The sequence below is a fragment of the Cronobacter sp. JZ38 genome, assembly GCF_008932145.1.
GTDB lineage: Bacteria > Pseudomonadota > Gammaproteobacteria > Enterobacterales > Enterobacteriaceae > Cronobacter > Cronobacter muytjensii.
Genome location: NZ_CP017662.1, coordinates 918,055 through 1,379,427, shown reverse-complemented (window position 1 = coordinate 1,379,427; position 461,373 = coordinate 918,055). Strand labels below are relative to the sequence as shown.

416 protein-coding genes, 11 tRNA genes, 3 rRNA genes, 2 other RNA genes, 7 pseudogenes, 1 riboswitch and 1 other annotated feature (2 of these 441 cut by a window edge) are annotated in these 461,373 nt (G+C 57.6%); of the genes and pseudogenes, 147 read left to right on the top strand and 292 right to left on the bottom strand.

Going from position 1 to position 461,373, the window contains the following annotated elements:
• On the bottom strand, positions 1-3,904 hold the 5' portion of the coding sequence (locus tag BJP61_RS06510) for an alpha-2-macroglobulin (protein WP_171998024.1). 1,046 nt of this gene lie to the left of the window's left edge; only the first 3,904 of its 4,950 coding nucleotides appear in the window; the start codon lies at positions 3,902-3,904; its stop codon lies beyond the left edge, outside the window.
• Positions 3,905-4,239: 335 nt separating this feature from the next.
• On the opposite strand from BJP61_RS06510, the gene BJP61_RS06505 reads away from it, so the two are divergent.
• From BJP61_RS06505 to BJP61_RS06490, 4 genes are all read left to right on the top strand, one after another.
• On the top strand, positions 4,240-5,784 hold the full coding sequence (locus BJP61_RS06505) for a PTS transporter subunit EIIC (protein ID WP_171998023.1): 1,545 nt from the start codon (positions 4,240-4,242) through the stop codon (positions 5,782-5,784).
• A gap of 12 nt (positions 5,785-5,796) precedes the next feature.
• Complete coding sequence (locus tag BJP61_RS06500) at positions 5,797-7,161, top strand: 6-phospho-alpha-glucosidase (protein ID WP_038861278.1); 1,365 nt, start codon at positions 5,797-5,799, stop codon at positions 7,159-7,161.
• Between the two features lie 92 nt (positions 7,162-7,253).
• Complete coding sequence (gene sseA / locus BJP61_RS06495; RefSeq protein ID WP_171998022.1) at positions 7,254-8,099, top strand: 3-mercaptopyruvate sulfurtransferase; 846 nt, start codon at positions 7,254-7,256, stop codon at positions 8,097-8,099.
• Positions 8,100-8,102: 3 nt separating this feature from the next.
• Complete coding sequence (locus BJP61_RS06490) at positions 8,103-8,876, top strand: MurR/RpiR family transcriptional regulator (RefSeq protein WP_038861276.1); 774 nt, start codon at positions 8,103-8,105, stop codon at positions 8,874-8,876.
• Positions 8,877-8,946: 70 nt separating this feature from the next.
• On the opposite strand, the gene BJP61_RS06485 is transcribed toward BJP61_RS06490, so the two are convergent.
• The 13 genes and pseudogenes from BJP61_RS06485 to trmJ all read right to left on the bottom strand — a co-directional run bounded on the left by BJP61_RS06485 (position 8,947) and on the right by trmJ (position 22,264).
• Positions 8,947-11,070, bottom strand: coding sequence for a M48 family metallopeptidase (locus BJP61_RS06485; RefSeq protein ID WP_171998021.1), 2,124 nt, complete (start codon positions 11,068-11,070; stop codon positions 8,947-8,949).
• 79 nt (positions 11,071-11,149) lie between these two features.
• A complete protein-coding gene (locus BJP61_RS06480) occupies positions 11,150-13,282 on the bottom strand; it encodes a M48 family metallopeptidase (protein ID WP_171998020.1) in 2,133 nt (710 codons plus the stop codon).
• A 216-nt stretch (positions 13,283-13,498) separates the two neighbouring features.
• Positions 13,499-14,296, bottom strand: coding sequence for an enhanced serine sensitivity protein SseB (sseB, locus tag BJP61_RS06475; RefSeq protein WP_171998019.1), 798 nt, complete (start codon positions 14,294-14,296; stop codon positions 13,499-13,501).
• A gap of 165 nt (positions 14,297-14,461) precedes the next feature.
• A pseudogene (gene pepB / locus BJP61_RS06470) lies at positions 14,462-15,747 on the bottom strand (aminopeptidase PepB).
• Between the two features lie 63 nt (positions 15,748-15,810).
• Positions 15,811-16,011, bottom strand: coding sequence for a Fe-S cluster assembly protein IscX (iscX, locus tag BJP61_RS06465; protein ID WP_007664159.1), 201 nt, complete (start codon positions 16,009-16,011; stop codon positions 15,811-15,813).
• A 1-nt stretch (position 16,012) separates the two neighbouring features.
• A complete protein-coding gene (fdx, locus tag BJP61_RS06460) occupies positions 16,013-16,348 on the bottom strand; it encodes an ISC system 2Fe-2S type ferredoxin (protein WP_004385928.1) in 336 nt (111 codons plus the stop codon).
• A gap of 1 nt (position 16,349) precedes the next feature.
• Positions 16,350-18,200 carry a Fe-S protein assembly chaperone HscA gene (hscA, locus tag BJP61_RS06455; protein ID WP_171998018.1) on the bottom strand — a complete coding sequence of 617 codons (1,851 nt, stop codon included), beginning with the start codon at positions 18,198-18,200 and terminating at the stop codon, positions 16,350-16,352.
• Positions 18,201-18,215: 15 nt separating this feature from the next.
• On the bottom strand, positions 18,216-18,731 hold the full coding sequence (gene hscB, locus BJP61_RS06450) for a co-chaperone HscB (RefSeq protein ID WP_038861270.1): 516 nt from the start codon (positions 18,729-18,731) through the stop codon (positions 18,216-18,218).
• Between the two features lie 82 nt (positions 18,732-18,813).
• On the bottom strand, positions 18,814-19,137 hold the full coding sequence (gene iscA, locus BJP61_RS06445; protein ID WP_007712703.1) for an iron-sulfur cluster assembly protein IscA: 324 nt from the start codon (positions 19,135-19,137) through the stop codon (positions 18,814-18,816).
• A gap of 24 nt (positions 19,138-19,161) precedes the next feature.
• Positions 19,162-19,548, bottom strand: coding sequence for a Fe-S cluster assembly scaffold IscU (gene iscU / locus BJP61_RS06440; RefSeq protein ID WP_004385925.1), 387 nt, complete (start codon positions 19,546-19,548; stop codon positions 19,162-19,164).
• Positions 19,549-19,576: 28 nt separating this feature from the next.
• The gene (iscS, locus tag BJP61_RS06435) at positions 19,577-20,791 is read right to left on the bottom strand and encodes a cysteine desulfurase (protein WP_038861269.1); all 1,215 of its coding nucleotides are present in this window, start codon (positions 20,789-20,791) and stop codon (positions 19,577-19,579) included.
• Between the two features lie 116 nt (positions 20,792-20,907).
• Positions 20,908-21,396, bottom strand: a complete 489-nt coding sequence (gene iscR / locus BJP61_RS06430) for a Fe-S cluster assembly transcriptional regulator IscR (RefSeq protein WP_038861268.1) — start codon at positions 21,394-21,396, stop codon at positions 20,908-20,910.
• A 124-nt stretch (positions 21,397-21,520) separates the two neighbouring features.
• Positions 21,521-22,264, bottom strand: coding sequence for a tRNA (cytosine(32)/uridine(32)-2'-O)-methyltransferase TrmJ (gene trmJ / locus BJP61_RS06425; protein WP_075193671.1), 744 nt, complete (start codon positions 22,262-22,264; stop codon positions 21,521-21,523).
• A 121-nt stretch (positions 22,265-22,385) separates the two neighbouring features.
• On the opposite strand from trmJ, the gene suhB reads away from it, so the two are divergent.
• Positions 22,386-23,189 carry an inositol-1-monophosphatase gene (suhB, locus tag BJP61_RS06420; RefSeq protein ID WP_007751384.1) on the top strand — a complete coding sequence of 268 codons (804 nt, stop codon included), beginning with the start codon at positions 22,386-22,388 and terminating at the stop codon, positions 23,187-23,189.
• 200 nt (positions 23,190-23,389) lie between these two features.
• On the opposite strand, the gene BJP61_RS06415 is transcribed toward suhB, so the two are convergent.
• The gene (locus tag BJP61_RS06415; protein WP_171998017.1) at positions 23,390-24,367 is read right to left on the bottom strand and encodes a nickel/cobalt transporter; all 978 of its coding nucleotides are present in this window, start codon (positions 24,365-24,367) and stop codon (positions 23,390-23,392) included.
• A complete protein-coding gene (locus BJP61_RS06410) occupies positions 24,358-25,005 on the bottom strand; it encodes a DUF1007 family protein (RefSeq protein WP_038861256.1) in 648 nt (215 codons plus the stop codon). Before BJP61_RS06410 ends, BJP61_RS06415 begins: the two co-directional genes overlap by 10 nt.
• A 125-nt stretch (positions 25,006-25,130) precedes the next feature.
• Between BJP61_RS06410 and csiE the strand changes: the two genes are divergently transcribed.
• On the top strand, positions 25,131-26,411 hold the full coding sequence (gene csiE / locus BJP61_RS06405; protein WP_171998016.1) for a stationary phase inducible protein CsiE: 1,281 nt from the start codon (positions 25,131-25,133) through the stop codon (positions 26,409-26,411).
• Here the strand turns inward: csiE and BJP61_RS06400 are convergent.
• The 4 genes from BJP61_RS06400 to glyA all read right to left on the bottom strand — a co-directional run bounded on the left by BJP61_RS06400 (position 26,408) and on the right by glyA (position 29,790).
• Positions 26,408-27,547, bottom strand: a complete 1,140-nt coding sequence (locus tag BJP61_RS06400) for a 3-phenylpropionate MFS transporter (RefSeq protein ID WP_171998015.1) — start codon at positions 27,545-27,547, stop codon at positions 26,408-26,410. The genes csiE and BJP61_RS06400 overlap by 4 nt on opposite strands.
• 125 nt (positions 27,548-27,672) lie before the next feature.
• Complete coding sequence (locus BJP61_RS06395; RefSeq protein WP_171998014.1) at positions 27,673-28,050, bottom strand: carboxymuconolactone decarboxylase family protein; 378 nt, start codon at positions 28,048-28,050, stop codon at positions 27,673-27,675.
• Between the two features lie 55 nt (positions 28,051-28,105).
• Entirely contained in the window at positions 28,106-28,468 is a 363-nt protein-coding gene (locus BJP61_RS06390; RefSeq protein ID WP_075193667.1) for a MerR family transcriptional regulator, read from the bottom strand.
• Positions 28,469-28,536: 68 nt separating this feature from the next.
• Positions 28,537-29,790: a serine hydroxymethyltransferase gene (glyA, locus tag BJP61_RS06385; RefSeq protein WP_038861249.1), complete on the bottom strand. Its 1,254-nt coding sequence runs from the start codon at positions 29,788-29,790 to the stop codon at positions 28,537-28,539.
• A gap of 325 nt (positions 29,791-30,115) precedes the next feature.
• On the opposite strand from glyA, the gene hmpA reads away from it, so the two are divergent.
• A complete protein-coding gene (gene hmpA / locus BJP61_RS06380; protein ID WP_171998013.1) occupies positions 30,116-31,306 on the top strand; it encodes an NO-inducible flavohemoprotein in 1,191 nt (396 codons plus the stop codon).
• A gap of 202 nt (positions 31,307-31,508) precedes the next feature.
• Here the strand turns inward: hmpA and glnB are convergent, their stop codons facing one another.
• The 5 genes from glnB to purL all read right to left on the bottom strand — a co-directional run bounded on the left by glnB (position 31,509) and on the right by purL (position 39,940).
• Positions 31,509-31,847 (bottom strand): nitrogen regulatory protein P-II, encoded by a 339-nt coding sequence (gene glnB, locus BJP61_RS06375; RefSeq protein WP_002438074.1) that lies wholly within the window; start codon positions 31,845-31,847, stop codon positions 31,509-31,511.
• A gap of 98 nt (positions 31,848-31,945) precedes the next feature.
• Positions 31,946-33,283 (bottom strand): two-component system response regulator GlrR, encoded by a 1,338-nt coding sequence (glrR, locus tag BJP61_RS06370; RefSeq protein ID WP_038861242.1) that lies wholly within the window; start codon positions 33,281-33,283, stop codon positions 31,946-31,948.
• Positions 33,280-34,056 (bottom strand): two-component system QseEF-associated lipoprotein QseG, encoded by a 777-nt coding sequence (gene qseG, locus BJP61_RS06365; protein ID WP_038861239.1) that lies wholly within the window; start codon positions 34,054-34,056, stop codon positions 33,280-33,282. Before qseG ends, glrR begins: the two co-directional genes overlap by 4 nt.
• Complete coding sequence (locus BJP61_RS06360; protein ID WP_108695685.1) at positions 34,053-35,489, bottom strand: HAMP domain-containing sensor histidine kinase; 1,437 nt, start codon at positions 35,487-35,489, stop codon at positions 34,053-34,055. Before BJP61_RS06360 ends, qseG begins: the two co-directional genes overlap by 4 nt.
• Positions 35,490-36,049: 560 nt before the next feature.
• Positions 36,050-39,940 (bottom strand): phosphoribosylformylglycinamidine synthase, encoded by a 3,891-nt coding sequence (gene purL, locus BJP61_RS06355; protein WP_171998012.1) that lies wholly within the window; start codon positions 39,938-39,940, stop codon positions 36,050-36,052.
• A gap of 267 nt (positions 39,941-40,207) precedes the next feature.
• Between purL and mltF the strand changes: the two genes are divergently transcribed.
• Positions 40,208-41,767: a membrane-bound lytic murein transglycosylase MltF gene (gene mltF / locus BJP61_RS06350; protein ID WP_255485505.1), complete on the top strand. Its 1,560-nt coding sequence runs from the start codon at positions 40,208-40,210 to the stop codon at positions 41,765-41,767.
• On the opposite strand, the pseudogene tadA reads toward mltF, so the two are convergent.
• From tadA to murQ, 4 genes and pseudogenes are all read right to left on the bottom strand, one after another.
• Positions 41,727-42,128 (bottom strand): annotated as a pseudogene (tadA, locus tag BJP61_RS06345) (tRNA adenosine(34) deaminase TadA); the annotation flags it as partial. The gene mltF and the pseudogene tadA sit on opposite strands and share 41 nt — an antisense overlap.
• A 100-nt stretch (positions 42,129-42,228) precedes the next feature.
• Complete coding sequence (gene yfhb, locus BJP61_RS06340) at positions 42,229-42,864, bottom strand: phosphatidylglycerophosphatase C (protein WP_038861229.1); 636 nt, start codon at positions 42,862-42,864, stop codon at positions 42,229-42,231.
• 3 nt (positions 42,865-42,867) lie between these two features.
• The gene (locus BJP61_RS06335) at positions 42,868-44,235 is read right to left on the bottom strand and encodes a PTS transporter subunit EIIC (protein WP_171998011.1); all 1,368 of its coding nucleotides are present in this window, start codon (positions 44,233-44,235) and stop codon (positions 42,868-42,870) included.
• 13 nt (positions 44,236-44,248) lie between these two features.
• Positions 44,249-45,142, bottom strand: a complete 894-nt coding sequence (gene murQ / locus BJP61_RS06330) for an N-acetylmuramic acid 6-phosphate etherase (protein ID WP_171998010.1) — start codon at positions 45,140-45,142, stop codon at positions 44,249-44,251.
• A 121-nt stretch (positions 45,143-45,263) separates the two neighbouring features.
• On the opposite strand from murQ, the gene BJP61_RS06325 reads away from it, so the two are divergent.
• Entirely contained in the window at positions 45,264-46,112 is an 849-nt protein-coding gene (locus BJP61_RS06325) for a MurR/RpiR family transcriptional regulator (RefSeq protein ID WP_075193661.1), read from the top strand.
• A gap of 56 nt (positions 46,113-46,168) precedes the next feature.
• On the top strand, positions 46,169-46,429 hold the full coding sequence (locus BJP61_RS06320; RefSeq protein WP_038861220.1) for a YfhL family 4Fe-4S dicluster ferredoxin: 261 nt from the start codon (positions 46,169-46,171) through the stop codon (positions 46,427-46,429).
• Here the strand turns inward: BJP61_RS06320 and acpS are convergent.
• The 11 genes from acpS to rpoE all read right to left on the bottom strand — a co-directional run bounded on the left by acpS (position 46,426) and on the right by rpoE (position 55,779).
• Positions 46,426-46,806 carry a holo-ACP synthase gene (gene acpS / locus BJP61_RS06315; protein ID WP_038861218.1) on the bottom strand — a complete coding sequence of 127 codons (381 nt, stop codon included), beginning with the start codon at positions 46,804-46,806 and terminating at the stop codon, positions 46,426-46,428. The genes BJP61_RS06320 and acpS overlap by 4 nt on opposite strands.
• Entirely contained in the window at positions 46,806-47,537 is a 732-nt protein-coding gene (pdxJ, locus tag BJP61_RS06310; RefSeq protein WP_038861216.1) for a pyridoxine 5'-phosphate synthase, read from the bottom strand. Before pdxJ ends, acpS begins: the two co-directional genes overlap by 1 nt.
• A gap of 74 nt (positions 47,538-47,611) precedes the next feature.
• Positions 47,612-48,349 carry a DNA repair protein RecO gene (recO, locus tag BJP61_RS06305; RefSeq protein WP_038861214.1) on the bottom strand — a complete coding sequence of 246 codons (738 nt, stop codon included), beginning with the start codon at positions 48,347-48,349 and terminating at the stop codon, positions 47,612-47,614.
• A gap of 9 nt (positions 48,350-48,358) precedes the next feature.
• Complete coding sequence (era, locus tag BJP61_RS06300) at positions 48,359-49,264, bottom strand: GTPase Era (protein ID WP_007712633.1); 906 nt, start codon at positions 49,262-49,264, stop codon at positions 48,359-48,361.
• Complete coding sequence (rnc, locus tag BJP61_RS06295; protein ID WP_007664232.1) at positions 49,261-49,941, bottom strand: ribonuclease III; 681 nt, start codon at positions 49,939-49,941, stop codon at positions 49,261-49,263. Before rnc ends, era begins: the two co-directional genes overlap by 4 nt.
• Positions 49,942-50,112: 171 nt before the next feature.
• A complete protein-coding gene (gene lepB / locus BJP61_RS06290) occupies positions 50,113-51,078 on the bottom strand; it encodes a signal peptidase I (protein ID WP_171998009.1) in 966 nt (321 codons plus the stop codon).
• A gap of 14 nt (positions 51,079-51,092) precedes the next feature.
• Positions 51,093-52,892, bottom strand: coding sequence for a translation elongation factor 4 (gene lepA, locus BJP61_RS06285; protein ID WP_038861210.1), 1,800 nt, complete (start codon positions 52,890-52,892; stop codon positions 51,093-51,095).
• 200 nt (positions 52,893-53,092) lie between these two features.
• Entirely contained in the window at positions 53,093-53,572 is a 480-nt protein-coding gene (gene rseC, locus BJP61_RS06280; RefSeq protein WP_038861208.1) for a SoxR-reducing system protein RseC, read from the bottom strand.
• On the bottom strand, positions 53,569-54,522 hold the full coding sequence (gene rseB, locus BJP61_RS06275; RefSeq protein ID WP_038861206.1) for a sigma-E factor regulatory protein RseB: 954 nt from the start codon (positions 54,520-54,522) through the stop codon (positions 53,569-53,571). The genes rseC and rseB overlap by 4 nt, the downstream gene beginning before the upstream one ends.
• Positions 54,522-55,172, bottom strand: a complete 651-nt coding sequence (gene rseA / locus BJP61_RS06270) for an anti-sigma-E factor RseA (protein ID WP_038861204.1) — start codon at positions 55,170-55,172, stop codon at positions 54,522-54,524. The genes rseB and rseA overlap by 1 nt, the downstream gene beginning before the upstream one ends.
• Positions 55,173-55,203: 31 nt before the next feature.
• Positions 55,204-55,779 (bottom strand): RNA polymerase sigma factor RpoE, encoded by a 576-nt coding sequence (gene rpoE, locus BJP61_RS06265; protein ID WP_004387373.1) that lies wholly within the window; start codon positions 55,777-55,779, stop codon positions 55,204-55,206.
• A 425-nt stretch (positions 55,780-56,204) separates the two neighbouring features.
• Between rpoE and nadB the strand changes: the two genes are divergently transcribed.
• The gene (gene nadB / locus BJP61_RS06260) at positions 56,205-57,824 is read left to right on the top strand and encodes an L-aspartate oxidase (protein WP_038861202.1); all 1,620 of its coding nucleotides are present in this window, start codon (positions 56,205-56,207) and stop codon (positions 57,822-57,824) included.
• Here nadB and BJP61_RS06255 read toward each other — a convergent pair.
• A complete protein-coding gene (locus BJP61_RS06255) occupies positions 57,809-58,546 on the bottom strand; it encodes a tRNA1(Val) (adenine(37)-N6)-methyltransferase (protein ID WP_038861200.1) in 738 nt (245 codons plus the stop codon). The genes nadB and BJP61_RS06255 overlap by 16 nt on opposite strands.
• 128 nt (positions 58,547-58,674) lie before the next feature.
• Between BJP61_RS06255 and srmB the strand changes: the two genes are divergently transcribed.
• Positions 58,675-60,012 carry an ATP-dependent RNA helicase SrmB gene (gene srmB / locus BJP61_RS06250; RefSeq protein WP_171998008.1) on the top strand — a complete coding sequence of 446 codons (1,338 nt, stop codon included), beginning with the start codon at positions 58,675-58,677 and terminating at the stop codon, positions 60,010-60,012.
• Positions 60,013-60,086: 74 nt separating this feature from the next.
• Here srmB and grcA read toward each other — a convergent pair whose 3' ends face one another.
• Positions 60,087-60,470, bottom strand: coding sequence for an autonomous glycyl radical cofactor GrcA (gene grcA / locus BJP61_RS06245; RefSeq protein ID WP_007728348.1), 384 nt, complete (start codon positions 60,468-60,470; stop codon positions 60,087-60,089).
• Positions 60,471-60,776: 306 nt separating this feature from the next.
• Between grcA and ung the strand changes: the two genes are divergently transcribed.
• Positions 60,777-61,466, top strand: coding sequence for a uracil-DNA glycosylase (gene ung, locus BJP61_RS06240; RefSeq protein WP_038861194.1), 690 nt, complete (start codon positions 60,777-60,779; stop codon positions 61,464-61,466).
• 56 nt (positions 61,467-61,522) lie between these two features.
• On the opposite strand, the gene BJP61_RS06235 is transcribed toward ung, so the two are convergent.
• Positions 61,523-62,587 carry a tRNA/rRNA methyltransferase gene (locus BJP61_RS06235; RefSeq protein ID WP_038861191.1) on the bottom strand — a complete coding sequence of 355 codons (1,065 nt, stop codon included), beginning with the start codon at positions 62,585-62,587 and terminating at the stop codon, positions 61,523-61,525.
• Between the two features lie 209 nt (positions 62,588-62,796).
• Between BJP61_RS06235 and trxC the strand changes: the two genes are divergently transcribed.
• From trxC to BJP61_RS06210, 5 genes are all read left to right on the top strand, one after another.
• The gene (gene trxC, locus BJP61_RS06230; RefSeq protein ID WP_038861188.1) at positions 62,797-63,228 is read left to right on the top strand and encodes a thioredoxin TrxC; all 432 of its coding nucleotides are present in this window, start codon (positions 62,797-62,799) and stop codon (positions 63,226-63,228) included.
• 65 nt (positions 63,229-63,293) lie between these two features.
• Positions 63,294-63,995: a tRNA-uridine aminocarboxypropyltransferase gene (locus BJP61_RS06225; RefSeq protein ID WP_038861184.1), complete on the top strand. Its 702-nt coding sequence runs from the start codon at positions 63,294-63,296 to the stop codon at positions 63,993-63,995.
• 33 nt (positions 63,996-64,028) lie between these two features.
• A complete protein-coding gene (pat, locus tag BJP61_RS06220) occupies positions 64,029-66,689 on the top strand; it encodes a protein lysine acetyltransferase (protein ID WP_171999260.1) in 2,661 nt (886 codons plus the stop codon).
• 112 nt (positions 66,690-66,801) lie between these two features.
• Complete coding sequence (gene pssA, locus BJP61_RS06215) at positions 66,802-68,157, top strand: CDP-diacylglycerol--serine O-phosphatidyltransferase (protein WP_171998007.1); 1,356 nt, start codon at positions 66,802-66,804, stop codon at positions 68,155-68,157.
• A gap of 53 nt (positions 68,158-68,210) precedes the next feature.
• The gene (locus BJP61_RS06210; protein ID WP_038861281.1) at positions 68,211-68,534 is read left to right on the top strand and encodes a YfiM family lipoprotein; all 324 of its coding nucleotides are present in this window, start codon (positions 68,211-68,213) and stop codon (positions 68,532-68,534) included.
• Here BJP61_RS06210 and BJP61_RS06205 read toward each other — a convergent pair.
• Positions 68,531-69,832 carry an MFS transporter gene (locus BJP61_RS06205; RefSeq protein WP_171998006.1) on the bottom strand — a complete coding sequence of 434 codons (1,302 nt, stop codon included), beginning with the start codon at positions 69,830-69,832 and terminating at the stop codon, positions 68,531-68,533. The two genes, BJP61_RS06210 and BJP61_RS06205, sit on opposite strands and share 4 nt — an antisense overlap.
• Positions 69,833-69,955: 123 nt before the next feature.
• Positions 69,956-70,411, bottom strand: coding sequence for a DUF4385 domain-containing protein (locus BJP61_RS06200; protein ID WP_075194089.1), 456 nt, complete (start codon positions 70,409-70,411; stop codon positions 69,956-69,958).
• Positions 70,412-70,566: 155 nt separating this feature from the next.
• Between BJP61_RS06200 and BJP61_RS06195 the strand changes: the two genes are divergently transcribed.
• Positions 70,567-72,363, top strand: a complete 1,797-nt coding sequence (locus BJP61_RS06195; RefSeq protein WP_171998005.1) for a thiamine pyrophosphate-requiring protein — start codon at positions 70,567-70,569, stop codon at positions 72,361-72,363.
• Positions 72,364-73,012: 649 nt separating this feature from the next.
• Positions 73,013-73,183: pseudogene (locus tag BJP61_RS06190) on the top strand (amino acid ABC transporter ATP-binding protein); the annotation flags it as partial.
• 182 nt (positions 73,184-73,365) lie between these two features.
• Here the strand turns inward: BJP61_RS06190 and rrf are convergent.
• The 7 genes from rrf to rluD all read right to left on the bottom strand — a co-directional run bounded on the left by rrf (position 73,366) and on the right by rluD (position 83,230).
• Positions 73,366-73,481, bottom strand: a 5S ribosomal RNA gene (gene rrf, locus BJP61_RS06185).
• Positions 73,482-73,574: 93 nt separating this feature from the next.
• Positions 73,575-76,478, bottom strand: a 23S ribosomal RNA gene (locus BJP61_RS06180).
• Positions 76,479-76,680: 202 nt separating this feature from the next.
• A tRNA-Glu gene (locus BJP61_RS06175) sits at positions 76,681-76,755 on the bottom strand.
• An 86-nt stretch (positions 76,756-76,841) separates the two neighbouring features.
• Positions 76,842-78,383, bottom strand: a 16S ribosomal RNA gene (locus BJP61_RS06170).
• Together the 16S, 23S and 5S rRNA genes with 1 tRNA gene alongside form the textbook arrangement of a ribosomal RNA operon.
• A gap of 438 nt (positions 78,384-78,821) precedes the next feature.
• Positions 78,822-81,395, bottom strand: a complete 2,574-nt coding sequence (gene clpB / locus BJP61_RS06165; protein WP_075192831.1) for an ATP-dependent chaperone ClpB — start codon at positions 81,393-81,395, stop codon at positions 78,822-78,824.
• Positions 81,396-81,524: 129 nt separating this feature from the next.
• Complete coding sequence (yfiH, locus tag BJP61_RS06160) at positions 81,525-82,253, bottom strand: purine nucleoside phosphorylase YfiH (protein WP_038868341.1); 729 nt, start codon at positions 82,251-82,253, stop codon at positions 81,525-81,527.
• On the bottom strand, positions 82,250-83,230 hold the full coding sequence (gene rluD, locus BJP61_RS06155) for a 23S rRNA pseudouridine(1911/1915/1917) synthase RluD (RefSeq protein ID WP_038868339.1): 981 nt from the start codon (positions 83,228-83,230) through the stop codon (positions 82,250-82,252). Before rluD ends, yfiH begins: the two co-directional genes overlap by 4 nt.
• A 129-nt stretch (positions 83,231-83,359) precedes the next feature.
• Here rluD and bamD point away from each other — a divergent pair, with 129 nt between their 5' ends.
• Entirely contained in the window at positions 83,360-84,097 is a 738-nt protein-coding gene (gene bamD, locus BJP61_RS06150; RefSeq protein ID WP_038868337.1) for an outer membrane protein assembly factor BamD, read from the top strand.
• A gap of 53 nt (positions 84,098-84,150) precedes the next feature.
• Here the strand turns inward: bamD and BJP61_RS06145 are convergent, their stop codons facing one another.
• On the bottom strand, positions 84,151-85,362 hold the full coding sequence (locus tag BJP61_RS06145) for a lysozyme inhibitor LprI family protein (protein ID WP_171998004.1): 1,212 nt from the start codon (positions 85,360-85,362) through the stop codon (positions 84,151-84,153).
• A 352-nt stretch (positions 85,363-85,714) separates the two neighbouring features.
• Between BJP61_RS06145 and raiA the strand changes: the two genes are divergently transcribed.
• From raiA to pheA, 3 genes are all read left to right on the top strand, one after another.
• Complete coding sequence (gene raiA / locus BJP61_RS06140; RefSeq protein ID WP_004385565.1) at positions 85,715-86,056, top strand: ribosome-associated translation inhibitor RaiA; 342 nt, start codon at positions 85,715-85,717, stop codon at positions 86,054-86,056.
• Between the two features lie 103 nt (positions 86,057-86,159).
• Positions 86,160-86,285: a sequence feature (Phe leader region), on the top strand.
• Complete coding sequence (pheL, locus tag BJP61_RS06135; protein WP_171999258.1) at positions 86,161-86,208, top strand: pheA operon leader peptide PheL; 48 nt, start codon at positions 86,161-86,163, stop codon at positions 86,206-86,208. (Overlaps the previous feature by 48 nt.)
• Before the next feature lie 21 nt (positions 86,286-86,306).
• A complete protein-coding gene (pheA, locus tag BJP61_RS06130) occupies positions 86,307-87,467 on the top strand; it encodes a bifunctional chorismate mutase/prephenate dehydratase (protein WP_038868333.1) in 1,161 nt (386 codons plus the stop codon).
• Positions 87,468-87,499: 32 nt separating this feature from the next.
• Here the strand turns inward: pheA and BJP61_RS06125 are convergent, their stop codons facing one another.
• The 10 genes from BJP61_RS06125 to ffh form a co-directional block, all read right to left on the bottom strand.
• Entirely contained in the window at positions 87,500-88,369 is an 870-nt protein-coding gene (locus BJP61_RS06125) for an SMP-30/gluconolactonase/LRE family protein (RefSeq protein WP_075192833.1), read from the bottom strand.
• Between the two features lie 76 nt (positions 88,370-88,445).
• Positions 88,446-89,567 carry a bifunctional chorismate mutase/prephenate dehydrogenase gene (gene tyrA, locus BJP61_RS06120; protein ID WP_075192834.1) on the bottom strand — a complete coding sequence of 374 codons (1,122 nt, stop codon included), beginning with the start codon at positions 89,565-89,567 and terminating at the stop codon, positions 88,446-88,448.
• A gap of 10 nt (positions 89,568-89,577) precedes the next feature.
• Positions 89,578-90,648 carry a 3-deoxy-7-phosphoheptulonate synthase AroF gene (gene aroF / locus BJP61_RS06115; RefSeq protein ID WP_038868326.1) on the bottom strand — a complete coding sequence of 357 codons (1,071 nt, stop codon included), beginning with the start codon at positions 90,646-90,648 and terminating at the stop codon, positions 89,578-89,580.
• Between the two features lie 197 nt (positions 90,649-90,845).
• Positions 90,846-92,213 (bottom strand): PepSY-associated TM helix domain-containing protein, encoded by a 1,368-nt coding sequence (locus tag BJP61_RS06110; protein ID WP_171998003.1) that lies wholly within the window; start codon positions 92,211-92,213, stop codon positions 90,846-90,848.
• 54 nt (positions 92,214-92,267) lie between these two features.
• Positions 92,268-92,705, bottom strand: coding sequence for a DUF2946 domain-containing protein (locus BJP61_RS06105; RefSeq protein ID WP_171998002.1), 438 nt, complete (start codon positions 92,703-92,705; stop codon positions 92,268-92,270).
• A 165-nt stretch (positions 92,706-92,870) separates the two neighbouring features.
• On the bottom strand, positions 92,871-93,218 hold the full coding sequence (gene rplS, locus BJP61_RS06100) for a 50S ribosomal protein L19 (protein WP_038868320.1): 348 nt from the start codon (positions 93,216-93,218) through the stop codon (positions 92,871-92,873).
• 45 nt (positions 93,219-93,263) lie between these two features.
• A complete protein-coding gene (trmD, locus tag BJP61_RS06095; RefSeq protein ID WP_038868310.1) occupies positions 93,264-94,037 on the bottom strand; it encodes a tRNA (guanosine(37)-N1)-methyltransferase TrmD in 774 nt (257 codons plus the stop codon).
• A 30-nt stretch (positions 94,038-94,067) separates the two neighbouring features.
• On the bottom strand, positions 94,068-94,616 hold the full coding sequence (gene rimM / locus BJP61_RS06090; protein WP_038868306.1) for a ribosome maturation factor RimM: 549 nt from the start codon (positions 94,614-94,616) through the stop codon (positions 94,068-94,070).
• An 18-nt stretch (positions 94,617-94,634) separates the two neighbouring features.
• Positions 94,635-94,883: a 30S ribosomal protein S16 gene (gene rpsP / locus BJP61_RS06085; RefSeq protein ID WP_004385557.1), complete on the bottom strand. Its 249-nt coding sequence runs from the start codon at positions 94,881-94,883 to the stop codon at positions 94,635-94,637.
• Between the two features lie 258 nt (positions 94,884-95,141).
• A complete protein-coding gene (gene ffh / locus BJP61_RS06080) occupies positions 95,142-96,503 on the bottom strand; it encodes a signal recognition particle protein (protein ID WP_007681558.1) in 1,362 nt (453 codons plus the stop codon).
• Between the two features lie 162 nt (positions 96,504-96,665).
• On the opposite strand from ffh, the gene BJP61_RS06075 reads away from it, so the two are divergent.
• Entirely contained in the window at positions 96,666-97,457 is a 792-nt protein-coding gene (locus BJP61_RS06075; RefSeq protein ID WP_038868304.1) for an inner membrane protein YpjD, read from the top strand.
• 27 nt (positions 97,458-97,484) lie between these two features.
• Positions 97,485-98,774, top strand: coding sequence for an HlyC/CorC family transporter (locus tag BJP61_RS06070; RefSeq protein WP_038868302.1), 1,290 nt, complete (start codon positions 97,485-97,487; stop codon positions 98,772-98,774).
• A 59-nt stretch (positions 98,775-98,833) separates the two neighbouring features.
• Here the strand turns inward: BJP61_RS06070 and grpE are convergent, their stop codons facing one another.
• A complete protein-coding gene (gene grpE, locus BJP61_RS06065; RefSeq protein WP_038868299.1) occupies positions 98,834-99,427 on the bottom strand; it encodes a nucleotide exchange factor GrpE in 594 nt (197 codons plus the stop codon).
• A 122-nt stretch (positions 99,428-99,549) separates the two neighbouring features.
• Between grpE and nadK the strand changes: the two genes are divergently transcribed.
• From nadK to bamE, 3 genes are all read left to right on the top strand, one after another.
• Positions 99,550-100,428: an NAD(+) kinase gene (nadK, locus tag BJP61_RS06060; protein ID WP_038868296.1), complete on the top strand. Its 879-nt coding sequence runs from the start codon at positions 99,550-99,552 to the stop codon at positions 100,426-100,428.
• Between the two features lie 86 nt (positions 100,429-100,514).
• A complete protein-coding gene (gene recN, locus BJP61_RS06055; protein ID WP_038868293.1) occupies positions 100,515-102,176 on the top strand; it encodes a DNA repair protein RecN in 1,662 nt (553 codons plus the stop codon).
• Between the two features lie 218 nt (positions 102,177-102,394).
• Positions 102,395-102,742: an outer membrane protein assembly factor BamE gene (gene bamE, locus BJP61_RS06050; protein ID WP_038868289.1), complete on the top strand. Its 348-nt coding sequence runs from the start codon at positions 102,395-102,397 to the stop codon at positions 102,740-102,742.
• A gap of 117 nt (positions 102,743-102,859) precedes the next feature.
• On the opposite strand, the gene BJP61_RS06045 is transcribed toward bamE, so the two are convergent.
• Both BJP61_RS06045 and BJP61_RS06040 read right to left on the bottom strand, forming a co-directional pair.
• Positions 102,860-103,150: an RnfH family protein gene (locus BJP61_RS06045; protein WP_038868287.1), complete on the bottom strand. Its 291-nt coding sequence runs from the start codon at positions 103,148-103,150 to the stop codon at positions 102,860-102,862.
• Positions 103,140-103,577 (bottom strand): type II toxin-antitoxin system RatA family toxin, encoded by a 438-nt coding sequence (locus tag BJP61_RS06040; RefSeq protein WP_007681574.1) that lies wholly within the window; start codon positions 103,575-103,577, stop codon positions 103,140-103,142. Before BJP61_RS06040 ends, BJP61_RS06045 begins: the two co-directional genes overlap by 11 nt.
• A 148-nt stretch (positions 103,578-103,725) precedes the next feature.
• Here BJP61_RS06040 and smpB point away from each other — a divergent pair, with 148 nt between their 5' ends.
• The gene (gene smpB, locus BJP61_RS06035; RefSeq protein WP_038868285.1) at positions 103,726-104,208 is read left to right on the top strand and encodes an SsrA-binding protein SmpB; all 483 of its coding nucleotides are present in this window, start codon (positions 103,726-103,728) and stop codon (positions 104,206-104,208) included.
• 231 nt (positions 104,209-104,439) lie between these two features.
• Here the strand turns inward: smpB and BJP61_RS06030 are convergent, their stop codons facing one another.
• The 4 genes from BJP61_RS06030 to BJP61_RS06015 form a co-directional block, all read right to left on the bottom strand.
• Positions 104,440-105,609: an HlyD family efflux transporter periplasmic adaptor subunit gene (locus tag BJP61_RS06030; protein WP_038868283.1), complete on the bottom strand. Its 1,170-nt coding sequence runs from the start codon at positions 105,607-105,609 to the stop codon at positions 104,440-104,442.
• A 9-nt stretch (positions 105,610-105,618) separates the two neighbouring features.
• The gene (locus BJP61_RS06025) at positions 105,619-107,754 is read right to left on the bottom strand and encodes a type I secretion system permease/ATPase (RefSeq protein ID WP_038868280.1); all 2,136 of its coding nucleotides are present in this window, start codon (positions 107,752-107,754) and stop codon (positions 105,619-105,621) included.
• A gap of 23 nt (positions 107,755-107,777) precedes the next feature.
• Positions 107,778-109,127, bottom strand: coding sequence for a TolC family outer membrane protein (locus tag BJP61_RS06020; protein ID WP_075192838.1), 1,350 nt, complete (start codon positions 109,125-109,127; stop codon positions 107,778-107,780).
• 87 nt (positions 109,128-109,214) lie between these two features.
• The gene (locus BJP61_RS06015) at positions 109,215-121,403 is read right to left on the bottom strand and encodes an Ig-like domain-containing protein (protein ID WP_171998001.1); all 12,189 of its coding nucleotides are present in this window, start codon (positions 121,401-121,403) and stop codon (positions 109,215-109,217) included.
• Between the two features lie 608 nt (positions 121,404-122,011).
• On the opposite strand from BJP61_RS06015, the gene ssrA reads away from it, so the two are divergent.
• Positions 122,012-122,375, top strand: a transfer-messenger RNA (tmRNA) gene (gene ssrA / locus BJP61_RS06010).
• Between the two features lie 163 nt (positions 122,376-122,538).
• Positions 122,539-123,369 carry a hypothetical protein gene (locus tag BJP61_RS06005; protein WP_171998000.1) on the top strand — a complete coding sequence of 277 codons (831 nt, stop codon included), beginning with the start codon at positions 122,539-122,541 and terminating at the stop codon, positions 123,367-123,369.
• 407 nt (positions 123,370-123,776) lie between these two features.
• Here BJP61_RS06005 and BJP61_RS06000 read toward each other — a convergent pair whose 3' ends face one another.
• The gene (locus BJP61_RS06000; RefSeq protein ID WP_171997999.1) at positions 123,777-125,210 is read right to left on the bottom strand and encodes an MFS transporter; all 1,434 of its coding nucleotides are present in this window, start codon (positions 125,208-125,210) and stop codon (positions 123,777-123,779) included.
• 139 nt (positions 125,211-125,349) lie between these two features.
• On the opposite strand from BJP61_RS06000, the gene BJP61_RS05995 reads away from it, so the two are divergent.
• Positions 125,350-125,706: a helix-turn-helix domain-containing protein gene (locus BJP61_RS05995; RefSeq protein ID WP_171997998.1), complete on the top strand. Its 357-nt coding sequence runs from the start codon at positions 125,350-125,352 to the stop codon at positions 125,704-125,706.
• Between the two features lie 112 nt (positions 125,707-125,818).
• Here the strand turns inward: BJP61_RS05995 and BJP61_RS05990 are convergent, their stop codons facing one another.
• The 29 genes from BJP61_RS05990 to BJP61_RS05850 form a co-directional block, all read right to left on the bottom strand.
• Positions 125,819-127,084 carry a Y-family DNA polymerase gene (locus tag BJP61_RS05990; protein ID WP_171997997.1) on the bottom strand — a complete coding sequence of 422 codons (1,266 nt, stop codon included), beginning with the start codon at positions 127,082-127,084 and terminating at the stop codon, positions 125,819-125,821.
• Positions 127,068-127,505 (bottom strand): translesion error-prone DNA polymerase V autoproteolytic subunit, encoded by a 438-nt coding sequence (umuD, locus tag BJP61_RS05985; protein ID WP_038863467.1) that lies wholly within the window; start codon positions 127,503-127,505, stop codon positions 127,068-127,070. Before umuD ends, BJP61_RS05990 begins: the two co-directional genes overlap by 17 nt.
• Positions 127,506-127,643: 138 nt before the next feature.
• On the bottom strand, positions 127,644-129,092 hold the full coding sequence (locus BJP61_RS05980) for a pyocin knob domain-containing S74 family peptidase (protein WP_171997996.1): 1,449 nt from the start codon (positions 129,090-129,092) through the stop codon (positions 127,644-127,646).
• Between the two features lie 55 nt (positions 129,093-129,147).
• Positions 129,148-129,375: a cor protein gene (locus tag BJP61_RS05975; RefSeq protein WP_171997995.1), complete on the bottom strand. Its 228-nt coding sequence runs from the start codon at positions 129,373-129,375 to the stop codon at positions 129,148-129,150.
• A gap of 110 nt (positions 129,376-129,485) precedes the next feature.
• The gene (locus BJP61_RS05970; RefSeq protein WP_171997994.1) at positions 129,486-130,187 is read right to left on the bottom strand and encodes a hypothetical protein; all 702 of its coding nucleotides are present in this window, start codon (positions 130,185-130,187) and stop codon (positions 129,486-129,488) included.
• On the bottom strand, positions 130,187-130,498 hold the full coding sequence (locus BJP61_RS05965) for a hypothetical protein (RefSeq protein ID WP_171997993.1): 312 nt from the start codon (positions 130,496-130,498) through the stop codon (positions 130,187-130,189). The genes BJP61_RS05970 and BJP61_RS05965 overlap by 1 nt, the downstream gene beginning before the upstream one ends.
• Positions 130,491-133,655: a host specificity protein J gene (locus BJP61_RS05960; protein ID WP_171997992.1), complete on the bottom strand. Its 3,165-nt coding sequence runs from the start codon at positions 133,653-133,655 to the stop codon at positions 130,491-130,493. Before BJP61_RS05960 ends, BJP61_RS05965 begins: the two co-directional genes overlap by 8 nt.
• Positions 133,656-133,704: 49 nt before the next feature.
• Positions 133,705-134,301, bottom strand: coding sequence for a tail assembly protein (locus BJP61_RS05955; RefSeq protein WP_063265410.1), 597 nt, complete (start codon positions 134,299-134,301; stop codon positions 133,705-133,707).
• Positions 134,298-135,002, bottom strand: coding sequence for a C40 family peptidase (locus BJP61_RS05950; RefSeq protein WP_171997991.1), 705 nt, complete (start codon positions 135,000-135,002; stop codon positions 134,298-134,300). Before BJP61_RS05950 ends, BJP61_RS05955 begins: the two co-directional genes overlap by 4 nt.
• Before the next feature lie 2 nt (positions 135,003-135,004).
• On the bottom strand, positions 135,005-135,757 hold the full coding sequence (locus tag BJP61_RS05945; RefSeq protein ID WP_171997990.1) for a phage minor tail protein L: 753 nt from the start codon (positions 135,755-135,757) through the stop codon (positions 135,005-135,007).
• A gap of 6 nt (positions 135,758-135,763) precedes the next feature.
• On the bottom strand, positions 135,764-136,102 hold the full coding sequence (locus tag BJP61_RS05940) for a phage tail protein (RefSeq protein WP_007728442.1): 339 nt from the start codon (positions 136,100-136,102) through the stop codon (positions 135,764-135,766).
• A 45-nt stretch (positions 136,103-136,147) separates the two neighbouring features.
• Positions 136,148-138,574 carry a phage tail tape measure protein gene (locus BJP61_RS05935; protein WP_255485504.1) on the bottom strand — a complete coding sequence of 809 codons (2,427 nt, stop codon included), beginning with the start codon at positions 138,572-138,574 and terminating at the stop codon, positions 136,148-136,150.
• Positions 138,575-138,629: 55 nt separating this feature from the next.
• Positions 138,630-139,307, bottom strand: coding sequence for a PDZ domain-containing protein (locus tag BJP61_RS05930; protein ID WP_171997989.1), 678 nt, complete (start codon positions 139,305-139,307; stop codon positions 138,630-138,632).
• Between the two features lie 252 nt (positions 139,308-139,559).
• Positions 139,560-140,042: a phage tail assembly chaperone family protein, TAC gene (locus BJP61_RS05925; RefSeq protein ID WP_171997988.1), complete on the bottom strand. Its 483-nt coding sequence runs from the start codon at positions 140,040-140,042 to the stop codon at positions 139,560-139,562.
• Positions 140,043-140,090: 48 nt separating this feature from the next.
• On the bottom strand, positions 140,091-140,594 hold the full coding sequence (locus BJP61_RS05920) for a phage tail tube protein (RefSeq protein ID WP_024559099.1): 504 nt from the start codon (positions 140,592-140,594) through the stop codon (positions 140,091-140,093).
• A 48-nt stretch (positions 140,595-140,642) separates the two neighbouring features.
• Positions 140,643-141,008 carry a DUF3168 domain-containing protein gene (locus tag BJP61_RS05915; RefSeq protein WP_171997987.1) on the bottom strand — a complete coding sequence of 122 codons (366 nt, stop codon included), beginning with the start codon at positions 141,006-141,008 and terminating at the stop codon, positions 140,643-140,645.
• Positions 141,005-141,490 (bottom strand): HK97-gp10 family putative phage morphogenesis protein, encoded by a 486-nt coding sequence (locus BJP61_RS05910; protein ID WP_171997986.1) that lies wholly within the window; start codon positions 141,488-141,490, stop codon positions 141,005-141,007. The genes BJP61_RS05915 and BJP61_RS05910 overlap by 4 nt, the downstream gene beginning before the upstream one ends.
• Positions 141,483-141,815, bottom strand: coding sequence for a phage head closure protein (locus BJP61_RS05905; protein ID WP_171997985.1), 333 nt, complete (start codon positions 141,813-141,815; stop codon positions 141,483-141,485). The genes BJP61_RS05910 and BJP61_RS05905 overlap by 8 nt, the downstream gene beginning before the upstream one ends.
• A gap of 2 nt (positions 141,816-141,817) precedes the next feature.
• Complete coding sequence (locus tag BJP61_RS05900) at positions 141,818-141,997, bottom strand: hypothetical protein (RefSeq protein WP_105621875.1); 180 nt, start codon at positions 141,995-141,997, stop codon at positions 141,818-141,820.
• Between the two features lie 69 nt (positions 141,998-142,066).
• Positions 142,067-142,393, bottom strand: coding sequence for a head-tail connector protein (locus tag BJP61_RS05895; protein ID WP_171997984.1), 327 nt, complete (start codon positions 142,391-142,393; stop codon positions 142,067-142,069).
• A 9-nt stretch (positions 142,394-142,402) separates the two neighbouring features.
• Positions 142,403-142,702, bottom strand: a complete 300-nt coding sequence (locus BJP61_RS21580) for a hypothetical protein (RefSeq protein WP_220393058.1) — start codon at positions 142,700-142,702, stop codon at positions 142,403-142,405.
• Between the two features lie 51 nt (positions 142,703-142,753).
• The gene (locus BJP61_RS05885; protein ID WP_007747976.1) at positions 142,754-143,974 is read right to left on the bottom strand and encodes a phage major capsid protein; all 1,221 of its coding nucleotides are present in this window, start codon (positions 143,972-143,974) and stop codon (positions 142,754-142,756) included.
• A 13-nt stretch (positions 143,975-143,987) separates the two neighbouring features.
• Positions 143,988-144,842 (bottom strand): head maturation protease, ClpP-related, encoded by an 855-nt coding sequence (locus BJP61_RS05880; protein WP_171997983.1) that lies wholly within the window; start codon positions 144,840-144,842, stop codon positions 143,988-143,990.
• A gap of 8 nt (positions 144,843-144,850) precedes the next feature.
• Positions 144,851-146,155, bottom strand: a complete 1,305-nt coding sequence (locus tag BJP61_RS05875; RefSeq protein ID WP_171997982.1) for a phage portal protein — start codon at positions 146,153-146,155, stop codon at positions 144,851-144,853.
• A complete protein-coding gene (locus BJP61_RS05870) occupies positions 146,155-147,912 on the bottom strand; it encodes a terminase TerL endonuclease subunit (RefSeq protein ID WP_105605274.1) in 1,758 nt (585 codons plus the stop codon). The genes BJP61_RS05875 and BJP61_RS05870 overlap by 1 nt, the downstream gene beginning before the upstream one ends.
• Positions 147,912-148,385, bottom strand: coding sequence for a phage terminase small subunit P27 family (locus BJP61_RS05865; protein WP_171997981.1), 474 nt, complete (start codon positions 148,383-148,385; stop codon positions 147,912-147,914). The genes BJP61_RS05870 and BJP61_RS05865 overlap by 1 nt, the downstream gene beginning before the upstream one ends.
• Positions 148,386-148,520: 135 nt before the next feature.
• Positions 148,521-148,862 (bottom strand): hypothetical protein, encoded by a 342-nt coding sequence (locus BJP61_RS05860; RefSeq protein ID WP_171997980.1) that lies wholly within the window; start codon positions 148,860-148,862, stop codon positions 148,521-148,523.
• 63 nt (positions 148,863-148,925) lie between these two features.
• Complete coding sequence (locus BJP61_RS05855; RefSeq protein ID WP_171997979.1) at positions 148,926-149,279, bottom strand: HNH endonuclease signature motif containing protein; 354 nt, start codon at positions 149,277-149,279, stop codon at positions 148,926-148,928.
• A gap of 285 nt (positions 149,280-149,564) precedes the next feature.
• Positions 149,565-149,816: a bacteriocin immunity protein gene (locus tag BJP61_RS05850; RefSeq protein WP_038869378.1), complete on the bottom strand. Its 252-nt coding sequence runs from the start codon at positions 149,814-149,816 to the stop codon at positions 149,565-149,567.
• A gap of 322 nt (positions 149,817-150,138) precedes the next feature.
• Between BJP61_RS05850 and BJP61_RS05845 the strand changes: the two genes are divergently transcribed.
• Positions 150,139-150,507 (top strand): hypothetical protein, encoded by a 369-nt coding sequence (locus BJP61_RS05845; protein ID WP_171997978.1) that lies wholly within the window; start codon positions 150,139-150,141, stop codon positions 150,505-150,507.
• 618 nt (positions 150,508-151,125) lie between these two features.
• Here BJP61_RS05845 and BJP61_RS05840 read toward each other — a convergent pair.
• The 5 genes from BJP61_RS05840 to BJP61_RS05820 all read right to left on the bottom strand — a co-directional run bounded on the left by BJP61_RS05840 (position 151,126) and on the right by BJP61_RS05820 (position 153,560).
• A complete protein-coding gene (locus BJP61_RS05840; RefSeq protein WP_032806384.1) occupies positions 151,126-151,572 on the bottom strand; it encodes a hypothetical protein in 447 nt (148 codons plus the stop codon).
• Positions 151,573-151,824: 252 nt separating this feature from the next.
• Entirely contained in the window at positions 151,825-152,289 is a 465-nt protein-coding gene (locus BJP61_RS05835; RefSeq protein WP_171997977.1) for a lysis protein, read from the bottom strand.
• The gene (locus BJP61_RS05830) at positions 152,289-152,912 is read right to left on the bottom strand and encodes a glycoside hydrolase family 19 protein (RefSeq protein WP_171997976.1); all 624 of its coding nucleotides are present in this window, start codon (positions 152,910-152,912) and stop codon (positions 152,289-152,291) included. The genes BJP61_RS05835 and BJP61_RS05830 overlap by 1 nt, the downstream gene beginning before the upstream one ends.
• Positions 152,909-153,193 (bottom strand): phage holin family protein, encoded by a 285-nt coding sequence (locus BJP61_RS05825; RefSeq protein WP_007709085.1) that lies wholly within the window; start codon positions 153,191-153,193, stop codon positions 152,909-152,911. Before BJP61_RS05825 ends, BJP61_RS05830 begins: the two co-directional genes overlap by 4 nt.
• On the bottom strand, positions 153,180-153,560 hold the full coding sequence (locus tag BJP61_RS05820) for a phage holin family protein (RefSeq protein WP_007747946.1): 381 nt from the start codon (positions 153,558-153,560) through the stop codon (positions 153,180-153,182). The genes BJP61_RS05825 and BJP61_RS05820 overlap by 14 nt, the downstream gene beginning before the upstream one ends.
• A 362-nt stretch (positions 153,561-153,922) precedes the next feature.
• Here BJP61_RS05820 and BJP61_RS05815 point away from each other — a divergent pair, with 362 nt between their 5' ends.
• Together BJP61_RS05815 and BJP61_RS05810 are read left to right on the top strand one after the other, a co-directional pair.
• On the top strand, positions 153,923-154,804 hold the full coding sequence (locus tag BJP61_RS05815; protein ID WP_171997975.1) for a hypothetical protein: 882 nt from the start codon (positions 153,923-153,925) through the stop codon (positions 154,802-154,804).
• A gap of 268 nt (positions 154,805-155,072) precedes the next feature.
• Entirely contained in the window at positions 155,073-155,474 is a 402-nt protein-coding gene (locus BJP61_RS05810) for a hypothetical protein (protein ID WP_171997974.1), read from the top strand.
• A 32-nt stretch (positions 155,475-155,506) separates the two neighbouring features.
• Here BJP61_RS05810 and BJP61_RS05805 read toward each other — a convergent pair whose 3' ends face one another.
• The 11 genes from BJP61_RS05805 to BJP61_RS05755 all read right to left on the bottom strand — a co-directional run bounded on the left by BJP61_RS05805 (position 155,507) and on the right by BJP61_RS05755 (position 161,832).
• Entirely contained in the window at positions 155,507-155,881 is a 375-nt protein-coding gene (locus BJP61_RS05805; protein WP_171997973.1) for an antiterminator Q family protein, read from the bottom strand.
• 21 nt (positions 155,882-155,902) lie between these two features.
• The gene (locus BJP61_RS05800) at positions 155,903-156,952 is read right to left on the bottom strand and encodes a DUF968 domain-containing protein (RefSeq protein ID WP_171997972.1); all 1,050 of its coding nucleotides are present in this window, start codon (positions 156,950-156,952) and stop codon (positions 155,903-155,905) included.
• The gene (locus BJP61_RS05795) at positions 156,949-157,674 is read right to left on the bottom strand and encodes a phage antirepressor KilAC domain-containing protein (RefSeq protein ID WP_171997971.1); all 726 of its coding nucleotides are present in this window, start codon (positions 157,672-157,674) and stop codon (positions 156,949-156,951) included. Before BJP61_RS05795 ends, BJP61_RS05800 begins: the two co-directional genes overlap by 4 nt.
• A 15-nt stretch (positions 157,675-157,689) precedes the next feature.
• Positions 157,690-158,073 (bottom strand): RusA family crossover junction endodeoxyribonuclease, encoded by a 384-nt coding sequence (locus BJP61_RS05790; protein ID WP_171997970.1) that lies wholly within the window; start codon positions 158,071-158,073, stop codon positions 157,690-157,692.
• Positions 158,070-158,399, bottom strand: a complete 330-nt coding sequence (locus BJP61_RS05785; protein WP_171997969.1) for a LexA family transcriptional regulator — start codon at positions 158,397-158,399, stop codon at positions 158,070-158,072. Before BJP61_RS05785 ends, BJP61_RS05790 begins: the two co-directional genes overlap by 4 nt.
• Complete coding sequence (locus BJP61_RS05780; protein ID WP_171997968.1) at positions 158,396-159,574, bottom strand: phage N-6-adenine-methyltransferase; 1,179 nt, start codon at positions 159,572-159,574, stop codon at positions 158,396-158,398. The genes BJP61_RS05785 and BJP61_RS05780 overlap by 4 nt, the downstream gene beginning before the upstream one ends.
• Positions 159,574-159,810, bottom strand: coding sequence for a PerC family transcriptional regulator (locus BJP61_RS05775; RefSeq protein WP_007747935.1), 237 nt, complete (start codon positions 159,808-159,810; stop codon positions 159,574-159,576). The genes BJP61_RS05780 and BJP61_RS05775 overlap by 1 nt, the downstream gene beginning before the upstream one ends.
• On the bottom strand, positions 159,807-160,703 hold the full coding sequence (locus BJP61_RS05770) for a conserved phage C-terminal domain-containing protein (protein WP_171997967.1): 897 nt from the start codon (positions 160,701-160,703) through the stop codon (positions 159,807-159,809). Before BJP61_RS05770 ends, BJP61_RS05775 begins: the two co-directional genes overlap by 4 nt.
• Entirely contained in the window at positions 160,700-160,867 is a 168-nt protein-coding gene (locus BJP61_RS05765) for a DUF4222 domain-containing protein (RefSeq protein ID WP_012124209.1), read from the bottom strand. Before BJP61_RS05765 ends, BJP61_RS05770 begins: the two co-directional genes overlap by 4 nt.
• Positions 160,868-161,060: 193 nt before the next feature.
• Positions 161,061-161,597 carry a YmfL family putative regulatory protein gene (locus BJP61_RS05760; protein ID WP_075191886.1) on the bottom strand — a complete coding sequence of 179 codons (537 nt, stop codon included), beginning with the start codon at positions 161,595-161,597 and terminating at the stop codon, positions 161,061-161,063.
• A gap of 25 nt (positions 161,598-161,622) precedes the next feature.
• Positions 161,623-161,832: a Cro/CI family transcriptional regulator gene (locus BJP61_RS05755; protein WP_024559345.1), complete on the bottom strand. Its 210-nt coding sequence runs from the start codon at positions 161,830-161,832 to the stop codon at positions 161,623-161,625.
• A gap of 96 nt (positions 161,833-161,928) precedes the next feature.
• Between BJP61_RS05755 and BJP61_RS05750 the strand changes: the two genes are divergently transcribed.
• The 4 genes from BJP61_RS05750 (at position 161,929) to BJP61_RS05735 (ending at position 165,251) form a co-directional block, all read left to right on the top strand.
• Positions 161,929-162,576, top strand: coding sequence for a S24 family peptidase (locus BJP61_RS05750; RefSeq protein ID WP_024559346.1), 648 nt, complete (start codon positions 161,929-161,931; stop codon positions 162,574-162,576).
• A gap of 541 nt (positions 162,577-163,117) precedes the next feature.
• Positions 163,118-163,324, top strand: coding sequence for an excisionase (locus BJP61_RS05745; RefSeq protein ID WP_071989756.1), 207 nt, complete (start codon positions 163,118-163,120; stop codon positions 163,322-163,324).
• On the top strand, positions 163,285-164,475 hold the full coding sequence (locus BJP61_RS05740; protein WP_171997966.1) for a site-specific integrase: 1,191 nt from the start codon (positions 163,285-163,287) through the stop codon (positions 164,473-164,475). The genes BJP61_RS05745 and BJP61_RS05740 overlap by 40 nt, the downstream gene beginning before the upstream one ends.
• 374 nt (positions 164,476-164,849) lie before the next feature.
• A complete protein-coding gene (locus BJP61_RS05735) occupies positions 164,850-165,251 on the top strand; it encodes a hypothetical protein (RefSeq protein ID WP_171997965.1) in 402 nt (133 codons plus the stop codon).
• Positions 165,252-165,431: 180 nt separating this feature from the next.
• Here the strand turns inward: BJP61_RS05735 and BJP61_RS05730 are convergent, their stop codons facing one another.
• From BJP61_RS05730 to BJP61_RS05720, 3 genes are all read right to left on the bottom strand, one after another.
• The gene (locus BJP61_RS05730; protein WP_171997964.1) at positions 165,432-165,806 is read right to left on the bottom strand and encodes a DUF3592 domain-containing protein; all 375 of its coding nucleotides are present in this window, start codon (positions 165,804-165,806) and stop codon (positions 165,432-165,434) included.
• A 175-nt stretch (positions 165,807-165,981) separates the two neighbouring features.
• Positions 165,982-167,859, bottom strand: coding sequence for a methyl-accepting chemotaxis protein (locus tag BJP61_RS05725; protein WP_171997963.1), 1,878 nt, complete (start codon positions 167,857-167,859; stop codon positions 165,982-165,984).
• A 334-nt stretch (positions 167,860-168,193) separates the two neighbouring features.
• A complete protein-coding gene (locus tag BJP61_RS05720) occupies positions 168,194-168,352 on the bottom strand; it encodes a YqaE/Pmp3 family membrane protein (RefSeq protein ID WP_007730328.1) in 159 nt (52 codons plus the stop codon).
• 228 nt (positions 168,353-168,580) lie between these two features.
• Here BJP61_RS05720 and BJP61_RS05715 point away from each other — a divergent pair, with 228 nt between their 5' ends.
• Complete coding sequence (locus tag BJP61_RS05715) at positions 168,581-168,760, top strand: hypothetical protein (protein ID WP_038868269.1); 180 nt, start codon at positions 168,581-168,583, stop codon at positions 168,758-168,760.
• A gap of 138 nt (positions 168,761-168,898) precedes the next feature.
• Here the strand turns inward: BJP61_RS05715 and BJP61_RS05710 are convergent, their stop codons facing one another.
• Positions 168,899-169,243 carry a hypothetical protein gene (locus BJP61_RS05710; protein ID WP_254424589.1) on the bottom strand — a complete coding sequence of 115 codons (345 nt, stop codon included), beginning with the start codon at positions 169,241-169,243 and terminating at the stop codon, positions 168,899-168,901.
• Positions 169,244-169,357: 114 nt separating this feature from the next.
• Positions 169,358-169,636, bottom strand: coding sequence for a hypothetical protein (locus BJP61_RS05705; protein WP_171997962.1), 279 nt, complete (start codon positions 169,634-169,636; stop codon positions 169,358-169,360).
• Positions 169,637-169,728: 92 nt separating this feature from the next.
• On the opposite strand from BJP61_RS05705, the gene BJP61_RS05700 reads away from it, so the two are divergent.
• Entirely contained in the window at positions 169,729-170,184 is a 456-nt protein-coding gene (locus tag BJP61_RS05700) for an L-alanine exporter AlaE (protein ID WP_171997961.1), read from the top strand.
• An 11-nt stretch (positions 170,185-170,195) separates the two neighbouring features.
• On the opposite strand, the gene BJP61_RS05695 is transcribed toward BJP61_RS05700, so the two are convergent.
• Positions 170,196-170,540, bottom strand: a complete 345-nt coding sequence (locus BJP61_RS05695) for a DUF2002 family protein (RefSeq protein WP_004386457.1) — start codon at positions 170,538-170,540, stop codon at positions 170,196-170,198.
• 160 nt (positions 170,541-170,700) lie between these two features.
• Here BJP61_RS05695 and BJP61_RS05690 point away from each other — a divergent pair, with 160 nt between their 5' ends.
• The 12 genes from BJP61_RS05690 (at position 170,701) to emrB (ending at position 184,096) form a co-directional block, all read left to right on the top strand.
• Positions 170,701-171,027, top strand: a complete 327-nt coding sequence (locus BJP61_RS05690) for a DUF883 domain-containing protein (RefSeq protein ID WP_038868263.1) — start codon at positions 170,701-170,703, stop codon at positions 171,025-171,027.
• Positions 171,028-171,306: 279 nt separating this feature from the next.
• Positions 171,307-171,552 (top strand): glutaredoxin-like protein NrdH, encoded by a 246-nt coding sequence (gene nrdH, locus BJP61_RS05685; RefSeq protein WP_007751765.1) that lies wholly within the window; start codon positions 171,307-171,309, stop codon positions 171,550-171,552.
• The gene (gene nrdI / locus BJP61_RS05680) at positions 171,549-171,950 is read left to right on the top strand and encodes a class Ib ribonucleoside-diphosphate reductase assembly flavoprotein NrdI (protein WP_171997960.1); all 402 of its coding nucleotides are present in this window, start codon (positions 171,549-171,551) and stop codon (positions 171,948-171,950) included. Before nrdH ends, nrdI begins: the two co-directional genes overlap by 4 nt.
• Positions 171,951-171,964: 14 nt before the next feature.
• Complete coding sequence (gene nrdE, locus BJP61_RS05675; RefSeq protein WP_171999253.1) at positions 171,965-174,082, top strand: class 1b ribonucleoside-diphosphate reductase subunit alpha; 2,118 nt, start codon at positions 171,965-171,967, stop codon at positions 174,080-174,082.
• A 9-nt stretch (positions 174,083-174,091) separates the two neighbouring features.
• Complete coding sequence (gene nrdF / locus BJP61_RS05670) at positions 174,092-175,054, top strand: class 1b ribonucleoside-diphosphate reductase subunit beta (RefSeq protein ID WP_038868254.1); 963 nt, start codon at positions 174,092-174,094, stop codon at positions 175,052-175,054.
• Positions 175,055-175,408: 354 nt separating this feature from the next.
• Positions 175,409-176,611, top strand: coding sequence for a glycine betaine/L-proline ABC transporter ATP-binding protein ProV (gene proV / locus BJP61_RS05665; protein ID WP_171997959.1), 1,203 nt, complete (start codon positions 175,409-175,411; stop codon positions 176,609-176,611).
• A complete protein-coding gene (proW, locus tag BJP61_RS05660; protein ID WP_038868250.1) occupies positions 176,604-177,674 on the top strand; it encodes a glycine betaine/L-proline ABC transporter permease ProW in 1,071 nt (356 codons plus the stop codon). Before proV ends, proW begins: the two co-directional genes overlap by 8 nt.
• Before the next feature lie 53 nt (positions 177,675-177,727).
• Positions 177,728-178,723 carry a glycine betaine/L-proline ABC transporter substrate-binding protein ProX gene (gene proX, locus BJP61_RS05655; protein WP_038868248.1) on the top strand — a complete coding sequence of 332 codons (996 nt, stop codon included), beginning with the start codon at positions 177,728-177,730 and terminating at the stop codon, positions 178,721-178,723.
• A 241-nt stretch (positions 178,724-178,964) separates the two neighbouring features.
• Positions 178,965-180,149: an MFS transporter gene (locus tag BJP61_RS05650; RefSeq protein ID WP_038868246.1), complete on the top strand. Its 1,185-nt coding sequence runs from the start codon at positions 178,965-178,967 to the stop codon at positions 180,147-180,149.
• Between the two features lie 548 nt (positions 180,150-180,697).
• Positions 180,698-181,228 carry a transcriptional repressor MprA gene (gene mprA, locus BJP61_RS05645; RefSeq protein ID WP_038868245.1) on the top strand — a complete coding sequence of 177 codons (531 nt, stop codon included), beginning with the start codon at positions 180,698-180,700 and terminating at the stop codon, positions 181,226-181,228.
• 136 nt (positions 181,229-181,364) lie between these two features.
• Positions 181,365-182,540 carry a multidrug efflux MFS transporter periplasmic adaptor subunit EmrA gene (emrA, locus tag BJP61_RS05640; RefSeq protein WP_038868242.1) on the top strand — a complete coding sequence of 392 codons (1,176 nt, stop codon included), beginning with the start codon at positions 181,365-181,367 and terminating at the stop codon, positions 182,538-182,540.
• Positions 182,541-182,554: 14 nt separating this feature from the next.
• Positions 182,555-184,096 (top strand): multidrug efflux MFS transporter permease subunit EmrB, encoded by a 1,542-nt coding sequence (gene emrB / locus BJP61_RS05635; RefSeq protein WP_038868240.1) that lies wholly within the window; start codon positions 182,555-182,557, stop codon positions 184,094-184,096.
• 58 nt (positions 184,097-184,154) lie between these two features.
• Here the strand turns inward: emrB and BJP61_RS05630 are convergent, their stop codons facing one another.
• From BJP61_RS05630 to BJP61_RS05540, 19 genes are all read right to left on the bottom strand, one after another.
• Positions 184,155-186,674: an EAL domain-containing protein gene (locus BJP61_RS05630; RefSeq protein WP_171997958.1), complete on the bottom strand. Its 2,520-nt coding sequence runs from the start codon at positions 186,672-186,674 to the stop codon at positions 184,155-184,157.
• Positions 186,675-187,121: 447 nt separating this feature from the next.
• Positions 187,122-187,637, bottom strand: a complete 516-nt coding sequence (gene luxS / locus BJP61_RS05625; RefSeq protein ID WP_038868238.1) for an S-ribosylhomocysteine lyase — start codon at positions 187,635-187,637, stop codon at positions 187,122-187,124.
• A 153-nt stretch (positions 187,638-187,790) separates the two neighbouring features.
• Positions 187,791-189,347 (bottom strand): glutamate--cysteine ligase, encoded by a 1,557-nt coding sequence (gene gshA, locus BJP61_RS05620; protein ID WP_171997957.1) that lies wholly within the window; start codon positions 189,345-189,347, stop codon positions 187,791-187,793.
• Between the two features lie 92 nt (positions 189,348-189,439).
• On the bottom strand, positions 189,440-189,868 hold the full coding sequence (locus BJP61_RS05615) for a YqaA family protein (RefSeq protein ID WP_053531554.1): 429 nt from the start codon (positions 189,866-189,868) through the stop codon (positions 189,440-189,442).
• Positions 189,865-190,431: a fructose-1-phosphate/6-phosphogluconate phosphatase gene (gene yqaB, locus BJP61_RS05610; protein ID WP_171999251.1), complete on the bottom strand. Its 567-nt coding sequence runs from the start codon at positions 190,429-190,431 to the stop codon at positions 189,865-189,867. Before yqaB ends, BJP61_RS05615 begins: the two co-directional genes overlap by 4 nt.
• Positions 190,432-190,737: 306 nt before the next feature.
• Positions 190,738-190,814: transfer RNA gene (locus BJP61_RS05605), tRNA-Arg, on the bottom strand.
• Between the two features lie 60 nt (positions 190,815-190,874).
• Positions 190,875-190,951, bottom strand: a tRNA-Arg gene (locus BJP61_RS05600).
• Positions 190,952-191,011: 60 nt separating this feature from the next.
• Positions 191,012-191,088, bottom strand: a tRNA-Arg gene (locus tag BJP61_RS05595).
• A gap of 60 nt (positions 191,089-191,148) precedes the next feature.
• Positions 191,149-191,225: transfer RNA gene (locus tag BJP61_RS05590), tRNA-Arg, on the bottom strand.
• Between the two features lie 4 nt (positions 191,226-191,229).
• Positions 191,230-191,322, bottom strand: a tRNA-Ser gene (locus BJP61_RS05585).
• A gap of 318 nt (positions 191,323-191,640) precedes the next feature.
• Positions 191,641-191,826: a carbon storage regulator CsrA gene (csrA, locus tag BJP61_RS05580; RefSeq protein ID WP_000906486.1), complete on the bottom strand. Its 186-nt coding sequence runs from the start codon at positions 191,824-191,826 to the stop codon at positions 191,641-191,643.
• Positions 191,827-192,070: 244 nt separating this feature from the next.
• Positions 192,071-194,698: an alanine--tRNA ligase gene (gene alaS, locus BJP61_RS05575; protein ID WP_171997956.1), complete on the bottom strand. Its 2,628-nt coding sequence runs from the start codon at positions 194,696-194,698 to the stop codon at positions 192,071-192,073.
• Between the two features lie 135 nt (positions 194,699-194,833).
• Entirely contained in the window at positions 194,834-195,331 is a 498-nt protein-coding gene (gene recX, locus BJP61_RS05570; RefSeq protein WP_075193398.1) for a recombination regulator RecX, read from the bottom strand.
• Between the two features lie 57 nt (positions 195,332-195,388).
• Complete coding sequence (gene recA, locus BJP61_RS05565; RefSeq protein WP_007730397.1) at positions 195,389-196,453, bottom strand: recombinase RecA; 1,065 nt, start codon at positions 196,451-196,453, stop codon at positions 195,389-195,391.
• 88 nt (positions 196,454-196,541) lie between these two features.
• Positions 196,542-197,039: a nicotinamide-nucleotide amidase gene (gene pncC / locus BJP61_RS05560; RefSeq protein WP_171997955.1), complete on the bottom strand. Its 498-nt coding sequence runs from the start codon at positions 197,037-197,039 to the stop codon at positions 196,542-196,544.
• A 140-nt stretch (positions 197,040-197,179) separates the two neighbouring features.
• Positions 197,180-198,262: a lytic murein transglycosylase B gene (gene mltB / locus BJP61_RS05555; protein WP_038868225.1), complete on the bottom strand. Its 1,083-nt coding sequence runs from the start codon at positions 198,260-198,262 to the stop codon at positions 197,180-197,182.
• 115 nt (positions 198,263-198,377) lie between these two features.
• Positions 198,378-199,100 carry an amino acid ABC transporter ATP-binding protein gene (locus BJP61_RS05550; protein WP_038868224.1) on the bottom strand — a complete coding sequence of 241 codons (723 nt, stop codon included), beginning with the start codon at positions 199,098-199,100 and terminating at the stop codon, positions 198,378-198,380.
• The gene (locus BJP61_RS05545; protein WP_038868223.1) at positions 199,087-199,851 is read right to left on the bottom strand and encodes an amino acid ABC transporter permease; all 765 of its coding nucleotides are present in this window, start codon (positions 199,849-199,851) and stop codon (positions 199,087-199,089) included. Before BJP61_RS05545 ends, BJP61_RS05550 begins: the two co-directional genes overlap by 14 nt.
• Before the next feature lie 69 nt (positions 199,852-199,920).
• Positions 199,921-200,688, bottom strand: a complete 768-nt coding sequence (locus BJP61_RS05540; protein ID WP_038868222.1) for a basic amino acid ABC transporter substrate-binding protein — start codon at positions 200,686-200,688, stop codon at positions 199,921-199,923.
• A 173-nt stretch (positions 200,689-200,861) separates the two neighbouring features.
• On the opposite strand from BJP61_RS05540, the gene BJP61_RS05535 reads away from it, so the two are divergent.
• The gene (locus tag BJP61_RS05535) at positions 200,862-201,074 is read left to right on the top strand and encodes a KTSC domain-containing protein (protein ID WP_038868220.1); all 213 of its coding nucleotides are present in this window, start codon (positions 200,862-200,864) and stop codon (positions 201,072-201,074) included.
• Between the two features lie 67 nt (positions 201,075-201,141).
• On the opposite strand, the gene BJP61_RS05530 is transcribed toward BJP61_RS05535, so the two are convergent.
• On the bottom strand, positions 201,142-202,809 hold the full coding sequence (locus BJP61_RS05530; protein WP_171999249.1) for a methyl-accepting chemotaxis protein: 1,668 nt from the start codon (positions 202,807-202,809) through the stop codon (positions 201,142-201,144).
• A gap of 207 nt (positions 202,810-203,016) precedes the next feature.
• Between BJP61_RS05530 and BJP61_RS05525 the strand changes: the two genes are divergently transcribed.
• Positions 203,017-203,721, top strand: a complete 705-nt coding sequence (locus tag BJP61_RS05525) for a GNAT family protein (RefSeq protein ID WP_038868218.1) — start codon at positions 203,017-203,019, stop codon at positions 203,719-203,721.
• Positions 203,722-203,825: 104 nt separating this feature from the next.
• Here the strand turns inward: BJP61_RS05525 and BJP61_RS05520 are convergent, their stop codons facing one another.
• Entirely contained in the window at positions 203,826-204,191 is a 366-nt protein-coding gene (locus BJP61_RS05520; protein WP_038868216.1) for an STY0301 family protein, read from the bottom strand.
• Complete coding sequence (locus BJP61_RS05515; protein WP_255485502.1) at positions 204,178-204,516, bottom strand: BPSL0067 family protein; 339 nt, start codon at positions 204,514-204,516, stop codon at positions 204,178-204,180. The genes BJP61_RS05520 and BJP61_RS05515 overlap by 14 nt, the downstream gene beginning before the upstream one ends.
• A gap of 557 nt (positions 204,517-205,073) precedes the next feature.
• On the opposite strand from BJP61_RS05515, the gene mutS reads away from it, so the two are divergent.
• Positions 205,074-207,635, top strand: a complete 2,562-nt coding sequence (gene mutS / locus BJP61_RS05510; protein ID WP_038868213.1) for a DNA mismatch repair protein MutS — start codon at positions 205,074-205,076, stop codon at positions 207,633-207,635.
• A gap of 134 nt (positions 207,636-207,769) precedes the next feature.
• Here the strand turns inward: mutS and BJP61_RS05505 are convergent, their stop codons facing one another.
• Genes BJP61_RS05505 through BJP61_RS05495 form a run of 3 tightly spaced genes read right to left on the bottom strand, consistent with a single transcriptional unit; the run spans position 207,770 to position 210,053 of the window.
• Positions 207,770-208,006: a non-oxidative hydroxyarylic acid decarboxylases subunit D gene (locus BJP61_RS05505; RefSeq protein WP_075193394.1), complete on the bottom strand. Its 237-nt coding sequence runs from the start codon at positions 208,004-208,006 to the stop codon at positions 207,770-207,772.
• Positions 208,007-208,015: 9 nt separating this feature from the next.
• Positions 208,016-209,446 (bottom strand): non-oxidative hydroxyarylic acid decarboxylases subunit C, encoded by a 1,431-nt coding sequence (locus BJP61_RS05500; protein WP_075193393.1) that lies wholly within the window; start codon positions 209,444-209,446, stop codon positions 208,016-208,018.
• Positions 209,436-210,053: a non-oxidative hydroxyarylic acid decarboxylases subunit B gene (locus BJP61_RS05495; RefSeq protein ID WP_071603791.1), complete on the bottom strand. Its 618-nt coding sequence runs from the start codon at positions 210,051-210,053 to the stop codon at positions 209,436-209,438. Before BJP61_RS05495 ends, BJP61_RS05500 begins: the two co-directional genes overlap by 11 nt.
• Positions 210,054-210,224: 171 nt before the next feature.
• Here BJP61_RS05495 and BJP61_RS05490 point away from each other — a divergent pair, with 171 nt between their 5' ends.
• Complete coding sequence (locus BJP61_RS05490) at positions 210,225-210,635, top strand: MarR family transcriptional regulator (protein WP_038868205.1); 411 nt, start codon at positions 210,225-210,227, stop codon at positions 210,633-210,635.
• Between the two features lie 2 nt (positions 210,636-210,637).
• On the opposite strand, the gene BJP61_RS05485 is transcribed toward BJP61_RS05490, so the two are convergent.
• The gene (locus tag BJP61_RS05485) at positions 210,638-211,534 is read right to left on the bottom strand and encodes a LysR family transcriptional regulator (RefSeq protein ID WP_171999247.1); all 897 of its coding nucleotides are present in this window, start codon (positions 211,532-211,534) and stop codon (positions 210,638-210,640) included.
• 108 nt (positions 211,535-211,642) lie between these two features.
• Here BJP61_RS05485 and BJP61_RS05480 point away from each other — a divergent pair, with 108 nt between their 5' ends.
• The gene (locus BJP61_RS05480) at positions 211,643-213,022 is read left to right on the top strand and encodes an MFS transporter (protein ID WP_171997953.1); all 1,380 of its coding nucleotides are present in this window, start codon (positions 211,643-211,645) and stop codon (positions 213,020-213,022) included.
• Positions 213,022-213,396 (top strand): DUF4440 domain-containing protein, encoded by a 375-nt coding sequence (locus BJP61_RS05475; protein WP_171997952.1) that lies wholly within the window; start codon positions 213,022-213,024, stop codon positions 213,394-213,396. The genes BJP61_RS05480 and BJP61_RS05475 overlap by 1 nt, the downstream gene beginning before the upstream one ends.
• Positions 213,397-213,456: 60 nt before the next feature.
• Here BJP61_RS05475 and rpoS read toward each other — a convergent pair whose 3' ends face one another.
• The 13 genes from rpoS to cysG all read right to left on the bottom strand — a co-directional run bounded on the left by rpoS (position 213,457) and on the right by cysG (position 225,099).
• Positions 213,457-214,449 carry an RNA polymerase sigma factor RpoS gene (rpoS, locus tag BJP61_RS05470; protein WP_007663544.1) on the bottom strand — a complete coding sequence of 331 codons (993 nt, stop codon included), beginning with the start codon at positions 214,447-214,449 and terminating at the stop codon, positions 213,457-213,459.
• A 59-nt stretch (positions 214,450-214,508) separates the two neighbouring features.
• Complete coding sequence (gene nlpD, locus BJP61_RS05465) at positions 214,509-215,645, bottom strand: murein hydrolase activator NlpD (RefSeq protein WP_171997951.1); 1,137 nt, start codon at positions 215,643-215,645, stop codon at positions 214,509-214,511.
• 127 nt (positions 215,646-215,772) lie between these two features.
• Complete coding sequence (locus BJP61_RS05460) at positions 215,773-216,399, bottom strand: protein-L-isoaspartate(D-aspartate) O-methyltransferase (protein ID WP_038868195.1); 627 nt, start codon at positions 216,397-216,399, stop codon at positions 215,773-215,775.
• Positions 216,393-217,154, bottom strand: coding sequence for a 5'/3'-nucleotidase SurE (gene surE / locus BJP61_RS05455; RefSeq protein WP_007730467.1), 762 nt, complete (start codon positions 217,152-217,154; stop codon positions 216,393-216,395). Before surE ends, BJP61_RS05460 begins: the two co-directional genes overlap by 7 nt.
• A gap of 467 nt (positions 217,155-217,621) precedes the next feature.
• Positions 217,622-218,671, bottom strand: a complete 1,050-nt coding sequence (gene truD, locus BJP61_RS05450; protein ID WP_171997950.1) for a tRNA pseudouridine(13) synthase TruD — start codon at positions 218,669-218,671, stop codon at positions 217,622-217,624.
• Positions 218,668-219,147 (bottom strand): 2-C-methyl-D-erythritol 2,4-cyclodiphosphate synthase, encoded by a 480-nt coding sequence (gene ispF, locus BJP61_RS05445; RefSeq protein ID WP_038868183.1) that lies wholly within the window; start codon positions 219,145-219,147, stop codon positions 218,668-218,670. Before ispF ends, truD begins: the two co-directional genes overlap by 4 nt.
• A complete protein-coding gene (gene ispD, locus BJP61_RS05440; protein WP_171997949.1) occupies positions 219,147-219,857 on the bottom strand; it encodes a 2-C-methyl-D-erythritol 4-phosphate cytidylyltransferase in 711 nt (236 codons plus the stop codon). The genes ispF and ispD overlap by 1 nt, the downstream gene beginning before the upstream one ends.
• Before the next feature lie 19 nt (positions 219,858-219,876).
• On the bottom strand, positions 219,877-220,188 hold the full coding sequence (gene ftsB / locus BJP61_RS05435) for a cell division protein FtsB (protein WP_007730488.1): 312 nt from the start codon (positions 220,186-220,188) through the stop codon (positions 219,877-219,879).
• A gap of 162 nt (positions 220,189-220,350) precedes the next feature.
• Positions 220,351-220,674, bottom strand: coding sequence for a DUF3561 family protein (locus BJP61_RS05430; protein ID WP_038868176.1), 324 nt, complete (start codon positions 220,672-220,674; stop codon positions 220,351-220,353).
• A gap of 49 nt (positions 220,675-220,723) precedes the next feature.
• Entirely contained in the window at positions 220,724-221,329 is a 606-nt protein-coding gene (cysC, locus tag BJP61_RS05425) for an adenylyl-sulfate kinase (RefSeq protein ID WP_075193386.1), read from the bottom strand.
• Positions 221,329-222,756, bottom strand: coding sequence for a sulfate adenylyltransferase subunit CysN (gene cysN, locus BJP61_RS05420; RefSeq protein ID WP_171997948.1), 1,428 nt, complete (start codon positions 222,754-222,756; stop codon positions 221,329-221,331). The genes cysC and cysN overlap by 1 nt, the downstream gene beginning before the upstream one ends.
• Before the next feature lie 9 nt (positions 222,757-222,765).
• Entirely contained in the window at positions 222,766-223,674 is a 909-nt protein-coding gene (gene cysD / locus BJP61_RS05415) for a sulfate adenylyltransferase subunit CysD (RefSeq protein ID WP_038868170.1), read from the bottom strand.
• A gap of 9 nt (positions 223,675-223,683) precedes the next feature.
• On the bottom strand, positions 223,684-225,099 hold the full coding sequence (cysG, locus tag BJP61_RS05410; protein ID WP_075193385.1) for a siroheme synthase CysG: 1,416 nt from the start codon (positions 225,097-225,099) through the stop codon (positions 223,684-223,686).
• 244 nt (positions 225,100-225,343) lie between these two features.
• Between cysG and BJP61_RS05405 the strand changes: the two genes are divergently transcribed.
• Entirely contained in the window at positions 225,344-226,333 is a 990-nt protein-coding gene (locus BJP61_RS05405) for an aminopeptidase (RefSeq protein WP_038868165.1), read from the top strand.
• Between the two features lie 27 nt (positions 226,334-226,360).
• Here the strand turns inward: BJP61_RS05405 and cysH are convergent, their stop codons facing one another.
• The 3 genes from cysH to cysJ form a co-directional block, all read right to left on the bottom strand.
• Positions 226,361-227,095 (bottom strand): phosphoadenosine phosphosulfate reductase, encoded by a 735-nt coding sequence (gene cysH, locus BJP61_RS05400; protein WP_171997947.1) that lies wholly within the window; start codon positions 227,093-227,095, stop codon positions 226,361-226,363.
• A 161-nt stretch (positions 227,096-227,256) separates the two neighbouring features.
• The gene (cysI, locus tag BJP61_RS05395; RefSeq protein WP_075193384.1) at positions 227,257-228,969 is read right to left on the bottom strand and encodes an assimilatory sulfite reductase (NADPH) hemoprotein subunit; all 1,713 of its coding nucleotides are present in this window, start codon (positions 228,967-228,969) and stop codon (positions 227,257-227,259) included.
• Positions 228,969-230,771: an NADPH-dependent assimilatory sulfite reductase flavoprotein subunit gene (gene cysJ, locus BJP61_RS05390; RefSeq protein ID WP_171997946.1), complete on the bottom strand. Its 1,803-nt coding sequence runs from the start codon at positions 230,769-230,771 to the stop codon at positions 228,969-228,971. Before cysJ ends, cysI begins: the two co-directional genes overlap by 1 nt.
• 304 nt (positions 230,772-231,075) lie before the next feature.
• On the opposite strand from cysJ, the gene queD reads away from it, so the two are divergent.
• Positions 231,076-231,438 carry a 6-carboxytetrahydropterin synthase QueD gene (queD, locus tag BJP61_RS05385; protein ID WP_038869466.1) on the top strand — a complete coding sequence of 121 codons (363 nt, stop codon included), beginning with the start codon at positions 231,076-231,078 and terminating at the stop codon, positions 231,436-231,438.
• A 76-nt stretch (positions 231,439-231,514) separates the two neighbouring features.
• Here queD and queE read toward each other — a convergent pair whose 3' ends face one another.
• Positions 231,515-232,186, bottom strand: coding sequence for a 7-carboxy-7-deazaguanine synthase QueE (queE, locus tag BJP61_RS05380; RefSeq protein ID WP_171997945.1), 672 nt, complete (start codon positions 232,184-232,186; stop codon positions 231,515-231,517).
• A gap of 196 nt (positions 232,187-232,382) precedes the next feature.
• Between queE and BJP61_RS05375 the strand changes: the two genes are divergently transcribed.
• Positions 232,383-233,342, top strand: coding sequence for a TPM domain-containing protein (locus BJP61_RS05375; protein WP_171997944.1), 960 nt, complete (start codon positions 232,383-232,385; stop codon positions 233,340-233,342).
• Here BJP61_RS05375 and BJP61_RS05370 read toward each other — a convergent pair.
• Positions 233,328-234,017 carry an N-acetylmannosamine-6-phosphate 2-epimerase gene (locus BJP61_RS05370; protein ID WP_171997943.1) on the bottom strand — a complete coding sequence of 230 codons (690 nt, stop codon included), beginning with the start codon at positions 234,015-234,017 and terminating at the stop codon, positions 233,328-233,330. The genes BJP61_RS05375 and BJP61_RS05370 overlap by 15 nt on opposite strands.
• 8 nt (positions 234,018-234,025) lie before the next feature.
• Positions 234,026-235,572: pseudogene (locus BJP61_RS05365) on the bottom strand (PTS transporter subunit EIIC).
• A 169-nt stretch (positions 235,573-235,741) separates the two neighbouring features.
• Between BJP61_RS05365 and BJP61_RS05360 the strand changes: the two are divergent.
• A complete protein-coding gene (locus tag BJP61_RS05360; protein WP_171997942.1) occupies positions 235,742-236,569 on the top strand; it encodes a MurR/RpiR family transcriptional regulator in 828 nt (275 codons plus the stop codon).
• Between the two features lie 115 nt (positions 236,570-236,684).
• Here the strand turns inward: BJP61_RS05360 and eno are convergent, their stop codons facing one another.
• The 5 genes from eno to rlmD all read right to left on the bottom strand — a co-directional run bounded on the left by eno (position 236,685) and on the right by rlmD (position 244,418).
• Entirely contained in the window at positions 236,685-237,983 is a 1,299-nt protein-coding gene (gene eno, locus BJP61_RS05355) for a phosphopyruvate hydratase (protein WP_007777765.1), read from the bottom strand.
• 85 nt (positions 237,984-238,068) lie between these two features.
• A complete protein-coding gene (pyrG, locus tag BJP61_RS05350; protein WP_038868144.1) occupies positions 238,069-239,706 on the bottom strand; it encodes a CTP synthase (glutamine hydrolyzing) in 1,638 nt (545 codons plus the stop codon).
• 225 nt (positions 239,707-239,931) lie between these two features.
• Positions 239,932-240,723 carry a nucleoside triphosphate pyrophosphohydrolase gene (gene mazG / locus BJP61_RS05345; protein ID WP_171997941.1) on the bottom strand — a complete coding sequence of 264 codons (792 nt, stop codon included), beginning with the start codon at positions 240,721-240,723 and terminating at the stop codon, positions 239,932-239,934.
• A gap of 109 nt (positions 240,724-240,832) precedes the next feature.
• On the bottom strand, positions 240,833-243,067 hold the full coding sequence (gene relA, locus BJP61_RS05340; RefSeq protein ID WP_161579018.1) for a GTP diphosphokinase: 2,235 nt from the start codon (positions 243,065-243,067) through the stop codon (positions 240,833-240,835).
• A 52-nt stretch (positions 243,068-243,119) separates the two neighbouring features.
• Positions 243,120-244,418, bottom strand: a complete 1,299-nt coding sequence (rlmD, locus tag BJP61_RS05335) for a 23S rRNA (uracil(1939)-C(5))-methyltransferase RlmD (RefSeq protein WP_171997940.1) — start codon at positions 244,416-244,418, stop codon at positions 243,120-243,122.
• Positions 244,419-244,475: 57 nt separating this feature from the next.
• Between rlmD and barA the strand changes: the two genes are divergently transcribed.
• Positions 244,476-247,235 (top strand): two-component sensor histidine kinase BarA, encoded by a 2,760-nt coding sequence (barA, locus tag BJP61_RS05330; RefSeq protein WP_171997939.1) that lies wholly within the window; start codon positions 244,476-244,478, stop codon positions 247,233-247,235.
• A gap of 43 nt (positions 247,236-247,278) precedes the next feature.
• Here the strand turns inward: barA and BJP61_RS05325 are convergent, their stop codons facing one another.
• The 4 genes from BJP61_RS05325 to syd form a co-directional block, all read right to left on the bottom strand.
• The gene (locus tag BJP61_RS05325; protein WP_038868133.1) at positions 247,279-247,728 is read right to left on the bottom strand and encodes a flavodoxin; all 450 of its coding nucleotides are present in this window, start codon (positions 247,726-247,728) and stop codon (positions 247,279-247,281) included.
• Positions 247,729-247,731: 3 nt separating this feature from the next.
• Positions 247,732-248,529 (bottom strand): tRNA pseudouridine(65) synthase TruC, encoded by a 798-nt coding sequence (truC, locus tag BJP61_RS05320; RefSeq protein ID WP_038868130.1) that lies wholly within the window; start codon positions 248,527-248,529, stop codon positions 247,732-247,734.
• Positions 248,526-248,855 (bottom strand): YqcC family protein, encoded by a 330-nt coding sequence (locus BJP61_RS05315; protein WP_171997938.1) that lies wholly within the window; start codon positions 248,853-248,855, stop codon positions 248,526-248,528. Before BJP61_RS05315 ends, truC begins: the two co-directional genes overlap by 4 nt.
• 641 nt (positions 248,856-249,496) lie before the next feature.
• Positions 249,497-250,042, bottom strand: coding sequence for a SecY-interacting protein (syd, locus tag BJP61_RS05310; RefSeq protein WP_171997937.1), 546 nt, complete (start codon positions 250,040-250,042; stop codon positions 249,497-249,499).
• Positions 250,043-250,111: 69 nt separating this feature from the next.
• On the opposite strand from syd, the gene queF reads away from it, so the two are divergent.
• From queF to xni, 5 genes are all read left to right on the top strand, one after another.
• On the top strand, positions 250,112-250,957 hold the full coding sequence (queF, locus tag BJP61_RS05305) for an NADPH-dependent 7-cyano-7-deazaguanine reductase QueF (RefSeq protein ID WP_161579014.1): 846 nt from the start codon (positions 250,112-250,114) through the stop codon (positions 250,955-250,957).
• A 117-nt stretch (positions 250,958-251,074) separates the two neighbouring features.
• Positions 251,075-252,439 carry a nucleotide 5'-monophosphate nucleosidase PpnN gene (ppnN, locus tag BJP61_RS05300; protein WP_075193372.1) on the top strand — a complete coding sequence of 455 codons (1,365 nt, stop codon included), beginning with the start codon at positions 251,075-251,077 and terminating at the stop codon, positions 252,437-252,439.
• A 452-nt stretch (positions 252,440-252,891) separates the two neighbouring features.
• Positions 252,892-254,178 carry an HAAAP family serine/threonine permease gene (locus BJP61_RS05295; protein WP_038868122.1) on the top strand — a complete coding sequence of 429 codons (1,287 nt, stop codon included), beginning with the start codon at positions 252,892-252,894 and terminating at the stop codon, positions 254,176-254,178.
• A 66-nt stretch (positions 254,179-254,244) separates the two neighbouring features.
• Entirely contained in the window at positions 254,245-255,612 is a 1,368-nt protein-coding gene (locus BJP61_RS05290; protein ID WP_038868121.1) for an L-serine ammonia-lyase, read from the top strand.
• Between the two features lie 130 nt (positions 255,613-255,742).
• The gene (gene xni / locus BJP61_RS05285) at positions 255,743-256,498 is read left to right on the top strand and encodes a flap endonuclease Xni (RefSeq protein WP_171997936.1); all 756 of its coding nucleotides are present in this window, start codon (positions 255,743-255,745) and stop codon (positions 256,496-256,498) included.
• 74 nt (positions 256,499-256,572) lie between these two features.
• On the opposite strand, the gene rlmM is transcribed toward xni, so the two are convergent.
• From rlmM to BJP61_RS05265, 4 genes are all read right to left on the bottom strand, one after another.
• Entirely contained in the window at positions 256,573-257,673 is a 1,101-nt protein-coding gene (rlmM, locus tag BJP61_RS05280) for a 23S rRNA (cytidine(2498)-2'-O)-methyltransferase RlmM (RefSeq protein ID WP_171997935.1), read from the bottom strand.
• The gene (locus tag BJP61_RS05275) at positions 257,666-258,061 is read right to left on the bottom strand and encodes a DUF423 domain-containing protein (protein ID WP_038868112.1); all 396 of its coding nucleotides are present in this window, start codon (positions 258,059-258,061) and stop codon (positions 257,666-257,668) included. Before BJP61_RS05275 ends, rlmM begins: the two co-directional genes overlap by 8 nt.
• Positions 258,062-258,106: 45 nt before the next feature.
• A complete protein-coding gene (gene gcvA / locus BJP61_RS05270; RefSeq protein ID WP_007734978.1) occupies positions 258,107-259,024 on the bottom strand; it encodes a glycine cleavage system transcriptional regulator GcvA in 918 nt (305 codons plus the stop codon).
• A gap of 340 nt (positions 259,025-259,364) precedes the next feature.
• Entirely contained in the window at positions 259,365-259,592 is a 228-nt protein-coding gene (locus BJP61_RS05265; RefSeq protein ID WP_004385389.1) for a YgdI/YgdR family lipoprotein, read from the bottom strand.
• A 192-nt stretch (positions 259,593-259,784) separates the two neighbouring features.
• Here BJP61_RS05265 and csdA point away from each other — a divergent pair, with 192 nt between their 5' ends.
• Both csdA and csdE read left to right on the top strand, forming a co-directional pair.
• Positions 259,785-260,987, top strand: coding sequence for a cysteine desulfurase CsdA (csdA, locus tag BJP61_RS05260; protein WP_171997934.1), 1,203 nt, complete (start codon positions 259,785-259,787; stop codon positions 260,985-260,987).
• Positions 260,988-261,431, top strand: a complete 444-nt coding sequence (csdE, locus tag BJP61_RS05255; RefSeq protein WP_038868108.1) for a cysteine desulfurase sulfur acceptor subunit CsdE — start codon at positions 260,988-260,990, stop codon at positions 261,429-261,431.
• Here csdE and tcdA read toward each other — a convergent pair whose 3' ends face one another.
• Both tcdA and mltA read right to left on the bottom strand, forming a co-directional pair.
• Positions 261,432-262,241: a tRNA cyclic N6-threonylcarbamoyladenosine(37) synthase TcdA gene (gene tcdA / locus BJP61_RS05250; protein ID WP_038868107.1), complete on the bottom strand. Its 810-nt coding sequence runs from the start codon at positions 262,239-262,241 to the stop codon at positions 261,432-261,434.
• 109 nt (positions 262,242-262,350) lie between these two features.
• Positions 262,351-263,448, bottom strand: a complete 1,098-nt coding sequence (gene mltA, locus BJP61_RS05245) for a murein transglycosylase A (protein ID WP_075193368.1) — start codon at positions 263,446-263,448, stop codon at positions 262,351-262,353.
• Positions 263,449-263,651: 203 nt separating this feature from the next.
• Here mltA and BJP61_RS05240 point away from each other — a divergent pair.
• Positions 263,652-263,728: transfer RNA gene (locus tag BJP61_RS05240), tRNA-Met, on the top strand.
• 41 nt (positions 263,729-263,769) lie between these two features.
• Positions 263,770-263,846: transfer RNA gene (locus tag BJP61_RS05235), tRNA-Met, on the top strand.
• A gap of 91 nt (positions 263,847-263,937) precedes the next feature.
• Here BJP61_RS05235 and amiC read toward each other — a convergent pair.
• Entirely contained in the window at positions 263,938-265,191 is a 1,254-nt protein-coding gene (amiC, locus tag BJP61_RS05230) for an N-acetylmuramoyl-L-alanine amidase AmiC (RefSeq protein ID WP_075193710.1), read from the bottom strand.
• Between the two features lie 226 nt (positions 265,192-265,417).
• Here amiC and argA point away from each other — a divergent pair, with 226 nt between their 5' ends.
• Positions 265,418-266,749, top strand: a complete 1,332-nt coding sequence (argA, locus tag BJP61_RS05225; protein ID WP_038868101.1) for an amino-acid N-acetyltransferase — start codon at positions 265,418-265,420, stop codon at positions 266,747-266,749.
• Between the two features lie 37 nt (positions 266,750-266,786).
• Here argA and recD read toward each other — a convergent pair whose 3' ends face one another.
• The 12 genes and pseudogenes from recD to rppH form a co-directional block, all read right to left on the bottom strand.
• Positions 266,787-268,619: an exodeoxyribonuclease V subunit alpha gene (recD, locus tag BJP61_RS05220; protein ID WP_171997933.1), complete on the bottom strand. Its 1,833-nt coding sequence runs from the start codon at positions 268,617-268,619 to the stop codon at positions 266,787-266,789.
• A pseudogene (gene recB / locus BJP61_RS05215) lies at positions 268,616-272,157 on the bottom strand (exodeoxyribonuclease V subunit beta). Before recB ends, recD begins: the two are co-directional and overlap by 4 nt.
• Positions 272,154-275,042 carry a pitrilysin gene (gene ptrA / locus BJP61_RS05210; RefSeq protein ID WP_171997932.1) on the bottom strand — a complete coding sequence of 963 codons (2,889 nt, stop codon included), beginning with the start codon at positions 275,040-275,042 and terminating at the stop codon, positions 272,154-272,156. Before ptrA ends, recB begins: the two are co-directional and overlap by 4 nt.
• Before the next feature lie 101 nt (positions 275,043-275,143).
• Positions 275,144-278,518, bottom strand: coding sequence for an exodeoxyribonuclease V subunit gamma (gene recC / locus BJP61_RS05205; protein WP_038868093.1), 3,375 nt, complete (start codon positions 278,516-278,518; stop codon positions 275,144-275,146).
• Between the two features lie 15 nt (positions 278,519-278,533).
• Positions 278,534-278,863, bottom strand: a complete 330-nt coding sequence (locus BJP61_RS05200; RefSeq protein WP_171997931.1) for a prepilin-type N-terminal cleavage/methylation domain-containing protein — start codon at positions 278,861-278,863, stop codon at positions 278,534-278,536.
• The gene (locus BJP61_RS05195; RefSeq protein WP_171997930.1) at positions 278,848-279,249 is read right to left on the bottom strand and encodes a DUF2509 family protein; all 402 of its coding nucleotides are present in this window, start codon (positions 279,247-279,249) and stop codon (positions 278,848-278,850) included. Before BJP61_RS05195 ends, BJP61_RS05200 begins: the two co-directional genes overlap by 16 nt.
• Before the next feature lie 16 nt (positions 279,250-279,265).
• Positions 279,266-279,829, bottom strand: a complete 564-nt coding sequence (locus BJP61_RS05190; protein WP_038868082.1) for a prepilin peptidase-dependent protein — start codon at positions 279,827-279,829, stop codon at positions 279,266-279,268.
• Complete coding sequence (locus BJP61_RS05185; RefSeq protein ID WP_171997929.1) at positions 279,820-280,293, bottom strand: prepilin peptidase-dependent protein; 474 nt, start codon at positions 280,291-280,293, stop codon at positions 279,820-279,822. Before BJP61_RS05185 ends, BJP61_RS05190 begins: the two co-directional genes overlap by 10 nt.
• A gap of 179 nt (positions 280,294-280,472) precedes the next feature.
• The gene (thyA, locus tag BJP61_RS05180) at positions 280,473-281,267 is read right to left on the bottom strand and encodes a thymidylate synthase (RefSeq protein ID WP_038868078.1); all 795 of its coding nucleotides are present in this window, start codon (positions 281,265-281,267) and stop codon (positions 280,473-280,475) included.
• Positions 281,268-281,273: 6 nt separating this feature from the next.
• Entirely contained in the window at positions 281,274-282,149 is an 876-nt protein-coding gene (gene lgt, locus BJP61_RS05175; protein ID WP_038868075.1) for a prolipoprotein diacylglyceryl transferase, read from the bottom strand.
• Between the two features lie 161 nt (positions 282,150-282,310).
• Entirely contained in the window at positions 282,311-284,557 is a 2,247-nt protein-coding gene (ptsP, locus tag BJP61_RS05170; protein ID WP_038868072.1) for a phosphoenolpyruvate--protein phosphotransferase, read from the bottom strand.
• A 12-nt stretch (positions 284,558-284,569) separates the two neighbouring features.
• Complete coding sequence (gene rppH / locus BJP61_RS05165; protein ID WP_004385951.1) at positions 284,570-285,103, bottom strand: RNA pyrophosphohydrolase; 534 nt, start codon at positions 285,101-285,103, stop codon at positions 284,570-284,572.
• Positions 285,104-285,786: 683 nt separating this feature from the next.
• On the opposite strand from rppH, the gene mutH reads away from it, so the two are divergent.
• The 4 genes from mutH to BJP61_RS05145 all read left to right on the top strand — a co-directional run bounded on the left by mutH (position 285,787) and on the right by BJP61_RS05145 (position 288,788).
• On the top strand, positions 285,787-286,473 hold the full coding sequence (gene mutH / locus BJP61_RS05160) for a DNA mismatch repair endonuclease MutH (RefSeq protein ID WP_161579691.1): 687 nt from the start codon (positions 285,787-285,789) through the stop codon (positions 286,471-286,473).
• Between the two features lie 77 nt (positions 286,474-286,550).
• The gene (locus tag BJP61_RS05155; RefSeq protein ID WP_038868071.1) at positions 286,551-287,264 is read left to right on the top strand and encodes a TerC family protein; all 714 of its coding nucleotides are present in this window, start codon (positions 286,551-286,553) and stop codon (positions 287,262-287,264) included.
• Positions 287,265-287,392: 128 nt separating this feature from the next.
• Complete coding sequence (locus BJP61_RS05150) at positions 287,393-287,611, top strand: YgdI/YgdR family lipoprotein (RefSeq protein ID WP_004385948.1); 219 nt, start codon at positions 287,393-287,395, stop codon at positions 287,609-287,611.
• A 136-nt stretch (positions 287,612-287,747) separates the two neighbouring features.
• Positions 287,748-288,788 carry an NADP(H)-dependent aldo-keto reductase gene (locus BJP61_RS05145; protein ID WP_075193718.1) on the top strand — a complete coding sequence of 347 codons (1,041 nt, stop codon included), beginning with the start codon at positions 287,748-287,750 and terminating at the stop codon, positions 288,786-288,788.
• 47 nt (positions 288,789-288,835) lie between these two features.
• Here the strand turns inward: BJP61_RS05145 and lplT are convergent, their stop codons facing one another.
• A complete protein-coding gene (gene lplT, locus BJP61_RS05140) occupies positions 288,836-290,029 on the bottom strand; it encodes a lysophospholipid transporter LplT (RefSeq protein ID WP_038868067.1) in 1,194 nt (397 codons plus the stop codon).
• On the bottom strand, positions 290,022-292,181 hold the full coding sequence (gene aas, locus BJP61_RS05135) for a bifunctional acyl-ACP--phospholipid O-acyltransferase/long-chain-fatty-acid--ACP ligase (RefSeq protein WP_038868065.1): 2,160 nt from the start codon (positions 292,179-292,181) through the stop codon (positions 290,022-290,024). The genes lplT and aas overlap by 8 nt, the downstream gene beginning before the upstream one ends.
• Before the next feature lie 495 nt (positions 292,182-292,676).
• Between aas and galR the strand changes: the two genes are divergently transcribed.
• Positions 292,677-293,693 carry an HTH-type transcriptional regulator GalR gene (gene galR / locus BJP61_RS05130; RefSeq protein ID WP_038868063.1) on the top strand — a complete coding sequence of 339 codons (1,017 nt, stop codon included), beginning with the start codon at positions 292,677-292,679 and terminating at the stop codon, positions 293,691-293,693.
• Here the strand turns inward: galR and BJP61_RS05125 are convergent.
• From BJP61_RS05125 to BJP61_RS05105, 5 genes are all read right to left on the bottom strand, one after another.
• The gene (locus BJP61_RS05125; RefSeq protein WP_171999245.1) at positions 293,654-294,130 is read right to left on the bottom strand and encodes a GNAT family N-acetyltransferase; all 477 of its coding nucleotides are present in this window, start codon (positions 294,128-294,130) and stop codon (positions 293,654-293,656) included. The genes galR and BJP61_RS05125 overlap by 40 nt on opposite strands.
• A gap of 14 nt (positions 294,131-294,144) precedes the next feature.
• Entirely contained in the window at positions 294,145-294,918 is a 774-nt protein-coding gene (locus tag BJP61_RS05120) for an FCD domain-containing protein (RefSeq protein ID WP_171997928.1), read from the bottom strand.
• A 61-nt stretch (positions 294,919-294,979) separates the two neighbouring features.
• Positions 294,980-295,297: a PTS sugar transporter subunit IIB gene (locus BJP61_RS05115; RefSeq protein ID WP_075193720.1), complete on the bottom strand. Its 318-nt coding sequence runs from the start codon at positions 295,295-295,297 to the stop codon at positions 294,980-294,982.
• 10 nt (positions 295,298-295,307) lie between these two features.
• Complete coding sequence (locus BJP61_RS05110) at positions 295,308-296,735, bottom strand: glycoside hydrolase family 1 protein (RefSeq protein ID WP_171997927.1); 1,428 nt, start codon at positions 296,733-296,735, stop codon at positions 295,308-295,310.
• Between the two features lie 7 nt (positions 296,736-296,742).
• On the bottom strand, positions 296,743-298,080 hold the full coding sequence (locus tag BJP61_RS05105; RefSeq protein ID WP_038868055.1) for a PTS transporter subunit EIIC: 1,338 nt from the start codon (positions 298,078-298,080) through the stop codon (positions 296,743-296,745).
• Between the two features lie 285 nt (positions 298,081-298,365).
• Between BJP61_RS05105 and BJP61_RS05100 the strand changes: the two genes are divergently transcribed.
• Complete coding sequence (locus BJP61_RS05100; protein WP_171997926.1) at positions 298,366-299,403, top strand: LacI family DNA-binding transcriptional regulator; 1,038 nt, start codon at positions 298,366-298,368, stop codon at positions 299,401-299,403.
• On the opposite strand, the gene lysA is transcribed toward BJP61_RS05100, so the two are convergent.
• On the bottom strand, positions 299,380-300,642 hold the full coding sequence (gene lysA / locus BJP61_RS05095) for a diaminopimelate decarboxylase (protein ID WP_171997925.1): 1,263 nt from the start codon (positions 300,640-300,642) through the stop codon (positions 299,380-299,382). The two genes, BJP61_RS05100 and lysA, sit on opposite strands and share 24 nt — an antisense overlap.
• A 277-nt stretch (positions 300,643-300,919) precedes the next feature.
• Between lysA and BJP61_RS05090 the strand changes: the two genes are divergently transcribed.
• Positions 300,920-301,858: a LysR family transcriptional regulator gene (locus BJP61_RS05090; protein ID WP_075193725.1), complete on the top strand. Its 939-nt coding sequence runs from the start codon at positions 300,920-300,922 to the stop codon at positions 301,856-301,858.
• Here the strand turns inward: BJP61_RS05090 and BJP61_RS05085 are convergent.
• Positions 301,809-302,537 carry an aspartate/glutamate racemase gene (locus tag BJP61_RS05085; RefSeq protein WP_171999243.1) on the bottom strand — a complete coding sequence of 243 codons (729 nt, stop codon included), beginning with the start codon at positions 302,535-302,537 and terminating at the stop codon, positions 301,809-301,811. The genes BJP61_RS05090 and BJP61_RS05085 overlap by 50 nt on opposite strands.
• A gap of 151 nt (positions 302,538-302,688) precedes the next feature.
• On the opposite strand from BJP61_RS05085, the gene BJP61_RS05080 reads away from it, so the two are divergent.
• Complete coding sequence (locus BJP61_RS05080) at positions 302,689-303,012, top strand: cupin domain-containing protein (protein WP_038868047.1); 324 nt, start codon at positions 302,689-302,691, stop codon at positions 303,010-303,012.
• Positions 303,013-303,067: 55 nt separating this feature from the next.
• Here BJP61_RS05080 and wzz(fepE) read toward each other — a convergent pair whose 3' ends face one another.
• Positions 303,068-304,210 carry an LPS O-antigen length regulator Wzz(fepE) gene (gene wzz(fepE), locus BJP61_RS05075; RefSeq protein WP_161579699.1) on the bottom strand — a complete coding sequence of 381 codons (1,143 nt, stop codon included), beginning with the start codon at positions 304,208-304,210 and terminating at the stop codon, positions 303,068-303,070.
• An 85-nt stretch (positions 304,211-304,295) separates the two neighbouring features.
• Positions 304,296-304,541, bottom strand: a complete 246-nt coding sequence (locus BJP61_RS05070; protein ID WP_171997497.1) for a hypothetical protein — start codon at positions 304,539-304,541, stop codon at positions 304,296-304,298.
• Between the two features lie 268 nt (positions 304,542-304,809).
• On the opposite strand from BJP61_RS05070, the gene BJP61_RS05065 reads away from it, so the two are divergent.
• From BJP61_RS05065 to BJP61_RS05045, 5 genes are all read left to right on the top strand, one after another.
• Positions 304,810-305,700, top strand: coding sequence for a sugar ABC transporter permease (locus BJP61_RS05065; RefSeq protein ID WP_007663765.1), 891 nt, complete (start codon positions 304,810-304,812; stop codon positions 305,698-305,700).
• Complete coding sequence (locus BJP61_RS05060; RefSeq protein WP_038868043.1) at positions 305,693-306,607, top strand: carbohydrate ABC transporter permease; 915 nt, start codon at positions 305,693-305,695, stop codon at positions 306,605-306,607. The genes BJP61_RS05065 and BJP61_RS05060 overlap by 8 nt, the downstream gene beginning before the upstream one ends.
• Before the next feature lie 12 nt (positions 306,608-306,619).
• Positions 306,620-307,747, top strand: coding sequence for an ABC transporter ATP-binding protein (locus BJP61_RS05055; RefSeq protein WP_075193728.1), 1,128 nt, complete (start codon positions 306,620-306,622; stop codon positions 307,745-307,747).
• Between the two features lie 13 nt (positions 307,748-307,760).
• Complete coding sequence (locus tag BJP61_RS05050) at positions 307,761-309,050, top strand: ABC transporter substrate-binding protein (RefSeq protein WP_038868039.1); 1,290 nt, start codon at positions 307,761-307,763, stop codon at positions 309,048-309,050.
• 70 nt (positions 309,051-309,120) lie between these two features.
• Positions 309,121-310,251, top strand: a complete 1,131-nt coding sequence (locus BJP61_RS05045; RefSeq protein ID WP_075193730.1) for an oligogalacturonate lyase family protein — start codon at positions 309,121-309,123, stop codon at positions 310,249-310,251.
• A 456-nt stretch (positions 310,252-310,707) separates the two neighbouring features.
• On the opposite strand, the gene kduD is transcribed toward BJP61_RS05045, so the two are convergent.
• A complete protein-coding gene (gene kduD, locus BJP61_RS05040; protein WP_038868035.1) occupies positions 310,708-311,469 on the bottom strand; it encodes a 2-dehydro-3-deoxy-D-gluconate 5-dehydrogenase KduD in 762 nt (253 codons plus the stop codon).
• Positions 311,470-312,093: 624 nt separating this feature from the next.
• On the opposite strand from kduD, the gene BJP61_RS05035 reads away from it, so the two are divergent.
• Positions 312,094-313,272: an oligogalacturonate lyase family protein gene (locus tag BJP61_RS05035; protein WP_038868034.1), complete on the top strand. Its 1,179-nt coding sequence runs from the start codon at positions 312,094-312,096 to the stop codon at positions 313,270-313,272.
• 259 nt (positions 313,273-313,531) lie between these two features.
• Here BJP61_RS05035 and BJP61_RS05030 read toward each other — a convergent pair whose 3' ends face one another.
• From BJP61_RS05030 to xerD, 12 genes are all read right to left on the bottom strand, one after another.
• The gene (locus tag BJP61_RS05030) at positions 313,532-314,212 is read right to left on the bottom strand and encodes an oligogalacturonate-specific porin KdgM family protein (protein ID WP_038868032.1); all 681 of its coding nucleotides are present in this window, start codon (positions 314,210-314,212) and stop codon (positions 313,532-313,534) included.
• A 388-nt stretch (positions 314,213-314,600) separates the two neighbouring features.
• Positions 314,601-315,782, bottom strand: a complete 1,182-nt coding sequence (locus BJP61_RS05025; RefSeq protein WP_171997924.1) for an acetyl-CoA C-acetyltransferase — start codon at positions 315,780-315,782, stop codon at positions 314,601-314,603.
• A gap of 151 nt (positions 315,783-315,933) precedes the next feature.
• Positions 315,934-316,554, bottom strand: coding sequence for a helix-turn-helix domain-containing protein (locus BJP61_RS05020; RefSeq protein WP_171997923.1), 621 nt, complete (start codon positions 316,552-316,554; stop codon positions 315,934-315,936).
• A 161-nt stretch (positions 316,555-316,715) separates the two neighbouring features.
• Positions 316,716-317,336, bottom strand: a complete 621-nt coding sequence (locus BJP61_RS05015; RefSeq protein WP_038868025.1) for a LysE family translocator — start codon at positions 317,334-317,336, stop codon at positions 316,716-316,718.
• A gap of 530 nt (positions 317,337-317,866) precedes the next feature.
• On the bottom strand, positions 317,867-318,094 hold the full coding sequence (locus BJP61_RS05010; protein WP_171997922.1) for a hypothetical protein: 228 nt from the start codon (positions 318,092-318,094) through the stop codon (positions 317,867-317,869).
• 215 nt (positions 318,095-318,309) lie between these two features.
• Positions 318,310-318,383: transfer RNA gene (locus tag BJP61_RS05005), tRNA-Gly, on the bottom strand.
• A 109-nt stretch (positions 318,384-318,492) separates the two neighbouring features.
• Positions 318,493-319,191: an amidase activator ActS gene (gene actS / locus BJP61_RS05000; protein WP_171999241.1), complete on the bottom strand. Its 699-nt coding sequence runs from the start codon at positions 319,189-319,191 to the stop codon at positions 318,493-318,495.
• Between the two features lie 195 nt (positions 319,192-319,386).
• Positions 319,387-320,904 carry a lysine--tRNA ligase gene (gene lysS / locus BJP61_RS04995; protein WP_038868019.1) on the bottom strand — a complete coding sequence of 506 codons (1,518 nt, stop codon included), beginning with the start codon at positions 320,902-320,904 and terminating at the stop codon, positions 319,387-319,389.
• A gap of 9 nt (positions 320,905-320,913) precedes the next feature.
• A protein-coding gene (gene prfB, locus BJP61_RS04990; protein WP_144420883.1) for a peptide chain release factor 2 occupies positions 320,914-322,012 on the bottom strand; the annotation gives its coding sequence in 2 pieces (ribosomal slippage) (positions 320,914-321,936 and positions 321,938-322,012; 1,098 coding nt in all).
• A 96-nt stretch (positions 322,013-322,108) separates the two neighbouring features.
• Positions 322,109-323,842 carry a single-stranded-DNA-specific exonuclease RecJ gene (gene recJ, locus BJP61_RS04985; protein ID WP_171997921.1) on the bottom strand — a complete coding sequence of 578 codons (1,734 nt, stop codon included), beginning with the start codon at positions 323,840-323,842 and terminating at the stop codon, positions 322,109-322,111.
• Positions 323,843-323,845: 3 nt separating this feature from the next.
• Positions 323,846-324,565 carry a bifunctional protein-disulfide isomerase/oxidoreductase DsbC gene (gene dsbC / locus BJP61_RS04980; RefSeq protein ID WP_171997920.1) on the bottom strand — a complete coding sequence of 240 codons (720 nt, stop codon included), beginning with the start codon at positions 324,563-324,565 and terminating at the stop codon, positions 323,846-323,848.
• A gap of 22 nt (positions 324,566-324,587) precedes the next feature.
• On the bottom strand, positions 324,588-325,484 hold the full coding sequence (gene xerD / locus BJP61_RS04975; RefSeq protein ID WP_161579745.1) for a site-specific tyrosine recombinase XerD: 897 nt from the start codon (positions 325,482-325,484) through the stop codon (positions 324,588-324,590).
• A gap of 101 nt (positions 325,485-325,585) precedes the next feature.
• On the opposite strand from xerD, the gene fldB reads away from it, so the two are divergent.
• Positions 325,586-326,107 carry a flavodoxin FldB gene (gene fldB, locus BJP61_RS04970; protein ID WP_161579706.1) on the top strand — a complete coding sequence of 174 codons (522 nt, stop codon included), beginning with the start codon at positions 325,586-325,588 and terminating at the stop codon, positions 326,105-326,107.
• Positions 326,108-326,138: 31 nt separating this feature from the next.
• Here fldB and BJP61_RS04965 read toward each other — a convergent pair whose 3' ends face one another.
• Positions 326,139-326,555, bottom strand: a complete 417-nt coding sequence (locus BJP61_RS04965) for a protein YgfX (protein ID WP_038868005.1) — start codon at positions 326,553-326,555, stop codon at positions 326,139-326,141.
• Positions 326,536-326,802: an FAD assembly factor SdhE gene (gene sdhE / locus BJP61_RS04960; protein WP_038868003.1), complete on the bottom strand. Its 267-nt coding sequence runs from the start codon at positions 326,800-326,802 to the stop codon at positions 326,536-326,538. Before sdhE ends, BJP61_RS04965 begins: the two co-directional genes overlap by 20 nt.
• Before the next feature lie 276 nt (positions 326,803-327,078).
• Between sdhE and ygfZ the strand changes: the two genes are divergently transcribed.
• Positions 327,079-328,068 carry a tRNA-modifying protein YgfZ gene (gene ygfZ, locus BJP61_RS04955; protein WP_038868000.1) on the top strand — a complete coding sequence of 330 codons (990 nt, stop codon included), beginning with the start codon at positions 327,079-327,081 and terminating at the stop codon, positions 328,066-328,068.
• Positions 328,069-328,198: 130 nt separating this feature from the next.
• Here the strand turns inward: ygfZ and BJP61_RS04950 are convergent, their stop codons facing one another.
• Positions 328,199-328,852: a hemolysin III family protein gene (locus BJP61_RS04950; protein ID WP_161579708.1), complete on the bottom strand. Its 654-nt coding sequence runs from the start codon at positions 328,850-328,852 to the stop codon at positions 328,199-328,201.
• Between the two features lie 164 nt (positions 328,853-329,016).
• The gene (gene yqfB / locus BJP61_RS04945; protein WP_161579709.1) at positions 329,017-329,331 is read right to left on the bottom strand and encodes a N(4)-acetylcytidine aminohydrolase; all 315 of its coding nucleotides are present in this window, start codon (positions 329,329-329,331) and stop codon (positions 329,017-329,019) included.
• Positions 329,332-329,509: 178 nt separating this feature from the next.
• On the opposite strand from yqfB, the gene BJP61_RS04940 reads away from it, so the two are divergent.
• Positions 329,510-330,238, top strand: a complete 729-nt coding sequence (locus BJP61_RS04940) for a MurR/RpiR family transcriptional regulator (protein WP_038867994.1) — start codon at positions 329,510-329,512, stop codon at positions 330,236-330,238.
• 151 nt (positions 330,239-330,389) lie between these two features.
• The gene (locus BJP61_RS04935) at positions 330,390-331,823 is read left to right on the top strand and encodes a 6-phospho-beta-glucosidase (protein ID WP_161579710.1); all 1,434 of its coding nucleotides are present in this window, start codon (positions 330,390-330,392) and stop codon (positions 331,821-331,823) included.
• A 173-nt stretch (positions 331,824-331,996) separates the two neighbouring features.
• Here the strand turns inward: BJP61_RS04935 and BJP61_RS04930 are convergent, their stop codons facing one another.
• The 8 genes from BJP61_RS04930 to BJP61_RS04895 form a co-directional block, all read right to left on the bottom strand.
• Positions 331,997-332,740, bottom strand: a complete 744-nt coding sequence (locus tag BJP61_RS04930) for an SDR family oxidoreductase (RefSeq protein WP_038867990.1) — start codon at positions 332,738-332,740, stop codon at positions 331,997-331,999.
• Between the two features lie 200 nt (positions 332,741-332,940).
• Complete coding sequence (gene gcvP / locus BJP61_RS04925; RefSeq protein ID WP_171997919.1) at positions 332,941-335,814, bottom strand: aminomethyl-transferring glycine dehydrogenase; 2,874 nt, start codon at positions 335,812-335,814, stop codon at positions 332,941-332,943.
• 133 nt (positions 335,815-335,947) lie between these two features.
• Complete coding sequence (gene gcvH / locus BJP61_RS04920) at positions 335,948-336,337, bottom strand: glycine cleavage system protein GcvH (RefSeq protein ID WP_038867985.1); 390 nt, start codon at positions 336,335-336,337, stop codon at positions 335,948-335,950.
• Between the two features lie 23 nt (positions 336,338-336,360).
• Entirely contained in the window at positions 336,361-337,458 is a 1,098-nt protein-coding gene (gene gcvT, locus BJP61_RS04915) for a glycine cleavage system aminomethyltransferase GcvT (RefSeq protein ID WP_171997918.1), read from the bottom strand.
• Positions 337,459-337,880: 422 nt separating this feature from the next.
• The gene (ubiI, locus tag BJP61_RS04910) at positions 337,881-339,083 is read right to left on the bottom strand and encodes an FAD-dependent 2-octaprenylphenol hydroxylase (RefSeq protein ID WP_075193423.1); all 1,203 of its coding nucleotides are present in this window, start codon (positions 339,081-339,083) and stop codon (positions 337,881-337,883) included.
• A 10-nt stretch (positions 339,084-339,093) separates the two neighbouring features.
• Positions 339,094-340,272, bottom strand: a complete 1,179-nt coding sequence (ubiH, locus tag BJP61_RS04905) for a 2-octaprenyl-6-methoxyphenyl hydroxylase (protein ID WP_171997917.1) — start codon at positions 340,270-340,272, stop codon at positions 339,094-339,096.
• Positions 340,269-341,585, bottom strand: coding sequence for a Xaa-Pro aminopeptidase (pepP, locus tag BJP61_RS04900; protein WP_171997916.1), 1,317 nt, complete (start codon positions 341,583-341,585; stop codon positions 340,269-340,271). Before pepP ends, ubiH begins: the two co-directional genes overlap by 4 nt.
• 23 nt (positions 341,586-341,608) lie before the next feature.
• Positions 341,609-342,187: a YecA family protein gene (locus BJP61_RS04895; protein ID WP_131824734.1), complete on the bottom strand. Its 579-nt coding sequence runs from the start codon at positions 342,185-342,187 to the stop codon at positions 341,609-341,611.
• Between the two features lie 161 nt (positions 342,188-342,348).
• Between BJP61_RS04895 and zapA the strand changes: the two genes are divergently transcribed.
• From zapA to BJP61_RS04880, 3 genes are all read left to right on the top strand, one after another.
• Positions 342,349-342,678: a cell division protein ZapA gene (zapA, locus tag BJP61_RS04890; protein WP_007669177.1), complete on the top strand. Its 330-nt coding sequence runs from the start codon at positions 342,349-342,351 to the stop codon at positions 342,676-342,678.
• Positions 342,679-342,719: 41 nt separating this feature from the next.
• Positions 342,720-342,903, top strand: a non-coding RNA gene (ssrS, locus tag BJP61_RS04885) — 6S RNA.
• Positions 342,904-342,918: 15 nt separating this feature from the next.
• Positions 342,919-343,515 (top strand): 5-formyltetrahydrofolate cyclo-ligase, encoded by a 597-nt coding sequence (locus BJP61_RS04880; RefSeq protein ID WP_038867976.1) that lies wholly within the window; start codon positions 342,919-342,921, stop codon positions 343,513-343,515.
• Positions 343,516-343,617: 102 nt separating this feature from the next.
• Here BJP61_RS04880 and serA read toward each other — a convergent pair whose 3' ends face one another.
• Positions 343,618-344,856, bottom strand: coding sequence for a phosphoglycerate dehydrogenase (serA, locus tag BJP61_RS04875; RefSeq protein WP_171997915.1), 1,239 nt, complete (start codon positions 344,854-344,856; stop codon positions 343,618-343,620).
• Between the two features lie 268 nt (positions 344,857-345,124).
• Positions 345,125-345,784, bottom strand: coding sequence for a ribose-5-phosphate isomerase RpiA (gene rpiA / locus BJP61_RS04870; protein ID WP_038867971.1), 660 nt, complete (start codon positions 345,782-345,784; stop codon positions 345,125-345,127).
• Positions 345,785-345,951: 167 nt separating this feature from the next.
• Here rpiA and argP point away from each other — a divergent pair, with 167 nt between their 5' ends.
• The gene (gene argP, locus BJP61_RS04865) at positions 345,952-346,845 is read left to right on the top strand and encodes a DNA-binding transcriptional regulator ArgP (protein WP_038867968.1); all 894 of its coding nucleotides are present in this window, start codon (positions 345,952-345,954) and stop codon (positions 346,843-346,845) included.
• Positions 346,846-346,873: 28 nt separating this feature from the next.
• Here the strand turns inward: argP and BJP61_RS04860 are convergent, their stop codons facing one another.
• From BJP61_RS04860 to epd, 6 genes are all read right to left on the bottom strand, one after another.
• The gene (locus tag BJP61_RS04860; protein WP_171997914.1) at positions 346,874-347,671 is read right to left on the bottom strand and encodes an oxidative stress defense protein; all 798 of its coding nucleotides are present in this window, start codon (positions 347,669-347,671) and stop codon (positions 346,874-346,876) included.
• Positions 347,672-347,774: 103 nt separating this feature from the next.
• Positions 347,775-348,410, bottom strand: a complete 636-nt coding sequence (gene argO, locus BJP61_RS04855; protein WP_075193418.1) for an arginine exporter ArgO — start codon at positions 348,408-348,410, stop codon at positions 347,775-347,777.
• A 146-nt stretch (positions 348,411-348,556) separates the two neighbouring features.
• Positions 348,557-349,495, bottom strand: coding sequence for a small-conductance mechanosensitive channel MscS (locus BJP61_RS04850; RefSeq protein ID WP_038867961.1), 939 nt, complete (start codon positions 349,493-349,495; stop codon positions 348,557-348,559).
• Between the two features lie 189 nt (positions 349,496-349,684).
• Entirely contained in the window at positions 349,685-350,764 is a 1,080-nt protein-coding gene (fbaA, locus tag BJP61_RS04845) for a class II fructose-bisphosphate aldolase (RefSeq protein ID WP_075193416.1), read from the bottom strand.
• Positions 350,765-350,861: 97 nt separating this feature from the next.
• The gene (gene pgk / locus BJP61_RS04840) at positions 350,862-352,025 is read right to left on the bottom strand and encodes a phosphoglycerate kinase (RefSeq protein WP_038867948.1); all 1,164 of its coding nucleotides are present in this window, start codon (positions 352,023-352,025) and stop codon (positions 350,862-350,864) included.
• A 75-nt stretch (positions 352,026-352,100) separates the two neighbouring features.
• Positions 352,101-353,120, bottom strand: a complete 1,020-nt coding sequence (epd, locus tag BJP61_RS04835) for an erythrose-4-phosphate dehydrogenase (RefSeq protein ID WP_038867945.1) — start codon at positions 353,118-353,120, stop codon at positions 352,101-352,103.
• A gap of 354 nt (positions 353,121-353,474) precedes the next feature.
• Here epd and BJP61_RS04830 point away from each other — a divergent pair, with 354 nt between their 5' ends.
• The gene (locus tag BJP61_RS04830) at positions 353,475-354,611 is read left to right on the top strand and encodes an ADP-ribosylglycohydrolase family protein (RefSeq protein ID WP_171997913.1); all 1,137 of its coding nucleotides are present in this window, start codon (positions 353,475-353,477) and stop codon (positions 354,609-354,611) included.
• Positions 354,612-354,667: 56 nt separating this feature from the next.
• Here the strand turns inward: BJP61_RS04830 and tkt are convergent, their stop codons facing one another.
• Positions 354,668-356,659, bottom strand: a complete 1,992-nt coding sequence (gene tkt / locus BJP61_RS04825; RefSeq protein ID WP_075193414.1) for a transketolase — start codon at positions 356,657-356,659, stop codon at positions 354,668-354,670.
• 277 nt (positions 356,660-356,936) lie between these two features.
• Here tkt and BJP61_RS04820 point away from each other — a divergent pair, with 277 nt between their 5' ends.
• Positions 356,937-357,695: a M48 family metallopeptidase gene (locus tag BJP61_RS04820; RefSeq protein WP_038868366.1), complete on the top strand. Its 759-nt coding sequence runs from the start codon at positions 356,937-356,939 to the stop codon at positions 357,693-357,695.
• Positions 357,696-357,804: 109 nt separating this feature from the next.
• Here the strand turns inward: BJP61_RS04820 and speB are convergent, their stop codons facing one another.
• The 3 genes from speB to yqgB form a co-directional block, all read right to left on the bottom strand.
• Entirely contained in the window at positions 357,805-358,725 is a 921-nt protein-coding gene (gene speB, locus BJP61_RS04815) for an agmatinase (protein WP_038867938.1), read from the bottom strand.
• Between the two features lie 225 nt (positions 358,726-358,950).
• On the bottom strand, positions 358,951-360,927 hold the full coding sequence (gene speA, locus BJP61_RS04810) for a biosynthetic arginine decarboxylase (RefSeq protein WP_171997912.1): 1,977 nt from the start codon (positions 360,925-360,927) through the stop codon (positions 358,951-358,953).
• A gap of 8 nt (positions 360,928-360,935) precedes the next feature.
• Positions 360,936-361,067, bottom strand: a complete 132-nt coding sequence (gene yqgB / locus BJP61_RS04805) for an acid stress response protein YqgB (protein WP_144420915.1) — start codon at positions 361,065-361,067, stop codon at positions 360,936-360,938.
• Between the two features lie 655 nt (positions 361,068-361,722).
• On the opposite strand from yqgB, the gene metK reads away from it, so the two are divergent.
• On the top strand, positions 361,723-362,877 hold the full coding sequence (gene metK, locus BJP61_RS04795; protein ID WP_007752225.1) for a methionine adenosyltransferase: 1,155 nt from the start codon (positions 361,723-361,725) through the stop codon (positions 362,875-362,877).
• Positions 362,878-363,292: 415 nt separating this feature from the next.
• On the top strand, positions 363,293-364,687 hold the full coding sequence (locus BJP61_RS04790; RefSeq protein WP_038867933.1) for a sugar porter family MFS transporter: 1,395 nt from the start codon (positions 363,293-363,295) through the stop codon (positions 364,685-364,687).
• 60 nt (positions 364,688-364,747) lie between these two features.
• Here the strand turns inward: BJP61_RS04790 and BJP61_RS04785 are convergent.
• A pseudogene (locus BJP61_RS04785) lies at positions 364,748-365,565 on the bottom strand (nucleoside-specific channel-forming protein Tsx).
• A 369-nt stretch (positions 365,566-365,934) separates the two neighbouring features.
• Between BJP61_RS04785 and BJP61_RS04780 the strand changes: the two are divergent.
• The 6 genes from BJP61_RS04780 to ruvX all read left to right on the top strand — a co-directional run bounded on the left by BJP61_RS04780 (position 365,935) and on the right by ruvX (position 370,087).
• Positions 365,935-366,435 (top strand): SprT family zinc-dependent metalloprotease, encoded by a 501-nt coding sequence (locus tag BJP61_RS04780; protein WP_038867929.1) that lies wholly within the window; start codon positions 365,935-365,937, stop codon positions 366,433-366,435.
• A gap of 88 nt (positions 366,436-366,523) precedes the next feature.
• Positions 366,524-367,231 (top strand): deoxyribonuclease I, encoded by a 708-nt coding sequence (endA, locus tag BJP61_RS04775; RefSeq protein ID WP_038867927.1) that lies wholly within the window; start codon positions 366,524-366,526, stop codon positions 367,229-367,231.
• A 73-nt stretch (positions 367,232-367,304) separates the two neighbouring features.
• The gene (rsmE, locus tag BJP61_RS04770) at positions 367,305-368,036 is read left to right on the top strand and encodes a 16S rRNA (uracil(1498)-N(3))-methyltransferase (RefSeq protein WP_171997911.1); all 732 of its coding nucleotides are present in this window, start codon (positions 367,305-367,307) and stop codon (positions 368,034-368,036) included.
• 12 nt (positions 368,037-368,048) lie between these two features.
• On the top strand, positions 368,049-368,996 hold the full coding sequence (gene gshB, locus BJP61_RS04765; RefSeq protein ID WP_038867923.1) for a glutathione synthase: 948 nt from the start codon (positions 368,049-368,051) through the stop codon (positions 368,994-368,996).
• Positions 368,997-369,107: 111 nt separating this feature from the next.
• Positions 369,108-369,671 (top strand): YqgE/AlgH family protein, encoded by a 564-nt coding sequence (locus tag BJP61_RS04760; RefSeq protein WP_038867921.1) that lies wholly within the window; start codon positions 369,108-369,110, stop codon positions 369,669-369,671.
• A complete protein-coding gene (gene ruvX / locus BJP61_RS04755) occupies positions 369,671-370,087 on the top strand; it encodes a Holliday junction resolvase RuvX (RefSeq protein WP_038867918.1) in 417 nt (138 codons plus the stop codon). The genes BJP61_RS04760 and ruvX overlap by 1 nt, the downstream gene beginning before the upstream one ends.
• A gap of 154 nt (positions 370,088-370,241) precedes the next feature.
• Here the strand turns inward: ruvX and BJP61_RS04750 are convergent, their stop codons facing one another.
• The gene (locus BJP61_RS04750) at positions 370,242-370,934 is read right to left on the bottom strand and encodes an IclR family transcriptional regulator (protein WP_075193407.1); all 693 of its coding nucleotides are present in this window, start codon (positions 370,932-370,934) and stop codon (positions 370,242-370,244) included.
• A 62-nt stretch (positions 370,935-370,996) separates the two neighbouring features.
• On the opposite strand from BJP61_RS04750, the gene BJP61_RS04745 reads away from it, so the two are divergent.
• A complete protein-coding gene (locus BJP61_RS04745) occupies positions 370,997-373,255 on the top strand; it encodes an FAD-dependent oxidoreductase (RefSeq protein WP_171997910.1) in 2,259 nt (752 codons plus the stop codon).
• Here BJP61_RS04745 and BJP61_RS04740 read toward each other — a convergent pair.
• Positions 373,252-374,268 carry a type IV pilus twitching motility protein PilT gene (locus tag BJP61_RS04740; protein ID WP_171997909.1) on the bottom strand — a complete coding sequence of 339 codons (1,017 nt, stop codon included), beginning with the start codon at positions 374,266-374,268 and terminating at the stop codon, positions 373,252-373,254. The genes BJP61_RS04745 and BJP61_RS04740 overlap by 4 nt on opposite strands.
• 15 nt (positions 374,269-374,283) lie before the next feature.
• On the opposite strand from BJP61_RS04740, the gene BJP61_RS04735 reads away from it, so the two are divergent.
• From BJP61_RS04735 to hemW, 5 genes are read left to right on the top strand one after another with little or no spacing between them, the layout of a single operon-like run.
• The gene (locus tag BJP61_RS04735) at positions 374,284-374,997 is read left to right on the top strand and encodes a YggS family pyridoxal phosphate-dependent enzyme (RefSeq protein WP_075193405.1); all 714 of its coding nucleotides are present in this window, start codon (positions 374,284-374,286) and stop codon (positions 374,995-374,997) included.
• 15 nt (positions 374,998-375,012) lie between these two features.
• Complete coding sequence (locus BJP61_RS04730; RefSeq protein ID WP_038867909.1) at positions 375,013-375,567, top strand: YggT family protein; 555 nt, start codon at positions 375,013-375,015, stop codon at positions 375,565-375,567.
• Positions 375,564-375,854, top strand: coding sequence for a DUF167 family protein YggU (yggU, locus tag BJP61_RS04725; protein WP_171997908.1), 291 nt, complete (start codon positions 375,564-375,566; stop codon positions 375,852-375,854). Before BJP61_RS04730 ends, yggU begins: the two co-directional genes overlap by 4 nt.
• Before the next feature lie 15 nt (positions 375,855-375,869).
• Complete coding sequence (locus BJP61_RS04720; protein ID WP_171997907.1) at positions 375,870-376,463, top strand: XTP/dITP diphosphatase; 594 nt, start codon at positions 375,870-375,872, stop codon at positions 376,461-376,463.
• Positions 376,456-377,592, top strand: coding sequence for a radical SAM family heme chaperone HemW (hemW, locus tag BJP61_RS04715; RefSeq protein WP_038867902.1), 1,137 nt, complete (start codon positions 376,456-376,458; stop codon positions 377,590-377,592). The genes BJP61_RS04720 and hemW overlap by 8 nt, the downstream gene beginning before the upstream one ends.
• Positions 377,593-377,764: 172 nt before the next feature.
• Here the strand turns inward: hemW and ftsP are convergent, their stop codons facing one another.
• The 3 genes from ftsP to parC all read right to left on the bottom strand — a co-directional run bounded on the left by ftsP (position 377,765) and on the right by parC (position 382,483).
• Complete coding sequence (ftsP, locus tag BJP61_RS04710) at positions 377,765-379,177, bottom strand: cell division protein FtsP (RefSeq protein ID WP_038867900.1); 1,413 nt, start codon at positions 379,175-379,177, stop codon at positions 377,765-377,767.
• A 49-nt stretch (positions 379,178-379,226) separates the two neighbouring features.
• Positions 379,227-379,964, bottom strand: a complete 738-nt coding sequence (locus BJP61_RS04705) for a 1-acylglycerol-3-phosphate O-acyltransferase (RefSeq protein WP_038867897.1) — start codon at positions 379,962-379,964, stop codon at positions 379,227-379,229.
• Between the two features lie 248 nt (positions 379,965-380,212).
• Entirely contained in the window at positions 380,213-382,483 is a 2,271-nt protein-coding gene (gene parC / locus BJP61_RS04700) for a DNA topoisomerase IV subunit A (protein WP_171997906.1), read from the bottom strand.
• Positions 382,484-382,864: 381 nt separating this feature from the next.
• Here parC and BJP61_RS04695 point away from each other — a divergent pair, with 381 nt between their 5' ends.
• Together BJP61_RS04695 and BJP61_RS04690 are read left to right on the top strand one after the other, a co-directional pair.
• The gene (locus BJP61_RS04695) at positions 382,865-383,446 is read left to right on the top strand and encodes an NAD(P)H-dependent oxidoreductase (RefSeq protein WP_075193403.1); all 582 of its coding nucleotides are present in this window, start codon (positions 382,865-382,867) and stop codon (positions 383,444-383,446) included.
• Between the two features lie 31 nt (positions 383,447-383,477).
• Positions 383,478-383,792, top strand: a complete 315-nt coding sequence (locus BJP61_RS04690; protein ID WP_038867890.1) for a putative quinol monooxygenase — start codon at positions 383,478-383,480, stop codon at positions 383,790-383,792.
• A gap of 98 nt (positions 383,793-383,890) precedes the next feature.
• On the opposite strand, the gene katG is transcribed toward BJP61_RS04690, so the two are convergent.
• Positions 383,891-386,071 carry a catalase/peroxidase HPI gene (gene katG / locus BJP61_RS04685; protein WP_038867888.1) on the bottom strand — a complete coding sequence of 727 codons (2,181 nt, stop codon included), beginning with the start codon at positions 386,069-386,071 and terminating at the stop codon, positions 383,891-383,893.
• A 182-nt stretch (positions 386,072-386,253) separates the two neighbouring features.
• Here katG and BJP61_RS04680 point away from each other — a divergent pair, with 182 nt between their 5' ends.
• Positions 386,254-387,183 (top strand): LysR family transcriptional regulator, encoded by a 930-nt coding sequence (locus BJP61_RS04680; protein ID WP_038867886.1) that lies wholly within the window; start codon positions 386,254-386,256, stop codon positions 387,181-387,183.
• Here the strand turns inward: BJP61_RS04680 and mdcH are convergent.
• The 13 genes from mdcH to nudF form a co-directional block, all read right to left on the bottom strand.
• Positions 387,180-388,082 (bottom strand): malonate decarboxylase subunit epsilon, encoded by a 903-nt coding sequence (gene mdcH, locus BJP61_RS04675; RefSeq protein WP_171997905.1) that lies wholly within the window; start codon positions 388,080-388,082, stop codon positions 387,180-387,182. The genes BJP61_RS04680 and mdcH overlap by 4 nt on opposite strands.
• Positions 388,079-388,696: a malonate decarboxylase holo-ACP synthase gene (locus BJP61_RS04670; RefSeq protein WP_171997904.1), complete on the bottom strand. Its 618-nt coding sequence runs from the start codon at positions 388,694-388,696 to the stop codon at positions 388,079-388,081. The genes mdcH and BJP61_RS04670 overlap by 4 nt, the downstream gene beginning before the upstream one ends.
• Positions 388,697-388,699: 3 nt before the next feature.
• On the bottom strand, positions 388,700-389,659 hold the full coding sequence (locus BJP61_RS04665; RefSeq protein ID WP_161579731.1) for an AEC family transporter: 960 nt from the start codon (positions 389,657-389,659) through the stop codon (positions 388,700-388,702).
• Between the two features lie 175 nt (positions 389,660-389,834).
• Positions 389,835-390,635, bottom strand: a complete 801-nt coding sequence (gene mdcE / locus BJP61_RS04660) for a biotin-independent malonate decarboxylase subunit gamma (protein WP_038867877.1) — start codon at positions 390,633-390,635, stop codon at positions 389,835-389,837.
• A complete protein-coding gene (locus BJP61_RS04655) occupies positions 390,635-391,468 on the bottom strand; it encodes a biotin-independent malonate decarboxylase subunit beta (RefSeq protein ID WP_038867875.1) in 834 nt (277 codons plus the stop codon). Before BJP61_RS04655 ends, mdcE begins: the two co-directional genes overlap by 1 nt.
• The gene (mdcC, locus tag BJP61_RS04650; protein ID WP_038867872.1) at positions 391,461-391,760 is read right to left on the bottom strand and encodes a malonate decarboxylase acyl carrier protein; all 300 of its coding nucleotides are present in this window, start codon (positions 391,758-391,760) and stop codon (positions 391,461-391,463) included. Before mdcC ends, BJP61_RS04655 begins: the two co-directional genes overlap by 8 nt.
• Before the next feature lie 9 nt (positions 391,761-391,769).
• Positions 391,770-392,630 (bottom strand): triphosphoribosyl-dephospho-CoA synthase, encoded by an 861-nt coding sequence (locus BJP61_RS04645; protein WP_171997903.1) that lies wholly within the window; start codon positions 392,628-392,630, stop codon positions 391,770-391,772.
• A complete protein-coding gene (gene mdcA, locus BJP61_RS04640) occupies positions 392,630-394,285 on the bottom strand; it encodes a malonate decarboxylase subunit alpha (protein WP_038867866.1) in 1,656 nt (551 codons plus the stop codon). Before mdcA ends, BJP61_RS04645 begins: the two co-directional genes overlap by 1 nt.
• Before the next feature lie 258 nt (positions 394,286-394,543).
• Positions 394,544-396,436 (bottom strand): DNA topoisomerase IV subunit B, encoded by a 1,893-nt coding sequence (parE, locus tag BJP61_RS04635; RefSeq protein WP_038867863.1) that lies wholly within the window; start codon positions 396,434-396,436, stop codon positions 394,544-394,546.
• Between the two features lie 42 nt (positions 396,437-396,478).
• Positions 396,479-397,054, bottom strand: a complete 576-nt coding sequence (yqiA, locus tag BJP61_RS04630; protein WP_171997902.1) for an esterase YqiA — start codon at positions 397,052-397,054, stop codon at positions 396,479-396,481.
• A complete protein-coding gene (gene cpdA / locus BJP61_RS04625) occupies positions 397,054-397,881 on the bottom strand; it encodes a 3',5'-cyclic-AMP phosphodiesterase (RefSeq protein WP_038867859.1) in 828 nt (275 codons plus the stop codon). The genes yqiA and cpdA overlap by 1 nt, the downstream gene beginning before the upstream one ends.
• A 24-nt stretch (positions 397,882-397,905) precedes the next feature.
• Positions 397,906-398,328, bottom strand: a complete 423-nt coding sequence (locus tag BJP61_RS04620) for a DUF1249 family protein (RefSeq protein WP_004385612.1) — start codon at positions 398,326-398,328, stop codon at positions 397,906-397,908.
• 2 nt (positions 398,329-398,330) lie between these two features.
• Positions 398,331-398,963 (bottom strand): ADP-ribose diphosphatase, encoded by a 633-nt coding sequence (nudF, locus tag BJP61_RS04615; RefSeq protein WP_075192996.1) that lies wholly within the window; start codon positions 398,961-398,963, stop codon positions 398,331-398,333.
• A 213-nt stretch (positions 398,964-399,176) separates the two neighbouring features.
• Here nudF and tolC point away from each other — a divergent pair, with 213 nt between their 5' ends.
• The 3 genes from tolC (at position 399,177) to BJP61_RS04600 (ending at position 402,637) form a co-directional block, all read left to right on the top strand.
• The gene (tolC, locus tag BJP61_RS04610) at positions 399,177-400,667 is read left to right on the top strand and encodes an outer membrane channel protein TolC (RefSeq protein WP_171997901.1); all 1,491 of its coding nucleotides are present in this window, start codon (positions 399,177-399,179) and stop codon (positions 400,665-400,667) included.
• 152 nt (positions 400,668-400,819) lie between these two features.
• Positions 400,820-401,473 (top strand): DUF1190 family protein, encoded by a 654-nt coding sequence (locus BJP61_RS04605; protein WP_038867852.1) that lies wholly within the window; start codon positions 400,820-400,822, stop codon positions 401,471-401,473.
• Positions 401,474-401,476: 3 nt separating this feature from the next.
• Positions 401,477-402,637 carry a glutathionylspermidine synthase family protein gene (locus BJP61_RS04600; RefSeq protein ID WP_038867850.1) on the top strand — a complete coding sequence of 387 codons (1,161 nt, stop codon included), beginning with the start codon at positions 401,477-401,479 and terminating at the stop codon, positions 402,635-402,637.
• A gap of 27 nt (positions 402,638-402,664) precedes the next feature.
• Here BJP61_RS04600 and ygiD read toward each other — a convergent pair whose 3' ends face one another.
• Positions 402,665-403,456: a 4,5-DOPA dioxygenase extradiol gene (gene ygiD, locus BJP61_RS04595; RefSeq protein ID WP_171997900.1), complete on the bottom strand. Its 792-nt coding sequence runs from the start codon at positions 403,454-403,456 to the stop codon at positions 402,665-402,667.
• Positions 403,457-403,648: 192 nt separating this feature from the next.
• Here ygiD and zupT point away from each other — a divergent pair, with 192 nt between their 5' ends.
• Positions 403,649-404,431 carry a zinc transporter ZupT gene (zupT, locus tag BJP61_RS04590; protein ID WP_038867848.1) on the top strand — a complete coding sequence of 261 codons (783 nt, stop codon included), beginning with the start codon at positions 403,649-403,651 and terminating at the stop codon, positions 404,429-404,431.
• Between the two features lie 67 nt (positions 404,432-404,498).
• On the opposite strand, the gene ribB is transcribed toward zupT, so the two are convergent.
• Positions 404,499-405,152 (bottom strand): 3,4-dihydroxy-2-butanone-4-phosphate synthase, encoded by a 654-nt coding sequence (gene ribB, locus BJP61_RS04585; RefSeq protein ID WP_038867846.1) that lies wholly within the window; start codon positions 405,150-405,152, stop codon positions 404,499-404,501.
• A gap of 107 nt (positions 405,153-405,259) precedes the next feature.
• Positions 405,260-405,443, bottom strand: a riboswitch (FMN riboswitch).
• A gap of 123 nt (positions 405,444-405,566) precedes the next feature.
• On the opposite strand from ribB, the gene BJP61_RS04580 reads away from it, so the two are divergent.
• Positions 405,567-405,932, top strand: a complete 366-nt coding sequence (locus BJP61_RS04580; protein ID WP_171997899.1) for an accessory factor UbiK family protein — start codon at positions 405,567-405,569, stop codon at positions 405,930-405,932.
• A gap of 53 nt (positions 405,933-405,985) precedes the next feature.
• Here BJP61_RS04580 and hldE read toward each other — a convergent pair whose 3' ends face one another.
• From hldE to BJP61_RS04565, 3 genes are all read right to left on the bottom strand, one after another.
• On the bottom strand, positions 405,986-407,413 hold the full coding sequence (gene hldE / locus BJP61_RS04575; RefSeq protein ID WP_171997898.1) for a bifunctional D-glycero-beta-D-manno-heptose-7-phosphate kinase/D-glycero-beta-D-manno-heptose 1-phosphate adenylyltransferase HldE: 1,428 nt from the start codon (positions 407,411-407,413) through the stop codon (positions 405,986-405,988).
• Positions 407,414-407,480: 67 nt separating this feature from the next.
• Positions 407,481-410,318 carry a bifunctional [glutamate--ammonia ligase]-adenylyl-L-tyrosine phosphorylase/[glutamate--ammonia-ligase] adenylyltransferase gene (gene glnE / locus BJP61_RS04570; RefSeq protein WP_171997897.1) on the bottom strand — a complete coding sequence of 946 codons (2,838 nt, stop codon included), beginning with the start codon at positions 410,316-410,318 and terminating at the stop codon, positions 407,481-407,483.
• Between the two features lie 20 nt (positions 410,319-410,338).
• Positions 410,339-411,640: an inorganic triphosphatase gene (locus BJP61_RS04565; RefSeq protein ID WP_171997896.1), complete on the bottom strand. Its 1,302-nt coding sequence runs from the start codon at positions 411,638-411,640 to the stop codon at positions 410,339-410,341.
• A 249-nt stretch (positions 411,641-411,889) separates the two neighbouring features.
• Between BJP61_RS04565 and BJP61_RS04560 the strand changes: the two genes are divergently transcribed.
• Together BJP61_RS04560 and BJP61_RS04555 are read left to right on the top strand one after the other, a co-directional pair.
• A complete protein-coding gene (locus BJP61_RS04560) occupies positions 411,890-412,504 on the top strand; it encodes a TIGR04211 family SH3 domain-containing protein (protein WP_038867835.1) in 615 nt (204 codons plus the stop codon).
• Between the two features lie 95 nt (positions 412,505-412,599).
• Positions 412,600-413,847 carry a multifunctional CCA addition/repair protein gene (locus tag BJP61_RS04555; protein WP_171997895.1) on the top strand — a complete coding sequence of 416 codons (1,248 nt, stop codon included), beginning with the start codon at positions 412,600-412,602 and terminating at the stop codon, positions 413,845-413,847.
• A 5-nt stretch (positions 413,848-413,852) separates the two neighbouring features.
• Here BJP61_RS04555 and bacA read toward each other — a convergent pair whose 3' ends face one another.
• Both bacA and folB read right to left on the bottom strand, forming a co-directional pair.
• On the bottom strand, positions 413,853-414,671 hold the full coding sequence (gene bacA / locus BJP61_RS04550; RefSeq protein ID WP_038867831.1) for an undecaprenyl-diphosphate phosphatase: 819 nt from the start codon (positions 414,669-414,671) through the stop codon (positions 413,853-413,855).
• A gap of 124 nt (positions 414,672-414,795) precedes the next feature.
• The gene (gene folB, locus BJP61_RS04545) at positions 414,796-415,155 is read right to left on the bottom strand and encodes a bifunctional dihydroneopterin aldolase/7,8-dihydroneopterin epimerase (protein WP_038867829.1); all 360 of its coding nucleotides are present in this window, start codon (positions 415,153-415,155) and stop codon (positions 414,796-414,798) included.
• Positions 415,156-415,262: 107 nt separating this feature from the next.
• Here folB and plsY point away from each other — a divergent pair, with 107 nt between their 5' ends.
• Complete coding sequence (plsY, locus tag BJP61_RS04540; RefSeq protein ID WP_038867827.1) at positions 415,263-415,880, top strand: glycerol-3-phosphate 1-O-acyltransferase PlsY; 618 nt, start codon at positions 415,263-415,265, stop codon at positions 415,878-415,880.
• Between the two features lie 40 nt (positions 415,881-415,920).
• Here plsY and tsaD read toward each other — a convergent pair whose 3' ends face one another.
• Complete coding sequence (gene tsaD / locus BJP61_RS04535) at positions 415,921-416,934, bottom strand: tRNA (adenosine(37)-N6)-threonylcarbamoyltransferase complex transferase subunit TsaD (protein WP_171997894.1); 1,014 nt, start codon at positions 416,932-416,934, stop codon at positions 415,921-415,923.
• 247 nt (positions 416,935-417,181) lie between these two features.
• On the opposite strand from tsaD, the gene rpsU reads away from it, so the two are divergent.
• The 4 genes from rpsU (at position 417,182) to BJP61_RS04515 (ending at position 422,003) form a co-directional block, all read left to right on the top strand.
• Positions 417,182-417,397 (top strand): 30S ribosomal protein S21, encoded by a 216-nt coding sequence (rpsU, locus tag BJP61_RS04530; protein ID WP_001144069.1) that lies wholly within the window; start codon positions 417,182-417,184, stop codon positions 417,395-417,397.
• Between the two features lie 112 nt (positions 417,398-417,509).
• A complete protein-coding gene (gene dnaG, locus BJP61_RS04525) occupies positions 417,510-419,255 on the top strand; it encodes a DNA primase (RefSeq protein ID WP_038867825.1) in 1,746 nt (581 codons plus the stop codon).
• A gap of 237 nt (positions 419,256-419,492) precedes the next feature.
• A complete protein-coding gene (gene rpoD, locus BJP61_RS04520) occupies positions 419,493-421,337 on the top strand; it encodes an RNA polymerase sigma factor RpoD (protein ID WP_038867823.1) in 1,845 nt (614 codons plus the stop codon).
• A 246-nt stretch (positions 421,338-421,583) separates the two neighbouring features.
• Entirely contained in the window at positions 421,584-422,003 is a 420-nt protein-coding gene (locus BJP61_RS04515; protein ID WP_075192991.1) for a hypothetical protein, read from the top strand.
• A 46-nt stretch (positions 422,004-422,049) separates the two neighbouring features.
• Here BJP61_RS04515 and mug read toward each other — a convergent pair whose 3' ends face one another.
• Positions 422,050-422,556 (bottom strand): G/U mismatch-specific DNA glycosylase, encoded by a 507-nt coding sequence (gene mug, locus BJP61_RS04510; protein ID WP_038867819.1) that lies wholly within the window; start codon positions 422,554-422,556, stop codon positions 422,050-422,052.
• 125 nt (positions 422,557-422,681) lie between these two features.
• Here mug and BJP61_RS04505 point away from each other — a divergent pair.
• Positions 422,682-422,757 (top strand) — tRNA-Ile (locus BJP61_RS04505).
• 185 nt (positions 422,758-422,942) lie between these two features.
• Here the strand turns inward: BJP61_RS04505 and BJP61_RS04500 are convergent.
• Together BJP61_RS04500 and BJP61_RS04495 are read right to left on the bottom strand one after the other, a co-directional pair.
• Positions 422,943-423,228: pseudogene (locus BJP61_RS04500) on the bottom strand (replication endonuclease); the annotation flags it as partial.
• 281 nt (positions 423,229-423,509) lie between these two features.
• Entirely contained in the window at positions 423,510-423,773 is a 264-nt protein-coding gene (locus BJP61_RS04495; RefSeq protein ID WP_171997494.1) for a hypothetical protein, read from the bottom strand.
• Between the two features lie 64 nt (positions 423,774-423,837).
• Here BJP61_RS04495 and BJP61_RS04490 point away from each other — a divergent pair, with 64 nt between their 5' ends.
• From BJP61_RS04490 to crtB, 8 genes are all read left to right on the top strand, one after another.
• A complete protein-coding gene (locus BJP61_RS04490; protein WP_255485494.1) occupies positions 423,838-424,548 on the top strand; it encodes a hypothetical protein in 711 nt (236 codons plus the stop codon).
• 1,376 nt (positions 424,549-425,924) lie between these two features.
• A complete protein-coding gene (locus tag BJP61_RS04485; RefSeq protein WP_171997892.1) occupies positions 425,925-426,473 on the top strand; it encodes a YtfJ family protein in 549 nt (182 codons plus the stop codon).
• A gap of 258 nt (positions 426,474-426,731) precedes the next feature.
• A complete protein-coding gene (locus BJP61_RS04480; protein ID WP_171997891.1) occupies positions 426,732-427,637 on the top strand; it encodes a polyprenyl synthetase family protein in 906 nt (301 codons plus the stop codon).
• A gap of 45 nt (positions 427,638-427,682) precedes the next feature.
• Positions 427,683-428,726: a type 2 isopentenyl-diphosphate Delta-isomerase gene (gene fni, locus BJP61_RS04475; protein WP_171997890.1), complete on the top strand. Its 1,044-nt coding sequence runs from the start codon at positions 427,683-427,685 to the stop codon at positions 428,724-428,726.
• Positions 428,723-429,997: a glycosyltransferase gene (locus BJP61_RS04470; RefSeq protein ID WP_171997889.1), complete on the top strand. Its 1,275-nt coding sequence runs from the start codon at positions 428,723-428,725 to the stop codon at positions 429,995-429,997. Before fni ends, BJP61_RS04470 begins: the two co-directional genes overlap by 4 nt.
• Positions 429,994-431,169 (top strand): lycopene beta-cyclase CrtY, encoded by a 1,176-nt coding sequence (gene crtY, locus BJP61_RS04465; protein ID WP_171997888.1) that lies wholly within the window; start codon positions 429,994-429,996, stop codon positions 431,167-431,169. Before BJP61_RS04470 ends, crtY begins: the two co-directional genes overlap by 4 nt.
• On the top strand, positions 431,162-432,640 hold the full coding sequence (locus BJP61_RS04460; protein ID WP_171997887.1) for a phytoene desaturase: 1,479 nt from the start codon (positions 431,162-431,164) through the stop codon (positions 432,638-432,640). The genes crtY and BJP61_RS04460 overlap by 8 nt, the downstream gene beginning before the upstream one ends.
• The gene (crtB, locus tag BJP61_RS04455) at positions 432,637-433,608 is read left to right on the top strand and encodes a 15-cis-phytoene synthase CrtB (protein ID WP_171997886.1); all 972 of its coding nucleotides are present in this window, start codon (positions 432,637-432,639) and stop codon (positions 433,606-433,608) included. Before BJP61_RS04460 ends, crtB begins: the two co-directional genes overlap by 4 nt.
• On the opposite strand, the gene BJP61_RS04450 is transcribed toward crtB, so the two are convergent.
• Both BJP61_RS04450 and BJP61_RS21800 read right to left on the bottom strand, forming a co-directional pair.
• The gene (locus tag BJP61_RS04450) at positions 433,505-434,038 is read right to left on the bottom strand and encodes a sterol desaturase family protein (protein ID WP_075193830.1); all 534 of its coding nucleotides are present in this window, start codon (positions 434,036-434,038) and stop codon (positions 433,505-433,507) included. The genes crtB and BJP61_RS04450 overlap by 104 nt on opposite strands.
• Before the next feature lie 176 nt (positions 434,039-434,214).
• Positions 434,215-436,164 carry a methyl-accepting chemotaxis protein gene (locus tag BJP61_RS21800; RefSeq protein ID WP_275940623.1) on the bottom strand — a complete coding sequence of 650 codons (1,950 nt, stop codon included), beginning with the start codon at positions 436,162-436,164 and terminating at the stop codon, positions 434,215-434,217.
• A gap of 992 nt (positions 436,165-437,156) precedes the next feature.
• Here BJP61_RS21800 and BJP61_RS04440 point away from each other — a divergent pair.
• The 3 genes from BJP61_RS04440 to yjiA all read left to right on the top strand — a co-directional run bounded on the left by BJP61_RS04440 (position 437,157) and on the right by yjiA (position 440,619).
• Positions 437,157-439,310, top strand: a complete 2,154-nt coding sequence (locus tag BJP61_RS04440; RefSeq protein ID WP_161579540.1) for a carbon starvation CstA family protein — start codon at positions 437,157-437,159, stop codon at positions 439,308-439,310.
• Positions 439,311-439,428: 118 nt separating this feature from the next.
• Entirely contained in the window at positions 439,429-439,632 is a 204-nt protein-coding gene (locus BJP61_RS04435) for a YbdD/YjiX family protein (protein ID WP_038867797.1), read from the top strand.
• 18 nt (positions 439,633-439,650) lie between these two features.
• Positions 439,651-440,619, top strand: a complete 969-nt coding sequence (gene yjiA, locus BJP61_RS04430; protein ID WP_171997885.1) for a GTPase — start codon at positions 439,651-439,653, stop codon at positions 440,617-440,619.
• A gap of 59 nt (positions 440,620-440,678) precedes the next feature.
• Here the strand turns inward: yjiA and BJP61_RS04425 are convergent, their stop codons facing one another.
• The 6 genes from BJP61_RS04425 to trmB all read right to left on the bottom strand — a co-directional run bounded on the left by BJP61_RS04425 (position 440,679) and on the right by trmB (position 443,839).
• Entirely contained in the window at positions 440,679-441,116 is a 438-nt protein-coding gene (locus BJP61_RS04425; RefSeq protein ID WP_038867794.1) for a type II toxin-antitoxin system HicB family antitoxin, read from the bottom strand.
• A gap of 16 nt (positions 441,117-441,132) precedes the next feature.
• A complete protein-coding gene (locus tag BJP61_RS04420) occupies positions 441,133-441,321 on the bottom strand; it encodes a type II toxin-antitoxin system HicA family toxin (protein ID WP_171997884.1) in 189 nt (62 codons plus the stop codon).
• A 175-nt stretch (positions 441,322-441,496) separates the two neighbouring features.
• Positions 441,497-441,877, bottom strand: a complete 381-nt coding sequence (locus BJP61_RS04415; RefSeq protein WP_171997883.1) for a hypothetical protein — start codon at positions 441,875-441,877, stop codon at positions 441,497-441,499.
• A 148-nt stretch (positions 441,878-442,025) separates the two neighbouring features.
• A complete protein-coding gene (locus BJP61_RS04410; RefSeq protein ID WP_038867790.1) occupies positions 442,026-442,742 on the bottom strand; it encodes a DUF2884 domain-containing protein in 717 nt (238 codons plus the stop codon).
• A 51-nt stretch (positions 442,743-442,793) separates the two neighbouring features.
• Positions 442,794-443,120 (bottom strand): YggL family protein, encoded by a 327-nt coding sequence (locus BJP61_RS04405; protein WP_038867788.1) that lies wholly within the window; start codon positions 443,118-443,120, stop codon positions 442,794-442,796.
• The gene (trmB, locus tag BJP61_RS04400) at positions 443,120-443,839 is read right to left on the bottom strand and encodes a tRNA (guanosine(46)-N7)-methyltransferase TrmB (protein ID WP_038867785.1); all 720 of its coding nucleotides are present in this window, start codon (positions 443,837-443,839) and stop codon (positions 443,120-443,122) included. Before trmB ends, BJP61_RS04405 begins: the two co-directional genes overlap by 1 nt.
• Positions 443,840-443,994: 155 nt before the next feature.
• On the opposite strand from trmB, the gene mutY reads away from it, so the two are divergent.
• Genes mutY through mltC form a run of 3 tightly spaced genes read left to right on the top strand, consistent with a single transcriptional unit; the run spans position 443,995 to position 446,482 of the window.
• Positions 443,995-445,077, top strand: a complete 1,083-nt coding sequence (gene mutY, locus BJP61_RS04395; protein WP_171999239.1) for an A/G-specific adenine glycosylase — start codon at positions 443,995-443,997, stop codon at positions 445,075-445,077.
• 2 nt (positions 445,078-445,079) lie between these two features.
• Positions 445,080-445,355, top strand: coding sequence for an oxidative damage protection protein (locus BJP61_RS04390; protein ID WP_038868359.1), 276 nt, complete (start codon positions 445,080-445,082; stop codon positions 445,353-445,355).
• A 44-nt stretch (positions 445,356-445,399) separates the two neighbouring features.
• The gene (gene mltC, locus BJP61_RS04385; RefSeq protein WP_038867780.1) at positions 445,400-446,482 is read left to right on the top strand and encodes a membrane-bound lytic murein transglycosylase MltC; all 1,083 of its coding nucleotides are present in this window, start codon (positions 445,400-445,402) and stop codon (positions 446,480-446,482) included.
• Between the two features lie 152 nt (positions 446,483-446,634).
• Here mltC and citG read toward each other — a convergent pair whose 3' ends face one another.
• From citG to BJP61_RS04345, 8 genes are read right to left on the bottom strand one after another with little or no spacing between them, the layout of a single operon-like run.
• Positions 446,635-447,477 (bottom strand): triphosphoribosyl-dephospho-CoA synthase CitG, encoded by an 843-nt coding sequence (gene citG / locus BJP61_RS04380; RefSeq protein ID WP_171997882.1) that lies wholly within the window; start codon positions 447,475-447,477, stop codon positions 446,635-446,637.
• Entirely contained in the window at positions 447,455-447,994 is a 540-nt protein-coding gene (gene citX, locus BJP61_RS04375; RefSeq protein WP_038867776.1) for a citrate lyase holo-[acyl-carrier protein] synthase, read from the bottom strand. Before citX ends, citG begins: the two co-directional genes overlap by 23 nt.
• Before the next feature lie 3 nt (positions 447,995-447,997).
• A complete protein-coding gene (gene citF, locus BJP61_RS04370) occupies positions 447,998-449,515 on the bottom strand; it encodes a citrate lyase subunit alpha (protein WP_171997881.1) in 1,518 nt (505 codons plus the stop codon).
• A 10-nt stretch (positions 449,516-449,525) separates the two neighbouring features.
• Positions 449,526-450,401: a citrate (pro-3S)-lyase subunit beta gene (gene citE, locus BJP61_RS04365; protein ID WP_075193822.1), complete on the bottom strand. Its 876-nt coding sequence runs from the start codon at positions 450,399-450,401 to the stop codon at positions 449,526-449,528.
• Complete coding sequence (citD, locus tag BJP61_RS04360) at positions 450,398-450,691, bottom strand: citrate lyase acyl carrier protein (protein WP_038867770.1); 294 nt, start codon at positions 450,689-450,691, stop codon at positions 450,398-450,400. Before citD ends, citE begins: the two co-directional genes overlap by 4 nt.
• A gap of 25 nt (positions 450,692-450,716) precedes the next feature.
• Positions 450,717-451,748 carry a [citrate (pro-3S)-lyase] ligase gene (gene citC, locus BJP61_RS04355; protein ID WP_171997880.1) on the bottom strand — a complete coding sequence of 344 codons (1,032 nt, stop codon included), beginning with the start codon at positions 451,746-451,748 and terminating at the stop codon, positions 450,717-450,719.
• An 18-nt stretch (positions 451,749-451,766) separates the two neighbouring features.
• A complete protein-coding gene (locus BJP61_RS04350; protein WP_171997879.1) occupies positions 451,767-452,630 on the bottom strand; it encodes a fumarylacetoacetate hydrolase family protein in 864 nt (287 codons plus the stop codon).
• Positions 452,631-452,648: 18 nt separating this feature from the next.
• Positions 452,649-454,013, bottom strand: a complete 1,365-nt coding sequence (locus BJP61_RS04345; RefSeq protein WP_038867764.1) for a 2-hydroxycarboxylate transporter family protein — start codon at positions 454,011-454,013, stop codon at positions 452,649-452,651.
• A 337-nt stretch (positions 454,014-454,350) separates the two neighbouring features.
• On the opposite strand from BJP61_RS04345, the gene BJP61_RS04340 reads away from it, so the two are divergent.
• Positions 454,351-455,985 carry a sensor histidine kinase gene (locus tag BJP61_RS04340; protein WP_171997878.1) on the top strand — a complete coding sequence of 545 codons (1,635 nt, stop codon included), beginning with the start codon at positions 454,351-454,353 and terminating at the stop codon, positions 455,983-455,985.
• Complete coding sequence (locus tag BJP61_RS04335) at positions 455,975-456,673, top strand: response regulator (RefSeq protein ID WP_038867750.1); 699 nt, start codon at positions 455,975-455,977, stop codon at positions 456,671-456,673. Before BJP61_RS04340 ends, BJP61_RS04335 begins: the two co-directional genes overlap by 11 nt.
• 104 nt (positions 456,674-456,777) lie before the next feature.
• Here BJP61_RS04335 and BJP61_RS04330 read toward each other — a convergent pair whose 3' ends face one another.
• Positions 456,778-458,916: an ornithine decarboxylase gene (locus BJP61_RS04330; protein WP_075193817.1), complete on the bottom strand. Its 2,139-nt coding sequence runs from the start codon at positions 458,914-458,916 to the stop codon at positions 456,778-456,780.
• A gap of 543 nt (positions 458,917-459,459) precedes the next feature.
• On the opposite strand from BJP61_RS04330, the gene BJP61_RS04325 reads away from it, so the two are divergent.
• Together BJP61_RS04325 and BJP61_RS04320 are read left to right on the top strand one after the other, a co-directional pair.
• The gene (locus BJP61_RS04325; RefSeq protein WP_171997877.1) at positions 459,460-460,179 is read left to right on the top strand and encodes a DUF554 domain-containing protein; all 720 of its coding nucleotides are present in this window, start codon (positions 459,460-459,462) and stop codon (positions 460,177-460,179) included.
• A gap of 112 nt (positions 460,180-460,291) precedes the next feature.
• Positions 460,292-460,367: transfer RNA gene (locus BJP61_RS04320), tRNA-Phe, on the top strand.
• 345 nt (positions 460,368-460,712) lie between these two features.
• Here the strand turns inward: BJP61_RS04320 and BJP61_RS04315 are convergent.
• Positions 460,713-461,373: the 3' portion of an alpha/beta hydrolase gene (locus BJP61_RS04315; protein WP_171997876.1), read on the bottom strand. Its footprint extends 179 nt past the window's final position; the window shows 661 of its 840 coding nt (coding positions 180-840); its start codon lies off the right edge, out of view; it ends in the stop codon at positions 460,713-460,715.

Here is a 461,373-nt window from a genome sequence, read left to right as displayed (position 1 = left end):
GCGAAGCCGCGTTATTTTCGCTGTAGCGCAGCGCGATGGTGCCCGGATCCTGCAGGTAACGCAGCAGGCGCGCATTGGCTTTATTCAGCGCATCTGCAGGTACGCTGTAGCCCTGCTCGCCCGCGCGCACAAGGAAATCGGTCACGTAGGCGGTCGCCCAGTACTCTTCCGGACTTTCTTTATCCCACAAACCGAAGCCGCCCTCCTCGCGCTGCATCTCCAGCAGGCGGGCGATGCCGATATCCACCGCCGCGCGGCGCTGCTCGTCGGTATCGCCTTTGATACCGAGCGCTTTCAACTGCGCGGCGCTGGTATAAAGCGACGGGAACAGACCGCTGGTAGTCTGCTCAAGGCAGCCGTAAGGATAGGCGCGCAACTCTTCAATATAACGCGCGATATTGAGCGGCGGGCGACCGCTTAACAGCAACCGCCCCTCAAGCGTCGAGGCGTTCAGCCCTTGCAGATGCGAAGCCGGAACGGTCCAGATTTCACCCGGGCGCAGCATCGCTCCGCTGTTAATAGTTTGCGCCGGATACGCCGGACGTACGCCGATTTTCCATTCCCGCTTGAGCGGCGCGAAACGCTCGCCCGGCAGCGACAGGCCCGTGATCTGCGCCTCTATCGCCCCGTCGCCGAAGCCTTCACTGGCAGCGACCGGTACAAACAGGGTTGTGCGACCGCCCGCTTTCAGGTTCACCTGCTGAGAAGTCTGCGCGTCAAGACGCACCAGCCCGCTGGCGCTGAAGTTGACGTTAAGCTGCTGCGGCTGCTCCGTCAGGTTAGTGACGTCCAGCGCCAGGCGCGAGGTGTCGCCGCCCGCGAGGAAGCGCGGCGTGCTCATCTCAGCGATCACCGGCGCGGCCACAATCACTTTGCTTTCACCGCTGCCGAAGCGATCGTCGCTCCAGGCCTGCGCCATGACGCGCAGTTCGCCATTAAAGTCGCCAACTGGCAGCGTAATTGTGCCTTCGCCCTGCGCGTTTAACTGCACCGGCACCGCCTGTTCGGCGATGATGGTGACATGGTTAACCGGCGGTTTACCGCCACGGTTCAGCTCATCGCCGTCGCCGCCGAAGCGCAGCGCCGCCAGACGTCCCTGGCCTTCAATCACCTGGCCGTAGATATCATAAATATCCGCGCCATAGCGTTTCTTGCCAAAGAAGCCGCGCCACGGGTCTGGCGTGACGTAATCGGTAATGTTCAGTACGCCGCTGTCTACTGCCGAGACCAGTACGTTGATCTGCTTCGGCAGCTCGCCGTTTTTCACGCTGGCTTTCACTTTCACCGACAGCGTGCTGTCCGGGCGCATTTTGGCAGGCGTGTCCAGCGTCAGGTTCAGGCGGCGGTTTTCATCGCCCATCGGCAGATGCAGCAGGCCGACCGCGCGTTTTTGCGTCGCGGAACGGGATTTGTCGCCGGGGCGCACGACCAGCGTGCTGAGGTAAAGATCGTGACGCTTCCAGGCTTTATCGACCGGAATGTCCAGATCAAGCCCTTTCGCCGGCACGTCTATCTCCTGCCACCACAGCGGGCCTTCAGAGGATTCCACCATCGCATAGCCTTTGCCTGCGGCTGGCGCGGCAATGTGCAGCTTGATGGTGTCGCCCGGCTGGTAGAACGGTTTGTCGATTTTCAGCGTGACGCGATCCGGTCGCGGCGCGCTGGCGCCATCGCTGTTGTCCTGCCAGCTGTAACCGGCCCAGAAGCGCATACTGCTGACCAGTTCGTCAGGCGATACCACTTCAAGGCGATAAGAGCCCCACTCCACCGGGAAAGACACTTTGCCGGTTTCGCCCGCCGCCAGATCGATAGTCTGCTCGGCTTCCACCAGATCTTTTTGATCGAACTGCGACAGCCAGCCTTCAGAATCTGACCAATTCCAGTAGTAGTCGCGGCGCTCGCGCACCAGACGCACTTTCAGCCCTTTCACGGCGATTTTTTCGCCCTGCGCGTTGGCATAGACGATATCGAAACCGGCGCTGCCGTTTTCATCGACCATCGGCTGGTTAACGGTGTCGTCGGTACGGTAGTCATAAACCGCTTTTTCGCCAAACTGCGGACGAATGCCCACCAGCGCGTCGGCGGGCCAGATGGCCTGTTCGGCGCGGCGAGTCACCGGGCGACCGCCCGATTCCAGCAGGCTCGCCTGCACAATAAAGCGCAGCGGAGAACGCGCGTCCTGCCACTGACTTTCGGTGGAGACCTGCGCCACACCGGCGTCATCAAGATTTAGCTGGACTTCATCCAGGCTGCGGGAGAGGTTCTCCTCCGCAATGTTGCCGAACTGGAAACCCGGCAGCTGCGGCACCGCGTCACGTAGCGGACGCAGATAGAGTTGCCCCTGCACGCTGTTGCCTGCCGCAGGCGCACCGTAGAGGTAGTGTCCTTCAATGCCGATATTTACGGTATCGGCAGGCGCCAGCGGCGCTTTCTGCACATTAAGATTGAGCGCCATGCGCTCCGGCATGAAGTCTTCAACCTGGAACAGCCAGTTGCGGTTCTGGTTGTCGCCCGTGTTGGCGCGAATGACCCACTGACCGGTCGCGGCCCGATCGTCCAGCGTCCAGGTGAGCTGATAAAGCCCGTTGTTCGGCTCGACTACCTGCGTGCGCGCCACCTGGCCGTCCGGGCGAACCACTTCGAATTTCACCGGCTGCGCCGAAAGCGGTTTGCCGTCGCTGTCGCGCAGCAGACCGTTAACGATCACCGTTTCGCCAGGGCGATAGAGATCGCGTGGGCCAAACATAAAGAACTGTTTGCTGAAGCCGCGCTCGCCGCCGGTATCGAACTCCGCCAGATCGAGCGCAGGGAGGTTGAGATCGAGCATCGTCGTCTGCTCGCCCATCCGGGCCAGCACCAGCGCCGCCTCTTTCGGGTTGTCGAGACGCGCGTGGCCGGTATTGTCGCTGGTTGCCTCCGCCAGCGTCTGCCCTTTGTCGTTTAAGAGACGCACCTCCACACCGCTTTGCGCCGCGCCGTTCTCCAGGCTCTGGGTGAAAATATCCATGCGGTCATGATAGCGGTGCAGCGAAAGACCGACGTCGCTCAGCGTAAAGAGCGTCGCGGCGTTACTGTAGTTGTAATGCCCCGCCTGATTCATCACCGCCAGATAGACGCCCGGCTGTTGCAGCGGCTTGATATCGCTTAACGGCAGCAGCAGTTTTTCGCGGGTGTTGCGGGCCGGATTGAGGTCAAACCGCCCGGTATAGACCAGATCCGCCATTTTCAGCAGCTGGTCAGATTCCCAGTTGCTGAGCGAATTACGGTACTCCCACTGGCTGACCATCGCCGCCAGAGATTCCGGCTTCACCCGATAAAAGTTAACGTCAACGCTTGAGATATTGAGCGCCATGACCGGCAGCCCCTGCACGACTTTGGTCGGCAGCAGCGAGCCGCGGCTGGCGAAACCGACGCTCGGCGCGATATCGCGCGTGGTCAGGGTTTTCTCGTAAGCCATGCCGAACGACGCTTTATTGAGCGCCAGCAGTTCGCGATCGACGCTCAGCACCAGTTCGCGGTTAGGCTCAAGGTGGCGCAGACGCAGCTCTTTTAAGTTCGGGGCAAGCTCCCAGGCGCCGTCCACCTTGCCATCTTTTTTATCGACAAGATGCACCACGCGGCCAAAATCCTGGTTGGGATCGAGCGGCACGGAGAAGGTCAGCACCAGCGTGCTGGCGCCGTCAAGCTGGATCTCGGAAGCATCCTGGAGTTTGAGAGGCTTACCGGCGCTTTGCTGCGCCAGTTTTTGCAGGTCGGCTGCCTGGGGCTTAGCCGCAGGCGCGGCGCTGCTTTGGGCAGCCGGCGAGGATGCATCGGCGGAAGCACTTTCCTTGTCGTCGCACCCGCCGAGAGTGAAAGACGCCAGTAACGCTGTCGCGATGACAGCCAGACGCAGTGATTTCATAGTTTTCCCTGGCCATCGCGGCCGTCGGTTCCGGTAACGGCGGCTATTATGCTTAAAAGTGATGACAACAAAAACCACCAAAAATGAATAGCGGACGATGCTTTGCAAATTCTCTGCAACGGCCTGCAAAACGCTGTTCTCTCCCGTCCTTCTCTTCAGATGTTACCGCGATCACAACGCGTAACGTTACATGTTACCTTTTGAGTTATTTGTTTTTAAAACAATCAGATAACTGGATTACGCACGCGGCGGATTGCTACCTTTGAGCGGTGCCTCTGCGCAACAGGTGATGTAGCCAGACGCGTTTAGCCAGACGATAAAAAAGAGAGAGCTAAATGAAATACGCCGTGAACGCCCTACAAAATTTTGGAAAGTCCCTTTACGGACCCGTATTGATATTACCGATAGTCGGCCTGTTTATCGCGTTCGGCAACGTGCTGGGCAACGGCAGTCTTGCAGAGTATCTGCCTTTTCTCGGCCATCCGGCGCTGCAGCAGACCGGGCAGCTTATCGCCAAATCGGCGGTATCGGTGCTGGCGAACCTGGCGCTGGTATTCGCAGTCGGCATTCCCATTGGCCTTGCGTCACGTGACAAAGGCTATGCGGCGCTGACAGGCCTTGTGACTTTTATTGTTTTTATCAACGCCATGAGCGTGACGCTACAGCTCCAGGGCGAACTCGCGCCCGCCGACCAGATGCGCGCGGCCGGGCAAAGTATGGTGCTTGGCGTACAGGTGCTGGAGATGGGCGTGTTCGCGGGCATTCTTACCGGCGCGCTCTCCGGCTGGCTCTATAACCGCTACTCCGGCGTGCAGTTTTCCGGCGCGATGGCGATTTACTCCGGCCACTGTTTTGTCGCCATCATTATGCTGCCGGTGTCAATGGTGCTGGGCGTGGTGATGAGCGAACTGTGGCCCTTCGCCCAGCACGGCATCAGCACGATGGCGCTGGCTATTAAAGGCGCGGGCCCGTTTGGCGTGGCGGTGTATGGCTTCCTTGAACGCATCCTGGTGCCAACCGGCCTGCATCATCTGGTCTACACGCCGTTCCTTTATACCGAGCTTGGCGGCACGCAGGAGGTGTGCGGCACGTTCTATCAGGGCGCGCGCAACATTTATTTTGCCGAAATGGCCTGTCCTTCCGTCACGCAGCTAAGTTCGACGGTCGTGTGGGACGCGCGCGGCATCAGCAAAATGTTCGGTCTGCCCGCCGCCGCGCTCGCGATGTATATGACGGCGAAGCCGGAGCGTAAAGCCGCCGCCAAAGCCATTCTCATCCCGGCGGCGCTGACGTCGCTGCTGGTCGGCGTCACCGAGCCTATCGAATTTTCATTCCTGTTTATCGCGCCGCTGCTGTTTGTGGTGCACGCGGTGCTGACCGGGATCGGCATGATGCTCTTTTATCTGTTCGACGTTCACGCCATCGGCGCTAACGGCATTATCGATTTCATACTCTACAACCTGCCGCTTGGCACGGAAAAATCGAACTGGCCGATGTACCTGCTGGTGGGGCTCATCATGGCGGCGCTCTATTTCACGGTGTTCCGCTTCCTGATCCTGCGTTTCAACATGAAAACACCCGGGCGCGAAGAGGAGAACGAAGAGACGCGGCTCTACAGCAAGCAGGAGTACCAGGCGAAAGGCGCTAATGACGGCCTCGGCGAAGCGATTATCGAAGGTCTGGGCGGCCGGACCAATATCGAAGTGGTGGATAACTGTTATACGCGGCTGCGCGTCACGGTGCGCGACGTCGCCGCTATCAATGAACCCCGACTAAAAGCCACGGGCGCGAAAGGGGTGATTAAACAAGGTAATAACGTTCAGGTGGTCTACGGGCTACATGTGAAAAAGATGCGTGAAGCAGTCGAAATGTTTCTCTGACAGGAGCTGATGATGTTGAAACCTCCCTTTATTTTATCTATCGCCGGTGGCGGCAGTACTTACACGCCAGGCATCGTGAAAAGCCTGATGGTGCGCTTAAGCGATTTCCCACTGGCCGAGATCCGTCTTTACGATATCGACAGCGCGCGCCAGGAGACGATCGCGCCAGTCGTGGAGAAAGTGATCCGCGATCACAGCGAGACCATCAAATTCACCACCACGAGCGACCCGGAAGTGGCGTTCAGCGGCGCACATTTTGTCTTCGCCCAGATGCGCGTTGGCCAGTACAAAATGCGCGAACAAGATGAAAAAATTCCGTTGCGCCACGGTGTGGTGGGCCAGGAGACCTGCGGCCCCGGCGGTCTGGCGTATGGCCTGCGCACCATTCTGCCAATGGTGGAGCTTATCGATATGGTGGAGCGTTACGCCGATGCGAAAGCATGGATTGTGAACTACTCCAACCCGGCGGCGATTGTGGCCGAAGGCGTGCGTCGCCTGCGTCCGACCGCGCGCGTGCTTAATATCTGCGATATGCCGGTGGCGGCGATGCGGAATATGGGCGCGATCCTCGGCGTGGACCGCCATAAGCTGGAAGTGGATTACTTCGGGCTGAACCACTTCGGCTGGTTTACCCGCGTGCTGGTGGATGGCGAGGATCAACTTCCCGCGCTGCGCCGTCATATCGCGAAGTTCGGCCTGCTGACGGAAGACGCGGCGCAAACAGACCCGCAACATTCTGATCCGTCCTGGGTGAAAACCTGGCGCAACATTAAGCCGATTATGGATCACTTCCCGGATTACCTGCCGAACCCCTATTTACAGTATTACCTGATGCCAAACGACATCGTTGAGCATCAGGATCCGAACTACACGCGCGCGAACGAAGTGATGGACGGGCGCGAGAAAAAACTGTTCGCGGCGGCGGAAGAGTACAAACGTACCGGCATTCTCCCGGATGCGTTCCATGTGGGCGTACACGGCGCGTTTATTGTGGATGTCGCCTGCTCGCTGGCGTTCGATTTACGCCAGCGGCATCTGGTGATTGTCGAGAATAAAGGCGCTATCGCCAATCTGCCTTATGACGCGATGGTCGAAGTGCCCGCTTACATTACCGCCGCAGGCCCGGAGCCGGTGCGTATGGGCGCGGTGCCGCTCTTTCACCAGACGCTGCTCATGCAGCAGCTCGCCTCCGAGCAGCTGCTGGTCGAGGCGACGCTTGAGGGAAGTTACGAAAAAGCGCTGCAGGCGTTTACACTTAACCGTACGGTACCCACGATGCAGCACGCCAAAGCGATCCTCGATGATATGATCGAAGCAAACCGCGACTACTGGCCGGCGCTGCAAAAAGCCTGGGTGAACGGAGAAGCGGCGTTATAACCGGAGCTCGCTCGCGGCATCAATAATGATGGCTTGTGGTGAGGTGAAAAAGCGCTGACAATCCGTTTCTCAGCGATGACACGGAGAACGCCATGTCCACATCCTTTTTTGTCGCGAGCCACTGGCTTGCAGAGCATATCGACGACCCGGAAATTCAGATCCTCGACGCCCGCATGGCCCCTGCCGGACAGGAACATCTGCGCGATATGGCGCAAGAGTACCGGGCGGGCCATTTGCCCGGCGCGCTTTTTTTTGATATCGAAGCGCTGTCCGATCACGCCACTCCCCTGCCTCATATGATGCCGCGCCCGGAAACTTTCGCGGTCGCCATGCGCGAGCTCGGCGTCAGCGATGACAAGCACCTGATTGTGTACGACGAAGGCAACCTCTTCTCGGCGCCGCGCGCCTGGTGGATGCTGCGCGCGTTCGGCGTGCAGAACGTCTCGATTCTGGCAGGCGGCCTCGCCGAATGGCAGCGCGACGGTTTTCCCTTACAGGAAGGCGCGGTCGAGGCGCAGGAAGGCGAATTCGAGGCGAAACTGGATGAGCGGCAGATTAAACGTCTGACCGACGTGCTGCTGGCGAGCCATGAGAATACCGCGCAGATTGTCGATGCCCGCCCGGCGGCGCGCTTTAACGCCGAAGCCGATGAACCACGTCCAGGCCTCAGACGCGGCCATATGCCCGGCGCGCTGAACGTGCCGTGGACCGATCTGGTGGTCAAAGGCCAGCTGAAAACGACCGACGAACTGCACGCGATTTTCGCACGCCAGGGCGTGAATCTGCATCGCCCGATTATCACCAGCTGCGGCTCAGGCGTAACGGCGGCAGTCGTCACGCTCGCCCTCGCCACGCTTGGCGCAAGTGATGTGACGCTCTATGACGGCTCCTGGAGCGAATGGGGAGGCCGTCAGGATCTGCCTGTCGAGCCCGCGTAAGCGATGGACAGCCGCCTCGCGCCGCTGTTAACCCGCGGAGAATCGCTGACCCGCGCCGAATACCGCGTGCTCTCCCACCTGACGGCGCATCCGCTGCGGGTGGGGAATATCACGGTGCGCGAACTGGCGCAGGAGACGTTTGTTTCCACAGCCACTATTATGCGGCTGTGCCATAAGCTGGGTTTCAGCGGCTACAGCGAACTCATCTGGCACTGTAAGCAATTGCTTACTGACACGCCCCATATCGCCATCGAACCCGATGCTGAACCCGAGGCGCTGCCCGCGCTGTTTGAACGCTTTATCGATAACTATCAGCAGAGCTTTCGCTGGGTAACGCCCGAGAAAATCGCGGCCTTCAGCCAGCTGCTACGCCAAAAAGAGCGGTTCTTTCTCTACGGTGCCGGGTTTTCTTATCTTTTCGCCGAGTACCTGACCAAAAAATTACAGGTGCTGGGCAAAACGGCGTTTATCTCCGGCCCCGGCGACAGCCGTAATATTTTTCTCAGCAACGCGGCGCGCTATGAAGTGTTTATCGCGGTCTCGCGTAGCGGCGAAACGGAACAGGTGCTCGATAAAGCGCGTATTGCGCGTAATGTCGGCATGGAAGTGGTGGCGTTTACCCGCGCATCGGCCAACCCACTGGCGGCGCTGTCCGGGCTGCATTTCCCGCTTTATGACGAGGCCATCCATTACGCCGCCGAGGCTGCCGGGATCACCTCATTTGAATCTAATCTGGTCATGCTTATCGATCTGCTGCTGTTGCAGGCGCTGGAATAAAAAAACCACCTCTGGAGGTGGCTCAGGGCAGACCGTAAAGCGCGCGGCCCATAACCGCGCGCTTTACGCCTCAGAAACGCGACAGCGCGTCGCGTGCATGGATGGCGTTAAGATTACGCGCCAGCAGCTCCGCCAGCATTTCCGCGGAATATGCCGTGTGGCTCTCGCCTTCGCGAAGCCCGCCGATAAACACGAACGCCAGCTTGCGCTTGCCGCGCTTCACCCGGGTATAGTTTTTCCAGCGGCCGCCGACGGCGCGTGGCGGCTCAAACCCTTCGCGGTAAAACAGCGTCACGGTGGTGGTGTCGTTGGCGGTTTGCACTGAGAAATCGTCAATGGCGCTGAGCGGAATGCCGGCGGTGAACTGACGGCAGTGCAGCGCATCCGGCGTCATGGTCAGGAACGGCATCTCACGCTTCTGCCACTGCTGCCAGAGCACGAAGCAGGTCAGCAAGCCCAGTAAGCCTGTTCCCAGCGCGATAGCGGCGATTTTTCCGTCTTCAAAGCCCTGAATAGCAAACGGATTAACGATTTGCAGCATGGCGAACGTCGCGACAAACAGAACTATCGCCAGAATACCGCCGACGAAAAACACTTTTTTGCCAGAATAGAGGGTGACGGCCTCGCCGGACTGTTGAACCACCTCTTCCAGCTCGCGGCGGAACTCTTCGCGATGCACCGCGACTTTCCCGGCCAGCTCGCCAGTCATCTGGCTGGAGAGCGCTTCAGGCTGTGCGAACCACAGACGCAGATTTTCCCACGGATCCTGCGGCGCCGGTCGTGTGGCGTGGCTAATCAGCGTGTCGTCAATAGCGCAGCCGAGCGCCTCAATACGCGAACGTGACGGCGGATGGCTGTCAGTCGGGTGCGCGGCTTTGTGCTCCAGGTAACGCTGCGGATCGCCAAAACCGTCTTCACGCAGGCGAGTCACCAGCGCGGCCACCAGATCGTCAAAGCCCGGTTTGCCGTTGAAGAAATCTTCCAGCGTATTGTTCAGCGGCTCGCTGACGGCGGAAATACGCACCAGCGATGAAGCCAGCGCCTGCGGCGAGCTGGCGCGCGCGCCCATTTCGTCAGCGGCGTGCTCGCGAATGCGGCTCCAGTGGCTCACCGTTTCATGCAACTGCTCGATAAAATAGACGCCCATATAGAGCGACGGATAGAGCACCACATGATCGATAAACGGCGCGTTTTGCTGGTTTTGCGCCATCGTGTGAATACTGTTGGTGATACCTGCGTAAAGCGGCGCGAAGCGCAGGCTGTATTGGGTATCCTGACCCGCGAAGTGACCAAGCTCATGACCGATAACCGCGCTGGTTTCGTCTTTATCAAGCATAGCCGCCCAGGTGAGCGGGAAGTACAGCGTCTGCCCGGTCAACAGCGGGCCATCTTCGAGTTGCACGTCGTTCGCGGTGACGTAAAAGCCTTCCAGCATCCCGACGACGATGTTATCCGGCATTATCGCCCCGGTTTTCTGTGACAGCGACGCCACCAGACTCCAGAGCGCGGGCGCCTGCTCGCGCGTCAGGTTATGGCCCACGACGTGGTTCGGCTCCGGCTCGAACAGCGCAAAGCAGCGGCGGATGCTGCCGAGGCTTTTATAAAGCACCCACAGGATACCGAACAGCACCAGCAGCGCCAGGAACATTACTTTGATGCCGCCCGCGTTCATTTTGAAGTGTGTGGCGAACCAGAGCGTCTCGTACCCGACAACCGCGAACAGCGCCAGACCGCAGCAGACGATCTGCGTCACCATCAGCCATGGCAGCAGCTTGCGGCACTTATCAAACGCCTGCACCAGCGCGTCCTGCGACTGTTTCGCTATCGTCACGCTACGCCGACACAGCGCGATGGCGCCAGCGTTAAGCACGATACAGAGCAGCGCGAGGCCGATGGCGAATGACGCCAGCCCGCTCTGGGTGCGCGCCAGCATAATCTGCCCGGCATATTCGTTTTGCATGCTCCGTTCGCTTTCAATCACTTCAGCCGCCGGAACACGGTAGTTTTTCCCGTCGCTCTCAAATTCAATGATCGCTTTCGGATCCTCTTTCATCGCGTCGCTCGCCACCTGAATCAAGTGGTTTGAGCTGTCGATGCTCTCGTTGATATCGCTAACCCGCCAGTGCTGCCAGACGGCATAGCAGACCACCAGCAGCGGCACCAGAAAAAGATAAGCGAGATGCTTCCTGTTCATCGTTACGTCGTTTCCTTGTTCATCCATCCAAATATGAGGTATGCCCTCAGTCGAAAAGGGCCTTTCAGGCCCTTAATTTTTATTGAAAGTCTTTGATTTCATGCTCGGCGACAGAAGCGCTGAGATAGGTATCCAGCAGTTCCGCCAGTTGCTCTTGTGAAACGGGCGCGCCACTGGCATCTCTGAGCTTGCCGTAAGCCGTCACGTAAAAGAAAGGTTCGGTCGAGGAACAATGCGTATAGGTAAGCCAACGGTTATCGGTACGCGGCGGTGGCTCATAGCCCTCTTTATAGGTAAAACCAATCCGCAATCCGCGCCGGGTTTTAAAAAACACATAGCCCGTCAGTGCTGCCAGCGGAACCGGAGCGCTTAGCATATGAACGCTTATACTACCGTGGCGCAATACCATGACCGGCTGCTTGCCTCTCTTCCAGACCTTTATGACGCGACGCAGGCCCAGGCCGGAGATGACAGCGAGCCCCAGTAGCAGGCACACATAAGTATAATCTTCGCCATCAAGAGATGATTTCAAGGCAGGATCAAACAGCCCGCCTACGGTTACGTACAAAAAAAATATAAAGACGAGCGCCCCACCGATGGCAATTTTAGGGCGGGCATAAATCACCGTCTCTTTGGCGGCACGGTGTAGTACTGTTTCCAGAGACTGCTTGTAATTGTCACGGTATTGTGTGATTTCACCGGTCAGCTCAGCGCTAAGAGTGCGGCAAAGTTGTTTAAAATCATTAATTAGTAAAAACAAATGCGCAAAGGCGTCTCCAGTCACCGGACGCGCGGCAATAGCAGCCGCCTCATCGGTTGTGCAACCTAATGCCTCAATACGCGCCTTACAGCTGGGATGCGTGTCGTAAGGATGCGCCGTTTCGTTTTCCAGATATCTTTGCGGATCAGGCAAGGGCGACATCTGAAGATGGGCGAGCAAAGCGGCGACAACGTCATCAGGCATTACACGCGCGTTATAAACTTCATTCAGATATTCATCTACCGGATTGCTGAGCGCAGCGATACGCAGCAGCGATGAGGATAGCGCCAGCGGCGTGCTTACCTTCGCGCCCATTTCGTCTGCGCCATGCTCGCGGCGCTGGCGCCAATACATGACCGTATCGTGGAACTGCCCGAGCACATAATTGCAACTGCTCATCGCCGTATTAAAATCGACGTTCATGTATCCGGGCGCATTTTTTCTTAAGCCGAATACGGCTTCAATACTGCTGCTAAAGCGCGCGTATAGAGGGGCAAAGCGAAGGCTATATTCCGTATCTTTACCGGAGAAATGTCCAAGTTCATGTCCTAATACGGCGTCAATTTCTGCTTCATCCAGCAGCGCTGCCCACGGGAGTGAAAAATAAAGCGTCTGTCCCGTCAGTATTTCACCCGTATTCAGCCGAATAGGGTTGGCCGTTACGTAAAAATTCTCTGTTAACCCTGCCACGATATTATCTGGCGTGATGGTCTCTAGTTTAAGAGCGAGTCTTTCCACACGAGCCCACAACGCTGGCGCATCGTCATGGGTGAGGTTACGCCCCATCACCGGCTTAGGTTCAGGCTGAAAAAGCGAGAAACTTTTAGATAGCATTTTCACCAGTCGCCAGATAATGAAAACAATATATCCAATACCCAACAGGAAGAAGTAACCACCCGCCAGAATATCGCCGCTATCTTTCGCGGTGCTCATCCAGCCGGTTAATTCATAAAAAATCAGGCAGCTTACTGAGAGAGTAAGAAAAAGTACCTGCCCTGCCAGAATAAACGGCAGCCAGGTTCGGCAAAAATCAAATGCCTGAACAAGGTCGTGCTGCGAACGTCTTCCTTTCTTCGCGCCCAGATAGCCCAGCGCTATCAATGCGCTGTTAGTCAGCAAGAATAGCAGGGATAAGCCAAGCCCCCCATAACTCAGATAAAGCATTGGTTTAGCTACAGAAAGCGCCTTTTTGTTCTGCGACAAAAAAAGGGAAGCCTCTGTCTGCGCACTGCTTGCATACATACGTTCGGCTTTATCCGCGCCTTCGCGTTGATATTCTATTTCTAAAGACCCGGTAAAGTTATTGTTTACTATTTTTTCTGCTTTAACGAGGATGTTTTGTTCATACTCCGCCCGGTCCAGAAGCGTGGCGACCCGGTAATGCTGCAAAACGGCATACAGAAAAATAGCGAGGGGCAGTAAAAAGAGATAAGCAAAACTCTTTTTGGTCATGATGGTGATCCCGGCATTAATCCATTAATTAAGAAGTAGCTCCCTGCACGTTATTAAAACAGTTAAGAAAAATGCATTCGCAGGGAAGATACGAACAGGCAAGCTTAACAAAGCGCGCCCGCAGGCGGGCCTACCAGATTTTGACTTGCTACAGAAAACAACAGGTTAACGAAGAAGTAAAACGCGGCGTGGTGCGCCGCGTGGGAAGGCATAACGTTAAATAATACGGTTTTGTTTAAAGTCGCGCAGGAAGCTGCCCCAGCGGCGCTCATAGAACGGCGTCAGGTGCGCCATCATAAAGTGGCTGATGCCCTTGTCGCCTTCCACGACCTGACAGAGATCGACAGGTTCATCGCCCGGCAGCGTATCGGTCGCCACACTGCCGGCAGCGTTGATGACGGCCTCAATATCGCCGTCAGCCTCAATGCCAATAAGAAAGTTTGCTGGCTGATCGGCCCGCTCTTTCAGGAGGCACAGCCAGGCGCGCTTGACCGTTTTCATCTCTTTAAACAGCAGGGTCAGCGATTCAATCATCTGCACGGGCGGTTCAGCCACTTCGGACAGCAGCAGCGAGGCGCCGCCTTCCAGCACTTCCTGCTGGCTGAGCGCCGAGCCTTCCGGGCTTAGCAGATGGCGAATCTCATTTGGCGTGAACTCTTTGCCGGTCGGCAGTTTGGCGTTAAGGAACAGCGTTTCGCCGAGCGTCATTTCAAACAGCGTGCGCACCGGCATCGCCACGAAGGCCTGTTCGCCTTCCACCGCCTGCTCAAGGGCCGCAGGAGAGCTGAAAAAAGGAATCACCGAGGTGCCGTCATCTTTTTCCCAGTGCTGGAGATCCACCGCGCTTTCGGCGACGACCGCTTCGCCATCTGCCGCCTCGCCCGGCACCCACACCGTAGAGTCCAGCAGCGTGCGGAAAAAGGCCGGGCGGAACGCCGGCTCCGCGGCCGCTTTTTCAAGCAGGATTTCGAGTTCGTTTTTTTCTGCGTTGTTATCGTTTTTCGTTTCGGACATAGCTTTTTTATTTGTCAGTAATGGGTGAGAGAAATCCCCTCACCCCGGCCCTCTCCCCTGAGGGAGAAGAGAAAACCATCGGCGTAACGTTGGCGTTGGTCAGGCGGGTAAGCACAGCGCCCCCGCCACACGCGTCTTAACCCACCGCCATCAACGCCGCTAATGTTATTCGCCGGTCAACAGGTTCGCCAGGGTGCGCACGCCGATGCCGGTCGCGCCCGCCGCCCACTGCTCGACCGCCGCTTTGCGGTAGGTCGCGGAGCAGTCGATATGCAGCCAGCCCTGCTGATAGTTTTCCACAAAGTGCGACAGGAAACCCGCCGCGGTGCTGGCGCCCGCCGGGTATGCGCCGCCCGCGGTGTTATTCAGCTCGGCAAAGTTAGACGGCAACTGGTTACGGTGGAACTCCGCCAGCGGCAGACGCCAGAAGGCTTCGTTTTCCGCCTGCGCGCTTTGCAGCAGACGGTTCGCGAGCGCGTCGTCAAAGCTGAACAGCGCGTGGTAATCGTTGCCAAGCGCGGTTTTGGCCGCGCCGGTCAGCGTCGCGGCGTCGATAATCAGCTCCGGCTTGTGGGCGCTGGCGTCAATCAGCCCGTCCGCCAGCACCAGGCGGCCTTCGGCGTCGGTGTTCATCACCTCGACGGTTTTGCCGTTGCGGTAGCGAATGATATCGCCCAGACGGAAAGCGTTGCCGCTAATCATGTTATCCGCGCAGCAAAGAATGAGCTTCACGCGCTTGTTCAGGCCGCGAGTAATGGCGAAGGCCAGCGAGCCGGTTACCAGCGCCGCGCCGCCCATGTCGGATTTCATCGAATCCATAAACGCGGTCTGTTTGATGCTGTAGCCGCCGGAGTCGAACGTAATGCCTTTTCCGACGAGGCAGGCATAGACCGGCGCGTTCGCGTCGCCCGTCGGGTTGAAATCGAGCGCCAGCAGCACCGGCGGGCGTTCTGAGCCGCGACCGACGGTGTGCAGTCCCAGATAGTTCTGCTCGCGCAGATCTTCACCTTTAGTGATGCGATAACTTACGCGCTCGCCCCCCACATCCGCCAGCAGATCCACCGCGCGCTGCGCGAGGTGCTCCGGCCCATCTCTTCCGCCGGGGCGTTAATCACATCGCGCACCCAGTCGATGATTTTCAGGCGGCTGTTAAGCTCTTTCTGCTGGGCGTCGTCGAGCGGCGCCCAGGTGACGGTGCGTTTGCCTTTGGGGCCGCGATAGCCCATCCAGAATGCCCAGCTTTTTTCGACATCCCAGCCTTCGCCCGCAAGCTCAACGTGTTTAAGCCCTTGCCCGTCGATTTTGCGCCCGGCGCGCTGGATGAGATGTAAATCGTCTTTGCCCGTCAGGTGCAGAGCGATACCGTCTTGCGTAAAACTGTACAGGGCTTTTTCACCCCAGCGAGCGTCGGCAGGCTCGTGGGAAAGCGTAATCTTCATGGCTTCGGTCATGTTATTTTCCTTATATCGCCTTATGCGCAACGAAAACGGGCCGCCTTCTGGCAGCCCGTTGCGTTATTCTGCTTCGTCTAACCAGACCAGCAGTATAGCCTCTAAAACCTTTTCGTTAGAGGCCTGTGGATCGTCATCGAAATCCTCGAGATCGCAGATCCACTGGTGCATATCGGTAAAGCGCACGGTTTTCGGGTCTACGTCCGGGCGGCTGTCATACAGCGCCTCGCCGATTTCGCGGCTGTCGGTCCATTTCAGTCCCATATTAATGCTCCCTGGCGTGGTTGATGGTGTAACGCGGCATCTCCACCACCAGATCTTCGTCAGTGACGCGCGCCTGACAGCTCAGACGGCTTTCCGGCTCAAGCCCCCAGGCTTTATCCAGCATATCGTCTTCATCTTCGGTGCTTTCCGGCAGCGAATCGAAGCCTTCACGCACGATGCAGTGACAGGTCGTGCAGGCGCACGATTTTTCACAGGCGTGTTCAATTTCAATGCCGTTGCGCAGCGCAACGTCAAGAATAGTTTCACCGCTTTGCGCTTCCAGTACTGCGCCATCAGGGCAAAGATCCTGATGAGGCAAAAAAACAATCTTAGGCATATTAAACCTCGTCGACGGAGTGGCCTTTCAGCGCCTGACGGATGGACTCATCCATGCGGCGAGCGGCGAACTCCTGGGTCTGTTTATCTGTATTTTTTATCGCGTCTTCAATGGCGCGGGCGTCGTCGCCGTCGGCGGCGGCGCGCAGTTGCGTCATCGCGTCGTCAATAGCGGCGCGCTCGGTCGCGTTAAGCAGCGCGCCGTCGCTCCTGAGCGCGCCTTCAAGGCTTTCCAGCACGCGGGCGGCCTCCACTTTCTGCTCGGCCAGCATGCGCGCTTTCACGTCATGCTCGGCAAAGCTCATGGAATCCTGAATCATGCTCGCGATTTCGCCATCGGTCAGACCATAGGACGGTTTTACCTGGATGGAGGCTTCCACGCCGGTGGATTTCTCCATAGCGGTGACGCTCAGCAGGCCGTCGGCATCCACCTGAAAGGTAACGCGAATATGCGCGCCACCCGCCGGCATCGCCGGAATGCCGCGCAGCGTAAAGCGCGCGAGCGATCGGCAATCCTGCACCAGTTCGCGCTCGCCCTGCATAACGTGGATAGCCATTGCGGTCTGGCCATCTTTGAAGGTGGTGAATTCCTGCGCGCGAGCCACCGGAATAGTGGTGTTGCGCGGGATCACTTTCTCCACCAGGCCGCCCATGGTTTCAAGGCCAAGCGAGAGCGGAATGACATCCAGCAGCAGCATTTCGCTGTCCGGCTTGTTGCCGACCAGAATATCGGCCTGGATCGCGGCGCCGATGGCGACCACGCGGTCCGGGTCGATGGAGGTGAGCGGCGTACGGCCAAAGAATTCGCCAACGCGCTCGCGTACCAGCGGCACGCGGGTCGAGCCGCCGACCATGACCACTTCCAGCACGTCATTCGGCTCAACGCCCGCGTCTTTTAACGCGCGACGACAAGAAAGCAGCGTACGTTTGACGAGCGGCGCGATGAGTTCATTAAACTGTTCGCGGGTCACGCTGCCTTGCCAGCCCGCCACGTTGACCTGCGCGATATCGGCGTCGCTGAGCACAATTTTCGCCTGGGTCGCGGCGTCAAGCAGCTGGCGCTGAATGCGGTTGTCGCTGCGATCGGCAATACCTGCCTGCTCGCGAATATAGTCCGCCAGCAGATGGTCGAAGTCGTCGCCGCCGAGCGCGGAGTCGCCCCCGGTTGCCAGCACTTCAAATACGCCGCGGCTTAAGCGCAGCACGGAGATATCAAAGGTACCGCCGCCCAAATCGTACACGGCGATCACGCCTTCCTGACCGGAATCAAGGCCGTAGGCGATCGCCGCCGCGGTCGGCTCGTTCAGCAGGCGCAGCACGTGCAGCCCGGCGAGACGCGCCGCGTCTTTGGTGCCCTGGCGCTGCGCGTCGTCAAAGTAGGCGGGAACGGTGATCACCACGCCGTCGAGATCGCCCGCCAGCGCTTCGCGCGCGCGTTCAGCGAGCGTTTTAAGAATGTCGGCGGAGACGCGCACCGGGTTGAGCAGTCCTGCCGGGGTGTCGATCATCGGCAGGCCGTTTTCGCTCGCGTGCAGCTGATACGGCAGGTGCGGATAGCGCGACTGAATGTCGGCGAGAGATCGGCCCATCAGGCGCTTTACGGAGCTGATGGTATTGACCGGATCGGCGGCGGCTTGCGCACGCGCGTCCCAGCCCACGGTGTAACCCTGCTGCTGATAATGAACCACGGACGGCAGCAGATGGCGCCCCTGATGATCCGCCAGCGTTTCGGTTTGCCCACTGCGAACCGTCGCTACCAGCGAGTTGGTTGTGCCGAGATCGATGCCCGCCGCCAGCCTGCGCTGGTGCGGCGCGCTACTCATGCCGGGCTCACTGATTTGTAATAAGGCCATGTTGAGCTTCCAGAATTAAAAATCGAGCAACTTTTCTTCGAGTTGTTCTGACTGGCTTAAAAGCTTATCGAGAAAACGCAACTTGCGTACCGTGTCGGCCGCCTGCGCCCATGCTTCGCCGTCCAGCTCCGTCACCATTTGCTGATGGCGATCGTTATACATTGCTTTGACGTTACGGACGAACGCCTCCAGGCGGTCGCTGTCTTTCGCCTGCTCAATCTCGTCCAGCGCTTCGCGCAGCTCCAGTTGTTCCATCAGAAACGCGGCGTCGCGCACGGTGTGCTGTTCATTCGCCAGATCGAAACCGTGCAACGAGAGCAGATATTCGGCGCGCGTTAGCGGGTGGCGCAGCGTTTGCCATGCCTGGTTGATGGTCGCGGATTGGGAGAGCGCCGCCAGTTGTTCGGCCTGAGGGTGGCTTGCGAATTTATCGGGATGATACTTACGTTGCAGATCCTGGTAACGCGTCGCCAGTTGGGCACTGTCCAGCGCATAACGGGCCTGCAGCCCAAAGAGGGTGAAGTAATCCATAACAGTCTCGGGGGTCAGTCAACGTGATAAAGCGAATACCCCGCCTGCGGCTGGCGCAGACGGGGAGAGGCGGGAAAGATTATCAGACGTTAAAGCTTTCGCCGCAGCCGCACTCATCTTTTACGTTCGGGTTAGTGAACTTAAACCCTTCGTTCAGGCCTTCTTTGACGAAGTCCAGCTGAGTGCCATCAAGGAATTGCAGGCTTTTACCATCGACCACCACCTTCACGCCCTTGTCTTCGAACACCGTGTCTTCTGGCTGCGGTGCGTCAACAAATTCCAGCACATAGGCCATGCCGGAACAGCCGGACGTGCGAACGCCAAGACGCAGGCCAAAACCTTTACCCCGGTTGGCCAGGAAAGCGTTGACGCGCGCGGCGGCGGTGTCGCTAAGGGTAATCGACATACTACAACCTCAACTCATCAATGATTATTTTGCTTCACGTTTGCTTTTATAGTCCGCAATGGCGGCTTTGATGGCGTCTTCCGCCAGGATAGAGCAGTGAATTTTCACCGGCGGCAGTTCGAGTTCGTCTGCGATATCGGTATTTTTAATCGCCTGCGCTTCATCCAGGGATTTGCCTTTCACCCACTCGGTGACCAGCGAGCTGGACGCAATTGCGGAGCCGCAGCCGTAGGTTTTAAAGCGTGCGTCTTCAATGATACCTTCATTGTTGACTTTGATCTGCAACTTCATCACGTCGCCGCAGGCCGGCGCGCCGACCATGCCGCTGCCGACGTTGTCGTCGTTGTTGTCAAAAGAGCCGACGTTGCGAGGGTTTTCGTAATGATCGATGACTTTTTCGCTGTATGCCATGTGTTATTTCTCCTGAATCCGATACCGATTAATGATGAGCCCATTCGATGGTGGTTAAATCCACGCCCTGCTTAAACATCTCCCACAGCGGAGAGAGGTCGCGCAGGCGGCCGATGGATTTGCGTACCAGTTCGATGGTGTAGTCGATCTCTTCTTCAGTCGTGAAACGGCCCAGAGAGAAACGGATAGAGCTGTGCGCCAGCTCGTCATTCATACCCAGCGCGCGCAGTACGTAAGACGGCTCAAGGCTCGCTGACGTACAGGCGGAACCCGAAGAAACGGCCAGGTCTTTCAGCGCCATGATCAGCGACTCGCCTTCGACGTAGTTGAAGCTCACGTTCAGGATGGTCGGAACGCCCTGCTCCAGGTCGCCGTTCAGGTAAACTTCTTCGATATCTTTGATGCCGTTCCACAGGCGGTTGCGCAGGCCGCGCAGGCGCTCCATCTCGGTCGCCATCTCTTCTTTGGCGATACGATAGGCTTCGCCCATGCCGACAATCTGGTGAACAGGCAGGGTGCCGGAACGCATGCCGCGCTCGTGACCGCCGCCGTGCATCTGCGCTTCAATGCGAATACGCGGTTTACGACGCACGTAGAGCGCGCCGATGCCTTTCGGACCATAGATTTTGTGGCCGGTGAAGGACATCAGATCCACTTTCAACTGGGACAGATCGATAGGCAGCTTGCCCACGCTCTGGGTGGCGTCAACGTGGTAGATGATGCCACGCGCGCGGCACATTTCGCCGATGGTAGCGATATCCTGCACCACGCCGATTTCGTTGTTCACGTGCATGATGGAGACCAGAATGGTGTCGTCACGCATCGCGGCTTCGAGTGCTTTAAGATCGATAATGCCGTTGCTCTGCGGGGCGAGGTAGGTCACCTCAAAGCCTTCGCGCTCCAGCTGACGGCAGGTATCCAGAACCGCTTTATGCTCGGTTTTGCAGGTGATGATGTGCTTGCCTTTTTTCTGATAGAAATTGGCCGCACCTTTGATAGCCAGGTTGTCGGATTCGGTCGCGCCAGAGGTAAAGACGATTTCACGCGGGTCCGCGCCGATGAGATCGGCGACCTGGTTACGGGCGATATCTACCGCCTCTTCCGCCTGCCAGCCAAAGCGGTGGGAGCGGGAGGCCGGGTTACCGAAGGTTCCGTCCATCGTTAAAAACTGCATCATTTTCTCGGCGACGCGCGGGTCCACCGGCGTGGTCGCGGAGTAATCGAGGTAAATCGGTAATTTCATTGCTCTTAAGCTCCGTACATCTCAAAGCGGTGAATCAGGCAGCCGGCTGGATGTACGCCGCAGTCTACAGGATGCCGAAGCATCCTGGCCTGATTCGGGAAAAGCGTATTATTTTTTTATGCGCGCAGTTTAACGTCGATAGCGTCCTGAGCGCGGGTCGGGCGATGTGCTTCATTGTGCTGACGGTCAGAAACGTCCAGCACTTCCTGGTTGTTCACCAGTTCACCTAAGGTGATGTTGTTCAGAAAACCGGTCAGGCGATCGCTTAAATCGCGCCACAGCGCGTGGGTCAGGCATTTATCGCCGCCCTGGCAGCCGCCTTTGCCCTGACAACGCGTCGCGTCGACAGACTCATCAACGGCGCTAATCACTGCACCAACCGCAATCTGACCCGCGTCTTTACCCAGCAGATAACCGCCGCCCGGGCCGCGTACGCTGGCCACCAGGCCATTTTTACGCAGACGAGAGAACAACTGCTCCAGATAAGAAAGGGAGATACCCTGACGTTCAGAAATATCTGCCAACGGCACCGGACCTGCTTCGGAGTTGAGCGCAACGTCCAGCATTGCGGTCACGGCATAGCGCCCTTTAGATGTCAGTCTCATGTCTTACTTAACCTCAAGCTCGCCCCTCGACGCGGGGGTTTTTATGAAAATGGGGGTATTGCATAGCAGGCGCAAGTCTGACATTCCCGAGTAATTTGGTCAACTATTTACCCGAGTATTTTACTCAAGTATTAGGCTCGTCTTTACGGGTGCTCTCTATCGACGCCAGCATACCGCGCAGAATGTTAAGTTCCTGACTTTCCGGGCGTGCGCGGGTAAACAGGCGGCGTAATTTGTTCATCACCTGGCCGGGATGATTCGGGCGGATAAAGCCGGTGCTGAGCAAAACTTGCTCAAGATGGCCGTAGAAACGCTCCAGATCGTCCACCAGGGGATATGGCGTTTCTTCTTCATGATGCGCCGCGGTGTCGGATTCCTGCGTAGCAAGCCAGGCCATGCGCACTTCATAAGCGATGACCTGTACCGCCATCGCGAGATTCAGCGAGCTGTACTCCGGGTTCGCGGCAATGGCGACGTGATAGTGGCACTTTTGCAACTCGTCGTTGGTCAGCCCCACGCGCTCGCGGCCAAACACAATGGCTACCGGCGCGTGCGCGCCTTCGGCGACGCTCTTCAGACCGCATTCGCGTGGGTCAAGCATCGGCCAGGGCAGCGTGCGCGAACGCGCGCTGGTGCCGACCACCAGGCTACAGCCCGCCAGCGCTTCATCAAGCGTATCGACGATGTGAGCATTGCCGATCACATCGCTGGCACCGGCGGCGAGCGCGATGGCCTGCGAATCCGGTTTCACCAGCGGGTTCACCAGCCACAGGTTAGTGAGGCCCATGGTTTTCATGGCGCGGGCGACAGAGCCCATGTTGCCGGTGTGAGAGGTTTCTACCAGCACGATACGAATGTTTTGCAGCATAGCGACTCAGTATGAATAAAGAATATCGGGACATCCTAACATAAACCTGAGACATATTCCGAACCCTCTGCTATACTCCGCGCCGTTTTCCCGTTCTTTAACATCCAGTGAGAGAAACCTGATGCATCCGATGCTCAACATCGCCGTGCGTGCTGCGCGCAAGGCCGGAAATTTTATCGCCAAAAACTACGAAACCCCGGACGCCGTTGAGACCAGCCAGAAAGGCAGCAACGATTTTGTGACTAACGTGGATAAAGGCGCAGAGCGCATTATTATCGACACCATTCGTCAGTCCTACCCGCAACACACCATCATCACCGAAGAAAGCGGTGAACACGCCGGCACCGAGCAAGATATTCAATGGGTTATCGATCCGCTGGATGGCACCACCAACTTCGTTAAACGTCTCCCGCACTTCGCGGTTTCTATCGCTGTACGTATCAAAGGCCGTGCGGAAGTCGCCGTGGTTTACGATCCGATGCGTAACGAACTCTTCACCGCCGTTCGCGGCCAGGGCGCACAGCTGAACGGCTACCGCCTGCGCGGCAGCACCGCTCGCGATCTGGACGGCACCATTCTGGCGACCGGCTTCCCGTTTAAAGCCAAACAGCACGCCACGCCGTACATGAACATTGTGACCAAACTGTTTACCCAGTGCGCCGATTTCCGCCGTACCGGCTCTGCCGCGCTCGATTTGGCCTACGTGGCCGCGGGCCGCGTGGACGGTTACTTTGAAATTGGCCTGAAACCCTGGGATTTCGCCGCAGGCGAGCTGCTGGTGCGTGAAGCTGGCGGCCTGGTGTGCGATTTCGTGGGCGGTCACAATTACATGATGACTGGCAACATCGTCGCCGGTAACCCGCGCGTCGTGAAAGCGATGCTCGGCAACATGCGTGATGAGCTGAGCGAAGCGCTGAAGCGTTAATCCGCTCTTAAGTACGAGAAAGGCAGGCCGCGAAAGCGCCCTGCCTTTTTTATTGTTTATTTGGGATGGCGGATGGATTTGATTGATGGGATGGCGGGTGCGCTTTGCTTACCCGCCCTACTCCTGATACCTGCCCGCAAAACAGGTAGGGTGGGTAAGCGCAGCGCACCCACCAACGCCCAAAAGCCTCGCCCCCACCTTTAAAACGGCCGTAACCCCTGCGCGACGGGCGCGGCGCTTAGCCACATCACCAGCGCTGCGACGACCAACACCACGCCGCCTGCGAGCGCGAGCGTCGCTCCGCCGGTCCGGCGCCACAGCGGTGGTGTTTTCTGCCCGCCCAGTCGGGCGGCCAGGCGGCGGAAGCTGTGCACAAACAGCGCGATCGCCGAGATAGTCAGCGACGTTCCTGCCGCCATGGCCAGCGCAGACGCCACGCCCCAGCCAAACACGCCGATCACCTTGCTGAACAGCAGCACCATCAGCGCGCCGGAGCACGGCCGCATCCCCATTGAAAGTACGACCATCAACCGCGCGCGCCAGTCCTCGCCGCGCTCAAGCTGGGCCTGCGTCGGCAGATGCTGATGCCCGCAGCCGCAGGTCGCGCTGTGCGTATGGTGCGGCGTAAACGCGGTAAAAACGGGCCGACGCAGCAGCCCACGCAGCGTTTTGCCCGCCCGCCAGCAGAGTAGCAACCCCAGCGCGCCCACCAGCAGATAACTGCCTTTTTCGAGCCAGTAACCGCTCAGATGCAGTTGCCTTGCTGGCAGCGCCAGCAACGACAGCACTACCGTCACCAGCGCAATCGCCACCAGCCCCTGCAACAGCGACGAAGCGAAGGTCAGTTGCAGGCTCGTTTTCAGGCGCGACGGGTGCGTGGCAAGCCAGGTGGCGATCACGACTTTGCCATGACCCGGCCCGAGCGCGTGCAGCACGCCATAGACAAAGCTGAACAGCAGCAGCGAGCCACCGGCGCGCGTCGGGTTTTGCGCCACCTGCTGTAGCAGCGCGCTCATCTCGCGGTTTATCCCGCGCTGCCAGACGGTGCTTTTCATGAGCACCTGCGGCCACTCCAGCCACAGCCAGAGGCCACCGACCAGCGCCAGCACCACAAACAGCGCCAGCGGCCAGAAGTGTGTCCAGCGGCGTGCGGCAAGCGGGGTTGAAATTACTGACATTGCAACGTCACCTGTTGAGCGAATTGTTTCCCTAAATCCATATCTTCCGGCGGCGCGTCGGCTTTATCGAGCGACAACGCGAAGTTCTGCACCGATTCATCCGGCTGCGGCGTTTTCACCGCCACTTTGCAGCGCTCGCGCAGCCCCTGCCCCAGCGTCACGTCGCCCGGCGCATCGTAACTCATCGCTACATAATACGTCGGGTCGAAGGTCGCGAACGTATAGCGCTCGCCTTCCACGTTTTGCGCATGGGCGAGCGGCAGCGTAAAGGTCAGCACCGCCTGATGCCCTTCGCGCGCCAGCGCATACGCCTGCGGCGTGGCGGCGAACTTCACCTTCTGCCCGTTATGCCAGAACTCGGTGAAATAGTGCTGCCCGATAACATTCGCCATCACTTCCGCCGCCAGTTTTTTCCATACCGGCGATCCGGGCGCGGCGTCCCCGGCGTCATACAGTAGATCTGCTGAAGTGATTTCATCCATTTTCCAGCGCATTTTAAGCGCAGTTATCTGCCCCGCTTCGCTGACAATCTCGGTTTTCAACGAGATAAAGCTGTGCGGATGCGCCGCGACCTGTCGCGCGGGAACCAGCGTTACTAAAGCCGCAGCCACCATTACCGGGTAAAGACGTGCGCTCATTATCTTCCTCTGGCGAAAAATTCTGTGAGCCAGCCAGAATTCCGCGATCAAACTGCGCACCCTGAACGGCATTCAACGATCCTTTAGCTATTCTTAGCATTAATCTCACTCACTGGACAAAACGGATGATGACTCTGCTCTGCCCTCCACCATCTGTGCTTTCCAGTCCGCAGCGCCGCTGCCAGGTACTTTTAATGCTCTATCTGCCGGGCCAGACCATCACGCCGGAAAGCGTAGGTCGCCTCAATGGCGTCGACGGCACCATCGCCCGACAGGACATTGCCGAAACCGGCGACGAGATCCAGCGATATCACCGGTTGAGTATTATCACCCAGCAGGACGGCAGCTACCGGATTGAAGGCACGGCGTTAGACCGCCGCCTCTGCCTGCTGCACTGGCTGCGCCGGGCGCTGCGCCTGTGCCCGCAGTTTATCCAGCAGCATTTCACACCCGCGCTGAAAAGCGAACTGCGCCAGCACGGCATTGCGACGGCGCTGTATGACGATACGAATTTACACGCGCTGGTCAACCTCTGCGCGCGGCGACTAAACCGCCAGTTCGAAGCGCGCGACGTGCAGTTCCTGCGCCTCTACCTGCAATATTGCCTGATTCAGCACCATTACGGCCAGACGCCGGAGTTCAGCGAGCCTCAGCAGCTCTGGATGCGCGCCCGCGCGGAGTTTCTGGCGGCTCAGGAGATCGTGCGTCACTGGCAGCGCCGCGTCGCCCAGTCGCCGCACGTCAATGAACACTGTTTCCTGGCGCTGCTGTTTATGATGCTGCGCACGCCCGACCCGCTGCGCGACGCGCATCCGGAAGATCATCGCCTGCGCCACGCGGTCGGCTCGCTCATCGCGCGCTTTCGCGAACTCTCCGGCATGGCGTTCAGCGATGAACAGGGGCTTGCGGATCAGCTCTATATCCACCTGTGTCAGGCGCTCGATCGCAGCCTGTTTGGCATTGGCATCGACAACAGTCTGCCGGAAGAGATTAACCGCCTTTATCCCCGGCTGATGCGTACCACCCGCAAAGCGTTTGACCGCTTTGAAGAAGAGTATCGGGTGACGTTCTCCGATGAAGAAGTGGGGCTGGTGGCGGTGATTTTCGGCGCGTGGCTGATGCAGGAGACGGATCTGCATGAAAAACAGGTGCTGCTGCTGACCGGCAACGACGCGACGCTTGAGGCAGAAATCGAGCAGCAGCTACGGGAACTGACCCTGCTGCCGCTTAATATTAAGCATCTGACGCTGCATACCTTCCAGCAGGAAGGCGCGCCGAAAGAGGTGGCGCTGATTGTGACGCCTTACACCACCTCGCTGCCGCTCTTCTCGCCGCCGCTTATTCACGCCACGCTGCCGCTTGGCGAACATCAGCAGCAGCGGATACGGGAGATTCTGGAGGCCTAAGTGCGGGCCGCCACTTTCGGGCGCAGGAAGAGCGCGGGTAGCGCGACCAGCGCCATCACCCAGAAGACGCCGCCCGCCAGGTGCTGATAGAGGAACCCTGCGAAGACGGTCATCACCGCGATGCCGCCGCCCATCGCCACAGCGGAGTAGACCGACTGCAGCCGGATCACTTCCGAGCCCTCGCGCGCGGCGATATAACGCATCGCCGCCAGGTGGCAGATGGAGAAGCTGCCGCAGTGCAGGATCTGCGCCACGATGAGCCACGGCAGCGCGGTCGTCCAGCCCATCAGGCCCCAGCGGATAATCCCCAGCACGCCGGAGAGCAGCAGCAGTTCGCGCGCGCCAAAGCGGCCAAAAAGTTTTTTACTCAGTGCGAAGATGACAATTTCCGCCACCACGCCGAGTGACCACAGATACCCCACCACTGACGCGGAATAGCCCTGCCCCTGCCAGTAAATCGCGCTAAAGCCATAATAGGCGGCATGCGCGCCCTGCAACAGGCTGACGCAGGCGAGAAAGCGCCAGTTTTCGCTTATCAGCTTGCGCCAGACCGGCCAGCCCGCCGCCTCATTGTGGCGCGCTTCACCCTGCGGCATTACGGAAGGCTTCAGCAGCATCCCGATAAGCATGGACGCCACGCCAAGCGACAGCAGCGCCAGAATCGCCCGGTAGTCATAGGCGCTGACCAGTTTACCGGTGAGCGCTGAGCCAATCACAAACGCGAGCGAGCCCCACAGCCGCACGCGGCCGTAATCCATCGTTATCTGACGCTGCCAGGTGGCGGCCAGCGCGTCGGTGAGCGGCACCAGCGGCGAGAAAAAGAGGTTAAAGCCAACCAGGATGACAAACAGCCAGGCAGTCTGATGCCCGAACCGGAAGCCGAGCGCGAACACCAGCGTCAGCGTCGCCAGCAGGCGCAGCGCGAAGACTAAGCGGGAGGGATCTTTCACACGCGGAGCCAGCAGCAGGCTGCCGAGAAAGCGCGCAATGAGGCCCGAGCCTAGCAGCAGGCCGATGGTTTCCGGCGCGACGCCGACGCCCGCGAGCCAGACGCTCCAGAAGGGCAGAAAAATACCGTAGCTAAAGAAGTAGGTGAAATAGCTGAGCGCCAGCCAGCGCGTGGAATGCAAAACCATGATTCCCTCCCGTTTTGGAGGCGTTAGTCTGGCGGGAAAGGCGGGGGGTTGCAAGTGATGCATAACAAAGCCATAACATTACGCATCGGGTGATAAATCAGGCCGCCGCAGCGGCCTGGCGTGCGTTAAACGCCTGTTTCAGCAAACACCGCTTTGGCGGTAAACATGGCGTTGAGCGCCGCCGGGAAACCGGCATACAGCGACATCTGGATAATCACTTCGATTAGCTCCTCGCGCGTGCAGCCGACGTTCAGCGCCGCATGCAGATGCACCGCCAGTTGTGGTTGCGCATGGCCGAGCGCGGTGAGCGCGGCGACGGTCGCAAGCTCCCGGCTTTTCAGCGACAGCCCAGGCCTGCTGTAGATATCCCCGAAGCCGAACTCGATAACGTAGCGCCCAAGATCGGGGGCGATATCGGCCAGCGCTTTAATAACATTCTGCCCTGCCGCGCCGTCGATTTCCGCAAGTCGCGCAAGCCCTGTGTCATAACGTGATGAAGTCATACCGTTCTCCTTTTGTGTGATACGGATAACGGTAAAGCTTCGAGTTAACTCCAGGTCAAGCGCTGTTTTTTAACAGCGTCTGGTCGTAATACGCCATTTTCTCTTTCAGGCGCGCCAGATGATCGGCCTGCTGCGCCAGCCGCGCCTCCAGCCGCAGGGCGTGTTCCGCCAGGAGTTCTCGCCGCTCAGCGGCGGTCGTCTCTCCCTGCGCGCGCAGCCGCGCGTAACGCTGGATAGCCGCAAGCGGCATATCGGTTTCCTTGAGGCGTGTGATAAACGCCGCCCAGTCGAGATCGCCACGGCGATAGTCGCGATGCCCGCTGGCGTTGCGCGCCGGTACCAGCAGCCCGAGCTTTTCGTAATAGCGTAGCGTATGAACGCCAAGCCCGGTCAGCGTCGAGAATTCCTGTATGCGCATGGCGGTATCCTGTGTGATGAGCCCATAAAAAAGGCCGCGCGAGGCGGCCTTTATGCGGCAGTGAACGCTTACGCGTAAACCGGGAAGCGTGCGCAGATATCCAGCACTTTACCTTTAACGCGCTCAATCACCGCGTCGTCATGGATGTTATCCAGAATGTCGCACATCCAGCCTGCCAGCTCTTTGACTTCCGCTTCTTTAAAGCCGCGGCGGGTCACAGACGGCGAACCGATACGGATACCGGAAGTGACGAACGGGCTCTTCGGATCGTTCGGCACGCTGTTTTTGTTCACAGTAATGTTGGCGCGGCCGAGGGCTGCGTCAGCGTCTTTACCGGTCAGGTTTTTATCCACCAGATCCAGCAGGAACAGGTGGTTTTCAGTACCGCCGGACACCACTTTGTAGCCACGATTCAGGAACACTTCCACCATCGCTTTGGCGTTTTTCGCAACCTGCTGCTGGTAGGTTTTGAACTCCGGCTCCATCGCCTCTTTCAGCGCGACCGCTTTCGCCGCGATAACGTGCATCAGCGGGCCGCCCTGCGCGCTCGGGAATACGGCAGAGTTCAGTTTTTTGTACAGCTCTTCGCTGCCGCCTTTGGCAAGGATCAGACCGCCGCGCGGGCCCGCCAGGGTTTTATGGGTCGTCGTGGTAACCACATGCGCGTGCGGAACCGGGTTCGGATAAACGCCAGCGGCAATCAGACCCGCCACGTGGGCCATGTCAACGAACAGGTATGCGCCGATGCTGTCAGCGATTTCACGCATTTTTGCCCAGTCAACGATGCCGGAGTAAGCAGAGAAGCCGCCGATGATCATCTTCGGTTTATGGGTCTGCGCCTGCTTCGCCATATCTTCGTAGTCAATTTTCCCGGTCTCATCGATACCGTAAGGGATGATGTTGTAGAGCTTACCGGAGAAGTTGACCGGGGAGCCGTGCGTCAGGTGGCCGCCCTGCGCCAGGTTCATCCCCAACACGGTATCACCCGGTTGCAGCAGCGCGGTGTAAACCGCAAAGTTCGCCTGAGAACCAGAGTGCGGCTGGACGTTGGCGTAATCCGCGCCAAACAGTGCTTTCGCGCGGTCGATAGCCAGCTGTTCGACGATATCCACATATTCGCAACCGCCGTAGTAGCGCTTGCCCGGATAGCCTTCGGCATATTTGTTGGTCAGCTGAGAGCCCTGAGCCTGCATGACGCGCGGGCTGGTGTAGTTTTCGGAGGCGATCAGTTCGATGTGCTCTTCCTGACGTACTTTCTCCTGCTCCATAGCCTGCCACAGTTCGGCATCATAATCGGCAATGTTCATTTCACGCTTTAACATCCGCATCTCCTGACTCAGCTGACAATAAAAAGGTACTGCAAGTAAGGTGCCCTTTTGGGCGACGGGCAACAGTGTAAACCGATTGGCAACGTGAAGATAGGTCTTGACACAGCTTTTTACGCAAACGTTTGGCATGGCGTGGCGCAAGGGTTTGAACGATTAAGCACAAGGGCGTTACGCACGATATATTTTCATCATCAACCTGTCCTTTTTTCATCCAGTGTGAGCCGCGTCGAAGGCACGGCTAAAACCCTTTGCAACGTGCAGTTATTTTTCATAAGATGCATTTAAAATACACTTTATAAAAACCTGGAAGGAAGCAACCATGCTGGATAGTCAAACCATCGCCGTCGTGAAATCCACCATTCCGCTGCTGGCGCAGACCGGCCCGAAACTGACCGCGCATTTTTATGACCGCATGTTCACCCATAACCCGGAGCTGAAAGAGATTTTCAATATGAGCAACCAGCGCAACGGTGATCAGCGTGAAGCGCTGTTTAACGCCATTTGCGCCTATGCGACCAATATTGAAAACCTCGCCGCCCTGCTGCCTGCGGTGGAGAAAATCGCCCAAAAGCACACCAGCTTTCATATTAAACCCGAGCAGTACAACATCGTCGGCGAGCATCTGCTGGCGACGCTTGATGAGATGTTCAGCCCGGGCCAGGAAGTGCTGGACGCGTGGGGCAAAGCGTATGGCGTGTTAGCGGGCGTGTTTATCAACCGCGAAGCGGAGATTTACCAGAGCAACGCGCAGAAAACCGGCGGCTGGGAAGGCACCCGCCCGTTCCGTATTGTCAGCAAAACGCCGCAGAGCGCGATTGTGACGAGCTTTGAGCTGGAGCCGGTTGATGGCGGCCCGGTGGCCGATTATCTGCCAGGTCAATACACTGCCGTGTGGATCAAACCTGCAGGGTTCGCGCATCAGGAAATTCGTCAATATTCGCTTACCCGCAAGCCGAACGGCAAAAACTATCGCATCGCGGTGAAACGCGAAGGCGAAGGCCAGGTCTCGAACTGGCTGCACCAGCATGCGCAGCCGGGCGACGTGATTGCGCTTGCAGCGCCCGCCGGCGATTTCTTTATGCAGGTCGACCCGCAAACGCCGGTGACGCTAATCTCCGCTGGCGTCGGTCAGACGCCGCTGCTGGCGATGCTGGATACGCTTGCCAGTGCGCAGCATCCGGCGCAGGTGAACTGGTATCACGCGGCGGAAAGCGGCGATGTGCATGCGTTTACCGATGAGGTGGCGCAACGAGGAGCCGCGCTCCCCCGCTTTACCAGTCACGTCTGGTATCGCGTGCCGAGCGACGCCGATCGCAGCGCGGGCCGTTATAACAGCGAAGGGTTGATGGCGCTGCACGATCGTAAAGCAGACGTGACCGCGCCCGGCATGCAGTTTTACGTCTGCGGCCCGGTGAAATTTATGCAGTTCGCCGCTGAACAGCTGGTGAGCCTCGGCGTGAATAAAGAGAATATCCATTACGAATGTTTCGGCCCGCATAAGGTGCTGTAAGCGGCAGGTGGAGTGGTGATGGCGGGTAGGCTTGCGACCGCGGGTGAATTTATTACAACGGGTGCGCTTTGCTTACCCGCCTGCGCCCCCTGCAAGGGGTTCGCTTTTAGAGTGGCTAAGCGCCCCCTCTTTATCACTCAACCGACATAAAAAAAGCAGGTCATCGCGACCTGCTTTTTGTTTATCACGCGCAACCCAGCGGTTAAATCGCGGCGTCGTCTTCTTCGCCGGTACGGATACGCACCACGCGCGCCACGTCGAAAACGAAAATCTTACCGTCGCCGATTTTACCGGTCTGGGCGGTACGGATAATCGTATCCACGCAGGTATCGACGATATCGTCGGTCACCACGATTTCAATTTTCACTTTCGGCAGGAAATCCACCATATATTCCGCGCCGCGATAGAGCTCAGTATGGCCTTTCTGACGACCAAACCCCTTGACCTCAGTCACCGTCATCCCGGTGATCCCGACTTCCGCCAGCGCTTCACGCACATCATCGAGTTTGAAGGGTTTAATAATCGCATCAATCTTTTTCATGGTGGATCCTTAATTCCTGCCAGCGCCTGCACGGCGATTCAATTCGCGTAATCGGTTGCTCAAATTACCATACCTTGCGGCGGTTTGGGCATCAAAAACTACTCTTTAAAATCATTCGCCTCAAGCTCATGACGGGCCAGCAGCTTATAGAATTCGGTGCGGTTGCGCCCCGCCATACGCGCGGCGTGGGTGACGTTGCCTTTGGTGATTTGCAGCAGCTTGCGCAGATAGTTGAGTTCAAACTGATTGCGCGCCTCGACGAACGTCGGCAGCACCGTGTTTTCGCCTTCCAGCGCCTGCTCCACCAGCGCGTCGCTGATAACCGGCGCGGAGGTCAGCGCCACGCACTGCTCAATCACGTTGACCAGCTGGCGCACATTACCCGGCCAGCTTGCCGTCATCAGGCGCTTCATCGCGTCGGTGGAGAAACTGCGCACAAACGGTTTATGCCGGTCCGCCGCCTGACGCAGCAGGTGTGTCGCCAGTAGCGGAATATCCTCCGCGCGCTCCTGCAACGCCGGAATTTTCAGGTTCACGACGTTAAGACGATAAAAGAGATCTTCGCGGAATTCGCCGCGCGCCATCGCCTTCGGCAGGTCGCGGTGGGTGGCGGAGATAATCCGCACGTTGATATCGATATCGCGGTTACTGCCGAGCGGGCGTACCTTGCGCTCCTGAAGAACGCGCAGCAGCTTCACCTGCAACGGCACGGGCATATCGCCAATCTCATCAAGAAACAGCGTGCCGCCCTCGGCCGCCTGGAACAGCCCTTCACGGCTGCTCACCGCGCCGGTGAAGGCGCCGCGTGCATGGCCGAACAGCTCTGATTCCAGCAGTTGTTCCGGCAGCGCGCCGCAGTTGATGGCGATAAACGCATTTTTGGCGCGCGGGCTGGCGTTATGGATAGCCTGCGCCAGGATCTCCTTGCCGGTGCCGCTCTGGCCGTTGATAAGCACGCTGACATCCGACTGCGCCACCATGTGCGCCTGCTCCAGCAGACGCAGCATCGCCGGGCTGCGGGTAACGATGCTCTCGCGCCACTTCTCGTCGCCCGCGGGCGCAGCGTGCGCCAGCGCGTCGTCGATGGCTTTATAGAGCGCGTCTTTATCCACCGGCTTGGTGAGGAAACTGAATACGCCCTGCTGGGTCGCGGCCACCGCATCGGGGATGGAGCCGTGAGCGGTGAGAATGATCACCGGCATTCCCGGCTGGAGCTTTTGGATCTCGGCGAAAAGCTGCATGCCGTCCATTTCATCCATGCGCAGATCGCTGATGACCAGATCGATTTTCTCGCGCCCTAAAATACGCAGCCCCTCATGGCCGCTCTCAGCGGTCTCGACCGTAAATCCTTCACTGGTCAGGCGCAGCCCCAACAGTTTCAGCAAGCCCGGATCGTCATCGACCAGTAACAGGCGCGCGGGTTTATGCTGTGTCATGGCCTGGTCTCCTCCTGCGCGGGCGCGGTATCTTTTCCGGTCGGTGCCGCATTTTCTTTTTCGGTGCCGTCCGGGTTGTGGCTGCTGTCCTGAATATAGCCGCCTGCGCTTTTGCGCGTGGAGAGCTGGCGTTCAATATCCGTCAGGTTTTCAAGCTTACGGGTCGTGAGTTCAAGCTGGCTGCGCAGGTGGCGCTGCTGCTCGCGCAGGGCGTCAAGTTCGCTGTCGGCGCTTTGTTGAAGCTTGCTGTAGCGCCCGCGCTCTTCCGACAGCGCCAGCTGCGCCGCCTGGCCGTCGCGCCAGGCTTCATACAGCGGACGCACATGCGCCGGAATTTCGCCGGCGGTAGCGCTAAGCGTGGTGAGATAATTGCGACGCTCGGCGGGCGTAATACGCGCATTCGCCAGTAAAATGCCGCGCCGGAAGGCGTGCTGCCAGGTTTCATCGGGGAAGCGGCGCGCCTGCGCGCGGGCCTCGGCGGGCGCCAGCCGCTCGGCGCAGTCCATGCCGCGCAGCCAGAACAGCGGGTTGCTTTCGACACTCTGACCGGAGAGCTGCCAGATACCTGAACAGTCGGTGAACAGGAAATCCGCCAGCTGCTGTTCCGGCAGTTTGGGGTCGCGGTGTTGTTTGATGTTACTGGAGACCGGGCTCTGTACGCAGCCTGCTAACAGGCAGGGCAACAGCGCCGAGCATGCCAGCCTGCGAAGAGAGAAAGAGGTTGTGCCGCGCGCGCGCAGGCTGCGCCATGCGCTTACCAGACGTGAATTCATTTTTTTAGTCGTTCCGGGTCAAAGAGCGGTAATTCAATGCGAAAACAGACGTCGGTCGTTTCATCCTCGACCAGCCGCAGTTCGCCGTGCATACGTCGGATGCAATCCTGAGCAATACTTAAGCCCAGGCCGCTGCCTTTCACCGCCCCTTTACGTTGATGGCTTCCCTGATAAAAGGGCTCGAAAATCATTTCCCGCTCCGCCTCAGGAATGGGCGTACCGGTATTCGCCACCTCAATACATAGCGTATTGCCCTGACGGCGGCTTCGCAGATAAATGGTACCGGATTCGCGCCCGTAGTGCACCGCGTTGGAATAGAGATTATCCAGCACGCTCATCAGTAGCATCGGCTCCGCCAGACAGTCAGCGTCAGCGAGCGACACCTCGGTATGCATCATTTTAGCCCGCGCCGGGAGACTGTGTGAGGCCATTACGATATCCACCAGCGGTCTGAGCTCGACCTTCTCAAGCTCTACCGCCCCGCCCGCGAGTTTACGGTTGTAATCAAGAAGTTGCTCTATGAGCGTTTGCAGATTGCGGCTGCTGGTATCAAGAATTTCCACTACTTCGCGCTGCTCCGCGGTGAGCGGCCCGACGACCTCATCGGCCAGCAGTTCAGTGCCCTCGCGCATGCTGGCGAGCGGTGTTTTTAATTCATGAGAGATATGGCGCAGAAACTGGTGCCGCTGGGACTCCAGCCACGCGAGGCGTTCGCTTAACCAGATAATCCGCTGCCCCACCGAGCGCAGCTCGCGCGGGCCTTTGAACATTATCGTGGCGCCAGGCGATTTGCCCTCCCCCAGCCGGTTGATCATCCGTTCAATGCCCTTCACCGGGCCGATAATCATGCGGGTAAAGAGCAGTACCAGCGCGAGGCTCGCCAGAAACAGCGCCAGCGCCTGCCAGCCAAAAAGCTGACCGCGCGCGGCGATTTCCTGCTGGAGCTGCTGGCCGCGGGCGTAAATCACGGCGCGGGTGGCCTGCACCAGCCGGGTGTTGGTATCGGCAAAGGCTTCAAGGCCCGCCGCGGCGTCCGGCTTCGGGCCGCTGTTCTGGCATTGCAACTGCGCCAGCTCCACCAGGCTCTGGCGCAGGGCTTTATAGAGGCGGGCGTCCGGCAATACGCTCGCCTGCGCTTCCAGCATTCGGGAGTAGCGCTGGCGCTGACTTTCATACACTTTCGCGAGCGTGAGATCGTCCAGCACGCAGTACTGGCGATAGCTGCGCTCCATTTCGAGCGCGATATTGGTCATCGCCTCGCTGCGCCGGGCGTCCATCTGGGTGAGCGTGTTGGTTTGCGCCGCCTGGGCGCTTAACGTGTTAAGGCTCTGCCACGCCTGCCACGCGAGAAACAGCAGCGGCACCATCACCAGTAAGAAGGCCATCATGACCAGTTGGCGAAGCGAGCGGGGAAAAGCGGGCCAGCGTTTCACAGCGTTATCCCGGAGTGGTTACAAAAGTCCGATGCTAACCGAGAGCCGCGCTTGTGCAAAGCCAAACGCAAAAAACAACAAAGGCAGGGGGTTAACCCTGCCTTTGTGATGGAATCAGGCGGTGCCTTACTCAACGTGTCGCCCGGGTTCTGAAATAGCAGCGCTATGATCAGCAGTTGGACGGCAGGCACCTTTGAGTGCGTCATTCGAGGTTTATGTAGCGCTCGCTATGGGGCTGACATAAGAAGGTGAATGAGCCACTGAGTCATATTATGCAGTAACCGTGCCAGCTTTACCACATAAATCATAAGTCAATGTAATATAAGAACTTTAAATATATGAAGCGCGTCATAAATTTGCGCTATTTTTCGCCTGAGTGTCGCTAAAAACCAACACTTACCGGGAAGCTTTTTAGCCTCCATAAAAATCAAAGATTTAAATGTCGCAAACTGGCGACACCCCTGTTCTGCGGCTGTCGCAATTTACCGACACCTGTCGGAATCAAACGCTGTTGCCGGAGAGCCCAAAGAAAAAGGCCTCTTGCGAGGCCTTGATAAAGGTTAACCGAGCTGCTTGCGCGCGTTGCGGAAAATACGCATCCACGGGCTGTCCTCGCCCCAGTTCGCCGGGTGCCAGGAGTTCGCCACGGTGCGGAATACGCGTTCCGGGTGCGGCATCATGATAGTGACGCGCCCGCTTTCGGTCGTAACGGCAGTAATACCATTCGGCGAGCCGTTCGGGTTGGCCGGGTAGGTTTCCGTCACCGCGCCGAAATTGTCAATGTAGCGCAGCGCCACCAGACCTTTGCTCTCCAGCGCCGCCAGATGCGCGGCGTCGCGTACTTCCACGCGGCCTTCGCCGTGAGAAACCGCAATCGGCATATGGGAGCCGGTCATGCCGTCCAGCAGCAGCGACGGACTGGCGGTCACTTCCACCAGGCTAAAGCGCGCCTCAAAGCGGTCAGACTGGTTACGCACGAAGCGCGGCCACAGCTCGCTGCCGGGAATAAGCTCACGCAGGTTAGACATCATCTGGCAACCGTTACAGACGCCGAGCGCCAGCGTCTGCGGACGGTGGAAGAACTCGGTGAACTCGTCGCGCACGCGGTCGTTAAAGAGAATGGATTTCGCCCAGCCCTCGCCCGCGCCCAGCACGTCGCCGTAAGAGAAGCCGCCGCACGCCACCAGCGTATGGAAATCGCCGAGGCCGCGGCGACCGGCGAGCAGATCGCTCATATGCACGTCGATGGCGTCGAAGCCCGCACGGTGAAATGCCGCCGCCATCTCCACGTGGGAGTTCACGCCCTGCTCGCGCAGCACCGCCACTTTCGGGCGCGCGCCGGTCGCGATAAACGGCGCCGCGATATCTTCTTTAATGTCGAAAGTCAGTTTGACGTTCAGGCCCGGATCGCTGTCATTGGCTTTCGCCTGATGCTCCTGATCGGCGCACTCCGGGTTATCGCGCAGGCGCTGCATCTGCCAGGTGGTTTCCGCCCACCACATGCGAAGCTGGGTGCGGCTTTCGCTGTACACCAGGTTATCACCCGCAGTCAGGGTGAAACGATCCCCCGCCACCGCCTTGCCGAGGTAGTGCGTACACTCGCCCAGACCGTGATCTTTCAGCACGCGCTCTACCTGCTCGCGCTCGGCGGCGGCAATCTGGATAACCGCGCCGAGCTCTTCGTTAAAGAGGGCTGCCAGCGCGTCGTCGCCCAGCGCCGCGATGTCAGCTTCAATGCCGCAGTGGCCCGCGAACGCCATTTCGGCAAGCGTCACCAGCAGGCCGCCGTCGGAGCGGTCGTGGTAGGCCAGCAGCTTACGCTGCGCCACCAGCGCCTGAATGGCGTCATAGAAGCATTTCAGCTGACCGGCGTCGCGCACGTCGGCTGGCGTATCGCCAAGCTGACGATAAACCTGCGCCAGCGCCGTCGCGCCGAGCGCGTTATGGCCGCTGCCGAGATCGATAAACAGCAGCGCGTTATCTTCGGTGGTCAGTTCCGGCGTTACGGTGCGGCGCACGTCTTCCACGCGGGCGAACGCCGAGATGACCAGCGACAGCGGCGAGGTCATCTCGCGCTGCTCGCCATCCTGCTGCCAGCGGGTTTTCATCGACATCGAATCTTTGCCGACCGGAATGGTCAGGCCGAGCTGCGGACAGAGCTCTTCGCCGACCGCTTTCACCGCCTCGTAGAGACCGGCGTCTTCGCCCGGGTGCCCTGCCGCCGCCATCCAGTTAGCGGAGAGTTTCAGGCGTTTGATATCGCCAATCTGCGTCGCGGCGATGTTAGTGAGCGCTTCACCCACCGCCAGGCGGGCGGAGGCGGCGAAGTCCAGCAGCGCCACCGGCGCACGTTCGCCCATTGCCATCGCTTCACCGTAGTAGCTGTCGAGGCTTGCGGTGGTCACCGCGCAGTTGGCCACCGGCACCTGCCACGGGCCGACCATCTGATCGCGCGCCACCATGCCGGTCACGGTGCGATCGCCAATCGTCACAAGGAAGGTTTTTTCGGCAACGGTCGGCAGGTGCAATACACGTTTAACCGCGTCGGCAAGCGTAATGCCGGTGCGGTCAAACGGCTGACCCGCCGCCTGCAGGCGGGTGACATCGCGCGTCATTTTCGGCGTTTTGCCGAGCAGTACGTCGAGCGGCATATCCACCGGCTGGTTGTCGAAGTGGCTGTCGTTGAGCGTCAGATGCAGCTCTTCGGTCGCCTCGCCAATGACGGCGTAAGGCGCGCGCTCGCGGCGGCAAAGTTCGTCGAACAGCGCCAGTTGCTCCGGAGCCACAGCCAGGACGTAACGCTCCTGGGACTCGTTACACCAGACTTCCAGCGGGCTCATGCCCGGCTCGTCGCTTAAAATATCGCGCAGTTCAAAGCGCCCGCCGCGGCCGCCGTCACTCACCAGCTCCGGCATGGCGTTAGAAAGACCGCCCGCGCCGACGTCATGAATAAAGAGGATCGGGTTGGCCTCGCCCAGCTGCCAGCAGCGGTCGATGACCTCCTGACAGCGGCGCTCCATTTCCGGGTTATCGCGCTGTACCGAGGCGAAATCGAGATCGGCGTCGGACTGGCCGGACGCCATAGAGGACGCCGCGCCGCCGCCGAGGCCGATATTCATTGCCGGGCCGCCAAGCACAATCAGCTTAGCCCCTGGCGGAATGTCACCTTTCTGCACGTGGTCGGCGCGGATGTTGCCGATGCCGCCCGCGAGCATAATCGGCTTGTGATAGCCGCGCAGCTCTTCGCCGTTGTGGCTCGCCACTTTCTCTTCATAAGTACGGAAATAGCCGTTCAGCGCCGGGCGGCCAAATTCGTTGTTGAACGCCGCGCCGCCAAGCGGGCCGTCGGTCATAATGTCGAGCGCGGTGACGATGCGATCCGGCTTGCCGAAATCCTCTTCCCACGGCTGTTCAAAGCCCGGGATACGCAGGTTCGAGACGGAAAAACCCACCAGGCCCGCTTTCGGCTTCGCGCCGCGCCCCGTCGCGCCTTCGTCGCGGATTTCGCCGCCGGAGCCCGTCGCGGCGCCCGGCCACGGCGAAATGGCGGTGGGGTGGTTATGCGTTTCCACTTTCATCAGGATGTGCGCCGGCTCCTGATGGAAGGCGTAGCGGCCCGCCTCATGGTCGGCGTAGAAACGCCCCACCGAGGAGCCTTCCATGACCGCCGCATTGTCTTTATAGGCGGAGAGCACGAAGTTCGGCGTCTTCTCGAACGTGTTTTTGATCATCTTAAACAGCGATTTCGGCTGTTTTTCGCCGTCGATAACCCAGTCGGCGTTGAAAATTTTGTGGCGGCAGTGTTCGGAGTTGGCCTGCGCGAACATATAGAGCTCGATGTCATTCGGGTTGCGCCCCAGGCGGGTGAACGCGTCGTGCAGGTAGTCGATTTCATCTTCCGCCAGCGCCAGCCCCAGACGTACGTTGGCGTCGGCCAGCGCCTGACGGCCCTGTCCCAGCAGATCCACGCTCTGCACCGGCGCGGGCTCATGATGCGAAAACAGTTGCGCCGCCTCTTCCAGCGCGCCGAAGACGCTCTCCATCATGCGGTCGTGCAGCACCGCCGCTATCTGCTGCCAGGCGTCATCGCCCGCCGTCGCGTCGGCGTCAATGTAGTACGCCACGCCGCGCTCCAGGCGTTTAACCTGACCGAGCCCGCAGTTGTGGGCGATATCTGTCGCTTTAGAGGACCAGGGAGAGATGGTGCCGGGACGCGGCGTGACCAGCAGCAGGCGTCCGGACGGAGCATGGCCCGCAAGGCTCGGCCCATATTTCAGCAGGCGCTCAAGGCGCGCGTGCTCTTCGGCATTCAGCGGTGCGGCGAGGTCAGCAAAATGAACATACTCGGCATAAATGGTTTTCACCGGGAGGTGAGCGTCTTTGAAACGAGCCAGCAGTTTGTTAATACGAAATGCCGACAGAGCGGGCGAACCACGCAGAATTTCCATCATCAAGTCTCTCGTCTTCGAAGCGCCGGAGGGCACCTCAGTGGGCGCAAGGGGGAAAACGGGCGTCATTATAGAGAATCCGGCGCGCTGACGAAACCGTTTGCGTAGAAATAAAATCCCACCGTCGCGTTAACGTTTGGTGTGACCAATTCCTCTAATTAGTTGCCAAGTGTCGCTTTGTTGCGCAAAATGCCGCTCCATGCCATTCAAACGAAACGGTTTATTAACGATTGTTCGCTGAGCCTCACGGCAACGCAGAGAATTAACTAATTGAAAAAATTAAAGCTTAATTATCTGCTCATCGGCGTCGTTACCCTGCTGCTGGCAGTGGCCTTATGGCCGGCCATTCCCTGGTCCGGCAAAGCCGATAACCGTATCGCCGCTATTCAGGCGCGGGGGGTTTTGCACGTCAGCACTATCGCCACGCCGCTGACCATGTATCGCGTCAATGAGACGATCTCCGGGCTCGATTATGAGCTCAGCCAGGCGTTTGCCGACTATCTGGGCGTCAAGCTCGAAGTCACCGTGCGCCAGAATATCAACCAGCTGTTTGATGACCTCGACAATAACACGGCCGATCTGCTCGCCGCAGGCCTGGTCTATAACGAAGAGCGCAGCCAGCACTATCAGGCTGGCCCCATTTATTACTCGGTGTCGCAGCAGATGGTTTACCGCGTCGGCAGCATGCGCCCGCGCAGCCTCGCCAGTATCAAAGACGATCAGCTAACCATCGCGCCCGGTCATGTCGCGCTAAGCGAGCTGCAACACCTGAAGGAGACTCGCTACCCGGATTTAAGCTGGCGCGTCGATCCGAAGCTCAGCAGTAACGAGCTGATGTTGCAGGTGGCGCAGGGGCAACTGGATTACACCATCGCCGACTCGGTGGCTATCGGCCTGTTTCAGCGCGTCCACCCGCAACTGGCGGTGGCGCTGGATCTGAGTGACGAACAGCCGGTGACCTGGTTTAGCCGCCGCAGCGGCGATAACTCGCTTTCCGCCGCCCTGCTCGACTTTTTTAACCAGATTAACGAAGACGGCACGCTGGCGCGCCTGGAAGAAAAATACCTCGGCCACGGCAATGATTTCGATTATGTCGATACCCGCAGCTTCCTGCGCGCCGTCGATAATGTGCTGCCGGAGCTCCAGCCGCTGTTTGAAAAATACGCCACGGACATCGACTGGCGCTTGCTGGCGGCGATTTCGTATCAGGAATCCCACTGGGACAGCCAGGCCACCTCGCCGACCGGCGTGCGCGGGCTGATGATGCTGACCCGCAATACGGCGCAAAGCCTGGGCCTGACCGACAGGCTCGACGCCGAACAGAGCATCAGCGGCGGCGCGCGTTATCTGAAAGATATGATGAGCAAAGTACCGGAAAGCGTGCCGGAAGAGGAGCGGATCTGGTTTGCGCTGGCGGCGTACAATATGGGCTACGCGCATATGCTGGACGCCCGTGTGCTGACGGCGAAGCAGAAAGGCAACCCGGACAGCTGGGCGGATGTGAAGCAGCGGCTGCCGCTCCTGAGCCAGCGGCCTTATTACAGCAAACTGACCTATGGCTACGCGCGCGGCCACGAAGCTTACGCGTATGTGGAAAATATCCGGAAATACCAGATAAGCCTGGTGGGATATCTGCTGGAGAAAGAAAAACAGGCGGTGGCCTCGGCGCAGCCTAAGCTTGTGCAGCGCTACCCGACGGGCATCACGCCGCAGGGTCTGTTCCCGTCGCCCTTTTCGTCGCTTCCTTTAGGGCCTTTTTCTCAAGCCGGCGCTGTCGGAAAAACGCACTCAGCATCGCCGAACACTCTGGTGCCATTATCCCCTCGATAACCTGCACCTGATGGTTCATGCCAGGGTGGCCTGTGATATCCATCAGCGAGCCGACCGCGCCGGTCTTGGCGTCGCGCGCGCCGAACACCAGCGTGCCGATGCGCCCGTGCACCATCGCGCCTGCGCACATCACGCAGGGTTCAAGCGTGACATAGAGCGTGGTTTCCAGCAGGCGGTAGTTTTGCAGCACCAGCCCGCCCTGGCGCAGCGCCATGATCTCCGCATGGGCAGTGGGATCGTGACGGCCAATCGGACGGTTCCAGCCTTCGCCTATCACCTGATTATTGTGCACCAGCACCGCCCCTACCGGCACCTCGCCCTCATCCCAGGCGCGCTGCGCCAGCGTCAGCGCGTGGCGCATCCAGTATTCATGGGTGAGTTCAGTCTGTGACACAGTGTTCTCCGGGAGTATAAGGCGGGCGGCATTATACACACCGTTTATGGGTTGCGAAACGCGCGCCTTATTCGAGCTGTTGAAGCTGCCCCTGGGGCGTCACGCGCCAGCGGTGCTGGCAGAAGTAAAGCAGCGGGTTGTCCTGCTTGCTGTCGCTGTAGCCGCTGTAGAGGCGCAGCGGCGTGCCTATCTGGCGCTCCAGTTGCGCCACTTTTTCATGGCCGAGGCAGCGCAGGGTCAATACCCAGCCGCCGAAGCGGCGTTCCATCTGGCTTGCGATAACGTTTACACGCGGCAACCACGGGGTGTCGTAATAGACCTGCTCCACCAGCGACTGCGGAGAGCCAGTAATAAGCCAGACATCGGCGTCGGTGCTGGTGAGATAGCCGGTCAGGCGCTCATGCACGACCGGAAACGCGGTCACATGCTGGCGAAACCAGCCGGAGAAATCGTTTTCAAGCGCTTTAAGACGCGCCTCGCTATGGCCGAATGTGCAGCCCCAGAGCAGCAGGCTCATCGGCCAGCGGGCAGCGCGCCCTTTAATTAACAGCCCGCCGACCACGACGGGCAGCAGAGGAATAACCAGCAGCAGGTTGAGCGGCTGACGCCGCAGCAGATAGCGCATAAAGGTGCCGAACATATCCTGTTGATGCAGCGTGCCATCCAGATCAAAAAACACTACCCGACGCTCGTTATTGGCCAAACCTTACTCCTCTGGATCGTTAAAGCCCAGGAACCACGTAAACAGAAAACCGGCGATCACCGCTACCAGATAGCCTAACAGATAGAGCATCACTTTTCCGGTCACGATGGTTAACGCCAGCGGCAAACCGGAGATGCCGAAAGTGATAACCGTCGCCACTTTAAAGTAGCTGATAATCGCGCCGCCTGCCGCCCCGCCGAGGCAGGCGCCGATAAACGGTTTGCCAAGCGGCAGCGTCACGCCGAAGATAAGCGGCTCGCCGATGCCGAGCAGCCCGACCGGCAGCGCGCCTTTAATGACCTTTTTCAGCCGCGCGTTGCGGGTTTTCATCAGTACCGCGAGCGACGCGCCAATCTGGCCGACGCCCGCCATCGCGAGGATAGGAAACAGCGCGTTATAACCGTGCGCCTGCACCAGTTCGACATGAATGGGCACCAGCCCCTGATGCAACCCCGTCAGCACCAGCGGTAAGAACGTCCCCGCCAGCACCGTGCCCACCAGCAGCCCGCCTTTATCGATAGCGAGCGACGCGCCGTGGGCGATGCTCTCTGAGATTAATCCACCCAGCGGTTGCAGCGCCACGATGGCGACCGCGCCGGTAATGAGCGTCGTCAGCAGCGGGTTAAGGATAAGCTCCACGGAAACCGGCAGCAGGCGGCGCAGCGTTTTCTCAAGCCAGCACATCAGCATCACCACCAGCAGCACGGCGATCACGCCGCCACGGCCGGGCTGCAGCGGCTCGCCGAAGAGCGTGATTTGCGCGAGCTGCGGGCTGGAGAGAATGCCCGCCATCACGCCGCCCATCGCCACCGAGCCGCCAAATACCCGCGCGGCGTTAACGCCCACGAGGATATTCATGATCGCGAACACGGCGCTGCCGAAAATGCCGAGCAGGCCAAGCAAATTGGGATAACTGGTGGCGAAATTACCGACGATATCCGGGCGCTTAAGGATATTGATAATGCCGGTAATCAGCCCGGAGGCGATAAAGGCCGGAATAAGCGGAATAAACACATTGGCGAGCTGGCGCAGCGCGTCGCTCATCGGGGCTTTATAGCGGGCTTTCGCCTGCGCTTTGACGCGCGCGGCGTCGTCAGGCGTGGGTTCAGCCGGTGAGCCGCCCTGCATCTGCGCGCGCATCGCATCGACGATCTGGCCTGCGCGTCCTGGGCCTGCGATCAGCTGATGCTGTTCGCCCTGCTTCACATAGCCGCTGATGCCGGGCAGCGCTTTCAGCGCCGGGAGATCCAGCAGACTTTCGTCACGCAACTCTACGCGCACCCGCGTCATGCAGTTTTCCAGCCGCAGGATATTGCCTTCGCCGCCCATGCCCTTGAGGATTTGCGTGGCGAGTGTCACCGATTTTTCCATACGCTCTGCCCTCTTACGGCTGCAACGCCGCTCTTAAAAAACCGTGATGCGCGGCAAGGCGCGCGTGCGCGGCATCCGCATCCAGCCCGGTCAGCACCATTAAAATGGCGGGTTTCACTTCATAATCCGTTTGCGAAAGCACCGCTTCGGCCTCGTCGCGCGTCACGCCGGTCGCCTCCATCACCATGCGGCAGGCGCGATCCACCAGTTTGACGTTAGTTGCTTTCATATCCACCATCAGGTTCTGGTACACCTTGCCGCATTTAACCATCGCGCCGGTGGAGATCATGTTGAGCACCAGCTTTTGCGCCGTGCCCGATTTCAGGCGGGTGGAGCCGGTGAGCGCCTCCGGGCCGACCACCGGCGAAATGGCGATTTCCGCCGCTTCGGCTATCGGCGAGCCGGGGTTACAGGAGACCGCCGCCGTCACGCAGCCCAGCGCCCGGGCGTACTTCAGGCCGCCGATGACATAGGGCGTGCGTCCGGATGCGGCGAGACCGACCACCATATCGCGCGGCTCAAGCCCGATGGCTTTAAGAGCGTCTTCGCCGAGCTGCGCGTTATCTTCCGCGCCCTCAACGGCTTTCAGCAACGCGCCGGGGCCGCCCGCAATAAGCCCTACCACCACGCCGTGCGGCACGCCAAAGGTCGGCGGGCATTCAGAGGCGTCCAGCACGCCGAGGCGTCCGCTGGTGCCCGCCCCCATATAGATGAGCCTGCCGCCACGTTGCAGCGCTTGCGCGGCCGCCTCTACCGCTTTCGCTACTTCCGGCAGCGTTTCGCGCACCGCGAGCGGCACGCGCTTGTCTTCTTCGTTAAAACGCATCAGCATCTCAAGCGTGGGGAGCGCGTCGAGATCCAGCGTGTCAGGATTACGGGTTTCGGAGACCAGCGAGCCAAGATCCATATTGCACCTCTGAATTTTTAATTCATAATGATGGCGCTATAATGGAATATAAAATTCAAAGTGGCGAGCAAATTTCCCGGCATTCAAAAGCCGATCACACTTAATCGAGCCGGAGACGTTGATGAATACCTTGATCCTTATCCGCCAGCGATACCCGACGCTGGCGCAAAGCGACCGAAAGCTTGCCGATTTTCTGCTGCAGTTTCCTGATTACGCCCGCCATCTCAGCTCACAGCAATTGGCGGCGGAAGCCGGCGTGAGCCAGTCGAGCGTAGTGAAATTTTCCCAGAAGCTCGGTTATAAAGGGTTTCCGGCACTCAAGCTCGCCATCAGCGAAGCGCTGGCCAGCCAGAGCAACATCCACTCCATTGCGGTGCATAACGAGATCCTGGGCGACGATCCGCTGCGACTGGTGGGAGAGAAGCTCATCAAAGAAAATCTCGCAGCGATGCACGCGTCGCTGGATATCAACCCGGAAGAAAAACTGCTGGCGAGCGTCGGCTTGCTGCGTAACGCGCGCCGCATCGTGCTGACCGGCATCGGCGCCTCGGGGCTGGTGGCTAAAAACTTCTCCTGGAAGCTAATGAAAATTGGCCTCAATGCGGTGGCCGAACAGGATATGCACGCGCTGCTGGCGACCGTGCAGGCGCTGGAGCCGGAAGATTTACTGGTCGCGCTCTCTTACTCCGGCGAACGCCGCGAGATCAATCTGGCCGCCGACGAGGCGCTGCGCGTGGGCGCGCGGATCCTTGCGATCACCGGTTTTACGCCGAACGCGCTACAGCAGCGCGCCACGCAGTGTCTCTACACCATCGCTGAAGAGCAGGCGACGCGCAGCGCGGCGATCTCGTCCACGTCTGCCCAGATGATGCTGGCAGATCTGCTGTTTATGGCGCTGGTGCAGCAGGATCTGGAGAAAGCGCCGGAGCGCATTCGCCACAGCGAGGCGCTGGTAAAAAAACTGGTCTGAACAACGAATGGGCGTATAATGCCCGCCCTGTTTGTGTTGTTTCTGAGATTTTCCTGATGGCGCTGCTTATCACTAAAAAATGTATCAACTGTGACATGTGCGAGCCGGAGTGCCCGAACGAGGCTATCTCAATGGGAGACAACATCTATCAGATCGATACCGGCCGCTGCACCGAATGCGTGGGGCACTACGAGACGCCGACCTGCCAGAAAGTGTGCCCGATCCCGAACACGATTATTAAGGATCCGGCGCATGTCGAAAATGAAGAGCAGCTTTGGGATAAGTTCGTGCTGCTCCACCATGCTGATAAAATCTAACTTTCGATAATCACCGTCGCGCAGGCGTAGTGCCGCTCGTCAGCGAGCGTCACGTGCACCGCCGTCACGCCCATACGCGCCGCCAGCCGCTCTGCCTCATCCCACAGCCGCAGCTTCGGTTTACCCAGCTCGTCGTTAAACACTTCAAACTGATTAAACGCCAGTCCGTTGCGGATGCCGGTGCCGAAGGCTTTCGCCGCCGCTTCTTTAACCGCGAAGCGCTTTGCCAGAAAACGCACCGGCTGCTGGTGCGTCTGGTATTGCGCCCACTCACTGGCGCTCAAAACCCGCTTTGCCAGCCGGTCGCCGGAGCGGGAGATGACCGCCTCGATGCGGTCAATCTCCACGATATCAGTGCCAAGGCCCAGAATCGCCATTAGCGACGCGCTTCCAGCATCAGGCGTTTCATCTCGGATACGGCTTCTTTCAGGCCGCTCATCACAGCGCGCCCGATAATCGCGTGGCCGATATTGAGTTCATGCATCTCCGGCAGCGCGGCGATCGCCTGCACGTTATGGTAAGTCAGCCCGTGCCCGGCGTTCACCTTCAGCCCTTTGCCGGCGGCGTATGTCGCGGCCTTCGCAATGCGCGCCAGTTCGCGGGCGCGGGTGGCGTCATCTTCAGCATCAGCGTAGCAGCCGGTATGGATTTCAATGTACGGCGCGCCGACGGCGACGGCGGCGTCAATCTGCGCGTGGTCGGCGTCGATAAACAGCGACACCAGAATGCCCGCGTCCGCCAGGCGCTGGCAGGCGTCGCGCATTTTATCGAGCTGGCCTGCAACATCAAGCCCGCCTTCGGTCGTCACTTCCTGACGTTTTTCCGGCACCAGGCAGCAGAAATGCGGTTTTGTCTCGCAGGCAATGGTCAGCATCTCATCGGTGACGGCCATTTCAAGATTCATACGGGTGTGGAGTGTCTGGCGCAGAATACGCACGTCGCGGTCAGTGATATGACGGCGGTCTTCACGCAGGTGAACCGTGATGCCGTCAGCGCCAGCCTGCTCGGCGATAAAAGCCGCCTGTACCGGGTCCGGATAAGCGGTGCCGCGAGCGTTACGCAGCGTGGCGATGTGGTCGATGTTGACCCCTAACAGCAATTCAGCCATGACAATCCTCGTAAATCGACAAAAAGTACAGGCAGTTTACACCTGGTCGGGAAAGGCTGGCTATGGCTGCGCGGTCAGGCGGTTTCGTCTTGCGGCGGGAGCGGACGTTTTTTCGGCACAAACTGGCGAAACAGCTCACGGCTTTTTAACGGTTTGCCGCCGAGATAGGGCTTGAGCGCCATACGGGTGAAACGCTTGGCGGCGCGCAGGGTATCGGCGTCAGGGAAGTCGCGCGTGGCGAGCGCTTTCAGCTGGCGGCCGGTAAAAGAAGTGTTGTCGATAACCAGGCTTGCGATAAAGCCCTTTTCTTCGCGATAGCGATAGGTCATCGCGTCATCCACTTCGTCGCCGGTGCCCGCGCAGTGAAGGAAATCGACGCCGTAACCGAGGTGTCCAAGAAGCGCGAGTTCAAAGCGTCGCAGCGCAGGCTCCGGCGAGCCGGTTGCGCCCGCCAGCGCCTGAATGCAGTGCAGATAATCGAAGAAAAGCTCGGAGAAGCGGGTTTCCGGCTCCAGCACGCGCGCGACCAGTTCGTTGACATACAGGCCGCTGTATAGCGTGATGCCGGAAAGGGGAAGCGCAAGCGAGACGGCCTCAGCGCTGGTGAGGTTTTTTACCTCGCCGCGCCCGCTCCAGCGCACCAGCAATGGCGTAAACGGCTGAAGCGCGCCTTTAAGATTCGAGCGTTTGCGGCGCGCGCCCTTGGCGACGACGCGCACGCGGCCGGACTCTTCGCTGAACAGATCGATAATCAGGCTGGTTTCGCTCCACGGACGCGCGTGGAGCACAAAGGCGCGCTGCCAGCCTTCCATCAGGGTGCCTTAGAGATCGTCTACATAACCGAGACTGCGCAGCGCGCGCTCGTCATCGGCCCAGCCCGATTTCACTTTGACCCACAGCTCAAGATGCACCGGCGCCTCAAACATGTCCTGCATGTCTTTACGCGCTTCGATGCCGATGGTTTTGATTTTGGCGCCTTTGTTGCCAATCACCATTTTCTTCTGCCCCTCGCGCTCAACGAGGATCAGACCGTTAATGTCGTAACCGCCGCGCTCGTTAGTGATGAAACGCTCGATTTCCACCGTTACGGAGTACGGCAGTTCAGCCCCCAGGAAACGCATCAGTTTTTCACGGATGATTTCAGACGCCATAAAGCGCTGGGAACGATCGGTGATGTAATCTTCCGGGAAGTGATGTGTTGCCTCTGGCAGATGCTTGCGCACAATCGCCGCGATAGTATCAACATTCATGCCGGTTTCGGCAGAGATCGGCACGATATCGAGAAAGTTCATCTGGCTGCCCAGGAACTGCAGGTGCGGAAGCAGATCCGCTTTTTCCTGTACGTTATCCACCTTATTGATAGCCAGGATAACCGGCGCTTTGCCTTCGCGCAGTTTGTTCAGCACCATTTCGTCGTCCGGCGTCCAGCGGGTGCCTTCGACCACGAAAATCACCAGCTCTACGTCGCCGATAGAGCTGCTGGCCGCTTTGTTCATCAGACGGTTGATGGCGCGTTTTTCTTCCATATGCAGGCCGGGGGTATCGACGTAAATCGCCTGATATTCACCCTCAGTATGAATGCCCACGATACGGTGGCGCGTGGTTTGCGCCTTACGAGAAGTAATAGAAATTTTCTGCCCGAGCAGTTTATTCAGCAGCGTGGATTTCCCGACGTTCGGGCGACCCACGATGGCGATAAATCCGCAGTAAGTTTTGGCTTCGCTCATTCCAGCTCCAGTTTTTTCAGCGCCTGCTCAGCGGCTGCCTGCTCCGCTTTGCGGCGGCTGGAACCCGTGCCGACCACCGGTTCACTCAGGCCACTTACCTGGCAATGGATAGTAAATTCCTGATCGTGAGCTTCCCCACGCACCTGCACCACCAGGTAAGACGGCAGCGGCAGATGGCGCCCCTGCAGATACTCCTGCAGACGCGTTTTCGGATCTTTTTGTTTATCGCCCGGACTAATTTCATCCAGACGGGTTTGATACCAGGTGAGAATTAAGCGCTCGACAGTCTGAATATCGCTGTCAAGGAACACGCCGCCAATTAAGGCCTCAACGGTATCGGCAAGAATCGATTCGCGACGAAAGCCGCCGCTTTTCAGCTCGCCCGGCCCGAGGCGCAGGCACTCGCCGAGCTCAAATTCACGGGCGATTTCCGCAAGCGTGTTGCCGCGTACCAGCGTCGCGCGCATACGGCTCATGTCGCCTTCGTCCACGCGTGGAAAACGGTGATACAGCGCGTTCGCAATCACGAAACTTAAAATGGAGTCACCCAGAAACTCCAGACGCTCATTATGTTTGCTGCTGGCACTGCGATGCGTTAATGCCTGCTGCAACAGCTCCTGATGATGAAAAGTGTAGCCCAGCTTTCGCTGAAGCCGATTAATTACGATGGGGTTCATGCGATACCAATTAATGAATGCGTCAAAAATTCAGCACACGGAACAGGGCTGAAGGGGTTCAAAGCTGTTTCGTGTGCCGTGGCTCCCTTACGGGAGCCAGCCGGAAATCGTCGGGGGAATATTCTATACACAACGACAGGGGATGTCGTTAGTTCCAACAGATTTAATTCGTTAATGAATGCCGCCGATTCGATTCAGGCGCACGCCTGTCGGCCATTCACCTTCCTGCTTCTCGAAGCTCATCCAGATAGCGGTCGCTTTACCGACCAGATTCGCTTCCGGGACGAAGCCCCAGTAGCGGCTATCGGCGCTGTTATCGCGGTTGTCGCCCATCATGAAGTAGTGGCCCGGCGGAACGATCCAGGTGCCGGTCTGCTGGCCCTGCTGACGGTAGTAAATGCCTACCTGATCCTGCGCGACCGGCACGGTCAGAATGCGGTGCGTGACATCGCCTAAGGTTTCCTTACGCTCGGTCAGGCGAATGCCGCCCTCTTTGCTTTCGTTTTTCGGCACCTGGAAAAAGCCGCTGCTCGCCTCGCCGCCGTTTCGACGGCCAAAGGTCTGCACGAAATCGCTCGGTTCCACGTTCGAATAGGTGATCGGCAGCGCATTGGCGCAGGCCTGGCCAGAGCTGCAGCCCGGCTGAACGGTCACTTCTTTCGCGACCGGATCGTAACTGACTTTATCGCCCGGCAGACCAACGACACGCTTGATGTAGTCCAGACGCGGATCGTCTGGGTATTTAAACACGGCGATATCGCCGCGCTTCGGATGCCCGGTTTCGATAAGCGTTTTCTGGTAAATCGGATCTTTAATTCCGTAGGCGAATTTCTCCACCAGAATAAAATCGCCGATAAGCAGCGTCGGCATCATCGAACCTGAGGGGATCTGGAAGGGTTCGTAGATAAACGAACGCACCACCAGCACCACGGCCAGTACCGGGAATACCGATGCGCCGGTTTCCAGCCAGCCCGGTTTCGGGCCCGCTTTTTTTGACGCGCCCGCCTCCTGCGCATCGGCGGCGGCAAGCGCCGCACGTTCGCGGCGCTTCGGCGCGAAGATAAATTTATCCACGCACCACAAGATGCCCGTCACCAGCGTTGCGATGACCAGGATCAGGGCAAACATATTCGCCATGCCAACTCCTTAGGTTATTTACCGTCTTTCCCAACGTGCAGAATGGCGAGGAACGCTTCCTGCGGCAGCTCGACGTTACCGACCTGCTTCATGCGTTTTTTACCCTCTTTCTGTTTCTGCAACAGCTTTTTCTTACGGCTGACGTCGCCGCCATAGCATTTTGCCAGCACGTTTTTACGCAGCTGTTTCACTGTGGAGCGGGCAATAATGTGGTTGCCGATAGCCGCCTGAATGGCGATGTCGAACTGCTGGCGCGGGATCAGATCTTTCATCTTCTCCACCAGCTCGCGACCGCGGTACGGCGCGTTATCGTTGTGGGTGATCAGCGCCAGCGCATCGACGCGTTCGCCGTTGATCAGCACATCGACACGAACCATGTTAGAGGCCTGGAAGCGTTTGAAGTTGTAATCCAGCGACGCGTAGCCGCGCGAGGTCGACTTCAGGCGATCGAAGAAGTCGAGCACCACTTCCGCCATCGGAATTTCATAAGTCAGCGCGACCTGGTTGCCGTGATAGACCATGTTGGTCTGCACGCCGCGTTTTTCCACGCACAGCGTGATCACGTTGCCCAGATATTCCTGCGGCAGCAGCATGTGGCACTCGGCGATAGGCTCGCGCAGCTCCTGAATATTGTTCAGCGGCGGCAGCTTGGACGGGCTGTCGACATACACCACCTCATCATTGGTCATCTGCACTTCATAGACTACGGTCGGCGCCGTGGTGATGAGGTCAAGGTCGTATTCGCGCTCCAGACGCTCCTGGATGATTTCCATGTGCAGCAGGCCGAGGAAGCCGCAGCGGAAGCCGAAGCCCAGCGCCGTTGAACTTTCCGGCTCATAGAACAGGGAGGCATCATTGAGACTCAGTTTGCCGAGCGCGTCGCGGAAGGACTCGTAATCGTCGGAGCTGACCGGGAAGAGGCCTGCGTAAACCTGCGGCTTCACTTTCTTAAAGCCTGGCAGCGCTTTGTCCGCCGGGTTACGCGCAAGCGTCAGGGTATCGCCCACCGGCGCGCCAAGAATGTCTTTAATGGCGCACACCAGCCAGCCCACCTCGCCGCATTTGAGCTCGGTACGGTCGATTTGCTTCGGCGTGAAAATCCCGAGACGGTCAGCATTGTAGGTCTGGCCGGTGCTCATGACTTTTACTTTATCGCCCTTGCGCAGGGTGCCGTTTTTCACACGGATAAGTGAGACCACACCCAGGTAATTATCAAACCAGGAGTCGATGATCAGCGCCTGCAGCGGGGCGTCAGGATCGCCTTCCGGCGCCGGAATGTCGCGCACCAGGCGCTCCAGTACATCCTGCACGCCGACGCCGGTTTTCGCCGAGCAACGCACCGCATCGGTGGCGTCGATGCCAACGATGTCTTCAATCTCTTCCGCCACGCGCTCAGGGTCGGCGGCGGGCAGGTCGATTTTGTTCAGTACCGGCACCACTTCGAGATCCATTTCGATCGCCGTGTAACAGTTCGCAAGGGTCTGCGCTTCTACGCCCTGCCCTGCGTCCACCACCAGCAGCGCGCCTTCGCACGCGGCAAGGGAGCGGGAAACTTCATAGGAGAAGTCGACGTGGCCAGGAGTGTCGATAAAGTTAAGCTGGTAGGTTTCGCCGTCGGAGGCTTTATAGTCCAGCGTTACGCTCTGGGCTTTAATGGTAATGCCGCGCTCGCGCTCCAGATCCATGGAGTCCAGCACCTGCGCTTCCATTTCGCGATCGGAAAGGCCGCCGCAAATCTGGATAATACGGTCAGACAGCGTCGATTTGCCGTGGTCGATGTGTGCGATGATCGAAAAGTTGCGTATGTTCTTCATATAGCGAGATTTTTATGCCTTATAAATCCTGAGAGGCTCGGCGCAACGCGCGGTACTGAGCATGATGTCTCTGGCTGTCTTATGCCTGAAACGCTGCATTCTACACTACAACCAGAAAGCGGGGAAACTGCGTCTCAGGTAAGCATAGACGGCGAATGAAAATCACAAAGAAAGGAAGCGTAAAACCACGCAGCCGGTGATTACCGGCTGTCTGAGGAAGGAGAAGTTTCGACACGTAGCGCATCCGGCGGCAGGCCGACGCTGAGAATAACCGGCTGCCAGCTTTCGCGTGCCGCAAACCTGGGCGACAGGCCGCGCGCCAGCAGAAAACCGCCCACACCGCCAAGCGCCGCGCCGCACAGCGCGGCGATGTCGGAGCCAAACAGCGCCTGGAACAAGCCAGCCATGATAAACAGCCCTACCAGCGGCGACATATACACCAGCATGGCGGAACCCAGCAGGCTGCCTTCTGCGATGCCCAATTCCACTTTCTGCCCGGCCACCAGCGGCTGTTCGCTCGGCACGTTAATAAAATGCGTGTTCTGCGGCCCAAGTTTATTGAGCACGCGTGTGCCACAGCCCGCACGTGACGCGCAACTGCTACAGGAGGCTTTTACGTCACAGCTGAGTACGGCTTCGCCGTTTTGCCACGACACGACCGTGGCCCACTCTTTAATCATTGAGATGCCCTGAATTTAATGCTGCTCGCGATCCGCTTCGCGGTCGGGGGCGGCAATTCGCCGACGACCGTTATCTCGGCGTTATCGCGAACTTCGGTACTGACGGTGCGCCGACCGGTGCGCAGCATCTGCTCGCTACTGTTGGCGCTGGCGCGACTCACGTTAATGGAGAAGCTAAACAGCCCGTCGGAGTAAAGCCGCGATTCGACCGGCGAGTCGATGCCCGGCAACGGTCGGCGACTGCTGGAAATTTCGGTAAAGCCCTGCGGCAACCACGAGGCTGACCAGCCAAACTGCGCGTTATCGCCAGCCGGTACGGACAACAGCGGCGGCAGCGACGCTTTCGCGAGGTTCTGCATCATCGTGCCGGGCTTGTCGTTAACCGTAAACGATACCACGCGGAACTGCTCCAGCGTTTCGCCATCGCGGTCCAGCAGATCAACACGCATCGGCAGGCGGGTGTCGCTGTCGAGCCAGGCGATATAACCGTAACGGGTACCGTCGCGCGCCACCACGCGAATTACTTCGCAGAGGCGATCGGCGATGCGGGTACGCCCGACAGAGATAAAGTCGTAGTAAGGCGCAAGGCGGCGGAAATCGGTGTAAACCAGCGACGGCAGCGAATCGACGATGTAATCACCGTTCAGCGTAAATGGCTCAAGACCCGGCTCGAAGTAGCTGATTTCGGTGCCGCGCTGCACAACTTCACGACGCGGGCCATCCAGCTGCAATAACTGTGCGAGGGGTTTATTGTCGAGCCTGGCATGGCGATAGCGCAACGACTCCACACCCTGCTTGTTAATGCTGACAAATGAGAGCTCATAATTGAGTGACTGGCTCGCCAGGTTCATCTGCTGCAACAACGCCTCGGACGAAGCATCCGCCGAGGCGTTGAAGGAAACGAACAGGCTGCCCGCCATAAGAGAGACGGCGCACCAAAGTTGCTTCATTACTGCGATTGAGTTCCTAAAGTCTGGTTACCAGGCACTTGTACGGCGGCCTGCTGCGTCTGGGACTGCTCCAGTTGAAGCTGTTCAGCATGCAGGCGGCGCTGCAGTTCGTAATCCTGCAACATCGCGTTGATGCGGCGGCGCTGTTCCTGGACCTGCGGCTGACCGCCGGTCGCGTTGGCGTCAGCCGTCGGCACGCCGAGGCTAACCGGGCTGGCTTTACCCATCATCGGCAGCGTGTTGAAAACCGGTGTTTCCGGCTGTGCGGCCGCGTCCGGCTGACCGTTATAATGCTGAACGCCGACGATTACCGCCAGCGACACGCACGCGGCCATACCGACCTGCGTCAGCTGGCTCGCCCAGGGACGAACTTTATGCCAGAACGGCATTTTCTCCCACTGTTGCGGCGCGGGCTGCGATTCAGGAATGAGCGGCGCGGCCTGACGGGCGGGTTCGTTTTCGATAGCCGCCATAACGCGCGCGGAGATATCGAAATGAAGCGTTTCGCCGGTATCACCGCGCAGGGTATCACGAATGAGGTGATAGCTTTCCCAGGTTTGCTGGAGCGCTTTGTCATTTTCGACCGCGCTCAGCAATTCACTGTCCAGTGCTTCCCCATCCATTAAAGCGGAAAGTTTTTCTTTCTGCATGCTTAATACCTTTTCCAGTATCCCGCTATCGTCAACGCCTGATAAGCGGTTGAACTTTATTATCAATGGCTTCCCGCGCACGGAAAATGCGGGAGCGAACCGTACCGACCGGGCAATCCATAATAGCCGCTATCTCTTCATAGCTCAGGCCATCCAGCTCACGCAACGTAATTGCCATGCGTAAATCTTCCGGGAGTGACTCAATGGTACGGAATACGATCTGTCTCAGTTCCTCAGACAACATTAAGTTCTCTGGGTTCGAAATTTCTTTCAGCGCGCCGCCGCTTTCGAAGTTTTCCGCCTCGTTGGCGTCAACATCACTGGAAGGCGGGCGACGGCCCTGAGCGACTAAATAGTTTTTTGCCGTATTAACGGCGATACGGTAGAGCCAGGTATAAAACGCGCTGTCGCCGCGAAAAGAATCAAACGCGCGCCAGGCTTTAACAAAAGATTCCTGAACAACATCAGAGACGTCGCCTGAGGGGACATAGCGGGATACCAGGTTCGCAACCTTATGCTGGTAACGAATGACCAGTAGATTAAAGGCTTTCTGATCTCCCTTCTGGACCCGTTCGACAAGGACCTGATCCGTTAACTGCTCGCTCATCCGAGGTAATGTCTCCCCAAACCTGAATTTCCACGCGTAATCGAAATGCCACCCGAACTCTGCATTGTGAGCAAGCAGAAGCTTAGAGCGCCGTTTATCCGGAAAGTTCCGTTACGCCTTTGTTTTTGTGCAGCAATTGCGAACGCCAGTTCTACTCATTATATGTTCACAACCTGAATGACGACCTGCGAGGACGGTATTTTGTTGCACAGGCCGCTTGCAGGGTAACGCAACCCCACCATTTTTTCATCTTTAAATCTCTGGGATGCGCGGCGTTACGCAGCGTTTCCGTGGTGCACTGAGAAGATAAAGCGGAATTCCCTTCTTGTGTTTAGTCATTACAACGTCGATTAAAAAAATCGTGTTTGAATTCGCATTCTGGTGCTATGCTGGCCGAACCTTGTTTAGTAAATTAAACACCCGCGATGAAAACGACAACTGAACTTCACTGTGATGTGCTTATTGTAGGGAGCGGTGCCGCAGGTCTTTCTCTGGCGCTGCGTCTGGCGGAACACAGCCAGGTGATGGTATTGAGTAAAGGCCCGCTGAGCGAAGGCTCGACCTTTTATGCGCAGGGCGGCATCGCCGCGGTTTTCGACGAAACCGACAGCATCGCCTCGCATGTTGAAGACACGCTTATCGCGGGTGCCGGGATCTGCGATCGCGACGCCGTCGAGTTTGTCGCGGGTAACGCGCGCCACTGCGTACAATGGCTTATTGACCAGGGCGTGCTGTTTGACACCGAAGTGCAGTCTAACGGCGAAGAGAGCTACCATCTCACCCGCGAAGGCGGCCATAGCCATCGGCGTATACTTCATGCCGCGGACGCGACAGGCAAAGCCGTTGCCACCACGCTGATGGATAAAGCGCTGAGCCACCCAAACATCCGTATTCTTGAGCGTCACAACGCTGTCGATTTAATCATCTCTGACAAAATCGGCCTGCCGGGCACCCGTCGCGTGGTGGGCGCGTGGGTCTGGAACCGTAATAAAGAAGCCGTGGAAACCTGCCGCGCGAAAGCCGTGGTACTGGCGACTGGCGGCGCATCGAAGGTGTATCAGTACACCACTAACCCGGATATCGCCTCGGGTGACGGCATTGCAATGGCCTGGCGCGCCGGGTGTCGCGTCGCCAATCTCGAATTTAATCAGTTCCACCCGACGGCCCTGTTCCATCCGCAGGCGCGAAATTTTCTTCTGACCGAAGCGCTGCGCGGCGAAGGCGCGTATTTAAAGCGCCCCGACGGCAGCCGCTTTATGCCGGAGTTTGATGAGCGCGCCGAGCTTGCACCGCGCGATATCGTGGCGCGCGCTATCGACCATGAAATGAAACGCCTCGGCGCCGACTGCATGTATCTGGACATCAGCCATAAGCCGGAGGCATTCGTCCGTCAGCATTTTCCGACTATTTATGAAAAGCTGCTGGGCCTGGGTATCGATCTCACCAAAGAGCCGGTGCCAATTGTGCCCGCCGCGCATTATACCTGCGGCGGCGTTATGGTTGACGAGCACGGGCGCACCGATGTGGACGGGCTCTACGCCATTGGCGAGGTGACCTATACCGGGTTGCACGGCGCGAACCGCATGGCCTCGAATTCGCTGCTGGAGTGTCTGGTTTACGGCTGGTCGGCGGCGGAAGATATCCGGCTGCGCCTGCCCTACGCGCGCGATGTGAAAACGCTGCCTGACTGGGACGAAAGCCGGGTCGAACACCCGGACGAACTGGTGGTGTTGCAGCATAACTGGCACGAGCTGCGGCTCTTTATGTGGGATTACGTAGGTATCGTGCGCACTACCAAGCGGCTGGAACGGGCGTTACGACGCATCACGATGTTGCAACAGGAGATTGAAGAGTATTACGCCAACTTCCGCGTCTCCAATAATCTGCTGGAGCTGCGCAATCTGGTGCAGGTGGCGGAGCTTATCGTGCGCTGCGCCATGATGCGTAAAGAGAGCCGGGGGTTGCATTACACCCTTGATTATCCGCAAGCGCTGCCGGAGTCCGGCCCTTCCGTGCTCTCGCCGCTGGTTCACATAAACAGATAGAAGGCTTCGGTCAGCGCGCAGTAGGCCTGTGAATAGTGCTGATCCGGCCCACGGATCAGCACATCGTCACGAAAGCATTCACCGGGCGCGGGCGAAAACGCCAGCAGTACCCGGTGCGGCAATTTTCCTTCGTTCTCCGCGACATCCGTGCGTAAACGCAAATGCCACCCCTGCTCGCCTGCCTGATGGCTGAACGCTTCGCCGCTGCTTTCCGGTAACACTACGCAGAAAAACCCTTCTTCGGTAATGAGCTGCGCCGCGCAGGCGAGCAGCGCGCCATGATCAAGCGTCGTGGTGTAGCGCGCCTGTTCACGGGCGGGGGTCGAACAGGCGACGCCTTTGTCATAATACGGCGGATTGCTGACAATAAGGTCGTACCGCTGCGTCTGCTGCTGCGTCCAGACCTGAATATCCGCGCAGTGCACCACAATACGCGCCGCCCACGGCGAGGCATCGGCGTTTTCGCGCGCCTGCCCGGCAGCCTGCGGGTCAAGTTCGACCGCGTCCAGCGTTACCGCATGGGGCGCGCGCTGCGCCAGCATCAGCGTCAGTAAACCGCTGCCCGCGCCGATATCCAGTACCCGTTGCGCTTTTGCCACCGGCGCCCACGCGCCCAGCAGAATGCCGTCGGTGCCGACTTTCATGGCGCAGCGATCGTGCGCGACAAAAAATTGTTTGAAGGTAAAGCCGTTGCGGCGTAACGGGGTTTTTGGCTGAGACATCATGAGGACCTGGTAACAAAACCGCTGTAGCATAGGCGAAAGCGCCGCCGGGGAAAAGGAGAAGCCGGGAAAGGGATGAACATTGGGCGCTGAACGTCTATAATCTGCGCCCCACACTGAGGTAGAAAATGACTGTAACCACTTTTTCCGAACTTGAACTTGATGAAAGCCTGCTGGACGCGCTCCAGGATAAAGGCTTCACCCGCCCGACCGCTATCCAGGCGGCCGCCATTCCGCCTGCGCTCGACGGGCGTGATGTGCTCGGTTCTGCGCCGACAGGCACCGGTAAAACGGCAGCTTATCTGTTGCCGGCGTTGCAGCATCTGCTCGACTTCCCTCGCAAAAAATCGGGGCCGCCACGTATTCTCATCCTGACGCCGACCCGCGAACTTGCAATGCAGGTCGCCGAGCAGGCGCGTGAACTGGCAAAACACACGCATCTGGATATCGCCACGATTACCGGCGGTGTGGCTTATATGAACCACGCGGAAGTCTTCAGCGAAAACCAGGATATCGTGGTTGCGACCACCGGCCGTCTGCTGCAGTACATTAAAGAAGAAAACTTTGACTGCCGCGCCGTGGAAACGCTGATCCTCGACGAAGCCGACCGCATGCTGGATATGGGTTTTGCGCAGGACATCGAGCATATCGCCGGCGAAACCCGCTGGCGCAAACAGACCATGCTGTTCTCCGCCACGCTGGAAGGCGATGCGATTAAAGATTTTGCCGAACGCCTGCTGGAAGAACCGGTGGAGGTATCCGCCACGCCGTCCACCCGCGAGCGTAAAAAAATCCACCAGTGGTATTACCGCGCCGATAATATCGAACATAAAACCGCGCTGCTGGTGCATCTGCTTAAACAGCCGGACGCCACCCGCTCCATCGTCTTTGTGCGTAAGCGCGACCGCGTGCATGAACTGGCGAACTGGCTGCGCGAAGCGGGCATCAACAACTGCTACCTTGAAGGCGAAATGGTGCAGGTCAAGCGCAACGAAGCGATCAAACGTCTGACTGACGGCCGCGTTAATGTGCTGATTGCCACCGACGTCGCCGCGCGCGGTATTGATATTCCGGATGTGAGCCACGTCTTTAACTTCGATATGCCGCGCACCGCCGATACCTATCTGCACCGCATTGGCCGTACCGCCCGCGCCGGGCGTAAAGGCACCGCGATTTCGCTGGTCGAAGCGCACGATCACCTGCTGCTGGGCAAAGTGGGCCGTTACCTGAACGAGCCGTTGAAAGCCCGCGTCATTGACGAGCTGCGCCCGACCACGCGCGCGCCGAGTGAAAAACTCACCGGCAAGCCATCCAAAAAAGCGCTCGCCAAACGCGAAGAGAAGAAGAAAGAGAAAGATAAAGAGAAGCCGCGCGTGAAAAAACGTCACCGCGATACAAAAAACATCGGCAAGCGCCGCAAGCCGAGTGGCAACGCGGCACCGTCTTCCGACAACGCCGAGTCATAAAAAAAACCGCCAGCAGATGCTGGCGGTTTCTTGTCTGGGCCGACGGCGCGCCGCCGGTTGCCCTGTGCCTGAGATTACAGGCTTTCGGTAAAGGTACGGGCGATAACGTCGCGCTGCTGTTCAGGCGTCAGCGAGTTAAAACGGACCGCATAGCCGGACACACGAATGGTGAGCTGCGGATATTTTTCCGGATGCTTAACGGCATCTTCCAGCGTTTCACGACGCAGCACGTTAACGTTCAGGTGCTGACCGCCTTCCACACGCACTTCCGGTTTAATTTCCATCGGAATTTCACGGTATTCAAACTGGCCGAGCTGGCTCACCGGCACGATGTCGTCTTCATTAAAACCCGCTTTGGCGCATACGCAGCGCGCTTCGCCTTTTTCATTATCGAGCAGCCAGAAAGAATTCAGCAGTTCGTCATTGGCAGCTTTAGTAATCTGGATACCGGTGATCATATTTTGCCTCCCTGTGGGCTTGTTTGATGCGTTCAGCCAGCGGGTGATTCATCAAGCGGCTGGCTAATTGGTAAAACCATTGTTGTCTTATTGTTTTATATAACACCAAAGGGCGTTGATTCTTTGATTTAAATCAAAATAAACCACTCAACAAGTAAGGGCATGGCACAAAGGAATTGTTTTACATCAACTTACGTGCCCCGCCACACCAGGGAAATTTTGTAAATCCACGTGCGGCACCGCGCGGTTTTGTTCTTCGGAAATAAGGCGTTAAGCTTAGGGAACAGAAAATCGCAGGAGAGCGAGATGACAGATAAACTCACCTGGCACGACGTGCTGGCCGATGAAAAAGAAAAGCCGTACTTCCAGAAGATCCTGACCACCGTCGCCGCCGAGCGCGACGCGGGCGTCACTATTTATCCGCCGCAGAAGGATGTGTTTAACGCCTTCCGCTTTACCGAGCTTGGCGATGTAAAAGTGGTGATCCTCGGACAGGACCCCTATCACGGGCCAGGCCAGGCGCACGGTCTCGCGTTTTCGGTGCGCCCGGGCGTCGCGCCACCGCCCTCGCTGGTCAATATGTATAAAGAGCTGGAGCAGTCGATTCCGGGCTTTACCCGGCCTGGCCACGGCTATCTGGAGAGCTGGGCGCGCCAGGGCGTCATGCTGCTGAACACCGTTTTGACCGTGCAGGCTGGCAAAGCGCACTCGCACGCGAATCTCGGCTGGGAGACGTTTACCGATAAAGTCATTTCGCTGATTAACGAGCATCGTGAAGGCGTGGTGTTTCTGCTGTGGGGCTCTCACGCCCAGAAAAAAGGCGCGATTATCGACCGCGACCGCCATCATGTGTTGCAGGCGCCGCACCCGTCGCCGCTGTCAGCGCACCGCGGCTTTTTCGGTTGCGGCCATTTCGTAAAAACCAACCAGTATCTGGAAAGCCGCGGCGAAGCGCCCATCGACTGGACGCCGGTCGTGCCGGAAAACGCCCAATAAAAAACCTCCCGCAGGAGGTTTCGCCATTCATCACGCCAGCCTCACGCTGGCGTTTTTTATTGCGCTTTATTCTGACGCCACCACTCGGCGAGCAGAACGCCGGTCGCCACGGAGACATTCAGGCTTTCCACATTGCCGGTGCCGTCGATAGACAGGCTTAGATCCGCGTTCGCAAGCGTCGCTTCAGAAATCCCTTCGCGCTCCTGACCCAGCACCAGCACCATTTTCTTCGGCAGCGTCGCTTTAAAGAGCGGCGTACCTTTATGGCTGGAGGTGGTCACGATGGCGTAACCGGCCGCGCGGAACTGCGCCAGCGCGTCGCCAAAGCTGTCGCCGGTAATCGGCTCAACGTGCTCCGCGCCGCCTTCGGCGGTACGTACCGCCGCACCAGATTCCAGCAGCGAGGCATCCTGCACCACCACGCCTTTCACGCCGAAGTGCGCGCAACTGCGTACGATGGCGCCGAGGTTATGCGGGTTGCCCACGTCTTCCAGCGCCAGCACGCAATCTTCTTCGCCGGCTTTACTCAGCCACTGCTCAACGCTCGCGCCGTTGCGTTTTTTGATAAGGAAGCAAACGCCGCCGTGATGCTCAGTGCCGGAGGCTTTGGTCAGCTCCGCGTCATCCACGACGTGATACGCTTTGCGGTTGGCCGCCATCCAGCGCAGCGCTTCTTTAAAGCGCGGGGTCACGCTCTGGATAAACCAGGCGCGAACAATAGACTCCGGGCGGCTCTGGAACAGCGCCTGACAGGCGTTTTCGCCATAGACGCGGGTCTCTTCGGCGCGCTGACGGCGCAGCACTTCCGGGTCGATAAAGCTTTTACCGCTGATGCCGCCGTGGTCTGGCTTCGCAGGCGCTTCGGCACCCGGCGCGCGGGATACGGTGCGCCACGGCGAGGCGTCACGGTCGCGATCGCGGTCACGGCTGCGTTCACGGTCGGCCGGTCGGTCATTACGCGCAGCACGACGACCGCCTTCCGGTTTACCGGCACCAGCGGGACGACCGCCGCCTTTACCAGTTCGTGGGTTTGAGCTGCGTTTGTCCGTATTATCATCACTGCGGACATACATCACTTTGACCTTGCCGCTCTTGCCTTTAAATTCGTCGTTGTCGTTCATGCTTTTCTCCACCTGCGCTGCGCGAAGCGCGCAGATTACCCGATGTATCCGCGCTTAGCCATTCTTTCGCGCAAAAGCTAATAACTATTGTACTCATTGGATAAAACGGTTTGAGCTACGAAACATTGTTGCAGATACTATGTAACATTATCGAAACATAGCCGACGTTTGCGCGTCGGTTTCTGTCACCCGCAACCCAGAGGTTAGCTATGAATACCGTTTGTGCCGCCTGCCAGACTGTCAATCGCGTGGATGAAGAGCGTATTGAAGACGGCGCGAAGTGCGGCCGCTGTGGCCACGCGCTGTTTGACGGCGATGTGATTAATGCCACCAGCGAAACGCTGGATCAGCTGCTTAAAGATGACCTGCCGGTCGTTATCGATTTCTGGGCCCCGTGGTGCGGCCCGTGCCGTAGCTTTGCGCCGATCTTCGAAGATGTCGCCGAAGAGCGCAGCGGCAAAATCCGCTTTGTGAAAGTGAACACCGAAGCGGAGCCGGAACTGAGCGCGCGTTTTCGCATTCGCAGCATTCCGACCATTATGATGTTCAAAAAAGGTCAGATGGTGGACATGCTCAACGGCGCCGTGCCGAAAGCGCCATTCGACAGCTGGCTTAATGAGGCCGTCAACGAGACCGTGTAACCCCTGCGGGGCGCATCTTGTGCCCCGTCTCTCCCTCTGCGACAATGGCATTTTTGTCGACGCTAATGACTGAAAACGCCGTTCTTCGCCTGCGCGCTCTGCGCCTCGCGCGCGCCACCCGCCCTTTTCTCGCCCGCGGCAATCGCATAAAGCGCTGCCAGCGTTGCCTGTTGCCCTTACGCCACTGCCTGTGCGACACGCTGCAACCGCAGCCGGCCCGCAGCCGTTTCTGTCTGGTGATGTTTGACACCGAGCCTATGAAGCCCAGCAATACCGGCAGGCTTATCGCCGATATTCTTCCGGATACCCAGGCGTTTCAATGGTCGCGCACCGATCCGCCCGCAGCGCTTCTTGAGCTGGTCACCAACCCCGATTATCAGCCGATGGTGGTGTTCCCGGCTTCTTATGCCGATCCGGGCCGTGAAGTGCTGAGCGCCCCGCCGCGCACCGGCAAACCACCACTGTTTATTATGCTCGACGGCACCTGGACCGAAGCACGCAAAATGTTTCGCAAAAGCCCCTACCTTGACGCGCTGCCGTTGATCTCCGTGGATTTAACGCGGGTATCCGCGTATCAACTACGCGAGGCGCACGCCGATGGCCAGTACTGCACAGCCGAAGTGGCGATAGCGCTGCTGGATGGCGCGGGCGACGCCGCTGCGGCGAAGGGGCTGAGCGATCATTTCGCGCTGTTTCGCGAACGCTATCTCGCCGGTAAACCTCATCATCAGGGCAGCATCACAGCAACGCAGACAGAAAGCGTTTAAAATCATCTGTTCACTTCGACGCCGGAGGAAATGATGAGCCAACGTGGCCTGGAAGCGCTGTTACGCCCCAAATCTATCGCCGTGGTCGGCGCCTCGATGAAACCCGACCGAGCCGGTTTTCTGATGATGCGTAATCTGCTGGCGGGCGGTTTCAGCGGGCCGATTCTGCCAGTGACGCCTGCCTGGAAGGCGGTCTGCGGCGTACTGGCCTGGCCGGATATCGCAAGCCTGCCGTTTACGCCCGATCTGGCCGTGCTCTGCACCCATGCAAAGCGCAACCTGGCGCTGCTGGAGGCGCTCGGCGAAAAAGGCTGCAAAACCTGCCTGGTGCTCTCATCGCCGCCGGAACAACATGCCGGACTGCTGGCCTGCGCGGCGCGCTTTCAGATGCGGCTGCTCGGCCCGAACAGCTTAGGCCTGCTGGCGCCGTGGCAGGGTCTTAACGCAAGCTTTTCACCCGTGCCTATCCGTAAAGGCAAGCTCGCGTTTATTTCGCAATCCGCCGCCGTCTCCAATACCATTCTCGACTGGGCGCAGCAGCGCCAGCTCGGTTTTTCGTGGTTTATCGCGCTTGGCGACAGCCTGGATATCGACGTCGACGAACTGCTGGATTATCTGGCGCGTGACAGCAAAACCAGCGCCATTCTCCTCTACCTTGAACACCTGAGCGACGCCCGGCGCTTTGTCTCCGCCGCGCGCAGCGCCTCGCGCAACAAGCCCATTCTGGTGATTAAGAGCGGCCGCAGTCCGAGCGCGCGCCGTCTGCTGAATACCCCCGCCGGGCTCGACGCCGCCTGGGACGCCGCTATCCAGCGCGCCGGCCTGCTGCGCGTGCAGGACACGCACGAACTCTTCTCGGCCGTGGAAACGCTAAGCCATATGCGCCCGTTGCGCGGCGAGCGGCTGATGATTGTCAGTAACGGCGCAGCGCCTGCCGCGCTGGCGCTGGATGAACTCTGGTTACGCCAGGGCAAACTCGCCGCCCTGGACGACGCTCTGCTGGCCCGCCTGCAACAGGCGCTGCCGGAGGGCATTCAGGCCGATAACCCGCTCGATCTGCGTGACGACGCGACGCCCGCACGTTATCTGAAAGCCATCGAAGCGCTGCTGGAGAGTCACGATTTCGACGCGCTGATGGTGATCCACTCCCCCAGCGCCGCCGCGCCCGGCAGCGAAAGCGCCCGCGCGTTAATCGAGCTTTTCAACCGTCACCCGCGCGGAAAATATGTCACGCTCATCACTAACTGGGGCGGCGAGTTTTCGTCTCAGGAGGCGCGACATCTCTTTAGCGAGGCCGGCATTCCGACCTATCGCACGCCGGAAGGCGCGGTCACCGCGTTTATGCATATGGTCGAGTACCGCCGTAACCAGAAACAGCTGCGTGAAACCCCGGCGCTGCCGGCGACGCTGACGGTGGATACTGCCCAGGCGCACCGGCTGTTGCAGCAGGCATGTTCCGAGGGCGTAACGCAACTCGATACCCATGAAGTGCGCCCGATCCTTGAAGCCTACGGCCTGCAAACGCTGCCGACCTGGATTGCCGGCGACAGCGCGGAGGCGGTGCATATCGCCGGTCAGATCGGTTATCCGGTGGCGCTGAAGCTGCGCTCGCCGGATATTGCGCATAAATCCGAAGTGCAGGGGGTGATGCTCTACCTGCGCACTGCTCATGAGGTCCAGCGCGCGGCGGACGCGATGCTGGATCGGGTGAAAATGGCATGGCCGCAGGCGCGTATTCACGGCCTGCTGGTGCAGAGTATGGCGAATCGCGCTGGCGCCCAGGAATTGCGGGTGGTAGTGGAGCATGACCCGGTCTTCGGCCCGCTGATTATGCTGGGCGAAGGCGGCGTAGAGTGGCGCCCCGAAGAGCAAGCCGCGGTGGCGCTGCCGCCGCTGAATATGAATCTGGCGCGCTATCTGGTGATTCAGGCGATCAAGAGCGGCAAAATCCGCGGACGCAGCGCGCTGCGCCCGCTGGATATTCCCGGCTTAAGCCAGCTACTGGTGCGGGTTTCCAATCTGGTGGTGGATTGCCCGGAGATTGCGCGGCTGGATATTCATCCGCTGCTGGCCGCAGGCGGCGATTTCACCGCGCTCGACGTCACCCTGCAACTGGCGCCCTTTAGCGGAGACGCGGACGCGCGCCTGGCGGTGCGCCCCTATCCTCACCGTCTGGAAGAGTGGGTGGCGCTGAAAAACGGCGAGCGCTGTCTGTTCCGCCCGATCCTTCCTGAAGATGAGCCGCAGCTGCAACGCTTTATCTCGCAGGTGACGAAAGAGGATCTTTATTACCGTTACTTTAGCGAGATCAATGAATTTACCCATGATGATTTAGCCAATATGACCCAGATCGACTACGATCGAGAAATGGCCTTTGTGGCGGTCCGTCAGCGGGCGGACGGCGAGGAGATCATCGGCGTGACTCGCGCGATTTCCGATCCGGATAATATCGATGCGGAGTTCGCAGTGCTGGTGCGCTCCGATTTAAAAGGGCTCGGGCTGGGGCGTCGGCTGCTGGAAAAACTGATCGCCTATACCCGCGATCACGGGCTTTCGCGACTCAACGGCATTACGATGCCGCATAATCAGGGGATGGTGGCGCTGGCCCGCAAGCTTGGGTTTAGCGTCGATATTCAGCTGGATGAAGGCATCGTCGGGCTGAGTCTGGCGCTGACAAAACCCGCGGGTTCATGAGTAAGGTACTGGAAATGTTGACCACATTTTTGGACAGTAATGGTATTATCGTCCGCTTCCGTCGTCTGCATTGCACAGAAGACCATCTACTTCAGAGAAGATATGCACTGTGATGTTGTCAAAATTTAAACGCAACAAACATCAACAACACCTTGCCCAACTACCGAAGCTTTCTCAGTCAGTTGATGATGTCGCGTTCTATTTCTCCCCTGCCGATTTCCGCAAAACACTGCTGGAAAAGATAGCCACGGCGACCACGCGTATCTGCATTATCGCGCTCTACCTTGAGCAGGACGATGGCGGTAAAGGCGTGATGTCGGCGCTGTATGAAGCCAAACGCCAGCGCCCTGAGCTGGACATCAGCGTGCTGGTGGACTGGCATCGCGCGCAGCGTGGACGTATCGGCGTTGAGGCCTCGAACACCAATGCCGACTGGTACTGCCGCATGGCGCAGGAAAACCCAGGCATCAGCGTGCCGGTTTACGGCGTGCCGGTAAATACCCGTGAAGCGCTGGGCGTGCTGCATTACAAAGGCTTTATTATCGATGACAGCGTGTTTTACAGCGGCGCCAGCCTGAACGACGTTTATCTGCACCAGCACGATAAATACCGCTATGACCGCTACCACTTTATCCGTAACGCAAAGCTTGCCGACGTGATGCATGACTGGGTGCGCCACCAGCTGGTAAACGGCCACGCGGTGAACCGCCTGGATAATCCGGATCGCCCGAAAAGCCCGGAAATCAAAAACGATATTCGCCAGTTCCGTCAGACGCTCCGCGACGCCGCTTACCACTTCCAGGGCGATGCCGATAACGAACAGCTTGCCGTCACGCCGCTGGTGGGCCTCGGCAAATCGAGCCCGTTGAATAAAGCGATATTTCATCTGATGCCCTGCGCCGAAGAGAAGCTGGTCATCTGCACGCCGTACTTTAATCTGCCTGCGGTGCTGGTAAGCAATATCATTGCGCTGCTGCGCGACGGCAAGAAAGTGGAAATTATCGTCGGCGATAAAACCGCGAACGACTTTTACATCCCCGAAGATCAGCCGTTTAAGATAATTGGCGCGCTGCCGTATCTTTATGAGATTAACCTGCGCCGCTTCTTAAGCCGCCTGCAATATTACGTTAATACCGATCAGCTGGTGGTGCGCCTGTGGAAAGATGGCGATAACAGTTACCACCTGAAAGGCATGTGGGTGGATAACGAGTGGATGCTGCTGACCGGCAACAACCTGAACCCGCGCGCCTGGCGTCTCGATCTGGAAAACGCGATCCTTATCCACGATCCGAAGCAGGAGCTGGCCGCGAAGCGCGACCACGAGCTGGAGACCATCCGCACGCACACGACGGTGGTAAAACACTATCGCGATCTGCAAAGCATTGCCGATTATCCGGTGAAAGTGCGCAAGCTTATCCGTCGCCTGCGCCGTATCCGTATCGATCGCCTTATTAGCCGTATTCTCTGACGTTTGTCGCTTAACGAAGCCCTGCCATGCAGGGCTTTTTTATGGAGAACGCTATGCGCGCCCTGCTATTCCCCCTCCTGTTAATGCTGTGCGGCTGTAGCCATATGGCGCAGGACAGCTGGTCCGGTCAGGACAAAGCTCAGCATTTTTTAGGTTCAGCGCTGCTTTCAGCCGCGGGTAATGAGTATGCGCAGCGCCAGGGCTATTCGCCGGACAGAGCCGCTGCGTTCGGGCTGATGTTTTCTGTCTCGCTCGGCGTGGGTAAAGAAGGGTGGGACAGCCGCCCGGCAGGGAGCGGCTGGAGCTGGAAAGATCTGGCGTGGGATGTGGCGGGCGCGAGCGCGGGATACGCCGTCTGGCAGATGGCGGCACATTAAAGCCGCATGCCTTTTCCTTTCCGATGGAGCTTCAGCGACACCAGAAACGCAACGGCGCCCATTGCCGAGACGTACCAGAAAAAGGCGGTCTCAGAACCGAGTGCTTTAAGCGACAGCGCCACATATTCCGCCGAGCCGCCAAACAGTGCGTTGGCGATAGCGTAAGAGAGCCCGACGCCGAGCGCACGAACCTGCGCCGGGAACATTTCTGCCTTAACGATGCCGCTGATGGACGTATAAAAACTCACGATCAGCAGCGCCAGCATTACCAGTCCAAACGCGGCCAGTGGCGAACTGACATTTTGCAGCGCCATCAGAATCGGTACGGTGCAGAGCGTGGCAAGCGCGCTGAAGCAGAGCATCGAGCTGCGCCGGCCAATGCGGTCAGAAAGCGCGCCAAAGAGCGGCTGTAACAGCATGAACGCAAAAAGCGCGCCGGTCATCACCATACTCGCCGTGTTTGCATGCATTCCCGCCGTATTGACGAGATACTTCTGCATATAAGTGGTAAACGTGTAGAAACTCAGCGAGCCCGCAGCGGTAAACCCGAGCACCATGATAAATGCCCGACGGTTGCGCCAGAGCCCTTTCATCGAGCCCGCTTCTTTCAGCGCGCGCGTTTCCTGCTGTGAGGTTTCATCCAGCGAGCGGCGCAGCCACAGCGCCACAATCGCCAGCACCGCGCCGAGCGCGAACGGAATACGCCAGCCCCAGGCGCGCAGATCGGCATCCGGCAGGATCTGTTGCAGTACCACAACGACCAGCAGCGCCATTAACTGCCCACCAATCAGTGTGACGTACTGAAAAGACGCGTAGAACCCTTTGCGCCCTTCGATAGCCACTTCACTCATATAGGTCGCGCTGGTGCCATACTCCCCGCCGACCGACAATCCCTGGAACAAACGCGCCAGTAACAGCAGCAGCGGCGCCCAGGTGCCGATTACCGCATAGCCTGGCAGACAGGCAATCACCAGCGAGCCAAAGCACATCATACAGACCGAGATCAGCATTGAGGTTTTACGGCCATGCTTATCGGCGATATAGCCAAATAACCAGCCGCCGATGGGCCGCATCAGAAACCCTGCCGCGAAGATGCCCGCGGTTTGCAGCAACTGCGTTGTGCTGTTGTCCGAGGGAAAGAAAATATGCGCGAAATAGAGTGAACAGAAGGAATAGACATAGAAATCGAACCACTCCACCAGATTCCCTGATGAGGCGCCGACAATTGCCCAGACCCGACGCCGGGTATCGCTGGAGGTCAAAGACGGCTTGTCCGTCCGGGCCGTGGTTTCAGTCATGTCTTTCTCCTTGTTCTGCCCCAGCGCACGAAGGGAGCCAGGGCAAGCTGCGGGCATTAAAGAATTATAATGTTAATCGCATGTTAACAAAATTTAGATAAGGGAGCGGCGATTTTGTGGCGCTTACCCCCATTTTTCCTGATGCGCCTTTTTGCGCCGCAGGTAATCTTCATCTGCCCGAATGCGATCCCACCAGCCTTTAAAAACGGTCGCCGCGGCCGCTTTTACCGGATCATTGCCACGAGGGTTGAGATTGCGGTCTTCATCGTACTTTTTACCCCCTTTGTAGTTGGCGTAGCGCCGGGCGCGGGTGTAACCCATCTGAATAAATTTGCGTGCCATATCCATCCCGACAAAATCGTCTTTCTCCCGGTAGGCTTCAAACAGCTCATAGATTTTCTCTGCCGAGACTCTGGCGCTCTCCTCATCTTTGTAACGCCAGTAGGGAAGGATTTCACTTTTATAGGGTTCAACCAGCAGCACACCCTGCTCGCCGCGCCCGACCTGGTAACGTTCAGGGTGCGCGCGAAAGTCGATACTGGCGAAGTCCTGCTCGTAATCAAACGATTTGGTGGCCACGTAAACCTCCTTCTTTTGCGACTCGTATAACCATAGCAGGCTTCAGAGAACTCCCGCTTTTCGCGGACAGCCGGGAAGTGGACTACCCTTCAACAGGTTACCTTTCGAGCGCAGCTCAGGCTTATGCGCACACTCACCTGACGCGAGGCACGATAATGACCAAAAAGACGAGCGACTTTTTTGTAGAACGACTCAAAGCGTGGGGCGTCACCCGCATTTATGGCTATCCGGGCGACGGGATTAACGGCGTGCTTGGCGCTTTGCAGCGCGCCGATAAAGCTGGCGATGGTATCGAATTTATCCAGGTACGCCATGAAGAAATGGCGGCATTCATGGCCTGCGCCCATGCAAAGTTCACCGGCGAGCCGGGTGTCTGCCTGTCGACCGGCGGACCGGGCGCCACACATTTACTGACCGGCCTGTATGACGCGCGCATGGATCATATGCCGGTCATTGCCATCGCAGGCCAGGCGGAAGTGACGGCGCGCGGCGCGACCTATCAGCAGGAACTGAATCTGGATCGCGTGTTCAGCGACGTAGCAAGCTTCGTTCAGGAGGCCGCAACCCCTGCACAGTTGCGCCACCTGGTGGATCGCGGTGTGCGGATCGCCAAAGCGAATAATGGCGTGACGGTGCTGATCCTGCCAAAAGATGTGCAGGATGAGCCGTGGCAGGAGCCAGAGCACGCGCACGGCTTTACGCATTCCGGGCCAGGCTATCAGCGTCCGCATATTATTCCTCATCAGTACGATCTCCAGCGCGCCGCAGATATTCTTAACGACGGCAAAAAAGTCGCGATCCTGATTGGCGCCGGGGCGCGTGAAGCGGCCGTGGAGGTGGTTCAGGCGGCGAATCTGCTCGGCGCAGGGGTAGCCAAAGCCCTGCTCGGCAAGGATGTGCTGCCGGATGACGTGCCCTTCGTGACCGGGTGTATTGGACTGCTCGGCACCGAGCCGTCGTGGGATCTGATGCAGGGCTGCGATACGCTTCTGATGATAGGCACTGGGTTCCCGTGGGCGGAATTTCTGCCGAAAGAAGGCCAGGCGCGGGCGGTGCAAATCGATGTCGATGCCTCAATGCTTGGCCTGCGTTACCCCACGGAAGTCAATCTGCACGGTGACGCCGCCAGTACGTTACAGGCGCTACTGCCACTGCTGAAGCGCAAAGAAGACCGCAGCTGGCAGGAGAAGATCGCCGTCTCGGTACAGGCGTGGTGGGAGAAAATGGAAGAACGCGCAATGGCAAAAGCGAGCCCGGTCAATCCACAGCGTGTGGTGTGGGAAATGTCGCCGCTGCTGCCGGATAACGCGATTGTGTCGTCAGACTCCGGCTCCTGCGCTAACTGGTTCGCGCGGGATTTTCGCATTAAACAAGGGCAGAGGGCGTCCCTTTCCGGCGGCCTCGCCTGTATGGGCGCCGCCGTGCCGTATGCCATCGCCGCGAAATTCGCTTTCCCGGAAAAACCCGTCGTGGCGCTGGTTGGCGATGGCGCGATGCAGATGAATAACATGGCGGAGCTGATCACTATCCAGAAATACTGGCAGCGCTGGTCCGATCCCCGTTTGATTGTCTGCGTGTTCAATAATCAGGATCTGAACCAGGTGACGTGGGAGCAGCGTATCATGGAAGCCAACCCGCGCTTCGCCGCAACGCAGGATGTTCCGGACGTGCCTTACGCAAAGTTTGCGCAGTCGCTCGGGCTGAAAGGCATTTATGTCGATGATCCGGAGCAGTTACAGGCCGCATGGCAGGAAGCGCTGACCGCTGACCGTCCGGTCGTGCTGGAAGTGAAAACCGACCCGGAAGTGGCGCCGCTACCGCCGCACATCAGTTTCGCTCAGGCTAAAGGATTTATGTCATCCATGGCGAAAGGCGACCGCGGTACTGGTAAAGTACTCGCCGATACGGCGCACCAGGTACTGAGTACCGTCCTGCCGGGTAAAAAATCGTAACGGGATGGCTCCTCAGGCGGCTGGGGAGCCTTTTATGATTACTTGCTCAGCAATCTTTGTAGCCTTCGTTGCTGCCAGTGCACGATCCCATGCAACAAGAACAAACGAAGCCCTTCAACAGTAATAACCCACCCCAGAGAGCGAGCAGTGGCTTTCCGGCGCCATATAGCCGTTAAGCAGGAAAAGCGCGCCGCAGACGCTAAGTGAGGCTCCGGTAAAAATGAGGCTCTTCGTCGAGCCGCTGGCGGCAAGCGTTAACGTACATTCAGCGGGCCCGCGGCGCTGAGCGGCTCGTTGGTTAGTGCTTCAGTGCGGATTTCAAAGACGGCGGCCAGTGCGCTTGAGGTTCCAGCGATGGCGGCTCGCCTTTCTCGCTGCGTTGAAGGGGGCGTACGCTAACCGAAACGAGTTCTGCCAGTTGTTCCTGCGACCAGGCGTGAACGAGCCGAAGCGCGCGAACAACTGCATGTCTTTGGGCTTTGATATGAGACTGTAATGGACAGTATTACGCCCTGAGTGCTCTGGCCGCCACGACATAACCCCGACAGCGTGGCGACAGATGGCTGACGCGGCATTCAGGGCTAAATAACCACAGGCCGTTGTAGTAAGGGGGGCAGCTTTACTGATTATGAGGTGACCGGGGAGATGCGGCATGGTCCGGCTGTGCGTGACGCACGAAATAGGGTTTGCGGGAACGGTTGCCGACCGGGTTAGCTTTATGGATCGCGGCGAGATTGTGGAAGCGGCGCCGCCACAGAAGCACTTTTTCAGCCCGCGTTCAGAACGTGCCCGCGCGTTTCTCGCTCAGGTTATTCACTGAGATAACCCTTTCACTGATTCACCACGCTCGCCTGAGCGGGATTTTTTAATAATCAGCTAAGTACGAAAAGCAGGGCGCGGCAGCATGAAAGAAAGCGCCGGTGAGGGAGGTGATGCGGAGTGCTGGCGGGAGAAAACAAAAAAGCCCCATGCTTTCGCATGAGGCTTTTCCGTTTGTTTGATGCCTGGCAGTTCCCTACTCTCGCATGGGGAGGCCCCACACTACCATCGGCGCTACGGCGTTTCACTTCTGAGTTCGGCATGGGGTCAGGTGGGACCACCGCGCTACAGCCGCCAGGCAAATTCTGTCCGTCCACCGCATACCGCCATGAACGTTTATCCGTCACAAGCTGAATATCATCTCTCAACACGCCAGACTTCTTTGGCGTTGTAAGGTTAAGCCTCACGGTTCATTAGTACCGGTTAGCTCAACGCATCGCTGCGCTTACACACCCGGCCTATCAACGTCGTCGTCTTCAACGTTCCTTCAGGAGACTTAAAGTCTCAGGGAGAACTCATCTCGGGGCAAGTTTCGTGCTTAGATGCTTTCAGCACTTATCTCTTCCGCATTTAGCTACCGGGCAGTGCCATTGGCATGACAACCCGAACACCAGTGATGCGTCCACTCCGGTCCTCTCGTACTGGGAGCAGCCCCCCTCAATTCTCCAGCGCCCACGGCAGATAGGGACCGAACTGTCTCACGACGTTCTAAACCCAGCTCGCGTACCACTTTAAATGGCGAACAGCCATACCCTTGGGACCTACTTCAGCCCCAGGATGTGATGAGCCGACATCGAGGTGCCAAACACCGCCGTCGATATGAACTCTTGGGCGGTATCAGCCTGTTATCCCCGGAGTACCTTTTATCCGTTGAGCGATGGCCCTTCCATACAGAACCACCGGATCACTATGACCTGCTTTCGCACCTGCTCGAGCCGTCACTCTCGCAGTCAAGCCAGCTTATGCCATTGCACTAACCTCCTGATGTCCGACCAGGATTAGCTGACCTTCGTGCTCCTCCGTTACACTTTGGGAGGAGACCGCCCCAGTCAAACTACCCACCAGACACTGTCCCCACGCCAGATTATGGCGCCAGGTTAGAACATCAAACATTAAAGGGTGGTATTTCAAGGTTGGCTCCACGCAGACTGGCGTCCACGCTTCAAAGCCTCCCACCTATCCTACACATCAAGGCTCAATGTTCAGTGTCAAGCTGTAGTAAAGGTTCACGGGGTCTTTCCGTCTTGCCGCGGGTACACTGCATCTTCACAGCGAGTTCAATTTCACTGAGTCTCGGGTGGAGACAGCCTGGCCATCATTACGCCATTCGTGCAGGTCGGAACTTACCCGACAAGGAATTTCGCTACCTTAGGACCGTTATAGTTACGGCCGCCGTTTACCGGGGCTTCGATCAGGAGCTTCTCTTGCGATAACCCCATCAATTAACCTTCCGGCACCGGGCAGGCGTCACACCGTATACGTCCACTTTCGTGTTTGCACAGTGCTGTGTTTTTAATAAACAGTTGCAGCCAGCTGGTATCTTCGACTGACTTCAGCTCCACCCGCAGGGGCTTCACCTACATGTCAGCGTGCCTTCTCCCGAAGTTACGGCACCATTTTGCCTAGTTCCTTCACCCGAGTTCTCTCAAGCGCCTTGGTATTCTCTACCTGACCACCTGTGTCGGTTTGGGGTACGATTTCGTGTTACCTGATGCTTAGAGGCTTTTCCTGGAAGCAGGGCATTTATTGCTTCAGCACCGTAGTGCCTCGTCATCACGCCTCAGTGTTAAAGATAACCGGATTTGCCTGGTCATCACACCTACACGCTTAAACCGGGGCAACCGTCGCCCGGCCAACATAGCCTTCTCCGTCCCCCCTTCGCAGTAACACCAAGTACAGGAATATTAACCTGTTTCCCATCGACTACGCCTTTCGGCCTCGCCTTAGGGGTCGACTCACCCTGCCCCGATTAACGTTGGACAGGAACCCTTGGTCTTCCGGCGAGCGGGCTTTTCACCCGCTTTATCGTTACTTATGTCAGCATTCGCACTTCTGATACCTCCAGCATGCCTCACAGCACACCTTCGCAGGCTTACAGAACGCTCCCCTACCCAACAACACACAGTGTCGCTGCCGCAGCTTCGGTGCATGGTTTAGCCCCGTTACATCTTCCGCGCAGGCCGACTCGACCAGTGAGCTATTACGCTTTCTTTAAATGATGGCTGCTTCTAAGCCAACATCCTGGCTGTCTGGGCCTTCCCACATCGTTTCCCACTTAACCATGACTTTGGGACCTTAGCTGGCGGTCTGGGTTGTTTCCCTCTTCACGACGGACGTTAGCACCCGCCGTGTGTCTCCCGTGATAACATTCTTCGGTATTCGCAGTTTGCATCGGGTTGGTAAGCCGGGATGGCCCCCTAGCCGAAACAGTGCTCTACCCCCGAAGATGAATTCACGAGGCGCTACCTAAATAGCTTTCGGGGAGAACCAGCTATCTCCCGGTTTGATTGGCCTTTCACCCCCAGCCACAGGTCATCCGCTAATTTTTCAACATTAGTCGGTTCGGTCCTCCAGTTAGTGTTACCCAACCTTCAACCTGCCCATGGCTAGATCACCGGGTTTCGGGTCTATACCCTGCAACTTAACGCCCGGTTAAGACTCGGTTTCCCTTCGGCTCCCCTATACGGTTAACCTTGCTACAGAATATAAGTCGCTGACCCATTATACAAAAGGTACGCAGTCACCCTCTTACGAAGGCTCCCACTGCTTGTACGTACACGGTTTCAGGTTCTGTTTCACTCCCCTCGCCGGGGTTCTTTTCGCCTTTCCCTCACGGTACTGGTTCACTATCGGTCAGTCAGGAGTATTTAGCCTTGGAGGATGGTCCCCCCATCTTCAGACAGGATATCACGTGTCCCGCCCTACTCATCGAGCTCACAGCCTGTGTGCCTTCGTGTACGGGGCTGTCACCCTGTATCGCCGGCCTTTCCAGACCGTTCCACTGACACACAAGCTGATTCAGGCTCTGGGCTGTTCCCCGTTCGCTCGCCGCTACTGGGGGAATCTCGGTTGATTTCTTTTCCTCGGGGTACTTAGATGTTTCAGTTCCCCCGGTTCGCCTCACAGCACTATGTATTCATGCTGAGATAGTGCAACGAATTGCACTGGGTTTCCCCATTCGGACATCGCCGGTTATAACGGTTCATATCACCTTACCGGCGCTTTTCGCAGATTAGCACGTCCTTCATCGCCTCTGACTGCCAGGGCATCCACCGTGTACGCTTGTTCGCTTAACCTCACAACCCGAAGAAGTCTTCGTGCTGCGAGTTTGAGAGACTCTGACACACCGCGCATTCCCTGTTTACGGAAGAATGCAGCAGCATGTCTGTTTCAATTTTCAGCTTGTTCCGGATTGTTAAAGAGCAAATATCTCAAACGTGACTTAACAGTCAGTTTTGAGATATCGGTTGGTTGTGTCTTTCACCCACACCCAGCAAGTGGCGTCCCCTAGGGGATTCGAACCCCTGTTGCCGCCGTGAAAGGGCGGAGTCCTAACCGCTAGACGAAGGGGACACAGCGTGTCACGACTTCGCAGCCGTCTTGCTTCTTTACTTTCTATCAGACAATCTGTGTGAGCACGCGAGGTTGTATCTTGCAGGTAAGGAGGTGATCCAACCGCAGGTTCCCCTACGGTTACCTTGTTACGACTTCACCCCAGTCATGAATCACAAAGTGGTAAGCGCCCTCCCGAAGGTTAAGCTACCTACTTCTTTTGCAACCCACTCCCATGGTGTGACGGGCGGTGTGTACAAGGCCCGGGAACGTATTCACCGTGGCATTCTGATCCACGATTACTAGCGATTCCGACTTCATGGAGTCGAGTTGCAGACTCCAATCCGGACTACGACGCACTTTATGAGGTCCGCTTGCTCTCGCGAGGTCGCTTCTCTTTGTATGCGCCATTGTAGCACGTGTGTAGCCCTGGTCGTAAGGGCCATGATGACTTGACGTCATCCCCACCTTCCTCCGGTTTATCACCGGCAGTCTCCTTTGAGTTCCCACCATCACGTGCTGGCAACAAAGGATAAGGGTTGCGCTCGTTGCGGGACTTAACCCAACATTTCACAACACGAGCTGACGACAGCCATGCAGCACCTGTCTCAGAGTTCCCGAAGGCACTCCCGCATCTCTGCAGGATTCTCTGGATGTCAAGACCAGGTAAGGTTCTTCGCGTTGCATCGAATTAAACCACATGCTCCACCGCTTGTGCGGGCCCCCGTCAATTCATTTGAGTTTTAACCTTGCGGCCGTACTCCCCAGGCGGTCGACTTAACGCGTTAGCTCCGGAAGCCACGCCTCAAGGGCACAACCTCCAAGTCGACATCGTTTACGGCGTGGACTACCAGGGTATCTAATCCTGTTTGCTCCCCACGCTTTCGCACCTGAGCGTCAGTCTTCGTCCAGGGGGCCGCCTTCGCCACCGGTATTCCTCCAGATCTCTACGCATTTCACCGCTACACCTGGAATTCTACCCCCTCTACGAGACTCAAGCCTGCCAGTTTCGGATGCAGTTCCCAGGTTGAGCCCGGGGATTTCACATCCGACTTGACAGACCGCCTGCGTGCGCTTTACGCCCAGTAATTCCGATTAACGCTTGCACCCTCCGTATTACCGCGGCTGCTGGCACGGAGTTAGCCGGTGCTTCTTCTGCGAGTAACGTCAATGGCCAAGGTTATTAACCTTAACCCCTTCCTCCTCGCTGAAAGTACTTTACAACCCGAAGGCCTTCTTCATACACGCGGCATGGCTGCATCAGGCTTGCGCCCATTGTGCAATATTCCCCACTGCTGCCTCCCGTAGGAGTCTGGACCGTGTCTCAGTTCCAGTGTGGCTGGTCATCCTCTCAGACCAGCTAGGGATCGTCGCCTAGGTGAGCCGTTACCCCACCTACTAGCTAATCCCATCTGGGCACATCTGATGGCATGAGGCCCGAAGGTCCCCCACTTTGGTCTTGCGACGTTATGCGGTATTAGCTACCGTTTCCAGTAGTTATCCCCCTCCATCAGGCAGTTTCCCAGACATTACTCACCCGTCCGCCACTCGTCAGCAAAGCAGCAAGCTGCTTTCTGTTACCGTTCGACTTGCATGTGTTAGGCCTGCCGCCAGCGTTCAATCTGAGCCATGATCAAACTCTTCAATTAAAGTTTGATGCTCAAAGAATTAAACTGTTAGTTCGTAATGAATTAACTGTTGTTCACTTGAGACTTGATATTCGTTTATCGTCCGAAGACGTTAAGATATCAGCGCCCCGAGTGCCCACACAGATTGTCTGATAAATTGTTAAAGAGCGGTGCGACGCGGCTTTCAGCCTGCTGTCGCGAGGTGGCGTATATTACGCTTTCCTCTTTCAGAGTCAAGCGTTTATTTTCGCTTTCGTCTGCCTGACGGGCCGGCTCGCTTGCCGTTGTGCCGTGTCAGTGGAGGCGCATTATAGGGAGTAATCAGAATCTGACAAGAGGTAATTTGAAAAAAGTTTCTGACCGTTCACTTTCCAGGCAATGCGTATAAAGAACGACCATAATCGCCTAGTTTATGAACAAAAACGAGCCCCGCAGGGCCCGTTTTTTAGTTTGTGCGACTTACTGCACAGCAACGATACGATTATCACGTACCAGCAGCTCGATAGTTTTACCGGGCACCAGCTCTCCGGAGAGGATTTGCTGGGCCAGCGGGTTTTCTATCTGCTGCTGGATAGCGCGTTTTAACGGACGCGCCCCGTATACCGGGTCGTAGCCGTTCTCGCCAAGCAGCTGGAGTGCTTCATCCGAGATATTCACCGCATAGCCGCGGTCTTCCAGACGCTGATAGAGCCGTTGCAGCTGGATCTGCGCAATAGAAGCAATATGCTGCTGACCAAGCGGATGGAATACCACGACTTCATCAATACGGTTAATGAATTCCGGACGGAAATTTTGCCCCACGACTCCCATCACCAGCTCTTTCATACTGGCGTAATCCAGTGCGCCGAAACGCTCCTGAATCAGGTCAGAGCCAAGGTTAGAGGTCATGATAACCACCGTATTGCGAAAATCGACGGTTCTCCCCTGCCCATCCGTCAGGCGCCCGTCATCCAGCACCTGCAACAGAATGTTGAACACATCCGGATGCGCTTTCTCAACTTCATCCAGCAGGATCACAGAATAGGGACGACGGCGAACCGCTTCCGTCAGATAGCCGCCCTCTTCATAACCGACATAGCCCGGAGGCGCGCCCACCAGACGAGACACCGAGTGTTTTTCCATAAACTCGGACATATCGATACGCACCATCGCATCGTCGCTGTCGAACATAAAGTTAGCCAGCGCTTTGCACAGCTCTGTTTTCCCCACCCCGGTTGGCCCGAGGAACAGGAACGAGCCAATCGGACGGTTCGGATCGGAAAGCCCGGCGCGGCTGCGTCGAATCGCATTCGAGACGGCTTCAACCGCCTCATCCTGTCCGATGACGCGCTGATGCAAATCCTGCTCCATACGCAAAAGCTTATCGCGTTCGCTTTCCATCATGCGGGAGACCGGAATACCGGTCCAGCGTGCCAGCACTTCGGCGATTTCCGCATCGGTGACTTTATTACGCAGCAGACGCATAGTTTTGCCTTCCGACTGCGTGGCGGCGGCAAGCTGTTTCTCAAGCTCAGGAATTTTACCGTACTGAAGTTCGGACATCCGGGCCAGATCGCCCACGCGCCGCGCCTGTTCAATAGCGATTTTCGCCTGCTCAAGCTCCGCTTTAATGGTCTGCGTTCCGGAGAGCGAAGCTTTTTCCGCTTTCCACTCTTCTTCAAGCTCTGAATATTGACGCTCTTTATCCGCCAGTTCGTCATTCAGCATATCGAGGCGCTTTTTACTGGCCTCGTCAGACTCTTTCATCAGCGCCTGCTGTTCCAGTTTGAGCTGGATGATGCGGCGATCGAGCCGGTCAAGCTCTTCCGGTTTTGAGTCGATTTGCATACGAATGCTCGACGCGGCTTCGTCAATCAGGTCAATGGCTTTATCCGGCAGTTGACGGTCGGCAATATAACGGTGCGAGAGCGTGGCCGCCGCGACAATCGCCGGGTCGGTGATCTGTACATGGTGATGCAGTTCGTAACGCTCCTTCAGACCGCGAAGAATGGCGATGGTATCTTCCACCGACGGCTGAGCCACGAACACTTTCTGGAAACGACGCTCCAGCGCGGCGTCTTTTTCAATGTACTGACGATATTCATCCAGCGTCGTAGCACCCACGCAGTGCAGCTCACCGCGCGCCAGCGCAGGTTTAAGCATGTTGCCCGCGTCCATCGCGCCATCTGCTTTACCGGCGCCGACCATCGTGTGCAGCTCGTCGATAAACAGAATGACGTTGCCTTCCTGTTTCGAGAGATCGTTAAGCACACCTTTCAGACGTTCTTCAAACTCACCGCGGTATTTCGCACCGGCGACCAGCGCCCCCATATCCAGCGCCAGTACGCGACGCCCTTTCAGACCTTCCGGCACTTCGCCGTTAACGATGCGCTGGGCAAGTCCTTCCACAATGGCGGTTTTACCGACGCCAGGCTCGCCAATCAGCACCGGGTTGTTTTTGGTACGACGCTGCAGCACCTGAATAGTGCGGCGGATCTCTTCATCACGTCCGATGACCGGATCCAGCTTGCCCTGTTCGGCACGCTCGGTCAGATCGACGGTATATTTTTTCAGTGCCTGGCGCTGATCTTCAGCACCCTGATCGTTCACGCTTTCGCCTCCGCGCATATTTTCAATCGCTTGTGTGACATTTGCTGCTGTGGCCCCTGCGGCTTTGAGGAGATCCGCAAGCGTACCGCGTGACTCCAGCGCCGCGAGTACAAACAGCTCTGAGGAAATAAAGTTGTCGCCCCGTTTCTGCGCCAACTTGTCGCAGAGATTGAGCGCGCGCACCAGATCCTGCGACGGCTGAACATCGCCGCCGGTGCCTTCCACCTGCGGCAGGCGGCTCAGAGCCTGATCGAGATCGGTGCGTAACTTCCCGGCATTAACGCCAGCGGATGTCAGTAACGGGCGAACGGAACCGCCTTCCTGATTCAGCAGGGCGCTCATAAGGTGCAGGGGTTCGATAAACTGATTGTCGTGTCCCAGTGCGAGAGACTGGGCATCGGCGAGAGCAAGCTGGAATTTATTGGTAAGACGATCCAGACGCATAACTCCTCCCATAACAGGTCAAAATTGCTACTGGAGATTAAATGAGGTCATCCCTCAATTATTCAAGGTGAATGACCTGAATAATGTGGAGCGTCAGTTATCCGTACCGGATCGTCTTGATTCAATAGGTTATATCAGCCAAATGAAACTTGCCATACGACCTGTCGTTCTGTCGCGGCGATAGGAGAAGAAATCGTGGCGTTCGCTCAGCGTGCAGTGCTCGCCGCCATAGACAGCGGTGACGCCGGCGTTCGCCAGACGCTGGCGGGCCAGGCGGTAAATATCGGCGAAATATTTCTCACCATGCGGACGAAACGCGTCAGCGGCCGCGACGTCTCTGGCGATAAAGGCCTCGCGCACTTCCGGCCCCACTTCAAAGGCCGCCGGGCCGATGGCCGGGCCAAGCCAGGCCTGAATCGTCGCAGGCTCTGCCTGAAAACAGGCGACCGTCTCTTCAAGTACGCCTTCGCACAGGCCGCGCCAGCCCGCGTGCGCTGCCGCCACTTCACGGCCAGACGCATCGCAAAACAGTACCGGCAGGCAGTCGGCGGTCATGACGGCGCATACTGTCCCGCGCTCGCGAGTATAGGAGGCATCCGCCCGCTTAGAAGCATAAGGGCCGCCAGTAAGATGCAGCACCTCTTTGCCGTGTACCTGCTCAAGCCAGACGGGCGCTCCAGGAAAATTCGCCGCCTCGTAAAAACGACGGCGGTTTTCTTCAACATGTTCCGGATTATCCCCGCAGTGCGCGCCCAGATTTAAGGCATCGTAAGGCGGCAGGCTGACACCGCCGTGACGGGTAGAGCTACAGGCCGCGACGCCCGGAGGCAACGGCCACTGCGGAGTAATCAGTTTCATAACCAGTCCACGTCGTCTTTATGGGCTTCGAAATCGGCGCGCAGCGCGTCAATTAAATCGATCATATCCTGCGGGATCGGCGCATGCCATTCCATCATCACGCCGCTGATGGGGTGATAGAGGCGCAGCATCGTTGCGTGCAGCGCCTGACGATCGAACTGACGCAGCGCCTGAATAAATTCCTCGCTTGCGCCTTTCGGTGGGCGCGGACGTCCGCCATAAAGCTGATCGCCCACCAGCGGATGCGTGATGTGCGCCATGTGTACGCGGATCTGGTGGGTACGCCCGGTTTCCAGCCGCAGACGCAGGCGGGTGTGAATCCGAAAATGCTCCATGATGCGGTAGTGAGTGACCGCCGGTTTACCCATCGGATGCACAGACATATGGGTGCGTTTGGTCGGGTGGCGGCTGATAGGCTCGCTGACCGTTCCGCCCGCCGTCATATGACCGATAGCGACGGCTTCATATTCGCGCGTGATTTCCCGCAGTTGCAGCGCCTCTACCAGACGCGTTTGCGCCGGAACGGTTTTCGCCACCACCATCAGGCCGGTGGTGTCTTTATCAAGACGATGCACGATACCCGCGCGCGGCACGTCGGCAATCGGCGGGTAATAGTGCAGCAGCGCGTTAAGCACGGTGCCATCCGGGTTGCCCGCGCCCGGGTGAACCACCAGATCGCGCGGCTTATTAATGACAAGAATATCGTCATCTTCGTATACGATATCCAGCGGGATATCCTGCGGTTCAAAGCGCGCTTCTTCTTCAATTTCAGCATTGATGGCGACACGCTCTCCACCCAACACTTTCACTTTCGGCGTATCACACATCTGCCCGTTAACCAGCACGCGCTGGTCGAGGATCCATTCTTTTATGCGTGAACGTGAATAATCCGGGAACAATTCGGCCAAAGCCTGATCTAAGCGTTGACCGAGCTGTGACTCGGACACCGTTGCGGTGAGTTGTACTCGTTGTGCCATATACAGCTTCTTCGTTAACGTTGGGTTTTACGGCTTTGCCGTTTAATATAGTGTGCTATTGTAGCTGGTCTTAATCGGGAGCTGGAACTGTGAAACTCCCGCATAACATCTGAGGAAAGTCAAAACGTCATGACGCGCATGAAATATCTGGTGGCAGCCGCCACGTTGAGCCTGGCTTTGGCGGGCTGCTCCGGTTCTAAGGAAGAGGTGCCCGATAATCCGCCTTCAGAGATCTACGCGACTGCGCAGCAAAAGCTGCAGGACGGTAACTGGAAAGCGGCAATAACGCAACTGGAAGCGTTAGATAACCGTTATCCGTTTGGCCCTTATTCTCAGCAGGTGCAGCTGGATCTGATCTACGCCTATTATAAAAATGCCGATCTGCCGCTGGCCCAGGCCGCTATTGACCGTTTCCTTCGCCTCAACCCGACGCATCCGAATATCGACTACGTCATTTACATGCGTGGCCTGACCAATATGGCGCTTGACGACAGCGCGCTGCAGGGCTTCTTCGGCGTCGATCGTAGCGACCGCGATCCGCAGCATGCGCGCGACGCGTTCCGCGACTTCTCAAAACTGGTACGCGGCTATCCGCAGAGCCAGTATGCGACTGACGCGACTAAACGTCTGGTCTATCTGAAAGACCGCCTGTCCAAATATGAGCTTTCCGTTGCGCAATATTACACCAAACGCGGCGCGTGGGTGGCGGTTGTTAACCGTGTGGAAGGGATGCTGCGTGATTACCCGGATACTCAGGCGACCCGCGAAGGGCTGGGCCTGATGGAAAACGCCTATCGCGAGCTGCAGCTCAACGCGCAGGCTGATAAAGTAGCGAAAATCATCGCGGCCAATAACACCGGCTCCTGATTGTCATTTCAGCATAAAAAGCCAGCCCGTGGGGCTGGCTTTTTTTATACCGTTTACTCGCCTGTCCAGCCGGAGCCGTCAATAAAAATCACCCGGTCATCAAGCCACTGACCCACAATGTTGTCGGCGCCTTTGCGGGCATTATCAGCCGTCCAGCCGCGATCGTTTTGCAGCCACGCTTGCGTCGCTTTACGCGCGGGCTCCAGCGCCGCCAGCGCTTTCTCACGCTGCGCTTTCGGCCATGCGGCTTCATCTTTCCACTCGCGGATCTCTTGTTCGGAATCTCGCGGTTTTTTAACCTGAGCCGCAGCGTTGAGATAGTCTTCCGGCTTCACCGTCACATGCAATTCAAACATCCGCCAGTCGGCATAGCTGGCGTGCTGGATAGTCCCCGCCCCTTCGCTGGCTTTCGCTAAAGGCTCGCTGAATGCCTCGTTTAGTGCAGTCCACGCTGGCGCGTCGAAAATCACATCCTGCGGTTTACAAATCGGCGCGGCGCTGTCGCGCGTTGAACCATAAAGCGAACCGAACGCCTCATAGGCCGCCTCTCCCTGCGCTGCAAAAATAAAACAGTGCACATAAGGCCGGTCATCGTCGTCAGCCCACTGATAATCCATTCTTTCTATATTCATGCGCAGCAGCGTCAGTACCGCCTTGTCTTTACTCTCTTTCGGATCCTTTTCGATATCCTTCATTATCGCGTAAGCGAAATCATCGTCCTTCAGGCCATCCAGCGCCATCTGGTGGCGTTTGCTGGCTTCCTGCGCCGTGACGCCGCTGGCTGGCATGAAATGGTTCAGATAGACCAGCCACGCCGACGCGAGCGGCGTCTGGTACGCGCGTAGCTTGTCGGCTGCGTTAACCGGTGAATCCGGAATTAAGCTGACCGCTGCGTCAAAGCCATGCGCGGCATGGCGCGCGATATCGTTTAGGGCATCCGCGCGCGTTTTCATTGTGGCCGTCAGGCAGGCCCGTATCTCATTCGTGCTGCCCGCGCAGGCGTTGCGGTTTTTCAGCCAGGCGCGCTGTTCAGTACGCAACGCCGTGGCGTCCTGCGCCGGCAGGCTGCCCATCGCGCGCAGATAATCATCGTTAATTTTACTGTCGAGTTCGCCGAGCGCCTGCTGCTGGCAGATGGCGTGTTCGACAGGCGTGCCTGCTTTATCGCAGTCAAAAGACGCGGCGAGGGCCGGGCTCGCGCCGCAGGCGAGCGTAACGCATAAAGCGAGCCGACGAAGCGTCGTCAGCCGGAAGGTGGCTTTCATAACAATCCTTTTTAAGTGAAGACCTGCGAGTTCGGGCAGAATTAACGCGCATTATTGCTTAACGCAACAATTTCGAGGAGCTCTTAAAAAAGGTACGTTCAGAAAATTGCTAAAAAATGATTAGAAAGGCGGTATTGCTGAAGGTTTGTGCGAAGGCCACAGGCGAGTTAACTCATCAACTATGACCGCTTTTCACAAGGGCGACAAGGGAAATCTGCCCTCTTCCTGTCCTGCCTCACAAAAGCGTTTCATTGACAAAATGTGACAAATTTAAGTGATCTCAATCACACAAATTGACGCAGGGGCGGTTATGCTAAAATTACCAAGACGGGAAAGACAAGAGGTAACATTTATGACAATGAACATTACCAGCAAACAGATGGAAATCACCCCCGCTATCCGCCAGCACGTCGCCGACCGTCTCGCCAAACTTGAAAAATGGCAAACTCATCTGATCAACCCGCATATCATTTTATCTAAAGAACCCCAGGGGTTCGTCGCTGATGCCACCATCAATACGCCTAATGGCCACCTGGTCGCCAGCGCCAAACATGAAGATATGTACACGGCCATTAATGAATTAATTAACAAGCTGGAAAGGCAACTGAACAAAGTCCAGCACAAAGGTGAAGCCCGCCGTACCACCGGCTCGGTGAAAGACGCCAACTTCGCTGAAGTCGAAGAAGAAGAGTAAATACCCCCAGCGTCATCCTTTACCACGCGCCTTCGGGCGCGTTTTTTATTGACAGAACAAAAAGGGAGCGGGTACTTTACCGGTAGGCTTTTAAGGAAACACTCATGAAACAACACCCGTTTTTCTTCGCTTTCTTTTTTACCTTCCCCTGAACGGGAGGCGTGTCGTCGTATCAGAAAGCAAGCGAAGACGAACTAACAGGCCTCCCACTCCGGGGGGCCTTTTTTATGGCTATACACAAGGTGGCGTTATGACTGCGGAAAACCCGTTGCTGGCCCTGCGCGATAAAATCAGCGCGCTGGATGAACAATTACTCGCCCTGCTGGCGCAACGCCGGGCGCTGGCGGTTGAGGTGGGGAAAGCGAAGCTCGCCACCCATCGTCCGGTCAGGGATATCGATCGTGAACGCGATCTGCTGGAGCGGCTGATTAATCTCGGGAAAACCCATCATCTTGACGCGCATTACATCACCCGGCTGTTTCAGCTCATCATCGAAGATTCCGTTCTCACCCAGCAGGCGCTCCTCCAGCAACATCTGAACCAGACGAACCCGCACTCTGCCCGCGTCGCGTTCCTCGGCCCGAAAGGCTCTTACTCGCACCTTGCCGCCCGTCAGTACGCCGCCCGCCATTTCGATCAATTTATCGAAAGCGGCTGCGCGAAATTCCACGATATTTTCAACCAGGTCGAAACTGGCCAGGCGGACTACGCCGTGGTGCCGATTGAGAACACAAGTTCTGGCGCCATTAACGACGTCTATGACTTGCTGCAACACACCAGCCTGTCGATTGTCGGCGAGCTGACGCTGCCTATCGACCACTGCGTGCTGGTCGCCACCTCCACCACGCTTGAGAAAATCGAAACCGTCTACAGTCACCCGCAGCCATTCCAGCAATGCAGCCAGTTCCTCAAGCGCTACCCGAACTGGAAAATCGAATATTGCGAAAGCACCGCCGCGGCGATGGAGAAAGTGGCGCATGCGAATTCGCCATATGTCGCCGCACTCGGCAGCGAGGCGGGCGGCGCGTTGTATGGTCTGCAGGTGCTGGAGCGCAATCTCGCGAACCAGACGCAAAACATCACCCGCTTTGTAGTGCTGGCCCGTAAGGCTATCAACGTTTCCGATCAGGTACCGGCGAAAACCACGCTGCTGATGGCGACCGGACAACAGGCTGGCGCGCTGGTCGAGGCGCTGCTGGTGCTGAGAAATCATAATCTGATTATGACGAAACTGGAGTCGCGCCCGATTAACGGCAACCCGTGGGAAGAGATGTTTTATCTGGATATCCAGGCGAATCTCCACGACGTGCCGATGCAGCTGGCGCTGAAGGAGCTTACGGAGATAACCCGGTCGATGAAAGTGCTGGGCTGCTACCCCAGCGAAAACGTGGTGCCGGTCGACCCGGCATAACGATACGCGGCCGGGCGCACCGGCCGCTTTTCTTACCCTTTAAATTTCGGCTTCGGCACGCCGGCGACATGCGTTTCCAGCGTGAAAATCGCGCCTGAGAGCGGACGCTGCGCCAGCTCCTCCTGCTCCATATTTTCACGCGTGGTGGTGATATAGAGCGTTTTCATCTCCGGGCCGCCAAAGCAGACCATTGTCGGGCAGCGCACCGGTAGCCGGTGCTCTTCAAGCTGTTCGCCCTGCGGGGAGAACCGCGCGATGCGGTGGCCATCAAACAGCGCCGTCCAGTAACAGCCTTCGACGTCCAGCGCCGCGCCGTCCGGTATGCCTTCGCCTTCGCCGAAGGTTCTGAATACCTCGCGCTTGCATGGCTCGCCCTGCTCATCCAGCGGCGTGCGATAAATCACGCCTTTCGGCGTATCTGAGGTATACATCCAGCGCTTGTCCGGGCTGAACGCCAGACCATTCGCGCCGTGAATATCGCTCTGGATCACATGAGCACTCAGATCGCTATCAACGCGCACCAGCAGCGCGCCTTTATAATCGCCCGGCGCCCAGAAAGTGCCGGCGTAGAAGCGCCCGTCGTGATCGGTGCCGCCGTCGTTAAAACGCGCCAGCGCCGGGTTATTGGGATTATCGCAAATTTTCCTCCCCAGAATGCCGCGCTCGTCGGCAAGCCAGATGCCGCTGCGCAGCGCGACGATAAAGCCGCCCTTCTCGCGCAGCGCGAAACAGCCCACCTCTTCCGGAAACTGCCAGACCCGGTGTTCACCGCTGTGCGGATGATAGCGATGGATCTCCTGCTCCAGGATATCGGCCCAGTAGAGCGCCTGCTCCTGGGCGTCCCAGGTCGGGCATTCCGGCAGGTGACCAGTATAATCAAACAACAGCTGCGGTTGCGCCATTTCGTTCATCCTTTTTCGCCATAAAAAAAAGCCAGCGGACTGGCCCACTGGCTTTTGAGTATAAGCGGCTTTTGCGTTACTGGCGGCTGTCGTTCGCCTGGCGCAGCAGCGTGCGACTCTCCTGCTGGAACCGCTTCGCATAATCGCCGAACCAGTGCTCGACTTTACGGAAGCTGTCAATGAACGCGCGTTTATCGCCCTGCTCCAGCAGGCCAATCGCCTCGCCGAAACGCTGATAGTACCGTTTAATCAGCGCCAGATTGCCCGGCGACGACATAATGATATCCGCGTATAGCTGCGGATCCTGCGCAAAGAGCCGGCCCACCATCGCAAGCTCCAGCCGGTAGATGGGCGAGGAGAGCGCCAGCAACTGCTCAAGCTGCACATTCTCTTCAGCCAGATGCAGGCCATAGGCAAACGTCGCGAAGTGGCGCAGCGCCTGGATAAACGCCATGTTCTGATCGTGCTCTACGGCGCTGATGCGGTGCAGTCGCGCGCCCCAGACCTGGATTTGCTCAAGGAACCACTGGTATGCCTCAGGCTTACGCCCGTCGCAGTAAACCACCACCTGTTTGGCGAGGCTACCGCTGTCCGGCCCGAACATCGGGTGCAGGCCGAGCACCGGGCCGGAGTGAACTTCCAGCATCGCCTGCAGCGGCACGTTTTTCACCGACGTTAAATCCACCAGCACGCAATCTTCCGGCAGCGGCGGCAGTTTATGGATAACGGCGTCCGTCAGGTGCACCGGCACGCTGACGATAACCATACCGGCGTCGGCGCACAGCGTCGCGGCCTGCGGCCAGTCTTGTTGTTCCAGAATCCGTACCTGATAGCCGGAGAGCGACAGCATTTTTTCAAACAGCTGGCCCATCTGCCCGCCGCCGCCGACAATCACTACCGGGCGCAGCGCCGGGTTAAGCGTTTTAAACCCTTTATCGTTCTCACTGGAGTACGACTCGCGCATCACGCGCCGCAACACATCTTCGATAAGATCCGGCGGTACGCCGAGCGCTTCGGCTTCTTCACGGCGCGATGCCAGCATGGAGGCTTCACGCTCCGGCACGTAAATCGGCAGGCCGTAACGGCTTTTTACTTCGCCAACTTCCGCCACCAGCTCCAGACGGCGCGCCAGCAGTCCCAGCAGCGCCTTATCCACTTCATCAATTTGATCGCGCAGTGCGGTCAGTTCAGCCACCATCGTTAACCCCTTACGCCAGGCGCGCGGAGAGCGCCCCTTGCAGATCCTGATGCAGCGCGCGCAGCAGCGTTTCTGTGGTTTCCCAACTGATGCAGGCATCGGTCACGGAAACGCCGTATTTCATGGCGCTGCGCGGCTGTTCGGACGACTGATTGCCTTCGTGAATATGGCTCTCAATCATCAGGCCGATGATAGACCGGTTGCCGTCTTTAATCTGCGCCACCGCAGATTCCGCGACGCCCGGCTGGCGGCGGTAATCTTTGTTCGAGTTGCCGTGGCTGCAGTCAATCATCAGCGCCGGGCGCAGCCCCGCCTGCTCCATCTCTTTTTCACACTGCGCGACATCCGCCGGGCTGTAGTTAGGCGCTTTGCCGCCGCGCAGGATCACGTGGCCGTCCGGGTTGCCCTGGGTTTGCAGCAGGCAGACCTGGCCTGCCTGATTGATGCCGACGAAACGGTGCGGCATCGCGGCGGCGCGCATGGCGTTAATCGCGGTGGCGAGGCTGCCATCGGTGCCGTTTTTAAAGCCGACCGGCATTGAAAGACCAGACGCCATTTCGCGGTGCGTCTGCGATTCAGTGGTACGCGCGCCAATCGCGGACCAGCTAAAGAGATCGCCCAGGTATTGCGGGCTGTTCGGGTCGAGCGCTTCGGTCGCGAGCGGCAGCCCAAGGCTTACCAGTTCCACCAACAGGCTACGGGCGATTTTCAGGCCCGCTTCCACATCAAACGAGCCATCCATATGCGGATCGTTAATCAGCCCTTTCCAGCCCACCGTCGTACGGGGCTTTTCAAAATAGACGCGCATAACCAGATAGAGACTATCGCTGACCTGTTCAGACAGGGCTTTAAAACGACGAGCATAATCAATCGCGGCTTCAGGATCGTGGATCGAGCAAGGTCCACACACCACCAGCAAACGCGGATCGCGACCAGCGATGATATCGGAGATAGTCTGGCGAGAGCGCGCTACCTGCGCCTCCTGTTCAACGGTTAGCGGAAACTGGGCTTTGAGTTGATCCGGAGTGATTAATACCTGTTCATCGGCGATATGAACATTATTCAGCGCGTCTTTTTGCATGATGGCGATCCTGTAAGTTTGCTCGTTGCGATAGGGGTTCCTCAGCGAGGAGGATTTAACAATACCACACGCGGTAAAGATTTCAATCCAGAATACGTACCGATAACTTTACATTAGCGAAATAAATCGCAGGAATTGCGCCTTTAAGTGTAATAATTATTTTACAGAAACGAAAAGGCGGGTCTCCCCGCCTTGCGTTATGGCGCGTTTTGCGCGAGAGGTTTGCAGCGCCCCTTCCGCCAGCGCCAGTAATCCATTATCAGCAGTATAGCGAGGCTTACGCCCATTACCGGTAGCGCCAGTCCCAGCAGTACGGCTACCATCAGAATGACGATACGCCAGACGCGCGACAGATTCAGCCAGCCCTGACTCAGCGTCGCAGCGGGACTGACGAGCGGCCCCTGCGGACGGCGCAGCCACCAGAGGCGGTAACCGAGTACAATCGCAACGCATAGCGCGATGCCAAACGCGACCAGCAACAGCTGGTTTGGCAGGCCAAACAGCACCCCCATATGGAAATCGACGCCCCAGCGCGTCAGCTTCGCCATCAGCGGATAATCAGCAAAGCGGGTGGTATCGATGACGTGAAGCGAGGCGCCGTCGACTGCCACCGCATCCACCTGCGTGGGCCAGGCACGATCGATTTCTGTCACGGTCCAGGCGCGCCCCGCCTCGCGCGGCGGTCGGATCTCAAGCTTATCGGCATCAATACCAGCGCCTCTCGCCGCCGCCAGCACGCGGTCATACAGGCGCGCGTCGATGGACGGCGCAGGCATGTTCATGGCGCCGTGATGCATATGATGCTCCGCGTGCGGATCGTGCGGCTGGGCGCCCCCATGCAGTTGCGTGTTCACCTGAGGCGTGAGCCAGCCAAACGCGGCGCGCATTTTATCCACGTTCGCGCCCGCCCACTGTGACCAGGTAAGCCCGGTCGCAGAGAACAACAGCATGCCTGCAAGCAGCGCCCAGCCGAGACCGGTATGCAGGCGGCGTGTATTCTGGAAAGCGTTATTGAGGCGTCGCTTCGGACGGGTAAAAAACCAGAGCGCGATGCCGCCAAGCGCCGCCACCCACATCCATGACGCCGCCAGTTCACTGTAGACACGGCCCGCGTTGCCCAGCAGCAGCGAGCGGTGCGCGTAGTCTATCCACTGACGCAGGGGCAAAATGCCGCTGGTGCCGTAAACGGTCACATCGCCCTTCACGTTAAGCGTTACCGGATCGATAAACACTGCCCGTGATTCTGACTCGCCAAGCGCCGGATCGGCGAACATCACGCGCGTTGTCTCGCCAGGGGCTAACGCCGGACGCACCGCCGAAAGGCGCAGGTGCCCGCCGGTGCGTTGTTCCGCCGCCGCCACCTGTAGCGCCAGCGGCTGACGTTCGCCGGACGTAGTGCCATACAGCACGTCGCGATAGGCCCAGTTTTCAAGTTGCGGCGTGGCGACATACAGCGTGCCGGTCAGCGCCGCCACAAAGATAAACGGCCCGATAAACAGACCAATATAGAAATGAAGGCGTCGCAGCAGGTTTATCCATGCCGCGCGCGGGGTGCAGGAAGCCATACTTTTCCTTTTTTAAAAGCAGAAGGTATCGCTGCGCCTGAGCGCAGGGGATTCTTAGCAGGAAAAAGCAGACGTGGGCGGCGGCGCGCGGGTATCAGGCCAGAGACGCGGATAAAAGCGCCAGTGTCTGGCCACCGGTCGGGCAACCGGAAGCCGGACGCGTTGCAGAATAAACGAGACCAGCAGCGTAAGGGCCAGCAACAGGCCAGGCGCATGCGCCAGCAAAACGCAGTAGCCGCACGCTTCGGCATGGTCGACAGGCAGGGAGGCGGGCGCAGACGAAGACATCTCATGATGATGCTCTTCAGCATGCATCATCGCCGGCATCTCATCCATCACCATCTCGTGGTGCATGCCGGGCATCGCGCTCATGGGGTCTTTTTGCAGGCTGACAGAAATAAGCGGCGCCACCACAATCAGCAGGATCGCGAACAGCGCAAGCATAGCCGCGCGGTAGCGAAACCCTGACCGATAAAAGACGTTGCTGCCCACTGCACCTCCAGAAATGGAGGCTTATTGTAAATGATTCAGCGCTGGAAAGTTAACGTAAAGGGAAGGAAAAACGTGGTCTTTACACTGTGCTGCGTAATCTCAGGACAAAAAAAGGGCCAGCCCGCAGGCCAGCCCTTTTTATATCGGATGTCGCTTAAGCGAATCTTAGTTAAGACGCTCTTTGATACGAGCAGACTTACCAGTGCGCTCACGCAGGTAGTACAGTTTAGCTTTACGTACAGCACCACGACGTTTAACAGAAATGCTGTCAATTACCGGAGAGTGAGTCTGGAAGACACGCTCAACGCCTTCGCCGTTGGAGATTTTGCGAACAGTGAATGCAGAGTGCAGACCGCGGTTACGGATAGCGATAACCACGCCCTCGAATGCCTGCAGACGTTTTTTGGAACCTTCAACAACCCATACTTTCACTTCCACGGTATCACCCGGACGGAAGGAAGGTACGTCCTGCTTCATCTGCTCTTGTTCAAGTTGCTTAATAATGTTGCTCATAATTTAATCTCTTATCCTGGGTAAACTGATGTTTCGGGTGGCGGCTTACGCGTCGCCAGTCCCATCATGTCTATGTTGCTGTTGCGCGTGTTCGGTTTTGAACTCCGCCAGCAACTTTGCTTGCTCTTCAGTCAGAGCCAGGTTTTCCAGAAGTTCAGGTCTTCTAAGCCAGGTACGGCCCAGCGACTGCTTCAGGCGCCAGCGTCTGATTTCGGCATGGTTGCCCGACAGTAATACTGACGGTACTTCCATCCCCTCTAACACTTCAGGCCGGGTATAGTGCGGACAATCCAGCAACCCATCGGCAAAGGAATCTTCCGTTGCCGACGCCTCGTGACCCAGTACGCCTGGAATAAACCGGGCAACCGAATCGATAAGCGTCATGGCGGGTAGCTCGCCACCGCTGAGAACGTAATCCCCGATTGACCATTCTTCGTCAATTTCGGTCTGGATAACGCGCTCGTCTATCCCTTCGTAGCGGCCACAAACCAGAATTAACTTCTCGTTCGTCGCCAGCTCGCTGACGCCCGCTTGATCAAGCTTGCGTCCCTGAGGTGAAAGGTAAATCACCTTTGCGCCCTCGCCTGCCGCGGCTTTCGCTGCGTGAATGGCGTCCCGCAAGGGTTGCACCATCATTAGCATCCCCGGTCCGCCGCCGTAGGGCCTGTCGTCCACGGTACGGTGCCGGTCGTGCGTGAAGTCGCGAGGACTCCAGCTGTCGATGCTCAGCAGGCCATTTTTTACTGCCCGGCCAGTTACCCCGTAATCGGTAATCGCGCGGAACATCTCAGGAAACAGGCTGATTATGCCAATCCACATAGCGCCGTTTATTACCGTTTGTCCGGAGGTTTAAAAACCAGGATCCCAATCTACTTCAATCATTTGAGTAGCGAGATCGACTTTCTTGATAACCTGCCCATCGAGGAACGGAAGTAACCGCTCCTTGATACCAAACGCATCTTTCAGGTTTGCCTTCACGACGAGAACGTCGTTCGACCCGGTTTCCATCATGTCGATGACTTTACCAAGGCTGTACCCTTCCGTGGTGACCACCTGGCAACCGATAAGGTCTTTCCAGTAGTAGTCGCCCTCTTCGAGGTCCGGCAACTGCGAAGAATCCACGACAATTTCGCAATTGGTCAGCAGATTCGCGGCATCACGATCGTCAACGCCTTTCAGCTTGATGATCATGTCCTGATTGTGGTGCTTCCAGCTTTCCAGCTGTACTTGCTGCCACTGACCCGCCTGCTGGATAAACCAGGGCTGATAGTCAAAAATGCTTTCGGCGTCTTCGGTGGAGGAAAACACTCTGAGCCAACCACGAATGCCGTAAGAAGAACCCATTTTCCCGAGAACAATCGGGTTAACGGGGGCTTTAGCGGCGTCTTGCTTGCTCATCATGACCACCGTGACAGATTAAGCTGCTTTTTTTGCTGCTTTGATCAGCGCGGAAACGCGATCGGAAACGGTAGCGCCCTGGCCAACCCAGTGTTCGATACGATCCAGATCCAGGCGGGTGCCTTCTTCTTTCTCGTTCGCGATCGGGTTGAAGAAACCAACGCGCTCGATGAAGCGACCGTTGCGTGCATTGCGGCTATCAGTAACGACAACCTGGTAGAACGGACGCTTTTTCGCGCCGTGACGTGCTAAACGAATAGTTACCATAACATCCTCTTGTGTGAATAAAACACCGGGCCCCATCGAGGAACGGAGCCCGGCGTCATATTAAAAGCCCGAAAATTTTACTGATTTCTGAGGAAAAAGCAATCTGCATATAGCAACAGAGGACAATCAGGCGTATATCGTTGCAGCCAGTTTCGTCACGGCGTGCGCGCAGGAAGCGGAGCGTACACGCAGTACGTGAGCATTCCGAGCACACCCCGGGGCGAAAATGGCAAATAAAATAGCCTGATTTTTCTCTGTTTAGCGGCCAGGGAAGCCCGGCGGCATCATGCCTTTCATCCCACGCATCATCTTCGCCATACCGCCTTTCTTCATCTTCTTCATCATGCGCTGCATATCGTCGAACTGTTTCAGAAGGCGGTTAACGTCCTGCACCTGCATCCCGCAGCCTGCCGCGATACGGCGCTTACGGGAGCCTTTGATGATTTCCGGCTTCGCGCGCTCTTTCATTGTCATGGAGTTAATGATGGCCTCCATGCGCACCAGGATTTTGTCATCCATCTGCGATTTCACGTTGTCAGGCAGTTGCCCCATGCCCGGCAGCTTGCCCATCAGGCTCGCCATGCCGCCCATGTTTTTCATCTGCTTGAGCTGCTCAAGGAAATCGTTAAGGTCGAAGCCGTCGCCTTTTTTAAGCTTGGTGGCGAGTTTTTCCGCCTGGGCGCGATCGACTTTGCTTTCGATATCTTCGATAAGCGATAACACGTCGCCCATGCCGAGAATACGCGACGCGATGCGGTCCGGATGGAACGGCTCCAGCGCTTCGGTTTTTTCGCCGACGCCGAGAAATTTAATCGGTTTGCCGGTGATATGACGAATGGAGAGCGCCGCACCGCCGCGGGCGTCGCCGTCCACCTTGGTCAGCACCACACCGGTCAGCGGCAGCGCTTCGTTAAAGGCTTTCGCGGTATTGGCGGCGTCCTGGCCGGTCATGGCATCGACTACAAACAGCGTTTCCACCGGTTTGATAGACGCATGCACCTGCTTGATTTCGTCCATCATCGCTTCGTCGACGTGCAGACGACCGGCGGTATCCACCAGCAGCACGTCGTAGAATTTCAGCTTCGCTTCTTTCAGCGCCGCGTTCACGATGTCGACCGGCTTCTGCGCCACGTCGGATGGGAAGAAATCCACGCCCACTTGCTGCGCCAGCGTTTCGAGCTGTTTGATCGCCGCCGGGCGATAAACGTCCGCGGAAACCACCAGCACCTTTTTCTTGTGTTTTTCGCGCAGGAATTTACCGAGCTTACCGACGCTGGTCGTTTTACCGGCGCCCTGCAGGCCCGCCATCAGCACCACGGCGGGCGGCTGCGCGGCCAGGTTGAGGCTCTGGTTCTCTTCGCCCATCGCCGCCACCAGTTCGTTACGAACGATCTTTACGAACTCCTGGCCTGGCGTCAGGCTTTTATTAACTTCGTGCCCTACCGCTTTCTCTTTTACGCGGTTAATGAAATCGCGCACTACCGGCAGCGCGACGTCCGCCTCCAGCAGCGCCATGCGCACTTCGCGCAGGGTCTCTTTAATGTTGTCTTCAGTCAGGCGCCCACGGCCGCTGATATTGCGCAGCGTGCGCGACAAACGGTCAGTTAAATTATCAAACATGATCTCTTGCCCAAGGGTAACTTTAGGCCGCCGCAGCGACACCGAGTACGAATGAGGCGCAGTATAACATGAAGCCGCCCTGGTTGTGATGCAACGGTTGGAGCAGGCGGCGCGTAACGCTATACTGCTTCTCTTTCTCTTCTGGCTAAACCGACATCCTATATGCCTGTTTTTTCACTGCTGGCGCTTGTCGCCTACTCGGTAAGCCTGGCGCTTATCATTCCCGGCCTGCTTCGCAAGAACAGCGCGTGGCGCCGCCTTGCGATACTTTCGGCGGTGATAGCGCTCGTCTGTCACGCCGTCGCGCTGGAAAGCCGAATTTTCCCGAACGGCAGCGGCGGGCAGAATCTCAGCCTGCTGAACGTCGGCTCGCTGGTAAGCCTGATGATCTGCACTGTGATGACGATTGTCGCCTCGAAAAATCGCGGCTGGCTGCTATTGCCGATTGTCTATGCTTTCGCGCTGATCAATCTGGCGTTCGCGACCTTCGTGCCGAATGAATACATTACGCACCTTGAGACCACGCCTGGCATGATGGTGCACATCGGCCTGTCGCTCTTCTCTTACGCGACGCTCATCATCGCCGCGCTCTACGCGTTGCAATTGGCGTGGATAGACTATCTGCTGAAAAACAAAAAGCTGGTCTTCAGCGCCGAGATGCCGCCGCTGATGGGCATCGAGCGCAAAATGTTTCATATCACCCAGGTCGGCGTCGTGCTGCTGACCCTGACGCTCTGCACCGGCCTGTTCTATCTTCACAATATGTTCAGCATGGAGAATATCGACAAAGCGGTGCTGTCTATCGTCGCATGGTTTGTCTATATCATCCTGCTCTGGGGACACTATCATGAAGGCTGGCGCGGTCGCCGCGTGGTGTGGTTTAACGTCGCGGGCGCCGCATTGCTGACGCTGGCCTATTTCGGCAGCCGGGTCATTCAGCAGTTCGCCGGCTAACGAGTCACACATCTAAGGACAACGCGTTTGGAACATATCTCAACCACCACGCTCATCGTAACGCTTATCGTGATGGTGGTGGTCTCCGCTTATTTCTCCGGTTCCGAAACCGGCATGATGACCCTCAACCGCTACCGCCTTCGGCACCTGTCGAAGCAGGGGAATCGCGCGGCAAAACGCGTGGAGCGCCTGCTACGCAAGCCCGATCGCCTGATAAGCCTGGTGTTAATCGGCAATAACCTGGTCAATATCCTCGCCTCGTCGCTGGCGACCATCGTCGGTATGCGCCTCTATGGCGACGCCGGTGTTGCGATCGCCACAGGCGTCCTCACCTTTGTGGTGCTGATTTTCGCCGAAGTGCTGCCGAAAACCGTCGCGGCGCTCTACCCGGAGAAAGTCGCCTTCCCGAGCAGTTTCCTGCTGGGGCCGCTGCAAATCGTGATGATGCCGCTGGTCTGGCTGCTGAATACGATTACGCGCCTGCTGATGCGCATGGTCGGTATCAAGGCGGATAACGTCGTCAGCGCCGCGCTCAGCAAAGATGAACTGCGCACCATTGTGCATGAGTCGCGCTCGCAGATATCGCGCCGCAATCAGGACATGCTGCTGTCGGTGTTGGATCTGGAAAAGGTCAGCGTCAGCGACATCATGGTGCCGCGCAACGATATCGTGGGCATCGATATCAACGACGACTGGAAATCCATTGTCCGCCAGCTCACCCACTCGCCCCACGGGCGCATCGTGCTCTATCGCGAGTCGCTCGACGACGCCATCGGCATGCTGCGCATCCGCGAAGCCTGGCGGCAGATGAATGAGAAAAAAGAGTTCACCAAAGAGGTGATGCTGCGCGCCGCCGATGAAATCTATTACGTGCCGGAAGGCACGCCGCTCAGCGTCCAACTGGTGAAATTCCAGCGCAATAAAAAGAAAGTGGGCCTGGTGGTCAACGAATATGGCGATATTCAGGGGCTGGTGACGGTAGAAGATATTCTCGAAGAGATCGTCGGTGACTTCACCACGTCAATGTCGCCGACGCTTGCCGAAGAGGTCACGCCGCAAAACGACGGCTCGGTGATTATCGAAGGCGGCGCCAACGTGCGCGAGATCAACAAAGCCTTTAACTGGCGCCTGCCGGAGGACGAAGCCCGCACCATCAACGGCATGATCCTCGAAGCGCTGGAAGATATCCCTTCCGCCGGTATTCGCCTGCGTCTGCATCAGTACGACATCGATATTCTCGATGTGCAGGAGAATATGATTAAGCAGGTGCGGGTCACACCGGTGAAACCGCTGCGCGAGAGCGTGGAAGGCAGTTAACTGCTCCGCCCATAAAAAAGGCCAGTCGCGATGACTGGCCTTTTTTGTTACTGCGCGGCTTACGCCTTCGCTTTCGCGACGGTCACCATTGCAGCGCGGATAGTACGGCCATTCAGGGTATAGCCTTTTTGCATCACGGCCAGCACGTGGTTCGGAGAAACCTCTTCCGACTCCACCATAGCGATAGCCTGATGCACGTTCGGATCCAGCGGCACGTTGGTGTCGGCAATCACTTCCACGCCGAACTTGCGCACCACGTCCAGCATGGATTTCAGGGTCAGTTCGATCCCTTCCACCATGGCGGCCATATCCTGGTTTTCTTTGTTCGCCACTTCGAGCGCGCGATCAAGGCTGTCGATAACCGGCAGCAGCTCGTTGATGAATTTTTCCAGCGCGAACTTATGCGCCTTCTCGATATCCTGCTCGGTACGGCGGCGCAGGTTTTCCATCTCCGCTTTCATGCGCAGCACGTTGTCGCGCTCGCGGGTCTGGGCTTGCGCTAACTCCGACTGCAGCCGGGCAATCTCTTCATCGCGCGGATCCACCTGCTCAGCAGATTCGGCAGACTCCACAGCCTCAACCTCTTCATGCTGCTCCGTGACGATCTCTTCCGGGGCTTGCCCGTCAGGCGTTTTCTGTTCTTTACTACTCATGAAATTCTCCGCGTTTATGCATTCGTATCGCTAACCTGGATTATTATGGGGATCAGTTTGCGGGTTTCAAGGGAAGCAGACAGATTGTCCCCCTTTCCACGCCTATAAGGATGACCAGGAAAATGAATAACCATTTCAACTGCATCGGTATTGTCGGCCATCCACGCCACCCTACCGCGCTGACGACCCACGAAATGCTCTGGCGCTGGCTTTTAGATCGCGGCTATGAGGTCATTATCGAACAGCAGATTGCCGAAGAGTTAAAGTTAAGGGACGCCCGCACCGGCACACTGGCGGAAATCGGCCAGCAGGCGGATCTGGCGGTGGTGGTCGGTGGTGACGGCAATATGCTGGGCGCCGCGCGCGTACTGGCGCGCTACGATATTAGCGTCATCGGCATTAACCGCGGCAATCTTGGGTTTCTCACCGATCTCGACCCGGATAACGCGCAGCAGCAGTTGGCGGACGTGCTTGAAGGCCATTACATCCGCGAGCAACGCTTTTTGCTGGAGGCTCAGGTCTGCCAGAAAAATTGCCAGAAGCGCATCAGCACCGCCATTAACGAAGTGGTGCTGCACCCAGGAAAAGTGGCGCATATGATTGAATTTGAAGTCTATATCGACGAAAAATTCGCGTTCTCCCAGCGCTCGGACGGGCTGATAATCTCCACGCCCACCGGCTCGACCGCCTATTCGCTCTCCGCCGGCGGCCCGATCCTGACGCCATCGCTCGACGCCATTACGCTCGTGCCCATGTTCCCTCACACGCTGTCAGCGCGCCCGCTCGTCATTAACAGCAGCAGCACCATCCGCCTGCGCTTTTCCAACATGCGCAGCGATCTGGAGATCAGCTGCGACAGCCAGATAGCGCTGCCTATTCAGGAAGGCGAAGATGTCTTTATCCGCCGCTGCGACTACCCGCTGAATCTTATTCACCCTAAAGACTACAGCTATTTCAATACATTAAGCTCGAAGCTCGGCTGGTCAAAAAAATTATTCTGAAACCAGCGCTAGCCACTTTACTGTATATAAAACCAGTTTATACTGTATGCAATTACAGCTCTGTGAGTTTATACAGGAAGGTGGCTATGCTGGCACAATTAACCATCAGTAACTTCGCTATCGTTCGTGAACTGGAAATCGACTTTAACGCCGGGATGACCGCCATCACCGGCGAAACCGGCGCCGGTAAATCCATCGCGATTGATGCGCTGGGTTTGTGCCTCGGCGGCCGCGCGGAAGGCGACATGGTACGCGCTGGCGCCAGCCGCGCCGATCTCTGCGCGCGTTTCTCCCTGAAAGACACCCCTGCCGCGCTGCGCTGGCTCGAAGAAAACCAGCTTGAAGACGGCAGCGAATGTCTGCTGCGCCGCGTCATCAGCAGCGATGGACGCTCGCGCGGGTTTATCAACGGCACCGCCGTGCCGCTCTCGCAACTGCGCGAGCTCGGTCAGTTACTGATTCAAATCCACGGCCAGCACGCCCACCAGCTCCTGCTGAAACCTGAGCACCAGAAACGTCTGCTGGACGGCTATGCGGGCGAAAGCACGCTCATGGCGCAAATGGCTCAGAGCTATCGTCAGTGGCATCAGAGCTGCCGCGATCTGGCCCTGCATCAGCAGCAGAGCCAGGAGCGCGCCGCCCGTGCCGAATTGCTGCATTACCAGTTAAAAGAGCTCAACGAATTCAACCCGCAGCCAGGGGAGTTCGAGCAAATCGATGAAGAGTACAAACGTTTAGCCAACAGCGGGCAGCTGCTTTCTACCAGCCAGCAGGCATTAAACCTGCTGGCCGACGCGGAAGACGCTAACCTTCAAAGCCAGCTCTACAGCGCGCGCAACCTGTTGACCGAACTGGTCGGCATGGATGATAAACTCTCCGGCGTGCTGAATATGCTTGAAGAGGCCGCCATCCAGTTGAGTGAAGCCAGTGACGAGTTGCGTCACTACTGCGAGCGTCTGGATCTCGACCCGAACCGTCTTTATGAGCTGGAGCAGCGCATCTCCCGTCAGATTACGCTTGCGCGTAAGCACCATATCGCCCCGGAAGAGCTGCCCGCGTTCCACCAGAAGTTGCTTGATGAACAGCAGCAGCTGGATGACCAGGCCGATTGCCTGGAAACCCTGACCCTCGCGGTCAACAAGCATCACCAGCAGGCGCTGGCGGTGGCCCGCGAGCTGCACGAAAGCCGCGTGGGTTATGCGCGCGAACTGACGCAGCTCATCACTGACAGTATGCATTCGCTGTCAATGCCGCACGGTCAGTTTACGATTGACGTGCTGTTTGAAGAGCACCACCTGACAGCGGAAGGCGCGGATCGCATCGATTTCCGCGTCTCGACGAACCCAGGCCAGCCGCTGCAACCGCTCGCCAAAGTGGCTTCTGGCGGCGAGCTCTCCCGTATCGCACTCGCGATTCAGGTGATTACCGCCCGTAAGATGGAAACCCCGGCGCTGATTTTCGATGAAGTGGATGTTGGCATCAGCGGCCCGACCGCGGCTGTGGTCGGTAAACTGCTGCGCCAGCTTGGCGAGTCAACGCAGGTCATGTGCGTCACCCACCTGCCGCAGGTGGCGGGTTGCGGGCACCATCACTTCTTTGTCAGCAAAGAAACGGACGGCGCGATGACAGAAACCCATATGCAGCCGCTCGATAAAAAAGCGCGCCTGCAGGAGCTGGCTCGTCTGCTCGGCGGCAGCGAGGTTACGCGCAACACGCTTGCGAACGCCAAAGAGCTGCTGGCGGCGTAAAGATGACATCAGGCGGGGCCAGGTGTTCCGCCCTTTCGCTCATAAAACCAGCAACAAAAGCGTGATGCGTGTTTTAATCGCGTTTTGCGCTAACTTTTTTCATCCGCTACGGTCATAGTGAAGCGCCTTAAGGTTTTAAACTGACTGAAGGTTTATTATCATCGGCTAATTATGTATGAGCCGCGTGTTGCTCGGGCCCGAAAAGGAATCTAATCACTATGCGCTGTAAAACGCTGACTGCTGCCGCAGCGGTCCTTCTGATGTTGACCGCAGGCTGTTCTACTCTGGAACGAGTGGTTTACCGCCCCGACATTAATCAGGGTAACTACCTGACGCCTACCGACATTGCCAAAGTCCGCATCGGCATGACGCAACAGCAGGTTGCCTACGCGCTGGGCACGCCGATGATGTCGGATCCGTTCGGCAGCAATACGTGGTATTACATTTTCCGCCAGCAGCCGGGCCATGAGAATGTCACGCAGCAGACGCTGACGCTGACTTTCAACAGCAACGGCGTGTTAACCAATATGGACAACAAACCGAAGCTGGACGCTCAGCGCCCGTAACGCGAACGTTGCGCGATAAAACAAAAAAGGTGCTCAGGGCACCTTTTTTATTGCGCGTTACAACTTGCGCGTCGCAGCGGGCTGGATTGCCGTCTACAACATTCCCGCACTGCTCGTTTACTTTTTCGCCGCGCGTTCGGCACGCTGACGGCGCAGCTCTTTCGGGTCAGCAATCAGTGGCCGGTAAATCTCGACGCGGTCGCCGTCATTAAGCGTATCGGCAAGCTTTACCGGACGGCTGTAAATACCGACCTTATTCTTTTTGAGATCGATATCTTTACGTAGCTCAAGCAGCCCGGAGGCGATAATCGCCTCTTCCACCGATGCGCCTTCGGCAAGCTTTACCTTACGCAGGTACTGTTTTTCGGGGAGGGCATACGCCACCTCCACCTGAATTTCACCCGGCACTGTAAACCTCTTTGGCGCGCTGCGAAAACGCCTGAACCATGCTGGAGGCCAGCTCTTTAAAGACCCGGCCAAACGCGAGTTCAATTAGCTTGTTGGTGAATTCAAAATCGAGATTAAATTCAATCTGGCAGGCGTCTTCCGTCAGCGGCGTGAATTTCCAACCGCCCATCAGCGACTTGAAGGGGCCGTCGACCAGATGCATCAAAATGCTCTGATTGCTGATCAGCGTATTGCGGGTGGTGAACGTCTTGCTGATCCCGGCTTTCGATACTTCGACCGCCGCCGTCATCTGGCCCGGAGACGACTCCAGCACGCGGCTTCCCACGCAGCCTGGCAAGAACTCCGGATAGGATTTCACATCGTTCACTAACTGATACATCTGCTCAGCGCTGTAAGGCACCAGGGCAGTACGACTAATCTGGGGCATAGTATTTCCTGTGAGTCATACGACTTAGAAATAATAACATTTATCATCCATTAAACAAAAACTCGCCGGCAGACATGCTAAGATAACCCTTTTCCACCCCGGGGAAGGGGTGCGTTTTACGATCGGATTACCTATACTGAGCGGCACTATGACCAAGAAAAAAGCACACAAACCTGGCTCAGCCACCATTGCGCTCAACAAGCGCGCCCGCCACGAATACTTCATCGAAGATGAGTTTGAAGCAGGCCTGGCCCTTCAGGGCTGGGAAGTTAAATCCCTGCGCGCGGGCAAAGCCAATATCGGCGACAGCTATGTAATTCTCAAAGAAGGCGAAGCGTACCTGTTCGGGGCCAACTTCCAGCCGCTTAATGTGGCGTCAACGCACGTCGTCTGCGACCCGACCCGCACCCGTAAGCTGCTGCTAAACCAGCGCGAGCTGGATACGCTGTATGGCCGCGTAAACCGTGAAGGTTATACTGTGGTAGCGCTGTCGCTGTACTGGAAGAACGCGTGGTGCAAAGTCAAAATCGGCGTCGCGAAAGGTAAGAAGCAGCACGATAAGCGCTCCGACCTGAAAGAGCGCGAATGGCAGCTCGATAAAGCGCGCATTATGAAAAATGCAGGACGCTAGCGCACCAGTAAAAAACCGGCGAAAGCCGGTTTTTTATTGGGCGCAAAGGCGGGTTGGTGCTGAGTAGCAGGCGCGCTGCGTTTACCTGTTCAACATAACGACAACGGCAAGTATTTTAAGGTGGATGCGCTGCGCTACCCCACTCCACACGATCGCCATAAAGATAACTGTGCGCCGAGCGCCAGGGGCAGCGCCCCCGCCAAAGCAACGCCAGTCGCCCCCGCCAGAAACCTACCGCTCCCTTAACGCCTCTTTCACTTTGTTGAGCGGTTTTATCAAATAATCGAGCACCGTTTTCTGTCCGGTTTTGATTTCCACGTTCGCCACCATGCCGGGCAGGATCGGGAAGCGCTTGCCGTTGCGGTTTTTCAGCTCCGCGCTCTGGGTGCGCACATACACCCGGTAATAAAACTGATCGCGCTTCACTTCATCCTGCAACGTATCCGGCGACACCATCTCCACCTCCCCTTTCAGATCCCCGTAAATCGACGAATCGTAGGCGGTTATCTTCACTGTCGCAGGCAAGCCGGGGCGGATATAGGCGATATCGCGCGGGTTGATGCGCGTCTCCACCAGCAGTTGATCTTCCAGCGGTACGATCTCCATCAGCTTGCCGCCTGGCTGGAGCACGCCGCCGACGGTCGTCACCTGAATATCTTTCACCACCCCGCGCACCGGCGAGAAGAGCGTAGCGCGATCGAGCTGATCCGCTTTACCCGCCATCACCTGTAACTGGGCATCGAGATCGGCGTTATTTTTCACCTGCTCTTCGCGGGCGCGCACCGCAAACTGGTTACGCGCGTCGTCCATTTTGCCCTTCAGCTCTGCGGCCTGACGTTGCAGACGGATCACTTCCACTTCGCTCGCGGCCCCTTTCGCCACCAGCGGCTGAGTCATGCGCAGCTCCGCCATCACCAGATTGTAGGTTTTTTGCAGATTCTCTAAGGTCTCGTCCAGATTACGGCGACGCGACTCATACAGCTGGCGCTCGCGGGCGACCAGCGCCGGTTCGCGCAGCGACTCTTCACTAAACTTAAGCGGTTCGCCGGTCAGCTCCGAGCGCAGCCGTTCGCTGGAGGCGCGCAGCGCCCGGGCGCGCGCCGCCGCTTCGCCATAGTTTGACTGAAAGCGCGTCGGGTCGAGCCGCGCCAGCATCTGCCCGCGCTCCACCACGTCGCCTTCATGCACCATCAGGGCGTTGACTATCCCGCCGTCGAGACTCTCTATCACCTGCGCGCGGCTCGACGGCGTAATTTTTCCGGTGCCCACCGTCACCTCATCCAGCGTCGCGAACCACGCCCAGACGAAAAACAGCACCAGCGCCGCCAGCGTCAGCCAGATAACTGACGAGTAAAACCGCCCCTGGCGCGCCAGCTCTTCCTGCATTGTCAGTTGACTCATTGCCGCTCCTTACGCCACCGAGGCCACGTTGCTGTTGCGCTGCGCCTTTTGCAGAATGGCGTCGCGCGGGCCATCCGCCACCACTTTGCCGTTCTCCATCACCACCACGCGGTCGACCAGCGACAGCAGCGCCGGGCGGTGCGTCACCAGCACCAGCGTGCGGCCCGTAAGCCACTGGTGAAGCTGGCGAATCACGTGTGCTTCCAGCTGTTCATCCATCGAGGCGGTGGGTTCGTCCAGCAGGACAATCTGCGGATTACGCACCAGCAGACGGCTCAGCAGCACCATCTGGCGCTGGCCGCCGGAGAGCCCGCGCCCGCCTTCGTTAATCAGTCTGTCGAGGCTCGCCGCGTCATGCTGCACCATTGAGAGCGCGCCGCTGATGCGGAGCGCCTGTAACAGCTCGGCATCGGTGGCGTTAGGGTGGCCGAGCATCAGGTTCTGTCGCAGCGTGCCGAAGAAGAGCCGCGACTCCTGCGACAAATATCCCACCTGGCGGCGCACATCCATCGGATCGATATGCGCCAGATCGACGCCGTCGATAATCACCTTGCCCTTGCTCGCCTGCGCCTGGCCGGACAGCAGCTTCAGCAGCGTCGATTTCCCGGCGCCCACTTTGCCGAGGATGGCCACCCGCTCGCCGGGTTTAATCTCAAGCGACGGCACCAGCAACGCCTGATCGCCCTTTTCTTTATCGTAGCTGTACTGCACATCCTGAAACTGATAGTGGCCCGCCAGCACCGGGCAGTGCGCCATCTTGCTGCCTGCCTCTTTATCGAGCGGCTTTTTCAGCAGTTCATTCAGCCCGCTCATGGCGGTTTTGGCGTGCTGCCAGCGAGAGAACACCATCGTCAGTTGCATCAGCGGCGCCAGCGTGCGCGAAGAAAGCAGGCTGCATGCCACCAGCGTACCGGTCGTTATCTGCCCGTCGAGCACCAGATAGCTGCCGAACACCAGCATCCCCGCGTAGGTTATCTGCTGCACCGTCGAGGCCCAGCCGCTTAAGCGCGCGCCCCAGACGCGCTGCTTCATGCCAATGCTCGCCCCCACGCTGTGAGTGTGCTCCCACTGGCGCTGAAAATAGGGCTCCGCCTGTAGCGCCTTAATATCCTCCACCCCTTCTATCGACTCCACCAGTACCGCGTTGCGAATGGCACTCTCGCGCATCCCTTCTTTGGCGAGCTTCGCCATCGGCCACTGGATCAGCAGGCCCGGGATCACAATCAGCGGGATCGCGATAAGCGGGATCGCCACCAGCTGTCCGCCCACCAGCGCCATGATCCCTAAAAAGAGCAGTACAAATGGAATATCCATCGCCGCGCCGACGGTGGTGGAGGTCAGCAGCTCGCGCACCTGATCGATTTCGCGCAACTGTGAAATAAACGATCCGGTGGATTTGGGCCGCTCGTCGTTTTTAATCGCCATTGCGCGGGCGTAAAACAGCGACGAGACGTTGAGATCGATATGCTTGCCCATAATGTCTGACACATGGGTGCGGGCGAGACGTATGAAAAACTCAAACAGCGCCGCCAGCAGCACACCGAAAAACAGCACCCACAGCGTCGGGTACGACTCCGCCGGAATGACGCGGTCATAAACCTGCATTGAAAACAGAATGCCCCCCAGCGCCAGCACGTTGCCGAGCACCGAGGCCAGCGAAATCTCGGCAAGCTTGCGTCCGGCGTGGCGGAAGTGCCGCCAGAACCAGTGCTGCTCATAAGGGCGGGTGAAATCGTCAATGCGCGCGTCGCGCCCGCGCGCGGCGATGCCGAGCAGCGCCACTTCCGGTTTCACACGCTCAAGCAGCGTCTCCAGCGGCTCTTCGCGCACCAGGTCGCCGCCTTCGCTCAGCCAGTAAGTCACCACCCCGTCGGCGTCGATGGCTTCCAGCAGCATCAGGCCCCCCTCTTCCAGTTGAACAATCACCGGCAGGGTCTGGCTGTTCCAGCGCATATTTTTCAGCGGCGTCAGCCGCACCTGTAAGCCCATCAGCGCCGCGAGCCGGTCGAGCCGCGGCGCCAGCGGCAGATTTTCAAACCAGCGCATCTGCTGGCGCACCGCCGGCGCGTCGGCGGGCAGTCCGAAACGCCCCGCCGCGCGGGTCATGGCGCGGATCCAGCTTTCGGTATCGGGAATCTGGGACATACGAACTCCTTAAAATGCCGCGCTTACAGCGACGGCAGGGTATCCCCGGTCATCCGGGCGCGTTCAATGCCAAGCATATCGAGCAGGTTATCCACCGCAGCCGCGTAGCGAACCGCCGCATCCCAGGCGTCGTAGCGGGCGGTAATCGCGAGCGTGTCGGCCTGAAAGACATCCTGTTCGATGCTCAGCAGATCGTTGAGGCTGCGCTTGCTGAGCCGGTACTCATCGCGGTAGACCTCGCGGGCGTGCCCGGCGCTGGCAATCTGCTGCTCACCCGCCCGCTGGCGCTGCTGCGCGCCGGTGAGATCGGCCCAGGCGGTGGCGGCTTTCTGGTTGATGTCGAGCTTACTGGCCTCGACATCCGCACGGGCGCTGGCGCGATCGCCTTCGGCGGCCTCGACACGGGCGCTCACCGCCCCGCCCTGATAAACCGGCGCATCCACCACCAGCTGCACCTGATCGTCCCAGTAGTTGGCGTTATCGTTCTGATAGCGCGTGCGTCCGGCCTGTACGGAGACCGTCGGCCAGTGCTGCGCCTGAGCCTGGCGGATGCGCTGTTCGGCGGCGAGCTGTTTGGCCTGCGCGGCGCGTACCGCGTTAGTCTGCTCATACGGCAGCGATTTGAGCGTGATTGGCTGGCGCAACAAATCTTCCGGCAGGTCGGGCAGCGTGTCGGCCACCACGCCGGTAAGCACGCTTAACGCCGCCTGCGCCGAGCGCGCCTGAGCGCGATATTGCTCCAGCGTCGCGTTCATCCCGGCGATGCGGCTCTGCGCCTGGAGTACATCCGACTGGGTGCTCAGCCCTGCTTCGGCGCGCAGATCCGCCATCCCCTGGACAGCGCGCAGCGACTCAAGGTTGCGCGCGGCGGCCTCGGCAAGGCTCTGATAGCGGCGCACCTGCAAATAGGCCTGTAGCGTCTGCATCCCAACCTGATTAAGCGTGTCGTAAAGCTGGAAGCGGTAGGCTTCGGAGAGGTTTTCCTGCTCATCAATGCTGCCGCCGGTTTTGCCGAAGTCGTAAATCAACTGCCTGAGATTCACGCCGCCTGCGGCGTTACTGTTGAGGGAGCCTGAGGAGTCGGTGCGGTGGTTACGCCCGACATTGCCCTGCAAGGAGATTTGCGGAAACCAGGCGCTCTGCGCCTCTTCGAGATTGGCCTTGCCAACGCGGATCTGCGCCGCCGCCTGGGCGATTTTCGGGTTACGCGCGAAGGCGCGTAGAATGGCTTCTTTAATGGTGAGCTGCGCCTGAAGCTGCTCGCTCGGGGCCGTCTGCCAGGCGAACTCCTCCTGCGAAACGGCGGGAAAACTCATCAGGACCGTCGCCAGCATCAATGCCAGCCGCCTGTAGCGCATCGTGTTGTTATGCATCCTGTTTCCACCTTAATAATGCCGTCTTTGCGGCTGGTGATATTGTTAATGACGCTGGCGCCTCTTCCCTGAGGCGCCATGGCGTTGTCAGACCATATTGACGTGCAATCCGTGCTGGATCAGAACATCTCCCAGGGTGTTGGTTTGCGAACTGTTATGCCAGATGTCGAACTGCACGCCGTCCACTTCCCGTTGCCCGCTCACTTCCCAGATATCGCTGCCGCCTTTCACCAGGTTGACCTGATCCCCGTCGACGCCTTTAACGATCAGATCGTCTTCCGGCTTGTCGGTTAAGGTCAGAGCCTGATGGAGATCCAGCGTCAGGCTGTTGGTGCCGGACTTACCGAGATCGAAGATCTCAATGTGCTTGATCTGGCCATCGAGCGCCGTGAGGTCGAGCTTCATATTGACGCCGTCAATCACCAGCGTATCGGTGCCCGCGCCGCCATCCAGCGACGCGAAGCCGAGCGTCGCGAGGTGAATGGTGTCGCTGCCGCTGCTGCCCTGCACCGACTCGCCGCTCTGGCTGGTGCCGTCAGCGAGATCGATGCTGACGCCGCCGATGGTGTAACCGCCCGCAGCGCTTGCCGTATCATCCGCCGTGGCGCTGTTCTCCTCTGCCGTGGCCGCAACTGTCGCGATTTTTGCGGTCGCGGCGGTCTGCTGGGTGCCGCTGTGGGTGCCGGTCTGGCTGTTTTCGTCAGACAGCGCGAACAGCGACGCTTCATGCTCGACGCTCGCGGCGGCAAACGTGGTGGCCGGCGGCGTGGTGGAGATAATCTGCCCGCCGAGGCCGACGTTCAGGTAGCCGGTATTGCCCGCCGCGTCGGTGGCAGAGATATTCAGCACGCTGGAGAGCGACAGCAGTTGCAGAATATTCAGCCCCAGACCGAGGTTGGCAGACCAGTTACCGTTGCTATCGGTAATCGCCGTCGTTTTGACTGTCCCGTTCAGCAGCGAGAGGTTTACCACCGCGCCCGGCCCGAGGTTGGTCGAACCGCCGCGCAGCGTCAGCCCGGTAGAGAGCAGCGTCAGCGGGTTAAGGCTTGAGAGCGGGTTAAAAGTCAGCGTCGGGGTGGTGAGTTTGACCGTCACGTCGCTGCTGGTGCTGTTCACGTTGCCCACTTTATCCGTCACCGAGACGCCAACCTTCAGCGCGCCGTTGTTCAGGCCCTGCAGAATGGTATTGGTCACCGGCAGCGACCAGGTGCCGTCGCTGGCGACGGTGGCGTTATAGGTGTTGGTGCCCAGCGTCACTTTCACCGTCGCGCCATCGGCCGCGCCGCTGATCTTCCCGCTCAGCGTCTGGCCGGTGCCTGCTTCGCGTACGTTCAGATAGCCGTCGTTGCCGAACAGCGAGGTGAGCGATACGGTCGGCAGCGAATGGGTTACCACATTCAGCAAACCGCTGGTGCTGGTGCTGTTACCCGCCGGGTTGGTGACGCTGGCGTTAACCGTCAGCGAACCGTCCAGCAGACCGCTGAGATCGGTCTTCGGCACCGAAAGCTGCCAGGTGCCGTCGTTGCCGACGGTCGTGACATAGTTCTTACCGCCCAGCGATACCGTGACCTGCGAGCCCACGGCGTTGGTGCTGGTGCCGGTGATGGTCTGGGCGCTCAGGATATCGGTGGCGTTAAGGCCGTTATCGCCAAACAGCGAGGTGATAGCGAGCGTCGGCAGCGCGCCGATGCTGACATTCAGACCGCCGCTGGCGCTGGCGGTGTTGCCTGCCGGGTCGCGCGCCGTCACGGTGACATTAAGCGGGCCGTCGACCAGCCCTTGCAGCGACGTGGTCGGTACCGAGACCTGCCAGGTGCCGTCGGCGCGTACCGTGGTGTTAAACGTCAGCGCGCCGAGCGTGACGGTCAGTGCGCTACCCGCCGCCAGGTTAGTGGCGGTGCCGCTGATAAGCTGCGGGCTCAGCAGATCGCTTAAGCTCAGGCTGCCGTCGCCAAAGACAGGGTTCACCGCCACCTGCGGTAGCGCCTGAACGATAGCGCTCACCACCTGCGAGCCGGTGGCCACGTTGCCGACCGGGTCGGTGACGCTGGCGCTGACCGTCAGCGTGCCGTCCTGGATGCCTTTCAGCGTCGCCGCCGGTACGTTCACCGACCATGCGCCGTTGTTAATGGTCGCCGTGAAGGTATTGCCGCCCACGTTGAGCGTGACGGTGCCGTTCGCGAGGTTACTGGTGCCGCTAATCAACTGCCCGGCGTTCGCTTCCGTCGCGTTCAGCCAGCCGTCGCCGCCAAACAGCGTATTGATGGCGACTGTCGGCAGCGAGGTGATGCCGACGACTATCGGCGCGCCGTTGACCGTGGTGGTGTTGCCGTCCGGCGTCGTAATAGTGACGCGCGGCGTCAGCGAGCCTTCGGCAAGCGACGCGAGATCGGTCGGGTTCAACTGAATGCTGAAGCGCCCGTCGCTGCCTACCGTGCCGTTAAACGTCCGCGCGCCGAGCGCCACGCTGACGGTGGAGCCCGCCGTCGCGTTGGCGACCACGCCGGAAATCGTCTGGCTCACCAGCGCCTCGGTGGCGTTCAGCAGGCCGTCGCCGAAGACCGACAGCGAACTCAGCGCCGGGGCCAGCAGATCCAGCGTCAGCGAGCCGTTAGCGGTCGCGGTGTTGCCGTTGGCGTCCGTGGCGGTGACGGTCACCGTCTGGTTACCGGTGGCGATCCCCGTGAGCGCGCTCTGTACCGCGCCCGGCAGGTTCACGCTCCAGACGCCGTTCGGGCCGACCGTCGCGGTAAACGCCGGCGTGCTGCCAATCTGAATCGTCAGCGTCTGCCCGGCAAGCCCCGTAGCGGTGCCGCTCAGGGCGCCCTGCAACAGTTCCGGAATACTCAGCGTGCCGTCACCGAACAGCGAGCCGATATTAATCGTCGGCAGATTGTTGATAGCGACATTAAAGTTCGCGCTGGTGGTGTTGACGTTGCCCGCATTATCGGTGACCACAACCTGCAACGCCGCCTGACCGTCCGGCAGCGCGCCGAGCAGCGTGGACGGCAGCGTCGCGGTCCAGCGTCCGGCGTCGTCCACGATCGCCGTCAGGCGCTGACCGGCGAAATTCACGATGACCGACGAGACGTTCTCGGCATTGCTGACCACGCCGCTGATGGTCTGGTTAACGGTGCTGTCCGCGAAGTTAATCAGGTTATCCGCACCCACCAGCACCTGGCTGACGACCGGTACGTCGTTCAGCGCCAGGTTGATGTCGATGATTTCGTTACGCACGTTGCCGAAGGCGTCGGTGACGTTAAGCTCTACCGCGAGCGTGTTATCGACGATGCCCTGCCAGAGGCTCGGCGGGAAGTCGACGGAGAGGCGCCCGTCGCCGCCCACCAGCACATCCAGCGGCACGCTGATATCGGTGCCCACCAGGGTTGCAGTGACCGTCGCGCCGCGATAATCGCCGCTTAGCTGACCGGTCAGCGTCTGGGTGACCAGCGACTCCGCCACATTCAGGATGCCGTCGCCGCCGAACAGATCGTCCACCAGCACGCCCAGGCCCTGGTTCAGCGCCACATTGAGCGCCACGTTATTGGTGGAGGTGTTGCCCTGCGCGTCGGTGGAGGTGATGTTGATCACCTGCGCGCCGTCGGTGAGGGTCGTGAGATCCACCTGCGGGAAGGTGTAATTCCAGTTGCCGTCCTGATCCACAACGGCGGTTTGCGTCAACGGCCCGATGCGCAGCGTGACCGTCTGGCCCGGCTCGCCGGTGCCCTGCAACAGCAGCCCGCCCGCCGCATTAACGGTGTTGAGCACCGCGGGCACGCCTGCGGCGTCCACGGTCAGCAGCGGCCCGTCGGCGTTCAGAGTGACCGTACGGCTGTCGGTGTCCGCGTTGCCCGCCGCGTCGGTGAGCGTGGCAGTCACGGTATAGTCGCCGTCCGGCAACCCGGCGACCGCGCTTTGCGGCACGCTGACGCTCCACGCGCCGTCGGCGCCGACCACCGCGTAGTAGGTTTCGCCGTTAAAGGTGACCGTCACCTGACGGCCCGCCTCCGAGGTGCTGGCGGTGCCGTTCAGCACCAGCGGCTGGCTGGCTTCAGTGGCGTCGATGATGTTATCGCCCGCGATGGTGCCCACGGTCACGACCGGCGGCACCGTATCCAGCGCGACGGTCACGGTCGTGGTGGCAGGCGTACCGCCATCAGTGGTCGCCACCACGGTGTAGTTGCCCTGATCCGGGAACTGCGTGGCGGGCACATCCAGCGACCAGCTCCCGTCCGGCTGAACTGTCGCCGTGCCCACCGCCGCGCCGTTAATGGTCACGGTGACGGTGGTAACGTCGCCAAGCGTAGTGCCGTTCAGCGTCACCGTATCGCCCAGCTCGCCCGCGTTGATGATGTTATCGCCGGTGACCGGGTTAATGGCGACCGCAACCGCCGGCGGCGTGGTGTCGATGTTGACGCTGATACCCGGCGCGTTCGCCACGTTGCCCGCTTTGTCCGTGACCGTCGCGGTCAGCTCCACGGTGTCGTTCGGGATTGTGGCGAGCTGCGCCGGTGAGAGCTGCAGCGACCAGGTGTTGCCGCTCTGCACCGTGGTGGTAAAGGTTTGTCCGCCTAGCGTGACCGTAATGGTCTGCCCCGGCTCAACGTTGGTTACCGTACCGGTGATGGTCTGGGTCTGCTGACTTTCCGCACCGCTCAGTCCATCGCCGCCAAACGGCGTGTCGATGGTAAGCGTCGGCGCGGCGAGCGACACGTAGAGCGGCGCGGTGGTGGTCGCGGTGTTGCCCGCGCCATCCACCAGGCTCACGTTCACCGCCTGCAGACCGTTCGGCACGTTGGCCCAGTCCGCCGCCGTCAGGTTCAGGGTCCAGGTGTTGCCGGTGACGGTCACGCGGTCAGGCCCGAAGGTTTGATTGCCGATAGTGACCGTAATCTCGCTGCCCGCCGGAATATCGCTGGTCAGCGTACCGCTGATAGCGCTCGCCGCGCCCGCTTCGGTGATATTCACATAGCCATCGCCGAACAGCGGCTGGGTGACCGCCACCGCAGGCGGCGTCAGCGCCGCCTGGAACGGCACCTCAATGCTCTGGCTGTTGCCGAAATTATCCTGCGCCACGATGGTGAGCGTATGGTCGCCAGGCGACAGGCCGGTCAGCGCGCCCGCCGGCAGATCCAGCGTCCAGTTGCCCGCGCCATCGACATCCGCCACATAAGTCGTGCCGTTCACGTCGATGGTAATCGACACATACTGGTTATCGCCGGTAATGCCGGTAGTGCCGGAGAGCGTCAGCGGCGCGTTAGCCTCGCTGATATTCAGAACCGCGTCATCGCCAAACAGCGTGGTGGCCACAGGTGCCGGCAGCTGCGTCTGCACATCGAACGAGCCAGGCTGGCTGTCGGTATTGCCGAAGGCGTCGCGCACGTTGACCGTGAAATCCTGCGTGCTGCCCGGCGTAAGATCGGTGAACGCGGCAGGCGGCAGCGACACCGACCAGTCGCCGTTTTCCAGCACCGTGCCGGTGTAGGTGTTGCCGTTAAGCACGATTTCCACCGTCTGGCCCGCCCCGCTTACGCCGGTAGAGCCGGTGATCGTCTGGGCGGCGCCCGCCTCGGCATTATTCAGCGCGCCGTCGATAAACGGCGTGTTGATGGTAGCGTCCGGAATGTCATTGATGCGCGATTCAAAGCTGTCGGTCAGCGTGCTGGTGTTGCCCGCCGTATCGGTGACCACTACAGCCACCGGAATGGTGCCGTCCGGCAGCGCGCCAAGCTGCGCAGGCGTCAGCGGCAGCGACCAGTTGCCGCTGGCATCGACGGTCGCCTCGACCATCGTGCCGTTATTGAGGCTCACCATCACCGTGTCGATACGCCCGGCTGGCAGGCCGGTAGAGCCGCCGATCGTCGCGCCCGCGCTGGCTTCGGCGGCGTTCAGGATGCCGTCGGTAAACGGCTCCGTCAGTGCTGGCGTCGGCAGCGGATCGGCGTATACCGTAAATGTCGCCTCCGGGCTGGTGGCGGTATTGCCCGCGCGATCAGAGACGGTGACCGAAATCGTGTGGCTGCCGTCCGCCAGCGCCCCCAGTTGCGCTGGGGTGAGCGCCACCGTCCAGTTGCCGTTGTTATCGACCGTGCCGACGATCGGCGCGCCGCCGTCGATGCTTATCTGCACCGTCTGGCCCGCGCCGGTCAGGCCGGTGTTGCCCGTGACCTGCTGGCCAAGCGCCGCTTCGTTCTGGTTGATAATGCCATCGGTGAAGAGCAGATCCGGCACCGCCGCCGTCGGCGGAGTGCGCAGCACTTCAACCGACGCGCCCGCGCTTGCCGGGTTGCCGAACTGATCCTGCGCGCTGACAGAGAGCGTGTACTGGCCGTTTTGCAGCGCGGCCAGCTCGTTCGGGCCGACGTTAATCTGCCACGCGCCGCCTGCGCCGATGACGCCGCCCAGCGTTACGCCGCCAATCGTCACCACAATCGGCGTGTCGACCGCAAGCCCTGTCGAGGTGCCGCTGATAACGCCGCCATTCTGAATTTCGCTCAGGTTAATCAGGCCATCAGTGAAGATAGCGTCGAGCGCCACCGTCGGCGCGCTGTCGTTACCCACGGTAACCGGCAACGGCAGCGTGTCGGTGTTGCCGCGCGGATCGGTGACCGTCAGCGTCAGCTCCTGCGGGCCGTTATCCAGCGCCTGTAGCTGCGCCGCCGGAATGGTGATGCTCCAGGTGCCGTCGTTGCCCGCCACGGTTTCAAAACTCTGGTCGCCTACCACCAGTACGACGGTCGAGCCTGCGGTCGTGGTGCCGCCGAGCGTCTGCCCGGTGAGCGACTCGCTGACGTTGAGAATATTGTCATCAAGGAAGCTGCCGGGGTTGATGCCGGTCGGCGGCAGCGCGGTATCTACCGTCACCGTGCTGGTGTCGGTCGCCGTGTTCTGCGCGGCGTCGCTGGCGGTGACCGTGACGGTATAGCCGTCATCGGCAAGCCCGGCGAGCGCCGACGCCGGCACCGTCACGCTCCACAGGCCGTTGGCGTCGGTGGTGCCGGTATAGGTGACGTTGTTAAACACCACGCTGACGATGGTGCCTGGCGCGAGATTCGACGACGTGCCGGTGATGTCAAGCGGCTGGCCGCTCTCCTGGCTGTTGATGATGTCGTCGCCCGCGATCGGGTTCAGCGCCAGTTGCGGCTGCGAGCCCGGCTGGGCGGTGAACGTCACCGGGTACTCAACAAACGCCTGGTTGCCCGACTGGTCGGTGACGGTCACAGTAACAATCTGCTGGCCGTCTGCGACCTGTGCCAGCGCGGTGGTGGGAACCGTCACGGCCCAGGTGCCGTTCGGCTGAACCTCACCGGTATACGTCTGCCCGTTCAGGGTGACGGTCACGGTCTGGCCCGGCTCGACGCGGGTGGTGGTGCCGGTGATTTGCAGCGGCGACTGCGCCTCGGCGGCGTTGATGAAGTTATCCGTCGCCACGGTATTGACCGTGACCAGCGGCGCGTTAGCCGTGGAGGCATCCAGCGTCAGCGAGACTTTTTCGCTGGCGGTGTTGCCCGCCGCGTCGCTCACCGTGGCGGTGACGCTCACCGGGCCGTCCGGCAGCGCCGCGAGCGCGCCCGCAGGCAGCGTCACGCTCCAGGTGCCGTCGCTCTGCACCAGCGCGCTATAGCTCTGGCCGCCAATCTGTACCAGCACCGTTTGCGGATTCTGCGGATCGTATGGCGTCGCGCTGCCGCTGATGGTGAGCGGCTGCGCGGCCTCGGTGCCGTTGACGATGTTATCGGCGGTGATGTCATTGACGGTCAGCGCCGGCGCGGTGAGATCGACCGTCACGGTGCTTTCAGACGTGTTCTGGTTGCCGGCGGCGTCGGTCGCAGTGACCACCAGCGGCGTGTCGCCTTCCCCAAGCCCTTGCAGCGCGGCGGGCGGCAGCGTGACCGACCAGTTGCCGCTGCTGTCCACCACGGCGGTATAAGTGTTATCGCCAAGTTGTACGGTGACGGTTTGCCCCGCGCCGTTCACGCCGGTGGAGCCGCTCAGCGCGCCGCCGGCGTTCACTTCCGCGGCGCTGATGATACCGTCGGTGAACGGCGTGTTGAGCGTCACTTCCGGCAACGCGGTGGTGATGATGGTAAAACTCTGGTTGCCGGAGACGATCGCGCCGTTTTCATCGGTGCCGGAGACGGTCAGCGTCGCGGTGCCGTCGCCAATCGCCAGCGCGTCGGCGCGCGGCACGGTAAGGCTCCAGCCGCCGTCGGCGTCGGTGGTCGCGGTGTACTGTTTGCCGTTGAGCGTAATAGTCAGCGTCGTTTGCGGCGCGAAGTTCACGCTGGTGCCGCTCAGCACCAGACCATCGGCTATCTCATTGAGCGAGACGCGGTTATCGCCGGTAATCGGCGACACCACCAGCGCGCTGATGTCGGTATCAACGCTGAAACCGCGATCGAGGCTTGCGCTGTTACCCGCCGCGTCGCTCACGCCCACCGTCAGGGTGTAATCGCCGTTAGTGAGGCCCGTTAAGGCGCTGGCAGGCAGATCCACCTGCCAGCGCCCCGCCGAATCCACCACGCCGGTAAACGTGTCGTCGCCAAGCTGCACCGTGACGGTTTGCCCGGCGGCGACGTTGGTGGCGGTGCCGTTGAGCGTCACGCCAGTGGCGCGTTCGCCCGCATCAATCACGCCGTCGCCGCCGACCGGATCGATAGTCAGCAGCGGCGCGCGCGCCGGGTCAACCGCGACGGTAATCGGGCGCGTGGCGGTGGCGGTGTTGCCCGCCGCATCGGTGACCGTGACGCTAAACTGCGCCTGGCCGTTCGGCAGCGCCTGCAGATCCGCCGCCGGGATATCCACCGACCACTTACCGTTCGTGCCGGTCACCGTGGTGGTATAGGTTTTGCCGTTCAGCGTCACGACGATGCTGTCGCCCTGCGCCGCACCAGCGGCCACGCCCGAAAACGGCTGCGCCTGGCCCGCCTCGGTGATGTTCAGCGCGTCATCCTGAGCGAACGGGTTGAGCGTCAGCGTCGGGGCGTCGACATCGACAGTGAAATCGACCGTCGAGGTCTGGCTGTTGCCCGCCGCGTCGCGAACCACGATTTGCAGCGGCACCGGCGAATCGTTGCCGGTGAGCGAGTCCAGCGCGCCGGACGGCAGCGTGACGGACCAGTTGCCGTCGGCGTCGACCGTGCCCTGATAAGCCTGACCGTTCAGCGTGACGGTCACTGTCTGGCCCGCGCCGGTGCTGCCGGTCGTGCCGGTCAGGATCTGATCAACACCCGCTTCGGCCTGGCTTAGCGTGCCGTCGTTAAACAGCGGGTCGACCGTCACATCCGGCAGGTTGTTGATGATAACGGTCAGCGTATGGCTGTCGCTGACGCCGCCTACCTGCGCCGTGGCAGTCACTTCATAGCTCCCATCCGGCAACTGTTGCAGATCCACCGCCGGAACGGTGGTTTCCCAGTTGCCGCTGGCGTCGACCGTCGCGGTATAGTTGATGCCGTTGAGCGTGACGTTGATTTCGGTATTGGCCGGAAGCCCGGCGCTGGTGCCGCGGATGGTTAACGGGGAATCCGCTTCGGCGCGGTTAATAAAATCGTCGTCGGCGATGATGCTGATGGCGACGCCGGAGGCGGCGGTATCCACCGTGATCGGCGCCTGGATCGTCTGGGTCTGATTCCAGGTGTCGGTAACGCTCACCTGAATGGCGTTATCGCCATTTGCCAGCCCCTGCAACACGACGGCGGGCACATCGACGCGCCAGTTGCCAGCCGCATCCACCGTTGCCGTGGCGCTCCATGCGCCGATCGTGACCGCCACCAGGCTGCCCGGCTCGGCGTTGGTCACGCTGCCCTGCAACGGCTGCGCGGTTTTGATTTCCGCCGCGTCCAGCACGTTATCGCCGGTAAACGGCGTGACGGTGACAGACGGCTGCGCGGTTTTCACATCAATGGCATCGGTCACCGTCGTGGTGTTGCCCGCGGCGTCGGTGGTGGTCACGACAATCGGGTTCGCGCCCGGCGAGAGCGCGCCGAGATCGGCGGCTGGCAGCGTTATCTGCCAGTTGCCGTCGCTGCCGGTCGTCGTGGTGTAAGTCTGGCCGTTAAGCGTGACGGTGACGGTCTGCCCGGCCTCCGAGCTGTTGCCGGAGAGCACCTGATCGGTGGTCAGTTCCTGCGCGTTAAGCTTGCCGTCGTCGGTCAGCGTGTAGAGCGAAAGCGTCGGCGGCGTGGTGTCGACGGTCACCGTGGTGCTGCTGCTGGCGCTGTTGCCCGCGCCGTCCGTGACCGTGACCACAACCGGCGTCTGCCCTGTCGGCAGTGTTTGCAGCTGCGAGGCGGGCACAGTGACGCTCCAGCCGCCATCGGTGCCAGCGGTGGTGGTGTACGTCTGGTTGCCTATCTGTACGGTAACCGTCTGGCCGCTGCCGCTGACGCCGGTATTGCCGGTGAGCGTCTGGTTCTGCTGCAGGTCTTCGGCATTCAGCGCGCCGTCGCCAAACGGCGTCGTGATGGTCGGCTCCGGCAGATCGTTAATCGCGACGTTTATCACGCGGTCCGCCGTGGCGGTGGTTTGCCCTGCGGTGACGGTCGCGGTAACGGTGCGCGGGCCATCCGGCAGCGAGGCCAGATCCGCCGCCGGAATGACCACGCTCCAGTTGCCTGCGCTGTCGAGCACGGCGGTGTAGGTTTTATCATTGAACGTGACCGTGACCTGCGCGCCCGGCCCGGTCACGGTGGTGATGCCGCGGATCTCCAGCGGCTGCGTGGCGTCTGCCGCGTTGAGGTAGTCATCGGTGGAGAGAATGGCGATTGAGACCGACGGTACGGTGCGGTCCACCACGATAGTATCCGTTACGGTGAGCGGCGCGCCGGTGCCATCCGGCACACTCACGCTGAGCGTGGCGTTGCCGTTAGCGAGCGCCTCAAGATCGCCGCTTGGGATGGTCACCTGCCAGGTGCCGTCGCCGCCCACGGTGGCAAAATAGTTCACGCCATTTAGCGTCACCGTCACCACGGTACCCGCCGCGATATTCTGCGTGGAGCCGCTCAGCACCTGATCCAGCCCCAGCTCTGCGCCGTTCAGCGCGTTATCCGCCGTGAGCGGATCAACGGTCAGCGTGGGCTGGTCGAGGTTAACGGTAAAACGGGCTTCGCTGGTGGTGGTGTTGCCCGCGAGATCGGTAATGCTGACGGCCAGCACATACTGCTGGCCATCTTGCAACGCCTGCAGATCCGCCGCCGGGATGGCCGCCTCCCAGCTACCGTCGGCACCGACGATGGCGGTGTACGTTTTGCCGTTCAGCGTGATAGTGACGGTTTGCCCCTCTTCCGCCACGCCGGTGAAGCCGCGCAGGATCTGGTCAGTCGCCGTCTGTTCGCCGCCCAGCACGCCGTCGGTGAACGGGGTCAGCCGCAGCGTGGGCGCGACGGTATCGACGTTGATATCGACGGTCTGGTTCACCGTGTTGCCGTTGACGTCCACCAGAGACACGTTGATGGTGTTGAGCCCCTGGGGCAACGCCTGCAAAGCGCCTGCGGGCAGCGTCACGCTCCAGGTGCCGTCAGCGCCAATCACGCCGGTGTAGGTCTGTCCGCCCAGCGTGACGGTGATAGTGCGGCCTGCATTGGCGGCGTCCACTACGCCGCTCAGCACCTGGTTTTGCAGCACTTCGCTGCTGTTAAGTACGTTATCGTCGGTGAGCGGATCAAGCGCGATTTCCGCCGGGTCCGGCGTTTCACCGCCGCCATTATCGCCCCCGCCGTTGTCACCGCCGCCGTTATCGCCTCCGCCGTTGTCACCGCCACCGTTGTTACCGCCACCATTGTTATTATCGCCGTCACCGCCGCCGCCGCTATTGCTGGCCGCGATCGCAACGCCCGCGATTGCCCCAACCGCCGCAATGCCGCCCAGGACCTCCAGCGTGGTCAGCCCTTCCGCGCCGGTCAGCGCGCCGAGCGTAGTCTCTGCCATTGTCGGGACAATCGCCTCGGCGACCGCAGGGCCAGCTTCAGAGGCGAACGGGAACAGCGCGTGGTGAACCCCCTGGTCGTCTTCGAAAATCAGTTCACTATGCTGGCCTTCGGCATCCAGCTGAAAGAAGTTCTGGTAGCGTACCGTTGTCCCGTCCCGCATATGGACAATCAGGTCATTCCCCTGCCGCTCATAAAAATTAACCGTTTCGGGAGAAGCATTTATTCTCACAATGCTTGTCTGGGATAAATTGACCACCCGGTCCGCATTTTGGGAATAATGAGTAATCACGTCGCCAGTGTTCTGGTTGAGAATATCCACGGTAGGCGAAAGTCTATTTTGAACGGCCATTCTTGATTTCCTCTGACAGGGGAAGCACGCTGCGCGACATAAGCGTCTATTAATAGACACTTATGGTTCGCCCCTCACCGAACAGGGCGGCGCCGAAGGAGATGATTTCCCGAAATGTGTTGTAATGTTTGTTAAATATATAAAAAACAATCATTTGACATAAAGCGAAGCGGTTTATATGTACAAATACTTAACAAAATGTATAAGCAACCCGGTGCGGTTTGGCAAAAAAATGATAAAAAAAAGAGTGCTTGCAGAATATTAAAAATAGTCTAGCAACTCTTATTTATTTGCTAAGTATCAGAATTTCAAAATGTGCCTCACCCGTTATTAATGAGAAATGAAATCATCAAAAATGCATTAATAAACCCATCTTTAAAGAATCGTAAAAATATATCCTATTTTTGCCCGACCTTTTATTTGTCATTTATGACCAGTTTTTTGCTGCAAAATAAATATAGCGAGCGGGTAATTTCGTGAGCATAATCTCATTTTTATGTAACATGATGAAGATTGATGAAAAGCGCAAAAAAGCAGCACTCAGCAGACGAAACGATATGGACTGGTCACGCGTGGGGAAAATCTGTTATACTTAGCGTTACACTTTTGGGGCTGATTCTGGATTCGACGGGATTCGCGAAACCCAAGGTGCATGCCGAGGGGCGGTTGGCCTCGTAAAAAGCCGCAAAAAAATAGTCGCAAACGACGAAAACTACGCTTTAGCAGCTTAATAACCTGCTTAGAGCCCTCTCTCCCTAGCCTCCGCTCTTAGGACGGGGATCAAGAGAGGTCAAACCCAAAAGAGATCGCGTGGATGCCCTGCCTGGGGTTGAAGCGTTAAAACTAATCAGGCTAGTCTGGTAGTGGCGTGTCCGTCCGCAGCTGCCAGGCGAATGTAAAGACTGGACTAAGCATGTAGTACCGAGGATGTAGGAATTTCGGACGCGGGTTCAACTCCCGCCAGCTCCACCAAATTAACATGGACAGTGGCAGGACAGACCCTTTAAAAACAGCAAGTTAGCCACTTAACCCTGACGGTGACCGGACACCAAAGGGACAAAAAAGGATACGTGAAGGAGCCGCGGCTCTTGAGTGTTAAAAAACCCGCTAACGCGGGTTTTTTTATGGGGAAATCATGGACATTTTTGAAAACATTTGGGATTGGCTCTCTATACCATCCATTAGCAGTCTTATAGGTATTATTGGTGTTCTATTCGCAATAGTATCGATTATCCTTACTAGATCTGTTTCAAAAATTTCTAGCCATCTGGAATACAAAAACTTGATTGGCGCGTTTCATTCAGTCTTGCCTCAAAACATTAGCATTACATATGATGATGTTCCTGTTGATAAAGTCTCTTCTTCAGTTTTCACCATCTGGAGTTCTGGAAATAAGGTTATATATGGTAACTCATTAAAAACCATCAACCCATTTCGTATTGAAGCTCGTGAAGGAGTTCGTATTCTCCGTTACAATATTCAAAAGGTTAATAATAAAACAAACAACATCACTATTAAAAATGACCCACATTTCCATAACAGTCTTCTGATTTCTTTTGATTTCTTAGAAAGGAAAAATGGTTTTAGAATCGAAATCTTGCATACTGGAACGAGGGAAGATTTAATAGTTAGAGGTCAACTTATTGATGTGAAGTCATTAGAAAAAAAACAAAATGCAGCATCGCATAAAACATATCGACTTCTGTCGAAAAACTTAAAAGCATTCAAATCATCAACAAAAATAGCGTTTTTTATTATTATTATTACTTTACTCGTTGCACTGACTTATTCCTTTATTCAGCCTGAGTTTTTCATTAGGCCAAAACCCCAGTCAGCTCCATTAAATATATGGACATTTCGCGCAATTGTAACTACCTACTTGGCTGTCCCCCTCTACTTTTTATATAGAAGCCGTCCTCCTTATCCTTCATCTCTACGTGCAGAAAATAGTGAGCCTGACAACTAACATGGGGAACAGGGTTCGGAGCTGCAAATCCTCTTATGCCGACCAAAAAATGCCAAAAAACCAACCTATTGTGGTTGGTTTTCTTATGACTGCAATTTGATGATGGTAAAACCTTGCCGGTTTGTCCTCCAAACGACGCGCACTAGATCCACGGCTTAGAAGAACGCAGGCCTATTTTTAACGCACTGTAAATACAGTATTTTACCGCGTTCGCATCGCTCACTGTGTCGTTATTTGTCGTTCTGGAACTGCTCCTGGCGGCCAGTCACGACACATTTACGACACAAAAGCGACACAGCCTTTTTAGCAACGCTGAAGATTATTGTCAGAAAGACCCGCCTGATAGCGGGTCTGTAAGGCGCTTATTTTATGTGCATGAGCAGGTACAGAAGAGATTTGCTTTTCAGTTACGCGGACTCTGTTGATAAACCCTTTGCCGCTTTACGGGGCAACAGACGGGAAACAAAAAGCCCGGCAATCTGTCCGGCCGCAGCAAGATAAAAAGCCAGCTGTAAAGCATTTTCAAGACTGCTCACAGAGGTTTCCCGTTGCAGGCTCTCGCTCCCGCTCCCTGATAGCGCTATCAGCACAGCAATACCAATAGCATTACCCACATTCAGCGTTGTAGAAGCCATACCTGAAGCGATCCCCTGCTCGTTATGCGGTACGCCTGAGCCCGAAGCTATCCACATTGCCGTCCATACAATGCCCTGTCCTGCTCCTGAAATAACCAGTCCCGGCATTATGGTCGAATAAGATGCGCCAGAAAATGCTGCCGGTGCCAGAGCCAGCGTACCCGCAATACCCATTAAAAAACCAATCAATAATGTCGTGCGCACCGGCAGACGATTTGCGAGCCGTGCGCCGAGCTGTGTTCCGGCAAAGATCGCCAGCGAAGGAATAATAAATGCCAGCCCCGTCTGTAAAGCGCTGTACCCCATAACACGTTGAAAAAGAATCGTCAGGAAATAAGGCAGAGCGCCAAAGGTTCCCATATAAATAGATGTCATCGCCATGCCTGTAACCAGACTGCGGTTTCTGAATAACCGTAACGGCATTAGTGGATCATGACTCCGGGCCTCAATAGTGACAAACAGCAGCAGAGAGATTGCGGCCAGACTCAGCGAGAAAAGAATATGTCCTGACAGCCAGCCGTCTTCAGGCCCCTGAACCAGGGCGTATACCAGCAGGGTGGCTCCCACCGTCACCGTCACCGCGCCTGGAAAATCAAAACTGCGACGCTGGCTCCGGAGGCTGTCTTTCGGTAAGACATAAAAGGCAGCACAAATCGCGATGGCTGCCAGAATAACGTTGACGAAAAACACCGACGGCCAGCCATACGTACTGGTGAGTATTCCTCCGGCAAGCGACCCCAGGGTGAGACCGCTTGCGCCTGCGCCGCCCCAGACAGCCAGTGCCCGGTTCCGTGAGGGTCCTTCCTCAAATAGTCTGTTTATGAGTGACAGCGTGGCCGGAAAAAGTAAGGCGGCACCTATGCCTTGCAGTGCGCGCGCAATAACAATTACTACAGGCTCCCACGCAAAACCGCCTGCAAGCGAAGAGAGCGCATACAGCCATAAGGCGCAAATAAATACGCGACGTTGCCCCAGCAGATCGGCAGCACGTCCGCCGAAAAGTAAAAACCCCCCGCAACATACCGTATACGCACTGACAACCCACTGGAGGGTCTGCTCTGGAAACCCCAGCCCGGCGCCAATTTCCGGTAACGCCACAAAGACAATATTGATATCCAGTGAGTAAATGAGCTGGGCGAACGCCAGCAGCGCAAGGCTCCAGTGTTGTAAATGTCGGGCACCTGAATCCATTGTGGATGTGGCCATAGAACAATCTCCGTATCAAATTAAAAAACCAATGTACGAGTACATACGTACATTTAATGTATGTATGTACTCGTACATTAGTCAACTGATAAAATTTAAAGTAGGATAGGGATATGTTAACTCCCTTATGGAAAAACGGATGCTTGCTAACCACCCTGACAGAGAACACATTCGTCTTGAAAACGTGCTGGCCGCTCTTGGAAATCCATTACGCCTGACAGTGGTACGTGTGCTTGCAGGCGGAGGCGAACATGCCTGTAGTGCAGTGCTGAGTGGTATTCCCAAATCGACCCTGACTCATCACTGGCGTGTATTACGCGACAGCGGTGTGATATGGCAGCGCCCATTCGGGCGAGAAAATTTATTGTCGCTGCGTCGGGAAGATCTTGATGCGCGTTTTCCCGGTCTCCTTGACGTCCTGTTGGGCGCTGTCAAAAATGATGCTCTGACACAAGAGTCAACAACAAAAAATCTGCCGCAGGCATCTACAAAATAGTTAACAGATGCCAGGCTTAAATAAACACACGGTCTCCATTGAATATTTCAACAGTCCGCTTTTCGCGCGAAGCGGACGTTATCTTGCTTTTAATGAATGAACATAATTCCTCTTACCATGCCCGCACGGTCGGTACATCTGCAAGCCGTGTCGTATAGCATGGCGAAAGCATCTCGCGTTTCATCTGCCACGACGGCTGGATACCCTGTCCCGCAAAATACAGAGTTCCCCGCCCCTGCTGGTTGAGTTTGTCCATCAGTGACATCAGCGCCTCGCTGTTCACGCGCGGCGCGTTCTCGTCAAACAGATTCAGCTGCGCCACGCCTTGGCTGAAAAAGTCACCCAGCATAACGCCCGCTTTCTGGTACCGGTGGCCGTCGCGCCAGACCGCATCGAGGCAGCCCGTCGCCGCGGCGATAATGTCGCGCGTGTCCTGTGTGGGCGTCAACAGTTTGGTCCCGGCGTGGTTGCCGTAATATGGCTCAGCAGAGAACGGCGAGGTTTTCACAAATACCGAAATGTACCGGCAGAACTGATGTTCGCCGCGGAGCTTTTCCGCCGCGCGCGCCGCATAGCTGCAGATAGCCTGGCGCATCGCTTCATAGTCGATGATTCGCTCCCCGAATGACCGGCTGCAGACGATTTCCTGTTTCGCCGGGGCAAACTCCTCGATCTCCAGACAGGGCTCACCGCGCAGCTCACGCACGGTGCGCTCCAGCACAACGTTGAAATGTTTGCGGATAAAGCGGATATCGGTATCACAGAGCTGCAAAGCATTTTTAATACCCACTGCCTCCAGCTTTCTGGCGATACGCCTACCGACGCCCCAGACCTCCTCCACCGGCATCAGCGCCATCAGACGGCGCTGGCGCGTCAGGTTCGACAGGTCCACCACCCCGCCCGTCTGCGGCCATTCCTTCGCCGCGCGATTGGCGAGCTTCGCCAGCGTCTTCGTCTGGGCGATACCAACACCACAATGAATTCGGGTGTTGCGCCGGACGGTGTCGCGTATCTCCCGGCCAAAATCAGCGAGGTCCCTGCAGTTCCGCACGCCCGTCAGGTCGCAGAAAGCCTCATCGATGCTGTAGACCTCGACGCGCGGGCACATTTCCTCAAGCGTGGTCATCACCCGCTGGCTCATGTCACCATAAAGCTCATAGTTGCTGGAAAAGGCAATGATCCGCTGCGGAAACTGCATCTCGCGCAGCTGGAACCAGGGCATGCCCATTTTTATGCCAAGCGCTTTTGCTTCGCGGCTGCGCGCTATCACACAGCCGTCGTTATTCGATAGCGCCACAATGGGCTGACCGGCCAGATCCGGACGGAATGCCGTCTCGCAACTCGTGTAGAACGAGTTCATATCAACCAGCGCGAACATTGCGGTGCAGGGTATTTATCACGCAAATGACAACGCCGACGATTTCGAGGTCGTCGGCGTCATAAACAGCAATCGGCGGGTAAGCCGGGTTCTCGGCGCGCAGCTGGGCAACCGGGTACGTCACCAGCCTTTTAACGGTGAACTCCCCGCCAATATTGGCGACGACGATGTCGTTGTGTCTCGCGTGCAGGCTGAAGTCCACCAGCAAAAGGGAACCGTCGAGAATACCGGCATCGCGCATCGAGTCGCCGGCGACCCGCAGGACATAGGTGGATGAAGGATGTGCAATAAGGTGGGAAACGAGGTCAATGCCACTGTCGATATAATCGGCGGCGGGACTCGGAAAGCCTGCTGAAATCAGGTCTGCATAGAATGGAATGTTGACTGGTGTAACCGGCCAGACGAGGGGGTGTATTTTCATTATGTACCTCCTGCAAAATTACTGTGTATTTATACAGTAGTTTCAGGAGGTAACGAAATCAATACGCAGCGGCCTATTAATCGTAACGGCAGCCAATGATTTTTGAGCAGAGCGGCCCCCGCGGGCCGCTAAAAATACTCATGCGCCACTGACTGCTTCGCTTTCAGGATCTTCGTTGTTGGTACTTCCGGCAGCGATAAGGCGGGCAACGGCGGCTTTTAACCCGGCCTGCTCCGTTTCGAGCGCCACAATACGCGCCTTGTTGTCCTCATCCCGCTGGCGCAGCGCTTTTATTGCAGCCAGAGCGTCAAGTAACATCGGCGTCTGGTCAAGCACCTTGTTTTCGCCAACATCCTTCACGTATTCCTTGTCAATCTGCATAATCTGCTGGGCGATAACGCCACGGCGCGCCGACCGTTCAGGTTTATCCCACTTATAGCGGAACAGTTTAAACTCCATGCGATTAATATTGTCCAGGCCAGCTTCGACATTAAAACTCCCTTTAACATCTTTCAGGCGCTCATCTGAAACAGCGGCCATCGTGAACTCGCGCCACGGCTGCCATACACCGCCGCCATCACCGTTCTGCGAGCGCGCAAAGTAACGAGATGCAGCAGCGTAGCTGCCAGTAAACTGGATCGCATAAGACGGGTATTTTGAATTAGAGAAAGATAAACACGTTCCAGTTGAGCCAGGGTTATTTGCCGCGCCAGTGTAACCAAAGGCAACATGGTTAGCCTTAATATCATTCCAGTTAATAACCGTTGCGTTTGATCCGCCAGACGAGTTTGCAATATCTCCGTGGTTAGTGAAAATCTGCTTCCAGCCATTCGGGCCGCCAGATTCGAAGTTACTTATTTCCGAAAGATAGCGACGGAAATACAAGCCGCCAGTATCCTGGTAATTAAAGTAAAGTTGCGTACTCCCGTTTGATCCATTCGCGCCATTTGGCAAAACCAGGAGGGATCCCGCCCTTACTTCCGGGTAACCGTTAGCAACTGATGCTTCCGCATTTTTAGGTTGCAGATAAATACCAGCATGGCTTAAATAAGCTTCATGACTGATAGTTCCAGTCAAACCAGCAGAAGGAGCGCGAGCAACCTGCATGTTTTCCCACGTCGCTGCAATATCAGTAGGTTTAAACGTTGTGGCTGTAACTTCACCATTATCGGAAAAGATGCTCTTAATAAAATTGATTATCTTGAGCCAGCTTGGTCCACTGAATGTCGAACCATCTTTGAGAGTGACCGTGATATTGTCACTGGCGCTGAATACCTGCTGCCAGTTGTCTTTATCCAGATTCTGACCACGTAAGGCTTCTGCGGACTGCATCGCCAGCGCGGCCGTAATCATGCTCTGCGCTTCTCGGGGCACTTCATGCCAGGCCAGCCCGTTCTGCGTAGGCCCGGTGAATTTGCTGATGAGCGTCAGTTGCGTGTCGCTGGAGATAGATTTAACCGTCAGGGTGTAAGGTGTACCACCTATGCTCACCACAATAAAGTCGCCAGCGTTCATTGTGGTAAAGGCGGTGCCGGTACCTTTTACGACGTCAGATTTATTAGTAAGCGCGAGAGTTCCTGCCGACATGACTTTCTCCTGAAATAAAAAACCCGCCGAAGCGGGTTGGTCATAACGAGTAAATTTATTTACATGTTGAGCTAATAAAGTTCGATTTACTTACCCAACGCCAGTTAAATGGATAGCCGGCCCTGTATTCCGTCCGGGACAATACTTTTCGAACATCATAAACATTAACAGACAAGCCGGAGCCGCCAATATTTGCGGTGGCGGTGCAAACTGGATTTTCCTTTTCAATTGCAGCGCAAGCAGACACAGCAAGCGCCAAAATAATAATGATTGTTTTTTGCATTATGTCCACCATGATCATTTTTAGCAAACATAACATTTAATTAAAAGTGCTGATAATAGATTTATCAGATCGGTTATACATGATTGATCGTTTTAAACGATCAATTTAAATTAAATATAATTTGATACGTCTATAGCAGTAACGGTATTGCCCGCGTTAATTGCCCCCACCATCTGCCCACTACCGCCCGGATACTGAAGAAGAGCAGAATGTATCTGTGTTGACGAGCCATTGAACTCGGCAGCAAAGCCCGTATTCATCGACATAATCACGCCCCCAGGTCCCCCTGATGAGAACTGCCACTGCTGCTGGCCGGAGCAATCAGGAACGATAGCCCAGCGCCCCGGCTTTGTCACATTAAGGCTTATGCCTCCTGTGCTTCCCCTTGTCCCTACCGTTTCAATATCCGTCAGCACCTTAGACTCATGAGTGAGGATTAACTTCCCCGCCTCATCCCATACAGCCATCCCATAAGGGGGATTGGGCATAGGCTGTTCAAAAAAAGTGAACACCAGTACCGTCATAGTGAAATATCCATTCCCTATGACATTATTACCTGTCACTGTGATACCTGTAGAGCTCCTTTCAGCAATCAGTCCTACGTTGCCCTGAGAGGGTTTACTGGTATAAACGAAGGGAATAACAGGCTGCCCCGGATCCGGTACAGGAATTGAACCCACAGCCTGGTTTAAGGCATCATTAACTTTACGTGAAGAAAATGAACGCGTTGCATACAAACAAAGCGGCGTGGACTGAGGGGTAATAAAGGTTGCTCCATTAGCAAGTGACAGTAATGCGCCATAGTCAGCCATTATGCCACCTCAACAAAGACAACCAGGTGAGCCTCTCCGGCCTGATGTTGATTAAGGGAATTATTTGTTCCCCCACCGATCACTATTGCATTCCCGCTTATCGTAATTACACGTCTCCCTTCAATATAACTGCTAGCGCCAGCAGGTACGACTATAAAGCCCAGTTTATAACCAGCCGGCACGTTAAATGAATATGTGCCGGACTTTTGTCCATTTGTCAGTCTGATATGCCCGATGACTGATACCGGCTTTATTCCATAGTTATTGGGGTTCCCGTTTTCATCCCAGCTGGCATAACCAAAATCAGACATTTGGTGCCCTCCCGGTTATCTGTCCGAGCTGAACCCTTAAATGTTTACCCGCACTGACAAACGACAGATTATTGTCTGTTTTTGACAGGCACCAGCCCCCCTGATTTGCTGCCGTATAGCCTGTTGAATAAATGCTGGTCCCGATTTTGGCATTATTGATCGCGGCATCCTGAATTTTAGCGCTCGTAATACTACCGTTCTGTATAAAAGCCGAACTGATAAATACCTGTCCGTTGACTACGGCGAACGGTGAATACTGAGAGGTGTCACTGCCGCTCATCAGCACAAATTGATCTGCATTAAACGCAACACGTGTTACCACCGGCTTGCCAGCCTCTGCGATGGCGGCGACTGACATACCTGCCAGATACTCGATGCCGTTGATCTTCACACCAACCTTCAGCGTGTGGATCGCCGATGAACCATTCGAATTTACCAGTGCAGTAAGTTTCTCCTGTACCTGCGCAGACATATCACCTATCTGAGCCCGCACATCCGTTTCCAGATCAGCCAGACTGTTATCGACCTCAGCAATAGTGGTTTTAACCGTCAGGATCTCAGCCCGGACCTCTCCCAGTTGCCGCCACTGATGGTCAACCGTGGCATTGTTAGCAAGCGCATTCTGCAACGCCGCCTCAATACTTTTATCCAGACTGCTGGTCAGCCGCTCCCCGTCCGCTGAAGTCAAAAAGTCACCGGCAATATCGCCCAGATAATCATCGGCGTTATCGTTCGCCATGCCGCGTACCCAGCCAGTCCAGGCTGACTGGTTCCCGATGCGGTCCACCAGCCGCGCTCGGTACCAGAAGACTTGCCCGGCGCGCAGACCAAGCTGCGTATAACTGTGCGCCGGATACGGCACATCCGAGAGCAGCAGCGCGTCGCTGCTGTCGGTCGCGGCGGCATACTGAATTTCGGTCATCAGCGTGTCGTCAGCACCGTCAGGGAAGTTCCAGTCGAGCTGGATGCCCCAGTTGATCGGCGTGGTGCGGAAGTTCAGCGGTGCCGGCGGCTGCCCCACCTTGCCGGTCAGTGTCACTTCCACGCTGGTCTGCCAGACCGAGGCGACATCGCTGGCATTCACAGCGCTGACGCGCGCCATATACCGCCCGGCATAAATGCCCTGCACCTCAAAACCGAGCGAACTCGTGCGCGGCACGTTCACCCAGTCGCCGTTATCCTTGCGCCACTGGCATTCATACGCCACGGCGCCGGGCGCAGCAGGCCATGAGACGCGCAGGGTTTCCACGCTGAGGTTCTGCACCACCCGGCTGTAGCTGCTGAGCGTCACGGAGGCCGGCGGTGCCTGCACACCAGGCGGAATGGCCGATACCGGGCGCTCATCAAGTCGCGCGCCGGAATCGATGGCGGCATACTTATCCGGATTGTGCTGCACCGCGCTGATGGTCCAGGTGCCGTCGTTGTTGTCTTCCACAGACGTGACCCGGTACTGCTGGATTGCCACATCCTGCGCATCGACCGACCAGACCGCCTCGCGCTCCGGCGTTTCGCTGAATGCCGCAGACACCGTGACATTACGGCCAGTGACCGCCTGAAGGGTACGGGCCTGTGATTTGCCGGACGGCAGGTTGACGATAAGCCTGTCGCCTGCTTTTGCATCCGGCGCCCGGTCGAGCGTCAGCGCGCGACCGTTCATCTGGCTGATACGCCCGCCCATCACCCGCCCGGACAGATACTGATCCGCCACGCCGATGATATGGCCCGGCAACGGGAGCATACCTTCGAGCCCCGTTGTGAAATTCACCATCCGGTCTTTAGCATTTGTCAGCAGCGCCCAGCGGCCGCGACGATTGGCCTCGGTACGCCGCGTGCAGCCGATGGCGGAGATCTGCGTCTGGCGCACACCATAGCGCCGCACCAGGTCGGGCTCCATCACCGCTTCCACTTCATCGGTGTAATGGTTCTCCGGGTTTGACCAGCTCACCATCGCCGTTGAATAGCGGTTCTTCTCGCTGCCGCTGGCGTAGGAGAATTTTCCGTCAATAACGTTGGCGCGGGTGTAGACATACGTCATATCGCGCGGCATGTCCGCCAGCGCGGCCAGCTGATTGCCGGCCCAGTAGGTCATGCCCCGGAAGATGCTCGCCAGGTCGCGCAGCACCGTAAATGCCTCGTTCTGACTCTGGATATACACATCGCAGAGAAAACGCGGCTCGGTACCGCTGCCGCCGGTACCGTCCGGCACGGGCTGATCGCAGTACTGCGCGATGCGGTAGAGCTCCCACTTGTCCACCTGCGTGGCGTCCAGACGGTCTCCGATCCCGAAACGGTCACTCAGCACCAGGTCGTAAAACACCCATGCGGGATTATTGCTCCAGGCCCATTTAAACGAGCCGTCCCAGGTGCCGGAATAGGTGCGCGCCACCGGATCGTATGTCGTGGGCACGCGGACTTGCCGCCCGCGGGCGCGTACGCTGATTTGCGGAATATTGCTGAACTGCTTCGCGTTGAACGACACAAAGAGCAGCGCGGTGTTCGGGTAGCGCAGCTTTGCATCGATGATTTCGGAATACGCTTCGATGTTCGTCGTATCCACGATACGACTGGAGGTGCTGTCCGCCGTCGTCCGGCTCACACGAAGCTGCCAGCCGGTCCGGGCAGGCGGAAGGTCAATGCGATGGCTGCGCTCATACAGGGAGGTAGTTTTACCGTCGAATGCACCGTTCAGCACCGTGGTATATCCGCCACCGTCAGTGGACAACTCAATTTTGTATTCGACGCGGTAGCCCACCACATCCCCGTTGTCCTTCATGCGCTGCAGTGAAGGCACACCGAGACGCACCCGGACCGCAGAAAGCTGCGTGTTGCTGATGGCGCGCGTCCACGGCTGTGTGGCTTTAAGCTGAGTGTTAACGGTGATTTCATTTTCCACCGACGGCACACCGGGAATGTAATCCTGCGTCTGGGTACCAGGGCGAAATTCCCATTTCACATCGGGAAAATTAAGCGTGCCGTCGGCGCTGCGGATCGGGGTACCGTCGAGGAAAATATCTTTATCCGTCAGGCCGCCGGCGAACTCCCCCTCGCCCAGCGCCAGCAGTATTTTGGCCGTCGCGATCGACTGCAGTGAATCAGGAGACTCCCGCGGCGTGCGGGAATTACCACCGCCACCCTTTTTACCGGTTATTTTTTCCATACTGCGCCCATAAAAAAAGCGCCCGCAGGCGCTGTTATCAGACCGGTTCTCACTGGTCGTTGGTGTAGATGCCAGCGGAGACAATCGCGCCGCCGATTTCGCGCTCGCCATACAGGAGCCCGACGGGATTACCCATAGCGGTAGTGTTCACAGGACCGCCAAAAGCGTAGCTCGGCGCGTTATCGGGGTCCTGACGCGATGCCAGTCCGCCGGGCTGGGGTGACAGCATCTGCACCACGCCGCCAATCATCATCGAACCGCCCATAAGGCCAATACTCATCGCCGTGCTGCCTGCGATGGCGCCGATGCCCACGGGGCCAAGAGCAAGCGCTCCCACCACCAGCACGGCACCGAGAATGGTCTGCAGCACACCGCCACGTTTGCTTCCGGCAATCACCGGCGCGATGCGGATATCCTCTTCGCCGCTGTTATGTTTCAGCTCGTCCTGGCCAATGTTCTTTTTCCCCCGGAACACGGCAAAGCGCAGGCCGCGCAGGTGCGCCGTCTGCATGTACTGCTCAAAACCCGGAAGAATGACTGACAGCGCGCGACAGGCTTCTGCAGGGCTGGCAATCACCAGCCGGTGCACCCGGCCAAACTTCGCGCCAAGCGTGCCGTACAGCCTCACCATTTTCAGTTCATTCATGGCAGGTCCTTGTGTCTGACAATTTTGATGGTGCGCTCGCGCAGGTAGCCGCCGTATGGTGTGGTGCAGGAGAGCTGGCCGTAGAGGTGATGCAGCAGCTGGTTACCTTCCAGCAGAATACCGGCGTGATTCACCACCGGCGCGGACACCTGCATCAGCACCATGTCGCCGGGCCGCGGCTCTGTGACTTCGCGAAATCCTTCGGCATACCAGTTATCCATATAGAGATTTTCGCCCCGCTCCCACCACGGGTAATCGACGCTGTAGTTGCGAAGCGTCACGCCCTGCTGCCGGTGCCAGTCCATCACCAGCGACCAGCAGTCGGCATAACCAAGTTCAAAGGCGCGCCCCTCCAGCGGCCGTTCCCCGCGGGGCGCAATGGTGCGCAGGTCGCCTTCCGGCCACGAGACGATTACCCAGGGGATGCCGTGGGCGTCGCACTGCAGCTGGTCGAGCTCGCTCGGCTGGGTGGTGGCGCCGTCGCCCGGGTGGGAATGCACAATGGCGGTGACGGTGCCCCAGTCTTCCGCCGCCGCGTAATCCTCCGGCGACAGCTCAAACTGCTCCTCCGGCGCGCTGGTGATGTTCCGGCACGGGAAATACCGCTCGACGCGGCTTTTCTGCGCCACCAGGCCGCAGCACTCGCGCGGGTATTCCGCCTCAGCATGGGCCAGGATATCGGCAGTGGTTTTATCGCGCATGGTTACCTCCGGATCAGGCTGGCCCCCGGAAAGCCGCCGAAATCGAGCTGGGCATCCGCGCCAAAGCGTTTTTTACAGTCGGTCAGCAGGCCTGAGCATTTATCCTGTGCCGGGTCGGTCACCGGATTACCTTTCAGATCAAACATGCGCGGGCCGTTGTAGGTACAGCCGTCACCGCTGCGGTATTTGTTGCGGCAGGCCCAGGTGCAGACCGCCGTGATTTGCCGCGTCGGGATCAGCAGTCCCTGCAGGTCCATCGGGCTGGAGAGGCGGAACTCCACCACTTCATTGTCTTCAGCCGCCTTGCTGTCGATGTAAAACACCTGGCGGAAATACTGCCCCGGATCGGCAGACGGGTTGCCGTCGGGAAACGTGCGCGCATCGAGATACTGCCCGAAAGTATCCAGAACAGTAACCTTCGCCTGTACCATGTCATCAAAGCGCAGACAGAGCGCGGTCACCACGCCATCAAGGTTGGCGATGCGCAGCACCGGCTCCGCACTCTGGCCGTCACTCGACGACGCCAGCCCGGTAATTTCAAACGGCCAGGCACCGTATTCCTCGTCATCAAACCAGATGGATTTAGCGGCAAACTTCGAGGTGTCGCCGCCGCTCGCCGCGATTTCTTCCGGCGTGTGGGGAATGGTGCAGGCGTGAAAGCGCAGCACGCCCGCGCCGAACGCCGAGCCATCGACGGTCACCAGGCGGACACTGTCGCCGGGTTCAAGCTTCTGAACGTCATTACTGATTGCCATAAGTACCTACGGAGCGAATGCTTGTGTGAAGGTTGCGGTGAGAGAGAAAATGCCACCGCCCGGCGCCGACGGGCGGTAGGCGTCACAGCGGTAAAGCCCCGCGCCTTTCAGCGGTGCCTGCCAGATGAATGAACGGCTGCCGCCATGCCTGTCCAGGAAATCCATAATCGCGGTGATGTAGCTTTCATCCCCAACGAATTCCAGATCCCATTTCTGACCGCGGGCGTTGATGCCGTCACCCGACGCCTGGGCGTACCCGTCGCCGAACTGCGCGCGGCGGACGCGGTGAGTGACCTCGCCGCCGGCATTAATGCGCGGACACCAGGTAAAAGTTTCGGTTGCCATGTTTCACCCATAAAAAAACCCGCCGTGGCGGGTAAGTAAGGAGGGTCAGCGCTTGCCCTGCGTGGCGTTCCACAACGGGGTGCCGGGCTTGCGCAGCTGCGAGTTGATGGTATCGAGGATGGCGCCGGTGAGCTGGTTAGCCACCGCGCCGGCGGCGTTAGTGTTACCCTGCGCACCACCTGTGCCGCCTGTGAAATTAATGGTCCCGATGCTGACGCTGACGCCCGCGCCGCCCTGCGTGCCACTGCCCAGAGCTTTTACACCCAGCCTGCCGGTGGCGTCGCGGGTCAGCGGCATAATAGCTTCCGGTCCGGCCTCACCCATCAGACCGGCACCTTTGGCAAAGGCAAACATAGTGGGGCTACTAACTATGCTGCTGCTGAATTTACTCAGATCTGCAGATTCATAAACGCCGCCTTTGGCGTTAAGCTGAATGCCTGCAGCCGCAGAGTTATATGTACCAGAAGGCGTTGAACCAACTGCCGCAGACGCGCCGAAGCTGAACAACGAACCGATAGCACTGACGCCGTTTACCAACGCCATATTTAATGCAACCTTTTCGATCGTCTTCAGAACGCTTACACCCCAGTCTTTCCAGTTGGCTTTATTATCGTTCAGCATATCGACAAGGTTATTTGTGATGCCGGACAGGGCATTCTGCACACTACTGGCCGCCTGCTGCGAATAATTCGATGCATCATCAACCCAGTTTGCCAGGCCATCGCGCGCACCGCTCACCCAGTCGGCATTGAGCTGGTCAAGCTGTTCATAATGTCTTTCAAACTTGTCACGTCGTTCAGCGAGCCATTTATCAAGTTCGCTGATATATCGGGCATAGGATTCTGGCGTCTTAATATCTCCGCGCTGATACCTGCTCTCAAGTTCTTCGCGCTTCTCGTTATACTCACGTTCAATATCGAGCAGCTCGCGCAACCGTTCTCGCGTCTTATCGCCCTGTCCGGAACCGATAAGGTCAGCATCAAGTGAGGCGGCGGTATTAACATTTTCACGCTGAAGATTGGCAACATATTCAGCCAATTTAAGATTTTCCTCGTTGGCCTTTTTGACAGAGTTAAGCCGATCAACCTCTGTAGCGAGCTGCTCAAGACGTTGCCTCTGAGCTTCGTTAAGACCTGCAAGTTTGCCATCAGCAATATCAAACTGTAGCTTCTGCTGCTCAGTAACCTCAGCCGTTTTTTTGCCCGTTGTATCTATCAGGGCAATTTGACGTAAGTAATTTTGCTCTGTAGTCCTAAAGGCGCTATCGAGCTTTTTGGCTGCAGTGTCAACCGGTTGCTTACCGTTTACCTCTCCTGTTCCCAGCTTAAAATTGGTATTGGTGCCAACACTAACCACAGCGGCATTTACAGGAAGAGTAGTCTGGAAATCCTTCAGCCCAGCGAGCCGAGAATGCAAGTCAGCGAGCTCTTTTCGCTTAGCGTCTGTATCCATCCCGATACGGTTTACGTCAGCCAGCAATCCTTTATCATTCAGGTCTGCTTCAAGATTTTTAATTCGCCTCTCAATTTCAATTCGTGAGGCACCGGCGGCGACTCGCTGACCGCCCTGAAAATTCTCAACTAAACGCCCCAACTCCGAAGCTGCATTACCAAGCCAGCCAACAAGAGACGCCACTCCCCCGACCAGCTCAGAGAGGCCCTGCAAAACAGCTGGGTCCGTAAATGTTTTTTTCAGATCATCCAGGCCAGTCTGGAGCGGGGAAAGGTCGACCTTAGCGAGACCAGCAGCAATCTCCATCTTCAACCCGCTCGCCTGCGCTTCTAAGTCCTGAAAGAACTGGTTTACTTTAACAAGATCATCAATCGATTTAGGGTCAGGGGCAACACCATAATCTTTCGAAAGCTGAATATATTGTTTCAGTTTTTGGTTGTTGTTATCTAAAAGAGGTAATAATTTCGACAAGTCATTGCCAAGACTTTCAAGAATATTCGTTTTTACGACATTGGTATTGATTTTCCCTAGTGCCTCTCCGATAGCCAGCAGTTGCTTATCTGGAGTGGTTTTAGATAGCTTGTCAGCTGATAGGCCCAATGCATTTAGTGCATCTACAGCCTCCCCTGATTTATTGAGTACAGCATCCCCAATTTTATCTCCGATATCTTTGAAAATATCGGCCATTTGATCACCAGATACCCCCGCTTTTTCTGCCGCAAATTGCCACGCCAGTAATTCTTGAGTTGATAACTTAAGTGATTTTGCCCAGCGATCAGCTTCGGTTATCTGATCTGAAGTGCTTTTAAGCAGTACAATGCCGGCAGAAGAAACTGCAATCGCGGCCCCTGCTACTGCAGACCCAATTGTTGCAATGGCAGACCCTGCGGCCTTAACATCCGATTCAACCTGTTTTCGCCATTTTGATGAAGCTCGCTCGGCTTTATCCATGCCCGAGACAAAACCGCCAACTTTAGCGATGAGGTCGATTGTCAATATGCCGAGTGATTTACCTGCCATCTTATTCTCCAAAAACAAAAAACCCCGCCAAGGCGAGGTTTTTTATTTTTTATATCTATAGACTGAGAGGGATTTTAAATTCACTACCAGATCTGATTATAGTTAAATCAACTGTTTCACCTGAGGTATATTTTTCAAGTGAAGTTGTCATGTCGCTTTGATTTCTTATCTTATGGCCACCAACACTAGTGATGATGTCACCGTTGCGCAGGCCTGATTTATCAGCGACTCCTCCACGAACAACTTCCTTTATGACCATACCTGCTGAGTAAGAGCTATTTTCAACAACATTCCCGCTTTTATCTGACATACCCATAAAAGCTCCAATCTTTACTGGAGAAAAATTGGAAACATAATCTCCTACAAATTTATTGAAAGCTAAAACGGAATCAACCTGATTTGGAACGCAACCAAAAATATTTCCACAGCTTACGGTGATATTGAGAGTGTTAACACCACTTGGTTGCAGATTTTTAGTTACTTGGCATGCTGTAGATGGACTATTTGGTAACGAATTATAGGTTTCAATATAATCAGCGCTATAGTTCTGTATTTTCATTCCACAATTTTGTGTAACCCATTGCCTTGCTGCTGACCAAGCAGCATCACATTGTTTCTGAGAGGCGCATGTTGGAACTGTTTTATTCATCTGTTCCTGTTGTGCGTTGCGCTGTTTTTCAGAAACACATCCCGTAAGTAAAATAATACCCAATGAAATCAATAAAACCTTCATATCCCTATCTCCATAAGCAAAAGATGAGATAAATCCTAATAATAAAATGGTAAAAAGTGAAGCAAGAAACCCGCAGTGAAGAAGGTTTGTCTCAAGTCCAAAACTTCATCGCGTCTTCAAGGGTTACAGGTTTCTCAAGTATGTGGGGCGCGAAATCACTTAGCCTGAAAGCTGGGTCATCTTTGCCACGATTTACGTTAGCCAGCACCGACGCCACCAGCGCGGCGCCCCACTCTGTTCGCATCATCGGGTTCAGGCTTCCGTACTGGTTGCGGTATTTGACCCAGAGCTGGAACTCGCGGAAGCTGAGCGCTTCTTGCGCTTCAGCGATGGTCCTGCCACCGATGCCGTTGAGGACGAGCTCACACCAGATTTCGTCTTCTCCGGTAAGCTCGTCTTTCCCAGGTCGTTAACCTCCTGGATTGCCAGCAGCAGCGCGATAGTGAGCTGCCCGTCCAGCGCGCCCCGCTCCGGATCTGCTTCACCCGTAATATCGGCGGGGGTGAATACCGGCTTGCCTTCTTCGTCACAGATGGAAGCGGCAATTCGGCCAGCAACCCCGTCAATATGCCCCTGCGCCGCCATTACATCTGTCATGGCGGTGTAATAGCCCATCGGCCGAATATAGACAGTTGCGGTAAGCTCCTGGCTGCCCTGTTTCCAGGTAATTTCTTTTTCAACCGGGCGCCCGGTAAACGCGCCAGCTTGTTTTAGTGAGTCGAGGGTAAGTTTCATAGCTGTTCCCAAGATTGGTGAAATGGTACGGGGCCGCAGCCCCGCCAGTTAACTGCCTGCCTGCGCTTTTGGGATCCAGACGGCAGAGCCTGAACGCTGGATGGAGGCTGAAGTGGAAACGACAGTGTTAGCTGCGAAGTCGAAAGGGAAATCGGCTACGTACCCCTTAAATACGAACCAGGTTCGGTCATCCGGCAGCGCCAGGCCGTCAACCGCCCCCGTTGCCCCAGAGGCGGCCGCTGTGGGTACTGATTCACCGTCAGACCAACCAATGGCGAAAGTCAGTGCCTGATCTTCTTCATCGTCAGAAATCGACAGGTTATAAAGCATGATGTGACTGGCGTTTTTGGGGTCAGCGTTTAGTGTCGCCGTTGCCTGGCCGGGCGTGCGTAAGCCGCGTTTGTAGGTGCGGTCAAACTTTTCAGAAAGACAGGTATCTTCGATCTGGTCGGCAGGGTTACTCCCCGGGGTAAAACTGGTGATGCATTCAATTTCGCTCACCGCGCCTTTAGCCAGCACGAAGAGCTGAGTGCCTTGTGTCAATACAGACATGGGAATCTCCGGATATAAAAAAACCGGCTCAGGGCCGGTGCTTGTGGGTTATCGCCTGACTATCCAGTCAACATCGAAGGAGTAGCGGTAGCGCCTGGTTTCAGGGTCTTTTTCCTGTCCTCCCAAGCGCGTTATGTAAGCATGTGGCTCAATGGCGTCCCGCAGCGCGGCGGCCACGGCGATCACCTCATCTACCGTGTCGGCGTAGGCATCCACCTGCAGGGTGAACGAGTCGACATCGGGCCTTTGCTTGAGGTAATTCTCCGGCGAGCCGCTGACGTTCTGCCAGACCACGTAGGGGTAAAAAACAGCATCATCCTGGCGGCCGAAGGGGTAGAGGCGCACCGGGTCGGTTCCCAGTAACGCCGTTACCGTCGGGCTGGCAGCGCAGACGGAAAAGATAGGCGCGATCATGGTGGCACTCCTTTCTTTTGCGCGCGCTTAATGGCCCGGTCTATAGACTTTTCGTATTCGGTGGCGAACACGTTAACCACCTCGCCAACGCTGCTTTCCGCCGCCGGGCGCATGAAAGGCTGAGCGCGCATTTTCTCGGTACCGAACTCAATCAGGCGCCAGTGTGGGGTCGGCGCGTTCTCGCTGAGGTCAGGATGATTTTTCAGCACGGCGCCGTGCAGCACCCCAATGCGAAAGCCCAGATTGCCGGTTGTTTTGAAAAGCCTGCCGTTCCAGCGCATCGCCACGTTCGCGGCGATGCTACGCCCGGTTGCAGGGTCGTCAATGCGGCTGGCGTTCTCTTTTGCTTTATCGACAATCACGTTGCCGGCGCGCCGGAGCGCCGCCCGCCCGCCGCGCCGCCGCAGGTCATCACTTATACTGTCCAGCTTACCCAGCAGCGAATCGATCCCGATTATGCTGAAATCAATGCCATCAGCCATCGTTAACCCCCCGGGAGCATGGCAGCGTCAGATATTCTCGCCCGCTTTTATCGTCCTCCAGCACGCCCTGAATGTCATAAATGCGCCCACGGTAAAGAATGCGGTGCTTATCCGTGACGTCATCACGCCAGCGGATGGTGATCCGCGTCGTTACCTCGTTCTGGCCTGCTTTCGCAGCCACAAAATCGCGCGCGGAGAGGTCTGTAACGTTAGCCCATAGTTCGGTCACATCAGCCCAGCCATTCACGACCTCACCGGTGCCCGGGCTCTGCGTCTTAACCGGCTTCTGTAGCGTGATGCGCTTGTTGAGCTTTCCGGCCTGCATACTCACCCCCTGGGCTTGCTGCTAAGGTAAGTGTGCTGTGGAAGATCAGCTTCACTCTCTTCCACTACCATTGACTGGTAGATCACCGCCGTCAGAGCCTCGTTTGACTCCGCCAGTCGGTTCATCGCTGCTGTCTGGGCTGCCATTGCAGTCAGCAGCTGGTTTACCTGTTGCTCGTTCATAGGCGATTTTCATCCAGTTTTTCAGCCACTCTCGCCGGGCGGCGCATCCATTACATGCCATGCTGTCCCCTATACGCCATAAATCCGATACGGCTGAAGAAGCGCTTCGGTGGAGAAATCCAGCGCGGATGTTGTGCTGCCGACACTGACCGTCTCGCGATTTGCATACCAATGCCCGATAAGCATCAGCATGGCCATTTCAATATCTTCGCCATAAAGCAGCGCGTCAGGGTCAGCCAGGTAAAGCGGATCACCATTGTCATCGTAAAGATTTCGGCGGGTCGACTTCTCAACGTGGCGCGCCGCGGCTTTTATACTGGTTTCAATCCAGTCGTCTTCTGCGCTACTGACGGCATCAATTCGGCAGTGATGCTTAACCTGCTCTCTGGTCAGCATGCGCGCCCCTTATTTCTGCTTCTTTTTTGCTGCTGTCTGCTCTGCTTGTTCCGGCTGCTCCGGCTGCTCCGGTTGCTCCGGCTGCTCCGGCTGCTCCGGCTGCTCCGGCTGCTCCGGCTGCTCCGGCTGCTCCGGCTGCTCCGGCTGCTCCGGCTGCTCCGGCTGCTCCGCAGTATTTTTCTTCGACGGTGCGGCGGCGTAACCTTTTTTAAGCAATTCGCGGCCGTGCTGCTCAAGCGTCTCGAACTCAGTGCCTTCAGTCAGTACATTGCCTTCAAAATAGATGGGCTTGATAGCGATCAGCTTCATGACGTTCTCCTTCAGGGAAAAGAAAAGCGGCCCGGGAGCCGCTGATAAGGGTTACGCACCGCCACCGGCGGCCGTCGCAGTAAACGCACCGTAGATGAACGCCTCCGGGCGTTTCACCGCCAGCGCCAGGCGTTCTTCACAACGAATCGAGATCATGTTTTTCTCGAAGTCATCCGCGTTCTCGGTGGAGATCACCACGTTGGCATCTTCGCGGTCGAAGAGCTGCGCAGCCGCGTTGAACGCACCGGTCAGGAACTTACCCTGGAACGCTGCCGTTTCGGTCGCCACCACCGGCAGGCCCCAGAGGGTCGGCCCGCTCAGCGCAGCCGGGTTCGCCAGGATGTAGCGGCCCAGACTGTCTTTGGTGAGTTCAATCTTCGCCCAGTCGATGAAGTGCAGAACATGGCCGGACGCCGGGAAGCGCGCCAGCTGTGCCTGTAGCATCGCCAGCCGCAGCACGTCAATTCCGTTCTGTTTCTCGACTTCAAACGCGGCGCTGAAGGCGGACGCCTGCGGCACGATGCCTTTCAGATGCGCGCCGGTGCCGTCGCCAAACAGGATTTCCTGCTCTTCGACATACTTCAGGCCATATCGCATTTCCGCATCAATCGTGGACTGCAGCTGCGCAAAGTCGTCCAGGATCTGCTTGGACGCTTTAAACATATGCGCAATGGTGGTTACCGGGGTGATCTGGGTGGCGAACTGAATATCGCTGTACGGTTTGGCGGTACCTTCCGGGACCACTTTTGCCGCATTGGTGAAGCCCGTCTGCTGCACCCAGAAGATAGCCGGTGCCGCCGTGCGACCGGGTGCGATCAGGTCACGGATGAACAGACGCTGTCTCGGTGCGGTGTCGATACCCGGCAGGCGTTGCGGCTCTACCACACCGGTTGGCACGTCAGTAGAGATCAGTGCAGCGTTAACCGGCACGCTCACGCGCTTGCCACCCTCAACGCTGGCGGCGAACGCTTTAAGTGCTTCGCTGCTGATAACGGTCTGGCCGACGGTTTCGACCACTTTTGCTGCATTCGCCAGGGGCATCTGAGCGACCTGCTGCTCCAGCTCGCCGAGCGCGGCCTTGAGCGTCTTTTCCGCCTCTTTCAGTGCGTTAAACTCTGAGGCCATTTTGTCGACGGTTTCTTTAGTTTCTGCCGACAACTTGCCGGTTTTCTGGGCTTCTTTCAGCGCCTCTTCTGCTTTCGCGTTGAATTTGCCGGTGGCCTCTTCAATGCTGGCGCTGACTTTTTTCAGGATCTCGTTTACTTCAGACATAACATCTCCGTATTTACTGGGCAGCCGCTTTCAGTCCGCTAATGGCGGCTTCCAGACGGTCAATGGTTTCTTTTTCGATGGTGGTAGCGCTCGGCGTACCGTCAGGGGTGGCAGCAGCGCCCGGCGTGCTGCCCGATAAGGCTTTAAGCAGTTTTCGGCGTTCAGACCGTGGCGTGTTTGCTTTCGCCAGTAACGCATCAAGCTTGCGCAGCGCGGCGACGGGGCTTTCATCGTCGTCGGCGATTTCATCAGCAGACAGCAGGCTGTCAGCAAAGCCCTTTTCCACGGCTTCGCTGCTGCCAATATAGGTTTCACCGTCCATCATTTTGTCGACGGTGGCGGCGTCGAGGCCGCTGCGCGCCTGGTAGATATCGCTCATAGCTTTATCAAACGGCGCCATGTCAGTGGCAATCTGCGCCAGGTCGTGACGGTTGCCCATCGCATAGACCCAGCAGTTGTGGATCATGAGGAACGCGCCGCGGCCTATCTGCACTTCATCGCCTGCCATTGCGATAATCGACGCAGCAGAAGCAGCCAGTCCCAGCACTTTCACGGTGACTTTGCCGTCGTACTCACGAAGCAGGTTGTAAATCGCCAGCCCTTCGAACATGTCGCCGCCGGGGCTGTTGATGTTGACCGTAACGTCTTCGCCATTAAGCGAACGAAGCGCACCGGCGATACGGCTCGCGGTCACGCCCTCGCCCCAGTAATCTGCGCCGATCACGTCAAAAATCGAGATACTGTTATCACCGTCGCGCGCCGCACGGATGCTACCGTTCCAGCGTTCCATCGCCGCAGCAGGCAGATCTGGTTTTTCGCGCGCAAAAGGTCGCCCCTCCGGCGCCGCCGGAAGGCTTTTAATGGTCATGGATGCTCCTATGCCGCCTGCTTCAGCGGGGACTGTTCGAAGGGAATATCGGGGAAAACGTGACTGTGAAGCTGACGAAGCGCGGCGGCCTGCGCTGCCGGGCTGTTCTTTTTAAGGTCCTCAAGCGGCGTCAGGTTCAGCTGCACCGTGTAAATATCTCCACCCTCAATGGGAGGCAGATTTTCCAGCCGGCGCACATCATTGCGTGACATCCAGCCGTTCTGCAGCGCGCTGGTATAGTAGGCGGCGCGTCCTGCGCTGTCGGCACGAAGCAGCCCCTCGACAGAAAACTCGGCAAAGATATCCTCTTCACCGTTCAGCAGACAGCGGGAAATCTCCTGTTCAATATTGACCAGCAGCGGGCGCAGCGTATGGGTCAGAAACTGCAGGTTCATCCCCTCAAGGCTTGATGCCCAGCTGCTCTGCTTTGAGGTATGGCCGACCATAAACGGCGGCACCCGGAACCAGCGGCAGATTTCCTCAATACCGAACGATCGCGTTTCCAGCATCTGGGCCGCTTCCGGATTCATCGTGACGTTCTGATATTTCAGACCGCCTTCAAGCACCATGATTTTCCCGGCATTTTTTGAACTGGTGAACTGTGCCATGTAACTGCGCAGCCGTTCGCGTTGATCTTTATCCAGCGGCATTTCTGCTGAGAGAAAACCCGAGCTCTGCAGACCGTTCTCAAATATTTTGGCCGCCGACTCTTCGACCGCCATTGCGGCACCGATCACATCGCGCCCGGAACTCAGCGGCATCATGCCGCAGACCCCGTCAAGACCGAAGCCGCGAATGTGCATCAGGTTTCTTTCCGCAATGACACGTGCAGTACCGTTCTCGGTGTAGGTGTACTCAAGCCGGCCGGTATCGAGGCGTTTTACCACCATGTTCTGGGGAAGCAACGGCACCAGCGAGACCAGTTTGTTGCCGATAAACAGCTTCTCCACGAAGGCGTTTCCGCGAAGACAGATACTCGCCACCAGCATCAGCATAAACCGCGATGGTGTCATCTCCAGATTCGGCCGGCGACAAAGCACCTGGTAAACCTGATTCTGTTGGGCCAGCCTGCGCGAGCCGTCAGGCTGCCGCTCGTAAATCTTCAGCGGTAGCGTTGATATTGACTCGCTCAGCAGCCGGACGCAGGCCCAGACCGCTGACAGCTGGATAGCCTTATCCGCGGTGACCACCTTCCCGCTGCTGCTCGAACCGTACCATTCCTGCCAGAACGTCCCGTTGGTCAGGCTGATGGGGACGCCCAGCCAGTTAAGCAGGGCGCTTTTCACCCTGCCCGGCTGCTTATTTTTCTTCATCAGAAACCTACCATGATGGGATTATCAAAGAAGCCGCTCAGGTCCTGCTGGTCATTGCCACCGTTAACGAGCAGACGACTCATCGCGGTGAACAGCGCAGCCGGACCATCAATCTTGGCCTCAGGTGTCGATTTGTTGGGAAAGATGTTGTCGTTACGATCCGGCTTCACCGTGACGTTCGACATCATCCAGTTCATCACGGGGTGATTGCTGTGGTGGAACCGGCCGCCGTAAACCAGCGCCTCAACCTCTTTCATGGCCTCGGAGAAATTGCGTACAGTCTGCGGCACTTCAACCAGGGGTAAGCCCTCTTCAGCAAGCGCAAGGCTGAACTGGGTGGCGCTCCATGGATCGAAGCCAATCTCTTTGAGGCTCTCGCCGGTCACCCACTCCTGCAGTTCTTCTTTAATCTGGGCATGGTCGATCACATCACCATCAGTGAGGATGAGTTTGCCCAGCTCTGCCCACTTACGGTAAAGCTCAGCCATCTGCCGCGAGCATTTGTCCAGTCGTCCTTCGGGCAACCAGAACTTAAAGTCGGCGTGAACGTGACCATCAGGGGATCGCCAGGCTTTGACGGCGGCGCAAATGTCGATTTTGTTCGCCAGGTCGACGCCGACCCACAGCGGGTAAGTTTTCAGCTCATGCGCCGGCGCGATAAATTCGCATTTATCCCACTTCAGCATGTCCATCCAGGAAGACTCGGCGGTCACCCAGATATTCATATGCTTGGTGAAAAAGTTAACCCGGGCGGACACCTGCTCTTTTGCTTTCTTCGCCAGGCGGCGCAGATCATCCCAGCGCTTACAGATACCAAGCCCGGGGTTAGCCTTCTGCCATACCGTTTCGTCGAACGGGTCGTCGCCATCGTCCAGGGTGTAGATGATGGCGAAGAAGGTGTCGTCTTTGACCGCACCCTCCACTTCACTGTTGAAACCGCGCAGCACCTTGATGGCGTAATCGCGCAGCTCGTAGCAGATGCCTTCTTTGTTAAAACCCGCGGTGGTAATACCAAACAGCAGGGACTGCAGGCGCGCGCCGGTCGCCGTCTCCAGAACGTCCCATACGTCACGGGTTTTATGAGCGTGCAGCTCGTCAACAATGCCGCAGTGAATATTCAGGCCGTCCAGGTTATTTGCGTCACTGGAAAGCGGCTCAAATTTAGAGGCGCTTTGCTCCTGATAGATAGCCAGCTTGTTGAACTCGAACAGGCGCCCAAGCGTCGATTTCGCTTTTTTCACCATATTTTTGGCATCTTCGAAAACGATGCGCGCCTGGTCGCGGGTTGTGGCCGCAGAGTAGACCTCGGCCCCACCCTCGCCATCCGCGCCCGTCATGTACAGGCCAACCCCGGAAGAGAGCGTGGATTTGGCGTTCTTACGCGCCACCTCGTTGTAAGCAGTACGGAACCGCCGCACCATTACCGGGCGGCCGCTGCCATCATTCCGCAACACCACCTTGTGGGTCTCCTCATCCACCAGCGGAATAACGAAACCGTAAATATTAATAAGGATGAAAACATGCCAGTCCATCAGGGCAATCGGCTGCCCGGCCTGGGCGCCTTTCACATGCGGGATGAACTTATAAAAATTCAGGATGTGCTGGGCGCGGGGCTCGCTGAAAAAAATACCCCGCGCCTCGCCGTTTTGCAGATCGTCCAGAAAACGCTGGCAGGCCAGCCGGACGTATTCACAGGCAATAATCTCCCCCGCCACGACGCGCTCGGCGTAGCGGATACCATCGGCAACCTTAGCCATTAATCCCTCGCTTTCATGAACTCAGCCAGCGGGTCAACCGCCTCCGGCGTTTTGGCGCTGACCTTCGACCGGCTGGCTGGCGTCATCCCAAATTCTGACAGCATGGCGCGCAGCCGCTTCCAGGCATCTGCCTTCATCATCGCTGCCGGATGCGCCTTAATCAGTACATCCCCCGTCTGCGTTTCAGTGCGGTATGTATAGCCCTCGATTTCCAGCGTATCGCAGTGGTGGCGGTACTCGGTATAAGCCTCAACCAGCAATTCGAGCGCGCGGGCGTCCAGCTGCGAAATGACGCCGACGGCATCCAGCTCTTCAGCCATTCGCTTAAACCAGTACTTCGCCTGTTTGTCGAAATGCTTAGGAGTTGGGGGTACCCCTGCAGGGGGCTGTGGCTCATTTTTATTGATCGGGCGTTTTGATGGGTTACCCCTCACCAAACGCAGATGGGTCGGGGTTTTCGGTGGTCCGGACATAATCGAAAACTCCTATTGATCATCGAGTGGGGGATCCCATAAAAAAGTTTTCTAACCTGCGGCGGTGTGAAAAAGGGTTAGGCGGCGGTCCTTAGCGGGCAGGGCCCTGAACTTTTACACCGCCCTCCCTTGGTTTTATACGCTCTGAGTAAGCGTAACGATCGTAACTACCAACGCACCAAGGCAGCTCACCACTGTAACCAAAGCAATAACTGATACGTGCAAAGCTGCCCAAAAGCCTTTTTTTGCAATTCTGAATTTTCGAGACTCTTCAATCACATTTGTAATCCAATGACCAAGCAGAACCATACCGCACAAACCATAAATAATGGCCATGGGTATGCCAGCACCAGGATAACCACGCTTATCTGCCAGAATTACGATATATGTCATGGCGGCTATTAAGGTGACATAACTAGCCGTATCATTAACCATCCGAGTCATAAAAGCTGAAGCCTCGCCCCTTTGCAAAGACATACTTTTCTCCTTTTTTCTTAAATAAAGGAGAATAGTTATCTATCAGCAATAAAAAGAAAACTATTAATTCCTGGTATTTTCTCTGCCGGTTTTACGTTTGTGGCATGGCCAGCATAGCGCCTGAAGGTTGCTGTCGTCGTCTGCGCCACCATGAGCTTTCGGGATGATATGGTCGACCGTTTCTGCCGGTCGTGGCCTGCCGTTGCGCAGGCATTCCTGACAGATGTACCTGTCACGTTTAAGGATGCGGGCGCGGATGACGTCCCATTTATTGCCGTAACCGCGCTGGTGGCGGCTCAGCCCTCGCTGGTGCTGCTGCCAGCCTTCATTACGGTGAGCCTCGCAGTAACCCGAACGGTCTGTTGTAGTCCCGGCGCATCCGCGCTTGCGGCATGCTCGCGGGATAGCTGATGGCATACTGGTATGCTCCAATAAAAAAGCCACCAGCAAATGCTAGTGGCTCAAGACTGGAAGACTCTCGATTATTTAGCGCATGCTAAGCGCGAGTTCGACAGCCCTTTACGGTGCTGCCGTCCTACGGTTTTGCTTTGCTCATTGCTTTACCTATTGATTGAAGGACCAGCTTCGCGACGCTTAACATCGTGGCTAACCGTGTTGCAGTGGAGAGAGAACATCACAAGGCGACTCATGAATGCGTCTTGTGATGAAAGTAAAAAAGCCTCCCTAAGGAGGCCTTTTCACTTAGGACTTGAACCCGCTTTTACCGTTAGCTTTACGCCAGGTTTTAATTTCTTCGACGATGCCTTGGGGAGTGATATCTTCATCTTCATTGTAAAAAATCAGGTCCGAGCCTTCTGGATGTTCAGACAGAGTGCAAACATGCTCAATTAACTCGTCTTGATATGCTTCGCCACCCTGAGCGCTAAAGATCTCGCTCACAAGTTGGGTAAACTCTGCCTCAGTGTAGTCTTCAAATCTTGGTTTCAAATTCATCTTCGCCCCCTCACTTTGTGGTGAAGTGCATCTTACACGGTTTGCTCAGGCCCTACTCCATCTTCAGCACGTCAGCAGGTGCCAGCCAGGTATACCCCAGAGCCATCCTCTTGGGGAATGCCGACGAACCCATTGACCATCTCAGGTTGTGAGCATCTCATCAGTCCTATATGGGTTTCGCCTGATTTGGTTTTGACGGTGATGCGGTAGATGTCGTACATGGATAGTCTACTTTTCCGTTTGCTGGGATAGTGCCATTACGACAGGACTGCCCATTTCTTTGGCAATAATATATTATCTTTGCCAAAACCAAGGAGGTGGTATGCTTTCTTTTCTCAACACATTCAAGCGACTTATCAGTAATCAGCAAAAACAACAAGCCACAAAGCCAGAGCATTCAACAGAAGAACTTCTTCAATGGGCCACAGGCTGTATGCTCGAAGGCCTGCCAGATAATTTCTTTCAAGCCAGGCTGTTGTGCGTCCGGGAGCCTAACCCCCTGAATCCAGATGGTTGGATAGTGAATATGAATCACGAAGTGATGCATAGCGCTGCCTCAGAATACGAACGGTTTCAACCCGCTGATGACCTTTACCCTACGCAGTGCGTTGAAATCCTGCTTAATGGCAAGGAATGGCATAGCGCCAGTATTGTGTTCAATAAAGAAAAGACATCATTCAAATGGGAGTGAATATTTTCGAATCCAAATTGTGAACGAAACAAAAAACCGCCCGGAGGCGGTCTACAGACCCTCTTTTTTCTTGTCAGTGTACACCCTATAAACCCTGACAAATTCGCCGTTCACTTCTGCATCTATTTTTGTGTAAGCGTATTCATAACCCCACGCCTTAAGCTCTTTCTTCGCTCTATTTTATTGAGCAGCCATGAAGTGAGGGTCTTTGATTTCGGTATATGAATATGTCCCAACAACAAAATCCTTGCTGGGCCGACCGTTAGTTAATTGCATTATTATTACTCCGAATTTGAGGTGGAGTAATAAGATATCATAGCTGGTCATCATCAGGCGCACTCGTAAATGCGCCTTGTGATGGTAACTTTGGTAGTAATAAGGCGGCGAATCAGTCTGGCATCTTCGCGCTCCAAACAGACCATATTTCTGGATTGGCAGACATACGGCATATTTTCTCTCAATCTAAACCATTACTTACCCACCCGTTATTTTTGTGTACAAATTATCCTTAAGCTTGATTAAAGCTAATTCCTGCACCTGATACCAGGAATAAAAAGCACCCTATATAATCCACTGAAGATATAGAGTGCTTACTTTCAAAATTATTCTATTTGAAAATTAATCCTTCCATTTTTCAATTATGACGCTCACAGAGCCAGAATCATCCTGACGTACCCAGTCTTCTAAGAACAGATTAAACGCGCCTCCTTGTGGAAAGGCATGCATTTGAGATGAAGCTTTAAGACCGTCATTATTCAGACCATAATAACTCACAGCAGCGGTTTTATCTGTGGTGGTCGTACGATCATAGGTCATTAGTGCAGCGGATTTAGATTTCGTATTTCCCGCTTGGCCAGTGGCAAAGTCAACTCCAGCTGAAGCCGGGTCAATACGGAAGCGATAAACGCCTGAAGGCACACTTGTTTCACTGTAAACACTACCTCCGGGAATTGTATTAGTATAACCATCCAATACAACGGTTTTATAAGGCTGCCAGTCAGCCATAGCTGAAAAAGATGCGATCACAGAAACAGCTACGATTGAGGCTTTAACAATTTTCATCATAATTTATTTTCCTTAAGAGAGTTAATCAAAACCTTATTTATATCTTTTGAAAGGCTCGGATTATTGTTTGCGCTTGCGAAGCGCATAAAAAAGCCCCGCATTAGCGAGGCCGATATTGCTTTTTTGCTGATGGTGAATCTTCTTGGGGGTTGTCATGGTCGCAGGCTTCGCTATTCCTCACGGAATTGCTTGCCCACTTACGGCTTACCCGTCAGCAAGATTGCGATTACCATCCTTACGGGGTAACACAATTTATTTGAGGCATTGCTGCCGGATGTAGTCCTGCAGATAGTTAACCTGTTTGGTCACTGTTTCGATTCCATCCCTGAGGGTGAAATAATCCCGTTGAGCGGAGTTTGTAAGTCTGGCGGTGGCAGCATCGCCCACGCCGCTGGTGCCGGGTGCTCCGTTCGCGGGACAGGTGGCGTTGAGCTGCAACCGCTTACGGCCAGCAGCAACATCGTGCTCAAGCTGAGCAATATTCTTCTGAGCATCCGCTAAGTCCTTCGTATATTTCGCATCAAGAGCCGCTACGTCGCGCTGACGGCGCTGCATAATCTCAATGTCATCTTTAGCCAGTTTTAATTCACGATTAACTTTGGTTAAAGATGCCTCGGCTTTTGTGAGCGAGGCCCGATAATTAAGCGCGATAATTATGACGGCAACGAAAAGCAATGGCTTCCACCATGCCCGGACAAAGCCCCATAACGAAGCCATCAGAGCACCTGGCGCGCTGCCGCATAGCGGGCCTGTCTGTCTTCCAGACCGTTCTGCCCGCCGTTAATAATCTGCGTAACGCGCAGCAAGTCGCCCGGATATTTCAGGCAGCCTTTGCTGGCATAGAACCATGCCGCAGAGCGTGCAGCGCTGGCCTCCTCCGAAAGCAGCTGCGGCGTGCTCACAAGGTCGAGTTTCAGCGCGGTGCCGCAGTCGCGGTAATTTTCGAGGCCGGTAATCTGGATTAAACCGCGACCGCGATATTTCCAGCCATCACCCGAGGCGTTATTACCGAGGCGCTTGCTGTAAACCAGATTGGCGATCGCCCGCCGACGCTCAAGGGGCAACACCTTTTCATACGTGCGGCGGCCCAGCATGTTGGCCTGCTCCTGGGTTAGCCGGCCAGCCCGGACAAAACCGTTCAGCCCTGCGATGCTGTAGTTGAAGCTCTCCACCAGCCTAGTGAATCCGGTGCTTTCATGGCCGACCTGCGCAATGAACATTGTCTGATCGACCGGCGCAGTGATGCCGTACTCTCGCATCGCCGCATCAATGTGCGGAAACCAGCGCGCAGCTAAGCTGGCGCTTAAACCAGCCGCCTGCTGAAATTGTTGTTGGTTCATTCGGGCCTCAGCACCTGAAACAGGCGCGCCACGTTGCCCCGGGCACGGAACACGGCGGCGCAGATGATTAAGTTGATGATGACCGACGCCCAGTGTGTGTGGACGTAAAAGTCGAAGGCGTAGCGAAACGGCACCGAGGCATACGCCAGAATAATCAGATATGCCAGCCACGATGCCCACCAGCGGTGACGGGCACCGGGCTTGCGGAACAGCATCAGCCTCAACACAATGGCCGAGCACGTCGCCACGTTGGTCAGTACCAGCGGATCACTTATTACCATTGGCTCCCCCTCTCCACCGCTGGAACCACTGCGCAGGGTCTTGCTGGCTGGCGAACGTCAGGATTTTAATCGTCAGCGCAGAGAGGATAACGGCCCCCAGTGCATCAAGCGGCTTGTCGCTGTATTCCGTCCAGCTGGCAAGTTTGGAGCCCACCAGCCCCGCACCGTAAACGCCAGCGATGTACGAAACAACAAAATAGGCTGCGCGCCGGATCAGGGTCAGGTCTGCCGCGGTGGCAACATAAAAGACCGCACCGGCAAACGCGCCAAAAATTACGCCGTAATCTGTGCCGGTCAGCAGTCCATAGATGCTTGCACCAGTAAGCGCAGCCCCTGCCGCGACAGTTCCCGAAACCGGATCGGACATGTAGCCCCCTCTATTGCTGTGCATCCTCTCTAAAGAGGGGAAAGGAAAAGAATCATCAAGTTCTGAGATAAGTTATGCCAAACGGCACTACAGCTACCTCTGAAGGACTTTGCGGTTGGATTTCATCAAGCGTGGCGCGGGAATAAAAAAGGCCGCCAATAGGCAGCCTAAAATGAAAAAACCCCGCCCAAGCGAGGTTTGAACTTCTGTTAAGTGCGTGTCTAAGTGACCACTCTTAACAGGTTACAGCACATTTTGCGGACCGCACTAATGATTTCTGTTTTTTTTCGCGTTAAATTCGTAGCTCACCACATACAGCTACTTATAACTTTAAGCTCAAAAGCGTGCATAACAGGATAGTTATGAAAAAAACCACCTCTTTCAAAGTCTTTTATGATGCTGATGATGAAGAACTTTCAAAGCATTCGATCGATGCTCAAGTTTTGGCAAAATCAATACTTTCAATGACTAACCTTATTGAAAAAGCTGATGACATTCTTAATGATGGTAATAAATCCGTAAAGGTTTTAGTGACAAATCCGGCAGTGGCTGGTTCATTAGGCGTGGCTTATACAATCGTAGAGCTGTTACCTGCAGCAGTGAGTGTCTTGAAAACAATTGGCATAACAGGGGCGGCAGGCGCAGCTGTTCATGCAACAGCCCTTTCCTTAATCCGACAGTTGGGAAGTAGAAAGGTTATTTCTGTAACTAAAAGAACTGGAACAGATGAAGCTGTTCTTGAGCTTGATGGTGAAGACATAGTCTGTCCGGCTTCAGTAGCTGCCCTCGTAACAGAGCCAACTATCCGGGATGCGCTAATTTCTGTTGTACAAGCACCTTTAGAGGGTAAAGATTCTCCAGTTTTCAAGATTGTTGATGATAATAACAATGAACTGATACGGCTTGAGGGTGAGCAAACTGAAGAAATAAAACCTCTTCCACGCGGTACGCTATTGACGAAAGAGGTTGAAACTAAAGACGTAAACGTCAAGTTCACCCAAGTAAACTTTCATAGTGAAAAAGGATGGCGTATGGAGTATCAGGATGAAGAGCATTCTGTACTACTTACAGACTATGAGTTTTTAGCTAAAGTAAGGCAAGCTGAAGGAACAATCACCAGTGAAGACCTTTTCTCAGTAACATTGGAAACAACGAAGACTAAGTCAGCTCGTGGTATGACACAAAAATTTGTGATAAAGAGAGTGATACGTCATCGTGTTGCTCAAGGCAATAAACTAATTTAATTAGATAAATCATAATGATACAGCATCAACTTTTACAAATCGTTTTTTGGTTGGGGGTAATAGTCAGCCTCCCGACCTTTTATCGCTTTGTGTATGCTGGATCAGCTTTGCTTTGGCGTCATCTTTTCCCGACGCGAAAAGTTGAAATACGGATGCTTGATTCAGAGCGGCGTCCTCTTAAGACTGTAGTCATAAAGATAGATGGTAGCGACGGGAAAAGGATTATTGACCTTATTGAAGAAGCCAGCACCAAAGGTTCAGCCAAGTCATGAGCGAAGAGAAAAAAAATATTCTCAGCGAGAACAAAGGGCTAACTACTGGTGGTCTTGGTGCTGTTCTGACAACATTAGTTCCTCTGTTTGCTCCGGAACCTACAAGTGAATGGCGCCCTCTTCTTTACGCTTTAGCTCCTCTTGTTTCAGCTTTTTTGACCTATGTAATGGTTTGGGTTATCAACCGCCATGGACTAGAGTCCCCTGCTGAGGCAGCCCTACGTAACAAACTTAACAGAGACCTCAAAAGTATTGAGAAGCAACTCGACAGCCCGCATTTAACAGAAAAATTTCGTAAAGAGCTACTCAGAGATCATGAGAACACCGTGAGAGAACTTGTTAACATTGGGAAAAGGACATCTGTTAGTTCTGTTCCTAAAAACACACCCGAAGAATAAATGAAATAATCCATTTATTCTTCATAAAGTGATTAATTAAATATCTCATCCATATCAAGCTGTATTTCAAGCATAGCCAAACAACCATCAATAAAACCTTCAGCCATTTGCATTTCTATACGTATCAGCTTTTCATCTTTTTTACGTTCACGCGCTATGCTGCGTTTTGATACCCCATAAAGATAGTGAACAACGAGCAGTGAATGCTCATAGGGTTTATGTCGTTTTAGCCTGGCAAGACATCCTTCGATAATAAGAGCGTCATTATCAGTACATGAAAGACGCGATTTGCTAGTTTGAGGTAATAATCCTTTGAATCCTGCAGCAACTCGCGAATAATCCACACCTGAATTATCGTTTGCTGCCCATCCGCCCCATAACTCTAAAACTTTTTGAATATCGCGCATCACTCTCTCCACAGAGTTAAATTAACCAAGAACGCCGATCGCGAGCGCCCTGTCTAAAAAACGAAAAATCAGCTCGAGCTGTGAGCCATATTTTTCTTCGAATGCCACGGTGTCCCGATGGAGCTCGTCGTGATGCCTTCTGCACAAAGGCAATACGAAAAGGTCATGGGCTTTGGTACCCATCCCGCCCTGCCCGTGGCCGATCAGGTGGTGGGGATCGTCTGCCCGCTGGTTGCAGCATGCGCAAGGCTGCTGCTTAACCCAGCGGGTGTATTTCTCGTTTTCCCAGCGGCGGCGCTTTGGCCGGAGCATGTAACTTTCAGGCGACTCAGGGTCGATTGTCAGCGCAACCACCCGCATCTGTTGCTCGTGCGGCTTGTCGCAGTTCATTAGCGTCTTCACGGCACCAGCACGCTGTGCTTTCGTCTGTACTATTTCAGCGGCCGACGGTCCCGGAACAATATCGCTTTCACGCGACACGCCCTGCACTGGCAAAGGCGGAAGGCGCAGCGCGCGGCGCGCCACGCTGTCCGGCAGCGCATCTGTGATATCCATTCTGACAGCCCACCAGCACAACTCCGGCAGAGTCAGCTCGTGGGTATCGTTAAAGGCAAGGGCTCCGCTCGCGACGCTGATAATCCAGGCTATCACATTGGAACGGGCAATTGCTGACAGGCGCTCAGTAAAATGTTCGGCCAGCTGATTATCACAGTGCCAGCACAGTCGCAGCGCGCCGGGCTCATGCCGCATCGTGGTCAGCTCATGGTGATGGTACTCACTGTGCGGCCACTGGCAGCCGCCCTGCTGCTTCATCAGCCAGTGCTCCAGCCCAGTGATGCCACCAGCAGCCCGGATCACCCGCTCATCAGTAAAGAAGACCTGCAGTCCTTCGTCATCGGCCAGGGGCTGGTGCGCCGGCGGCACCGCGCCGCTCGGGAAACGCACCATGCTTTCTGGCTGAACCTCCACCAGCACGCGCCCGTTTGCAAATATGGGCATCAGTTCAGGGCCGGGGCGCAGCAGCACGATACCCATTCCGCGCGCTATTTCCGGTGTTAAAAGAGCTCTCACGCTGCGTTCCCCTTCGCTACATGCTCAGCCCACAGCCCACCTATCCACTTAATCCCCTTAGCTGTGAAACGCGCCTGGCTGAACGCGTGGTTGGATGTGGTGGAGGTGCCCGTTTTCACCTCGAATCGTCCGGCATCAATATGCTGGTGGCGCGGCGTCAGTACTCCTCCGAGGCGGTACATAATCTCGTTGTCGATCAGGAACAGGCGGAAATCCGTCTCTTTGGCTTTTAACAGCTTTGCCACCTGACGGAATGAGAGCGAACCGCTGGCGGTGCAGTAGCGATCCACAAACTCCACCTTTGGCGCCGCGGCGGCGAGTTCCTGTGCCAGCCTTTCCTTTTGCTCGGCCAGATCCGCAGCAAGGCGCAGTGCCTCCGGCAGGGACCGCGGCACGCCCGGCTGCTGGCTGCTCTCCAGTTCCTGCCAGCGATCAACCAGGCGCGCGGTAAATTCAGGACATAACTGTGCCACGATGACATAGCTGTCACGCTTGTTAACCAGATAGTGGTGGTATTCCTGCCTGTTCTGCGGGTGGGTGTACGGCAATGCCGTATACCCTTCAATGACGCTTTTCTTCATTAACCGCTCAATGGCGGTGCACACGTCGGTATGACGTGAACCTACAAGCGAGGCTATTTCCCGGCTGGACATAAAAAGCTCCTGACCTGCCAGCGCCGCATGATGCTTGGGGCAAACTGAAATCGGGTTTGTCTGGTTCATACGTTTCTCCATCTTTCAGGCGGCTGCACCCGCCACAAAGTTACTGATTGTGATTTCCACCTTCCCTTTGCTGGTTACCGGGCCCCATTCCACCAGCATCTTTTTCACCTGGCTGTCGTCCTCCCAGACATGGGCCAGCGTCAGCGCATCGAAAAGTGCCTTCAGATAGTTATCCAGATCGCGGCGTTTCCGGTCAGGCGGGTAAAGCACCACCTCCACTACCAGCAGGCTGGTGACAGGCTTGGGTATGCGCCGAAGTTGCTCAACAACTGCCGCTGCGGCATTGCTCTGATATTTGCGCCCGTCGGCGCTAACGAGATGACGGCCTTTTAGCGGCCCCTTAGTCGGGGCGCGCCAGTAGCTGTTAACGCTGGGGGGAAAAGGCAGGGTCAGCTTCATGCAATGGCACCCCGCGCTTTCAGGAAAGCCACCGCGCTATCGCGCGATTTGGCTTCACCTTCTACCATCGCACGCAGCAGAGAAACCGCTTCATCCTCTTTGGCAATGCCTTTGATGATGATGCCGCGGGCGACGCCTTTTGATAACGATATGGCGCCTTTCTTCTCCAGCTTACGCAGCATATCGGTCGCAGCGTTGGGTGAAGCGGCCCCCATAAGCTGGGCCAATTCTTTCTGTGTCGGCGGGTAACCGTTTCGTCGCTGGAAATCTGAGAGCATATCCAGCACCTCCTGCTGGCGGGCGGTTAAAGCAGAGGCAGAATTCATGCCGCTTTCTCCCGCGCGCCAGCCATTTCGCGAACGGAGGCTCTAAGCTGCCGGATATTCCGCCAGTGTGCGGTGTCAATTGCCCCGACAACCAGCAGAACCTCATCCATCGCCAGGCCATGCTGCTCTTCAGCTTCGCGAGCGACCGTCGCAAGCCGTTCGTGCATGTCTTTCCGCTCCGCATCGTCCTGAAAGACAAAATCATGGAGGGCCATAAAAGCACGCAGCTTCACGCCGTTGTGATGCTCTTTAATCAGCGACTGCGCGCGCGAAATGACGTCTGCGGTCACCGTCACCAGCATCGGGCTTTCCATAGAATCCGCGGCCCAGCTGTGAGCAAAGCGGGATTCATGAAAGGCATACGTCTCTTTGCTGCCGAATGCCGCGCATGCACAGGCCCATACCTCAACGCCGCTTCGCTCCAGGATGTCGGCTGCTGTCAGTGGCAACTCTGTTTCAGCAGCCTGCAGTTGCTGCTCAGTTTCTGAATGCAGATCTGTTTCATCCTCATCGGGTTCCTGGCGGTTACTCATCAGCAGGCGTTCAGCCTGACGGCGTATCTGTGCAATAAACGCGTCGCCGTGCGCTTCCAGCTCGTTACGGCTGATGTAGCTCATTGCCGGGCCGCGCCAGGTCTTATCGAATACCGCAATAGCACCCGCAAAAAACGCGCCGGACGGGATCTGCTTTTCGTCTTTAGGGACGAACCATGACGGAAGATCGAAACCGATGCGTCCACGAATAAAGGCAATGTGATCCGCGTCTTCCGGCCACCAGACCTCGCTGGTGGCCGCCTTAATCAAAAAGACGTACCGCCCGCCTTTTTCCCGCATCGCGCTGGCGTGCTGCATGATGTAACGCATGCCGGTGATGTACTCCCCATCATGCTTGGACGCGCGGCTGTACGGCGGGTTGCCGAACGCGGCGCCGTTGAGTTCGGCCAGACGCGCGGACCAGTCCTGCGTCAGCGCGTTATCTTCGGCGGTGTAATAAGCCTCACATTTGGCGTTCTCGCCATCAGAGAACAGGTCCAGTACGAGCGGGCCGAACATAGCGTTGATGCCCCAAAAAATATTGTCCGGCGTACGCCACTGATCGCCGACTTCCTTAAGTTCGTGAGCCGGTTTGCTGCGCAGCGCCGCCAGCGCCTGGTTATAAACATTCAACGGGTGCATCACAGTTCCCCCACATAGTTACCGGCCAGATAGCAACGGCCTTCCACGTAACCGACGCGGTTGCTCATCTTCAGGCACTGGGTACGCTTCTTCGCCAGCCGTTCGCGGTCCCGGTTACTCTTCGAGGCATCGAACGCAGCCAGGTAGGCATGTGCGGCGCGGCGCCACAGATTCTGTCTTTCCAGCTGGCAGGCCAGCTCTTCAAAAACTTCGTGTTTCAGCTTCTCGTTTGTCATGATCTGAACCCCTCCGGGACCTGGCTGTAATCAACACCGGCATAGCTGGCTTTAAATGCGCTGTCGTCGCGCTGCACATTGCGCTGCTTCCACTGCTGGCGGGGCGGGCGTCCGCGCTCTTTCCAGCGGGTAGCGCTCAGCAGGTAGCCTTCAAGCTTGCTCGGGACGAACAGCGTCTGCGGGCGCATGTAGTCGTACATTTCAGTGTCGTGCCAGTGCTCGTGCTTGTAGTCGACAACGAGCTGCAGGTCGTCCACCGAATGACCTTCGCGAAGCCGGGCCCGGATGTTCTCCAGTGAGGATTTCGAGTTCTGGTAACGCGCGCCGGTGACCAGATTCAGGTGCTTCAGCACAGCAATCGCTTTATCGGTGATCAGCTGCTCAGCGTCGGGTTGCCGGGCAACCTGACAAGAAGTTTTTTTATCTGACGGTTCTTGTTTTGAAGTTACTGACGGATCGTGTCCAGATTCTGGACCCTGAGAAGCCCGGTTATTGCGGTTTTCCGGACGTTCAGATTCTGGACGTCTAGCTTCTGAACCTTCGGATTCTGAACGTTCAGATTCTGAATGTTCAGAAACTGGACCCTGAGAATAAGCACCGGCAGCCGCCTGGCGCAGGCGCGCCACATTCAGCGTGTAGATGTTGGTACCGCTGCGCTGGCCCTGACGACGTTCTTTACGGGTCAGCCATCCGTCACGCTCAAGCTCACCAACCGCGGTAATAACGGTGCTGCGACCGGCGCCAATCTGGCGCGCTATGGTGTCGACGCTGGGCCAGCTGATACCTTCATCGCTGGAGAAATCAGCCAGGCGCGCCAGGATCAGCAGCTTCGTGCCTTTGATTCCGGCACTCGCGCAGCCATCCCACACGTACGCTGATAACTTAACGCTCATGTATCCACCCTTTTGAACTTCTCGCGGAACCGCTCAACAGGCTGCATGCAGTCGTGCGGGTAACCCGCGCGCCGGAAGATAACCTGTCGTTTTTCGGGGTCGTAACCGGTGACGTGGACTTCAGTTCCCCGCCAGTCGCGGTATCGTCTGTTGAGTTCCTGCACGCGAAAGTCTCCGCCTGGCGATTAAACTCCCCTACCATCTGCTGAGCGAGCTGGTAGCTGACGGGCACACAGTGGCCTGATACTCTCACTGCATACCGGTACTGCACCGGACCGGCTCCGCCCGGTACCGGCAGCGCAATAAGTTGCGACCTGCGGTAACGTGTTGTTAAACTGTTCATGCGTAGTTTCTCCACTATTGAAAAGACGCGCCCGACGCCTCGAGCTGCACACTCGGGGCGTCACCTTTTCTGGTGCTCATAAACACTTCTACTGCCTGGTCTGAAACCCCATATAGCGCCATAAAGCCCATGAATCCGTGGAACTGGTGGCGAATGGTCTTGCGAAACAACTCAGAGAGCTTTTTGCGTTCATGACGGTCAATTACCCCATCCTCAGCCGCTTCAATCTGCGCCTGCGCCAGTTGGCCTTTCGCCGCGCTGGTTTTCATGTCGATTGCGAACAGGTCCACGTTGTCCATGCTTTCCGGCTTCGGAACGTCCACCAGCAGTTTGCCGACGCGCGCCGCGGCATATTCCGCCAGCATTGATACGCCGGACAGGTCCTCCATGCGCTCAAGTTCGGCGAGCGTGAAGAAGCGGCTGCCGCATTTCTGGTACATGTGGTTATGAAAGGTGTCGATGCTCATGCCGAGATCGGCAGCCATCCCGAGACGACCGGCGGGATGCGCCTTACACATCGCGCTTATTGCTGCTTTGATGTTGTCTACCATCTTGTTTGTCCTTTGGTAGTTACGGCTAAGCCGCTTTTTCATTACGCTTTTGATAAAGCGAAGCGTCGTATTTGAGCTTTCCTTTGGTACGAGCAGCAGCTTCTGCTGCGCGACCTTTCGGGATTAATTGCCCGGGTCTTGTACGCCATTGATAAAAAGCTTCTGGCGACACTCCAAAAAACTCAGCAGCCTTGTTCGGTGAGCCAAAATACTGCTCAAGTTCAGTCGTGGTCATAGCGTCCTCCTAAGAATATTTAGATATTATTATCTAATCTTTTTTAGGTCAATAAAAACTAAGATTACTTAGGTTTTCATTTCTAAGGGTTGAATCGTGGGAACACTTGGCACGCGGTTAAAGGAATTAAGGAAGCAAAGAAAGCTTACCCAAGGCCAGCTCGGTAAAGCGCTCGGGGTTTCAGATGTGACGGTTGGATACTGGGAAAGGGATTTGAACGTGCCAGGCGGTAAATCGCTAACAAAGCTCGCTCAATACCTTGGTGTAAGTGAAGGGTTTCTCTTGTACGGTCGGGAAGATGAAGCTAACGTTGGACCTGCACCTGTTGCCGCGCAACAAATCCCGATCATTAGCTATGTCCAGGCTGGGGCCTGGTCAGCTGAGTGCGACGCCAGAAATCTTGATGGAACGGTGGATTATATTTTGACGTCAGAGTTTCATTCTCGTTGCACCTTTGCCCTCAAGGTCAAAGGAAAATCTATGGAACCCGATTTTGTTGAAGGCGATGTAATCATCGTAGATCCCGAATTACGCCCCGGCCCAGGCGATTACGTTGTCGCTAAGAATGGCGGTGACGAAGCCACATTTAAGAAGTATCGAGCACGCGGAGTCAGCGAATCCGGCGAAGAAATATTTGAACTCGTGCCGCTCAACGAAGACTACGCTGTCAGAAATTCTGCTAAAGAAAAAATTCATATCGTCGGGGTGGTTGTCGAACACCGACGGATGATGCGCCGCAAGTAATTCCTTCCCCACCTCAGAAAATCTAAATTAGTTTAGGTTTTCTGCTTGACCTTCCATCTAAGTTATTTTAGATTTCAATAAATGAAAGCGAACAGGCAGGACGCCCACGAATTAGCCGCCGGTGGCGCATGAATGACCGGATGATTCGCGCAGTATTCATAAAACCAAGCCGTAAGACTCTTTGTGGCGGGCCTTTCTTCCCCGATGTCACGGTCCCGCCAATTTTTTACGCAACACACAAGAGCATCACCGGGCGACGGGCTCATAACCCAATCCACCCAGGCGGCACTCCTAACCGCAGGTGCTCTTCTGTGTTGTGTGGAGAAACTACCCGGCGGCCAGTGCAGATGGCCGCCCCCTTTCACGGGAGTGAATAAAACCTGTTTAAACAGACTTACCCCATTTCGCATAGGTGGGGTTGCTACAACAAAAAGACAACGCGGCAACTAAAGCCATCAGCAAATGGATGCCAGCGGCGAGATGCGATGTATGCGTTTTTGACCAGAAATAGCCGGGTGCAGCCGGTATTAGTGGAGGAATTATGCTGAACCTCGATTGTGTTCCGATCTCAACTTATTGCAAAGAAACTGGCGAGACACCTGATGCCATCACCAAACGTGTGCAACGTGGCGTTTGGCGTGAAGGCGTTCAAGTGCTGAAGGTGGAAGGCGTTAAGGAAAGATGGATTGATCTTAATGAGGTTGCTAAATGGGCAAGACAGAGCTGCCAAAGCTCCCGCGCGGCGTGACCGTAAGAAAGCATAGCCAGGGAGAGACAATTAATATTACTTTCACCTATAGAGGAGTTAAGTGCCGTGAGCCGCTCTCTAATCTTGAGGTGAACAGTAAGAACCTTAAATACGCCGAGCGAACCCTCGGCGAAATTTATAATAATATTGAGCGCGGGACGTTCGTCTACGCTGAATACTTCCCGCGATCAGCGCGCCTGAAGATATTCGGAAATGCAGCGGCTGGTAAAACCGTCAAGATGTACCTGGACGAGTATATTGGCATTTGTGAAACACGAAAATTATCACCTTCAACTATCGGCGGTTATAAAAAATGCCGTAGCGCGCTGGCAGCCCTTCATTCATTGCCTGCAAGCGAGCTTACGCCGGCAGCAATGAAAGCATGGATCCAAAGCCGCACCACCACGCTAAAAACAATTCGTAATCAACTTTCTTTCCTGCGCTCAGCGCTTGATGAGGCTGTAACAGATGGCGTGCTCCAACTCAACCCGGTATCACTTGTAACTGCATCTCGGTATCAAAGCGATAAATCGACTGCTGACAGCGACTATATTGTCGATCCACTTTCACCAGCAGAAATAGATGCCCTCCTATCCTCTGCCGGTAATAAGCAGTGGGAAAATCTGTTTATGTTCGCTATCCAGACAGGTTTACGCAGTTCAGAATTATGCGCGCTGCGCTGGCGCGATATCGACTTCATTGGGAAGACTGCGCATGTTCAGAACGCGAGTGTAGTTGGCGTTATTAAGGGGACAAAAACAAAGGCAGGCACACGCAAAGTAGAACTTAACGATGTGGCTATGGCAGTGCTGGCGAATCAGAAAGCTTTCACCTTCATGAAAGATGCGACTATTTTTGAGGATCCCAAAACGAATAAGCCGTGGGCAAGCGCAGATGCGATCCGCAAAAAAGCCTGGGTACCAACTTTGCGTAAAGCGGGGATTAGGTACCGTAACCCATACCAGACCCGGCATACATTTGCGACACGCCACATCAGCCAGGGCGCCAACCTTTTCTGGCTTGCCGGGCAGATGGGCCACAAGGGACCGGAGATGCTCTTCAGGCACTACGGATCTTATTTGAAAGAGTACGACGGAAACACTGAGCGAAGACCTCTACTTGCCAGCGGCGGGACACGAAAGGAGCCGTAAAGGAGCCGCGAGTATTTTGATAGAAATTTAATTAATATTTATTAATGACTTAAAAAAATTCGGACACGGGTTCAACTCCCGCCAGCCCAAAATTCTCCATCGGTGATTACCAGAGTCATCCGATGAAGTCCTGAGAGCCCGCACGGCACAAGCCTTGCGGGCTTTTTTGTGTCTGTAGCGTATTCGATCATATCCTGGGCTGCTAACAGGTACCCGTCTCTACAGCATCATGCACAAGAACAAGTTGCACGCCGCGCTTCTTCTTGCGCCGTTTCAGCGCCTGTTATCCGCCGCACCTTGATTTTTTACGGCTTGCCCTCTCATCCTAAATTCCCCACCATACCTGGACGTCACTCATCACGCAGAAAAACCCTATGCACCTTACAGACGCTGAAATCGCCAGCCGGGTTCCTGTCTGGTATGCCCTGTCGGAGATTTTTACCGGGCGAGAATTACAGGACTACGATTATCGGTGGATGGCGCAGGTGCTAAAAGAAACCAGTAAAAGCCGTGAAGAGATTTTGACTATTCTCGATGAAGAGGTCGCGCCAACCTTGCAGGTTAACCTTCTGCATAGTCCAGCTCCTGTCATGCAAGGCTGGTCAGAGGAAAATGTAAAACTGATGGTGATGGAATATGTCGCGAGAAAGCCGACGTTGATTGAGCGAATGCTTCCTGCCCGTTTTCTGTTAAAGCGGCGTCGGAAATATATTCAGCATGATGTCGACAGGCTTTGCGCTGAGCTGGATGCGCTGAGAAACGGGGATTGCCTGTAACCGAAAACAGACGCCAGCGCAGAGGCTCTAAGCGATGTCCTGAAATCTTTCGTCAAGAAACGCCCCCGACGGGTCTGCCGGTATAAGACCATCAAAAAATACCCAATAACACACACCAGTGCATGGCCGGGTTTGGCAACAGCAAAAATATTTATACGGGTTGTGAATAACGCAAAACATTTAACGCGCTCCCAGCACCAGCGGGCGATCGTATAACACAACGCGCGCCGGGCGACTGGCGGCATATTTAATGGTCACGCCAGTGCCGGAGGCGAAGCGTTTATATTCTCTGACAGACATTATCTGAACCAGGCGCGACTGCACTTCCTGCCCGTCCTGAGTTTTGAATCTGACGACCATGACGCATTTTACGTTATACCGGTGCAGGTGATTATCGCGGTGGATCGAAAGGATATCGGCATTGGCGGCGATGCCGTTTTTCATAATATCCGCCTCGATAACGCACTGGCAGATCCATAAGGCCGCACGGCAGACCACAACCCCCACAGCAATGGCCGCAATGAGATATAACGCATCGAAAAAGAGATATTCCATCCGGGATCTCCTGACCGGGCCGCCGTACTGGCGTCGGGCGCAAATTCTTATGTGCCATAAGAATAACCCGCACGGCGGCGTAAATCTTCCGGCACCGGCGAATAAAAAAGGCGAGAGGACATACGCCCTTCTCGCCTTTAAATAAAAGCCCGCCCCTTTCAGGACGCACGACAGATTACTTCGCCAGCTCCTGCAACGTGCGCAGCTGAGCGACGGCCTCCTGCATCGCGTCCATCCCTTTCGCCACCACTTTCAGGCGGCCCAGGCTCTGGGCGACGTTTTCACGTTCTTCGCTGGTCTGCTCGCTCATCGAGGCGATACGGTCCGCGGCTTCGATACTGCGGTCTGCCATAGTCTGGGTCGCGTTGACCGTTTCCGTGGTGACCTGACGAATGCGCGCGATAGTCTCGACGGACTCATTGATGCTGTGCGCCGTCGCCTCCGCCTGTTCGCGCGAAAGATGCGCCAGCCGGCGCACTTCGCCCGCTACTACGGCGAAACCGCGTCCGGATTCCCCGGCGCGCGCCGCCTCCACCGCGGCGTTGAGCGCCAGCAGGTTGGTCTGATCGGCAATCGAGCGGATCCCGCTGGTGATTTTAGTGATGCCCCCGGAGATGGTCTCCAGATCGCTTAATCCCTGCTCCAGCCGGTCCTGCGCATCGCGCGTATCGCGCGCGGCGCTGCTCATGGAGCGAATATTGCCCTGCGCGATATCCAGCGTTTCGGTCTGCTGCGACGTGGCGTGCTCCAGCAGCGGCAGCGTTGAGAGCAGCGGCGACAGCTCCTGCTGATAGCTAATGACCTGCTCAATCACCTGCGACTGCATGCGGTGCATCGCCTCCCAGCGGCGCAGCGTGCGCTGAGCGTAGTGCGCGGCATAGGCCGCATACTCCACCGGGAACTGGCTCATCGCCTGGTTGGGCTTATCGAAAAACACCAGCGCGGAGAGCGTCTGGTTGATAGGCACCCCGAGGATCTCGCCGAAGCTTGAGAACCCTGCCGCCGGGATCTGGCGGAAGAAATCCGCGCGCGGCAATGTAGCGAGGTTGTTCATGCGACGCAGTACGCAGTCGTTGAGCAACATGCCCGCCGGTTTGCCATAGCGACGCGTAAACGCCTGCCAGTCATTCACCGTATGGGCGACAAAATCGGTCGCTTTCATCAGGTACAGCCGATCGCCAAACTCCAGATCGCAGAAGAAGCGGATCTGTGAGGATTCGATCTGCGCTACGGATCGAATAAAGAAATCGTCGCCCACTTTTACCGCGAAGGTATAGCCTTCGAGCGCCTGCGCGAGCTGATCGGGTTTGCAGTTAAGCTGGCTTGCCAGATACGACACGATCGGCTGTTGCTGGCCTTTGGCGTCGAACAACGAGTTGACGGTGCGCGCAACCGGATCAGCCTGCGCCACCAGCCAGCTTTTGTCGGTAGGCTGGAAGTTCTGGCTTTTAAACGGCGCGAAGGATTTGCCCGGCGCCATTTCGCACAGTACGACAATCGCGCGGCCTTCCATCATGCGCCCGTTGACGCTCATCCAGGTGCCGCTGAAATCGAGTTTGCCGCCCGCCGCGCCGCCCACGGCGAGACACGGAAAGCGCCCGGACTTATACCAGGCCTGCATCAGAAACCCTTCCGAGGCGGCGAGACCGTCGCAGTAGATCAGCGCGAAGGTACGTTCGGCGTTGAGCGGCAGGCGCACATCGAGCGCGCTGAGATCGCGTGAAATCGCCTCCACGCGCTGCATGGCGCCTGGAAGACGGGTATGCAGATCAACTGAATGCACTTCGTGGCGGCCTATGAGCGCTTTCGGCAGCAGCAGCCAGCTCCCCTCGTCGCCCTCCAAATCACAATAGACTGTCGCTTTTTCCTGCTGGCACAGCGTGCCGGTAGAGGAGAGCACCAGTACGGTGCGCTCCGGCGTGGCGAAGCGCTGCCAGACCTGACTGACAGCATGAAAATTCGCGTTGGGCGGTACAAATACCATCAAGATGCCCGGCTTATCCGGCACGCCCGCGTCACGTAACGATGTGGGTAATTTCTGACAGCGATACACACCGCTACGGGGGCTTGATGCCGAAAATGTCCGTCCTGGACCCGTTATTAATGTTGACAGGATCCCCATGGTGGCCTCTTTTTATCTCTGTAATTCAAATTATTCAGAGAAATACTCCTCTCTGCCCCACTGTTATCGGCAAAAGTTTCTGATAAAACAGTTCATTTACTGAAATATTATTAAGCGTGAGTAAAACCGCACATTTTATAAGCAAAAAAATGCAACGAAACGGCGAAAAGATGAACGGTTTCAAAAAGGACAGCAGGCAGGAACAAGCACGCTGACGAGACGCAAAAAACCCGCCGAAGCGGGTTTTTTTAATGAACGCGGAGGGTTAGTTTTTGGACTGTACCCAGAAGGCGTGGATGAGGCCCGGGATGTAACCCAGCAGCGTCAAAAGGATGTTGAGAATAAACGCCCAGCCGAAACCTTTACCCAGCAGTACGCCAAGCGGCGGCAGAATGATGGTAAAAACGATTCTCCAGAATCCCATAGTTACTCCTGTAGTGGTTTTGCAGCTCATTGTAAGTTGCTTATTTTATTAAGTTTAGTCGCTAAGCCGTAAAACGCCACCCTTCATACAGGACTTTACCTGGCCTAACGTGGCTATACAGAGCGTATCGCGTTACTCCTTCTCCCACGAGGCACCTGCGCGCAGCTTGTGAAGGTGCGCGCAGGTGGGCTACTGTTAGTAAACGATGTGAATAATCAGGAGGTCATAATGTTTGAAGCTGGCGATATCGTACAACCGCGACTGGGCGGCCCGAAGCTGAAAGTCATTGAAGTGCATGGCGACCAGATTGTCGCGGTGCGCCCGGATGACGCACAGGGCGAGAAAATCACGCTTAAAGCAGCCGATGTAGCGTTATATAAAGAAGACGGTGACTTCGGCGTGTGTTGAGTGTTGTCGGTGTGTGAGAAGGCAGGTGGATAAGATAGCAGGTCGCTATGATGGCAGGTATCCGGCCTATAACCAGAATCTTACTATTCCCTTATGGGTGGTAAGCGAAGCGCCCCCGCCGGGGCGCCTCATCGCCCATCAACGAACAAGAACGCGGCTTTCTGCGAACGCCTGTTCGCTAAGCCGGTGGTAAAACGCGAGGAGCTGCCTGAGCAATACCTGAATGTCTTCCTCACACCAGTCTTGCAACGGGCGGGCGTGTGGGCCGCTGAAATGGTCACTAAGCACCTGCAGTTCAGGTCGTAACCCCTGCGCCAGCGCAGCGGGTGGAATATCCATCAGGCACTCAAACCAGAAGCGCAGAAGTTTTTTGCGAAGCCGCCCTTCGCAGGTGAGCATCAGCACGCCCCGCTCAAAGTGGTGTAAAACATCGATCGTTGTGTTCATGTTCCTTGCTAAAAGCCGTGAAAAACAGGCGTTCATTATCCCCCACCCGCACGCGCGTGGGCTGAATTCTGGTTAAAGCCGTTTTGCGACGGGCTAATCATATTCATCCCGCAGATAAATAGCGCGCGCCGGTCACTCTCAGGCAAGATGCTAACGCCTGCCGAAAACAGCATAAAACTCTGGCTTTTGGCGTAACGCGTTATCTGAAACTCCGCGCGCCAGTAAAGAGCGCGCCGCAAAACATTCCCTGCCGCCGCTGAAGCGACACGGCTTCTCTGATAAAATTAAGCCTATGAAAATTAATAAAAAATAAACGATCCCCGTTAAAAATAGCGAGGCGACGCACGTTTTTGAATTTACAGAGGATTTTATTGACAAAGCGGCGATAAATAAAAATTTATAGCTAATTGAAAGCAACAAACCAGCCATATACTCTACCATCAGCGCAAAATGCCAGGCATATCGCCAGCGCGACCTTACCTTTCCCGTTTTCCCTGTTGATGGTTCAGGAGCTTAATTTCATGTTTTCGCCGCATTCTCGCCTGCGTCACGCCGTAGCGGACACCTTTGCCATGGTAGTGTATTGCTCCGTCATGGGGATGATGATTGAAATATTTGTCTCCGGAATGAGCTTCGAACAATCGCTCTCGTCACGCCTGGTTGCGATACCGGTCAATATGGTCATCGCCTGGCCTTACGGGCTTTATCGCGACGCGTTCATGCGCGCTGCGGCGCGTCTGGGTAAAAGCCGTCTCGTTAAAAACATCGCAGATGTGTTCGCCTACATTACATTCCAGTCGCCGGTCTACGCCGCTATTCTTCTTTTTGTTGGCGCGGATATCCCGCAGATTATCGCTGCGGTGAGTTCCAATATTGTGGTGTCGATGATGATGGGGGCGGCCTACGGGTATTTCCTCGATTACTGCCGCCGTCTGTTCCGGGTAAGTCCCGCCGCGCCGGTGAGCGCGCAGGCCTGAGAAGGGAAGGATTACTGCGGTTCGCCAAATAAGCCGTTCAGATAACGCTCCAGCGCCATGCGGGAGCTGAATCCCAGCGGGATGCCGTAATGTTCCTGCGCGTCGCCGCCAAGCCACAGCGGAAACTGCTGGTAGTGATCGCAGGTTTTCATTTCTGAAGCCGGGTCCGCCAGCGACTGGCTGCGCTCCCTGAGCGTCGGGTGAATGACCAGCGCCGTGCGCCCCATACGCGCTTCGCGATTCACATAGACATAATTCTCGCCGCGACGATAACCATAAGTTTTTGGCGTCACCACATCCATGGTAAACCCTGCCTTTTCCAGTACGCGCGCCACCTCATCGGGTCGTAAATACATAAATTTTCCTCATCTGCTTCAGACTGCGGGGAAACCTTACATTAGGAGGAATAGCAGGGCTTTCGGAAAAGTCCAGAAAGGCCCTCTGACGGCCCGGCACGCCGAAGCGGCTCACATTTTGTTCTATACTTTGATTAAGTAAACACAGAGGGAGAACGTTATGTTTAACAGAAACACCCGTAACGATGTGAACGATGGCGTCAGCGAAATCAACCACGATATCAGCCGCCTTGCCGATACGCTGGAAGGCGTACTGAAGTCCTGGGGCAGCGATGCCAAAGGCGAAGCCGATGTCGCGCGTCGCAAAGCGGAATCGCTGTTGCGTGAAACCCGCGCCCGTATGCACGGCAGAAGCCAGGTCAACCAGGCCGCCCGCGACGCCGTGAGCTGCGCCAGCACATTTGTGCGTGAACGTCCGCTGAGCAGTCTGGGTATCGGCGCGGCCGTCGGGATTTTCCTCGGCGCACTGCTTATCTCTCGCCGCTAATCTGAAGCACGGTTCAATGCCTTTTCCCCGGCGCTGCCGGGGAACGGTTTTCTGCTCCCCCCTCGCCTTTCCGCCCTGCTTAATATTTTTCAGCCCCTTTTTGCGTCCAGGCGCTGCCATGCCTGCGTCTGCGCGTCGTTGTGGCTCCGCCTGTCAGAAACCCTATATATTGCGTAGTTGAAAGTTATCACAACTACATCTAGTATCTTTCTTATCAGACACCCCCAATCAACACTGCGCCGCGGTGGGGATTTTAACATATTGATGAGAATACGAATCATGCGCATAACTATTTACACAAGAAATGATTGCGTCCAGTGTCACGCCACTAAACGCGCGCTGGAAAGCCGCGGGATCGCGTTTGACACCATCAATCTCGACGAACAGCCTGAGGCTATCGACACGCTGCGCGAGCAGGGTTTCCGCCAGTTGCCGGTGGTCATGGCCGACGACCTGAGCTGGAGCGGCTTTCGCCCGGACATGATTAACCGTCTGCGCGCGGACTCGCTTGCGGCGAACGCATGAGTGCCCTGATTTACTTCTCCAGCCGCTCGGAAAACACCCATCGTTTTATCGCACGGCTGGGTCTGCCGGCACAGCGTATTCCGCTTGAGGATGACGCGCGGCTACGGGCAGACGAGCCGTACATCCTGGTAGTACCGACCTACGGCGGGGGCGGAACGGCAGGCGCTGTGCCGCGCCAGGTTATCCAGTTTCTTAACGATGAACACAATCGCGCGCTGCTGCGCGGCGTTATCGCCGCAGGCAACCGTAACTTCGGCGAGGGGTTTTGCCGCGCCGGCGACGTCATCGCCCGCAAATGTCAGGTGCCTTTTCTCTATCGCTTTGAGCTGATGGGCACCGGGCAAGATATCGACAACGTGCGTAAGGGAGTCAACGAATTTTGGCAACGACATCACTAACCGGCGAAGCCGCAATGCAAACGCCGCCGGACTATCACGCGCTGAACGCGATGCTCAACCTTTACGACGCGTCTGGTCGCATCCAGTTTGCCAAAGACCGCGAAGCGGTGGAGGCTTTTATGGCCGCCCACGTGCAGCCGCGTACGGTGATTTTCCCCGACGCCCACACGCGGCTTGCGTATCTGGTGAGCGAAGGCTATTACGATGACAACGTGCTTAAGCGCTATCACGCGGACTTCGTCGCCGGGCTGTTTGACGCGGCGCACCGGTACGGCTTCACCTTTAAAACGTTTCTTGGCGCGTGGAAGTTTTACACCAGCTATACGCTGAAAACCTTTGATGGCAAACATTACCTGGAGCACTTCCCGGACCGCGCCTGCATGGTGGCGCTGACGCTCGCCTGTGGCGATGAAGCCCTCGCGCGCCAGCTCCTGGACGAGATCTTAAGCGGCCGCTTCCAGCCCGCGACGCCGACCTTCCTTAACTGCGGGAAAAAGCAGCGCGGCGAGCTGGTCTCCTGCTTCCTGCTGCGCATCGAGGATAATATGGAGTCCATCGGGCGTGCGGTGAACGCCGCGCTCCAGCTCTCCAAACGCGGCGGCGGCGTGGCGTTTTCGCTCTCGAATTTGCGCGAAGCGGGCGCGCCGATTAAGCGCATCGAAAATCAGTCTTCCGGCGTGATCCCGGTGATGAAAATGCTGGAAGACGCGTTTTCTTACGCTAACCAGCTCGGCGCCCGTCAGGGCGCAGGCGCGGTCTATCTTAACGCGCACCACCCCGATATCCTGCGGTTTCTCGATACCAAACGCGAAAACGCCGATGAGAAAATCCGCATCAAAACGCTGTCGCTCGGCGTGGTTATCCCGGATATCACCTTTGAACTCGCCAAAGCCAACGCGCAGATGGCGCTGTTCTCGCCTTACGACGTGGAGCGCCTTTACGGTAAGCCGTTCGGCGATATCAGCGTCAGCGAAATGTATTCACAACTGGTGGAAGACGATCGCGTTCGCAAGCAGTACATCAGCGCCCGCGAGCTGTTCCAGCGGCTGGCGGAGATCCAGTTTGAATCCGGCTATCCGTACATCATGTTTGAGGATACGGTCAACCGCGCCAACCCGATTGCCGGGCGCATTAACATGAGCAACCTGTGCTCGGAGATTTTGCAGGTCAACAGCGCGTCCACGTTTGATGAAAACCTCGATTATGCAACGGTGGGCCAGGATATCTCCTGTAACCTCGGTTCGCTGAATATCGCCCATACGATGGACTCGCCAGACTTTGGCCGCACGGTGGAAGTTGCCGTACGCGCGCTGACTGCGGTTTCTGATATGAGCCATATCCGCAGCGTGCCGTCCATTGAAGCGGGCAACGCCGCCTCGCACGCCATCGGGCTCGGGCAGATGAACCTGCACGGCTATCTGGCGCGCGAAGGCATCGCGTACGGCTCGCCGGAAGGGCTCGATTTCACCAATCTCTATTTTTACACCATCACCTGGCACGCGCTGCACACCTCAATGATGCTGGCGCGCGAGCGCGGCGTGCGCTTCGAGGGTTTTGAACGCTCGCGTTACGCCAGCGGCGAGTACTTCGACAAATATCTCGCGCAGGCATGGACGCCCAAAACCGCTAAAGTGCAGGCGCTGTTTGAGAAGGCGGGCATCACGCTTCCGACCCAGCAGATGTGGCGCCAGCTTCGCGACGACGTTATGCGTCACGGGCTTTATAACCGTAACCTGCAGGCCGTGCCGCCGACCGGCTCTATCTCCTACATTAACCATGCGACGTCGAGCATTCATCCGATCGTCTCGAAAATCGAGATCCGCAAGGAAGGCAAAATTGGCCGCGTCTATTACCCCGCGCCGTTTATGACCAACGAAAACCTGGCGCTGTATCAGGATGCCTATGAAATCGGCCCGGAAAAAATCATCGACACCTATGCCGAGGCCACGCGTCATGTGGATCAGGGGTTGTCGCTGACGCTGTTCTTCCCGGATACCGCCACCACCCGCGATATCAACCGGGCGCAGATTTACGCCTGGAAAAAAGGCATCAAGACGCTTTATTACATTCGACTGCGCCAGCTGGCGCTGGAAGGCACCGAAATTGAGGGCTGCGTCTCCTGCGCCCTGTGAGGAATCACCATGACCCGTTTAAGCCGTATTAGCGCCATTAACTGGAACAAACTTCAGGACGAGAAAGATCTGGAGGTGTGGAACCGGCTCACCAGCAACTTCTGGCTGCCGGAAAAAGTGCCGCTGTCGAACGACATTCCGGCCTGGCAGACATTAACGCCAGGCGAACAGCAGCTTACCATTCGCGTGTTCACCGGGCTGACGCTGCTCGACACCATTCAGAACGTGGTCGGCGCGCCCGCGCTGATGGCGGATGCCATCACGCCGCATGAAGAAGCCGTGCTCTCTAACGTCAGCTTTATGGAGGCCGTACACGCCCGCTCGTACAGCTCCATTTTCTCGACGCTCTGCCAGACCAAAGATGTCGACGCCGCCTACGCCTGGAGCGAAGAGAACGCGCCGCTTCAGCGTAAAGCGCAGATAATTCTTGAGCACTATCGCGAAAACGATCCGCTGAAAAAGAAAATCGCGAGCGTGTTTCTGGAGTCGTTCCTGTTCTACTCCGGCTTTTATCTGCCGATGTACTGGTCGAGCCGCGGCAAGCTCACCAATACCGCCGATCTCATTCGTCTGATCATTCGTGACGAAGCGGTGCACGGGTATTACATCGGCTACAAATATCAGCAGGCACTGGCGAAGGTGGACGCGCTAAGACGTGAATCGCTTAAAGCGTTCGCGCTGGATCTGATGATGGATCTTTATGATAACGAACTTGCCTACACCGCGGCGCTGTACCGCGAGGTTGGCTGGGTGGACGATGTCAGCGCATTTCTCTGTTACAACGCGAATAAGGCGCTGATGAATCTGGGTTATGAGGCCCTTTTCCCGGCGGAAATGGCGCAGGTGAATCCGTCGATTCTGGCGGCGCTCTCCCCTGGCGCAGACGAAAACCACGACTTTTTCTCCGGCTCCGGTTCGTCTTATGTCATGGGCAAAGCGGTGGAAACCGAAGACGAGGACTGGGATTTTTAATTCGCTTATACGCGTAAATAATGGCTGAATTGCCGTCAGAATTATTTGCTAAAAAATTGTAAAATTCACGAAAATATCTCTGCAACATTCCGGAACGCTATTTCCACTCTCTTCCGGGCGAATCACGCTGATTCGCCCGTGATTTCACTGTGTAAAACGAAAAATATCGTCTCCTGTCGCCTGCCGCTCAGCCCAGTAATACCGGGAAATAATGGCGTTTTGTCGCAGCATTTCGCCGTGCGCGCCGGAAATTGAGGGTTGTCTCAGAATCTGAGTATGTTAGGGTATGCCCCGGTAACTATTTCCTGCAGGAATCATCTTAACGGCAAAATATAACAGGACTCACGCTATTGCATGGCAATTAAATTAGAGATTAAGAATCTATACAAAATATTTGGAGAGCATCCGCAACGGGCCTTTAAATATATTGACCAAGGGCTTTCAAAAGCGGAAATACTGGAAAAAACCGGGCTATCTGTCGGCGTTAAAGACGCCACTCTGGCCATTGAAGAAGGCGAGATATTTGTCATCATGGGATTATCCGGATCGGGTAAATCCACTATGGTTCGCCTTCTCAATCGCCTGATTGAACCCACCCGCGGCCAGGTGCTGATTGACGGCGAAGATATCGCTAAAATATCAGACACCGCGCTGCGCGAGGTGCGCAAGAAAAAGATAGCGATGGTATTCCAGTCATTCGCGCTGATGCCGCATATGACGGTATTAAATAATACTGCTTTCGGCATGGAATTAGCCGGCGTACCGCTGAAAGAACGTCAGGAAAAAGCGCGCGACGCGCTGCGTCAGGTCGGGCTTGAAAATTACGCGCACGCCTATCCGGATGAACTTTCCGGCGGGATGCGTCAGCGCGTTGGGCTTGCGCGCGCACTGGCTATTAACCCGGATATTCTGTTAATGGATGAGGCGTTCTCGGCGCTCGACCCATTAATTCGCAGCGAAATGCAGGATGAATTAATTAAGCTGCAATCGCGCCATCAGCGCACCATTGTCTTTATTTCCCACGACCTCGACGAAGCCATGCGAATTGGCGATCGTATCGCGATTATGCAAAACGGCGAAGTGGTGCAGGTCGGCACGCCGGATGAAATTCTTAATAACCCGGCGAACGATTATGTGCGCACGTTTTTCCGCGGCGTCGATATCAGCCAGGTCTTCAGCGCGAAAGATATCGCCCGCCGAAGCCCCGGCGGTCTGCTGCGTAAAACGCCGGGGTTTGGCCCGCGTTCCGCAATCAAACTGTTGCAGGATGAAGATCGCGAGTTTGGTTACGTCGTCGAGCGCGGTAACCGCTTTGTCGGCACCGTCTCGGTGGACTCCCTGAAAGCGGCGCTGGCGGCAGGCCAGGGGCTGGACAGCGCGTTGCTGGACACGCCTGCTGCGGTGAGCGCCGACACGCCGCTCAGCGAACTGCTCTCACCGGTTGGGGTGGCGCCATGCGCCGTCCCGGTGGTGGGCGAAGAGCAACAGTATGTGGGCGTTATCTCGAAAGGGGTACTCCTGCAGGCATTAGATCGCGAGGGGGCAACCAATGACTGACCAGACGCAAAATCCGTGGGATACCGGGACCGCTGACGCGGCGGCCAATAGCGCCAGCAGCGCCGACGCGTGGGCCAGCCCGACGCCCGCGCCGGAGAGCGGCACCGCCGACTGGCTCAACAGCGCGCCGGCGCCCGCGCCAGAACATTTCAACATCATGGACCCGTTCCATAAGACGCTGATCCCGCTTGACCGCTGGGTAACGGAAGGCATCGACTGGGTAGTGACGCATTTCCGCCCGCTGTTCCAGGGCATTCGCGTGCCGGTGGATTACATCCTGGGTGGCTTTCAGCAGTTGCTGCTGGGGATGCCTGCGCCAGTGGCGATCGTGATTTTCGCGCTGATCGCCTGGCAGATCTCAGGCGTCGGAATGGGCGTTGCGACGCTGGTGTCGCTGATCCTCATCGGCGCGATCGGCGCCTGGTCGCAGGCGATGGTGACGCTGGCGCTGGTGCTGACCGCCCTGCTGTTCTGCGTGCTGATTGGCCTGCCGCTTGGGATCTGGCTTGCCAGAAGCCCGCGCGCCGCGAAGATTATTCGCCCGCTGCTGGATGCGATGCAGACCACGCCAGCGTTTGTCTATCTGGTGCCGATTGTGATGCTGTTTGGCATCGGCAACGTGCCGGGCGTGGTCGTGACGATTATCTTCGCGCTGCCGCCGGTGGTGCGCCTGACGATCCTTGGGATCAACCAGGTACCGGAAGATCTCATCGAAGCGGCGCGCTCGTTCGGCTCAAGCCCGCGTCAGATGCTGTTTAAAGTCCAGCTTCCGCTGGCCATGCCGACCATTATGGCGGGGATTAACCAGACGCTGATGCTGGCGCTCTCGATGGTGGTCATCGCCTCGATGATAGCCGTAGGCGGGCTGGGACAGATGGTGCTGCGCGGCATTGGCCGCCTTGATATGGGCCTCGCCACGGTCGGCGGCGTCGGGATCGTTATCCTCGCCATTATTCTCGACAGGCTGACGCAGGCGGTCGGGCGCGACGCCCGCAGCCGCGGCAACCGTCGCTGGTACTTAAGCGGCCCGCTCGGCCTTATCACTCGTCCATTCATCAAATAACGCGCGGGCGGCGCAGGCCGCCCCGTTCCCTTCTTCTCATAAAAGGAATAACGATGCGACATTCTGTTCTTTTCGCCACGGCGTTTGCCTCACTCGTTACCACCAGCACCTTTGCCGCTGACCTTCCGGGCAAAGGCATTACCGTCCAGCCAGTGCAGAGCACTATCTCTGAAGAGAGTTTTCAGACGCTGCTGGTCAGCCGCGCGCTGGAAAAGCTCGGCTACACCGTGAATAAAACCAGCGAAGTGGATTACAACGTCGGCTACACCTCGATTGCCTCCGGCGACGCCACCTTTACCGCCGTGAACTGGCAGCCGCTGCATGACGATATGTACGCGGCGGCGGGCGGTGATAAAAAATTCTGGCGCCAGGGCACCTATGTGACCGGCGCGGCGCAAGGCTATCTGATTGATCGTAAAACCGCCGAGAAATATCACATTACCAATATCGCTCAGCTGAAAGATCCCAACATTGCGAAGCTGTTTGACAGCAACGGCGACGGCAAAGCAGACATGATGGGTTGTACGCCGGGCTGGGGCTGCGAAACGGTGATTAACCATCAGAACACGGCCTATCATCTGCAGGACACCGTGACCGTGAACCACGGCAATTACGCGGCGATGATGGCTGATACGATTGCGCGTTATAAAGAAGGCAAGCCGGTGCTCTATTACACCTGGACGCCGTACTGGGTGAGCGACGTGCTGAAGCCGGGTAAAGACGTGGTGTGGCTACAGGTGCCGTTCTCTTCCCTGCCGGGCGAGCAGAAAAACATCGACACGACGCTTGCGAATGGCAATAACTTCGGTTTCCCGGTCAATACGATGCATATCGTGGCCAACAAAGCCTGGGCGCAGAAAAACCCGGCGGCGGCGAAGCTGTTCTCGGTGATGAAACTGCCGATTACCGATATCAACGCCCAGAACGCGATGATGCACAGCGGCAGAGCCAGCGAGGCGGATATTCAGGGTCATGTTGATGGCTGGATCAAAGCCCACCAGCAGCAGTTTGACGGCTGGATCAACGAAGCGCTCGCCGCGCAGAAATAAGCGCGTTAACGATGTAAGACGACACCCGCCGCCCGGCGGGTATTTTTTATGGAGCCGGGCATGGCCTGGGCATAACGGCGAGCAGATAAGTGCAGCCCCACCGTGACCTCACCTCCTTCCAAAACGCACAATCCGACACGTAACAATTCCTCAACAATCTGGCGCTACGGTGCGGTTCCGTTATCATAATGGCTTTCGGCAAGCGCTTTTACGCCCTTCTTATTGAGCAACATACAAAACCATGACCAAACACTCTCAAGGACTTAGCACACCGCTGACGGTATTGATGTCTGTCGCGACCGGTCTTGTGGTAGCGAGCAACTACTATGCCCAGCCGCTGCTCGACACAATCGCCAACGCCTTCGCCATTACCGCCAACCAGGCGGGCTTTATTGTGACCGCCGCACAGCTCGGCTACGCCTTTGGGCTGCTGTTCCTGGTGCCGCTCGGCGACATGTTCGAACGCCGCAGCATGATTGTCATCATGACGCTGCTGGCCGCCGCCGGGATGCTGATTACCGCCAGCAGCCATACGCTGGCGATGATGATCCTCGGCACCGCGCTGACCGGCCTGTTCTCAGTGGTGGCGCAGGTACTGGTGCCGCTCGCCGCCACGCTCGCCGCGCCGGAAAAACGCGGCAAGGTGGTGGGCACGATTATGAGCGGCCTGCTGCTCGGTATTCTGCTGGCGCGTACCGTCTCCGGTGCGCTCGCAAGCCTCGGCGGCTGGCGCACCGTCTACTGGGTCGCGACGGTGCTGATGGCTATCATGGCGCTCGCGCTCTGGCGTGGGCTGCCAGCCGTGAAACAGACCAGCACGCTTAACTATCCGCAACTGCTCGGCTCTATTTTCAGCCTCTTTACCCGCGATAAGCTCCTGCGCACCCGCGCGCTGCTGGGCTGCCTGACTTTCGCCAACTTCAGCATTCTCTGGACGTCGATGGCGTTTTTACTGGCTGGCGCGCCGTTTCACTTCTCCGACGGCGTGATTGGCCTGTTCGGCCTTGCGGGCGCGGCCGGCGCGCTCGCCGCGCGACCGGCTGGCGGGTTTGTCGATAAGGGCAAAGCGCATCTCACCACGACCTGGGGGCTGGTGCTGCTGCTGCTGTCGTGGATTGCCGTCGCGTTCGGCCAGTTTTCGGTTATCGCGCTGATTATCGGCATTCTTATCCTCGACCTGACCGTACAGGGCGTGCATATCACCAACCAGAGCGTTATCTACCGCATTCACCCGGACGCGCGTAACCGCCTGACCGCCGGTTATATGACCAGCTATTTTATTGGCGGCGCGGCCGGATCGCTGATTTCCGCCTCCGCCTGGCAGCACGCCGGATGGAACGGCGTGTGCGCCGCGGGTGCGATTATCGCCCTACTAAATCTGGTAGTGTGGTGGCGGGGCTATCACCGCCACAGCGGCGCAGAGTGAGGTCTGCGTCGCACCTTTGCCGTCCTGAATGCCCGCGAAGGGTGTTAAGGGCGGTAACACTCTGTTAAGGTTATGCTGAGTTATTTATTCGAGTGATTTTAACTTCGGCAATATATCAAAAACGTATATGGATATACCCACACCCTTAAGCCCCTCCCTGCCCCTTCGCATCACCACGCTGGCAGGGAGAATAAGCGATATTTTGCCATCATTTATCAGCGGCTTGCCCGTGGATTTCATCTCGCGTTTCTGTACTGTATCGCCTGGTCTGACATCATCCGAATCGACTTCTTATATTTCCGTTACTTATATGAACGACGCCCGGCTTACCCCGTTTTCCGCCGATACGCGTGGTGTCAGCGCGTCGTTATTTCTCATGCCCGCCTGGCCGCAGCGCCTACTGGCAAGGCGGCGGGCGCTCCGGGTTATGGAGTAGTCCGGAAGCTCATGGCGGTAACGTAGCCATTAGTGATTCATCTGAATAATAGATTTACATGATTTGTTACCGTCGTTATTATATCGGCTGCAATTAATGAGGTTATACCCAAATGGATAGTTCGTTTACGCCCATTGAACAGATGCTTAAATTTCGCGCCAGTCGCTACGAGGATTTTCCGTATCAGGAAATTCTGCTGACTCGCCTGTGCATGCATATGCAGGGCAAGCTGCTGGAAAACCGCAATAAGATGCTGAAGGCTCAGGGGATTAACGAGACGTTGTTTATGGCGCTGTTGACCCTGGAGTCCCAGGAGAATCACAGTATTCAGCCGAGCGAGCTGAGCTGCGCACTGGGATCGTCGCGCACGAACGCCACCCGCATTGCCGATGAGCTGGAAAAACGCGGCTGGATCGAACGTCGCGAAAGCGATAACGATCGCCGTTGCCTGCACCTTCAGCTGACTGAAAAAGGTCAGGACTTCTTACGTCAGGTGCTGCCGCCGCAGCATAACTGTCTGCATCTGCTCTGGTCTTCCTTAAGCAGCCAGGAAAAGGAACAGCTGGAGCAGATAACACGCAAATTACTCGACCGTCTCGACCAGATGGAAGAGGACAATACGATGCTTGAGGCCGTTCGCTAACGCGCCAATAAGCGCTCGTTTCGCAAACGTGCTGTTGCAAGGAAACCGCTACACTGACAGGCCAGCATCGTGCTGGCCTTTTTGACAACAGAGGTCGGCGTCCGCCGACGACAACAATAAGAACGTGGAGATAAACATGAGCGCAAATGCGGAGAACACCACCCCGCAGCAACCGGTGAATAAGAAGAAGGGCAAACGCAAAGGCGCCCTGCTTTTATTGACCTTGCTCTTTGTTGTTATTGCCGTGGCGTATGGCGTTTACTGGTTTTTAGTGGCGCGTCATTATGAGGAAACCGATGACGCTTACGTGGCAGGGAACCAGGTTCAAATCATGGCGCAGGTCTCCGGCAGCGTCACCAAAGTGTGGGTAGAGAACACCGACTTTGTGAAAAAAGGCGACGTGCTGGTCACACTTGACCCGACAGACGCCCAGCAGGCCTTTGAAAAAGCGCAGACGCAGCTCGCCTCAAGCGTCCGTCAGACTCGCCAGCTGATGATTAACAGCAAGCAGTACGCGGCAAATATCGATGTACAGAAAACCGCGCTGGCGCAGGCCCAGAGCGACTTAAACCGCCGCGTGCCGCTCGGCAGCGCCAACCTGATTGGCCGTGAAGAGCTCCAGCACGCCCGCGATGCGGTCGCGAGCGCCCAGGCGCAGCTTGATGTCGCCATCCAGCAGTACAATGCCAACCAGGCGATGATCCTCGGCACCACGCTTGAAGATCAGCCAGCCGTCAAACAGGCCGCCACCGAAGTGCGCAACGCCTGGCTTGCCTTGCAGCGTACGAAAATCGTCAGTCCGATGACCGGCTACGTATCGCGCCGCTCGGTGCAGGTGGGCGCGCAGATTAGTTCCAGCACGCCGCTGATGGCAATCGTGCCTGCGAGCGGTTTGTGGGTGGACGCTAACTTTAAAGAGACCCAGCTTGCTCATATGCGCATCGGCCAGCAGGCGACCATCGTCAGCGACATCTATGGCGATGACGTAGAGTACACCGGCAAAGTGGTCGGGCTGGATATGGGTACCGGCAGCGCCTTCTCGCTGCTGCCCGCGCAGAACGCCACCGGCAACTGGATTAAAGTCGTGCAGCGCCTGCCGGTGCGTATCGAACTTGATCCGAAACAGCTTGAACAGCATCCGCTGCGCATCGGTTTGTCCACGCTGGTTAAAGTGAACACCAGCAATCTTGACGGCGGCGTTCTGGCGACGCAGACCCGTTCGCAGCCCGCGTATGAAAGTAACGCGCGCGAAATCAGCCTGGAGCCGGTGAACAAGCTGATTAACGATATTGTGCAGGCGAACGCAGGTTAACCGGCGGAGGTTGTATGCAGCAGCAACGTAAACCGCTGGAAGGGGCGCAACTGGTCATTATGACCATCGCCCTGTCGCTTGCCACGTTCATGCAGGTGCTGGACTCCACCATCGCCAACGTGGCTATCCCGACGATTGCCGGTAACCTGGGCGCCTCGCTGAGTCAGGGCACCTGGGTTATCACCTCGTTCGGGGTGGCGAACGCCATCTCGATCCCGATTACCGGCTGGCTCGCCAGACGCGTCGGCGAGGTGCGTCTGTTCGTCTGGTCCACCATCGCTTTCGCCATCGCCTCCTGGGCATGCGGCGTCTCCAACAGCCTGAACATGCTGATTTTCTTCCGCGTGATTCAGGGGATTGTGGCCGGGCCGCTGATCCCGCTTTCCCAGAGTCTGCTGCTGAGCAACTACCCGCCGGCCAAGCGCTCCATCGCGCTGGCGCTGTGGTCGATGACGGTGATCGTCGCCCCCATCTGCGGCCCGATCCTCGGCGGCTGGATCAGCGATAACTACCACTGGGGCTGGATCTTCTTTATCAACGTGCCCATCGGCATCGCTGTGGTGCTGATGACGCTGCAGTCGCTGCGTGGCCGCGAAACCCGCACCGAACAGCGGCGCATTGACGCTGTGGGGCTGGCGCTGCTGGTCATCGGCATCGGCAGTCTCCAGGTGATGCTCGACCAGGGCAAAGAACTCGACTGGTTTAACTCCACTGAAATCGTGGTGCTGACGGTCGTGGCCGTGGTCGCGCTCTGCTTCCTGATTGTCTGGGAGCTGACCGACGAGCACCCGATTGTCGACCTCGCGCTGTTTAAGTCGCGCAACTTCACCATTGGCTGTCTGAGCATCAGTCTTGCCTATATGCTCTACTTCGGCTCGATTGTGTTGCTGCCGCAGCTGCTGCAGGAGGTATACGGCTATACCGCCACCTGGGCGGGGCTTGCCTCGGCGCCGGTCGGGATCATTCCGGTTATCCTCTCGCCGATTATCGGGCGTTTCGCGCATAAGCTTGATATGCGCCGTCTGGTGACGTTCAGCTTTATTATGTACGCGGTGTGCTTTTACTGGCGCGCGTACACCTTCGAGCCGGGCATGGATTTCGGCGCCTCGGCGTGGCCGCAGTTTATCCAGGGTTTCGCGGTGGCCTGCTTCTTTATGCCGCTGACCACCATCACTCTTTCCGGCTTGCCGCCGGAGCGGCTGGCGGCGGCGTCGAGCCTGTCCAACTTCTTAAGAACGCTGGCGGGCTCTATCGGCACCTCGATAACGACGACGCTCTGGACTAACCGGGAATCGATGCACCATGCGCAGATGACCGAGTCGGTGACGCCGTTTAATCCCAATGCGCAGGAGATGTATAACCAGCTCCAGGGCATGGGGATGACGCAGCAACAGGCGTCGGGGTATATCGCACAACAGATTACCAACCAGGGGCTGATTATCTCAGCCAACGAGATTTTCTGGGCCTCGGCGGGCGTGTTCCTGATCCTGCTCGGGCTTATCTGGTTTGCGAGACCGCCCTTCGGAGCGGGGGGCGGCGGTGGCGGCGCTCACTGACGCTCGCGATAAAAAGGCCCGCACTCGCGGGCCTTTTTTATTCACGGCGTAAACGCGTTTATTCGTTGATCGATACGGCGCCCTGCTCGCGCAGCTGCGCTTTCAGACGCTCCAGCGGCAGCGGTCGGCACATCAGATAGCCCTGGGTTTCATCGCACTGGTACATTTTCAGCTGCGCCAGCTGTTCCGGCGTCTCCACCCCTTCGGCGGTAATGCTGAGCGAAAACGCTTTGCCGAGCCCGATAATGTTTTCCACGATGCTGTTAGCGTTATCCGAGTGCGGCATCCCCGCTACAAACGATTTATCAAGCTTAATGCCGTCGAACGGGAACGTGCGCAGATAGCTTAACGAGGAGTAGCCGGTACCGAAATCGTCAATGAGCAGCCGCACGCCGAGCGCTTTCAGGTTGTTCATTATCTCAAGGCTTACCTCCGGGTTGGAGAGCGTGGCGTTCTCTGTCACCTCCAGCTCCAGCCGCGCCGGCGCAAGCCCGGTCGTTTCCAGCGTCTCTTTCACCCGCTCCACCAGCCCTGGCGTGCGGAACTCCACCGCCGAAATATTGACGGAAATCGCAAGGCCCGGCATTTCACGCTGCGCGTCGCGGCAGGCGGCGTTCAGCACCCAGTCGCTGATGGCGATAATCAGCCCGGTTTCTTCGGCAAGCGGGATAAACTGATCTGGCATCAGGATGCCATGCTCGGGGTGATGCCAGCGCAGCAGCGCTTCCACTGCCACTATCTTCTCCGCGCTGACGTCATAACGCGGCTGATAAACCAGCTGGAACTGTTGCTCGCGAAGCGCCTCGCGCAGGCTGTTTTCCATTTCGCGGCGCTGAACAATCTGCTCAGCCATATCGGCGTTATAAAACACCCAGTGGTTACGCCCGCTGCTTTTGGCTTTATAAAGCGCGATGTCGGAGAAACGCAGCAGATCGGTGGCGTTGACGGAATCCTGCGGGGCGAGCGCGATACCCATGCTGGCGCCGATTAAAATCTCATGCTCCTGCACGGTAAACGGGCGATTGATCTCAACAAGAATTCGCTCGCAGAGCTGTTCCAGCGCTTCTTTGCGCTCAATATCCGGAATTATCAGGATAAACTCATCGCCGCCCTGGCGCGCCACAAGGTCAACATCGCGCAGGCAGGCGCGCAGGCGCTCCGAGACCTGATGCAGCAGCTCGTCGCCGACGCCGTGGCCGAAGAGATCGTTGACCGGCTTAAACTTGTCGAGGTCGAGGCTTATCATCGCCAGCGGATGCTCGCGAGTCGGGCGTGACTGAAGTTTGCCTTCCAGAAACTCCTTCATGCGCACCCGGTTGGGCAGGCCGGTGAGCTCGTCATGCAGCGAGAGATACTGCACGCGCGCCTGGGCTTCGACTTCCAGCGTGACGTCGGTCGCGGTGCCGCGAAAGTTCAGGGTGCCTTCCGCTGTTGCGATAGGCTTCGCCACGAGGTTGCAGTAGCGCTGATGGCCCTGCGCCGAGAGATAGCGGCAGTGTGTCATATTGCGATGCCCGCTCTGCCCCGGCTGGTGAAACCACGCCTCCAGCGTGGCCCTGTCTTCCTGGATAAATTCCGTTACCCGGCGTCCCAGCCAGTCGGCGATGCGATACCCCGTGATGACCGGAAAGCGTTCGGAAAGCCAGGTGAAGCGCAGCTCATCGTCGGTTTCCCAGATCCAGTCGGTCGTCGCTTCCACAACATCGCGAAAACGCCGCTCGCTCGCCGCCAGCGCCAGCCGGTTCTGCTCCAGCAAAAAGGCGTTTTCATCGTTAAGCCGCGCTTTGTTGAGCGCGTTACGCATCAGCAGCCCCGCGACCAGCGCGGTAAAGAGCGTCAGGAAAATAAGCAGCGGCAGAATGACGACCATCAGAGCGTGCCCCGGATCTTCACTTCGCCAGGCCATGGTGACTTGTCCGTTACCGAGCGGCAGCGCCAGCGTCACCTGGCGATAATCGGGCCGCGCCTCGCCCGGTTTACGCACGTGCAGCTCATCAATGCCATATTCGCGCCCCATTCTTGCGAGTTCCGTTTCGGTGAGCACATCGATAAACACCATCAGCGACGGCGCGCCAGGCTCTGCCTCGACGACATTATCGCCGCCGCTACGTATCCACGCCGCGCCCACCAGCGCCGGTTTGCCGTTATACGCCATCGGCGTGACAATGGCCGCCCCGTCTGTGCCATCGAGCGCAATACGCAGGCTTTTCAGCATTGGCGCGCCTGTCCAGTGTTCAACGTTCTGGTTACGTAGCCTGCCGTTGACGACGCTGTAACGGGTAGTGTCGCCGCCATCGGTCACAAAAACGCCATCGTAGCCGAACATCTCATAAAGTGACTGCCCGAGGTTGCCGCGATCCCATGCCCAGCGCACGTCGGTAGTTTTATGCAGTTTGAGATACGCCTCGCCCCAGTCGGAGTAGTCGTTGAGATTGGTTTTAAGCGCGTCCTGACGATTTTGCAGGGCTTTTAAAAACAGATGGCGGCTGCGTGCATCTGTGCGGTCATTAATATCATTCGCAATATGCAGCAGAGAGAGAATCGCGAGCAGGAAAAATAGCCCTAACAAAGCCCCCATAAAAAGCAGCGTGCGCCGGATAAAACGCGTGGTATTACCCGTTTCGTTACCAGATAACTCAGAAGCGCCGCGTCTGAAAAAACCTCTCATTCTCGATCCCAGTCAGTTAGTGCCTTAATAATGATTATGACGCCCGTGAAAAGATCCTGCGCGTTACAGAGACCTTTTGTGGCAAAATATATTCTGGCTCAGGGGCTTGCGGCCCATGCGGCCTTAACACTGACGATATACACAGACAGGACGCGGCCCGCCACTGTTCCGGGTCAATCGTTCAGGGTATAAATAGTATTGAAACGATATTTTATAATGCGGGTTTATTCTGCGCCTGACCGTATAATTTGTTTTAAGTCGACAAAACGCGGGTCTGAAGAAAAATATAACCGCAACGGTAATCATATAATAAAAAAGGAGCCTGTCAGGCTCCCTTTTCGTTATTTAACGCAGCTTTTACAGGTGCAGTTCCTGTAATTTTTCTTTCGGCAGCGCCAGTTCGTCGTTGCTGTTCACACCCACGCCACGCTCGATAATATGACGCGCAATTTCCTGCGCCTCTTCCAGCGAGTGCATCTCGTAAGTGCCGCACTGGTAGACGTTCAGCTCAGGGATCTGGTTCTGCGCTTTGACCTTCAGCACATCCTGCATCGCCGCTTTCCAGGCGTCAGCGACGCGCTGTTCGTCAGGCTGGCCGATAAGGCTCATGTAGAAACCGGTGCGGCAGCCCATCGGGGAGATGTCGATGATCTCCACGCCGTTGCCGTTCAGGTGATCGCGCATGAAACCGGCAAACAGATGTTCCAGCGTGTGGATACCTTTTTCCGGCATCACTTCTTTGTTCGGCGCACAGAAACGCAGGTCGAAGACAGTGATGGTGTCGCCGTGCGGCGTGTTCATGGTTTTCGCCACACGCACCGCAGGCGCTTCCATACGGGTATGGTCGACAGTGAAGCTATCAAGCAATGGCATCTGATCACCTCCGATAAGTGATTTTTTTAAAATTAAACTGAACTAATGATCGCGGGCCGGGTCTGAATCTATGAAAGACGCGCATTTGTTATCATCATCACTGAGTTCAGAGATGACAATTCGGCCACAGCGATGTGGCCTTTTTCTTTTGTGTCACGCCTGCTTCGCCAGCCATTCGTCAAACGGCTCGGTGTCCGCGGCTTCAATCTCACGCTGACGCGCCAGCGACGCCGCCTGCTCTTTACGGAAATCCTCTTCCTGCAGTGCCTGCAACGGCTCTTCACGCAGCATCGTGCGGTAGCGGTCTGCAAGTTCCCGTCCGGTTCCGCCGATCCCGTTTTCAATCATTGAGCGCAGAATCCGCGCAGAGTACGTAAGCTCCGGATCGTCAAAGCACGCCACCAGACGATCGCAGACCTGCTGGTACTCCTGGCCGCCGTTAATGCCGTCGAGCGTTTGCGCCACGCGACGTAAATCGCGGAACAGATCTTTGCCCACTTTCTCAAGCGGGAACTGCGCTGTTTCACAGCCGATACCGAGGGTCAGTCCCGGTTTGCGGCCTTCGAGGATAACCCGGTTCCAGTTGGCGCGGGTGCACAGCAGTTCATCGCTGCTCATCTCCGGCGCATCCGCCAGCGCACACCAGACCATAAAGAGATCGAGGAAGCGCACCTGATTTTCATCCACGCCAATCGGCGAGAACGGGTTGATGTCGAGCGAGCGTACTTCGATGTATTCGATACCGCCGCGCAGCAGCGCATCGGACGGTGATTCGCCGTCGCGCGTGACGCGCTTCGGACGGATCGGCGCGTAGAGCTCGTTTTCAATCTGCAGGATGTTAGTGTTGATTTGCAGATACTCGTCCTCTTTCTTCAGCCCCAGCGCCGCATATTCTTCCGACGGGGTTTTGATGGCGCGCTTCAATCCTGCCACATAACTGTGCAGATCGTTAAACGTAATCCCGAGATTGCTTTGCGATTTATTGGTATAGCCGAGATCGCTTAAGCGCAGCGAGGTGGCATAAGGCAGGTAATACATGCCGCAGTCGGTTTTCTTAAACGGCAGCGTAGTCGGCTTGCCTTGCAGGAAGGACGAACAGATAGCCGGCGATGCGCCAAACAGATACGGAATAACCCAGCCGAAACGGTAGTAGTTGCGAATCAGGCGGAAATAACCCGCAGAGATAGCCTCTTTGCCGCTCCCGGCATCCTCCACCTGACACTTCGCCTGCCAGAACGCGAGCGGCAGCGAGAAGTTGTAGTGAACGCCGGAGATAGTCTGCATCAGCGCGCCGTAGCGGTTTTTCAGCCCCGAGCGATACAGTGTTTTGAAGCGACCGATATTCGAGGTGCCGTACTGCGCAAGCTCGATATCCTGCCCTTCTTTAATATAGCAAGGCATACTGAGCGGCCACATGCGCTCGTCGCCAAGCATTCTGGCGGTATGGCGATGAATATCGCGCATGACCGTTAGCATGTGGTCGATATCGCCATCTACCGGCGTGATAAATTCCAGAAGGGCTTCGGCAAAGTCCGTCGTGATCCACTTATGGGTTAACGCGGCGCCCAGGCTTTCCGGATGCCCCGTGGTCGCCAGCTCGCCTTCCGGCGTGACGCGCAGCGTTTCGCGCTCCAGCCCACGGCGAATGCCTTTTAATGCCTCAGGATGCTCGGTTAACCAGGCCAGCGCCTGTGATACGTCCGGGATCAAATTGACCTCCCGCCTGTCGTGTCGAAAATATTTTTATTAAGCATAATTGTAATGGTAAAGGTTGACGATGAAAGGTCGCTCAAACAATCCAATTAGTGCCACCACGTCATACCCTGTAAAGTCGCCGCCGCGATAACGATATAGCGCAGCGCCTTGCCAAGGCACAGAAAAAAAATCACCCGCCCCCAGGGCAGCCGCAACCACCCCGCCAGCAGGCACAACAGATCGCCGACCAGAGGCAGCCAGCTTAACAGCAGCGCCGGCGCGCCGAACCGTTGCAGCCAGCCCTGCGCCCGCTCCTGCCAGCGCGACGACTCGCGCAGTGGAAACAGCCGCCCAAGAATAACGTTAGTTAACCCTCCAAGGCTATTACCTATTGTTGCGGTTAATACTAACAGCCAGGGGGTACTTTTCGCGCTTACCAGCAACGCCACCAGCACCGCTTCGGAACTGCCCGGCAGCAGCGTGGCGCTTAAAAAACTGCTGGTGAAGAGCGAAAAGAGTGACAGCGCGTCGCTCACAGCAGACGCACATCCACAGCGTCCATTCCCGCCAGACGCGCCGCTTCAAGCCCGAAATCCGCGTCTTCAAACACCACGCATTTTTCGGGCGCGACGCCCATTAGCGTCGCACAACGCAGAAACGTATCGGGAGCGGGTTTGTGATGCTGTACATGATCGGCGGCAACCACCGCGGCGAAATAATGACGCAGGCCGAGATGCGCCAGTAGCGCCTCTGCCATCGCGCTTTCGCTGCCGGTGCCAACAGCCATCGGACGACGGCCGTGCCACGCTTTGACGACGTCAATCAACGGCAACGGACGCACCGTATCAAGCAGCATCGCCTGCACCGCCGCGGTTTTTTCGCGCGCCAGCGCATGAGGGTCAAGGCTCGCCTGATTAAGCTCAATAACGGCCTGAGCGATTCGCCAGGTAGGCGAGCCATTCAGGGCGACCATTGCCTGCACATCAAACTGCATGCCGTAGCGGCCGAGAACGTCGCGCCAGGCTTGCCGGTGCGTGGGCTCGGTATCGAGGATAGTGCCGTCCATGTCAAAAATCAGCCCGTCGTAACGCTCGTACATCATGCCCTCATTACCTGACCGCAAGGATTGTTACTTTAGCTTAAACCATTAATTTTGTCGCTGTTAAGGGTGACGGCAGGTGCGCTTGAGGCAGGAAAAGTAGCGTGCGAACTGGATTGCGGGAACAGATAATGCGTTATGCCAGATAAAGGCTTTAACAAGAGAAGGGGGAGACGCATGCGGGAGGATTATTCGGCTTCGCCTCACCCTGACGGGCCGCTGCTGAAGCAGCGTTATCCTCCCTGGATTTCGCGATATGTATCGCTCACCAGGTCACGACATCATTACAGATAGCGTGGAGTAATATGGTGCATCCGGGAGGATTCGAACCTCCGACCGCTCGGTTCGTAGCCGAGTACTCTATCCAGCTGAGCTACGGATGCATCGGGATTTACTGCTGTACTGCGGATTCACGGCATCATTGCTGACAACGTGGAGTAATATGGTGCATCCGGGAGGATTCGAACCTCCGACCGCTCGGTTCGTAGCCGAGTACTCTATCCAGCTGAGCTACGGATGCATCGGCATTTACTGCTGTACTGCGGATTCACGGCATCATTGCTGACAACGTGGAGTAACATGGTGCATCCGGGAGGATTCGAACCTCCGACCGCTCGGTTCGTAGCCGAGTACTCTATCCAGCTGAGCTACGGATGCATCGGGATTTACTGCTGTACTGCGGATTCACGGCATCATTGCTGACAACGTGGAGTAACATGGTGCATCCGGGAGGATTCGAACCTCCGACCGCTCGGTTCGTAGCCGAGTACTCTATCCAGCTGAGCTACGGATGCAAAATGGCGGTGAGGGGGGGATTCGAACCCCCGATGCAGCTTTTGACCGCATACTCCCTTAGCAGGGGAGCGCCTTCAGCCTCTCGGCCACCTCACCACACGCCTCTTACGAGTGCTTCGAAGAGCTTGTTTCGTCTCATCGTCGCTGCGTGGCGCACATATTACTTTCTGGGACTTATAAGTCAAACAATTTTTCCCGACTCTGTATCGTTTGCACATTTACCGCCCAATCCGCCTGCTTTACCAACAAAAAGACTGTTTTATCAACGTAAATACACAGACACGACGAGGCACAGAGCGTAGTAAAAAAGAGGGCGAGCGCGTCGGGAAAACCAGAAAAAGCGAGAGAAACAGGAGAAAGGAAGAAAACGAAAAGGGGGGATGCGCCTCGCCTGTGTGAGCGAGACGCGACAACTCAGTAACTGGACTGTTGCGATTTTTCAGCCTGGATACGCTGGTAGATCTCTTCACGGTGTACAGATACCTCTTTGGGGGCGTTCACGCCAATACGTACCTGGTTGCCTTTTACCCCAAGAACTGTCACGGTCACCTCATCCCCAATCATGAGGGTTTCACCAACTCGACGAGTCAGAATCAGCATTCTTTGCTCCTTGAAAGATTAAAAGAGTCGGGTCTCTCTGTATCCCGGCATTATCCATCATATAACGCCAAAAAGTAAGCGATGACAAACACCTGATGTGTAAGCAGTCACGGCATTACATTCTGTTAAACCTAAGTTTAGCCGATCCAGAAAAAATCAACCCGACTTTATCGTTATAGTTCCGGCACAGATAAAGACGCCATAACAACAAAGGGTTATGGCGTCTTTCCTACCGTTTCGTTTTTTAAAGCTTAGCGGCTACCCAGCTCTCAACGCCGCCAAGCGCTGCGGGCAGCGCCGCGGCATCGGTGCCGCCAGCTTGCGCCATATCCGGACGTCCGCCGCCTTTTCCGCCGACCTGCTGAGCAATCATGCCCACCAGCTCACCCGCCTTGACGCGGTCCGTCACATCTTTTGACACACCCGCGATCAGAGAGACTTTGCCCTCCGCCACGGTAGCCAGCACGATCACTGCGGAGCCGAGCTGATTCTTCAGATCGTCAACCATAGTGCGCAGCATTTTCGGCTCCACGCCAGTAAGCTCGCTTACCAGCAGCTTAACGCCTTTGATCTCAACGGCTTTACTGCTGAGACTGGCGCTCTCCTGCGCCGCCTGCTGTTCTTTCAGCTGTTGCAGTTCTTTTTCCAGCTGACGGGTACGCTCAACCATCGCGCGAACTTTATCGTTCAGCGTCTGGCTGTCGCTCTTCAGCAACTGAGAGAGTTCGTTCAGGCGGTCATTCTGGGCATGAACCAGAGACAGCGCGCCTTCGCCAGTTACCGCTTCGATACGGCGCACGCCTGCGGCCGTGCCGGATTCAGAAACGATGCGGAACAGGCCGATATCGCCAGTGCGCGACGCGTGGATACCGCCGCATAGTTCGGTTGAGAAATCGCCCATGCTCAGTACGCGAACGCGGTCTTCATATTTCTCGCCAAACAGCGCCATCGCGCCTTTCGCTTTGGCTGCTTCCAGGTCCATCACGTTCGTTTCAATCGGCAGGTTGCGACGGATCTGAGCATTCACCAGATCTTCTACTTTACGGATCTCTTCCGGCTTCATCGCTTCGAAGTGGGAGAAGTCGAAACGCAGGCCTTTGTCGTTCACCAGCGAGCCTTTCTGCGCAACGTGGGTGCCGAGCACCTGGCGCAGCGCGGCATGCATCAGGTGCGTTGCCGAATGGTTGAGACGAATACGGTCGCGACGCGCGTGGTCCACTTCCGCTTTAACGCCCTCGCCCACTTTCAGCACGCCGCTCGCGAGCTCGCCGATATGCCCAATCGCCTGGCCATATTTCTGGGTATCGTTCACGGCGAACGTGAAACCGTTGCCCTTAAGCTCGCCTTTATCGCCAACCTGGCCGCCGGATTCCGCATAGAACGGGGTCTCGTCCAGCACCACCACCGCCTGCTGGCCCGCGGTGACCTGGTCAACGGATTTCCCGTCGATAAACAGTGCGGTGACTTTCGCGGTCAGTTCGGTCTGATCGTAGCCTTTAAATTCAGAGGCACCGTCAACGCGGATCATCGCGTTGTAATCCGCGCCGAAGCCGCTGGATTCGCGTGCGCGACGGCGCTGCTCTTCCATCGCCGCTTCAAAGCCCGCTTCGTCAACTTTGATATTGCGCTCGCGGCAGACGTCCGCGGTCAGGTCGACCGGGAAGCCGTAGGTGTCATACAGACGGAAAGCCGTTTCGCCATCAAGCGTATCGCCCTGAAGCTTCGCCAGCTCTTCATCAAGCAGCGCCAGGCCACGCTCCAGCGTGCGGGCGAACTGCTCTTCTTCGGTTTTCAGCACCTGCTCAACCTGCGCCTGCTGACGTTTCAGCTCATCGCCCGCAGAACCCATTACGTCCACCAGCGGCCCAACCAGCTTGTAGAAGAAGGTGTCTTTGGCGCCCAGCATATTGCCGTGACGGATAGCGCGACGAATGATGCGACGCAGCACATAGCCGCGGTTTTCATTAGACGGGATCACGCCATCGGCAATCAGGAAAGCGCAGGAGCGAATATGGTCTGCGATAACACGCAGAGATTTATTGCTCAGATCGGTCGCGCCGGTCACGTTCGCGACCGCATGGATCAGTTTCTGGAACAGATCGATTTCGTAGTTAGAGTTAACGTGTTGCAGCACCGCAGCGATACGCTCAAGGCCCATGCCAGTGTCCACGGACGGCTTCGGCAGCGGTTCCATGGCACCGTCAGCCTGACGGTTAAACTGCATAAACACGATATTCCAGATCTCAATATAGCGATCGCCGTCTTCTTCCGGGCTACCCGGAGGACCGCCCCAGATGTGGTCGCCATGATCGTAGAAAATTTCGGTGCACGGGCCGCACGGGCCGGTATCGCCCATCTGCCAGAAGTTATCAGACGCATAAGGCGCGCCTTTGTTATCGCCGATACGAATAATGCGTTCGCGCGGGATGCCGACCTCTTTTTCCCATATTTCGTAAGCTTCGTCATCGGTCTCGTAGACGGTCACCCACAGGCGCTCTTTCGGCAGGTTAAACCACTGCGCGCCGGTCAGAAGCTCCCAGGCATACTGGATAGCGTCGTGCTTGAAGTAGTCACCGAAGCTGAAGTTGCCCAGCATTTCGAAGAAGGTATGGTGGCGGGCGGTGTAACCGACGTTTTCCAGATCGTTGTGTTTACCGCCGGCGCGCACGCAGCGCTGCGCAGTTGTCGCGCGGGAATAATTACGCTTGTCGAGACCAAGGAACACGTCCTTGAACTGGTTCATCCCGGCGTTAGTAAACAGCAAAGTCGGGTCGTTGTTCGGGACCAGAGAGCTACTGGCGACTACCTGATGTCCCTTGCTATGGAAAAAGTCGAGAAACGCCTGACGGATCTCAGCGGTGCTCTTGCTCATAATTATCCTGAAATCAAGCTAACGAAATGTATCGCCCGGGTGGCGCAGCGAGCTGCCGCCAGACAAGGCTTAACGGAAAAAAGTGGGAATAAGATAAGTTTTCTTTACAGGGAAGTAAAACCCCGCATGGGGTCATCACTCAAAATTTCGGTAGATCGCCTGGATATCTTCCATGTAATAGCCGCGATACAGCAAAAAGCGCTGCACTTTCGCTTTTTCCGGAAAGGTGCGCGGCAGCGGCGCGCCGAATTTACGCTCGGCCTGTTCACGGGCCTGGGTTTCCCAGTCAACTTCGCAAGCGGCAAAGGCGGCATCGCACGACGGGCGTGAAATGCCTTTTTGCTGTAGCTCCTGACGAATACGCTGCGGGCCGTAGCCTTTGCGGCCCCGGCTCGCAATATAGCGCTCGGCAAAATGCTCGTCATCAAGGTAGCGCTGCTCATGGCACCAGGCGATGACTTTTTCGATATCTTCAGGCGTCGCCTGCGCCTGCTCATCCTCATTTTTCCCCGGTAGCACGGCGCCAAGCTTGCGGCGCAACTCCTGCTCGCTGTGGTCACGCATGGCGAGAATACGCATCGCGCGGTCAAGGAGACGGGAATAGGCGGAACGGCGGGGAGTAGCGTCAGTCATAGGCGTAAATAGTTGGGACAACAGAAAAAGTAAGGGCTGCATCAGCAGCCCTTGAGATTAAAACTCTTCGTTGTTTTCTGCAACGCCGTCATCGTTATCGTCGACGGTGAAGTCAGGCGTAGAGTCCTGGTTGTTAAGCAGCATTTCGCGCAGCTTCTTCTCAATTTCGTCAGCCATCGGCTTGTTCTCTTTGAGGAAGTTGGTCGCGTTCGCTTTACCCTGACCGATCTTCTCGCCATTGTAGCTGTACCAGGCGCCCGCTTTCTCAATCAGCTTGTGCTTCACGCCCAGGTCAACCAGTTCGCCGTAGAAGTTGATGCCTTCACCGTAGAGGATCTGGAATTCCGCTTGTTTAAACGGCGCAGCGACTTTGTTTTTCACCACTTTCACGCGGGTTTCGCTACCTACCACTTCTTCACCCTCTTTCACCGCGCCAATACGGCGGATGTCGAGACGCACGGAAGCGTAGAATTTCAGCGCGTTACCACCGGTAGTGGTTTCCGGGTTACCAAACATCACGCCAATCTTCATACGGATCTGGTTGATGAAGATAAGCAGCGTGTTGGAGTTTTTCAGGTTACCGGCCAGCTTACGCATCGCCTGGCTCATCATACGCGCCGCGAGGCCCATGTGAGAGTCACCGATTTCACCTTCGATCTCCGCTTTCGGCGTCAGAGCCGCTACGGAGTCGACAACCAGCACGTCCACCGCGCCGGAGCGCGCCAGCGCGTCACAGATTTCCAGCGCCTGCTCGCCGGTATCCGGCTGAGAGCAGAGCAGGTTATCGATATCTACGCCAAGCTTACGGGCGTAAACCGGATCAAGCGCGTGCTCCGCGTCGATAAACGCACAGGTTTTACCGGCGCGCTGTGCCGCGGCAATAACTTGCAGCGTCAGCGTGGTTTTACCTGAAGATTCCGGGCCGTAGATTTCCACGATACGCCCCATCGGCAGACCGCCCGCTCCCAGCGCGATATCCAGGGAGAGAGAGCCGGTGGAGATCGTTTCCACATCCATGGTGCGATCTTCACCCAGACGCATGATGGAGCCTTTGCCGAATTGCTTTTCAATCTGGCCGAGTGCTGCCGCCAACGCCTTCTGCTTGTTTTCGTCGATAGCCATTTTTACTCCTGTCATGCAGGGTGAGCCCAATTGCGCCACGCTGCGAATGTGTTTCGTTGGTGCAATTATACTGTATGAGCATACAGTATCAAGTCTTTTGTATAAAATGTTGCCACAGGGTTTGCAGTGCGAATGCGGTCGCCTGGCGGCGCACGGAATCCCGATTGCCATCAAAGCGTTGCAGTTGCGCCTCTACCCTTCCCTGGTTGTCGGCGAAGCCAAACCAGACGGTGCCGACTGGCTTGTCTGCGCTGCCGCCGTCCGGCCCTGCGATACCGCTGACGGAAACCGCGTAAGACGCCGCTGCCGCGTTCAGCGCGCCCTGCGCCATTTGCCGCACAACCGGCTCGCTGACCGCCCCATACGCCGCAAGCGTCGCGCCATCCACGCCGATAAGTTGTTCTTTGGCCTCATTACTGTAGGTCACGAAGCCGCGTTCAAACCAGGCGGAACTGCCGGCGATATCGGTAATGACTTTCGCCACCCACCCGCCGGTGCAGGACTCCGCCGTCGTCACGGTCGCGCCCTGCGCCTTCAGCGCAGCGCCAAGCTGCTGACTTAACTGCATTAATTCGTTATCTGTCATGACGGCTCCGATTGTAAACGTAACCCCAGGCATCCCACAGCGATTTTTAAGCGTTGCAGGCAGTTACATCGGGTTTTACGAGGCGAATTCAAGGTTTGCGGCACGGTTTATTTCCCCGCCCGTACAGGCGGGGAAACGGCTTACTGCACCCTGGCGAGCGCGACCGCCTGGCCGAGTTGCCAGACCGCCATCGCGTAATGCGTGCTGTGGTTATAGCGCGTGATGGCATAGAAGTTCGGCAATCCGTACCAGTACTGGTAGCTGCTGCCGATATCGAGACGCAGAAGGCTCGCCTCGGTGTGGTTGCCAAGCGGCTGCTGCGGCGTTAAGCCCGCCGCCGCCAGCTGGCCGACGCTGTATTTGGTTTTAAAGCCGTTCTCCAGCTGCGGCGCCTGGCCGTTAGCCGGGACGGCCACCAGATCGCCCTTTACCCAGCCGTGCTGCTGGAAGTAGTGCGCGACGCTGCCGATGGCGTCTTCCGGGTCCCAGAGGTTGATATGCCCGTCGCCATTAAAGTCCACGGCATACTCTTTATAAGAGGACGGCATAAACTGACCGTAGCCCATCGCACCGGCAAAAGAGCCTTTCAGCGCGAGCGGGTCATCGCCTTCGTCGCGCGACATCAGCAGGAACGTCTCCAGCTCGGCGGCAAAGTAGTCGGCGCGGCGCGGATAGTTAAAGGCGAGCGTCGCCAGCGCGTCGATGATACGGGTTTTACCCATCACGCGGCCCCAGCGGGTCTCGACGCCGATAATCCCGACCACAATCTCCGGCGGTACGCCGTAGACCTGCCAGGCACGGTTCAGCGCGTCCTGATACTGATTCCAGAACGCCACGCCGTTTTGCACGTTATCCGGCGTGATGAATTTATTGCGATAGCGCAGCCAGGCGCCGTTCGGTCCCGGCGCAGGCTGAGTGGTCGGCGCCTGGCGATCCATCAGGCGCAGCACGTAATCAAGCCTTTTCGTCTGCGAGATGACTTCCTGCAACTGCTGGCGATTAAACCCGTGCTTGCTGACCATCATATTGATGAAATTTTCCGCCGCCGGGTTACCGGCGAAATCCCCGGCTGGCAGCAGCCGGTCGTGCTGAGGCTGAAGCAGGAAACCGCCCTGGCTTGCGCCTGCGGTCTGGGTGGCGGCGGGTTGAGACTTAGGCTTGCTGCTGCAGGCGGCGAGCGCCATCATCAGCGGCAACAGGGCGACATAGCGACGCTTTAACATGAGATATCCATATGGCTGTTCAGAACGAATGGCAGTAATGGTAGATCATCCTGTGCCAGGCGAGGAAGCGCGACGCAAAGGCGCAGGCGAGAAATCTCGTCGCCTGCGCGCGCTATCAGAGCACTTTGCTGAGAAAAGCCGCGGTGCGCGGGTTTTGCGGGGCGGTAAAAAGCTGCGCGGGCGGGCCTTCTTCCTGGATAACGCCGCCGTCGATAAAAATCACGCGATCGGCCACTTCGCGAGCGAAACCCATCTCATGCGTGACGATAACCATCGTCATGCCTTCTTCAGCGAGATTCTTCATCACCGCCAGCACTTCGCCAACCAGCTCCGGATCCAGCGCCGAAGTCGGTTCGTCAAACAGCATGACCGACGGGTTCATCGCCAGCGCGCGGGCGATGGCCACGCGCTGCTGCTGGCCGCCAGAGAGGCTGGCGGGCCACGCGTCGCGCTTATCACTAAGGCCCACTTTGGCGAGCAGCTCTTCGGCGAGCGTCACCGCCTGCGCGCGCGTCATCCCTTTCAGGCTCATGGGCGCCATAATGAGATTTTCCAGCACCGTCATATGCGGGAAGAGATTAAAGCGCTGGAACACCATGCCGACGCCTGCGCGCAGCAGATTTACGTTGGCGTTGCGGTCATGCACCGCGAAACCGTTGACGATAATCTCGCCCTGCTCTGCCGTCTCCAGCGCGTTAAGGCAGCGCAAAAACGTGCTTTTCCCGGAGCCGGATGGCCCAATCACACAGACCACTTCCTCTGGTTTTATGTCGCAACTGATGCCGCGCAGAACGTGGCTTGCCCCAAAATGCTTATGCAGATTATTAACGTGAATCACTTTTGCCGAACCTCTTTTCCAGCCGCGCCACCAGTTGCGATAGCAGGAACGTAATCACCCAGTAGACCAGCGAGATGGTCAGGTAGGGCTCCCAGTAAGTCGCGTACGCCCCCGAAACGGTGCGCGCCGCGTAGGCAAGATCCGCAAGCCCAATGGCGGACGCGAGCGACGAGTCCTTAACGATGGCGATGGCGTTATTGCCAAGCGGCGGCAGAATGCGGCGAAACGCCTGCGGCAGAATAACTTTGCGCATGGTTTTCCACCACGGCATGCCGAGCGCCCGTGAGGCTTCCATCTGCCCGCGGTCGATGGACTGAATGCCCGCGCGGAAAATCTCAGACACATACGCGCCGGCATTAAGCGTGATAGCCACGATGCACGAGAGAAACGCGCCGTAGTCGGAGCGCAGCATCCGGGCGAACTCGCTGGTCATCAGCCCGCTTTCCACCAGCCAGCCGTCACGCGGGTTGATAAACAGCGGCACCAGCGCGAAATGCACCACCATTATCTGTACGAACAGCGGCGTGCCGCGAAACGCGCTTACATAAAAGCGCACCGGGAACTGCACCAGATAGCGCAGCACAAATTTCCACGGCCCGTGTTCGGCGTGCGCCATTCGCCCCAGCCCGAGCGTCAGGCCCCACAGCGTGCCGAGTATCACGCAGATAATGGTGCATTTGATGGTCATCCAGGCACCCTGCATAAAGAGCGGGCCATACTCCTGGATTATTTCCCAATGAAATCCTGCCATGTCCATTTCCGAAAAAGAGGCGGCTGACGCACTGGGTCAGCCGCTAAAAAAACAAACCGAAAGGCGTGATTACTGCGCAGGCAGCGTCGGCACGTTATCGTCAAACCAGGCCTTGTAGATTTTCGCATACGTACCGTCAGCAACGATTTTCGCAAGCCCGGCGTTGATTTTATCGCGCAGCTCGTCATTGCCTTTGGCGACCGCAATGCCGAAATACTGGCGTTCAAATTTCGCGTCCGGCACCAGCTTAAACTGCTTTTCCGGGTGCTGTTTGATGTAGTATTTCACGACGCCCACATCGCCCACGGCGGCGCTGACGCCGTCTTCAAATAGTTCCTGTAACATCAGCGGCGTGTTGTCGAAGCGCTTGATAGCCGTGTTGTTCTTGCCAAGAGTATCTGACACTACGATATCGCCGGTGCTCGAATTCACCACGCCGACTTTTTCATCTTTCAGCGCGGCAAGCGAGGTCACTTTTGAATCCGCCGGCACGACGATGGACTGTTCCGCCGGGAAATACGGTTTTGAGAAATCGACCATCTGTTTACGTTTATCGGTGATGGTAATGCCGGAAATAATGATGTCGCGATCGCCAGAGCCGAGTGTGGCGAAAATCCCTTCCCACGGCGTATTCACCAGCTTCACGTTAAAATTTTCTGCTTTGGCGATGGCCTTGATAATGTCGATATCAAAGCCTTCCAGCTGCTTCTGGCTGTTTTCAAATTCAAAAGGACGATAGGTGCCGCCCGCGCCGACCACATAGGTCTCCTGCGCGGCGAAAGCGCTGCCCGCAAGGGCTGCCATTAATACACCGGCTTTAAGCAGAGATTTCATCATGTTCGCAACCCTCATTTTTATGCACTCAATATGAATAAAAATACATAGATTAGTCAGGGTGCGCAACAAGAATATATTCTCAGCATGCCGCCTTGCCCTGCCAGTTCTGGTAGTCAAGCGCAGCGGTGGAGCCGCCGATAACGGCTCAATGGCTTTCAAAGCAAGGGGCTGAAATGAAAAGACATCCTGTGCAGTCGAGAACGTTTAAAAGCGCGGGTTACGATCCGACCTGTTCAATTATGGAAATTGAGTACGCCAATGGACGCGTGGAGCAGTTTCTCGGCGTGCCGGCGAAAACCTGGCAAACCTTTCTGATGAGCAACGAGAAAGAGAGCTGGTTTAACAGCAACATCAAGAGCAGCTTTTTTAAAGTCTCGATCAGTTGATGTGAAAATAAAGGCATAAAAAAAGCGTGGCGAGCCACGCTTTTTTATTGCCGTAAAAGGCCGTTAATCAGAAGGTTTCCCAGTTATCGCCGCCCGCAGGCGCGGCAAGCGCGGGTTTCACCGGCTCGACGCGGGTAAGCGGCGCGGCGCCACTCGTCTTCGGCGCGCTGACCAGGCCGCGCGAGACCTTAAAGGCCGCCACCGCCTGACGCAACTGCTCCGCCTGATCTTCAAGCGCCGCCGCCGCCGCGGCTGATTCCTGCACCAGCGCGGCGTTCTGCTGCGTAACGCTGTCCATCTGCGACACCGCAAGACTCACCTGCTCAATGCCGCGGCTCTGTTCATCCGACGCCGAGGCGATTTCGCCCATGATATCGGTCACCCGCGTTACCGCCTGAACAATCTCTTTCATCGTATCGCCCGCTTCCTGCACCTGTCCGGAGCCGGTATCGACGCGGTTAACGGAGTTTTCGATAAGCGCTTTGATCTCTTTCGCCGCGTTGGCGCTGCGGCTGGCGAGCGTGCGGACTTCGCCTGCGACCACCGCGAAGCCGCGTCCCTGTTCACCGGCGCGCGCCGCTTCCACGGCGGCGTTCAGCGCGAGAATATTGGTCTGGAAGGCGATACTGTCGATAACGCTCGTAATATGCGCAATCTGCTGCGAGCTTTCGGCGATGGATTTCATGGTCTGCACCACATTCTCCACCACGCGGCCGCCTTTATCGGCCGTTTCCGACGCGTTTTTCGCAAGCTGCGACGCCTGACGCGCGTTATCGCTGTTCTGTTTCACGGTTGCGGTCAGCTGCTCCATGCTGGCGGCAGTTTCTTCCAGCGACGCGGCCTGCTGTTCGGTGCGCGCGGAGAGATCGTTACTGCCTGCGGAGATTTCGCCCGCGCCGGTATAGATCGATTCCGAGCTGTCGCGCACAGCCGTCACGGTGCCGGCTAACGCGTGCTGCATCTCCTGAAGCGATGCGGCAAGCTGGCCCATTTCGTTGCGTCCTTCCGCCACGATCGGGCGCGTTAAATCGCCGCCTGCGATGGCGCGGATGTGCTGCATCGCATCATGCAATGGCCCCAGCAGCAGATGGCGTAAGCCCTGCCAGATGGCAGCGATCGCCAGCACCACAATGAGCGCGATAACGCCGAGCGTCCAGAGCATTCCGGTATAACTCTGCTGGTTTTCCTGGGCCGCGGCCTGCAGCAGCGTGGTGTTCTGCGCGCGCCACGTGGTATAGACCTCTTCCATCTCGTCCTGCGCTTTCTGGGCATCAAGATTGCCGTAAGCCTCGTAATTATTCGCGCCGAGATAGCCGATGGACGCCTGAAGAATGTCATGCAGCGCCTGATATTTTTCCGCTATCTGGTTCGCCGTCGCGTCATCCTGTCCTGCCAGGCGCGGCGAGGCTTTATAGAGCGCAAAATGCTTTTCCGCTTTGCCAAGTGAGGTGGAAGCCGTCGCCAGCAATTTATTGATGGCGGCAAGAGACGCCGGATCGCGCTGGTTTTTCAGAAAGCGGATCGCCACGCGGTTTACGGTAACGCGCGTTTTTACCAGCGTCTGAAAACTGTCGCCGAGTTGTTCCTGCTGATAGTTAAGTAAATTCGCATTCTGGAAATTATTACGGTCATTATTGACCGCCGAATAAAAAAGGCTTCCGGTGACCATTTGCAGCAGCGTAAAGGTCAGCAGAATAATAATAATCCCGCTAACCACTTTTATATTTTTAATCATCATTAACCATCCCGTGAACGAAGCGCTATTGTGAAACTGTTATCGGAATGGAATGCGCAAACTTTATCCACCCCACTGAAATATGCGAGCGGCGCCATGATTTAAAATTAAAAGAGTAAAGTTGCCGCGCTTTGGCCGATAGTAAAGGTAACCTTTTACCACGCGTTACGCTCCTGAATGTCCCCTGCCGGGTTCAAAGGAGGCAATATGAAAGAGCTGAACAGTTTCGGTCAGTATGTCGGCCAGCCTGTCGCGGACTGGAAACCGCGCGAACTGCCGCACAAGAAAATCTTCGCCGGGCATTTCTGCCATCTTGAGCCTGCCAGCGTGCGGCACGCGCTGGCGCTGTTTCACGCCTGGCACAGCATTGACGATACGCGCGACTGGACGTACCTGACGGACGATCGCCCGCCGACGCTAAAAGCGTGCGAAGACTATTTACGCCGTCAGGAATCCGCGACCGATGCCTGGTATTTCACGGTGCTGGAGAATATCAGCGGCCAGCCAACCGGCACGCTGTGTCTGATGAATGTGGATAAAACGCATGGCGTCATTGAGATCGGTAATGTTATCTGGTCTCCGTCCATGAAAAGAACCAATTACGGCACCGAGGCCATTTATTTATTACTGACGCATCTTTTCGATGAATTAAAATACCGGCGCTGCGAATGGAAAACCGACGAATTAAATACGCCCTCGATTCAGGCGGCACAGCGTCTCGGTTTTATTTATGAAGGCACGTTCCGGGAATGTCAGGTGCGTAAAGGGCGCAACAGTAATGTGAACTGGTATTCGATTGTCGAAGCCGAATGGCCGCATCACGCCAAAGCGCTGCGCGCCTGGCTGCGCCCGGAAAACTTCAATGACCGCGGGCGGCAAATTAAACATCTGGAAGAGTTTAAGGATAAATAACGTCAACCGATGAGACAGTAAATCCTCATGCGCCTGCGTTGCTGCTATAGGTAAAACCGGCAGTGTTATTTTTATTGACTGATAACACTGCCTGTAAATCAGCATTATTCGCAGGCCGCAATCACCTTGCTGTGCTTGTCATAAGCCACAGAGCATTTTTTGGCGGTTGGCGGAACAATCAGTTCAACGGTCTGCTTCGTGTTCTTATAGCGGCATATAAAATAGAGCGAGGTTTTATGCTCCCTGGCCTCATCCTGATAATCAGGCAATGTCCATACCGTCTCCCGGTCGTTGTCCGGCATCAGATCCACTAACTCTTTCGGCGGCCCGACGAACAGGCTGGCATCATTTAAGGCATGGGTTTTATCCTGCGCCGTCGGGTATGGCGGACACATCGTTGACGTTGCCTGAACGCCACTCACGGATAAAAACAGCCCTGCGCTCAGCAGCAGCGTCTTACTCCACAACATAGTAGTTATCTCCGTTGTTTTCCGCGCGGGGCGCTTTGTGAAAACGGATGGTGCGTTTGCTGACCGTGTGCGGTGTCGCGACACGTTCACCCGTAGGCAAGGTTTTGTGCGTCATCCACTGGTCCAGCACCTGTATCCCGGAGGCATCCTGGCCGAGATAAATCGCCGCGTGGGAACGTCCATCAGTATGGTTGCCATAGCGACCATCCGCATCAAAGGTCGCAATCGCCGTACTGGGCGCGATCTCCGTATTGCCTTTTACTAACGCGCCCCGTTTCCATGCAACGGTACGCGGCATATTCGCCGCTTTTTGCGTGAATGCCATACACTGACCACTACCTACAGACTTACCGACATATGCTGACGGCGTACTTGCGATATATGCCATGAATTAACATCCATAAAGTTAAGTGGGCCATTCTGCCGCTAATGTAAAGTTATGCAAACGGAGGATTAGCGCTGCGCTTAAATTAAGATAGTTCCTGGCAACAGGCGTGTTTTTTATAAATCTATCAGCCGCTTACTGGGCATATGCGTAACGCCTGTTGCACTGCCCGCACGAATCCGGGCTGGCTTACGGCGAATGGCCCCGGCGTCATTTTTCCCACCCGTCTTATCCTTTGTGTCGCTTTAAACCACACTGGCCCTGCCTTTTGTTTTCCTGCCAAAAAGAGTCCGTTATCATGCTGCCTGCGTTTTCAAAAAACGAAATGACGTTTGCGCTGTAAATATCCCGTCTTACAGGCAACTGACTGACAAGTAATCCGTTAACCTGCGTTTTACGCAGGATTTCATCCGCCGCAATGAGACAACGTGACACTCGATAATAATAACTAACATCACTAACTCATTAAAATTTAAGCAAATGGACATCATAAAACGATGAGCACAAGCGAAACCTTTGACGCCCACACCCCCATGATGCAGCAATATCTGAAGCTCAAGGCGCAACACCCTGACATTCTGCTGTTCTATCGCATGGGCGATTTTTACGAACTCTTTTATGACGATGCGAAACGCGCGTCGCAGCTGCTGGATATTTCGCTGACCAAACGCGGCGCCTCGGCGGGCGAGCCTATTCCGATGGCGGGCGTGCCGCATCACGCCGTGGAAAACTATCTGGCGAAGCTGGTTAACCTTGGCGAATCGGTCGCGATTTGCGAACAGATTGGCGACCCGGCTACGTCAAAAGGCCCGGTCGAGCGCAAAGTGGTGCGCATCGTGACGCCCGGCACCATCAGCGATGAAGCGCTGTTGCAGGAGCGTCAGGATAACCTGCTGGCGGCCATCTGGCAGGATGCCAAAGGCTTTGGCTATGCGACGCTTGATATCAGTTCCGGGCGTTTTCGCTTAAGCGAGCCGCAGGACCGGGAAACGATGGCCGCGGAGTTGCAGCGCACCAACCCGGCGGAGCTGCTATATGCCGAAGATTTCGCTGAGATGGGGCTGATTGAAGGCCGTCGCGGCCTGCGCCGTCGCCCGCTCTGGGAATTCGAACTGGAAACCGCGCGCCAGCAGCTTAATTTACAGTTCGGCACGCGCGACCTGGTAGGCTTTGGCGTTGAAAACGCGCCGCGCGGGCTGTGTGCGGCGGGCTGTCTGTTGCAGTACGTGAAAGACACCCAGCGCACCAGCCTGCCGCATATCCGCTCGATTACGATGGAACGCCAGCAGGACGGCATCATTATGGATGCCGCCACGCGCCGCAATCTGGAAATCACCCAGAATCTGGCAGGCGGCGTGGAAAATACGCTGGCCTCGGTGCTGGACTGTACCGTCACGCCGATGGGCAGCCGCATGCTCAAACGCTGGCTGCACATGCCGGTGCGCGACGTCAGCGTGCTGCGCAACCGCCAGCAGGCGATCGCGGCCCTGATGGAATACAGTGCCGACATCCAGCCGGTGCTGCGTCAGGTGGGCGATCTTGAGCGTATTCTGGCGCGTCTCGCGCTGCGTACCGCGCGCCCTCGCGATTTAGCGCGTATGCGTCACGCCTTCCAGCAACTGCCGACGCTCAGTACGCTGCTTGCTGATATCGACGCCGGGTATGTGCAAACCCTGCGCGGACAGATGGGCGAATTCGCGGAACTCCGCGACCTGCTGGAGCGCGCCATTATTGAAGCGCCGCCGGTGCTGGTGCGCGATGGCGGCGTGATAGCGCCCGGTTACCATGAAGAGCTCGACGAATGGCGAGCGCTTGCCGACGGCGCGACCGATTATCTCGACCGGCTGGAAATTCGCGAGCGTGAAAAGCTCGGCATCGACACGCTCAAAGTGGGCTTTAACGCGGTACACGGCTACTTTATCCAGGTCAGCCGTGGGCAGAGTCACATGGTGCCAATCCACTACGTGCGCCGCCAGACGCTGAAAAACGCCGAGCGCTACATTATTCCTGAGCTGAAAGAGTACGAAGACAAGGTGCTGACCTCGAAAGGCAAAGCGCTGGCGCTGGAAAAACAGCTCTACGACGAACTGTTCGACCTGCTGCTGCCGCACCTGGCGGAGCTGCAAAAAAGCGCCGCAGCGCTGGCGGAGCTGGACGTGCTGGCGAACCTCGCCGAGCGCGCCGACACGCTGAACTACCACTGTCCGACGCTCACCGACAAACCGGGCATTCGTCTGGTGGAAGGCCGTCATCCTGTAGTGGAGCGCGTGCTGAACGAGCCCTTTATCGCTAACCCGCTCTCGTTAAGCCCGCAGCGCCGGATGTTGATTATCACCGGCCCGAATATGGGCGGTAAAAGCACCTATATGCGCCAGACGGCGCTGATTGTGCTGATGGCGTATATCGGCAGCTTCGTGCCCGCCGAACAGGCGGAAATAGGCCCTGTGGATCGCATCTTTACCCGCGTGGGCGCGGCGGACGATCTGGCATCCGGGCGCTCGACGTTTATGGTGGAGATGACCGAAACCGCCAATATTCTGCATAACGCCACCGAGCACAGCCTGGTGCTGATGGATGAAATCGGGCGCGGGACGTCAACCTATGACGGGCTTTCACTCGCCTGGGCGTGCGCCGAGAGCCTCGCCAACCGTATTAAGGCGCTGACGCTGTTCGCGACGCACTATTTCGAGCTGACGCAGTTGCCGGAAAAAATGGAAGGCGTGGCGAACGTGCATCTGGATGCCATCGAGCATGGCGATACGATTGCCTTTATGCACAGCGTACAGGACGGCGCGGCGAGCAAAAGTTATGGCCTGGCGGTCGCGGCGCTGGCGGGCGTGCCGAAAGAGGTGATTAAGCGCGCGCGCCAGAAGCTGCGCGAGCTGGAGAGCCTGTCCGGCAATGCGGCGGCGACACAGGTAGATGGTACTCAGATGTCGTTGCTGGCTGCGGCGGAAGAGACCAGCCCGGCGGTTGAGGCGCTGGAAAATCTCGACCCGGATTCGCTGTCGCCGCGTCAGGCGCTGGAGTGGATTTATCGTCTGAAAAGCCTGGTGTAGCGTGTGGATGGCGGGTCGTGGATGGCGTATTCGTGAATGGCGGGTGCGCTGCGCTTACCCGCCCTACGGTCAGAAAGTTACAGAAGTGTTGTAGGGTGGGTAAGCAACGCGAACCCACCTTTTTATGGCTATCGTTACCTCTTATCCTGCGCCAGCAGCGGCGGCACTGTCGGTACTTCCGGCGCGTTATCGATGTCCTCCTGCGTAATCCGGAACGCTTCGGGATAATGCTCTCGGCAGGTGCGGCGCAGCGGCTCGGTGTCGCGCCAGGTGTAAAGGCAGTGCTGACACTGATACACCGTCCAGACGCCTTTGACCGGCGACGTCGCCATAGTTTCGATGGTTTCATCGGCACAACGTGGGCAAATCATCTCGTCTCCTTATTTTTTACGGTTAGCCAGCATGGCGGTCAGTTTTTCCACCCACTGCGGGGTTTCCGGCAGGTCTTTCACCGGCTGGCTGTAGTGGCCGCGGTTGTCGGGCGCGACAGGCGTGGTGGCATCAATAATCAGTTTATCGGTAATGCCTGCCGGGCTTGAGCCCGGATCCAGCTCCAGCACTGACATATTCGGCAACTGCACCAGATCCCCCGCCGGGTTGACCTTGGACGAGAGCGCCCACATCACCTGCGGCAGATCGAACGGATCGACATCTTCATCAACCATAATCACCATCTTCACATAGCCAAGCCCGTGCGGCGTTGTCATCGCACGCAGCCCGACCGCGCGGGCAAAGCCGCCGTAGCGTTTTTTGGTGGAGATAATTGCCAGCAGCCCGTGGGTGTACATCGCGTTGACCGCCTGCACCTCCGGGAACTCCGCTTTCAGTTGTTGGTAAAGCGGCACGCAGGTAGCAGGCCCGATCAGATAGTCGATTTCCGTCCACGGCATACCGAGATAGAGCGATTCGAAAATCGGTTTCGTGCGGTAAGAGACTTTATCGATACGCACTACCGTCATGTTGCGCCCGCCGGAATAGTGCCCGGTGAACTCGCCGAACGGCCCTTCAATCTCGCGTTTGCGCCCTTCAATCACCCCTTCCAGAATGACTTCGGAGCCCCACGGCACATCGAAGCCGGTCAGCGGCGCGGTGGCTATCGGGTACGGGCTTTCGCGCAGCGCGCCCGCCATTTCATACTCCGACTGATCGTATTTCAGGGGTGTCGCGCCCATCAGCGTGATGACAGGATCGTTGCCAAGCGTAATCGCGATCGGTAAATCCTCGCCGCGCTCTTCGGCTTTATGCAGATGCAGCGCGATATCGTGCATTGGCACCGGTTGCAGGCCGAGCTTACGCTTGCCTTTAACTTCCATACGATAAATGCCGACGTTCTGCTTGCCAAAATGATCCGGATCGAGCGGATCGCGCGACACCACGCAGGCTTTATCAAGATAAAAACCGCCGTCGCCGTCGTTTAAGCGAAACAGCGGCAGGATATCGAACAGGTTAATATCCTCGCCATCAACGCTGTTTTCCGCCCACGGCGGATTGTCGCGATGCTCGGGCGCGACCGGGAATTTATCCCAGCGGCGGATGAACTCTTCGATTTGCTGCTTCACCGGCGTGGTGGGCGGCAGGCCCAGCGAAATGGCGTGGTTTTGCCAGGAGCCGATGGTGTTCATCGCGACGCGCGCATCGGTAAAGCCGCGAATATTGTCAAACCAGAGCGCGGGCGCGCCTTCACCGATGCGTCCGGCCGCGTTGGCGGCAGCGGCGATATCCGGTTCCGCCTGCACTTCTTCGCTGATCCTCAGCAGTTGTCCCTGCTCTTCAAGCGCCTGTAAAAAACTGCGCAGATCGTCAAACGCCATGCGTTTCTCCTCCTCGTGATAAATGGGTGTCAGCGTCTTTCGCGGGGCCAAGCCCCTGCCAGCGGCGAGCGTTGCGGGCGTCGAGCCCAAACTGATCGAGCACGCGGGCGACAATATGGTTAATGATGTCGTCGAGCGACTGGGGATGGTTGTACCAGGCCGGCATGGGCGGCACGATGGCCACGCCCATGCGCGAGAGCGCCAGCAGGTTTTCCAGATGGATTGTGCTGAGCGGGGTTTCACGCGGCACCAGCACCAGCTTGCGGCCCTCTTTCAGCACCACATCGGCGGCGCGGCCCACCAGTCCCTCGGCATACCCGGCGCGGATGCCCGCCAGCGTTTTCATACTGCAGGGAATAATCACCATGCCATCGGTGCGAAACGAACCGGATGAGATGGTCGCCGCCTGATCCGCCGGGCTGTGCACCACGTCAGCCAGTCCCGCCACGTCCTGCCAGGAATAGGGCGTTTCAAGCTCAATCGTGGTTTTGGCCCACTTTGACATCACCAGATGGGTTTCCACCTCGGGCATCGCTTTCAGCGCCTGCAACAGCGCGACTCCAAGCGGCGCGCCGGTCGCGCCCGTCATTCCGACTATCAGTCTCATGCGTTACCTCAATTATTGTTCGTGTACGAACATATAAATTAAAAGTACGCCCGGTTAAGGAAGCTGGCAAGATCGTTCGTATGCAGTCACACTTTTTGTTAAAAACTGCCGCCTTAGCTTTCAGAGGCAGAGCGGTTATGATGGTGAGAAAATCCTGAGCCAGGAGAACGCATGGCCGTTAAACAACACGCGTTTCATTTATTACGTCAGCTTTTTCAGCGGCATACGGCGCAGTGGCAGCTGGCGCTGCCTGAGCTGACCAAGCCGCAATACGCCGTGCTGCGCTCTATCGCCGAAAACCCCGGCATTGAACAGGTGGCTTTGATGGAAGCCGCCGTCAGCACCAAAGCGACGCTGGCGGAGATGCTGAGCCGCATGGAGAGCCGCGGACTGGTGCGCCGTGAAAGCGCGCCGGAAGATAAGCGCCGCCGGTTTATTTTCCTGACTCCGGAAGGCGAGGCGCTGCTGCGCGCCAGCATTCCGAAGGGCGACGCGGTGGATGAGGCATTTCTGGGCAAGCTGAGCGCAGAAGAGCGCGCGCAGTTCGCGGCGCTTATCGCAAGAATGATTGACGAGGCGTAACGCTATGGCTCGCCCGCGACGCGGGCGCGCAGGAAATCGATAAACCCCCGCACTTTGCCGGAAACATGCCGCGCATCGGGGTAGACCGCATAGACGCCCTGTGCCGGAAAACGGTACGCCGGTAGCAGGCGCATCAGATGCCCCCGCGCCAGCGCGTCGGCCACCAGCCATTCCGGCAGCAGCGCCACGCCGCAGCCCTCCAGCGCAAAAGTCATTAACGCGCCTGCGCTGTCGGCGGCAATGGCGGGCGAGCGCGTGATTTCAAACCGCGCCGGCGCGTTGTCCGGGCCGGTGAGTTCCCAGCGCAGCGGGGACGCCAGCCGGGTATGCACCAGCCAGTCAGCCTCGCTGAGTGCTTCGAGTGACGACACCGGGTGGCGCTGTAACCACGCTGGCGAGGCGACAGGCATAATCGCAAAACGCGCGATCAGCGCCGCCCGGTAAGCGGAGTCCTGCAGCGTACCGAGCCGGATAGCGACATCGACGCGCTGCGAAATCAGATCGGCAGGCTGCGATGAGGAGAAATGGCGAACTCGCAGCGCCGGATGCGCGCGGCTGAACGCCGCCAGCGCCGGGCCGACCACATAGCTGGCGTATTCCGGCGTCGTGGTGACGCGCAGCTCGCCGCTAAACCCCTGATGGCTGGCCTGCACTTCTTCACGCAGCGCATCGGCGTCTTTCAAAAGCGCGAGGCTGCGCTGATAAAGCCGCTCGCCGGCGTCGGTCAGCGTCAGGCGACGCGTCGAGCGCAGCAGCAGCGTCACGCCAAGCTCAGCCTCAAGCTGGCGGATATTAACACTCACCACCGCTTTGGTCTGGCCGAGGGCGGCGGCGGCGGCGGTAAAGCTCCCTGCCTCCACGACGGCGACGAAGGTCGCAAGCCGCGTTAAGTTAAGCATCGTCATTAGGCCGATTGTCAAAAAAGTTTTGACAGTATATCAACCCGGACGCAGTTTTTCCTGACGCGCCGGGCGTTTACAGTGCCCCTCTTCCACAGAGGGCATACCATGAGCTACCGCAACCGAGTCACGCTGATTTATCTGCTGGGCTTTTTTCTCGATTTAATCAATATGTTTATCGCGGCAGTGGCTTTTCCGGCTATCGGCGAGGCGCTGAACGCGACCGTGACGCAGCTTGCCTGGATAAGCAACGGCTATATCGCCGGGCTGACGGTCGTTATACCGCTCAGCGCCTGGCTGACGCAGCGTCTGGGCGCGCGCCGCGTTTTTTTACTCTCGCTGACGATCTTCAGCCTCGCTACCGCCGCCTGCGGCATGGCGACGTCGCTGGAGTCGCTTATCTTCTGGCGCGTGATTCAGGGCGCGGGCGGCGGTTTGCTGATCCCGACAGGCCAGGCGCTGGCGTGGCAACTTTTCGCGAAACATGAGCGTGCAAGGCTTGCGTCTGCCGTGATGCTGACGGGCTTGCTGGCGCCTGCGCTGTCGCCGGCGCTCGGCGGCGTGATGGTGCAGGCCGCCAGCTGGCATGGGGTCTTTTTAGCAAGCCTTCCGCTTTCGCTTACCTCACTCCTGATGGCCTGGTGCTGGCTGAAACCCGACGCGGCACCTGCCGTTCGCCGTCCGCTTGATATCCCGGGCGCGCTTTCTGGCGCAGGCGGGCTGTTGCTACTGTTGTACGGGCTGAGCGGACTTAGCGAGAACACGCAGCCGCTGCTGGCGGTAATTTGCCTCGCGGGCGGCGTGGCGCTTCTCGCGTGGATGCTGCGTCGCTGTCGACATCACCCGGCGCCGCTGCTGAAGGTGCGTCTCATGGGCGAGCCGCTAATGCGCTTATCTATGCTGGTCTATCAGTGCGTTCCCGGCATGTTTATTGGCGTGAATGTGGTCGGCATGTTCTGGCTTCAGACGGTCGCCGGACGCTCTCCGGCCGCCAGCGGCGCGCTGATGGTGCCGTGGTCGGTGGCATCGTTTATGGCTATCTCCGCGACCGCCCGGCTGTTTAACCGTCTCGGCCCGCGCCCGCTGCTTATCACCGGCTGCCTGTTGCAGGCGGGCGGTATCGTGCTGCTGACGCAGGCCGGGCCAGATACCCCGTGGGCGCTGCTGGTCGCCGCCTTTGGTTTGATGGGCGCAGGCGGCAGCCTGTGCAGCAGTACGGCGCAAAGCAGCGCGTTTTTACATACCGCGCACGCAGATCTGCCTGACGCCAGCGCGCTGTGGAATATTAACCGCCAGCTCAGCTTCTGCTTTGGCGTTACGCTTATCAGCGTCGTGCTGAACGTGCTGATGCATCTGCTCGTGCCGCCCGCAGCCTGGCGCGCCACCTTTGCGCTTGCGGCGGCGATGACGCTGCTGCCGATCTTTTTCGCGTGGCGGCTGCCTTCTGCGGCGGTCGTCCTGCCATTTTTATCAGAGAAGGAAAAGTAATGAACTGCTGGTTTATGGAAGTCGTGGATGCTCATGTGGCGATTGAGCGCTGGCTCGGTCAGGGTGAAGGCGACGTTGAGGCGCTGCTGGCCCGCTTTCGCGCTGACTATTCGATGATCCCATTAAACGGCGCGCCGCTCGATGCCATAGCCTTACGCGCCTTTTTCAGCGCCGCGCGCGGCAGCCGACCGGGGCTCGCGATTGAGGTCGATAGTCTGTCCCTTATCGCCGAATGGCCTGCGGGCGCAGTCGTCGGGTATCGGGAAACGCAAAAAACGGGGCAGGAGATCACGGTGCGCTGGTCTACCGTGGTGTTTGAACTGCATGAAGGGAAGCCGTGCTGGCGTCATCTGCATGAAACGCGCCAGGTTTAAACAGTTGATATAAAAGAAAAAGGCCAGTCAAAGACTGGCCTTTTTTGAGGGGACAGGTGGTTATTCGCGGAACAGCGCTTCGATGTTCAGCCCCTGACCCTGCAGGATTTCACGCAGACGGCGCAGGCCTTCAACCTGAATCTGGCGAACGCGTTCACGAGTCAGGCCGATTTCACGACCGACATCTTCAAGCGTTGCCGCTTCGTAACCGAGCAGGCCGAAACGACGAGCCAGGACTTCACGCTGTTTGGCGTTCAGTTCGAACAGCCATTTGACGATGCTCTGTTTCATATCATCGTCCTGCGTGGTGTCTTCCGGGCCGTTGTCTTTTTCATCGGCCAGGATATCGAGCAGCGCTTTCTCTGAATCGCCACCCAGCGGGGTGTCGACAGAGGTAATGCGCTCGTTCAGGCGCAGCATACGGCTAACGTCATCAACCGGTTTATCCAGCTGTTCAGCAATCTCTTCTGCGCTCGGCTCGTGGTCCAGTTTATGGGACAGTTCACGCGCGGTACGCAGATAGACGTTAAGCTCCTTCACGATGTGAATCGGCAGGCGAATCGTACGGGTTTGGTTCATGATTGCCCGTTCGATGGTCTGACGAATCCACCAGGTCGCATAGGTTGAGAAGCGGAACCCGCGTTCCGGGTCAAATTTCTCAACGGCGCGAATCAGCCCCAAGTTGCCCTCTTCAATCAGATCCAGCAGCGCCAGACCACGATTGCTGTAACGACGGGCAATCTTAACCACCAGACGCAGGTTACTTTCGATCATGCGACGGCGGGAGGCGACGTCACCACGCAGAGCGCGGCGCGCAAAGTAAACTTCTTCTTCAGCCGTTAACAGCGGAGAATAACCAATCTCGCCCAGATACAGCTGAGTAGCATCTAATACACGCTGTGTTGAACCCTGCGACAGCAGCTCTTCTTCAGCCAGGTCGTTATCACTGGGTTCCTCTTCTACCAAGGCTTTTTCGTCAAAAGCCTCAACTCCGTTCTCATCAAATTCCGCGTCTTCATTTAAGTCATGAACTTTCAGCGTATTCTGATTCATAAGGTGGCTCCTACCCGTGATCCCTGAGCAAAGCGCCTGAAGAAGCGCACTCTGCCAATTTATCGCTGCGGCAAATAGCGCAGCGGGTTTACGGATTTCCCCTTGTAACGAATTTCAAAATGCAAGCGTGTTGAACTGGTTCCGGAGCTACCCATGGTAGCGATTTTTTGCCCCGCCTTAACTTCTTGTTGTTCCCGGACCAGCATAGTGTCGTTATGGGCGTAGGCACTCAGGTAATCATCGTTGTGTTTGATGATAATAAGATTACCGTAACCGCGAAGCGCATTACCGGCGTACACGACGCGACCCTCTGCGGTTGCGACGATAGCCTGTCCTTTGCTGCCTGCGATATCGATCCCTTTGTTCCCCCCTTCTGCGGCGGAGAAGTTCTCGATAACGTTGCCTTCAGTCGGCCAGCGCCAGGTAGCGACAGGTGCACTGTTGGTCGTGCTACTTACGGTCGGTTCTGTCGTGCTAACAGCAGGTGCTGTGGAAGGAGCTACGACTGCCCCAGAGCTCACATTCCCAGGCAACATTTTGTTAGCACTCTGTTCACCTGAATCCTCAGAGTAAATAATTGTCGGTTTCGACGCAACCACCGTGCTGGTATTTTGCGCAGGTTTTGAGACTATTCCTTGTGCGCTTGCATCAGCTTGCGTAATTGCATTGCCACCTGTGATCGGCGTACCAGATGCGTTGCCCACCTGCAAGGTTTGCCCGACATTGAGGCCATACGGGGCTTCAATGTGGTTACGCTGGGCCAAATCACGGAAATCGTTCCCGGTTATCCAGGCGATATAAAACAGCGTATCGCCACGTTTCACGGTATAGGTGCTGCCGCCGGTATAGCTTCCTTTCGGAATATTCCCATACTTACGGTTGTAAACAATGCGGCCATTTTGGGTCTGAACCGGCTGTTCGGGGATGACCTGCGCCTGACGCGGCGAGCTGATTTGCGGCTGAACGGGTGCCGGCTGGCTCTGCGCCGGGCGGCTCTGCGTCGACATGTTCGAAGGCGGCATGATCATCCCGCCGCCTGCGCTGGTGCCTGCGCTACTGCTGCTTGCGCTGCCGCCAACAGAGCTGACGGGCGCCGGTGCGGAGGAGTTATTTGAATTACATGCCGCCAGACAAAGCGAAATCAGTGACAGCGCCGCGACTCGGCGTGCTGTGAAGGTTGGGCTTCCCGCGCTCATTTATCCCCCTGGAATGGTTTACTTCTTAATAAATACGATGACGACCGCTCTTTTCAGCGTCTGGCCGACGCGATTTTCGCTCACCATACGCTGAAAGCGTGCTAAAAACACAGGAAAAATTCCTGGTTTACGCCAGTTCCCCTTTCACCAGAGGAACAAAGCGCACAGCTTCTACGGTGTCGATAATAAATTCGCTCCCCCGCCGACGAACACGCTTTAATACCTGCTGCTCATCGCCCACGGGAAGAACCAGAATGCCGCCCTCGTCCAGTTGCGACAGGAGCGCTGTCGGGATCTCAGGCGGCGCGGCCGTCACAATAATAGCGTCAAACGGGGCGCGCGCCTGCCACCCCTGCCAGCCATCCCCGTGACGGGTTGAAACGTTGTGAAGATCGAGCTGCTTTAAACGCCGTCTGGCGTGCCATTGCAGGCTTTTGATGCGCTCGACCGAGCAGACGTGATGCACCAGATGAGCCAGAATCGCCGTCTGGTAGCCAGAGCCGGTGCCGATTTCCAGCACCCTTGAGGCGGGCGTCAGCGCCAGCAGCTCCGTCATACGCGCCACCATATAAGGCTGAGAAATGGTCTGCCCCGAGCCAATCGGCAGCGCCACGTTTTCCCAGGCTTTGTGCTCAAACGCTTCATCGACAAACTTTTCACGCGGCACGCGCGAAATTGCCTCAAGTACGCGGTCATCTTTGATGCCCTGAGCACGCAGTTGATTGAGAAGGGTCTGAACACGATTGTTTACCATTGCCCGTTCACTCCGGCGCTGGTCAACCAACGGGTGACCACATCCTGCGCGTTGTACGCGGTTAAATCGACATGCAGCGGCGTTACGGAAACATAGCCTTCATCCACCGCGGCGAAATCGGTATCCGGGCCAGCGTCGAGTTTATCGCCCGGCGGCCCTATCCAGTAAAGCGTGTTGCCGCGCGGATCTTCCTGCGGAATGACTTTATCCGCCGGATGGCGACTGCCGCAGCGGGTGACGCGAATGCCTTTGATCTGCTCAAGCGGCAGGTCGGGCACATTCACGTTAAGAATGCGCCCGGTGCGCAGCGGCTCGCGCGCCAGCGCGCGTAATAGCGTACAGGTGACAGCGGCCGCGGTGTCGTAATGCTCATGACCATTCAGCGACACGGCCAGCGCAGGCAACCCAAGATGACGGCCTTCCATCGCCGCAGCCACGGTGCCGGAGTAAATCACGTCATCGCCCAGATTCGGCCCGGCGTTAATGCCGGAGACAACGACATCCGGGCGCGGGCGCATCAGCGCGTTGACGCCGAGGAACACACAGTCGGTGGGCGTGCCCATCTGCACCGCGATATCGCCGTTGGGGTAAGTAAACGTGCGAAGCGAGGATTCAAGCGTTAACGAATTAGACGCGCCGCTACGGTTGCGGTCGGGAGCCACCACCTGAACGTCGGCGAACTCACGCAGCGCCTTCGCCAGCGCCTGAATGCCCGGCGCGTGGATCCCGTCATCGTTACTTAACAATATCCGCATAAAGCGCGTAATCCTTTCCTGGTGTTAAACATTGAAGTGTTATCCCTTAAAACATGTCCTGGTTTTTCTGTTTTGCTTTCGCTGAACATTCTTCAGGCAGGTTGCCGGATAGCCGCTCGCAGGCATTCTAACGCGCGATGATGCTGTCCGGTAGGGTCGATTTCCGCAAGATCATGTCGTTACATTACAGGACGTTCGCCTGAAATGCGCTTTGCGCGCCCAGGGCCGTGCATTATGTTCACCATTGCGCCGCCACCTTTTAACGCCGTGTCCCGCGCTTCGCGTCATCAGTTATTAGTTCATTTTTGATGATAAAGCCACGTTGCGGCAGGCCGACTGCGCGAAAATATGGAGCTGCCTGGCGACTGGCCTCTGCTGTTGGAATAAAGGCGGGTGTTCGGCCGTAAAAAAACCGCCCTGAGGCGGTTTTTTCATGCATCACCACGGTAACTACGCAGGTGGAACGGCTACTCGCCGATATCCGCGTGCTCATCCACGGTCGTGAACAGCTCCCGGATAACGCTGGTGGCAAAGCTGCCGGCGGGCAGCCAGAAGCTGACCTCAAGCGTCGCGTTATCCTGCCACTGCCAGCGCAGCTCGCGCGGGAACAACAGCATCGCGCGACGCGCGGCCTCGACCTTTTCGCGGGTCATCAGCGTCAGCAGGTCGGTCTGGTCGGCAAGCGTTGCCTGCTCAAACGCCAGTGCCGCGCGCTGGGTGCCCCAGTCGCCGCTGCCCGGCAGCGCGGCGGTGATAAGCAGCTCGCCGCTGTCCACGCGCGCCTGTAAGTCGGGTAGCTCTTCCGGCGTGGCGACAAACCAGCTTCCGCGCCCGGCAAGCTGTAGCGCGTCGCCGTCGATGACCTGATTAAAATCGGTTTTTTCGAGCCTTGCGCTCACCAGTTGGTTAAACATCAGGCTACGCGCGGCAGAGAGCGCAAAACCGCGCTTATTGCGCTCGCGCGGCGGCTGGCCGGTTTGCGCCCAGCGCTGCGCCTGGTGAATATTGCTACCGCCAATCCCGAAACGCTGCGGACCGAAATAGTTCGGCACGCCTTTTTCGGCGATCAGGTTCAGCCGCTGTTCGATTTCGTCGCGGTGGGTGATGTCGCGCAGCACCAGCGAGAAGCGGTTGCCCTTAAGCGCCCCTAAACGCAGTTTGCGGCGATGACGGGCGAACTCCAGCACCTCGCAGCCTTCCAGCGTGAACGCGCGCATCGCAGGCATCTCTTTGCCGGGCAGACGCGCGCACAGCCACTGTTCGGTCACCGCATGCTTATCTTTCTGGCCTGCAAAGCTGACTTCGCGCGCCGCAATGCCAAGAAATTTCGCCAGCGCGTCGGCCACAAAGCGGGTATTGCAGCCGGTTTTACGAATGCGCACCAGCAGGTGTTCGCCCTCGCCGTCCGGCGCGAAGCCTAAATCCTCAACGACCTGAAAGTCTGTCGGGCTGGCTTTCAGTTTCCCCTGCCCTTGCGGCTGACCGTGCAGCCAGCGCAGCGTGTTGAATTCGCTCATGCGTTGGCCTTCATCAGCAGCGCCACCGCCTCGCAGGCGATGCCTTCGCCACGGCCAGTGAAGCCGAGCCTTTCGGTCGTGGTGGCTTTGACGTTGACCTGATCCATATGGCAGCCGAGATCTTCGGCGATAAACACCCGCATCTGCGGAATGTGCGGCGCCATTTTCGGCGCCTGCGCGATGATGGTGACATCGACGTTGCCGAGCGTGTAGCCCTTCGCCTGAATCCGGCGCCAGGCCTCGCGCAGCAGCTCGCGGCTGTCGGCGCCTTTAAACGCCGGATCGGTGTCCGGGAAGAGTTTGCCGATATCGCCCAGCGCCGCAGCGCCGAGCAGCGCGTCGGTCAGCGCGTGCAGCGCGACATCGCCGTCGGAGTGCGCCAGCAGCCCCTGCTCATAAGGAATACGGACGCCGCCAATAATAATCGGGCCTGCGCCTCCAAAGGCGTGTACGTCAAAACCATGTCCGATACGCATTATGCCGTCTCCATTGAGGTTAACCGGGTAAGATAAAACGCCGCCAGAGCGAGATCCTCCGGGCGGGTAACTTTGATATTGTCCGAACGCCCCACGACCAGCTCCGGATGGAAGCCGCAATATTCGAGCGCGGAGGCTTCGTCGGTAATGGTCGCGCCGTCCGTGAGCGCGCGCGTCAGGCAGTCGCGCAGCAGTTCCAGCGGGAAGAGCTGCGGGGTGAGCGCATGCCAGAGGTTTTCGCGATCGACCGTGTGCGCGATGGCCGGCTTACCCGGCTCCGCGCGTTTCATGGTGTCGCAGGCAGGGGCGGCGAGAATGCCGCCCACCCGGCTGGTGTCTGTCAGCGCCAGCAGGCGCGCCAGATCCTGGGCGTCAAGGCAGGGACGCGCGGCGTCATGCACCAGCGCCCAGCGCGCGTCGCCTGCGGCCTGAAGGCCTGCCAGCACGGAATCGGCCCGCTGCGCGCCGCCGCGCACCACCTGAACGTCAGGATGAGACGCCAGCGGCAACCGGGCGAAGGCGGTGTCGGCGGGGCTGATGGCAATGATGACGCGGCTGATACGCGGATGCTGCAACAGCGGCGCGACCGCATGTTCGAGAATCGTTTTGTTCCCGATGGTGAGGTATTGTTTTGGACATTCCGTCTGCATACGGCTGCCGATTCCGGCCGCCGGCACCACGGCAATCACGTCCGCAAAGGGGGGCGCCATGTGTAAAACCCGCTTCTGGTTATCGATTATTTTGCGCAGACCCACCGGCGCGTTTGGCTGCGTCCGGCACCAGGCGATAGAAGGTTTCGCCAGGTTTAGTCATGCTTAATTCGTTGCGCGCGCGCTCTTCGATAGCTTCCTGACCGCCGTTGAGATCGTCTATCTCGGCGAAAAGCTGATCGTTACGCGCTTTGAGTTTGGCGTTGGTGGCCTGCTGTACCGCCACGTCGTCGGCTACGCGGGAATAGTCGTGGATGCCGTTTTTTCCAAACCACAGCGAATACTGTAGCCAGACCAGCAAAGCCAGCAATAGCAGCGTTAGTTTACCCATTCTGCCCCCTGAAAAACGGCTTCATCATCCCATAACTTCCCGCCGGACTCTACCCGGCTTGCTACGACGTGCAGGTTAAGAAATTAAACAGCGGCAGAATGTACCACAGAAAGCGCGCCGATGCGCATGCGCCTGTTGAGAGAGCGTGAAAAACGCGAGGCGTCAGCTCACCAGCCAGAAAAAGAGCAGCCCGAACATCAGCCCGACGCTTATCAGCGTCGCGAGACTGCTGTAGACCAGCCTGCGCTCCAGCAGCGAGAAGACCGCGACCCCCACCACCACGGCCACCGGCATCAGCGCCAGGAAAAACGGCCAGGTGTAGAGCAGAAAAAAGAGCGTGTTGGAGCCATAGAGAAGAAAGGGAACGCCAAGAGCCAGCAGCCACGAGATAAACCCCACCACGGCGCCAGGCCAGGCCCAGGTGGTTTCTTCGACGGCAGGCGCGGTCTCCGCCTGGGTGACAATCATGTTCGTGGTATTACGCATAGCTTATCCTGTGACGTGACGGGCCGGGAAAAGCACTCCCGGCGCGGTCTCAGGATTTGATGATATCTTCGCGACGCAGCAGGTCTAACAATTGCGCAATCAAATTTGTTACCAATTGTTGGCCGTCGAGATGAATTTCGGGGTTTTGCGGCGCTTCATACACCGCGTCGATGCCGGTAAAATTGCGCAGTTCCCCGGCGCGCGCCTTTTTATAAAGCCCCTTCGGATCGCGCGCTTCGCAGACCTCAAGCGGCGTATCCACAAACACTTCGATAAAGCGCCCTTCCCCCAGTTGCTCGCGCACCAGCTGACGCTCGGCGCGGTGCGGCGAAATAAACGCGGTCAGCACCACAAGCCCCGCATCCACCATCAGTTTCGCCACTTCGCCGACGCGACGGATATTCTCTTTGCGATCCTCATCGCTAAAGCCCAGATCGCTGCACAGGCCGTGGCGCACGTTGTCGCCGTCAAGCAGATACGTACTGACGCCAAGCTGGTGCAGCGCTTCTTCCAGCGCCCCGGCGACGGTAGATTTTCCGGAGCCCGAAAGCCCCGTAAACCACAGCACCGCGCCGCGGTGGCCGTGGAGCTGCTCGCGCTGCGCCGCGGTCACCGGATGGGCGTGCCAGACGACATTTTCGTCATGCTGCGCCATTATTTGCCTCCCAGCAGATCGCGCGCGCCCCAGTGCGGGAAGTGACGGCGAATCAGCTGATTCAGCTCCAGCTCAAAGGCGCTGTAAGCGGAAGGCTCCTGATACACATCCTGTTGCGGTTCGCGCACCATGCCCGCGCCCACCGTCACGTTTGAGAGACGGTCAATGAAAATCAGGCCGCCGGTGACCGGGTTCTCCTGATATTTATCGAGGTTCAGCGGCTCGTCGAAGGTGAGATCCACAAGGCCGATACCGTTGAGCGGCAGGTTTTCCTCCACGCGCTGGGTCAGGTTGTTGATATCAACCTGATACTGGATATTGTCCACGCGCGCGCGGGTTTTCTTACCGGCGATTTTGATGTCGTAGCTCTGGCCCGGCACCAGCGGCTGCTCGGCCATCCAGACTACGTCCACCGCCGCGCTCTGCACGGCGGCCACGCTTTGCGAAGCGTCTACCAGCAGGTCGCCACGGCTAATGTCGATTTCATCTTTCAGGACCAGCGTGACGGCCTCGCCCGCGCCCGCCTCCTGCAAATCGCCGTCAAACGTCACGATACGCGCCACGCTCGATTCCACGCCGGACGGCAGCGCTTTCACGCGCTGGCCCACTTTCACCACGCCGCCCGCGACGGTGCCCGCATAACCACGGAAATCGAGGTTCGGACGGTTGACGTACTGCACCGGGAAGCGCAGCGGCTGCTCGTCAACCACGCGCTGAATTTCAATGTTCTCCAGCACTTCCAGCAGCGTCGGGCCAGTGTACCAGCCCATGTTCAGGCTCTGCATCGCCACGTTGTCGCCTTCCAGCGCCGACAGCGGCACAAAGCGGATATCCAGCGAGCCAGGCAATTGTTCGGCGAAGCTCAGGTAATCCTGACGAATACGTTCAAACGTCTCTTCGCTGAAGTCCACCAAATCCATCTTGTTGACCGCCACAACCAGGTGTTTGATACCCAGCAGCGTCGAGATAAAGCTGTGGCGGCGGGTCTGGTCCAGCACGCCTTTACGGGCGTCCATCAACAGGATCGCCAGATCGCAGGTTGATGCGCCGGTCGCCATATTGCGGGTGTACTGCTCGTGCCCCGGAGTGTCGGCGATGATGAATTTGCGTTTTTCAGTCGAAAAGTAGCGGTACGCCACGTCAATCGTGATGCCCTGTTCGCGCTCGGCCTGTAAACCATCCACCAGCAGCGCCAGATCGAGCTTTTCGCCCTGTGTGCCGTGACGTTTGCTGTCATTGTGCAGCGACGAGAGCTGATCTTCGTAAATCTGTCGGGTATCGTGCAGCAGGCGGCCAATCAGGGTGCTCTTCCCGTCATCCACGCTGCCGCAGGTCAGAAAACGCAGCAGGCTTTTGTGCTGCTGGGCGTGCAGATAGGATTCCACGCCGCCTTCTTTGGCGATCTGTTGTGCGATAGTGGTATTCATGGCGGCTCCTTAGAAATAACCCTGACGTTTTTTAAGCTCCATTGAGCCTGCCTGGTCGCGGTCAATAACGCGCCCCTGGCGCTCACTGGTGGTGGAGACCAGCATCTCTTCAATGATCTCCGGCAGCGTCTGCGCGCTGGATTCCACCGCGCCGGTCAGCGGCCAGCAGCCAAGGGTACGGAAGCGCACCATGCGCGGTTTGATCTCTTCGCCCGGCTGCAAATCGATGCGATCGTCATCGATCATCATCAGCATGCCGTCACGCTCCAGCACCGGACGTTCGGCGGCCAGATACAGCGGAACGATCTCGATATTTTCCAGGTAGATGTATTGCCAGATATCCAGCTCGGTCCAGTTAGAGAGCGGGAAGACGCGGATGCTTTCGCCTTTGTTGATCTGGCCGTTGTAGTTATGCCACAGCTCCGGGCGCTGGTTTTTCGGGTCCCAGCGGTGGAAGCGGTCGCGGAAGGAGTAGATGCGCTCTTTGGCGCGGGATTTCTCCTCATCGCGGCGCGCGCCGCCGAAGGCTGCGTCAAAACCGTATTTATTAAGCGCCTGCTTCAGCCCTTCGGTTTTCATGATGTCGGTGTGTTTGGCGCTGCCGTGCACGAACGGGTTAATGCCCATCGCCACGCCTTCCGGGTTTTTATGCACCAGCAGTTCGCAGCCGTAGGCTTTGGCGGTACGGTCGCGGAATTCGTACATTTCGCGAAACTTCCAGCCGGTATCCACATGCAGCAGCGGGAACGGCAGCGTGCCGGGATAAAACGCCTTGCGCGCCAGGTGCAGCATCACGCTGGAATCTTTGCCGATGGAGTACATCATCACCGGGTTAGCGAATTCCGCAGCCACTTCACGAATGATATGGATGCTTTCCGCCTCCAGTTGCCGCAGGTGAGTGAGTCGTTTTTGATCCATAACCTTTCCTTAAGCCAGATTCACCACGGAAGAACGAATGGCTTCCGCGTCGGTTGAATGTTGAAACCAGGCGAGCTGCTGGTGGAGCTGCACCACTTCGCCGACCACCAGCAGGGCGGGCATCGGCGCGTCTTTCGCTAAAATACTGAGCGCATCAAGCGTGCCGGTCAGCACGCGCTGATCGTCTCGCGTGCCGCGGCTGATGACCGCAACCGGCGTCGTGGCGTCTCGTCCGTGGGCGATTAGCTGTTGGCTGATCTCCGCCGCTTTCATGGTGCCCATATAGATGGCGAGCGTCTGACGGCTCTTCGCGAGCAGCGCCCAGTCGAACGGCTCGCTGTCGGGTTTATAGTGGCCGGTGACGAAAACCGCGCTCTGGGCGTAATCGCGGTGGGTCAGCGGAATGCCCGCATAGGCGGTCGCACCGCTGGCGGCCGTCACGCCGGGCACCACCTGAAACGGCACGCCTGCGGCTTTGGCCGCCTCAAGTTCTTCACCGCCGCGCCCGAAAATAAACGGGTCGCCGCCTTTCAGACGCACCACGGTTTTGCCCTCGCGGGCAAGGTCAATCAGCATCTGGTTGGTTTCATGCTGCGCCACCGCGTGCGCGCCCGCACGTTTGCCCACACAGATGCGGTCGGCGTCGCGGCGCACCAGATCCAGCACGCCGTCGCTGACCAGATGGTCGTACAGCACGACATCCGCCTGCTGCATCACCTGTAACCCGCGCAGCGTCAGCAGCCCGGCGTCGCCCGGCCCCGCGCCAACCAGAATAATTTCGCCCTGCGCGGTTTGCGGCGCGTCGAGCTCCGCCTCCAGTGCCGCTTCGGCGGCGCGGGTATCGCCCGCCGCCATCAGGCTGGCGAAGCGGCCGCGAAAGGCTTTTTCCCAGAAGCGACGGCGTCCGTCGGTCGTGGGAATGCGCGCTTTAATACGATCGCGAAAGCTGCCCGCGACCTCGGCCATCCGCCCGAGGCTTGCCGGCAGCAGAGATTCGATTTTCTCACGCAGGAGTCGCGCCAGCACTGGCGCGTTGCCGCTGGAGGAGATAGCGACGATAAGCGGCGAGCGGTCGACTATCGACGGGAAAATAAAGGAGCACAGCGGCTGGTCGTCCACCACGTTAACCAGGCGCTGTCGGGCGTTCGCTTCGTCGAACACCCGGCGGTTAAGCGCCTCGTCGTTGGTCGCCGCAATGACCAGAAACACCGCGTCGAGCTGCGAAGGCTCAAAGGTCTGCGCCAGCCAGCGCAGCGCGCCTTCCTGCTCCAGCGCCGCGAGCTCTGGATGTAGCTTTTTCGCGACCACGCAGACGCAGGCGCCCGCGCGGCGCAGCAGCGCAATTTTACGCAGCGCCACTTCGCCGCCGCCGACGACCAGCACGGGGCGCTGTTTCAGTTGAGCAAATAACGGGAGATATTCCACGGCGATACAACTCGCTAACAACAGGGGACCAGAGGGGACTATAGGGGGAGGCAGATAACAGATGAAATTACGAATTGGCATTTATAGTTCCACAAAGGAATAAGGCGCCAGATAAGCAAATATCAAAAAGTGCTTAAGCCGTGAAATTTCGGGCGTTTAACCGCAAATCAAATTGTGTAACCGCCGTCACAGTTTCATACTAAGCGCCATTAACTGGTCGCGCTTTTTTGAGTAAGGACGTTCTATGTTTTCCGCAGTGCGCCGCTGCACCCTGAGCCTGGCGCTGAGCGTATGCTTCACCCTGCCCGCTTTTTCGCAACCCCTTCACCCAGGCGATATCGCCAGTGAGCAGACCCGCCACATCGCCACTTTATTTCCAGGCCGTATGACCGGATCGCCTGCCGAGATGCTGGCTGCGGATTATCTGCGCCAGCAGTTTGTACGCCTTGGGTATCAGAGCGATATCCGCGCATTTCACAGCCGTTATGTCTATACCGCCGGAAATCATCGCACTAACTGGCAGAACGTCACCGGCAGCACGGTTATCGCCGCCCATGAGGGCGCGGCGCCGCAGCAGATTATTGTGATGGCGCACCTTGATACCTACGCGCCGCTGACCGACGCGGATGTGGATAATAATCTCGGCGGGCTGACGCTACAGGGCGTGGATGATAACGCGGCGGGGGTCGGCGTAATGCTGGAGCTCGCGGAGCGCCTTAAAGATGTGCCGACGCGCTACGGCGTGCGTTTTATCGCCACCAGCGGCGAAGAAGAAGGCGGCATGGGCGCGGAAAACCTGCTGAAACGCATGAGCGCGCTTGAGAAAAAACAGACGCTGCTGGTGATTAATCTCAGCCATCTGGTGGCGGGCGATAAACTGGCGTTTACCAGCGGTAAAAGCACGCCCGCCGCGGTACGCGCCCTGACGCGCGACAGTGCGCTGAAGCTCGCGCGACGTTTCGGCATTCCGGTCGCCGCCAGCAGCGTGACGCCTGCGGATAATGACGCCGTCGCGTTTGATAAAGCGGGCATTCCGGTACTGTCGATTTCGGCGGTCAACGATCCCGCCCGCCATCGCGGCCGCCACGCCGTCGGGCCGGTGGCGCATAATGCGCGTCAGGATAATCTGCAATACCTGGATCAGGCGCTTCCTGGGCGCATTAATAAGCGCTGTCGCGACGTGATGCGCGTCCTGCTGCCGCTGGTAAAAACGCTGGCGAAGGCCGAGAAGTAAAAAGCGCGCCCCGGGGCGCGCTTTTCGTTAGCCTTCGTGCAGGCCGCATTCGCGTTTGAGACCGAAAAAGCGGGTCTCTTCTTCCGCCATGCCCGGCTCCCATTTGCGGGTCGTGTGCGTATCCCCTACCGAGAGATAACCTTCATCCCACAGCGGGTGGTATTTCAGCCCATGCTTTTGCAGGTACTGATATACGGTGCGGTTATCCCAGTCGATGATTGGCAGGATCTTAAAGATGCCGCGCTGGACGCCCAGCACCGGCAGGTTCGCGCGGCTGCCGGACTGATCGCGGCGCAGGCCGGCAAACCAGGTTTGCGCGTTAAGGTCTTTCAGCGCGCGGTTCATCGGCTCTACTTTATTTATCTCGTTGTATTTCTCGATCCCTTCAACGCCCTGCTCCCACAGCTTGCCGTAGCGCGCTTCCTGCCAGGCCGGGCTCTGTTCGGCGCGGTAGATGTGCAGGTTCAGATTGAGCTTTTCCGTCAGTTCGTCGATAAAGCGGTACGTTTCCGGGAAGAGATAGCCGGTATCGGTGAGGATAACCGGAATATCCGGACGCTGTTGCGTAACCAGATGCAGGCAGACCGCCGCCTGAATACCGAAGCTTGAAGAGAGCACAAACTCGCCCGGCAGGTTTTCCAGCGCCCAGCCGACACGCGCTTCGGCGCTTAATGCCTCAAGCTGCGCGTTGGTGTCGGCGAGCGCATCAGCGCGGTCTTCTTTTTCCAGTGCATTTAACGCATGGAGATCGAGTACGGACATGTGAACCTCGCTTGCAAAAGTGTTATCTGGCCTGCGCCATGCGCCCGGCACGGATGGCGGTTAAAAGATAGCGGGTGCGCTTTGCTGCCACGCTCTGCTAACCAGCACGTAGGGTGGATACGCGCCGCGCCTCCACCGCTACCGCACCGCGCGCGAAACGCTTATTCCCAGAAATCCCGCGCGGGATCGAGTACCGGGCGAATGATCCCGGCGCGCACGGTGAAATCGCCAAACCCTTCGCCGGGCTCGCGCTCTTTCGCCCAGCGACCGACGAGAACATCAAGCGTGTCGAGAATTTCCGACTCGGTGATGTTTTCGCGATACATGCGCGGAATACGCGTCCCGATGCGGTTACCGCCCAGGTGCAGGTTGTAACGTCCCGGCGCTTTGCCGACCAGCCCCAGCTCCGCCAGCATCGCACGGCCGCAACCGTTCGGGCAGCCAGTGACGCGCAGCACGATGTGATCGTCCGCTACGCCATACTTCGCCATGATGCCGTCCACTTTATCGATAAACGACGGCAGGAAACGCTCCGCCTCCGCCATCGCCAGCGGGCAGGTCGGGAACGACACGCACGCCATAGAGTTTTCACGCTGCGGCGTCACGCTAGCCATCAGGCCGTGGTCGCGGGCGATCTGCTCTATCTTCGCCTTGTCGGCTTCCGGCACGCCCGCCACGATCAGGTTCTGGTTGGCGGTCAGGCGGAAATCCCCTTTATGGATCTTCGCTATCGCTTTCAGACCGGTTTTCAGCGGCTTGTCCGGGAAATCGAGAATACGGCCATTTTCAATAAACAGCGTCAGGTGCCATTTATCATCAATGCCCTTCACCCAGCCAATGCGATCGCCGCGACCGGTAAATTCATAAGGGCGAACCGGCTCAAACGTCACGCCCGCGCGGCGCTCTACTTCGGCTTTGAACACGTCCGGCCCGACGCGCTCCAGCGTATATTTGGTTTTCGCGTTTTTACGATCGGTACGGTTGCCCCAGTCGCGCTGGGTGGTCACCACCGCTTCGGCCACCGCCAGGGTATGCTCCAGCGGAATGTAGCCGAACTCGGTCGCGGTACGCGCGTAGGTTTTCTTGTTGCCGTGCTCAATGGACAGCCCGCCGCCCACCAGCAGATTAAAGCCCACCAGCTTGCCGTTTTCGGCAATCGCGATGAAGTTCATATCGTTGGCGTGCAGATCCACATCGTTTTGCGGCGGCACCACGACTGTGGTTTTAAACTTACGCGGCAGGTAGGTCGGGCCGAGGATCGGCTCTTCGTCCGTGGTCGCGACTTTCTCCTGATCGAGCCAGATTTCCGCATAGGCGCGGGTGCGCGGCAGCAGATGCTCGGAGAGTTTCTTCGCCCACTCGTAAGCTTCGGCATGTAATTGCGACTCGACCGGGTTAGACGTGCAGAGCACGTTACGGTTCATGTCGTTGGCGGTCGCCAGCGCGTCGAGGCCCACGGAGTGCAGCATCTGATGCGCCGGCTTCACGTTTTTCTTCAACAGGCCGTGGTACTGGAACGTCTGGCGGTTGGTCAGACGGATGCTGCCGTAAATGGTGTTTTCCTCGGCGAACTTGTCGATGGAAAGCCACTGCTGCGGCGTCATGATGCCGCCCGGCAGACGGCAGCGCAGCATCATGGCGTGACGCGGCTCCAGCTTCTGGGCGGCACGCTCGGCGCGGATATCGCGGTCATCCTGCTGATACATGCCGTGAAAACGGATCAGCAGGAAGTTATCACCATTAAACCCGCCGGTCAGCCCGTCATGTAAATCTTCAGCAATGGTGCCGCGCAGAAAGTTACTTTCCCGCTTCATGCGTTCCGCGTCGGAAAGTTTTCCTTCGACCACCAGAGGTCCTGGGTATTTTTCGCTCATTAATAGACGTCTCGCTGGTAACGGCGCTCAACGCGCAGCTCACTTAAATATTCATCCGCCGCCTCGGCATCCATCTCGCCGTAAGCCGCAATCACTTCCAGTAACGCCTGCTCGACATCCTTCGCCATGCGATTGGCGTCGCCGCAGACATAAATGTGCGCGCCTTCCTGAATCCAGCGCCACAGCTCCGCGCCCTGCTCGCGGATTTTGTCTTGTACGTAAATTTTATGTTCCTGATCGCGGGACCAGGCAAGGTCGATGCGGTTTAACAGCCCTTCTTTTACATAGCGCTGCCACTCGACCTGATACAGGAAATCTTCAGTAAAGTGCGGGTTGCCGAAGAAGAGCCAGTTTTTACCGGTAGCGCCGTCGGCTTCACGCTGTTGCATGAAAGCGCGGAACGGCGCGATACCGGTGCCAGGGCCAATCATAATGACCGGCGTTTCGGGCGTGGCCGGCAGGCGGAAGTTGTCGTTGTGCTCAATAAATACGCGCACTTCGCCCTCTTCTTCCAGACGATCGGCAAGGTAGCCTGAGGCGCCACCCGCGCGGGCGCGGCCTTCAATCTCGTAACGCACCACGCCCACGGTAATGTGGACTTCGTTTTCTACTTCCGCCTGCGACGAAGCGATGGAATAGAGGCGCGGCGTCAGCGGGCGTAGCAGCCCTGTCAACTGCTCAGCCTCAAGTTGCGCAGGCGCGAAGCGCACCATGTCGACGATGGGCGTCGCGGCGGCGTATTGCTGCAGCTTCGCTTTATCGCCCACCAGCGGCAGCAGGGCTTCGCTGCGGGTCAGCGTGGCGTAATTCTCAACGATAGCCGCGGTGTTGACCGTCAACTCAAAATGCCACTGGAGGGCTTCGCTGAGCGTCAGCGTTTTGCCATCCACCGTCACCGTCTCATCGCCCTTCAGCCACAGTAGCTCAAGCAGCTCCTGCACCAGCGCCGGATCGTTCTGATACCAGACACCGAGCGCGTCGCCCGGCTGATAGCGCAGCCCGGCATCGCCCAGATCGATTTCGATATGGCGCACATCTTTTTGCGAATGGCGGCCGGTGATTTTCTGGTTCACCGAGAGCGTCGCGGTGAGCGGCGCTTCTTTGGTATAAGGCGTGGAATCGACCAGATTCACCGCGCCGCTGGCGGTCAACGCCGCCTGTGACGGCGCTTCTTTCGGCACGCGCGCTTTCAGTACGTCAACCACCCGCTGGCGCCATTCCTGGGCGGCGGTCTGGTATTCAACATCGGCGTCGACGCGATCCAGCAGGCGCTCGCCGCCAAGCTCCGCAAGACGGGTATCAAAATCTTTCCCGGCCTGGCAGAAGCGTTCATACGAGGTATCACCAAGACCAAAGACGGCGAACGCCGCGCCTTCAAGCTTCGGCGCTTTTTTCGACAGCAGGAATTTATGCAACGCGACGGCTTCTTCCGGCGGGTCCCCTTCCCCCTGCGTGGAGGTGACGATGACCAGCAATTTTTCCTGGGCGATTTGTTTGAATTTATAGTCGCCCGCGTTAACCAGATTCACATTGAGCTGCGCCGCCAGCAGATCGTCGCGCAGCGCTTCGGCGACGCGGCGCGCGTTGCCGGTCTGGGAGGCGGAAATAAGCGTAATGACCGACGCAGGCGCCGAGGGGGTTTGCACCACCGCCGCACCAGGCTGTTGGTTAACCATTCCCCAGAAGTAGCCTGAAAGCCAGGCGAGCTGCGTGGGGGTGAAATCATGAGTCGCCGTCTGAAGGCGAGCCAGCTGCTCCGGGCTGAGCGGGAGCAAAGCATTCGGTGGGGCCTGAGTCGTCATGCGTCGTTATGTTCCAGTAGCAAAGCTGTTTTTCATCGTAAAAACAGAAGAGAAAGTAAGGTTAACGGCGGCGATAATAACAATTAAAGAAGGGATGGAAATAATAAATAACCAAACGGACTAACCGCTTTTATCTATAAGCGTAAACGTAAAAACCGGTTATATAAGCCGTTGATAACCATATGGATTAAAAAGATGCGCGCCAGGTTTTACGCGGTTACCGCTTACGGCGGTTTTAGTTAATGCTAAAAACGGTCAATTCCGGTACTATGCGGCGGTTTTTTAGCAAGACTGAGACTGCGTTATGCCTACCACCCTGTTTAAAGATTTTATCTTCGAAGCCGCTCACCGACTGCCTCACGTTCCCGAAGGCCACAAATGCGGTCGCCTGCACGGACACTCCTTTATGGTGCGCCTGGAGATCACGGGCGAGGTAGACCCGCATACCGGCTGGATTATCGATTTCGCCGAACTGAAAGCGGCGTTTAAACCGATTTATGACAGCCTGGATCACTATTATCTGAACGATATTCCCGGCCTCGAAAACCCGACCAGCGAAGTGCTGGCGCGCTGGATTTGGGATCAGATGAAGCCCCGTATGCCGCTTTTGAGCGCGGTAATGATTAAAGAAACCTGCACCGCCGGCTGCGTCTATCGCGGCGAATAAGGCTGTGTGGCGTTGGGATAGCGAACATCCCGCCAAAAAAGAGGGGCTTTAGCCCCTCTTTTTTTATGCGATGTTTTTATGCAATGTTCAGATATTTGTGTGTTTGCATCGACAATCGCCAGTTGCGGGCGATACAGGTCTCAATGCACAAACGCGTCGCGTCTTCTTTCTGGCTTATAGGCTGAAGCGCAATCACGCGCTGTCTCTCGTCATTCAGACGCGCCAGCAGTTCATCCAGCGCCTCAATATCACGCACGCGCCCTACCGGGTGCTTGATTTCATCGGCGCGCATCAGCGCCTGATCGAGCACATCGTACCCGCCGCGCATGTTCACTTTCGGCGACACGGTCACCCAGGTGCCGGTGGTGCAGCGCACCTCGTGGGTGCCGCTGGTTTCAATCTGGCAGCTAAAACCGTGCGCTTCCAGCAGCTCGGTTAACGGCAGCAGGTCGTGAATACACGGCTCGCCCCCGGTAATAACCACATGGCGCGCGGTATAAGCCTGACGTTCAATGGCCGCCAGCAGATCTTCCGGGCTCGCCGCGCCCCATTTATCGCTCTCTTTGGTTTTCGCGATGATACTGAAAAGCGACACTTCCCGATCGGCGAGTTTCTCCCAGGTGTGTTTGGTGTCGCACCAGGCACAGCCTACCGGGCATCCCTGCAAACGAATAAAAATGGCGGGCACGCCGGTAAAGTAACCCTCGCCCTGCAGGGTCTGGAACATCTCATTAATCGGGTACTGCATGATTCACTCGGTTTATTACCAAAACGGTAATTATTACAGATAACCGCCGGACTATCATGTGCCATTTGCGCTTTCATGGCAGCGGCGGCGCGCCCTTATCAGCGATGGCCTCTTAATTCAGGTCGCTGGCAGGCCCACCGGGCGGCGGTTACCATGGCAATGGACGGCGCTGCGAAAACAAGGAAACGTGAGAACGATGGTACGCATACTGACGTTATTTATTCTGACGCTGACGATGGCTGGTTTTGCCGTTCAGGCGCAACCGCTCGCCGTGCCGCCGATGCGCGGTTTTGTTAACGACCCGGCAGATATCCTGGAGAGACCGGAAAAGCTCGCGTTAATCAACGATGTGTCTTCTCTTAATGCCCGCACCCACGCCCAGACCGCAGTGCTGATCGTGCCGACCTTACAGGGCGATAACCTGGAAAGCGCCGCTACGCGCGTGTTCAATACCTGGCGGCTCGGTAACGCACGCCGTAACGATGGCGTGCTGATTCTGGTGGCCTGGGAGGATCGCAACGTGCGCATCGAAGTGGGGCGCGGCCTGGAAACCACGCTGACCAACGCGCTGGCGAGCCGAATCATTAAAGAGCGGATGCTCCCCTGGTTCCGCGCGGGCGAACTGGCCGAAGGCATCCGGCATGGCCTGACCGGTATCGACGCCGCGTTAAGCGGCAAACCGCTGCCGCCCGCGACCTCTCCATCGCGGTGGTGGTCATGGTTCAGGCCGTGGCTGGTGGGGTTTTCTTACTGGCAGGGGCTGCCGTTTCTTGCCATTACGCTGGCAGTCCTGCTGATGAAGCGCAAAAAGAAAACGCTCATCACGCTCTTTTTCGTCACCTCCTGCCTGCTAACGCCGGCGCTTGCCATTACCAGCGATTATGTCCCGTGGGTCGTACCGTTTTTATGGCTCAGTTTCTCATTGCCGATTCTGTTGTTAATCATGGTGATTATCATGGCGTTCGCTTTCCCCCGACGCCTGTTCAGCACTGGCAGCGGCGCGTCATCCGGCGATAACGGGTCAGCCTGGCTTGCGAATCAGAATCTTCATCATTTATCCGGCGGCGACAGTGGCAGCCATCACAGCAGCCACGACAGCGTGAGCTGCGGCGATGGCGGCTCAAGCGACGGCGGCGGCTCGTCAGATAACTGGTGAGCCCAGCGCGTCGGTAAAGCGGCGCGTGATCTGCTGTGGACGCGTGATAGCGCCGCCCACCACCACAGTATGCGCGCCGAGCGCAAGGCAACGCGCCGCCCGTTCGGGCGTATCGACATTACCTTCGGCGATAACCGGAATAGTCACCGCCGCCAGGACGTCTTTTAGCCGCGCGAAATCCTTCTGGGGCAGCCGATGCCCCTGGGTTGTCGCAGTATAACCGTAGAGCGTGGTGCCGACGCAGTCAAAGCCCAGCGCCTCCGCCGTAACGGCTTCGTCAACCTCTGAAATATCCGCCATCAGCAGTATCTGAGGAAAAGCGAGGCGAATGCGCTTTACCAGTTGCTCCAGCGTCTCGCCAGCAGGGCGTGCTCGCGCGGTGGCATCAAGGGCAATCATTTCAGGCGCGGAGCGCATCAGTTCAGTGACTTCACGCATCGTCGCGGTAATAAACACCTCGCTGTCCGGATAATCCCGTTTAATGATGCCAATGACCGGCAGCGTAACCTGCTGTTTGATGGCCTCGATATCCGCCACGCTATTGGCGCGGATACCCGCGGCCCCGCCCTGCGCCGCCGCCAGCGCCATTTTCCCCATGATAAACGGACTGTGCAGCGGTTCGTTTTCCAGCGCCTGGCAGGAAACCACCAGCCTGCCTTTGATTTGCTCTAACATCGTTATCCTCAGCTTAATAACTCTTCGACTTCGTTTTTGATAATCGTGACGTGGGGGCCGTAGATAACCTGCACGCCGTTACCGCGCAGGATCACGCCACGAGCGCCGGTAGCCCTGAGCGCCGCTTCGTTCACTTTGCGCCCGTCATTGACCGTCACGCGCAGCCGTGTGGCGCAACAGTCGACATCGTGCAGGTTATCCCGCCCGCCGAGCCCGGCGACAATGGCCTGCGCGCGTTCGCTGGCATCAATCTGCACAGGCTCCTGCGCCTCTTTCTCGCGGCCCGGTGTTGCAAAATCAAAACGGGTTATCAGGAAGCGAAAGGTGAAGTAATAAAGAAAAAACCAGGGCACGCCGACGAGCGGCACCCGCAACCAGTGGGTTTTCGCTTCGCCCTGCAAAACGCCAAAGAGGATGAAATCGATAAAACCGCCCGAGAATGTCTGCCCAATGGTTATCTGCAGCATATGCGCCAGCATAAAAGCCAGCCCGTCGAAAAACGCGTGGATGACATACAGCACAGGCGCGACAAACAGGAAGGAAAACTCAATCGGTTCAGTAATACCGGTCAGAAATGAGGTCAGCGCGGCAGATAACAGCAGCCCGGCGACGCGTTTTTTATTTTCCGGTTTCGCGGTGTGGTACATGGCAAGACAGGCGCCTGTCAGGCCAAACATCATGGTAATAAAGCGCCCGGACATAAAACGCGACGTGCCGATATAAAACTGCTGCGTGGCAGGATCCGCCAGCTGTGCGAAGAAAATACGCTGCGTGCCGTCCACCAGCTGGCCGTTGACGATTTCGCTGCCGCCGAGCGCCGTGGTCCAGAAAGGTAAATAGAAAATGTGGTGCAGGCCGAACGGGCCAAGCATACGCAGGATAAAACCGTATAACAGCGTGCCGACATAGCCGGTCGCCTCCACCAGCCCGCCAAGTCCGAAAATCACTTTCTGGAAATGCGGCCAGACGACGGTCATTAGCGCGCCGACAATGATCGCCGCCAGCGCGCTGACAATCGGCACAAAACGGGAGCCGCCGAAAAACCCAAGAAACTGCGGCAGCGCGATTTTATTGAATCGCTGATGCAGCGCGCACGTTACCAGGCCAATAACCACGCCGCCGAATACGCCGGTTTCCAGCGTCTGGATGCCGAGAACCGTTCCCTGCCCGACCGCGCCCGGATTGCTTTGCGCGAGTTTTCCGGTCAGGGTCAACAGCGCATTGATGGTAGCGTTCATCACCAGAAAAGCGAGTAACGCGGCGAGGCCCGCCGTGCCTTTATCGGTGCGCGCCAGACCCACGGCCACACCGACCGCAAACAGCAGTTCGCGAAAACGATCGCGCCGGCGCTGCTCATGATGGTGAAAATCGCCTGTAACCAGCCCACATCGAGAAACGGATAAGCCGTCAGCGTGTTGGGGTTGGAGAGCGCGCCGCCGACGCCGAGCAACAGGCCCGCTGCGGGTAAGACGGCAATGGGCAACATAAACGATTTACCAAAATGCTGCGCCTTCTCAAACCAGCGCCCTGAAGATGTTCCGCTGAAAAATGCCATAGTGAAGCCCCCGCCGTTGTTATGATGAAAATATTTATCACTTTAATTATGTTTAGTGAAAATTATCATCATTAATAGCGAAGGCGATCATACTTTTTTAAAATGGCTGGCGTTGCGAGTGGGCTTTCACGCACACTCATCGCTGGTCGTCGGTGCTTCAGGATCCTTTATGTCTGACAATGAAAATCTACTGCTTAAGCTGCGTCAGGAGCTTTCTGGCTTTAGCCCAACGCAGCGCAAACTCGGCGAATATGTGCTGAGCGAGCCTGCGCGCGTGCTCTATCTCACTATTACGGAACTGGCCCGCGAGAGCGACACCAGCGAGGCCAGCGTCACCCGTCTGTGCCGCACGCTGGGTTGCAAAGGCTATAACGAGTTTAAAATGGCGCTCGCGCTGGATGTCCAGCGCACTCAGGCGCCCCGCGCGCAAAACGGCGACGCGCTGGACGCGCTGGTGGAGGAGTCGGTACAGGCGCTGTGTGACACCGCGCGACTGCTGGACCGCGCGAAGCTTGAAGCCGCAGCCCGGGCGCTGCATCATGCCCGTTCGGTGCAGATTTACGGCGTTGCCGCGAGCGCGATTGTGGGCGAGTATTTGCATTACAAACTGCTGCGGCTCGGTAAACCGGCGCAGCGCTTTAGCGATATGCACCGGGCGTCGATGAACGCGGCAACGCTTCACGAAACAGACCTGGTGGTCGCCATTTCCAGCTCCGGCTCTACGCGCGATCTGCTGCATGCCGTGAAACTCGCCCGTCAGTCGGGCGCGCCTGTACTCACGCTCAGTAACACATCGCGCAGCCCGCTGGCGTCAATCAGCGATATGCTGCTGGTGGCGGCCAAACCGGAAGGCCCGCTGAATGCCGGCGCGCTGGATACGAAGGTAGGGGCGATGCTGCTGGTGGAGCTGTTAACCGCCTCGCTGATAGCCACAGACAGCAATTACGGTGAAATCAGCCAGCAAACCGCCAGCGCGACGCTGCCTCTGCTGCTGTAATGACAGGCGCGTAGCCCAAAGGAGCGCGGCGCGAGATTTACTGTGACGCAGGCTCGTTGAGGTAAAAAAAATGCCAGTCATTCGACTGGCATTTTTCAGAGGTCAGGACGGGCGATTATGCCTGGCCTTTGATCTCTTTACGACCGTTGTACGGTGCTTTTTCGCCCAGCGCTTCTTCGATACGAATCAGCTGGTTGTATTTAGCCACGCGGTCAGAACGGCTCATTGAACCGGTTTTGATCTGGCCTGCAGCGGTACCTACTGCCAGGTCGGCAATGGTCGCATCTTCAGTTTCGCCAGAACGGTGAGAGATAACAGCGGTATAGCCAGCGTCTTTCGCCATCTTGATTGCAGCCAGCGTTTCGGTCAGAGAACCGATCTGGTTGAATTTGATCAGGATGGAGTTAGCGATGCCTTTCTCGATGCCTTCTTTCAGGATTTTGGTGTTGGTTACGAACAGGTCGTCGCCCACCAGCTGGATTTTGTCGCCCAGCACTTTGGTCTGGTAAGCAAAACCGTCCCAGTCAGATTCGTCCAGACCGTCTTCGATAGACACGATCGGGTACTGTTTGGTCAGGTCTTCCAGGAAGTGAGTGAATTCTTCAGAGGTGAATGCTTTGTTGCCTTCGCCAGCCAGAACGTATTTGCCGTCTTTGTAGAATTCAGACGCTGCGCAGTCCATCGCCAGGGTGATGTCTTTGCCCAGCTCGTAGCCTGCTGCTTTTACCGCTTCAGCGATAACAGCCAGCGCTTCGGCGTTGGAGCCCAGGTTCGGCGCATAGCCGCCTTCGTCACCTACCGCGGTGTTCATGCCTTTGCCTTTCAGCACTTTCGCCAGGTGATGGAAAACTTCAGAACCCATACGGATAGCTTCTTTAACGCTGGAAGCGCCAACCGGCTGGATCATGAATTCCTGGATATCAACGTTGTTGTCAGCGTGCTCACCGCCGTTGATGATGTTCATCATCGGAACCGGCATGGAGAATTTGCCCGGGGTGCCGTTCAGTTCAGCGATGTGCTCGTACAGCGGCATGCCTTTGGAAGCAGCAGCAGCTTTAGCAGCCGCCAGGGAAACCGCCAGAATGGCGTTTGCACCGAAGTTAGATTTGTTTTCAGTACCGTCCAGATCGATCATGATCTTGTCGATACCAGCCTGATCTTTAGCATCTTTGCCAACGATAGCCTGAGCGATCGGGCCGTTAACCGCGCCAACCGCTTTGGTTACGCCTTTGCCCAGGAAACGGGATTTGTCGCCATCGCGCAGTTCCAGCGCTTCGCGGGAACCCGTAGAAGCACCTGACGGGGCAGCAGCCATACCTACGAAACCGCCTTCCAGGTGAACTTCGGCTTCAACAGTCGGGTTACCACGGGAGTCGATGATTTCACGACCGATGACTTTAACAATTTTGGACATATGGATTTTCCTCAAGTCACAACGTTAACTAAAACTCCAGACAAACAACGCGCGAAAAAGTCGCGCGTTGCCGTTCTAACTCTGCTTACTTCGCCTGGCGTTTCTGATACTCGCTAGCGGCTTTTACGAAGCCTGCAAACAGCGGGTGCCCGTCACGCGGCGTGGAAGTAAACTCCGGGTGGAACTGACAGGCGACGAACCACGGATGATTCGGCACCTCGATGATCTCGACCAACTGATCATCCCCGGAACGGCCCGCAACGCGCAGGCCAGCTGCTTCAATCTGCTTCAACAACATATTGTTGACTTCATAACGGTGGCGGTGGCGTTCAACAATCGTGGGTTCGCCGTAAAGCTTGCGCACCAGGCTGTCGTCAGACAGCTGGCACTGCTGCGCGCCCAGACGCATCGTTCCGCCGAGATCGCTCTTTTCAGTGCGCGTCTCGATATTACCGTTTTCATCACGCCATTCGGTGATTAACGCCACGACCGGGTACTTACAGTCTGGCACAAATTCGGTGGAGTTGGCGTTCTCCATACCGGCGACGTGACGTGCAAATTCAATCATCGCAACCTGCATACCGAGGCAAATGCCGAGGTAAGGAATGTTGTTTTCACGGGCGTAACGCGCGGTGGCGATTTTGCCCTCCACGCCGCGGTAGCCGAAGCCGCCAGGGATCAGGATAGCGTCCAGACCTTTCAGCAGTTCTTCGCCGCGCGTTTCTACGTCCTGCGAATCGATAAGCTTGATGTTAACGGTCACACGGTTCTTCAGGCCGCCGTGTTTCAGGGCCTCGATAACCGACTTATAGGCGTCCGGCAGTTCAATGTACTTGCCGACCATACCGATAGTGACTTCGCCCGCCGGATTCGCTTCTTCATAAATAACCTGTTCCCATTCAGACAGGTTAGCTTCCGGACAGTTCAGGCTGAATCGTTTACAAATATAATCGTCCAGCCCCTGCGATTTCAACAGGCCCGGAATTTTATAGATAGAATCGACATCTTTCAGAGAAATAACCGCTTTTTCCGGAACGTTACAGAACAACGCAATCTTGGCGCGTTCGTTGGCCGGTACAGCGCGATCGGAGCGGCAAATCAGCACGTCCGGCTGAATACCGATAGAGAGCAGTTCCTTAACAGAGTGCTGGGTCGGCTTGGTTTTCACCTCACCTGCGGCCGCCATGTACGGCACCAGCGTCAGGTGCATAAACATGGTGTGCTCGCGGCCCACTTCAACCGCCATCTGGCGAATCGCCTCAAGGAACGGCAGGGATTCGATATCGCCCACGGTGCCGCCGATTTCGACGAGAACCACGTCATGGCCTTCGCCGCCCGCCAGGATGCGTTCTTTGATAGCGTTGGTGATGTGCGGAATAACCTGAACGGTGGCGCCCAGGTAGTCGCCGCGACGCTCTTTGCGCAGCACTTCAGAGTAGATACGACCTGTCGTAAAGTTGTTGCGGCGCGTCATGCGGGTGCGGATAAAACGCTCGTAATGGCCCAGGTCCAGATCGGTTTCGGCGCCGTCTTCAGTAACGAACACTTCCCCGTGTTGGATCGGGCTCATGGTGCCTGGATCGACGTTAATATACGGATCCAGTTTCATGATAGTCACGTTGAGGCCACGGGCTTCAAGAATGGCTGCGAGGGAGGCTGCGGCAATGCCTTTACCCAGAGAGGAAACGACCCCGCCGGTCACAAAAATATAGTTCGTTGTCATGCTGAACCTGAGAAGTTAGGTTTAAAGACGATGGAATAACCAGGACGGGAAAGTAGTATACCCGAACAGGACGGGGGTCACAAACTTTCATTCTGCACGTTCACCGGCTGGCCTCGCCAGACCCAAGCCGCAAGAAAATAGCCTTTTTCTCAGAAATGTTTTTGACGTAAATCAAGCGCTTGTTGGAAATAATTGTCCACAACAAGCGCTTGCTGCGAAAAAGCGTTAACTATCAATTTCCTGGCGTTTGACGGTTTGCCACGCCGCTTCCATTTGATCGAGGCTCGCCTGCGTCATTTCCAGGCCCTGCGCGCGAATAATCGCCTCAACCTGGCGGAATCGCCGTTCAAATTTGCGGTTAGCTTTTTGCAGCGCCGTTTCGGCTTTCGCGCCCAGATGTCGGGAAAGATTAACGGTCGCGAACAGTAAATCGCCAATTTCCTCTTCGAGCTTCGCCTCGTCGATAACAGCCTGCTGCGCCTCATGCATCACTTCGTCGATCTCTTCGTGCACTTTATCGACGACCGGCCCCAGAGAAGTCCAGTCAAAGCCGACCGCAGAACAGCGTTTCTGGATTTTATGGGCGCGCATCAGCGCCGGGAGGCTTTCGGGAATGTCGTCCAGCGCCGAATGCTGCGCTTTTTCAGCGCGCTCGGCGCTTTTGGTTTTCTCCCAGTTAGCCAGCACTTCTGTACTGTCGCTGAAAGCGGCGTCGCCAAAGATATGCGGGTGGCGGCGCTCCAGTTTATCGCTGATGGCGGCGCAGATATCCTCGAAACTAAATCGCCCTTCCTCTTGCGCCATCTGGGCGTAAAACACGACCTGAAAGAGCAGATCGCCCAATTCGCCACGCAGATCGTCGAAGTCTTCACGCGCGATGGCGTCCAGCACTTCGTAGGTTTCTTCAAGGGTGTAAGGGGCGATGGTGGCGTAAGTTTGCTCTTTATCCCACGGACAGCCGGTTTGCGGATCGCGAAGGCGCTGCATAATGCCGAGCAGGCGGTCGATTTGAGTCATTGAAAATCCTTATAAAAACAGGCGTGGCGATGTCAAGCGCGTACGCCGCGCGCCTCACGCAGGAGGCATAATAAAAAAGGCGGCGCGGCCTGTCGCGCCGCCTGACGCGTCAGCCGCCATGCAGACGGCGCGCGTCGATAACGTCTGATACCTGGTTAAGCTTGCCGAGCACGCGGCCGAGCACCTGGAGGTTATAGATTTCGATCTCCATATCGATGGTCGCCAGCTGCTGGCGGGTATCGCTGCGGCTGGTCACGCCCAGTACGTTAACCTTTTCATTGGCAAGGATAGTAGTGATATCGCGCAGCAGACCGCTGCGGTCGTTCGCCGTTACGCGCACCACCAGCGAATACCCGGCGGAGTAGCTTTCGCCCCACACCGCGTCGACGATACGTTCTGGCGCGTGCGACTGCAGCTCCGCCAGTTGATCGCAGTCGGCGCGGTGGATGGAAATACCGCGCCCCTGGGTAATAAAGCCGACAATATCATCGCCCGGGATCGGCTGGCAGCAACGGGCGATGTGGTGCATCAGATTGCCGACGCCCTCCACCACGACGCGGCCATTATCGCGGCTGTTGCGCCCCTGCGGCGTATAGGTTTTTTGCTGCAACTGACGCAGCGCCGCGGCGTCCTGTTCTTCCGCGCTGGGCTTGTTGAACTGGGCCTGGAGGAAATTCACCATCTGGTTGAGGCGAATATCTCCACCGCCAATGGCCGCCAGCAGCTCATCGACTTCATTAAAGTTGTAGCGCGGCAGCAGATGCTTTTCCGCCTCTTTCAGGCTGATGCCGAGATGCGCCAGCTCGTCGTCGAGGATCTGACGCCCGGCGATAATATTTTTGTCGCGATCCTGTTTGCGAAACCAGGCGTGAATTTTCGCGCGCGCGCGGCTGGTGCCGACATAGCCGAGGTTCGGATTCAGCCAGTCGCGGCTCGGGTTCGGCTGCTTCTGGGTGATGATTTCGATCTGATCGCCCATCTGGAGCTGGTAAGTGAACGGCACAATTCTGCCACCGATTTTCGCGCCGATGCAGCGGTGCCCGACATCGCTGTGAATGTGGTACGCGAAATCGAGCGGCGTAGAGCCAGCAGGCAGGTCGACCACGTCACCTTTCGGCGTAAATACGTAGACGCGGTCGTCAAAGACCTGGCTGCGCAATTCGTCGAGCATTTCGCCGGAATCCGCCATTTCTTCCTGCCAGGCGATGAGTTTACGCAGCCAGGCGATGCGGTCTTCGTGGCCGTTGCGCCCGCCGCTTGCCGCGCCCTCTTTATACTTCCAGTGCGCTGCCACGCCGAGCTCAGACTCTTCGTGCATCTGTTTGGTGCGGATCTGGATCTCAACCGTTTTACCGCCGGGGCCAAGCACCACGGTATGAATTGACTGGTAGCCGTTCGGCTTGGGGTTGGCGACATAATCGTCGAATTCATCCGGCAAATGACGGTAATGCGTATGTACAATGCCAAGCGCGGCGTAGCAATCCTGCAAACGCTCCGCGACGATGCGCACCGCGCGCACGTCGAACAACTCATCAAAAGCCAGATGCTTTTTCTGCATCTTGCGCCAGATGCTGTAGATATGTTTCGGACGCCCATAGACTTCGGCCTTAACGCCCTCTTCTTTCATGGCGGTGCGCAGATGCGTAACGAACTCTTCAATATAGTGCTCGCGATCGATGCGCCGCTCATGCAGCAGTTTGGCAATGCGTTTGTATTCATCCGGATGCAGATAACGGAAGCAAAAATCTTCGAGCTCCCACTTGAGCTGGCCGATACCGAGACGGTTCGCCAGCGGCGCATAGATGTTGGTGCACTCTTTCGCCGCCAGCACGCGTTCATCTTCCGGCGCGTCTTTCACTTCGCGCAGGTGCGCGATACGCTCCGCCAGTTTAATGACCACGCAGCGGAAATCATCGACCATCGCCAGCAGCATGCGGCGCACGTTATCCACCTGCTCGGAGGAGACGGAATCGTGATGCGTGGCTTTGAGCTGGCGAATAGCGGCCATATCGCGCACGCCGTGAATCAGGCCGACGACCGACTTGCCGACGCTCTCTTTCAGTACCTCTTCACTCACCACGCCGCCATCCACCAGCGGGAAAAGCAGCGCAGCGCGCAGCGTATCGATATCCATACTAAGCATGGTGAGGATTTCGACCATTTCCACGCCTCGCCAGAGCAGAAGATCTGCCTGCGGGTGGCCCTGAGTCTGCTGTTCGCAATAGCGCCAGGTTTCGGTTAAGCGTTCACACGACTGCTGACTGGCGATGCCAAGGCTCGCCACCCATTTTTCATGGTCAAATTCGCCAGCTTTATTAAGATGTGCACTTCTTACCGCAACCATCGTCCTCTCCTTTCGGGACCAGCCTGACCGCACCGCGCGGCGGCCTGACTACTTAATCTCTTTCAAACAGCGCCATTGATTCCAGATGGCCCGTGTGCGGGAACATATCGAGCATCGCCAGCCTTCCGGTGCGATAGCCCGCCGCGAGCAGCGCCTCACTGTCACGCGCAAGCGTAGAAGGATTACAGGAGACATAGACCACCCGACGCGGTTTTAATTTCACAATATGCTGCATAACACCCGCAGCGCCCGCACGCGCCGGATCGAGCAACACTTTGTCGAAGCCCTGCAGCGCCCATGGCTGCGTCGTGACGTCTTCTTCCAGGTTATGCTGGAAGAAAGTGACGTTTTTCAATGCGTTAAGTTCGGCATTATAGTCACCTTTCTCAACCAGCGCCGCAACTCCTTCGACGCCCACCACGCTCTCCGCGCGGCGCGCCAGCGGCAATGTAAAGTTGCCCATGCCGCAGAAGAGATCCAGGACGCGATCGCCGGGCTGAACATCCAGCCACGCCAGCGCACGGGCCACCATCTGCTGATTTACGGCGTCATTCACCTGAATAAAATCACGCGGGCTGAAGGTCAGCCGCAGGCCGTCCGATTCATACCAGGGCATGTCACCGTTTAGCTGTTCAAGGGTATCGCTCTCAGGCGCAAGGTACAGCGCCACGCCTTCAGAATGCGAAAAGCATTCCAGTTTTTCGCGATCGTCCGCGCTGAGCGGCTTCATATGCCGCAGCACCATCAGCGGACCGCTGGCGGCGTCGACCAGCTCAACATGGCCGAGATGGCGCGCGGCGTCGAGGCTGCCAAGACACGCGCGAAGGGCGGGCAGCAACGCCTCGAGACGGGGCACAAGTATAGGGCAGCGGTGCACATCCACCAGGTCATTCGAACCAGCCTTACGAAACCCCATCTGTAAGCCTGGTTTGCGCGGCGGGAAATTCAAGCTCAGGCGCGCCCGGCGGCGATATCCCCATGCCGGCCCGCTGATGACTTCATCGACCTCGCGCTTCATCATGCGCGCCAGCGCCTGGGTTTTACTGCGCTGCTGGAGGTCAACGCTCACATGCTGTTGCTGGCAACCGCCGCATACGCCAAAATGCGGGCACAGCGGTGCTACGCGCTCCGGGCTTTGCGTGAGGCGCTTTTTTACTTCGCCGCGCGAGAACTGTTTTTTCTCCTCGGTAAGTACGACGTCTGCGCGCTCGCCTGGCAGCAAACCGGGAATAAACAGCGCTTTGCCGTGGTGGCGCGCCACCCCCTGCCCGAAGGCGTCCAGGCCGTCGGCCGTCACGGTTATCATTTCACGCGTCGTCACGCGTCGCTTTGCAGAGTAGAATTGCGCCATCGCCAGGAAATTTCTCACATAAACTGAATGTCGCTGATTGTCCCATAACGGAACCCCATGACCAACTACAGCCTGCGGGCGCGGATGATGATTCTCATCCTGGCGCCCACCTTTATCATCGGCCTGCTGCTCAGCGTTTTCTTCGTTGTGCACCGCTATCATGATTTGCAGCGCCAGCTGGAAGACGCCGGCGCGAGCATTATTGAGCCGCTGGCGGTCGCCAGCGAATATGGCATGAGCCTGCAAAATAAGGAGTCGGTGCGCCAGTTGGTCAGCGTACTGCATCGTCGGCATTCGGAAATTGTACGCGCCATTTCAGTTTACGATCGCCACAATAAACTGTTTGTAACGTCTAATTATCAGCTTAAGCCTTCCGAACTGCAGCTTGCGAACGGCGCGGCCATGCCCACTGCCCTTAGCGTAACGCGCCGGGACGATATTTTGATTCTGCGCACGCCGGTGGTCTCCGAGCGCTACTCGCCTGATGAATCTGAAGTTTCTGAAGCCAAGCTCAACGCCAACACGCTGGGCTATGTGGCGCTGGAGCTGGATCTGAAATCAGTGCGGCTTCAGCAGTATCAGGAGATCGCTATCTCGCTATTAATGATGCTGATTTGTATGGCCTGCGCGGTGCTATTCGCCTGGCGTCTGATGCGCGACGTCACCGCGCCTATCCGCAATATGGTCAATACCGTCGACCGCATCCGCCGCGGCCAGCTCGACAGCCGGGTCGAAGGCTTTATGCTGGGCGAGCTGGATATGCTGAAAAACGGCATCAATTCGATGGCGATGTCGCTTGCCGCTTACCACGAAGAGATGCAGCACAATATCGACCAGGCGACGTCAGATTTGCGTGAAACCCTGGAACAGATGGAGATCCAGAACGTTGAACTGGATCTGGCGAAAAAGCGCGCGCAGGAGGCGGCGCGTATTAAGTCTGAATTCCTTGCCAATATGTCCCATGAGCTGCGCACCCCGCTAAACGGCGTGATAGGTTTTACCCGCCTGACGCTGAAAACCGACCTGACGCCGACTCAGCGCGATCACCTCAACACGATTGAGCGCTCGGCGAATAACCTGCTCAGCATCATTAACGACGTGCTTGATTTCTCGAAGCTGGAGGCCGGAAAACTGCTGCTGGAAAGCATTCCGTTCCCACTGCGCAACACGCTGGATGAAGTGGTGACGCTGCTGGCGCACTCTGCGCACGACAAAGGCCTGGAGCTGACCATCAGCGTGCGCCATGACGTGCCGGATAACGTGATTGGCGACCCGCTGCGTCTTCAGCAGGTCATCACCAATCTGGTGGGCAACGCGATTAAATTTACCGACCACGGCAATATCGACATCGTGGTGGAGAAACGCGCCATCAGTAACAATAAAGTGCAGATTGAAGTACAAATCCGCGATACCGGCATCGGCATTCCGGAGCGCGATCAGTCGCGCCTCTTCCAGGCGTTTCGCCAGGCCGACGCCAGCATTTCGCGCCGCCACGGCGGCACCGGGCTTGGGCTGGTTATTACCCAGAAACTGGTTAACGAAATGGGCGGCGATATCTCGTTCCACAGCCAGCCGCATCGCGGCTCGACGTTCTGGTTCCACATTAGCCTTGATCTGAACCCTAACGCGCTGGCGGATCGCCACGCCACCGATATGCTGGCGGGCATGCGTATTGCGTATGTCGAGAAGAACGAAGCCGCGGCGAAAAGCACGCGGGATCTGCTCGCCAATACGCCGCTGACGGTGATCTACAGCCCGGAGCTGGCGACGCTGCCGCAGGCGCATTACGACATCCTGCTCTATGCCGCCCCGGTGACGGATCGTGAACCGTTGACGATGCGCCATGACCAGCTGGCGCGCGCGGCCACGCTTACGGATTGTCTGATTCTGGCGCTGCCATGCCACGCTCAAATTAACGCCGAGATGCTGAAAAAAGAGGGGGCCAGCGCCTGCCTGCTGAAACCAGTGACCGGCACCCGGCTGTTGCCGCTGCTGCTGGAGCATTGCCGTCTTATCCACGCCCGGGAGTTGCCTGAGGGTAATCAGGGCAAGCTGGCGATGACGGTCATGGCGGTGGATGACAACCCGGCCAACCTCAAACTTATCGGCGCATTGCTGGAGGATGTCGTTCAGTATGTGGTGCTGTGTGACAGCGGGCATCAGGCGGTAGAGCGCGCCACGCTTCAGCCATTCGATATTATTTTGATGGATATTCAAATGCCGGACATGGACGGCATCCATGCGTGCGAGCTGATCCGCAAACTGCCGCAGCAGCAGCACACACCGATTATCGCAGTGACGGCCCATGCGATGTCAGGGCAGAAAGAAAAACTGTTGAGCGCGGGCATGAATGATTATCTGGCGAAGCCTATCGAAGAAGAGAAGCTGCGCGCCTTGCTGCTGCGCTACCAGCCGGGCTACGCGGTGCCACTGGTCGCCAGCACGCCTGCGAGCGCGCCGCCGACGGTTGACCTGAACGCGACGCTCGACTGGAGCCTGGCGCTGCGTCAGGCGGCGAACAAGCCCGATCTGGCGCGCGACATGCTGCAGATGCTACTGGCGTTTTTGCCGGAAGTGCGCAACCGCGTGGAAGAACAGCTGGTGGGCGAAAATCCGGAAGGCCTGACCGAGCTGATTCATAAATTGCATGGCAGTTGCGGCTACAGCGGCGTTCCGCGCCTGAAAAACCTCTGCCAGTTGATTGAGCATCAGTTGCGCAGCGGCGTCGCGGCGAGCGAGCTGGAGCCGGAACTGCTGGAATTACTGGATGAGATGGATAACGTAACGCGTGAAGCGCATCGCATTATCGGTCAATAACACACGCGTCGGCGTCATGTCGCGCAGGACGCCGACGCGCCGGCTATTTGAGTAGCGCGCCCCACTGTTCGACCCACGGACTGGAGAGCGTTTCCGGCTCCGGATAGTCTGCGGCGTCGATGTATAACACCTCGCCAACGCGCTGCGCTGCGTGTTCCTGCAGCAGCGCGTCGAATTTCTTGCCGCCGCCGCAAAAATGGCTGTAGCTACTGTCGCCGAGCGCAATCAGGCCGTAGCGCCGCGTCGGCTGGTGACCGTGCTGGTCTTTGACAGACTCATAAAGCGGAACGATGCTGTCCGGCAAGTCGCCCTGGCCGGTCGTGGACGTGACGATAAGCGCGTAACCGTCACTATAGCGCTCCCAGTCCGCCAGGGTGGCATCTTCATACACCGTAGCCTCATGGCCCTGTTTTTTGAGGATAGTCTGCGCTTCTTCCGCGACTAACAGTGAATTACCGTACATGGTGCCGACAAAAATCCCTACGCTTGCCATCGCTTAATCTCCTTGTGGATTCAGACTATTTTCATCCTGAGGGTTCGTACCGGGAAACTCAACCCCAACGGGATCGGGGAGATGCGCCTGCCAGCCAAAGTGCGCGAGCGCCTGATGCCAGACATCGTCAAGACCAGCGCGAATGACGAGCGGCTCGCCGGTCACGGGGTGCGTGAGCGCAAGCTCACTGGCGTGAAGCATCAGCCGGTTGCAGCCGAAATGCTCCGCTGCGGCGCGGTTCTGGCGCAGATCGCCATGTTTCGAGTCGCCGATGATAGGATGGCGCAGGTGCGCCATATGGCGGCGCAGCTGATGCTTGCGACCAGTCTGCGGAAGCATCTCGATTAAAGAGTAACGCACTGAATCATAACGCCCCACCGCCACCGGCTGCGTGGTGGTCGCGAGCCCCTGATAATGCGTTACCGCTGGCTGCGCCTCTTTATCCTGACGCGAGAATTTATCGGCAATTTTATCCAGCTCTTCCACGAGCGGGTAATCGAGTATCGCGCTGTCGGTGAGCCAGCCGCGCACGATAGCATGGTAGCGTTTTTGGATCTGATGATGCTCAAACTGCTGTGATAACAGCCGCCCGACCTCGCTCGACAGGCCCATCAGCAGGACGCCCGACGTGGGTCTGTCGAGACGGTGGGCGGTGAAAACGTGCTGGCCTATCTGGTCGCGCACGGTCTGCATAACGACCACTTTTTCGTCGCGATCGAGCCAGCTGCGGTGCACCAGCCAACCGGATGGCTTGTTGACCGCCACCAGCCATTCGTCCTGCCAGAGGATCTCCAGGCTCACAGGCTTTCCTCTGCAAAGAGCGCATCCAGCTCAAGCAGCACCTTCAGCACGGCGTCGCGCGCCGGATGGCTGGCCTCAAGCGCCACTTCATAATAAGGCGCGACCGCAAACGCCTGCGGCAGCGGCGAGCCGGCGTCCAGCAGCGCATGCAGACGCGGAATGAGCACCCATTGCAGCCATTCGTAAGGCTCAAGCGTATCCATGCAAAAAGGCTGCGTACTTTCAAATGCGGAGGAATGGGGGGCGGCGCTTTGCCACTGCTGATGGTGGCGTAACACGTGTTCGACGCGCTGCAGCTGCTGACGAACCCGTTGGTGGCGTTCCATAACAACCTCTGTGAATCAAAAAACCGGGCGCGCAGCATAGCATTTCCCGGCAGCAGAAAAAAAAGCATAAAAAAAAAGGAGCACTGTGATAACACAGTGCTCCCGGTTCGTTTCGCAGCAGTCCGGCTACTTTTCGGTGCTCCCTGCTCGTCCGTGACAACTTTTCCTGCGGTCTTGCGACCTTACATCCCTTTACGCATCCTGCCCACATCATCCTGATGTTACTGGTGCATCGTCCCGATGCGTGTCCTTAGTCTTCCTGACCCACCGGTAATCCTGTCCGGCTCACGTTCTCCTTCCTGGAGGTGTCCCTTAGCGCTCCTGCGCCGTCCTTTCGCCTCATCCTGAAGCCTTCCCTGAATCGCCCTCCGGCGTATCCTGTTTGAAGCGCCATCTTCCTGATGTTCGCTTCAGCGCCACTCCGTGTCGGCAGGAATAGAATCTCGCATTACGCGTGCACTTACAAGGCAGCTTACAGGATCAATTTAAGATAAGTTTCATACAAAAGCGCAGCGTTTTATCGCATCTGTTTGAATATAAAAGTAATTTATTACGAAGCGCGCTAAGAAAACCCTTACTCTGACGGCGATCTCTCACAGGGTTTGTGAGAGATCTCTTACAAGGGGGCGAGCAAAAAAGGATTACAACAGCGGGTCGAGTTGATGCAGAAACGTGCTAAGCGCCGGTGCCAGCACGCGTCGCTGGCGGGTACCGAGGGTTTCCCGCACCACTTCGCCGGTAAGATTACACAGCGAGACCACATCCAGTTCACTGTCAAGCGTAGCGATAAAGATCGTGGGCGACAGCTTAAGGCGCTTTTGTGTGACCAGGTGGCCAATCAGGTTTTCCTGCACGCGGCGGAAATCGTCCCGGCTCCAGGCCTGTAACAGCGTTAACGTCAGCTCGCCGAACCGTGCGGGCATATCGCCTGCGTACTGACTGGCGTAAAACGCGTGCGCGTCCGGCTGGAGCACAATATCAAGCGCTTTCTCAACCGCGCCGAGAGAATCCTCAGGCGTAAACGGCTGAGGTTGCCACTCTACCGCGTCAGGGTGGGTGGATACAATGCACGGGGACGAAATACCGATATATTCTTCACTGACGGGCAGGCTGCCCCGCTGTTGCCGCCACGCTTCGCAATAACGCACGCTGAATGCCGCCAGCGCCTGTTGTACGTCGTTTTCCACCAGATTCTCTCTTCAGGTCAGGTAAGATACACTGAACCCTGTATTGTACCTGTATTATCACGGTGACACATGACTTCTTATGAAAATCATCAGGCGCTTGATGGCCTGACGCTTGGCAAATCTACCGATTATCGCGACATCTACGATGCCTCTCTGCTCCAGCCGGTGCCACGCAGTCTGAACCGCGATCCGCTGGGCCTGCGCGCCGACGCCCTGCCCTTTCACGGGGCGGATATCTGGACGATGTACGAACTCTCCTGGCTTAATCAGAACGGTCTGCCGCAGGTAGCGATAGGCCAGGCGGAGATTAACGCCGCCAGCGTGAATCTTGTCGAATCTAAAAGTTTTAAGCTCTATCTCAACAGCTTTAATCAGACGCGCTTCGCCAGCATTGATGACGTGCGCGAGACGCTTGAGCGAGACTTACGCGCCTGCGCGCAGGGCGATGTGTCCGTGACGCTCCGCCGCCTTGACGAGGTTGAAGGCGAGCCGGTTGCGCGCTTTGAGGGCGAATGCATCGATAATCAGGATCTGATTATCACCGATTACGAATTTGACGCCGCGCTGCTTACAGACGCCGCGGGCGAAGCGCGCGTTGAAGAGACGCTGGTCAGCCATCTGCTGAAATCCAATTGCCTCATCACGCACCAGCCGGACTGGGGCTCCGTGCAGATCCGCTATCGCGGGCCGAAAATCTGTCGCGAAAAGCTGCTGCGCTATCTGGTCTCTTTCCGCCATCACAACGAATTCCACGAGCAGTGCGTGGAGCGCATTTTTAACGACATTCAGCGTTTTTGTCAGCCCGAAGCGCTCAGCGTCTATGCGCGCTACACCCGCCGCGGCGGGCTGGATATTAATCCGTGGCGCAGCAACGACAGCTTTACACCGGCAACCGGGCGCCTGGCGCGTCAGTAATTGCTAAACACCCCGCAAATCCGTCACAAGGGCGGTGCGGGGTGGGTTGTTAAATGTCACATGGCGGGGCTATTGTAATCAGAGGGAGCGGCGTTTATCGCCCCGTAAGGAGCTTACTTGATTACACATATTAGCCCGCTGGGCTCGATGGATCTGCTGTCGCAGCTGGAAGTGGACATGCTCAAACGCACAGCCAGCAGCGACCTGTATCAACTCTTTCGCAACTGTTCGCTTGCGGTGCTCAATTCCGGCAGCCAGACCGACAACAGCAAAACGCTGCTGTCGCGTTTTGAAAATTTCGATATCAACGTGCTGCGCCGCGAGCGCGGCGTAAAGCTTGAACTTATCAATCCGCCGGAAGAGGCGTTTGTCGACGGGCAGATTATCCGCTCGTTGCAGGCTAACCTGTTCGCCGTGCTGCGCGACATTTTGTTCGTGAACGGACAGATTCATAATGCCGGGCGCTTTCAGCATCTGAATCTTAGCGACTCCATTCATATCACCAACCTGGTATTTTCCATCCTGCGCAACGCGAAAGCGCTGCATGTCGGCGAAGCGCCGAATATGGTGGTCTGCTGGGGCGGACACTCTATTAACGAAACCGAATATCTCTACGCCCGCCGCGTCGGTACCCAACTGGGGCTGCGCGAGCTGAATATCTGCACCGGGTGCGGGCCGGGCGCAATGGAAGCGCCGATGAAAGGCGCGGCGGTCGGTCACGCCCAGCAGCGCTACAAAGAAGGGCGTTTTATCGGCATGACCGAGCCGTCGATTATCGCCGCCGAGCCGCCGAATCCGCTGGTGAACGAGCTTGTCATCATGCCGGATATCGAAAAACGCCTTGAGGCGTTCGTGCGTATCGCCCACGGTATTATCATCTTCCCGGGCGGCGTCGGTACGGCGGAAGAGTTGCTGTACCTGCTCGGCATTTTGATGAACCCGCATAACGCGGAACAGGTGCTGCCGCTGATCCTGACCGGGCCGAAAGAGAGCGCCGACTATTTCCGCGTGCTGGACGACTTTATCGTCAACACCCTTGGCGAGAAGGCCCGTCGTCATTACCGCGTGATCATTGACGACCCGGCGGAAGTGGCGCGCGAAATGAAAAAAGCGATGCCGCTGGTGAAAGAGTGCCGTCGTGAAACCGGCGATGCCTACAGTTTCAACTGGTCTATCCGCATTTCGCCGGATCTTCAGGTGCCCTTCGAGCCAACCCATGAAAATATGGCGAACCTGAAGCTTTACCCCGATCAGCCGACGGAAATTCTGGCAGCCGATCTGCGTCGCGCCTTTTCAGGTATTGTGGCGGGTAATGTGAAAGAAGTAGGCATCAGGGCCATTGAGCAGTACGGACGCTATAAAATTCATGGTGATGCGCAAATGATGAAGCGCATGGACGATCTGCTGCAAGGCTTTGTCGCCCAGCATCGTATGAAGCTACCGGGCTCCGCTTATATTCCCTGTTACGAAATCTGCACGTGATATCAGGCGGCCTGCGGGCCGCCTTTTTTATAGACTCCATCCCCCGCGAAACGTTTGCGCTGTAAAATTCGCCGCGCATAATCCTGGAAATTTCTCCAAAAGAATTTCAGCGTGCTGTTTTCGTCTGTTTTTACAGGAAATTATTAATCATTTTATCCTGGTCTATTTACCTCATCTGCCGTCAATGGCAGGCTCTGCGCGCATTAATGCCGACCAGGCATCGAAAGCCAGTGTTATGATCTAAAAATCGCCTGCTAAAAAAGTGGATTATTGCAATTGGGATCGGGATCACTGAAGGATTCAGTGCATGAATGTATCTTTCGCCCCGCCACAGTTTCGGGAAAAAATTATAAAAAAAGCGCCCTAAACAGAATTTCGTTTTACAGTTCGTCGATATTTTGTCGAATGTGACTATTAAGTTCGATTTTTTGCTTCCTCCAGGAGATACACAGATGGAAACGACTCAAACAGGCAACATCGCTACCGCAGCGAAAAGCGGCGCGTGGCGCAAAACCGATACCATGTGGATGCTTGGCCTGTACGGCACGGCGATTGGCGCAGGCGTGCTTTTCCTGCCTATCAACGCAGGCGTCGGCGGCCTTATCCCCCTGATTATTATGGCCATCCTTGCCTTCCCGATGACCTTCTTCGCCCACCGCGCGCTCACTCGTTTTGTCCTTTCCGGTAAAAACCCGGGCGAAGACATTACCGAGGTCGTGGAAGAACATTTCGGCGTTGGCGCTGGTAAAGTCATCACCCTGCTCTACTTCTTCGCGATTTACCCGATCCTGCTGATGTACAGCGTGGCTATCACCAACACCGTTGACAGCTTTATTACTCACCAGCTGGGCCTGACGTCTCCGCCGCGCGCGATCCTTTCGCTGATCCTTATCATCGGTATGATGACTATCGTGCGCTTCGGCGAGCAGATGATCGTGAAAGCGATGAGCGTGCTGGTGTTCCCGTTCGTGGCCGTGCTGATGCTGATGGCCTGCTTCCTGATCCCGAACTGGAGCGGCGCCGCGCTGGAAACTCTCTCTTTCAGCCACGCTTCTACCGGTAACGGCCTGCTGATGACCCTGTGGCTCGCCATTCCGGTCATGGTGTTCTCATTCAACCATTCGCCGATCATCTCTGCTTTCGCCGTGGCGAAACGTGAAGAGTACGGTGTGGACGCCGAGAAAAAATGCTCCCGCATTCTGGCTTATGCGCACATCATGATGGTCGTAACCGTGATGTTCTTCGTATTCAGCTGTGTGCTGAGCCTGACCCCGGAAAACCTGGCGGAAGCAAAAGCGCAGAACATCACTATCCTTTCTTACCTCGCTAACCACTTCAACGTGCCGGTTATCGCCTGGGTAGGCCCGATCATCGCAATCATTGCCATCACGAAATCTTTCCTCGGCCATTACCTGGGCGCGCGTGAAGGCTTCAACGGCATGGTGATTAAGTCTCTGCGTAGCCGCGGCAAAACTATCGAAGTGAGCAAACTGAACCGCATCACCGCGCTGTTCATGCTGGTAACCACCTGGATTGTCGCTACCCTGAACCCGAGCATCCTTGGCATGATCGAAACGCTGGGCGGTCCGATTATCGCGATGATTCTGTTCCTGATGCCGATGTACGCGATTGCGAGAGTCCCGGCCATGCGTAAATACAGCGGCCACATCAGCAACGTGTTCGTGACTGTGATGGGTCTTATCGCTATCTCCGCTATCTTCTACTCGCTCTTCAGCTAATCCTCTGTCCGCGCCGCCGCCCGGCGGCGCGAGTCCTTCCCAGTTATTGATTCAACGGAATGCATCATGATCAGCGTTTTTGATATTTTCAAAATCGGTATTGGTCCATCCAGCTCTCATACCGTAGGGCCGATGAAAGCGGGCAAGCAGTTTACCGATGACCTTATCGCGCAACACCTGCTGCATAAGGTGACAAAAGTGGTGGTGGACGTGTATGGCTCCCTGTCACTGACCGGCAAAGGCCACCACACCGATATCGCTATTATTATGGGCCTGGCCGGCAATCTGCCGGACACGGTGGACATCGACGCCATCCCAGGCTTCATTCAGGACGTTAATACGCACAGCCGCCTGATGCTCGCCGGCGGCGCGCACGAAGTCGCGTTCCCGGTCGATCAGTGTATGAATTTCCATGCCGATAATCTGGCGCGGCACGAAAATGGTATGCGTATCACCGCGCTTGCGAATGACGACGTGCTCTACAGCCAGACGTATTACTCTATCGGCGGCGGTTTTATCGTCGATGAAGCACATTTTGGCCAGACGCAAACCGCCATAACGCCGGTACCGTACCCGTACCAAACGGCGGCGGATCTTCAGCGTCACTGCCGCGAAACCGGATTGTCGCTCTCCGGCCTGATGATGAAAAACGAGCTGGCGCTGCACAGCAAAGAAGAACTCGAAGCACATTTCGCGCAGGTCTGGGATGTGATGCGCGCCGGTATCGAGCGCGGCACCACAACCGAGGGCGTTCTGCCAGGCAGGCTGCGCGTTCCGCGTCGTGCCGCCGCGCTGCGCCGTATGCTGGTCAGCCATGATAAAACCGACGCCGACCCGATGAACGTGGTGGACTGGATCAACATGTTCGCGCTGGCGGTCAACGAAGAGAACGCTGCGGGCGGCCGTGTCGTTACCGCGCCGACCAACGGGGCGTGCGGAATCGTTCCGGCCGTGCTGGCGTACTACGATAAGTTTATCCGCGAAGTGAACGCTAACTCACTGGCGCGCTACCTGCTGGTAGCGAGCGCGATTGGCTCGCTCTATAAGATGAATGCGTCCATCTCTGGCGCAGAAGTGGGCTGTCAGGGCGAAGTGGGCGTCGCCTGCTCCATGGCGGCGGCGGGCCTTGCCGAACTGCTCGGCGGCAGCCCGGCCCAGGTGTGCATCGCGGCGGAAATCGGCATGGAACACAACCTCGGGCTTACCTGCGACCCGGTCGCGGGACAGGTTCAGGTGCCATGCATTGAGCGCAACGCGATTGCCTCTGTGAAAGCCGTCAATGCCGCACGTATGGCGCTGCGTCGTACCAGCGAGCCGCGCGTCTGCCTCGATAAAGTTATCGAAACCATGTTCGAAACTGGCAAAGACATGAACGCCCGCTACCGCGAAACCTCCCGCGGCGGCCTGGCGGTCAAAGTGGTCGCCTGCGATTAATCCCTCCCTTGCCGCCCTGTGAACAGGGCGGTTTTTTGCGCGTTATCTTCCTGAATCCTCACCCCTTTCTGGTGAGCGTATGCCGAAAATGTTACGGTAACGGCTTCTTACGTTCGCAAGGTAAGCCGCCATGCCTGTTCATTTGCTGATTGTCGATGCGCTCAACTTGATCCGCCGGATACACGCGGTGCAGGGAACGCCGTGTGTCGATACCTGCCTGCATGCGCTGGAACAACTGCTGGGCAACAGCCAGCCGACGCACGCCGTCGCGGTGTTTGATGATGAAGCCCGCGCGCAGGGCTGGCGTCATCAACTCCTGCCAGACTACAAAGCCGGGCGGCCCCCCATGCCTGAGGATCTCCATCAGGAGATGCCTGCATTGCGCGAGGCGTTTACCCGCCGTGGCGTCCCGTGCTGGCATGTCGAGGGTAACGAAGCCGACGATCTCGCCGCCACGCTCGCCGTGAAAGTCGCCGCCGCAGGCCATGAGGCGACGATTGTGTCGACCGATAAGGGCTACTGTCAGCTACTGCGTCCGGAAATTCGCATTCGCGACTATTTTCAGAAGCGCTGGCTGGATGCGCCGTTTATCGCCAGGGAATATGGTGTCGCGCCAGAAAGGCTGGCGGATTTCTGGGGGCTTGCCGGGATCAGCAGTTCGAAAATACCGGGTGTCGCGGGGATCGGGCCGAAAAGCGCCACGCAGTTAATTAATGATTTCGGCACGCTGGAAACCCTCTACCAACGGCTCGACGACGTACCGGAGAAGTGGCGTAAAAAGCTCGAATCGCACCGTGAAAGCGCGTTTATCTGCCGCCAGGTGGCGACGCTGAAAACCGATTTGCAGCTCGACGGGAATTTGCAACAGCTGCGGTTGAAGGGCTAATTCCGCGGCACTAAAAAGGCGGATAAGCTCTCGCTTAACCGCCTTATAATCCTCTACGCCGGGAAAACTGGCGTTTATCGCTCGTCGCGACGCCCGCCGACGGCAGCCCACCAGCGGCGCACGTGAACGGTTACTTCCTCGCGGTCGTGATAGAGCTGGCGCGCCTGGATCTGCGCGTTAATGCCATGCGCGTCCAGTTGTTCCTGAATCGAGGCGATATTCTGCGACACCTCTTCATAGCGCTTTTTCATCGGCAGCTTGAGGTTGAAAATAGTTTCGCGACACCAGCCGTTGACCAGCCACTGCGCCATCAGCGCCGCTACTTTAGCCGGTTTTTCCACCATGTCACACACCATCCAGGTAATATTGCTGCGAGTCGGGCGGTATTTAAACCCGTCTTCACGCAGCCACGTCACCTGCCCGGTATCCATCAGGCTCTGCGCCATCGGGCCATTATCCACGGATGACACCCACATGTTGCGTTTCACCAGCTGATACGTCCAGCCGCCGGGGCACGCCCCCAGATCCACCGCATACATGCCGTTGGCAAGGCGCTCATCCCACTCATCCGCCGGAATAAACACATGGAACGCCTCTTCAAGCTTCAGCGTCGAGCGGCTCGGCGCGTCCGCCGGAAACTTCAGACGCGGGATGCCCATATAGAATGGCGAGTTATTGTTGGTATACGAATAGCCCGCGTAGCAGCAGCCAGGCGCGATGAAAAACACATGCACGACCGGGCGTTTGGGCGTTTCAAAATTCGCGAGGATCTTCGCCTCACGAAGCGCGGCGCGCAGCGGGACGGTAAATTTGCGGCAGAACTTCATCAGCTCTTTGCTTTCGTTGGTATCAGCCACTTCAACGCGCAGCTCACCGCCTTTTTCCACTACGCCTTGCAACATGCCGACAATCGGCGTGACGCGATCTTCCGGCGGCAGATTCTGCAAAAGCTCGCCTGCCACGAACATCTGGCGGGCAAAAATCAGCGAGCTAAACGGCAGGTCACGCGCGAGCTTATCGGCCTCTTCAGCCTGATAACATTCGAAAATCACATAGCCGCTGTTTTCTTTCACGCGGGCGAAACCAAAAACGCCTTGCTGCGCTGCTTTGTCGGTTATCTCTGCCGAGCACTCTTTCTCAAAACCCTGACGGCAGTACAAAATGACCTTATTCATGAACCGAACCTTTACGCTTCAGACGCACCGCGCCAATTAACATTAATACCCAACCGGCCAGAAAACTTACGCCGCCGACCGGCGTAACGAAGGCCCATAAATGCAGATGGGAAAGCGCCAGACAATAGAGGCTGCCGCTAAAAAGTACCGTACCGAGCGCCAGGAACACGCTGCTCCAGTAAAACCAGATGCTGATGCGCCGCTGCATCGCAACCGCCAGCCCCAAAATCGCCAGCGTATGAAACGCCTGATACTCAAGGCCGGTTTGTATCCAGCCCATCTCAGCAGCGCCGAGGGTTTGACGTAATACATGCGCGCCAAAGGCGCCCAGCGCAACGAAAACAAAGCCACTGATTGAGGCGAAAATCAGCATAAAACGGCTGGTCATGATGTAACCCTACAGTAAGGCGCGCCAGACGCGCGCGGATCATCGTTATTGTTCATAACGAAAACGGAATTTTTCTTGCTCGCTCGCCGCTTTCGCCAGTATCCATTGTCGAAAGGCCGCTATTTTACCCAGTTCTGCCTGACTGTCATGACAAACCAGATAAAAGGCATTTTTACTCACCAGCACATCATTGAACGGACAGACCAGTCGGCCTGCTTCAATTTCCGTCTGGGCCATGACATTATTGGCGAGCGCCACGCCCTGGCCGTGTATCGCTGCCTGCAACACCATCGCGCTGTGGCTGAAAATCGGCCCCTGCTGGACATTAATATGATTAAGACCGAGCTGGCGCGTATAAGTTTGCCAGTCGCGGCGCGACGCGTCATGCAGAAGCGTGTGGCGGGCCAAATCTTCCGGGGCCTTTAACGGCTTATCGCCCGTGAGCAGCAGGGGCGAACAGACCGGCAGCAGATATTCCGCATAAAGCTTTTCCACACGCAGCCCCGGCCAGTTGCCGCGACCGTAGAAAATCGCCACATCCACATCATCGGCAAGCTTATCTTCCTGCCTGTCGACCGCCTGAATACGCACGTCAATGCCCGGCCAGCTGCTGTTGAAACTCGAAAGGCGCGGCACCAGCCAGTGGATGGCGAAACTTGGCAGCAGGCTGACCGTGAGCGCGCCTTTTGCGCTGCGCGCTTGCAGTTTGCGCGTCGCTTCTGTCAGCTGAGAGAAAATCTCTTTGATATCCTGGAAATAGCTCTGCCCTTCTTCGGTTAAAAGAAGAGAACGGTTGCGTCGGCGAAAGAGTTTCAGCCCCAGAAAATCTTCTAATGATTTAATTTGATGGCTGACGGCAGCCTGGGTGACAAAGAGCTCTTCGGCAGCTTTGGTAAAGCTCAAATGGCGCGCGGCGGCATCAAAAACACGTAATGCGTTTAACGGCGGTAATCGCTTGGACATGATGTTTGGCTTATGTGTAAATGCGTATTAACAAACGAGAAACAAGTTGTCACCCATTAGTTTTTTTTATCTGAGCCATTATAATTTGTCCGTTGAGGTTACACCAGCAAATACCTATAGTGGCGGCACTTCCTGAGCCGGAACGAAAAGTCTTTAGGAATGAGAGTTCTGGAGGGCTTTTGGCTTACGGTTGTGATGTTGTGTTGTTGTGTTTGCATTTGGTCTGCGATTCAGACCATCGTAGCTACGCTACTCTTTTCACTTCCTGTACATTTACCCTGTCTGTCCATAGTGATTAATGTAGCACCGCACTTTGCGGTGCTTTTTTTTGCCTGCGCGATTATTTCTCCAGCGCAACCATCTCTTTTACGTCGGTACGGTTGATCTGCTGCTGATTACCGTTGGCATCTTTATATTTAATCATGCCGGTATCATCGTCAGTTTTCGGTTTCCCGTCGGTCACAATGGAACGACCGTCGTTGGTGTGCATCACATAGTTAGGACCGGAACAGGCGCTCAGAGCAAAAGTCATCATGCATGCTGATACTACAGCGGCAAGTTTATTCATGGTTCTTCTCCTTTAGAGTTTAATGCTATGTAAACTTCGTCTGCTAACAGGCTGAAATATTCACCTAACACTATTCAGCATAACCTGCTTTCATCCGATTGCCAGAATAAACAGACTTATCCGATGGTTATCAATAGCCTTGTTTACGTGCGTTAAATGAGCCACGATCGGAGGATTGGAAAGAGGAGTATCATGAAAGCATTCAGTCCCGCCGTTTTTCGTGCGCAGTTTCCCTCGCTGAACGACGCCGTTTATCTCGACAGCGCCGCCACGGCGCTCAAACCGGTGGCGGTCATTGAAGCCAGCCAGCAGTTCTATTCGCTGAGCGCGGGAAATGTCCACCGTAGCCAGTTTGCCGAAGCGCAGCGCCTCACTGCGCGTTATGAAGCCGCCCGCGACAGCGTCGCACGCTTTATTAACGCGCCTGACAGCCGCGATATCGTCTGGACGCGCGGCACGACGGAATCCATCAATATTATCGCCCAGTGCTACGCCCGCCCGCGCCTTGCGCCCGGCGATGAGATTATCGTCAGCGAAGCGGAGCACCACGCGAACCTGGTGCCGTGGCTGATGGTCGCGGAGCAGACCGGCGCGAAGGTCGTCAAACTCCCGACAGGCGCCGATCGCCTGCCCGATCTGACGATGCTGCCTGCGCTGATTAACGCGCGTACTCGCCTGCTGGCACTGGGCCAGATGTCTAATGTCACCGGCGGTTGTCCGGATCTCGCCCGCGCTATCTCGCTCGCCCATGCCGCGGATGTGGTAGTGGTGGTCGACGGCGCGCAGGGTGTGGTTCACTGCCCGCCTGACGTCCAGGCGCTGGACATCGACTTCTACGCCTTCTCCGGCCACAAACTCTATGGCCCGACGGGCATCGGCGTGCTGTATGGCAAAACCGAACTGCTTGAGCAGATGTCGCCGTGGCTCGGCGGTGGAAAGATGGTCACCGAAGTGTCATTCGAGGGTTTTAAAACCCAGCCGGTGCCGTACCGTTTTGAGGCAGGCACGCCAAACGTCGCGGGCGTTATCGGGCTCAGCGCCGCGCTCGCCTGGCTTGAGGAGATAGATCTGGAACAAGCCGAGCGCTACAGCCGCGGGCTCGCAACGCTTGCCGAAGCGCAACTGTCAACGCGCCCGGGCTTTCGCTCATTCCGCTGCCAGGATTCCAGCCTGCTGGCGTTTGATTTCGCAGGCGTACACCACAGCGATCTGGTGACGCTGCTTGCGGAATCGGGCATCGCGCTGCGTGCGGGTCAGCACTGCGCGCAGCCGCTGCTGGCGGCGCTTGGCGTCAGCGGCACGCTACGCGCCTCGTTCGCGCCTTACAACACGCAACGCGACGTCGACGCGCTTATCGCCGCTATCGATCGTGCTCTCGACATACTGGTGGATTAAATGACAACTGCTTATCTGGCCGGGCATCCGTTCGGCATCACAATAATGCCCGACACGCTGCGTCAGACGTTTGGCCCGCTCACCCAGTGGGAAGATAAATATCGCCAGCTGATCCTGTTGGGCAAACAGCTTCCGGCGCTGCCGGAGTCGTTAAAGCAGCAGGCGATGGAGATCCCCGGCTGTGAAAACCGGGTCTGGCTCGGCCATGAAACGCAACCAGACGGCGGCCTGCACTTTTACGGCGACAGCGAGGGGCGCATCGTGAGGGGCCTGCTGGCGGTGTTGCTCACCGCCGTCGAGGGCAAAACGCCGCAGCAATTGCAGGCGGAAGATCCGCTGGCGTTATTTGATGAGTTAGGGCTGCGCGCCCAGCTCAGCGCCTCGCGCAGCCAGGGGCTGGCCGCGCTGGCGCAGGCCGTTCAGGACATCGCCCGCCGCGTGTGACTAACCGGCGCTGCGCGCCGCTTTCGCCATCATTTTCTTCAGCGCATGCGACACCGCCACAAACCCAAACGTGGCGGTTACCATCGTCGCCGCGCCAAAGCCGGAGGCGCAATCCATGCGCTTCGGCCCTTCCGCCGTGCTTTTCATCGCGCATACCGAGCCGTCGGCCTGCGGGTAAACCAGCGCTTCGGTGGAGAAAACGCAATCCACCCCAAGCTTCCCTTTGCTGTTTTTCACTACGCCGAAGTCGCTTTTCAGCCGCTCGCGCAGTTTCGCCGCCAGCGGATCCTGAATAGTTTTGGCCAGATCCGCCACCTGGATCTGCGTCGGGTCTGTCTGCCCGCCCGCCCCACCGGTGGTCACCAGCGGAATTTTATTGCGACGGCACCAGGCGATCAGCGCCGCTTTGGGCCGTACGCTGTCAATGGCGTCAATGACATAGCTAAACCCGGCGCTCAGGTATTGCGCCACGTTATCGACGGTGACGAAATCATCGATAACAGTAACGCGGCACTCGGGGTTAATCTGGCGAATACGCTCGGCCATCACGTCTGATTTCGCCTGCCCCACTGTATCGCGCAGTGCATGAATTTGACGATTGGTATTGGTGACGCAGACGTCATCCATATCAATCAGCGTAATCGCGCCGATGCCGGTACGCGCCAGCGCTTCCGCCGCCCATGAGCCGACGCCGCCGATACCGACCACGCACACATGCGCGTCAGCAAAAAGCTGCAACGCCGCTTCGCCATATAAACGGGCCGTGCCGCCAAAGCGGCTGCGCCAGGCGTCTGTGATAACTACAGCCATAAATCCTCAGATGTAAAAAGGGTGAGAGTTTTCCCTCACCCTTGTTCAGTAATCCGCAGGCCCGGCCAGCGCAGCGCTGGCGGGCGACAAGATGTTCAGAATAGCCTGTTTAGCCGCTGAACACGTTGCCCGCGCCCGGCGCGGTTTTCAACACCCAGACGCGGCCATAATGATTATACCAGCCTGCACGGTGACCGGCGTCAGGCCCGATCCCCTGATAAATGTCGAAGTGCTGGCCTTTAATCGCGCCGCCGACATCCAGCGCCACCATAAGGCGCAACTCATATTGTCCGTTGAACTTGCCGTTATTGTCCAGCAGCGGTACTTCCGCAAGCAGCGTCGTGCCCGCCGGAATAATCGAACGGTCGGAGGCGACCGACGCCCGGCCTATGAGCGGCACGCCACTCGCGCCTTTCACCGGCGCGTAATTCTGCGGTTTAAAGAAGACGAAAGACGGGTTCTCCTCCAGCAGCGCGCGAACCTCCTGCTCGCTGTGGGTTTCGCCCCAGTGACGGATCGCCTGCATCGACATATCTTCTCGCTTCACCTCGCCGCGATCGATAAGGACTTTGCCGATGCTGCGGTAAGGGTGGCCATTTTTACCGGCATACGCGAAGAAGTTCAGCGGCCGGCCGTCGCCGAAATCGATATAGCCGCTGCCCTGCACATCCATAATGAAGTTATCCATCAGCGAGTTGCTGTACGCCAGCACGTAGCTGTCGCTCAGCGCGCCAGCGTAAATCTGCGCGCGCGACGGCAGACGTCCGCGTTTGGGCGGCATGCGGTAAATGGGGTACTGGAACTCGCCCTGGCGCGTGTAGCGCGCCTGCACGACCGGCGTGTAGTAGCCGGTAAACTGAACGTTGCCGTAGTTATCTGCGCCTTCCATCTGCCAGGCGTCGATGCCGAACTGGCGCAGCGAGCGGGTGTCGCCGCCGGCGCGCAGCCACTCCTGCACCGCGTTATAGACGCTACTCTGAGAGCCGAAAAGACGTGGCGAGGCGCTGCGGATAGCCGCTACCTGTTCGGAGAAGTCCCCGGCGTTAATCGGCGCGCCGACGGCGTCCGGCTGGTTTACCAGCGAAAACGGCTGCGTGAATTTGCCGTCTTTATATTGCTGACCGCGATCGGTCGGTTTGGAGGAACAGGCAGCCAGCAGCGTAATCATCGCCCCTGCCGCCAGATATTTTGCCCAACGTCCTTTCATGACTCTCTCCGCTATTGCGCTGTCCGAAGGCGAAGATAGCAAACCGACGGGCGCAAGGAAACGCATAAGCCCCTTCAGACGGACAACGGGGTCAAAGAATCATCAAGACGAATACTATTTCAGCAAGCTGACGCCGATTCAGCTTATTGTTTCAAAAAAAGGTTGCAACGAAAGTTCAGCGGAGTATAGTGCGCATCCACGGACGCGGGGTGGAGCAGCCTGGTAGCTCGTCGGGCTCATAACCCGAAGGTCGTCGGTTCAAATCCGGCCCCCGCAACCAATTAACGCGCACGGCGCGACAATGTGAAGAAGTAAGACGGACGCGGGGTGGAGCAGCCTGGTAGCTCGTCGGGCTCATAACCCGAAGGTCGTCGGTTCAAATCCGGCCCCCGCAACCAATAAAATGAACACCCTGACGGGTGTTTTTTTATGTCCGCAATTCAGCCAGCCACCTATTCCTGAAGCCTTCCGGCATGTTAAAAAGGCGCGTTATCCGCGCCTTGCCAGTGTGCCGCCATCGGCGAAATACGCTTTAATCCCCGCGAGAATCGACTCCGCCACTTCCTGCTGGAACGTGGCGGTACGCAGTTTGCGCTCTTCCTCTACGTTGCTGATAAACGCGGTTTCCACCAGAATGGACGGAATATCCGGCGCTTTCAGCACGGCAAAGCCCGCCTGATCGACTTTATTCTTATGCAGCTTATTCACCCGCCCGAGACGGCCCAGCACTTCTTTGCCGAACTTCAGGCTGTCGGAGATAGTCAGCGATTGCACCATGTCGAACATGGTGTGATCGAGATAAACGTCGCCGCTTTTGCTCACGCCGCCCACAAGGTCCGCGGCATTCTGGGTTTGCGCCAGATATTTTGCCGCCGTACTGGTCGCGCCTTTAGTAGAGAGCGCAAACACCGATGAGCCCCGCGCAGCGCGGCTGGTGAAGGCGTCAGCGTGTATAGAGACAAACAGGTCGGCGCGCTGCTTCTGCGCTTTCGCCACGCGCACCTTCAGCGGAATGAAAATATCTTCATTGCGCGTCATAAACGCCTTCATGTTGGCTTCTTTTTCAATCAACGCGCGCAGGCGGCGGGCGATTTGTAACACCACGTCTTTCTCTCGGGTCTTATATTTGCCAATCGCGCCGGGGTCTTCCCCGCCGTGGCCGGGGTCAATCATGATAACTATCGGGCGGTCGCGCCCGGCTTTACCCGGCTGCGGCCCGCTCGTGGCAGGCGGCACCTGTTTGTCCAGCTCGCCCTTGTTGTAATCTTCAAGCAGCGCCAGCAGCGGATCCTGCTCGTTATCACCGTTGGCCGGGTAGAGATCGATAACCAGACGCTCGCGAAACTCCGCTACTGGCGCCAGCGCGAACAGATGCGGCGTGACGTTTTTCTTCAGCTCAAACACCATGCGCACGGTTTTCGGATCGAACTGACCGACGCGGGCAGACTTTATAAAAGGATCGTCGACGCGGATCTGATTGCCGACACCTTTCAGCACGGCGTTCAGGTTGACGCCCTCCAGATCCACCACAATGCGTTCCGGGTTGCTCAGCGCAAACTGGCGATACTTCAGCACACGGTTAGATTCCAGCGTCACGCGGGTATAGGCGGAAGCAGGCCAGACGCGCACCGCGATAACCTGGCCCGACGCGGCCAGGCCTGCCTGACTGACGCTTAATAACCACATCGCCCCCGCGCCCTGTAACAGCTGGCGACGACTAAAAAGATGACTGGAACCTGACATGCCACTCCCGAGCATTAATGCGAATAACTCAAATTACGACCAAAACGGCCAAAAACTTTAGCGAATGGTGTCGGAACTGTCATCTATAAAAGGGTAAACAATTGCTCCCGGCGCACGCTTTCGCGGCAATGACGCGCCGCCGCCATAAAATTGCCACTTGCGCATAGGATAATAAAAGAATAAAAATACATAAATTACGAATAAACATTCACTGAGAGGTTTTGCCGTGGTGAAGGAACGTCGAACCGAACTGGTCCAGGGATTCCGCCATTCCGTTCCCTATATTAATGCCCATCGGGGTAAAACGTTTGTCATTATGCTTGGCGGCGAAGCCATTGAGCACGAGAACTTTTCCAGTATCGTCAACGACATCGGACTACTTCACAGTCTCGGCATTCGTCTGGTCGTGGTCTATGGCGCGCGTCCGCAGATAGACGCCAATCTCGCCGGGCATCATCATGAACCGGTCTATCACAAGCATACCCGCGTCACCGACGCGAAAACGCTGGAACTGGTGAAACAGGCAGCCGGACTGTTGCAGCTGGACATCACCGCTCGCCTGTCGATGAGCCTCGGCAACACGCCGCTTCAGGGCGCGCATATTAATGTGGTGAGCGGCAATTTTATTATCGCGCAGCCGCTCGGCGTGGACGACGGCGTCGATTACTGCCACAGCGGGCGCATTCGTCGCATCGATGAAGAAGCCATTCATCGTCAGCTCGACAGCGGCGCTATCGTACTGCTCGGCCCGGTGGCGGTCTCGGTGACCGGCGAGAGTTTCAACCTGACGTCAGAAGAAGTCGCCACTCAACTCGCCATCAAGCTTAAAGCCGAGAAAATGATCGGCTTCTGCTCGTCGCAGGGCGTGATGAACGACGAGGGCGATATTATCTCTGAGCTTTTCCCGAACGAGGCGCAGACGCGTCTCGACACGCTGGAAGCCGCGGGCGACTACCACTCTGGCACCGTGCGCTTCCTGCGCGGCGCGGTGAAAGCCTGCCGCAGCGGCGTGCGTCGTTGCCACCTGATAAGTTATCAGGAAGATGGCGCGCTCTTGCAGGAGCTGTTCTCCCGCGACGGCATCGGCACGCAGATTGTCATGGAGAGCGCCGAGCAGATCCGCCGCGCCACCATTAATGATATCGGCGGCATTCTGGAGCTTATCCGTCCACTGGAGCAACAGGGTATTCTGGTGCGCCGTTCGCGTGAGCAACTGGAGATGGAAATCGACAAATTCACTATTATTCAGCGTGATAATCTGACCATCGCCTGCGCCGCGCTCTACCCGTTCCCGGAAGAAAAAATCGGTGAGATGGCCTGCGTGGCGGTACACCCTGACTACCGCAGCTCGGCGCGCGGCGAAGTGCTGTTGCAACGTATCGCGAGCCAGGCGAAACAGATGGGCTTATCGAAACTGTTTGTGCTGACGACCCGCAGCATCCACTGGTTCCAGGAGCGCGGTTTCGCGCCGGTAGATATCGACCTGCTGCCCGAAAGTAAAAAGCAGATGTACAACTACCAGCGCCGCTCAAAAGTGCTGATGGCGGACTTAACCTGACGATAACCGCGGCCCGGCCTCAGCCGGGCCGCATTCATTATTCAAAACAGGCCATCAGCCCACTGCGCCGTTCCGTTCGGGTAGCGATGGCCATCTCCAGTACCCGCTCATCGGCATACAGCGACAAACGCCGCCGCGCGCGGGTAATCGCCGTGTAAACCAGCTCCCGTGTCACGACTGGCGCAAACTGCCCCGGCAGGATCAGCGCCGCATGGTCGAACTCCGATCCCTGCGATTTATGCACCGTCATCGCCCACGCGGTTTCGTTATCCGGCAGGCGGCTCGGCACGACAGGCTTCAGCTTGCCGCCCGGCATCGGAAACCAGACGCGCAGCCCGTCGCCACGATCCAGCGCCACGCCGATATCGCCGTTAAACAGCCCCAGCGCGCTGTCGTTGCGCGATATCATTACCGGTCGCCCTTCATACCAGCGCGACAGCGGCGTACGGCGAATAATACGCCGCTGCGCCAGCGCGTGCTCCACGCGTTCATTCAGCCCCGCGACGCCGAAAGGCCCTTCACGTAAGGCGCACAGCATCTGGAATTCACTGAATGCCGCGAGGATTTCTTGCGGTTCGGCCTGTTCGCGCAGCAGCGTTAAAAAGCGTTTATACCCCGCCAGCGTCTCGTCGATCATCTGCGCGTAGTCATCATTGCCTGCCAGAGTTTTGCAGGCGATATCCTCAAAGCCGCGGCCAAACGTCTCTCTGGCGGCCCGATGATCGCTGCGGTTTACGGCAAAGGCGAGCTGCCCTATGCCGGAGTCGCTGCCAAAGCGATAACTTTTTTGCAGCAGGCACAGGCAGTCACGCAGCGCGCCCGCCGGATGGGGCTCGCCGCCGTCTATCTCGCAGCCGGTAATGCGCCCAAGCTCGGCGGCGCGTTCCGCAGTAAAGCCGTGGTTGACGAAGTGGCAGATATCCCCCAGCACCGCACCCGCTTCTACGGAGGCGAGCTGGTCGCGATCGCCTAAAAAGATGACCCGCGCATGTTCCGGTAGCGCCGCAATAAGCCGCGCCATCATCGGCAGATCGATCATGGAGGCTTCATCCACGACCAGCACGTCCAGATGCAGCGGATTGCCTTCATGGTAACGCAGCCGCTGGCTGCCCGGCTGCGCGCCTAAAAGCCGATGTAACGTGCTGGCTTCTTCCGGTAACGCGCGTTTTTGCTCGTCGTTCAACGGCAAACGACGCAGCGCCCCGCCGAGCGATTCCGTCAGGCGCGCCGCGGCTTTACCGGTCGGCGCTGCGAGACGAATACGTGGCAGCTTGTCGGTCGAGAGCTGCACCATCGCCGCCAGCAGTTTGGCGACCGTCGTGGTTTTGCCCGTTCCCGGCCCGCCGGAAATCACGGAGATGCGCCGGGTCAGCGCTACTGCTGCCGCCACTTTCTGCCAGTCCACCTCATGACCTGGCGCGCCAAAGAGCGCATCCAGCACCGTGCTCAGACGCGCTTCGTCTTGTTCAATGGTGTGGTTGCGTTCGCGGAAAAACGCCGCGACCGCCATCTCATGCCGCCACATGCGGTTCAGGTACAGGCGCTCGCCGATAAGCTTCAGCGGCGTCGGATTATCGCCCTCGCTCACCGCAGGCGACGCGAGCAACAGGGCGCGCCACGATGTCGGATTGCCCGCTGCCTCAAACAGTTGCTGCGCCATTTCATCATGACGCCCGGCAAAGCAGTGCGCCGCACACAGTCGTGAGATGGGCAGGCAGACGTGCCCTTCTCCCGCGTCGCGGCTGACCAGCGCGGCGGCGAGCATCACCGCCGGCTCGTCATCGCTTGCGACCATCATCGCAAACTGGGCGTCCAGCGGGCGCAGCAGCTTCTGCACGACAGCCTGCTGGATCAGTTGATGCATTTTCATGACGCATTCTCCTCCACACCGGCGAACAGGGCGTCCATCGCCGTCACCAGCGCCTGCGCAGGACGCGCGGTAAAGATGCCCTGGCTGGCGTCCTCCCCCGTTACGCCGCGCAAAAACAGGTAAATCACGCCACCGAAGTGGCGCTGATAATCGTAATCCGGCAGGCGGTGGCGTAAATAGCGGTGCAGCGCCAGCGTATAGAGCTGGTACTGCAGATCGTAGCGATGCGTCTGCATCGCCTGTGCCATCGCCTCGCGGGTGTAAGCTTGCGGGCTGTCGCCCAGCCAGTTGGATTTATAATCCAGCAGGTAATAACGCCCCTGCCAGCGGAAGACCAGATCGATAAAGCCTTTAAGCATGCCGCGCACCTGGCGGAAATCGAGCGGCGGGCACTGCGCGGAAAGCGGGTCGTGTTCGCGGATGAGCGCGTCCAGCGCTTCAGCGCGCAACGCGGCGTCAATCGGTACGTAAAACTCCAGCTCCACCTGCTTATCTTTCGCGCCCAGCTGATTGAGCGACACGCCGGTGTCGTTCAGCGGCGCGCGCAGTACCTCGTCAATCCAGCGGCACAACACCGGCTGCCAGGCCTCATCGAAACCGCCTAGCTGCAACTGCTGCGCCACCCACTCCGGCGCCACCGGCTGAGTAAAATCGAGCGCTTCAAACAGGCTGTGAAGAAAGGTGCCGGGGGACGCGCCGCGCGGGAACGTATGCGGCGACATTACCGGCTCGTCAGGCACGTCGCGGGCGCCCGCACCGTCGAGATCCAGCTTCGGCAGCAGATCCAGCGCGCGCGCCACGCCATGCTGTTGCAAACCCGAGTAACTGGTGACGCGCCATTCGTCAGCGATGCGCCGTTGCAGCTCACGCGCGGTAAGCGTCGGCGGCGCCGACTCTGGCGGCATCCAGGGCGTATTATCTGGCGCGCCGGGGATCTCCAGCACTAAATTTTCATCGCACAGTGCTTCGATGCAGCGCCGCAGGCCGCTTGCATCCCGTGCTTCGCCTTGCTGTATCAGCCTGCCGAGCGCGCTACGGTGGAGATCGGTTTCGCCCTCTTTTGCGCCGCGACGGCGAAAGAGCGGCGCCACGCCAAGGCTGCAATGCCAGATGGAGCGCGTCAGCGCTACGTATAGCAAGCGTAAATCTTCCGCCAGACGCTCCATCTCCGCGAGTTCCAGACTCTCTTCAGCATTGCTGAGATCAAGCATCGGCGCGAACGTGTCGCGATCGTGGTAAAACGCCTGCCGCTGCTCACGAAAGTCTGCGATAAACGGCAGCCAGACCAGTGGGTATTCCAGCCCCTTGGATTTGTGAATGGTCACCACCTGCACGAGGTGCTTATCGCTCTCCAGACGCAGCTGTTGGCTGGAGGCGTTGGCATCCGGCTCGGCGATATGCTGCGCCAGCCAGCGCACAAGCGCGTATTCGCTGTCTGCCTGCGCGGAAGCTTCCTGCAGTAATTCGCTCAGATGAAGGATATCCGTCAGCCGACGCTCTCCGCCCGGCGTAGCAAGCAAATTTTCCGCAACCTGACGATGCGTCATCAGGGCACGCAGCATCGGCATCACGCCGCGCCGCAGCCAGATTTGCCGGTAGCCGTCAAACTCCTCTACCAGCGCATCCCAGGCGTTCTCATCTTCATTCAGCGCCTCAATGGCGGGCGCATCCAGGCCCAACATGCTCGCCGCCAGCGCGCTGCGCAGCCGCGTTTCCACCTCCGGGGCCAGCACCGCCTGTAACAGCCAGAGCATCTCCAGCGCTTCCTGAGTGGCGAATACGCTATCGCGGTTGGAAAGATAGACAGAAGGAATATTGAGCGCGTTCAGGGCCTCACGTATCAGATTCGCCTCGATGCGGTTACGCACCAGCACCGTAATATCGGACGCCTGCACAGGCCGCTCCCGCTCTTCACGCCACAGCAGCGCCTCGCCCTTCATACCTGCGCTTAACCAGTCGCGGATCTGCTGCGCGCAGACGCGCGCCATAGTTTGTTGGTAATCACTTACTCCGGCCCCATCGCCTTCCATGAGCCAGAGCTTCATCGCCGGCTGCGGTTTTCCGGCAAACGTAAAGCGCAGCGACTGGTTACGCGCGGCAGGCTTTACCGCCAGAAACGGAATATCGCGAAACATAAACGCGTTATCCATCTGGCTGAAAATGCGGTTCACGCTCTCCACCATTCCCGGTGCCGAACGCCAGTTAGTATCAAGAGTGTAGTGAGCGTTTACTTCGCCGCGGGCGCGCATGTAGGTGAAAATGTCCGCGCCGCGAAACGCGTAAATCGCCTGCTTGGGATCGCCAATTAGCAGCAGCGTGGTTTCTTCCTGGCCAAGCCAGATTCGACGGAAAATACGGTACTGCTGCGGGTCAGTATCCTGAAATTCATCAATCATCGCGGCCGGGTAACGCGCGCGGATAGCCGCCGCCAGCGCCTCGCCGCCCGGCTGATGCAGCGCCTCGTCGAGACGGCTTAACATATCGTCAAATCCCAGTTCGCCCCGGCGACGTTTTTCCTGCGCAACGGTATAGCGGATCTCCGCCATCGCTCTGGCTATCAGTAAATCGCGGATGGTAAATGGCTCGGCCAGTAGCGCGTCGATAGCCTCAAACACCGCATGACGGGGCGCCTCGCCTTTTTTGGTCTTCTCAAGCAACGTTTTTTGAGCGAATTTTTCAAGCGCGCCCGGTAACTGCCAGGTGGTGGTTTCTTCCTGCGCCCAGGCAGAGACCTGATCGAGCCAGGCAGGCAGATAACGGCTGCTGTAGCTGCGCTTATCTACCCCGAGTTCTGAATCAACTCGGCCAGCTCTGCGGCATTGTCGCGCCAGCGCGCTTTCACTTCATTAATACGTGCAATCGCCTTTTCATAGCGCGTTTCAATCGTTTCGTCATCCGGCGGCGGCACTTTGATCTGCGGCGCTTCGCCATGCAGAAAGCTATTTACATCCCGCAGCAGCGATTCAGGGCCGTCCCACTGTTCACTGACCACGCGCGCCAGCGGTTTGGCGAGCGGGTAACAATGGCGACGCCAGAAATCGGCGCAGGCCTGATAGCGCAGCAGCGATTCATCTTCAATCAGCTGCTGTTCAAACGGCATGCCGGATTCAAACGCGTTAAGACTCAGCATTCGCTGGCAAAAGCCGTGAATAGTAAAAATTGCCGCTTCGTCTATCTGCCGTTCCGCCAGCAACAGCGTACGGGCGGCAAGGGGTTTGTCAGGAATTTCATCCAGTATGCGTTGATAAAGCGGATCGTCGGTACGTTCGCGCAGGCACGCTACGCGCAGTTCATGAATATTGCTGCGGATACGTCCGCGCAGCTCTTCCGTCGCGGCCTCGGTAAAGGTTACAACCAGTAATTCTTCCACCGTTAACGGGCGTGGGTAAGCGGCCTCGCCTCCCAGCCCTAACAGCAGACGCAGATACAACGCTGCGATGGTATAGGTTTTCCCGGTGCCGGCAGAGGCTTCTATCAGCCGCTCGCCCGTTAAGGGCAAGCGGAGGGGATCAAGGGACGCTGCGGGCTCGTCGGTCATTGCGTGTCACTCAGAAGCGGTAAAGATTGTTGCAGGGCGCTGACGCTTTGGTAAACCGGCCATCCTTCAGGCGTCGCATAATGGGCCTGCGCGCTCTGGCTACCGGAAACTTGCGAGAGAATGGTCATGCCCTGTCGGGCGAGCACGGCCTGATGGAAAAAATCGGCCAGTTTTTGTGGCGTCAGCTGTTTTATTTCGGCGACAACTTTATCACGAGAATCAAATTTTAAATTATCCCGATCGAAGTCTTTACTGACGGCAGACGCCTCTTCGCCAAGCGTTTGCGGCGCGCGGAGCATGTCGTTGATAATACTTTGCTGAATATGCGCAAAATCCTGCGAGTTCAGCGAACGTAATCTTGATTCCGCTTCCGGGAAAAAGGCCTGATAACGCTTCCAGAGGAAATCGGGCTGTTTTTCACTGCTTTGCAGCAGGAAGCCAATTCCCCACTGACGCCCTACCGGCATCGGAAACGCAAAAACGGCGTATCCCAGCTGTTCCTGAGTACGTAACTGATTGTAGAACCATGGGGAAATAATCTGGCCCAGCATAGCGCTACAGGCCGTGCTGGTCGCCTCGTTATACCCGACCGGCACAAACAGCGCCGCCAGCGCGGAATCAGTACTGCTCCCGGCTTTGTTGAAAATGGCCTGCTGCGTTTTTTCTACGCTGACATCACGGGTGCGCGTCCAGCTTTTCCCTTCGAGCCCCAGCTGACGTTTGGCATCCTGCGCAAAATGCTTTACCTGTTCAGGGGACATATTCCCCACAATTAAAAACTCCGCGCGAGCATGGGCTTTCAGACTGTCTCGATAGGCAAGAATATCCTGAAGCGTGATTTCCGGCAGCTGCGCCCGACGCGCTTCACGCTGGAAATAAGGCACCTGTGAAACCATCTGCACCGGCATGATGGCCTGATCGTACGCTTTGCCTTTCTCGGCAGAATCCAGCATTTGCGTATACCAGGATTTAGCCTGCGCCAGTTGCTCTTGCGTCGGCTCATAGCTGAAATAGCCCTCCAGTAGCGTCAGGAACAGCTTACGAAGATGCTGCGTGTAGCCGTTTGCGCTAATCATCAGGCCGCTGTTGGCGCTGCTGGAAAAACCGATGCCGCCGACGGACGCCTGATTGCTCAGCTGATCGAGCGCAAGGCCAGCGAGGTAGTCATTAAGCGCAAATAACACCTGGTTTTTCGCGCTGTTCATCGCCTGTTCGTTACGCAACACCAGCGTAATATCCGCCCTCGGCTCGCTCGCGAAATAGCGGCTCGGCATATAGAGCGCACGCAGGGTAGGCTCCGAAACCAACAGTTGCGGATGCGCATAGGGCTTTTGCGGCTTAATCAGGCTGAAATCGCTCGGGATATAGGGATTAGGCTCAGGAAGCGTGAGCGCAATCTGCTGTCCCAACGTCTGCCACTGTTTCAGCGTCGCTACCGGGATTTTCTCTACCTGATAAGGTGCCTCGACAAAATACGCTTTTTTATTGTGCGGCTCGTCCGGGCTGATGTACCAGATGCGCGCATTTTCCGGCGTCATCATGGTGAGGCGCGATTTGACTGCCTCAGGATCAAACTGGTCGGCAATATTGACGACATCCAGCGTATGCTCAACCGGCACGCGCAGCATGCTGTCCGCCAGCCACTCGACATAATTCATATCGCGCGTAATGGAGGGATAGCGGAAATCCAGATCCAGCACGTGAGACAGCTCGGTGAAATAGCGCTTGTCGATGCCCTTTTCACGCAGTGTCTGGAGATAACGGAAAATGGCGGCAACGACTTTATCGCGCTGCGCGAGGCCTTTATCGGTGAGCGATACCGAGATGACCATGACGCCGCTGTTACCTGCTACCACCGGATCGGAGTCAGCTCTGACGCTTTCAGCGAGCCCCTCTTTTTGCAGCCAGTCGGACAGCGTTCCTGGACTGCGGTTGCCAATCATATAGCTAATAAGCTCATCGGTTTTGCTGCGGAATTTATCGCTGTTATTTTCAATGCGAAACTCCACGCGCAGCGCTTTAAGAGGTTGTACCGGTACGTAATGAATAAAAATGCCCTGCTGCGCAGGCGTCACGACAGGCGCGGTGACCTGCGGCGGCGTCAGATTTTTATTCGGCACACGTCCCCAGGTCGCCGCCGCCATCTGCGCCAGCGCGGGCAACGGTCGGTTGCTGTAGACCACCGCTTTCATGAGATTCGCGGAATAATATTTATCGCGAAACCCCACCAGCGCCTGATGCAGAGGGCTGCCCGGTTTATCACGCAGCGTCTCCAGATTGCCGCCCGAAAAACGCGAACCCGGATGTGCTGGATTTAGCGTTTCGGCGCTCACCTGCGCCATACGCATGCCGTCGCGCGCGCGCGCCATGGTTAATTCCGCATTGACGGCGTTACGTTCACGGTCAGCATACGTTTTATCGAGTTTTGGTGCGGCGATGGCATCGGCGAGCCGGTCCATTGCCCCCTCAAGCGCGTCGTTATCAACTTCCAGATACCAGGCGGTGCGATAAGGCGCGGTGCTGGCGTTATGGCTTCCGCCATGCAGTTTCAGGTATTCCGCCAGGCTGTCGGGTTCAGGGTATTTCTGCGAGCCCATCAGCGTCATATGTTCAAGATAGTGCGCAAGGCCCAGGTGATCGTCGGGGTCTTCAAGCGACCCCACAGGCAACACTAACGCCGAAAGAGATTTTACGGCCTGCGGATCCGACACCAGTAATACCACCATGCCGTTGTCGAGCCGGATCGCCTGATATTCCCGGTTATCACGATCGCTTTTACGGATCGTGTCTTTCAGCGGTTGCCAGCCGGTATCGGCCTGCGACAACGGAGCCCAGAAGGCCAAACAGATCAACAGCGCTTTGTACCAGTTACGACTTCCAGGCATTTATAAACCTCTCATTTACTACTTTTGCTATTCATCATTAACAAGGCGACGTGCGGCTACTACGTTACTCTCGGGCGTCGAAACGATCGGCTACGCCTGATTTATCCGGGCTGGTGATGGCGAAACAGCGGCAAGAGATAACGCTGGGCTTCACGAATAATGGCCTCGTAATATTCAGGCTCAAGGTTGCGCCACAGGCGCTGATACCAGATATCCGTTCCCTCACCTTCCACCATCTGGTTGCCCGTCCAGGCCTGGATCAATTTGTTGCGCGCTTTTTGCTGGGTTTCTTCATCCCACAAAATGGCGTCATTTTTTACGTCGTAGCAGGCTTTTAACCACTCGCCACCGCTCTGAGGCAACAGGATCAACGGCTCGCGCATGCCTTGCTGGTAGCCTTCAGTGAGCTCGCGCAGGTAATGTTCCGCCTGCTCTCGCGGCACCGGCGGAAAACGCCAGCAGCTGTCTTTTCGACCATAAAGCCGGCTGGTTCCTTCGCCGCCGCAGGCACAGTAGACCAGATGCTCAAGCCAAAGTTGCATTCCGTGTTCAACGCGCAGTACAGAAGGCCGCCAGCGTAACAGGCCATCCTGCTGCACATGTTGTAGCCAGCCGGTCATTTCTACGTTGCCAAGCTCAAGCGCTATCTCACGACTTTCGCCGCCGTCCCGCTCGGCAAGCACACGCTCCGCCAGCACCTGCATCTCCTGTAACTGACTTTCCCAGAACAGTTCACCGAATGCGCCATAGGGAAGCTCCCCTGCCGCGCGATAACGCCGGTAGAGCGCTTCCGGGTCCTGCTGTTCCACCAGCGTATTCAGCAACTGCTGGTTCATGTGATAGCGACCCAGGCTATCAAGCGTAAAAGGCTCGGCATCCGGTAGTTCGCTTTCTTCCGTGCGGAAGTTAACCTTTAGTCGTAACTGGAAAAACGCCCGTACCGGGTGACGCCAGAAGCGTTGAAACTGCTCGAACGGCAGCTCTTCGAGCGTAATCGGCTCCAGCGGTTTGATGAATTCCGGATGCGCTTCCCCCTGCTCGCTGGCGGCAGGCAGCCACTCGCGGGCATAGCTCTGGATTTCTCTGGCAGGCTGAAAGTTTTCCGCGTCGAAAGGCGTACGGGGATAAAGCCGCATCAGGTGAGCTTTCACCCTCTGTGCGCTGTCATCACAATTGAGCGCCTCGTCCCCCGGCAGGTAATGGCTCTGGGCCAGATAATCCACCAGTTCCTGCACCAGCACTGACGGGTACTTCTCGCTGTTATCCTGTATCGAACGGCCAATGTAGCTGATATAGAGCTGCTGCTGAGCTGAGATCAGCGCCTCAAGAAAGAGATATCGATCGTCGTCGCGTCGGCTGCGATCCCCACGCTGCGGCTTCTGGCTCATCAGATCGAACCCCAGCGGCGCCAGCGTCCGTGGATAGACGCCGTCATTCATCCCAAGCAGGCACACCACTTTGAAAGGAATGGAGCGCATCGGCATCAATGTACAGAAGTTTACCGGCCCGGCGAGAAAGCGCTGGCTGATGCGTTCCTGATCGAGCATTTTCGAAAGCTCATCACGCAGTAAATTGAGCGGTACATCGTCTTCATAATGCGCGCCAATGCCCTGTTCAATAATGGCCTGCCACTGCTGCTCAATGAGCGCCAGCGCGGCTTCGGTCTCGGCATCCGGCGCGAAAAAACTGTCCAGCATATCCCGGCAGACCGGCAGCCATTCCGCCAGTGGCCGCGGCTGAGAAAGCCCCTTGCGCCAGAGATTCAGTTGCATCAGAAGTTCAGCGAGGTGGCCGACCAGCTCGGCAATCAGCCCGCTGGATTCATCGTAAGGCAGAACCGACTGCCATTCGCCAAGGTGACTTTCCATCGCGTAGCCCAGCAGCATGCGGGTAAGACCGAACTGCCAGGTGTGCTGACCCGTAGCAGGCAGCGCCAGCTCACGCACATTGTCATCATCCATGCCCCAACGCACGCCGGACTCATTTACCCACTGACGCAGGAAACGCAGCCCTTCTTCGCTGACGTTAAAGCGGGCAGAAAGCGACGGTACTTCCAGTAACGCCAGCACATCTTCTGAGACAAAGCGGCTGTCAGGCAAAGAGAGCAGCGTAATAAACGCCTGCAGCGCAGGATGCGCCTGACGGGCGCGCCGGTCTGAAATGGCGAATGGCAGATAGCGCTCCTGGCTTGCACTGCCGAAGACGGCCTGGATAAAAGGGCTATAGCTGTCGATATCTGCCACCATCACGATAATATCGCGCGGCGTCAGTTGCGGATCCGCCTCCAGCATCTGCAATAGTTGATCGTGCAGGATCTCAACTTCACGCTGCGGACTATGGCACACATGCACCGTAATGCTGCGATCGTCCGGATCGAGGCGGCGTTTTGCGTCACTGCGCTCAAATTCCTCAAGCGTCACGCCAGCCAGCGCCTGATTGCGCAGCTCAAGCAGATCGAATTGCAGGCTGTGCAACAGGTTATCGGGTTCGATATCGACAAACACATCCATCTCTTCAAACCGCTCAAGGCCGGAAAGCAGATAGGTATAGTCACGGCCCAGCTTGCCCCAGGACGCTAACAGCGGATTTCCCACTTCCTGCTCGCCTTCCTCATTAAACAAGGCGGGGGCCGCTTCGCTGTCTTTAAAAAGCGGCGCGGTACCCTCTCGCGCATGCAGTTTCCGCTGGCGGCTTAACAGGCGCGCCAGGAATGCCGGGTCCTGAATGTCGCCCCAGTAATAACGGCAGGGGTTCGTAAAGAGCAGATGCACATCGATATGTTTACCCAGCGCCTGTAGCGCCTGCAGATAAACTGGCGGCAATGCCGAAATGCCGCAAATAAATACGCGCGCGGGCAAACCCTCCGGTCGCGTTTGCGCATTTTCAAGCGTATGAATAAAACGCTGATAGAGATTGGCACGATGCCACTGAGGCTGCCCCAGCTCTGCGGTATGCCGGACCAATGCCTGCCAGAGTGGCGCCTGCCAGCGTTGGGGTTCGCCGAGGCCATCAACGATATCGCCGGCCTCCCAGCGCGTCAGCCATTCCGGGCGATACACCAGATATTGATCGTAGAGATCCGCGACACGCGAGGCGAGCTGGAATAGCTTACGTTTGTCTTCGTCATCGTGAAGGTAGTGACGCAGCATATCGAAATCAGGCGAAGCGAGCATACCCGGCAGAAGCTTCATCAGCTTCCAGCTCATGTTCTGCTTAGTGAATGCGCTCTCCTGCGGAATATCGCGCAGTACGCGCACAAACATGTCCCAGATAAAGCTTGCCGGAAGCGGAAATTCAATATTCGCGGCGATGCCGAATTTCTGTGCCAGGCTCATCTGCAACCACTGCGCCATACCGGTGCTCTGCACCAGGACGATTTCAGGCTCGAAAGGATCGGGAAGCGGCTGTTGTTCAACAATGAACTCCATAATCGCCTCCAGCACATCAAGCCGGTTGGAGTGATAAACCCGTAACATAGTGACTCCTGACTACTACTCTTCAGAGGGGCAATGTACACGTCTGAGTTGCCCTTGCCTGCCCCCAGGGCTCGACACAATAACCGAAATGCTGACACATCCCGCTACGGAAGTCTCCACCCGCGTCGCTTTCCAGCCCTCCGGTAAGGGTGGCGGGCTGATTTCTGCCTGCTGGCTCGCAAAACGCCAGAGCTGACGATAGTGCCACTGATGAAGAAATCCCTGCGTCAGCGTCTGGTAATACCCCGTTAAGGCGCCAATGATGATGATAAACAGAACCAGCGAAACGAGAACTTCTGGCAGACTAAACCCGGACTGGCGAGAATGATTCATGGCAGCTGACATTGTTTTGCCTCTGTCAACGGACAAAAGTCGCTCCAGCCATGGGCTGTAAAATGCAGTATCTCTCCGTCAGCCTGCGCCCAACGCCAGAGCGTAATGGGCGCTGTGTTCTCCTGCGTACCCTGTGCCGCGACCAATACATGCGTTTCTGTTTGCCTGACGCAGGCTCGGCCATTTACTTCAGGCAACCGCTGACATTGCCACTGAGGGGTAAACTGCCAGGGCCGATGCTGTGAAAGCGCGAGAGCAGAGAGCGATTCATTAAATGCTCTTATCGCTGCGCTTTCGTTTGTCGCCCGGCCAAAACGGCTATCAAGCTGTTGCTGCAACCCGCTCAGCAACAGACTGCCCAATAGCAGAAAAGACAGAACCATAGAAATGGTGGACATGCTTTTCTCCCCACACTCAGAGATTAAACCCGCTTACGCTGTGCTCAACCGATACCGGCTCGCCGTGATAGCGGAGCACTGTCGCGCTGAGTTTTATTAAAAACAGTGATACGTAACCGGGTCGACGCTTCTCCTGTACCTCGAATCTGTCTATTCGCACCATCGCGGGATTGGTTATTTTTTCCCATCCTTTGCCTTCGCAAGAGATTGCCCCACGGTGCGTTTCAAGGCTGCCATCCCGCAGACGCCAGCCGGTCTGCTCTGCATCAGCAGACGGCGCACCTTCAAAGCGCCCATTACTGTTTGCGTCCCACTGCACTACTACACAGCTGCCATCCCCGTTAAGTTGCAGTGCTTTTCCCTGGCAAATGCCGTTGCAATAACCGGCCCGCTGTATTTGCTTGCCTATCGTGAACGCCAGCTGCCAGAGTTCTTCCTGCAAAAGAGTTTGCTGCGCCTGGCGCAGCACGCCGAGCTGCAGCGCCGGTAATAATCTTGCGGCGCCGGTTAGCAAGATGCTGCTGATCCCAAGCGCAATAAGCACTTCAAGCAGAGAAAACCCTTTCTCTTTTAAACGCATGGCGCTCCTTCCCCTGGTTCACATAACCGGATACGTCCCCAGACGGAAATAATGAGCCGCCATTCGCCTGCGGAATTACGCAAAATGAGATGTCCGGGCCAGGCCGTATTCCGCAAGCCAAAAAAGGCCAGTCCTGGTGTCATCTCGCTTATTTCGATCTCCGGCCAGGGCGGAGAAAACTGATTCTTTGCGCCCTTACGGCACGTTTGCTCTTTGTCGTTCTGCGTGCCAAGGCACCAGCCTTGTGGGCCGCGCTGTAACCAGAGCTTGTGGTCAACGTTACGCCAGTTGGCCTCCTCCCTGAGCTGTTCAAGAAAATCGCGTGTTTGCTGTGCGGTCTGCCATAAGTGCTGTTGCTGTTGCCAGCGCTGCCAGCCGTAAACGCCTGCCGCGCTCATGCTGATGACGATGACCAGCACGACCATGACTTCAATAAGGCTATAGCCCTGCTGTTTTCTGTTCATGCCGCAAGTGTGCCACTTCGCTCAAGCGTGACCAGCGTTGATAAACAGAACCGGAAGACGTCTCGGAAGAAACTTGTCATTTTGCATAAAGTTGCAAAAACGGCGGAAGATGCGCCGAAAAACCGACAAAGGGGATAAAAAAACCGACGCGCGCTGGCGTCGGTTATGGCAGGGTAGCGTTAAATCGCGACGGGCGCTTTGATGGCGGGATGCGGATCGTAACCCTCGATTTCGAAATCCTCGAACCGGTAGTCAAAGAGCGAATCTGGCTTACGCTTGATAATCAGCTTAGGCAGCGGACGCGGCTCGCGGGTGAGCTGCAGACGCGCCTGCTCCAGATGGTTGCTGTAGAGGTGGGTGTCCCCCCCCGTCCAGACAAAATCGCCCACTTCAAGGTCGCACTGCTGCGCCATCATATGCACCAGAAGCGCGTAGCTGGCGATGTTGAAAGGCAGGCCAAGGAACACGTCGCAGGAGCGCTGATAGAGCTGACAGGAGAGCTTGCCGTTCGCCACATAAAACTGGAAAAACGCGTGACACGGCGCCAACGCCATTTTATCAAGTTCACCCACATTCCAGGCGGAAACGATAATACGGCGCGAGTCCGGATCGTTTTTCAGCTGGTTAAGTACGGTTTCAAGCTGGTCGATGTGGCGACCGTCAGGCGCAGTCCATGAGCGCCACTGCTTACCGTAAACCGGGCCGAGATCGCCGTTTTCGTCTGCCCATTCGTCCCAAATGGTGACATTGTTTTCATGTAAATAAGCGATGTTAGTATCGCCTTTCAGAAACCAGAGCAGTTCATGGATGATGGAGCGTAAATGACAACGTTTAGTGGTGACCAGCGGGAAACCTTCCTGCAAGTTAAAACGCATCTGGTGGCCGAAAATAGAGAGCGTACCGGTGCCGGTACGGTCATCTTTTTGTGCTCCTTCATGGAGCACTTTGTTCATCAGTTCAAGGTACTGTTTCATGGCGTCTCACGAAAGTTGCTGCTGTGGGCGGCGGCGATAAGCCCAGACCATCATGGCTGCGCCTGCGACGATCATCGGAATGGAGAGGATCTGCCCCATGCTGATGTATTGCACCCACTCACCGGTAAACTGCGCGTCCGGCTGGCGGAAAAATTCAACGATAATACGGAAGGCGCCATAACCTATCAGAAACAGGCCGGAAACAGCCCCCATTGGGCGCGGTTTGCGGATAAACAGGTTAAGGATGATAAACAACACGATGCCTTCCAGGAACAGCTCATAAAGCTGAGACGGGTGGCGCGGCAGCACGCCGTAAGTATTAAACAGCGATTGCCATTCCGGATGCGATGCCAGCAGACTGATATCTTCGCTGCGGGAGCCCGGGAAAAGCATGGCGTAAGGGAAGCCCGGATCGACACGGCCCCACAATTCACCGTTGATAAAGTTGCCCAGACGGCCAGCGCCAAGCCCAAACGGAATCAGCGGGGCGATAAAATCGGAAACCTGGAAGAAGTTGCGTTTAGTGCGCTTCGCAAACCAGATCATGACGCAGATAACGCCGATAAGCCCGCCGTGGAAAGACATCCCGCCATCCCAGACACGGAACAGATAGAGCGGGTTTTCAAGGAACAGCGGCAGATTATAAAACAGCACATAGCCGATACGGCCACCGAGGAACACGCCGAGGAAGCCCGCATACAGCAGGTTTTCAACTTCGTTTTTCGTCCAGCCGCTGCCGGGACGATTGGCACGACGAACGGCGAGCCACATGGCGAAGACAAAGCCCACAAGGTACATCAGTCCGTACCAGTGAAGCGAAACCGGCCCAAGCGAAAAGATAACCGGATCAAAATCGGGAAAATGCAGATAGCCACTATTCATCTGTCACCAAAACCTGTTGTTATCCCGCTGAAAGTGGACAGCGGGTGAGATGCTGCGCCCTTTTCCGGACGCTCCTGAGGCAGCGAATCATAGCATAAAGCCCAGCGTGGGCGAGGTCAGGAAGTTGTAAAAGATGTGTAAGAGCACGTGCTGTCGCGGCGTTACAGACCGCCGCGAATTAAGCCGCCCATGCCGCGACGCTCCATAAAGGCCGCTACCTGATGGCGCACTTCGGTGGCAGACTGGGATTCGAGGCTGCGGGCGCTAAGCGTCTCGGCTTCTTCCAGAGTGATATGGCGCAGGAGATACTTAACGCGCGCGACAGAGCGACCGTTCATCGAAAGATGGTGATACCCCATGCCAACCAGCAGCGCGACGCACATCGGGTCGCCTGCCATCTCGCCACACAAGCAGAGATCGATGCCGAGGCGCTGCGCCTCAAGTGCAATCATCTTAAGCGCGCGAAGCATCGCCGGGTGCAGGCTGTCATAGAGGCTGGCGACACGCGTATTGTTGCGGTCTACCGCCAGCAGATACTGGGTGAGGTCATTGGTGCCGACCGAGATAAAGTCAATGCGGCTGGCCAGATGAGGCAGCATAAAGAGCATCGATGGGACTTCGACCATCACGCCCAACCGGGGTTTGGGGATCTCATAGCCGAGCATCTCTTCCATTTCCCGGCCGGCACGATCGATGAGCCGACGTGCTTCGTCTACTTCATCGATGCTGGTGATCATCGGCAGCAGAATGCTGAGGTTACCCGTCGCCGCGTTAGCGCGCAGCATGGCGCGCACCTGGATCAAAAAGATCTCAGGCTGGTCGAGCGTAATGCGGATGCCGCGCCAGCCGAGGCATGGGTTTTCTTCGCTGATCGGCATATATGGCAGTTGTTTATCGGCGCCGACGTCGAGCGTACGCAGCGTAACGGGCTTGTCGTTGAACATCTGCAACATGCCCTGATACTGCGCCACCTGCTCTTCTTCGGACGGGAAGCCGCTTTGCAGCATGAATGGAATTTCAGTGCGGTAGAGGCCGATACCGTCAATACGGCTGCCAAGCTTCTCTTCGTGCTCCGGGCTCAGACCTGCATTCAGCATGACCTGCACGCGCTCGCCGCTTTTAAGACAAGCGGGCTGCTCGACGTAATCTTCCGCGAGGCGGCTGAGCTCGTTCTCTTCACTAATGAGCCGCTGGTATTCATGCAGCAGCACCGGGCTCGGGTCCACCAGCAATTCGCCGCGATAGCCATCCACCACCAGCATACGGTGATGCAGCACCGAAGGCTGGATATCCGCGCCCATTACGGTCGGAATGCCCATGGCGCGCACCATGATGGCGGCATGGGAGTTCGCCGCGCCGTCACGCACTACGACGCCCATTAATCTGTCCTGCGGCAGCTCGGCAAGGGTCGTCGCGGACAGCTCGTCCGCTACCAGCACGAAGCGCTCCGGCCAGGTGTTGGGGCTCTGGATGTTATCGTCAAGATGGAACAACAGACGCTGCCCAAGCGTGCGAAGATCGCCTGCGCGCTCTTTAAGATAGCCATCGGTCAGGGCGGCAAACTGCTCGGCAAATCTTTCAATGACCTTTTTAACTGCCCATTCGGCGACCGAGCCTTTATCCACCTCGTCGTAGAGTTCACGACGCAACCGCGCGTCAGATAACAGGTGAGAGTAGAGATCGAAAATCGCCGCCGTCTCTTTTTGCGCGCCGGCGGCAAAGCGTTTGCTGTAGCGACGAAATTCTCCCGCCGCCTCTTCCAGCGCGGTGGTCAGGCGCTCACGCTCAAGCCCGGTGTCGAGCGTGGAAGCTTCGTACACCTGTTCCATCAGCGGCAGCGTGGCGTCCATCCATCCCTGAGCTATCGCCACCCCCGGCGACGCTGGCAGCGCGCGGATGCGTGTCTGTCGGTACTGGCCAAACAGGGCGGTAAGCTGCGACTGCGACAGAATGGCCGCCATCTGGGTGGCGAGCGTCACCAGGAATGACTCTTCGCTCTCGTCGTACTGACGCAGCTCACGCTGCTGGACGACTAAAACGCCGAGCAACTGGCGACGCTGAATAATCGGCACGCCGAGAAAGGCGCGAAAACGCTCTTCGCGCACGGAAGGAATGTATTTAAAGCTGGGATGTTTTTGCGCGTCAGCGAGGTTAATCGGCTCGGCGAGGCGGCCGACCAGCCCGACGATGCCCTCGTCGAAAGCCAGCGTGACGGTACGCCCGCGCGGTTTTTTAAGCCCCCGGGTCGCCATCAGGTAATAGCAACGCCGGTCGTGGTCGGCGAGATAAACCGAACAGACTTCGGTATCCATCGCAAGACAAATATCCGTGACGAGAATGTCCAGCGCCTCGTTGAGGCGCGGGGCGCTGGCAACTTTCTCGACTATTTCTCGCAACCGGGTGAGCATAATTTGCGTGGCTTAACCTCTTTTACGTCGCCAGGCAGGCGAAGGATTACGCTGCGGTGGCGCGCTCTCCTGCAACGGCATCACAACGCTTGCGAACTCTTTCATGACCCGACGATAAACATCGCGCTTAAAAGAGACGACCTGGCGCACCGGATACCAGAAGCTCACCCACCGCCAGCCGTCAAATTCTGGCGTACTGCTGGTTTGCATGTTGATATCGGCATCGTTGCTCATTAACTGCAGAAGAAACCACTTTTGTTTCTGGCCGATACATACCGGCTTTGTGTCCCAACGCACCAAACGTTTTGGTAATTTGTAACGTAACCAGTTGCGGGTTGTGGCGAGGATACGCACATCTTTTCGTTGTAGACCGACTTCTTCGAAAAGCTCGCGGTACATCGCCTGCTCCGCCGACTCGCCAGGATTAATGCCGCCTTGCGGAAATTGCCAGGAGTGCTGACCAAAACGTCTGGCCCACATTACCTGCCCCTGACGATTACAGATCACGATACCAACATTCGGGCGGTAGCCATCATCATCGATCACCGGACTACCTCAAAATAAACCTGGATAGTAACGATTGTTTCATACTCCTCATTGACGGTAAACCACTCTGTTAGCGGGTATGGACAGGAATAACATTTGAATAACTCACAAAAATATGCAGGGTTATAAACAGGTAACAGAGCTTTAGCCCGCTTTTATTCACTTTTTCTGTGGATATCTTTGTGAAGAAGTGTCTTATTTCCCAGGGAAAACCCAAAACAACCCTGAACTAAGGATAATTCTTATGGATAAAATTGTATTGCTATTCAAACGATTAAATTTACAAAAGCGTGATATCCATCGCATAACGTGACGATCATCACACTGACGATCCTTAGCCTGACGAAAGATCGACCAGCGTCGTTTTTATCCACAGATTATGCCAATAACTTAGTCACAATTTGCTGAAAAAGCGGGTTTTCGCCGGCCGTCAAGGCTGTAAATCGAAACAGTAGTGAGGGATTTACACAGTTATCCCATTTTTCTGTGGATAAACTGGTGTAAGATCCTGTTTATTGTCGGTGACCAGATTTGAACAACCTCGATTTTAAGCACGATAAATTTCTTTTTTTATCATAAAAACCATTTTAAATCATGCAATTGCCTGGTTTGCTCACATGCAGGTAAACTCTTTCCACAACCCCGTTTTTTACTGTTCATTTTTTAAACAAAAGGTGTTTTTTATGGCTTCCCTTGCCCCCCTTACCCGGCCGCCTGAAGATGAAGCGCAGTTGTTAGGACAGGCGCAGCAGCTGGCCGGGCTGACGCTTGGCGAGCTGGCGACGCTGGCGGGATTCGAAACGCCGGCAGATTTGCGACGCGATAAGGGCTGGACAGGCGTGCTGCTGGAGCGCTGGCTCGGCGCCAGCGCGGGCAGCAAGCCAGAGCAGGATTTCGCCGCTATCGGCGTTGAGCTTAAAACGATCCCGATAGACCGCCAGGGACGCCCGCTTGAAACTACGTTCGTGTGTGTAGCGCCGCTCACCGGCAATACAGGCGTGACGTGGGAAACCAGCCACGTGCGTCATAAGCTTAAGCGCGTGCTTTGGGTGCCAGTGGAAGGTGAGCGCGCGATCCCGCTCGGCGAGCGTCGTGTTGGCGCACCGCTGCTCTGGAGTCCGTCGCCGCAGGAGGAAGAGCAACTGCGTCGCGACTGGGAAGAGTTAATGGATCTCATTGTTTTAGGTCAGGTTGAGCGCATTACTGCCCGTCACGGCGAAGTACTGCAGTTGCGTCCAAAAGCCGCTAACAGTAAAGCCCTGACGCCCGCGTTCGGTGTTCACGGCGAGCCAGTGCTGACCCTGCCGCGCGGCTTTTATCTGAAGAAGAACTTCACCGCCGCCCTGCTGGCGCGTCATTTTTTGTTATAAACACCTTAAATTTTTGTCAACAGCCCTCCACAGACGCATATAATTAGCGTTTTGTTTCTTTGAGCAGGGCTTTTTAAATGTTGTTTGCATGGATAACTGATCCCAACGCCTGGCTGGCGCTCGGTACGCTGACGCTGCTGGAGATCGTACTTGGGATCGACAATATCATTTTTCTCTCGCTTGTCGTGGCGAAGCTGCCGAAATCGCAACAGGCGCTGGCGCGCAAGCTGGGTCTCGGCGCAGCGATGGTGATGCGCCTGGCGCTGCTGGCGTCGATCGCCTGGGTGGTGAAACTGACCAACCCGCTCTTTACGGTGTTCAGTCATGATATCTCAACGCGAGATCTCATCCTGCTGCTGGGTGGCCTGTTCCTTATCTGGAAAGCCAGCAAGGAGATCCATGAATCGATTGAAGGCGAAGAAGAGGGGCTGAAAACCAATGTTCACTCCTTCTTCGGCGCTATTTTCCAGATCATGCTGCTGGATATCATTTTCAGTCTGGATTCGGTCATCACCGCGGTGGGCCTCTCCGATCATCTGTTCATTATGATGGCGGCGGTCGTGATTGCGGTGGGCGTGATGATGTTCGCCGCGCGCCCTATCGGCGAGTTTGTCGAACGTCATCCGTCCGTGAAGATGCTGGCGCTTTCTTTCCTGATCCTGGTGGGCTTCACCCTGATGCTGGAAAGTTTCGATATTCACGTGCCGAAAGGCTACATCTACTTCGCGATGTTTTTCTCGATTGCCGTGGAAAGCCTCAATCTGTTGCGCAACAAGAAAAAACCGCTGTAAACATTACGCTCCTTCGGGAGCGTTTTTATTTATTCCCCTGTGCTTTTAAGAATTTGCCGCTTTTTCACGCCGCCTCGCTGTTTTTTACTAGACTCTACGTGGACCCCTTCCTGATGAGGCGAAAAACAATGAATAAATGGGCTGTAGCAATTTCTGCCGTCGGATTGGCCTTCGCGGTTTCTGGCTGTAGCAGTGATTACGTCATGGCGACAAAAGATGGTCGTATGATCCTGACCGAAGGCAAACCGCAGGTGGATGACGAAACCGGGCTGGTCAGCTATCGTGATCCCCAGGGCAATGAGATGCAGATTAACCGCGATCAGGTTTCGCAAATCATTGAGCGCTAAATAAAAGGTCAGCATCGCGCTGACCTTTTGGTTTTTTCTCCCTTCCCTCTTTTCCTTTTGTCTCCCCTCTGCCATGTTTATATTCCTTTGTCAGGAATGGCCTGACGCGGACTGAACAACAGAAGGTAGGCTGGCTATGCATTATCACCGTATCCCTCATAGCTCACTTGAAGTCAGCACGCTGGGGCTGGGAACCATGACGTTTGGTGAACAAAACAGCGAAGCCGACGCCCATGAACAGCTCGATTACGCCGTAAGCCAGGGCATAAACCTGATTGATGTCGCCGAAATGTACCCCGTCCCGCCGCGCCCGGAAACCCAGGGCCTGACGGAAACTTACGTCGGCAACTGGCTGAAAAAACGCGCCAATCGCGAAAAGTTGATTATCGCCTCGAAAGTCAGCGGCCCGAGCCGTAACAGCGACAGCGGCATCCGCCCCAATCAGGCGCTGGATCGCAAAAATATCCGTGACGCGCTCGACGCCAGCCTGAAACGTTTACAGACCGACTATCTCGATCTCTACCAGGTGCACTGGCCGCAGCGCCCAACTAACTGCTTTGGCAAACTCGGCTACACCTGGACTGACAGCACGCCAGTCATCACGCTGCTGGAAACGCTCGAAGCCCTGGCGGAATTCCAGCGCGCGGGGAAAATCCGTTATATCGGCGTCTCCAACGAAACCGCTTTTGGCGTAATGCGTTATCTGCATCTGGCGGATAAACACGATCTGCCGCGCATCGTCACCATTCAAAACCCGTACAGCCTGCTGAACCGCAGCTTTGAGGTGGGTCTTGCCGAAGTGAGTCAATATGAAGGCGTTGAGCTGCTGGCTTACTCCTCGCTGGCGTTCGGCACGCTTTCCGGCAAATACCTGAACGGCGCGAAACCTGCCGGCGCCCGCAATACGCTCTTCAGCCGCTTTACGCGCTACAGCAGCGAGCAGTCGCAGAAAGCGGTCGCCGCCTATGTGGACGTGGCGAAACGTCACGGGCTGGACCCGGCCCAGATGGCGCTGGCGTTCGTGCGCCAGCAACCGTTTGTCGCGAGCACGCTGCTTGGCGCGACGACGATGCAACAACTCAAAACCAACGTCGAAAGCCTGCATCTCGAATTAAACGAAGAGGTGTTAGCGGAACTGGAGGCGGTGCATCAGGTGTATACCTACCCGGCGCCGTAAGCATTCAACCGCTGCCTGTAAAAAGACCCGCCGAAGCGGGTCTTTTTTTACTGTTTGCGTCGCCATAGCCAGAGCCCGGCGATGGCCAGCGCGAAAATCGCGCCAAAGCCGACGCCAATCCCTACCACCGGCAGCGAGAGCTTCACCGCCAGCGAATAGAGCCCCAGCATCAGCAGCATCGCGGTATTCTCGCCGAGGTTTTGCACCGCAATGGCGTTGCCCGCGCCGACGGAGCGCTTGCCGCGCTCCTGTAACAGCGCGTTGAGCGGCACCACGAAGAAACCGCCGAAAAAGCCTATCAGCAGCAGTAACAGATACGCCGGCAGCGCCGCCTGCTGGAGCGAGAAGAAGATAACCGCGATGCCAATCAGAATGCCCGCAGGCATACAGCGCGACACGCGCTCCAGCGTCACCAGCTTCGCCGCCGCGCCCGCGCCCACCACGATACCGACCGCCACCATCGCGTTCAGATACGTCGGCGTGGCGTTATCGGTAATGCCCAGCGCAACCGGCACCCACAGCACCAGTAAGAAACGCAGCGTCACGCCTGCGCCCCAGAACATGCTGGTGCCCACCAGCGAAAAACGGGTTTCATCGTTATGCCACAGTTCGCGACAGGCGCTGAAGAAGCTGCGCGTCATCGGGCCGAAACGCCAGGACTGCCCCGGGCGCGCTGCGCCGAGTTTCGGGATAAGCAGGTTGGCCGCCACCGCGCCCGCGTAGGCAAGCGCGCAAACGCCGAGCGCCGCGCCAACGTGCCAGTCCGCCAGCACGCCGCCTGCCATCGACCCAATCAGGATCGCCGCGATGGTCGAAGACTCCATCAGCCCGTTAGCTTTCACCAGGCGATCGCCGGTAGTTATTTCGCCGAGTATGCCGTACTTGGCAGGCGAATACGCCGCCGCGCCGACGCCCACCAGCGTATACCCGACAAACGGGTTGCCGCCGAAAACAATAACCACCGCGCCGAGCAGCTTCAGGCCGTTGGCGACCATCATCACCCGCCCTTTGGAGAAGCTGTCCGCGACCTGTCCCACGAACGGCGCCAGCAGGATATAGGCGCAAACGAACACCATCTGCAACACCGGCTGGCTCCAGTCCGGGTAGAACTGTTGCTTGAGTAGCGCGAGAGTGGCAAACAGCAGCGCGTTATCGCCAAACGCCGAGAGAAACTGCGCGGCGATAACCGCCATCATCCCTCGCGAAAATAGCGAGCCGTTCTGGCTGAGCGAATCAGGCATGATGGGCCTCTTCCTGGTCGACGATTTTTTTCAGCGATACAAAATCGGGTTTGCCGCTGCCCAGTAACGGCAGTTGTTTGAGGAAGCGGATATCTCGCGGCACCGCCAGCTCCGGCACGCCGCTGCTGCGCGCCTGCTGCGCCAGTTTTTCGCGGCTCAGCTCCGGATCGGTCGTAAAGAGCACCAGCGCCTCGCCTTTGGCGGCATCATGTTTAATGGCCGTGGCGTGCATTTTCTCCGGCGAGACGGCCAGCGCCAGGCCTTCCACCATTTCAAGCGACACCATTTCGCCCGCGATTTTGGCAAAACGTTTGGCGCGCCCCTGGATCTGCACAAAGCCCTGCTCGTCGAACGCGACAATATCGCCGGTATCGTACCAGCCCGGCTCGCTGACGCCCTGCGGGTTTTCCGCTGCCGGCGCTTCCAGCACGCCCGGGTTTTCCACGCGCAGATAGCCTTTCATGATGTTCGGGCCTTTCAACTGCAAACGTCCGCCCTGCTCGATACCCGGCACCTCTACCAGACGCGCGTCCATTGACGGCAAAATTCGCCCGACAGTGCCCGGTTTCGCCGCCATCGGCACGTTGATGGAGACCACCGGCGCGCACTCGGTCACGCCGTAGCCTTCCAGAATGCGCAGGCCGAATTTGTCCTGCCAGATGCGTTTGGTACTTTCCTGAAGTTTTTCCGCGCCGGCCACGACGTAGCGCACCATGTGGAAATCATAGGGATGCGCAAAGCGCGCGTAGTGGCCAAGGAACGTTGAGGTGCCGAAAATCACCGTACAGTTGCGGTCATACACCAGCTCCGGTACTACGCGATAATGAAGCGGGCTCGGATAGAGGAAAACTTCCGCGCCGGTCAGCAGCGGCGTGAACAGCCCCACCGTCAGGCCAAAGGAATGGAACAGCGGCAGCGCCGACATAAATTTGTCGTCGGCGGTGAAATCCGCGATGGTGCGGATCTGCTCGACGTTCGCCAGCAGGCTCTTGTGGCTGTGCACCACGCCTTTTGGATTGCCTTCTGAGCCGGAGGTAAAGAGGATCAGCGCCGCATCTTCCGGCTGTTGCTCCACCTGCGCCAGACGCGGCATTAACAGATGCGCGAAGATCCACGCTTTGTCCTTCGCCGTCACCTCGCCTTTAAGATCTTCGAGAAAGACCCAGCGCACCGAGGTTATCTGCTCCGGCAGGTGCCAGAGCTTGCCTTTATCCAGGAACTGGCGCGAGGTGAAAATGGTTTTGATCTGCGCCGCCGTAATGGCGCTGGTCAGCCCCTGCACGCCCGCGGTGTAGTTCATCATCGCCGGGATCCGCCCGCGCATAACGGCGCCGAAAATCACCGCCGCGCTGATGCTCGCGTTCGGCAGCATTAAACCGATGGCTTCGCGCGGCGCGCTGTATTTATCGAGAATGCGCCCGACAAATAGCGTCTTCATCATCAGGCTGCGGTAGGTGTCTGGCTTGAAGTTAATATCTTCCAGACAATTTTTGCCCTCGCCGTAGCGCTTTTGCGCGTTGATGAGCGCCTCAAACAGCGTTTCACGCGGGCGCGCCGCCATACGCGCTTCCATCATCACCTGATGGAGCATTTCGCCTGCCATTTTGCGGCGGTCGCGCGCTTTCGGCGCGTCGGGCATCGGAATGGACGTCGGCGGCAGGATGTGAATAGAAATGCGCGGGAACAGGCGGCGTTTCACCAGGCCTTTCAGGCGGCTGAAAAAGGTCAGCTCCGCGCCTTCGATACGCACCGGGATCACTGTCGCCTGCGATTTCGCCGCCACAAAGCCTGCGCCGTCATAGATTTTCATCAGCGAGCCGCTGATGGAGATTCGGCCTTCCGGGAAAATCACCACCGGACGCCCCTGCCCCACCAGACGCACCAGCTGCTTCACCGACATTGGTTTGGTCGGGTCAAGCGGGACGAAGTCAATAATCGGCTTCAGCGCGCGCATATACCACTGCTCGCTGATCGAGGTATAGACCGCGAATACCGGACGTACAGGCAGGAAGAGCGCCATCAGCGCGCCGTCGAGAAACGAGACGTGGTTTGGCGTGATCAGCACGCGCTCCTGACTCAACGGCCCGGTATCTCCATATACCTGGATACGAAAGAGCAAACGGAACAGCCAACGAAAGAATTTTAAAACCATATCAACGCCCTTTGTTTTCCTTTAGCGGGGGGTAAGTATAGTTAGCGCAGATTACACGACTCGGCGGAGAGGGGCGACAGGAGAAATTGGCAGGCCAGACGCGGTGTCTGAATGCGGCGGTGAGATGGGCAGCCTGAAGGGGGAGCGTGAGGCGGAAAAGAGGCAAAAAAAAACCTGCGCATCCGCGCAGGTTGGTGTAAGTGTTGTGATCAGCTAAGTCGCTGACTTCACCTATCAATACCTCTGGGATCTCAAATGTAGCAACCCGTCGACACTGCCCGCCAGCCACCAATCGCAACAGCCCTTCGCAAAGTGTAACTAAAGGTTTTAACTGAAATTATTTGCCTTTTTCTGGTTACATCCGCGCCTGTTGCCTCCTTAATTCAGAGACGGGCTTTTGTGAGCCAGGGCCCGCCCGACCAGCATGCGCCTTGAAGTGGCCGCGCTTTTCCGTAACACTTAACGCAGTGTAAACGCTTACCCTGAAGGTATTAAATGGCGACGATTAAGGATGTTGCGCGACTGGCAGGAGTCTCTGTCGCCACGGTCTCCCGCGTAATCAACGATTCTCCCAAAGCCAGCGACGCCTCGCGTCAGGCGGTGTTGAGCGCGATGGAACAGCTCAACTACCACCCCAACGCCAACGCCCGTGCGCTGGCGCAGCAGACCACGGAAACGATAGGTCTGGTGGTGGGCGACGTTTCCGACCCGTTCTTCGGGGCGATGGTCAAAGCGGTGGAGCAAGTGGCCTATCACACCGGGAATTTCCTGCTTATCGGCAACGGCTACCACAGCGAGCAAAAAGAGCGCCAGGCGATTGAACAGTTGATCCGCCACCGCTGCGCGGCGCTGGTGGTGCACGCCAAAATCATTCCCGATGCCGATCTTATTCCGCTGATGAAGCAGATCCCTGGTATGGTGCTGATTAACCGTATCCTGCCGGGGTTTGAAGCGCGCTGCGTGGCGCTCGACGACCGCTACGGCGCCTGGCTCGCCACCCGGCATCTGATCCAGCAGGGCCATACGCGCATCGGCTACCTGTGCTCGAATCATGCGATCTCAGACGCCGACGACCGCCTGCAAGGATATTACGACGCGCTGCGCGAGCACGATCTGCCCTGCAATGACCGGCTGGTGGCTTGGGCTGAACCCGATGAAAGCGGCGGCGAACAGGCGATGACCGAACTGCTGGGCCAGGGAAAACAGTTCACCGCTGTGGCCTGTTATAACGACTCGATGGCCGCGGGGGCGATGGGCGTGCTCAATGATAACGGTATCGCCGTGCCACAGGAGATTTCACTGATTGGGTTTGATGATGTGCTGGTGTCGCGTTATGTGCGTCCGCGTCTCACCACCGTCCGTTATCCGATTGTGACAATGGCGACGCAGGCGGCGGAGCTGGCGTTAGCGCTGGCCGATAACCGCCCGGCGCCGGAAATCACCAATATCTTCACCCCGACGCTGGTGCGCCGTCACTCAGTGGTGGCGCCGGCGGAATCTGATAAATCGTAGCGATAGAGATGCACGGTCTGGTCCGGGTAGTCCAGACCGTCGCCGATATACGCCCAACCGAAACGCTCGTAATAGTCCCGGCAGGCGGAGTAGAGAAACAGCGCCGGGAAGCCGTTATCGCGCGCGTAGTCGATCACCGCGCGCTGTAACGCGCCGCCGAGCCCCTTGCCGCGCTGCGCCTCGTCGATATAGAGCGCCGCCAGCCACGGGAAAAGATCCTGACGACTGATTAAATCGCAGCGCCACAGCCCGACGGTGCCGAGCAGCTTTTCGCCGTCAAGCGCCACGAACGTAAGCGGTAACTGACCGGGCTGCTGGCTGTGCGTGACGATACTTGCGAAAAACGCGCGTGGCAGCGAGGCGCCGAACGCCTGCGACAGCCAGTCGGTCACCTGCTCCGCATGCTGCGGCGCCTCATACAGCGGCACGATGTTAATGTTTTGCACCGCGCTCATTGCAGTTTCCCCTGGAAAATCGGCACCGACTCAAAGAGATAGCCGTCGAAATCCGGCGCGTCAGCGTCGGAAAGCTCCATCAGGCTGTTTTTCACGTTCTCCAGATGCTGCCACATCGCCTGCCAGGCGCCCATCACGTCGCGGCGGCGCAGCGCCGCCAGGATAGTCTGATAGTCGCCAAGCCATTTCAGGCGATGCGCGCGGGTTTCGATATGGGCGCGTAGCTGCTGCCAGAGCGGGCTGCTGTCCATGTGATGCCAGATACTTTCTACGGTTGCCAGCAGCATCTGGTTCTGCGATGCGCCCGCCAGCACCAAATGAAACAGTTTGTTGTTGTCCTGCGTGGTGTCGTTCATGGCAATGGCGCGCTGCTCCTGCTCCAGAATGCGTCGCAGGTTGTCGATATCCGCTTTGGTCGCCATTTTGGCGGCAAACGCGGCGATATTGCTCTCCAGCAATTGCCGCGCCTGGAGCATTTCAAACGGGCCGATGTCGCTTGAGAAAAAGCGCTCCTCTTCGGCTTCATGCTCCGCCGGAATGCGCATCACATAAACGCCGGAGCCCTGGCGGATATCCACCGTCCCCTGTAGCTCCAGCATCAGCAGCGCCTCGCGCACGATGGTGCGGCTGACGCCATATTTCTCGGCAATGTTGCGCTCCGGTGGAAGACGAGAGCCGACCGGGTAATGGCCCTGGATAATTTGCGCGCGCAGATCCTCGCCAATCTCCTGATACTGCTTTTTCTCCGGCGGAACGACAACCTTCTCCACGTGATCACCTGTGCTCTGAATAGACCCAATATAGCTTACCGCCTGGCGGCGGAAAGGCGCGTTAGATTACCAGAGATAACGCCTGATCGAGAACTTTCGCGCCGTTAAGCGTGCCATAGGCAACAGAATCAATGACCGCGATCGGGATCTGATGCGCGTCGGTGAGTTTTTTATTTTCCGCAAGCTTAAAGCGCACCTGAGGCCCCAGCAGCACCGCCTGGATGTCGCTGGCGTGATGTTGTAATTCATCACGCAGGTTCTGCTCGGGGATAGCGTAGATTTTCAGTTCCAGCCCGCGTTCGGCTGCGGTTTTTTCCATCTTCGTGACCACCAGCGATGTGGACATGCCGGCGGAACAGCACAGGACGATACGTTTCATCAGCGGTTCCTTATTTCCATTCATCATCAACAGTGAGCGTCAGGGTCCGCGACGCGCTTAAGCGGTGATACCAGTGCAGCGATTTCTTGGCGCGGCGCGCGCGCTGGCGCTGTAAATCGATCTCCACCAGCCCGTAGCGGTTTTTAAACGCGTTCATCGGCGAGACGTTGTCGGTAAACGCCCAGAGCATATAGCCCTGACAGTTCGCGCCCGCCTCCCGCGCCAGCAGCGTCTGGTAAAGGTGCTCGCCGATAAACGCGATGCGGTAGTCATCTTCAATCACCCCGTCGGCGTTGCGAAACTGCGCTTCGTTTTCCACGCCCATCCCGCTCTCGGCCACAAACCACGGAATGTTGTCGTAGTCGTTTTTAATGCGCATCGCCATGTCGTAAATGATGCGCGGGTAGATTTCCCAGCCGCGCGATGTGTTCATTCGCCGCCCCGGCAGCTCAAAAGGCTCGTAGTAATACGCCGGATGAAACGGCGTATCCGGGTGCCAGGCGCGCGACGGCGCTTTGACGCGATGGGGGTAGTAGAGGTTAATGCCGAGCTCATCAACGGTATTGTCGCGGATAATGGTCAGCTCATCCTCGCGGTATTCCCACGCCACGCCATGTTTCTCAAGCAACTGCACCAGCTCGGGCGGGTAGTCGCCTTTGACCAGGGGGTCGAGGAAAACGCGGTTGTAGAAGAGATCGTAGATTTCCGCGGCGCGGACATCATGCGGCGCGCGCGAGCGCGGATAGGTCACTTCCGGGTTCAGGATAGCGCCCACGCTGCCCGCATAGCCTTTTTCGCGAAACAGCCGCACCACTTTCGCGGTAGCGAGCGTTTTATGGTGGTTCCACTGCATCCAGGTGGCGGTGTTCTGTTCATACGGCCAGCGCAGCGCGTCGAGATAAACGCGGGTCTGCACCACAATCGGCTCGTTGAAGGTAAACCAGCGCGACACTTTACGGTGGTAGCGCTCAAACACTTTTTCGGCGTAGAGCACAAACAGCTCGACCACTTTTTTGGATGACCAGCCGCCGTAGGTTTCAAAGAGATAGCCCGGCAGCTCGTAATGCTCAAGGCAGATCATCGGCTCGACGCCCGCCGCGCGGATGGCGTCCAGGAAGCGGTCGTAATACGCCGCGTACTCTTCATCAACAATGCCTTTTTCATAATCGGTGAAAAAGCGCGACCAGTTGATCGACGTGCGGTAGTGGGTCAGCCCCGCCTGTTTCATCAGCGCCACGTCTTCTTCGTAGCGGTTGATAAGGTCGGTCGCGCCTGCCGGGCCGTAGCCGTCATGCCAGACGTGGCGATCGTTCTGATACCAGAGATCGAGCCAGGAGTCCTGGCCCGCTTTTTTACCGCTCCACCCTTCGGTCTGCCACGCGGACGACGCCGCGCCCAGAATAAAATCCGGCGGAATAACGAGAGTTTTTTCGCTCATGCTTGCCTCATGCGTTTTTCGCCGTTTCGACGCTGGCGGCCTGGAGCTGCGCCTGCTCAGCGCGGCGCGAGGCGATTTTCACGAACGGCAGATAGATAAGAATGGAAACCAGAATGCAGACAAGCTGGGTGACGACCGCGCCCATTGAGCCTGCGGTCGAAAGCCAGGCGTTGATAAGCGGCGGCGTGGTCCAGGGCACCATCACCACAGCTTTACCGGCAAAGCCCATCACTGTGGCGAAATAGCCAATGGAACCCGTCACCAGCGGTGTGATGATAAACGGCACCGCGAGGATCGGGTTGAGCATAATGGGCATCCCGAAAATCACCGGCTCGTTGATATTGAAAATGCCCGGCCCGAACGACAGCTTGGCGATTTCTTTCATCTCTTTGCGTTTGGTGGCGATCATCACGGCAATCAGCAGACCGATGGTCAGCCCGGAGCCGCCAATGCTCATGTAGACATCCCAGAACGGCATGGTGATGATGTTCGGCACCTCTTTGCCCTGCTCAAACGCGCTCATATTGACGGTGATCGCGCCGAGCAGCAGCGGCTCGCGAATGGGCTTTATCATCTGGTTGCCATGAATACCGATAACCCAGAACAGTTGAGCGACAAACATCAGCAGCAGAATACCCGGCAGGCTTTGCACGACGCGCTCCAGCGGCTGCTGGACGACCTGGTAGACCGCGTCGTAAAGGTACATGCCGGTCACCTGATGGAACACAAAACCGAACGTCGCGATAACGGTAGTGGTGATAATCGCCGGGATCAGCGCCGAGAATGAGGCGGAGACATTGGGCGGTACGGTGTCGGGCATTTTGATTTTCAACCCGTCGCGGTTTTCAAGCCAGGTGTAGATCTCCACCGACAGGATCGCGATAAACATGCCGAGGAACAGGCTGCGGGTATCGGAGAACTGGCGCAGCAGCACATCTTTCACCACGTGCATTTCGCCATCCACCAGCATCTCGACCGTGGTCGGCGTGACGCAGATAAAACAGATCACCGCCAGCAGGCCGGGGAACAGCGTTTTAATGCCGTTGATGCGTCCCAGTTCAATGCCGATGAGAAACACCGCGCCGATGTTTAAAAAGTTCAGCGTCGCGTAGTTAATGGCGCTGGTGATGGGTTTTAACGCGGCAAGGAACGACAGCGCCTGAAAGCTTGCCAGCCCGTTTTTCGGATCCAGCACCATGTTGGAGATCAGCACCGAAAACGCGCCGACGATAATCACCGGCATCAGTGTGATAAACGACGCCTTGATCGCCATGATATAGCGGTAGCTGTTGAATTTGGTCGCGAAACTCCCCAGAGAGTCGATCAACTTTTCCTGGAACGCCATAGGGTGTGCCCTCATTGAATGTGGCTTTTTTATCGGAAAGGTTACCGCTGAACACCTTTTTTGGTATGCCAAAAAATAGGATCGCCACGCGCAATTATCTGTGACACTTCTCGCACAAACGAAGATTGGCATTCCAAATAATCAAAACGGCAATATTTGGCATACCAGAACTTTATAAAATCCTATCAGCGACCTGGCGACAGAGCGCGGCGCGCCCGCCCCCTTTACCGTCCGGCTTGTGTGTTAAACTCCTTCGAATAGCGATGGCAACGGGAGCGTAAGGGAATGGTAACAATGCGGGATGTTTCACTGCGGGCTGGCGTTTCCAAAGCGACCGTATCACGCGTGCTGAATAACACCGGCCAGGTCAAAGAAAGCACCCGCACGCAGGTTTTTCGCGCCATGGAGGAGTTGGGATACCGCCCTAACCTGCTGGCCCGATCGCTTGCGCACCGCACCAGCAACAGTATTGGTCTGGTGGTTTCAAGCTTTAACGGCTTCTACTTCGGGCGTCTGTTGCAGCAGGCGTCGCGGCAGACCGAAACGCACGGCAAACAGCTTATCGTCACCGACGGCCACGACACGCCCGCGCGCGAGCTGGAAGCCGTGCAGATGCTGGCAGACCGCCAGTGCGACGCCATCGTGCTCTACACCCGCCATATGAGTGAAAACGCGATTATGGAGCTTATTCATCACACCCCCGTGCCGCTGGTTATCATCAACCGTGACGTCAGCCAGGCGCGTGAGCGCTGCGTTTTTTTTGAACAGCAGGACGCCGCGTTCCGGGCGGTGGAATACCTGATTGAACAGGGGCACAGGGAGATAGCCTGCATTACGGTGTCGCTCGCCACGCCCACCGGTCAGGCGCGCCTGCTGGGCTACCGCCGCGCGCTGGAAAAACACGGCATCGCCGGCGACGAGGCGCTGATTAAAAATGGCGATTCCACCATGAGCGGCGGCCATGCGCGTTGTCGGGATCTGCTGGAAAGTGGCGTGCGCTTCACCGCGCTTTTCGCCTGCAATGACGATATGGCGCTGGGCGCCTCGAAAGCGCTTTACCGGGCGGGCCTGCGCATTCCGCAGGATGTATCGCTGTTCGGCTTTGACGACGCGCCGAGCGCCGCGTGGCTTGAACCCGGGCTCTCGACGGTCTGTCTGCCGATTGAAGATATGATAACGACCGCGATTGACAGCGCGATCCGGCTGTCGCGCGACGAGCCGCTCGCCGCAATCCCGCCGTTTACCGGCACGCTGGTGTTGCGGGACTCTGTCGCGCCGGGGCCCTACGCCGCCGCGCCGTTAAAAGCGCTCAAGCGCCAGTAACTCCTCAATAGTCTGACGGCGGCGAATAGTGCGCGCCTCGCCGTTTTCCAGCAGCACTTCCGGCAGCAGCGGACGGCTGTTGTAGTTCGAGGACATCGACGCGCCATACGCGCCGGTATCATGCAGCACCAGATAATCGCCCGGACGCACCGCCGGCAGCGCGCGGGTTTCCACTTTGCCGCCCTCCTGTTGGGTAAAAACATCGCCCGATTCGCACAGCGGCCCGGCGACCACGGTCTCCAGCAGCGGCGCATCGCGCAGATCGCGCCCATCCGCCGCCAGCGCGGAGATATGGTGATAGCTGCCATACATTGACGGGCGCATCAGATCGTTAAAGCCCGCGTCGATCAGCACGAAATGACGCGATCCCATCTCTTTCACGCTGCGCACCTGGGCCACCAGCACGCCCGCCTCCGCCACGAGAAAACGGCCCGGCTCGATCTCAAGCTTAACCGGATGACCAAAGTGCGCGGCTATCTGCTCGCGTGCGCGGTTCCAGAGCCCGTAATAGTGATCAGTATCGATGGTTTCGTCGCCTTCCCGGTAAGGAACAGATAGCCCGCCGCCGGCGGAGATAGCGTCCAGATCCTGACCATACTCAATCACCTGGCTTACCATCGCGCCGCATACCTGCTCCAGATGGCCATAATCGACGCCGGAGCCGATGTGCATATGCATACCGACCAGTTTCAGCTGATAACGCTGCATAACCTCAAGCGCCGCCGGAAGATCGCTGTACCAGATGCCATGTTTGCTGTTCTCGCCGCCGGTATTGGTTTTCTGGCTGTGACCATGACCAAAACCCGGGTTGATACGCAGCCAGACGCGATGCCCAGGCGAGACCGCGCCGAGCTGTTCCAGCATATCCACCGAGCCCGCGTTAACCGGCACGCCCAGTTCATGCACGCGGGCGATGGTCGCGTCGTCGAGCACGTCTGCCGTAAACACGATGTCATCCGGATGCTGGCGCGGATCGTAACCCGCCGCGACTGCGCGCTCGATTTCGCCAAGCGACACGGAATCCACTTTCACGCCCGCCTCGCGCATCAGGCGCAGGATATGGATATTCGAGCAGGCTTTCTGGGCGAAACGAATAACGTCGAACTGACGCAGGCGATCGATTTGCGCGCGGATGATAGCCGCGTCATAGACCCAGACGGGGCCGCCAAATTGCGCGGGCAGCGGCAGTAAAGTAGCGGCATTCAGGGCGCTGTCGGTGTGGTAAAGAGAACGTGGCATGGCGAGGCTCCTTTAAGCTAATGCCTCTATTACGCCATAGCCGTTAACGAAGAAAAAATATCGATTTCTCGTGAGTCTATGCAAATATGATATGGGTTTGTGAGGGCGAAGCCGACAGCGCCTGGCCGGTTGGGCAGGCAGGCGCACCGGTGCTACGTATGACGCTGACCTGGAGAGCGGGTACGCGAAGCGCCCCGCCCCCGCGCCGCCATCAATAAGGCGGGCTCTCCCCTGTGGGGAGGGACAAACATTCACGCTTTACGAACAAGGAAACTCCATGCCAGGCGTCACGCTTCGCCATATCGAAATTTTCCACGCGGTCATGACCGCGGGCAACGTTACGGAGGCGGCGGCGCTGCTGCGCACTTCGCAGCCCACCGTCAGCCGCGAGCTGGCGCGATTTGAAAAGCTTATCGGGCTGTCGCTTTTTACCCGCGCCCGCGGGCGGCTGCACCCTACGGTGCAGGGGCTGCGCCTGTTTGAAGAAGTTCAGCGTTCCTGGTACGGGCTTGACCGCATCGTCAGCGCGGCGGAAAGCCTGCGCCAGTTCCGCCAGGGCGAACTCTCCGTCGCCTGCCTGCCGGTCTTTTCGCAATCGCTGCTGCCGCTGCTGTTAAAGCCGTTTCTGGATAACTATCCGGAAGTCAGCCTGAATATCGTGCCGCAGGAGTCGCCGCTGCTGGAAGAGTGGCTCTCCGCCCAACGCCACGATTTAGGGATAACGGAAAACACCGCTACGCCCGCCGGCACCGAGCGCCAGACGCTGCTGACATTAAATGAAGTGTGCGTGCTGCCCGCAGGGCATCGCCTGGCCGATAAACCCCAGCTTACGCCGCAGGATTTCGCCGGTGAGAATTACATCAGCCTGTCGCGCGCTGACAGCTACCGGCAACTGCTTGATTCGCTGTTCCAGGAGCATAACGTGCAGCGGCGCATGGTGCTGGAAACCCACAGCGCCGCGTCGGTCTGCGCGATGGTACGCGCGGGCGTCGGCGTGTCGATAGTCAACCCGCTCACCGCGCTGGATTATGCGGCGACGGGTATTGTGGTGCGCCGCTTCAGCGTGGCGGTGCCGTTTACGGTCAGCCTGATCCGCCCGCTGCACCGCCCGGCTTCCGCGCTGGTGGAAGCGTTCAGCCGCCATTTGCAGCAGCAGATGGCCGGACTTAGCGTAACGCTTGAGGCGATGCTGGCGAGTCCTGGTCACCCAGCATGAAATTTACCGCGTCGGCGGCATGCAGCGCGGCGGTGTCGAATACCGGCAGCGGGCACTCCTGCGCGCCCAGCAGCAGGCCGATTTCGGTACAGCCAAAAATCACGCCCTGCGCGCCGTTACCGGCGAGGGTATCAATCTGCTGCTGATAGTAGCGCTTTGATTCCGCGGTGATTTTACCAAGACACAGCTCTTCGAAGATTATCTGATTGATGCGCGCCCGTGCGGGTTCGTCAGGGATAAGCGTCTGCACGCCGAAGCCCTGACTGAGCCGCGCGCGATAAAAATCCTGCTCCATGGTATAGCACGTGCCGAGCAGCGCCACCTGGCGTAGCCCCGCCGCGTTAATCGCGCGGCCCGTGGCGTCGGCGATATGTAAAAACGGCAGCGGACAGCGCGTTTCTATCTGATGCGCCACTTTATGCATGGTGTTGGTACACAGCACAATCGCCTGCGCCCCGGCGCGTTCAAGGCCCAGCGCCGCCTGCGCCAGCATCTCGCCCGCTTTTTCCCACTCGCCGCTCGCCTGGCAGGCTTCTATCTCGTGAAAATCGACGCTGTGCAGCAGCAGTTGTGCGGAGTGCAGCCCGCCCAGACGGTCACGCACGCCTTCGTTGATTAAGCGGTAATACGGGATCGTGGATTCCCAGCTCATACCGCCCAGCAAGCCTACTGTTTTCATCATTGCCTCCTTGTGTCCACACCGGGTTATAACATGCCCGCAAAGAGGAACAAATGTGATCTGCCCGCCATTTCCCGGCGTGGCGCGTTCTTTTCTTTTTCTCGCCAGGATAGATTAAATGAAACAACGTTTCACATATTCGAGGCGAGCCATGTTTATTTATCACAACGAGACCACGCTGGAAGATTTAGGCAACGGCGTGACCCGCCGCATTCTGGCGCACGACGGCAAGATGATGGCGGTGGAAGTCAATTTTGACGCCGGCGCGGTCGGCCCCATGCATAACCACCCGCATGAGCAACTGACCTATGTGCTTTCCGGCGAATTTGAGTTCACCATCGGCGAAGAAACCCGCCGCGTCAGCGCAGGCGACACGCTGTATAAAAAGCCGAATATCATGCACGGCTGCGTTTGTATTACGCCCGGCACGCTGCTCGACACCTTTACGCCGGTGCGGGAAGATTTTTTGAAATAACCGCGCCAGTAAAAAAGCCGCCCAAAGAGGCGGCTTTTTTGTCTGCGAGGGCGCGTCAGGGGAGCAGCGCGTCGGCGTGCGTCTCACGCTCCGCCATCGCCTGGCGCTGCGCGAGCATATCGCGCATCAGCACCGTCGCACAGGCAATAATTAAGCCCGCCAGCGCCATCAGGATAACCACCAGCGCTTTACCTGGCCCGTCGCTTTTCACCGGCAGCGACGGCGTCATCTGATAGTGGAAAGGCAGGAAATCCACCTCGGCCAGATTCAGTTTTTTCAGCTCCGCCAGGCGATATTCGCGGCTCTGGATGGCGCTGTTAAGCGCCGTGACATCGCTGATTGAACGCTCTATTTGCAGCTTCTGCGCAAGCCCATCTGCGCCGAGCGCGATTGAGTAATCCGGGTCATCCTTCACGGCCTGCCCATTGCTGTACACCGGCTTTTTAATGCCCGCCGCGTTAGCGACCTGCAACGAGTAATTAAGACGCTGAATCGCAATTTTGTGTTCGTTATTCAGGTTGTTACGCTCAATCTCCAGGCGGCTTTCTTCCGATTTCACTTTCAGCTCAATAGTGGTGCGCAGATTTTCCAGCACCTCACGCTGTACCGCCAGTGCCGCGTAATTGATGTACTCCTTTAGCACGCGCTGCGCGTCCTGCGCTTTCGGCGCGGTAAAGCTCAGCGTCCACGAGCTGTAAGGCGAGGCGGTTGGCGATTTCGGATCGTCATTGGACTGCATTTTAATGCGCTGCGCCACCATCGTAATGGCGCGCTGAAGGCTTTCGGTATCGCCCTGCGCGCTTTTTACCTGTTCCTGCACCCACGGCGAGGTACGCAGGAATTTCTCCTGCAGCGCGCGCGAATCGAACTTTTTCAGGAACATGTTTTCCAGCGACGCGGCATCAATCGCGGCGTCCGTATCCAGCACCTGCAGACTCACCAGCATACGCTGCAGCTCTATCAGCTGTCGCGTCTCCGGTACAGAGACCACCGCCTGGCTGGTCCATTTCTGCGGCAGCAAAAAAGCCACCGCCAGGCCCATGACGATAAACAGCGCGGTGATGGAAAGGATCATTTTGCGGGATTTGAAAAGGACCTCGATCAACGCAATCAGATCTATCTCCGTGCGCTGGCGGTCAAGAAGCGGGTAATCCGTGGCGGGGGTCAGCGGATTATTTTTAATATCTATCGATGACATAGTGAGTGAGACGCTTTATTGGCTGCTATTAATGAAGTCGAAATTATTAGTTATGAAACAATATGCAGGCAAATTGTTTCATCAATCAAATATATAAAATTAAGAAAATTGACGGGCGTACAAGGGTATCCCTTTGACAAAACAAGAAAAGTTGTGCAAAAAAGAAAAACATATCCGTGTTCTGAAGAAAGGTCATACGTCCGTATTCATCATTATCGCGAATAATTAAAAGCCAGCGCAAACGATAATTTGCCTCCCTACCAGAAGTTGTATCGCCCCGCCGCCTGAAAAATAGCGCTGCTTCAAAAATCTGGAACAGCGTTTCGACCATGATCACATTTCCGCCATTTATCGAATGACGTCGAAATAAATAGCAATAAGATAAATTAAAACGCTGTTTTAGAAACAAGAAACGCCGGTTCAATAAAATATAAAAGTCGCGATCTTCATCACACTACGATCGCGCATTTTCATCACGACACCGTTATTTACAGCGCGGCAGACAGGCCGCCCGCATGTTCGCGGGTCTCGCGCCTTCGCTGTCGCACGTTGCTCGACCCGAATCCGATTGATGAACCCTTAATGCCAGGTAGGTATGTATGAATGAAAACAAGCTCCTGGGTCTGGCCTGGATATCACCCTACATTATCGGGTTGATAGTCTTTACGGCCTTCCCTTTTGTTTCCTCTTTCGTGCTCAGCTTTACCGAGTACGATTTAATGAATCCGCCGGTGTTTAACGGTATCGAAAACTACCGTTACATGCTGATGGATGACGATCTTTTCTGGAAATCGATGGGCGTTACCTTCGCCTATGTGTTCCTGACCATTCCGCTGAAGCTCGCCTTCGCGCTCGGCATCGCCTTTGTGCTGAATTTTAAACTGCGCGGCATCGGCTTCTTTCGCACCGCCTATTACATTCCGTCGATTCTCGGCAGCTCGGTCGCTATCGCCGTGCTGTGGCGCGCGCTTTTCGCCATCGACGGCCTGCTGAACAGCTTTATCGGCGTGTTTGGCTTAGACCCGGTGAACTGGCTCGGCGAGCCGTCGCTGGCGCTGATGTCGGTCACGCTGCTGCGCGTCTGGCAGTTCGGCTCGGCGATGGTGATTTTCCTCGCCGCGCTGCAAAACGTGCCGCAGTCGCAGTATGAGGCGGCAATGATCGACGGCGCGTCGAAGTGGCAGATGTTTATGAAGGTTACGGTGCCGCTGATTACGCCGGTTATCTTCTTTAATTTCATTATGCAGACCACTCAGGCGTTCCAGGAGTTTACCGGCCCTTACGTCATTACCGGCGGCGGCCCGACTTACTACACCTATCTGTTCTCGCTTTATATCTACGACACCGCCTTTAAATATTTCGATATGGGCTACGGCGCGGCGCTGGCGTGGGTGCTGTTCCTGGTCGTGGCGCTCTTCGCCTCTATCGCCTTTAAATCCTCGAAATACTGGGTCTTCTACTCCGCCGATAAAGGAGGCAAAAATGGCTGATATCCAACAAGAGCAGCTGACGCCGCGCGCCGGGATGAGCGCCGCCGACCGCGAAGTGGCGCGCACTCTGCGTCGCGAAAAAGTCAGCCGCGCGATTCGCTACGTGATTTTGCTGTTTGTCGGCCTGCTGATGCTCTACCCGCTGGCGTGGATGTTCTCGGCATCGTTTAAGCCCAACCACGAGATTTTTACCACGCTCGGCCTGTGGCCGACGCACGCGACCTGGGACGGCTTTATCAACGGCTGGAAAACCGGCACCGAATATAACTTCGGCCATTACATGCTGAACACGTTCAAGTATGTGATCCCGAAAGTGGTGCTGACCGTTATCTCCTCCACCATTGTGGCGTACGGCTTCGCGCGCTTTGAGATCCCGTGGAAGAAATTCTGGTTCGCCACGCTTATCGCCACCATGCTGCTGCCGAGCACCGTGTTGCTGATCCCGCAGTATCTGATGTTCCGTGAGATGGGCATGCTGAACAGCTATCTGCCGCTCTGGCTGCCGATGGCCTTCGCCACCCAGGGGTTCTTCGTCTTTATGCTGATTCAGTTCCTGCGCGGCGTGCCGCGCGACATGGAAGAAGCGGCGCAGATTGACGGCTGCAACTCGTTCCAGGTGCTGTGGTATGTGGTTGTGCCCATCCTCAAGCCCGCCATGATTTCGGTCGCGCTGTTCCAGTTCATGTGGTCGATGAACGACTTTATCGGGCCGCTGATTTACGTCTACAGCGTGGATAAATACCCGATAGCGCTGGCGCTCAAAATGTCCATCGACGTGACCGAAGGCGCGCCGTGGAACGAAATTCTGGCAATGGCGAGCATCTCCATTCTGCCGTCCATCATCGTCTTCTTCCTGGCCCAGCGTTACTTCGTACAGGGTGTGGCCAGCAGCGGAATTAAAGGTTAACAGGGGAATATCATGGCTGAAGTTATTTTCAATAAGTTAGAAAAAGTCTATTCCAACGGCTTCAAAGCGGTTCATGGTATCGACCTGAAGATCGCGGACGGCGAGTTTATGGTGATCGTAGGCCCGTCGGGCTGCGCCAAATCCACCACGCTGCGCATGCTGGCCGGGCTTGAAACCATCAGCGGCGGCGAAGTGCGCATCGGCGAAAAACTGGTGAATAACCTGGCGCCGAAAGAGCGCGGCATCGCGATGGTGTTCCAGAACTACGCGCTCTATCCGCATATGACGGTGCGCGAGAATCTGGCGTTCGGCCTGAAGCTCAGCAAGCTGCCGAAAGATCAGATCAACCGCCAGGTGGACGAAGCCGCGAAAATCCTTGAGCTTGAAGAACTGCTCGACCGCCTGCCGCGCCAGCTCTCCGGCGGCCAGGCGCAGCGCGTGGCGGTGGGCCGTGCGATTGTGAAAAAGCCGGACGTGTTCCTGTTCGATGAACCGCTCTCGAACCTCGACGCCAAGCTGCGCGCCTCGATGCGTATCCGTATTTCCGATCTGCACAAACAGCTCAAAAAGAGCGGCAAACCGGCCACCACGGTCTACGTGACGCATGACCAGACCGAAGCGATGACCATGGGCGACCGCATCTGCGTCATGAAACTGGGCCACATCATGCAGGTGGATACGCCAGATAACCTCTACCACTACCCAAAAAACATGTTCGTGGCGGGCTTCATCGGCGCGCCGGAGATGAACATCAAACCCGGCCTGCTGGTGGAAGAGGCAGGACGCCTGCTTATCTGCATCGGCGACGACCGCCTGGCGCTGACGCCGCGCCAGCAGGAGAAAGTAGCCGCCCGGGCCGGTCAGCAGGTCTATTTTGGCATCCGTCCGGAATACATCTCGATTTCCGATGCGCCTTACGCCGAGCCCTGCGGCACCGGCGAGATGGTACGCGTGGAAAATATGGGCCACGAGTTTTTCGTCTACCTGAAGGTCGCTGATTTCGAAATGACCTGCCGCATCCCTTCCGATGAAGCTAAGCCAATGATTGAAAAGGGCCTTCACCGCAAGGTGTATTTTAAGTTCGACATGAACAAGTGTCATATTTTTGACGCCAAAACAGAACAGAACCTCACTCTCTGACAGGAGTCTTATAATGAAAAAAGCCCTCGTTAGCACAGCGTTAGCCTCTACCCTCACTCTCTGCGCGTTCCCGTCGCACTCGGCGGAAAACGTCGAATTGCGTATGTCATGGTGGGGCGGCAATGGCCGTCACCAGGTGACCTTAAAAGCGCTGGAAGCGTTTCATAAACAGCATCCGGAAATCAGCGTTAAGCCGGAATACACCGGCTGGGACGGCCATCTTTCCCGTCTCACCACCCAGATTGCAGGCGGCACCGAGCCGGATGTGATGCAGACCAACTGGAACTGGCTGCCAATCTTCTCGAAAAACGGCGACGGGTTTTACGACTTAAACCAGGTCAAAGACGTTATTGATTTAAGCCAGTTCGATCCGAAAGAGCTGAAGACCACCACCGTCAACGGCAAGCTGAACGGCATTCCGATCTCCGTGACCGCGCGCGTGTTCTATTTCAACAACGAAACCTGGAAGAAAGCGGGCGTAGCCTACCCGAAAACCTGGGATGAGCTGATGGCCGCCGGGAAGGCGTTCGAGTCGAAACTCGGCAAGCAATACTACCCGGTGGTGCTGGAGCATCAGGATGTGCTGGCGCTGCTGAATTCCTACATGGTGCAGAAATACAACATCCCGGCGGTAGATGAAAAAACCAAAAAATTCGCCTACAGCAAGGAGCAGTGGGTCGAGTTCTTCGGTATGTACAAAAAGCTCATCGACAGCCACGTGATGCCGGACACCAAATACTACGCCTCGTTCGGCAAGAGCAACATGTATGAGATGAAGCCGTGGATCCAGGGCGAGTGGGCAGGTACCTACATGTGGAACTCCACCATCACCAAATATTCCGACAACCTGAAGCCGCCAGCGAAACTTGAGCTTGGCGCCTATCCGATGCTGCCGGAGGCGAAAGATGCGGGCCTGTTCTTTAAACCGGCGCAGATGCTCTCTATCGGCAAATCCACCAAACACCCGAAAGAAGCCGCGCTGCTGATTAACTTTTTACTGAACAGTAAAGAGGGTGTGGCGGCGCTGGGCCTTGAGCGTGGCGTGCCGCTGAGCAAAGCCGCGGTGGCGCAGCTGACCGAAGCAGGTGTTATCAAAGATGAAGATCCGTCGGTATCCGGCCTGAAGCTCGCGCAGTCGCTGCCGACGACGCTGCCGGTTTCGCCATATTTTGACGATCCGCAGATTGTGTCGCAGTTCGGCACCGCGCTGCAGTATATCGACTACGGTCAAAAATCCGTTGAAGACGCCGCCGCGGAATTCCAGCGCCAGGCGGAGCGCATCCTGAAGCGCGCGATGCGCTAAGGGCGGTTTTCTCACCCGCTATCCTGCCCCTGCGGGCAGGGTATTTTTTTGCCGGTATAAGGAACGCGTAATGGCTAAAAGCAAAACCATTCCCCTCTCTTTTGTGACCCGCAGGGACCGCGACACCGGAAACGAGGTGATTCGCCTGACGCCCCCGCATATCGTCTGCCACCGTAACTATTTCTACCAGAAATGCTTTACCCGCGACGCGCGCAAACTGATCTTCGGCGGCGCCTTCGAAGGGCACTGGAATTATTACCTGCTGGATCTCGATGCGCAGCAGGCGACGCAACTGACCGAAGGCGCGGGCGATAATACCTTCGGCGGTTTTTTATCAGCCGATGACCGCGCGCTGTGGTATGTGAAACACCAGCGCGAACTGCGCCAGCTTGACCTGGCAAGCCTTGAAGAGCGTGTCGTTTACGAAGTGGATGACGCCTGGGTGGCCTACGGCACCTGGGTGGCGAACAGCGCATGCACCGCGCTCGTCGGCATTGAGATTAAAAAAAGCGACTGGCAGCCGCTGACTGACTGGCAGAAATTTCGCGATTTTTATTTTACGCAGCCCGAGTGCCGGCTGATTCGTATCGATTTAACCACCGGCGAGCGGCAGGTGATTTTGCAGGAAAAACGCTGGCTGGGGCACCCGATTTACCGCCCGTTCGACGACGCGACGGTCGCGTTTTGTCATGAAGGCCCGCGCGATGTGATAGACGCGCGCATGTGGCTGATTAACGAAGATGGCAGCGATATGCGCAAGGTGCGCCAGCACGGGCCGGGCGAGAGTTTTACCCATGAATTCTGGGTGCCAGACGGTTCGGCGCTCTGTTACGTGGCGCATCAGGCGGGCGACGCGCAGCGTTATCTCTGCGCCGCCGACCCGACGACGTTAGAAAACCGTCAGTTAATGGCTATTCCGCCGTGCTCGCACCTGATGAGCAACCACGACGGCTCGCGCGTGGTGGGCGACGGCGCGCCGCACAAAACCGGCGCGGTCAGTCTTAACGATCCTTATATCTGGCTGTTCAACCTTAACGACAATACGCAGCGGGCGCTGTGCCGCCATGACACCTCATGGAAAGTGCTCGACGGCGACCGTCAGGTGACGCACCCGCACCCGTCGTTTTCGCCGGACGAGCAGTGGGTACTTTACACCTCTGATGTTGAAGGCATGCCGGCGCTGTATCTTGCGAAGGTGTGATGGCGAGTGGCGATTCAGCAAATGGCGGGCGCGCCGTTGACGTGCTTTCGCCCTCTCTGATGGGAAAATCGCCGGGGTGTGGAAATATGTCGCGTCGGTGAAAGCGTTCCGTTCGCCATGACACCCTCTCCCTATGTGCTTTTCCCTCACGCGAACGTGTAAAGGGGGCTCGCCGCCGCCCCCTCTGCAATCCCGGCTCCCGGCAGAAAATCGCCCCTTCGGGGGAGCCGCATCTCTTTCCCTCCGGTCACGGGTCGGGCAAGACAATACCTCCTGTATTGTCATGCCCTCGCACCGGCCTGCGGCGAAACGACGCGGCCGATTTTTTTAGCCGGAGCAAAACCATCTGACTTACCGTTTCCGTATTTTCCAGGGTGGGTACGCTACGCGCACCCACCATAAACGTCACCCACAAAAAAGCCTCCACGCGGGAGGCTTTTTCACAACCGGTGACGCTTAACGCGCCAGCCAGCCGCCGTCGACGGCGACGGTGTACCCGTTAATGTAATCGGACGCGCCTGAGGCTAAAAACACCACCGGCCCCATCAGGTCGCTCGGCAGTCCCCAACGCCCCGCCGGGATGCGGTCGAGGATTTCAGCGCTGCGCTGTTCGTCGGCGCGCAGCTGCTGGGTGTTGTTGGTCGCCATATAACCTGGCGCGATAGCGTTCACATTGATATTGTGCTTCGCCCACTCGTTTGCCATCAGGCGGGTGATACCCATTACGCCGCTTTTTGACGCGGTATAAGACGGCACCCGAATGCCGCCCTGGAACGAGAGCATCGACGCGATGTTAATGATTTTGCCGCCGTTGCCCTGGGCAATGAACTGCTTCGCCACGGTCTGCGACATAAAGAACACGCTCTTGATGTTCAGGTTCATGACATCGTCCCAGTCCTGCTCGCTGAAGTTAATCGCGTCTTCGCGGCGGATCAGACCGGCGTTATTCACCAGCACGTCGACATGGCCGAATTCCGCCACGGCGCGCTCGATAAGCTCAGGAATAGCGTCGATTTTACGCAGATCGGCCGTCAGGCTCAGAAAACGACGGCCCAGCGCGGTTACGCGCTCGATGGTTTCCGTCGGCTCAACAATGTTAATGCCAACAATATCGCAGCCTGCTTCCGCGAGGCCCAGCGCCATTCCCTGACCAAGACCGGTATCGCAGCCGGTAACGATCGCGACTTTACCCTGAAGAGAAAATGCATCCAGAATCATGTGTGTTTCCTTGTTAATCGAGCCTGCGTCAACAGGCGTGACCGGGATAAGACTGTCTGCCGCTTACGCCCTCTCTTAACGACCTCTGATCGATGCCATAAAACGCCCCGTACAGGAGCCCCGGCACGGGTCGCTTTACGCCATCTCACGATGACCACGCGTTAAGAAAGAAGGACCAATGATTGCCTGCCAAACAGCAAAACAGCGTTTCGTTTTCAACAATGCGATCATCTTAAACTTAGCGAAACAGGTTTTCAATTCTAAATAAAACAATGTTTCATTTTTTATTAAGGCTATTGTCAGAATTGATGAGCCGATCACGCTTACTTTGTTTTGTTTGCGCGCGCCGCTGAAAGAAATTTTCAAATAAAGATTAGTAATCAAATAGTTAATTAATAAATGCGTTACTGCGCCCCATCGTTTCCCGGGCTACAAAGGCGCAGCCAATTACCGTCAGATTTTCCGTTTGCTATACGGCTGACTGTCTATAAATGCGCTTTTTTGAAAAAACCAGGGTAAAAGTGCGCCCGCAGTCACACACATTGAAACGATGTTTTGATAATTTATTACTCACTTTTCGAAACGTTAACAGCGAACGCCAGCCGGCAATAAAAGGAGCAGAGTATGGCCAAAGGCATGCGGGTGAAGCTTCAGTATCAGGTGAGCATTGATCCGGATACCGGGGCGGAAATTACCCGTTTAACCCCACCGGAAGTGACCTGTCACCGCAACTATTTCTACCAGAAATGCTTTTTCAACGATGGCAGCCACCTGCTGTTTGCCGGCGAGTTCGACGGACACTGGAACTATTACCTGCTTAACCTGGAAAAGGCCGAAGCGGTTCAGCTCACCGAAGGCGCGGGAGACAACACCTTTGGCGGCTTCCTCTCACCGGACGACAAATTCCTCTACTACGTGAAAAACGATCGTGTGCTGCGCGAAGTTAACCTCGCCACCCTTGAGGAGCGTGATGTTTACCGCGTGCCGGAAGCGTGGGTCGGCTACGGCACCTGGGTCGCCAACAGCGACTGCAACAGGCTGGTCGGCATCGAAATAGCCAAAAGCGACTATGTGCCGCTGAGCGACTGGAAAATCTTCCACGATTTTTTCCACAAGGGGCCGCACTGCCGTTTGGTGCGTGTTGATCTGCGAACCGGTGCCAGCGAAACCATTCTTGAAGAAAAAATCTGGCTGGGGCACCCGATTTATCGTCCGTTCGACGACCATACCGTCGCGTTCTGCCATGAAGGCCCGCACGATCTGGTGGATGCGCGCATGTGGATGGTGAATGAAGACGGCAGTAATGTGCGCAAGGTGAAAGCGCACGCCGAAGGCGAAAGTTGCACCCACGAATTCTGGGTGCCGGACGGCTCAGCGCTGGTCTATGTCTCTTATCTTAAAGGTCAGCAGGGCCGCACCATTTATCGTTATCTTCCCGACAGCGGCGTGAACGAAGAAGTTATGCCGATGCCAGCCTGTTCGCACCTGATGAGCAATTTCGACGGCACGTTACTGGTCGGCGACGGCTCGGGCACGCCGGTGGATGTGAAGGACACCAGCGGCTACACCATCGACAACGATCCTTATCTGTATGTGTTTGATGTCGCGAAGAAAGCCTACTACCGCGTCGCGCGCCACGACACCTCCTGGGACACCTTCGCAGGCAGCCGCCAGGTCACGCATCCTCACCCCTCCTTCACCCCGGACGGCAACGCTATTCTTTTCAGCACCGATAAAGACGGCAAGCCGGCGGTCTATATTGCAAAACTGCCCGAACAGCGTGAAATGCTGAGAGTCGAATAACAAAAAAAGTCCTGTTTCCATCACTGATCTTGCCCTCCTCTCCTGGAGGGCTTTTTTGCTGCGCTTTGTCGCAATTAAAAACCCACAACAAATAAAGAACACCTTACAGATAAACTCTGCTGAAAATAATATTGGGCGAAACGCAAAAAAAACCGCCCCTGCATGGGCGGTGCGCTTGTGCTCAGGAGCAAGCTATCAGGAAACAGTAAAACAGAATGAATGCCCCCGTAATGGTGGGGGCAAAATGAGGGGGGAATTATCAGAAGCTATATGCCACGCCGACACGTAAACGCGTCTGGCGTTCATCGGTTTCTTTCACGCCGATATTGCCCACTTCAAAATAAGGAGACCAGTTTTTATCAATTTTATACGCCACTTTAGCGTTATATTCGTTGGAGTATTTTTTGCCGTTATTACGAGTAAAGCCCTCTTCACTCTGCGCGTAAACATAGTTCAGCTCGGTACGCCAGTCGCCCAACGCAAAGCCAACCCATGCATCGCCGCGGTTAACTTTATCGTCATCATCTTTACCTTCCGGCACGCGGGTATATTCATAACGGTAGCGTGCGGCGATATAGACGCCGTTATCAAAGCTGTACTGTACGTGAATGTTAGGCTTATAAATGGTTTTACTATCAACGCTTTCAATCGTAAAGGCCGGGGTAACCGCGATAGCGTCGGTCGCCTTCCAGCGCCAGCTAATCTGATCTTCATGGCCATTGCCGACCACTTCATTAAAAGGACGCGACTGGTCGTCGCCGCCGGTTTTCCATTTCGCTTCGACGGAAAAACCGAGCCCGTTATCAAAACGGTGTGAAACGGCAACGCGATCTGCGTTAGTGCCGCTATCAATATACTCATGACGTAAATCGACGGTAACCGCGTGTGCCGCGAAGGATGACCCACAGAGGACAGCAAGCGCCAGTGCTTTCTTAAACATAGAGTACCCTTAATAAAATGACGTTTCGTTTTTATGAAACTGCATTTTATTTTTAGGTAATATTATTTTAGTGATCCGGATCGTATTACCTTGTTTCAAAAATAACGAAAACAAAGCGCGTGATTTACTTCAATAAAAAACCAACAAAACACCGAAAAAAGGCGTTTTGAATCACAATTTATTTTGAGTGAAATTATAACGACGAATTTTTTAGGTAATAAATTGCGAATCACCTCAAATACCATAATAATCAACAACGCAATCGATTCGGGAGATATAATAACGTCAACAGCATTATTAGCAGCGAAAGGAAATGCGCTTTATCGCCAGTAGGCGGCAAAACGCACCGAAAAAGAGGGGGGAAAAACGAAGGAAAGGAAACGGCCGGTTAATCGCGCTCGATGGCCAGCGCCACGCCCTGACCACCGCCGATACATAACGTCGCCAGCCCTTTACGGGCCTGACGTTTTACCATCTCATGCACCAGCGAGACCAGAATACGGCAGCCGGACGCACCGATCGGATGTCCCAGCGCAATCGCGCCGCCGTTCACGTTCACTTTGCGCTCGTCCCACTCCAGCAGCTTGCCGACCGAGAGGGTCTGCGCCGCGAACGCCTCATTGGCTTCGATAAGATCGATATCATCAAGCCGCCAGCCCGCACGCTCCAGACAGCGGCGCGTGGCGTATACCGGCGCGATGCCCATCAGCGCGGGATCGACCCCGACGCTTGCGAAGGCGCGTATACGGGCCAGCACCGGCAGCCCAAGCGCTTGCGCTTTACTGGCGCTCATCATCAGCACCGCGGCAGCGCCATCGTTGATCGATGAGGCGTTGCCCGCCGTGACGCTGCCGGGATGTGCAAAGGCGGGAGACAAACGCGCGAGCCCTTCCGCGCTGGTGTCGGCGCGGGGCTGTTCATCGGTATTCACAACCAATGGCGCGCCCTGCGACTGCTCAATGACCACCGGCACAATCTCATCACGAAACCGGCCGCTGTCGATGGCCGCCCGCGCTTTGTGCTGCGAGGCCAGCGCCCAGGCGTCCTGATGCTCGCGACTGATGTTATATTCGCGCGCCAGGTTTTCCGCCGTCACGCCCATGTGATAGTCGTTAAACGCATCCCACAGCCCGTCATGCACCAGGCTGTCGATGAGATGGCCATTTTCCGGCGGCGCGCCGGTGCGGCCCTCGGTCAGCACATGCGGCGCGCGGCTCATATTCTCCTGGCCTCCCGCGATCACCACATCCGCCTCGCCACACTGAATCGCCTGTGTCGCCAGATGGAGCGCCTTCAGCCCGGAGCCGCAGACGTCGTTAATAGTGATAGCCGATACAGACCACGGGAGACCGCTGTTAAGCGCGGTCTGACGCGCCGGGTTCTGCCCGGCGCCTGCCGTCAGCACTTGCCCCAGGATCACCTCATCGACATCCTGTGGATTGATGCCTGTACGCCCCAGCAGCGCCTCGATAACGACCGCGCCGAGTTCCACCGCGGAACGGCTCGCCAGCGCGCCCTGAAAACAGCCTATAGGTGTACGCGCGGCCCCCACAATGACGACATCTTTCATGGTTATCTCCGGGAAGTGAACCGGGACATAGTAGCCGCTTGTTATAAAATAATTTCGTAAATGTTTAAAATTTGGTGAGGGCAATCACAAGGAATCTGCGCCGCGCCTGCCGCGGGCGGCGCCTTAAGGGAGGCAGGAAGGGGTTCAGACATTAATACCGTTCGGGCAGCCTGTTAATGGCTTTCAGACGTCCGCGCGAAATATCGACATAGTCGCCTTTCCTTAAGTCGCTGAACACTTTGAGAATATAACTCTGGGAAAGGTTAGTTTTGCTGCGAATAAAATCGCAGGCGTTAATTTCTTCGCGCTCCCGCTCATCTTTCGCGGCGAGTTCAATTAAACAATTGCGAATGAGCGTATAGGACTGTCGCCCCATGAAGTGATAGCTTTTCCAGTACAGCACGTCATAGTACCAGGAGACTACCTGTAATAACTCACGCCAGAGATGTTGCCCCTCGATCACCGCTTCAAATTCGCTACGGGGAATGATGAGCGCCTTACAAGCCGATTCCGCTTTAATCATGAAATGCTGGCTAAACTGATGACTACTGGTGACGCCGAGCAACTGCGGCCGGGTCGATTCAATCATCGTCAGGCTGTCCATGATGCGGTGCATCGACACCGAACCGCGCTGGATAGCAACGATATTATCGGGTTGCAAAGGAATATGCGCGCCGTTTGCAAAATGGCGGGGATCGCCGCTATTTTCCAGCGCGGTAATAAGGCGGGTAATGGCCTCTTCAGGCCGTTCGGGGAGCGGATAAGTTTCCATGTTAATAGCGCACGCCAGCGATAACGTTAACTATCAGCATAGTAAAAACCACGTCGCGTGCTGCCTCATTTTTTCAGAATGAGACGCCGCGACGATAAAACACGTAAGCAAGAGCTTATTTGGAAAAGACGCTTGCCGCCGCGCCCGGGTTAAGGGCGATATCAGCGTTTACTTAATGCCAGTTTGACGGCAAAAAGCAGGAAAACGCCACCGGTTACGCGATCCATCCACTTCACCACGCCCGGTTTTTTTAATATACCCGACGCATAGCGGGTGGCGACAATCAGCGTCAGCGACCAGATTGTACCGATCAGCGCATGGATGCCGACCAGCAGGAAAGTCCAGAGCATCGGCGAATGCCCCGCCGGGATAAACTGCGGCAGGAAAGAGACATAAAACACGCCCATTTTCGGATTCAGCACGTTGCCAAGCATGCCGCGTAAAAAGCTATTGCTCGCGCGCGTTTTATTGCTCTCACGGGGATCAAAGGTGGTGCGCGGACGCAGCAGAAGCTGAATGCCGAGCCAGCAGAGATAACCCGCACCGCACCATTTCAGGAGGGAATACGCCATTTCTGACACCGCGAACAGCGCCCCAAGACCAAATGCCACCAGCGCGCCCCACACAAAACAGCCGGCGTCGATACCCAGCGCCGCCTGCACGGCTTTTTTACCGCCGTCCGCCGCCGCGGTACGCAAAATGAGCGCCGTATCCAGACCTGGCGTCAGGGTTAACAGCGTCGCCGCAAGAACATACGCCAGCAGAGCATCAGTGACAGACATGTTTATCCTCCGAAAAGAAAAATCTTATAGAAGAAAAACAGGCCCGGCAATCAGGCATTTAATTACGCGGCGGGATAATAAGGCAATGTAATTTAATTGAAAAATAAAAGGTAAACGCATAGCGGAATAAGCCGGTCAGAAATTTCCGTTTTACGCTGCTTTCGTAATATTGTGCGCCATAACAAAATAACGGACTTGTTCGCCATTTTTACAGAGCAGTGCAAAACTCAGAACGTGAGAACGCAGACATCTGGCCCGGTCCTGAAGGTTCAGATTTCTGGTGACGCCATTAATTATTCAGCATTAGAATGGCTCCCGCACCCATCATTTTTCAGAGATATGTTATGAACACAAGGACGCTGCTTTTAGGTTGTTTCCTGTTAGCTGGTTCGCTGAATAGCGCAATGGCTGACAGCTGCAGGGCCAACATTTTTGGTGGAGAGGATTGCCGCTACGACGATGGAACAACATCCAGCAGCCGATCTAACATTTTTGGTGGGCAGGATACAAAATACAGCGATGGCAGGAGCTCAAGCAGCAGAGCCAATATCTTTGGCGGCCAGGATACGAAAAATAGCGATGGTAGCTCTTCGAGCAGCCGCGCCAATATCTTTGATGGCCAGGATACACGATACAGTGATGGCAGCTCTTCCAGTAGCCGTTCCAATATTTTCGATGGTCAGGATACGCAATACAGTGACGGCCACTCTTCCAGCAGCCGTGCGAATATCTTTGACAGCCAGGACACCATAAATCATTAATCGCTTTCCGGCATCATGACTAACAGGCGATGCGCCGCCTGTTTATGCTGATGCCGCGCCTTCGCTTTACCCACCGATCTCAATCTATATGACAGGCGTAATCAAGCCGCTGTCATAGCGCTGACCATCTTATGGTTAAGCAATGTGATTGCATCAAGGTGGCACAGGGGGCATTACGCAGTGAACAAGAAAGAAAGAAAGAAAGAAAATTCTGGAGCGGGCGAAGGGAATCGAACCCTCGTATAGAGCTTGGGAAGCTCTCGTTCTACCATTGAACTACGCCCGCGAAGAGGTGCGTTAAGCATTATAGGCTCTGGGCTACAGGTGACAAGCCCTTGGCACGCTAACTGACGGATTTATAAGCAACCGCCCGCGCACTGGCGGGCGAAACCGTATTAACAGGACGGTGATTTGCCCTGCGGCGGCAGATAGCGCAGCGGATCAATCGCTGTCGCGCGATAGCGCAGCTGGAAGTGCAAACGCACAGAATCCGCACCAGTACTGCCCATCGTTGCGATTTTCTGTCCGGCTTTCACCTGCTGACCATTGTTTACCAGCATGGTGTCGTTATGCGCGTAGGCGGTGATGTATTCTTCATTATGTTTAATCATGATGAGATTGCCGTAACCGCGCAGTTGGTTACCAACATAAACAACCCTTCCCGCCGCCGAAGCGTAAATCGGCTGTCCGCGACTTCCGGCGATATCGATACCTTTGTTGCCGCCATCGCTGTCGGAATAGCCCATCACCACTTTCCCTGATGTCGGCCAGCGCCAGCAGCGCTGCCCGGCTGGCGGCGGAGCCACTTTCGGTAGCGTTTTTGCCGGGGTGGAACGCGAGGCGGTGCGAGTCGTACTCTTACCGGACGCCGACGCGCCTTTCACCTTCAGACGCTGGCCCACTTCAATGGTGTAGGGAGGAGAGATGCCGTTCAGGCGAGCCAGCTCGCCAACGCTGCTGCCGGTCATCCTGGAGATGCGGTAAAGCGTGTCGCCGCGCTTAACCGTATAGGTCGAGCCGCTGTAAGTTCCCCTAGTTGCGTCCGAAACGCCTGAGTTATTGCTGGAGCAGGCGGCGAGAAACAGGCAAACCATAAGGCAAATCGCTTTCTTTTTCAGTAAGGCGGACGACCACTCCGTGCTCAAAACAGCTCCTCATGACAGACGATAACTTTTGACGGCGCTTATCTTAGCAGCTCCGTTTCGTTGACCCAAACCCGGCGGCCTGGCAGAAATGAAAAAGCCGCGCGCTCCCTGCGGAACGCGCGGCTTTGCGGCAAGCGTGACGGCTTATTTCACCGGACGCATGGCCGGGAAGAGGATCACGTCGCGAATGGTGTGGCTGTTGGTAAACAGCATCACCATACGGTCGATCCCGATGCCGAGACCCGCGGTTGGCGGCAGGCCGTGCTCAAGGGCGGTGACGTAATCTTCATCATAGAACATCGCTTCGTCGTCACCCGCGTCTTTCGCGGCAACCTGATCCTGGAAGCGCTGCGCCTGATCTTCCGCGTCGTTCAGCTCGCTAAAGCCGTTACCGATTTCACGTCCGCCGATGAAGAATTCAAAGCGGTCAGTGATTTCCGGGTTAACGTCATTACGACGCGCCAGCGGAGAAACCTCTGCCGGATATTCAGTGATAAAGGTCGGCTGAATCAGGTGCGCCTCGGCAACCTCTTCGAAGATCTCGGTCACGAGACGGCCAAGCCCCCAGCTCTTCTCGACTTTAATGCCGATCGACTGAGCGATGCCTTTTGCCTTCTCAAAATCATCCAGATCCGCCATGTCGGTTTCAGGACGATATTTTTTGATGGCTTCGCGCATGGTCAGCTTTTCAAACGGCTTGCCGAAATCAAACGTCTCTTCGCCGTAAGGCACCTGCGTGGTGCCCAGAATATCCTGCGCCAGGGTGCGGAACAGCGACTCGGTCAGCTCAATCAGATCTTTGTAATCCGCGTACGCCATATAGAGTTCCATCATGGTGAACTCAGGGTTGTGGCGCACGGAAATGCCTTCGTTACGGAAGTTGCGGTTGATTTCAAACACGCGCTCGAAGCCGCCGACCACCAGACGCTTGAGGTACAGTTCAGGCGCGATACGCAGATACATGTCGAGATCCAGCGCGTTGTGGTGCGTCACAAACGGACGCGCTGACGCGCCGCCCGGGATCACCTGCATCATCGGGGTTTCGACTTCCATAAAGCCGCGGCCAACCATGAACTGACGAATGCCTGCCAGGATCTGCGAGCGCACTTTGAAAGTGTTGCGGGATTCATCATTGGCGATGAGATCGAGATAACGCTGACGGTAACGCGCTTCCTGATCCTGCAGGCCGTGGAATTTATCCGGCAGCGGGCGCAGCGCTTTGGTCAGCAGACGCAGCTCGGTGCAGTGAATGGACAGCTCGCCGGTTTTGGTTTTAAACAGCTTGCCGCGCGCGCCCAGGATATCGCCGAGATCCCATTTTTTGAACTGCTCGTTGTAAACGCCTTCCGGCAGATCGTCGCGCGCCACATACAGCTGAATGCGGCCGCCAACGTCCTGCAGCGTCACGAAAGACGCTTTACCCATAATACGGCGGGTCATCATGCGGCCTGCCACGCAGACCTCGATGTTCAGCGCTTCCAGCTCTTCGTTTTCTTTGCTATCGAAGTCAGCGTGCAGTTGGTCTGAGGTATGGTCGCGACGAAAATCGTTTGGAAACGCGACGCCGTTTTCGCGAAGCGCAGCCAGCTTCTCGCGGCGTGTTTTCAGTTCGTTATTAAGATCGACCGCCGCTTCTGCGCCTTGTGCTTGTTGTTCAGACATGTTGGTTCCTCATAACCCTGCTTTCAGACTTGCTTCGATGAATTTATCCAGATCGCCATCCAGCACCGCCTGGGTATTGCGGGTCTCAACGCCGGTGCGCAGATCTTTGATACGGGAATCGTCCAGCACGTAGGAGCGGATCTGGCTGCCCCAGCCGATATCGGACTTGTTATCTTCCATGGCCTGCTTCTCAGCATTTTTCTTCTGCATTTCCAGCTCGTACAGCTTCGCCTTCATCTGCTTCATGGCCTGGTCTTTGTTCTTGTGCTGAGAACGGTCATTCTGGCACTGCGTCACCGTACCGGTCGGAATGTGGGTAATACGCACTGCGGATTCCGTACGGTTAACGTGCTGACCGCCCGCGCCCGACGCGCGATAAACATCAATACGCAGATCCGCCGGGTTGATTTCGATATCAATATCATCTTCCACTTCCGGGTATACGAAAGCAGAGCTGAAAGAGGTGTGGCGACGACCGCCGGAGTCGAACGGGCTCTTACGCACCAGACGGTGTACGCCGGTTTCCGTACGCAGCCAGCCGTAAGCGTAATCGCCAGAGATTTTAATAGTGGCGGATTTCAGGCCAGCCACTTCGCCTTCGGACTCTTCGATGATTTCGGTTTTGAAACCGCGCGCTTCGGCCCAGCGCAGATACATACGCAGCAGCATGCTGGCCCAGTCCTGCGCCTCGGTGCCGCCGGAGCCCGCCTGGATATCCAGATAGCAGTCGGCGTTGTCATATTCACCGGAGAACATGCGGCGGAATTCAAGCTGCGCGAGTTTGGCTTCAAGCTGATCCAGCTCGACTACCGCTTCGTTGAAGGTTTCTTCATCGTCCGCTTCGACGGCAAGCTCAAGCAGGCCCGCAACGTCCTCGAGGCCCTGGGACATCTGGTCCAGCGTGTCGACGATAGCTTCAAGGGAAGAACGCTCTTTACCCAGCGCCTGCGCGCGTTCGGGCTCGTTCCAGACGTCCGGCTGTTCCAGCTCGGCGTTTACTTCTTCAAGACGCTCTTTCCTGGCATCGTAGTCAAAGATACCCCCTAAGAACGTCTGAGCGCTCCGTGAGGTCCTGAATGCGGTTCTTTACCGGGTTAATTTCAAACATGGCTGTAGAATCTTTTAGTGATGAAGATGGGCAAAATGCGGTCGTAAAACGGAAAGTTTACCGGATTTACGCCGCCTTTTATAGTTCATCCTGGCGCTAAACAGGCCAGAGATGGTCGATAATGAGTTGCAGGCTGCGATTGCCGCGATACTCGTTAACGTCAAGCTTATAGGCGAGTTCCACTTCGCGCACGCCTGGATCGGGCCAGCAGGTGGTATCGACGTTAAACGCGATGCCATCCAGCAGCGGCCCGCCGCCGACCGGCTCCAGCATCAGCTTCAGGTGGCGTTCGCCCACCAGACGCTGCTGAAGAATACGAAAACGTCCGTCAAACAGCGGCTCCGGGAACATCTGTCCCCACGGCCCTGCGTCGCGCAGCATTTCCGCCACTTCCAGCGTCATCTCCTGCGGGGCGAGCGCGCCATCGGACCAGATTTCGCCCTGCAGCATCGCTGGGTCTAACCACTCGTTAACCAGCTCAGCGAAACGCTGTTGAAACTCCGGGAAGCGAGCCTCTTCAAGCGACAACCCCGCCGCCATCGCATGTCCGCCAAATTTTAGCATCATGCCGGGGTAGAGCGTGTCGAGACGCTCAAGCGCGTCGCGCATATGCAGCCCCTGAACGGAGCGGCCTGAACCTTTCAGTAGCCCGTCGCCTGCTGGCGCAAAGGCGATAACCGGACGATGGAAACGCTCTTTGATGCGCGAGGCGAGAATACCGACCACGCCCTGATGCCATTCGGGATGGAAAATCGCGATCCCGCTCGGCAACGCTTCGCCGCTGCGCTCCAGTTGCTGACACAGCGTCAGCGCCTCCGCCTGCATCCCCTGCTCAATCTCTTTACGGGTCTGGTTCAGCGCGTCGAGTTCGTTCGCCAGCATCCGGGCTTCGCCGATGTTATCGCACAGCAGGAGCGCCACGCCGACGGACATATCATCCAGCCGCCCTGCCGCGTTGAGACGCGGGCCAAGCGCAAAGCCGAGATCGCTTGCCGTCAGGCGGTGCGCCTCGCGGTTGGCTATCTCCAGCAGCGCGCGGATCCCCGGGCGACATTTTCCGGCGCGGATGCGGCTCAGCCCTTGCCAGATAAGGATACGGTTATTGGCATCAAGCGGCACCACGTCCGCTACGGTGCCAAGCGACACCAGGTCGAGGAACTCCGCAAGATTTGGCTCGGAAATGCCTTTTTCCGTAAACCAGCCGACGCTTCGCAGATGCGCGCGCAGGGCCAGCATCAGATAAAATGCGACGCCGACGCCCGCAAGCGATTTCGACGGAAAGGTACACTCCGCGAGGTTCGGGTTGATAATAGCGCCCGCCGCCGGGAGCGTATCGCCCGGTAAGTGGTGATCGGTGACCAGCACCGGAATGCCCAGCTCATGCGCGCGCGCAACGCCCGCATGCGATGAGATGCCGTTATCGACGGTGAGGATCATCTGCGCGCCGCGCGCGTGGGCCTGATCGACAACCTCCGGGCTAAGACCGTAGCCATCATCGAACCGGTTAGGCACCAGATACGCCACATTGCTGCCGCCGAGCGCGCGCAGCGCCAGCACGCTTAACGCCGTACTGGTGGCGCCGTCGGCATCAAAATCGCCCACAACGATAATGCGCAGCCCTTCACGCAGCGCGTTGTGCAGCATCGCGACCGCCTGTTCAATACCGCACAATTGCTGCCAGGGCAGCATGCCTTTTACGCTGCGCTCCAGTTCCTGCGCGCTGCGTACTCCGCGGCTGGCATAGAGCCTGCGCAGCAGCGGCGGTAAATTTTCGGGCAAGGAAATGGCTTCATCCGGCGTACGCCTGCGAAGTTGCGTCTGTTTGCTCACTCGTTACTGCCCGCTCGCCGAAAGCTGTTTCTGATGCTCATCCAGGAACGCTTTCATCTCTTTTGGCCCCTGATATCCCGGCACCATCGCGCCGTTGCTCAGCACAATCGCAGGCGTACCCTGTACGCCAAACTGCACGCCGAGCTCATAATGCTTCGCAGTGTCGATATTGCAGCTGGCCGCCGCGACTTTGCCGCCGCCCATCGCGTTATCGAAGGCCTTGTTGCGATCTTTCGCGCACCAGATAGCCTGCATGTCTTTAGCTGGTTCGCTGCGCGGCCCCTGACGCGGGAAGGCCAGGTAGCGCACCGTAATGCCGAGCGCGTTGTAGTCTTTCATCTCTTCATGCAGCTTGTGGCAATAGCCGCAGGTGATATCGGTGAATACGGTGATGACATGTTTCTCTTGCGGCGCTTTGTAGATAATCATCTCTTTTTCGAGCGCGTTGAGTTTGGTCATCAGCATCTGGTTGGTCACGTTGACCGGCTGGCCGCCACTGACGTCATACAGCGGGCCCTGAATAATGTGCTTGCCGTCCTCGGTCACATAGATAACACCGCTTTCGGTTAGCACGGTTTTCATGCCAGCCAGCGGGGCGGGCTGAATTTCAGCGTTCGCTACACCCAGTTTGGCCAGCGACTGCTTGATGGCTGCATCATCCGCCTGGGCAAGGCCTGAGAATGCCGCCAGCGTAACGGAGAGCAGCGCAATAGATTTTTTCATAACGAGTCCTTAAATTCGGCACTCACGCTCTGGGGTGGTGCTGTTGATGAAGTTGCCGCAATCGTTCCGTCGCCACATGCGTGTAGATTTGCGTGGTGGAAAGATCGCTGTGTCCCAGCAGCATCTGAACCACGCGCAAATCGGCGCCATGATTTAACAGATGCGTGGCGAACGCATGACGTAAAACGTGCGGCGAAAGCTTTTCACTATCGATGCCCGCCAGTTGAGCATAATGTTTGATACGATGCCAGAAGGTCTGTCGTGTCATCTGCTGAGCGCGATTGCTCGGAAAGAGAACATCCAGCGACTGCCCGTTAAGCAACCACGGACGGCCATGCGTGAGATAGTGTTCCAGCCAGTAGATGGCCTCTTCGCCAAGCGGCACCAGCCGCTCTTTGTTGCCTTTACCGATAACGCGTACGACGCCCTGTCGCAGGCTGACATCGCTCATGGTTAATCCGACCAGCTCAGAGACGCGAAGCCCGGTGGCGTACAACACTTCCAGCATCGCTTTATCACGCAGTTCAATGGGTTGATCGACCGTCGGCGCCTGCAGCAAACGCTCCACCTGCGCTTCACTTAAATCCTTCGGCAGGCGCTGCGGCAGCTTGGGTGACGCCAGCAACGCGCTGGGGTCATCATCGCGAATTTTTTCACGGTACAGATGCTGAAACAAGCGCCGCACGGCGCTTAGCATACGGGCAGTGCTGGTCGCTTTGTATCCGCCCTCAACGCGCTCCGCCAGCAGCGTCTGGAGATCGCCGCTCTGCGCGGTCGAGAGACTGAGTCCGCGGTGGTGCAACCACTCGACCACCATTTTGAGATCCCGCCGGTACGCGTTCAGGCTGTTCTCGGCCAGGTTGCGCTCCAGCCAGAGCGCATCGAGAAATTGTTCGATACGGGCTAAATCCTGTTCCATTGCCACCTCACTTACGCTCCTCGTCGCTGCATTATGCCTGACAGGAGGCGGGATCTGATACACTGGCGCTTCTGCAGAATAGGAAATGAGACGTTATCGCTATGAACATTGGTCTTTTTTATGGTTCCAGCACCTGTTACACCGAAATGGCGGCTGAAAAAATCCGCGATATTATTGGTCCTGAACTGGTCACGCTGCACAACCTTAAAGACGACTCGCCAACGCTCATGGAACAGTATGATGTGCTGATCCTCGGCATTCCTACCTGGGATTTCGGCGAACTCCAGGAAGACTGGGAAGCCATATGGGATCAGCTGGACGCATTAAACCTCGACGGAAAAATCGTGGCGCTCTATGGCATGGGCGATCAGTTGGGCTACGGCGAGTGGTTCCTTGACGCGCTCGGCATGCTTCATGACAAGCTTAGCCCGAAGGGCGTAAAGTTCGTCGGCTACTGGCCCACTGAAGGCTATGAATTCACCAGTCCTAAACCCGTCATCGCGGATGGTCAGCTGTTTGTCGGTCTTGCGCTGGATGAAACCAATCAGTACGACCTGAGCGATAGCCGTATCGAAAGCTGGTGCGAGCAGATCCTCGGTGAAATGGCGGCGCACTTCTCCTGAGTACCATTGGTGCTGAGTGTCACTGGCGGCGTCAACGGCTACCCCGCACCGGCTGTTGCAGTAACAGTCGACGCAAATCCCGCCACTCTGCCGGCGTCATGCTGTCCGATGCCAGCCACACATGGTGGCTGCGCGTCGTTTTGGGATGGCGCAGGCGCATCATCATGCCGCTGCGTAACATCCAGGGCGTGGCGCAAATCTCCCAGTCGATGCCCTGCCAGCGTAGCTGATAGTCCGCCGTGAGGCTTACCTCCCCCTGAAAGGCGTTGATACGTCGCTGGCTGCGAACGCAGTCAAACACCACCAGCGACAGCAGCAACATCCAGACGGGCAGATACCGCAGCGGCCACGGAAGCAACAAAATAATAACGGCCACAGCGCCGTGCAGCAGCAGCGATACCCACTGAGAGCGCCATGAGACGCGAAGATCAGAGTGCCACAGGACCACGTTCCTGATTCCGTTGCTGGATCAATTGCACCATCCGCGCCAGTTCCGCATCGGCAGGTTTGCCGTGGTTCATCAGCCAGTTGAATAAATCAGGGTCGTCACACTCCAGCAGGCGGACAAAGACGCGTTTGTCTTCTTCGCTCAGAGCGTCATAGTCGTGCTCAAAGAAAGGCATGATGGAAATATCCAGCTCACGCATACCTCTGCGACATGCCCAGTGAATACGGGCTTTATTGTTAATATCCATGTCTCTTACCTGCTAACCGCTATTGAATGACGGCGGTTAGTGTAACCCGTTTTGCACACATCATTCAGTCCTATATGAGTATTTGCGAGGCGTTATCCTGAATATAACTTTTTGGGTGCAACCGACATTTTTCCCTGCGAGTTATCTCGAAGAACGCGTTAACGGCACAAAAGGGGATGCTAAAAGGCTTGCAAACTCCGTCGGCTCTTTAACAATATGAAGCTATCTCTCCACTCGCGTGGACCATTATTGCGATAGCACATTGGGAATCTATTTATGGCATTTACTCCATTTCCTCCCCGTCAGCCAGCCGCCAGTGCGCGCCTGCCGCTGACGCTCATTTCGCTGGAAGACTGGGCGCTGGCGACAATCACGGGCCCGGACAGCGAAAAGTATCTTCAGGGCCAGGTGACGGCGGACGTTACCCAGCTTGGCGATAACCAGCATCTGCTGGTGGCGCACTGCGATGCGAAGGGCAAAATGTGGAGCAATCTGCGTCTGTTCCGCAACGGTGACGGTTTCGCCTGGATCGAACGACGCAGCGTGCGCGACGCGCAGCTCGCGGAAATGAAAAAATATGCGGTTTTCTCAAAGGTGACCCTCGCGCCGGACGATGAATCGGTGCTGCTGGGCGTGGCTGGTTTTCAGGCGCGCGCGGCGCTGGCGAACCATTTCGCCTCGCTGCCGGATGAGCAAAACCAGCGCGTGACTGTCGGCCCTACTACTCTGCTGTGGCTCGGTCTGCCTGAGGAACGTTTTCTTGTCATGACCAATGAGGAGACTGCCAGTCAGCTTGCGGAAAAGCTTCGTGGCGAAGCGCAACTGAACGCCAGCGCCCAGTGGCTGGCGCTGGACGTAGAAGCGGGTTTCCCTGTCATCGACGCGCCAAACAGCAATCAGTTTATTCCGCAGGCGACCAACATTCAGGCGCTGGGCGGCATCAGCTTTAAGAAAGGCTGTTACGCAGGCCAGGAAATGGTAGCGCGTGCGAAATTTCGCGGCGCCAACAAACGCGCGCTGTGGTATCTGGCGGGGCATGGCAGCCGTGTGCCAGAAGCCGGCGAAGATATCGAAATGCAAATGGGCGAGAACTGGCGTCGCACCGGTACGGTACTGGCGGCAGTACAGCTGGATGACGGACGCCTGCTGGCGCAGGTGGTTATGAACAACGATCTGGAAGCCGACACCGTGTTCCGGGTTCGTGAAGAAAGCGGCGCGCACACGCTGCATATCGAGCCGCTGCCCTACTCGCTCGAAGAGGCGTAACGGTTTCCCGCCAAAACCCGGCGCACGGAATGCGCCCGTCATGACCGCCAGGCCGGTAACCATCAGCCTGGCGGGAATTCAATGGATGTTGATTAGGTGTATCAGGCGAGATTGTGATAACGCAGGCGCGTTAACGGATATAGAGGTAAATGGCCAGGAAATGGCAGACGCTCCCGCCCAGCACGAAACCGTGCCAGATGGCATGGTTGTACGGAATACGTTTGCAGACATAAAAAATCACGCCCAGCGAATAGATAATGCCCCCTGCCGCGAGCAGCGTTACGCTACCAGGCGCGAGCTTCACCACCATCTGGTAGATGACCACCAGCGACAGCCAGCCCATCGTAAGATAAGTCACCAGCGACAAAACCTTAAAGCGGTGAGCGATGGTGAGCTTAAAGAGGATGCCGAGCAGCGCCAGGCTCCAGATAACAATCATCAATCCATGCGCCAGCGGCGACTTAAGCCCCACCAACAGAAACGGCGTGTAAGTGCCTGCAATTAATAAGTAAATCGCACAATGATCAAACTTTTTAAGCCAGGTTTTAGCCCGCGCGTGCGGTATGGCGTGGTAAAGGGTCGAGGCGAGAAACAGCAGGATCATGCTGCCGCCATAGAGGCTGTAACTGGTGATAGCAGTGGCGCTGGCATTGCTGTCCACCGCCTGGACCAGTAACAACACCAGCCCGACAATCCCAAACACCAGCCCGATGCCGTGACTGATGCTGTTGGCTATCTCCTCAGCCAGTGAATATCCCTGCGCAAGTAATGGTTTACGAACCATGTGGCGACTCCGGTAAAACTGAATAAAAAAAACGCAGCCCACATAGCCTAACTGAGAATGATTCCAGTGAACACCTGTTCGCTAAAATAAATCTGTGACGACCCGTAATAGCCTGGCGCAACGGCCCCGGACAACAGTTTTCCCTTTACCGCCCATGCGTGCTTTTACTCATCAACCTTTTTGAAAGCAATCACATACAGTTCACTAAGTCCCGGATAAATGTCCCCAATAACCTTTTTCAGCGCATCCAGCGTCATATTCTCCTGACGAGCATGCTCTTCGTTCAGTTGCGCCAGCGTTACCGGCGTCACGCTCAGGACTTCCAGCGTGCAGAAATAGCCGTCATCCTCGTAGCGCCCGGTGCGCAGCCGCTGGCCCGGCTTAAAGTGTGATTCGCTGGCGTCTCGGATGGTGATAGTTTTGGTGCCGTTGAGAATGTCCTGCTGGAAGCGGGTATAGAAAGTAATAGCGTTTTTCATGGCGCGTCCTGGTAAAAAGAAGGCCCCATCATAAGCCGCGCGGCGGGCAGACGCCATTGCGCGGCAGAAAGAGTGGCGCATGCCGCCGCGATTTATGGCAGCATGAGCGAGCCGACGCCGCGGTCAACGCCCGCGCCGGAGCCTGAAAGCATTAACCAAAGGATGTTGCGCCGTGACAATGTTTACCCACTCCGCTGTCGCCAGCCTCAATAATCTTGAGATGATGGTTTACAATTTTGTGGTCAAAAACCGCGACAAAGTCATGTACATGACAATTCGCGAACTGGCGGATGCGGCGGGTGTTTCCACCACAACCGTATTACGCTTTTGCCGCAAACTGAATTGCGAAGGGTATTCCGAATTCCGCGTACGTTTTAAATTATATCTGGAGCAAAATGAGCCACAGCAGGCAAATTTCGGCGCCAGTGAAATTATTAGTTTTTTCCGCAGCGTCAATAATGAGGAATTCGATGCCCTGCTTGAAAAAGCGGTAGAAATTATTCTCGAATCCGAACGTATTATATTTGTTGGGGCAGGCACCTCAGGCGCACTGGCCAAATATGGCGCGCGATTTTTCTCAAATGTCGGAAAATTCAGTAACCATATTGACGACCCTTATTTCCCGGTCACAAACGATATGGCGAAAAACGCGCTGGCGATTGTGCTCTCCGTCTCCGGCGAGACCGAAGAGATCCTGCGTTTCGCCAGCCAGTTCAGCCTGCACCGCTGCAAAGTGCTCTCTGTTACCAGCCATGAAAACTCTTCTCTGGCGAAGCTTGCTGATTTCAATCTCTCCTGGCACGTCCCGCAAACGCGCATCGCTGGTGTTTACGACATTACCACGCAAATTCCTGTCATCTATATTCTTGAAACGCTGGGCCGCAAGCTGGCGAAAAAACTGACATAAAAAAACAACCTGTTTTTCATTTGTAACAAGTCACGCCATACGCTATTTGTTATAGCGTGACTTTTGTATTTCCTTTGCTAGACTCGCAGCCAGCCTCTATTAATTTATCGTTATTAATCAGCTTTAAATTCATTTTCGATGAGATGACACGATGAAACAGCTTAAATTACCGAAAGACTTTTTATGGGGCGGCGCAGTCGCCGCGCATCAGGTGGAAGGCGGCTGGGATCAGGGCGGCAAAGGGCCGAGCATCTGCGACGTGCTGACCGGCGGCGCGCACGGCGTACCGCGTGAAATCACCGAATCCGTTGTGCCGGGCAAATATTACCCAAACCACGAAGCCATCGATTTCTACGGGCATTACAAAGAAGACATTAAACTCTTCGCCGAAATGGGCTTTAAATGTTTCCGCACCTCCATCGCCTGGACGCGTATCTTCCCGAATGGCGACGAAACACAGCCTAACGAGGCTGGCCTTAAGTTTTACGACGATATGTTCGATGAGCTGCTGAAATACAACATCGAGCCGGTCATTACGCTCTCTCATTTTGAAATGCCGCTGCATCTGGTGCAGCAGTATGGCGGCTGGACCAACCGTAAAGTGGTGGATTTCTTTGTGCGCTTCGCCGAAGTGGTGTTTGAGCGCTACAAGAATAAGGTCAAATACTGGATGACCTTTAACGAGATCAACAACCAGCGCAACTGGCGCGCGCCGCTGTTCGGCTACTGCTGCTCCGGCGTGGTCTATACCGAGCACGACAACCCGGAAGAGACGATGTACCAGGTGCTGCACCATCAGTTTGTAGCGAGCGCCCTGGCGGTGAAAATTGGCCATCGCATTAACCCGGAGATGAAAATCGGCTGCATGCTGGCGATGGTGCCGCTCTATCCGTTCTCCTGCAAACCGGAGGACGTAATGTATGCGCAGGAATCGATGCGTGAGCGTTATGTCTTTACCGACGTCCAGCTGCGCGGCTACTACCCGTCTTACGTGCTGAACGAGTGGGAGCGCCGCGGTTTTAACATCAGGATGGAAGCAGGCGACGAGCAGATCCTGCGCGAAGGCTGCTGCGACTATCTGGGCTTCAGCTATTACATGACTAACGCGGTACAGGCCGAGGGCGGCAGCGGCGATGCGCTGACCGGTTTCCAGGGCAGCGTGCCGAACCCGCATGTGAAAGCGTCCGACTGGGGCTGGCAGATTGACCCGGTGGGCCTGCGCTACGCGCTGTGTGAGCTCTACGAGCGCTACCAGAAGCCGCTGTTTATCGTCGAAAACGGCTTTGGCGCTTACGACAACGTGGAAGAAGACGGCAGCATTAATGATGATTACCGCATCGATTATCTGCGCGCCCATATTGAGCAGATGATGAAAGCGGTGACTTACGACGGCGTGGATTTGCTGGGCTATACGCCGTGGGGCTGCATCGACTGCGTATCATTCACTACCGGGCAGTACAGCAAGCGTTACGGCTTTATCTATGTGAATAAGCACGATGACGGCACAGGCGATATGTCCCGCTCCCGTAAGAAGAGTTTTGCGTGGTATCAGGGGGTGATTGCCAGTAACGGCGAGTCGCTCTGACCTCTCATTTCAGCCCTCTCCCCTGCGGGGAGGGAGCCAACCGGCGCCCGCCATCAGATCTGGCGGGTGCGCTTTACTTCCCGCCCTGCAATACGGCTTCTGTCTGTCCCGTAAGGCGGATAAGCGCAGCGCCACCCGCCTGCCTCTCTTCCGCCCTCGTCAATCCGCTCCGGTTATTTCCCGCCAGCGAGATCAAGAAAACTGCCCGTCACGTAAGAGGCTTTATCGCTGAGCAACCAGGCGATGGCTTCGGCGACCTCTTCCGGTTGACCGCCGCGCTGCATCGGTAACGCCGATTTCACGCGATCGACGCGGCCCGGCTCGCCGCCAGAGGCGTGAATATCGGTATAGATAAGCCCTGGCCGCACGCCGTTGACGCGAATGCCCTGCGCGGCGACTTCCAGCGATAGCCCAATGGTCAGGGAATCCACCGCGCCTTTCGACGCCGCGTAATCGACATACTCGCCAGGCGCGCCAAGCCGTGAGGCGGCAGACGACACATTCACAATCGCACCGCCCCGCCCGCCGTGATGATGCGCCATTCGCTTCACCGCTTCGCGGCAGCACAGGAAATAGCCGGTGACGTTAATGGCGAGCACTTTGTTGATGCGCTCTGCGGTCAGGTTCTCCGTCATGCATTGGGTAAACAGAACGCCGGCGTTATTGACCAGCGCAACCAGCGGCTCGTCCTGCTGGTCAAGCGTGGCGAACATCGCCATCACCTGCCTTTCGTCGCTGATATCCGCCTGCACGGGAAACGCCCGCCCGCCGTGTGCGGTGATCGCGTCAACCACCTCCTGCGCCGCGGCGGCGTTACTGAGGTAATTGACCGCCACGGTATAGCCCTGCGCGGCCAGCAACTGCGCCGTCGCCCTGCCAATGCCGCGGCTCGCGCCGGTAATCAGTGCAATGGACATACTTTTTCCTTTTTTATGGTGTGGTACAGCAGGCTTTTCTGCATGCATCGGGGTGCTCCCGATAACTTACCGCGGTGCGTAACGCAGGGACACTCTACAAATCAGGTAGCAATAGCGTGGCATCCGGTGCCGCGCCATAAAAAAAGGGCGCCGAAGCGCCCTGTGGGTTGTCTTTACCTGCTGGTCACAGCGAAGAGCCGTTACTGATACTCGCTCATCGGCACACAGGAGCAGAAGAGATTACGGTCGCCGTAAACATCATCGAGACGCTTCACGGTCGGCCAGTATTTATTCTCAAACCCTGCCGGGAACGCCGCCAGCTCGCGGCTGTAAGCGTGCTCCCATTCCTGAGCCAGTTCGCGCTGCACGTGCGGCGCGTTGACCAGCGGGTTATCGTCCTGCGGCCATTCGCCCTGCGCCACACGGTCGATTTCGCCGCGGATCGCCAGCATCGCGTCGATAAAGCGGTCCAGCTCAGTTTTGCTTTCCGATTCTGTCGGCTCAACCATCAGCGTGCCCGCGACCGGGAAAGACATGGTCGGCGCGTGGAAGCCATAGTCGATAAGGCGTTTGGCGATATCCAGTTCGCTGATGCCGGAGGCCTCTTTCAGCGGGCGAATATCCAGAATGCACTCATGCGCGACGCGGCCGTCGCGACCGGTATAGAGCACCGGATAGGCGTCTTTCAGACGGCTGGCGATGTAGTTGGCGTTGAGGATTGCCGTCTGGCTTGCCTTCTTCAGCCCTTCAGAGCCCATCATACGGATATACATCCAGCTTATCGGCAGAATCGACGCGCTGCCGAACGGTGCGGCGGAAACCGCGCCCTGCGCCGTCAGCATGCCTTCAATCTGCACGACGCTGTGGCCCGGCACAAATGGCGCCAGATGTGCTTTCACGCCAATCGGGCCCATGCCAGGGCCGCCGCCGCCGTGCGGAATACAGAATGTTTTATGCAGGTTGAGATGTGAGACATCCGCGCCGATATAGCCCGGCGACGTGATGCCCACCTGGGCGTTCATGTTGGCGCCGTCAAGGTAAACCTGACCGCCGTACTGATGCACGATGTCGCACACCTCGCGGATGGTTTCTTCATACACGCCGTGGGTGGACGGATACGTCACCATAATACAGGAGAGCTTATCACCTGCGGTTTCGGCCTTCACACGCAGATCCGCCAGATCGATATTGCCCTGTTTATCACAGGCGACCACGACGACCTGCATGCCTGCCATCTGCGCCGACGCCGGGTTGGTGCCATGCGCGGAGCTCGGAATAAGACAGATATCGCGATGGCCTTCGTTGCGGCTTTCGTGATAGTGGCGGATAGCCAGCAGGCCCGCATACTCGCCCTGCGCGCCGGAGTTCGGCTGCATGCAGAGCGCATCGTAACCGGTGAGCTTCACCAGCCAGTCGGAGAGCTGGCCAATCATCTGCAGATAGCCCTCGGCCTGATCCGCCGGACAGAACGGATGCAGTTCGGCGAATTCCGGCCAGGTTATCGGGATCATTTCCGCTGCCGCATTGAGCTTCATGGTGCAGGAGCCGAGCGGGATCATCGCCTGATTCAGCGCCAGATCTTTGCGCTCAAGGCTGTGCATATAACGCATCATCTCGGTTTCGCTGTGGTAGCGATTAAAGACCGGATGCGTCAGGATGGCGTCATCGCGTAGCATCGCGGCCGGAATGGAGCGGCTGTCGTGCGCCACCTCTTTATCCAGCGCGTCGATATCCGCCTGCGCGTCGTCACCGGTCACGACGCGCAGCAGCGCCTGCACGTCAGCGCGGGTCGTGGTTTCATCAAGCGTAATGCCGACCGCGCCCGGAATATCGCTGCGCAGGTTGATTTCCTGTGCCTGCGCGCGCGTCAGCACCGCCGCTTTATCGGCGACGTCGACGCACAGCGTGTCGAACCAGGTGGCATGACGCAGCTTCAGCCCTTTGCGTTGCAGGCCCGCCGCCAGAATATCGGCAAAACGGTGGATACGGCTGGCGATGCGCTTCAGCCCCTCCGGGCCGTGGAACACGGCGTAGAGGCTCGCGATATTGGCCAGCAGCACCTGGGAAGTACAGATGTTGGAGTTCGCTTTCTCGCGGCGAATATGCTGCTCGCGGGTTTGCATCGCCATACGCAGCGCAGTGCGACCGGCGGCGTCTTTCGATACGCCGATAATGCGCCCAGGCATGGAACGTTTAAATTCATCGCTGGCGGCAAAGAACGCCGCATGCGGGCCGCCGTAGCCCATCGGCACGCCGAAACGCTGGGCGGAGCCGAAGACGATATCCGCGCCCTGCTTGCCCGGCGCGGTCAGGAGCACCAGCGCCATAAAATCCGCCGCTACGCTGACCACCACTTTGCGGGATTTCAGCTCGCTAATCAGCGCGCGATAGTCATGCACTTCGCCAGTGGTGCCGACCTGCTGCAACAGCACGCCAAACAGATCCTGATGATCGAGCGCCTTTTGCGCGTCATCCACAATCACCTCAAAGCCGAAGGTTTCAGCGCGGGTGCGCACCACATCCAGCGTCTGTGGATGCACATCAGCCGCCACAAAGAAACGGTTGGCGTTTTTCAGTTTGCTGACGCGCTTCGCCATCGCCATGGCTTCCGCCGCGGCGGTAGCTTCATCAAGCAGCGAGGCGGAGGCGATATCAAGCCCGGTCAGATCCAGCGTCACCTGCTGGAAATTAAGCAGTGCTTCGAGACGTCCCTGAGAGACTTCCGGCTGGTAAGGCGTATAGGCCGTGTACCAGCCCGGGTTTTCCAGCATGTTGCGCAGGATAACCGGCGGGGTGTGCACCGCGGTGTAGCCCATGCCGATATAGTTTTTGAAGCGCTTATTGCGCCCGGCGATAGCTTTGAGCTCCGCCAGCGCAGCGAATTCGGTCGCGGCGTCGCCAACATCAGGCGGGGTCGCAAGCTGGATATCCGCCGGAACGATTTGCGAAATCAGCGCATCCAGCGAGTCCGCGCCAACGGTGCGCAGCATCTCCTGCTGCTGGTCAACACCCGGTCCGATATGACGCCCGATAAAAGCGTCGCGATTTTCCAGGTGGCTCAGGGTCTGGGTCATGGGCGATATTTCCTGAAACGTGCAGTGAGGCAAATAAATGCGATGGTCAGTTGTGCTCCCTTGTGGGAGCGGCGCGTGCAATGCGACGCACGCGCCTGCCCCTGAGCGTTACCCAGGAGCGCGGTCCCGTGTATTACTCGTTTTCTAACAGCGCTTCATACGCGCTGGCGTCCAGCAGCGCGGCCACTTCGGCCTCGTCGCTGGCTTTGATTTTGAAAATCCAGCCCTGGCCGTACGGCTCGCTGTTGACCAGTTCCGGAGAGTCGCTCAGCGCGTCATTGACGGCCACGATCTCGCCGCTGACCGGCGCGTAGATGTCAGAGGCGGCTTTCACCGACTCCGCCACGGCGCAGTCGTCACCCGCGCTGACGGTCGCGCCGACATCCGGCAGGTCGACAAACACCATGTCGCCCAGCAACTGCTGCGCATGTTCGGTGATCCCAACGGTGTAAGTACCGTCCGCTTCTTTACGCAGCCATTCGTGTTCTTTGCTGTATTTCAGTTCGTTTGGCACATTGCTCATTGCTTCTCTCCTGATAACAAAACTTACTGCGCCACCGGTTTACCGGCGCGCACGAAAACGGGTTTAGTGACCTTCACGGGCATTTCGCGGTTGCGGATCTGCACAATGGCAGTATCGCCGATACCCGCCGGAACGCGAGCCAGCGCAATGCTGTAGCCGAGCGTCGGCGAGAACGTGCCGCTGGTGATAATGCCTTCGCACGCGTTGCCCTGGGTGTCAGTGAAGCGCACCGGCAGCTCATTGCGCAGCACGCCTTTTTCGGTCATGACCAGGCCGACCAGCTGTTCAGTGCCGTTTTCACGCTGGGCTTCCAGCGCATCGCGGCCGATGAAATCGCGGTCTTCCGGCTGCCAGGCGATCGTCCAGCCCATATTGGCAGCGAGCGGCGAAACGCCTTCATCCATCTCCTGGCCATACAGATTCATGCCCGCCTCAAGGCGCAGCGTGTCGCGCGCGCCGAGGCCGCAAGGTTTCACGCCCGCTTCTACCAGCTGGCTCCAGAACCCCGCCGCTTTTTCATTCGGCATCGCGATTTCATAACCCGCTTCGCCGGTATAACCGGTAGTGGCGATAAATAAATCGTCCGCCTGCACGCCGAAAAACGGCTTCATGCCTTCGACGGCTTTACGCTGCGCATCGTTAAACAGCGTGGCGGCTTTGGCCTTCGCGTTCGGGCCCTGAACGGCGATAAGGGAGAGATCGTCGCGCACGGTAACGGCGACGCCGTAAGGCTCGGCATGCTCGTTGATCCAGGCGAGATCTTTTTCACGGGTGGCGGAGTTCACCACCAGGCGGAAATAGTCTTCCGTCATGAAGTAGACGATCAGGTCGTCAATCACGCCGGCAGAGGCGTTGAGCATGGCGGTGTAGAGCGCTTTACCCGGCTGGGTCAGCTTCGCCACATCGTTTGCCAGCAAGTAGCGCAGGAAATCGCGGGTGCGCGCGCCGCGCAGATCGACAATGGTTATGTGAGAGACGTCAAACATCCCCGCGTCGTTGCGCACGGCATGGTGTTCGTCAATTTGTGAGCCGTAATGCAGCGGCATCATCCAGCCGTGGAAATCCACCATGCGCGCGCCGCAGAGGTTGTGCTGTTCATACAACGGGGTTTGTTGAGCCATCTTTTCCTCATCCTGTCAGCCGGGTTGGTGTGGGTTTCAGACGGCGAACAGCCCTGAGTGAAACCCGGCGCCGACGCCGATCCCGACGGCGACGCAAACGTTAACTTGCGTCTGAACTTATCACCGAACGGAGGTGTAAACCATAAGGTGAGCTGAGTCATCAGATTAGCTTATGACCGGGACAGGCGTTTTTGGCGACAGAATTAAACACTGCCTGAATGGTTTCAGGCGTAGCCGATACGCTAACTCTCTGCCGCCTTTTCAAAATAACCGGGCAGAAATCGCTGTTTTGAAGGAAAAATCATGGCAGTGGAAAAATTAAAGGATTAAAAAAACTAATCCGAAAAAGAGAGTGAAATTAGAATATTTCAAACGGGGGGAAGCTTCTCTTTCCGACGCCCGGAAAGAGAAGTGTGACGCAGTTAACGCAACCACGCAGGCAGGTCATTCAGCCCCATCGCCTGGCGAATCAGCTGCGGTTTGATCCCCGGCAGTTTATCGGCAAGCGTTAAGCCCAGATCGCGCAGCAGCTTTTTCGCCGGGTTATTGCCTGAGAAAAGCTCGCGAAAGCCCTGCATGCCTGCCAGCATCATCGCGGCGGCGTGCTTGCGGCTGCGCTCGTAGCGGCGCAGATAGAGATGCTGGCCGATATCCTTGCCCTGCTGTTGCAGGCGACGCAGTTCGCTTATCAGTTCAGCCGCGTCCATAAAGCCGAGGTTCACTCCCTGCCCGGCCAGCGGATGAATGGTGTGCGCGGCGTCGCCGACAAGCGCCAGTCGATGCGCGGCGAACTGACGCGCATAGCGCCCGGTCAGCGGGAAGACCTGTCGCTCGCCCTCAAGCGTACACAATCCGAGGCGGTTATCGAACGCCACACAGAGGGCCTGATTAAACGCGGACGCAGGGGCCTGTTGCATCCGGTCCGCCTCCTGCGGCGAGAGTGACCAGACGATAGAGCACAGATGCGGATCGCCGAGCGGCAGGAACGCCAGAATGCCGTCGCCATGAAAGACCTGGCGCGCCACGCCGCCGTGCGGCTCATCGGTGCGAATCGTGGCGACCAGGGCATGATGCTGGTAATCCCAGGACGTCAGCGGAATTTCCGCCTTTGTGCGCAGCCAGGAGTTAGCGCCGTCCGCGCCCACAACCAGCCGCGCCGTCAGCATATTGCCGTCTTCGAGCGTAATAAATGCTTCGTTCTCGCCCCAGGCCACCTGTTGCAGCGTCGCCGGCGCCATCAGCGTCACAGATTTGCACTGCTGCGCCTTTTCCCATAACGCATGGTGGATAACCGGGTTTTCGATAATGTGCCCAAGATGGCTGAAGCCGAACGCCTCATCGTCAAACGCGATGCGCCCGAAGCTGTCTTTTTCCCAGACCTCCATGCCGTGATAGGCCGCGGCGCGCTGGCGAATAATCGCCTCCCATACGCCGAGACGTTTGAGCAGCGTTTCGCTGGCGGCGTTGATCGCCGATACGCGCAGCGCTGGCGGCGCTCCGGCATCCAGCGGTTGCGGCGCGCGTTGTTCAAGCACCGCGACGCGCAGCCCGCTGCCTTCCAGCCCGCAGGCCACCGCCAGCCCGACCATTCCGCCGCCGACAATCGCTACATCTACACTTTGCACATTCGACTCCTTAGCGCGGCACCCAACCCAGGGTGCGTCTGGCCAGCGCGTCACGCGCCGGGGTAAATAGATCCATCGCCATCAGGCCAAGGTTGCGCCCGACGACCAGCGGCGACCAGCGGTTGGCGAAAAGCTGCACCAGCCCGTCGGTAACGCCGATCGTCGCGGCTTTATCCTGCTCCCGGCGCTGCTGATACGCGTTTAGCACCGGATACGCGCCGATATCCTGACCGCGCGCGAACGCCTGCGCCAGCGTCTCCGCGAGCGTTATTACATCGCGTAAGCCGAGGTTAAAGCCCTGCCCTGCGATCGGATGCAGCGTCTGGGCAGCATTGCCGACAAGCGTCGTGCGATGCGAAATCACCCGTGAGGCGAGGCTTAAGGCGAGCGGATAGCCGCTGCGCGCGCCTGCATGTGTGATACGCCCGAGCCGCCAGCCAAAAGCGTGTTGCAGTTCGCGACAGAAGCGCTCATCGCTCCAGCCCAGTACCTCTGCCTGTTTATCAAGCGGATGGCACCAGACCAGCGAGCTGCGCCCACTGGACATCGGCAGCAGCGCCAGCGGGCCGTGTTCGGTGAAGCGCTCAAACGCGCGTCCCTGGTGCGGCAATGCGGTCGCGACATTCGCGATAATCGCCGCCTGGTGGTAAGGCTGCTGACGCCATTCAATGCCGCACTGCGCGCCAATCGAGGAGCGCGAACCGTCGGCGGCGACCAGCAACTGGCCTTCCAGCGTCTCGCCGCTGTCCAGCCGTACGCTCACCGCCTCTTCACGGCGCGTAATGTCCGCCACACGCGCCGGGCAGTGCAGATGAACGCCGGGCGCTTTGCGCAGCAGGCCGAAAAGGCGCTGACCGGCATCATGCAGTTCGACGACATGGCCAAGCGCCTGCGTCTGGTAATCGCGTGCGTTGAGCGTCACAAAACCGGCGTGACCGCGATCGCTGACATGAACGGTGGTGATGGGTGTCGCACAGGGAGCGAGCGCCTGCCAGACGCCGACACGTTCAAGCTCCCGGCAGGTGCCGTCGGCAAGCGCGATGGCGCGCGCATCGAATCCCGGATGCGCGGCGGACTCTGGCGCGCTGGCTTCCACGAGGTGAACCGGCAACGCACCGTGAGTGAAGCGGGAAATCGCGAGCGCCAGCGTCGCGCCAGCCATGCCGCCGCCTGCGATAATCACACTCATGAGCGCTGCGCTGCCGCCATCAGCGCTTCGATGTCGTCCGCCGATTTCACCACGCTCGCGGTCAGGTTTTCGTTACCCGTTTCGGTGATGACGATATCGTCTTCGATGCGAATGCCGATGCCGCGATACTCCTCCGGCACGTCGGCGTCGGGGGCGATATAGAGGCCCGGCTCAACGGTGATAACCATTCCCGGCGCCAGAATGCGCGAGCGATCCGGGCCGTAGAAACCGACGTCGTGCACATCCAGCCCCAGCCAGTGGCTGAGCCCGTGCATAAAATAGGGACGATGGGCATTTTCGGCGACCAGTTGCTCCACATCGCCTTGCAGAATGCCAAGCCCGATAAGACCTTTCACCATGACGCGCACCACATCGCCGGTGACGTCCTGAATCGACGTACCGGGGCGGAAAAGGCGCAGCGCGGTTTCCAGCGACTCCAGCACGATGTCGTAAACAGCGCGCTGAGCCGGGGTGAATTTGCCGTTCACCGGAAAAGTGCGGGTGATATCGCCCGCGTAGCCCTGATATTCACAACCTGCGTCGATCAGGACCAGATCGCCGTCGCGCAGCTGGCTTTCGTTTTCAGTGTAATGGAGGATACAGCCGTTCTCACCGCCGCCCACAATGGTGTTATAGGAGGGAAAACGCGCGCCGTGGCGGGTGAATTCATGCAGAATTTCGCCTTCAAGCTGATATTCATACATGCCCGGACGGCATTTTTGCATAGCGCGGGTATGCGCCAGCGCGCTGATTTCACCGGCGCGGCGCATCACAGCCAGCTCTTCCGGCGATTTGAACAGGCGCATTTCGTGTACCCAGGGGCGCCAGTCGGTGAGCGTGGCGGGTGCCGAGAGATTCTGGCGCGAACCGCGGCGCAGCTTATCGAGCGCGGCGAAAACGATGGTGTCGGCGTAGGTGTATTCCCCCTGCGCGTGGTAGACCACATCCAGCCCGTTGAGCAGCTGATAAAGCTGTTCGTCGATTTCATTAAAAGCCAGCGCACGGTCAACGCCGAGCTTCGCCGGCGCTGCATCCTGCCCGAGACGGCGGCCAAACCAGATCTCCGCATTTTTATCGCGCAGACGGTTGAAGATAACGCTGTGGCTGTGGGTCTCATTGCTTTTGATGAGCACCAGCACGGCTTCCGGTTCGTTAAAGCCGGTGAAGTACCAGAAATCGCTGCTCTGGCGATAGGGATATTCGCTGTCGGCGCTGCGTGAAGCTTGCGGCGCGGCGAAGATCAGTGCCGCGCTGGCCGGCGCCATTTTCGCCAGCAACGCCTGACGGCGTCGCAGAAACTCTTGCTGTGTCATTGCACCTCCTGAGTAAACGAATTTTAGTGAAGCGTAGGCTTTTTCACTTCCGGCGCGGTCAGCGTCTGGCGCGTAAAGGTGTCATGGCAGAGCAGCGCCGCGACGCGCACATACTCGACGATCTCCTCAAGCGACATTTCCAGCTCTTCCTGATCTTCGCCTTCGTCATAGCCGAGCTGGGCAATATTGCGCAGATCGTCAATGGCCTCGCCGGTTTCGCCAGTGATTTTGTCGAGCTTCGGCTGCGTGACGCCAAGCCCCAGCAGGAAGTGGTTCACCCAGCCTGCCAGCGCGTCGGCGCGATCGAAGACCGAGACGTCATCGCCATCCGGCAGCCAGAGCTGGAACAGGAAACCATCATCCTCCAGCGTATCGCTGGTGGCGGCGTGCAACTGACGCAGCGCCTGAGCGAGCTGTTGGCCGAACGCCAGCCCCTCATTGGTGAGGTCGTGCAGCAGCGGTTGCCAGCTGCTGTCATGATTGCCGCCGCACAGGATTCCACTGATAAGTCCGTGCATTTCTGCGGGGGTCAGGCCCACGCCTTGCTGATTGAGCAACTGGCCGACTTCGTCGTAACCAGGCATTTCGTTCTGTATAGACATGCGCATTCGTCGTCGTTGGGAGGATGAGTTCGTGTTATGCTACCACTTCGTGCCCTGGTGATACCAGAAAAGGGCTTGTGTCTTCATATCAGGGTAGCTATAGTGTCGCCCCTTCGCAGCCCCGGCGCGAATGGTTGGCGAGTCAACAGCAGGAAAGTGGAATGTCTGCACAACCAGTCGATATCCAAATTTTTGGGCGTTCACTGCGGGTGAATTGCCCGCCTGAACAGCGAGATGCACTGAATCAGGCTGCGGACGAGCTGAATCAACGGTTGCAAGATCTGAAAGTTCGCACTAGAGTCACCAATACTGAGCAGTTAGTTTTCATCGCAGCACTGAACGTCTGTTATGAGCTGGCTCAGGAAAAAGTTAAAACCCGTGACTACGCGGCCAACATGGAACAGCGTATCCGGATGCTCCAGCAGACCATTGAGCAAGCATTACTTGAGCAGGGTCGCATAAGTGAAAGAGCGGAGCCAAAGTTTGAATAACGCTTCAGGGTCTACTATGGTAGAGTGACCGTGAAGAAAAAATTTCTCTGAGATGTTCGCAAGCGGGCCAGTCCCCTGAGCCGATATTTCAAAAAACAAGAATGTGACGCTCCACGGTTGGTGAGCATGCTCGGTTCGTCCGAGAAGCCTTAAAACCGTGACGACGCATTCACCTTGAACCGCGGGTTCAAGGGTTACAGCCTGCGGCGGCATCTCGGAGATTCCCCTTCCTTTACTACCATGACGCAACTTCCTGTTAGTGCCGACCTTCGACAACAAATCCGTAAAACAATACGTCAACAGCGCCGCGCGCTGACGGCCGAACAACAGGCGCATTTCGCCGAACGGGCCGCTGCACGCATGCTGGGCTTCGCCCCGGTCGTTGAGGCGCGCACCGTCGCGGTATTTCTCTCCTTTGATGGTGAACTCGACACCCGCCCGCTGATTGAAGGTCTGTGGCGCGCCGGGAAGCAGGTCTACCTGCCGGTGCTTCATCCTTTCAGCCCCGGTAATCTTTTGTTCCTGCGATATCTGCCGGATAGCCTGCTTGCGACGAATCGTCTGAAAATTCTTGAGCCTGCGCTGGATGTACGCCATGTGCTGCCTTTAGACCGCCTCGACGTCTTGATAACGCCGTTGGTCGCGTTCGACCGCACGGGACAACGCCTCGGCATGGGCGGCGGTTTTTACGATCGCACCCTGCAACACTGGCGCGACCACGGATTCTTCCCGGTCGGTTACGCGCACGACTGCCAGCAGGTGGAAAGCCTGCCGGTGGAAGAGTGGGATATTCCACTACCCGCGGTGGTGACGCCGGGTAAAACCTGGCTTTGGTAAAAGAAAAACCTGAGGAAAAGAAAAGCCGGGTTGCGTTACGCATACCCGGCTTACGCGCCGATATTGCAGGCCGGACAGCGTTACGCCGCCCGACGAACGGCATTAGTACAGCAGACGAGCGCGAATAGTACCCGCAATGGCCTTCATGCTTTGCAGCGCTTTGTTCGCTACCTCTTCCGACGCGTCGACATCAATAACCACATAGCCCATCTGAGGGGTGGTTTGCAGGAACTGTGCGGCGATGTTGATGCCCTGTTCAGCGAAAATCTGGTTAATGGCGGTCAGCACGCCAGGACGGTTTTCATGGATATGCAACAGGCGGCTAACGCTGCCGCCGTGCAACGGCAGAGAAACTTCAGGGAAATTCACCGCCGAAAGCGTAGAGCCATTATCGGAGTACTTCGCGAGCTTGCCCGCCACTTCCAGACCGATATTTTCCTGCGCTTCCTGGGTTGAGCCGCCGATATGCGGCGTCAGGATGACGTTGTCAAACTCGCACAGCGGCGAGTTAAACGGATCGCTGTTGGTCGCAGGCTCGACCGGGAACACATCAATCGCCGCGCCCGCAAGATGCTTGCGAGAGAGCGCGTCGCAAAGCGCCGGGATATCCACCACCGTACCGCGCGCGGCGTTAATCAGCAGCGCGCCGGGCTTCATCAGCGCCAGCTCTTCCGCGCCAATCATGTTTTTGGTCGACGCATTTTCCGGCACATGCAGGCTCACCACGTCGCTCATATTGAGCAAATCGGAGAGATGCTGCACCTGCGTGGCGTTGCCAATCGGCAATTTGCTTTCGATATCGTAGAAAAAGACGTTCATGCCCAGCGATTCCGCCAGGATGCCGAGCTGCGTGCCGATATGGCCGTAGCCGATAATCCCCAGCTTTTTACCGCGCGCTTCATAAGAGCCCGTCGCCAGTTTGTTCCAGATACCGCGATGCGCTTTGGCATTCGCTTCCGGAATACCGCGCAGCAGCAGCAGCAGTTCGCCGATAACCAGTTCGGCAACCGAACGGGTGTTAGAGAACGGCGCATTAAAGACCGGGATGCCGCGCTTCGCTGCCGCGTCCAGATCCACCTGGTTGGTGCCGATGCAGAAGCAACCGACCGCCACCAGTTTTTCCGCGGCGGCGAAAATCTCTTCAGTCAGATGAGTACGGGATCGCAGGCCGATAAAATGCGCATCGCGGATGGACGCTTTCAGCTGCTCGCTGTCGAGCGCGCCCTTATGATATTCAATATTGGTATAACCTGCGGCGCGCAGGCTATCGATGGCTTTCTGGTGAACGCCTTCCACCAGCAAGAATTTAATTTTGTCTTTCTCCAGCGATACTTTTGCCATTTCCCGACCCTGTCTTGTCTGAACTGTTATGAAGCTGAAATAAGCCAGCCTTCTGCCAACATATCAAAATTTGCGTTCCCGGCAATATGAACGTTTGCGTCGCGATGTTGAAGAAATATCACGGAAAGATAAAAGGCAGGACAAAATATGGCATGGCAGAAATATGACGGAAGGATTAACAGGATGGAAACAAAAATGTGAGAGATGTCACCAAATTTCACGCCGGGGAAATTTTTTTTCAGCGGGGCGCCGCGACGCCCCGGTCAGATCATTTTACGATGGTTTTCACGCCGTCCGCCGTGCCGATCAGCGCCACGTCCGCGCCGCGGTTCGCAAACAGCCCGACGGTCACCACACCCGGAATCGCATTAATCGCGTTCTCAAGTGCGATCGGGTCGAGAATGGTCATACCGTACACGTCGAGGATCACGTTGCCGTTGTCGGTCACCACGCCCTGGCGATACTCCGGACGCCCGCCGAGTTTCACCAGCTGGCGCGCTACGGCGCTGCGGGCCATCGGGATCACTTCCACCGGAAGCGGGAAGTTGCCGAGTACATCCACCTGCTTGGACGCATCGGCGATACAGATGAACTTCTGCGCGACCGATGCGATGATTTTCTCACGGGTCAGCGCCGCGCCGCCGCCTTTGATCATCTGCATCTGGCCGTTAATCTCGTCCGCGCCATCCACATAGATGCCGAGCGTATCGACTTCATTGAGATCAAAAACAGTGATGCCTAAGCTTTTCAGTTTTTCGGTCGAGGCGTCAGAGCTGGAAACCGCCCCTTCAATCTCGTTTTTCATGGTGCCCAGCGCGTCGATAAAATGCGCGGCGGTGGAGCCGGTGCCGACACCGACAATTGTGCCCGGCTCGACATACTGAAGCGCGGCCCAGCCGACGGCTTTTTTAAGTTCATCCTGCGTCATGAGAGTTTTGCCTGTGGTGTGAAAACTGTCGCGCATTATAGAACAAGCCGCAGCCCAGTGGGTCAGTCATTCTGCGGCACAGCTCCGATGTTTGCGTTTGGGTCTGTATCCATCGCAAATTTATGTCATAGTGCGACAGATAACGAGACAGGGAGCACACCACAGAGATGAAACGCCCGGACTACAGAACACTACAGGCGCTGGATGCGGTGATAAGAGAGCGCGGATTTGAGCGCGCCGCACAAAAGCTGTGTATTACGCAGTCCGCCGTATCGCAACGTATCAAACAGCTGGAAAACACATTCGGCCAGCCGCTGCTGGTCCGTACCGTGCCGCCGCGCCCGACTGAACAGGGGCAAAAGCTGCTGGCGCTGCTGCGTCAGGTGGAGTTGCTGGAGGAGGAGTGGCTGGGCGACGAACAAACCGGCTCGACGCCGCTGCTGTTATCGCTTGCGGTCAACGCCGACAGTCTCGCGACCTGGCTTTTGCCCGCGCTGGCGCCGGTGCTGGCCGATTCGCCCGTGCGCCTGAATCTGCAGGTGGAAGATGAAACCCGCACCCAGGAGCGTTTGCGCCGTGGCGAAGTAGTAGGCGCGGTGAGTATTCAGCCCCAGGCCCTGCCGAGCTGTCTCGTCGATCAACTGGGCGCGCTGGACTATCTGTTCGTCGCCTCGAAAGCTTTCGCCGATCGCTATTTCCCGAACGGCGTCAACCGCGCGTCGCTGCTGAAAGCGCCCGCCGTCGCGTTTGACCATCTGGATGATATGCACCAGGCCTTTTTACAGCAGAATTTCGACCTGCCGCCCGGTAGCGTTCCCTGCCATATCGTGAATTCGTCAGAGGCATTCGTACAGCTGGCTCGTCAGGGCACCACCTGCTGTATGATCCCGCATCTTCAGATAGAAAAAGAGCTGCAAAGCGGCGAGCTTATCGATCTCACGCCAGGGCTGTACCAGCGCCGGATGCTGTTCTGGCACCGCTTTGCGCCGGAGAGCCGCATGATGCGCAAGGTCACCGACGCGCTGCTGGAGTATGGGCGCAAGGTATTGCGTCAGGATTAAAAAACCCGCCGGATGGCGGGTTTTTTGTTTACTGTTGCGAGGGCGCGTTGGTCGCCGCAGGTGCGGTTGCCTGATTTGCCGTGCCGTTCTGGGTCGCCGTACCGCTCTGCGCCTGAGCAGGCTGGAGTTCGAACACCACATCCACCTGATCGTCAAACTGAATAGTCTGCTGATCGTAAGTGTCCTGGGCGGAAGCCGGCGCCGCGGCTTCGGCTTTCATCATGCGCATCATCGGTGTCGGCTGATAGCTTGAGACGTGATAACGCACGCTGTAAACCGGGCCAAGCTTGCTGTTGAAACCGTTAGCCAGCTGCTGCGCCTGACGCACCGCGTCGTCGATAGCCGCTTTGCGCGCCTTGTCTTTATATTCATCCGGGTGCGCCACGCCTAACGAAACAGAACGGATTTCGTTCAGCCCGGCCTTCAGCGCGCCATCAAGCAGCTCATTAAGTTTATCGAGCTTACGCAACGTCACTTCCACCGTGCGCACCGCGCGATAACCTTTCAGCTGGGTCTTGCCATCTTTGAGGTACTCATATTCCGGCTGGGTGCGCAGGTTGGCGGCGTTCACGTCTTTTTTCTCAACGCCGTTGTTCTGCAGGAAAGTCAGATACTGCCCCACGCGCTCGTCCGCCTGTTTTTTCGCGGCAGCCGCATCTTTGGCGGAAACATTCACCTCAATAGCCAGCGTCGCGATATCCGGTACCGCATCCACGCTCGCCGTGCCGGAGGTGACGATGTGCGGACCGTTGGGCAATTCATTCGCCTGAACGGACGTCGCGCCGAAACCAATCATTGCCGCAAGGGCCATCACTTTAAACTTCACTGTTATTCCTCCATGCTGCGTGCAAGTGAAACCGCCCGTCAGGGCAGACGGGCATCTGCCTGCAAGCTTAGCGCCCCGGCGCGGAATGTCCATCAGAGAAGGCTTAGAGGCCGAGCGTCGCCAGGTGATTTATCCCCTCTCGCGCCAACTGGAAAGCGATAAACCACATCACCAGGCCCACCAGCAGATTAATCGTTCGCTGCGCGCGAACAGTGCGCAGACGCGGCGCAAGCCACGCGGCGAGCAGCGCCAGGCTGAAAAACCAGATAACCGACGCGCTGATCGTGCCCAGCGCAAACGCGCGTTTCGGTAGCGCGTCAAGCTGCCCGCCCAGGCTGCCGAGCACTACAAAGGTGTCGAGGTAGACGTGGGGATTAAGCCATGTGACGGCAAGCATTGTGGTGATGATTCGCAGCCTGCCGTGCTTCAGGGTTTGCGCCGAGGCAAGCTCAGGGTTGCCGGCAAGCGCGGTTTTCAGCGCGCCGAAACCGTACCAGAGTAAAAACGCCACGCCGCCCCAGGTGACAAGCGCCAGCAGCCAGGGGGACTGCATCAGAATCGCGCTGCCGCCAAAAATGCCGGCACAAATTAGTACGATATCGCTCAGCGCGCACAGCGAAGCGATCATCAGATGATACTGGCGACGAATGCCCTGGTTTAGCACAAAAGCATTCTGCGGGCCGAGCGGCAGGATCATCGCCGCGCCCAGGGCAAGCCCCTGAAAATAAAAACTTAACACGTTACGTTCCCGAATAAAGTGGCAGTCAGGTGCTCAGTGTAGGGGGTCGTTGCCATTAGAAAAAACGAATAATATTAATCGTCAATAAGAAATACTAATGAACCGAGTTAAAAAAACGGCCTGCGCATGGCAGGCCGTCTGGCAGGTTACTGGCCGTCGGCCGGTTTTTCCTGTGGTGCCTGAGGCTGCGTGATGATCGCAGGCTGCGGCTCGGCTCGCGGCGTCTTTTCTTCCGCGTCGCCTTTCAGCGGCTTGTAGTGCACATCCATCTGCGGGTAAGGAATGCCGATGCCGTTGGCATCCAGCGTTTTTTTGATGCGCTCCAGCACATCCCAGTAAACTTCCTGCAGATCGCTGCTCTTGCTCCAGACGCGAATGACGAAATTCACGGACGAAGCGCCCAGCTCATTCATGCGCACGGTCATTTCACGATCTTTGAGAATACGATCGTCGGACTCGATAATTTCCGTCAGCAGCGCGCGGACTTTATCGATATCCGCGTCGTACGAGACGCCGATGATAAATTCGTTACGGCGCACGGGCTCACGCGAGAAATTAATGATATTGCCCGCGATGATTTTGCCGTTCGGCACCACGACGATGCGGCCATCCGGCGTGCGAAGTGTCGTCGAGAAGATTTGTACGTGGAGCACCGAACCCGCGACGCCGCCGAGATCGACATATTCACCCGCACGGAACGGGCGGAAGGTCACCAGCAGTACGCCTGCCGCGAGGTTGGAAAGCGAGCCTTGCAACGCCAGGCCCACCGCCAGCCCGGCGGCACCAAGTACGGCGATAACCGACGCTGTCTGTACGCCGACGCGGCCCAGGGCTGCAATCAGCGTAAAGGCGATAATCCCATAGCGCACCAGCGCGGATAGAAAATCCGCCACGGTGGCATCGATATGACGGGCGATCATGACGCGGTTAAGCGTATTAGAGATGGCGCGCGCTACGATCATCCCGACGATAATGATGGCGATCGCCGCCACAATATTAACGGCGTAGCTGATAAGCAGCGCCTGGTTACGCACCAGCCAGCCGCCGGCGTTATTAATACTGTCTATTACGTGTAAATCATCCATTCGCGATCCTTTTCCCCTGGTCGGGTGATTAATGAACTGCCAGTCTGAGGCAGCGAGGATTGTTAAAGGGTAAACAAAACCTCGGTGCTCTGCCAGTCAGCGTACCGCGAATCGGACACCTATTGCGTTGATCTTGCAAAAAGAAAGGCCCACCAGAGGTGGGCCTTTTAGGCGATGCTGTAAAAAAGATTACAGTACGTCGATGGCGTTCAGCTCTTTGAAAGCCTGCTCCAGACGAGTCACCATGCTCGCCTGCGCAGCACGCAGCCATACGCGCGGATCGTAGTATTTCTTGTTCGGCTGGTCTTCGCCTTTCGGGTTGCCCAGCTGGCCTTGCAGGTAAGCTTCGTTTTCTTTGTAGTACTTCAGAATACCTTCCCAGGTTGCCCACTGGGTGTCGGTATCGATGTTCATTTTGATAACGCCGTAGCTTACGGAGTCTTTGATTTCCTGAGCGGAAGAACCAGAACCGCCGTGGAACACGAAGTTCAGGCTGTTGTGCGGCAGGTTGTGTTTCTTAGAAACATATTCCTGAGAGTCGCGCAGGATAGTCGGGGTCAGCTTCACGTTACCCGGCTTGTAAACGCCGTGTACGTTACCGAAGGACGCCGCGATGGTGAAACGGTGGCTGATCGCGTTCAGTTTGGTGTATGCGTAGTCAACGTCTTCCGGCTGGGTGTACAGTGCGGACGCGTCCATATGGCTGTTGTCCACGCCATCTTCTTCACCACCGGTGCAGCCCAGTTCGATTTCCAGGGTCATGCCCATTTTGGACATGCGCTCCAGGTATTTGGAACAGATTTCGATGTTCTCTTCCAGCGACTCTTCAGACAGGTCAATCATGTGAGAAGAGAACAGCGGTTTACCGGTAGCGGCAAAATGTTTTTCACCGGCGTCCAGCAGGCCGTCGATCCACGGCAGCAGTTTCTTGGCGCAGTGGTCGGTGTGCAGAATAACCGGCACGCCGTAGTGTTCAGCCATCTGGTGAACGTGATGCGCACCAGAGATAGCGCCGAGGATAGCGGCACCCTGAGGAATATCGGTTTTAATGCCTTTACCTGCGATAAACGCAGCGCCGCCGTTAGAGAACTGAACGATAACCGGCGCTTTTACTTTCGCAGCGGTTTCCAGTACGGCGTTAATGGAATCGGTACCCACGCAGTTAACTGCCGGCAGCGCGAAATTGTTTTCTTTAGCTACCTGGAATACTTTCTGTACGTCGTCGCCAGTGACGACGCCCGGTTTGACGAAATCAAAAATTTTAGACATGTTTCGTTGTCCTGTATGTGTATCTTCGACCGTTGAAAAGGGTAAGCGAGCTGTCAGGCGCGCTGAAAAACAGGCGGGCCCCCCCCGCCTGCTTCAATTACTGTTTTGCGCGCTCTTCGAGCATCGCAACTGCCGGCAGAACTTTGCCTTCCACGAATTCGAGGAACGCGCCGCCGCCAGTGGAGATGTAAGAGATCTTGTCGGCGATGCCGAACATATCAATAGCCGCCAGGGTGTCGCCGCCGCCCGCGATGGAGAACGCGTCGCTTTCTGCGATAGCGCGAGCCACGATTTCAGTGCCTTTACGGAAGTTCGGGAATTCGAACACGCCAACCGGGCCGTTCCACAGAATAGTTTTGGCGTTTTTCAGGATTTCAGCCAGTTTCTCGGCGGAAACGTCGCCCATATCCAGAATCTGCTCTTCATCTTTGATGTCAGAAACAGATTTCAGGGTTGCCGGCGCGGTTTCAGAGAACTCAGTCGCCACGCGAACATCCGTCGGAACGGGAATGTCGCAGGTGGTCAGCAGGCGTTTGGCTTCATCCACCAGGTCTGCTTCGTACAGGGATTTACCCACGTTGTGGCCCTGGGCTGCAACGAAGGTGTTGGCGATGCCGCCGCCGACGATGAGCTGGTCAGCGATTTTAGACAGGGAGTCCAGCACGGTCAGTTTGGTGGAAACTTTAGAACCGCCAACGATAGCGACCATCGGGCGAGCCGGTTCTTTCAGCGCTTTACCCAGCGCGTCCAGCTCTTCCGCCAGCAGCGGGCCTGCGCACGCGACGTCAGCGAATTTACCTACGCCGTGGGTAGAAGCCTGCGCGCGGTGGGCAGTACCGAAGGCGTCCATGACAAACACGTCACACAGCGCGGCGTATTTTTTCGCCAGCGTTTCGTCGTCCTTTTTCTCGCCTTTGTTAAAGCGAACGTTTTCCAGAACGACCAGCTCGCCTTCAGCAACTTCAACGCCGTCGAGGTAGTCTTTAACCAGACGAACCGGCGCGTTCAGTTTGTCTTTCAGGTAGTTAACTACCGGCAGCAGAGAGAATTCTTCGTTGTATTCGCCTTCGGTCGGGCGGCCCAGATGGGACGTCACCATGACTTTAGCGCCCTGTTTCAGAGCCAGTTCAATGGTCGGCAGAGAAGCGCGGATACGCGCGTCAGAGGTCACTTTCCCCTCTTTTACCGGAACGTTGAGATCGGCGCGGATGAAAACGCGTTTACCTGCCAGATCCAGATCGGTCATCTTAATTACAGACATGGTGAATCCTCTCGTTGATTCTTAAAGTTTTGCAGACGCCATACGCTTGACCAGAAGGCTACTGCGTATGAAATCTTACCTGAAACCAATAGCTGCCATCGCTAACGTGGTGTCGAGCATCCGGTTAGCGAAGCCCCATTCGTTATCGCACCAGACCAGCGTTTTAATCAGGTGCGCTCCACTCACCCTTGTCTGGGTGCCGTCCACAATGGCGCTGTGCGGATCGTGGTTAAAATCTGTTGAGACCAACGGTAATTCCGTATAGTCAACTATACCATGAAATGCTCCCTGTGCCGCTTTTTGCAGCAACAGGTTGACTTCATGGGCTTTTACCGCTTTTTGCACCGTCACGCTTAAATCGATGGCAGTTACGTTAATGGTAGGCACACGCACCGCGATAGCCTCAAAGCGGTCATGAAATTTAGGAAAAATACGTGCTATGCCCGCCGCGAGCTTAGTATCGACCGGAATGATGGACTGACTGGCCGCGCGCGTGCGGCGCAAATCCGGGTGATAAGCGTCGATAACCTGTTGATCGTGCATGGCGGAATGGATAGTTGTCACGGTGCCGGACTCAATGCCGAACGCGTCATCCATCAGCTTGATAATCGGAATAATGCAGTTGGTGGTGCAGGAGGCGTTGGAGACAATACGATGTTCAGCGCGCAGCGCCGCTTCGTTGACGCCATAAACGACCGTCGCGTCGAGGTCGTTGCCGCCGGGGTGCGAGAACAAGACTTTGCGCGCGCCGGCTTCAAGATGGGCGACGCCGTCGGCCCGGCTGCCGTAAACGCCGGTGCAGTCGAGCACTACATCCACACCCAGTGCTTTCCACGGCAGCGCGGCAATCTCGCGCTCATGCAGCAGACGAATAACATCGTTGCCAATCCAGAGCTGTTCGCCTTCCTGACGGACATCCCACGCGAAACGGCCGTGGCTGGTGTCGTACTTCAACAGATGCGCCATGCCTGCGGCGTCGGCCAGTTCATTAATGGCGACCACACTGATTTCCGCGCGACGGCCGGACTCATACAACGCACGAACTACGTTGCGCCCGATGCGACCGAAGCCATTAATCGCTACGCGTAAGGTCATATATCTCCTGCCAGAATCCCGGTAATGAAGAGGCTGACAGAGTAATGCAGCCATCTTCGCAGGGGAATCCTCGCCCGTCACAAACTACAACCGTTTGATGGATTGTCGAACAATCATTCGACTGAAACGCTTCAGCAAGAATAAGCGAAACGTGGAATAAAAGGAATGATAACGCCCCGGAATGAAACCAACTTCTGACCTGCATCACATTTTTTCTGGAATAAATTCCACCATTACACCACTGTCCCTGAATAACGAACAAGAAAAGAGGGTCATTCCAGCGAATCATGGGGGTTACGCGCCTGCGGCTGCGTCCTACAATGCAATCCGCTCCACACTAACAAGGGAAAGAGGATGGCGACGCCAGAAGAATACGAAAATCAGGCAAAGCTGATGGACCTGCGCACGCGCTTTCGCGGCTGCCTGTTAGGCGGCGCCGTGGGCGATGCGCTCGGCGGCCCGGTGGAGTTTTTAAGCCTGCCGGACATTACCGCGCGCTTTGGTAAGCAAGGCGTGACCGGCTATGAGCACGCCTGGGGCGGTAAGGGCAAAATCACAGACGACACCCAGATGACGTTATTTACCGCCGAAGGATTGCTGCGCGCCTTTACGCGTGCGGCGATGCGCGGCATCGGCCCGTCGTTCACCTCCGTGACCGCGCATGCCTATCTGCGCTGGCTGGTCACTCAGGGCGAGCGCAACCGTCACGGGCTGGTGAATGCCGCCTCACTTTCCGGCTGGCTCATCAGGCACGACGCCCTCTTCCACCCACGCGCGCCGGGCACGACCTGCCTGAACGCGTTGCGCGAAATGCGCGCTTTCGGCGAACCTGCCCGTAACGACAGCAAAGGCTGCGGCGGCGTGATGCGTGTGGCGCCGGTGGGGCTTTTTTTCGTTCGTTACCCGACGGATGACGCGTTGCAGGCGGCGTTCGATACTGGCTGCCAGCTCGCGGCGCTCACGCACGGGCACCCGACCGGGTTTCTCACCGGCGGCGTGCTGGCGGCGCTGGTGTGGCTGCTCGTTCAGGGAGCGTCCGCAGACGCCGCGGCGACGCATGTTACCGGCCTGCTGCAAAGCGCCCCTGGGCACGACGAAACGCTGCAAGCGCTTGAGCATGCCCGCGCGCTGGCTCGCGCACCGATCGCCCCGCAGGAGGCAATATCATCGCTTGGCGAAGGCTGGATTGCCGAAGAGGCGCTCGCCATCGCCCTTTATTGCATGCTCAAAGCCGACTCGTTTGAACAGGGCGTACTGATGGCGGTCAATCACGGCGGCGATTCCGACTCCACCGGCGCGATCGCCGGGAATTTACTTGGCGCGAAATATGGCGTGACGGCGATACCGCAGCGCTGGCTGGCGGCGCTTGAGCTAAACACGGTGATTAAGGAGATGGCGGACGATTTACTGGATTACCGTGACTGGCGCATTTCAGATTATGACCATACGCCGTTCGCCTGCGCATTACGTGAAAAATACCCGGGGGATTAATCATAAAAAACGGGAGGCACGCTGGCCTCCCGTTCTCTCTTATCCGCGAATGACGATTACAGAATCGCTTTCGCCTGGTTTACCACGTTATCGACCGTGAAGCCGAACTCTTCAAACAACTGCTCCGCCGGTGCGGACTCGCCAAAGGTGGTCATGCCCACGACCGCGCCGTTCAGGCCCACGTATTTGTACCAGTAGTCGGCGATGCCGGCTTCGATAGCCACGCGCGCGCTAACCGCTTTCGGCAGTACCGCTTCGCGATACGCGGCGTCCTGCTTGTCGAACACGTCGGTAGACGGCATGGAAACCACGCGGGCTTTCACGCCTTCCGCAGCCAGTTTGTCGGCGGCGGCAACGGCCAGTTCAACTTCAGAACCGGTAGCAATGAAGATAAGTTGCGGCTGACCGTCGCAATCTTTCAGGATGTATGCGCCGCGGGCGATATCCGCCAGCTGCTGCTCGCTACGTTCCTGCTGCGCCAGGTTCTGACGGGAGAAGATCAGCGCCGTCGGGCCATCGTGGCGCTCAACGGCGTATTTCCACGCCACGGCCGATTCCACCTGATCGCACGGACGCCATGTGCTCATGTTCGGAGTCACGCGCAGCGCCGCCAGTTGTTCAACCGGCTGGTGAGTCGGGCCGTCTTCACCAAGACCGATAGAGTCGTGGGTGTAAACCATCACCTGACGCTGTTTCATCAGGGCCGCCATACGCACGGCGTTACGGGCATATTCCACGAACATCAGGAAGGTAGAGGTATACGGCAGGAAACCGCCGTGCAGCGCGATACCGTTCGCGATGGCGGTCATACCGAATTCACGTACGCCGTAGTGAATGTAGTTGCCAGCGGCATCTTCATTGATGGCTTTAGAACCAGACCAGAGCGTCAGGTTGCTCGGTGCGAGATCCGCAGAGCCGCCCAGGAATTCCGGCAGCAGTTTGCCGAACGCCTCAATCGCGTTCTGGGACGCTTTGCGGCTGGCGATTTTCGCCGGGTTCGCCTGCAGACCGGCAATAAACGCCTGCGCTTTTTCCGCAAAGTCTGCTGGCATCTCGCCTTTCATACGACGGGTAAATTCGGCCGCTTCCTGAGGGAACGCTTTGGCATAAGCCGCGAATTTCTCGTTCCAGGCGCTTTCTTTTACCTGGCCCATCTCTTTGGCATCCCACTGCGCGTAAATCTCTTGCGGGATCACAAACGGCTCGTGTTTCCAGCCCAGTTGCTCGCGGGTCGCGGCCACTTCTGCGTCGCCGAGCGGCGCGCCGTGGGAGTCGTGGGTGCCTGCTTTGTTCGGCGAACCGAAGCCGATGATGGTTTTGCACATCAGCAGAGACGGTTTGTCGGTAACAGAACGCGCTTCTTCAATCGCGCGCTTGATAGCATCAGCGTCGTGACCGTCCACACCGCGTACCACATGCCAGCCGTAAGCTTCAAAGCGTTTCGCGGTGTCATCGGTGAACCAGCCTTCAATGTGGCCGTCAATGGAGATGCCGTTGTCATCGTAGAACGCGACCAGCTTGCCGAGGCCCAGCGTACCGGCCAGCGAGCAGACTTCGTGGGAGATGCCTTCCATCATACAGCCGTCGCCCAGGAAGGCGTAGGTGTAGTGATCGACAATATCATGTCCCGGGCGGTTGAACTGCGCCGCCAGCGTGCGCTCGGCAATCGCCATGCCCACGGCATTGGCAATGCCCTGCCCCAGCGGACCGGTGGTGGTTTCGACGCCCGGCGTGTAACCCACTTCCGGGTGGCCCGGCGTTCTGGAGTGCAGCTGACGGAAGTTTTTCAGCTCTTCAATCGGCAGGTCGTAGCCGGTGAGGTGCAGCAGGCTGTAAATCAGCATGGAGCCGTGACCATTGGACAGCACAAAGCGGTCGCGGTCGGCCCAGGACGGGTTCTGCGGATTATGGTTCAGGAAATCACGCCACAGGACTTCGGCAATGTCAGCCATGCCCATCGGGGCACCCGGATGGCCGGATTTGGCTTTTTGTACTGCGTCCATGCTGAGCGCACGAATAGCATTGGCAAGCTCTTTACGAGAGGACATTTTGACTCCAGATCGGATAGTTGAAGGCCACGCCTTGTTAACGGCTTGACTACTACGCGTTATGGGCTACGCCCGAAAAATTGTCCGACAATGTAACCCAAGCGGCTGAGCATGTACATGGAGCATCCTTTTGTCCGCTAAGAAATCTCTGGAAGCCGCTCGCAGTTTGCGCAACTCGCTCGCCGCGCGTGCGCAAACCTCTTTATACTTAGCCGCAGCCGCCGCCCGGTTCGCGGCGATGAATAATGAAACCTCAATGGAGCGTGGAAGCATAACGATGAAAATGCGCGCGATAGTACTGAGCATGACCGCAGCAGCCCTGCTGAGCGGTTGTCAAAATATGAATTCCAACGGCCTGCTGAGTTCAGGCGCTGAGGCGTTCCAGGCCTACACCTTAAGCGACGCGCAGGTGAAAGCGCTGAGCGACGAGGCGTGTAAATCGCAGGACAGCAAAGCGAAAATCGCACCGGCGAACAGCCAGTATACGCAGCGCCTGAATAAGATTGCTGCCGCGCTCGGCGATAACATCAACGGCCAGCCGGTGAACTATAAGGTTTACGAAGAAAAAGACGTTAACGCCTTCGCGATGGCCAACGGCTGTATCCGCGTTTACAGCGGGCTGATGGATATGATGAGCGATAACGAAGTGGAAGCGGTGATAGGCCATGAGATGGGCCACGTTGCGCTGGGTCACGTGAAGCGTGGAATGCAGGTGGCGCTCGGCACAAACGCTATCCGCGGCGCGGCGGCATCAGCGGGCGGCATCGTCGGCAGCCTGTCGCAATCGGATCTCGGCGAACTCGGCGAGAAGCTGGTGAACGCGCAGTTCTCGCAGCGTCAGGAGTCCGAAGCGGATGATTACTCCTACGATCTGCTGCGCAAACGCGGCATTAATCCGTCGGGGCTCGCTACCAGCTTTGAGAAACTGGCGAAGCTTGAGAAGGGCCGTCAAAGCTCTATGTTTGACGATCACCCGGCCTCCGAGGCGCGCGCGCAGCATATTCGCGATCGCATGAAGGCGGATGGCATTAAGTAATCGTCATCGGTCATGAAATCAAAAGAGCCGGACAGGGAAACACCTTGTCCGGCTCTTTTATGACTGCCGTCAGGCCCGTTGAATATTACGCTACCGGGCCGCACACAGTTTACTCGCCTTTTTTCGCCGCCTGGATGTAGAGCATCTCCAGTGCCAGCGTCGCAGCGGCAAGCGCCGTGATATCGGACTGATCGTAAGCCGGAGCGACTTCCACGATATCCATACCGACGATGTTCAGATCCTGAATGCCGCGCAGCAGTTTCAACGCGCGATCAGAAGTCAGCCCGCCTATCACCGGCGTGCCGGTGCCCGGTGCAAATGCCGGATCCAGACAGTCGATGTCGAAGGTCAGATAAACCGGCATATCGCCGACAATCTGCTTCACCTGCGCGACCACGTCGTCGACGGTGCGGTCATTCACCTGCGGCGCGTCCAGCACAGTAAAGCCGTTGTCTTTGTCAAACTCGGTACGAATACCGATCTGCACCGAACGGGTTGGATCGATCAGGCCTTCGTTCGGCGCGGTGTAGAACATGGTGCCGTGGTCAAATTCACAGCCGTTGGAGTAGGTGTCGGTGTGCGCGTCGAAATGCACCAGCGCCATTTTGCCAAAATGCTTCGCGTGCGCGCGCAACAGCGGCAGGGTGACGAAGTGGTCGCCGCCGAAAGAGAGCATACGCTTACCGGCCGCCAGCAGTTTTTCCGCATGCGCCTGCAGCTTTTCACTCATTTCACGCGCGTCGCCAAAGGCGTAAACCAGATCGCCGCAGTCCACGACGTTCAGGCGTTGACGCATGTCGAAATTCCACGGGAAGCGGTTGCCTTCCCACGCCAGGTTCGTGGAGACCTGACGGATAGCGGCAGGCCCGAAACGGCTGCCGGAACGCCCGGATGTCGCCATATCGAACGGAATACCGGTGATCACCCACTCGGCGTCGCTCTCATACGGCATGAAGTTCAACGGCAGGCGTAAAAAACCAAAGGCGTTGGAAACCAGGGAGTTGTCGTACTGATGGCCTAAGGTATTCATGAATCTGACCTCTTGTTAAGGTTGAGACGTTAGATAAAAAAAATCCCCTCCGCGTCGTTAAACCCGACGAGGAAGGGATGGATTCTTTAGCAACACATTGTTGGCGCGGATTATCGCCAGATTTTCGTTCAGGTTCAATAGCGCGCGGCTCATGCTCGTCAGTATAGAACAGGAAATTCCATCGCGCGTTTTTTAGCCTCCTGACCAGCAGGAGGCATAATCCGGTTACTCGTCTTCCAGATAGGTATAGCCGTACAGGCCGCTCTCGAACTCTTCCAGGAACTGCTTTTGCAGGTCGCTGTCGAGATCGGTTTGCTTCACCTGATCGCGGAAATGGGTCAGCAGCGTATCCGGGTCAAGCTGCACGTAGCGCAGCATGTCTGCCACCGTGTCGCCTTCATCAGACAGCTCCACTTCCACGCTGCCGTCCGGGAACACAAACACATCCACCGCTTCGGTATCGCCGAAGAGGTTATGCATGTTGCCGAGAATTTCCTGATACGCGCCCACCATAAAGAAGCCCAGCGGCGGCGGGTTTTCCGGATCGTATTCCGGCAGCGGCATGGTGGTCGCGATGCCGTCGCCATCAACGTAGTGGTCGATAGTGCCGTCGGAGTCGCAGGTGATGTCGAGCAGCACGCCACGGCGCGTCGGCGCGTGGTTCAGCCCTTCCAGCGGCAGCACCGGGAAGAGTTGATCGATACCCCAGGCATCCGGCATCGACTGGAACAGCGAGAAGTTGACGTAAATTTTATCCGCCATACGTTCCTGGAGTTCGTCGATAATCGGGCGATGCGCGCGGTTTTGCGGATCAAGCTGCTTTTGCACTTCCTGACACAGGCTCAGATAGAGCTGTTCAGCCCAGGCGCGCTCCTGCAACGTGTACGCGCCGGAGGAGTAGCCGATATGAATATCGTGCAGATCCATCTGGCTGTCGTGTAGCCACTCGCGCAGCGAACGGCGCGTGCCCGGCTCATGCATCTCCTGCCAGGTTTCCCACATGCTTTGCAGCGGGCGCGGCGCGTCCTCGGCAGGCGCGCTCGGCTCGGTGTATTCGTTACGTTCAACGCCGATGATATTGGAAACCAGCACGGTATGGTGCGCGGTCACGGCGCGGCCCGATTCGGTAATAACCGTCGGGTGCTGCAGGCCGTTCTCTTCGCAGGCGTCGCCGATGGCCCAGATAATGTTGTTGGCGTATTCGTTCAGGCCGTAGTTGACCGAGCAGTCGGACTGCGAACGCGTGCCTTCATAATCCACGCCCAGGCCGCCGCCCACGTCGAAGCACTGGATATTCACGCCAAGCTTATGCAGCTCAACATAGAAGCGGGCAGATTCACGCACGCCAGTGGCGATGTCGCGGATGTTGGCCATCTGCGAGCCGAGATGGAAGTGCAGGAGCTGGAGGCTTTCCAGACGGTCCGCCGCGCGCAGCATCTCGACCAGTTGCAGTACCTGAGTCGCCGCGAGGCCGAATTTCGATTTTTCGCCGCCGGACGACTGCCACTTGCCGGAGCCCTGGGAGGCGAGACGCGCACGCACGCCGAGACGCGGGATCACGTTCAGGCGTTCAGCTTCTTCCAGCACGATTTTGATTTCCGACATCTTCTCGATGACCAGATAGACCTTGTGGCCCATCTTCTCGCCGATCAGCGCCAGACGAATGTATTCGCGGTCTTTATAGCCATTACAGACGATCACGCTGCGGGTCATGCCCGCGTGCGCCAGCACCGCCATCAGCTCCGCTTTGGAGCCCGCTTCCAGGCCCAGCGGCTCGCCGGAATGGATAAGCGATTCAATCACGCGGCGATGCTGGTTTACCTTAATCGGGTAGACCAGGAAGTAATCGCCGTGATAGCCGTAGGATTCACGGGCGCGCTTAAACGCCGCGTTAATGGAACGCAGGCGATGTTGCAGGATCTGCGGGAAGCAGAACAGCGCAGGCAGACGCTGGCCCTGGGCTTCGCGCTCCTTAACCAGCTTCGCGAGATCGACGCGCGCTTCAGGGACGTCCGGATCGGGGCATACGCTGATATGGCCCAGTTCGTTGACGTCATAGTAGTTATTGCCCCACCAGGCAATATTGTAAGTACGCAGCATCTTGCTGGCTTCCTGGGAGCTCATTGCAACCTCCTGCATGGAACGTAGTACACCCTGTTCGCCTGCTGACGAAGGCGAAGATGAATAGATGTCGTCAGACATAGCGAACCTCAAATTTTTGTCGAAAGTGTAAAACAGTTAACTACTATCGCAGCGTTACACTGTGATAACAACCCATAAACAGCAGAGTTATCCAGCACATAGTGCTGACCACCCTGCCGCGCGACCGGTTTCTTATTCATATCATTGTAAAACACGTAACCGAACTCCGTATGACGGGTCGGCGAAACCACGAGAAAACTCCTGACGTCAGGAGAGCCCTTGTTCAGTTATCGCAAGCCTTGACCGGCCCGGGAATCCTGAGAAGCGCCGAGATGGGTAGAACATCGGCAGGTTTGCAAAAAAGAGATGCAGGTTGCGGGGGAAAAACGCACGCCAGAACGGCATGGCAGATTAAGCGGATCACGACGGTTCATTATCTGGTATCACCTCCACGCCAGCCCTTGTGTGACCAGCGATAAGCCAAAGCTAAAATTCACTCTCAGCCCGGCTGGAAGTGGCGACACGGAGTCTGATTCCGTGCGCTTTTTTGCAGGAGCCGCGCGCGCCGTTTTATACCGGGAACAGGGGTAAAAAGCAAAATAAAAAAGCGGCTTGCGCGGTCCTTGTCAGGAAATATTGCCATCGCTGCGTTGACGGCTATGCGAACCGCCTCAAAAACTGCTGGAAATCGGCTTAAGATTTAACCTAGAATAGCCGTCCAGATGTTAATCCATCTATACTGATTAACACTTAGCCTTCCTGTGTGTTTACCTGCATGGCCGCAGAATTTTCTTCTTAGATGGCACCGACACACGGTATGCTGAGCTAATTGATTTATCCAGGGTGATACAAAACATGGCAAAACACCTTTTTACCTCTGAATCTGTCTCAGAGGGACATCCCGATAAAATTGCGGACCAGATCTCCGATGCAGTGCTGGACGCTATTCTTGAGCAGGATCCGAAAGCACGCGTGGCCTGCGAAACTTACGTGAAAACCGGCATGGTGCTGGTCGGCGGTGAAATCACCACCAGCGCGTGGGTGGATATCGAAGAGATTACCCGCAACACCGTTCGTGAGATTGGCTACGTCCATTCTGATATGGGCTTTGACGCCAATTCCTGCGCCGTACTGAGTGCTATCGGTAAACAGTCTCCGGACATCAACCAGGGCGTTGACCGCACCGACCCGCTTGAGCAGGGCGCGGGCGACCAGGGCCTGATGTTTGGTTACGCGACCAACGAAACCGACGTGCTGATGCCTGCGCCGGTCACCTACGCGCACCGTCTGGTGCAGCGTCAGGCTGAAGTGCGTAAAAACGGCACCCTGCCGTGGCTGCGCCCGGATGCGAAAAGCCAGGTCACTTTCCAGTACGACGCCGGTAAAATTGTCGGCATCGACGCGGTCGTGCTCTCTACGCAGCATGCTGAAGATATCGAGCAGCACGCGCTGCACGAAGCGGTAATGGAAGAGATAATCAAGCCGGTTCTGCCTGCGGAATGGCTGAATGAATCGACTAAATACTTCATCAACCCGACAGGCCGTTTCGTTATCGGCGGCCCGATGGGCGACTGCGGCCTGACCGGTCGTAAGATCATTGTCGACACCTACGGCGGCATGGCCCGTCACGGCGGCGGCGCGTTCTCTGGTAAGGACCCGTCTAAAGTGGACCGTTCCGCAGCCTACGCGGCGCGTTATGTCGCGAAAAACATCGTGGCCGCAGGCCTCGCTGACCGCTGCGAAATTCAGGTGTCTTACGCGATTGGCGTAGCGGAGCCGACCTCCATCATGGTGGAAACCTTCGGTACCGAGAAAATCGCGACCGAGCAGCTCACCCTGCTGGTGCGTGAATTCTTCGACCTGCGTCCGTACGGCCTGATCCAGATGCTGGATCTGCTGCACCCGATCTACAAAGAGACCGCCGCTTACGGTCACTTTGGTCGTGAACACTTCCCGTGGGAAAAAACCGACAAAGCGCAGCTGCTGCGCGATGCTGCCGGTCTGAAATAATCCCCTGCGCAGTGACGCTCAAAGGCCAGCCTCGTGCTGGCCTTTTGCTTTTCGGGCGCTGGATCCTCCCCGCCCCTTCCATTTAGCCGACAGCGACTATACTTCTTGCCAGTTGCGCAGGTCGGAACTCATTGAAACCGATTACATCAGCAGGAAAACCGGCGCTTTTTCAGAATTGTCTTTACGCGAACGTCCGTTCCGCATTCTGTTACATGCCGTTTCGGTTTAGTCTGAATTCCTCTCTGCCGCTTCGTTACTGGCTACACTAATTAACTGATAAAAAAAGGGATAAGCGCTTTACGCAAGTTGACACTAGTGTAACCGATTACACGCACGTGACTGATATCACATATTTTTACGTTACGCTAACTTACCCTTTACCACGATAAAACCAATAACCCAACTGGAGGGCAGTATGCCTGACAATAAAAAACAGGGGCGTTCAAACAAGGCCATGACGTTCTTCGTCTGTTTTCTCGCGGCCCTGGCGGGACTTCTTTTCGGCCTGGACATCGGCGTGATCGCGGGCGCGCTGCCCTTCATCACTGAAGATTTTAATATCACCCCGCACCAGCAGGAGTGGGTCGTCAGCTCCATGATGTTTGGTGCCGCCGTCGGCGCGGTCGGCAGCGGCTGGCTCTCCTCACGCCTCGGGCGTAAATACAGCCTGATGATAGGTTCCGTGCTGTTTGTTATCGGCTCGCTCTGCTCGGCCTTTGCGCCGAACGTGGAAGTGCTGATTATCTCCCGCGTGCTTCTGGGCCTCGCGGTAGGTATCGCCTCCTACACCGCGCCGCTGTACCTGTCTGAAATCGCGCCGGAGAAGATCCGCGGCAGTATGATTTCGATGTATCAGCTGATGATAACCATCGGTATCCTGGGCGCGTATCTCTCCGATACCGCCTTCAGCTACAGCGGCGCCTGGCGCTGGATGCTGGGTGTTATTACCATTCCGGCGATTCTGCTGCTGATTGGCGTCTTCTTCCTGCCGGACAGCCCGCGCTGGTTCGCTGCCAAACGTCGCTTCCACGATGCCGAACGCGTGCTGCTGCGCCTGCGTGACTCCAGCGCCGAAGCCAAGCGCGAGCTCGAAGAGATCCGCGAAAGCCTGAAGGTGAAGCAGAGCGGCTGGGCGCTGTTTAAAGACAACAGCAACTTCCGCCGCGCAGTGTTCCTCGGCATTCTGTTGCAGGTCATGCAGCAGTTCACCGGCATGAACGTCATCATGTACTATGCGCCGAAAATCTTCGAACTGGCCGGGTATTCCAATACCACCGAACAGATGTGGGGCACCGTAATTGTGGGCCTGACCAACGTGCTGGCGACATTTATCGCGATTGGTCTGGTCGACCGCTGGGGCCGTAAGCCGACGCTTATCCTCGGCTTTATCGTGATGGCCGCGGGCATGGGCATTCTCGGCACCATGCTTCATATGGGCATCGACAGCCCGGCAGGCCAGTACTTCGCGGTCGCCATGCTGCTGATGTTCATTATCGGTTTTGCGATGAGCGCCGGTCCGCTTATCTGGGTATTGTGCTCTGAAATCCAGCCGCTGAAAGGCCGCGATTTCGGTATCACGCTCTCTACCGCGACCAACTGGATTGCCAACATGATAGTCGGGGCGACCTTCCTGACCATGCTCAACACGCTGGGCAACGCGCCGACCTTCTGGGTCTATGCCGGTCTCAACCTGTTCTTCATCGTGCTGACTATCTGGCTGGTGCCGGAAACCAAGCACGTGTCGCTGGAACACATTGAGCGCAACCTGATGAAGGGCCGCAAACTGCGCGACATCGGCTCGAACGACTAAGCCTCGTTAATCAATGTCTTTTCAAAGGGATGCCTGGCATCCCTTTTTTATGCCCTGGTTTCAGAAGGAATAGCCGACCGTAAAATAGCCGGCCCAGCCGGTCGCCTTGACGTAAAAGTCGCCGTCGCCAAAGTTAAGCTTCGCATTATCCTTCCACTGGCCGCCATTATGGAAATAACGCGCCGTAACGGCGGTTTTCCAGTGCGCCCAGCTGAGCGAAAAAATATGCGAAGAGGCGATAGAGTCATTAGTGCGTGCGTTATCTCTGTCGCCCAGCTCCGAGCCAAAATCAAAATTCGTAAACCGGAATAGGTAAACTGCGCGCCCCAGAGGCGGGTAATGGGAATGGCATATTTCACTTTTACACGATACCCGTCCCATTCATTTTCATTGGCCGCCGCATAGTTCTGCCACTGGTATTTCGCGTAAACGTCAAACGCCAGCGTCACCGGCAATCCGGTGTCGATATCCGTCCCCAACCCCATATACCAGGTGCTTTGCCGCGACGTCCGATTATCGCCCATGTCATATACATAGTCGTTTGCGATATACCACTCTTTAAAAGGGCCGAATACCAGCGGCACACCGGTCAGCTTATCGAGTGAGAAGCGTGGTTCTATTTCCAGAAACAGCGGCGATCCATCATCCCACGCGCCGTGGTCCGGCGTATTACCAACGCCGAAAAATTTAGGAATATCGACATAGCCGTAAAAATCAAACCAGTCCTTTTTACCGAAAGCCGTATATTCCGGATAAAGATCGTTAGTTAATATCGGGCCGAAACGCGTATGATAACGCCCAATGACATTCAGGCTCTGATGCCACCAGTCTGATAAATATTCCTCCTGCGCTAATGCCTGCTGTGAAATGCCCGCCATGCATAATCCTAATAACCATCCTTTATTCATTTATATAATCTCTTTAACGTTATCGCGTTATGACGCTCGCTACCAGCCTCATAAAATGACTTAATAATTTCCCGCACTGCCAGTGACGTAAAGCGCGCCGTGGTTACAACAGATAAATTAACAACAGCTTATATAATGCCGGGAGAGGTTATATTTTGTGATTGCCAGCGCAATCTACTGAATTAATAAAAGAGGCGCGCGCCAAACCCGCGACGGTAAATAAACACGCATCAGTAATTCAGAAAAGGATTAGCAACGGTCATTTTATTACCGGATAAAACCTGTCGTTAATAACGGTAAGCATTGTCACTGATAAGATGAAACGTTATTCTTTTCGTCATGAAAACCCCACGCCTCCCCATTGCCATTCAACAGGCCGTCATGCGCAGCCTGCGCGACGCCCTTGCGCGCGCCAACCTGAAGCTCGGCTGCAGCTACCCTGAGCCGAAACTGGTCTATCAGCAGCGTGGCACGGCGGCGGGCACCGCCTGGCTCGAAAGCTATGAAATCCGTTTAAATCCGGTGCTGTTGATGGAAAACCAGCAGGCGTTTATCGACGAAGTGGTGCCGCATGAGCTGGCGCATCTGCTGGTCTGGAAACATTTCGGGCGTGTGCCGCCCCACGGCAAAGAGTGGAAATGGATGATGGAAAGCGTGCTTGGCGTACCGGCGCGTCGAACGCATCAGTTTGAACTCAATTCGGTGCGCGCCAACACCTTCCTCTACCGCTGCCGCTGTCAGCAGCATCAGCTGACCGTCCGCCGCCACAACCGCGTGGTGCGCGGCGAAACCCAGTACCGCTGCGTGCGCTGCGGCGATACGCTGGTGGCGGAAAACTGACGCCTTCCGGAAATTTCTGGCAATAACCGATTGCTTCCGGCGCCCTCCTTCGTTACGTTGCGAACACCTTCAGATAAGGAACTGGAAGATGTCTCGCAAAATTTTACTGGCGGCAGCGCTGAGCGTCGCCGTTGTCGCGCCTGCCGCGCTGGCGGCAGGGATCCACAGCTTCAGCCAGGCCAAAGCCGCTGGCGTAAAAATCAACGCCGACGCGCCGGGCGATTTCTACTGCGGCTGCCCCATCACCTGGCAGGGCAAAAAGGGTATTCCCGACCTCAACGCGTGTGGTTATCAGGTACGCAAAAACGAAAACCGCGCCTCGCGTATCGAATGGGAGCACGTGGTGCCTGCGTGGCAGTTCGGCCACCAGCGCCAGTGCTGGCAGGAAGGCGGGCGTAAAAACTGCGATAAAGACCCGATCTATCGCGAAATGGAAACCGATCTTCATAACCTGCAACCCGCCGTTGGCGAGGTGAACGGCGATCGTGGGAATTTCCTCTACAGCCAGTGGCGCGGCGGCGAGGGCCAGTATGGCCAGTGTGAAATGAAGGTCGACTTTAAAAATAAACAGGCCGAGCCGCCTGCCCGCGCCCGTGGCGCTATCGCGCGCACCTATTTCTATATGCGCGATAAATATCAGCTCAATCTGTCGCGCGCGCAGACGCAGCTTTTCGAGGCCTGGAACAAGCTCTACCCGGTCACCGCGTGGGAATGCACCCGCGACGCGCGCATCGCGAAGGTGCAGGGCAACCATAACCCCTACGTACAGCAGGCTTGCCAGGGGCAAAACCGCTAACCTACACTACCGGGCAATTGTTAACGCAGGGCTTGCCGCGCGATGCCGCAAGCCCGTTTACCGGAAAAAGCCCATGCGAATTCCCCGCATCTATCATCCCGAGCCGTTAATCGTCGGGCGCGAAATCGCCCTTGATGAAGACGCCGCCAACCATGTGGGCCGGGTGCTGCGCATGAGCGCAGGCCAGGCGCTGCAACTTTTCGACGGCAGCAACCACGTTTTCGCCGCAGAAATCACCCAGGCGAGCAAAAAAAGCGTGCTGGTGACTGTGCTTAGCAGCGAGCCCGCGAACCGCGAATCGCCGCTCTTTTTACATCTGGGCCAGGTGATGTCGCGCGGCGAAAAAATGGAGTTCACCATCCAGAAATCGATCGAGCTTGGCGTCAGCGTTATCACGCCGCTGTTCTCCGAGCGCTGCGGCGTTAAGCTTGATGAAGAGCGCATGAATAAAAAACTTCAGCAGTGGCAGAAAATCGCCATCGCCGCCTGCGAGCAATGTGGGCGCAACGTGGTGCCGGAAATCCGCCCGGCGATGGATCTGGAGGCCTGGTGCGTAGAGCCAGACAGCGGCCTTAAGCTGAATCTGCACCCGCGCGCCGCGCACAGCATCAACACGCTGCCGCAGCCCGTCGGGCGCGTGCGCCTGCTGATCGGCCCGGAAGGCGGCCTTACCGCCGATGAAATTGCCATGACCGCACGTTACCAGTTTACTGATATCCTGTTAGGACCACGCGTTTTGCGCACAGAGACCACTGCGCTCACCGCCATCACCGCACTGCAGGTGCGCTTTGGCGATCTGGGCTAAAGGAGAAAAATAATGATCAAGCTCGGCATCGTGATGGACCCCATCGCAAGCATTAACATCAAAAAAGATTCCAGCTTCGCCATGCTGCTGGAAGCCCAGCGCCGCGGCTACGAACTCCACTATATGGAAATGGCGGACCTCTACCTGAACAACGGCGACGCCCGCGCCCGCACGCGTCTTGTGAGCGTTGAGCAGAACTACGACAAATGGTACGAGTTCGGTACCGAGCAGGATATCGCGCTGGCCGATCTCGACGTGGTGCTGATGCGTAAAGATCCGCCGTTCGATACCGAATTCATTTACGCCACCTATATCCTTGAGCGCGCTGAAGAAAAAGGCACGCTTATCGTCAACAAGCCTCAGAGCCTGCGCGACTGCAATGAGAAACTGTTCACCGCGTGGTTTGCCGACCTTACCCCGCACACGCTGGTGACGCGCAACAAAGCGCAGCTGAAAGCCTTCTGGGAAAAACATGGCGACATCATTTTAAAACCGCTGGACGGTATGGGCGGCGCGTCAATTTTCCGCGTAAAAGAAGGCGACCCGAACCTGTCCGTCATTGCGGAGACGCTGACCGAGCTTGGCAGCCGATACTGCATGGCGCAAAACTACCTGCCGGCGATTAAAGACGGCGACAAGCGCGTGCTGGTGGTGGACGGCGAGCCGGTGCCTTACTGCCTGGCACGTATTCCGCAGGGCGGCGAAACCCGCGGCAACCTGGCGGCGGGTGGTCGCGGCGAGCCGCGTCCGCTTTCTGACAGCGACTGGGAAATCGCCCGCCGCGTGGGGCCAACGCTGAAAGCGAAAGGGCTGATTTTTGTCGGCCTGGATATTATCGGTGACAAGCTGACCGAAATTAACGTCACCAGCCCGACCTGCATCCGGGAAATCGAGGCCCAGTTCCCGATTTCCATCACCGGCATGCTGATGGACGCCATTGAAAAACGCCTCGCTAAGTAAACCTGACGGGCGGGGATCCCCGCCCGTTACCCCACCGGGGGTGACAGCTCGCGACTTTCCCCGCATACTGAATCTGCCGATTTTCCAACCAGGACTACAGAACTTTTGACGATGAATTTACAGCATCATTTTCTCATTGCCATGCCGGCCCTTCAGGACCCGCTGTTCCGCCGTTCCGTGGTGTATATCTGCGAATACAATGATGAAGGGGCCATGGGTCTTATCATTAATAAGCCTCTGGAAAATCTGCAGGTGGAAGGTGTGCTTCAGAAACTGAAAATCACGCCGGAGCCGCGCGACCCGGCTATTCGTCTCGATAAACCGGTATTCCTCGGCGGCCCGCTGGCGGAAGATCGCGGTTTTATCCTCCATACGCCGCCCGATATGTTCTCTTCCAGCATTCGTATTTCTGACAACACGGTTATCACCACTTCACGCGACGTACTGGAAACGCTCGGCACCGCAGAGCAGCCCGCCGATGTGCTGGTGGCGCTCGGCTATTCTTCGTGGGAGAAAGGCCAGCTTGAAGAAGAAATCCTGGAAAACGCCTGGCTTACGGCCCCGGCGGATCTGAACATCCTTTTCCGCACGCCGATCGCCGACCGCTGGCGCGAGGCCGCGAAGCTTATCGGAATAGACATTCACACCATGCCTGGCGAAGCGGGGCACGCGTAATGAGCGGTACCCTGCTGGCCTTCGATTTTGGCACCAAAAGTATCGGCGTGGCGATTGGACAGCGCGTGACCGCCACCGCTCGTCCGCTGAACGCGATCAAAGCGCAGAACGGCAACCCGGACTGGTCGCTCATTGAGCGCCTGCTGAAAGAGTGGCAGCCGGATGACATCATCGTCGGCCTGCCGTTGAATATGGACGGAACGGAACAGCCGCTCACGGCGCGCGCCCGCACCTTCGCCAACCGGCTGCATGGCCGCTTCGGCGTGAAAGTGACGCTGCATGACGAGCGTCTCAGCACCGTGGAAGCCCGGGCCGGGCTCTTCGAGCGCGGTGGGTTTCGCGCGCTAAACAAAGGCAGCGTCGACTCCGCTTCTGCGGTCGTTATTCTGGAAAGTTACTTCGAGCAACACGGTTAAGATTTTACGCGCAGCGTCGCCTGGCGCTGCGCCCTTCTCTCCCGTCTTAAACGGATTATTTCCGCTAATGAATCCGCCACGGATCACAGATCTGTCGTAACGCCTTTGCTAGCGCCGCTAATCGTTTCTATAAAAGAAACATAAAGAATGACCGTCAAACCGGTTTTACCAGCCGCATGGCCAGTTCATTCAATTGCTCAAGGCGGGTGTGGATTTCCGGCGCGCTGATATTCCACATACCGGCTAACGCCAGCGCGGCGCTGTGAATGCCAAGCGGTTTCGCCATTGAGACTTCGCCGTCATCGTGGCGCCAGATAACCTGGCCGCGCTCGCGCTGCTGCGCCACGTGGGGTGCCAGTTGAGCCCACTGCTCGGGCGTGAAGCGCCCTTCCAGCGCCTCATCGCTTTCAGCCGCGAGCAGCGCCATGCCGATAACCGACTGCCAGGCGGGCAGCATACGAAACCCGGCCAGGGCTTGGCTCATCTGGCTGCCGGGCGTCGAGTGGTAGATATAGATGATTTGATCTTCCCAGAGCACGCCGAGCGCCACGACGACATCTTTCGGCGCGTGTTGTTCAAGCTGCGGCAACGCATGGGAGAAGAGCGCGGAGCCGCGGATCGCCTGCGCCGCCAGGGCGTGAATGCCGGGACCGGGCAGATAACGGCGCTGCTCGTCCTGCATGGTGAGGCCGATGGAGGCCATCGTCATCAGCAGACGGTTAACGCGCGTGGTGTTGATGCCCATCAGGCGGGCCAGTTCGCGACAACCGATGGCTCGATCGCTCGAAACCAGATACTGCAGACAGCGGATCCCATCGATCAGACTCTGGTTGGGTTGTGAGGACATAGCGAAGTTCCGTTGCATGACAATGTGATGAGTGTAATGCCAGTTAAGAAGGATACAAGCTTATGAACATCTTTCCCCGCAGCGCCGACCGCACGTTTCCTGAGGAGCATCTTCATGCCGATCTGCTGGTAGCGGGCGGCGGGCTGGCCGGTTTGTGCGCGGCGCTGGCTGCGGCCCGCGATGGGTTGCACGTGATCCTGGTACAGGACAGACCGGTACTCGGCGGCAATGCCTCCAGCGAAGTACGGCTGTGGGCCAACGGCGCAACCTCACACATGGGCAACAATAACCGCTGGGCACGCGAAGGCGGTATTATGGGCGAGATCCTGGAAGAGAACCTCTGGCGCAACAAAGAGGGCAATCCGGTGATGTTCGATCTGGTGTTGCTGGATCTGGCACGCTCCCAGCCCGGCCTGACGCTGCTGCTCAACACGGCGATTTTTGAGGTGGAAAGCAACGACCGGCGTATTCAACGCGTGCGTGGCTTTAACGCCATCAACGAGACGTTTTATACTCTTACCGCCAGCCAGTTTTGCGACGCCACCGGCGATGGCGTACTCGGCTACCTCTCCGGCGCCGAGTTTCGCGTCGGCGCGGAAGAGGCTGACGAGCTCGGCGAAAAAATGGCGCCGGGCGACAGCTTCGGGCATAAACTCGGCCACTCAATTTACTTCTACACCAAACAGACCAGCGGGCCAGTGCGCTTCGTCCCGCCGTCGTTCGCGCTGAAAGACATCACCGACATCCCGCGCTACCAGCGTCTGACTTCCACGCTAAACGGCTGCGATCTCTGGTGGCTCGAATGGGGCGGTCGCCTCGACACCGTGCATCAGAGCGAAGAGATCAAATGGGAGCTGTGGAAAATCGTCTGGGGCGTCTGGGATCATATTAAAAACTCCGGACAGTTTCCCGATGCCGATAATCTGACTATCGAGTGGGTCGGCACCATCCCCGGCAAGCGCGAAAGCCGCCGGTTTATGGGAGATTACCTGCTCTGCCAGCAGGATATTATCGAGCAGCGCGACCATTACGACGCCGTGGCTTACGGCGGCTGGTCTATCGATCTGCATCCGGCAGATGGCGTCTACAGCACCCACGACGGCTGCCGCCAGTTTCACAGCAAAGGGACCTACACCATTCCCTGGCGCAGCCTGTACAGCCGCTCGCTTGATAATCTCTTTCTGACCGGGCGGCTCATCTCCGCCTCGCATGTCGCCTTCGGCAGCGCCCGCGTGATGTGTACCTGCGGACTGCTGGGCGAAATCGTGGGACGCGCGGCGGCGATCTGCCATCAACAGACGCTCACGCCGCGCCAGCTGGCAGCACGCGAGCACATTGGCGCGCTGCAACAGCATGTGCAGGCGACGGGCTGTTATATTCCGCGCCAGCGGCTGAACGACCCGGCGCGCGGCGCAGAGCTTCGCGTCAGCAGCGAATATCAACTGGCTGAGCTGACGCCGAACGGCGAATGGGCGCCGCTGTCGGCCCGCACCGCGCTGCTGCTGCCGCTGCGGGCCGGGCAATCGCTGCCCACCCTGCATTTTACATTGCGGGCTGACGCGCCTCAGCGCCTGCACGTTCAGTTGCTTACCAGTCACAAGCCGGGCAACTATACGCCGGAGCGCTGGCTTGACGAATGCGAACTGGAGATTCGCGATGCCGCCTCGTACCGGGTGGCGCTGCGCCATACCGCCGAAGCGGACTGCTACGTGTTTGTCGTTTTCGATCGCTGCGACGGGGTCGAGCTGGCACTCAGCGCGCAGCACCTGCCGGGCATTATGATGGTGTTTAACAGCGTGAACGCCCGCGTCGCCAAACGCTCGCGCCAGGTCGTGGACGGCGACTACGGCGTGGACGAGTTCGATTTCTGGCTGCCGCGCCGCCGTCCGCACCAGATTATGCCCGCGCTGCGCCTCGATGCCCCGCTGCGCTGCTACCCGGCGGAAAATCTGCTCAATGGCCGCCTGCGCCCGGAACAGCAAACCAACGCCTGGGTGCCAGCGATGGACGATCCGCTTCCTGCCGTCGAATGGCGCTGGCCGCAACCCCAGGCGTTCCAGGCACTGACGCTGATCTTTGATAACGATTTTGATAACGCGATGGAGACGGTACAGATGGGCCATGACCGCGCCGTGACGCCCCACTGCGTCACCCATTACCGCCTCTGGGCTGATGACGCGCTGCTGGCGGAGGTGGCCGATAACCATCGCTCGGTCTGCGAGCACCGCCTCAACGCCTCCAGCGCGGCGCGCGTTATCCGGCTTGAGATTGTCAGTACTGCGGGCGGCCTGCCCGCGCTCTACGCGCTCCACGTGCGTTAGCACCAGTGCGCGGCGCTGGCCTCTTTTTGCAGCGCCAGTCTGCCTTCGTTAAGACGCATCGCGACACTTTGCGCGAACGTCTGCATCCCGTGCTGCTGGCCGGTTTCCATCAGGCCTGGCAACTGGTGCGTTTTCGCCTCACGGATGAGGTTCGCCACCGCTGGCGTGTTAATCAGCAGTTCATGAAGCGCCGTCCTTCCGCCCTGCGCGTCCGCCACCAGCTTTTGCGCCAGCACCGCCTTGAGGCTACCCGCAAGCTGGCTGCGTACTTTGTTCTGTTCATCCGCCGGAAAGACATCCACCAGGCGCTCGACGGCCTGTGCCGCGCCGCGCGTATGCAGCGTCGCCATTACCAGGTGGCCGGTTTCCGCCGCCGTCAGCGCCAGCCGGATGGTTTCGCTGTCCCGCAATTCGCCCAGCAAAATGACATCCGGATCTTCACGTAGCGCGCCACGCAGCCCGTCGCTGAAGCTCTGACAGTGGGTGCCGATTTCACGCTGCTGAATGAGACAGCGCGCGGGTTGATGACAAAACTCAACCGGATCTTCAAGCGTCAGGATATGGCCGTCGAGCGTCTCGTTCAGGTAGCCGACCATCGCCGCAAGCGTGGTGGATTTACCGCTGCCGGTCGCGCCGGTGACCAGCAGCAGGCCGTCCGGCATATTGAGCAGCCCCGGCACCGCCGCCGGTACGCCCAGCGCCTCGAGCCGCGGACAGCCACGCGGCAGCAGGCGCAAGACCAGCGACACGCCCTGCATCTGGCGAAACGCGTTCCCGCAAAGGCGCACGCCGCCTGCCAGACTCACCGCGAAATCCGTCTGCCCGCGCTCGGAAAGCTCGCGCTGATGGGCGTCGTCGAGCCAGCGCGCCAGCAAGTTTTCCGGCTTCGGCACCGGGTGCGTAAGCGGCTCCAGCCGCCCTTGCCTGCGCCAGCGCGCAGGCAGCTCGCTACACAGGTGTAGATCCGAAACATTATGCTTTACACTAAGCGCCACTAATTCATCCATTTCCATATAGCTTCCCTAACCATGAGTGAGACAGAACGCAACTTAGCGCAGGTTCGGCAAAAGATCTCAGCGGCTGCACAACGCTGCGGCCGGGCTCCAGAAGAAGTTACGCTGCTTGCAGTGAGTAAAACAAAACCTGCGAGCGCGATAGCAGAAGCTATCGACGCCGGGCAGCGTGAATTCGGTGAAAACTATGTGCAGGAGGGAGTGGACAAGATCCAGCATTTTCGTGAGGCGGGCGTCGACGGGCTGACGTGGCACTTTATCGGTCCGTTGCAGTCCAACAAAAGCCGTCTGGTCGCGGAGCATTTCGACTGGTGTCATACCGTCGACCGGCTGCGCATCGCCACCCGGCTGAACGAGCAGCGCCCTGACGAGATGGCGCCGCTTAACGTGCTGATTCAGGTTAATATCAGCGATGAACAGAGCAAATCCGGCATCGCCCTGGACGAGCTGGACGCGCTGGCGGCGGCGGTGGCCGCCCTGCCGCGCCTGCGGCTGCGCGGGTTGATGGCCATTCCGGCACCGGAAAAAGCGTACGAGCGCCAGTTTGCCGTCGCCAGCGAGATGGCGGCGGCGTTCACCGCGCTTAAGGCCCGCTACCCGACGGTAGACACGCTTTCGCTCGGCATGAGCGATGATATGGAAGCCGCCATCGCCGCAGGCAGCACGATGGTGCGCATTGGTACCGCGATTTTCGGCGCGCGCGATTATGCCCGCGCCGCTCAACATTAACTTCTGAGGAACGCCATGCTGACGTTGACTTTCCTGGTCAAAACCGTGATCGAGCTGTATGTGATGGTGCTGCTGCTGCGCATCTGGATGCAGTGGTCGCGCTGCGATTTTTATAACCCGCTCGCCCAGACGGTCGTGAAATTTACCCAGCCGATTATCGGCCCGCTGCGCCGCATTATTCCGTCAATGGGGCCTGTCGATACCGCCTCGCTGCTGGTGGCGTTTATTCTCTCGACGCTGAAATTCCCGCTGCTGCTGTTAATTCAGTCGGGCGGCTTATCGCTCGATCCGTTTAACCTGGTGGTGGGCTTGTTGTCGCTGCTGAAATCCGCCGGGCTGCTGGTCTTCTGGGTGATTATCATTCGCTCGCTGATGAGCTGGGTAAGCCAGGGCCGCAGCCCGATTGAATTTGTGCTGATCCAGCTTACCGAGCCGCTGATGGCTCCAGTTCGCCGCATTCTTCCGGCGATGGGCGGCATCGATTTTTCCGCCATGGGCGTGATTATCCTGCTTTATCTGCTGAACTACCTCGGCATGGATCTCTTCCCGGGGCTGTGGAATCTGCTGTGAGTGCCGTCAGTAAAACCGTCGACGGGCTGGTGTTGCGGTTGTATATCCAGCCGAAAGCCAGCCGCGACAGCATTATCGGGTTACATGGCGACGAATTGAAAGTCGCCATTACCGCCCCGCCGGTTGATGGTCAGGCCAACGCCCACCTGGTTAAATACCTCGCAAAACAGTTTCGCGTGGCCAAAAGCCAGGTAGTGATTGAAAAAGGCGAACTGGGCCGTCATAAGCAAGTCAAAATTATCGACCCCCAACAGATCCCAACGGAAGTTGCGGCTGTCACCCAATAATTACAGGATTGAGCTATGCAGAAAGTTGTCCTCGCGACCGGCAACGCCGGTAAAGTGCGCGAACTCGCCTCATTACTGCGGGAGTTTGGGCTGGATATCGTGGCGCAGACCGAACTCGGCGTCGACTCCGCCGAAGAAACCGGTCTGACGTTTATCGAAAACGCGATTCTGAAAGCGCGCCACGCCGCGCAGATCACGGGGCTGCCAGCGATTGCCGATGACTCCGGCCTGGCCGTGGATTTTCTGGGCGGCGCGCCGGGGATTTACTCCGCCCGCTATTCCGGGATGGACGCCACCGACCAGCAGAATCTTGAAAAGCTGCTTGTGGCCCTGAAAGATGTCCCGGACGAACAGCGTACTGCGCAGTTCCACTGCGTGCTGGTCTATATGCGTCACGCGGAAGATCCCACGCCGATTGTCTGTCACGGCAGCTGGCCGGGCGTGATCACCCGTGAAGCGGCAGGCAACGGCGGCTTTGGCTACGACCCGATTTTCTTTGTCCCCTCCGAGGGCAAAACCGCCGCCGAGCTGACGCGTGAAGAGAAAAGCGCTATCTCCCACCGCGGGCAGGCGCTGAAATTATTACTGGAAGCAATACGTAATGGCTGATTTGCCACCCTTAAGTCTTTATATCCACATTCCCTGGTGCGTACAGAAGTGCCCCTATTGCGACTTCAACTCCCACGCGCTGAAGGGCGAAGTGCCGCACGACGATTATGTCCAGCATCTGTTACGCGATCTGGATAACGACGCGCCCTGGGCGCAGGGCCGCGAAGTGAAGACGATTTTCATCGGCGGCGGGACGCCGAGCCTGCTCTCCGGCCCGGCGATGCAAACCTTGCTGGACGGCGTGCGTGCGCGTCTGAACCTGGCAGCGGATGCTGAAATTACGATGGAAGCCAACCCCGGCACCGTTGAAGCCGACCGATTTGTAGAGTATCAGCGCGCAGGCGTGAACCGAATTTCCATCGGTGTGCAGAGCTTTAGCGAGCCTAAGCTTACGCGTCTTGGCCGTATTCACGGGCCGGAAGAAGCAAAGCGCGCGGCACGGCTGGCGAGCGGTCTTGGGCTGCGCAGCTTTAACCTTGATTTGATGCACGGTCTGCCGGATCAGTCGCTTGCCGAGGCGCTGGACGATCTGCGTCAGGCTATCGCGCTCAATCCGCCGCATCTGTCCTGGTATCAACTGACTATTGAGCCGAACACGCTGTTTGGCTCGCGCCCGCCGGTGCTGCCTGATGACGACGCGCTATGGGATATTTTCGAGCAGGGTCATCAGTTACTGACCGCCGCCGGGTATGAGCAGTATGAGACGTCGGCCTACGCGAAACCGGGCTACCAGTGCCAGCACAATCTGAATTACTGGCGCTTCGGGGATTATCTCGGCATCGGATGCGGCGCGCACGGCAAAGTGACGCTCGCGGACGGGCGTATTCTGCGTACCGCCAAAACCCGCCATCCACGCGGTTATATGACCGGCACTTATCTCGATAAGCAGCATGAGGTTGAGACGCAGGACAAACCGTTTGAGTTTTTCATGAACCGTTTCCGCCTGCTGGAGCCCGCGCCGCGCGCCGAGTTTCACCGTTATACGGGGCTTGATGAAGCCGCCATCCGCCCGCAGATTGACGAGGCGATTGCGCGCAATTATCTGGTGGAGACACCGGAGAACTGGCAGATCACCGGGCACGGTAAGCTGTTTCTGAACTCGCTGCTGGAGCTGTTCCTGACGGAATAACGGCTTTTGACAACGCGGGTGCTCCGGGATATGGCCTCAATGGCAGTGACGCCGCGCTTACCCGCTCTGCTTATGGATATAGCCTTGATCGGCTGGATAAGCGAAGCGTATCCACCGTGAGGCTCAGGTACAAAAAAGCCGCTTCGCAGCGGCTTTTTTCACTCTCAACGCCTTACGGCGCCGGATTTACCACCATCTGCCCAACCGAACCGCGATCGGCCATCTCCAGCGTCTGGCTAGAATAGAGGAACGGGAAATGCTCCCAGGACGGCTGGCTAAAGTACACCAGCAATTCCACCTGACCATCCACCCAGACCGTATCTTTCCAGCCACGATCTTCCGGGAACGGCGCGGCGCCATTGACGCTGCGGATAAGAAAACTCACGCCTTCCATATGGAACGACTGCGGCATATCCGAGCGCACCGTCCAGCGCTCCCACGCGCCCTGCTGGGTCTGCACGTCGGTTCGTTTCATATCCCACAGTTGCCCGTTAATGCCAGGATCGTCGCTGAGCGTAATATCACGGCTGCGCACCGGCGCGCCGTTGATAATCTCATCCGGCAGCAGGCGCATCGGCAGGGTATCTGTCACCAGCGGCAGCAGGCCGGTGGGCCGCAGCGTTAGCACCAGCGTAGAGATAAGAATGCTGGAAGGCTCAAAGATGCCGCGAATGCGGTCCATAATGGACGCCGCTTCACCACAGGTGATGGAGACTTCATCGCCGTTGGTCATGTCGATAAGCACCTCGCGGCGCTCGCCCGGTGCCAGCGCGAGCTGTTTGACCGCGACCGGCGCAGGCAGAAAGCCCTGATCGCCTGCAATCACATGCAGCGGACGCCCGTCGCTCACCTGAAGCTGATAACGGCGCGCGTTAGAGGCGTTCAGCAAGCGCAGGCGCACCCAGCCGCGCGAGACTTCCACATAGGGGCTCTGCGCGCCGTTAACCAGCAGCGTATCGCCGACAAAACCGCCGCTGCCCGGCTCGCTGTATTCCGGCGTGCCGAAATTGTCGAGGCGCTTGTCCTGAATAATGATCGGGAAATCGTCCACACCGTAGTGATTCGGCACCGGCAGCGCTTTGCTGATGGCATCTTCCACCAGCCACATGCCTGCCAGACCGTTATAGACCTGCTGGCCGGTACGGTTGGGGGTATTGGCGTGATACCAGAGCGTGGCGGCGGCCTGGCGTACCGGCAATACCGGCGCCCAGTCGGCACCGGGCGACATCATGCGCGCCGCGCCGCCCATCAGCGGCCCCGGCACCTGCAACCCGCTCACCGTCATGGCGACGTTTTCCTGCAGACGGTTGCTGTAAATCAGCTTCACGTCGTCGCCGCTCCAGACGCGGATGGTCGGCCCCATATAGCGGCCGTTGAATCCCCAGACCTGCGCGCGCGTACCCGGCGCGAAAGACCAGTGGGCGCGGGAGAGCGTCAGAAACAGCGGCTGGCCGCGGCGCGACTCCAGAAGCGGCGGCACCGGCAGCGCCGGCTGCTGGCCTGCGGCGTGTGCCCTCAGCGGCACCGCGCCCGCGCAGAGCGCAACGCCCGATGCCTGAATAAACTGACGCCGACTGAGTGACATAATGGCTCCATGAAAACGGGTAATGAATGACGGTCGAAGGCCGTCAGTCTCAGACCTTGCCGGCGGCTTCGCGCTCGGCCACTTCTTTATCCAGCTCGGCGATCTTCGCTTCCATCAACTGGCGGCAGTGGGCGGCAAGCTCCCGCACCTGTTCTTTCCCCCACCCCTGGGTGTCGACAGGCGGTAACATTTCGACGATGGCCAGACCGTTGTTCCAACGGTTCAGCTTAATTTTACCATGCGTGTTGGAGACGCAGACCGGAATAATCGGCACGCCAGCGGCGATGGCGGCGTGAAACGCGCCGGTTTTAAACGGCATCAGGCCGCGACCACGGCTACGGGTGCCTTCCGGGAACATCCAGATGGAGATATCGCGCTTGCGAAACTGATTAACGACTTCGGCTATCGTGCCATGCGCTTTACTGCGGTTGTTGCGGTCGATAAGCAGGTTGCCGGTCAGCCAGTAGAGCTGGCCGAAGAACGGTATCCAGACCAGGCTTTTTTTGCCGACGGTCACGGTAGGCGGCTGAACAATATTCGATGCCGTCACCATGTCGAAGTTGTTCTGGTGATTGGCGATGTAAATCGCGTTGCCGTAGTTTTCCGCGCCCTGCGGTTTACGCAGCTCAACCTTCAGGCCGAAGACGGTGGAAAGACGCCCAAACATATGGCCAAACGTTGCGACGTGGCGAGGGTTACGCGGGCTGAACAGACACCAGATGCATCCCAGGATACAAACCACAATGCTGTAGAGAACAACAATAATCATTCGAACGATCGATAACATAAACTACCTCTGAAGCCGCGGCCGCGGACCAGTATAACGGCTTTAACGGAAAACACACCGCTCACGGTCAGGCATCCCTGGCGGCTCATCATGTTGAGCAGACTCAAACACTTATTTTTATGCGTCACGCGCAAACAAACAATGGCGTGGGCGGGAAAATTACGCAAGCGAGGCCGCCGCGCTTCCTGTTAAGGGTCACAGAAAGCGCGGCGGCGGTCAGGCGTTGCGATGTTGCGTTAGTCGGGAGATTACGCCTCGCCGTCGTCGGCTTTCGGGCGCGACGGCGCGTCCACTTCAACCCTGTCGATGCGTTGCAGACCGCGCATCAGCGTACCGCGACGACCGCGCTCGCCATGCACTTTTTGCAGCTCTTCCGGGCGCAGTTTGATTTTGCGTTTGCCGACATGCAGCGTCACCGTGCTCTGCGGCGGCAGGATGGTGAGATAAGCGAGCTTATCGTCGCCTTTCGCCGCGTCAGCGGAAGGAATGGAGATGATTTTGTTGCCTTTGCCTTTAGAGAGCTGCGGCAGATCCGCCACCGGGAACATCAGCATACGCCCTGCCGCCGTAATGGCGAGCAGCATGTCGTCGTCATGCTCAATTTCCAGCGGCGGCAGTACATGCGCATTTTGCGGCAGCGTAATCAGCGCCTTACCAGCACGGTTGCGCGCCACCAGATCGTTAAAGGTGCAGACGAAGCCGTAGCCCGCGTCGGACGCCATCAGCAGCTTTTGCTCCTCGCCGGTCATCAGCATATGTTCCACCACCGCGCCAGGCGGCAGCGTCAGCTTGCCGGTAAGCGGTTCGCCCTGGCCGCGCGCTGATGGCAGCGAAACCGGGTCAAGCGCGTAGCTGCGACCGGTGGAGTCGATAAACACCACCGGTTGATTGCTCTTGCCCTTCGCAGAAGAGAGCCAGCTGTCGCCCGCTTTGTAGCTTAGCGCTTTAGCGTCGATATCATGGCCTTTGGCGCTGCGCACCCAGCCCATCTGGGAGAGCACGATAGTGACCGGCTCGGACGGCAGCATGTCATGCTCGCTCATCGCCTTCGCCTCTTCACGCTCATGCAGCGGCGAACGGCGATCGTCGCCGTAGGCGTCGGCATCCGCCTGGATCTCTTTTTTCAGCAGGGTATTCATTTTGCGCTCGGAGGCGAGAATGCCCTGGATTTGATCGCGCTCTTTTTCCAGATCGCTCTGCTCGCCGCGGATTTTCATCTCCTCAAGCTTCGCCAGGTGGCGCAGTTTGAGTTCGAGGATCGCTTCCGCCTGCGTTTCGCTGATGCCAAAACGGCTCATCAGCACTGGCTTCGGCTCATCTTCGCTGCGGATGATATCGATCACTTCATCGATATTGAGAAACGCCACCAGCAAACCTTCAAGGATATGCAGGCGCTTGAGCACTTTCTCCAGACGATAGTTAAGACGACGGCGCACCGTATCGCGGCGGAACGCCAGCCATTCGGTGAGGATCTCCAGCAGGTTTTTCACCGCCGGGCGGCCATCAAGCCCAATCATGTTGAGGTTGATACGGTAGCTTTTTTCCAGATCGGTGGTGGCGAACAGGTGGTTCATCACCTGATCCATATCCACGCGGTTGGAGCGCGGCACGATAACCAGACGCGTCGGGTTTTCATGATCCGATTCATCGCGCAGGTCATCGACCATCGGCAGCTTTTTGGCGCGCATCTGGCTTGCAATTTGCTCCAGCACGCGGGCGCCGGAGACCTGATGCGGTAGCGCCGAGATGACCACGGCGCCATCTTCTTTTTTCCAGACGGCGCGCATACGCACCGAGCCGCGGCCGCTCTGGTAGATTTTGCGAATTTCAGCGCGCGAGGTGATGATTTCCGCTTCAGTCGGGTAATCCGGGCCCTGCACGATATCCAGCAACTCGTCGAGGCTGGTTTTCGGGCTGTCGATCAGACTGACGGCCGCTTTGGCGACTTCGCGCAGGTTGTGTGGCGGAATGTCGGTCGCCATGCCCACCGCGATGCCCGTGGTGCCGTTCAACAGAATATTCGGCAGACGCGCCGGCAGCATTTTCGGCTCATTCAGCGTGCCGTCGAAGTTCGGGACATAATCGACGGTGCCCTGCCCGAGTTCGCCCAGCAGCACTTCGGCGTATTTCGACAGACGCGATTCGGTATAACGCATCGCCGCGAAGGATTTCGGATCGTCCGGCGCGCCCCAGTTCCCCTGACCATCTACCAGCGGGTAGCGGTAAGAGAATGGCTGCGCCATCAGCACCATCGCTTCATAGCAGGCGCTGTCGCCGTGCGGGTGATATTTACCCAGCACGTCGCCCACGGTACGGGCGGATTTTTTGAATTTGGCGCTGGCGTTCAGTCCCAGTTCTGACATGGCATAGACGATGCGGCGCTGAACAGGCTTAAGCCCGTCGCCGATAAACGGCAGCGCGCGGTCCATGATGACGTACATGGAATAGTTCAGATAGGCGTTTTCAGTGAATTCATGCAGCGCAAGACGCTCTGCACCATCATGAGTTATATCACTCATTAATACATTTCCTCAGACCGTGGCGTTGTCTTTACACGCATCAATCCCTGCCGGACGCGGCAGATGTTTGCCGCGATAGTACCTTATCCGGCCCCTTTCTGTCACAGCGTTGTATAAACGATCAGGCTTTTTTCGCGCGCGTTACAATGCCTGTAAACCTGGCGCCGTAAGCATGGCGTGTTTAACCCATCATTAAACGGATAAACGGGTTACCCACCCCCAATCCGGTGACATCTCTGTGCGATGAATGATAGTAGCGATGAATGTCATGCACGCCCGATTATTGCTCATATTGCAAAAGTCTTTGCGCGTTTTGCCAATATTGCCGTGTCGCCAGATGCGGTAATATTAATGACAAACGCGATAATTAGAGGACAAATAATGAGCAACGTACTTATCATTAACGGTGCGAAACAGTTCGCCCACTCCAATGGCCAGCTCAACGACACCCTGACTGAGGTCGCGGAAAGCTACCTGCGCGACGTCGGGCATGATGTTAAAGTCACCCGCGCCGACAGCGACTATGACGCCAAAGAAGAAGTGCAGAAATATCTCTGGGCCGACGTGATTATTTATCAGATGCCGGGCTGGTGGATGGGCGCGCCCTGGACTGTGAAAAAGTATATCGACGACGTTTTCACCGAGGGGCACGGCTCACTGTACGCCAGCGATGGCCGCACCCGCTCCGACGCGTCCAAAAAATATGGCTCCGGCGGCCTGATTCAGGGCAAAAAATATATGCTGTCGCTCACCTGGAACGCGCCGATGGAAGCGTTCACTGAGAAAGATCAGTTCTTCCACGGCGTGGGCGTGGATGGCGTTTACCTGCCGTTCCACAAAGCCAATGAGTTTCTGGGCCTGACGGCGCTGCCGACTTATATCGCCAACGACGTCATTAAAATGCCGGACGTGCCGCGCTACGTTGCAGAATATCGCGAGCATCTGGCGAAAATTTTTGCTTAACTGTCAGACGGTTTTACAAAAGGAGTTAACCATGCTGACAGTAATAGCAGAAATTCGTACCCGTCCTGGCGCGCATCATCGCCAGGCGGTGCTGGAGGAGTTCAAGAAGATCATTCCAGCGGTGCTGGCGGAAGCCGGCTGCCACGGGTACGCGCCGATGGTCGACAGCGCCACGGGCCTCGGTTTCCAGACCAGCGCGCCGGATTCCATCGTGATGGTAGAACAGTGGGCCAGCGCAGAGCACCTGAAAGCGCACCTGGAAACGCCGCATATGCTGGGTTTTCGTGACGCGGTAAAAGGCGACGTGCTGGATACGACCATCCGCATTCTGGAAAGCGGCGTCTGACGCGCTGCCGGAAAGCATAAAAAAGGCGATGATAACTCATCGCCTTTTTTGTTATGCCCGCCTGGTTCACTCGCCGCGCGATAACGCGGGCCTTATGATTAACGCAGATCGAAACGGTCGAGGTTCATCACTTTGGTCCACGCCGCCACGAAATCCTTCACGAATTTCTCACGGGCGTCATGGCTTGCATAGACTTCCGCCACTGAACGCAGAATCGCATTGGAGCCAAACACCAGATCCGCGCGGGTCGCCGTGAACTTCACCTCGCCGCTCACGCGGTCGCGGCCTTCAAACCGCTCAGACGTCGCGTCGCTCGCTTTCCACTCGTTACGCATATCCAGCAGATTCACGAAGAAATCGGTGCTGAGCACGCCCACGCGGTCCGTGAAGACGCCATGCGCGCTGGCATCAAAGTTCGCGCCCAGTACGCGCAGCCCGCCCACCAGCACGGTAAGTTCCGGCGCGGTCAGCGTTAACTGCTGCGCTTTGTCGATCAGCAGCGCTTCCGTGGAGGTGCTGTTACGCGCGCCGCGGTAGTTACGGAAACCATCCGCCGCCGGTTTCAGCAGCTCAAACAGCGCAACGTCGGTCTGATCCTGACGCGCATCGACGCGGCCCGGCGCAAACGGCACGGTGATATCCACGCCCGCGGCTTTCGCCGCCTGTTCGATACCGACAACGCCCGCCAGTACGATAAGGTCAGCCAGCGAGGCTTTATTGGCCGCGCGCTGTATAGCTTCAAGCTTCGCCAGCGCACGAGCGGCGGAGGCGTTGACCTCCCAGTCGCGCTGCGGCGCAAGCGCCAGACGCGCGCCGTTAGCGCCGCCGCGTTTGTCGCCGCCGCGGAAGGTGGAGGCCGAGGCCCAGGCAACGGAAACCAGCTCGCTGACAGACAGCCCGGCGCTGGCGATCTCCGCTTTCAGCGCGTCGATATCCGCCTGCGTCGGCTGATAAATCGCTGCCGGCAGCGGATCCTGCCAGATCAGATCTTCTTTCGGTACTTCCGGCCCGATGTAGCGCGCTTTCGGCCCCATATCGCGGTGCGTCAGCTTATACCAGGCGCGGGCGAACGCTTCGTTGAACGCCTGCGGATCGTTAAGAAAACGACGCGAAATTTTCTCGAATTCCGGATCGAAACGCAGCGTCAAATCGGTCACCAGCATGGTCGGCTTACGTTTTTTCGACGGGTCGAACGGGTCCGGAATGATCTCAGGCGCGTCTACCGCTTCAAACTGAATAGCGCCAGCCGGGCTGCGCGTCTGCACCCATTCATATTTGAACAGGTTCTCAAAGAAGTAGTTGCTCCACTGGGTCGGCGTCTGGGTCCAGGTGACTTCCAGACCGGACGTAATCGCATCCGCGCCCGCGCCGCTACCGAAGCTGCTGGTCCAGCCGAGGCCCTGCGCTTCGATGGGCGCCGCTTCCGGGTCAACGCCGACATGGCTCGCCGCGCCTGCGCCGTGCGTTTTGCCGAGCGTATGGCCGCCTGCGATCAGCGCCACGGTCTCTTCATCATTCATCCCCATATTGCCAAAGGTAGCGCGAATAGCGGGCGCGGCAGAGGCCGGGTCGCCGCTATGGTTCGGCCCTTCCGGGTTAACATAGATAAGGCCCATTTCGGTCGCGCCGAGCGGCGCCTGCGCCAGGGATTCCGGGTGACGATGCTCAAGCCAGTTTTTCTCATCGCCCCAGTTTACGTCCATATCCGGCTCCCAGACGTCTTCACGCCCGGCGCCGAAACCAAAGGTGCGGAAGCCGGAATTTTCCAGCGCCACGTTGCCCGCAAGAATAAACAGGTCGGCCCAGGAGATTTTCTGGCCATATTTTTGTTTGACAGGCCACAGCAGACGGCGCGCTTTATCGAGGCTGACGTTATCCGGCCAGGCGTTGAGCGGCGCGAAGCGCTGCTGCCCACGACCCGCGCCGCCGCGCCCGTCAGCAGAGCGGTAGGTGCCGGCGCTGTGCCACGCCATACGAATGAAAAGCCCGGTGTAGCTGCCCCAGTCGGCAGGCCACCACGGCTGCGAATCGGTTAACAGCGCTTTCAGATCGCCTTTCAGGGCGGCGTAATCGAGCTCGCTGAAGGCTTTGCGATAGTTAAAATCTTCACCCAGCGGGTTGGTGCGATTTGAGTGCTGGCTCAACAGCTCCACGCGTAGCTGATTCGGCCACCAGTCGCGGCTGGCGGTACCGCCGCCGGCGCTTTGATTGTTGTTGCCCTGATGGAAGGGGCATTTCCCCGCAGATAACGTATTGTGTTGTTCAGATGGCGTGCTCATGTTTCGCTCCGTGTTCCGTTTTCCCGCTACGATAGCCCCGTCGTTTGATAAGTCATACCTGTAATAGTCTACGGATTCGATAGTCTGAGCCTTGCTTAAAAATAGCCTGCGTCCAGTGAGGGTTTACCCCGCCGCCCCCAGCCGTTAAGCTCCCTGCTCCCGTTCTTTAAGACCAGGCCCGCATGAAATTAGCCATTGACGACGACATCACGTTTCGCAAGCTTTCCATCTTCATGGCGTTTATGGAGAAGGGAAATATCGCCCGCACGGCTGAAGCGCTGGGCTTAAGTACCGTCAGCGTGCACCGCGCGTTGCACAGCCTCGAAGAAGGCGTGCGCTGCCCGCTGTTCGTGCATAAAGGACGCAGCCTGGTGGCGCTGCCCGCCGCCGAAACGCTGCTGGAATATTGTCAGGAAGCCATCGGTCTGATGGTGCGCGGCATTGAAGAGACGCGACGCACCGCGGGCGTCGGCCAGGGGCGGTTGCGCGTCGGCACGCTCTATTCGCTCACGCTCGAAACCGTGCCGCGCCTGTTGATGGGGATGAAGCTGCGCCGCCCGGATCTGGAGCTCGATCTGACGATGGGCTCCAACCAGGTGCTGCTGAATATGCTGGAGGACAACGGGCTGGATGCGATCCTGATTTCCGTTTCGGAAGCGCAGATCGATCGCAAAATGCTGGAAGTGACGCCGCTCTTTAACGATGACATTTATCTCGCCGCCCCGGCGTCAGAGGCGCTTGATACCCGCCGCGAAGCGGATCTGCGCGATTATAAAAACCGTAAATTTGTCTCGCTGGCGGAAGGGTTTGCCACCTACGCCGGGTTTCAGGAGGCGTTTCATGTGGCTGGCTTCGAGCCGGATATCGTCACCCGCGTCAATGATATTTTCTCAATGCTAAGTCTGGTGCAGGCAGGCGTCGGCTTCTCGCTGGTGCCGGGGCGGATGAAAAAGCTGTATGAAAACGATCTGCAACTGCTGAAGCTTGCAGAGCCCTACCAGATGCGCCAGCAGATAGCGCTGGTGTTTGCCCGCAGCCGCGAGCGCGACCCGACTCTGCTGGCGCTGGCGGCGGAGTGCCGCATGTACGCGCTGAGCCTCAGTAAAAGTTAATCGCGGGGCAGCCGCGCGGCCAGGTGCGTCGCCACGGCCATGCCGCTGCGCTCCAGTGAAATACTCTCGCCTTCCCACCCGGCCTGCCGGGTCAGACAGGTCAGCACGCCGCCGGGCGGCATCTCTATGGCGAGCCTGGCGTCGCGCTCGCGGGCGGCAATCATCGCCTCCTGCCAGCGCACGGTGCGCGCCATGTTAAACGCCAGATCGTCAGCGATACGCGCTGGCTGCCACAGCACGCGGGCGCTGCTGCCGCTGAGATAAGCGCGCTGCGGTCGGCGTAGCGTCACGTTTGAAAACGCCTGCGCCAGCTTGCGCGCCGGTTCATCCAGCAACGCGCAGTGCGACGGCACGCTCACCGCCAGCCGGTTCACTTTAGTGGCCCCCAGCGCCAGCGCCGCTTCCCCCACGGCCGCCATCTGGTCATCGCGCCCGGCAATCACAATCTGCGTTTCGGCGTTAAGGTTAGCGATAAACGCGCCGTGCGCCGCGGTCAGTTTTTCTACCTGATCGAGGCGCAGACCGATAATTGCCGTCAGACCGTAGCCTTCCGGGTACGCCTGCTCCATCAGGTCGCCGCGCAGCGCCACCAGCGTTAAAGCGTCGCGAAAATCAAGCGCCCCCGCCATCACCGCTGCCGGATACGCGCCAATGGAAAGTCCGCTGACCATATCCGGCATGACGCCCTGCGCCATCAGCGCGCGGGCGCTGGCGACCCCCGCAATCAGCAGCGCCAGCTGCACCGCAAGGGTGTGGCGCAGCGCCTGCGGCGTGTCGAGCGTCGCGAGCTCATCGCCTAAAACGTCACGCGCCTCGCGCAGCGTCTCCTCATCCGGCAGCTGTTGCAGCATGCCGGGGCGCTGGGCGCCCTGTCCGGGAAAGGTGAAAATAATCTTCATGCGTCCTCCCTGCGCCAGGGGTCGCTCACAAGCTGCGGCCCCCGGTTGGTTTTTAACAGTGCGTGCCCGTCGCGCAGCCACTCGGTGAGCGAAAACGCACCGAGCGGCGTCTCGACCTGCGTATCGGCGCGACACGGCAGTTGGGTAACCATGCGCTGCCAGTCGGCGAATGCGGCAGGCGCAATGGGCGCAGGCGCGCGGACGGTCAGGTCGAGATCGCTTGCCGCATGCAACACTGGCACTTCGGTCGCCAGCGCGTAACCGGTGGAGCCGGTAATGCCCCATGCCCACGGCCACTGCCGCTGGGCCAGCTGGATTGCCGCCTGCACCGGCTGCTGGGAGACAAACGGCGATCGCAGCAGGCGGTGGAGGTCAGCGAGCGATTCCGGCGTCGCCACGCGGACGATATCCCGCGCGTCCACCCAACCGGCGGCGCGCTGCTCGCGCTTCATGCCGCGCACGCCGACCGGGATCCGCCCGCTGTCGCTGACGTCACGCCGCACCACCACAGGAAGCTCGCTGCGCCACTGGTCGCTGACCCACGGAGCGTCAATGCCCTGGAGCGCGTCGCGGCGAGAGAGCCAGAGTAAATCGTGGGGGCGTGGCGTGGTCATGGTTCAGAGTCCCTGGGTTAAGGTGATGAAAAGCGGCAGTGAAAGAATGCTCAGTACCGAGCTTAACAGCAGCACGGCTTCTGCGTCCGGCGACTGTACGCCGAAACGGTTACCGAACACCACGCCGAAGAAGCCCGCCGCCAGCGCAATCATCAGAATAGCGGTGATAGCGACCGGGCCGCTCAGGCCGAGCGCGAGCACGATACCCCAGGCGATAAACGGCTGGATCAGCAGTTTGGTGAGGGTCGCCACGCTCACCATCGCGTTGATGTTGAGCTTACGGGCGGAGAGGATCACGCCGGTCAGGAACAGGGCGGCAGCGGTAGCGGCAAGGCCGAGCGGTTTAATGGCGGCCAGCACCAGCTCCGGCATTTTAATACCGATGGCGGAGAGCACCACACCCAGCAGCGGCCCCCAGACGATCGGTTTTTTTACCGAGCGCCACATCAGCACCGGCAGCATCGCGAACGTCGAACCGCTGTTTTCGCCGCTGGCGCGCGCTTTTTCACGCTCCAGGATAAGCAGACAGAACGGGGTCATCAGCACGGAGCCACAGGCGATAGAAACGGCGACAGAGAGCGACGTGGACGGCCCTTCGCCCAGCACGCTGCCGAGAATAGGCAGGCCGAGCGCGGCGTAGTTCGGCAGCGCCACGGTCAGCGTCAGCACGGCGGCGTCCTGTGGCGACTTTTTAAACGGCCCGACGGCCAGAAAATAGATAGCGGCGTAGGTCACCCACATCGCCAGCACCAGCACCGCAATCAGCGGCATTTGCGCGACGATACCCGCCCACGGCGTCTGAACGGTCGCGCTGAAGAGCGCGGCCGGGAGCGCGAAATCCATCACAAAGATATTGAGTAAAGCAACGTTTTGGTTATCGACCATTTTTGTTTTGCCCGCCATAAAGCCGAGCAGCATGATCACAAAAATCGGTGCAAGAGCATGAATAATCACGTAAGTCATAAGTCACCTGTAATGAAAGTAAAATCAACACTGGTGCGATGGTGGCCCTTACACCCTCAGGCGCGCAGCGCGGCCTGAAGCGTGGTGAGCTTTATTTTTTACGGATGCGTTGGGCCAGAGGGCGTATCGCTACGCCCTTGTAAATCGCTATCCGGCAGGTTTTTTTGGGTTTTTGTTACCAGCTGGCGCGCAGGCGTTCGCGAACCAGCTGTGAGCTACGGCGATTGTCGGCGCCGAGGCGGGTTTTCAGGCTCGGATCGCGACGCGCGTCATCGATAGCGCGTTGCAGCGTGGCGTTGACCTGGGCGAGATCCTGCGCCGTCGGCGCATCCGGGTTACTGATATCCAGCAGATCGGAGAGCAGCCCCAGCGTCGCGTAGTTCGCCACGTCATAAGCCATCGGCGGGATGGTCGCCGCCAGTTTCTCCAGCGCGTCAACGGTACGCAGCGTAATGCGCGCGGCGGATTCTTTGCCCATCGCATGCACCAGCACGCCTTTGTCGTTAAAGGCGATTAACCGGTTGGCCTGGTAGCCGTGGGCGAGAAATGCCCCGGACATCGCCTTGCCGACGATAAGACCAATTACCGGATGCCCGGCGAGGCGCGCGTTGGCGTAAGCCCCTGCCGCTCCCGCCAGCGCCTGATGAATGCCAAACGCCTCTTCGCGGCGGCCATAGGCCTGGCTTGGGACGTCAATCACCGCGATAATCGGGCGCTTCACGCGCTTATCAGCGTCTTCTTTGATGGTTTCGCTGACCACTTTCGCCAGTGTCCAGCCCTCCAGCAGCCCTACTTCGCCTTTCGCAGCGCGCGGATAGTGGTTACTGGCGTCCGGCACCACGGCGATAAATCGCGCGGGTTCGCCGTTAAAGTCGGCATCGGCTACCTGTACGGACGGGCAGAGCCCCTCCTGACGTTTCGCGTTGGGCGCGAGTTTTTCCAGCCATAAGGCGCCCCGGCTTACTGCGTTAGTCATCATTTATCCTCCCGGGCAAAAACCTGTTTGATCTGCTCTGCATCCGCCTGTTTCGTGGTGTCGAAGCGGCTGAGGCGGTCGAGATACCAGGCGTAGTTGTCGCTGCGGTGCTGTGCCGGTACGCCTTTCGCGATAGCCTCGTTCATGGCGGTTTTCACGGCGTTGACGCCATCTCCCACCAGCGCGTCGACAAAGCCGCTTTCATAGCGCACCTGGCCGCCGGTCATGCTCCAGATAAACGGACGGTCGCGGGAGTCGTACTCTTCGACGCCTGCTTCCTGTTCTATAACCTGCGGGCCATTGAGGCCAAGGCGCGCCTCGCGGGTGACGATGAGATAGCTGCACAGCGCGGCGGCAATAGACATCCCGCCGAAGCAGCCGACGGTGCCGGCAATGATCCCAACGACAGGCGTGTAGCGTCGCAGATCGACAATCGCTGCGTGGATATCGGCAATCGCTGCGAGGCCGAGATTAGCTTCCTGTAAACGCACGCCGCCGGTCTCTAAGCAAAGCACCGCCTGGGTTGGAATGCCGTTGCGGTTATCTTCCGCCGCCAGCTCCAGCGCGGCGGCCATTTTCGCGCCGGAAACTTCGCCCATGCTGCCGCCCTGGAAAGTGCCTTCGATGGCGATAACCACGGCGGGCTGACCGTTAATGGTGCCTTTCGCCACCACCATGCCGTCATCGGCCTGCGGCACGATGCCCTGCTTGCCGAGCCACGGTGACATCACCTGTTCAAACGGATCGAGCAGTTCGCGGTAACTGCCCTCATCCAGCAGCGCTTTTGCACGGTCACGCGCACGGAGTTCGATAAAGCTGCGGTCGTTACGCATGGTTCGCCTCCTCAAAAACCTGTTCGATGCGAATGCGCGCCACGCCGGGCGTCGCGCCGAAATCATGGATAATCAGCGTGCCGGACGGCAGGCCGTTTTGCATGTTGAGGCGGTCGAACAACGCGTTCCAGCGCGCGGTGCTGTTGTCCACAGATGTGGTGATGGTGACGTTGAGCGCCTGTTGCTGATCGGCGGTGAACAGGACTTCCATATCACCGGACCCGACCACCCCCGCCAGCGCTCTGCCGCTCAGCGTGCGGCTCGCGGGGAATGACAATGTAATCTGTTCCATAACACCCTCTTAATCAGTTATTCGGGATGACGCGCCCACGCGGTCGAGATAGAGCGTGGCGGCCAGCAGATCGGCAGCCCCGCCCGGCGAGGCGTTGAGCGCCAGCATCTCGCTGTCAAGCTTTGCCAGTTCGCGACGCCCCTCGACGGTCGCTGTGCCGCCCGCTGTTAGTACGGCGCGCGCGCCGCGCTGCATGGTGTATTGACCGGTCAGGCCCGCGCGGTTGAGCACGCAGGTATCGCTGAGCGAGGTCATGATCGCCATCAGCGCGTCCAGACGGGCTTCGGTCTCCTTCGCGCCGCGGCGGCGGCTCCCGTGCAGTTGCGGAAGCGCGAGTTTCATTACGTGCGGAAACCCCTGTTGCGCCTCTTCGCGCGCGCCTGGCACCCGATAGCGGCGGGTAGCGCGCAGACCTTTGCTGAAGCCCTTCGGCGCGGCGGCGTCAGGCAGACTGGCGAGCCGTGCCGCGGTCGCGGCGATGGCGTCGCGGTCAGCCTCAGCGCCGCACATGGCGGTGGCGCTCACCAGCAGCCCCAGCGCCCAGATAGCGCCGCGGTGGGTATTTACCCCGCCGGTGGCCGCCATCATCTGCGCCTCGCCTTCACGGCCCAGACGCCCGATGGTTTCACGCAGCGCGATGTCTGCGGGGCGCCGCCAGCTCTGCTGCGCCAGCGCGTGAAACGTCGGCGTCAGGCTGCGAGCCGAGCGCTCCATCAGCGCGAGCGTTAAATCGTGGTGCGCGCCGCTCCCCCGACAGTCCACCAGACCCGGCTTCGGGGTGAGTCTCGCTTCATCTATCAGGCAGGCGGTGGCGATGCGCGCCAGCGCGGCTGCGGTACCGTCGGCGTGAGTCTGTGGCTGTCGGTTCATTACCAGCTCCGGAATTTGGCAGGTGGGTTGTAGAGACCGCCGGACCATTCCACCAGATCCGCGACGCTGCTTGCGGCAAGCAGTGAGCGGGTGGCGTCGGCGCGACGAATGCCGATATCTTCCGGGTAAACCACTTTGCCGCTCTTACGCAATTCGGCCACGCGTGCGGCATCGACGCCAAGACCGATGTCGGTGATGCCCGCGACAGCGGCAACCATCGCCCGGCGCTCTTCAAGACTTGAAGCGCGGTAGAGGTACGCGATGCCCTCTTCGGTGAGCACGTGAGTGACGTCATCGCCGTAAATCATGACCGGCGCCAGCGGCATCCCGGAGGCTTTCGCAACGTCAACGGCATCGAGTTTTTCCACAAAGGTCGGTTTCACGCCCGCCTGGAAGGTTTCGACCATCTGCACCACCAGCTTTTTACCGCGCTGCATCGGGTCAGGCTCGGTGATCATGTTGAGCCAGGCCGGGGTGGCGTGACGACGACCGTGCGGGTCATGTCCCATATTCGGCGCGCCGCCGAAGCCGGAGAGACGGCCGCGGGTGACGGTTGAGGAGTTGGCGTAGCCGTCCACCTGTAAGGTGGAGCCGATGAACATATCGACCGCGTACTGCCCTGCCAGTTGGCAGAAAGCGCGGTTGGAGCGCATCGAGCCGTCCGCCCCGGTGAAGAAGATGTCAGGACGCGCGCGGATGTACTCTTCCATCCCCAGTTCGCCACCGAAGCAGTGCACGCTTTCGACCCAGCCGCTTTCAATCGCCGGGATCAGCGTCGGATGCGGGTTGAGCGTCCAGTGTTTACAGATTTTGCCCTTCAGGCCGAGCTGTTCGCCGTATGTGGGCAGCAGTAGTTCGATGGCGGCAGTGTTAAAGCCGATACCGTGGTTGAGCGACTGCACCTGGTGTTCAGCGTAGATGCCTTTGATCGCCATCATCGCCATCAGGATATGCTCCTGTTTGATAAGGCGCGGGTCGCGGGTAAAGAGGGGTTCGATAAAGAACGGTTTATCCGCCACCACGACGTAGTCAATCCAGGAGCCAGGGATATCGACGCGCGGCAGATCGCACTCGTCATCCACCAGTTCGTTGACCTGAGCGATAACGATGCCGTCATGGAACGCGGCGGCTTCCACCAGCGCCGGGGTATCTTCCGTACTCGGGCCAGTGTAAAGGTTGCCCTTGCGGTCGGCTTTATAACCAGCGATCAGCGCCACGTTCGGGGCCAGATCGACATAGAGACGGGAGTAGAGTTCGATGTAAGTATGGATAGCGCCGATTTCCAGCTGACCATCTTCCAGCAGCTGCGAAATACGCAGGCTCTGGGGGCCGGAGAACGAGAAGTCGAGCTTGCGGGCGATGCCTTTTTCAAAAATATCGAGATGCTCGCTGCGCCCGACGCTCGGCATGATCATATGCAGATCGTGGACTTTTTCGGGGTTCACTTCAGCCAGCATGCGGGAGAGAAAATCCGCCTGTTTCTGGTTATTACCTTCCAGCACCACCCGGTCGCCCGGGGCTATCAGTTTTTCGAGCATGGCCGTGAGATCGGCGGTGGGGAGCACTTTGCCCTGCACGGGAACTGAGGCGAGACGCCGCTGTTTCTCCGTGCGGCGCGTGTTCCAGACACGCCCCGGCGTTTGATTAGCCGTCATTATTAACCTCCTGATTCAGCGAATCTTTTGATTTGCTTAACGCTAAAACAAGTCTGCGCCCAGGAGAAAAAAGCATCAATTAAGTTAACGGATGAATCATTACTCCCAGAGTAATGATTAAAGCGGCAGAATTTGATCTCAGTCGCAAAGAAAACCAGACATTGTGCTACGTGGTAGAGAACTGCAGGAAGAGGTGGCGAAAAAAGCAGCGGCGCCAGAGAGGCGCCGCTGAAAGGAAGGGTTGCATGTAAGCCGCGATCAGACTTCGATATCCGCCATGTCGCCTTTCTCCTGGAGCCAGTTACGGCGGTCTTCGGAGCGTTTTTTGGCGAGCAGCATATCCATGACCGCCAGCGTGCGCGCGTCGTCGTCATCGCTGATGGTGAGCTGCACCAGACGGCGAGTATTCGGATCGAGCGTCGTTTCACGCAGCTGCATCGGGTTCATCTCGCCGAGGCCTTTAAAGCGTTGCACGTTCGGCTTGCCCTTTTTACGTTTGAGCTGCTCCAGCACGCCCGCTTTTTCCTCTTCATCCAGCGCGTAGTAGACCTCTTTGCCGAGGTCGATACGGTAGAGCGGCGGCATGGCGACATAGACGTGGCCGCCTTTAACCAGCGAGCGGAAGTGCTTCACAAACAGCGCGCACAACAGCGTGGCGATATGCAGACCGTCGGAGTCCGCATCCGCGAGGATACAGATCTTGCCGTAGCGCAACTGGCTGAGATCTTCACTGTCCGGATCGATGCCGATCGCAACCGAAATGTCGTGCACCTCCTGCGAGGCCAGCACTTCATCGGATGAGACCTCCCAGGTGTTCAGGATCTTGCCTTTAAGCGGCATGATCGCCTGATATTCGCGATCGCGCGCCTGTTTAGCGGAGCCGCCTGCCGAATCCCCTTCCACCAGGAAGAGCTCTGTGCGGTTAAGATCCTGCGCGGTGCAGTCCGCCAGCTTGCCGGGCAGCGCCGGGCCGCTGGTGAGCTTTTTACGCACCACTTTTTTGGCGGCGCGCAGACGACGCTGGGCGCTGGCGATCGCCAGTTCCGCGAGCTGCTCCGCCGCCTGGACGTTCTGGTTCAGCCACAGGCTGAAGGCGTCTTTCACCACGGCCGAGACAAACGCCGCGCACTGGCGCGACGACAGGCGCTCTTTGGTCTGCCCTGCGAACTGCGGATCCTGCATTTTCACCGACAGCACGTAGGCGCAGCGCTCCCAGATATCTTCCGCCGAGAGCTTCACGCCGCGCGGCAGGATATTGCGGTATTCGCAGAATTCGCGCATGGCGTCCAGCAGCCCCTGGCGCAGGCCGTTGACATGGGTGCCGCCCTGCATCGTCGGGATCAGGTTGACGTAGCTTTCGGTCAGCAGCTCGCCGCCTTCCGGCAGCCACAGCAGCGCCCAGTCCACGGCTTCCGTCTCGCCGGAGAAATTACCGATAAACGGTTTTTCCGGCAGCGTAATCAGCCCGTTCACCGCTTCAGACAGGTAGTCGTTGAGACCATCCTGATAGCACCAGCGCTGCTCGGTGTTGTTAACCTGGTCTTTAAAGTTGATTTCCACGCCCGGGCACAGCACCGCTTTCGCTTTTAACAGGTGCGTCAGGCGGGAGACCGAAAAGCGCGGGCTGTCGAAGAATTTTTCATCCGGCCAGAAATGTACGCTGGTGCCGGTCTGGCGTTTCGGACAGGTGCCGACCACGCTCAGCTCTTTGACTTTTTCGCCATTTTCGAAGGCGATGTTGTACACCTGCCCGTCGCGCTTCACGTTCACTTCGACGCGTTTTGACAGGGCGTTGACCACCGAGATCCCCACACCGTGCAGGCCGCCGGAGAACTGGTAGTTTTTATTCGAGAATTTACCGCCCGCGTGCAGACGGCAGAGGATCAGTTCCACGGCGGGAACGCCCTCTTCCGGGTGGATATCCACCGGCATGCCGCGCCCGTCGTCAATCACTTCCAGCGACTGGTCGGCGTGGAGGATCACGTCGACGCGTCTGGCATGGCCTGCCAGCGCTTCATCGACGCTGTTATCAATAACTTCCTGGCCCAGATGGTTGGGACGGGACGTATCGGTGTACATCCCCGGACGGCGGCGCACCGGCTCAAGCCCGGTGAGCACCTCAATGGCATCGGCATTATAGGATTGGGTCATGATTTTATCGTCAGGTCACAAAACGGGATCGTTGCCTTAGCATTAATGCAGGCTAAGGAAATCGACAATCTGCGTGAAATAATCTTCAAAGCCTGCAAAAGCGTGGTTGCCGCCGGTTTCCACCGTCTGACGGCACGGCGCGTAGTACGCCACTGCCTGGCGGTAATCCAGCACCTCGTCGCCGGTCTGCTGCAACAGCCAGAGGAGATCGGGGGCTTCGAGCGGCTCGATTTGCATCACTTTCAGATCGTAAATATGGCGTGACTCTAGCACATATTGCTGCCCGGTGTAGGGGTTCTCGTTAGCGCCGAGGAAATCGGTCAGCAGCTCAAAGGGACGCACCGCCGGGTTAACCACCACCGCAGGCAGCATAAAACATTGCGAAAGCCAGGTGGCGTAATAGCCGCCGAGCGATGAGCCCACGACGCCGAGCGGCTCGCCGCCGTGCTCAAGCACTAAGGATTCCAGCAGCTCCGCGGCATCGGACGGATACGGCGGCAGTTGAGGAACGACCATGTTGATGTCAGGGTGCTGTTGCGCCAGCCAGCGCTGCAGGCTGGTGGCCTTCGCGGAGCGAGGTGAACTGTTAAAACCGTGGAGATAAAGAAGCGTAGACATCAGTATCCTTCTGATGCGGTGTCGGGGCGGAACTGCGCGCCTTCCAGGCGGCACACTTCCGTGGTGAGTGAGCCGTCAGGGTGCAGATTCAGCCAGCGCCAGCCGGGGGCGACCGTGTCGAGCGTAAAGCCGGCGCAGTGGGGTTTGAACTGAACGCAGGTGGACGGCGTGGCCAGCAGGCGGCGCCCGTTCCAGTCGAGATCCAGCTCCTGATGAATATGACCGCAGAGAAGATGCTTCACTTGCGGATAGCGGCTCAGCACGTCATCCAGCGACTGCGCGTTGCGCAGGCTGTGTTGGTCGAGCCAGCCGCAGCCGGACGGCAGCGGGTGATGGTGCAGCAGCAGCAAGGTATGGCGCTCCGGCGCCTGCTGAAGCATGCGCTCAAGCCACTCCAGCTGGTAGTCGCTCAGCTCGCCGTGCGGCACGCCGAAGACCTGGCTGTCGAGCAACAGCACCTGCCAGTGGTCGCCCGCGAACACGCGCTTGGCGGGCGAAATGCCGGCGTCCTGCAGCGTGCTGTACATGGCGGGCTGGAAATCGTGGTTTCCCGGCAGCCAGACGCAGGGCGCAGGCAACGTTGCGACGCCCGCTGCGAAATGCGCATAGGCCTCAGGCGTATGATCCTGCGCGAGATCGCCTGTCGCGACAATCAGATCGCACTCACGCTGCCCGGCGTGGAGGGCCGCCAGCACAGCCTGGTAGCTCTCCCAGGTATTAACCCCGAGCAGCGTATCGTTCTTTCCGGCAAACAGGTGAGTATCGGTAATTTGTAAGATCCTGACGCTGGCCCCACCAGCAACAGGAAGGTTTAACAGGCTTTCCAAATGGTGTCCTTAGGTTTCACGACGCTAACAAACCGGAACCGCCATTGCTCCATGCGCTAAACAGTAGCGTAGCCAGTCAGCAAGAAACTGGTTAATTTGATGTTTTTCGTCGCGCTGATGCAACTTTTTATTTGGGTAATCATAACGCGCTTTGAAGCGAAAGATCTGCTGGCTTGAACACACTTCCGCGACCATAGCGTCATGGTAAAGCCTTACGCTCATCGACGGCAAACTCCAGTAGCTCACTTTCGGCGCGGTTTGCTCTATCTGCACAAGCGTAGTGTACCGGGTTGATTCCAGGATAGTTAAACGGTATTGCGCGCCCGCCACCTGATAACTTACGGCTTCGCCTGGCGCGTCGTTGCGCGGCAACAGGCGGCGCAACTGCGCGAAGTTGGTTTCGCACAGGCGCATCATTTCTGGAAAATCAGGTGTATAACGCTTCATATTCAGGTGTTCCACTCGTTTCTCAATGCTTGATAATGTAACTGCAGCCATTGCAGTGCGATGACCGAGGCCGCGTTGTCGATTCTCCCCTCTTCTACCCAAAGGTATGCCTGTTCCCGGCTTACCACATGAACACGAATATCTTCGTTTTCATCAGCCAGACCGTGTATGCCTTGCGCGGTCGTGGCGTCCACTTCGCCAACCATTAATGAAAGGCGCTCGCTGGTGCCTCCGGGGCTTGCCAGATAGCTCATGAATTTTTTTACGCGCCCGACGGCGAGCCCGGCTTCTTCCATCGCCTCGCGGCGGGCGACCTCTTCCACCGTTTCGCCAGGCTCAATCATACCGGCGACCAGTTCCAGCAACCATGGGGTGTCGCTGGTGTCGAAAGCGGCGATGCGGATCTGCTCAATGAGCACCACCTCATCGCGCACAGGGTCAAAGGGTAGCAGGACTGCGGCATGACCGCGCTCAAAAATTTCGCGCCGCACTTCACCGCTCATTTCGCCATTAAAAAGGCGGTGGCGGAAGCGGTAGAGATCGAGTGAAAAAAAGCCGCGATATAGCTTTTCCCGTGCAATAATTTCTACATCGTTTTTGGTGAAAGTAACGGGGCTTTTGGTTGATTTGCTCATGAGAATTTCCGGTTCAAGATGGTGCCGAATCTGGGCATTTCAAGCCAGTTTACCTGCCGTTTCATTGCCCATGTGATAGATTGTGGAAATTTAGCGGCAGAAGGCACGTTACGCCAAGCCTGACGGCGGGTTGACTCTGGTAGAATCGGCGATCAATTTTTCGGCTTCTGACAGCGCTAATAAATTCTTTATGCTTCACAACAAGGAATGCAAATGAAGAAACTGCTCCCCATCCTTATCGGCCTGAGCCTGACGGGCTTCAGCGCCATGAGCCAGGCAGAAAACCTGTTGCAGGTTTACCAGCAGGCACGTTTAAGCAACCCGGACCTGCGCAGCTCCGCTGCTGACCGCGACGCCGCATTCGAAAAAATTAACGAAGCCCGCAGTCCTTTACTTCCGCAGCTCGGCCTGGGTGCAGATTACACCTATAACAGCGGTTTTCGCGATAACGACGGCGTCGACACCACGTCCAAGAGCGCCTCGTTACAGTTAACCCAGACCATTTTTGATATGTCTAAATGGCGCGCCCTGACGCTGCAGGAAAAAACCGCAGGCATCCAGGACGTGACTTATCAGACCGATCAGCAGACGCTGATGCTCAATACCGCGACGGCCTATTTCCAGGTGCTGAGCGCGATTGACGCGCTTTCCTATACCGAAGCGCAGAAACAGGCGATTTACCGCCAGCTCGATCAAACCACCCAGCGCTTTAACGTGGGCCTGGTCGCTATTACCGACGTGCAGAACGCCCGCGCTCAGTACGACAATGTGCTGGCGAACGAAGTCACCGCGCGCAACAACCTCGACAACGCGCTGGAGCAGCTGCGTCAGGTGACGGGCAACTACTACCCGCAACTCGCCTCGCTGAACGTCGACAGCTTTAAAACCAACAAGCCGGCCGCCGTTAACGCGCTGCTGAAAGAAGCAGAACAGCGCAACCTGACGCTGCTGCAGGCGCGTCTGAGCCAGGACCTGGCGCGCGAACAGATTCGCTATGCGGAAACCGGCCATATGCCGACGCTCGGCTTAACGGCCTCCAGCAGCGTTTCTGACACCGACTACAGCGGCAGCAAAACCAGCAGCGCGGCGGCAGCCAGCCGTTACGCCGACAGCAAAGTGGGTCAGAACTCCGTCGGCCTGAGCTTCAGCATGCCTCTCTATAGTGGCGGCTCGGTTACCTCGCAGGTGAAACAGGCGCAGTACAGCTTCGTTGGTGCCAGCGAGAAACTGGAAAGCGCGCATCGTAACGTGGTGCAGACCGTGCGTTCTTCGTACAACAACGTGAACGCGTCCATCAGCAGCATCAAAGCGTATGAGCAGGCCGTGGTCTCCGCGCAGAGTTCGCTGGACGCGATGGAAGCCGGCTATTCTGTCGGCACCCGTACTATCGTTGACGTGCTGGATGCGACCACCACGCTGTACAACGCCAAGCAGCAGCTCTCAAGCGCCCGTTATAACTACCTGATCAACCAGCTCAATATTAAATCTGCGCTGGGTACGCTCAACGAGCAGGATCTGGTCGCGTTGAACAACTCGCTGGGCAAACCGGTCTCTACCGCCCCGGAAAGCGTCGCCCCGGAAAACCCGGCGCAGGACGCCGCCGTGAATAACATGGCGAATGGCGGCGGCGCAGCCCCGGCCGTTCAGCCCGCCGCGGCGACCCGCAGCAGCAACGGCAACAGCAGCAATCCGTTCCGTCAGTAACTCCTCCGGCGGGAGGCGCCAGCGCGCTTCCCGCCTGAACGTAAGTCAACGTAAAGATCCCCGCGCCATCCGGCTCTCCGCTTTAATTTCGACCACTCATCCACTATCCTGAGCACCATAACTGTGCAATACCACTGGGTCAGGATGCAGGCATGAAACGGACAAAACACATTAACCGCGCGATGTTTCGCAAAAGCTGGAACGCGCGTCATTTAACGCCGGTCGCGTTCGCGGTCACGGCAGCTTTTATGCTGGCGGGCTGTGAGAAGAGCGACGAAACCGTCCAGCTCTATCAGAACGCCGACGACTGTGCGGCCGCTAACCCCGGCAAAAGCGCTGAATGCACCACCTCATACAATAACGCCCTGAAAGAGGCGGAGCGCACCGCGCCAAAATATGCGACGCGCGAAGACTGCGTGGCGGAATTCGGCGAAGATCAGTGTCAGCAGGTGAGCAATACGAACACCAGCCAGGCCACACAGCAGACCGGCAGCATGTGGATGCCGCTGATGGCCGGCTACATGATGGGCCGTCTGATGGGCGGCGGCATGGGATTCGCGCAGCAGCCGCTGTTCAGCTCGCGCAACCCGGCGAGCCCGGCCTACGGTAAATATACCGATGCCAGTGGTCGCAACTACGGTGCCGCGCAGCCGGGTCGCACCATGACCGTACCGAAATCCGCGATGGCGCCGAAACCGGCGACCACCTCGACTATCACCCGCGGCGGCTTCGGCGATTCGGTCGCGAAACAGGCCACCATGCAGCGCAGCGCTGCCGGCTCTTCTTCTCGTTCGATGGGCGGTTAACACATGGAAAGAATCGCGATTAGCGAGCGCCCGGACTGGCGCGAAAAAGCCGCCGAGTACGGCTTTAATTTTCACACCATGTATGGCGAACCCTACTGGTGTGAAGACGCCTTTTACCGCCTGACGCTCGCGCAGGTGGAAAAGCTGGAAGAGGTCACCGCCGAACTGCACCAGATGTGTCTGCAGGTGGTGGAGAAAGTGGTCGCCAGCGATGCGCTGATGGCCAAATTCCGCATTCCGAAGCATACATGGGAGTTTGTTCGCCAGTCGTGGCGCAGCGGTCAGCCGTCACTCTATTCGCGTCTCGATCTCGCCTGGGACGGACGCGGCGAGCCGAAACTGCTCGAAAACAACGCCGACACGCCAACCTCGCTGTATGAAGCGGCATTCTTTCAGTGGATCTGGCTGGAAGATCAGTTGCGCGCCGGCAATCTCCCGCAGGGCAGCGATCAATTCAACAGCCTGCAGGAAAAGATCATTGAGCGCTTCGCCGAACTCAAAGCGCAGTATGGCTTTAACCGCCTGCATCTCGCCTGCTGTCGCGATACCGTGGAAGATCGCGGCACGGTGCAATATCTGCAGGATTGCGCCAGCGAAGCCGGGATCGAGAACGATTTTCTGTTTATCGAAGATATCGGGCTTGGCGAAAAGGGCCAGTTTACCGATCTGCAGGATCAGGTGATCAGCAATCTGTTTAAGCTCTATCCGTGGGAATACATGCTGCGCGAGACGTTTTCCACCAAGCTGGAAGACGCGGGCGTGCGCTGGCTGGAGCCCGCCTGGAAGAGCATTATCTCTAACAAAGCGCTACTGCCGATGCTCTGGGAGCTCTACCCGAATCACCCTAACCTGCTGCCGGCGTACTTTAGCGAAGACAATCCGCCGCCGATGGAAAAATATGTGGTGAAACCCTTTTTCTCCCGCGAAGGCGCGAACGTTTCCATCATTGAAAACGGCCAGACCGTCGCGCAGGTGGACGGCCCTTACGGCGAGGAAGGCACCATCGTCCAGCAGTTCCACCCGCTGCCGAAATTCGGCGACAGCTATACGCTGATTGGCAGCTGGCTTATTAACGACCAGCCTGCCGGGATCGGCATTCGCGAAGACAAGGCGCTGATAACTCAGGATCTGTCGCGCTTTTATCCGCATCTGTTTGTGGAATAACACCGATGGCGCGCTTGCGCGCCATGCTTACCCCACCTGCACCGACAGCATACTTAACGACGCCATTTCCAGGCCATCGACCGGTATCGTTACCGGCTCGTCGCCGTTCCATGCGCCGAGCGCGTACAGCAGCGGCAGGAAATGCTCCGGCGTGGGGTTTGCCAGGCTACCGCCGGGGTGAGCCAGATAGTTGACCAGCGGGTGTGCAGCATCATCGCCGCGCCACGTCAGGTTATCTTTTACAAAGTTATTGAAAGATTCTGCCCACGGATACGGCTCGCCTTCGCCATGCCAGCGGGCGGTACGCAGGTTATGCACCACGTTGCCGCTCGCCACCAGCATGACGCCTTCATCGCGCAGCGACGCCAGACGACGCCCCATCTGGTAGTGCCAGAGCGGCGGTTTAGTGCTATCTATACTCAGTTGCACCAGTGGAATATCGGCCTGCGGATACATTTTTATCAGGACGCCCCAGGCGCCGTGGTCAAAACCCCAGGCTTCACTATCGAGCGTGACCGGCAGCGGCGCCAGAAGATCAACCACGCGCTGCGCCAGCGCCGGTGAGCCGGGCGCAGGATAGCGGGTATCATAGAGCGCCTGCGGGAAGCCGCCAAAATCGTGGAGAGTTTGCGGCTTTTCCATCGCGGTGACGCCGGTGCCGCGCGTAAACCAGTGGGCCGAGACCATGACAATGGCGTTCGGGCGCGGCAGCGTTTCGCCAAGCGCGCGCCAGGCGCGGGTATAACGGTTATCTTCCAGCACGTTCATCGGGCTGCCGTGGCCCAGAAAAAGTGCAGGCATACGAGGGAGATGCGTCATTATTTTTACCCTGAATCGGTATCATCAATGCCATTACCTTACGCCGATTGCCTGCTTAAAGAACGGAGATAAGGGTGATGAAGATCATCAGAAAATTTGAATGTAAGTGTTCTGTAAAAGCCACGGACGGGCCTCGACTTTTCCGTTCCGCTCGTTAACATTAATGATAATCATTATCAAAAGGAGTGTTCGATGTCTGTGCCTCTGATCCTGACCCTGCTGGCGGGCGGCGCCACGTTTATCGGTGCGGTACTGGGCGTGCTGGGGCAGAAGCCTTCTAATCGCCTGCTGGCCTTTTCGCTGGGGTTTGCCGCGGGCATTATGCTGTTGATTTCCCTCATGGAAATGCTGCCTGCCGCGCTTAATGAAGAAGGTATGTCGCCGGTGCTTGGCTACGGCATGTTTATTGTCGGCCTGCTGGGGTATTTCGCGCTTGATCGTCTGTTGCCGCATGCGCATCCACAGGATCTCGTCGATCCACGTGCCGCGCATCGCCACTCGCCGCGCAGCCTGCGACGCACCGCGCTGCTGCTGACGCTCGGCATCAGCCTGCATAACTTTCCGGAAGGCGTCGCGACGTACGTGACCGCCAGCAATAATCTGGAGCTGGGGTTCGGTATCGCGCTGGCGGTAGCGCTGCACAATATTCCTGAAGGGCTGGCGGTGGCGGGCCCGGTCTACGCTGCCACGGGATCGCGCCGTAAAGCGGTTATCTGGGCAGGCGTCTCCGGGATGGCGGAGATCCTTGGCGGCGTGCTGGCCTGGCTTATTCTGGGTACGATGGTCTCGCCGGTAGTGATGGCGGCAATTATGGCGGCGGTCGCCGGGATCATGGTGGCGTTGTCGGTAGATGAGCTGATGCCGCTCGCCAAAGAGATCGATCCGCATAACAACCCGAGCTACGGCGTGCTGTGCGGCATGTCTGTGATGGGGTTCAGCCTGACGCTGCTGCAAACCAGCGGGCTGAGCGGCTAATAAAAAAGCCCGGTCAAACCGGGCTTTGCAGATATGGATTCAGGCCCGGCGCTCGCCGGGCTTTTTGTCAGCTCGCTTTGCGCTCCTGCGCCTGGCGATAGCTCACTAAATCTTCGATAGTCACTACCGGCATATTGTGTTCGCGGGCAAACGCGATGCACTCCGGCGCGCGCGCCATCGTGCCGTCGTCATTGGTCAGCTCGCACAGAACGCCTGCCGGTTTGAAACCCGCCAGCGCGACTAAATCGATGGTCGCTTCGGTGTGGCCGCCGCGGGTCAGCACGCCGCCCGGCTGCGCGCGCAGCGGAAAGACGTGGCCCGGACGATGCAGATCGGACGGCTTCGCGTCGTCGGCAATCGCCGCGCGAATAGTCGTAATGCGATCGGCTGCGGAAACGCCGGTGGTCACACCGTGCGCCGCTTCGATGGTGACAGTAAAGCCGGTGCCGAACGCGCTGGTGTTGTTTTCCACCATCATCGGCAGGTCGAGCTGTTTACGGCGTTCTTCGGTCAGGCACAGGCAGACGATACCGCTGCCGTGACGGATGGTCAGCGCCATCTGCTCAACGGTCATGGTTTCGGCGGCGAAAATCATGTCACCTTCGTTCTCGCGGTTCTCGTCATCAAGCACCATCACCCCGCGCCCTTCGCGCAGTGCGGCGATCGCGTTTTCCACGCGTTCAAAAGCGGTGCCAAAAGCAGAAAGAAGCGTCTGATTCATGGTAAAGAAACCTCATTAATTATATGGATTACCAGAATCAGGGCGGTCTTAGGAGTGCCGGCAAGCGGCAAGCAAAATAACGTGAGTGGGCGTAAGCCCAGGCAGATCGTTACTCTCTCCCATCCGGACTTTAACCGTCGGCCCCGGAATTACACCGGATCTGCTGACCTTCAGAGAAACTCTGAAGCGCTCGCGGGCTTTCAGTTTACCTTTCGCCTTTCGCTTTCGCGCAAAAGCATGTAAGCCTGATTTACCGCCGGTGGGGAATTTCGCCCCGCCCTGAGAATAAGCGAGATAACTATAACGCCATTGATAATCGTCGGCAATGCATGAGATTCAAACATTTCCGGTTTATACCCTTCCGATCAGCGATTACAATTACTCTTCAGACCATACCAGATCAGGGAAACCGCTATGATTGACCCGAAGAAAATTGAACAGATCGCCCGTCAGGTCCATGAATCGATGCCAAAAGGGATCCGTGAGATCGGGGAAGATGTTGAGAAGAAAATCCGCCAGGTATTGCAGGCCCAGCTGTCTCGCCTGGATCTGGTGAGCCGTGAGGAGTTTGACGTACAAACGCAGGTTATGCTGCGCACGCGTGAAAAACTGACGGCGCTGGAGCAACGTCTGGCTGCGCTGGAATCCCGCGGTACGGCGGCCGCCACTCAGGCAGAAAACCCTGCGGCGTCAACGGCAGGCAGCGCCAGCGCGCCGGTTACCGCCGTCACCCCGCCGCCCGCTATCCCGCCGGTCGATAGCCTCGACAAACAGGACTAACCGCGGTGACAACGCCCCCTGCCTGGCAAGGGGCGTTCGCCAGCCAAACCGCCTTAGCTGTTTTTCTGGATCTTTTTGATAATATTGGTGGTGGAACAGCCATCTTCGAAGTTCAGCACCATCACGTCACCGCCGTTGGCCCACACCTCTTTGCTGCCCGCAATATCTTCAGGCTTATAGTCGCCGCCTTTCACCAGCAGATCGGGCAAGATTTCGCTAATCAGGCGCTGCGGCGTGTCCTCTTCAAACGGCACCACCCAGTCTACCGCTTCCAGCGCGGCCAGCACCGTCATACGCTGCTCCTGCGGGTTCACCGGACGGGTATCGCCTTTCAGGCGCTTCGTTGAGGCGTCGCTGTTAACCGCCACAATCAGCCGGTCGCCAAGCTTGCGGGCATTCGCCAGGTAGGACACATGACCCGCGTGCAGGATGTCGAACACGCCGTTGGTCATCACCACCTTTTCGCCGCGCTTGCGGGCCGCCAGCACAGCGTCTTTCAGCGCCGCTTCACTCATCACGCCAAAGCCGGTTTCTGAACGACCACGCACCGCGTTTTCCAGTTCTACCGGCGACACGGTCGAGGTGCCGAGCTTGCCAACCACCACGCCCGCCGCCGCATTCGCGAAGAAGCAGGCTTCTTCGAGCGAATTGCCGGACGCCAGCGTCGCCGCCAGCACGCCAATTACGGTATCGCCCGCGCCGGTCACGTCATAGACTTCCTGCGCCTGCGTGGGCAGGTGGAACGGCGCTTTACCCGGCTGCAACAGCGTCATGCCCTGTTCGGAGCGGGTCACCAGCAGCGCGCTAAGCTCGAAATCAGCGATGATTTTCATGCCGCGCTCGACAATGTCCTGCTCGTTTTTGCATTTACCCGCCACCGCTTCAAATTCTGAGAGATTTGGGGTCAGCAGCGTCGCGCCGCGATAGCGTTCGAAATCGGTGCCTTTGGGGTCGATCAGCACCGGAACGCCCGCTTTACGCGCCAGCTGGATCATCTGTTGAACGCTTGCGAGCGCGCCTTTGGCGTAGTCAGAGAGCACCAGCGCGCCGATCTGCCCCAGCGCCTGATTGATACGCTCGTGCAGCGGCTCCGGATCAACGCCTTCGAAACCTTCTTCAAAATCGAGACGGATCAACTGCTGGTTGCGCGACAGCACGCGCAGCTTGGTGATGGTCGGGTGCGTCGGCACCGACACGAAATCGCATTTCACGTTTACCTGGGAAAGCGACTGGCTGAGCGCGCGCGCCGCGTCGTCAATGCCGGTCAGACCGACCAGACGCGAGCTGGCGCCGAGAGACGCGATATTCATCGCCACGTTCGCCGCGCCGCCCGGGCGCTCTTCGATAGTTTCCACTTTCACGACCGGCACCGGGGCTTCCGGTGAGATGCGGCTCGTCGGGCCATACCAGTAGCGGTCCAGCATCACATCACCGACTACCATGACGCCTGCGCGTTCAAAATCGGGCAGCGTTACTTTCATTCCTGACTCTCCTGAGAGACACCAAAATTTGCGCGCGATGATAGCACAGTTACGCGCAATCGCACTTTTACACCGGGGCCAGCCAGCGCCGCCAGCTGTCACGCACCTGTTCGCGCTCCTGTTCAAAGGCGGTCTGGGCCACGTGTCCTGGTTGCTCCTGCAATGCCAGCCGGTGCAGCTCATCACGCAGCGTGACATAGGCGTGGGTCAGCGCTTTCGCCTCGCCCTCACGCATAATGTCGTGCTGCGCCAGCAGTTCCAGAATACGCACGTTATCCGACCAGCGCGTCAGCTTCGGTTGTTCAGACGCGTAGCGCAGCACCATAAACTGCGTAATAAACTCGATATCGGTAATACCACCTTCATCGGCTTTGATATCAAAACGATCCCGGTGTTTGTTGCCGAGATGGGCGCGCATTTTTTCGCGCATTTCACGCACGTCGGTTCGCAGCGCGTCGCTGTCGCGCGGCGTGGCAAGCACGTCGCGGCGGATGGCGTCAAACTGCGCCTGTAGCGGTTTATCGCCATACACAACGCGGGCACGTACCAGTGCCTGATGCTCCCACGTCCAGGCGTCGTTTTTCTGATAATCGGCGAAAGCTTCCGCCGTTGTCACCAGCATCCCCGCCGCCCCGGACGGACGCAGCCGGGCGTCCACTTCATAGAGAATGCCCGACGACGTGCGGGTGCTGAACAGATGCATGATGCGCTGCGCGAGACGCAGATAGAACTGACGCCCGTCGATTTCTCGCTCGCCGTCTGTCATCACCTCCGCCGGGCAGTCGTGCAGAAAGACTAAATCGAGATCAGAGCTGTAGCCCAGCTCCCAGCCGCCCAGTTTGCCGTAGCCGACCACCGCGAAGCCGCGGCCGTCGCGATCGCGCAGATGCTTCGGCTGACCGTAACGCGCCACCATTTGCCCCCACGCCTGCTGAACCACCGCGTCGATAATCGCTTCGGCAAGCCAGGTTAAGTGATCGCTAACTTTCATCACCGGCAGCGTACCGGCAATATCCGCCGCCGCCACGCGCAGCAGTTGGGCCTGTTTAAACTGGCGCAGCGCCTCAAGCTGTTGCTCTTCGTCATCGTCCGGCACGCGTAGCAGATACTGGCGCAGCTCGTCGCGATAAGCGTCCATCGCCGTCGGCTGATACAGCGTGTTCGGGTCAAGGAGTTCATCAAGCAGCAGCGGATAGCGCGCCAGCTGGCTCGCCACCATCGGCGAGGCGGCGCACAGGCGAATCAAATGCTTGAGCGCGCCGGGGTATTCGCTTAACAGCTCCAGATAGGTAGTGCGGGTAACGATGCCGGTCAGCAGTGGCGTGACGCGGGAGAGCGTCAGCGCCGCCTCATCAGGGCTGGCGCAGACGGCGCTCAGCAGATGCGGCATCAGATTATCGAGCACCTGACGCCCGCGCGGCCCGATGGTTCGCTTCTCTGTTTCTTTGCGAAAATCAGCCAGCGTCGCCAGCAGCCGCATCCGGCTCTCCGCGCCTAACGCGCTCAACACCGGCGTATCGTCGTCGGCGTCCAGCGCGTCATGCCACAGCTCGCGCCAGCCTTCGGTCAGCGACTCCTCACCGCCGGTCGGCTCTTCATCGCCGATAAGCTCGTTAAAGACCCGCCGCACGCCCGCCATATGGCGCTCAAGCAGTGCCGTGAGCGTCGCCCAGTCTGCCTCGCCCATCGCCCACGCCAGTCGCGCACGGTTCAGCGCGTCGCCCGGCAGCGTCTGGGTTTGCTCATCGTTGATGCTTTGCAGCAGGTTTTCGAGCCGCCGCAAAAAGAGATAAGCCTCGCGCAGGCAGGCGGCATCGTCCGGCGAGAGCAGATGCAATTGCTCAATCGCCTCAAGCGTCGGCAGCAGCGAGCGCTGCTGTAGCGACGGTTCGCGCCCGCCGCGGATCAGCTGAAACACCTGCACGATAAATTCGGTTTCGCGAATGCCGCCCGCGCCGAGCTTGATATTATCGGTCAACCCCCGGCGGCGCACTTCGCGGGCAATCATGCCCTTCATGTTGCGCAGCGACTGGATAACGCTGAAATCGATATAGCGGCGGAAGATAAAGGGCCGCAGCATCGCGCGCAGCTCCTGGCTCCAGGCGTCGTTGTTATCGCCCATGATGCGCGCTTTGACCATCGCGTAGCGCTCCCAGTCGCGCCCCTGCTCCTGATAGTAATCTTCAAGGGCGGCGAAGCTCAGCACCAGGGGGCCGCTGTCGCCGAAGGGGCGCAGACGCATGTCGACGCGGTACACAAAGCCGTCCTGGGTAGGCTGGTCGAGCGCTTTGATAAGCCGCTGGCCGAGGCGCGTAAAAAACTGGGCATTATCCAGCTCGCGCCGTCCGCCCTGGGTCGAACCGCTTTCCGGCCAGGCGAAAATCAGATCGATATCGGAAGAGAAGTTAAGCTCGCCGCCGCCCAGTTTCCCCATACCGAGGATCATCAGCGGCTGCGGCACGCCCTGGGCGTTACATGGCGTGCCCCATTCGCGACAGCATGCGCTGTAAAGCCAGTCGCGCGCTGCGACAATCAGCGTTTCCGCAAGCTCACTGAGCTGCGTCAGGGTTTGGCCCGTGGTGACGCGCGCAAGCGTCTGGCTCCAGGCGATGCGCGTCATGACGCGGCGGCGGAACTGGCGCAGCGCACGCATCAGCGCCGCCTCGTCGTGAACGTCCGCCAGCGCCGTCTGCAGCCAGGCGCCATAATGGCGCCACTCATCCGCCTCAGGCGGCGTCGCCTCAAGCTCGTTAAGCCAGTCGGGGTGCGCGCTTATCGCCTCGCGCACGAAATCGCTGAAGGTCAGCACCGCGCGCGCGTCATCGCTGAGCGCGGCGGCATCGAAAGGCAGCCGCTCCACCACGGCTTGCCAGTGCTGTTGCAAAGGGAGTGAGAGCGGCGTCATGCGGGTTTTCCTGTCGTGGTTTACGGTTTCCCGCTGTGCCGCCAGAACGGCGCCTGCGAGATAGCCTCATTGCGGAAATGCTCAATCTCAATACGCTGGCCGGTTTCGATGGCGTGACGCAGCCCCTGCCAGTTGTCGAGCCAGAACAGCGCGACGGTTTCGTCATAGACGCCCGCCAGCAGACGCAGCGCGTCAAGCTCGCGCGAAAGGCGCGGCAGTTGATCGACATAGCGGTCGCCGAGCGGCTGACCAAAGGCGGCTTTCAGTTCAGCGGCGTGGCGCGAGAGGTTGATATCGGCAAAGCGTTTCCAGGAATCCGCCATTTTCTGACGGCCTTTTTCGTCGAGGAAAGGCTGCCAGCCGCAGAACACCAGCCATTCGGTGAGCGCGAGGCGGGCGGAGGCCTGAATGGCGCTGAAAGCGACCGTCTGGGCCGAAGCGTCGGTCGCGAGCGTCGCTTCGCACTGGGTTAGCAGGTCACGTAAGCGAGTACTCGCTTTTCGCGGCACGATACCGCCGAACAGCGCCAGCGTATGGCGCACCAGGGCGATGGCCTCGCGCACCTGCTGTTTCGCCTTGCCGTTGCCGCGCAGCCACAGCTCCTCGTGATAGAGCCAGTGATCAAGCGCCCATTCCAGCGACGCTTCAAGCCCCTGCTCCACATGAGCTTTCGCCGGCATCTTCAGCAGCGTTAGCGGACGCAGCGGGCGTTCAGCGTTGCCTTGTGCCAGATGGTAGCCGCGCGCCGCTTTGCTCAGGCTGCCCTGACGCAGACCCGGCTTCGCCACCAGCTGACGGGCGAATTTCAACACGTCCGCCGCCTGGCCTTCCAGCAGTTCAAGCTCCAGCTCGCAAATGGGCTCCGCCAGCTCGCCGGCTTTCACTTCGCCGCGGTCGAGCGCAAGTTCAATGTGGCTTTCGCCGTGAGTAACCACCCACTTTTCACGGGCGAAATCGGTGCTGAACAGTGGATGTACCGCGCCCTGCAATGCTTCGGGCGACAGGCCTTCCGGCCAGACTTCCGCAGGAAAACGCGCCAGCGCAAGCTCGGGCGTTTCCAGTTCAATGTTATATTCCGGACGCTGATGTAGCCCGCCAGTCGTGCGGCCAGCGACTTTCATGGTCATTTCATAACGGCCATTATCCCCGCGAATACGCAGCCCCATATCGTGACGGCGCAGCTGGTTGTCCGCGGTTTCGTAATAGATATTGAGCAGCTGGCGCGGGGCGCTGTGTTCAGCCTCAAGGGCGTTCAGCGCGGCGCGCAGCGCGTCAATCTGTTCCGGGTCGACGATAAATTTGAGTTCGATTTCCTGAGCCATGTCTCTGCTTTCTGGTTGGGTCACACTGAAGAAAACTCCAGCGAACTTAATAGCCTGGTATCTGTCAGTAGATAGTATTTTGCGAAAAATTGCCACGTTTGAGGCTTTTTGACGCACGCAAAAAGCGAAATTTGCCGCGGTGGCGGGCGACGGGCTGACCAGGAAGATTCCCATTCAGGTTTACGCTTTGCATCGTCAGACTGATGCCACTACTATCGTTCCACTTTCAACGACAATAACGACCAACTGATGCACAAATTACGTCTGATTTGCTTTTCCCTGCTTGCGCTTAGCGTCTCTTTCCAGGCCGCTGCCGAAGAAAAACGCTATGTTTCGGATGAACTCAACACCTGGGTACGTAGCGGTCCGGGTGACAATTACCGCCTGGTCGGCACGGTGAATGCCGGCGAAGAAGTCGCACTGCTGGAAAGTAACGGCAAATATGGACAGATTCGTGATACCAGTGGCCGCACGTCCTGGATCCCGCTGGAACAGCTCAAGAGCGAACCCAGCCTGCGCACCCGCGTGCCGGAGCTGGAAAATCAGGTTAAGACCCTGACGGATAAGCTGAATAATATCGACACCACATGGAATCAGCGCACGGCGGAGATGCAGAAGAAAGTCGCCGCCAGCGACGGTATTATCAACGGCCTGAAAGATGAAAATCAGAAGCTTAAAAACGAGCTTATCGTGGCGCAGAAAAAAGTGAACGCCGCCAATATTCAGATTGATGATAAACAGCGCACCATCATCATGCAGTGGTTTATGTATGGCGGCGGCGTGCTGGGCGTTGGTTTGCTGCTCGGTTTGCTGCTCCCGCATATGATCCCAAGCCGCAAGCGCAAAGACCGCTGGATGAACTAAACCTCTCAGGGCAGCGCCCGCTGCCCTTTTCGCTCCCCATCTCCTCTACACTTAACGTATTATCTGTCGGCTAAATATGAGTCGGAGTGGAATGCGTGAAGAGTTATCTGGTTGGTGGTGCGGTGCGTGACGCCCTGTTAGGGCTGCCGGTAAAGGACAGGGACTGGGTGGTGGTGGGTGCCACGCCCGCCGAAATGCTTGAGCTGGGGTATCAGCAGGTCGGGAAAGATTTCCCGGTGTTTCTGCACCCGCAGACCCATGAAGAGTATGCCCTTGCGCGCACCGAGCGGAAATCCGGCCAGGGTTATACCGGCTTCACCTGCTACGCCGCGCCGGACGTGACGCTGAAGCAGGATTTACAGCGCCGTGACCTCACCATTAACGCCATCGCTCAGGATGACGCGGGCGAGTTTATCGACCCTTACCACGGTCGCGCCGATCTCAAAGCGCGCCTGCTGCGCCACGTCTCGCCAGCATTTAACGAAGATCCGCTGCGCGTGCTGCGCGTGGCGCGCTTCGCTGCCCGCTACGCGCATCTCGGCTTTCGCATCGCCCCGGAAACGCTCGCGCTGATGCGCGAGATGGCGGAGAACGGCGAGCTGGAACACCTGACGGCGGAGCGCGTCTGGAAGGAAACCGAAAACGCGCTCACCACCCGTAATCCGCAGATTTATTTTTTGATGCTACGCGAGTGCGGCGCGCTGAAAGTATTGTTCCCGGAAGTGGACAAGCTGTTTGGCGTTCCGGCGCCAGCGAAGTGGCACCCGGAAATCGACACCGGCATTCATACGCTGATGACGCTCTCAATGGCCGCGATGCTCAGCCCGGCGGTGGATGTACGCTTTTCCGCGCTGTGTCACGATTTAGGCAAAGGGCTGACGCCGCCGCATCTGTGGCCGCGCCATCACGGCCACGGCCCGGCGGGCGTGCGGCTTGTCGAACAGGTGTGCAGGCGGCTGCGCGTGCCGAACGACATTCGCGATCTCGCAAAGCTGGTGGCGGAATTTCACGACCTTATTCATACCTTCCCGGTGCTGAAACCGCGCACTATCGTGGGCCTTTTCGACTCGATAGACGCCTGGCGCAAACCGCAGCGCGTCGAGCAAATAGCGATCACCAGCGAAGCGGATGTGCGCGGACGCACCGGGTTTGAGGCGAAAGACTATCCGCAGGCGCGTCTGCTGCGCGAGGCGTGGGAAGTGGCGCGCGCGGTGTCGCCTAAAGACGTGGTGGAGGCGGGTTTTACCGGCCCGGCGATCCGTGATGAGCTGACCAAACGGCGTATTCGCGCGGTGGCTGCCTGGAAGGAGGCGAGATGCCCCCAGCCAGCGGCTGAGGGCTAAGACGATTACATGAAGACCGCGTAAACGGCGGCAGCAACGATGAAACGATAGATAGCGAAAGGAATAAACGAGATACGTTTGATGATGTGCAGGAAGGTTTTGATCGCCACCAGCGCCACAACAAAGGCGGTGACAAAACCGACCGCGAACATCGGCAGATCCGCCATCGTCAGAAAGCCCATGCTTTTATAGAGATCGAGCGCGGTGGCGCCCATCATCATCGGTACGGCCAGCAGGAAAGAGAACTCCGAGGCCGCATAGCGGCTCACGCCGACCAGCATACCGCCGGAAATGGTCGCCCCGGAGCGTGAAAAGCCCGGCCAGAGCGCGAGGCACTGGAAACAGCCGATGAAAAACGCCTGGCGGTATGTCATATCGTCAAGGCCCGGCGCCTTCGGCTCTTTGGGTTTGAAGAGTTCTGCCGCAATCAGCAGCACGCCGCCGACCACCAGCGCGTACATCACGTTGATTGGGTTAAACAGCGATTTAATGAAATCGTGGAACAACAGCCCCAATACCACCGCTGGCACCATGCCAAGCAGAATGTGAACAAGCGACAGACGGCTTTTGCCGACGCCTTCATGCGGCGGATGGCCGAAGTGAATGCCGATTAACCCAAACAGACGGCGCCAGAACATGACCACCACCGCCAGGATGGAGCCCAGCTGGATCACCACTTCAAAGGTCTTCGCGGTGTCGCCTTCAAAGCCCAGCAGATGGCCCACGATGATCATGTGTCCGGTGCTTGACACCGGCAGGAATTCAGTGAGTCCTTCCACAATGCCCAGGATCGCCGCCACCAGCAGCGAGTGCATATCAGTCATTCAGTAAACCCTCGTACCCCAAAATAAGCGCTAAAAACGCGGCCATTAGCGCAACGGCCGCGAAAGTTCCTGCATTATGACCGGTATACCCGCGTTTGGTTTAATCATTATGAATTTAAATGTTTTAATTCGGATTATTGCTACGCTCAATCATTACGCCGACATTCGCGGCCTGCGCGACCGCGCCTGGCTTGCTGAGTTTAATGCGCACCCAGGGGGCGTTGAAGCGCGTCAGAATCAGGTCGGCGACCTCTTCCGCCACACGCTCCACCAGCGCAAAACGACCGTTGCCGACATGCTCCAGCACCGCCTGCGTCACGTCGGCATAGCTCAGGCAATCGCGCACGTCGTCACTCGCCGCCGCCGCGCGGTTGTCCCAGCCAATTTCGATATCGAACACCAGCTTCTGCTCGATAGTCTGTTCCCAGTCGTAAACGCCAATAGTGGTGATTACCGAAAGTTGCTCTATAAATACTATGTCCATCACGGCCCTGCCTGTTTTTAGCCCCGCCGGATACCACTTCCGGCAAAATATGCGTATTATCCACAGATGCAGAGAATACAACGACATTTTCACAACGGAACAGCGTTATGAGTGCAATCGCGCCTGGAATGATCCTCCTCGCGTACCTTTGCGGCTCGATTTCCAGCGCCATTCTGGTCTGCCGCATCGCTGGTCTGCCCGATCCTCGTGACAGCGGTTCCGGCAACCCCGGGGCGACCAACGTCCTGCGGATTGGCGGCAAGGGAGCAGCCGTAGCGGTACTGATTTTCGACGTGCTGAAAGGCATGCTCCCGGTCTGGGGCGCGTATGCGCTGGGCGTGACGCCGTTCTGGCTGGGGCTTATCGCCATCGCCGCCTGTCTTGGCCATATCTGGCCCGTCTTTTTCCATTTTCGCGGCGGCAAAGGTGTCGCGACCGCGTTTGGCGCCATCGCGCCTATCGGCTGGGATCTCACGGGTGTGATGGCGGGCACCTGGTTTCTGACGGTGCTGCTGAGCGGCTATTCATCGCTGGGCGCGATTGTCAGCGCCCTGGTGGCACCATTCTACGTCTGGTGGTTTAAACCGCAGTTTACCTTCCCGGTGGCGATGCTCTCCTGCCTGATTTTATTACGTCATCACGACAATATTCAGCGCTTGTGGCGCGGCCAGGAAACCAAAATCTGGAGCCGGTTTCGCAAAAAACGGCCAGAAAAAAAGGAGTGATGATTCACTCCTTTTTCTTTATGACGCTTGTCTGAATACGTTACGCCGCAGGCAGCTCCGCCAGCGGCCAGCGCGGACGTACCGTCACCCCAAGCCCCGCTTCGCCTTTCGCTTTCAGTCTCACCATACCCGCATACGCGATCATCGCGCCGTTATCAGTGCAGAACTCCGGGCGCGCATAGAAAACGTCGCCGCCGCGCTTTTGCATCATCTCCGCCAGACGCGCGCGTAACGTGCGGTTGGCGCTCACGCCGCCCGCCATTACCAGACGCTTAAAACCGGTCTGATCCAGCGCCCTGCGGCATTTGATCATCAGCGTATCCACCACGGCGTCTTCGAACGCGCGCGCGATGTCGGCGCGGGTCTGATCGTCGGTGCCGTTATCGCGAATGGTATTCGCCGCGAAGGTTTTCAGGCCGGAGAAGCTGAAATCGAGGCCCGGACGGTCGGTCATCGGGCGTGGGAACGTAAAGCGCCCCGCAGTGCCCTGCGCCGCCATCTTCGACAGCATCGGGCCGCCAGGGTAGTCGAGCCCCAGCAGCTTGGCGGTTTTATCGAAGGCTTCGCCCGCGGCGTCGTCGATAGATTCGCCGAGCAGTTCATACTGGCCGATACCGGTCACGCTGATAAGCTGCGTGTGGCCCCCGGAAACCAGCAGCGCCACGAACGGGAATTCGGGCGGATTCTCTTCCAGCATCGGCGCCAGCAGATGGCCTTCCATATGGTGTACCGGCACCGCCGGCACGTCCCAGGCAAACGCCAGCGCGCGGCCGACCGTCGCGCCGACGAGCAGCGCGCCCACCAGGCCCGGCCCCGCGGTATACGCCACGGCGTCGATATCCTGCGCCGTCAGGCCCGCTTCTTTAATTGCAGCCTGAATCAGCGGCACGGTTTTACGCACGTGATCGCGCGAGGCCAGCTCAGGCACTACGCCGCCGTAGTCAGCATGCAGTTTTACCTGACTATACAATTGGTTGGCTAATAACCCGTTTTCATCGTCATAAATGGCGATGCCGGTTTCATCGCAGGATGTCTCAATTCCCAGTACACGCATGGTTTTTTTACCTCTTTCGCCTGCCGCGCAGTGTAGGGCCAACGGCTGCGGATGTAAAACTTTGCTCAACCCGGGCGGTCAGATAGTGTATAATGCGTGCCCCTGGAATAGACCGCACAAAAACCGCGTTTCTGGTCCTGGCGGTGCTTTACAAAGCAGCAGCAGTTGCAGTAAAATTCCGCACCATTTTGAAATAAGCTGGCTATCTGATGCCAGCAGAACCGAATTAATCAAAGGTGAGAGGCACATGCCGGTAATTAAAGTACGTGAAAACGAGCCGTTCGACGTAGCACTGCGTCGCTTCAAACGTTCCTGCGAAAAAGCGGGTGTTCTGGCGGAAGTTCGTCGTCGTGAATTCTATGAAAAACCGACTACCGAACGTAAACGCGCCAAAGCTTCCGCAGTGAAACGTCACGCGAAGAAACTGGCTCGCGAAAACGCACGCCGTACTCGTCTGTACTAATTCCTCAGGGGATATTGTCCCCTGACACAGACAGAGTAGTAGTTGTAGAGGCCGTGCTTCCGAAAGGAATGCGCGGCTTATTCTCGTTTATGGGCTGATAAAAACGGGGCTTATGGCTGGACGAATCCCACGTGTCTTTATCAATGATCTGCTGGCTCGCACCGATATCGTCGACCTGATAGACGCACGGGTAAAGCTCAAGAAGCAGGGCAAGAACTACCACGCGTGCTGTCCCTTCCATAATGAAAAAACCCCCTCTTTCACCGTAAACGGCGAAAAACAGTTTTATCACTGCTTCGGCTGCGGCGCGCACGGCAACGCTATCGACTTTTTGATGAATTACGACAAGCTCGAATTCGTTGAAACCGTCGAAGAACTGGCGGCCATGCATAATCTGGAAGTCCCGTTCGAAGCGGGCAGCGGACCGACGCAAATTGAGCGCCATCAGCGCCAGACGTTGTACGAACTGCTGGATGGGTTGAACGGGTTTTATCGTCAGGCCTTACAGGCGCAAAACGCAGAGCCGGCGCGTCAGTATCTGGCGAAACGCGGGCTGAGTGAATCCGTCATTGAGCGCTTCGCCATCGGCTATGCGCCGCCGGGCTGGGATAACGTTCTCAAGCGTTTTGGTAACAACAGCGAAAACCGCCAGTCGCTTATCGACGCCGGCATGCTGGTGACCAACGATAAGGGCCGCAGTTACGACCGCTTCCGCGAACGGGTGATGTTCCCCATCCGCGATAAGCGCGGGCGAGTAATAGGCTTCGGCGGGCGCGTTTTAGGCGATGCGCTGCCCAAGTATTTAAACTCCCCGGAAACCGAGATTTTCCATAAGGGCCGCCAACTGTATGGCCTTTATGAAGTGCAGCAGAGTGACCCGAACCCGCCCCGCCTGTTGGTGGTGGAAGGTTATATGGACGTCGTGGCGCTGTCGCAGTATGACATCAACTATGCGGTTGCCTCGCTCGGCACTGCGACCACGGCGGAGCATATTCAGATGCTCTTTCGTGTCACGAACAACGTCATTTGCTGTTACGACGGCGACAGAGCAGGCCGCAGCGCCGCGTGGCGCGCGCTGGAAACCGCGCTGCCTTACATGACGGACGGACGTCAGCTACGCTTTATGTTTCTGCCCGATGGCGAAGACCCGGATACGCTGGTTCGTCAGGAAGGGAAAGCGGCGTTCGAGGCGCGGATGGAGCAGGCTCAGCCGCTCTCCACGTTCCTGTTCAACAGCCTGTTACCGCAGGTGGATTTGAGTACGCCGGACGGGCGCGCGCAGCTGAGCACACTGGCGCTGCCGTTAATCAGCCAGGTGCCAGGTGAAACGTTGCGCATCTATCTGCGTCAGGAGTTAGGCAACAAGCTCGGTATTCTGGATGACAGCCAGCTCGAGCGGTTGATGACCCGGCAGGCAGATAATTCGCAAACGCGGGCCGCGCCGACGCTAAAGCGTACAACCATGCGTATACTAATAGGATTACTGGTCCAGAATCCTGAGCTGGCGCCATTAGTGCCCTCTCTGGCGGCGTTAGATAAAACAAAGCTGCCTGGACTGGAGCTCTTTTCGGAGCTGGTCAATACTTGTCTTTCGCAGCCTGGTCTGACCACCGGGCAGTTGCTCGAACATTATCGCGGCACAAAAGAAGCCGCTACCCTTGAAAAACTCTCAACGTGGGACGATATAGCAGATAAGGATATCGCAGAAAAAACGTTCACCGACGCGCTGGATCACCTGTTTGATTCGGTACTGGAGTTGAGATTAACAGAATTAATAGCCCGCTCACGCACCCAGGGACTTAGCGCGGCGGAGCGCGAAGAAGTGCGCATCATTACCGAGGCGCGCGCAAAAAAATAAATTCCGCGGCTTAATTGCCGATTGACGATCGGGTGCACCCGAGAGCCGTACTGCCGGGCAGCGGCAATAATAAAACAGCCCGCAACGCCCTGTGGAGTTCATGTCGCTGTCAAAGCGTTCAGGCATTGTTATTGCCGTCGCTGATAACACGCCGTGATATGAAACCCCGGGCACACGTTATTGTTGGCGGCAACGCCTACGACACCAACCTCATGAAATAAGTGTGGATACCGTCTTATGGAGCAAAACCCGCAGTCACAGCTTAAGCTTCTTGTCACCCGTGGTAAGGAGCAGGGCTATCTGACCTATGCCGAGGTCAATGACCATCTGCCGGAAGATATCGTCGACTCCGATCAGATCGAAGACATCATCCAAATGATCAACGATATGGGCATCCAGGTGATGGAAGAAGCGCCGGACGCCGACGATCTGTTGCTTGCTGAAAACTCGAACAGCACCGATGAAGATGCGGAAGAAGCCGCGGCCCAGGTGTTGTCCAGCGTGGAATCTGAAATCGGGCGCACCACCGATCCGGTTCGCATGTACATGCGCGAAATGGGCACCGTTGAGCTGTTGACCCGTGAAGGCGAAATCGACATCGCCAAACGCATCGAAGACGGGATCAACCAGGTTCAGTGCTCCGTCGCCGAATATCCGGAAGCGATCACCTATCTGCTGGAGCAGTACGATCGTGTGGAAGCGGGCGAAGCGCGTCTTTCCGATCTGATCACCGGTTTTGTCGATCCGAACGCCGAAGAAGACCTGGCCCCTACCGCGACGCACGTCGGCTCTGAACTCTCTCAGGAAGAGATGGATGATGACGAAGATGAAGACGAAGAGTCTGACGACGACAGCAGCGATGACGACAACAGCATCGACCCGGAACTGGCGCGCGAGAAATTCGGCGAGCTGCGTACCCAGTACGAAGTCACCCGCGACACTATCAAAGCCAAAGGCCGCAGCAACGCGGCGTCTCAGGAAGAGATCCTGAAGCTTTCCGACGTGTTCAAACAGTTCCGTCTGGTGCCGAAACAGTTCGACTACCTGGTAAACAGCATGCGTACCATGATGGACCGTGTGCGCACCCAGGAACGCATCATCATGAAGCTGTGCGTTGAGCAGTGCAAAATGCCGAAGAAGAACTTTATCACTCTCTTTACCGGCAACGAAACCAGCGAAACCTGGTTTAACGCGGCAATCGCCATGAACAAACCGTGGTCTGAGAAGCTCCACGACGTGGCGGAAGATGTACACCGCAGCCTGCAAAAACTGCAGCAGATCGAAGAAGAAACCGGCCTGACTATCGAGCAGGTGAAGGACATCAACCGTCGCATGTCCATCGGCGAAGCGAAAGCCCGTCGTGCGAAGAAAGAGATGGTTGAGGCGAACTTACGTCTGGTAATTTCTATCGCCAAGAAATACACCAACCGTGGTCTGCAGTTCCTCGACCTGATTCAGGAAGGCAACATCGGTCTGATGAAAGCGGTTGATAAGTTCGAATACCGCCGCGGCTATAAGTTCTCCACCTATGCTACCTGGTGGATCCGTCAGGCCATCACCCGCTCTATCGCGGACCAGGCGCGCACCATTCGTATTCCGGTGCATATGATTGAGACCATCAACAAGCTCAATCGTATCTCCCGCCAGATGTTGCAGGAGATGGGCCGTGAGCCGACGCCGGAAGAGCTGGCCGAACGCATGCTGATGCCGGAAGACAAAATTCGTAAGGTGCTGAAAATCGCCAAAGAGCCTATCTCCATGGAAACGCCGATCGGCGACGATGAAGATTCGCATCTGGGGGATTTCATCGAGGATACCACCCTCGAACTGCCGCTGGACTCCGCGACCACCGAAAGCCTGCGTGCGGCGACGCATGACGTGCTGGCGGGCCTCACCGCGCGCGAAGCCAAAGTGCTGCGTATGCGTTTCGGTATCGACATGAACACCGACCATACGCTGGAAGAAGTAGGTAAACAGTTTGACGTTACCCGCGAACGTATCCGTCAGATCGAAGCGAAAGCGCTGCGTAAGCTGCGCCACCCGAGCCGTTCTGAAGTGCTGCGCAGCTTCCTCGACGATTAATCGTCTGCGCTAACCCGTTTAAAGGCCCTCTCCGGAGGGCTTTTTTATTGGCGCAGGAAAGCCGCACCGCGCGATACGGCTTAATGACGTCAGGCGTCAACAAACTGTCATACAACGATAAATTGCCGTGATATGTGTGGATTAATCAGAAAAAACAATTTGTCACAGATATCGATTGTGAGTAATTTGCTGGAAGATTTGCGTCTAAAAATAAACAAAGTGTTGATAACACAGCAAGGACCCGGGATGAACAAGTCGCTGTTATTCATGACATGCGTTTTACTGGCGGGATGCGCCAGCCAGCCGCCAAAAAGCCAGGTAACGCCGCTCGCGCCAGCGCCCGCACCGGTCGCTCAGCCGCAACCTGTACAACAGGCACCGGAAAGCAAACCGTTCGCTGCCGCCTCGGAAAGCAGTAACAGCATGGCGACCTGCCGTAAAGAGCTCGAGGCGCTCAAGCACTATGGCCCGAAAACTTACAGCCGCTACGCCGCTGAGATGGATGCCCTGACTGCGAAAACCGGCAAATTCCTCTCGATTAAAGAGGGCCTGACGCCGGAGCTGAACGATATCGTCATCACGATGTATCAGTCGCAGATCAAGACGCTCTGCTTCCGCATTCAGTCCTCGCTCGGCAAACTGATTATCGAGCAGGCAGGCGGCTAAGCCACCGGCTCTCCTCGTATGGCGCGGCGCAGGCTGCGCCGTACCTTTATCTGCCGCGCGCCACCAGCGCCTCGTCGAGCTCCCGATAGGCTTCGACCAGCTTATCCAGCGACGCGCGATTAAGCCCGCTCGGGTTCGGCAGCACCCAAACTTCTGTCTCGCCGATTTTCAGCTTCTGTTTGCCCCACTTCACGCCACGCTGACTGAACGCCTGCTCATACGCTTTTTTGCCCAGTACCGCGAGCGCGTCCGGCTGGAAGTCCTCGATTTTTTTTATCAGGTTACGCCCGCCTTCATGCAACTCTCTCACGTCCACTTCATTCGCCTGCACTGTCGGACGTTCCACCAGTTTTGTGATGCCGCAACGCGTATCCAGCAGATGCCGCTCCTCTTCAGGCTTCAGCTGGCGCTCCGTAAACCCCGCCAGATGAATCACCTTCCAGAAGCGGTTACCCGGATGCGCGAAATGAAAACCGGTGTGCGCTGACGACTTCCCTGGATTGATTCCGCAAAACACCACGCGCAGACCCGGTTCAAGAATATCGTTGATCATGTTATCCCCTGTTAACTTACGGATCTGTAAAGTATAAAGCCTCACGCCGGCCTTGCTTACAAATTCAGCAGCCGAGACGCCGAGACTGGATTGACGCCGCCAGTTACTTTATAATCCAGCGCCACGGCCCCTTAGCTCAGTGGTTAGAGCAGGCGACTCATAATCGCTTGGTCGTTGGTTCAAACCCAACAGGGGCCACCAAATTTTAGCAGTAAAATCATATAATTAAGCCACCTCGCAAGGGTGGCTTTTTTATATCTGTTTACTCAATGTCCCCTTTTTGTCCCTGAGCCCCAAAATGGCGTTCGCAAAGAGCTGCCTAAAAGCTGTTTCTCCCTTATCGCGCACCGGCATCAACATCCGCGCATGAAAAGCAGCATGTGTCAGTGTGGCGTGCCGTTATGGTGAGGCTCAACCACACGGAGACCAAAAACCTGAATGCCAGCGCGAGAAAGCGCGGCGCGGGCTTCACCCATACGCCGTAGAGATAACACTGCGTGTCTTGCGGATTACAGCCATTCCACTGCGACACAAAGCCGCCCTTGCTGTGTACTGAGTGATAGCGTGATGGCGCTGTGATGGTGTAGAACTCCACGCCCCCGCCATGCCGGTTTCGTTGGCGATATCTTCAAAACCGCGCATCCGCACCATCAGTTTACAGCGGCGTATCGCAGATTTGAGACGCAACCATAAACCATATCGGCCAGCGACAGCGCCTCGCAGCGAGGCGCTGGCACGCGTTATTTTAAATCGTGCACACACCACTGCGCGTAATGCTATCCCCGCCTCACCTGCCAGCCTCATGAGGCGGCCTTAATGCAATTCCAACAACAGCCCCGAGCCGCGCCAGTACTGCCGCGGCGGCACATGAAGGTTTTAAAGCGATGCATGCAAACAAATGCATCTGATGTATGTGTCTATCTAAGTCGTATTCACCCCAATTTAATGTGAGTTTACTTATTCTTAATGCGTACTAAAAAGCGGTAAATTTTACTCACTGCATACACGCAGACAATCCCGATAAGTATTGACAACACACCAATGAAAATTATCGCTGAGAGGAAAGGGCTTAATAAGCCCCCCAAACTTGTAAAGTCCCCAAGGCTGGCAAGCGTATCATTTGGAACCTTCCTTAAGATAATCTCCGGAATTATTAGGAGCGCAATAATCGCAGCCATAACGTAAATGAGTATTTTACGACTTTTTTTCATCTTCATCCTTGCTCCTGCGAGCGACCATGATCAATCATTAACCGTAAATGTTACAACAAGGCACATGGAAATGGCAGAAAACTATCTCAAATTGAAAGCGCAGTCAGATGAAAGACTGGCAATTGCTTTAACTAAAGCTGTGAAGGAGGTGTATGCCACTCACATGCAAACCGTCGAAGACGTTAAGCTTGGCAGCCAGCGTATTATTAACTATGGCTCATGTGTGATGCCTGACAAATACTACAGGAGCACATGCCATGAGCAATGGAGTGAAGATAAACGTTTGTATTTGTCTGTGTTGGAAATTTTTAAAAGAAACGATGTTGTTTTAGACATGGTTCAACTTTATTTCCAGAAAGCCTTTAAGCGTCTCGGAGACGAAAAAAGTAACACCCTTGTATCTTACATAAAGCAAAAAATCGGTGAGAAAGCATATGAATCAGCTGAACGCTCGAGCAAAATGGCTCTTTCATTGACAATTGCCAAATTAATTGTAAGTAGTGGCAAGTTTCAGGAATCGTACATTCAAAAAGTTAATGAAATGTCCAGCTGGCTTATTAAGGTAGTGACCATCTATTCTAAGGCTGAGGTGGCAGCACTGGCTGCAAACAAACTTAAATTTCAGGATGCAGCATATTACCAAATACTCTTTCGTGAAAAGATAGAAATGTTATATTTCCTTATCGAACCACAAATGTCAAAAATAATATACCAAGTTGAATCCGGGGGTAATAACGAAGAAGTTATTGGTGATGCTTTATATGAAATATTAAAAAGATGAAAAAATTATTAACCTTTTTGTGGGCTGCGCACTCCCACCTGGTCCCAATCGCAATTATACTTGCAGGGGCCTTGTTGTTTATTTATTTCATTGAGGAGTATTCAGGAATACTCACATTCTTATGGTTCATTATTGTTTCATTTTTCTACATCAAATATAACCGCTGGTATTGATGGCCCTGCAAAAGGGCTATCATCTTTTTCAAATCAATAATACACCCTAAGCAACAATTATTTTCTAAAATTCCCATCATATACCCTGCATACTAATTTTAAGAGTGCAATTAGCGTATTGAAACCGACAAAAAAGTTTAAAGATTGGCTTTCATGGCGCTAAAAAAATAATTTTCTGCCGCAGGTTAACGTCCATGAATCTCATTATTCAACAGTACCTGTACCGATGTAAGTGTCAGCATTGGTGCTATTTCAGCTATTTTGGTTAATTATCAAGTATCCAAACGATGTCACCTGTTAACACATCAACTCGCACCGCGATGGTCCGTTTGACCACACCACCAAAAGCGTTAGTACCGTGAAAAGTGATTTTTACAAGGGCATGCGGGTATTTATTTTAAAACAGATGACAGACCACAGGGATATATTTATAAGAGATATCATCATTCATACTGTTTTTACTGAGCCTTTCTAAGTACTTGCAATATCCATCCCGGGCACTAAAATCACTCTGAAATGCGTCAAAGTTGATTTTATTATTCAGAGATTATGGATTACTTTCAAATTTTTTGTAACATCACCCCAGTATATTATCGAGTTTCAGCTCATCGCTTTTAGTAAAAGAGCATTCACTCATGCAGGCATAAAAAGCATTTGCAAACCTGGCCGGGATAATTTCAAGTCAACATAATCATTGACGAAATCGTGTTGGATTTGTTTTCATATCTTGCGATATTCTTTGAGTTTTTTCTGCATACTCAAAAACAGGCGTAGCCGGTTCCTCTTTTAATCGCCGGCACGTCAACTTTTGCCACATGTTAACTTTTTTCAGTCGGCCATCATTTCGAGCTAATAACACCTAACGCCAGACAGTCACAGAGGTAAATCGCACTGGAGCGCTTACGATTCGGCATTCGAACCAGAGACGGTTGATTAACCCCACGATAAAAGCAATAAACTGAGCCGGAGATAAAAATGCTATTACGTAATCCATGATTTCCCTTTGTTTTTAATCCCATGCAAATCCCTATGCCATCGAACTGGACTGCCCCTGCCCCCTTTCCTCACACTGCAAAATAATAATGCCTTCGCGCGCAAACCTCCTCTCCTGCCCCCGGCTCCCCTGAGCGCCTGCTGTAACTCAACCCGCGAATCTCCACTACACTTTCCCCAACATCACCGCTTCCGCTTTGAGGAACCCCTATGCTGCGCCCGTTACTTTTTATCTCCGCCCTGCTGCCCTTTTTCGCCTGCGCGCATAATTTTAAAGAGGGCGAACGGGTGTCGCCGGTCGGTGTGGCGGAGCGCGGCGAGCTGACGCTCCGCCAGGGCGAAATCGGCTATCGCGACTGGAACAGCGCGCGTCTTAGCGGCAAGGTGGGCGTGGTGCTGCATGTGGCAGGCAGGCTGTCGGCCAAAGATCTCAATAAAGGCATCAGCGATGCGATTGCCGCAGCCCGTCTGCCGGCGGATAAATTCCAGGCCACCACGATAATCAACACCGACGACGCCATTCCGGGCAGCGCCATCTTTGTGCGCCGCAGTCTGGAGAGCACCAAAAAAGCGTACCCGGCCTCAGTGTTCGTACTCGACAGTACAGGCGCCGCGCAGCGCGCCTGGCGCCTGCAGCAGGGCGGTTCAGCTGTCGTGGTGCTGGATAAAGAAGGCCGTATACGCTTTGCGAAAGATGGCGCGCTCACCGCAGATGAAGTGCGTCAGGTGATGACCTTATTGCACACTTTATTGGCATAAACTTGTACAACGCGTTGCCTGAATGTAAAGTTTTGTGACGCATTACGTTAGCCGAAGAAATTTTCCGGTATTGCGCTACGCTTTTTAAGAGAACATCCGGACAAAGACCCGTGAAGATAATCAGTTGTTCATACAGAGAAAATTCCACATTCCGCCTGATGCGACGAATGTTGCCCGCCTGACGGCGACATTCGGCGCGCTGTTGCGCGTTGACGTCTTCCACTCCACCGCTTGCGACCACCAGCAGAGGCCCTAACCATGAACGCTAACGCCGTGAAATCTTCAGGGCAGGAAAACGAATTGCAGGCGCTGCGCGACGCCCTGCAAACCCGCCTTGACGAGCTTCTGCCACCAGGCCAGGAGCGCGATCTGGTCTGCGCCGCGATGCGCGAAGGCGCGCTCACCCCAGGTAAACGGGTGCGCCCGCTGCTGCTGATTCTGGCCGCGCGCGATCTCGGCTGCGAGGCGAGCCAGCCCGCGTTGCTGGATCTCGCCTGCGCCGTGGAGATGGTGCACGCCGCGTCGCTGATGCTTGACGATATTCCCTGTATGGATAACGCCCTGCTGCGTCGCGGCAAACCCACCATTCACCGTCAGTTTGGCGAAAGCGTGGCGATCCTCGCGGCGGTCGCGCTTCTGAGCCGCGCCTTCGGCGTGGTGGCGCAGGCACGATCGCTGCCCGACAGCTGTAAAACCGAGGCGGTCAGCGAACTCTCCAGCGCGGTGGGTCTCCAGGGGCTGGTGCAGGGGCAGTTTCGCGATCTCAGCGAAGGCAACCAGACCCGCAGCGCGGAGGCTATCCTCACGACCAACGATCTTAAAACCAGCGTGCTGTTTGACGCCACGCTGCAAATCGCCGCGATCGCCGCCGGAGCCTCCGCCTCAGTACGCCAGAAGCTGCGCCAGTTTTCGCGCCATCTCGGCCAGGCGTTTCAGCTCCTTGATGACCTGGCGGACGGCCTCAATAACACCGGCAAAGACATCAATAAAGACGCGGGGAAATCCACGCTGGTGGCGATGCTCGGCCCGGAAGCCGTGCACCAGCGCCTGCGCGATCATCTGCTGCGCGCCGACGAACATCTCGCCTGCGCCTGTTCGCGCGGCGCGTCCACCCGCCGTTTTATGTACGCCTGGTTTGATAAACAGCTGGCCATGTTTGGCTGAACGCGCGCGGCTGCGCGGCTGACAGCGACCGTTACTGGAGTATGAATGAAGGACAAGGAACTGAGCCAACGCAAGAACGATCATCTGGATATCGTGCTGCACCCGGAGCGCGCGAAACAGACGACGCGCACTGGTTTTGAGCAGTGGCGTTTCGAGCACTGCGCCCTGCCGGAGCTCTCGCTTGACGATATCGACCTCAGCACTCGCCTGTTTGGCCGCCCAATGAAAGCGCCGTTACTGATTAGCTCGATGACCGGCGGCGCGCGCCGTGCGAGCGATATCAACCGGCACCTGGCCGAGGCGGCGCAGGCGCTTGGGCTGGCGATGGGTGTCGGTTCGCAGCGCGTGGCGCTGGAGAGTGACGATAACTGGGGGTTGACCGGCGAGCTTCGCCGGTACGCGCCGGATATCCCGCTGTTGGCGAATCTCGGGGCCGCGCAGATCAGCAGCGCGCAGGGGCTGGATTACGCCCGGCGCGCCGTCGAGATGGTGGAGGCAGACGCGCTCATTATCCATCTCAACCCGCTCCAGGAGGCGCTCCAGACCGGCGGTGACCGCGACTGGCGCGGCGTGCTGGCGGCCATTGCGCGCGTTGTGCGCGCCCTGCCCGTGCCGGTGGTGGTGAAAGAAGTGGGCGCCGGGATCTCCGTACCCGTGGCGCGCCAGCTCGCCGACGCCGGCGTCGCGATGCTGGATGTCGCGGGCGCAGGCGGCACCAGCTGGGCGGCGGTGGAAGGCGAACGCGCCGCCAGCGCGCATGCGCGCAACGTGGCGATGGCTTTCGCAGGCTGGGGCATTCCCACCGCGCAGGCGCTGCGCCAGTTGCATCAGGCGCTTCCGACGATGCCGCTTATCGCCTCCGGCGGTATTCGCGATGGCATTGACGCCGCCAAAGCGATCGCGATGGGCGCGAGTCTGGTCGGTCAGGCTGCGGCGGTGCTTGGCAGCGCCACGACGTCCACCAGCGCGGTTCTGGCGCATTTCGCGGTGGTTATCGAACAGTTACGGGTCGCCTGTTTCTGTACCGGCAGCGCCAGCCTCAGCGCGCTGAAAGACGCCCGTCTGGTTCGCGCCGGGGATGAGGAATGAGCCACTACGCCGTCATCACGCCCCCGCTTTACAGTCACGTTCACGCCATGCAGGCCCTCGCGCAGGAACTTCTCGCGCGCGGTCATCGCATCACTTTTATTCAGCAGGCGGAGGCGCGCACGCTGCTTGACGATCCGCGCATCGGCTTTTACCCGGTCGGCGAGCAGAGCCACCCGCCCGGCAGCCTCGCCCGCACGTTACGCCTGACCGCGCATCCTGGCGGCCCGGCGATTTTAAGCCTGATTCACGATCTGGCGCGCACCACTGACATGCTGTGCCGGGAGCTGCCCGACGCGCTGACGCGGCTTGGCATCGATGGCCTGATTGTCGACCAGATGGAAGCCGCAGGCGGCATTGTCGCCGAGGCGCTCGGCCTGCCGTTTGTCTCGGTCGCCTGCGCGCTGCCGGTCAACCGCGAGCCTGGGCTGCCGCTGCCGGTCATGCCGTTTCGCTACGCGCAGACGCCGCGCGCCCGCAAGATTTATCATGCCAGCCAGCAGGTACATGACTGGCTGATGCGCCGCCACGGCGCCGTGATCGCACATCACGCGCAACGCTTCGGGCTCGCGCCCCGCCACGGCCTGCATGACTGCCTCTCGCCGCTGGCGCAGATTAGCCAGACGCTCGGCGCGCTCGATTTTCCGCGCCATTCGCTGCCCGCCTGTTTTCATGCCGTCGGCCCGCTACGTCCGCCGCAGCCGACAGTGTCAGAGCCATTGCCGGATGCGGCGCGCCCGCGCGTTTTCGCCTCGCTCGGCACGCTCCAGGGGCACCGCTACGGGCTGTTTCGCACTATCGCCCGCGCCTGTCGCGACGCGGGCGCCGAGTTGCTGGTGGCGCACTGCGGCGGGCTTAACCCTGCGCAGGCGGCAAAGCTTGAAACCTGCGGCGCGACGCGGGTGACCGCGTTTACCGATCAGCCGCTGGCGCTCAGCCAGTCGCATGCCGTCATTACTCACGGTGGGCTCAATACCGTGATGGACGCCGTCGCCAGCGCCACGCCGCTGCTGGTGGTGCCCCTGGCGTTCGATCAGCCCGGCGTGGCGGCGCGCGTGGAGTATTGCGGCATCGGGCGGCGCGTCTCCCGCTTCGCCGGACGTCGCGCGTTTACCCGCCAGTTGCAGGCGCTGCTTGGCGACGCCAGTTGCCGCACGCGCCTCGCCGCGATGCAGCGCGCGCTGGCGCAGGCGGGCGGCGCGACGCGGGCGGCGCAGGTCACCGAACAGGCGCTACAAGAGCGGCGCCCCGTCATCGCGCAGGCCCGGCCATGACGACCGCATGGGATCTGATACTTGCAGGCGGCGGCCTCGCAAACGGGCTTATCGCCCTGCGTCTGCGCGCGCTGCAACCGGCGTTGAACGTGCTGCTGCTGGAGGCGGACGACGCGCCTGGCGGCAACCATACCTGGTCGTTTCATGGCGACGATATCACGCCGGCGCAGCACGCCTGGCTCACACCGCTGGTGGCGCATCGCTGGGACGGCTACGACGTACGCTTCCCGGCGCTTAAGCGCACGCTCGACGGCGGCTACTACAGCGTGACGTCGGAGCGGTTCGCTGACGTTCTGCATACGACGCTTGGCGAAAACCTCTGGCGCAACGCGCCGGTGGCGCAGCTCACGCCGCAGTCCGTCACGCTGGCGGACGGGCGCACACTGCATGCCCGTGCGGTTATCGATGGTCGCGGCTGGCGCGCAAGCCCGCACCTGACCGTCGGCCAGCAGGCGTTTCTCGGGCAGCAGTGGCAGCTCGCCGCGCCTCACGGCCTGACGCGTCCTGTCCTGATGGACGCCACCGTGGCGCAGCAGGGCGGCTACCGGTTTGTCTACACGCTGCCGCTCACGCCCGACACGCTGCTGATTGAAGATACGCACTATATCGACAACGCGACGCTCGATCCTGACCGCGCGCGGGTGAACATCGCCGACTATGCCCGCGCGCAGGGCTGGCGATTAATGACCCTTGAGCGCGAGGAGCGCGGCAACCTGCCGATTACGCTTACCGGCGAGCCGCAGGCGTTCTGGCAGGAGGCGCAGGGCATTGCGCGCTGCGGCCTGCGCGCCGGGCTGTTTCACGCGACCACCGGCTATTCGCTGCCGCACGCGGCGGCGCTTGCCGATCTTATCGCGTCGCAACCGCCCGCGACGCCGCAGGCGTTATATGCGCTGACGGCGGGCTACGCGCAGCGCCAGTGGCGGCGTCAGCGCTTTTTCCGGCTGCTGAACCGGATGCTGTTTCTGGCCGGGAAACCGGACCAACGCTGGCAGGTGATGCAGCGCTTTTATGGACTTAACGCGGGGCTTATCGGCCGGTTTTACGCCGGGCGACTGACCCCTCTGGATATGACGCGGCTATTGACGGGCAAACCACCGGTTCCGGTGGGCGAAGCCCTGCAGGCCGTCCTGAAGCAAACACCCCGGCTGCGAGCTTTTCATCATGACTAAAACTGTTGTTATCGGGTCCGGCTTTGGCGGCCTGGCCCTGGCTATCCGCTTACAGGCGGCGGGCGTTCCCACGTTACTGCTGGAGCAGCGCGATAAGCATGGCGGGCGGGCGTATGTCTATGAAGACCAGGGGTTTACCTTTGACGCCGGCCCGACCGTTATCACCGATCCTTCCGCCATCGAAGAGTTGTTTACGCTTGCCGGTAAAAACATTGCCGATTACGTCGAGCTCTTACCCGTCACGCCGTTTTACCGTCTCTGCTGGGAGAACGGCCAGGTCTTTGATTACGATAACGATCAGGCGAGCCTTGAGGCGCAGATCGCACGCTTTAACCCGCGCGACGTCGAAGGCTACCAACAGTTTCTGGCCTATTCGCAGGCGGTGTTTAAGGAAGGCTATCTGAAGCTTGGCGCGGTGCCGTTTCTCTCGTTTCGCGATATGTTGCGCGCCGGGCCGCAGCTGGCGCGTTTGCAGGCGTGGCGCAGCGTCTATGGCATGGTGTCGAAATACATTGAAGACGAGCATCTGCGCCAGGCGTTCTCTTTCCATTCGCTGCTGGTCGGCGGCAACCCGTTCGCAACCTCCTCCATTTATACGCTTATCCACGCGCTGGAGCGCCAGTGGGGCGTCTGGTTCGCGCGCGGCGGCACCGGCGCGCTGGTGCAGGGGCTGGTGAAACTGTTTACCGATCTGGGCGGCGAGACCGAACTGAACGCGCAGGTGACGCGCCTTGAGACCCAGGGCGATAAAATCTGCGGCGTCACGCTGGCGGACGGGCGACGCATTGCCGCCAGCGCCGTCGCCTCCAACGCCGACGTGGTGCATACCTACAATAACCTGCTGGGCCACCACCCGCGCGGCGTGGCGCAGGCGGCGTCGCTGCGCCGCAAACGCATGAGCAACTCGCTGTTCGTGCTCTACTTCGGGCTGAATCATCATCACAGCCAGCTGGCGCACCACACCGTCTGCTTCGGGCCGCGCTACAAAGAACTGATTGACGATATCTTCAACCGCGACACGCTGGCGGAGGATTTCTCGCTCTATCTCCATGCCCCGTGCGTGACCGATCCCTCTCTCGCCCCGCCGGGCTGCGGCAGCTATTACGTGCTGGCGCCGGTGCCGCATCTCGGTACGGCGGATCTCGACTGGAATATCGAAGGTCCGCGCCTGCGCGACCGCATCTTCGAATACCTTGAGCAGCACTACATGCCGGGCCTGCGCGACCAGCTGGTGACGCACCGGATGTTCACGCCGTTTGATTTCCGCGACCAGCTCGGCGCGTATCAGGGTTCGGCGTTCTCGGTAGAGCCTATCCTCACCCAGAGCGCCTGGTTCCGCCCGCATAACCGCGACAGCCGTATCGACAACCTCTATCTGGTCGGCGCGGGCACGCACCCTGGCGCGGGCATTCCGGGCGTTATCGGCTCGGCGAAAGCCACCGCCGGGCTGATGCTGGAGGGGCGCGCATGAATGATAAGCCGCTGCTGACGCACGCGACCGAAACCATCGAAGCGGGCTCGAAAAGCTTCGCCACCGCCTCAAAACTGTTCGATGCCGATACGCGTCGCAGCGCGCTAATGCTTTACGCCTGGTGCCGCCACTGTGATGACGTTACCGACGGCCAGACGCTCGGTTTTCACGCGCCGGACGCGCCCACCGACAGCCCGCAGGCGCGCATCGCCCGGCTTCGCGCGCTGACGCTTGAGGCTTACGCAGGCACGCCGATGACTGAGCCGAATTTCGCCGCGTTCCAGGAGGTGGCGTTACGCCACCAGATCCCGCCGTCGCTGGCGCTCGATCATCTGGAAGGCTTTGCGATGGACGTACGCGACGTCCGCTATCACACCTTTGACGACACGCTGCGCTACTGCTATCACGTCGCGGGCGTGGTGGGGCTGATGATGGCGCGCGTGATGGGCGTGCGCGACGAGGCGGTACTGGATCGCGCCTGCGATCTGGGCCTCGCGTTTCAGCTCACCAACATTGCCCGGGATCTCGTTGAGGATGCCGCCATCGGGCGCTGCTATCTGCCGGACGAATGGCTGATACAGGAAGGACTGCGCCGCGAGACGCTGGCGGCGCGCGAACATCGCCCTGCCCTTGCGCGCCTTGCCGCCAGGCTTGTGGATGAAGCGGAGCCTTACTACGCCTCGGCGCGCGCCGGGCTCGCCGGGCTGCCGCTACGCAGCGCCTGGGCTATCGCCACCGCGCATTGGGTGTACCGGGAAATCGGCGTGAAGGTGAAACGCGCAGGCGCGAACGCCTGGGAGACGCGTCAGGGCACCAGCAAGGCGGAGAAGCTGGCCCTGCTGGCGAAAGGCGCGGCGATGGCCGTCAGCTCTCGCGGCGCGACGTCGACGCCCCGCCCTGCGATGCTCTGGCAGCGTCCGCCCGCGCAGGACGACCGTTACGCTCACGCAACACCGCCTGCAGCTTAGCGACCGGCGGCGCGTAGAGAAAACCAAAAGAGACGCAGCCTTCGCGGCCACGTACCGCGTGGTGCAGCCGGTGCGCCATATAGAGCCGCTTCAGGTAACCCCGGCGCGGCACATAGCGAAACGGCCAGCGCTGATGCACCAGCCCGTCATGGACAATAAAGTAGAGCGCGCCGTAGAGCGTCATCCCCGCACCAATCCATTGCAGCGGCCAGTGGCCGCCCGCGCCGAGGGCGATAAGCGCTATCGCCACGCCGGCAAACACCACGGCATAGAGGTCATTAACTTCAAACCAGCCTTTACGCGGCGTATGGTGGGACAGATGCCAGCCCCATCCCCAGCCATGCATGACATATTTGTGCGTCAGCGTCGCCACGATTTCCATGACGGCGACCGTCAGCAACACGATCGCCACGTTATACAGCACCGTCATAATTTCTCCTGGGCCCGGTGGAAGGAAACGTCCTGTTGCCGGGAAACGGAAGCGCAATACGCGCCGCAACCCAGAGAGTATAGCAACCCAGGCGCAAATGCCTGACCGATTCGCTTACCGGGCGCCAGAATAAAAAACCCCGGCAAGCCGGGGTAAGAATATTGCAGGGCTAACGCTTAAAAGTGTTCCCAGTCGCCCTGGCCGCCCGCGACGGCGAGCTTTTTCGGGGCGGACATGTCGCTTACAACGATCGGCGCGACGACGGGCTTCGTGCGCTGAGACGCACCGCTGCCGACGTTAAACACGGCGACCATCTGCTCCAGCTCGCGCGCCTGCTCTTCAAGCGACGAGGCGGCGGCCGACGACTCTTCCACCAGCGCGGCGTTCTGCTGGGTGGTGGTATCCATTTCCGACATCGCCTGGCCAATCTGGGCGATACCGCGGCTCTGTTCGGTACAGGCGCGGGCGATCTCATCCATAATCTCACGCACCTTTGCGACCGAGCCGACGATATCTTCCATCGCCTCGCCCGCGCTCGCCACCAGCTGCGCGCCGTTTTCCACACGCTGGTTGGCCTCGGTGATCAGCGCGCCTATCTCTTTGGCGGCCGTGGCGCTACGGCTTGCCAGCGTGCGCACTTCGCCCGCCACCACCGCGAACCCGCGCCCCTGTTCACCGGCACGCGCCGCTTCCACCGCGGCATTCAGCGCCAGGATGTTGGTCTGGAAGGCGATGCCGTTGATGACGCTAATGATGTCAGCGATTTTCCCGGAGCTCGCCTGGATGTTGCGCATCGTCTCCACAACCTCGTTCACCACTTTCCCGCCCCGGTCGGCATTGGTGGAGGCCTGCGCGGCCAGCATGCTCGCCTGCTGCGCGTTGCCGGCGGTCTCTTTCACGGTAGACGTCAGCTCTTCCATGCTGGCGGCGGTCTGCACGACGGCGGCAGACTGCTCCTCGGTGCGTGAGGAGAGGTCGATATTCCCGGCGGCGATTTCCGACGAAGCGCGCGAGACGTTATCCACACCGTGGCGCACGCGGGTAATGATGCTTTTCAGGCTGTCGTTCATGGTGCCGACCGCCTGCATCAGCAGACCCGGCTCGTCGCGACGCGTCGAGGAGACCGTCACGGTCAGATCGCCCTGCGCGATGCGTTTGGCCACATCCAGCGTCTCGCGTAGCGGACGGGTAATATTGCGGGTAATAAACGCAGCGATAAGCAGCCCGAACAGCACACCAGCCAGCGTGCCCGTCACCATCAGCGTTTCGACATGGCTGATGGATTTCGCCATGCGCATTTTACGAAACTCATGGAAGTCGTTCACAGTCTGGTTTAGCTCGCCTGCGGCGGCGCTGAGCGTGGTCGACTGCGTCTGCTGGTCCGCGAAAGCGGAAGCAAACAGCGCGGCGCTGCTATGCAGCATCCGGGTTTGATCGGCCAGCGCGGGCAGCCAGGAGAGCGGCGCATCGCGGGTGGCGGAGGCCAGCAGCGCGGCGGTCGCGTCAATCGTGCTCAGGATGCCGTTGAGTTGATCCAGCGTCTCGCGATCGCCACGCGTCACCAGCGCGTCGATGACGCTCTGCGCCTGCTGCGCTTTCGCCGCAAGCCGTGCAGCCAGCATCGCCGCCTGCGGGCTGGCGTCAGCCTGTTCGCTGAACGCAGAGGCCTGCTCGATAAACTGCGACGGCCACTGCGCGTGAAGATCGGCCGCGAGCGTGTTGCGCTGACGCAGCGTCTGAATGTATTTATCGCGCGCGCGCAGATAGTTTTGCAGATCCGTCTGCATGGCAACCAGCCGGGTGCGCCCCTCGGTATCCATATTAAATTCTGCGAGCGTAGCCAGCTGGGCCTCGACCTGACGCAGCGCCTGCGCGTTCAGCTCGGCATATTTTTCATCGCTGGTCAGCTGAAACAGCGTACGGTTGATACGCGCTTCGTTAAGGGCCGTTACGATGCTGACGGTGAGCGTTTCCTTCCGGGAGTTCTCATCCACCTGCCGGAAGCCGTATATCCCGGCGCCCGCAATCAGCAGCATAATCACTAAAACAATAATAAAGCTCGACGTCAGTTTTTTGCCGACGCTGAGGTTATTCACTTTCTCGCCAAACGACGTCACTAAAGCCATTGCAATCACCATCAATCTGGAATGATAAAAATTGTTAATTGTTTATCGTCAGTGAAAGAATGATTCTTTAGCGAGAGCAGGCCCGACACAGCGTTCAAAAAAATTCAATGAGTTTTATTAAGCTTGTAATAAATACATATCGGTAATACCCCATACCCGTTCAAAAAAAGCGTATCGCCACCTTAATAAACTGTAAAAGTAGAAACTTAAGCACAATGACTTATGAGCAATACACACATTTTCAAATTTCCTTTTAACGCAAATTTTTGTTGCAGGCGCAATGCAGCCTTCACCGCCTTTTTTAACGGATTGATATTTATCCGCTTTTATTTTTTGGAATTTTTTTGCCAGCAACCTTGTTAATTTAACAAGGCTAAATAGGTATTTAGTGAAGCTTAACTAAGCCCTTTATTTCAGGGGAAATTCGAGATGGCGGCGTCGTTCACCCCTGTTGATGGTGATACGGGTATCACACTGAGATTGTGACGTGCACGTAAAGATATATCATGTATAACTGTTAAGCCAGGGCGAATAATTGCCCTGCGAAACCAGCCATATTTTTGGCAAGGATGTTTATCCCCTGATTATTTATGTGCTCGCAATGCGCTTTGCATCTGCGTGACGCCAGTTGGCCGTCCTGAAAAACGCAGGCTGCTTTTACCTGGCCTTACGACGCCTTTCCTGCGCCAGCAATGCCGCCGGAAGCGTTCTTCAGCGCCGCTATGTCTGCTGGCGCTGTTCGCGCGTTATGTCTGCCGTCTGCGCGCGTGACATGCTTCACAGTAATCCGCCGCCTGGTGAGCGCGGCTAACCGCTCGCCCCGCTATATGACCATTCAGGGCGGCAATCACGCCGCTTAATCATTTCGTCACTCGCTATTTCGCGCGTTTTGTCATCATTGAGCGCGTTTAGATCTTTCCGGTTATCCGCCGCCTGTACGTTATGGATGTCGTTACAGGCGGTTTTATCTCTGTCTGACAAGCAGGTCTTATATGGACAAAAAAACAGTAATGAAACACCTGCCCTGGGCGCTTCTTGGCGTGATCGGGGCCTTTTGCCTTGCCGTGGTGGCGCTACGCCGCGGCGAGAGCGTCAGCGCCTTGTGGATTGTAGTGGCGTCCGTCTCCGTCTACCTGGTCGCTTACCGCTACTACAGCTTTTATATCGCCAGCCGCGTCATGAAACTCGACCCGACGCGCGCGACGCCGGCGGTGATGAATAACGACGGGCTGAACTATGTGCCGACCAACCGCTACGTGTTGTTCGGCCACCATTTTGCCGCGATTGCAGGCGCGGGCCCGCTGGTCGGGCCGGTGCTGGCCGCACAGATGGGCTATCTGCCCGGCACGCTATGGCTGCTCGCCGGCGTCGTGCTGGCGGGCGCGGTGCAGGATTTTATGGTGCTGTTTATCTCCTCGCGCCGTAACGGCGCCTCGCTCGGCGAGATGATAAAAGAGGAGATGGGCCCGGTGCCGGGCACCATCGCGCTGTTTGGCTGCTTCCTTATCATGATTATTATCCTGGCGGTGCTGGCGCTGATCGTCGTGAAAGCGCTGGCGGAGAGCCCATGGGGCGTCTTTACCGTCTGTTCGACAGTGCCGATCGCGCTGTTTATGGGCATCTATATGCGCTTTTTACGCCCCGGCCGCGTGGGCGAAGTCTCGGTGATCGGCGTGGTGCTGCTGGTGGCGTCTATCTGGTTTGGCGGCGTGATCGCAGCCGACCCGTACTGGGGCCCGGCGCTGACCTTTAAAGACACTACCATCACTTACGCGCTGGTGGGCTATGCGTTTGTCTCCGCCCTGCTGCCGGTGTGGCTGATCCTGGCCCCGCGCGACTATCTGGCGACCTTCCTGAAAATCGGCGTCATTGTCGGCCTCGCCATTGGCATCGTTATCCTGAACCCGGAACTGAAAATGCCTGCGGTGACGCAGTACATCGACGGCACCGGGCCGCTGTGGAAAGGCGCGCTGTTCCCGTTCCTGTTTATCACCATCGCCTGCGGCGCGGTTTCCGGCTTCCATGCGCTTATCGCCTCAGGCACCACGCCGAAGCTGCTGGCGAACGAAACCGACGCGCGCTTTATCGGCTATGGCGCGATGCTGATGGAGTCATTCGTCGCCGTCATGGCGCTGGTGGCCGCGTCTATCATTGAGCCGGGTCTCTATTTCGCAATGAACACCCCGCCCGCCGGGCTTGGCATCACCATGCCGAACCTGCATGAGCTCGGCACCGGCAATGCGCCCCTGATTCTGGCGCAGCTGAAAGATGTCTCCGCGCACGCGGCGGCGACCGTAAGCGCCTGGGGCTTTGTGATAACGCCTGAGCAGATCATGCAGACCGCCAAAGATATCGGCGAGCCGTCGGTGCTCAACCGCGCAGGCGGCGCGCCAACGCTCGCGGTCGGTATCGCGCATGTGTTCCACAAAATCTTGCCCGCGGCGGATATGGGCTTCTGGTATCACTTCGGCATTCTGTTCGAGGCGCTGTTTATCCTGACTGCGCTGGACGCCGGTACGCGTTCCGGCCGCTTTATGTTCCAGGATCTCGTGGGCAACTTCGTGCCATTCCTGAAGAAAACCGATTCGCTGGTGGCCGGTATCGTCGGCACTGCGGGGTGCGTCGGCCTGTGGGGCTATCTGCTCTATCAGGGCGTGGTGGACCCGCTTGGCGGCGTGAAAAGCCTGTGGCCGCTGTTCGGCATCTCTAACCAGATGCTGGCCGCCGTGGCGCTGGTGCTGGCAACCGTGGTGCTGGTGAAGATGAAGCGCACCCGCTACGTCTGGGTGACAATGGTGCCGGCGGTGTGGCTGCTTATCTGCACCACCTGGGCGCTCGGGATGAAGCTTTTTAGCGACAACCCGCAGATGGAAGGCTTCTTCTACATGGCGAATGAGTACAAAGCGCGGATCGCCGCGGGCGGCGCTGAGCTGACCGAACAGCAGATTGCCAATATGCACCATATCGTTATTAACAACTACACCAATGCGGGCCTGAGCATCCTGTTCCTGGTGGTGGTGTACAGCATCATTTTCTACGGCATTCGCACCGTGATGAAAGCGCGCCGCTCGCCGCAGCCCATCGCCAGAGAAACCCCTTACGTGCCGGTACCGGAAGGCGGCGTGAAAACCACATCACACCATTGATGTAAGGGGAATGCGGTTTGTAAACGGCGGGTGCGCGAAGCGCACCCGCCTGACATCGACACCATCTAAAGTCCCGGCGCGCATCACGCCACCGGACTTTTTCTGTCTGGACAACATCATGTTTGGTAACTTAGGGCAGGCGAAAAAATATCTGGGTCAGGCGGCGAAAATGCTGATCGGCATTCCGGACTATGACAACTACGTTGAGCATATGAAAACCAACCATCCGGATAAACCGTACATGACCTACGACGAGTTCTTCCGCGAGCGCCAGGACGCGCGCTACGGCGGAAGCGGTGAAGGCGGCATGCGCTGCTGCTGACAATTTGCGGAGGTAAAAATGCAACCCGTTGCGGTCACGCTGTTAACCGGCTTTCTTGGCGCCGGAAAAACCACGCTGCTGCGTCATATTCTGGAAGCTGAGCACGGCTACAAAATCGCAGTCATTGAAAACGAATTCGGCGAAACGCCCATCGACAGCGAACTTCTCGGCAACCGCGCCACCCAGGTAAAGACGTTAAGCAACGGCTGTATCTGCTGTACGCGTTCGCAGGAGCTTGAAACGACGCTGCTCGATTTGCTGGCGCTGCGGGACAGCGGCGCGTCGACGTTCGACCGGGTGATTATCGAATGTACCGGCATGGCCGACCCCGGCCCGATTGTGCAGGCATTTTTCTCTCATGAAACCATCTGCGAGCGCTATCTGCTGGATGGCGTAATAACGCTGGTGGACGCGGTCCACGCCGGGCAGCAGATGGATCGCTACGCGCTCGCGCAGTCGCAAATCGGCTACGCCGACCGCATTCTGCTGACCAAAACCGATATCGCAGGCGAAGACGACGCCCTGCTGGCCCGCCTGCGGCGCATTAACGCCCGCGCGCCGGTGCATCGCGTCGTGCATGGCGAGGTTGACCTGCGGCTCATTTTCGACACCCAGGGCTTTATGCTGGAAGAGCGCATCGTCGAGCCCGCGCCGCGTTTTCACTTCGCCGCCCCGACGCAAACCGATATCGCCTCCATCGTGGTGAGCTTCGACTACCCGGTCGCGCTCGATGCGATTTCCCGCGTTATGGAAGGGTTGCTGCTGCGCTTCAATGAGAATCTCATGCGCTACAAGGGAATGTTATTTATTGAGAACGAGCCGCGCCGCCTGCTGTTTCAGGGCGTTCAGCGTCTTTACAGCGCCGACTGGGACCGCGAATGGGCACCTGGCGAAACACCGCGCAGCACGCTGGTGTTTATCGGCGCGCGTCTGCCTGAAGAGGAGATCCGCGCCGCCTTCGCGGCGCTTGCGCCGAAGGAACGTTAAGCCTGATTTTCCCTTCGCCCCTGAGGAAAGCCGTTATACGCCTGCCGCCCGGCAGGCGTTTATTCTTCGCGTAATTCGTGGCGCGCCGCCTGCGCCAGAAAGTGGCTGCGGTCCCGGTATCGTCCGGCGCTCGCTTTTACCCGGTTGTCGATGCGCTGGATAAGCGTATCCGGCAGCGTGATATTAATCCGCTGCTGACGCCCTTCGAGCCCGCTAAGATCGACCTCGATCGCAAACCAGCTATCGTAAGCGCGATAATCCGGATGCGCGGCATAGACAAGATGCCCCGCATCCGCGATCGTCTCTGCGCGGTACTTACCGCTGCGGATCATCTCCTCCAGCACCAGCAGAATCGCCTCGCGCGCCGCCGTCGCAATGTTCGCGCGATCGTCCGCCGCTGAATAACACCCAAACGCTTCATTACACAGCGCGGGCACCACGATGCCCCACGCCATAGCGTCACTGTCGGGCGTCTCAACGCCTACAGAAAAAAACATGTGCGCCTCCCGCGTTTTACGATTTCAGTCCGGCCATTTTCAGAATGGCGTTCAACGTGCCGGGCGGCAGATCCTTTTTCGGGTGCGGCACCGGAAATGTTTTACCGGTCAACGGCGACCACCAGATCTGATGACTGCCGCCGTTGTGCCTGACGCATTCACAACCCGCCGTCTGTAGCCGCCTGATAAGCTCGCTGGATCTCATCCGCCCTCCTGGCCTGATTAATATACACACCGATACACACAAGGACAATCCGCCAGCGCGCGGCACCGACAGACCTTTGCGCGCACTATGCGCGTTTTTCAGGAGACGTGCTGAACGGCGCGAACACGCTGCGAGGCGTGTTCAGAAACACTCTGCGTCAGGCACCGATTTTTGATTACCAGGCACCCTCCCCCTCATCCTCCATCCAGGGAGCGTCTTCGGGGAAGTCATAGGGAAAATCCAGGCGCTCAAGGTCAGGGGGCGCGTCGCGATAAAGCGCAATCTGCGCAGGGGAAAAGAGCGGCTGCGCATTGCGGGCGAGGTGCAGCGGCGGCTCACCGGGCAGCGGGCCGCCGGGCGTGGCACCGAGCCCTGACAGCGGCTCGCCGTCGCAATACGCCACGCCAAACGCCGATGGCGCACAGCCGTTCGCCGACGCGCTCGCGGCGTCGCTTGCGGGCGAATAATTTTGCGTCCAGAGCACCGCGACATTAAGGGTAATGATGGCGAGCAACAAGAGAGAAATAAGGCTTCCTGCTGAAATATCCCGTTTCATCTGCATCCCCGCCGGTTATGAAGTCACCCGTAGAGCGTAGTGATAAAAAGTAAGACAAAGAGGAAGCGATTGTGATTCTGTGTAACGGAATGTATCTGGAGAGGGGGCGCGCCGTAAAACAGAACGGGAGCCGGGCTCCCGTTCAGGCTTAATTGAAGCTGCCGACCAGCGCCTGGCGCTGCTCTTCAAGCTGAATGGTGCGGGTGCAGACTTCGCGACCGAACTGCTGGAAATCCGCTTCCTGGTTTTTCCATTCGTTTTGAATCGCGGTTTGCAGGCCGCCCAGGCTCCCGAGCACGCCTTCCAGCGGGTTGCCGCCGCCTTTCAGCACCGCTTTGGCGCCCATTTCGTTGATGCTGTCCTGGAGGATGCCGCCCATCGCCTGATTCACCAGTTGCTGGCCATCAGCGCGTACCTGATCGATGGCTTTATAGTGAAACGTCAGCCCGTCGTCGCGATGTTCGATGATCCGGTTCATCTGCGTTTTCAGCTGGGCATCAAGTTTGGTCAGGCGTCCGCGCATGCTGCTGTTTTCGCCGACCTCTTTAGCGATGATTTTATCCAGCGCGACGCGGCCTTTCTCGACGCGCGACAGCGCGCCCTGATCGACCCACGGCAGCGTGGCGCGCAGCGCTTTTTGATAGTCGAGCGCCTGCTGACGCTGAGCGGCGGAGAGCGTGACGGCCTTGCCGTTAAACTTCACCGCGCCATCCGGGCCGATCACCAGATCGCCGTTTTCGCCCACCACCTGAACGGTCTGGGGCTTGAGCACCACGTCGTCGCGCGGCGTGACGCTGCATTTGTATTCCGCCTGGGCCTGCATCGCCGTCACCAGCAATACGCCCAGCAGCGCTTTACGCATCATACTCGCTCCTGAAATGCCAACGGGTCGGCAGAACCGACCCGTTTTTTTCACTTAATCCCACCAGATGTCGACCAGTTCACTGACCTGGACATCCGTCATGCCGCGCGCTTCCAGCCATTTGCGCACCACGTCGCGGTCTTCATCGGTGCACTTACCGATCTGCTGACGGAACACCAGCCCTTCCCAGGCCTGGTTGCCGCTGCCGCCAAAGGCCAGACCGTTCGGCTCGATAGCCTCGCTGATCAGCTCATCAACCGTGGTATTGATCTGCTCATCCGTGGCGCCCTGCGGGAAACGCCAGGTCACCGTAAAACCCAACTCCTGGAATTCGTCGATATGCATCTTTTTACGCAGACGACGGCTACGGTTCTTCGCCATTATTTTACTCTCCCGAACATTAAGTCCCATACGCCGTGACCAAGACGATGGCCACGCTGTTCAAATTTGGTTACCGGGCGCGAAGCCGGGCGCGGTACATAATCCTGAGTCTGGGACAGGTTCTCATAACCTTCCACCGAGGACATTACTTCGAGCATATGTTCGGCATAAGGTTCCCAGTCGGTCGCCATATGGAACACGCCGCCGGGCTGCAATTTGCGCAGCACCAGCTCCGCGAACGGCGCCTGCACGATGCGGCGCTTGTTGTGACGCGCTTTGTGCCACGGATCCGGGAAGAAGAGCTGCACCATATGCAGCGAGCCGTCAGGGATCATTTTCTCCAGCACCTCTACCGCGTCATGACACATCACGCGCAGATTTTCGACGCCCTCGTCATGGGCGGCGCTCAGGCAGGCGCCCACGCCCGGCGAGTGCACTTCAATGCCTAAAAAATTCTGCTGCGGGTTGGTTTTCGCCATTTCCACAAGCGATGAGCCCATGCCGAAGCCGATTTCCAGGGTGACCGGCGCGTCGCGGCCAAACAGCGCGACGAAATCCAGCGGCTCTGCGGTGTATTCAACGCCCATCACCGGCCAGTAGTGGTCCAGCGCGTGCTGCTGCCCTTTGGTCAGGCGCCCCTGGCGGCGGACGAAGCTGCGAATACGGCGCAGCGGGCGACCGTTTTCATCAAATTCCGGTGAAATGACGTCGTTATTCATGGCGATTAGTCTGTTTGAGTAGTGGTTCGGGAAACGGGCATTATCCAAAGATAGTTGCCCGATGCAAGCACAGGAAAGTTCCTGTTTACAGCCCGCGGGGCCTGTGCTGGAATCACAGCCCCTGATTTCTTCAAGCCGGAAGCCACGCGTTAATGATGCAGGCACAGCAGTTCTCCCGCCAGGTGCTCGACTGGTACGACAAATATGGGCGCAAAACCCTCCCCTGGCAGCAGGAAAAAACCCCTTACAAAGTATGGCTCTCGGAAGTGATGCTGCAACAAACGCAGGTTACGACGGTTATTCCCTATTTTGAGCGCTTTATGGCGCGCTTTCCTGACGTCACGGCGCTGGCCAACGCGCCGCTCGACGACGTGCTGCACCTCTGGACTGGTCTTGGCTATTACGCCCGCGCCCGCAATTTACATAAAGCGGCGCAGCAGGTGGCAACGCTGCACGGTGGCAAATTCCCCGAAACCTTTGAAGACGTGGCGGCGCTGCCAGGCGTCGGTCGTTCGACCGCCGGCGCGGTGCTTTCGTTATCGCTTGGCAAACACTTTCCGATCCTCGACGGCAATGTGAAACGCGTGCTGGCGCGCTGTTACGCGGTCGAAGGCTGGCCCGGGAAAAAAGAGGTGGAAAACCGCCTGTGGAAAATTAGCGAGACGGTCACCCCGGCTGAAGGCGTCGCGCGTTTTAACCAGGCGATGATGGACCTTGGCGCGATGGTGTGCACCCGCTCGAAGCCGAAATGCGAGATCTGCCCGCTCAATACCGGCTGCGAGGCGTATGCGCATCACAGCTATGCGAAATATCCCGGCAAAAAGCCCAGGCAGACGCTGCCGGAAAAAACCGGCTATTTTCTGCTGCTCCAGCATGAGGAGGCGTTGCTGTTACAGCAGCGCCCGCCGGTGGGGCTGTGGGGCGGCCTGTACTGTTTTCCGCAGTTTGACAGCGAAACCGCGCTGCGCGAGTGGCTGCACGCTCGCGGTATTGCCGCCGACGACCTGACGCAGCTTACCGCGTTTCGCCACACCTTCAGCCATTTCCATCTGGATATTGTGCCGATGTGGCTTGGCGTGCAGCAGACCGCCGCCTGCATGGATGAAGCGGCAGGTCTCTGGTATAACTTAGCCCAGCCGCCAGCGGTGGGCCTTGCCGCTCCCGTTGAGCGCCTGTTACAGCAAGTGCGCGCAGAGCCGGTGGCGTCCCGCCCCGCTCGCGCCATTCATGAGGATTAATGATGAGCAGAACCATTTTTTGTACCTTCCTTCAGCGCGACGCCGAAGGCCAGGATTTCCAGCTCTATCCGGGCGAACTGGGTAAGCGTATCTATAGCGAAATCTCTAAAGAAGCCTGGGCGCAGTGGCAGCAGAAGCAAACCATGCTTATCAACGAGAAAAAACTCAACATGATGAACCCTGAGCATCGCAAGCTGCTGGAGCAGGAGATGGTGAACTTCCTGTTTGAAGGCAAAGAAGTGCATATCGAAGGCTACACGCCGCCGGAACAACAGTAAGGGCCTCTGGCCCTTTCACTTAACCCAACAGCACACCCGGAATGATGAAAAAAATATTTGCGCTCGCGTTGATTGCGCCGTTGCTCATCTCCTGTTCCAGTAAAAAAAACGCTGAAAACGCCTATAACGAGGCCTGGATTAAGGACACCAACGGGTTTGACATTCTGATGGGTCAGTTTGCCCATAACATTGAAAACATCTGGGGATTTAACGAAGTTTTAATCGCGGGTCCGAAGGACTACGTGAAATATACCGATCAGTATCAGACTCGCAGCCACATTAACTTCGACGACGGTACCATTACGGTAGAGACGATCGCCGGAACCGAACCGGCGGCGCGCCTGCGTCAGGCGATCATCACGACGCTGCTTATGGGCGACGATCCGGGCTCTATCGATCTCTACTCTGACGTTAACGATATTCAGATCTCCCGCGAGCCGTTCCTCTACGGCCAGGTGGTGGACAACACCGGCCAGCCGATCCGCTGGGAAGGCCGCGCGTCGAAATTCGCCGACTACCTGCTGCAAACGCGCCTTAAGAGCCGCAGCAACGGCCTGCGCATTATCTACAGCGTGACCATCAACCTGGTGCCGAACCACCTCGATAAACGCGCCCATAAATATATTGGCATGGTGCGTCAGGCGTCGCGCAAATATGGCGTCGATGAATCGCTGATCCTCGCGATTATGCAGACCGAATCGTCGTTCAACCCGTATGCGGTGAGCCATGCCGACGCGCTCGGGCTGATGCAGGTGGTGCAACACAGCGCCGGTAAGGATGTGTTCCGCTCGCAGGGAAAATGGGGTACGCCGAGCCGCAGCTACCTGTTCGATCCGCAGAGCAATATTGACACCGGCACCGCATATCTCGCGATGCTCGACAATGTCTACCTGGGCGGTATCGCCAACCCGACCTCGCGTCGTTACGCCGTGATAACCGCCTACAACGGCGGCGCGGGCAGCGTGTTACGCGTGTTCTCCAGCGATAAAGATCAGGCGGTGAATATCATTAACCGCATGTCGCCAGGAGAGGTCTACGAGACGCTTACCACTCGCCATCCGTCCTCGGAATCACGCCGGTATCTCTACAAGGTGAATACCGCGCAGAAGAGCTACCGTCGCAAATAACGCGACAATGGCGCAGCGCCGCTCGTGGTGAGAGGCGCTGCGCTTCCCCTGCTCTTTCGTTTTACCGCGCGTTGCTTACGCGCCCCACAAAAATACAGCCCCTGTCGTAGGGCGGGTAAGCGCCTTTTGGCAAAAAAACCCTCTACGCAACATCATCCAGGCAACGCTGCCAGCAGCCAGCTCACCGCCAGCAAATCCGCGCTGCCGCCGGGGCTGAGACGACGCGCGATCAACGCCTTGTCCATCGCCCGCAGCGCCCTGTTATCCCAGCCGCACGCCAGCAGACCACTCGCGTACTCCTGCACGTAACGCAGCCCCTCAAGCCCGCCGCGAGAGACCAGATTCGTATCCGGATTGACTGCCATCAGCCGCAGCAGAGCCTGATGCAGTACCTTGTCTCCCGGTGCGTGCTGCCAGAACGGCAAAACGTGGCGTCTTACCGTTGCAAAGCCGCTTTCCGCCTCGCCGCGCGCGCCGGTCAGGCCAAACTGACGATACAGGCGCTCGCCCGCCGTCGCGGCCCGTCGTCCGTGGGCCAGTTCGCGCGCCACGATGCCGCAGGCCATCACGCTCACCGTCATGCAGAGCGTGGCTGCCGACAGCGGCTCGCCCTGCGCCGCCAGCCTGCCTGCGGCGGCACACAACAGGCCGAGCGAGAAAATCCCGCCCTTATGCGTATTCACGCCGCCCGTGGCGCTGAACATCGCCTGTTCGCAGGCGAGCCCCGTCGGACGTAAACGCCGCAGCATATCGCTTTCCGGATGCCCGGCGTCCTGCGCGCCCTGCGCATAAAACACCCGCAGCCAGGGCGCGATCGCCTTGATGCTCGCGACAAACAGCGCATGATCCATATCCTCGTGCGCGCCGCTGTTGGCGCAATCCACCAGCCCGGGCTTTGGCGTCAGATTCAGTTCGGCGTACAGCGCCGCCACAGCGAGCGACGGCACATCAGGCACGCGCGCCGGGCGCGGGTCAGTCGCGGGCAAACCAGTCATCGATCATCTTCTCCACGCGCCCGACCACCGCATCCCGCGGATGACGGCGCGAACGGGCGCAGGCGTGAGCCGGTTCGTCGCACAGCAGACAGCGCCGCCCCGGACGGTCAAGCGACGCGCGCCCCACCTGGCCCGCCTGCGGGCAGTGAATGTCGAAATCCCATACCCTGCCGAGCGGGTGCGTCTGCTCAAGCTCCACACATAGCGCTTTGATTTCGCTCGCCGGGTGCGCGACGCTCCAGAGCGCCGTCGGGCCGGTGCGGGCGTGAAACACCTCGCGCGCGCGCCACGGCCAGCGATGCTGCCAGAGCAGCTGATCGCAGGCCTGTACCGCCACGGCGAACGCGTTGCGATAGCGCACGCTGTCTTTCACCGGGCCGGGGGTCACCAGCGAGAGCGAAATCACCGGCAGGCCATAGCGGGCAAGCCACGCCTGCTGTCGGCCCGCGCGCGTCTCTTTCGCCGCCAGCAGTTCCTCAAGCGTGACGCCCGGATAAACGGGCGTATCGGGTTCCATGCTTTACTCCTTAACCTGACGCACCACGTCGATGACGCTGCCGTCGCGGTAGCGCACCACGCCGACGATGCGGTCGGTAAATTCAATCGGTTTCGGCTCGCCGGCGATGGCCACGGCGCGTTCGCACAGCGCGTGGATATCAACAACGTTAAGCCCCGCCGCGACCAGCCGTTCGCGCACCTCCGGCCGCGCGGGATTGACCGCAATGCCGTGATCGGTGACCAGCACATCAATACTTTCGCCCGGCGTCAGGCGGGTAGTGACGCGTTTGACGACCGTGGGAATACGGCTGCGTAACAGCGGCGCCACCACGATGGTAAGATTCGCCGCCGCAGCTACGTCGCAGTGACCGCCGGACGCGCCGCGCATCACACCATCGGAGCCGGTTAACACGTTGACGTTAAACCCGACGTCAATTTCCAGCGCGCTCAGGATAACCATATCGAGCTTGTCGCAGCAGGCCGCTTTACTGGCAGGGCTTGCGTAAACGTTGGTGGAGATTTCGATGTGTTTGGGATTGCGGGCCAGTGACGCCGCCGCCTGGCTGTCAAAACACTGGGTGTCGAGCAACACGTCGATCAGCCCTTTTTCATGCAGCTCCACCAGGCTGCCGGTAATGCCGCCGAGCGCAAAACGCGCCTTCACGCCACAGCGCGCCATTTTCTCGCCAAGAAAACGTGTGCAGGCGGTGGAGGCCGCGCCGGAGCCGGTCTGGATTGAGAAGCCATCGTTGAAATAGCCGGCGTGTTCGATGACATCCGCGGCGTAGCGGGCAATCATCAGCTCGCGCGGGTTGCTGGTCACGCGCGCCGCCCCCACGCTGATTTTCGCCGGGTCGCCCACGCTCTCCACCGGCACGACAAAATCCACCCGATCCTGAGACAGGCTCGCGGGCATGTTCGGGTAAGGCACCAGCGTTTCGGTCAACAGCACCACGTTGCGGGCGAACTGCGCGTCCACCATCGCGTAGCCAAGCGAGCCGCAGCAGGATTTCCCGTGACTGCCGTTGGCATTGCCATATTCATCGCTGCACGGCACGCCGAGAAACGCCACGTCTATCGCAAGCTCGCCGTCCTGCAACAGCCTGACGCGCCCGCCGTGGGAGTGGATCTGCACCGGCTCGGCCATCAGCCCGTGGGAGACCGCCTCCGCGAGTTTGCCGCGCATCCCGGAAGTGTAAATCCGCGTGATAACACCGCTGCGGATATGCTCAATAAGCGGATCGTTACAGGTCATCAGCGAACTGGACGCCAGCGTCAGATTTTTAAACCCCATCTGCGCGAGTGTCGCCACTACCTGGTTAATCACCCGGTCGCCTTCACGAAACGCGTGGTGGAAAGAAATCGTCATGCCGTCACGCAGACCGGTTTTGCGCACCGCCTCTTCCAGCGACGCGCACAGCTTGCGGGTGTGTTTACACTCGTTGTCCGCCAGCCACGGCGTGGCGGTATGCGCGGTGTCGAACGGCGCCAGGTCGCGCAGATGCGGAAACTGTAAATGCAGAAGTTCTGTCTGATTCATGGTTCTCTCCTTAACGGCGCACGCCGGAGGCGGCTGCGCGTTCCAGCACCACCTGCGCATGGTTGATAATCGGCGCGTCAATCATCTTGCCGTTGAGCGACACCACGCCAAGCCCGTTGCGCTCGCCATCCTCTGCGGCGGCAATCACGCGGCGGGCATAATCCACTTCCTCCTGCGTCGGCGCGTAAGCGTTATGCAGCAGATCTATCTGGCGCGGGTTAATCAGCGATTTGCCGTTAAAGCCCATCTTGCGGATGAGTTCCACCTCTTTTAAAAAACCCGCTTCGTCATTAACGTCAGACCACACCACGTCGAACGCGTCGATCCCCGCCGCCCGCGCGGCATGGAGCACCGCGCAGCGGGCGTAGAAAAGTTCGGTACCGTCCCCGCGCTCGGTCTGCATATCCATCACATAGTCGAACGCCGCGAGCGCAATGCCGATAAGCCGCGGCGAGCTGCGGGCAATCGCCACGGCGTTGATGACGCCCACCGCCGACTCAATCGCCGCCATGACGCGCGTCGAGCCTGGCTCGCGCCCGCATTCACGCTCAATGCGCGCCAGGTGGCCTTCCAGCTCGTCAATATCCTCAGGCGAGTCGGTTTTCGGCAACCGGATCACGTCCACGCCTGCGCGCACCGCCGCTTCGAGATCGGCCAGCCCGAACGACGTGCTGAGCGGATTGATGCGCACCACGGTTTCAATATCCCGGTACATCGGGTGTTGCAGAGCGTGAAACACCAGCAGGCGCGCGGTGTCTTTTTCGCGCAGCGCCACGGCGTCCTCGAGATCGAACATGATGGAATCGGGGCGGTAGATAAACGCGGTGGAGAGCATGGCGGCGTTGGCGCCGGGTAAAAACAGCATACTGCGGCGAAGTTTGCTCATTTCAGCGTCTCCCAGCGCAGCGGCTGCGCCTCGCAGGCACGCAGAATGGCGCTTTGCAGCCGGGCGCGGATCACGCAATCCAGCGCGCCTTTATCCTCAATAATCACCAGCCCTTCATCCACCTCCAGGGCGGCGAGCGTCTCTCGCACCACGCGGCGGATCTGGTCGCCGAATTGCTTTATCACATCGCTGTAGATTTCTATCTCCAGCTCGCCCGCCGCCGGGGCGATTTTTACCATCAGGTCGCTGGACTCGGCGGTTCCCGCCAGCGCCTCCTTGACTATCTTCATTACGGTCGTCCTGTCAGAGAAGAATTCAGGCCACTTCGGCGCGATAACGTTGCGCAAGAAGGGCGTAAGTGCTGTCCGGCACCCGTTCGCGAATCGAAACAAAACGCTGCGCCCTGAGCAGGCGGCGCACTTCGGATGCGGAGATGGCCTCGCCCGCCGCGTGGCTCAGACGTGGAATTTCAATAACGCTGACCGGCGGGGCATTCAGCGGCGCGTGTTCAAGCCACGCGTGCATCGCCTGGTTATAGGCACGTGTGACCGGGCAGAACGGCTCGCTGCCGACGAAGCGCCGGGTAATGCCAAGCGCCGGCGCGATATAGCGGCGGAAAATTTGCAAATCCAGCCCGCTCCAGGCCTTATCCACCAGCCCGCGCTCCTTGAGGAAATAGCCCGGAAAGGTGGCGCGTGAAATGAGATACGCGGAGCCTTCATGCACCGTGACGTTCGGCAGATGCGCGACGCCCGCCCGCACCATCGCAAGCCGTTCGCGGTAAGGGAAAAACGACGCGTCTTCGCGCACCACAAAGAGATGCAGCCAGTCGCTTTCCCTCGCCGCCTGTTCGGCCAGGAAACGGTGGCCGAGCGTAAACGGGTTGGCGTTCATCACGACCGCGCCGATGCGCTCGCCGGGCTGTTTCAGTCTGCCAAGCTGCTGGCAGTAACGGCGGATGCCGGAGGGCGTGTTTTCAAGAAGCGCGGCGACGTCATCGCACTGCGCGAGCGGCCAGAAACCGCAGCGTCGAAAGCGCTCCAGGTTAGACGGACGCGTGCAAAGGAACAGATGAAAGTGGCCGAGGCTTATCGCCAGGTTTTCGACCTCCACCAGCAGGCGCGCGCTGAGGTTTTCGCCGCGCCAGCGCTCATCCACCGCCACGCCTTTAATGATGTTGCCCGCAAGCCCGGCGCAGCCCGCGATGTCGCCTTGTGCGAACGCGATAACGACATGCGTGACGTCCTCATCCATCCCCAGCTGATGGCTGGCGAGAAACGCGGCGACGCGCGTTTTCTCCTGCGGCTGGCGGGCGAGCGCCACGGCGACCAGTTCCAGAGTACTCATACGTCCGTCCGGCGTCGTTTAGTGGGCGGGCGCCGGTTGCGCGACGGGCGCTTCGGCGATCACATTGCACAGATGACCGATCCGCTCGATCTCCACCTCGATTTTGTCGCCCGGCTTCATGAACAGCGGCGGCGTGCGTTTTTTACCGACGCCACCCGGCGAGCCGGTGATGATCACATCGCCGGCGCTTAGGCGGGTAAACGTGCTGATGTATTCGATAAGCTCCGCCACGCTATGGATCATGCTGCGGGTGTTGTCCTCCTGCACCATGCGCCCGTTAAGCCAGGTGCGGATCGCGAGCTGGTGCGGGTCGGGGATCTCGTCGGCAGTCGTCATCCACGGGCCGAACGCGCCGGTCTGCCGCCAGTTTTTACCCGCCGTAAACCAGGTGTGTTGCCAGTCGCGCGCCGAACCATCCATGTAGCAGCTGTAACCCGCCACATGCGAGAGCGCCGCCTCGCGGGCGATGTTTTCGCCCCCGCGCCCGATAATCACCGCCAGTTCCCCCTCGTAATCAAACTCGCTGGAGTGGCGCGGCTTGAGCACCGGCGCGTTGTGGCCGGTCTGGGAATCCGGAAAGCGGACAAACAGCGTCGGCGCCGGGTTGTGCTGGTCAAACTCTTTGCGTTTCTCGGCGTAATTCATGCCCACGCAGAGGATCTTCTCCGGCTGTTCGATGACCGGCAAAAACGTCACGTCGCAAAGCGCGATATCAGCAGGCGCGGCGGCGTGGCGGCGCGCGTCGTCCAGCGCGTCCCGCGCCAGCAGCGTTTTGAGATCCGCATAGCGCGCGCCGAGACGGGAGCCAAGATCCACCACGCCTTTATCCGTGACAATGCCGTAGCTGCGGCGGCCCTGATGAAGATAACTCGCAAGTTTCATAACAGCGTATCCTGATGATTAAACGAGAAAATTGCCCAGCACCAGCAGGGAGAGCGAGACGTTAATCGCGCCGCCGATGCGGGTGGCAATCTGAGCGAAAGGCATTAAGGTCATGCGGTTGCCCGCGGTGAGAATGGCGACATCGCCGGTGCCGCCCTGCCCGCTCTGGCAGCAGGAGACGATGGCGACATCAATCGGATGCATGCCGATTTTCTTGCCGACGAAAAAGCCCGTCGCCACCAGCGCCGACACGGTGCTGACAATCACCAGCAGGTTATTGAGCGTAAAGGCGTGCATCAGCTCTTCCCACGGGGTGATGGCCACGCCGACGGCGAAGAGGATTGGGTAGGTCACCGAGGTCTGGAAGAATTTGTAGACCACCTGCGAGCCTTCCAGCAGGCGGGGAGAGACGCCGTGCACCAGCTTGATAAAGACGGCGATAAACAGCATGCCAACTGGCGCGGGCAGGCCAATTACCTTATGGCCGAGCATACCGAGCATATAGAGCAGGACCGCCAGCAGCGCGCCGGAGGCGATAGTGGTAACGTCCGCCTTGCCGCTAAAGGCGGTGGTCAGCGTCTGGGTCTGCGGTTTGTCGCCGCGATCCGGCATCAGTTCGCCTTCGCCGGTCAGGTGCGGATAGCGTTTGCCGAGCTGGTTCAGGCAACCGGCAATAATGATGGCAGTGAGGCTGCCGAGCATGACGATAGGCAGCACGCGGCCCAGCGCCACGCCCTGATCCATATGCAGCAGCGTCGCGTAACCGATGGAAAGCGGGATAGCCCCTTCGCCCACCCCGCCCGCCATGATAGGCAGGATCAGAAAGAAGAAGATCTGGAATGGCTCCATGCCGAGCGCGATACCAACGCCCATTCCCACCAGCATCCCGACAACCTCACCGCACAGCATCGGGAAGAAAATACGCAGAAAACCCTGGATTAGCGTGGTGCGGTTCATGCTCATGATGCTGCCGACGATAATGCAGCAGATATAGAGATAGAGAATGTTGGTGGATTTGTAGAATTTGGTGGTCGACTCCACCACCACATCCGGCAGCCAGCCGTAATAGACCAGCGCGGAAGGAATGAACGTCGCGCAGATAGCCGCCGCGCCCATTTTGCCTATCACCGGCAGGCGTTTACCGAACTCGCCGCAGGCGAAGCCGAAGAACGCCAGCGTGGCGACCATGACCACGATATCGCTCGGCAGCTTGCCGCCCAGGCAATCAATGGCGATAAGCGCGCCCGAGAGGACAAACAGCGGCAATGGAATAATCCCGATTTTCCAGGAATCCATGATATGCCACCACTTTTCTTTCAGGGATACTGGCTTCGCCGCAGACGGGTTATGGGGTACAACGTAAGAATCATCGGTTGTGCTCATTTAATTAAGCTCCGTAGTTATATTTCCCGTTTAGCCTAAAAGAGCTTACCCTTACAATTTGTGAGGAAGGCCGAATTGGCACCGGTAATTTAATGGCGCCTATGGTGTTTATGGTTTTAATTAACACGATGTGATCGGCTCGTAATTTACGGCCGTGGTTTTTATGGCGTTAATTCTGAACGCGCTATTTTCTGCGTAAAACACTAACGCTGCTAAGCAGTTACCGCCATGCGGCATGCCCTGTGGAGGGGATCACAAGTTTCCGCTGCCGCCCCGGTAAGCCGCTGAAAAAATGGTACAGTTATCTATTGTTTGCATGCCGGCGCGTCAATATCCAATGAAGCTTTCCTTTCGTATAAAGTTATTTATTCATCTCATCATATTCTTCTCCGTATTGTTTACGGCACTCGGCGTTTATTATTATCTTGACGTCAGCCGCCAGCTTTATCAGGAGATGAGCAGCCGCGCGAGAATACAGGCGGAAGAGATTTCTCTTATCCCTTCATTACGTGAAGCCGTAAGACAACGCAATATTTCGGCGATTAATACCTTTATGACAGGCATGGCGCGCCACAGCGACGCCAGCTTTATGGTTATTGGCGATAAGAAAGGTCTGCACCTGTTTCATTCCGTGTTTCATGACCGCATCGGCATGCCGCTTATTGGCGGCGATAACCAGGAGGTTCTGGAAGGAAAAACCATTACCAGCATTCGCCGGGGCGGGCTTGGGGTGTCGCTGCGCAGCAAAGCGCCGATTTTTGACGAGCAGGGCAAGGTCATTGGCATTGTGTCAGTCGGCTATCTGACCAGCTATCTCGATACGATTACGCTCGGCAAAGTGGTGAATATCCTCATTGGCGCGCTATTACTGCTGCTGGCGCTGTTTATCTTTTCGTGGTTCTTCACCCGCAGCATTAAAAAACAGATGTTTTTTCTGGAGCCGCGGGAAATCGGATTGCTGGTGCGCCAGCAAAAAGCGCTGATGGAGTCTATCTATGAAGGCGTTATCGCCATCGACGAGCATTCGCGCATCGCGGTTATCAACCGCGCCGCCAAGCGGCTGCTGGGGTTGAATGTATCGTCACGCGCGCTGCGCGGACAGCCGCTGGAGGCGGTGATTAACCCGGTCGCTTTTTTCTCGCCGCGGGTGATGCTGGAAAACGACACGCATGATGAGATTTGCGTGTTTAACCATGTCACAGTGATCGCAAGCCGGGTGCGTATTTTGCTGGAAGGCGAGCTCCAGGGCTGGGTTATCACCTTTCGCGACCGCAAGGATATCGACAGCCTGAGCGTGCAGCTAAGCCAGGTGAAGCGCTACGCGGATAACCTGCGCATTCTGCGCCACGAGCAGCTAAACCGGATGTCGACGCTCGCCGGGCTGCTGCATCTGGGCCATTACGACCAGGCGCTGGGCTATATTCAGGCCCAGACCGAACACACTCAGGAACTCCTCGATTTTATCTCCGGGCGGTTTCACTCCCCCACACTCTGCGGGTTGCTTATTGGCAAATGTGCCAGAGCGCGGGAAAAAGGCGTGACGCTGACTTTCGACCCGGCCTGCGAAATGACGCGCGCGTTCCGGGGGCTTGGCGAGGCGGAGCTGATTTCCGTCATCGGCAATCTGCTGGATAACGCGATTGAGGCCACCCAGCGCGCCGAAGGGCCGCACGATCCGGTTGAGGTGCTGATCCGCCTGAACGAACGGGAGTTGATCATCGAAGTCGCGGATCGCGGCGTGGGGATCGTTCCCGCGCTTCGCGACAGGATCTTCGATCCGGGTTTTACCACCAAGCGCCGCGGCGATCATGGGATCGGCCTGCACCTTATCGCCAGCTATGTGAAGCTTGCCGGCGGCACGCTGGAAGTATCAGCCAATACGCCGCGCGGCACGATTTTCTCACTTTTTATTCCTGACGCGCCCGACGTTTGTCCGGCCCAACCGCAGGGAGAACCTGACTATGCCACCTGAGATGACTGACGTACTGATTGTGGAAGATGAAAACCAGCTGGCGGCGTTGCATGCCGAAATGGTGAAGCAGCACCCGCATTTGCGGCTGGTGGGCATGGCGGCGACGCTTGCCGACGCCGAGCGGCAGATCCGCGACAAGCGCCCGCATCTGGTACTGCTGGATAACTATCTGCCGGACGGCAAAGGCATTACGCTGACCGAGAGCCTGACGCTCAAGAACAGCGCCTGTTCGGTGATTTTTATTACCGCCGCGAGCGATATGGATACCTGTAGCCAGGCGATACGCAACGGCGCGTTCGATTATTTATTAAAGCCGGTGTCGTGGAAGCGCCTGAGCCATTCGCTGGAGCGCTTTGTGCAGTTTCGCGAGCAGCAGCGCGTGTGGAAAATTGTCGATCAACAGAACGTCGATTCGCTCTATCAGTTGCAGGCGCGCAGCTTCCGGCCAGACTCCGGTGCGAAGGGAATTGAAGAGAATACGCTGACCCTGGTGCAGCGACTCTTTACCGAACGCGGCGAACAGATTTTTTCGGTCGATGATGTGGTCAGCGCGACGGGCTTAAGCAAAACCACCACGCGGCGGTATCTGGAGCATTGCGTGGAGAGCGGTTTTCTGAGGGTGGAGATGCTGTACGGCAGGATTGGGCATCCGCGACGGCTGTACCGTCGGGCGGATGAAACCGCGTGATTTAACGGCGGGCGCGCCGCGCTTACCCGCCCTGCCATTCGGGCATCGCGCTAAAGGCAGGGCGGGTAAGTAACGCGCCCGCCCACATGAACCTGCTATACACCTTATTCGCGCAACATATACCCGTATAACCGCTTGATGCCGTCCGGATCGGTCTGGCTGTAAACCCCCTGTAACTCCGGCGAAAAGCCCGGCAGCAGGTTCACACCCTCTTCCAGCGCCAGGAAATAGCGCAGCGCCGCGCCACCCCACACTTCGCCTGGCACGACGCATAACACGCCCGGCGGATACGGCAGCGCGCCTTCCGCCGCCACGCGCCCTTCGGCCTCGCTGAGGCGCACCAGCTCCACATTGCCGCGAATATACTCCACGTTCGCCTGCTGCGGATTCATCACGACCGGCGGCAACCCGGCTTTGCGGAACATCTCGCGCTGCAACGCCTTCACGTTAAAGCTCACATACAGGTTATGCATCTCCTGACAGAGCTGGCGCAGCGTGTAGCCTTTGTAGCGCACCGGGTATTTCTGACAGATAGTTGGCAGCACGTCGGCAAGCGGCGTGTCGTCTTCGATATGCTGTTCAAAGCGCGCCAGCATCGCCACCAGATTCGCCATCTTCTCTGCGCTCTCGGCAGGCGTGAGCAGAAACAGGATCGAGTTGAGATCCGCCTTTTCCGGCACGATGCCGTTTTCTCGCAGATAATGCGCGAGGATAGCCGCCGGAACGCCGAAATCGCTGTACTCGCCCGTTTCAGCATCGATGCCGGGCGTGGTCAGCAGCAGCTTGCAGGGGTCGACGAAATATTGCTCGCGCGCATAACCTGCGAAACCGTGCCACGCGGCGCCTGGCTCAAAGCTGAAAAAGCGCCGCTCGCGGGCGATCGCCTCAGTCGGGTGATCCTGCCACGGCCGTCCGGCCACGCTGTCTGGTATAAACGGTTTGATCATCCGGCAGTTGGCGATGATCGCTTTGCGCGCCTCGATGCCAAGCTCCACGCAGTCGGCCCAGAGCCGCTTGCCGCTCTCCCCTTCGTGGATTTTCGCGTTGACGTCCAGCGCCGCGAACAGCGGATAAAAGGGGCTGGTGGAGGCGTGCAGCATAAACGCGTTATTGAGCCGCTTGTGCGGACAAAAGCGCGCCTGACCGCGGATATGGTTATCTTTTTTGTGGATTTGCGAAGTCTGCGAGAACCCGGCCTGCTGCTTGTGCACCGACTGGGTGACGAAAATCCCGGGGTCGTTTTCAGTAAGCTCCAGCAGCAGCGGCGAGCAGTCGGCCATCATTGGGATAAACTGCTCATAGCCGACCCAGGCGGAATCAAACAGGATGTAGTCGCACAGGTGACCAATTTTATCCACCACCTGGCGGGCGTTATAAACGGTACCGTCATAGGTGCCAAGCTGAATGACGGCCAGGCGGAACGGGCGCGCCTCCTGCGCCCGCGACGGCGCCACTTCGGCTATCAGCGCGCGCAGATAAGCTTCTTCAAAACAGCGCTCGTCGATACCGCCGATAAAACCGAACGGGTTGCGCGCCGCTTCAAGATAGACCGGCGTCGCGCCCGCCTGAATCAGCGCGCCGTGATGGTTGGATTTGTGGTTATTGCGATCGAACAGTACCAGGTCGCCCTGGGTCAGCAGCGCATTGGTAACGACTTTATTCGCCGCCGAGGTGCCGTTGAGCACGAAATAGGTTTTGTCCGCGTGAAACACCTTCGCGGCGAATTTCTGCGCATGCTTGGCGGAGCCTTCGTGGATCAACAAATCGCCCAGTTTGACGTCAGCGTTGCACATATCGGCGCGAAAGACGTTTTCGCCGAAGAAATCGTAAAACTGCCTGCCCGCCGGATGCTTTCTGAAAAATTCGCCATGCTGGTGGCCAGGGCACGCAAAGGTGCTGTTTTGCATCTCCACATACTGCGTGAGCGTGTCGAAAAACGGCGGCAGCAGGTTCTCTTCATAAGCAAGCGCCGCGGTTTCGAGCGCCAGAAACCCCTGCGCGCTGCCCGTGAGCGTGCCGCTGACAGGCAGCGCGCAGGTTTCGCCATCCTTGAGAAAAACAAACACCGGCAGGTTGAACCCGGTACGTTTGAGCAGCGCAAGGATACCGCTGCGGGTATCAGCCACGCTGAGCACGACGGCGGCGACATCAGTAAAGTCGGTGCTGTCGAGCGCGACCACATCGCGGGAGGTCGAAAGCAGAGGAGCCACGGCGTGGCTGGCGGCAATTTTTAACGATTTCATAAGCACAAAAACCCTGAGTGTCGGTGTAAGCGCCTTCGGGCACGGCAACGGGACAGGATCCCGGCGAAATAATGATGGTCTGACTGGTAACCAGCTCCGACCGCGAGACATCAGTAAAAGCAGACCACGCCTGGTTTTACTGTTGTCCTGCAGTGAGCGTGCGGTCGCCTCACCGCATGGTGGGCACAGGGAAGTATGGCGGACAGACGTGACGGGCGCGCGGCATTGCGTAATGTCGCGAAGAAATGACGGCTGATAACAAACGCGCGGTCATAGCGGCACACCCTGTCTGATGGAGAAAAGTCGCGCAATCATGTCACCTTACGCCCGCAGGGGCAAGACGGCGCGGTTAAAAAGTGATTTTCTAAGCACTCGATTAACTGTGTTATTTTTATATTTCATTGATTTTTATATTAGAAAATAAAACCATAAAATAAGTAATCATCATATTCGCATAAGCATGCTCAACGCGGCGGCGCTTTCGCCCACCCGACAACGGGCCTATGCTGACAGAGCGACGACAACCTTTAGCAGGAGCACAATGTGGTAACCGGACCTTTTATTAATGCGGCGGCTGTATTGCTGGGCGGGCTGCTCGGCGCGGCGTTAAGCCAGCGTCTGCCTGATCGGCTGCGCAGCTCAATGCCGTCTATTTTCGGGCTGGCGTCGCTTGGCATCGGCATTTTACTGGTGATGAAATGCGTGAACCTGCCGGTGATGGTGCTCTCAACGCTGCTTGGCGCGCTGATTGGCGAGCTCTGCTACCTCGAAAAAGGCATCGGTAACCTGGTGCATGGCCTGCATGGGCTGGCGCGTCGGTTACGGCCCGCGACAAACGCGCGTCCGGCGCAGGACAATTTTGTGCAGAGCTTCGTCGCCATTATTGTGCTGTTCTGCGCAAGCGGCACCGGCGTGTTCGGCGCGATGCGCGAAGGCATGACGGGCGATAACAGTGTGCTTATCGCGAAAGCGTTTCTCGATTTCTTTACCGCCACGATTTTCGCTACCACCCTTGGCGCCGCCGTGGCGGCGATTTCCGTCCCGATGCTGCTGATTCAGTTGACTCTCGCCGCGGGCGCAGTGTTTATCCTGCCGCTCACCACGCCCGCGATGATGGGCGATTTCACCGCGACGGGCGGCCTGCTGCTGCTGGCGACGGGCCTGCGCATCTGCGGCATTAAGATGTTTGCCGTGGTCAACATGTTGCCCGCGCTGCTGCTTTCGATGCCGCTTTCGGCCCTCTGGACGCATTTCTTCGCGTAACGCGGCAAAATGGCTATTTCGCGAGCAAAGTGGCGCAGGAATGGGCGGGCGGCGCAGAATTCACGGAATTTCGTTGACGCCGCCAGATGAATCGGGTTTAATGCGCCCCGTTGCCCGGATAGCTCAGTCGGTAGAGCAGGGGATTGAAAATCCCCGTGTCCTTGGTTCGATTCCGAGTCCGGGCACCACTTATTCAAAAAAACCAGCCTGCGGGCTGGTTTTTTGCTTTTGGGGATCCGGACTCTTCATCGAACGTCGTTCGATTCACTCGTCGCATCCCTGCGACTCGCCCTGCGGGCAGCGCGGCGCGCTGTGCAAAAACGCTCCCGGCGTTTTTGTCCGGGTCCGGGCACCACTCATTCAGAGAACCCGCCCAAAAGGCGGGTTTTTGCTTTTAGAGATCCGGACTCTTCATCGAATGTCGTTCGATTCACTCGTCACATCCCTGCGACTCGCCGGTGATAATGTCAGGGGGTGGTATGACATATCCGACTCCCTCTCCCGGCCTCTTTCGCACGCCTTATTGGCTTTTCTCACTTGCAAACCGGCGTTTTCGAAAGCAAGTCTGGCCACAGCGCTGCCCAGTCCGAACCATGGTTCATGCCTGGCATGACCTCAACCTGCGCGCAGCGCCCGCCTGTCGCTTGTTGAAAACGCGCCGCGACAGCGGGCGGCACCGTGTCGTCATCCGCGCCGCTGAAATGCCTCTGCGGCAGGTTCGCAAGCGCCGGTGCCACGTCTTTCGCGCTTTGCGCATCCGGCATGGCGGAAACGCGGTGCAGCGCGTTCACATACGCGACATCCAGATTCCCCGCCACCGTGCGCAGCGAAACCACATCCGTGCGCCTGGCCGCAAGCAGCGCGGCGATGTTGCCACCGCCGGAATAGCCTGTCAGCTCAATGCGGGCCTGCGGGTAGCGTTGCATTACCTGGCTTAATGCCTCATCCATCGTCTGAATCACGTAAGAGGAGAAGCGTTGATCGGTCCAGAGATGAACGTTACAGGCGGGCGGTAACGGCGGGCCGATAAACTGACACGGGCGCGCCATATACAAGACGTTCGCCGACGGATCGGCCGCTGCCAGCTTCAGCCCCTGAGGGTTATGCGGCGTCGGGGCGTCGGAGGGGCGAGTACGGCTCACCCACGCAAACCCGTCACCCTCGATGTAAACGCGCAAACGCGTGACCGGCGGC

Bases quoted from the DNA above. Each gene is read 5' to 3' on its own strand.
- BJP61_RS05775 (WP_007747935.1), bottom strand. From the start codon at position 159,810: ATGACAAACGAGAAGCTGAAACACGAAGTTTTTGAAGAGCTGGCCTGC.
- mdcC (WP_038867872.1), bottom strand. From the start codon at position 391,760: ATGGAACAGATTACATTGTCATTCCCCGCGAGCCGCACGCTGAGCGGC.
- rluD (WP_038868339.1), bottom strand. From the start codon at position 83,230: ATGGCACAACGAGTACAACTCACCGCAACGGTGTCCGAGTCACAGCTC.
- BJP61_RS05795 (WP_171997971.1), bottom strand. From the start codon at position 157,674: ATGAACCAGACAAACCCGATTTCAGTTTGCCCCAAGCATCATGCGGCG.
- hemW (WP_038867902.1), top strand. From the start codon at position 376,456: ATGGCTGATTTGCCACCCTTAAGTCTTTATATCCACATTCCCTGGTGC.
- nrdF (WP_038868254.1), top strand. From the start codon at position 174,092: ATGACCCGTTTAAGCCGTATTAGCGCCATTAACTGGAACAAACTTCAG.
- BJP61_RS04350 (WP_171997879.1), bottom strand. From the start codon at position 452,630: ATGAAACTTGCGAGTTATCTTCATCAGGGCCGCCGCAGCTACGGCATT.
- fdx (WP_004385928.1), bottom strand. From the start codon at position 16,348: ATGCCTAAGATTGTTTTTTTGCCTCATCAGGATCTTTGCCCTGATGGC.
- pheA (WP_038868333.1), top strand. From the start codon at position 86,307: ATGACTGCGGAAAACCCGTTGCTGGCCCTGCGCGATAAAATCAGCGCG.
- era (WP_007712633.1), bottom strand. From the start codon at position 49,264: ATGAGCGAAGCCAAAACTTACTGCGGATTTATCGCCATCGTGGGTCGC.
- ftsP (WP_038867900.1), bottom strand. From the start codon at position 379,177: ATGTCACTCAGTCGGCGTCAGTTTATTCAGGCATCGGGCGTTGCGCTC.
- BJP61_RS05630 (WP_171997958.1), bottom strand. From the start codon at position 186,674: ATGGGGGCTTTGTTAGGGCTATTTTTCCTGCTCGCGATTCTCTCTCTG.
- pssA (WP_171998007.1), top strand. From the start codon at position 66,802: ATGTTGTCAAAATTTAAACGCAACAAACATCAACAACACCTTGCCCAA.
- BJP61_RS04460 (WP_171997887.1), top strand. From the start codon at position 431,162: ATGACTAAAACTGTTGTTATCGGGTCCGGCTTTGGCGGCCTGGCCCTG.
- BJP61_RS05265 (WP_004385389.1), bottom strand. From the start codon at position 259,592: ATGAATAAACTTGCCGCTGTAGTATCAGCATGCATGATGACTTTTGCT.
- BJP61_RS04830 (WP_171997913.1), top strand. From the start codon at position 353,475: ATGGCGACGCCAGAAGAATACGAAAATCAGGCAAAGCTGATGGACCTG.
- BJP61_RS04895 (WP_131824734.1), bottom strand. From the start codon at position 342,187: ATGTCTATACAGAACGAAATGCCTGGTTACGACGAAGTCGGCCAGTTG.
- BJP61_RS05090 (WP_075193725.1), top strand. From the start codon at position 300,920: ATGCCAGGCGTCACGCTTCGCCATATCGAAATTTTCCACGCGGTCATG.
- iscU (WP_004385925.1), bottom strand. From the start codon at position 19,548: ATGGCATACAGCGAAAAAGTCATCGATCATTACGAAAACCCTCGCAAC.
- BJP61_RS05020 (WP_171997923.1), bottom strand. From the start codon at position 316,554: ATGGAAACTTATCCGCTCCCCGAACGGCCTGAAGAGGCCATTACCCGC.
- nadK (WP_038868296.1), top strand. From the start codon at position 99,550: ATGAATAACCATTTCAACTGCATCGGTATTGTCGGCCATCCACGCCAC.
- BJP61_RS05740 (WP_171997966.1), top strand. From the start codon at position 163,285: ATGGGCAAGACAGAGCTGCCAAAGCTCCCGCGCGGCGTGACCGTAAGA.
- BJP61_RS04705 (WP_038867897.1), bottom strand. From the start codon at position 379,964: ATGTTATCGATCGTTCGAATGATTATTGTTGTTCTCTACAGCATTGTG.
- BJP61_RS06505 (WP_171998023.1), top strand. From the start codon at position 4,240: ATGAAATACGCCGTGAACGCCCTACAAAATTTTGGAAAGTCCCTTTAC.
- cysC (WP_075193386.1), bottom strand. From the start codon at position 221,329: ATGGCGCAGCATGACGAAAATGTCGTCTGGCACGCCCATCCGGTGACC.
- gcvP (WP_171997919.1), bottom strand. From the start codon at position 335,814: ATGACCCAGACCCTGAGCCACCTGGAAAATCGCGACGCTTTTATCGGG.
- BJP61_RS05880 (WP_171997983.1), bottom strand. From the start codon at position 144,842: ATGACCATTAAAAGCCTTCCGGCGGCGCCGGAGGGGCGACCTTTTGCG.
- BJP61_RS05860 (WP_171997980.1), bottom strand. From the start codon at position 148,862: ATGTCTTTGCAAAGGGGCGAGGCTTCAGCTTTTATGACTCGGATGGTT.
- BJP61_RS05195 (WP_171997930.1), bottom strand. From the start codon at position 279,249: ATGTCCACCATTTCTATGGTTCTGTCTTTTCTGCTATTGGGCAGTCTG.
- tsaD (WP_171997894.1), bottom strand. From the start codon at position 416,934: ATGCGTGTACTGGGAATTGAGACATCCTGCGATGAAACCGGCATCGCC.
- surE (WP_007730467.1), bottom strand. From the start codon at position 217,154: ATGCGGATATTGTTAAGTAACGATGACGGGATCCACGCGCCGGGCATT.
- BJP61_RS05060 (WP_038868043.1), top strand. From the start codon at position 305,693: ATGGCTGATATCCAACAAGAGCAGCTGACGCCGCGCGCCGGGATGAGC.
- BJP61_RS05950 (WP_171997991.1), bottom strand. From the start codon at position 135,002: ATGCGCGATAAAACCACTGCCGATATCCTGGCCCATGCTGAGGCGGAA.
- metK (WP_007752225.1), top strand. From the start codon at position 361,723: ATGGCAAAACACCTTTTTACCTCTGAATCTGTCTCAGAGGGACATCCC.
- BJP61_RS06400 (WP_171998015.1), bottom strand. From the start codon at position 27,547: ATGGTTTTGCATTCCACGCGCTGGCTGGCGCTCAGCTATTTCACCTAC.
- BJP61_RS05930 (WP_171997989.1), bottom strand. From the start codon at position 139,307: ATGAAGGTTTTATTGATTTCATTGGGTATTATTTTACTTACGGGATGT.
- purL (WP_171998012.1), bottom strand. From the start codon at position 39,940: ATGATGGAAATTCTGCGTGGTTCGCCCGCTCTGTCGGCATTTCGTATT.
- citE (WP_075193822.1), bottom strand. From the start codon at position 450,401: ATGAGCAAACTTCGCCGCAGTATGCTGTTTTTACCCGGCGCCAACGCC.
- rsmE (WP_171997911.1), top strand. From the start codon at position 367,305: ATGCGAATTCCCCGCATCTATCATCCCGAGCCGTTAATCGTCGGGCGC.
- BJP61_RS06030 (WP_038868283.1), bottom strand. From the start codon at position 105,609: ATGAGTCAACTGACAATGCAGGAAGAGCTGGCGCGCCAGGGGCGGTTT.
- BJP61_RS04390 (WP_038868359.1), top strand. From the start codon at position 445,080: ATGAGCAGAACCATTTTTTGTACCTTCCTTCAGCGCGACGCCGAAGGC.
- tcdA (WP_038868107.1), bottom strand. From the start codon at position 262,241: ATGGCTGTAGTTATCACAGACGCCTGGCGCAGCCGCTTTGGCGGCACG.
- BJP61_RS05025 (WP_171997924.1), bottom strand. From the start codon at position 315,782: ATGAAAGATGTCGTCATTGTGGGGGCCGCGCGTACACCTATAGGCTGT.
- BJP61_RS04330 (WP_075193817.1), bottom strand. From the start codon at position 458,916: ATGAAATCGTTAAAAATTGCCGCCAGCCACGCCGTGGCTCCTCTGCTT.
- zupT (WP_038867848.1), top strand. From the start codon at position 403,649: ATGTCTGTGCCTCTGATCCTGACCCTGCTGGCGGGCGGCGCCACGTTT.
- actS (WP_171999241.1), bottom strand. From the start codon at position 319,191: ATGGTTTGCCTGTTTCTCGCCGCCTGCTCCAGCAATAACTCAGGCGTT.
- BJP61_RS04950 (WP_161579708.1), bottom strand. From the start codon at position 328,852: ATGGTTCGTAAACCATTACTTGCGCAGGGATATTCACTGGCTGAGGAG.
- BJP61_RS05505 (WP_075193394.1), bottom strand. From the start codon at position 208,006: ATGATTTGCCCACGTTGTGCCGATGAAACCATCGAAACTATGGCGACG.
- BJP61_RS04335 (WP_038867750.1), top strand. From the start codon at position 455,975: ATGCCACCTGAGATGACTGACGTACTGATTGTGGAAGATGAAAACCAG.
- trxC (WP_038861188.1), top strand. From the start codon at position 62,797: ATGAATACCGTTTGTGCCGCCTGCCAGACTGTCAATCGCGTGGATGAA.
- BJP61_RS05430 (WP_038868176.1), bottom strand. From the start codon at position 220,674: ATGCGTAATACCACGAACATGATTGTCACCCAGGCGGAGACCGCGCCT.
- ubiH (WP_171997917.1), bottom strand. From the start codon at position 340,272: ATGAGTGTGATTATCGCAGGCGGCGGCATGGCTGGCGCGACGCTGGCG.
- BJP61_RS05690 (WP_038868263.1), top strand. From the start codon at position 170,701: ATGTTTAACAGAAACACCCGTAACGATGTGAACGATGGCGTCAGCGAA.
- aas (WP_038868065.1), bottom strand. From the start codon at position 292,181: ATGGTTTTAAAATTCTTTCGTTGGCTGTTCCGTTTGCTCTTTCGTATC.
- grpE (WP_038868299.1), bottom strand. From the start codon at position 99,427: ATGAGTAGTAAAGAACAGAAAACGCCTGACGGGCAAGCCCCGGAAGAG.
- BJP61_RS05050 (WP_038868039.1), top strand. From the start codon at position 307,761: ATGAAAAAAGCCCTCGTTAGCACAGCGTTAGCCTCTACCCTCACTCTC.
- recO (WP_038861214.1), bottom strand. From the start codon at position 48,349: ATGGAAGGCTGGCAGCGCGCCTTTGTGCTCCACGCGCGTCCGTGGAGC.
- glyA (WP_038861249.1), bottom strand. From the start codon at position 29,790: ATGTTAAAGCGTGAAATGAACATTGCCGATTATGATGCCGAACTGTGG.
- cysD (WP_038868170.1), bottom strand. From the start codon at position 223,674: ATGGATCAAAAACGACTCACTCACCTGCGGCAACTGGAGGCGGAAAGC.
- BJP61_RS05070 (WP_171997497.1), bottom strand. From the start codon at position 304,541: ATGGTCGAAACGCTGTTCCAGATTTTTGAAGCAGCGCTATTTTTCAGG.
- clpB (WP_075192831.1), bottom strand. From the start codon at position 81,395: ATGCGTCTGGATCGTCTTACCAATAAATTCCAGCTTGCTCTCGCCGAT.
- emrB (WP_038868240.1), top strand. From the start codon at position 182,555: ATGCAGCAGCAACGTAAACCGCTGGAAGGGGCGCAACTGGTCATTATG.
- pepP (WP_171997916.1), bottom strand. From the start codon at position 341,585: ATGACACAGCAAGAGTTTCTGCGACGCCGTCAGGCGTTGCTGGCGAAA.
- BJP61_RS04670 (WP_171997904.1), bottom strand. From the start codon at position 388,696: ATGACCACGCCACGCCCCCACGATTTACTCTGGCTCTCTCGCCGCGAC.
- BJP61_RS04720 (WP_171997907.1), top strand. From the start codon at position 375,870: ATGCAGAAAGTTGTCCTCGCGACCGGCAACGCCGGTAAAGTGCGCGAA.
- iscA (WP_007712703.1), bottom strand. From the start codon at position 19,137: ATGTCGATTACCCTTAGCGACACCGCCGCCGCGCGCGTCAACGCTTTC.
- ygfZ (WP_038868000.1), top strand. From the start codon at position 327,079: ATGGCATTTACTCCATTTCCTCCCCGTCAGCCAGCCGCCAGTGCGCGC.
- hscB (WP_038861270.1), bottom strand. From the start codon at position 18,731: ATGGATTACTTCACCCTCTTTGGGCTGCAGGCCCGTTATGCGCTGGAC.
- thyA (WP_038868078.1), bottom strand. From the start codon at position 281,267: ATGAAACAGTACCTTGAACTGATGAACAAAGTGCTCCATGAAGGAGCA.
- rpoS (WP_007663544.1), bottom strand. From the start codon at position 214,449: ATGAATCAGAATACGCTGAAAGTTCATGACTTAAATGAAGACGCGGAA.
- BJP61_RS05110 (WP_171997927.1), bottom strand. From the start codon at position 296,735: ATGAGCGAAAAAACTCTCGTTATTCCGCCGGATTTTATTCTGGGCGCG.
- kduD (WP_038868035.1), bottom strand. From the start codon at position 311,469: ATGATTCTGGATGCATTTTCTCTTCAGGGTAAAGTCGCGATCGTTACC.
- BJP61_RS04405 (WP_038867788.1), bottom strand. From the start codon at position 443,120: ATGGCGAAGAACCGTAGCCGTCGTCTGCGTAAAAAGATGCATATCGAC.
- yfiH (WP_038868341.1), bottom strand. From the start codon at position 82,253: ATGAAACTGATTACTCCGCAGTGGCCGTTGCCTCCGGGCGTCGCGGCC.
- BJP61_RS05190 (WP_038868082.1), bottom strand. From the start codon at position 279,829: ATGCGTTTAAAAGAGAAAGGGTTTTCTCTGCTTGAAGTGCTTATTGCG.
- BJP61_RS05295 (WP_038868122.1), top strand. From the start codon at position 252,892: ATGGAAACGACTCAAACAGGCAACATCGCTACCGCAGCGAAAAGCGGC.
- BJP61_RS04790 (WP_038867933.1), top strand. From the start codon at position 363,293: ATGCCTGACAATAAAAAACAGGGGCGTTCAAACAAGGCCATGACGTTC.
- BJP61_RS04750 (WP_075193407.1), bottom strand. From the start codon at position 370,934: ATGTCCTCACAACCCAACCAGAGTCTGATCGATGGGATCCGCTGTCTG.
- BJP61_RS05935 (WP_255485504.1), bottom strand. From the start codon at position 138,574: ATGGCAGGTAAATCACTCGGCATATTGACAATCGACCTCATCGCTAAA.
- BJP61_RS05920 (WP_024559099.1), bottom strand. From the start codon at position 140,594: ATGTCTGTATTGACACAAGGCACTCAGCTCTTCGTGCTGGCTAAAGGC.
- BJP61_RS04565 (WP_171997896.1), bottom strand. From the start codon at position 411,640: ATGGCTCAGGAAATCGAACTCAAATTTATCGTCGACCCGGAACAGATT.
- BJP61_RS05780 (WP_171997968.1), bottom strand. From the start codon at position 159,574: ATGCACCCGTTGAATGTTTATAACCAGGCGCTGGCGGCGCTGCGCAGC.
- tyrA (WP_075192834.1), bottom strand. From the start codon at position 89,567: ATGGTGGCTGAACTGACCGCACTGCGCGATCAAATTGATGAAGTGGAT.
- BJP61_RS05325 (WP_038868133.1), bottom strand. From the start codon at position 247,728: ATGGCAAGCGTAGGGATTTTTGTCGGCACCATGTACGGTAATTCACTG.
- BJP61_RS05485 (WP_171999247.1), bottom strand. From the start codon at position 211,534: ATGCTTAACTTAACGCGGCTTGCGACCTTCGTCGCCGTCGTGGAGGCA.
- nlpD (WP_171997951.1), bottom strand. From the start codon at position 215,645: ATGAGCGCGGGAAGCCCAACCTTCACAGCACGCCGAGTCGCGGCGCTG.
- mug (WP_038867819.1), bottom strand. From the start codon at position 422,556: ATGATCAACGATATTCTTGAACCGGGTCTGCGCGTGGTGTTTTGCGGA.
- BJP61_RS04880 (WP_038867976.1), top strand. From the start codon at position 342,919: ATGACGCAACTTCCTGTTAGTGCCGACCTTCGACAACAAATCCGTAAA.
- nudF (WP_075192996.1), bottom strand. From the start codon at position 398,963: ATGAGCAAATCAACCAAAAGCCCCGTTACTTTCACCAAAAACGATGTA.
- BJP61_RS05905 (WP_171997985.1), bottom strand. From the start codon at position 141,815: ATGCAGGCCGGAAAGCTCAACAAGCGCATCACGCTACAGAAGCCGGTT.
- BJP61_RS04345 (WP_038867764.1), bottom strand. From the start codon at position 454,013: ATGAGCACAACCGATGATTCTTACGTTGTACCCCATAACCCGTCTGCG.
- sseA (WP_171998022.1), top strand. From the start codon at position 7,254: ATGTCCACATCCTTTTTTGTCGCGAGCCACTGGCTTGCAGAGCATATC.
- BJP61_RS04690 (WP_038867890.1), top strand. From the start codon at position 383,478: ATGCTGACAGTAATAGCAGAAATTCGTACCCGTCCTGGCGCGCATCAT.
- luxS (WP_038868238.1), bottom strand. From the start codon at position 187,637: ATGCCATTGCTTGATAGCTTCACTGTCGACCATACCCGTATGGAAGCG.
- mdcH (WP_171997905.1), bottom strand. From the start codon at position 388,082: ATGAAGATTATTTTCACCTTTCCCGGACAGGGCGCCCAGCGCCCCGGC.
- pdxJ (WP_038861216.1), bottom strand. From the start codon at position 47,537: ATGGCTGAATTGCTGTTAGGGGTCAACATCGACCACATCGCCACGCTG.
- BJP61_RS05105 (WP_038868055.1), bottom strand. From the start codon at position 298,080: ATGGCGTTCCAGGAAAAGTTGATCGACTCTCTGGGGAGTTTCGCGACC.
- aroF (WP_038868326.1), bottom strand. From the start codon at position 90,648: ATGCAAAAAGACGCGCTGAATAATGTTCATATCGCCGATGAACAGGTA.
- grcA (WP_007728348.1), bottom strand. From the start codon at position 60,470: ATGATCACCGGTATCCAGATTACTAAAGCTGCCAATGACGAACTGCTG.
- BJP61_RS05710 (WP_254424589.1), bottom strand. From the start codon at position 169,243: ATGAACGCCTGTTTTTCACGGCTTTTAGCAAGGAACATGAACACAACG.
- BJP61_RS05955 (WP_063265410.1), bottom strand. From the start codon at position 134,301: ATGAATGAACTGAAAATGGTGAGGCTGTACGGCACGCTTGGCGCGAAG.
- tkt (WP_075193414.1), bottom strand. From the start codon at position 356,659: ATGTCCTCTCGTAAAGAGCTTGCCAATGCTATTCGTGCGCTCAGCATG.
- yjiA (WP_171997885.1), top strand. From the start codon at position 439,651: ATGCAACCCGTTGCGGTCACGCTGTTAACCGGCTTTCTTGGCGCCGGA.
- gcvA (WP_007734978.1), bottom strand. From the start codon at position 259,024: ATGTCCAAGCGATTACCGCCGTTAAACGCATTACGTGTTTTTGATGCC.
- trmJ (WP_075193671.1), bottom strand. From the start codon at position 22,264: ATGCTGCAAAACATTCGTATCGTGCTGGTAGAAACCTCTCACACCGGC.
- BJP61_RS05515 (WP_255485502.1), bottom strand. From the start codon at position 204,516: ATGGCATTCACGCAAAAAGCGGCGAATATGCCGCGTACCGTTGCATGG.
- parC (WP_171997906.1), bottom strand. From the start codon at position 382,483: ATGAGTGATATAACTCATGATGGTGCAGAGCGTCTTGCGCTGCATGAA.
- glnB (WP_002438074.1), bottom strand. From the start codon at position 31,847: ATGAAAAAGATTGATGCGATTATTAAACCCTTCAAACTCGATGATGTG.
- BJP61_RS06325 (WP_075193661.1), top strand. From the start codon at position 45,264: ATGAATACCTTGATCCTTATCCGCCAGCGATACCCGACGCTGGCGCAA.
- BJP61_RS06020 (WP_075192838.1), bottom strand. From the start codon at position 109,127: ATGCATAACAACACGATGCGCTACAGGCGGCTGGCATTGATGCTGGCG.
- yqiA (WP_171997902.1), bottom strand. From the start codon at position 397,054: ATGTCTACGCTTCTTTATCTCCACGGTTTTAACAGTTCACCTCGCTCC.
- cysH (WP_171997947.1), bottom strand. From the start codon at position 227,095: ATGTCCGTACTCGATCTCCATGCGTTAAATGCACTGGAAAAAGAAGAC.
- rpsU (WP_001144069.1), top strand. From the start codon at position 417,182: ATGCCGGTAATTAAAGTACGTGAAAACGAGCCGTTCGACGTAGCACTG.
- dnaG (WP_038867825.1), top strand. From the start codon at position 417,510: ATGGCTGGACGAATCCCACGTGTCTTTATCAATGATCTGCTGGCTCGC.
- rseB (WP_038861206.1), bottom strand. From the start codon at position 54,522: ATGAAGCAACTTTGGTGCGCCGTCTCTCTTATGGCGGGCAGCCTGTTC.
- rlmM (WP_171997935.1), bottom strand. From the start codon at position 257,673: ATGAATAAGGTCATTTTGTACTGCCGTCAGGGTTTTGAGAAAGAGTGC.
- BJP61_RS06225 (WP_038861184.1), top strand. From the start codon at position 63,294: ATGACTGAAAACGCCGTTCTTCGCCTGCGCGCTCTGCGCCTCGCGCGC.
- BJP61_RS05545 (WP_038868223.1), bottom strand. From the start codon at position 199,851: ATGGCAGGATTTCATTGGGAAATAATCCAGGAGTATGGCCCGCTCTTT.
- BJP61_RS05155 (WP_038868071.1), top strand. From the start codon at position 286,551: ATGTTGTTTGCATGGATAACTGATCCCAACGCCTGGCTGGCGCTCGGT.
- BJP61_RS06000 (WP_171997999.1), bottom strand. From the start codon at position 125,210: ATGGCCACATCCACAATGGATTCAGGTGCCCGACATTTACAACACTGG.
- BJP61_RS05200 (WP_171997931.1), bottom strand. From the start codon at position 278,863: ATGTCAGCTGCCATGAATCATTCTCGCCAGTCCGGGTTTAGTCTGCCA.
- queE (WP_171997945.1), bottom strand. From the start codon at position 232,186: ATGCAGTACCCGATTAATGAGATGTTCCAGACCCTGCAGGGCGAGGGT.
- nrdE (WP_171999253.1), top strand. From the start codon at position 171,965: ATGCAAACGCCGCCGGACTATCACGCGCTGAACGCGATGCTCAACCTT.
- BJP61_RS06025 (WP_038868280.1), bottom strand. From the start codon at position 107,754: ATGTCCCAGATTCCCGATACCGAAAGCTGGATCCGCGCCATGACCCGC.
- umuD (WP_038863467.1), bottom strand. From the start codon at position 127,505: ATGAAAATACACCCCCTCGTCTGGCCGGTTACACCAGTCAACATTCCA.
- iscX (WP_007664159.1), bottom strand. From the start codon at position 16,011: ATGGGACTGAAATGGACCGACAGCCGCGAAATCGGCGAGGCGCTGTAT.
- pyrG (WP_038868144.1), bottom strand. From the start codon at position 239,706: ATGACAACGAACTATATTTTTGTGACCGGCGGGGTCGTTTCCTCTCTG.
- BJP61_RS05115 (WP_075193720.1), bottom strand. From the start codon at position 295,297: ATGAAACGTATCGTCCTGTGCTGTTCCGCCGGCATGTCCACATCGCTG.
- ygiD (WP_171997900.1), bottom strand. From the start codon at position 403,456: ATGACGCATCTCCCTCGTATGCCTGCACTTTTTCTGGGCCACGGCAGC.
- ftsB (WP_007730488.1), bottom strand. From the start codon at position 220,188: ATGGGTAAACTAACGCTGCTATTGCTGGCTTTGCTGGTCTGGCTACAG.
- BJP61_RS05980 (WP_171997996.1), bottom strand. From the start codon at position 129,092: ATGTCGGCAGGAACTCTCGCGCTTACTAATAAATCTGACGTCGTAAAA.
- tolC (WP_171997901.1), top strand. From the start codon at position 399,177: ATGAAGAAACTGCTCCCCATCCTTATCGGCCTGAGCCTGACGGGCTTC.
- BJP61_RS05500 (WP_075193393.1), bottom strand. From the start codon at position 209,446: ATGGCGTTTGACGATCTGCGCAGTTTTTTACAGGCGCTTGAAGAGCAG.
- epd (WP_038867945.1), bottom strand. From the start codon at position 353,120: ATGACCTTACGCGTAGCGATTAATGGCTTCGGTCGCATCGGGCGCAAC.
- murQ (WP_171998010.1), bottom strand. From the start codon at position 45,142: ATGGATCTTGGCTCGCTGGTCTCCGAAACCCGTAATCCTGACACGCTG.
- gshB (WP_038867923.1), top strand. From the start codon at position 368,049: ATGATCAAGCTCGGCATCGTGATGGACCCCATCGCAAGCATTAACATC.
- katG (WP_038867888.1), bottom strand. From the start codon at position 386,071: ATGAGCACGCCATCTGAACAACACAATACGTTATCTGCGGGGAAATGC.
- BJP61_RS05275 (WP_038868112.1), bottom strand. From the start codon at position 258,061: ATGACCAGCCGTTTTATGCTGATTTTCGCCTCAATCAGTGGCTTTGTT.
- rpoE (WP_004387373.1), bottom strand. From the start codon at position 55,779: ATGAGCGAGCAGTTAACGGATCAGGTCCTTGTCGAACGGGTCCAGAAG.
- BJP61_RS05085 (WP_171999243.1), bottom strand. From the start codon at position 302,537: ATGAAAACAGTAGGCTTGCTGGGCGGTATGAGCTGGGAATCCACGATC.
- BJP61_RS05790 (WP_171997970.1), bottom strand. From the start codon at position 158,073: ATGAAGCTGACCCTGCCTTTTCCCCCCAGCGTTAACAGCTACTGGCGC.
- crtB (WP_171997886.1), top strand. From the start codon at position 432,637: ATGAATGATAAGCCGCTGCTGACGCACGCGACCGAAACCATCGAAGCG.
- plsY (WP_038867827.1), top strand. From the start codon at position 415,263: ATGAGTGCAATCGCGCCTGGAATGATCCTCCTCGCGTACCTTTGCGGC.
- BJP61_RS05405 (WP_038868165.1), top strand. From the start codon at position 225,344: ATGTTTTCCGCAGTGCGCCGCTGCACCCTGAGCCTGGCGCTGAGCGTA.
- suhB (WP_007751384.1), top strand. From the start codon at position 22,386: ATGCATCCGATGCTCAACATCGCCGTGCGTGCTGCGCGCAAGGCCGGA.
- BJP61_RS06015 (WP_171998001.1), bottom strand. From the start codon at position 121,403: ATGGCCGTTCAAAATAGACTTTCGCCTACCGTGGATATTCTCAACCAG.
- proX (WP_038868248.1), top strand. From the start codon at position 177,728: ATGCGACATTCTGTTCTTTTCGCCACGGCGTTTGCCTCACTCGTTACC.
- ribB (WP_038867846.1), bottom strand. From the start codon at position 405,152: ATGAATCAGACGCTTCTTTCTGCTTTTGGCACCGCTTTTGAACGCGTG.
- queD (WP_038869466.1), top strand. From the start codon at position 231,076: ATGCCTACCACCCTGTTTAAAGATTTTATCTTCGAAGCCGCTCACCGA.
- BJP61_RS05885 (WP_007747976.1), bottom strand. From the start codon at position 143,974: ATGTCTGAAGTAAACGAGATCCTGAAAAAAGTCAGCGCCAGCATTGAA.
- BJP61_RS05290 (WP_038868121.1), top strand. From the start codon at position 254,245: ATGATCAGCGTTTTTGATATTTTCAAAATCGGTATTGGTCCATCCAGC.
- mltC (WP_038867780.1), top strand. From the start codon at position 445,400: ATGAAAAAAATATTTGCGCTCGCGTTGATTGCGCCGTTGCTCATCTCC.
- BJP61_RS06480 (WP_171998020.1), bottom strand. From the start codon at position 13,282: ATGACCAAAAAGAGTTTTGCTTATCTCTTTTTACTGCCCCTCGCTATT.
- mdcE (WP_038867877.1), bottom strand. From the start codon at position 390,635: ATGACTAACGCAGTAAGCCGGGGCGCCTTATGGCTGGAAAAACTCGCG.
- BJP61_RS05720 (WP_007730328.1), bottom strand. From the start codon at position 168,352: ATGGGATTCTGGAGAATCGTTTTTACCATCATTCTGCCGCCGCTTGGC.
- mutY (WP_171999239.1), top strand. From the start codon at position 443,995: ATGCAGGCACAGCAGTTCTCCCGCCAGGTGCTCGACTGGTACGACAAA.
- ptrA (WP_171997932.1), bottom strand. From the start codon at position 275,042: ATGCCTGGAAGTCGTAACTGGTACAAAGCGCTGTTGATCTGTTTGGCC.
- BJP61_RS05865 (WP_171997981.1), bottom strand. From the start codon at position 148,385: ATGTCCGGACCACCGAAAACCCCGACCCATCTGCGTTTGGTGAGGGGT.
- ffh (WP_007681558.1), bottom strand. From the start codon at position 96,503: ATGTTTGATAATTTAACTGACCGTTTGTCGCGCACGCTGCGCAATATC.
- BJP61_RS05525 (WP_038868218.1), top strand. From the start codon at position 203,017: ATGAAAGAGCTGAACAGTTTCGGTCAGTATGTCGGCCAGCCTGTCGCG.
- BJP61_RS05925 (WP_171997988.1), bottom strand. From the start codon at position 140,042: ATGAAACTTACCCTCGACTCACTAAAACAAGCTGGCGCGTTTACCGGG.
- lgt (WP_038868075.1), bottom strand. From the start codon at position 282,149: ATGAATAGTGGCTATCTGCATTTTCCCGATTTTGATCCGGTTATCTTT.
- BJP61_RS04645 (WP_171997903.1), bottom strand. From the start codon at position 392,630: ATGAACCGACAGCCACAGACTCACGCCGACGGTACCGCAGCCGCGCTG.
- BJP61_RS04730 (WP_038867909.1), top strand. From the start codon at position 375,013: ATGCTGACGTTGACTTTCCTGGTCAAAACCGTGATCGAGCTGTATGTG.
- sdhE (WP_038868003.1), bottom strand. From the start codon at position 326,802: ATGGATATTAACAATAAAGCCCGTATTCACTGGGCATGTCGCAGAGGT.
- glnE (WP_171997897.1), bottom strand. From the start codon at position 410,318: ATGACGCCGCTCTCACTCCCTTTGCAACAGCACTGGCAAGCCGTGGTG.
- BJP61_RS04470 (WP_171997889.1), top strand. From the start codon at position 428,723: ATGAGCCACTACGCCGTCATCACGCCCCCGCTTTACAGTCACGTTCAC.
- rlmD (WP_171997940.1), bottom strand. From the start codon at position 244,418: ATGGCGCAATTCTACTCTGCAAAGCGACGCGTGACGACGCGTGAAATG.
- BJP61_RS05745 (WP_071989756.1), top strand. From the start codon at position 163,118: ATGCTGAACCTCGATTGTGTTCCGATCTCAACTTATTGCAAAGAAACT.
- BJP61_RS04435 (WP_038867797.1), top strand. From the start codon at position 439,429: ATGTTTGGTAACTTAGGGCAGGCGAAAAAATATCTGGGTCAGGCGGCG.
- BJP61_RS05150 (WP_004385948.1), top strand. From the start codon at position 287,393: ATGAATAAATGGGCTGTAGCAATTTCTGCCGTCGGATTGGCCTTCGCG.
- BJP61_RS06075 (WP_038868304.1), top strand. From the start codon at position 96,666: ATGCCTGTTTTTTCACTGCTGGCGCTTGTCGCCTACTCGGTAAGCCTG.
- BJP61_RS05730 (WP_171997964.1), bottom strand. From the start codon at position 165,806: ATGGAATATCTCTTTTTCGATGCGTTATATCTCATTGCGGCCATTGCT.
- ptsP (WP_038868072.1), bottom strand. From the start codon at position 284,557: ATGCTCACCCGGTTGCGAGAAATAGTCGAGAAAGTTGCCAGCGCCCCG.
- BJP61_RS05915 (WP_171997987.1), bottom strand. From the start codon at position 141,008: ATGATCGCGCCTATCTTTTCCGTCTGCGCTGCCAGCCCGACGGTAACG.
- BJP61_RS05875 (WP_171997982.1), bottom strand. From the start codon at position 146,155: ATGAAGAAAAATAAGCAGCCGGGCAGGGTGAAAAGCGCCCTGCTTAAC.
- rseC (WP_038861208.1), bottom strand. From the start codon at position 53,572: ATGATTAAAGAGTGGGCCACGGTCGTGTCGTGGCAAAACGGCGAAGCC.
- BJP61_RS21800 (WP_275940623.1), bottom strand. From the start codon at position 436,164: ATGGCTTTAGTGACGTCGTTTGGCGAGAAAGTGAATAACCTCAGCGTC.
- rplS (WP_038868320.1), bottom strand. From the start codon at position 93,218: ATGAGCAACATTATTAAGCAACTTGAACAAGAGCAGATGAAGCAGGAC.
- qseG (WP_038861239.1), bottom strand. From the start codon at position 34,056: ATGAATTCACGTCTGGTAAGCGCATGGCGCAGCCTGCGCGCGCGCGGC.
- csiE (WP_171998016.1), top strand. From the start codon at position 25,131: ATGATGACTCTGCTCTGCCCTCCACCATCTGTGCTTTCCAGTCCGCAG.
- BJP61_RS05650 (WP_038868246.1), top strand. From the start codon at position 178,965: ATGACCAAACACTCTCAAGGACTTAGCACACCGCTGACGGTATTGATG.
- pncC (WP_171997955.1), bottom strand. From the start codon at position 197,039: ATGACAGATAACGAATTAATGCAGTTAAGTCAGCAGCTTGGCGCTGCG.
- rseA (WP_038861204.1), bottom strand. From the start codon at position 55,172: ATGCAGAAAGAAAAACTTTCCGCTTTAATGGATGGGGAAGCACTGGAC.
- pat (WP_171999260.1), top strand. From the start codon at position 64,029: ATGAGCCAACGTGGCCTGGAAGCGCTGTTACGCCCCAAATCTATCGCC.
- xni (WP_171997936.1), top strand. From the start codon at position 255,743: ATGCCTGTTCATTTGCTGATTGTCGATGCGCTCAACTTGATCCGCCGG.
- BJP61_RS06415 (WP_171998017.1), bottom strand. From the start codon at position 24,367: ATGTCAGTAATTTCAACCCCGCTTGCCGCACGCCGCTGGACACACTTC.
- csdE (WP_038868108.1), top strand. From the start codon at position 260,988: ATGACAACTGCTTATCTGGCCGGGCATCCGTTCGGCATCACAATAATG.
- BJP61_RS04425 (WP_038867794.1), bottom strand. From the start codon at position 441,116: ATGTTTTTTTCTGTAGGCGTTGAGACGCCCGACAGTGACGCTATGGCG.
- relA (WP_161579018.1), bottom strand. From the start codon at position 243,067: ATGGTTGCGGTAAGAAGTGCACATCTTAATAAAGCTGGCGAATTTGAC.
- BJP61_RS05970 (WP_171997994.1), bottom strand. From the start codon at position 130,187: ATGGCTGACTATGGCGCATTACTGTCACTTGCTAATGGAGCAACCTTT.
- pgk (WP_038867948.1), bottom strand. From the start codon at position 352,025: ATGTCTGTAATTAAGATGACCGATCTGGATCTGGCAGGTAAACGCGTT.
- BJP61_RS04935 (WP_161579710.1), top strand. From the start codon at position 330,390: ATGAAACAGCTTAAATTACCGAAAGACTTTTTATGGGGCGGCGCAGTC.
- rpsP (WP_004385557.1), bottom strand. From the start codon at position 94,883: ATGGTAACTATTCGTTTAGCACGTCACGGCGCGAAAAAGCGTCCGTTC.
- galR (WP_038868063.1), top strand. From the start codon at position 292,677: ATGGCGACGATTAAGGATGTTGCGCGACTGGCAGGAGTCTCTGTCGCC.
- BJP61_RS05100 (WP_171997926.1), top strand. From the start codon at position 298,366: ATGGTAACAATGCGGGATGTTTCACTGCGGGCTGGCGTTTCCAAAGCG.
- BJP61_RS05850 (WP_038869378.1), bottom strand. From the start codon at position 149,816: ATGAATTTGAAACCAAGATTTGAAGACTACACTGAGGCAGAGTTTACC.
- bamE (WP_038868289.1), top strand. From the start codon at position 102,395: ATGCGCTGTAAAACGCTGACTGCTGCCGCAGCGGTCCTTCTGATGTTG.
- BJP61_RS05830 (WP_171997976.1), bottom strand. From the start codon at position 152,912: ATGAACCAACAACAATTTCAGCAGGCGGCTGGTTTAAGCGCCAGCTTA.
- BJP61_RS05695 (WP_004386457.1), bottom strand. From the start codon at position 170,540: ATGTATTTACGACCCGATGAGGTGGCGCGCGTACTGGAAAAGGCAGGG.
- BJP61_RS05895 (WP_171997984.1), bottom strand. From the start codon at position 142,393: ATGCTGACCAGAGAGCAGGTTAAGCATCACTGCCGAATTGATGCCGTC.
- lysA (WP_171997925.1), bottom strand. From the start codon at position 300,642: ATGCCACGTTCTCTTTACCACACCGACAGCGCCCTGAATGCCGCTACT.
- BJP61_RS04490 (WP_255485494.1), top strand. From the start codon at position 423,838: ATGGCAGAAAACTATCTCAAATTGAAAGCGCAGTCAGATGAAAGACTG.
- mutS (WP_038868213.1), top strand. From the start codon at position 205,074: ATGAGCACAAGCGAAACCTTTGACGCCCACACCCCCATGATGCAGCAA.
- citD (WP_038867770.1), bottom strand. From the start codon at position 450,691: ATGAAGATAGTCAAGGAGGCGCTGGCGGGAACCGCCGAGTCCAGCGAC.
- BJP61_RS05360 (WP_171997942.1), top strand. From the start codon at position 235,742: ATGTCTGACAATGAAAATCTACTGCTTAAGCTGCGTCAGGAGCTTTCT.
- BJP61_RS06320 (WP_038861220.1), top strand. From the start codon at position 46,169: ATGGCGCTGCTTATCACTAAAAAATGTATCAACTGTGACATGTGCGAG.
- mazG (WP_171997941.1), bottom strand. From the start codon at position 240,723: ATGACTCAAATCGACCGCCTGCTCGGCATTATGCAGCGCCTTCGCGAT.
- yqfB (WP_161579709.1), bottom strand. From the start codon at position 329,331: ATGAAAAACGCTATTACTTTCTATACCCGCTTCCAGCAGGACATTCTC.
- ispD (WP_171997949.1), bottom strand. From the start codon at position 219,857: ATGGCGCCCCCCTTTGCGGACGTGATTGCCGTGGTGCCGGCGGCCGGA.
- BJP61_RS05010 (WP_171997922.1), bottom strand. From the start codon at position 318,094: ATGATTTATGGTGTCCTGGCTGTCAAAGATATTCGCACGGCTGCTGGA.
- BJP61_RS04440 (WP_161579540.1), top strand. From the start codon at position 437,157: ATGGACAAAAAAACAGTAATGAAACACCTGCCCTGGGCGCTTCTTGGC.
- gcvT (WP_171997918.1), bottom strand. From the start codon at position 337,458: ATGGCTCAACAAACCCCGTTGTATGAACAGCACAACCTCTGCGGCGCG.
- speB (WP_038867938.1), bottom strand. From the start codon at position 358,725: ATGAATACCTTAGGCCATCAGTACGACAACTCCCTGGTTTCCAACGCC.
- recA (WP_007730397.1), bottom strand. From the start codon at position 196,453: ATGGCTATCGACGAAAACAAGCAGAAGGCGTTGGCGGCAGCACTCGGC.
- cysI (WP_075193384.1), bottom strand. From the start codon at position 228,969: ATGAGCGAAAAATACCCAGGACCTCTGGTGGTCGAAGGAAAACTTTCC.
- BJP61_RS06335 (WP_171998011.1), bottom strand. From the start codon at position 44,235: ATGGAAAAATCGGTGACACTCGCCACGCAAATCCTCAAGGGCATGGGC.
- nrdI (WP_171997960.1), top strand. From the start codon at position 171,549: ATGAGTGCCCTGATTTACTTCTCCAGCCGCTCGGAAAACACCCATCGT.
- mprA (WP_038868245.1), top strand. From the start codon at position 180,698: ATGGATAGTTCGTTTACGCCCATTGAACAGATGCTTAAATTTCGCGCC.
- BJP61_RS05900 (WP_105621875.1), bottom strand. From the start codon at position 141,997: ATGAACGAGCAACAGGTAAACCAGCTGCTGACTGCAATGGCAGCCCAG.
- BJP61_RS06485 (WP_171998021.1), bottom strand. From the start codon at position 11,070: ATGAACAGGAAGCATCTCGCTTATCTTTTTCTGGTGCCGCTGCTGGTG.
- BJP61_RS05810 (WP_171997974.1), top strand. From the start codon at position 155,073: ATGAGCGAAGAGAAAAAAAATATTCTCAGCGAGAACAAAGGGCTAACT.
- BJP61_RS06205 (WP_171998006.1), bottom strand. From the start codon at position 69,832: ATGACTGAAACCACGGCCCGGACGGACAAGCCGTCTTTGACCTCCAGC.
- lepB (WP_171998009.1), bottom strand. From the start codon at position 51,078: ATGGCGAATATGTTTGCCCTGATCCTGGTCATCGCAACGCTGGTGACG.
- BJP61_RS04560 (WP_038867835.1), top strand. From the start codon at position 411,890: ATGCACAAATTACGTCTGATTTGCTTTTCCCTGCTTGCGCTTAGCGTC.
- BJP61_RS05785 (WP_171997969.1), bottom strand. From the start codon at position 158,399: ATGAATTCTGCCTCTGCTTTAACCGCCCGCCAGCAGGAGGTGCTGGAT.
- BJP61_RS04620 (WP_004385612.1), bottom strand. From the start codon at position 398,328: ATGAAGCGTTATACACCTGATTTTCCAGAAATGATGCGCCTGTGCGAA.
- BJP61_RS04695 (WP_075193403.1), top strand. From the start codon at position 382,865: ATGAGCAACGTACTTATCATTAACGGTGCGAAACAGTTCGCCCACTCC.
- rnc (WP_007664232.1), bottom strand. From the start codon at position 49,941: ATGAACCCCATCGTAATTAATCGGCTTCAGCGAAAGCTGGGCTACACT.
- BJP61_RS05870 (WP_105605274.1), bottom strand. From the start codon at position 147,912: ATGGCTAAGGTTGCCGATGGTATCCGCTACGCCGAGCGCGTCGTGGCG.
- fbaA (WP_075193416.1), bottom strand. From the start codon at position 350,764: ATGTCTAAAATTTTTGATTTCGTCAAACCGGGCGTCGTCACTGGCGAC.
- BJP61_RS05820 (WP_007747946.1), bottom strand. From the start codon at position 153,560: ATGTCCGATCCGGTTTCGGGAACTGTCGCGGCAGGGGCTGCGCTTACT.
- lplT (WP_038868067.1), bottom strand. From the start codon at position 290,029: ATGCCTGATTCGCTCAGCCAGAACGGCTCGCTATTTTCGCGAGGGATG.
- BJP61_RS05700 (WP_171997961.1), top strand. From the start codon at position 169,729: ATGTTTTCGCCGCATTCTCGCCTGCGTCACGCCGTAGCGGACACCTTT.
- BJP61_RS05910 (WP_171997986.1), bottom strand. From the start codon at position 141,490: ATGGCTGATGGCATTGATTTCAGCATAATCGGGATCGATTCGCTGCTG.
- BJP61_RS04480 (WP_171997891.1), top strand. From the start codon at position 426,732: ATGAACGCTAACGCCGTGAAATCTTCAGGGCAGGAAAACGAATTGCAG.
- BJP61_RS04600 (WP_038867850.1), top strand. From the start codon at position 401,477: ATGGAAAGAATCGCGATTAGCGAGCGCCCGGACTGGCGCGAAAAAGCC.
- BJP61_RS05185 (WP_171997929.1), bottom strand. From the start codon at position 280,293: ATGAACAGAAAACAGCAGGGCTATAGCCTTATTGAAGTCATGGTCGTG.
- BJP61_RS06235 (WP_038861191.1), bottom strand. From the start codon at position 62,587: ATGAACGACAACGACGAATTTAAAGGCAAGAGCGGCAAGGTCAAAGTG.
- BJP61_RS06125 (WP_075192833.1), bottom strand. From the start codon at position 88,369: ATGGCGCAACCGCAGCTGTTGTTTGATTATACTGGTCACCTGCCGGAA.
- BJP61_RS04340 (WP_171997878.1), top strand. From the start codon at position 454,351: ATGAAGCTTTCCTTTCGTATAAAGTTATTTATTCATCTCATCATATTC.
- BJP61_RS05480 (WP_171997953.1), top strand. From the start codon at position 211,643: ATGAGCTACCGCAACCGAGTCACGCTGATTTATCTGCTGGGCTTTTTT.
- yqaB (WP_171999251.1), bottom strand. From the start codon at position 190,431: ATGTACGAGCGTTACGACGGGCTGATTTTTGACATGGACGGCACTATC.
- srmB (WP_171998008.1), top strand. From the start codon at position 58,675: ATGACTGTAACCACTTTTTCCGAACTTGAACTTGATGAAAGCCTGCTG.
- BJP61_RS05035 (WP_038868034.1), top strand. From the start codon at position 312,094: ATGGCCAAAGGCATGCGGGTGAAGCTTCAGTATCAGGTGAGCATTGAT.
- bacA (WP_038867831.1), bottom strand. From the start codon at position 414,671: ATGACTGATATGCACTCGCTGCTGGTGGCGGCGATCCTGGGCATTGTG.
- citF (WP_171997881.1), bottom strand. From the start codon at position 449,515: ATGAATCAGACAGAACTTCTGCATTTACAGTTTCCGCATCTGCGCGAC.
- BJP61_RS06040 (WP_007681574.1), bottom strand. From the start codon at position 103,577: ATGCCCCAGATTAGTCGTACTGCCCTGGTGCCTTACAGCGCTGAGCAG.
- BJP61_RS06395 (WP_171998014.1), bottom strand. From the start codon at position 28,050: ATGACTTCATCACGTTATGACACAGGGCTTGCGCGACTTGCGGAAATC.
- glrR (WP_038861242.1), bottom strand. From the start codon at position 33,283: ATGACACAGCATAAACCCGCGCGCCTGTTACTGGTCGATGACGATCCG.
- BJP61_RS05315 (WP_171997938.1), bottom strand. From the start codon at position 248,855: ATGGAACGCCACCAACGGGTTCGTCAGCAGCTGCAGCGCGTCGAACAC.
- BJP61_RS05845 (WP_171997978.1), top strand. From the start codon at position 150,139: ATGCTTTCTTTTCTCAACACATTCAAGCGACTTATCAGTAATCAGCAA.
- fni (WP_171997890.1), top strand. From the start codon at position 427,683: ATGAAGGACAAGGAACTGAGCCAACGCAAGAACGATCATCTGGATATC.
- BJP61_RS06500 (WP_038861278.1), top strand. From the start codon at position 5,797: ATGTTGAAACCTCCCTTTATTTTATCTATCGCCGGTGGCGGCAGTACT.
- BJP61_RS05080 (WP_038868047.1), top strand. From the start codon at position 302,689: ATGTTTATTTATCACAACGAGACCACGCTGGAAGATTTAGGCAACGGC.
- csrA (WP_000906486.1), bottom strand. From the start codon at position 191,826: ATGCTGATTCTGACTCGTCGAGTTGGTGAAACCCTCATGATTGGGGAT.
- emrA (WP_038868242.1), top strand. From the start codon at position 181,365: ATGAGCGCAAATGCGGAGAACACCACCCCGCAGCAACCGGTGAATAAG.
- BJP61_RS05460 (WP_038868195.1), bottom strand. From the start codon at position 216,399: ATGGTAAACAATCGTGTTCAGACCCTTCTCAATCAACTGCGTGCTCAG.
- BJP61_RS05705 (WP_171997962.1), bottom strand. From the start codon at position 169,636: ATGGCTGGTTTGTTGCTTTCAATTAGCTATAAATTTTTATTTATCGCC.
- BJP61_RS04655 (WP_038867875.1), bottom strand. From the start codon at position 391,468: ATGCGTAACGACCGCAGCTTTATCGAACTCCGTGCGCGTGACCGTGCA.
- mltA (WP_075193368.1), bottom strand. From the start codon at position 263,448: ATGAAAGGACGTTGGGCAAAATATCTGGCGGCAGGGGCGATGATTACG.
- BJP61_RS06110 (WP_171998003.1), bottom strand. From the start codon at position 92,213: ATGGCTTCCTGCACCCCGCGCGCGGCATGGATAAACCTGCTGCGACGC.
- BJP61_RS05755 (WP_024559345.1), bottom strand. From the start codon at position 161,832: ATGACCACGACTGAACTTGAGCAGTATTTTGGCTCACCGAACAAGGCT.
- BJP61_RS05370 (WP_171997943.1), bottom strand. From the start codon at position 234,017: ATGTTAGAGCAAATCAAAGGCAGGCTGGTGGTTTCCTGCCAGGCGCTG.
- BJP61_RS05145 (WP_075193718.1), top strand. From the start codon at position 287,748: ATGCATTATCACCGTATCCCTCATAGCTCACTTGAAGTCAGCACGCTG.
- BJP61_RS05965 (WP_171997993.1), bottom strand. From the start codon at position 130,498: ATGTCTGATTTTGGTTATGCCAGCTGGGATGAAAACGGGAACCCCAAT.
- hscA (WP_171998018.1), bottom strand. From the start codon at position 18,200: ATGGCCTTATTACAAATCAGTGAGCCCGGCATGAGTAGCGCGCCGCAC.
- BJP61_RS06255 (WP_038861200.1), bottom strand. From the start codon at position 58,546: ATGTCTCAGCCAAAAACCCCGTTACGCCGCAACGGCTTTACCTTCAAA.
- BJP61_RS06210 (WP_038861281.1), top strand. From the start codon at position 68,211: ATGCGCGCCCTGCTATTCCCCCTCCTGTTAATGCTGTGCGGCTGTAGC.
- recN (WP_038868293.1), top strand. From the start codon at position 100,515: ATGCTGGCACAATTAACCATCAGTAACTTCGCTATCGTTCGTGAACTG.
- BJP61_RS05805 (WP_171997973.1), bottom strand. From the start codon at position 155,881: ATGCGCGATATTCAAAAAGTTTTAGAGTTATGGGGCGGATGGGCAGCA.
- hmpA (WP_171998013.1), top strand. From the start codon at position 30,116: ATGCTGGATAGTCAAACCATCGCCGTCGTGAAATCCACCATTCCGCTG.
- crtY (WP_171997888.1), top strand. From the start codon at position 429,994: ATGACGACCGCATGGGATCTGATACTTGCAGGCGGCGGCCTCGCAAAC.
- speA (WP_171997912.1), bottom strand. From the start codon at position 360,927: ATGTCTGACGACATCTATTCATCTTCGCCTTCGTCAGCAGGCGAACAG.
- BJP61_RS04485 (WP_171997892.1), top strand. From the start codon at position 425,925: ATGCTGCGCCCGTTACTTTTTATCTCCGCCCTGCTGCCCTTTTTCGCC.
- BJP61_RS05475 (WP_171997952.1), top strand. From the start codon at position 213,022: ATGAACTGCTGGTTTATGGAAGTCGTGGATGCTCATGTGGCGATTGAG.
- BJP61_RS04450 (WP_075193830.1), bottom strand. From the start codon at position 434,038: ATGACGGTGCTGTATAACGTGGCGATCGTGTTGCTGACGGTCGCCGTC.
- citX (WP_038867776.1), bottom strand. From the start codon at position 447,994: ATGGAACCCGATACGCCCGTTTATCCGGGCGTCACGCTTGAGGAACTG.
- BJP61_RS04665 (WP_161579731.1), bottom strand. From the start codon at position 389,659: ATGACTTACGTGATTATTCATGCTCTTGCACCGATTTTTGTGATCATG.
- alaS (WP_171997956.1), bottom strand. From the start codon at position 194,698: ATGAGCAAGAGCACCGCTGAGATCCGTCAGGCGTTTCTCGACTTTTTC.
- csdA (WP_171997934.1), top strand. From the start codon at position 259,785: ATGAAAGCATTCAGTCCCGCCGTTTTTCGTGCGCAGTTTCCCTCGCTG.
- folB (WP_038867829.1), bottom strand. From the start codon at position 415,155: ATGGACATAGTATTTATAGAGCAACTTTCGGTAATCACCACTATTGGC.
- BJP61_RS05825 (WP_007709085.1), bottom strand. From the start codon at position 153,193: ATGGTAATAAGTGATCCGCTGGTACTGACCAACGTGGCGACGTGCTCG.
- BJP61_RS05065 (WP_007663765.1), top strand. From the start codon at position 304,810: ATGAATGAAAACAAGCTCCTGGGTCTGGCCTGGATATCACCCTACATT.
- BJP61_RS05760 (WP_075191886.1), bottom strand. From the start codon at position 161,597: ATGGTAGACAACATCAAAGCAGCAATAAGCGCGATGTGTAAGGCGCAT.
- BJP61_RS04745 (WP_171997910.1), top strand. From the start codon at position 370,997: ATGAACATCTTTCCCCGCAGCGCCGACCGCACGTTTCCTGAGGAGCAT.
- BJP61_RS05490 (WP_038868205.1), top strand. From the start codon at position 210,225: ATGGCCGTTAAACAACACGCGTTTCATTTATTACGTCAGCTTTTTCAG.
- queF (WP_161579014.1), top strand. From the start codon at position 250,112: ATGACTTCTTATGAAAATCATCAGGCGCTTGATGGCCTGACGCTTGGC.
- BJP61_RS05815 (WP_171997975.1), top strand. From the start codon at position 153,923: ATGAAAAAAACCACCTCTTTCAAAGTCTTTTATGATGCTGATGATGAA.
- BJP61_RS05960 (WP_171997992.1), bottom strand. From the start codon at position 133,655: ATGGAAAAAATAACCGGTAAAAAGGGTGGCGGTGGTAATTCCCGCACG.
- BJP61_RS05375 (WP_171997944.1), top strand. From the start codon at position 232,383: ATGGTACGCATACTGACGTTATTTATTCTGACGCTGACGATGGCTGGT.
- zapA (WP_007669177.1), top strand. From the start codon at position 342,349: ATGTCTGCACAACCAGTCGATATCCAAATTTTTGGGCGTTCACTGCGG.
- BJP61_RS05990 (WP_171997997.1), bottom strand. From the start codon at position 127,084: ATGTTCGCGCTGGTTGATATGAACTCGTTCTACACGAGTTGCGAGACG.
- mdcA (WP_038867866.1), bottom strand. From the start codon at position 394,285: ATGACGGCTAATCAAACGCCGGGGCGTGTCTGGAACACGCGCCGCACG.
- BJP61_RS05945 (WP_171997990.1), bottom strand. From the start codon at position 135,757: ATGGCAATCAGTAATGACGTTCAGAAGCTTGAACCCGGCGACAGTGTC.
- BJP61_RS05940 (WP_007728442.1), bottom strand. From the start codon at position 136,102: ATGGCAACCGAAACTTTTACCTGGTGTCCGCGCATTAATGCCGGCGGC.
- lysS (WP_038868019.1), bottom strand. From the start codon at position 320,904: ATGTCTGAACAACAAGCACAAGGCGCAGAAGCGGCGGTCGATCTTAAT.
- BJP61_RS06410 (WP_038861256.1), bottom strand. From the start codon at position 25,005: ATGAGCGCACGTCTTTACCCGGTAATGGTGGCTGCGGCTTTAGTAACG.
- serA (WP_171997915.1), bottom strand. From the start codon at position 344,856: ATGGCAAAAGTATCGCTGGAGAAAGACAAAATTAAATTCTTGCTGGTG.
- BJP61_RS04420 (WP_171997884.1), bottom strand. From the start codon at position 441,321: ATGAGATCCAGCGAGCTTATCAGGCGGCTACAGACGGCGGGTTGTGAA.
- recD (WP_171997933.1), bottom strand. From the start codon at position 268,619: ATGAAAATGCATCAACTGATCCAGCAGGCTGTCGTGCAGAAGCTGCTG.
- BJP61_RS05530 (WP_171999249.1), bottom strand. From the start codon at position 202,809: ATGATTAAAAATATAAAAGTGGTTAGCGGGATTATTATTATTCTGCTG.
- lepA (WP_038861210.1), bottom strand. From the start codon at position 52,892: ATGAAGAACATACGCAACTTTTCGATCATCGCACACATCGACCACGGC.
- BJP61_RS05520 (WP_038868216.1), bottom strand. From the start codon at position 204,191: ATGTTGTGGAGTAAGACGCTGCTGCTGAGCGCAGGGCTGTTTTTATCC.
- BJP61_RS05995 (WP_171997998.1), top strand. From the start codon at position 125,350: ATGCTTGCTAACCACCCTGACAGAGAACACATTCGTCTTGAAAACGTG.
- dsbC (WP_171997920.1), bottom strand. From the start codon at position 324,565: ATGAAAAAATCTATTGCGCTGCTCTCCGTTACGCTGGCGGCATTCTCA.
- BJP61_RS04760 (WP_038867921.1), top strand. From the start codon at position 369,108: ATGAATTTACAGCATCATTTTCTCATTGCCATGCCGGCCCTTCAGGAC.
- raiA (WP_004385565.1), top strand. From the start codon at position 85,715: ATGACAATGAACATTACCAGCAAACAGATGGAAATCACCCCCGCTATC.
- trmB (WP_038867785.1), bottom strand. From the start codon at position 443,839: ATGAATAACGACGTCATTTCACCGGAATTTGATGAAAACGGTCGCCCG.
- BJP61_RS06145 (WP_171998004.1), bottom strand. From the start codon at position 85,362: ATGAAAGCCACCTTCCGGCTGACGACGCTTCGTCGGCTCGCTTTATGC.
- BJP61_RS06490 (WP_038861276.1), top strand. From the start codon at position 8,103: ATGGACAGCCGCCTCGCGCCGCTGTTAACCCGCGGAGAATCGCTGACC.
- recC (WP_038868093.1), bottom strand. From the start codon at position 278,518: ATGTTACGGGTTTATCACTCCAACCGGCTTGATGTGCTGGAGGCGATT.
- BJP61_RS06390 (WP_075193667.1), bottom strand. From the start codon at position 28,468: ATGCGCATACAGGAATTCTCGACGCTGACCGGGCTTGGCGTTCATACG.
- recX (WP_075193398.1), bottom strand. From the start codon at position 195,331: ATGACTGACGCTACTCCCCGCCGTTCCGCCTATTCCCGTCTCCTTGAC.
- nrdH (WP_007751765.1), top strand. From the start codon at position 171,307: ATGCGCATAACTATTTACACAAGAAATGATTGCGTCCAGTGTCACGCC.
- sseB (WP_171998019.1), bottom strand. From the start codon at position 14,296: ATGTCCGAAACGAAAAACGATAACAACGCAGAAAAAAACGAACTCGAA.
- BJP61_RS04780 (WP_038867929.1), top strand. From the start codon at position 365,935: ATGAAAACCCCACGCCTCCCCATTGCCATTCAACAGGCCGTCATGCGC.
- mltB (WP_038868225.1), bottom strand. From the start codon at position 198,262: ATGTTAAAGCGTCGCTATGTCGCCCTGTTGCCGCTGATGATGGCGCTC.
- BJP61_RS04515 (WP_075192991.1), top strand. From the start codon at position 421,584: ATGAACAAGTCGCTGTTATTCATGACATGCGTTTTACTGGCGGGATGC.
- BJP61_RS04580 (WP_171997899.1), top strand. From the start codon at position 405,567: ATGATTGACCCGAAGAAAATTGAACAGATCGCCCGTCAGGTCCATGAA.
- nadB (WP_038861202.1), top strand. From the start codon at position 56,205: ATGAAAACGACAACTGAACTTCACTGTGATGTGCTTATTGTAGGGAGC.
- BJP61_RS04850 (WP_038867961.1), bottom strand. From the start codon at position 349,495: ATGGATGATTTACACGTAATAGACAGTATTAATAACGCCGGCGGCTGG.
- BJP61_RS04940 (WP_038867994.1), top strand. From the start codon at position 329,510: ATGTTTACCCACTCCGCTGTCGCCAGCCTCAATAATCTTGAGATGATG.
- barA (WP_171997939.1), top strand. From the start codon at position 244,476: ATGACCAACTACAGCCTGCGGGCGCGGATGATGATTCTCATCCTGGCG.
- eno (WP_007777765.1), bottom strand. From the start codon at position 237,983: ATGTCCAAAATTGTTAAAGTCATCGGTCGTGAAATCATCGACTCCCGT.
- ispF (WP_038868183.1), bottom strand. From the start codon at position 219,147: ATGCGTATCGGACATGGTTTTGACGTACACGCCTTTGGAGGCGCAGGC.
- BJP61_RS04410 (WP_038867790.1), bottom strand. From the start codon at position 442,742: ATGATGCGTAAAGCGCTGCTGGGCGTATTGCTGGTGACGGCGATGCAG.
- BJP61_RS05735 (WP_171997965.1), top strand. From the start codon at position 164,850: ATGCACCTTACAGACGCTGAAATCGCCAGCCGGGTTCCTGTCTGGTAT.
- BJP61_RS05015 (WP_038868025.1), bottom strand. From the start codon at position 317,336: ATGTCTGTCACTGATGCTCTGCTGGCGTATGTTCTTGCGGCGACGCTG.
- smpB (WP_038868285.1), top strand. From the start codon at position 103,726: ATGACCAAGAAAAAAGCACACAAACCTGGCTCAGCCACCATTGCGCTC.
- xerD (WP_161579745.1), bottom strand. From the start codon at position 325,484: ATGGAACAGGATTTAGCCCGTATCGAACAATTTCTCGATGCGCTCTGG.
- BJP61_RS05495 (WP_071603791.1), bottom strand. From the start codon at position 210,053: ATGAGACTGATAGTCGGAATGACGGGCGCGACCGGCGCGCCGCTTGGA.
- amiC (WP_075193710.1), bottom strand. From the start codon at position 265,191: ATGTCAGGTTCCAGTCATCTTTTTAGTCGTCGCCAGCTGTTACAGGGC.
- BJP61_RS05535 (WP_038868220.1), top strand. From the start codon at position 200,862: ATGAAAAGACATCCTGTGCAGTCGAGAACGTTTAAAAGCGCGGGTTAC.
- BJP61_RS05975 (WP_171997995.1), bottom strand. From the start codon at position 129,375: ATGCAAAAAACAATCATTATTATTTTGGCGCTTGCTGTGTCTGCTTGC.
- iscS (WP_038861269.1), bottom strand. From the start codon at position 20,791: ATGAAATTACCGATTTACCTCGATTACTCCGCGACCACGCCGGTGGAC.
- BJP61_RS05045 (WP_075193730.1), top strand. From the start codon at position 309,121: ATGGCTAAAAGCAAAACCATTCCCCTCTCTTTTGTGACCCGCAGGGAC.
- rpiA (WP_038867971.1), bottom strand. From the start codon at position 345,784: ATGACGCAGGATGAACTTAAAAAAGCCGTCGGCTGGGCCGCGCTTCAG.
- hldE (WP_171997898.1), bottom strand. From the start codon at position 407,413: ATGAAAGTAACGCTGCCCGATTTTGAACGCGCAGGCGTCATGGTAGTC.
- citC (WP_171997880.1), bottom strand. From the start codon at position 451,748: ATGAGTACTCTGGAACTGGTCGCCGTGGCGCTCGCCCGCCAGCCGCAG.
- parE (WP_038867863.1), bottom strand. From the start codon at position 396,436: ATGACCCAATCCTATAATGCCGATGCCATTGAGGTGCTCACCGGGCTT.
- gcvH (WP_038867985.1), bottom strand. From the start codon at position 336,337: ATGAGCAATGTGCCAAACGAACTGAAATACAGCAAAGAACACGAATGG.
- rimM (WP_038868306.1), bottom strand. From the start codon at position 94,616: ATGAGCAAGCAAGACGCCGCTAAAGCCCCCGTTAACCCGATTGTTCTC.
- BJP61_RS04930 (WP_038867990.1), bottom strand. From the start codon at position 332,740: ATGTCCATTGCACTGATTACCGGCGCGAGCCGCGGCATTGGCAGGGCG.
- BJP61_RS21580 (WP_220393058.1), bottom strand. From the start codon at position 142,702: ATGAAGCTGATCGCTATCAAGCCCATCTATTTTGAAGGCAATGTACTG.
- BJP61_RS05770 (WP_171997967.1), bottom strand. From the start codon at position 160,703: ATGAGCGTTAAGTTATCAGCGTACGTGTGGGATGGCTGCGCGAGTGCC.
- acpS (WP_038861218.1), bottom strand. From the start codon at position 46,806: ATGGCGATTCTGGGCCTTGGCACTGATATCGTGGAGATTGACCGCATC.
- BJP61_RS04495 (WP_171997494.1), bottom strand. From the start codon at position 423,773: ATGAAGATGAAAAAAAGTCGTAAAATACTCATTTACGTTATGGCTGCG.
- BJP61_RS04820 (WP_038868366.1), top strand. From the start codon at position 356,937: ATGAAAATGCGCGCGATAGTACTGAGCATGACCGCAGCAGCCCTGCTG.
- BJP61_RS05540 (WP_038868222.1), bottom strand. From the start codon at position 200,688: ATGATGAAATCTCTGCTTAAAGCCGGTGTATTAATGGCAGCCCTTGCG.
- argP (WP_038867968.1), top strand. From the start codon at position 345,952: ATGAAACGCCCGGACTACAGAACACTACAGGCGCTGGATGCGGTGATA.
- ung (WP_038861194.1), top strand. From the start codon at position 60,777: ATGACAGATAAACTCACCTGGCACGACGTGCTGGCCGATGAAAAAGAA.
- BJP61_RS04740 (WP_171997909.1), bottom strand. From the start codon at position 374,268: ATGGAAATGGATGAATTAGTGGCGCTTAGTGTAAAGCATAATGTTTCG.
- iscR (WP_038861268.1), bottom strand. From the start codon at position 21,396: ATGAGACTGACATCTAAAGGGCGCTATGCCGTGACCGCAATGCTGGAC.
- BJP61_RS04415 (WP_171997883.1), bottom strand. From the start codon at position 441,877: ATGAAACGGGATATTTCAGCAGGAAGCCTTATTTCTCTCTTGTTGCTC.
- yqgB (WP_144420915.1), bottom strand. From the start codon at position 361,067: ATGAATAAGAAACCGGTCGCGCGGCAGGGTGGTCAGCACTATGTGCTG.
- BJP61_RS05835 (WP_171997977.1), bottom strand. From the start codon at position 152,289: ATGGCTTCGTTATGGGGCTTTGTCCGGGCATGGTGGAAGCCATTGCTT.
- BJP61_RS05840 (WP_032806384.1), bottom strand. From the start codon at position 151,572: ATGATGAAAATTGTTAAAGCCTCAATCGTAGCTGTTTCTGTGATCGCA.
- bamD (WP_038868337.1), top strand. From the start codon at position 83,360: ATGACGCGCATGAAATATCTGGTGGCAGCCGCCACGTTGAGCCTGGCT.
- citG (WP_171997882.1), bottom strand. From the start codon at position 447,477: ATGACTGGTTTGCCCGCGACTGACCCGCGCCCGGCGCGCGTGCCTGAT.
- truD (WP_171997950.1), bottom strand. From the start codon at position 218,671: ATGAGCGAATTCAACACGCTGCGCTGGCTGCACGGTCAGCCGCAAGGG.
- BJP61_RS05855 (WP_171997979.1), bottom strand. From the start codon at position 149,279: ATGCCATCAGCTATCCCGCGAGCATGCCGCAAGCGCGGATGCGCCGGG.
- proW (WP_038868250.1), top strand. From the start codon at position 176,604: ATGACTGACCAGACGCAAAATCCGTGGGATACCGGGACCGCTGACGCG.
- cysN (WP_171997948.1), bottom strand. From the start codon at position 222,756: ATGAATACCACTATCGCACAACAGATCGCCAAAGAAGGCGGCGTGGAA.
- ruvX (WP_038867918.1), top strand. From the start codon at position 369,671: ATGAGCGGTACCCTGCTGGCCTTCGATTTTGGCACCAAAAGTATCGGC.
- proV (WP_171997959.1), top strand. From the start codon at position 175,409: ATGGCAATTAAATTAGAGATTAAGAATCTATACAAAATATTTGGAGAG.
- endA (WP_038867927.1), top strand. From the start codon at position 366,524: ATGTCTCGCAAAATTTTACTGGCGGCAGCGCTGAGCGTCGCCGTTGTC.
- BJP61_RS04735 (WP_075193405.1), top strand. From the start codon at position 374,284: ATGAGTGAGACAGAACGCAACTTAGCGCAGGTTCGGCAAAAGATCTCA.
- mutH (WP_161579691.1), top strand. From the start codon at position 285,787: ATGGCTTCCCTTGCCCCCCTTACCCGGCCGCCTGAAGATGAAGCGCAG.
- trmD (WP_038868310.1), bottom strand. From the start codon at position 94,037: ATGTGGATTGGCATAATCAGCCTGTTTCCTGAGATGTTCCGCGCGATT.
- rpoD (WP_038867823.1), top strand. From the start codon at position 419,493: ATGGAGCAAAACCCGCAGTCACAGCTTAAGCTTCTTGTCACCCGTGGT.
- BJP61_RS04680 (WP_038867886.1), top strand. From the start codon at position 386,254: ATGAAATTAGCCATTGACGACGACATCACGTTTCGCAAGCTTTCCATC.
- BJP61_RS04605 (WP_038867852.1), top strand. From the start codon at position 400,820: ATGAAACGGACAAAACACATTAACCGCGCGATGTTTCGCAAAAGCTGG.
- fldB (WP_161579706.1), top strand. From the start codon at position 325,586: ATGAACATTGGTCTTTTTTATGGTTCCAGCACCTGTTACACCGAAATG.
- BJP61_RS05030 (WP_038868032.1), bottom strand. From the start codon at position 314,212: ATGTTTAAGAAAGCACTGGCGCTTGCTGTCCTCTGTGGGTCATCCTTC.
- BJP61_RS06195 (WP_171998005.1), top strand. From the start codon at position 70,567: ATGACCAAAAAGACGAGCGACTTTTTTGTAGAACGACTCAAAGCGTGG.
- cysJ (WP_171997946.1), bottom strand. From the start codon at position 230,771: ATGACGACTCAGGCCCCACCGAATGCTTTGCTCCCGCTCAGCCCGGAG.
- BJP61_RS05715 (WP_038868269.1), top strand. From the start codon at position 168,581: ATGTTTGAAGCTGGCGATATCGTACAACCGCGACTGGGCGGCCCGAAG.
- BJP61_RS06005 (WP_171998000.1), top strand. From the start codon at position 122,539: ATGGACATTTTTGAAAACATTTGGGATTGGCTCTCTATACCATCCATT.
- BJP61_RS05055 (WP_075193728.1), top strand. From the start codon at position 306,620: ATGGCTGAAGTTATTTTCAATAAGTTAGAAAAAGTCTATTCCAACGGC.